Here is a 461,373-nt window from a genome sequence, read left to right as displayed (position 1 = left end):
GAAGCTTCAACATCAGCAGTTGTAACAACAGATTTATTGATGTACACTTTTCCATCTTTTACTTTTATCATTACATCTTTGCCACCAGCGGTTTTAGCTTTATCAAGCTTCACAACATCCTTGGAGGAAACATTTCCACTTACAACATGATATAGAAGAACATTTTTTAGTGCTTCTTTATCTTTTAACAATCCTTCAAGTGTTCCCTTTGGGAGTTTTGCGAATGCTTCATCTGTAGGGGCGAATACTGTAAATGGGCCTTTTCCTTTCAATGTTTCTACTAGACCTGCTTCAGTTATTGCAGTCGTTAAAGTCTTGAAACTTCCTGCTTCTACTGCAACGGTAACAATGTCCTTATTCTGAGCCGATACAGTTACAGCCAACAAGAACACAAACAACATTGAGGAGATCAATCTATTTTTCATTTTACTTCCTTTCTTTTATTGTGATTTGAAAAACGTAACAGGGCTCCACCTTTTAGAGTTCCCATTCAGCTTTTTATTGTCGAGAATAACACTTATTTATAATAGAACTTATTCATCAGGCTGTTGGTTTCTAAAATAGAACGGATAGTCGTATTCAGTTTAGTTAATTGATTCTGAGTAATTCGTGATGAGATAAACATAATTGTACTTTTTCATTTTATAGATTTTTTGAAGAATAAATGAACTATGTTTGAGGTGTTAGCGAAGTTATAGTTTTATCCATCAGATACTAATTAAATAGTGCAAATTTATATTTACAAAAACAGCAGTAATGTTATGAACAATTTAGATAAGATTATATGATTATGAATCCAAAAAGAATTTCAATTCTAGCTGATTATCCAATAAAATTAGGACCGGTAGTGTACTGGATGCAACGTGATCAGCGTGTAAATGATAATTGGGCATTGATTTATGCACAGCAACAAGCGTTAGAAAATAACTCACCACTTATTGTTGTTTTTAACTTAGTACCAGATTTTTTAGATGCGACAATCAGGCAATACGATTTTATGATTCGAGGATTAAAGGAAGTTGAAAAAACTTTATTAAAGTATAATATTCCCTTTATTTTACTTGCTGGAAAACCCACTGAAACAATTCCAAGATTTATTAATGAGAATAAAACAAGTTTATTGGTAACTGATTTTAATCCATTAAAAATAGTACGAGCTTGGAAAAAAGATATAGTTTCAAAAATCAACCTTCCTTTTCATGAAGTGGATGCTCACAATATTGTTCCCTTGCATCAAGTGTCGGATAAGCAGGAATTTGCGGCATATACTATCCGTCCCAAAATTCAAAAGCTTCTTCCCGATTATTTGGATGAGTTTCCTTCACTAATAAAGATGAAAAACAAAATTGACGCACCGACAACAGACTGGGACAGTCTGTATAAATCATTAAAAATAAATTTCGATGTTAAAACAATTGATTGGCTGAAACCAGGTGAAGAAGCCGCTAACAAATTATTGCATCATTTCATTAATAATAAGTTTATTAAATATGGTACTGATAGAAACTTCCCAACTGAGGACGCTCAATCAAATCTATCCCCCTATTTTCATTTTGGGCAGATTGCACCTCAAAGAGTTGCACTAACAATTCAGCCATTAACTGAATATGTAGAATCTCACGAATCATTTTTAGAAGAAATGATTATTAGAAGAGAATTAGCAGATAACTTTTGCTACTTTAATGATAATTATGATTCATTTGATGGATTTCATAAATGGGCGCAAGATTCACTAAATCTCCACCGAAAAGATAAACGAGATTACACATATACATTAGAACATTTTGAGAATGCAAAAACTCATGATGAACTCTGGAATGCCGCCCAATTAGAAATGGTTAATAAAGGGAAGATGCACGGTTACATGAGAATGTACTGGGCAAAAAAAATACTCGAGTGGACACGTACGCCTGAAGAAGCACTGCAGATTGCTATTTATTTAAATGATAAATATGAATTGGATGGAAGAGATCCAAATGGTTACACCGGGATCGCATGGTCAATTGGAGGAGTGCACGACCGCCCATGGTTTGAGCGCCCTGTTTATGGAAAAATACGATATATGAATTACAATGGTTGTGCAAAAAAATTTGATGTAAAAAAGTATATTGCGGTAAACATTATAATATAATTTGTTCAATAGATCATCCAATTATTATCTACCAAAGGATTATTATTTACTAAAATAATTAATTTGGGAAAGAATGATAAAAATTAAACCTCGAAATATTGATGAATTTATTTCAAATTATCCTCAAGATATTCAGCTGCTCTTGGAAAAAATGCGTTCAACAATTAAAGAAGCCGCGCCAGGTGTCCAGGAAAAAATTAGCTACGGCATCCCAACTTTTATACTGAATGGTAATTTAGTACACTTTGCCCCGTATAAAAATCATATTGGATTTTATCCTTCTCCATCAGGTATTCAGGCATTTCAAAAGGAACTTACTCGTTATAAGAGTTCAAAAGGGGCAATTCAGTTTCCAATTGATGAACCCCTTCCTCTCAAGTTGATAAGTAGGATCGTAAAATTTAGAGTCAAAGAAAATTTGGGGAAAACAAAAAGGAAAGGGAATTTATGAATATTCTTAAATCTATAAATATGTTGATTGTTGAGAGAAACTTAATTTTACAAGCCGTTGATAATCTAACCGATGAACAATTGTTTCAGATTCCGGAAAGCAGGAAGAACAATATTTTGTGGAATCTTGGGCATATAATTGCCACACAACAGGTTCTTCATTACACGCTTTCTCATCTAGAAATGAGAATACCGCGCGAATATTTTTCAATGTTTGCGACCGGTTCTTCCCCAATAAAATGGGATGAGGCACCGGACGTTCAAAAAATTAAATTGTATTTGACTGAACTGCCTTCTCAATTTATAACAGATTACACCAGTGGGCTTTTTAAAGATTTTCGAACATATAAAACCTCAACCGGAGTTGTACTTAATTGTCTCGAGGATGCAATAACCTTTAATCATTTTCATGAAGGAGTTCACACCGGAATAATTATGGAAATGATCAAGCAAATCAAAACCTAGTTTATTGGGCTGTTTATATTCTTATTGATTTGGATTTTTATGTGAGAATGCCTTAATTAGATTACTGATAATAAATCGTTCAAACTATGTCGAAAAGAATATTTTTTACTGTCGTTGTAATCTTAACTCTTTTTATATGCGGGTTTAACATCTTGCATAATGATAAAGCGGCTGAATACAATTTCAACAAGCCAAGTATAGCCCACACACTTCCGGCAATTTTGCATGAAGTCTCCGGAATCACTTATCTCAATTCGAATTCAATTGCTTGTGTACAGGATGAGAAAGGGATAGTTTTTATGTATGATTTTGTGCAAGGAAGAATTATAAGAGAATTTTCATTTGGTGAGGATGGGGATTATGAAGGGATTACAAAAGTCGGCAATAAACTTTATGTACTAAGAAGTGACGGTACCTTGTTTGAAATTTCAGAATATGAGTCTAGTAATTATAAAGTAAAGTCCTACACCACCGGCATTCCTGCTGAGGATAATGAAGGTTTATGTTACGATCAACTAAACAACCGACTTTTGATTGCCTGCAAAAGTAAAATAGGTAAGGGTTCCGAGTACAAAGATAAAAGAGCGATTTATAGCTTTGATTTGAAAACAAAGAAACTGAGTAAGTCCCCGGTTTTCAACTTTGATTTAAATATCATCTATAGATTTATGGAAGAGAATGCCATTACGGTTCCAACAAAATCAAAAAAGAAGAGTGGTAAAATAGAATCAAGTTTGAAATTTCGAACATCGGCAATTGCCATTCATCCAATTTCAAAAAAGTTATACTTGCTATCTGCTGCTGATTATTTACTTTTTATATTCAATATGAATGGAAGTGTAGAGCAAATCGAGAAGTTGAATCCGGTTAGATTTAATAAAGCCGAGGGAATTACATTTCTTGAGAATGGAGATATGCTGATATCTAATGAAGGTGAAAGTGCCGATCCGACATTATTACTATTTAATAATAAGAATAATAATTAATCGAATGAGCTGTTCAATTTAGAATCTCATTTAATCAGGTGACTTGATGATTCAAACTAAGTTCGCGGATAAAGTAAAGAGAATTTTGGAGAAAGATAATTCTGTAATTGGATTAGCTGCTGCCGGTTCTTGGATCACAAAAGAACTAGATGAATTTTCAGACCTTGACTTAATATTAGTTACAAAAGAAAAAATCTCTACCAATAAATCAAAAATGCTTGAGTATGCAAATAGGTTTGGTACGCTTCTTACCGGATTTACAGGTGAGCATGTGGGGGAACCTCGATTATTAATTTGCCTTTATGACGATCCTCTCCTTCATGTAGATATTAAGTTTTTAATAATTGAGGAATTTCACTCGCGTATTGAGACTCCCATAATTTTACTTGATAATGAATCTCAATTACTAAATGCAATTTCAAAATCTGAAGCAAAATTTCCATATCCAGATTACCAGTGGATTGAGGATCGATTTTGGATTTGGGTTCATTATGCATTATTAAAAATTGGACGCGGTGAATATTTCGAAGCTTTCGATTTTTTTAGCTTTTTGCGTATGACTGTCTTGGGTCCATTGCTTCACATAAATAATCAAAACCTGCCTCGAGGAGTAAGAAAAGTAGAAACACAACTCAAAGAGGAGGATTTTTCCGACTTAAAAATGACACTCCCCTCATATGAAAGGCAATCGCTTCTAAATTGTCTGCGCAGTTCAGTTACACTATACAGAAAGTTACGCTCCAAACTTTTTCCGGAGAATATTGTTTTTCAAAACCGAACCGAAGAAAAGGTAATGCACTATTTTGATGAAATTGAAAAGTTAGATTAACAAAGAAATAAAATGATTATTTTTTTCGTACCAGGCTAATTTGTTTTACAAATTCATCATAACTTTTTTTCCCTTCAAAGAAAGCTACTTTTTTTCCCTTTTCATCATAAATAACTGTTGCCGGTATTGCTCCAATCCAGCTTGTGTCAATCGCATTTATTAAATGCTCATCTTTTTCAAATCCATTTACATAGTTTTTAAAGCTTACGTTTTGCTTTTTCAAAAAGGGAATAATTTTGGAATTAATCTCTTCCGGATAATCCATACTAATTCCTACAACTTCAAGATTTTTGCTTTTAAAGTTATCAGATAGTTTAACCAAATCGGGGAATTCTTCTCTGCACGGAGCACACCAGGTAGCCCATAAATTTAAGAGCAGAAACTTTCCGTTCCGCTCTTTTATTAGTTTTTCAAGTTTGATCTTGTCAATTGTTTCTACTTTTAATTGGTTCTGTTGGGAGTAATTATTACTACTTGTGAAGAGAATTATAATTAAAAGTAATACAATGGAATAAGAAATGTTCTTCATTAATCTACCCTTTTAATTGTACAGCCGAATGCTTTTGTTTTCGTTGAAGCTACTGATTTACCATCAATAATTTCATTCAACGCAGTTTCTAAATCCTTTACCTCTACTTTATCTGCCTTTCTATTATCATCTATTCTTCCATGATAAAGAATTTCATATTTATTGTTGAGAACAAATATTTCAGGAGTTACTGAGGCTTTAAATTTATCAGCGATGATATTTTTGTGATCTTTCAAAACCGGAAAACCAAATTTATTTTCGGCTGAGTGTTTCGAGATTTCTTCAACATTCTCCTGTTTGTTAGAGTTAATCCCAACAAACGCTATTCCTTTTTCTTTATAATTATTATAGATTTTTGCCATTCTTTCATTATAATCATTAGAAACCGGGCACTGAGTTGATACGAACATTACAACAATCGCTTTTGAATCCGTAAAATCTTTTAAAGAATATTCTTTACCATCATAATTCTTAAGTGTAAAATTATCTATTTTCTGAGGAGAGTTTGCGTAGTTATATACAAACGAAGTAATCAAAATTGCAATTATTAAAAAATATTTATTTTTCATTTGCTGCCTTTCTTTTATTGTGAATTACATTTTGATGAACAAATCTTAATCGATATTTGTTTCATAAATAAAAGGATTTTAAATGAAGACAATCATAGCTCTTTTAGCAGGATTAGCTTTTTTTGGATGCGGCAAAATTAATTCGCAAGTAAAAACTCAGTTAGCATTCCCAAATTTATCATTTGAAAATCCTGTAGATATTCAAAATTCCGGTGATGGCTCAAACAGATTATTTGTCGTGTCACAGCCCGGCACCATTCATGTTTTTGAGAATTTCTCAAATGTTAGCCAGTCAAAAGTTTTTCTTGATATTCGAAGTAAAGTGCTATTTGGAGGCGAGCAGGGATTATTGGGACTAGCTTTTCATCCCAATTATAAACAGAATGGTTATTTCTACATTAACTATACTACCTCCAATCCGAGACGCACAGTTATTTCTAGATATAAAGTAAGCGCTGATAATCCTGATCTTGCAGATAAAAACAGCGAACTCATTCTCCTGGAAATTGATCAACCCTATTCCAATCATAATGGTGGACAAACTTCATTCGGTCCTGATGGATATCTTTATATTTCATTAGGAGATGGAGGTTCAGGAGGTGATCCACAAAATTATGCACAAAATCCAAATTCGCTTTTGGGAAAGATATTGAGAATTGATGTTGACAAAAATGAAGATGGAAAAAATTATTCAATTCCAGCCGATAATCCTTTTATAAATTCTCCAGGATTCCGAAAGGAAATTTATGCTTATGGCTTACGAAATGTTTGGAAGTTTAGTTTTGATTCTCAAACAAATAGATTGTGGGGAGCAGATGTTGGGCAGAATTTAATTGAGGAAATTAATCTGATTGAAAAGGGGGGTAATTATGGCTGGAGATGTTTTGAAGGTACAAGAAGTTATAATTTATCTAATTGCTCATCGGTTAATGATATTAAACCTATCCATGAGTACTTCCATAATTCCGATGGAGGCTACTCAATTACAGGCGGATATGTTTATAGAGGCAGCCAGGTTTCAGAATTAATTGGGAAATATATTTATGCTGATTTTGTTAGTTCGAACATTTGGGAACTACAATATGAAAATGGTAAGGTTACAAATAAATTGATCGCTAAAAGTGATTACGCCGTTTCAACATTTGGTGTTGATGAAAAGAATGAGCTCTATTTTGCCAATTACAATAATGGTAGAATTTATAAATTTGTCGGCACGCCCACATCAAAAGTCGGTTCAAATAATATCCCTACTGATTTTAAACTATATCAAAATTATCCGAATCCCTTTAATCCCAAAACGACAATTAGCTACCAGCTTTTAGAAACGAGTCATGTAAAACTAAAAGTGTTTGATACAATGGGTAAAGTGGTAGCTACACTTGTAAATGAGGTTCAGCATCCGGGGATATACAAGGTAAAATTTGCATCGCAAAATATTTCGGATTCTGATTTTCTTAAGAATCTAATATCGCAATCATCCGGAGTATATTTATATCGTTTGATGGCGGGAAATTTTACTGAAACTAAAAAGATGATTTTAATTAAATGAATCTTTAATGTGTTTAATTACCGATATTGCGTGAGATCTTGAATTTTCAATGAACCATTTCCCCGTTTCCATTCCTCCACAAACCACACCAGCTAAGTAAATTCCTTTAATATTTGTTTCATAAGTATGTTCATCGCAAAATGGAATTTTTGAACTGGAGGAAAGATCAATTCCAATTGATTGCAAAAAATCAAAATCGGGGTGATATCCGGTCAATGCAAGTACGAAATCGTTATCAATTTCCGATTCCCCCTTCTCAGTTTTAATTGTAATTGATCTCTGTTTTATTTCAATAATCTCGGAATTGAAATATGCTTTAATGCTTCCCTCTTTAATTCTGTTTTCGATGTCGGGGCGCACCCAATATTTTACACCATCATCAAGATCATTCTTTTTAATCACCATTGTAACATTCGCCCCCTTTCTATAAGTCTCCAACGCGGCATCAACGGCCGAGTTTCCCCCGCCGATAATTGCTACATCTTTAAAGGAATATTGGTGCGCGTCTTCAAAGTAATGATTAACCTTTTCTAAATTTTCACCGGGTATATTTAATAGATTTGGATAATCGTAAAATCCAATTGCCATAATAATTTTTTCAGCTTTATAAGTTGATTTACTAGTATGAACTACAAAATGATTGTTCTCCTTAGCTATCCCAGTTACCTTTTCATAAGTGTTTATTGAAAGATTCCATTCATGAGCGACTCTACGATAATATTCGAGTGCCTCGCTCCTTGTTGGTTTAACACCATGAGAGATGAAGGGAATCTCCCCGATTTCCAGCCGGTCAGAAGTTGAAAAGAACGTCATATTAACCGGATAATTATAAATTGAATTTACCAAACACCCCTTCTCAACAATCAAATAGGAGATGTTCGATTTGACCGCTTCAATTCCGCAAGCCAAGCCGATTGGTCCAGCACCTATAATTATTACATTATACATAAAATTCTTTAATAAAATTAATTGTAAATTTAGCGCCAAAAATAAACGAGATATTGATGGAAGTCTACAAATATTCTTTTTTTGCGAAAATTATTTACCGCTATGGCAACCTTATTGCAACCCCTATTTTAAGTATTCATTTTATTTCTTCTGTAATTGGGTTTTCGGAGCATTGGTATTATGCTTTATTTGCGGCAATAAATCTCGCTGTTATAATAGTTCTAAACAATTACTTTATTTCAACCTATAAAACCTTTCCATTTAAAATTACTGCTGATGATAAAAAGTTGGTATGTTCAAACTATTTTTTTTCAAAGAAGGAAATCACAATTTATTATGATAAAATCGATAAAATTGAAGGGGGATTTTTCAGCGGATCTCCAACAAAACCTATAAAAGTAGTCGATAGCCAATCGGGGCTGAGTTTCAACTTTTACTCACACGTTGGATCATTCAATAAGCTTCTAACAAAAATTCTTCAGCATGTACCCCAAGATGTATACAACCAGGTTTTAGCTAACATAAAAACCAGAGTGATATCGAATAAAACAAAAAAGCCCGTTAAATAACGGGCTTTTTCTTTATGGCAACAGAAATTATTTTTTGCCTAAGATTGCATCCTTAGCAGCTTTTGCAATTCTAAATTTCACTACTTTTTTAGCAGGAATTTTAATTGCTTCGCCAGTTGCGGGGTTTCTGCCTTTTCTAGCTTTTCTTTGAACTAATACAAGTTTGCCCAATCCAGGAATTACAAAAGATTTTTTAGCTTCTTTGTAAGATAACTGAATAAAATCATCAAGAAATTGAGCAGTGGCTTTTTTGGTTAAGCCCGATTTTTTTACCATGTAATTAAGGATTTCGCTTTTTGTCATTGCCATGACTAATGCCCCTTATATTTTAGTGATTGAATTTCAAGTCAAAAATAGCATTTTTTTATTGTAAAACAAATAGTTAGTGTCTTTTTTGTTTAACAATTGATTTAGATTACAGACCCCGTATCAGGCAATAGGTTAAGGAAAATATGGCTCCTTTAATGTTTTTGATGCCACTTTCTTTTCAATTATTTTAGTGATGACATTTAAATATAGAAGTAAATGAAATATTCATTCTTGAAATATGGACTTTTGATATTGCTACTTTTTACTCAACAGGCAAAAAGTTTTTCAATTATTAATTTGCCCGACACAACTGTTGTTGATACAAGTAAATTAGTTCTACAAGATTCATTGCATGTACAGCATGATTTTGTTGATATTATTTTATTAAAAGAGTCGCTCAATAAAACAGATTATAGAAATTTTTCAGATTATTTTTTGAATGCGCCATTTGGTTATGTTAAAGATTTTGGAATGCTCGGTCAACAAAACAATTTTTCTCTATTTGGAAGCGGCGTAAATAATGTGGGGGTATTAATAGATGGCATTTCATTTAACAGTCCAACTCAAAATAATTTTGATTCATTCCTTTTCTCAACCGAAAACTTTAATAGGTTAGAAGTTTACTCTCTCGCTAAAGGATTTGTCTTTAACTCCCACAATAATTCCGTATCTATAAATATTGTACCGGAACAAAGGGCTAATAATTTTGCTTATTCGAGATTGCGTTATTATCAAGCCCCGCTGGGTGAATCGAACATTAATGCTATTTTCTCAATCAATCCTTTTAAAAAATTAAATGTGGAATTTGAGATTTCAAATTTTAGCGCGGATTACAGATATAAGAGTAGTGAGTTTGGAAGCTGGGGCGTGAATGGAAAATTATCGTATGCCTTAAATGCAGCACATTCATTATCGGCATCAATAAGACATTTCAAATCAAAAACCCAGCTTAATGGTGGCGTTGATTATGATTCTATTTTAGTAAACTATGAATCTCAGTTCGCTGATGATATTCTCTACTCCCGCTTTCAAGCACCGGTTATGTTTGATAATCGCTACCAAAAATCAACCGATAATTATTATGATGTGAAATTAAATTCCAATTTCAGTAATAATTGGAATTCACAATTAACTTTTTATTACCGCAGTTCACTACTTGAATTCCGGCAGAATGAAAGAGCTGCATCTAATGAATTACTGTTCGATAATAGCGAAAAGGTTTTCGGAATTAATATTTTACAGAGGATAAATTCTGGGTTGATTTCAGCCCAATTAATTTCTTCTTTCGAATATGATGAGTACAATTTACAAGCCCATTCTTTAAAAAGTAATCAAACTCTATTTTCTTTAGGAGCTTTAGTTAGGTTTAATTTTATTGAAGACTACTTTACGCCGGAAATATCCGCAAAATATTTATCACTGAGAAATAAGTGGTTTAAAGCTTACGGAATTAGCAATGAAATAAAGCTTAATGCTAATGTTAAATTCTATGCCGGAGCGTCAATAATCGATAAGCCATTTTCTTTATTAGAGGAAGCTTTATCTATTTCATCAGTTGACGAGCTAAATCAAATCTCTAGCAACGTAGAAGGTTCCTTAAGATTTTCAAATGATATTTTTACAATTAACGGTGGTGTATTTTATCAATCATTTGAAAATTGGTTAATGCCATTTATTCGTGTAACTAACAAAAAGTACTATGCCGGTGGTTATGAAAATTATTCCGATATCACTCTTCAAGGGGCATCGCTAAAGTTTGAAGTTCATTATTGGAAATTTTTGTTCAGCTGCGGTACATCTTTTTACTCTAATAGTAGCGAATATTTTCAACTACCCCAATTTAATTCAAGTGGCGGTATTTACTATGTAGATACTCTATTCAACACAAATCTTAAACTAAAGGCTGGCATAAATTATAATTTATTTGGAGAAAGATCATTTTCATTGACCGATATTACCTCAGGTATTTCATCATCAAGAATTGTTAATGCAGAGGGTAATTTGGGTGCTATTAATTATTCAATGCTTCCAACTGATTATCAATTTGATTTGTTCATCGCTGCCAATATTCAAAATTCAGCAACTATATATATAACTTTCGAAAATCTACTCGACCGTAACTATTATATTGTTCCCTATTTTCCGAAACAGCCGCGTGGTCTTCGTATTGGAGTGGCTTGGGAATTCCTTGATTAACATACAATTACTTTCCTAACTTTCAAGTAATATTAAAACTTTAGAGGCATCATGAGGAATTTTCTTCTATTTATTTCATTATTCTGGTTCTCAGAACTATCCGCTCAAACAGTAATTACTACCACTCCAAAATTCCCGACACAAACAGATAAAATTACAATTACGTTTAATGTAAAAAACTCGACTCACCAAAATAAAATTGCCGGCTACACGGGGGATGTTTATGCGCATACCGGGGTTACAACCAAAATTGGATCGGGGTCACCCAACCGTTGGCAAAATGTAATTGGAAGCTGGGGCAATAATACAATTCAGCCAAAATTAACCCGGCTTGCTACTGATACTTATGAACTAGTTATTGATAACCCAAGAAACTTCTACAATGTTACAAACTCATTAGCTGATATTACGGAATTATGTATTGTTCTTAGAAGTGCGGATAATGGTTCTAAACAGACTGAGGATTTATTTATTCCATTATTTAAAGGGGGAATTAGCGTTGTAGTCAAATCTCCAACAGTTTCAACTAATTATGGTGACCCTCTCCGTTCTCCGGTTTTTGCTAAACCGAATGAAATAATTAATATTGAGGCAATTGCCGCTGAGGTTGAGACTACAACTTTATGGATGAAATTATTTGTAAATGGGATTGAGAAAGTTTCCGCAACTGCAAGTACAATTCAATATCAATTCAACAGTTTAGAATATTCTTCAGGTAAAAATGAAATTAAAATTGTTGCTCAAGATGTTCAGGGAAGAAAAGATTCTTCAACATTTATAGTATTTCAAAATCCACCGGTACAAAATATCGCTCCGCCACCGGGGACAGTTCAAGGGATTAATTATCCCAGAAGTTCAACACAAGCTGTTTTTGCACTCTTCGCCCCACACAAGGAGTTTGTTTATCTGCTCGGCGATTTTAACGATTGGAAAGTTGATGAAAATTATTTCATGAAAAGATATGAGTTCAAACCAGACAGCGTATTCTTCTGGATTGAAATGCCAATGCTGCTTGTTGATCCCGCCGATTATGGCTACCGTTATCAATTTTTAATTGATGGTGAGTTAAGAATAGCTGATCCATATTCAGAAATGATTCTTGATCCATGGAATGATGGTGAGATTAACAGCTCCAGATTTCCGGGACTCCCCTCTTATCCGGGCGGGAAAACATCAAATATCGTTTCATATATTTATCCAGAAAAAGCTCCTTATAATTGGAGAGTTACAGACTTTCAAAAACCGCCAAAGGAAAAATTAATTATTTACGAATTACTGGTTCGTGATTTTACCGCAGCAAGAACTTTCAAATCGATTAAAGATTCAATTGGATATTTAAAACGCCTAGGTGTAAACGCTGTTGAATTAATGCCTGTATCTGAGTTTGAAGGAAATAACAGTTGGGGATATAATTCATCATTTTATTTTGCAGTAGATAAATACTACGGTACACGCGAAGCACTGAAAGAGTTAATTGATGAACTGCACGCAAATGGAATTGCAGTAATACTCGATATGGTGCTTAATCATTCATATGGACTGAGCCCAATGGTGCAAATGTATTGGGATAATAACACGGGACGACCCGCGGCTAATAATCCTTGGTTGAATCAAGTTTCTCCTAATTCAGTTTTTTCTTGGGGGTACGATTTTAATCATGAAAGTAAAAACACCAAATATTTTGTTGATAGAGTTAATTCGTTTTGGTTAACCGAATTTAAGTTTGACGGATTCCGCTTCGATTTTACCAAAGGATTTACAAATAGAACCGGTGATGGAAGCAGTTACGACGCATCAAGAATTGCTATATTAAAAAGAATGGCTGATCATATTTGGAGTGTTGATCCAGAAGCTTACATAATATTAGAACATTTTGCCCCCGATACCGAGGAAAGAGAATTAACAAATCATGGAATGATGGTTTGGGGAAACTTAAATTATAATTACAATGAAGCAACGATGGGTTGGGTGAACACTTCAAACTTTGGCAGAATTTCATATAAATCACGCGGATTCACAAATCCCAATTTAGTTGGGTATATGGAGAGTCATGATGAAGAACGCTTGATGTATAAAAATTTGCAATTTGGTAATGCTTCCGGCAATTACAGCATAAAAAATTTAAATACTGCATTGGAGAGAATTGAGCAAGCTGCGGCATTTTTTATTACTGTTCCAGGCCCTAAAATGATTTGGCAGTTCGGTGAACTTGGCTACGATTATTCTATCAATTACCCTTCTAATATTAGCAATGACAGACTTACCCCGAAACCGCCAAGATGGGATTACTTAAATATTCCCGAAAGAAAAAAATTATTTAATGTGTATGCCGCGCTAACCCGGTTAAAAAAAGCATATCCCGTTTTCTCAACTTCTGATTTCAATTCCAGCTTTGATGGCGCACAAAAAAGACTTCGATTGAATCATCCCGGCAATAATGTTGCGCTTATCGGCAACTTTGGAGTTACGGCTAATTCAATTGCCCCAGGTTTTCAAAATACAGGAATGTGGTATGAGTTTTTCTCCGGTGATAGCATAAATGTTACAGATGCGGGAATGTTGATTTCTCTCCAACCCGGTGAATACCGTCTTTACTCAACACAAAAATTTGCCTCATTTAATACAATTACTGATGTGAGAGAAGAAAGAGAATTGCCGAATCAATTTACTCTTTATCAAAATTATCCTAATCCTTTTAATCCCGAGACAATTATTCGCTATCAGATACCTGATGCCACTAATGTGAGTTTAAAAGTTTATGATATTCTGGGACGTGAAGTTGCCATTTTAGTTAACGAGTTGCAGCAATCTGGAACATATGATGTAAAATTTTCGCTGAAGGATATTCAGCGAAACTCTTCACTCAATACTTCCACCGGTCTTTCGCGGGCAAGCTCTACACTTTCTTCCTCCGTTTATTTTTACCGGTTACAAGCAGGTAATTTTTCTGAAGTGAAAAAAATGATATTGATGAAGTAACTACTTCGTAAATTCTGAAAGCAGAACAGCCGAAGCGCTTGCTACATTCAGCGATTCGGCTTTTCCTTTTTTAGGGATTGTTATTTTACAGTTTGATAATTCTAATATTTTACTGCTGGGACCGTTGGCTTCATTTGCTAAAACTAAAACAATATTTTTTCTTTCTTCAAATTTATAAAGGTTATTACCTGTAAGGTCGGCACACAAAATTAAATACTCTTTACTTTTAAGAATTTCAATATTTTTATAAAAATTCTTCTGCACGAAGTTAATATGAAAAACCGACCCCGCCGAAGCCCTAATTGTTTTTGGATTATAAATATCAGCAGTGTCTTCACTTAAATAAATTGTATTGATCCCAAACCAATCGCAATTTCTGATTATTGTACCAAGATTGCCCGGATCATTAATATTTTCCAGCGCTACAATTATCTTATCGAAATAAACTGGCTTTTCATCTATTGGGAAATTAAATACTGCAATAATTCCTTGTGGTGTTTTAGTATCACTAATTTTTTCAATTTCTTTTTCTGAAATAATTTGATGAGGTAAGTTCCAGTTTTTTAGTTTAATGAGTAAATCAACATTTTTTTCGGCGAAATGATGGGATACAGCAACCAATTCACACACAAAGTTTGAAAGAACTGCCTCCTCAATAATTTTTATTCCCTCAACTATAAACTTCTTTTCAGAATTCCTAATTTTCTTTTCATTTAAAGAAGAGTAGTATTTCAGTTCATTTTTCGTCATTAATAAGAGTTATTAGTTTATGATAAAATAATAAAAAGATGTCTGTTTTGTTGCGTGGAAAAGTAAATTATATTAGATTTGTGCCTCGAAAATGCTGGCGTAGCTCAGCTGGTAGAGCAGCTGACTTGTAATCAGCAGGTCGCGGGTTCGAGTCCCATCGCCAGCTCAAAAACCCCGAATATCGCAAGAATTCGGGGTTTTGCTTTTTAAAGAATGTCTCCAAAAACCAAAATTAACCCAAATCAACCCCATTTTACCCCTAATAATCGCATTGACTACTACAAAACTACTACAAAACTATTACAAAAATGATGGCAGAAAACTCATAAAATTATCGAAGTAATTTGATTCATTTGGTTTTTGAAAAGCCAGACTTTGTAGTGAAGTCCCCCAAAATTAGACTTAGAGGATTGTTGAATCGAAGAAGTGGTTAGAAAATGACAGAGGAGATTTGAAAAGAGTTCAGTCAAGAATTGGTTCTTGACTGCCAAGCAAATAAATCAAATATTTGGATAGGATACTGAAATGAAGACATCACAAATGGAGGCAACCATTCTTCAAGATATTTTTCAAATATTTCAAGTTTAGCTTCTGTCCCTTCATCAAAAGGCTTATCAAAAATGTCGATTGACGGCATAATTATCCCCTATTTTTAGAATATCATGAGATCAAGTAATTTCTTTTTGTTCGAAACCTTTATGTTTTTATAAAAATCCATAAGGTAAACGGGTGCACAATAATTTCGTTCAACCCATATTTGATAAAATGCAGAATAAATTGAATCGAAATGTTGTTCAATACCATTCTCAATTATTGTACATGTAACATTTGAAAGACGTATTGGTTTAGTATCCTCTTGGATGATTTGTAAATTTTCTTTTAAAATTATTTGATAGATATGCATCCGCGATGTGACGTTATCTTTACAACCCATTTTTAGCAGTTTTACTGAACTGTCTTTTACAGAGACTATAACCTTTGTTTTAATTTTTATCAAATTCTCGACAAGCTTGATACCATCTTCAATTTCTTTTCTGTAGTGTGGAGTTTCTATGTCATCATGTGATAGTGGATTAAATACTATTTTTTTATATGTAATAAAATGAACAAATGAATTTGGATTAATATTATTCGATGACAAATAATTCTCGAAATTGCGAATCAGTTCATCCAACTTCTGGATTTTGCCTATTTCACCAGTTTGATAATTGGCTTTAAGCTTTTGGTTTTGAGGAAGAATTCTTCTTAATTCCCTTTCACAAGCTTTACGTAAGTAATTAGCCGCTGCCGGATAATCTTTCTTGTTGAAATACCCTTTTGCTCTTGGATAATAGTCTTCAGAAGGATCAATAAAAACTGGAGAATCCGGGATTAATGGATCTTCGTTCCCATCAATAAATATTTCCATACATTTTATTGGACACCTTTCGGTATTAAACCAAGTTCTTGCCAACTCAAACCATTGACGATCGTATGTTGATATGAATATTTGATAATGTTTTTCAATGAATTCTTTCTTTAGCAATTTTAATAATGGTATTCTGTTGTTGGTATCAAGTCCAATGAAAACATCATCTAAAAAAAGGGGTCTGATTTCGAACGATGGGTCAATCGGGAATTTGCTTATGGATGCTAAATAAAGACAAGAAGCTAATGCAGATAATCTTGCTTCGTTAAGGAAATGCTGATATGAAGATATTTCTTCACCAGCATATTTAATTTCTAAAAATACACCTCTGTTGATTTCCCAAGTTTTTTTATCGAAAGCGATATTAGAAACCTTTACCCCAATTTCGAGTTTCTTATCGAAATATTCTGCAATAAATCTCTTGAACTCAACAAACACATTCGTTAAAAGAGCATTTAATTCCACCTCAAATTCCGGAAGATAAGATTTTGCAGTTTTACAGATGGACTTCCTTCCATCATAATTCTTTTTCTGTAGTGGCGTTTTAATTAATTTCCACTGTCTTAAAAGCTCATCCTCCGTGGATCCAAAGTCAGAAATTCTTTTTATTTTATGGTCGGCAAGAAGATCTTCAACTAATAAATCGAATAGATTTGGATTTTGTCCGGCAGCAGATTCTATAAAATATGTTCTTAATAAACCTTTATAATCAAGAAATCCTTTTACTTTATTGGCCAATAATAGTTCTGGAATATTCCGATGAGTTGAATCAGTATCTGGTTCGGCATATTTATATCTGGTTATATTTGGCGGATTTGATGAATCAGTGATTTCAACTTCGATAGTTCCAGAGTTATTACCTCCTTGCTGCTCGAAGCGGTTAAGCGTTAATTTTTCTGCGGGTTTATCTGAGGATGTGAAAAAATCTTTAAGTGCATTATAAACAGAAGATTTACCACTGCCATTTTCTCCATAAATTAAAAGATGGTTTCCGAAAGGAATTTTTATTGTTTCTTTTTTGGTAAATGCCCGGTAGTTTTCAATAGAAAGTTTTGTAATCCACTTCATTGTTTACCTTCTATTATCCTCACTTCTTCAACCGTATCCATCTTGAACATAGCAATGCTTACCGGGTGGTTTGGATTGCTAAGGTCTTTATAAATTTTATCAATAGTCTTTAATTTCTTTTCATCCGACCATTCTCCCTCCTTCGCTGAAGCTCCGGCGGGCAAGTCTTTTAACTCCGGCAAATCTGTTAAGTGTTTTAATACTTCACAACCAGCGGCTTTTATTTCTTCTGGAAAATATAATTCGTATACGATAGCATCTAACAATCTTTCAAAGAATAAAGAATCGGAATTATTCCTTTTCTTACAGATAATACATTCAACGAGAAATAGAATTAACGATCTTACTTTTGTATTACGAGGCACTCTAAATTTCAACAAATGAATAATTTTTGTTTCTACAAAAGTTGAGCCTAATCTCGGAGCGGCAAATGTTCTGATGAAATATTGAGCAACTTTTGAGATGATGAAAGGAAGGATTAATTTCAATTCGGCTTCTTCATTCAGCTCATAGTCTTTAAATTGCATTGAAAAAAAATTATTTGAAGCATAGGTCGAATCATCATAAAATGCTTTGAATGGGTTACCCGTTCTTGTTAAATATATCTTCGGTAGCTTAAATATTCTTTCGTCTCTTAAAGAAGCGTAAAATCCTTTCTTTTTATCTATTAACTCTTCACGATAATCGACATACCAACCGGAAGTCGAACTATAATAATTTTCTATTATATCTCCCGCACTTCCACCATAATACAAAGGATGTGTATTCTTATTTTTTTTATTTCTAATGAATAATCGATCTCTACAATTACCAGAATGAATTCCTTCATGACATTGCATAAAATCAGAAACCAAATCTAGTTTTTTTATTGAAGTAAGTATTTTAAAATCATTTTTTTGGACTATTAAGTTATATGCAAAATTAAATTCTGGAAGAATAATTTTCTCTTTCTTGGATGTGAATCTAAATTCCTTGATGCTATTATCTTCTCTAATATACCTGGTAAGAGTATAATTAAGATCAGAAGTTTTATTAGTTAGTAAATTTACTACGCAAACATCATGATCCACATATACGAATGTTTTGTATTCATTTGGAACACCACTGTTTTCATACCATAAAATTTCTGAAACATGGTCTTTAATAAGTTTTCTGGTTTTCTCATAATCCTTGATAAGAATACTATCAGGTAAAACAAATGAAATGGCGCTTTTATAGTTTTTGAAGGCCCAACCTAAAAAATAAGCAAAAGAATTTGGGGTAGAAGAATCAATTTCCGGATAAGTTATTTTAAAAAGTTCTTTTTCTGATGGTTGAAGTTCAGCACCCCATGGTGGATTCCCAATCACTATATCGAATCCTTTTGTTAACCCAAACATCCACTCAGAATCGAAAAACTCTGCAAATGTATTGTGGTTATAAGGATCCCAATTTGCAATTTTATCGGCTGTTGCTTCAACTGCAGAATTATTATCTATCTGAGAAGTTAACTTCTCAATAAGTTTTTCCGATGATTTAATAATCTTGGAATATTTTTCCTTTTGTTCTTTTACATATCCTTCAGATTTCCCCGATTTTTCGAGTTCTTGAATACTCTTTTTGCCGGAGTTAATTTTGATTTGTTCACGTTTAATATCTTCAGTAACACCGGTACAGAAATGCTCATATTCTTTTTTAATTATTCCGCCAATCTGCTTTCTTAGCCGTTCATCTTCTTTTCTTAATTCAACTTTCTTTTTATAATTCCTCGCGTTAAAATGTTTGTGTCGGACAATAGATAATTCTTTCTCCTTCTCCTCAACTTGTTTATTACGGAAATTGAATCCTTCAGGTTTTTCAATACTAATCAAAGTATTAGCCGCAACAATTTTAGTTTCTAGGTTTGGCAAGGGTTTTATGTTATAATTTTTATCCGGCTTGGTCCAGTCAACTTTTTGTTCAATAAGCAAGGAGATAAAGAACCTAAGCTTTGCTATCTGTACAGCAATGGGCTGTATATCCACACCGAAAAGGCAGTTTTCAATCAGGTAAATTTTCCTTCCGTAATCCGGGTAGTTAATATTGGTATCAAAGGTTTCGTTAATTTCTTTAAGTAATTCTTCCCTTTCTGTGTTGGCATCAATATTAAATACTTCTTCTGTTTCGGCAACAGCTTTTTTACGTTGAAGTTCTTTCCATTTTACATTTTCGGGATCGAGTTTATGGAGGATATGAACCAGTTTGTGGAGAACTCCCATAGGAAAAGCCCCGGAACCGCAAGCGGGATCGAGGATTTTGCAGTTGTCAATTGCTTCTATTAACACATCAGATTCTTGCTGAGTGAAAACATGCTGATCTTCTGAATAAGAAATAAGCTTTCGTAATTCCGATTCAAGTTCATTCTCTTTGTCAGTCCAACGGTTTGTAGAAAGTTCCTCCTCAATTTTTAACTGACCGGTTCTGGATTTATTTCCAAATATATCAGTCTGATCTATACCGACTTGCAGAAAAGAGGTTTTGCTTTCCATCATTTTGGTTTTTAAGTACGCAATTATGCTTTCATCCACCATGTAGTTAACAATTTCGCGGGGAGTGTAGAAAGAACCGGTTTGTTTGCGGGCTGTGGTCTGGGTTTCGGGGTTATAACTTGCTAATAGATTTTCGAAAACCTTTCCGAGCAATTCGGGATCGAGAGCTACTTCCTCTTCTATCGGAGTATTTTCTGTAATAGTAAACTTATAGCTGTTTAGAATTTCCAGAAGTCCGCGAACTTTATAGCGTTTGTTTTTTGTGCCATAAATCTTATTTAGGTCAACTTCCTTTTCTTTTTCAAGGAAAAAAAGTTCATCCGGCACTTTAATAATATTATCAGGGCGGTCGCTAAAGCCGTCAATTCGAATTGTGCCATTAATATCGTCAAGGCACTCAAAAAGTCCTCCATTTAAGAAAGGAATAGGGTCGAAATATGTTTTGAGAGTATCATCCGGATTTATAAATTCTTTTTTGTATCTAAACACATTATGAACAAAGTAATGTGGATTTCTACTTGACTTGGTTTCGACCTTAAATTTTCTAGTACCCATTTCAGTATTTAGAGTTGCAAAGAAAAGATTTTGGAGAATGGCTTTGTAATAGGCACTCTTATTCGAATCAGAAAATTTCAGAAGTTTCTCAACTTCCTTTTTAACAAATAATTTATAAGGTACTAAGTTTTTTTCTTTTAAGAACCAGACGAATATCAAGCGGGTAATTAAACGAATAACATTGGTAGCATTGCGAACGTCTTTTTTCTTCTCAACATCATCCGGCCAGACTGTTTTATCGGCAGCCCAAAAATACCAGTTCGATAGTTCTTTGAAGAATTTTGAGTTCAGCTCTTTAATATCAAGAGTTTTTTGCCAGGCATTGTGAAGATCAACAAAATTTTTAAATTGGTATTGATCATAAAGTTTATCGAAAGAAAGATCGTAAAGGATTTCTATGTGGGCACGGTGAATAGTTTCGACCTCGCCCTTGTGCTCTTCAAACTTAGCTGAAGGGATTAATATATCTTTAATAAGAGTTACTTTTTCTAAAACATCTTTTGAAGTGTCCCTTTTGTGCAGGCGGCGGTTAATAATTGAAAGTGTTAAAAAGTTATTATACTTAAACAGAATCATTACCGGCATTGGAAAGAGTTTGTTTACTTCACGAGTAATATCTGCAAGTTTACCACGAGTATAAGAATCACCTTTCAGCTCGATAACAAAAAAGAGATATGTTTCAATTACGGCTTGGGTCTCACCTTTTGTAATTACTTGTTTGGTATCGAAAAGTGATGTTTGTTTTAGAACTTCATCTTTGGTTAACTGGAAAAGCAAATTGACGTTACTCCATTCGCTAACCAAAGCTTTGTCTTCGTTGAATTTAGAATCATCAAGAACAAAGTAATTTTTAAAAGATTGATATGATGGAATATCAAGAGGGCTTTGTCGCTCGGTATTATAGCCAAGAGTATTAAAAAAATTTAAGGCATTAAGTGTAATGTCATTCTTAGAAAAATTTTTAATTGATTCAGCAATTAAAAGTTTAGTGTCTTCGGGTTTCATTTATTCAGCTTTTTAATTTGTGCGCTATTGATTAAGGATTTCATCTGATTAATAGCTATTCCGTTCAACTGGATTAATCTTTCGCTTTGAGTAAGGCCATTATTAATTAAAACCGCGTTAATGCTTTCAAGATTAGAAAGCACAATAAGTTGTTCTAGAGTAGCGAAATCGCGGAGGTTGCCTTCTATGTTAGGGTTTTTATCACGCCAATCCTTAGAGGTAAGGCCAAAAAGAGCCATGTTAAGGATATCTGCTTCTGAAGCATAAATAAAGTTAATTTGATGTTTGGAAACCTTTGTTGGAATAAGATTTTCTTTGATAGCATCTGTGTGAATTTTATAATTTACTTTAGCAAGAGTACGTTGAAAATTCCAATCAAGAGATTTAGCGTCAGATTCTTCAGTTTTAAGACGTTGAAATTCTTTTAGGAGATAAATTTTAAATTCTGCGCTGATCCATGAAGCGAATTCGAATGCTATATCTTGATGAGCAAAGGTTCCTCCATATCTGCCTGATTTAGAAATAATTCCTATAGAATTAGTTCTTTCAATCCATTTTGAAGGAGTCAAAGAAAAGCTATTAAGACCGGCTTGATTTCTAAACCCATCGAATTCGATGGAATTAAAGTTTGGATTATGCAGGGTTTCCCAAAGTCCGATAAATTCGATGGTATTACGGTTTCGCAGCCAATTTTGAATGATATAATCAGTTCTTTCGGGATCCCTCGATTTTGCGATATCAGTTAAAGAAATAAATTCAGCACTACTACCAGCAAATAATTGAATTTCGAAGCCTTTAACTAATATTTTCTTAATAGCCATATGCATCTCCACTATTTAATTACCAGCCAAGTAACAAGCTCAAAATCGTTCATTTCGTTAATTTGTTTTTCTTTAGGAATAAGTAAAGCTCCGCGATCTGAAACAAGTTTTTGTGCTGCACGTTTCTTGAAAACATTACTAATTTCTTGGATAGCTTTTTGAAGCAAACTTGAATAGATAGACATATCTTCACCATGTTTAGTATCTTCGTTAAACAATTGGCAGAGAGCGTCGTAAGGTTCTTTTTTGTTCTGGCACATAAGCCTGTAGACTTCAAGAATTTGTTTTGCATTAGTGTAATTAAACCGAACGGTTCCATCATCACGAATGTAAACCAGGAAATAGGGTTGGAGAGGATTTACTTCTTCGTTGCCATCAGAATTCCCTTTTTGTTTAAGACAGAAAACAACACCGGGCTTAATAATTTCATTTTCAGAATTAGAGAACAAACTCAATTCTTTTTTTTCAGCATATCTACCGGAGGGAGAAGGAACTACAGCATAAAGACCAAGCGGGGCTTCTTTTAATCTTTCTTTGTTGTTCTCAATAAAATTCATTAACTCTATTCTGAAGTCGTCCAAGGTGAAATCTGTAAGTGAAATATTCTCATCGAGTTCTTCCAGATCCAACACTTCATTTTGAAGTTTTTTGAGCTGCTTGTTACGGTATTTCAAATCTTCTGTTATCAAATCTTCTATCTGTTCTGTATTAAGAATATTATCTTCTCCGGTAGCTGTAACATCTACAAGAGCCATCCGAGCTTCAACACGTTCTTTTAAGTAAATATATTTATCAAGGTCTTTAGTAGGCCAGAAATTGACCAACTGAATTTCCGAATTCTTGCTTCCAATACGATCAATACGACCAAAGCGCTGAATAATACGAACAGGATTCCAATGGATATCGTAGTTAATAAGGTAGTCACAATCTTGTAGGTTTTGCCCTTCGCTTATACAATCTGTGGCAATAAGAATATCTATCTCATCATCTTGCGGCAGTGATTTAATTGAAGAACGATTTTTAGAAACCGGCGAGAAATTTGTAAGGATATTAAGAAATTCATTTTTGCCAAAAGTTGTTTTTGAAAATGATCCGGCAACTAAAGCGATGTGCAGGTTAAGATTCTTCCTCACAAATTCATTTAAAGAATTGTAGAGGTATTCCGCAGTATCCGCAAAGGCAGTGAAAATTAATAACTTTTTGTTATTTCCGTTAAAAGGTTTCTGAATTTTCCTTTCAATCAAAGTTTTGAGTTCTTTCAATTTTGCATCACGATCTACAGTAACGGCTTTCGCATTGTTATATAAATCGATAAGGGCTGCTTTATCAACTGCTAAATCGTTTTTCCAATCATCAAGATTAAGATCGGCAAGATCAAATTTCAGTTTTTTGCCCACTTGCCATTGCTCAAGCTCATCGGAGTTTTCTTCTTGTTCATTTTCATCGGGTATAAATTGATCTAAAGATTCCTCATTAGAGGGGGATTTTGCTTTAAGAAATTCATTTATTCTATTCTCTAGAGATTCAATTTTAGTAATGGTGCGATCCATTGAGATTTCAAAGGATTCAATAGAGCTTTCGAGTCTCTTCAAGAAATTAATCTTCATCATACCAATTAGTAGTACTTCTCGTTTTGCTTGATTAAAACCTTGCAATTCAGTTTCAGTTTCTTTTTCATATTTTACTTTAAACTGTGGCTTGACATATTTGGAAGGATTAAAAATAGAAAGCTTGTATTCGAGAATTTTTTTGTTCAGTGCATCATAAGTAAAAAAACGATTATTAAGATCAATATTAGGATAAACGGAATGTGGCTTTAAGCGAATAGGAAATTGACCAACAGCATTAATGTTATAAAAATTCAGAATATGCTTTCTGCTGCGGGCAATAGTAAGTTCATCTAATAACTTGAAGAAAGAAGAATCTAATCTTTCGAGCAGTTGTTTAACAGTTTTTTGTTTGTTGGTTTTGTCTGCCCATCGAGTAAATTGATTTTGAGCAGTTTTAAGTGTCTGAGAAATATCCTTGATTTGTGAAGTTTCCAACAATGCATCACTTTTACCTTCAGTAATAAGATAAACTTGATTACGAAGATCGCGCAGATTGTTATTTACGGGAGTTGCTGATAAAAGAAGCACTTTAGTTTTGACTCCGGACTTGATGATTTTTTCCATCAACCATTTTGCACGGTTCATGCGAGTTGTGCCATCATCTAATGTTTTTTCGAGAGGATTTCCACGAAAGTTATGGCTTTCATCAATTACTATCAGATCAAAAGCACCCCAATTTATATTTTCTAAATCAATTCCGTTGGCATCTGATTTACCGGAAGTTCTTAAAAGATCGGTGTGATATAATACAGTATAATTGAATCTATCCTTTCTAAATGGATTAAGCTGATTACTTTGGCCAGCTTGGAAAACAGTCCAGTTTGATGAAAGCTTTTTTGGACAAAGAACAAGCACGCGATTATTAAGAAGTTCAAAATACTTTATTACAGCTAAAGCTTCGAATGTTTTACCAAGTCCAACACTATCGGCAATTATACATCCATTATGTTTTAGTATTTTATTGATTGCACCTTTTACACCATCCTTTTGAAAATCGTAAAGCATATTCCATACTTCACTTTCAAAAAAACCAGTTTGTTCGGTTAACAATCCGCCTTTCTGTTGTTCAGAAAGATAATTTTCAAAAATATGATAAAGTGTTTTGAAATAAATAAACTCTGGTTCGTTTTCAACATAAAGCTGTTCAAGATATTTAATAACTTGTTCTTTAACATCCTCTACTAAACCATCTTTATTTTCCCACAGCTCATTAAACCAATTGGAAAGGTCTTCAAGATCACGGCGATCTTGAATCACCATGTTGAGTTCAATATTTGGGCTTCCGCCTAAGCCTAAACCGCTTACGGTAAAGTTTGAGCTACCCATAACGGATTCTTTAACACCATTGCTATTCTCGATGAGATAGAGTTTGCCATGGAGAAAATTAGGTTTGACCATAGATTTGATTTCCACCTTACTATTAATCCAATCGCAGCATTCCCTTGCAATAGCCTTTTGAGAAAGCTTACTATTTATAGGGACAACTAAACTATCATCTTCAATTTTGAAATCTCGTTTGTTCAACTTGGCCGGGTCAATAGATTTAATAAAAGTTGGTTCACCAAAAAGGAAACGCAAATGGTCTATAGAGTCGAGCTGTTCTTTGAGTTTTTCATAAGCATAAATAGTGAAGTAAGCAGAGACAATCGATAAATTTGATTTATTACCAATATTGTTTTTAAGAAACTCAGCAACTGAGCCATGTTTATGGTTGTCTCTAATAGAAGAGAATTTTAATTCATCTGATATTAACATTTGCCTTTATATTTTGTCTATTATATTTGCTTTGAAATATCCCTTGTATCCATGCCATAATTATTTATTTTAGTTTAAATGAACTTAGAACAATACGCTTGAAGAATTTATTCCCGCGTTAAGCGTTGGATTTACCCCAGACAAAAGTAAAATATGTTACCATTATTATGATTTCATTTAAGTTTCAAATCGAATCAAACTGAATTTCCTCATATTTGTATTTAAACTGGGAGGCACCATAAATGTATTCAGAAGAACACATGAATATTAATAACTATTGCAAATTCGCTTTTATTGATAAAACAATCAAACAAGAAACCTCATCTTCACTTGATGATAAAAAAATTTAATTACCACCACATTTTTACAAGATCCGCTTTGGCGGGCTCATAGCAATTACGTTTACGAGTGGCATCTTCTCAAAATTCATGAAAAATAATTTATGTGGGATTTAGTCACACGGTCCAACGCCATCATTTGTTTTTACAAATTAAGTTTTAAGGATATGGAAGTCAAGGAAGAGTTGAAAAAGCAGTGGAGAACATTGGGTGATGAATATCGAGCTTGTCCTCTTAAAGCCTTTAAAGTGGCCATGTAAAGGGATGTGTAAAATTTATGAAAGATTTGGAGATAATTTTGTCAAGAGAAGGTTCTTTACTGTTAAGAGATGGTACATTTGGTGAATTGATAATATTATATTCTCATATTTTCATCTATCCAGATTTTTTATGAATTTGCCAATTGCCCCCCAAAAGCAATTGGCGGTTAATTATGGTTTTTGACCAGACACTTTATTGTAATAAGGAAGCAGTTTATGGTTTTGGTCCTTATAAATTTCAAGCCAATAATATTCCCAACTGAACTGCTCTTCTTCATCTTCTATTATTGAGTATTCTATTGTGTCAAATTCCCAGTCGGCTCTTTCACTATCGCAAGCTCTCTGTTTAATATTACCTTTTCCGATATAAACAATTTCTTCTCTAAGAAGGTAGCGATAGATACCTTTCACCTCACCGAGTTTATTTACTTCATCCCTTGGTATTCTAAATTCAAATGTCGGACAAAGTTGAATAACCCAGATGTTCTCTCGCTTCTTAGCGGAGAATTTGTTTACACTTCGATTTTTCAGAAGGGCTACTTTCTTTATCCAAGAATATTTGGAAATAATTTCATTGGCAGTGCTTCTCCACATTTTATTTCCACGATTTTCAAGCATGTAAGAAAAACCCTCTTTTTCAGTTTTTGAAAACTCAAAACCTATTTTTCTCTCCTCTTCGTCAATTAAATAATTAACGTAAGAGTAGTTTTTTAACTCTGCGAGTTTTACGAAATATGCAGAATAATGAAATCGGTTTCCGTAAATCGAAATAACTGGTTCATTTGCGGAGATATGTGTACGTCTGAATTTTGTAAAAGGCATGATCTGCCTCCTCATTTTTGTTAGCGATTGATTATTTATTTGAACTATTTACGCGCGCGCATGGCGCATTTTATTTCACAAAGCGCTTGAATCGGATACCACTCTGTGATTAAAACAAAAAAGCCCTACTCAATGAATAGGGCCTTTAAGGTTCTTTAGTAGAGCTATGTCATAGTTCCTCCTTATAATTTGGATTATTGTCATTCATCCATCGAACTAACGGTAGATCATATTTTAATAATTCATCTTTCATAACTTCGGGCGTAATTTCATTGTAGTGCCGGTCTGCCACAGTACCATGCTCATGACCAACAAGAGATTCAACTATAGAGGCATCCATCCTCAAAGTGTTTCGGCAATAGGTTATAAACGATTTCCGGAACGTCCTCGTTACATATGAGTTTCCATCAATTCCTATTTGCTTGAAATACTGAGTCACGGCCCGACCAAGATTTTCAACACTTTTATAACCAATAAGGGGTCCGCTTCCTACGATTTCCATTCTGCCTTTCAGAATAGGGACAAGATCCTTATGAAAACCGATTTCTCTGTGACGTTTACGCTTAGGTGAGAAAAATCGAATTACTCGATTCTCCAGATCAATGTTTTCACACCGAATAGAAAGAATATCACTTGATCTCAAACCGGTATAGGCGAGAACAAGAACTGCGGTGATGAAATTATTCGACTTCCGATACAGATTAAAAAAGATTCTTTGAAAGTGCTCTACCCTAAAGGTTATTTTTGGCACTAATTCTGGTTTAGTCCTAATACTCTTATTAATCTTGAAGTATAGGATGTATTCATACTCAAATAGGAAATTCAAATAATGACTAAACCTTTTACCGTACCCGTGAATGGTGTTCTGCTTCAGATTAAGCTTCTTAATTTCTATTAAGAACCTTTCTGCCGATTGTTTCTTGATTTTACTAACCGGGTCCTTTTCGGAGAAGAACTCTAAGAACTTCTTCTCGAACCGCCGTATATCAAGAATCGTTTTCTTATGAGCATCTATATTAACCTCATATAAATGCTTGAAAGATTCTCCAATGGTGAGGGCTCTAATCCTAAATCCTTTTCTTTCAGCGTTCTTCCTATCTAGTTCCTTCTGAAGTTTATCCGCAATAGCCTTAGCTTTAGCTTCATTCTCTGGAGTACAAAGCATCTTTAATGTTCTCCCCTGAGATTTCTTAAGTTCCCTATCGTACCATTGTATGTGCCAGAACTTACCTCTTACACGTACTCTTGCCATTTTCCCCTCCTTTTTTATTCTTTTTAGATATACAAGCCTTGCGGGGCACTTTTACTCTATACTTTGTCTTCTTTAAGAAGTAATTACGCCACCGGATCAACTCAACATTTCTATCAATCATGTCATTCTCCTTTTAATTCGTTTAGTAATTCAGTTAATATCATATCTCCACCTAAAGAACCGGTTTTATTTTCTCTTGTAATTAGAATGTCATTCGGGTTCGTTTCGGTATATAGGTGACTGTCTCGTTCTCTAATAGATCGAACCGTATTTTCATCTAAGAACCGATTCAGTTCCCGCAGCGGTATTTTATCACGTCTCCCCATTCTCACAGAACCAAGCTCACCATTATTAATTAGTTTAGTAAGCGTACAGGGGCTGATTTTCATCCTTTTGGCAGCTTCATGACGCGAAAGCAACTCTAAATCATTTCCTAGTATGTTCAACTTATACCTCGCTATTTTAGTCGTTTCACAATTCAAGCTCTGTTCGCAAGGTCAGCGGTTCTAAACCATTATATCTTCTTAATACACTACCCCAAAAACTCATCTCTATTTTCACGCAGTCTTTAATCACTTCATTCTGATAGGAGACAAAGTCTTTATAAGAACCTTCGCCATCCCAGTCCAGCTGAGATTCTAGAATCACATAATGTGAGTATATAGTAAGTTCATTAAGCAGAGCCGATAGAACCAGTTCTCTCTGATCTTCACTTAAAAGATCCAATACATCGAGTAGATCTAATACGATCATCGCTTCCTTGTTTTAATTAGTTATTTTTACCGAGCCGGCAAGAGTGTTGATTCTTGTCAGCTATGGTTTTAGGATTAATGCAGGGCAGTATTTAAGCATAGCATAAACACTACCGCATTAATAAAAAGAATTGCGCCTTCGATCTTACTTTATCATCGCTGCAAAAGGAGAGGGTACATCTATCCGTTAACTGGAATATCCAGTGGCACAACCAAAATTATTTCTTACTTATTCCTACATCTGCCACCTCCTTTTTTGTTTGAAATTATAAAGCCTACTTACAATTTGTATTGAAAAAATATTGTTAATTAATATCTTACAAATAGTGTGCTAGAAAAAGGAAAGACGAAATATTCAGCTCCCTCTTCCTAATTAGCGCGAACAATTATCCATCTGTTTTTAGCTTTAAACCTTCTACCTTATCTAAAGCTTCATCATGAGACATACGACCATATGATTGTATTGAAGTTTTCAAAAAATCATGTGAAAATAGTATTGAACATGCTATTAGCAATTCTATATCCTTTCCACAACTTTTTTGAATTATCTTCCAAAGTCCGTGTCGTAAGTCATTTGTTGAGTAATATTTTAGACCGGCTAATTGGCTCCATTTCTTCAGAGCTTCGGTAATCGGTGTATGGGATTTATAGAATGATTTTTCAAATTCTATGCTCTTACTAAATGCAAGATATTGGCCTCGATGTCTCTTCAGTTTAGGGAAAAGTGGGTCTTTATCCTCAAAGCCCATTCCTCTCAGAACCTCAACCCATACTTTAATGTTCTCGAAAAGTTCTTCATCGAGGTCATGCATTTTTAAGATTAATTGTTTGCTTAATTTAGTTTTGGCCCCTTTTGAAGGAAACTGTGTAACATACTTCTCATCGAAGTTTATGTCGCCAATTGTCGTTGTTAACATGGCCATTATTCTGGAGCCACAAAGGAATGTGAAGGAGATCAATGCTCTATCTCTGAGTCCAATATTAGTATTTGTTGGAATTGAATTAACGAGTGCTTTTACTTCCCTAAATGATGGGTATTGAAGTTTAGGCGGAGTTTTAATTTCCGCCAACACTTGTCCACTAAGGTCAAAATAAACTAAGTCAATGTGACTAAGTTTTCTTTTGAGACCTGGTTGTTTTTTCAACCATTCAAAGAATGCTTTAACATCTTTACAATTACTATGGATCACCGGTTTGGAAATACAAATTCCATCATTATTGTATTTCAGCATTGAATCAAGAAATTTTATAGCGTCAGAGTCCTTAAAATTCCTTAGGCTCTTAGTGAACTGTTTCAGAAAAATGTCAATGGAGCTGATTGCCGCAGCAACAGATGCCATTTTCAGTTTTTTGCCCTTGATTAGATACTCTTCGTATTTGTTTAGCCATAACGAGTTTTCATGTAAATATTTCATTTTTTCTCCAATAAAATTAAATTTTTAATTTGACCGATATAGTGGGTCTTCTTAAGATTTGTTATAATCTTTTCAGTATAACCACTCTCTCGGTATTGATTTATAAACTTCTCCACGTCTTTACAAGTAGAGAATCGTTGTACTTTGTGGCCACATTGACCTGTACCAATTATTATTCTTGACACATGCTCCTCAGAAAGATTCTTTTTGCCTTCTACGATTATAATCGATTCCAGATCTACCGATACTGGTTTCTGACAGGCAACACAAAATATTTCCCCGGGATTACAAACATGTTTACGTTTCAAAACACGTGTTTTAAGAAACTTAATTAGATCAGAACCGAGATATATGTGGGGTCGTGATTCTTGATCAATTGGACTCAGACCCTTTTTTCTCCAATTGTCAAAAGTTGTCGCGTCAATCCCAAGCTTCGAAATGACTTGATTGCGTTTGTACCGCGACGCTTTTCTTATTTTCCGTGCCATAACACCATAATTTCTTTTCATATGAATTCCTTTCTTTTTTATAATTAATAGTACCTCTACACAAAGAATCTGTATTTTTAATAAAACTTGGGGATCTGGTCTTATTTGGGGAAGAAAATGAGCAATCGTACAGCAGTTAACTTTCCAGTTGATATTAGTGTGAGAATTTTGGCTTTGCGCTAATCGACCAGGTATTTCAATGAAATGTTCAACCATTTCTTCGTATCCTTAATTAAATTCATAATGCTCATTTCACTAATCATAGTATCACTTACTTTATCATTCTAACTTACATGCGAAATATGATTCCCCTAATTCCCACTTTCAAGCCACTATGACGCTTCTGGCGCTTATTCGCTAGGAGAGTACTAAATCACTGAAATTCAAAAATGAGGATTCCATCAACCCTAAGAAATTATATTCAGTTAATTGATGTACTTCTGTATTGATTCCGAGTACCTTAATTATTTGTTAGTCAATTTTGTTTTTTGCATTTGCATATAAAACATTTTTTATTATTTTCGCGAGTGATATTAATGTTTGATACGTTTTCTTAGAATTTATTTGTAAACATGATTATGGTACGACACGATGACAATGCTTGGGCTATTTCAACTAAATTTATTTCACGGTCTCATTCCTAGAACTTCCCCCCTATTTGATTCTATAATGTTTATTTACCGCTTTAGTTTTCAGCTATTAGGGGTAAGTATTGTAGCTTTATCTAATCAAGCAATTCGCCTAATTTTCTCTTTGATACTCACATATTTCTTTCATTTGCATTGTCGACCACCGACCGGTTTCCAACTAAGAATAGAGGAAGGAGCTCGAATGTTGGCTTGAATGGATTAATTGTCGATTGATTAAGAAAAATTAAGAGGTTAGTATGAAAACAAATAGTGTAGTTAATGTGTTTGAGCTTCCGAAAAAACCAGTAGACTTATCTCAAGAGTTAAATCTTGAAGGTTCTTCGATTTGCTTTAGTGACGATAATGAAGAAAATACTTTGGTTTTTGATGCTTTACATTACTTAAAGGAAAAAACTCTTTCGATTTCCGATATTGAAAGAATTGGTTTAGCACTAATTAAGTATGATTCTATCGGGAAAGAAATTTTTTGTTTCGTTGCGAAAAATAGTTATCGCGAATTTCTAGATTCCTTAGAAGATTATTTCGGTGATTTAGCAAAGAACCCGAACCAAGGAGTCACGCATCTATCTATTTTGCAGATTGCAGCGAAGCACGGCTGGGTTCTGAAGAAAAAATCCAAGAAGATGTATTTACACTTCATGCGAGACTTTCTTGCCTACAAGTATGAATGGCGATACAATGCAGTTAAACAGAGAGTCGAGTATAGAAAAAAAGGTGGCTCTATTTATTATGAATTGGATGATCGTGTAATGAATTCTATATTTCTTGAAATAATTGAAGAAGGATCTATCCAGATTACAATTACGGAGTTAAATATACTCCTTTCCTCAAAGTTTAGTCAGGAGTTTGAACCGCTTCGCAATTACTTTGATAATTTACCAAAATGGGATGGCCGCGATTATATTTCTGAGTTAAATAATACTATAATGGTAGAACCTCAATTTGTCAAATTTTGGCCGCTCTATCTGCAAAAGTGGTTAATTGGTCTAGTTGCTGGTATTTATAGCGATAGAGATGTAAATCAGTCTGCGATTATAATTCATGGTGGTCAAGGTATTGGGAAATCAAGATGGATTAGAACCCTGGTTCCCGATGAACTGATTGATTACTACTATACCGGCAAAATCAGTTCAGACAACAAGGACTCTAAGTTAATTGCTTATACAAATTTTCTGATTAATCTTGATGAGCTTGACTTTCCGGAAAAGAAGGAAATTAACTCACTGAAATCCTTGATAACTCAAAAGGAAACAAAAGAGAGATTCCCATTTAACAGATTCTACAGTTCGATTAAAAAGAGATCCAGTTTTATCGGTTCTGTTAATAGGAAAGAATTTCTAAATGATCCAACTGGAAATAGAAGATTTCTTTGCGTAACGGCTACAGATATAAATGTCGATCACGGGATTGATATGCGTATGGTTTATTCGCAGGCTAAGCACTTATTTGAGTCTGGGGAAAAATTTTGGTTCACAACCGAAGAGTGTACTGAAATAACTAAAATGAACCTCGAATTCTCTTACTCTACCATGGAGGAAGAAAAGATTCTGGACAAATACATTCCTTGCGAGGCTAGCGATCCAGAAGTTCGCTTTCTTACAACTACGGAGATTAATGAAGAGATTCTTCCAGACCATGTAGACACGACAACAAGAAATAGATTAGGCCAAGCTTTATCGAAGCATGGTTTTATTCAGAGGAGTAAGTTCATAAACGGTGACTCAAAAAAGAGATGGTTTGTAAAGAATAAATCACATTATTCCATTAACCTTAAATCAATGGATGACTTACCGTTTTAGTCTCCAAGAAGAACTTAGTAGGCTGGAATCGGTTTTAATAATGCTAATAACTGATTACCAGCTTACCAGGTTACCAGGTTGATTCTTGTGAGATATTAGTTGTATAATCTGACATTTTGATTGTTCATTAAAGTATCCCTCTCCATGGTAAGTGTACAGCACTTTATTTATTCAAATTGACCTAACTTTTATCAGTTTCATTGCATTTGGAGAAAATCATGGTGTTAAATTTTGTTTTTGATTCTATTTATTGAATATCTCAATAAAATTATTCTCCATAAGTACAATATATTTTTCTTGTGTAGGGTTTGAAAGAAAGCTTCTCTTAACTATTTCCAGCCAATGCTCATAAATGGCTGTAAACTTTTTATATATACTTGCTTTAGTTTTCTCAGTTATATGGAAACTATTAGCAAGCGTATCAAAATCCTTTCTTTTAATTTTTGATTTCTTCCCATTAATTGGTATGGCGAATTCTTCTTTATCTTCTGGTAATAATAATTTTGTTGATAATAAATCATATGCAGGACTTAATTTAACAAAATCATGTTCGTCCCTAAGCAGAGAGTAATTTTTCAGATGCATATCGGAATTCCCTGTCAAGAACGAGAACAGAACTAATTCAAACAAATTAATAAGATCATTCCCTGGAAATGATGAAAATTTCTCAATGGCTTTTCCAATGCGTTCAACCGATCCCGAATATTTACGTTCAGTTGATACTTCTAATATTTGGGCAAAGTCTTCTAAAGGTAATTTCCCTTTGGGAGTTCTATCAAATCTTTTACTTATATATGCCCGTTCTCCAGATTTCATTTTAATCAAAGAATGCTCTGCTGTTTGTATTCCAACAAGTTGCGCCATATTCATTGTTAAATCTTCAATTTCCGGCATCTCCGGATAATCTTTGTGTGGGGGTTTTAATATATAATGTCCCCAAAGTCCCACAAGTGTTAACCGTGATGGAGCATTTTTACTTTTTTGGATATCGACTGATAATTTAGGCTGTACTCCTGTTACTGATACACTTCTTTTCAGTAGATCAACTGCGTAGTCTTCAATTTCTGGTAAGATTAAATCAAGAAGGGGTGCATTTTCAGTTCCAAATAATTTCCTACTACATTTTTTATGAAAATAGATTTCGGAATCTTCGAGCTTTTGATAGCAGGATAAACATTTATTCTCCGTCATGTTTTTCCTCAATTCTTTCGACTGATACTGCACCAATTGTTTCCTTACAAAATGTTAGCAATAATTCCATTCTATCCCGAGGATTTATTTTCCAATTTTTTACTGCAACACCAAGTATCCAACCTTCAGGAATTAATCCGTCAAAAAATGGGAATAGCACTTTGTCGGAATAACTTTCCTCTCTCAATGGTAACGTTAAGCTAATAGGCCTCGCTTCCGGATTTTCTAGATATTCTTTTTCGTATTTAAAATTGTATTCATTCTCATCTTCAGTAACAATTCCAGCAAATAGATCTTTATAATATATTTTCCCTTTTCTATTCATTTTCATCACCTGCATCTATTTTAACTGGTCCTAATCTATGTCCGAACAAGAATAAAACTTGATTCACCTTATCCAACTGAAGAGTCTGCTTACCTTGTTCCATTTCTCTGATAAACCGCAAACCAACTCCAGCGCGTTCTGATAGTTGCGTTTGAGTTAATCCAACTTTTTTACGCATAGTTTTAACAAAGGTAGAAATTTGATTAGATTTTTTCATTATTATACCTTTTAGGGTGTAGTTTCATATTATTAACCACTAAATTATAACCTTTCGGGTATATTTCCAAGTTATTTTTTATGGATAATCCCGTTTGGGTATAATCTTATTAAATTGCTAGATAATCGCCCCGTATGGGTATAATTTGTAATGAATAAAGAATTAAGAAATCGATGACGAATCAGTGATCAGTTCTTAAAAATTCGGGTAGAATTATATGAAGCGTAAGACCTAGTTATTCAGATTACTATTACAAAACTATGATAGTGATTTAATTCTAATTGATTTTATTGTTCAAGAATTCTCTACTTGATGAGGCGAAGGCAGTGTGTGTAAAGTATTACTAACAACAACTATACAAGTTAGTTTTATTTGCCAGAGCTTGATGATGATTAAATCAATTTTAACTAGGACTCTATTCTGGGGGATATCACACGTCGTATAATAAAATAATGTATTATTTTATTTGGTATTATTAGTGATGAAACCTAAAAAAAGATGATCTATGACTGACAAAAAAAGAAGAATGGCTTTAGAACTCTTGTCCAACTTGTCAAGGGTCCACGCAATGTTTGAAGATTTTCAAGCAAAACATTTAATTGGTGAATATTTGTCTATAACCAAGTTTGAATCCCTCAAAGCTCTTCTCAAAGCTGGGCCTATTCCTTTGAATGAGATTAGTAAAGTAACATTCGTCACAACAGCTAACATAACTTATGTAATTGATCAACTAGAAGAGACCGGGTACATTAAGAGGACTAATTCAACTAAAGATAGGCGCGTAATTCAAGCGGAGCTAACAGAAATCGGGAAAGACAAAATTGAATCTATTCTGCCAAAGTATTCTGAAAAACTTGCTAATATAACTTCTCGCTTGACTCCTACCGAACAAAAAGAGATGATCCGAATTTTGGATAAACTCAACTTGTAATTTTAATGGCAATGATTCACCAAGCAAAGCAATCTCAATTTCCTATAATTGCCTAACAAATAGATATTCAACAAATAATTTTACTATTACAAAACTATGGTTGAAAAAATACTGATAGAATATTTACATATTGTTTCTATTAGTATTTGCTGACGAGATGTCAACAGGTTTTGGGTTTATTGTGCCTATATCTCTTTTATAGTTTTCAGTTTAAAAGAATATAAGTGCTTAATAGCGGATCGGCTGCAATAGACTAGAGTACTTCCAGGTAATTGACAAACGAATTTTCATATTACTGAATTTTTGAATCACCGCCATTCTTGAGTTGATTTCTGCTACAAGTGCCCTTTTCCATATATTTTGTTTAGTATTCTCATTTAAGAAGTGATGATCTTCTGGCTACAGTAGAAACACTAGACTAAACCTAAAAAGCATTTTAATAATTTGCCAAAGCATTCATTTTTTAATTGTTAGCGCCTATTTTTCTTGAATAGAGATTAATAGCGCCTATTTTTCTTGTGTTGCGCCTGTTTTTATTTTATCTTGCACCTAAATTTCTCGGTGAGTTATGAATAGCGCCCATTTTTCACATAGTGCGCCTGTTTTTCATGGAATCCATTTACCAGAACAGGGTTTAATAGTCGGTTATGCTGCAATAATTAACGGCTTAAAATTGCATATCCCAATGCCTAAACAAATAGCTCTGATCTCTAATCAAAACAAGAAATATCAAACCGATGAATGGAATATTTTTCCCAAAATATATCTACCTCTTGATAATGCCAAATTAACAGAAATTGAAGCATTGTATAATCACTTGGTTTTTGCACTTAAATATGAAGGTGTTAATTTATTGGTGTTTAGCTTTTTAACTAAACATTACTCTACACAAGAATTAGTTCAATTAGTTAATATAGCACCAACAGGTCAGTACTCTCGAAAAATCTGGTTTATTGTTGAATGGATTACCGGACATCCACTAGAGCTAAAAAAAAGCCTATCAGTAACCAAGAAAAGTTACGTCCCTTTGCTGGATGATAAGCTGCAATATGCTGTTAAAGGAATCAAATCACCTCGCCATTTAATTATCAATAATTTGCCAGGTACACCAGATTTTTGTCCATTAATATTTAAAAACCAAAAATTGGAAGAATATATTTCATCAAATTTTGCTGAACAAAAAGATAAATATCTCAAAGATGTACATAAAGATATTCTTCAACGAGCTTCTGCATTTTTGCTTCTTAAAGATTCAAAAGCTTCGTTCACTATTGAAGGAGAGAGTCCTAAAAGTAAGCGCGCTGCTCGTTGGGGTCAAGCGATCGGTCAAGCCAGCTTAAACGATTTATCAAAAGAAGAACTTCTTCGACTTCAGCAAATTGTTATCGAGAATGATCGCTTCGTAAAAATGGGATTCCGTACTGAAGGCGGATTCGTCGGTGAACACGATCGCACTACTGGAGAACCACTGCCTAGTCATATATCCGCAAAATGGCAGGATTTGGATTTGTTAATAGAGGGCCTACTAAAAACTAATCAGATTCTTTTAAATAGCAGTTTGGATGCAGTTCTAGCTGCTTCAATCATTGCATTTGGTTTTGTATTTATCCACCCATTTGAAGATGGTAATGGACGTATCCACCGCTATTTGATACATCACATGCTTGCTAAAAAGAAATTTTCCCAGCAAGGTGTAATTTTTCCTATTTCTGCATCCATTCTTGATCATATAGATGATTATCGAAAAGTATTAGAGTCATATTCCCAACCCTTGTTGGATTTTATTCAATGGAAGGAGACGAAAGCTCATAATGTTGAAGTACTGAATGATACAATCGATTATTATAGATACTTCGATGCTACAAAGCAGGCCGAGTTTCTATACTTCTGCGTTAAAGATACAATAGAAAATATTATACCTAAAGAAGTTTCCTTTTTGTCAAAATATGATAGATTTAAAACACTCATGGAGGAAGAATTTGAAATGCCAGACAAAATGGTTGCTCTATTAGTTCGATTTCTTGAACAAAATAATGGATCCCTATCTAAAAGAGCCAAAGAAAAAGAATTTATAGATCTCACTGAGGATGAAATTAAAATAATAGAAGATAATTTTAATCTAATATTTCATTAATTAGCCAAATTGCACCTTACAGAAAAAGCCAGAGATAATTCCCGTTTTAATTTGCTAAGTTTTTAAAGTTAAACTATGATTGGGTCTCTGCCACTGTTATGTAAAAATCGAGTAAAAGTATTTTGATGATCAGAGCTGACATGCCCCAGATTAGTGTACCAGTCAATGGTGATTTACTCATCATCAATCCACTTGAATATGAATCCAAAAAATTATTTTTAGAATGAAAGGTCAAATATTTGATGATGATCAATTCGTTATGAACTTATAAACCAATCTGCGACATCTTAGTATTTATAATTACTATTTCAAATTTTTGAAAGAATTAATATCAGTATAGATTTTATTACTCCTACTTTGACTATATGCTGACCCGAAGTCAGCTTACCGCTATAAAAACCCATTATCAATTTCATTAAAATAATGCTGGTTATTGTTTACATATTTATGCAAAGTATAATTTACGTTGTTAATGAAAATATTTTCACAGGTTCCTTAATAGTTATTTCCACTTCACCAGCCTCTCTCAGATTTTACGTCAAATGCTGAATTCGAATCTCTGGATCATTATTCAGACATAAACCATCCTATCGCAAACATTAAGTCTAGTGTAGCCCCAATTGCGATGCCAGAAAATAGAGGATGAAATGATGATGCAGTAATGGTTTTTATATCTACAGAATCATAGATCTCTTGTTGATTGTTAAACTTTAGTACCAATCTGGATTTCAAAGGTAGCTGATGATTGTTGTATAAATCACGAATATGCGTGTTCGGATATTTTTTATTTGATCTATCTACTAAATAAATAATTTCATCAAAATCTAAAAATATTGTACGCTCAGTCCAAAGAGAATCAAAACGTAACCCACCATAGTCAAATCCAGCAAAAGAATAATAAGGCATTGCCCCATTTATTTTGTACTCTTTATTGATTTCCAGGGGTAAATTAGAATCTAGATTTTCATGCAGATAATTAAGATACAGTACCTCATAGTCCGAGGCCTCAATAAATATTACGGAGTCTAACTCACAAATGATACTTCTGTCGTCTGGAGTATTCACGGTGATTTGAGAGCCCTTTTTGTAATCACTTAAAATGAAATTGTCTTTTGTAAAAGTCTCTTGTTGAGGTAAAACTATCCCTATTACTCCACCAAGCAAAGTGCAACCAGTTAAACAGCTTCCAATTAAAATTCCTAATAATAGTACATTCCTCATTTTATCCTCCTCTTAAATTGAGGTGTATAATCATAATTATTTACATAATGATTATGATCAATTTAAATTTTACTAAATTGCTTATCCCTGAGATCAAACAACTTTATAGTCTAGGCATGTCGCCAAATTGGATAACTAATTCTCACCAACCTCAACACTTCTCCAAGTGTCTGACCATATTCTATAGAAGCAAATACATCACGAACGATTACTGATATTATTCCAGCCTGAAACCTTTTATTGTCCATTTTTACTTACCTCTAGTATCTCGATTCCCTTACTTCAAAATGTAACATCTTTCAGGAGTTCATCATTTCTTAAGAAAATGAATTCGTCATTTTCATCCGGGTATGGTTTCTAATTTTTGGAAACAGAATGTAGGAAAGTCCCAAATCTTTTTAACTCTTCGAGTCTACAAGACCAAACTATATCATCATTCCAAACGGTTATATCTGGACAACCATCACACATATTTTGATTTCCCGTCTCAGTAAAATCAACGGGTTGAATAAACAATATAGTTTGTAGATTTGATCTTTTGAACCACCCAAGCGGATCTTTCAACCAATTTCTTAATGCATTTCTAAGTCCCTTATCGAAGGGCCAAAGTAAAAGCATTGCTATTCTACCCATTCTCGCTTCTGCTGGAGAAATGTAAGACAAGTACTTACCCCTAACAAAGTGATGTGTCGCCATAACCAATTCCATAAATTTAGGTCCTAGGTAGCCATAAATTTTCTTTTTATTTCCAACTCTTTCCGTGAATAACCATTTGAATGTGTCAACTTTTTCAGTTCCATTTAAGTAAGCCAATGGTTTGAATTGTGGAAATTTCTGTTGAACCAAATTCAACATATCTGTTGAAAGAATATCGACTTTACGATCATGCTCAGAGTGGTATTTTATCTCTTGCCAGTTGACTTTGTTTGAGCCCGCAAACCAATCAAATTGGAGTTTTGGTACTTCCTGTCTGAAGGCGATAAAAACCATTGTATGAACAATATCTATATTTCTATGAGCCCATTCTATCATTTCTGGTATATATTGGAACGTATCTTCATAAACAGTAGAATTAAATGAGCACGAAAGACCACCAACTTCATTCAATAGATTTGCGTACTCAAAGCGTAATTCATTTAATTCAATTTCATTCTTAGCTTTCCACTTTCCTGTTCTCCCCTGCTTGCTATCCACATGAAAAGTAAACCCGAAGAGTCCTGCCTTTTTCAGCTCAATTAATAATTTCTTATCGAGTGCAACGCCGTTTGTGTTCATAATCGGCTTCAATCCTCTGGAATAAATTTCTTTCACTATATCTATAATTTCAGGATGAAGCAGAGGATCTCCTCCGGCGATTGAAATACAATCTGAATTTCTTTTGCTAATAAAAACATCTAACTCATGTTTCAACTCCTGGAGAGATTTATGAGAGTTTTTTTCATTTTCCCTATAGCATCCGTCGCAAGCTAAATTACAGACTGCGGTTGGTTCAAGCCATGAGATAGCATTATCAGCCAAATTCCATGGCATTCTATATAAGCTGCGATGGTCAAGAACAGTTGAACTCATTATATTACTCCTTTTTAATATTTCTCAAATTCATTTGGAATTTTTGTTGAAACAAAAAGACACATATTTATTCAGCACTGTATTCTGTTATTAATAGCGGAAGACTATCTCTGCTCTCACTGATTCTGCATTTTAATTCTTTTGCAATTGCAAGACCACCAAGAAATACGAATATGTAATAAAGTAAACATCGGTAGAAGTAAATAAAACTGAACAGAATCCCACCGCTAAGCATACCCCCCATTAATCCATTAATACTGATTTCAGTAAAACCACTTCCACCAGGCGTTGGCGCAAAATAAGGTAGAAATAAAATGAGTGATTGCGTCGCAACAATGTTCTTAAAGCTAATCACACCGCCTAAGGCATACACAAGACAATACGCCAATAAAAATCTATTGAAATAGTATAAAATGGTTACTATCAGAGTATTAAGAAGGGCTCTTGGGTGCCTGATTATTAACTGTCTACAAGCATAATTGTATTCCTTGATTATTATTAATAGTCTAATAATAGCATTAAGTAGTGAAGCCATAATTTTATTTGAATGATTAATGCTACCTTTACAATGATTTATAATTCTATCAAGAATATTTTGAGGAAGAAATAGGGACAGTATTATTAATGAGAGTATTACTGTAAATGCTGTCAAACTGTAAGTAAGAAGGTTATCTAAGAAAGCATTTGAGAAGTGGTATTGTAATAGAGATACACTAATCAAACTTGCACATAAAAGAAATGTTAGAGTCATAAAATACGTGGCAACAATAATGGATAGTCCGTTCGCAATATCAATTCCTCCTCTGTTCATTATAAACAACATTGCTGGACCGCCGCCAGCTTGAAATGGAGTTATTGCACCTCCGAAGCTATCTGCCATATTGGCTTCGAAGATTAATCTATACTTTACTAATGGATTAATCTTTTTGGCTAGAACAAAATATCGAGAAGTATCTAAATATGCATCAACTACGACCAGTACCAACAGTGCAATTAGGTACCTAAATCTTAGTTGTTCGATCACCTCAATTAGTTTAATGGAATCATTTATAAGAAAGAGAAAGATGAAGGTTGCCAAGGTTATTAGAACAAATAGTAGCGAACCCTTTACTAAGTATTTCTTATGAATGGTTGTATAGTTATTATTCTCAGTCGAGATACCATTATTTTCGCAGATGGATTCCATAGTTGAACGTTTCTACTTTTTTATTTTTTCTTATTATGATTTATCTAATCCGTTCCAAGCTTTATTATGCGAGTAATTTTCGATATCATACACAAAATCATCTATAATCGATTCATCCATAATATCTCCGTTAAACTCGATTGATTTTGCCAGAATATTATTCTTGCACAGAGCATTTTTAATGATTGAATCAGCGACTTTACATTGCAGGCATTCCGATGGACCAAGATTCATCAGCGCGTCAACTTTTCCCGCTTTGTGTTGAACGATTGATCCACCAACGGAGAGGATTGCTTCACCGATAGAATCAAACCCAATATATCTGGTTATTTCCTCTATCTCGTTTTTCAATTCCGGAAAATTCGGCATGCCCAATTCTTTGCTAAAAATCATATTAGGAATTTTTCTGATTCTATATTTTACATATTTATTTAGCATTTTTTTCGGAACCAGTTTACCTGCACCATCCTCGGAAGAAAGATTAAGGAAATCGAGCCACTCTGTAAATGGAACTTCCTTTATTCTTAATCCCCGCTCCTCTAACTTTTGAGCCATGTCTTGATTTGAAAAAGGATCCAGCCGCACATACAACGCTCCATCAAGTGAAACTGTTTTAACTTTTTTATCGGTTTTAAGCAAAGAAAATTCTGCCGCTGCTTTTTGAAATAGTTTTGCGAGTCCAAATAAATTTCCACTTATCACTTCACTTAGCAATCGGCCATTGCTAATCTGAAAACAATTAGTGTTCTCTAGAAACTCGACCAATAATGAGTAGTACCTTTGAAAAACTTTATCTGTTTCGCCTTTCCTACTTTCAATTTGACGGACGTAGTTGGCCGCAGCGACAAGATTATCAATACTTATTAATGACAGATAAACCATGGCAGTAAAACTTGCCGGCATCCCATCAAAAAGATCATCATCTGCGCTTGAAAGGATTAATACTCTATCTTCTAATCCAAAATCTTTTATTACAAGCCGATCAAGAATATTATAGTTGCCAAAACGGCATGGTCCTTCGCTACCGGGCATAAAATAGAATAACTTATTTTGCCCGTTTTTAGTGTCATTACTTTTTATATAATGCAACAGACTTCCAAGCGTTACAGACATTGGTAAGCATTCCTTTCCGCTTGTAAATCTTTTACCCAGGGCAAGAGATTGATTGTTCGGCTTCGGTAGCGCTTCGCAAGCAATTCCACTTCCACGCACAACTGCCGCAACAACATTTGATGAATACCCGATATATGGTAAAAGTATTTTATCATTCGTATTACGCAAGTGTAAGAGCTTTAAACGAGACCTTTTGAAAACATTTGCGATATCATTGTTTACTCGTTTGTTACTTTTAACCATGTATTCTTTTATGCAATGAAGAAGTATCTCCAACCGCATCTTTGTGCCGACGTTACCCGCGTCTCCATCATTTTCAATAACCAGAGAAGGTTTTCCTTTCATAATATAGTTGTAGTAACTCTCCACGAAACTATCCGGACCGCATGAATAATTTGTGCATAACACACTGAAAATTTGTTCGCTGCTACGTATTTGAAATGATGCCGCAAGTATATATTGGGCATATCCCCAGTAGACACTTGAAAAATCTGGAAGCTCTTTTGCTAAACTAAAACAATCCATCGGAATTGGAACTATACCAAGTGAACGCAGATAATTTGGAACGTTTGAGTTTAGATATTGATGATGAATCGAATAAAGTTTGCCGAGAACTACAATAGGAATTTTGTTATGCTCTTTGCAATAGTTAATTGCAGCATCCCCGATTTTTTTACATTCCCGACTAAATTTTTCTTGAGCTTTGACGGCGGTATTAAAAGCTCCTTCAATTTCCCTTCTATTTTTACCGAGTAATTTTCCAATTGATTTGCAGCTGTCATAAAATTCCGCCGAATTTATATCTCCCCTTCCAATTTTGATAACCGGGCTTATTAATGCCGGATAATGTACTTCCGACTTTGAATTTTTTATTAAATAGGCATTACCTTGAACTATAGGGCAGCTGCTTGTTGATCTGTCTTCATAATAGTTTAGCGAGTTGATAAATACAGGATTAAAAATATAATCCGGTTTCTTATCATTAAATAAATTTATGGCTCCAATACCCTGTAATGCAGGAGAGCACATTACGATATTAGCATCACGTTTGCCTTTAGTGATTGAAATATTTGACTGATCATTTTCCGTGATAACGTTTATGCCGAGATTAGAAAACAATGATGTGAAGAATGGAAATAATTCATGAAGAGAAAACTTATCCGTAATACCAATCGACTTCAAACGCTTATCATATTTCAATCCGTTTTTTATTGATTCAATCAATGAGGATCTTTCGGCAAAAGGATCAATGCTACCAGTTGAAATATCGGCTCCTCTATTTTTTTCCCACAAAGAGCAGCTTCCTCCCCAATAACATTCGTGGTGTTCATCATCATATTTGAAGCTTACTTTTTCAATTGAACATTTTAACCTGACAGGTGAACAACCTTTTATAGAATTACATATAAATTCTTCTTTGCGAATTTGATTTATATTAAAGATTAATCTAACATCAATATTATTACTGACAGAATCGGGTAACATCCTACCTGCAAGAAGAGCTGCCCCAAGAGCACCAACTGTCCCGGGATGCGCTGGTATTACAATCCTTCCTCCTGTATAACGTGCAACCGCACAGCCGAGAGATGCCATGCTAAATGGCATTCCCTGACAAAATATTTTAGAGCCTATTGAGCGGTTCTTTTTAACACGATTCATATAGTTGGCAATTATGGAGTCGAACAATCCAACTGCAATACTTTCTTTCGTGAAATTTGCAGCAACAGCCTTTTCAATTACATCCGAAATAAAAACTGAACAGTGCTGACCAAGTTCTATTCCATATTCGGCACTAAGAGCCAGTTCGTCAAGCTTTTTAAAATCAAAATAATCTGGAAACCGGCTGCACAATTCTTCAAGGAAAGATCCGGTTCCCGCACTGCAAGCTTCGTTAAGTGCGAAATCAATTATTGCTCCATTTGAAATTCTTATGTATTTGGAATCTTGCCCTCCAATTTCAAATATCGTATCAACTGTTTCATCATAATGTAACGCGCCGGCTGTATGGGCAATTATTTCGTTTACGATATATACATTATTCTCCCCGAAAATATTTTTCAGCATGGTTCCTATTAAAATTCTTCCGCTACCGGTTACAGCTAGCATGCTTAATTTATTAATTTCATTTGTAACTGAGATGGCTTTTGCAAGCAGTTCTTTTACAGCGGCTATCGGCTCTCCGCTGGTTTTTGTATAATCTTCATAAAGAATGTTTTTCGTTCCATAATCAAGGATAACTAATTTTGAACCGGTCGAACCGATATCCAAACCGGCAATTATCTTGGATACGGCATTTGAACGATTCTTTTCTTTTGATATTTCTTTTCTTTCGACATTCTGTAAAAATTGCTTGAGTGGTGCTGTTTTATTCCATCCATTTTTCCTAATGTTAGAGAAAATATTATCGGGAATTATTTGCGACATTCCTTTTTCTGCAGCGGTAACGGCACATCCGATTGCATCAATATAATAGTGATCCTCATTTTCTTCTAAAAGCATTATGCTGTGAGACAGGCAAAATGAATTGATGTTATTTCTTATTCTACGAATGTTTGAAACCCTGCCGGTAAGCATGAGAATATTAATTTTTGAATCTAGTTTTAATCCGGCTAATAAATTGTCGGTTATTACATCAAGAAGTCCGGCGATAATTCCCTCTTTCGATTCCCCAGTGTTGTGCTTATGCGTTATACTTGTTTTAATTAGAACCGGGCATCTGCCGGAGAGATTTGACGCTTTGTGAAATGTAACCAAGTCAGAATTCAGTTCTCTGGTTGGAGTCTTTAATCTTGATAAAATGTTCAGCAAGAAACTTCCGCTTCCCTGTGCGCATTTTGAATTTTCTGTGTAAGAATGAATTTTACCTTCTCTGACTTCAAGAATAGAATTTGTCTTATGACCTATTGAAATTACCGCGCCATTATTAATTATTGTTAAAATGTTCTACTGCAATCTTGCTAGTAATTTGGAACCGACCATTCAGAGATTGAAGAGTGATCATTTTTATTGTTGCCGCGCCAAGATCCAGACCAAGGTATGTATCGGTCATACTCTAAATACCTAAAATTTTAGAGAAACATTATCCAAGCAGTCTTTTAAATAGCTTATTGGTTTATCAACAAATAGATTAATCTCAACAATACAGTTGCGCGTGCATAATTTTGGATCTCGTGTACATTCCGGTAGTTTCTCCTTGCGGTAGGCTTCGATCATCATTTCATGAAGACTTTTGTATTCAAGCAGATTTCCGTAAATTTTGTTTCGTGTCATGCATGGATAAAATACCGAACCGTCAGGAAATACTCTTGGATTCATTGTGGGATAACAGTTGGGAACGGTCTTTTTGAGCATGCTATCTAGAAATAAATTTGTTACCACAAAATTTTTAGAACCGCTTTTCTTCATCAACTTGATATCGTTAACCAGTTTAATATAATCTTTATTTGCCGTAAGGTTTTCCGATTCTTCCATCCAGCTGTCTATTGGCTGCGGGGCTATGTAAATATCCTTCTCATTGCAAAAATCAATTACCTTGTAGGCGTCTTCTATTAACTCTTTATTAATTAGGTTGTTGGCTACCATAACAAAGTCATATTTTTCTTGAAGTGAAGCTGCATGTGTAATATTCTCAATGATCCTAGAAGATGCACCTTTAACTCCAAGTATATTGTCCCACTTTTCATTATTCACAGAATCAAGACTTACAATTAAGTAATCAAGATATTCAAGACAGTCTAAATTGTTATGAAGATTGTAAGCATTAGTTATTAACCATAATGGCTTGAATTTTAATTCCACCGCTTTTTGCAGAATAGCCTTGATATCTTTTCTTACGAATGGTTCGCCGCCTGTAATGTACAAACCAGGATTATTAGGGCGAATTTTTTCTAAAAGTCTGAAGATTTCAGCTGTGGTTAGTTCAGAATAACTGGGATCGCAGATGTTGCAGTATGAACACTTTAGATTGCAACGGAGCGTAATAAAAAAACTGACCGAGAGTGGATACATAAAGCGGTCTGTTGTCAAGTGACGTTTTAGAATATTCTTTACAACATTTTTGTGGAATTCCAACGAAACATTTTTTAAGCGGCTTTTCATAACCAGACTCCCGGTTAGCCTATGAATTAAATGTCATTAAACCCTTTTCTATAAGATTTCAATTTTAACTTAAATACAACCTACTAAAACAATTTTAATTTGTCACTAATAATTATTGTCTAGCTGTAATATTTTTTCTGGTCTTAATTGTTCTATCTATTCTCTTCATTTTCATCCTATTTTAGAAACGAATCAAGGAGAATTTGATTTGCAAAAATTAATTAGTCAAATACAATTTATTTGAATTAAACGTCTATAAATTCTTTTAATTATCTCTGTTAAATTTTGTGTGCATTGAAGAAGATAAAATTTGTCCATAGTGGGTTTATTAAGAAAACAGCTGTTGTTTATCGAAATACTGATCTTGGTATTTTAAAATCATTATTGTATGAAGGTGTGGCATGTTGCAGTTCATTCTGTGATTCACCTGTGGATACTCCTATTTCTCGAAACATGGTACGATACTTTCAATACTATGCTTTTTCCTTCCCATTTTGACTTCATGCTTTGATCCTTATTTACTAACCTTAAATGGATCTTCTATTGGGTGCTGGTCAATATCGCCACCTGATGAGGCAAAGTTAGTATACCACCATAAAAACCCATGAGTAATTTCATTAAAATAATGCTAACTATTGTTTACATTTTTGCTTATTATTGTAAAGTATAGTTTACGTTATAAAAGGAAGAACAAATGATATCACCTAAAATTAATCGAATGCTAGAAAATCTTGGCGAGAATATTAGACTTGCAAGACTTAGAAGAAGATTGAGCGCACAACAAATTTCTGAAAGAGCTAACATTAGCCGCCCTACTCTTTCTTCCATTGAAAAAGGTAGGCCGAATGTAAGCATAGGATTATACTTACAAGTTCTTTTTGTACTTGGTCTTGCTGAGGATATTTTAAAAGTAGGAAGAGACGATGAACTAGGGCGTAAGCTACAAGATGCGAAATTAACCGTTAAGAAAAGAGCCCCCAAAAGAAATAAAATTATGGAAAAGAATTGTGTTTAGTATATCTATTTCAAATACTGATGATCACTTACGAAATCATGGATTTATACTAACTGAAAAAGGTTGGCTGCTCTCACCCGCTTTCGATATAAATCCTAATGAATCGGGGACTGGTCTAAGTCTTAATATATCCGAAACAAGTAACGATTTAGACTTCGACCTTGCGTTAGAAGTAGCTGAATATTTCCGTTTAAATAAAACCAAGTCGCAGAAGATAATAAAGTTGACTAAGGAGAAAGTAGGTGCCTGGGAAAGCGTTGCAAAAAAGTACAACCTCTCTAAAGCTGAAATAATCTCAATGACAAAAGCATTTAATCGAAGTTAGTTTTCTCTCCGCTTCATATTTTGGGTGACCAGTCCCAATAGAAGATTCAATTTAAATACTTAAATTATTTTTATAGATTAATAAAAATAGCGGTAGTGAATCCACTACCGCTATTTGCCCTCTCATCATCCACAATACTATTTCACCAACAACATTTTCTTAGTATCACGGAATATTTTGCCCTCATTTGAGATTGCGGTAATTGAATAAATATAGACTCCGTTGCTTAGGTCAGCCGCATTAAAATGAAGTGTTTGAATTCCTGCAGAGTAAAATTGATCTGCTATAGTATGTACTCTTTCACCAAGAATATTATAAACGTTTATCTGAACTTTTGAATCGCTTGGCAAACCAAATTGAATTTGTGTAGATGGATTAAATGGATTAGGATAATTTTGAGAAAGATAATAATCAGTTGGGATTTCTATCTCATTCAATAATTCTCCCATTTCTTTAGCCAATCCCGCTCCCTGAATCTTTTTAAGATTTAGCCAAGCTTGTTTCAAAGTAATTATGGCTTTATCATAATTTTCTTTTGAATAATCGCTATAGACCTCAGCTATTAATTTTTGAGCATCATCCAAATCCCTTTTCCATTTAGTGCAATTACTATTTGTTGGAGTTGCGCCGCATCCTAATGCTTCATACTTGGTAATCAACTCCGAGTAGTACAATTCAACAACATACTTATCCGCATTAAAGATATGAATTATTAAAGGTAGAATTTTCGATGAGTAAATCGGTTCTTTGTCCAGCTTCATCAAGTCTTTAACAGCATTTTTACTTGCTTCAAACATCTGCTGTCCGTTAGCGGTAAGATGAGATTCATCTATCCATAGTTTTGGATCTAAGCTCTTAAGGAAGAAATCATAACTCTTTTGTATATCCTTCTGCAATTTTCCACTTGTATTATTTATTAATTCGACATAAGCCTTCTTAGCTAAATCTTGTTCAACTGTGTTAATATATTCTTTATCATAAAGGGGTGTAATTATCTCTCCGTAGTTAGACATGAATCCATATACATTTTTAATTTTTGCTTTAACAAGATCATGCTCAAGCATGAATATGTGATTGTCCCCTCCATTATTTTCATAGACAATATTTTGCGGTTGAGTCATATCATAATTAATCACATAAGCTAATTCCACTTGAAACTTCGTATAAATTGGGAAGGAGATTAAATTCGAATAGACCTTATCATTTGCGACTAGGTCGCCATGAGTCCCGTCATCATACATCGGTGTCATGAAGTCACTGCTTTGTATAAACCAACCTGCCCAGCTTAATGGGACTGAAGAACCGGTTAGATGAACGTTATTGATTTGCGACGGCAACGCATTACCGAAAACATCTTTTCCTCCATTCAGGTTCACCTGGATAAGAATTGATGTTACCCGGTTTGTGCTATTTTCTTTTCTAATGTCATCAAAAGTTCTATTAATACTTATAGAACGATTGTTGAATTCTTCTGGGGTTACATTATGTGTTCTATTATTTCCATTCTCCCAGAAATCGCCAAACTGAACAGATGTGTACCAGAATTTATAATCGGGCAAATTCTCACCGGAGGATTGAACATTCTGAATTGCTGTATGAGTAAATAGATTTGGTTGATTTGGATCTTGAGTCATTCTTATTCCAATTTCCCAACCAAATTCTGTTCCCCTCAATTCAACATAATCAGTCAGTGGATTAAATCTTCCTGATGCTATTTCATATTGCATATCACAACTATAGGTAACTTGTATAGGTGTTTGTTGTATTAAGTTTGCAACAATTGCCCTACTCTTATTGGCAGTAAATGTAAAAGTTTTATTTGTCGATACAATATTTCCATCCTCCATCCAATTTACGAAAGAGTAACCTGAATTTGGGATTACATTTATTGTAATTGTGTTACCAGAGTAATAAGCACCATCGCCAGTTGTTATTCCACCATTTGCAGGATTAGTAGCCAATTCGATGCTAAATGGTCCAACAATTCCTTTCACAAATCTTTGAACCATTGGAGCGCTACCAACTCCAAATTGTCCAGCATAAGCAATTTTTCCATCATTACTAAAAGCTAATGCGCGAGGTCTTTCATTTGGCAAAGTGGGATTTGAAAAATTCCACTTTAGACTATCCACAATCATTTTAGTAACCGTATCATATGCATACCATGTTCCAGGAGTATAGCCATTGGTCGGTTTATCGTTTTGTGATCCTGCAGAGATCCATAAGTGACCAGTAACTGGATGCCAAGTAAAAGATTCTGCATGGAACCCGGATAAAATTGAATCTACCAATGCAAAGTTCGATGATGCATCGTTTCTTTTGTAAATATGTACTTTACCATTAGTATATCCTGCCCAATAAATTGTATTCCCATCTTTCGAAACTTCGAAGCTTCTTGAGAAACCTTTTGTTCTATCAATGGCAGTTCCAATTAAATTAAGATTCTGATCATACATTGAAAGTGGAAAAGTTCCTTCAGTAACTGGCGCAATAAATATTGTTCCATCTGAAGAAACGCTGGCAGCCGTAGGAGTTCCCGGGAATGTAACTTTTTTCAATCCATAACCTGTCTTATAATCGATCATATATAAAGCAGCGGGATTACTGCCGGGACCAGTTGATAAAAGAATATTTCCGTCAATATTTGTTCTCATTCCACGCTGAGATATAGTGTACATTGTATCTCCCATCACCTGAAATAACGGGGAGAATGATGCTTGTGTACCGTCCGGATTAAAAACATAAGTAAGATATACGGGTGCTCGCAAAGCTTTTCCAGTAGCCGGATTTATAAAACCAGTTATGTTTTGCCATTTCCCTATCCAAATTTTACCATCAGGGTCAACAGCAATTGCATGATTTTGCGATTTCCAAGAAACATCTTCGCTAGGAAATGCACCTTGGTTTAACCATTGTTGAGTTACACCAATTTGAGTACATACTGTAAAGTTCCATATATCGCTCCACTCGCTCCACATATTATTAGTATAAGACTTAACTCGCCAAAAATATGTGCTTCCTTCATTTACAGGAACATCCCAGTAAGCAGCATTTGCATTTTCTTGAAATAAAATTACATTCGTAAAACTTGGATCTAACGCAACTTCAACTCTATATTTTGTTGCTCCATTTACACCGTACCATTTCAAATTTGCAGAATGACTTGGTACTTGTGCAAAACCATTTTCGGGTGAAAGTAATATTGGTTTGGAATTGCCAATTGTATTGAATTTCCAAATATCTGACCATTGACTGTTATTCGATTTTACTCGCCAATAGTGTACACTGTTGTTAGGTAAAGCCTTTGTATATGTTGGTGTATCGGTCGAATCCATGAACATCGGATTAAAAAAATCTGGGGTATTGCTTATTTGCACAAAATACCGAGTAGCATTACTTAATGGTTGCCAGGTAAAGGTTGCTAATTGGTTAACACCGGTTTGATTATTAGAGGGTGATACTAAAATAATTTTAGCCAATTCTGATTTTATACTAATTACAATATTTTGGTGGGGAGATAACATTTCTGCAACTCCATCATTATCAGTATCCATTACATGGCAGAAAACTCCAGAATTCGCAATGTTTCCCCATATGTACTGATTGTTTTCAAAATCCAGAACTGAAGTAGCACCATTTTTATTAAAAACAATCTCATTTTTAGAATCACCATCTACATCCCCAGAGTGGACACCGAAAATTCCAGCCCTAGCATTAAATAGATTGCTTATAATAAAATCATTCGTACTTTTTTCAATTTTATAAAAATAATAATCATAGGTAGCGACATTATAAACACCTGAATAAATTTCATTTAAACCATTTTCATCCAAATCAGCTACAGCACATCCATTTAAGGCATGTGAAAAGCCAGTAATATTGTTCTCAACTACATATTGAGTGCCATCATATCCAATGATCAAAATTCCATGATTAGATTGTGCCCATGGGGAGGATGGTGAAATAATCTCAAGAGAATAATCGTTATCTATATCACCTACAGCTATTTGAAGACCAGTCGATTGATTAATAGTTTGGAGAGTTACTAAAGAATTTAGCGTTGAAGAATAATTATAAATTGTGATTTGATTTCCTCCCACAACTAATTCGTTAATGCCATCTTTATTTATATCAACAAATGACATTGGCTTATAGTGGATAGAATTATTACTTTGTTCTAACCATCTTACGTGTTTTGACCCGTCCCACTTTAGTATTAGAAATTTATTTGTACGTTCAACATCAACTAACATTTCATTTTTCCCATCCTTATCGATATCTTCGATTAGTGTGATTATTAAATCTCCATAACCACCGTCTCCCAATTTATACTCGTTTTCTAATAGTATTTGTTGCGTTCTAATATTAACATATTGTCCGTTTTGATACTCGAATTCTACAATCTTGCCATCACTTGTCCCTATATATATTCTATTTTGTCCGTCACCTCTAAAATCGCCTGCCAATACTGATCTTGCCAACTGGATATTAGCGGAAGCATCCACATTGGAAATTTTATATACAGGCCTATTTTCTTGATGTACAGTAAAACTCCAAACCTCAGACCAATCACCCCACATATCTTGAATTTTTGCCCTGGTTCTCCAGTAGTAAGTTTTACCATCTTCGAAATTGAAATATTCGATATTTGAGATTGATTCTTTACTCAATGTAAGTGAGGGAGAAAAGTTTGGATCTTGAGAATATTCAAAGTAGTAAGTAGATGCTTGACTTACAATTGAACAGTAAAGAATACCCCATATTTGAACCTCAGCATATCCATTTCGGGGTTCAATTAATCTTGGAATTGGATTACTTGATGTATAAAAATTCCATACATCCGACCACTGGCTGTTATCTGCCTTGACCCGCCACCAGTATCCGCTGTTCTCATTTAGTGCTTGCGGCACGGTAAAAGTTGTACTATTTGTGAGATAACTATATAATGGATTCGTTAAATCTGGATTATTATTTATTTGTAAAGTATAGGACACAGCTCCTTCATACTGCTGCCAACTGAATTGCGCTGTTGGACTTATTTGATTCTGCCCTTGTGAAGGAGTTATTAAAACAACCTTTGGAGAGTGATCATAAATGCTTACAATATTGAATTGGCTAAATGCCGGGGCCAATATTTCAGCGGCAAGATCTGAATCTACATTTGCAACTTCTCCGTTTTCAGCATATCCGCTATGATCAATGTATCCCAAATTCAATTGACCATTTTCATAATCATAAATGTATGAACCATTTGCGGCTCTAAATAAAACAATTTCGTTTTTACCATCCCCATCAATATCGCCGGTCCTGCCCTTTAGCGTACCATATTGCACACGATCACTCCTGAGAATTGAATATGCGCCGTTATCAAAACCGATTACATAATTGTTGTAAGTATATACTTGATAAGAACCGGTACCAACAAATATCTCACCCTTTCCATCATTGTTGAAATCTTCAATGGTTATGCCACCAAGTGTTGGGACAAATCCACTAAGCATTCCTTCTTGCCGATATGTGCTTCCATCATACCCAAGAATGTAAACACTTTTTGACTCCCATTCAGGATAGCTCTGTTGTGTTGTAATAATTTCAAGGTATCCATCGCCATCAGTATCACCTAGCGCAAATTTAGAGTCGGTTGGCTGTGGAAATTCCCATATTTTATTAAGTGTATTTGATGAATACTGATACACACCAACTAATCCATTCACCACCATTATTAATTCTATATTTCCATCCTTATCTAAATCAGCGGTTTCAAATGAACTATTAGCATTTACATTAAATGTGTTATCCTGCCTTTCAAAAATTTGTGTATAACTCCCGCTTTCACTGCGGTAAATTTTAAATAAATTCGGTTGTGGCGATGAAAATCCTTCACCAATTACAATGATTTCATTTTTCCCATCTTTGTCGATATCTGCAATTGCCTTTGGAGATAAGTTTGACCAATCAACAGGATTTGTTATAACCGTAATTTCATCTTCGTTTATCAGATTGCCATTTTCATATCTACTTATTTCAAGTTTCCCAGCTCTACCATTACCAATAAGTATTCTGTTTATTCCATCATTCTTTACATTACCCGAAAGTACGCCACGGAATGATGAAGTTGCATCACCCTGTTTTGTGTAATCAACTGATGAAAACTTATAAGCTGGTGTATCTATATTTATTGTATGAACTGTAAAGCTCCATGTGGAGCTCCACTCTCCCCACACTCCATTTAATAATGCCTTCGCTCTCCAGTAGTATGTCTTTCCTTCTGTTAGGTTTAGATTCCAGAGCTGAGTATTATTATTTTCCTGGAATGTCACTAATGTTGAAAAATTTTGATCCTCAGATAATTCTACTCTGAAACTTGTCGCACCATTTACCCAGTTCCACCTTAAGAATGCATTCTGTGCAGGCACTTCAGCAAATCCATTCCTTGGCTCCAGCAATCTTGGTATTGGATTACTTCCAGTTCCAAAATTCCATACATCTGACCATTGGCTGTTGTCTGCCTTAACGCGCCAATTATATGTGCCAAAATTTTCTCTCAACGATTCAGTCATAGTATAACTTGTACCGGTGATATTTGTAAACCTAAAAGCTGGATTTACAAAATCACTCATAGTTGTTATTTCTAATGTATAGCTAAGTGCCCCAGAATACGCTTCCCAAGTAAATGTTGTCATTGGATTTACATTACCGATATGGTTACTCGGACTTAGAAGTGCTACTTTGGGTGATTGATTAAAGATGCTCACAACTTCAAATCGATTCTGTTCCGGGACTATGATTTCTGCTGCCACATCAGAATCTATATTGGCAACATCGCCATTCCATGAACTTGTATGCTCTACTAATCCACTCTTATACTGACCATTTAAATAATAATAGATATACGAACCATATGAGGTTCTCGCCATTACTACCTCATTATTTCCATCGCCATCTATATCTCCAACTTTACTTGTTGCAACTCCGAAGCCAACTCGATCAGTATTTGTAATTGAATATCCGCCAGATTGGTGCTCTATTTTATACAAATTATAAGTATAGCACTGCACACTTCCAGTACCGGCAATGATTTCTTTTTTTCCATCATTATTAAGATCAACAATAGATACCCCTCCCAAAGAATAAGTAAATCCTCCAACTTCAGATTCTAACTGATAACTACTTCCATTATATCCCAATACAATTAGTTTCTTTGATTCCCATTCCGGATATTGTCTTGATCCAAATACTATTTCATTATACCCATCTCCATCTACATCATCTACGGCAAAGTTGCCATTATCCGGTCCATCATTATATTGCCAGATATCTGTAAATATATTTGTTCCACTATCATATTTTATAATTCTGAGATTGCCGCCAGACATCAGTAACTCGTTCTTTCCATCCTTATCTACATCTGTCACCATAACGGCACTATGCTGATATATGAAATTAGTCTTCTCAAATATCTTCTGATAACTACTTCCATCCCATTTGTATATCTGCGTAACTGACGGATCCCACGTGCTTGAGCCTTCGCCAACAACTAATATTTCATTTTTCCCATCATTATCTATATCTGCAATGGCTTTGGGAACTATACTTGTCCAATCGGCAGTATTTGATATTATTGGTATTTCAATTTCCTTTACTAATTCACCATTCTCATACCTATGGATTTCAAGTTTTCCACCTTTTCCATTGCCTATTGCTATGCGCTTTAATCCGTCTCCTTTTACATCTCCTACTAATGCTCCTCTGAATGATGTTGTTGCATCTCCAAACTTAGTGTAATCTACTGAGGCATACTTATATGGCTGTGTAGCTATATTTATTGTATGAACTGTAAAGCTCCATGTGGAGCTCCACTCTCCCCACACTCCATTTAATAATGCCTTCGCTCTCCAGTAGTATGTCTTTCCTTCTGTTAGGTTTAGATTCCAGAGCTGAGTATTATTATTTTCCTGGAATGTTACTAGTGTTGAAAAATTTTGATCCTCAGATAATTCTACTCTGAAGCTTGTCGCACCATTTACCCAATTCCACCTTAAGAATGCATTCTGTGCAGGCACTTCAGCAAATCCATTCCTTGGCTCCAGCAATCTTGGTATTGGATTACTTCCAGTTCCAAAATTCCATACATCTGACCATTGGCTGTTGTCTGCCTTAACGCGCCAATTATATGTGCCAAAATTTTCTCTCAACGATTCAGTCATAGTATAACTTGTACCGGTGATATTTGTAAATCTGAATGCCGGATTTGTGAAATCACCCATCGTTGTTATTTCTAAAGTATAGCTAAGTGCCCCAGCAAATGCTTCCCAAGTAAATGTTGTCATTGGATTTACATTACCGATATGGTTACTCGGACTTAGAAGTGCTACTTTGGGTGATTGAGAAAAAACGCTAACAAAATCCAAAGCTGCATAGTTAGGCGCAATAATTTCTGCCGCACCATCATTATCCGTATCACTTAGCTCACCATAACGTACCGAACCGTGGTGGCGAACTCTTCCAATCAACAAGGAATTGTTTTCATAATCAAGAACTGTTAACCCGTCAACATTGCCAAAGAAACCAATTTCATTTTTACCGTCAGAATCCAGATCACCAACCTTCGCATTGAATAATCCCCATGGTGTTTCATAAGTCGACGTATTTTGGTAACTAGTTCCATTGAATTCAATTTTATGAATAAAGTATTGATAAGAAGCAGCCCTCTGAGTTATACCTGTATAAATTTCATTAGAACTATTTCCATCAAGGTCTTCAATGACAACCCCTCCGAGTGCATGATCAAATCCCGTCACAGATGAATGTTTAGTGTAGACACCCCCATTCACATCAACAATACTTAGGGATGGGCGCTCATCATCCATAACAGGATAGACAAGTTCAAACTTTCCATCATTATCAGCATCGCCAACAGCAATCTGTTGTACTGTCATCTCGTTACTATTCCAAATCTGTTGGAATAAGTTACCAGTGTACTTGTATACCCCGACAAAGGGCATCGCCATTACAACTTCATTCTGCCCATCGTTATCCAGATCTACAATGCTTCCAATCCTATTACTCATATGTCCGGTTTGTGCACCTTGGAAAATCCTTTCATATGTGTTTCCATTCCATCGATACATCTCGATTTTATCAATTCCTTCAAATCCCACAATTATTTCATTTCTGCCATCGTTGTCTACATCTCCAATCATGTTTGGAACAATAGATGCGTATGGAGTTTGCTGTAGCTCGGCTTCACTAATTAATTGTCTTTCCCATTCCTTGATGTAAGCTCCGTTCAAGTTCCGGTACACTTGAAGCATTCCTGTCTCTTGACTACCGACCAGCAACCGAGTTATCCCATCATTATTTATATTGCCAGCAAGCGCCGAGCTGAATGGTCCCCCCTGCTCACGGGGCAAACTAAAATCGACAGAGGAAAACTTATAATCGGGTAAAGTGAGATTTCTTGTATTCACGCTGAATCTCCAGCTCGCACTCCATTCGCTCCATGAATTGTTTACGTAAGATCGAACTCTCCAGTAGTAAGTATTTCCTTCTGAGAAACTTATATTCCATTTGGTATTCTGATTAGTTTCCTCATCAAGATAGATAGATAAAAAGTTCTCATCGTAACTTATTTGAAATTGGTATTTTGAAGCTCCGCTTACCCACTTCCATGATAGAAAGGCATTCATGGCTGGAACAAACGCATACCCGTCTTGAGGTTCCAACAATCTTGGTATTATATTACTCCCAGTTCCAAAATTCCATACATCCGACCATTGGCTTTTGTCTGCCTTAACGCGCCAATTATATGTGCCAAAATTTTCTCTCAACGATTCAGTCATAGTATAACTTGTACCGGTGATATTTGTAAACCTAAAAGCTGGATTTACAAAATCACTCATAGTTGTTATTTCTAATGTGTAGCTTGCAGCTCCAGCATATGCTTCCCATGTGAATGTAGGCATTGGGTTTACATTGCCAACATGATTGCTTGGATTTAGTAATACTACCTTTGGTGACTGAGAATAGATACTCAAAATCTGAAGTGCTCCATAGGATGCAGCTATCACTTCAGCTGAATTATCATTATCAAGATCGGCCACTTCTCCATTCTCAACGGCACCGGTATGATTTATAAATCCAAGTAGATAATTTCCATTTTCATAATCATAAACATAAGATCCATTGGCATTGTTAAACATAACCACTTCATTGTTTCCATCCCCATCCAAATCTCCAACTAAAAACTGGCCAACTCCAAATTGAGTTCTATCTGATTTGATAATTGAATAGCCATTCCCATCAAATCCAATAATATTCATATACAATTCATAGCTTCTTATCCAGCCGGTACCGGTTACAATTTCTCCTTTTCCATCATTATTAAGGTCTTCAACTAAAACGCCACCAAGTGGATTAATGAATCCATTGATATCTGCTTTTAAATTAAAATTACTCCCATCAAACCCTAAAATTCTTATAATGCTTCCATTTTGAGAATTAAAATGGGTGACAATTTCTTTTAATCCATCACCATCTGTATCACCGACAGAAATTCTTGCTTGAACAAATTGCGGGTACTCACTAATTTTATTCAATGTGTTATTTTGAAAATTGTATACTCCAATTAAATTATTTACAACCATTACTAATTCATTATTTCCATCATTATTCAAATCCGTAAAAATCACGGAGTTATTCTGATTTACCGCAAAATTTTGTTCTTGTTTTTCAAATACTTTTACATAATTCAATCCATTCCAACGGTATATTCCAAAAAATGTAGGAGTCGGAATTGTTGAGTAATTTTCAGCCGCCACTATAAATTCTATATTACCGTCGTTATCAATATCTCCAATTATTTTAGGCACAATGCTTGCATTTTCTGAAGGTGAATTCAAAATTGGGATTTCATGTTCCAAGACTAAAGTATTATTGATGTATTGATAAATCTCAAGCTTACCCGCTCTACCATTTCCAGATAGCAGTCTTTTAATACCATCCCCCTTTGTATCACCAACCAATTCTCCTCTAAAGGTTTTTGTTGGGATTGAATTTTCTTGATAGTCAATAACAGAGAATTTATAACTTGGAGTTACAATGTTGATTGTATGAACAGTAAAACTAAACGGAGAACTCCAACTCTCCCACACATCATTCACCTTTGTCTGAACTTTCCAGAAATAAGTATTTCCCTCCGTTAAAGAAATGTTACTGAAATCTGGCCATGTTTGTTCTTTCTGATAATCAATTGTATTAAAGTTTTGATCCGAAGAAATCCATAGGCGGTACATACTTGCATTATTAACCCAACTGCAATTGAAAAATGCGTTCTGTGCAGGAACTTCTGTAAATCCATTTGGGGGTTGTAACAAAGTTGGAATATTTTGACCAGATATATTTGTTACAAATAATAAAAAAGATAAAAAACAATACACGAGGAATTTCATACAACCTCCATGCAAATTAATTATACAACGTAAATTGAATTTAATTTTTGCCTCATTTAAGAAAGGACAGGAAAACTTAATAACTTTATATAGTTACAATTCTTATACTTTAGTAAATAACGACAAGCTGTCTTTTCGATTGCACATTATTCTAACAAAAAGGCAGGTGGATAATCTTCCTTTTTAAAGTGAAACAATAACGAGAAAAAACACGACATGAATGGTTTTAATCATTTTAATCCATGATATTAGTAACTAATCCTTTCAATCATGATTTGTTGCAGAATTTAATAGGAAGATTTTTTCTTTTAATTAGAGGAGCGAAAAGATTAAGCGAACTATGAGTTGGAAGATGATTGGGTAGCTACCTCAAAAAGACTGCCCATCAAGTTTTCCCCACTTTCTTTTAAAACCATCCGGCTGGAGAATATCAACTACTTCGAAATTTTTGTTAAGTGTTAAAATTAAGCTGGAATACAGATTAGTATAGGTAATTGAAGAAAATCCATATTGTACCTTAAACGTTGAATCGTTTGTAACTTCCAGTAAAGTATTAATTCTGGGTTTATGCTTAATTGAATCGGAAATCCAGGTTCGAGCAAATTTCTTGTAATGTGTTTCATTTAAAAGTGGAAGGTCCTTAAATACTGGCGTATTGGCTGACTGCAATTTCCCCATGATCTTATTAGGGTCTAAAAATACAGCAACCGGAAAAGCTTTATCATCATTAACATCATTTAATCCCAAAAGTACAATCCCCTCTTCGCTCCCCAGTTGTAAATAATTCATCCCCCATAAATGACCATGATGCCAGTATTCACCTATTTTATTGAGTTGATGATCAAACTTTGTTAATACGTAGGGGGAGTTATAACTGTGTCCCCCCACATAAATTTCTTTAAATCCATCCTTGTCAAAATCTGCTACAACAAGTGAAAATGCTACAAAGTAGGATCCCAATTTTCTTCCAAAATATTCTACCTCACCTCCAATTGTTGCGCTGTTAATTACCTCTCCCTTATTATTGTAGATTTTCACCTCATTATAATTCTTCGGCTCCTTCTTGCTTGTTTGTACAATTGAGATCAGTTCATTTATTTTGTCATTATCCAAATCCGAAAGTATATGGGTATTTATATTATAAAGTATTTCATTTTCACTAACAATAAAGGGTGAATAATAGGGAATTGAGTAAAGCTCATTTGATGAATTATTATAAACCCGTAATGTTTTTAAGCTATCGTTGAGAACCGAAACTGCCGGATTATTATTTTGAAAAATAGAGTTAAAATTTAGTCCCATTAAAAATATTGCAATAGCAGCGGCAAGAGAAACCGTGGCTTTTACCGGTTCTGTTCTAATAAAATAATAGGTTCTTGAGATTATTGTTTTGGGAATTGGGGATAGAATAGAATCTTTATTTACTGCAACCGGGTTAATTACAAGAGATTTTGACTCTATTAATTTCTGATCCCTATCATTTATGTTTTCCCCCTTTTCCACTGTAGCATAGAATTGAGTGATTTGATTGTATAACTCCCTGCAGCTAAAACATTCGGATATATGATTCTCAATTTCTTCCTTCCGCTTCAGAATTTTCTTATCCCCATGAATCAAGAGCTCAATAATATTTTCATCGAAGTGTTTCATTATACAAGGATTTCCTTTCACCTTTTAGCGAGTGCAGAATTGTTATTATTATTTGCACTAATCAAATTCATTTTTAAGATTATTAACTACTATTTTTTTTGATAGCTTTACCATATACTCAAACTTTATTCGGTGTTTATTTCTGTATTCTTCGTAAGAATAAGCGGGATTTAGTTTTTTGAGATAATCATAATGGGAAATTTCAATTCCATCATTGAGAATATATGTATCATTAAGCATTTCAATTATTGCTTCAATAAAACTATCAAACAATTCCTTTTCAATCTTATTTTTTGTGAAATACTTATACTCCAACTCATTTCTAATTTCGAGAATACTTCTTTCAACGATTGTTTTAATATCTGTATTCATTAAAGAATTATCATAATTATAGTAAGAAGTGACCGGCAGCTCAAGTTTTAAGAACAGGTCTTTAAGTAAAAGTGCAATATCTATTAACGAATAAAATTTACGGTATCTATCGGATTCAGCTAATATTTGCAATAACTCAATCAATAGTTTTTTTATATTTTCTTTTTTATGAACCCGGCTTATTAATATTGATTCAAGCTCCTCAGAGGGAAATTCGGGAAGATGTTCATCAAGCTCAATATTGCTCATACTTAAAAAAGTATCCCCAAATCTTTCAAGAAATATTATCTGTTCATTCGATTTAGCAATCAACTTAATATTTCGCAAAATTTTGCTTGTTACCGGATCATATTCTCTGTATATGCGGAAAATGCCATCTTTGAGTTTTGAGAATACTAACATTCTGAAATGAATCATTATTTGTTCATCGGAATTACCGTCAACAGATCTGTCCCCATCAAAATAGTTTATCAGTTCTATAAAATTATTATTCTCATCTCGCTCAAAAATTTCAGCGATGCAGTCGAGCGCAATTGAACTTATGGTATGGGGTTGAATAGCGAAAGAAATTTTCCGGGAGCTGATTAACTGGGATAATCTTGAGATAGCAAATTGATGGGCTATTTTTACTAAATGATTGATTTCGAATTTATTAATATTTCCGCTAAGCGCTGATCGAAGAAGCGGGACTAAATAATTCTCAACTCTTGAACTCAAAGGCTTATATTTTTTGAGTTGAAAATAAGGGAGAATTTGTTGATTCTCAATGCTAATTAAAGATAAACAGTTATTTTCGGTTTGATATGCTAAAGCTTAGGACATCTAACCGTAATTTCCTTTGATAATAACTTGCAAAATTGGTACCCCCTTATTGTTATCGAATCCGCAAACCTGATCGTGATAATTTATATGAGCAACAAAGCGAAATATTAACTGTTGATGAAAATAGACATCTAAAAGTTCTTCATATAGAATAATAGGTGCTAAAGTTCTCCCAGTAAAACGATTGCGGGGCAGGTGAACTTGTTTCATTCCAAAAATAAAGTATTCATTAAAAAGAAAATCCCGCTTTGCGCGGGATTCCCTTTTTTAAGTGCTCCCTGCGGGACTTAATTCGAACCAACTAATAGAAGATTATATGAAATTGGTGAGGCTTCAAGAATTGTTATTAATTTGAAGTGATTGGAAGTTCTTGATTGACCATTAATTGTCAGTGTTCATTGTATGAGACTCGAACTGATATCATAAAATGACATTTATTAACACCTAATGTCGAAACCTTAAATACGCTAAAAATATTGGCTCATGTCGAAATCAAAAAAATAATTATGAACCGCCCCAGAATATTTTCATTATAATTTTCTCTTTGTATTTTAGAGATAGAATTTGGGGTATTAATGCCGATTTCCAATTTTCAACATGTAGAAAAGCTAAAGAATGATCTCTTAAGAGAATTGCCTTATCTTTTCGGAAGAACAAAGCTATTCCGCATTATTGAATTCTATGATTCCGTTTTTTCAACTGAAGATCAGCAAGTAATTGAAGCTTACACATGCGATTTTATTGAGGAATACATCGCCGAAGTTTTCAATTATACCCCCTTCTATTCGGCTCCGGCATTCAGTCATAAATTACTAATTCAGCTAAATAATTTGATTAATGTTACGACTCTCGATTACTACATTGACATCATTGAAAAATTAATTCAGTCAACAAATTTAAAATTACAGAAGCTGGATTCTATTCTTGAGGGTAATGCCGCAATGAATAGTTCAACTGGTTTTATGTTCCCGCTGTTGGAAGCCCTTGGCGGTTCAAATGCATATTCCTCTTTTGGAACGATTGAATCGGTGAATATTAAAATTCACAAGACAAATAACCAAAATCGCTTCTTATTTGTACCCTCTGCAAAGATTATTGAAGAGAGATTATTTTCCCAAGCCAAGATCAGCTTTGAGTTTGCCTTAAATTATTTTTCAAAGCATAAAAAGACGTTTAATGGGTTCCATGAGGTACTAATTTATTTTGATAATCTTTCTGCTAATTATGAAGGAAACTCTTTAGGCGTCGCGCTTACAATTGGCATTATAAATCAATTATCTCAGAACTATAATCTACCCTATATAACAAATATAAAATGTAAAGTTGCGAGCACCGGCGGTGTTGATCAGAACGGTATTGTAAAATCTGTGGGGAAAGAGGCAATAGCGAAAAAAGTTGAAATTGTGTTCTATTCTGAATTTGATACACTAATTATACCCAAAGATGATGAACAATTTGCTAGAGATAAATTACGGGAGTTAAAACTACTGTATCCCCAAAGAAAACTTAAATTAGTCGCGGTAGCGGATATGGAAGAATTGCTAAACCGCAGAGATTTAGTGGAAATTAGAAAGCAAAATAAAATTGTCCGTACAGCAAAAAGAATTAGAAAAAATTGGATCTCTTCACTTTTAATTATACTCTTATTTGTAGGCTTCGCTTTTGTTTATGTAAGAGAATATGATGATAACCCCTACTTAGTAGAAATAGCAGGAGAGCATTATATTATTAAGAATAAAAAGGGCATGGTTCTCTGGAAGAAACCCTCGATGGCATTTAGCTCTCTAGTTACTTCTTCCACTAACCTTGAAATTTTGGCGAAGGTAACAGATATAAATGACGATGGGACTAATGAAGTGTTGATTACAGGAGAAAATTTTAAAGGTGAATTGGCTAGGGGAAATGACGGAATAAGCTGCTATAACAAAAAAGGTGATTTAATATGGAAATACATTTTCAATGATGATGTGTCATCGCAGAGAGATACACTAAACACGGATTATGGATATCCATTTATCATTGATATCGTGAAAAAAAACAATAGCAAAGTTCTTTATTTATCTGTGCGCCATGGACCAAGTTTTGCTTCTGCGATATTCACTTTGGATTTACTAACCGGTAAACGAGTAGGAAATACTTTATGGAATTCCGGGCATATCCATCTTGGTATTATTCGTGATATTGACAGCACTGGGAAGCAGGAACTTATTTACACTTTTAATAATAACGGGATGAAACGTTCTGGTATTGCCGTTATTGGAATTGATGACGCCAAAGGACAAGGACCAACTTCTAAAAATTACTCATTAACTGGTATCTCGATAGCAAAATTCAAAGCATATATACTTGTTCCTCAGACAGATTTTTCAATTTATTCAGGGAATAGAAGGGGATCAATTCTACCGCTTGAACTAGCTGTTAAGCAAAGTGATAAGAAGATTTACTTTAGTTCAGTTGAAGAAAAAAAATGGGATGGAAGAGGATTGAACTATACACTCAGTTTTAATCTGAAAGACATTAATGTCGTTCCTGATGACAATTTTGTTGTTATGAGGGATGAACTTGTAAGAAAGAAAATACTTAACCCACCATATACAGATACCAAAGAATACATGGATTTAATAAAATCACAAATTCTTTACTGGAATGGGAAAGAGTTTATCCCACGAAAGAAGTAAGGCATAAATTTTATGAGTGGAATGCTTTTTATTCATAATGTGTCCACAACCGTATTACCTTTACAGCATTTTGTTCTTTATAGACTTGATAAATTAAACGATGACGGATGTTTATTCTGCGAGAATATGCACCGGATAAGTCACCAACGAGTTTTTCGTATGGAGGCGGATTTTGAAAAGGATTTTTTTCTAAGATTGTAAATAACTTTTCGGTTTTAGGTCTTAAGCCTGCTGAATTTATTTTTTTTGCATCCAATAATGCTTGCTTAGTGAAAACAACTTTCCACTTTACCATACAATTTTATCGGAACATTTTTTTAACGGTTCTTTCATTCCATCAATTATTGATTCCCTCATATTGGGAATTGATAATAAATAGAGCGTTTCTTGTATAGCACGCCAGTCATCCTCAGCCACTAAAACCGCATTGCCCCTTTTTCCGGTTATAATTATAGGTTCACTGGTTTCGTTGGTTTTATCTATTAAACTATAAATATTGTTTCTTGCTGAAGTTGAATTAACTGTTCTCATAACAACCTATTTTGTTTGCTACAAACGTACGTTTTTATGTCCGCAATGTCAAATGGATTTCCGACTTAGCGTATATAACAAAGCCGCATTTCTGCGGCTCTGTGGAGTGATTGATAAAGTATCGCCCTCAATTACTTCATCAATATGAATTTCTTGGTGTTAGAAAAATTACCGCTACATAGTTTATAAAAATAAACGCCGCTGGAAAGTTGTGATCCATTAAATCTAATCTCATAATTTCCAGCATTTTTATATTCATTTACTAAATCCGAAACCTCGTTGCCTAATAAATCATATACCTTTAACGATACATTACCAGCAACCGGAATTGAATAGGAAATTAAAGTAGTTGGGTTGAAAGGATTGGGAAAGTTTTGATATAGGGTATATTCGACAGGGAGTGAATTCAGATTCGGAACATCTACAGTAATTTCTGTCTGCTGAACATCTAGTTGTATTGAGTTTCCATTTTGATCTATAGCGACAACATCTACTAATGAAAATGTTATTGCTTGATCCAAGTCAGAGTTAAATTGCGCACTGGCAATTATACCCGCACCATTAATACCTAAGCCAGAGGTTTTCGATAATCCAATATCAACTGTTTGATCATTTACTTTTTGAGAGAAAAATAGTATAGACGAACCGGTTCCGAGAAATCCTCCATTTAATGCACTTCCATCAACATAAGTACATGTAGATTTATTACTCTGTAGTTTTAGGGAAATTCCAAAAAGATTCTGAATCGGGGTTGGATCACCAATTTTTACTTCAACCTGAAACGGAGTATTTCTTTTTACACTGATAGGCACGATAGGTTTTACTGTTGCTCCAGCTGAGGTCTTTAAAAGTAAAGTTTCTTCCTCATAATTATTTTTGATTACACTACTATGTACTTTTGCATAATTTAATCCTACAGGTATAATATCGGCTGAATTGATTGCACCATCTCCATTTGCATCTGCATAAACTCTAGTTGGTGTAGTTCCATCTGTTGACCAAGGCTCGCGTGCATAAGCTTGCCATGCACTTCCTGCATTATTCGTTCCTGGTTTAGTTTGTCCATAATATAATCCAATCCGCATAATGTCACTTGAATTAACTGCTTTGTCATTATTGCAGTCTCCCGGCCATACATCAATTGTGCTACTCACAGTAATCGTTAAGCTAAAAGGAGAAAAGGTAATTGTCTGTCCTGTAGCATTTGTTGCAGAAATATCAGAAAGTGAAAAAGTAATTGTCTGTCCACTTGTAATATTAGATGATGTGTTAAACTTTGCTCTTGCAATTAGGCCGGAACCATTAACGCCAGAACCCGAAATTTTAGATAATCCAATATCAACCGTTTGATCATTTACTCTTTGCGGAAAAAATAATACAGAAGAGCCTGTACCAAGAAAACCTCCATTCTCGGCACTGCCATCTACATAAGTACAATTGGAATTGCTACTAGTCAATTTGAATGATACACCAAATAAATTTGTCACAGAATTAGGGTCCCCAGCTTTAACTTCAACCCAAAATTCAGATCCTTTTGCAACAGTAGTTGAAGATGCAATTGGCTTTAGACTTGGATTCGATGATGATTGCTGTTGAAAATTCGCAACCAAAGTTCTGTTCGAATTAATTGTAAATGAATAGCTTATGTTGCTTGAAACAGTTGTACCATTTTCAGTCCAGTTTGTAAATGTATACCCGCTGTTGGCTGTAGCAGTTACAGTTACTGTTGAACCAGAATTATAATTACCGTGCCCAGTTGTTATCCCGCCTGTACTCGGGTTAGAAGATGTAACAACAGTATATTGCGTTGTTGTTGGGGCGGTTAATGATAAGTTCACATAGTTATGATAAGCTTTACCTGCACTGCCAGATGATCTATCTCCTAACCATATCGACCTCGCTGAATTCAACACTGCCGCATAGATGGGTGTTGTGCCCTGAGCCACTAAATTATTATCAATGTAAAATGATGGTATTCTGTTCTGGTCAACAACTATCTTTAACACATGCCAGCCATTTGCATATTGATCCGCATAGATTGGGCTCGAATCTCCTCCAAAATTTGCCCAATCAGAATCGGTTGAACCCGTTTTATAATTAATATATATACGTGTTCTTGGTCTTGTTGATGGATCAGACCCCCAACATGCGTCTCCATTTGCAGTCAAAGAATAGTTAATCCAAGGATTATATCCGCCCCATGATTGATATGTTGGGTCAGAAATTCCGATTGCCGCTCCAGCCCAACACCCTGCTGTATTTGTAAAGTCCAGATACACTTCACTTTCAAGTGTAAATCCTTTACTCAAATCAAATGTTTGCTTTGATACTCCGCCGCTATTATTATTTGAGTCGCCGTTATTATCGAACACACCTGTTTTGCCTTTCATGCTAGAAAAATGTTGTGGTAATGGACTCCCATATAACGTCCAATTGTTTAATGAATTGAAATCTTCCGTATAGTTCAACTGTGCAATAACAGATATTCTCAGAAGAAGTGCACCGATCAATGTTAGTATTACTTTTTGTTTCATAGTAACCCCTTTCTTTTAGCTATGTATTTTAATCACTTCAAAATCCAAATGAAGATTATTCCCATTCTTTAGCTTTTCGTAAAAATTTTTCTAATTTTTTCTTATATTTTTAAAGTTCTATTTGAGGTTTCTATTAAAGTCAGTTTACTTTTAAAGACCATTAAAGACGACGATTTATCTTCTCCTCCTTTGAGAGAATTAGTAGTTTATTGCGTAAAAATTGCCTCAATTTGTTTACGCTCTCATCACCTTTCTGATTGCACCCGATTTTCTAACCAAGGATTAACTTTAGAGGATATTGCTTTTGATGCAGTTTCACCTCTATTCATAAAAAGAAACTGTGAATCAGAATTACCTTTAAAACGCGCTTTGTTAAACTGGGATAAACCAATAGATTCAGAACAAGAAGCATATTTTTTCCTTTCGCAGCTAATTGGCAGTAGAGTAGAGCAAGAAATATCAAAGAAGTTAAAAGAAGCAGATCCATTTTTTGGCAAGATTTTAAGAAGTATTAATTATACTATTGAAAAAAGAGGTTATTCAAAAACCCCCTACTTTGGAGTGATTCATGTTGTTGAAAACTCTTCTGTAATAGTCAATCAATTACCGCCGGAGCCTGAGTTTATTGAATCACTTCAAAACGAATTATTTCGGCTATCAAATGATCAAATCGTTTCATCCCTTTTTGAGTTTATCAAAAATGAAACTGATTATTTTCCCGCTATTCCCTTAAATGCCTTGGTGAAAAGAATTAAAGAATTTCATGCTCATTATTTTGATTCGCTCCATTCTTCTAACGAAATTAAAATAGACGAAAAGATGGATGTTGAACACATTACAAATACTAGTCTTGAGCAAACAATAACTCGTCTAAATGATTTTTATTTTTATAAAGGAAAGATTAACGCCGAAGAAGCAATAGTTTATGAGTCGGTTCTTAAAAACTATGCAGACGACCTTAAAGATGGTGGAGTAAGCCGCGGCTTGTACGAGTATTTTAACACTCATATGTCAGATCTTACTAGAGAAGATTTTTACAAAAAGTATTATCAGAATTTGGACTATTTAATAAGGTTGCTTAAAAAAGGAATATCTGAAAAGCTAGAAAACAGTAAGTAAAACAAATATTCCAAAACACTGTATTTTGGTGTTAATAAATACTAATAAATGATTACGCTTGAAAGGAAAACTTGAAAGAGCAGATAAACATAACTGAACGGGACATTTTTACATTTGTATTCAATCCCCAAAATTTGCCTATTAATAAGAAGGAATTTATTGAGTCGAATATTGATAAATATCAAAAACAAATTGATTATTGTTCACAATTAAAAAAGATTTCAGCTGGGCAGATTGAAGATATTAAAACTCAATCAATTTCAGAGAGGATACTAAACCCTAAATCAAAAGAATTTTTACCAGTTCAAGAGAATATTACAAATGGGGAAACAAACCTCCGGCTAGCCGCAGCCGGTATAGTGCTTGAGAAGAAAAGCTACTCAAAGAGTTTTAAAGATGATTCGAATGAAAGTATTATAAAGATTGTCTCAAATGGTAAGCAAACGCTTCTATATTATTTTTCTGAGAAACCACTTCCAAAAGCGAAGCTAACTCTTTTGCCCTCTGGCGCCACCTATACAATGATGGATACTTCACATCCTATCGAGATAATGGATGAGAGTGAGATTGAAAAAGTGGTTGTTGAGAAAACTTAGACGAAGAACAAAAATGTCGCTCTTAATAAGCACGGCAAACAAAAATCCTCATCCAAAGATGGCAACAAATATCTTAAACTTTTATTCTCCGATGCAGCAGTACATGCTCTTCAGTTTTATCCAATAATTAAAAATATCAAGAATCTAAACTCAGAAAGAAAAAGAAACAAGTGGCTCGTGCCGGCCTAACCAAAGAAATTGCGGGGATAGTTTATTATGCACTAAAATAAATCTGATTTTAATAATCACTTTAAGGGAATTGTTCTACAACATAAAAAATCTAACCAATGGCCACGCATTACAAGCCCCGATTATTGACTGGTAGCTTAATTGCATTCTTCCGGGCATGAATGGGAAGTTATGCGTTTGCCTAAAATATTTGGGATATTCCATGTTTATGGAAAACTCTTTTGTTTTGAAGTTAGCCCTTAAGTTGTCTGGTCGCTGCTCTTTAGAGATCATTGAGATATTGTAGGCATGTAGGTGTACATTTTATTAGTTCGGGATTTTTATATTAACGTCAATTGCGAACAACATCAGCTTGTTCCCGAAATTTAATTACCTATTGACGTATTCCTTTTTTAAGCGGTCAATATTCGTCATAACCTAAAAACTACTATGACAAAAACTATGACAGCTTTTATAACTTATTGTAATATAATGAGTTATAGAGCTGAATATCTGCCTTGTAATCAGCAGGTCGCGGGTTCGAGTCCCATCGCCAGCTCTTCAAAAGCCCTAAAATGATGAATTTTGGGGCTTTTTTGTTTTCTGACTAATAAAAAATCCCGCTGATTTCGTACTAAAAGTAGGTGCTGAATATGGACTTTTCCAGTAAGCTTCCTATTTCAATTTATTGTTTAAGCCCGATACTTAAAACTTTATAACTTTTAAAATTAGCCGAGCTACTTTGCTGCATAAAAATTACTTATCGGCTTTTAAAAACTTGTCAGCTAGCTTTATCTCACTTTATTCAAGGTAAAATCATCAAACCAAACTTTGCTGCCATTATTCCTTGCACTTGAGATCCCTGCTCTTATTAATATCTTAGAACTACCTTTTGGAACAGTAAACATTAATTTAACCAGCTGCCAGGTCTTTGTTCCTGTAATTGAATGGCTTCGCGCCGTCGTAACTGAACCAATCATTTTGTTCTTATTAAAACATTGCACTTCTATGAAGGGAGAATTCTTAACATCCTCTGTTTTGACCCAACCGTTCAACTCATATATTCCACTCTCGGCATCAACTGATCTGATCCAATTATAAATTTTATTTTCCTTTGATGCGTTTCCCGAAATAGAAATTTTGATTGATTTTTCTCCTGTGTGCGCAATTGAATTATCCACTTGAAATTCAGCATCCGTTTTCGTCGCAACCATATTGTTGGCATACCAACCTGCTGGGCTCCCATCTTCGTTACTTATCTCGAATCCCCCATTTATTATATCATGTAGTTTGATGCTACCGCAAGAGATTAACACTATCTGCAACAAAAATATAGCCCAAGTAATATTCCATTTTTTATTCATAATGAATTTTTAGAATTATTCATCGGTTTACTTCATGAATATGTTAGAAATAATATCTCGCACCAATACCGGCATCAATTCCGAAACTAGTTGAATTAATTAATAGTAGGGTAGGAACAACTTCAATAAAAATATCGAGAGGCGTGGAGCGAGGCATCCACGCAATTCCTAATACTCCACGAATTCCAAAATTTCCTCTATATTCTCTGCCGCGGTTTATTATCCCGCCAATTCCATAAAATAAGGGGAATTCTCTGTTTGATTTTATTGCATCAAAAGAGTGCCATAGATAATCTACATGAATATGCACTAATGTTGTTTTATTGTAATCATAACCACTTATGCGATAACCATCAACAGACCAGCCAACTCCAAACACAAGTGCATTATTATTGGATAACCACAATTTGGAACTCAATCCGGTTGGCTCACCAATAATTACTCCAAGACCAAATTTTTTACTTTGAGCCTGCGTAATTGGAAGAGCTAAGAGTAAAGAAATTATCAATACTGTATTAAAGAATGACTTCATTTTTACCTTCCATTATTAGATTTTTTAAAAAGAGGATAAGCCAAAACGGCTTACCCTCTTAAGGAGTATGCAAAGGATTATTTGAGTAAAATCATCTTTTTAATTGAGACAAACTTACCGGCTGTTAGTTTATATAAATAAACTCCAGACGCCATATTAAAAGCGTTAAATTTGACGCTGTGAGAACCGGCGTTCATAGTTTCGTTTATCAAGACCGCTACTTTCTGACCAATCATATTATAGACTTCTAAACTCACCTCTTCTGTGTTGGATATGGAAAATGAAATTTCTGTTGATGGGTTAAAAGGATTGGGGTAGTTCTGTTTCAGTTCATAAGTTGTCGGTAAAGATTCTTTGTTTTCATTTTGCACTGTGGTTAATTCAGCAGACACTTGTTGTACCTGAACTGCAGTCAATTCCCCAGTTTCATTCTGTTCTGCCCAAACAATCACACTTTGACCAGTTTGAATTGAAGCGGAATGAATAGGAACATATTCTGAACTTAGAAAGATAGTATTATTGGTAATTTTAAATGTAGGAACTGACAACTGAATGGTTGCACTGTTTGCTGCCGAAATAACACCGCTATATTGAACATGTTTTGGATCTTTTTCAATTTCAATTTTCACGGCAAGGTTTTCATCGGCTGTAGTCTTGATGTATTTCACCTCAACAAATTGATTAATTTTGAGACTATCAAAAACAATTATGTTATCAAATTCATCAAAAATAACTGTATTCGCGTCTACAGCAATTGTAATTCCGGTGACGATAAAACTTGTTCCGGTTATTGAATCAATCATGCCATACAGTTCAAATTGATCTGCCGGGTAAATTTTAATAAGTTTGGCTGTCAGGATTCCATCATTATTCATTGATCCTTTTACTTCGACATTCAATCCTAAGGTTAAACTAGCAAAGGTGATCACACCTGTGCCATGCCCTATAACGAGTGTCGAGGAATCAACTGCAAAATTCTTCCCCATAACTGTAAGAGAATTTATTGTTAGGCTTTCAATAGATCCTTCAGCTTTAACTATAGGTCGCCAAAATCTTTGTACAATAATCTTTAGCGCCAAATACTGGTCCCCACTTTGATGAACGGCTTTAATTTTTACAATTTGACCAATCTTTAAATCATTAATTGTAATTGAATTTCTGTTAGCATTGATAAACTCAGTGTTTTGATCAGTAGAAAAAACCAACCCGTTCACTGTAATTGAAGTTTCTGTAATAGTTTCAATTGCACCGGTATAATTTGCTTTTTTAGTATTCTCTCTTACTTTTATTTTAGATGCTAAAAAAGTTGTTCCTTGCAAGTATGCTTCAACCATAACAAACATTCCAACTTTTAAGTCCCCAAAAGAAAGTCTCTGCTTCATATTGTTGTATATCAAGGTCTGATCGTCAATATTAAACGTATATCCTCCAAGAGTAAAGTTGTCTGTGTTGATTTCTTCTATTAAGCCAGCTATTTCGATTCTCTTTTCAAACTCATATTGGTTTAAAATAATTTTAATGGCCTTATAGCTACTATCGCTTTGCAAAATAGCCTTTACTTTTACTTCCATTCCTACTTTTAAATCTGAAAAACTAAATAAAGAACCATAATGTCCAAAAATTACGGTTGCAGAATCCACAGTAAATGTTATAGCATTAACAATGAAACTGCTCGCCATTAAGGCGCTAATTGTACCTTCAATTTCCAGTTCGTTTGATTCATATTCTTCACTTTCTACTTTGATATACTTTGCCAGATAAGAAGAATCCTGTTGTAAATATCCTCGCACTTCGACTTTATCACCAACCTTCAGATCGCCAAGGTGAATAATTCCCCTCCTATGAGCAACTATAATGGTTGATGAGTCAACAAATAACTCAACATCAAGCACCATTATTGAATTACTGCTGACCAACTGAATTTTTCCTTCAAGTTCAATTTCTTGGCGATTGTTTTCCGGTTTAAGAATTATTATAACAGCGATTAACTGCCCTTCAGCAGATTGGGTTACTTTTACCACAATATCATCTCCAACTTTCATATCTGAAAAATTCAATTTCGTATTGAACTGAGTAATAAGAATTGTGCTAGTGTCAACAAATATTTGTAACCCATTTATTGTTAGTGAATTTGAAGTTAACGCAGTAATTTTTCCGCTTAATTCAATATTTATATTTTTTGTAATCAACTTAATCTCAGTTGCTTCAAGCCGACCTAATAATGTCGATTTAACTTTTATAATAACCAGACTACCAACTTTTACACTATCATAAGGAATGCTTGCGTTCGCGTTGTTGGATATTAGTGTTATCGAATTCACAAATATTTCTAGTGAATTAACCGTAAGACTGGAATCAGTTTTTGTTTGTACTACGCCGGTTACTTGAATCTCTCCATCCGCTTTTAATTGCAATGGGTTTAGAAGTATCAAAGAAGCGATTAAAAGAAATACTGAATTTCTAAGATTTCCCCTCATCGAGTAAAATAAGTTTACCATTATTTTATTCTCCTAAGCTGATAGTTGAAATTTTCCTTATTAAAGAATGGAACCGGGATATCCGGTTCCCAACAATTATTTAGTTCATGTTAGCTAAAATCATAATCTGAGAAGCAGCATTTATTTGAGTTGTTGTTGCGCCAACAAGTGCGAATTGAGTCGTCGTCCTTACAGAATTGAAGAAAGTAACATAAGCATTAATTAATATATCTAATGAAATCGATCCAACAATTGAGGCGCTTAATATTGCTTTAGCTGATGCGGTTCCATTTATACTTGTGTCAATTGCTTCGATTGATGTAGCATAAGCGGATAATACAAGTTTTAATTGTGATTTAATAGCTAATCGGTACTGAACAAACGCGCTTACCATTTGATCATAATTCGCTGAGGTCTTTATCGAGTTGTATAATGCAGCACCCGCTGAAACAACAGCATTTACTTGTGCATCTGATGCCCCGGCCGCTTGAAATTGCTGTTTCATTGCAACACTAAGAACAAAAGCATACCGCTTGTAATATGACTGCAACACTGCTAGCCGACCATTGGCATTCATATTAACAGATGCATTAATAAAAGTAGTAGCACCTATTCTTATTAGTTCAGCGTAAACAGTAGAATTTACTGTACTGTTTGCAAAGATGTAAGCCTCATAATCGTTTACAATATTTTCGTATTCTACTTCAGAATCGGAAGAATTATATAAAGCTGCATCTAATTTTGCTTTTGCTTCACCTCGTGCATGCATCATTGCTTGTATCTGACTGCTGGTTAATCCGAAATAGGAATTGCCCGCTGCTTTAACATAAGTCTGCGATTGCGCTTCCAGCGCTTTGATTAACTCTGCTTCAGCACTTGCGTTACCTTTGATATGTGCAGCCCCTTGTGCATTTATCAAGACTTTTAGATCTGCCGCATCGATAGAATTGGCTTTTCCCTGAGCGACTAATTTAATGTAGAGATTGCTCTCTGCAGTCGATTCAATTGTTAGCGGTGGAGAATAAACGGTACTACCTGTTTGAACTTTAGAAGAAACAATTGCTTTTAATTCAGCCTCTCCCTGGGTAGCAACAATAATAAGATTTTCAGCGCCACTAAGATTTGTTTCAAGAACAAATTTACCATTGGCATCTGTTTGCACTTGTTGTGTGGAAACAGTTTTTAGTGAACCATCCGCTTGTACTTGCGCAAGTATAACAGACGCACCCTGAATTGATGAGAAAGTAGTTTCAGCATTTCCCGATTTATTTAGAGCTGGTGTCATTCCACTGTTTGATGAAATGCGACCTGCCACTTTTGCGCTACTTCGCCCGGATTCGAGTGGATTATCATCATTGGAACATGCTGTGAATATTATTGCAGAAGTTAATATGCCCACAAAGAGCTGTTTAATCGAATATTTATTTATTGTTTGCATTTATTTGTCTTTCATTTTGTGAATGAATTATTTGGAATAAATTATTTCACCCTATAAGGTATTCCCCAGGTTTTTACTTCAACTGCAGTGTCAGTATCATACACTACATTTCTTGGGAAGGCATTTATCACAGCGTGCATTCTTGTCGCATGTGAGCTTGTACTCCATTTCCTCTCATACACTTTGCGGTAATAAGAACCCTCTTGCTGTGTTGAAACAAGATCGAATTTTTCTTTGTTCTTTTGATTGCCATTCATGCCTGCTCCGTAGGTAACAGTTAAAAAATCGGGCTCAGATGAATTACTTATAACTTCTACAGTAAGTTTTATGGCTTGATTCCTTTTATACCATGTTAAAAGATTTTTCCAATCACGCCCATGATTTCCAAATCCAATTTCAAAGTTATTATTGTCATCCTCATCATCATCCCCACCTTTTTCTTTACCTGCTTTGAAGAAGTAAGTGTTCGGATCATCAATATAATGTTCAGTTCCATTTTGAGATGTCAATTTGATTCCAGCTATTTGAATAGTATTACCTTCACTACCGCCATTAGGAAGTGATACAGCTTCAACTTTCCAATCCTTTTCATCATCTCCGGTATCATCTACTTTTTTAAACTTGATAATTCTTGTGATTACTGTTGAAAAGTCTTTTACAATTGTTGTATCAACTTTCTGCCGAATTCCTATAGTAGGCTGATTGAATGATCCTTGTATTATCAAACGGCCCTCATATTTTTGAGTTAATGTACCTATTGCAGTTGCACTATCTTTTTGAAGAGCTAAGTTTTTCTCAACAAGACTCATCTTCTGTCCAACTTTAATTGGATACATATCCTTCCCAAGCGATCCGGCTAGCGCCATTGCGTGTTCTTCATTATAGTTTGGGGTAAAAGAATTTACCGATGAACTGTTTTCTGCAACCTTCATAAATATTTGTGTATTACTGCTATTTGGTGATTGCGGCTCATTGCTTTCAAAAGGATTATCACACCCTGTAATAAGTACTACAACCATGAGAGATAGTGTGAATATTAATTTTGAAGCGATATATGGTTTCATAACGACCTCTTCTTTTAATGTTAATAAGTTGGTTGTTTTATTATTCACTGTTTCAAGATTTCTTTTAATATTCTTACTCCTTAGAAATTCTATGACCAAAATACTTTCTCAGACCAAGGATGTATGCAGTAGTAATCACATTTCATGTGTGGTTGATTTTACGACAGTTATTTTGTTCTATTTTTCCACCTTTTTATTCATGTTAACCGATTGCTTGTGATCTCTATCATTATTTTGTCACTGGTTGTTCCTGTTTTTTTTACGACTGGGTTTCTCCTCAGGCTATTTGATTTAATAACCTAGTTATGAATCTGAGTTTCATCTTGATATAAACAAACAATCCCGCATTAGCGGGATTGCTTATTTAACCTTTGGAGAAAATTAGTTTGATCTCAACTTTGATTTTATGTTATGCCAAATCAACATGAAAAAACCTACCATGATTAATAATGCAGTGATGATATATCCCCAATAGGTATCAGAAGGCGTAACTGCATTTTTCCATTCAGCAATTTTTGCATCAATAATCTCTTTTTCATTTTGAGATAGCATGCCATTATCCAGCAGAAGAGGAATCCACTCCTCCTCAACTGATGCATAATAAACATTATCTGTAAAAATTTTATAAGTCTCGAGCGATTCTTCAATGCTGGTGTCGTCGATGCTATTACTCCTCTCATCTATGTAATCACTAATATTCTTAACAAATTGATCAGCGTTTAAGAAAGGAGCTAATTCAATACCCTTGGCGTTAAACTGATCTAAAATATTTCTCCATATTTCATTAGAAATTTGATAATCCCACTGTGTGAATAGCGAATCTATTTGAGCAATTTCCACTTTTTGCTCTTTCTTGTTTAGATAAACATTAGATAGCATTGGTCCAATTTGTTTCCATACTTTTGATAAATCTTCGTGCTGGTGTTTCATTTGAGTGAAATCATCAGCTTTTATTTGTGTGATTTTTATAAAATGAATGTTGTCTTGAATAGTGCGCTTAATATTATTGAACATATTGGTTTTATTAACTTTGGTGATAATTGATTTTCTCTCCTTTTGCGAGTAGTCACCAGATGATTTGCCAAATTCCACAAGAAGGCTGTCAACCAGGTCATGCACAAGCAAGTCCCGTTCACTAATAGTTCTCTTCAACCTTACAACTAACTTTTTAAGATCAGCAATAGTCGCATCCCCCTTTTCAATTTGCATCTTTAATTGGTCGATCTGTTCAATGAGTCCGGCACTCAGATTGTTAAAATGCTCTAGCTGAGTTTCCAGTTCTACAAGGCGAGTTGTCAAAGCTGATATTTGCCCCAGATTGGCATTCTTATCCTCTAGTCTCTTTTCAAGTTTTTCAATTGTTGATTCATAATTTTCCGGATACAATGCATTGTCAAATATATTTTTATACTCGAGATAATCATTTCTGAAATAGCTAAGTCGCTTTTTGATGATCATAATTTCTTCTAAAGACGATGCACTTTTAATAGACTCTTCAATTTCTTTACACTGTGCTTTGAAGTTTTGGAGTGATTGATAATCGGATTGAGCTATGTTCAAAGAGTTAAAATATATCATAAGTGTTAAGATTAAACCGATGAGCGTTTTCATTTTACCCTCACAATTTCTGATCCGTAAATAAAATATTTTGTTGATCCGTCAATTAATTCAATCCCATTTAGCTTTTGGTTGAAATTTGGCTTTTTAAGCATAGTTGAGTCAGTCACTCTCAACTTATCTTTCAACTCCATGCCCCCTTCTACACAATGAAACATGTAAATATTTTTAAACCCTCCACTTGTAAAAAAATAATACCCATTTCTATCTCGTATAATTCTCATTTCTTTTCCGTGATAAGAGTTCGAATCGCTAAACTCTTCTTGAAAGATTGGCTTTATATTTATTTCAAGATTGTATCTCTCTTCCGAAATATTCCCGTTTAAATCTATATTTATTACAGATTCAACAGGCCATGAAAAATCAGCCGGCCGCAATACTAATGCTGAGCAGCCAGCTGCAATAAACAACATACTGCCAATAATTATTTTCTTCATAGTAAACCCCTTTATCTGAGTTCTCAATATTTTATAACTAAGCGTGTCTCTTTTGAAAGAAAATCGCCTGCCTTTTTCATTGTAAACTTATGATCGTATGAATTAGTTGTATGCAGTATATTTGTGGTAATGTGTGTGGTGGGTATTGTGGCAAGATTATCCCATTAATCGGCTAGTGTTCTACCCGAGCAGAATTTTTTCTTTATACTAACTTATTCTCAACAGCGTACTTAATTAAGGCCGCAGTCGAAGTGATATTTAATTTATCCTGTATTCTGGATTTGTATGAAGCGACAGTGTTTATACTCAAATTTAACTGCTCGGCAATAGCAGTTAATTTATTGCCCTGCCCCAATAATCTTAATACTTCGAACTCTCTATCAGATAGCTTTTCGTGAGGTAATTTATTTATTGAATTCATTCCGCTTAATAATAATTCCTCCATTACTTCCTGTTTCAAGTACTTCCCCCCTTTGATAATCTTTTTAATTGCCAGAACAATCTCACTTGGATCGGCATTTTTGCTTAGATAACCATCAGCCCCAATTGCAAGTGCACGATGACCAAAATTTTCATCGGGATACATACTAAATACAAGTATTTTTATTGATTGATTTTGCGTTTTTATATCCTTGATGAAATCTAATCCGCTTCTATCCGGGAATGAAACATCAAGCGTGATCAAGTCGGGAGTCTTATCTTCTAAAAGTTTCTGAAGTTCCGCAATACTTGCCGCTTCACCAATAACTTGAAAGTCCTCATTCATTGAAAATATTTTTTTCAGTCCTTCTCTAACAACTTTATGGTCATCGGCTATTATAATTTTCATTTTAATTACCTTTATTTGTTGTTTCAATTTCCGGTAACGAAATCTTTATTATGGTTCCCGAACCAGGTTTGCTGCTTATTGTCAATTGTCCGTTAAGGTATAATGCGCGTTCTTTCATTCCAAGTATTCCAAATGTTTTTCTCTTTCTTGGTTTATTTTCTTCAAACCCAACCCCATTGTCTTCAACTAATATTTCAATTGAGTTATTGTTTTTAAGGAACTCAATTTTAATTTCAGATGCTTTCGAGTGACGCATTGCATTAGTCAATGATTCCTGAATGATTCTATAAATGGCTATATTTTTTTCTTCACTTAGATTTATATCATCAGAATAACTTGTAATAGTACAATTAATGTTGCTCACCCTTTGGAATTCTTTACAATATTCTCTAATAGCATGAACCAGACCAAGATGCTCAAGAACGTAAGATCGAAGTCCTGCTGAAATATCTCTTACAGACTGAATACCTTTATCAACCATTTTTTTTACTTCGTTTAGTTCATCTATTATTTTATGAATGCCAAAGTTTTCATTCTTATTGTCTATAATATCCCGCAAGTAAAGGATATTTAGATTAATTCCCGTGAAAAGCTGTCCCAATTCATCATGTACTTCGCGCGCGAGATGATGTCTTTCGGTTTCTCTGACGTATTGCAGTTGTGCCGCTAGTTGACGCAATTCCGATTCTGAATTTCTCAATTGCAATTCGGTTTTTCTTAGTTGTTCTATGCTCAGAGATTTTGCAAGAGATATGGATGCATTACGCGCTAATGCTTTTACATGATTCAGATCATTAAGATTATAACCATTTCCATTTTTCTTATTATGTGTTTCAAAGAATCCTATTAGTTCACCATTTGCTCCATAAAGAGGTACAGAGATAGCTTGAGAAATTAAATATTTTTCTTTTAGCTCCGGATGAATTAAAGCGTCAATTTCAGCTTTGTTTACTATATAACCCTCTTTCCTATTTCTAAATTGATTACTTAGATTGCTTTCCAATTCCCAAGTTAATTTTAAGAATTCCCAATGGTCTTGATTGAAATACCGCTTTGCTATAAACCTCTCCCCATCAGTAATTGAAGCGAATCCACTTTCGGCATCAACAAGTTTAATTGATTCAACCACAAGTGAATCTAATATTTGGTCTATTTCCAATGATGAGTAAAGTTTTTCACTTATTCGAAGTAGAGAGTTTATTGTCTCTTCATATTTCTTTCTATCATCAATATCATAACAGGAACCAATATAACCGGTAAACTTGCCCTCGAGATTGTAGAATGGTATACCATAATCAATTGTCCACTTGTAATCACCTTTATAATTTTTTAATCGGTATTCAAATACAAAACTCTTTTCTTTCTTGAATGATGAATAATAATCGCTAACTACGCGAGATTGATCTTCGGGATGAATATTTTCAATCCATCCTTCTCCAATTTCTTGTTCCAACTTTTTACCGGTAAACTCCAGCCATGCTTTATTAAAGTAATCATACTTTCCATCGGGGCCCGAACGCCAAATAGGGTTTGGGAAATCTGTTATTAATTTCAATTGCAAGTCTCTAGCCTCAATCAGATTTCTTTCAAGATTTTTACTTTCGGTTAAATCACGGCACATTTTTAAATATCCATAAATGTTATCTTCATTATCCTTAAGTGCAGTAATTACTATGTATGCCCAAAATTTTGTTCCATCCTTTTTTAATCTCCAACCCTCTTCTTCATAACTCCCCTTCTCGGTAGCTAACTGCAAAGACTTTGCAGGTTTGTTTTGGTCTTTTTCTTCAGGTAAATAGAACATAGAAAAATGCTTTTCAATAACCTCGTTTTCTTTAAATCCCTGTATCAATTCAATTCCATAATTCCAGCTCATAATTATACCTTTTAGATCCAGAATATAAATGGCATAATCTTTTACTCCCCTAATCAAAGTATCAAATCTTTTTTCTGATTTGTTCCGCTCTAATTCAGCAAGGTATAGTTCCTTGTAACTTGCCACCACGTTTTTTCGCCATATAAAAATCAAAGCAACCGTAAACAAAAGACAAACAGAAATTAAGGTCATAATGATTAATTTAGCCAGATCATTAATTGAGGCGTAGAATTCCGACTTATCAATTTTTGTTATTAATGTCCAGGTAGTATTTGGAATTGTTTGGAGTACCGCTATTACATCGTCATTTTTGTAATCTACACCTTCAACAAAACCCATTCTTGCTTTGTTCATACTTGTGCTAATAAGAGCTTTTCTATTAGAGTCTTTAAGCATAGCTTGTTCTTTCGATGAGTGCTTAAAATCATTCAAATATATCACTTCATCTTTTCCTGACTTCAAAAGCAGTGATTCCATAGATGTTGTTCGATCAGCGTGCCGATTAAGCAGTGATGTGAAGCTGGGTTTTGGATTAACCTTAAGGATTAGCACGGATTTTATTCTATCTGACGATACTTGGTGTTTTCCTATCGGCATGTAAAAAGCTAGAAGATTTTTAACCCCATATTTTTTATCTGAATCAGAAAATAATATTGAATTTGTTGCTGCTGATTTACTACACAAGATTGAGTCAATCACACTTAATTTGATCACAGGTGAGGAGTCACTATAAATTATTTTCCCCGTTGTATCAGCGACTATAATATCTTCATAGAAATAATATGTTTTTAACGCGGTAAACCATTCTTTTAGTTCGAGCAAATTGTTTGGTAAGGAAGATGTTGATTCAAGTTTTTTTATTAATGGAGAATTTGAATTCAATACTTCAATATGGTTAAATCTTTCCTTGAGCCAATTACTTATTTGGAATCTATTAAAATCAGCATTGGATTTTAGGTTTGCGTAGGATTCAGATACCATTATTTCCTTCTGATTTGAATAATAATAGAATCCGAGAATTATCAAAGATAGGTTTACAAGAAAAAACAATACAGAGATGGTTACAAGATTTCTGTTGAGATAATTGCCGCGATAATTTTGGAATAAAGTTCGCATTGCATCTCTTTCATTTACTAGGTTAATAATTCAAAATAAGTATCACAATAAAAAGATCAAAATTAGTTATGTGACACAGATTACTAATTGAATGGCACTAATTTCTTTTGATACATTCACTTTTGGGATATACTCATCCTCGATTCCATTAGCATGAGGTAATTATATAACCATGCAAACACTGAAAGCGTTCATCACTTATAAATATTATGCTGTTAAAAGTGTTCTTCTTTCTTAATTCTGAATAATCCGTTATGCAACCAACTCTATCTGCGTACAAATAATTAATAAATACATGATTATAATTGCCGATTAACTTGGAGTATGATTAAAGTGATATCTATGTCGATTTCTTGCATAAATACCAGACTATATACAGATTCTCAATATTAGCTCAAATGCAATTCTATGATTATTTTGATCCGGATTATTAATATCGGCATGCTTAAAAACTTAACCCCAACATGATTATTCAACAAACTGGTTTTGGTATACTTGAATATTTGTAAACAAATCAGGGATCCCAAATTTTATTCGGGATCGCTTGAAAATTAATTATGGATGGAAGTTCTTATTTAATAAGTGTCTTCTTTTTTATCTCAAAAAGATTACCACTGCTGATTTTATAAAAATTACTCCGCTGGCATAAGTGCCTGCATCAAAATCAACATTATAGCATCCGGCTTGCTTTAATTCATAGACAAGTGTAGTTACTAATTGGCCTTTAACATTGTATATTTTTATTTCAACATTACTATCGTTAGGAATTGCATATTTTATTGTTGTTACAGGATTAAATGGATTAGGATAATTTTGATTCAAACTAAACTGAACGACGGCTTTATTATATAGCTCTACTGTCTCGCTGCACTTATACTTACCGTTAAAATCAATTTGATTAAGTCTGTAACAGATTTTCCCCGCTCCGGGTGAAGCATCAGTAAAAGAATATTCTTTCGGTGAGTTGCTGTTTCCATTCCCCTGAACAAAGCCTAGTCTCCACCATCTTTATGACGATGAATGACCTATTGACGATTCTTTAGAATCAAATGACTTTCTTTCTATCTCAAATCCATAATTATTCATTCTGTAACCGTCTGCCAGTTTAAAATTACCAACCATTTTCGATGGGATAATTAAACGGGATTAACTCTGCGAGAAGATGATCAGCTCATTTATAATTTTTATAATTGTTATTATAAAGTTTTTAATTAAAACTGCGATAATAAGTCATTCACTATGGAGAATCTGTCATGAAGTGGTTTAATAATCTTGGTTTAGGATTAAAACTTCGTCTAATAATTGTTTTATTCTCGTCGGGCCTAATTATCTTTGGTATACTTTCATATTCTACTATTGAAGATCTCCGCATAAATGGTGATATGTATAAACAGATTATTCAAGGTAAAGATTTAGTTGCCGATATTCTTCCTCCTCCCAATTATATAGTGGAATCAAATTTAATTTGTTACCAGATGATTGATGAATTAGACTCCTCAAAAATTGATGAACTTATTGAAAAATCGAAACAGCTTAGAGAAGAATATAATATCCGGCATGAAGTTTGGGTAAGAGATTTGGAACCAGGTCAAATGAAAGATTTTAAGGTAGACAGTTCTAATATTCCAGCAAGGAAATTTTTCGACATTAGAGATAGCAAGTTTATCCCTTTAATTAAATCTGACCAACGTAACGAGGCTAGAATACTTCTTTTAACCGAAATGAAAGATTTATATAATGAACATCGTATTTATGTTGATAAAGTGGTGATTATGGCAAACGATAATAATACAAAATTCGAGAATGAAGCAGCTTCTCTTATTCAATCACGCTATATAACCCTTGGTTCTTTAGGACTTATACTTTTATTAACAATATCCTTAATTGTAAATTATACCTTTAAAAATATTAGTAGGGCAATAAATAGAGTTCTAACAACAATAAAGGAACTATCAAAGGGGCATGTTAAGGTAAGAGCGGATATTAATTCAAAAGATGAGATCGGTACCATCGGTAAAATGTTAGATGAACTTGCAATTAATTTGGATGATTTTGCAAAACTAATGTACAATATAAGTGAGGGAGATTTCTCAAAAGAAAGTAAGTCTGCAGATCCTGAAGATGCTCTGGCACCTGCTTTAAATTCTATTAATAATTCATTGCAAAACTTGTTGAATGAAACAGATCGATTAACACAAGCGAGTGTAAGTGGTCAACTTTCTGCCAGAGGTGACATTACTAAATTCAAAGGAAGTTATAAAAAGATAATTTTGGGAATTAATTCAACGCTTGATTCTGTTGTTGCTCCAATAAAAGAAGCAAGTCAGGTATTGAATAAAATGAGCACAGGCGATTTAACTGTGCGTATGGCTGGAGAGTACTTTGGTGACTTCCAGATTATTAAACAAGATATAAATCAATTCACTGAAAAAATGAATGATGCGCTCTCTGATGTAGCAAATGCTGTTGATGCAACTGCCAGTGCCAGTAACCAGATCTCAAGCAGCAGTGAGGAAATGGCTGCTGGAGCACAAGAACAAAGTAGTCAAACAAGTGAAGTAGCGGGCGCAATTGAACAGATGACAAAAACAATTATTAGTACAACTAAAAGTGCCGCAAGTGTAGCAGAAGCTGCTAAAAATACTAGTAAAATTGCACAAGATGGAGGGAATATTGTTGCGGAAACAATTGAGGGAATGAATCAGATTGCAGAGGTCGTGAAAAAATCGGCAGAGACAGTTCAAACTCTCGGAAATAGCAGTCAACAGATCGGCGAAATAGTCCAGGTAATTAATGATATTGCAGATCAGACAAATCTTTTAGCATTAAACGCAGCAATTGAGGCAGCACGTGCCGGAGAGCAGGGTAGAGGTTTCGCCGTTGTTGCTGATGAAGTAAGAAAGCTTGCTGAACGCACAACCAAAGCAACAAAAGAAATTGGCAATATGATTAATACCATTCAAAAAGATACAGCCGAAGCTGTAGAATCGATGAATAGAGGAACAGCTGAAGTTGAAAAAGGAAAAGCAGCCGCTGGTAAAGCCGGTGAAGCATTAAAAACTATTATCTCTGGTACTGAGGGATTATTAAATATGGTTCAACATGTTGCCGTTTCAACAGAAGAACAATCGGGTTCCGCAGAACAAATAAGCAGAAACATAGAAGGCATTAATAACGTTACACATGAAACAGCTCAAGGAATACAACAGATAGCACATGCTTCAGAAGATCTAAGCAATCTTACGGTTAATTTGCAAGGATTAATTTCCCGCTTTAAAATTAGTGATAAGCGTTCTAGATCACTTGCTAAACTTTAAATACAATTTAGTTCATGATTTGTTTTTAACTATCATTGTACAAATAGCGATTAGGAGATTAATTCCACTATCTCCTTTTGCTGATAGTATTGCTTTATTTTTGTGGAGATGTTAGATAGTAACCTTCCTTTACTCCAAGTCTTTACTACAAAGAATGAGTTTAATTTTTCTTGGCGATTATACATTAAACTTTTTGCGCTTATCATTCCCACGAAATTATATTACCAGTGATACAAATATATAATGAGAATTATAGCCTTCATTGCTGGAATAAATCCCCGCATTTGAGATATGCCTAAAGAAATAGCTTAGCCAGGTTTTTACACCATGGAAATCAATAATACCAACGCCAATACCAATCATTTCACTGAAATTAAAATTTCCACCGAGATTTCTGCATCCTATATTTGAACTGCTTAAATAATTCAAGCCAACTCCGGTTTTTAAGAACAAATCTAGATTTAATATCTTAAAATCATACCTGAGCATTGAAGCTAAACCAATCAAGTAAATATTCTCTCCATGTTCAGTTAAATATTCCAGATTTATATCGTTCTCATAACTAAAAACGCTAATATCGCCACTCATTTCCTTGACCTTTAAAATTACTAATGACTGATCAGTTTTTATATTTCTATAAAGACTACTTCCTCTTCCGAAAGATATTTCAAATGGTGAGTTGTTCCGATAAGTTTGGGCGTTTGAGTAAATCACAGAAAGCGCAAAATTTAATGTGAGCGCAATAATTATAATTTTCATTATTTCGAATATTAGTGCTGCTATAAATAATTCATATCAATTTATAAAGCTAACACATGTGATCAGCAAAATAACTATTCGAACTGCCTTACATAACTTAATAATAATAATGAAAATTATTCAGAATATTTTCTATTTTTTTTTGAATGATTTATAGGAATTGAGAAAGAAACGCACGTACCTTCTCCAGGTTTGCTCTTAACCATTATTTGACCGCCATTGAGTTCAATAAATTCTTTGCATATACTCATACCCAATCCAGAACCTTTTTCGTGATTAGTACCTTCTCTGGATTTTCTACTCTCATAATTGAACAGATCATTAACCAATTCACTACTCATTCCTATACCGTTATCTTTTACAGATACAATTACACTATTTCCTTTAATGACAACACTTATTTTAATTTTACCATTATTATTTGTGAATTTAATTGCATTAATCAGCAAATTGCGAATAACTGTATCAATCATATTTACATCAGAGTAAATTTCAAGATTATTTGGGCAGCTACTCCTCAGTTTAATCCCTTTGTTTCTTGCATTTAACAGCTGTGTATTAATTACCGAGTTAATTAGATCGGATAATTTTATTTTTTGTTTATTAACCTTTATTCCCGAACTCTGGAGTCTTGCCCACGCCAGCATATTTTCGGTAAATAAAAAGAGATTCCTCATAGATGATTGGAGATTTTCAACAAAAAGCTTTTTTTCATAATCGCTTTGCGACTCAAAATCTTCTAACAGCAATTCCGAAAAGGTGAGTAATCCACTTATTGGAGCTCTAAGATCATGAGAGATTATTGAAAATAATTTATCTTTAGTATTATTGAGAGTTTTAAGTTCTTCGGTATATTTTTTTATTTCCTCACTTGTTATATGTCTCTGAATGGCTGACGCAACCTGAACAGCAACAAAGTTAAGTATTTGTAATTCTTCATCGCCAAAAGCGTGCGCATTATCATAATCTTGAATAACTATCGCGCCTATTGTTTTCTGATCTGCCTTTAGTGGTACACCTAGCCAAATAGCGGCTGCAAGTTCAATTGATTCAATTTTTTTCTTCTTTTTTAACTCTCTAATTCGTTTTGCATTAATTAATTCAGATTTTCCGGTTTTTAATACATACTCAATTAATCCGTTAGTAATCTCTCTCGAGGATTTATATGCGCCATGAACATCTTGATAATAGGGGAAGGTAAGTACTTTAGTTTTTTCATGATATAAGGAAATATAAAAGTTCTTCGCCGGCATGAGTTGACTAATGACGGAATGAATTTTTTCACATAGACTAGTAATATCTTTGCTACTGTAAACCGCTTCAGAAATATAATACAACGCTTCTCGTATACTCTCGGCTCTTTTTCTTCGTGTTACATCCCGGCTGATACCAAATGTACCAATTAATTTACCATCTGAATTGTACAATGGCATCTTTGATGTATTAACCCATGATATTTTACCATTCTGCAAATCCTCAAATTCCTCTTTACCAATGATTGGCTTTTCAGTTTTAATTATCTGCTGCTCATCTTCAAATGCTTGTTTTGCATGAATTGGACCGAACAAATCAAAATCTGTTTTTCCGATCATCCCCTTTTGGCTTCGCCCATGTCTTTTAGCTAACGCTTTGCTAACTCTAATAAATCTGCTCTCAAGATCTTTAAAATAAATACGATCGGTGCTTGAATTTAGCAAATTAAAAAGCAGAAACTGATCATTTACCATATCATCAGTTTTTAGACTCCTTTTCTTTTCATCCTTCAAAACAGTTTTTCGTGTTCTCATAAGAGTTTAATGAAATTTAATTACAATTTTAATTTGCTATATTAACTTCAAATCTTTCAACGCATTTTTAATTTTTAATTTCTCAATCGGCTTAATTAAGTAAGAGGTACAACCCCCTTTGTAATAAGCTTCCAGCACTTCTTTTGGGGTATCAAGTGCGGTGATCATTACAATTTTTGTCTCGTTGGAAGGGTGTATGTTGAATTCCTTTTCCTTCTCTCTAATAATTTTTAACGCCTCTTTTCCATCCATTTCAGGCATCATTATATCGAGACATATTAGGTCATACGGCTCCCCTTCTGTCATTGCAAGATTGAAGGCATTAACGGCCTCAACTCCATTTACTGCGGTATCGCATTGACCATAGGGGGCAAGCATTTTTTGTAATACCAGTCGGCTTACAAAATCATCTTCAACTACTAATGATTTCATATTAACTCCATTATAGTAATTTTATACTGCTGCAACATTTCTTGCATTTAGTACTTTTATTGTTTTTAATCCAAGGACAACATGAAACGTTGTTCCCTCGTTTACTCTACTTTTGAACCATATTTTTCCGTTTAAGATTTCAACAAGTCTTTTTACTATTGCTAATCCTAAACCAGAGCCCGAATATTTACGGGTGGCGGTACTGTCTACTTGCGTAAAACTATCAAATATTATTGGATGCTTTGCTTCTGGAATTCCAATTCCGGTATCGCTCACAACAAATTCTAGAATAATATTATTCGAATTATTTAGTTCTAAATCCCTCTCGTTTATTCTGTTTATTGAAAGTTTAATATCCCCTTTTTCGGTAAACTTAAACGCATTACTTATTAAGTTCGCTAGTATCTGTTGAATTTTCTGAGAATCGCCATAAAGCTCATTTGGAATATTTTCCTGAATCTCCGCTTTTATTTCAACCCCTCTTCTTTTGGATTCACTTTGATAAGGGCGAACTATCTCGTTAATAATCTGATTGAGGTAAAAAGTTTTTTCTTCAATCCTTTCTTTATTATCCTCAATTTTGGAATAATCTAAAAGATTGTTCAGAAGTCCTAGCAATGTGTGAGATGATTGCTTTACCATTTCAAGATAATCCAGTTGATCTTCATCTATTTTAGTATCAAGTAGCAGATCTGTTAACCCCATAATTCCATTAAGTGGGGTTCTTATTTCATGACTCATATTCGCTATAAAAGTACTTTTAGCACGATTTGCCGAATCCGATATAATTTTTGACTCTCGTAATTCATCTTCTAGAATTTTTCTATTCGTTATATCTAGACATATACCAATAAATCCGTCAAAGCTTTCTTTTAAGTCGGTTATCGGATGAATAAAACAGATGAGCCAGCAATATTCTTTATGTCTGTTTAAAACTCTTATTTCTATTTCTAATTTTTCACGTTTTTGAACCGCCTCTCGGAATTTATCAACAAAATAATTTCTATCATCAAAATGAATGTTCGATAACCACCCATCATAAATTTCGTCTTCAATACTTTTTCCTGAGAATTCCAGCCATGAAGTATTGAAATAATTGAATTGTCCATTTTTATTTGTACGCCATATAAATACTGGAAAATTTTCTAAAATATTTAGGTAAAAATCCTTTGCGGTCAGTGCAAATAATTGATTTTCACGCATGTTTGTTATATCACGGAATGAAACTACTTTGCCGAGTGTTTTATCAATACCTACATTTATTAAAGCGCTGTTTTCCTCAATTATAATTCTTTTTCCATTTTTTGAATGGAGGATTTTATTATTCATTAGTGACTTTTTATAATCATCTGTTTTTTCGGATAACAGATATACCATACCCTCTGTTGTAAAATCGGGGGCAGTAACATACACTGAATCAAGTTTCTTACCCCTACTCTCTTCTAAACTGTATCCTGTAAGTTTTACTGCAACTTTATTCATCAACTTAATAGTGTCATCAAGATCAGTGGCGATTACAGCATCACTTATACTTTCAAGGGTTGCTCTGAACCAGACTTCGCTTTCTTTTACTCTTTTATCAACTTCTATTTTTCTTATAGCAATTTCCAATGTACTATTCAAATCCGATTGCTCAAATGGTTTCACTAAAAATCCGTATGGTTCGGTTTCTTTAGCTCGTGCAATTGAATTATCATCAGAGTATGCGGTAAGAAAAATTACAGGCGCATCAAATTTTTTTTTAATTATAGCCGCGGCCTCAATTCCGTCCATTTCTCCTTCGAGCCCTATATCCATTAAAACAAGATCGGGATTTTTTTCTTCCACCATTTTAATCGCTTCTTCACCGCTGCTCACCATTCCAACTACAGAATAATTGAGACGGTTTAAAAAATGGGAGATAACAACAGCGGTTGTTCTCTCATCTTCAACTATTAATATTTTCGTATTATTCATGATTAATAAAATTATTTAGAATGAGTTAGTACATTTTGTGCGATCAAATCTAACGGTAAAATCTTTTCAACCGCATTAAGTTTAATTGCTTCAGATGGCATACCAAAAACCACACAAGATTCTTTGTCTTGCGCAATTGTATGGGCACCCGCTTCTTTTAATTCAAGCATACCCTTTGCGCCATCATCCCCCATACCTGTCATAATCACACCTACTGCATTCTTCCCGGCATACCTGGATGCTGACCGAAATAGTACATCAACAGAAGGACGATGCCGGCTAACGAGTGGTCCCTCTTTTATTTCAACATAATAACGGGCACCGCTTCTCTTTAATAGCATATGATAATTACCCGGAGCAATTAAGGCCCTTCCTCTAATAATTGAATCACCATTCTCGGCTTCTTTTACTGTTAGACGGCAAATACTATCGAGTCTTTTTGCAAACGCTTTAGTAAAATTTTCGGGCATGTGCTGAACAATTGCAATTCCAGGTGAATCTAGCGGAAAAGATTCCAAAAATATTCTTAGCGCTTCCGTTCCGCCGGTTGAAGCACCAACTACAACAACCTTTTCGGTGGTTTGAATCATAGCTTTACTTGTGTTCTTTGCGATTATTACGTCAGCGGAAAGTTTTGGTTCAACTTCATGTTTTCTAGCAAAGGTACGTTTAATATTAATCATTGATGCTGCTTTAACTACATCACAAATATAAATTGCCGATTCTTCGAAGTATTGCTTTGTTCCCATTTTAGGTTTGGTGATAATATCAACAGCACCTAATTCCAGAGCCCGTATTCCGGAAGCTGATCCCTTTTCCGAAAGACTTGAGCAAATTACAACCGGGATAGGATGTTGACTCATTATTTTTTGTAGAAATGTAAGCCCATCCATCCTAGGCATTTCAATGTCAAGAGTAATAACATCCGGTACTCGCTCTTTTATTCTTTCGGCGGCAACAAAAGGATCTGAGGCCGTTCCAATAACTTCGATGAGCGGATCGGATGAAAGTATTTCTGCAAGTGTTTGTCGAACCACTGCTGAATCGTCAACGATTAATACTTTAATTTTATCCATTATTATTTAACCTATTAAGGAATATTTCACCTGTAGCGGTAAGAAAAAATATTTTTCGTCCAAATCTTCCGCCAACATCGCTTGCTGTTACTTCCATGTTATAATTTGCGAGTGTCTCGAGTGCCATATCAATATTCTGTCTACCAACTGTACTGATTCTTTTTTCGGTCAGTGTTGTTTTCAGAACATCTGCCCCGCCAAACACTTTCACCTCAATATCTTTACGTTGTATTTGCATGGCTTCAAACTTCTTAATCATTTGAATAATAGTACATTTGACAAACTTATAAGGTTCTTTGCACTCATTACACTGCAAGCCGCATTGTTTATTGTATGGCAATTGGCAGTGAGACATACCGGCATACTTTACTTTTCTGCTAAACATTGTAATAGATAAACAAGAACCAAGTATTGTATTTACAACAATAGGATTGCTACTAAAACAAGCTTCTCCCGGTTGCAAATATATACTTGTTAAGTTGCTAAAATTAGGTTTCATCTTGTTTTCTTATACGTACTTGCGGCAACTTGAGCCAATGGTAAATTAGTATTAAAAATTGATTCCGAATGACCAAGGAAAAAGTAACCGCCCGGTTTTAAATGTCCTACCAATTTCTCAATTAATTTTTCTTGTGTTGGTTTATCAAAATATATTATAACGTTTCTGCAAAATATAAGATCGAATGTTTCTCTAATTCCAAAATCATCCTGCATAAAATTTAACCACTGAAATTTTACTGCGCTTCTGAGCTGAGGAACAACTCTTACCAGTTTTTTCTCTTTGTTTTTGCTTCTTAGAAAATATTTATGAACTAAGTTTTTTGAAATCGGTTCAATTTTGTCCTCCTCATAAATTCCGGTTGAAGCTTTTTCCAATACCCGAGTTGAAATATCCGTAGCAAGAATATTGAACGAATACTTTGTAAACTTTTGTCCAAATTCGCTTAGAACAATAGAGAGTGTATATGGTTCTTCGCCTGTTGAACATCCGGCACTCCATACTTTCAGCGGTCTTTGTATTCCAGTACCATCGACTCTAACAAACTCCGGTAATGCAATATCAGATAGAAATGAAAACTGCTTAGGCTCTCTGAAGAAATCTGTTTTGTTCGTTGTTATAACATCAACCATATGCGTTATTTCTTGTTCACTTCCCTTTTGTGAAAAGAGAAAGTTGCAATATTCCGCATAGGTCTGCATATTCAAATCGCGCAATCTTTTTCTTAGACGTGCTTCAACCATTATTTTTTTTGAATCGGGCATTTTAATGCCACATTGGTTATAGATAAATCCACTCAGTCTGGAAAAATCACTAACCGATAAAGCAGCTGGTCCATTTTCCTTATACATATCATTATTCCGCAATATTTTAATTTCAATAAAATTTATGAATGAATAGAATTTTTAATTTATTTTAAGAATTCAACCTTACCCGTTGAAACATCATATATCGCTCCTCCCAGTTTCAACTTATGCTCGTGTAAGAATTCTTCTACTACATGACTATGCTTTTTGGTGTTATTTATCTGAAGCTTTACATTTTCGCTTATTGCGCTTCGCATTTGTTCTTCTTTTGTTCCACCATTATTTTTTGCTTTATCAACTGCTGGAAGAATTAATTTCGCGAGCTCTTGGATCGAAGGAGTAAAATGCCCTCCTTCATAAGTTGCATTTACAGCTCCACAAGCCGTATGTCCAAGAACTAAAACATATTGAGTTCCCAAGTGTTCCACTGCATACTCTATACTGCCTAATGTTATTGGGTCTATTACATTACCCGCTACTCTAACAACAAATAATTTTCCAATTGACTCATCAAAAATAATTTCTGCAGGTAATCGTGAATCCGAGCAAGTTAAAACAACAGCATACGGATGCTGTCCTTTAGATGTTTTTTTCACTTCATCCATATAAGTCTTAGATGCCAGTTGGTTTTCCACAAATCTTTTATTTCCATCAATCAATCTTTGTAATGCTTCATCAGCATTAACACTAGCACTATTATGCTGACCATATAAAAGGATAACTGGAAATAGTAACATGAACCAGATTGTTTTTTTCATAAGATTAACTCCTTCACACTTTTATTGATATTAAGTTTCAGAAAATTTTTAATCATCTGTGCATCGCATAAGTTATGAGATGCACAGATTTATGCTAATTTTCATTAATATTTTTCGAATTCATAATCGAGCTTATCACTGCCGCTGCCTAATTCCAAAGCAACACCATTACTATTATTAGCCGTTTTATTCAACTTTGCTTTGGGCTGCGCTGTTGAAGCTGGGTTCAGCATTTTGTGATCAAGTGAACGAGGCTTTGGGGCATACGTAGCAGTTCTTTTTGTTGAATTTGTTCTTTTATCATCTATTTTGAAGAATGACACTGTATCAAGCAATTGTTCAGCTTGGCTTGAAAGTTCTTCGGCGGTAGAAGCCATTTCTTCTGAAGTAGAAGCATTTTGTTGAATCACCTGATTCAATTGTTGAATTGCGCTATTAATTTGTTCAGCACCGCTGTTTTGCTCATTGCTGGATGCTGTAATTTCTTGCACAAGTTCCGATGTTCTTTGAATATCCGGAACAATCTTCTTTAACATTTCACCTGCTCTTTCTGCGACTTTAATGCTGGAAGCTGATAACTGATTTATTTCTGCAGCTGCCGTCTGACTTCTTTCAGCAAGTTTTCTAACTTCACTTGCCACAACGGCAAATCCCTTACCATGTTCACCGGCGCGTGCCGCTTCAATAGCTGCATTTAATGCTAATAGATTTGTTTGTCTTGCAATCTCTTCGATTATTGAAATCTTACCTGCAATTTCTTTCATTGCGTCGGCTGTTTCAGAGACTGCTTTTCCACCTTCTTTTGCATCTTCAGATGATTTTAACGCAATCTTTTCGGTCTGCTGCGCATTATCCGCGTTTTGTTTAATATTTGAAGTCATTTGTTCCATGGATGAAGAAGCTTCTTCGGCGGCGGCGGCTTGTTCTGTAGCGCCTTGCGACATTTGCTCAGAGCTTGAACTTAGTTCTTGAGAACCGGAGGCTACATTATCTGATGCGGATTTTACATTTTCTACCACTTCTTTTAGCTTTTCCACCATCTTGTTTAGAGCTGCTGCCAATTGACCTATTTCATCTTTCTGATCGATATCAAGTCTCTCTGTTAAATCACCGGCGGCTACTAATTCTGCTAAACGAAGTCCTTTTTTAAGTGAATTAACAATTAATCTGGAAATGAAAATACCGAGACTAATGGCAATTAAAGCTCCAATAAAAATTATTATAATCATAGCTGTGGATGCTGAATTATACAACTCCGTATTTGCAAGTGCTTTTTCATGTGCATCATCTTCCTTAGCTTCTATAATTTCCATTATGACGTTCATCTCGGTTCTGGCTGTAGTTGCCATGCTGCCTTGTAATAAAGCATAGGCTTCATCGTTTTTATTTTCACTCACTAGTTTTTCAAAATGATCTAAGTCTTTGCCATAATCAACTCTGCTTTTTTTAAATTCATCAAACAAATCTTGCATTTCTTTCGAAAGAATTCTTGCTTCAAATCTAGTGCTTATGGCACTAATAGAATCCCGATATTCTGTTATACGTCCGAGAAAAGTCTTTCTCTCTTCATCAGTCCTGGCCAATATTATTTCTCTAGTATTTACACGAATTCTTTGAAAGTATGTAGAGATTTGGGACATTTGAGCAATTGGCACTGTCATGTTCTCATATAGTTCAGTATCGCTTTCATCAATGGCTTTCATATTAGAAATTCCCATATAGCCAACAAACACTGCAATAATTGTAACAAGAATAAAACCGCTTAACAACTTTGCGCTTATTTTTAAGTTATAATACCATTTCATTGTAGACTCCATTTTATTTTTTTAGAAATTTATTTCAACATTTTAGTTACTAAGATCAGGTTTGTAACCGCCTGTATCATGTACCATTTCCAGCTCTTCGCTTGTAAAGACCTTATCAATATTGAGAATTATGATAAACTTATCATCACGCTTACCCATTCCCTTAATAAATTCGGTTTTCAGCTTTGTACCAATTTTTGGTGCTGGTTCAATATTCTCCGGCTCAATCTCAAATACCTCTTGCACGGAATCTACAAGTGCGCCAAGTATAGTTTTTTCATCATTTAATAGAACTTCAACAACAACAATGCAAGTGTTTACAGTTCTTTCGGTTTTTACCATTCCGAATTTCATATTCATATCAACAACCGGAACAACGCTCCCCCTCAAATTAATTACACCGCACATAAAATCGGGAGTTTGAGGCACCTTGGTTATTTTAACATAATCAAGAATCTCCCTCACCTGTGCTACATCAACGCCAAACACTTCGTCGCTCAGTTTGAACGTGAGATACTGTCTGGCTTCGGTTAAAAACGAACTACTCATTTAGACCTCCGTTAATTAACAATCATTATTTATTCAATAATCAGATTAATATTTTATAAAATCTTTCAAGTTCAGTAATGAACCAGTCAAGAAACAATTAGAATTCCTTTTCAAGTAATTCTTCTCTTTCCGTAATTTTTCTGATATCAAGAATTAGCGCTACAGTTCCATCACCAAGAATAGTAGCACCGGATACTCCCTCAACATTTTTATAGAAATTACCGAGCGATTTAAGTACTGTTTGATGTTGTCCGAAAACTTCATCAACAACAAAACCTATACGGTGTTCATTTATTTTGGCAACAACTATCTGTTCAATATTGGGTCTTTGTGAAGTGATTCTAAATCTTTCACGGAGGCTTATATAGGGAACAATGCTCCCTCTTACATTAACTATTTGTCTTCCATGATTTTTATCAATGTCTTCTTGAGTCAGCTCTAAGCATTCTTCAACCGATGAAAGTGGAAGCACATAATGGTCCTCTTCAATTTTAACCAGCAGTCCATCAATAATTGCAAGGGTCAAAGGTAGTTTCAGTGTAATTGTTGTTCCTATGCCCAACTCGCTACTAACTTCCACGGTTCCACGCAGTACATCAATAGCTCGTTTTACAACATCCATCCCAACTCCTCGGCCCGACACATTTGTTACTTTTTTGGCCGTTGAAAATCCAGGCGCAAAAATGAGAGAATAGATTTCCGATTCGCTCAAATCCGCATTTTCATTTATAAGTCCATTCGCAATCGCTTTTGCTTTGAGAGCATCTTTATTTAATCCCGCGCCATCATCAGTAATCCTTATTAAAACGTTTCCTCCGGATTGCGAAGCAGAAAGATGTACAAAACCAGATGATGGTTTTCCGGCCGCAATTCTCTCTTCTGGCAATTCAACACCATGATCTATCGAGTTTCTTATAATATGAATAAGAGGATCGTTAAGTTTTTCTATAACAGTTTTATCTAGTTCGGTTTCGGCGCCTTCCGTGGTAAGTTCAACTTCTTTACCCAAATCTTTTGAAAGATCTCTAACAAGGCGTTTGAATTTGCTGAATGTAGTTCCTATTGGAAGCATGCGAATGTTGAGCGCGCTGTCGCGAAGAGACCAAGTTAATCTTTCAACTTCTTCAGAGATGAAAGCTATATTAACATCCTTACTGTTTTGCGCAATTTGACTTAAGCGTGCTTGTGTTGTAACCAATTCGCCCACAAGATTTACAAGTTCATCCAATTTTTCGGCGCTAACCCTAATACTCGAAGCGGCATCAGCTTCAAAATGGTGCTCTAAAATCTCACGACCTTGTTTTGCATTTGAAGCTCTATCAAAAACAGCGGGCATACTTGAAGTTTCGTACTCTGAAAGCAAACCGAGAATATCGGGATATTTTGTTTTCGCTATATCAAGAAGAAGCTTTTCGAAGTCGTAAAAATCCTCATCTCTCCTCAACTTTCCTTTTTCATCAATAATCGTAATGTTTATTTCTGAATCATCTTCAACAAAGATGAATACATCTTTAATCGAATCAATTTCCTTTTTTGTCCTAAGAATTATTTCCCATGAGAAATAGCATTTTTCTGAATTGAAGTTCTCGAGAAGAGGAATGGAATCGTATTTACCCAAAATTATGGCGCTGCCTAAATCCTTTATTTCATTTATTAATCTTAATGGATTTGATCCGCTCATAAATATTGCGGGATTAGGAGAAAATTTTAGGAAATATGTTTTTACTTCAGCATCAGATTTAATTTTTAGATCTGTTTCTTTTAACTTATTCGTTGTGCTTTCCTTTTGAGAATGTTCATTAACAATGCTTCTAAAAGAAGTAAGCAGAGATTTTGTAATCTCTTCATCAATTTTGTCTGAATCATTGGTTTTAGATAACATTTGCGAAATCTGATCTCTCGCTTGCAAAGTAAGGTCAATTATACTTTTTGTAATTGCAATGCTTCCATTTCTAATCTTGTCGTAAACATTCTCAATATCATGAGTAAACATTGAAATTTCATCGTAGCCGAACATTCCAGATGAGCCTTTGATAGTATGTAGTGCTCGGAATATTTTTGCGATTAAGTCATTATTATCCGGGCATTTTTCAACTTCAAGTAGAGATAATTCAAGTTCTGAAAGCAGTTCAGAAGCTTCTTCAATAAAAGCCTGTCGATGCGCGTCAATTATCATCCCATCACCTTTTTAATAACTGCAATTAATTGTTCTGGTTTGAATGGTTTAACTATCCAGCCAGTAGCTCCGGCATTTTTCCCTTCCAATTTTTTTTCTCCCTGCGATTCAGTAGTAAGCATAATAATGGGTGTAAACTTATGCGCAGGTGTTGCTCTTAATCTTCTTATTAATTCAATTCCATCCATATTCGGCATATTTAAGTCGGTAACAACCAATTTTAAATTTGGATTATCAATTTTTGCTAGTGCATCAAGTCCGTCGCATGCTTCAACAACATCATAACCTGCCTCACGAAGTGTGAATGAAACCATTTGTCTTACGCTTGCTGAGTCGTCCACAGTCATTACCACTTTACCCATCTATTTATCTCCCATTTTTATTCTGTCCTGGGTTACACTTAGCCATTCATTATCAGCGTAGCCGGCAAGACTAATCAGCTCACTCATAAATTCACTATTGTCGTAACTTACAGTAATCTTTTTCCCAAGTGTGTGTGCCGATTTTTTACACGCTATCAGTAATTGCAGATATGCCAGATCGGCGTTTTCAATATTTTCATGAACTAATTCGAGATCAGCAAATTTTTGTAGAAGAGTTATTACTTCGTTTTTTAACTCATCTGAAGTAGCAACTGTAACCGATCCTGATAGAACTAAAGTTGCCTTTGTTGAATCTTTTTCCGCAATAGTTTTAAACATTTTATTCACCTTAGAATAATTCTACATTATCTTCATAATGAGATTCCGCTTCATTTGCCGTTAAAATCTCACTTGGGTTATAGACGTTCAGCGTTCCTTTTGTATAGCGTTGATGAATCTTTCTCTCGCTGTGCATCGTATATTTATGCTCTAATCCATGAACCGATTTTTCTCTGCTCCCCGTTATTTCATATTTCTTTTCAAGAATCTTTATTGATTGCCGCAGTTCATTTATTATTGAATTAACTACCTGCTCGGCAGTTTCTGAAATCGAGAACCCATTTATAGTATCATCGGTTTCATCATTAAGATTATTAACTTTTTTGTTGATGGTTTTAATTTTGGTGTTTGCTTCATTCTCAGCATTCTTCATCATTTCCAGCATTAACTCAATTTTATTAATGCTCTGGTTAATTTCTTTAACTGCTGAATTATTTTTCTCTGTATCAAAATCTGTTTTTAGTCTATTTGTATTTAACTCAAGATTGCGAAGTATTTCTGTAGTATTTGATGAATGGGTTTTAGCTTCTAGTGATAGTCTTTGAATTGCTTCGGCAAGAACTCCAAGGGCTGAACCATCTTTCCCAAAATGAGCGGCTTTTACTCTTGCGTTAAGAGCTATTAACTCAATCTCGTCTCCAATCTCTTCAATTTCTAAAACATATTTTGATAGATCGGAGATTATTTCTACAATTGATTTTATTGATTCATTTACCTGGTTGCCAATTTCAATATTCTTTTTCAATCCCGACATCACAAACATGAGTTCTTTTTCAATTACTTCGATAGCCGAATATCCCTCTTCCTTTTTGCCGGTTAACGATTTTTCTGCCTGCGCGGCAATTTCTGTTATAATTGATTTGATATTTGTAAGATTAGAAACGATGTTGAAGACCGCGGTGGTAAATTCGTATAACGAATTATTGAGTTGGACAGTCTGGAGTTCAAAAACATTGTGAATTCTTTCAGCTGTTTCGGATTCATCCAAATTTTCGGGATTATCTATTCTATAAATTAATTCCTCAAACGCCTCATTAGTATGCTCCATTTGCTGGCGTGTAATATCATGAAATTGAATTGATGAGACAATTTTGCTAACGCTGGAAACGAGATTTGTTGAAAGTATATTGATATTGCTAATACCTGCAGAGGTTGCCTTTTGTTTATTCTGAAAATCCACAATGGACTTATTTATATTTTGAAGGATAAGATTGGACTGATCTTTTTGTTCCTTCTCTAATTTTTTTAATTCGGAAGTAGTGCTGTTTAGAACCTTTATCAGGAATTCTTTCTTTTTCCTGATATTTGAAATTTTGTCACTGATTATTAATGAGAGTCGGTCAACGTTTTCGGCCAATGCTAAAAAACCACCTTCATCCATACCAAGCCGGGCACTCTCAATTTTTGTTGAAATTCCGAGCATTCTCAATTGTTTTATTATTCTATCGAAGCCGCTAAACTCACCGCTGAATAAATCCATTTTTGATTGGATCTGGATTAGTTCTCTCTCATCTTCAACTATTTCACAAGTAACGCGGGTTAAAAATTGATCTATTTGATTTATCTCATTTTCTAATTCCTCTATACCTTTGCTTAAAACATTTTCATTTATTGATGTGGATACTTGGGCGGATAGAGAAGTTAAATTTGAGCAGTTTGAGTAAAGCTGTTCTAACTTATTGCCAATACTAAGAAATGAGCCTTCGGAATGTTTTGAGAAATTATTAATCTCGGCACTTATTGTGAGGAGTTGTTTCTTAAAGGATTCGAATTTTTCTTGAATTGCCGATTTTAGAACCACAATCTATTTCCTTATCAGTTATAAACAACGGGTTTAGGAGAAACCTCTACTTTCTTTTAATTAATTGAAAAAACGCATAATACTTTTCTCCGTGAGTTTATTATCGATTTAAATTGTCGATTTTTGATCTAAATGTTGCGAGAGGGCTATTTCTGTTGTAAGCGTTGTTTTTAGGAGTTTAACAATGGGCAAAAATGGAGCTCTCTTTTATTCTTTTGAATTACTATTAAAAAAGAGAGTGATAGTTACCTTACTTAGTGGCAAAAGACAAATTCAATCTGTTAAAATTTTTGGTTCATGATTAAAAATAAGGCATGGATTAAACTAAACGAAACTTTTGGCTCTTCGCTAAAAAGTAATTTTAAGAGTTCTCAATAAAGAAGATATCCCTATTTAATTGAGAGGACTTATTCAGCCAAGGGGAGGTTTATTTCAATTTTGGTGTAACTATCTTTTTTTGAATCAATTTTGATTTTCCCGCGTGATATTTCAACTATTCTTTTTGCAAGAGCTAAACCAATTCCCAAACCTTCTCTATTCATATAATCTTCATCAATCTTCTTGAATAAATCAACCTCTTCAATGCTATGTATATTGATTCCTTTACCCTTATCCTTAATAGTAATTTGATAATCTTTGGAATTCTTTTTGCCAACAACATGGACAATTGAACCGGGCTCTGAGAATTTAATAGCATTTTCAACCAATTCATTTAGTAGCAATTCAAAATTAACACTGTCTATTCTAACGTTACCATTTTCAAATAAGGATTTCACATCTTTATCCCTTCCATATTCTTTGGCAATTTTTTCAAGAAGAAGAGAGTTAAACTCGGTATCTATTTCGAATGAGGTTGAGTTATCTTTTATTTCCTCTTGTGAGAGTAAATATCCAAATTGAATCATTTTCTCAATACGTCTGTGGAGCCGTTTCCCCGATTTATTAATTCTAACAGCCATTTCTTTGAGCTGGGCTTCGGTAAGAGATTCAAAATCATTCTCTATTATTTCGGAAAATCCAATTATGCTGATTAATGGTGTACGCAATTCATGAGGTACATTTTTAATAAATGAATTTCTCAGTTTTTCGAGAAGATTATCATGATTTCTCTTTTTCCGTAATCTCACTTCAACAGCCTTCAGCACATCCTGAGCCTTAAATGGTTTAGTGATGTAATCATCGGCACCATATAGCATTCCCTCACGAATATCACTAAACTCAACTTTAGCGGATAAAAATAAAAGGGGAATATTCAAGGTTTCATTATCACTTTGAAGTTTTTGAAGCATCTCAAATCCATCCATATTTGGCATGCGGATATCACTAATAATTAAATCGGGCAATTTTTTCCGGGCTGTTTCAAATCCCTCCTGACCATCTTCCGCTTGAATAATATTAAACCCTTCCGATTCTAGCAGCTCGGCTAAATTTTCACGTATATTTAATTCATCTTCAACGATGAGAATTGTTTCCATCATAATTCCATTTTTTCCTACTCAAATTTTCGAAATATTTTTGAATTCGTTTAATTTTTAGTTGCAAACGGTCGAATATTGTTGCTAACGGACAAATATTTATGATAAAATATATCTTAACAAGACTACTATAAATACGAAAAAGGTTGTCATTTGTAATTCATGTAACGCAATACAACATTTTGGAAATTATTTCTATTATTCCTTATGGAATAATATATGCTATATCCCATTCATCCTTAATTTTGTTGAATTCCTTTTGCTTATTATAAATGGTTTATCGACTGATTGCAGATACACTAGCAACGAAGCATTATCCCATTTACCCATTTTTACGATGTATTCCATATTAATGATTGTGGACCGGTGAATTCTTAAAAATTCCTTCTCCGGCAAAATACTTTCCCATCCCGTAATTGATTTCCGAATAAGCAGAGATTTGCCTGTACATAAATTAATTGAACTATACTGGTTTTCCGCGCTTATATAAAGTATCTCATTTATTTTTAGAATATGGGGATGATCTCCAATTTTGATAAATATTTTCTCATCATATGAATATTTTTTAATTCTCTCCTTTTCTTTTTTCTCAAAACTCGCGCTTAGCATTTTAATTCTTTTAAACCGGGCTTCAATTGCGCTTATTAGCTCTGCCGATTTATAAGGTTTAAATAGATAATCATCGGCGCCATGCTGCATACCAAGACGTATATCTTCTCTTTCTACTTTTGCCGTTAAAAATATAAATGGAATTTGTTTGGTATTTTTATTTAAAGAGAGTGTTCGTAGTACCTCATAACCGTCAATACCGGGCATCATCACATCGCAGATAATCAAATCGGGTTTTTCCTCTTTTGCTATTGAGATTCCCCTCTTGCCATCTGAAGCAGTAAACACGGTATAATTTTCTTCCTCAAGTAGGGTTTTAATATCGTCGAGGAGATTTTTTTCATCTTCAATTACTAATATTTTTTTTTTCATATTCAATTAATTATTAGTTGGGATTATTACATTAAATTCAGTGCCTACAGAGGGTTCTGATTTTACTTCTATTTTACCATTGTGCAGTTCTACAGATCTTTTAACTATACTAAGTCCAAGTCCAGAACCCGATATATTTTTAGAATTCTTAGCTCTGAAAAAAGGTTCGAATATATGTTCAATTTCCTCCTTTGCAATTCCACTGCCATTATCTTTAACATTCAACAATAATTGATCATCGAGTTTATCAAATTTCACAGTAACGTTTATTTCGGAATTTGGATTGGAATATTTAATAGAATTAACTATCAAATTATTCAATATTTGAGTTATCAATTTGGGATCAACGTTTATAACATCATGATCTAAACTTGTAACCAGATTAATTTTTTGATCATTTTTGCAATAGGCTTTGCAATCTTCAACTAACTTTTCAATCAGGTTATTAATTTCAACATTAGTTTTTTCTAGTTTAATTTTACCCCGGTCACTTCTCGAAATTGAAAGCACGTCATCAGTTAGACCAGTCATATACTCAATCGAATCATGAATTTTCTTAATATGACGCGATATTTTTTCGTCGGCTAACGGTTCTGCGTATCTTTCTAAAAGTTCAACGCTTCCTAGAATTGTTGTTAAAGGGGTTCTAAACTCATGAGAAACAGTGGCTATAAAGTTTGTCTTCATTTCGTTAATATTTTTTTCCTTTTCATAAGCAGAACGTAGTTTTGTTTCCAGCTCTTTCTGCAATGAAATATCAATTATTAAACCGGTTATTCCTTCAACATTTACTTTTTCATCCCCAAACGAAACTATATTAATAAGCACCGGTGTATTTTTTTCTTCACCGATATATAAAGTTTCATAAGAGAAAAGAGCCGGATCTTTTAAAAGTCTTTCTTCATATTGTTTTGTTAAAATCGACAAATTTTTCACATACAGACTTTCGGCTCTTCTGCCAATAATTTCCTCGCGTTTAATATGGAAGAATTTTTCAAAGGCCTTATTTACATCTACATACTCAAATTTAGCATTTTTTAAAAATATAGGATTAGGTATCGTATCAATTAGATTTCTCAAGTAGTTGTATTGCCTCTTCAACTCATCCGTTCTTTTGATAACTTCCTCTTCAAGATGATCTTTATTTAACTGAAGATTCCTTTGATAATTTCTCTCCTCTGTCTGATCTCTAAAAACAAGCACAACCCCCGAAATATTACCATTCTCGTCTCTTATTGGTGCGCCGCTGTCGGCAATCGGAATTTCCTTTCCATCGAACGAAAGCAGTAAAGTGTGATTTGCCAAACCAACTACTACTCCTTCTTTTAATACTTTATGCACCGGACTTTCAACAGTTTCCCTTGTATATTCATTAATTATTCTAAAAACATCGGTTAGCGGCTTACCTTCAGCCTCTTTTTCTTTAATCCCAATTAAATCAGCGGCGGTATGATTCAACTGTCTTACATTACCGCTTTTATCTGTTGTAATCACTCCATCACCAATACTGTAAAGAATAGTTTTAAACTCCTCTTGATACTGCCTTAATGCTCGCTCTTGAGTAAACAGCTTTCTATAAATGTTACGTTGCCTAAAACTGTATATGAAGGCAAGTGCAGTAGTAAGCATAATTATTATCATAATAACATAAACAGAAATGTTCGCACCTTTTTTTATTAAAGAGTTATTCAAAACACTTTTGTCTATTCTTGAAATTAGAAACCAGTTTGAAGATGTTACCTTTTTGCTATAAGCTATTATTGGAATTCCCCTGTAATCTTCACCATCAATAAACCCCTCATAACCTAAAACTGTTTTAACTTGAGGCAAATGATTTTTTGTCAATGGAGTTTTGTGATCCAACTTAGAGTTAACCGAATCCGGCAATGGGTTGCATATCACAACATTTTTCTTATCTTTTTTAATTAGTAGAGTTTGATAATGCTTTTTATCAATCGGCCATGTTTCTATTGTCGGATATAGGTAATCATGTGGATTTAGATTGAATACGATTGCTCCAATTGAATTTTTATCTTTATTTAAAACTGGAGCAATGAAATCGATATGAATTATTTTGTGTGTATTACAATAATACAAATCTGTGCTAATTGTGTTTTTGCCTTGTATCGCTTTTACTACATGCTCCCGAAGATTATCATCGGCAAGTGAGATATTCTTATTGGTTGAAGCAAGTAATTCTATATTTTTTGAAAAAACCAAAATATGTCCATAGCCATGTTCTATTTCTAATGATTTGATAAATTTTTCGACGGATCGACGGGACTCAAATGATTTATCCGAAATATATTTTTCAATCAAACTGGTTATAAAAACATTTTGGGCAATAACCTCAGCATCGTGCATCTCATCCACAAACCAATCGGATACCTGTTTAGCTTTAAGATCGGTAACTGATTTAAGCTGTTTATTGATATTCTGCCGTAATGTTTTCTCTTCATCCAGATAAAAAAAGTAGCCCATTAGAATTATTAGAACACTAAAAATTACCACCAATAAAAGAGCGTTTGATTTTTTGGATAAGAATCCTTCAATTTTTTCATTCATAAAAAACCCAGTTAAGTTTACAAAATAAGAAGACAATATCTAATTCTAATTTAGATTTTCTTATATCACTTCACGCTACCCTTCTCGAGCGGCAGTTCCACAATAAAGTTTGTTCCCTTGCCTAATTCAGAATAAACCTTAATTTCACCGCCATGCAAATCGATTGCACGCTTAGCGATAGAAAGTCCAAGCCCTGTACCGGGTAAATCTGATGCGTTATTAGCTCTATGGAACGGCTGGAATAGATTACCGACTTCATCTGCCGGGATTCCAATTCCCTGATCCTCAATTGATAAAACTACTTTATTTCTTTTCACTGATATTTCAAATGTAACCGCTCCACCCACCGGTGAGTATTTATAAGCATTGCTAAGTAAGTTTACAATAATGAACCGTAGCAATTTTGCATCCAGTATAAAATCATTTTTTCGGGATCGAAACTTAAATATAAACCTGTGGTTTTTAGTTGCATGCGCGCTTGTTTCTTCTATAATTTCCTCGCATACTTTTCTAAGGTCTATTTTTTCCGGTTTAAAGTGAATTTTACCACTCTCTGATCTGCTGATCGTCAATATATCATCAAGCATTCTGGTAAGTGTATCAACCGATGAAATTATTTTATCCGTATGACGATTAAATTTTTCATCCGGCCACTTTCTTCCATAAATTTTTAGAAGTTCCGCGGATGATAGAACAGAAGTTAACGGTGTTCTAAACTCGTGCGAGGTAGTTGATATAAATTTAGTTTTGAGTTCATTTAATTCTTTTTCACGTTCGAGCGCCTGCTGGAGCACCATCTCAAATTCTTTTTCTTTGGCAATTTCGAGTTGTAGTTTTTTATTGGCTGAATCAAGCTCTTTTGTTCTTTGAGCAACCAGTAATTCTAGGTTTGTCCTATGATGTTCGAGCTCAGTTTCAATTTTAATTCTATCGGTAATATCCTCCTTAACTGCTATAAAATGTGTGGGCTTACCGGTAGCATCGAGAATAGGACTTATTTTAGCAGATTCGAAGAACAATTCACCATTTTTCTTTTTGTTGTGAAAGATTCCGCTCCAACTTTTTCCATTAGTAATTGTGTCCCACATCTTAGAATATTCCGAATTAGACATATTCCCCGATTTTAATATGTTTGGATTTTTTCCTATAGCTTCTTTAAAAGTGTATCCAGTTGTTTTGCTGAACATTTTATTAACATATACAATCTCTCCCTTCAAATCGGTGATAACCACTGAAACCGGACTTTGTTCAACGGCAACTGAGAGCTGCTTAATTTTTTCTTCTTTAATTCTTACATCCGTAACGTCTTCAACTATTACAGCGAACTTCATTTTTTCGGGAGAATAAGCAAGCACACGGTAATATTTATTTAATTCTTTGGAATAATTTTCGTACCGGAGTGGTTTGCCGGTTAATGCTACTTTACCATATCTCTCAATCCAGTAACTTTCTGTACCGGGCATAACAGTCATAACACTTTTACCAACAATTTCAGAAGAATTTAGCCCGGTCATCTTTTCAAATGCTTTATTTACGGCCAAAAATGTATAATCAATCGGCTTGCCATCATCAGAAAGAATCAGCTCATGTAGAGCAAATCCATCCTGCATACTGTCAAATAACTCTCGGTATTTCCTTTCACTATCCTTTAACGCTAGCTCAGCCAATTTTATTTTTGTTATATCAAATATATAACCACTTGTGCCTACAAGTTTTCCTTTTTCATTAAATTCACCAACCAAATTTTGAATGATATATATTTCTCGCCCTGTAATGGTTTTCATTTTTGCTTGTAAATTCTCAAGTTTTTTTGCTTTCTTCAATTTCAATAATTTGTCTTCGCGCTGCTTGATGTCGATATAAAGGTCTACCACTTTTGTACGCAGAGCATGTTCTTTGGAATCGAACTCAAACATTTTCACGTATGATTCATTGCATTCTAAAAGTTCTCCCTCTATAGTCGATTTGAAATCAGCTGTTAAATCGGCCTCAAAGAATGAACGATATTTTTCTTCACTTTTTTTAATTTCTTCTTCTATAAGGATTCTATTAAGATAACTGCCAATTTGGGAAGCGAATGCCTCAATTAAATGCTTTTGATTTTCGGAAAATTCATAAACCTTTTCTGATGCGAGATTTAATACACCGACAACCTTGTTATCCTTTCTTAATGGTATTGCGGCAATTCCAAGTATTGTTTTACCTTCAACACTTTTTTTAGGGGAATACTCATCTTTATTATAACTTATATAGATAGGGTCACCTTCGGCAACCATTTTTAGTTGAATAGAATCAGCGTCATATTTCTGAATCTCTTTAATAGTTTTTTTAGATAAATTGAAACTGTCAAATAAAGTTAATCCCCCCTTTTCATCTGTAAGATAAATCCCGCCCGCGGTTATGTTGTCTATTTTTTTAGCAAACCTAAAAATAATTTCTGTCGCGCTCTGAAGTGTATTCACATTAATGAGCTGATGATTAAGATCCCTCTGCATCAAAATTAAATTCTCAGCTCGTTTTTTATCGGTAATATCGCGAGCAATTAGTTGAAATGCCTTTTGCCCATTGAAAATGAACGGGGTACTTACAATTTCCACATCAATTTCGTGCCCATCTAAACGTAATAATTTTTCATGTTGGGGAGGGGCTATTGTATTATGCAAACTCATTTCCTGAATTCGCTCCATCACTATTGTTCTATAATCGGGGTGAACTATATCAAGAATTCCATATTTCGACAAATGCTCAAATGATTCCGCTCCTATTAATTTGAGAGCGCTTTCATTAGCGAAAACAAACTTACCATTTTGGTGAATTGCTATTCCATCCGGGGAGTTATCAACTACTTTGCGGTAACGATCCTCACTTTCGAGAAGTGCGTTAATGGCGTTTTCCCGGTCTGTAATATTTCTAATAAATACTAACAGGCTGTTCTGCTTCAATAAGAAATAAACACTAATCTCAACTAGCAAAATTGATCCATCGGCGCATATGTGTTTTGATTTAAATCGGTCAGATCCTCGTTCAATAACTTTTTTAGTATGATTTAGAACATCCTCACGGTCCTCCGTGGCATCAAAATTAGAAATGTGTTTATTTACAATTTGATCGGCTGAAAATCCGGTCATTGAGCAGTAGGCGGTGTTTACTTCTTTTATTATTCCATCTACGGTAGCAACCCAAAATCCATCAATTGAAGTATCTATTATTCCCCTGAATCTCTCCTCGTTCTCTTTTAATTTATTTTCGTACTCAATTCTCTCTGAAATATCTATCGCGTGCCCCATAAAACGATTGTCTGATATTTTTACTGCGGTAATAATTGCCCAGAATTCCCTGCCTGATTTATGAAGATGTAAAATCTCGCTACTAGCAAAACCTTTAGTTTGAACTTGTTTAAAGTGCTCAAATGCTGTAACTATACCATTTGGACTCACAATATCCTTTATAGAGAGATTAAGAAGCTCTTCTTCCGAATACCCCAAAAGGTTACAAGCGGCTTTATTTACTTCTATATACTTTCCTTGTGCGTTTACAATAAATATAGATACGGGTGAATGCTCGATATAGGATCGGAATTTTGCTTCACTTTCACGAAGTGCTTTTTCGGCTAATTTTCTATCAGTAATAATTTTTGAAATACCAAAAGTGCCTACAATTTTACCGCTATAATCTTTTAGCGGCATCTTTGTAGTGGAAACCCAACTTAAGCTTCCATCCGGCCATACCTCCTCTTCTTCAAGATCAATTAAAGGTTTTCCGGTACTAATTATTTTCTGTTCATCGTCAAATGCTTTTTGGGCATGCTCCACTGAAAAGAAATCAAAATCGGTCTTTCCAAGAGCTTCTGATATGTCGGTTAAACCAAATCGTTTAGCCTGTGATTTATTCATTCCAATAAATCTGCTTTGAATATCTTTAAAATAAATTGCCTCGGTTACACTATCCATTAACATGCTAATCCGGTACTGTTCTTCGAGCAGAGATTCCTCGGCGAGTTTTCTAAGTGTTATATCTTCAACTGTACCTTCATAATAGATTGGTTCATTGTTTTCATTATTAATTACTTTGGCGCTCTCACGCATATAGATTATTGAGCCATCTTTTTTAAACCATTTTGATTCATAACCTTCTATAAATCCATTTTGCTCAATTAGTTTTATAAACTCCTCTCGCTGGCCCGAAGAAGCATATCCCTCTTGATTAATATTTAGATTTGACAGCTCTTCAAAAGAATTGTAACCAAGCATTTTAAGGAGAGCGGGATTAGCCATAATTACTTTTCCCCCGGGGGTTGTGCGGTAAATACCCATTACAGCATTTTCAAAAAGTGAGCGGAATTTAGCTTCACTCTCCCGCATAGCATTCTCAATCTCAATTCTCTCTGATATGTCACGAGTAATACTTATTATATGCTTTTCACCATTTAATTCAATTAGGGAAGCGGACATTAATCCGGTAACAATATTTCCGTTCTTCATTCTAAATTGCGTTTCGAGATTATCAACTAATCCATCTTTTAATAATCCCTCAACCAATTTTTTTCTATCCGCCTCATTAACCCATATATCCAGCTCCAGCGAAGTTTTGCCAGCTACATCCTCTTCTGTATAACCGGTAACTTTTGTAAAGCCTTCGTTTATAGAAATATATTTGCCGTCGGACACTCGGTTAATGTTAATTGAATCGGGGCTGATGCGGAATGCTTTGCTAAATCTTTCTTCACTCTGCTTTAATTTATCTTCGGCAATTTTCTTTTCAGTAATATCGCGGGCTACACCAAACATTATATTTTCTTGCGGGTAGGGGAAGGAATTCCATGAAAGCCATTTAATTGAACCATCTTTGCAGACATATCTGTTTTCGAATTGATATATTTCCTGTCCATCAACTATAACAGATTTTACATTGTTTGTTGATTCAATATCATCTGGATATACAAAATCATTCCATGGTTTGGCTAGCAGTTCTTGTGTACTCCATCCCAATGTTTTTTCCCATGCAGGATTCAGTACTTTAAAATATCCATCAAATCCCGCTATACATAGCATATCAATTGAGTGATTAAATACTTTATCAACAGTTTTAAGTTTTTCTTCAACTATTTTTCGCTCGGTAATATCTCGCACAATATTAAAAAGTACAGGCTTACCCTCATAGTTTAAAATCTGAACAACAAATTCAGCATCAATTATTTTTTTATTTTTATGCAGAAGCTGTGTTTCAAAACTCACAATCCCTTTTTCTAAAAGCTCACTCTTCCGATGATTTATTTTTTCTTCATTAACATCTATTTCAATATCATGGGGAAGAATATTAAGCATCTCTTCTACTGTATAACCCAGCATTGAAGCGGCTGAATTATTTATTTCAAGAAATTTATCTGGAATTCCACTCTCGTTAATTCGAATTATGACTATACCATCATAATTTGATTCGAATAATTGTTTATACTTTAATTCACTTTTTTTAGATGACTCTTCAGCTTTTACTCTCTCGGTAATATCTATAATTACACCATCCAGATATAAGGGTTTCTGTTCATGGTTATAAATAGCTCTTCCTCGCTCGGATACATAACGAATCTCTCCCCGGCTGTCAATAATTCTATATTCAAGCTGGTAAGAAGTATGTGAGGTGATTCCCTCAGCAACAATTTTTTCTAATCCCGGCAAATCTTCGGGATGAACTATTTCAGCATATTTTAATCTGGCCGATTCAAAATCTTCTTTTTTATGCCCTGAAATTCTTTCAATCTCTTCACTAATAAAAAACATTTCCCATGGGGGGGTTAATTCACATCTATAAACAATACCCGGCATATTTGATACAAGAGTTCTGTATTTATATTCACTTTCATAAACTGCAAGTTCAGCCCTCTTTCTTTTATCAATATTTCTTGAAACACCATAAATCCCGACACACTTTCCATCGGTGTCATATATTCCACTTGTATTAATTTCGACCCAAATGTAGTTTCCGTTTTTGGTAGTTTGCTGTATTTCATGCGTTTTTGTTGGATATTTTCCATAATTATCAAAGTATTCAAAGGCGGCTTTATTTTCATTTCGAATATATTCATGAAAGTCGGGGGCAATGGAATCCCAGAGAGATTCATTCATCACTTCTTCTACAGTATATCCGCGTAATTTTTTTATGGAAGGACTTATGTAGGTAAATTTTCCTTCCAGATCCATAGTCCAAATAACATCTTCGGCGTTATCAGCGAGCATTTTATATTTCTTTTCGCTCTCAGCCAATTCTTTTTGTGCCGATTTAATTTCAGTTATATCTTCCAGTGTAGTATAGACTTGGTGTGGTTTTTCATCTCCATTTTTAAATAATGGAATTGCTGTAACAGAAACCCATGAATGTTTATTATTTTTTTGATTCATTATTCCAATGATAGAATTCTCTTTTTGACCTGATCGCAATGCCCGCATTGCTGGGTGAGATTCTCCAGGAAAATCGGATCCATCTTCATGAATAGTTTTCCAGCCAGGATCTAGAGATGTTTTTCCCATCATCTGATCGAGAGATAAACCAAGAATTCTTTCGGCCGCAGGATTAGCGGAAATTATATGCCCTTCAGAATCCTGATAAACTACTCCTTGGACCATCGTTTCAAATAGGCGGCGGTGTTTTTCTTCGCTTACGCTTAATATCTCTGCAGAACGCTTTTGCTCTGTTATATCTTGAGCAGTAAATGTAGCACCTTTCATTGCGTCATTTTTATCGATTAAAACTGAGCTTAAAATAATATCTACCACTTTCCCATCTTTTCTAACCCATTTAGTTTCTACAACCCCAATCCCTTTTTCAGCAATCATATTGTATTTCACTTCGCCGGAACGCTTAAATTCATCTTCAGTCTCATAAAGAACTCTGGAACTTTTTCCGATAACATCTTCTTTCGAGTATCCGGTGATAGTTGAAAAGGCATCATTTACTTGAAGAATAATCCGGTTTTTTACTAATCCAATACCTACAGGTGCGGCTTCAAGCAAACTATTAATTTTGTTTCTGCTCTCAAGCAGTTGTTCCTCAGCCAATTTTCTTTCGGTTATATCGCGTCCTACTCCAATAATTGTAACTACTTTTCCCTGCTCGTCAAGTTCTGCGGTGTCTTTCCAGCTGAACCATCGCCAGCCATTTATTGTCATTGCTCTTTGTTCCAACAGACAGACATAAGGAGGAGAATAAAGTTTCTCCATTTGAAGCTTTGTATCTTGAATATCATCAGGGTGCACTAATGGGAAAAAGGAACTCCCCAATAATTCATTTTCAGTTTTTCCAAAAGTTTTGCAATAACTTGGACTTACATAAAGAAATTGACCACCGGTATCAACTTTAACAACAAGATCTGCTTGGTTTTCAATAAGGAGCCGGTATTTTGCTTCATTTTCTCTTAACTTTTCTTCGGCTCTTTTTCTTTCGGTAATATCCCATGCAAGGTCTGCCAAAAGTGAAACAGTTTGAATATCATTTTCTGTATAATCTGTTTCTTTATTACCTATACCCAATATTGCTTTTACTTTTCCATCCCTAATTACTGGTAAACCAAGTTCCCTGGTTATATGAGCGTGTCCTTCGGGATATCCTTTTTTATGTTTAAGATTCTGATAATCATTGTGAATCACCGGCTTTCTTTCTTTAGCGCAATCTGTCCACACTCCCGCAAAATCAATATCATAGTGCCTCCCTTTTGCTTCAAGTGTGCACATTGAATTAATTGTATTTGTGGACCACATTTCAAGGCGAAGTGTTCTTTGATCCTCTTCGACGTAATGGAAAAAACCTATTTTACTTTCGGTGAGAATTTCAAGTTCATCTAAAACTTTTTGTATTAATTCATCAAGAGTATGATTGATTGAATACTCGTTCAGTCTAATTCTGGCATCCATCAATAGTTCAGTCATTTTTCTTTCATGAATATCGGTATGAGTACCAACCGCACGAAGAGGATTACCTTTTTCGTCCCTCTTTATTACTTTACCTCTATCTAAAATCCATTTGTATGAACCATCTTTGCATTTAAGTCTATGTTCTGATCGATATACCTCAAGCTTTCCTTCAATAAATTCTTTTGCTCGGGACATTGTTTCATTAAAGTCTTTTGGGTGAATTAAGTTTTTCCATGAATCAAGATTAGGATCAATATTCTCATCCTCATAACCGAGCATCTCTTTCCATTTTTTAGAATAATAAATCTCATTCGTTAAGATATTCCAATCCCACACCCCATCATTTGCGCCTTCGAGAGCAAACTGCCACCTATCTTCACTTTCTCTTAATTTTTCTTCGGATTTAATTCTTTCAGTAATGTCCTGGAAAGTCCCGAACATTTTATAATGCCCGGTTTCTTCGTCTTTAGTAAAATTCCAAACGCCATGTAATGTAACGGTTATTCCATTATTTTTTATAAATCTAAAGACTTTCTCAATATCGGTTTTATTTAGAATTGCGTTTTTAAATTCATTTTCGAAAAATGATCGATCATCAGGGTGTGCTAATTCAATAAGTTGAGGAATTGATTTGGTACCTTCCTCTTTAGTTATTCCTAAAATATAATAGATTTCATCAGACCATTTAACTTCATTGGTCTGCAAATTTCTCTCAAAATATCCAAGTCTTGCAATTTTTTCGGCGAGTTTTAATTTTTTTTCATTTTCTAAAAGTGCTCTTTCCTTCTCTTTAAGCTCAGTTAAATCAATGTCGAGGCAGAAGAGTTCTTTACCTTTTCCTGGAACATCAATAATTGTATGATTTGAAAAGAGAGGAATTAGAGAGCCATCTTTTTTCATTAGTTGCAGTTCTTCTGCCGGAATTGGTTCTCCGGTCTTAACCATATTGGCAACAGCTTCCTTTACCCCCTCTCTCATAAATGGAGGAATAATTAAATCAAGGAGAGATTTGCCAAGGGCTTCCTCTTCTGTGTAGCCATAAATTTTTTCACTGGCTTTATTCCAATAAAGTACCTTACCATCAGCATTATAACCCTGCACAGAAATATTTGCAACATTATTAAATAGAGATCGGAATCGTTTCTCATTTTGCATTAATGTTTCGGAAGCTAATTTCTTTTCGGTTATATCGGATGCAAGTCCCTCAATTATAACCTCATCCCCTTCCATTGATCTGCCTATAAACCGGTCATTCAGCCAAACAATATTTCCACTTGAGTTATATATTCTATACTCAACTTCGTAATATTCCCCGTTTACACCTTTTTGAATGGCTTCATCAACTTTAAGTTTATCCTCCGCAATTATGGAATTATACCATTTATGAGGATTTTCCAAATATTCATCAACTTTAAAACCCAAAACTTTTTCAACGCTTAATGACCAGAATATTGCCCCTCTTTTTGTGGAGAGCCTGTAGGCTATATCGGGGGAACCCTCTATTAATCGGCGGTACCGTTCTTCACTTTCTTTTAATTTTTTTTCGATATTATGTTTGTAGTAAGAAGTTTCAATTGCAGAATACAATTCATTATGGTTAAAAGGTTTTATTAAATATCCGGCGGGTCCAACCGATTTAACTCGTTCAATTGTTGATCTATCGGAGTATGCAGTAACAAAAATTATTGGCAAATCAGCAACAGTTTTAATTTTTAGTGCTGTTTCAATTCCATCATCTCCATCTTTTAACATTATATCCATCAAAATGATGTCGGGTGATTTTTCTTTTGTTAGTGAAATAGCTTTGGCCGAAGTATTGGCAATACCAACTACCTCATAATTAAAATTTTTAAGAGCGGCACTTAATTCAGCGGCAATAATCAACTGATCTTCCACAATTAAAATTTTGAGCGGGCTAAAAGCATTTTCCGAAAAAATCATTTTGCTTCTCCTCTAAAAGACGTTTCATTGGTATAGAATCGAACAATCTTAAGATTTTTTTAGAGCTATAATCGGCAAGATTAAGGATGCCGCCTCTTTTTTTGCTCCTTTCTAAATCAATTTCATTCCAAATCTTGATGCTACTGAATTCAAATTAGAGAATTTTAAAAATGAAGTAAAGTAAATAATGAGATAATGAGAGGTGATTTTACTTTTCAACGATTACCTTATTAGAATCATCTTTTTTGTTTGAGAATAATTGCCCGTTTGAAGTGTGTAAAAATAGACAGATGAAGACAGATGTGAGCTTGCCCGCCAGTGGCGGGTGAAAGTATTGGACCTGCCCGCCATAGGCGGGTGAGAGTGATGAGTTGAGCTTGATTCAAGATCATTCATCGAAAATTTTACGTTATATGTTCCAGGCTGCTGAACTTCGTTTACTAAAACCGCAACTTCTCTTCCTAGAATATCATAAACTCTTAAACTCACATTGCCAGCATCAGCAATCTGATAGCCAATAGTTGTCTCTGGATTAAACGGATTTGGATAGTTTTGAAACAACTCGAAATTTGCTGGAAGTTCATTCTCTAATTTAACACTTGTAACAACATCCAGTTTATATTCTGGGGAGATAGAAACATTCACACCATTAAGTTTTGCTACCCCTTTAAATACATGTATTCCAGAAGCATACATTATTATTTCAAGAGAATCGTTTGTTAATTTTACATTTAGAAGATTTGATTGAGTAACAAACTCTAATGATGAAATATTTTTAATATTTGCCGTAATTAAGGAGAGTGGAATTTTAACGGTTTTATTAATCTCAAACTTTATTTTTGAAAGATCCGGCTGCAGCCATTCGATATCAGAATAATTTTTAGGGAGTTTATTATCTATCCAATTATAGCGTTGTGTAATCCAGGTTTTGAGATATAGAATTTCATCGCTGTATGAATAAAATCGATTTTTGTTAGGCCAAATATAAGTTCCATTAAAAAGCTCAGGCCACTTCTGAAAATTCCTCAATTGTGCTTCTTGAATTAACGAGGTGTTTTGATCAATAAATTTTACAATTACCTCCGGCTTAAAAACTGTCTCCTTAATTGAGTGCCAGCGCTTCGCCAGTTTATGAAGAAACATTGGGTCATCAATTAATTTTGTTGTCCAGAATGGTGCAGACCATAATCCCTCATAATGATTAATGTAAGCCTGCCATCCGCTTGCAAGCCAGCTATCCGCATAATCAGCTAAACCAAACGAGAGGTCATAATCCCATATTGGTCCCAAAACCAACTTGCCCCCTTCACTGTCACGATCTTTATATAAATAGGTGCTCAGGCGGTAGGCATCTGTGGCTTTCGTAAATTCTGAAATCAGGAAATAATCAATCCAGGCATCTACATCAATATAATTTGTGTAACCGCTGAATGGTTCGTTAATTGCGGATTTTGTTAGAAGTGTTTCAAATAGATTAATAAAATTCTTAATATAATTTTGTTGAACGGGCAATATATTTACCGAAGTTGGATATACATGAACATAGCTAATTGGTGAAGGACGACTTGGAGTTCTCGGATAAACTCCAGAATAAAGAGAGTTAAAATATTTATCACCAGGATCAATTCTATCAATCTTTAATATATATCCTCCCGTAAGAGCGTCACCGCTTATATCGAGGGCTTCCAATTTTTTTATATCAACTCTGTTTTTATCCCGCTTTACTTTTTCCTGAAGTATGTATATTCCCAAATATTGATTATTGAGCACTACTTCACAAAATCTTGTGCGGGAAGCATACCGCCCTAAATTGTTGCCAAGATTATACGCAATAACATTTCGTAATAATGATTTATCGGTATAAGATGCGTTAAGCACCCAATCACTTTCTGCCGGCATCCCAAGTAATGGAGCATTAACATTATTGCCTAGCGCATCTCTTAGTTCAATTCCATATTGCTTTTTTGGAAATCCTTGTGAGCTGTGCCCTCTATACTCAATCCCTGCAATTCCATTGTAATGATTTAGCGAATCACTGAGGTAATTTCTTTTACCCTCTCCATTAAAAATTATTCCGAACTCAACATTAATTTTCGGTTCATCTTTAATGGTTTGTCCTTTAGTATTAATTATTACTATAGGAAGATTAGAGGAAGTAAAGTTTACCTGAGCAATTGATGTGCTTAAAAAGAAGCCCGTTAAAATTAGAACAGCAATTTTCATTTTTGTATTGAATATTATTTGTTAATAAGAGTAAAAGCTATAACGCAGAGAGTGCAATGTTTTTCGCAGCGGAGGCAGAGAAAAAAACTCTTTTGCACACTCCGCGGATACTCAGCGTCCTTTGCGGTTTAAAAAACATAGAATCTCATTCTACACTCCTAAAAATCAAAAGCTTTAACGCAGAGAGCGCAGAGTTGTTCGCGGTTAAACAAAACTAATTAACTTTTTTGTACACCCTTACATACTCAACTTCCATCTTTTGAGGAAAGACAGTTGGATCAATTCCTTGAGCACCGCCCCAAGTTCCTCCAACCGCAATATTAAGTATAAGATGAAAATCTTTATAGAATGGCCAATATTCCCAACCTCTGTTTTCATTAACAGAAGTAAAGTAATGTTTATCATCTACATAAGCCTTAATTTCAGATTCAGTCCACTCTATAACGTATGTATGAAATGCCGTCATTGCATCAAGTACTTGTGTGGTACCGGTCTTTTGAGTGTTTTTACTATGCACATATTTATTACAATGAGTAGATGCGTGAATCACTCCCGGATTATACCCGACATGTTCCATTATATCAATTTCTCCATTATCGGGCCAGCCCCCGTTTCCTAAATTCCAGACAGTCGGCAGCATCCAGATTGCCGGCCATGTTCCCTTACCATATGGAAGTTTAGCTCTAATTTCAAAACGACCATAAGTCCAATCGCCTCTATTTTTAGTAATTAATCTTGCAGATGTAAAACTGCTGCCCTGAAAATTTTCCATCTTCGCTTCAATAATCAGTTTTCCATTTTCAACTCTGGCATTCTCTTTTCTATTTTCAGTATAGTATTGAAGCTCTTGATTTCCCCATCCATGTCCTCCTACATCATAACCCCATTTTTTAGGGTCAGGTAACCCCGGGTTATCGAATTCATCGTTCCAAACCAATGTATATCCTGGCACTTCAGGAATATTAGTTTTCTTTTCCGGTTCGGTTGTTTGTGAAGAGCAATCGATAAATAATGTCATTATAATAGTGATTATTATCAGCGATAATTTTTTCATAATCATTTCCTGATATTTTTTGTTCATAATTTTGGTGAATAATTGATTTTTCATTTTACCTCAGGAACACCATTTTTTTAGTTTGAGAATAATTACCCGCTTGAAGCGTGTAAAGATAAATTCCGGTAGAGAGTGAAGAGTATTGAGCTTGTCCACCAGCGCGGATAAACCCGCCAGAGGCAGGTGAATGAGAAGAAATATCATTTTTAAATCTTACATTATAGATACCCGCATCTTGAAATTCATTGACTAAAGTGGAAATCTCTCTTCCGAGCAAATCATATATTTTTAAACTAACCGGAGATGATGCTGATAATTGATAGCTAATTATTGTATCGGGGTTAAACGGGTTTGGATAATTCTGATTCAACTTAAATTCATTTGGAATTTTCTCATCTTTAACATCTGTTGCATCCTGAAAGAATAAACCTTTTGGATTAGAATAATCAAGTATCGGCGCAATTTCGGGGGCAGTCATAAAATTATTCCATAATAATTGAGAGCGGTAATTCTCAATCATGCAGATAATTGGTCCTTGATCAATTGCGAGGTATCCATCGCTAAACCAATTTTTCGTAATATTAAATGCATCTTTAAAACCAAACACACCCCAAAGTTTATCTCCATAAGTTCTATAAAAATACTTTAACGCGGCTATTGATTCGGTTGGAGTATATGGCATTGCCGATAGCGCCGCCGTTGGTGAAATAGTGCCATTGTCATTATCTGGATCGTGAGCTGAATATCCCGCCTCCGGAATTGAGTAACTGGCAGTCAATCCCCAACAATTTTCATTATAGCCGGCAAATTTTTTAGGATTGGCAATTGAATACTCACGTTGGATTAGTGTTTGATTCCGATTCTGATTAAAATAGTTTGCATATAAATCTCTTTTGCCGCGAGGGTCAAATCCTAAATATGAATAATGAGTAAAGAATAATGGTCCACCATGATTTGTACCAAGATAAAGAGGATAACCATAATATGTTTTAGTGTTTCTTATTTTATCCCCATTCCCCCAGCCTGATTTATAAAATGTTTTCGGGTCAATTTTTACTGAATTTGTTGGGGATGCGATAGCTAAAATATAGGCGATCTGCGTTTCATTCCACCCATGAAAAATGAAAGAATTATTATTTGGAATATTGAATCCATAAGTTGGTGACCAATTCCAATACAACCCGGTTGATCCGTTACGGAAAAATTCCCAATCCATCCCGTGCCAAAGTTTATTAATGGCATCCCTGATCTGCGCCTCATCATCAGTTTGATTTGAAAAATACTGTCTAACAGCCAATAAGCCTTGAATCATAAAAGCCGATTCAACTATATCTCCACCATCCTGATATGGACCAAACTTCACTACTTTTCCCGTTGAGCCATTAATCCAATGAGGGAGAACACCATGAAATTTCTCCGCTTTATTATTTAGGAAATCTAGAATTTTTTTGATTCTATCAATTCCTTGTTGACGAGTAATGAAGCCTCTTTCAATTCCAACGGGAATAGCCATAACACCAAATCCAGCGCCGCCAATTGTATTAGTCACATCCGATTCATCGGGATGCCATCTTTCTCTTGCTAATCCCGAATTAGGATCACCCCAATCCCAGAAGTATCTGAACACCGCTCGCTGAGTCATATCTAGAAATTCATCATCGCTCATTTGATTTGTTCTTCCACTCACTTCACTACTCATTGCAGATTCATTGCCTGAATTATCGAAAGCAGTAACTTTATATTTATTCTGAATACTGGTCGAGCCTACCCAATCGACGTAAAATGATTTATTTTTTTTTATAGAACCCATGAGTTTATAAGTGGAATTCTCATTTTTATAAACTTTATAACCTGCCAAATCACTCTCGGTATTGTTATCCCAAACAACATCAAAATGTAGTTCATAAGAAATTACTTTTACATTTTTAGGTGTCTGGGGTGGTGTATTATCCTGGGCTATTAATATTCCGGCAACCAGCACGATTAACGTTGTTATTGTTTTCATATTTTACTTCCTCTAATCAAAAATCTACTATTTCCCCCTAATAATTCAAGGGTAATAATTTTCATAAACTTATTTTGTTATTCCCAACGCCAACAAATAACCTTCATTGATTCTACAGTTTTTGAATTTAATATTCTCTAATAAATCAGCCAATGCTTTATTCACAACTTCTTTAGCCGGTTTAAGTTTTCTCATTTCTTCAAAATTCTTTTTTGGAGATTCAGCATACTTAATTATCTCGTCCCATTCTTTTGTTTTGGCAAACTGAATCATTCCACGCGATGAATCCATTTTTTTATAGGGCCAGAAACTCCAACCAAAATTATTTTTTTCTAATAATATTCTAAAAGTGCTAATCCATTCATCCTCATTTTCTCCACTTTCACCCAGATACATTGGTACATTATATTTATTACTGAAATCGGCGTAATCTTGAATTTCCTTCTGCTCAACCGGCATCCAGTATTTATGAAATGTGTATGCCGAATTATTATCAAATGGTTTACCGAACATTGAGAAATTAGTATTCCATTGCGCTCCGCCAATAAATATTATATGGTTATTATCAACTTCTCGTATTGCTTTAGTAATTCTTTTATAGAGAGGCTCAAGTAATTGATTAAGCTCTTCTTTGTTTTCATAGAAATGCGGAATTGGTTCATTCAATAAATCGTAACCAACTATTATTTTTTCATTTTTATACCTTTCCGCAATTCTTTGCCACAACATAATTGTTGTTTGCTGTGCTTTCTTATCTTCAAACAAAAAAGGATAGCTCCAGCTGTCATCAATATTATCTCCTGTTTGTCCACCGGGCGCCGCGTGCAGATCAAGAATTACATAAAGATTTTCTTCCGTGCACCAATTTATCACATCATCCAAACGCTTAAATCCTTCCTCAATATAAATTTCAGGATAATCTTCAATCAAAAATAGTTTAAAATTGAATGGCACACGTACATGATTTAACCCTGTACTCTTTATGAATTTTATATCTTCGTGAGTTATATAATTATCACGAAATGTTTTCCAAAACAATCGGGCTTCATCGGCGCCAATTAATTCTTTTATTGTATTATCAATAAGTCTGAATGAATTCACATTACTAAACCGAAACATATAACCTTCGGGATTAAGCCAATTGCCTAAGTTTATTCCCCTCAGCAATAATTCATACCCATTTTCATCAATTAATTTTTTACCGCTGACTTTTACAAAACCTGTTGATTGCGAATAGTGATTGCTAAAGGTAAGAATTAGAATTAGGCAAAATATTTGACATGATTTCATTTTAATCTCAGAGCTGTTATAATATAATTAAAAAAGCGAAGTATGATAAACCACATAATTCATACTTCGCCTAATGCAAATTAAAATACTAATCAACTACCTTAAAAGAAGCTTCTTTCACATCTACAGAGTTTGTACCAACAAATACTTTAAAGTCACCCGGTTCAACAACATGATTCATATTAATGTCGTAAAATTTTAATTTTTCCGGAGTAAGTGTAAATTCAACAGTTTTTGTTTCACCCGGCTCAATCCACACTTTTGCAAAGTCTTTTAATTCTTTTACCGGACGAGTAACGCTACCCACTAAATCGCGAATATAAAGCTGAGCAACTTCAGCGCCCTTAATAGAACCGGTATTTTTAATTTGCACTGATATTTTTAATGACTCATCTTTTTTGATTTCAGTTTTACTTAATACCGGATCAGAATATTCAAAAGTTGTATAGCTTAAACCGTATCCGAATGGATAAAGAGGAGTAACCTCTAAATCTAAATAAGAAGATGTAAACTTATCTTTTGGGTTGTATGGTCTGCCGGTATTTTTATGATTATAATATATTGGAATTTGCCCAACGGAACGGGGGAATGATGTTACCAGTTTTCCATTAGGATTATAATCACCGAATAAAACATCGGCTATCGCATTACCGGTTTGTATTCCACCAAACCATGCTTCAAGTATTGCGGCTACATTATTATGAAGCCAAGGAATAGTTAAGGGTCTGCCATTCATTAAAACTACAACTACAGGTTTACCAATTTTATTAATTTCTTTAATCATATCTTCTTGTACGCCGGGTAAATTAATGTTTGAACGGTTATGTGCTTCGCCCGACATTGTTTTTGCTTCGCCAACAACAACTACAATTGCATCCGATTCCTGCGCAAATTTTATTGCTTCACTAAATTTACTCCTATCAGAATCATCAATTTTGCACCCTTCAGAATAGTTTATTTTTACCTTACTGCCTAATTTAGATTTAATACCTTCCAATACAGTAACAACATTTTTGGGATCGCCGAGAGCTTCCCAGCCGCCAAGAGGATCTACTTTTGAATCAGCTAGCGGACCAATAACCGCAATGCTTTTAATAGATTTTTTTAGAGGTAAAGTATTCTTTTCATTTTTTAGTAGGACAAATGTTTCGAGAGCAACTTCTTTTGTAGCGGCAACTATATCTTTGTTTAGTTGAGTTTTTGCCTCGAGTTCGGTATCACAATATTTATATGGATCATCAAATAATCCAAGTCTAAATTTACCTAGTAAAACACGGCGAACAGCGTCATCAACAAGTTTAATATCAACTTTGCCGGCATTAACCAAATTCTCGAGATGACGATAATATGCATTTGCTTCCATATCCATATCAACAGTCGCGTGAATTCCGAGTAGGGCGGCTTCTTCTAAATTTGCCGCAACACCATGTGGAATTAATTCACCAATAGAATTCCAATCGCTAACTACAAACGCATCACTTTTCCATTCATCACGCAGCACTTTTGTCATTAAAAATTTGCTGGCCGATGCTGGTACTCCGGCAATATCATTAAAAGAAGCCATTAGTGAACCAACTCCGGCTTCAACTGCTGCTTTAAAAGGAGGAAGATAATAGTCGCGTAAATTTCTTTCTGACAGGTCAACAGTATTGTAATCCCTTCCGCCTTCAGCAGCGCCATAAGCGGCGTAATGTTTTACACACGCAAGAAGAGTATTATTTGCAGATAAATCATTTCCTTGATATCCACGAACTCTTGCTGCTGCCATTAATGATCCGAGATATGGGTCTTCACCACTTCCCTCCATTATTCTGCCCCAGCGCGCGTCACGGGCGATATCAACCATCGGGTTAAATGTCCAATGGATACCAGCCGACGAAGCTTCGATTGCCTGCCAGCGAGTTGATTTTTCGATCAATGATGGATTCCAAGAACATGCTTCTGCGATTGGTACCGGGAATGTTGAACGAAAGCCGTGTATTACATCCAAACCAAAAATTAAGGGAATTTTTAATCGGGATTCTTCGATTGCAATTTTTTGAAACTTTCTTGTAGCTTCGGCACCAGTTACGTTTAGAAATGATCCTACTCTTCCTTTACGAATTAATTCATCGCTTCCTTCAGAGGGTCTTGCAGTTGCGGCTCCAGTAGCCCAACCTCCACTATATTGAACAAGCTGACCAACCTTTTCCGATAGATTCATTAAAGCCAATACTGAATCAACTCTTTGCTCCAGACTTTTTTTCTGAGCTGTTACTGTAATACTAAAGACCATTAAGAAAAAAATTAGTTTTTTCATTTTTCACCTTTATTTCGTTTTGAGTATTTCACTTTACTATATAATTATTTCAGTTTGATAAAACTGGTTTGTAACCTTTGAAGCCATAATAAGCTATATATAAATAACAAAGAACAGGAATAAAGAAAGCGTGCTGAATTCCAATATTATCAGCAAAAAATCCTTGTAGTACTGGTATAAGAGCACCACCAACTATTGCTGTACATAATATGCCCGATGCTTGACCCGTATGTTTTCCCAACTTATCAATTGCTAGAGTAAAAATTGTTGGGAACATAATTGAGTTAAATAATCCCACTGCTAATATGCTCCAGAGCGCTACTTGTCCTCCCGAAAGCATTGAAACTAAAACCAGCGCCGCGGCAAATAGAGCTAGTATTGTAAGGGTTCTATTTGGTTTTCTTTTACCAAGATTAAAAGCAATAAAATTAAGACCAACCAACAGTAAAAATGTTAATGTTTTTCCAAATCCACTTAATGAAAAAGTTGAAATGTTCTCATATTCTTTGGTAACATATAACGCGAGTACAAGTGCTAGAACAAACACTAATGATAAATAGAAATTTTTCTTTTTATTATTATCCATTTCGGATAGAGTTATGGAGCCGAAAAATCTACCCACCATTGCTCCGCCCCAGTACAGCATAATATATTTAGCGGCTTCCGCTTCCTCCATTTGCAAAATTTCATTAAAATAATTCACTAAAAATGAGCCGATTGAAACTTCTCCTCCTACATAAACAAATATTCCAATTGCTCCTAAAATCAAATGTTTATAACCCCACGCGCTTTTATGCATATCGTGAAAGTTTTGTCCGTCATCCGATTTTTCTGAGGACTCTTGTGCTTCAATTACAGGCAACTTAATAACAGCGAAGAGAGCCGCAATAACGAAAAGCACAGCAGCTAATCCTAAATATGGCGCTTGAACCGCGCTTGCCTCAGCAAGTTTATATGCCGATATATCAGCGGCACTCATGCTTTTCATTTCTTCAACAGTTTTAACTGCGAGTGATAAAATTAATAAAGACCCAAATAATGGTGCTATTGTTGTCCCTAATGAGTTAAACGCTTGAGTTAAATTTAATCTGCTTGATGCTGTTGTTGGTTTGCCAAGAATTGCAACATAAGGATTAGCCGCAACCTGTAATAATGTAATTCCGCTGGCAAGAATAAACAGAGCTACTAAAAACATTAAATATGATTGATTTCCCGCAGCCGGGTAAAACAATAAACAACCAACTCCGGCAGTAATCAATCCAATTACTATTCCATTTTTATAACCAATTTTTTCAACAAGCATACCTGAGGGAAGCGACACTACCGCATACGCAGTAAAAAAACTAAATTGAATGAGCATTACTTGAGTATAGTTTAGAGTAAAAACTGCTTTTAAATGTGGTATTAATATATCATTCAAGCAGGTTATGAATCCCCAAATAAAGAACAATGAGGTTAATACTGTAAGGGCAAATCCATAGGATTGTTCATCGTTCGATTTACTGGATAATGCTGATGTACCGGGGGATATTGAAGCCATTTAAGTCTCCGCTTTTTGTAATTATTATATTTTTCTAGAAATTAATCGCACCAATTTCATGCAATTACTATGCCTTTATTAACAAAAGACTACCGCGCAAATAAACTTATTTAACTTGCTAAACTTCTTTTTCAATCAACTCAGATTAGCAAAAAACTTTTCAATTATTAATTTCATAAGAACGGTTATTAAAATGATAATTACTTCATCAATACTAATTTTTTCACTTGAGCATTGCGTCCATATTGGAGTCTATAAAAATACACTCCACTCGAAAAATTGCTTCCGTCAAATTGAACTTCATAAACTCCTGGTGCTTTATTTTCATTTACGAGTATTGCAACTTCTCGACCGAGCACATCAAATATCTTTAATGAAACAACTCCCGGTTCATTCTTATTGCCTGATGGAATTGAGTATTTTATAATTGTTACCGGATTAAAGGGATTAGGATAGTTTTGCTCTAATTTATAATCTAATATTACCGACTGATCATCCTCTCGAATATCAGTAGTCAAATCATAAAAAACTTCGAACTCATAAATTGAGTAACCATACTCAGTTGCTCTCTTAGTTCCGGTTAATTTTATATATCTTCCTTCCCCGTTAACTTTCCACAATTCGATATTTCCAAATCCGTTTGATTGATTTACAATCTGCCTCCAATTAACTTCATCATCAGAGACTTCAATTATGTATTCTTTTCCGTATGCAGTTTCCCAGGTAATTCTTATTTGATTAAACTTTTGAATTGAGCCAAGATCGACTGTCAAATATTGGGGATCGGTAAATTTGGATGACCAGCGCGTATTGTATTCTCCATCAACGGCATTTTGTGCAATATAATCAAATGACTCTATTGAACTTGTTTTTACAGCTTTTTCGAACGCGAGATTTTGTGCTGGATTATTATATACTTGCAGTTGAACTGATTTTGAATTATTGTTTTCAATAGTCTCTTGTATTGCAGAAACTTCATCTACAATTGCTTCAATTGTATATGTGCCGGGAGATTCGGCAACCCAATAATTATTTGCATTATCAATTCCGCCAATATTTCCATTAAGTAAAACCATACCCGCTTTAGGAATTGAATCAGCACTTATAAAAGATCGGCTTACAGTTTTCCCATTTACTTTAAAACTAACTTCATGAAAAATTGCGTTTGGACTTGGACCTGTTCCATAATTTATAACAGTCGCTAGAAAAATTACTTTTTCACCCTCAAGTGGATAACGGGGAACTGTATAGATATTTGCAATTTGCAGATCGGGCAGAGGTGGATGAGGGCGTAAATCTAATTTTTTGCTATAAATTAAATTATCAGATGAATTCCCCACAAAAAAAGTGTACGTACCGGGATCCAACTCATGACTTTGCTTTTGTGAACTATAATAGTAAAGTTCATTTGGACCAATTTCAAAAGTAACTTTTTTAGTTTCACCCGGCTCAAGATAAACTTTTTTAAATCCTTTCAAGTCTTTTACGTTGCGGCTCACAAATCCTGTACTTGCACCAATATATAGCTGAACTACCTCTTCTCCGGCAACCGAACCGGTATTTGTTACATCCACACTTATTTTAACTATTTCTTCTGCAAAGAACCAATTTGAATGGGATGTTGAAAAGTTACTAAACTCAAATGATGTGTAGCTTAATCCATAACCAAATGCATATTGAGGAATATGATTATTCTTATCGAACCATCTATACCCCCCGCCAAATAATTCATCAAGGTTGTTAGAATTTCTATTCGGGAGTTGAGAATCATTTTTTGGCATAGTAACTGGAAGTTTTCCGCTTGGGTTATAATCACCGAATATCACCTGAGCTATTGCATTTCCTCCTTCCTGTCCAGGATAAAAACCATATATCAATCCTTTTATATCATTGATAAATGGAGTTGCAGTACAAATGCCGCCGCTGATTAACACAACAATTAAATTTTTATTAACTGCAGTAATTAGTTTAATTAAATCTCTCTGCTTGCCAGGAAGTTCTATGGAATTATTAGCTCTATCAAAACCTTCTCCCTCTTGCGAAGGATCCAGTCCACCAAAGAAAATTACAACATCGGCTTCACTTGCATACGCGATTGCTTGGTTTACATCTGACGAAAAAACAGTCCCGCTAATTTCACACCCCTTAGCATATAAAACATTTTTAGGATCAATATATTTTTCAATTCCCTCTTTGGGTGAAATTTTATAGAATGGATCAACCCAGCTGCTGCCTGAACCATCTGTTTGCATCACTGCCGCATTAGGACCAATGACCGCAATTTTTTTTATTAATGATTTATTGAGAGGAAGAATTTTACCATCATTTTTAAGAAGCACTAAACCTTTTTTACCCGCTTCCAAGGCAAGAGATTGATGAGCGAAACTGTTTACATCTAATGGATTTCCTTGAGGATAATGCCCGATCATGCCAGATAGAAATTTTGTTCTTAAAACCCTTCGCACCGCCTCATTAATTACGGTAGTATCAACAATCCCTTTATTAACTAGTGCCAATAACCCGCTGTTAGCATCCTGATATAAAATTGAGCCCATCTCAATTTCGCAGCCAGCTTTAATAGCCTTTTCTGCACTGTTAATTGACACCCAATCAGAAACAACATAAAATGGAAAGCCCCATTTTTTCCTTAAATCGGTTGTAAGTAAAGTTGAACTTTCGGCGGCTTTAAAATTATTAATCAAATTATATGAGTTCATTACACTAAATGCGCCGCCGATTTGAATTGCTTCTCTGAATTGAAGTCCATGATGTTCAAGTAAATTTCTCTGCGATAGAGTGTAGTTATTTGTAGTTCTCCCAACCTGACGATATTCTGTATAAAAATGTTTTATTGTAGCAAGTACAGGTGTTGATTGAATTCCCTGAACCATTGATGTATTAATTTTTCCATTTAAAAATGGATCTTCACTAGTTGTTTCGGGGGAGCGTCCATTTCTTGGATCAAGTGTTAAATCTAAACATGGACCTAATGCTTGGTGAATGCCTTTACCATGAAACTCTTTTCCTAAGGCAACTCCTACTCTATAAATTAATTCGCTGTCCCAAGTTGCGGCTATTCCCGAACCAACAGGGAATGAAGTTGCAAACCCATTTCGAACACCATGAGGTCCATCGGCCATTTTAAAGCCAGGAATTTTTAATCGTTTATTGTCGGCGGTATTAAATGAACCTTCTTGATGAAGTTGTTTTACTTTTTCTTCTAATGTCATTTTAGAAATAAGCTCATCAATCTTATCATCAAGTGTCTGCGAATAAACACTATTTGTATTTATGAATATCAGAACAATACTTATTGAACAATAAATCAACCAATTATGAAAAACTTTCATTAATATTTTCCATCTTAAGAATTCATGAATATTATTTTGCCAATACCATTTTTTTTGTCTGTGAAAAATTTCCGGCAGTAAGTTCGTAGAAATAAATGCCTGACGATAGTTGAGCACCTTTTGTATTAAAGGTAGAAAATTGGGAGTTATATAATCCGGGCTGTTTGAATTCATCAACTAAAACTTTTATTTCTTTTCCAAGTAGATCGTATATTTTTAATCGTATATGACTTGGCTCTGAAATTTTATAACTAATAACAGTATCGGGGTTAAAGGGATTCGGAAAATTCTGCATTAGTTCATATTGTTTAGGAATTGTTGAGTGATCTTCTACACCGGTAGTTATCTGTTCTATTATAATTCCATTTAATAGTGGACGCTGGACCCAAGCCGAGAAATGAATATCAAGCAAATGGTTTTCTACATTTACATTATCAATTGTTTTAATGATAGCCGATCTAATTCCGGTTTCTTTGGTAATATCAAATTTAGTTAACTCTTTTTTCCCTTGTACATAAACATCAAATATTCTTTGCCCGTTTTGTGTAAAATGATTTTCCGCAAAAAGAAGTTGAACACGATAAGTACCATTCGGTATCCGCACCACATATTTTGCCATTCCATTAATTTCACTTTGAAAAACCACATCATCATCAGTCTTAGCTATTGGCAAACTAAAGGGTCCTCCTTTCGATCCTTCCATATAACCATAATTAGAAGTGTCGGTTTTAAATTCTATATCTGGAATAAAATCATTAAACCTATTTCCACCAACATTAATCTTTAACGGAAATTTATATTGAGGAGTGGTAATTATTGATTTGGATAAATTTGACGCCATATTTGCAGGTACGAATCGATCTTTAATACCACTTAATACAATTAAAGCTGGTAGAGAATTTAAATTTAACTTCTCTACTTGCAATTCAACAGTTCTATTATCACTTAAAAGGGTTGCTTTTTTTATTGGGGGTGCTCCTCCCATTAAATATCTTGAAGCAGATTCAGCCGATGTTTTCTCAACTTCTTCAGAGAAAAAAACATGTAGTGTAAATTCATTAAGTGCGCGGACAGATATAATTGAAGGAGGGCGTTTATCGTAATAGCCAAGTTCATTAGGTGAAGTCAAACTAATTATCATTTTCCCATTTTCGAAAACAATATTTTCAGGCACAAAATCAACATTATTACCTTCAAAGGTATGAGTAGCTTTTGCCCACCTGTTCTCATCAAAAAAATCAAAATCATCTTTCCATTCAAAAGTAAAATTATTATCAGAACCGTAATTTCCTTTACCAGGGGTGTATTTGTAATATGCAGTCCAATCATAATAGGTAAATGCAGGTAACACCTGGTCATTCCAAACCCCTGCCCAGTTAGGGTAATTTGGTATCCACATGTTAAACATTAATTTTTGTGCTCTATTTACGGTTCTAACAAAATCTTCAGTTTGCCTATAAACTTCAACTCCATCAATAAAATAGGCTATGTAATCGGGAGTCCACTCAAATGCGTATGTGTGATAATCTAAAGCGGGATTAAAATCTACATACTGATGCCGAACATGATTTATTTGTCCGGGAGTGATTGTATTAAACTGCACATCATTATTATATCTCCCCATTATTTCAACATCAATCTCATTCCATTTACCTTGCGACCATGGATCTGAAGGAGAGCCGTCAAAGTAAGTAAACATAGTGCCAAGAGTTCCCTCTTTACCTGGAGCTTTAAAACTTGATTCAAATCGCCCATAAAGAAAAGCTTCTTTAGTTCTATATTCGCCACCTTTATAATTTTTGGCTAAAATAATTTGACTGGTTAATAGAAGGGTTAAGATTAGTCGAATCGAATTTTTGATCATCAAACAATTCCTTTACTTTTTTAAAGAAAGGGGTGAGCATTAACTCACCCCGCAAATCAGTAATTAAGAGGAGGCCTTTAATTACTGAAATATCAGAACTCTACACCTACAGTAAACTTCTGAACGTTTGTGAGTCTGCCAAAACTACCATACGAATAATCAATCCGAACGGCAACATTACCGAAGAATCTCTGTTTAATTCCGGCACCGGCAGTAAATGATTCTTCAGAATCCTTTAGAAATAATGATTTAAATCCCCCTCTTATAAAGAAGATGTCATTAAAACCATATTCAGTTCCAATGTTAATGCTTTCATAATCATCAGCAGGATGCAGTGCATCAACAGCGACCAATAGTTTGTGCATATCTGTTTTTATTGGTTCATAAGAAATACCAACTCTAAAATTTAATGGCAATTCCCACTCATCGGTTTGAAGTATTGCAGGTATCTGATTATTATTTCCCGTGCTGTTTGGATCGGGATCGTAGAGAACTAATGCAGTATTACCTGTCATTTTCATTTTAGTACCAAAGTTAGAAATTGACATTCCCAGCATTATTCCATCAAACGGAGTGCGGTATAAAACGCCCAAGTCTAATGCAAAAGCGGTGGCTGAAGTACGCCAAATTTTCTGCATTACAAATTTGGGATTAAAACCGATTGAAAAATTATCGGTTAAATTGATTGCATAAGAAACAGAAAACATAGCATCAGTAACTCCGAATGTTTCACCGGTTCCTTCTGGATTTTCAATAGTTCTGACTGTCATTTCATCTATAGCCGAGGTAAGAAAACTAACGCCGAGTGCGCCATAGTCTCCCAAATTATAATTAGCCGCCATAAAATTATAATTAATATCGGCAACCCATTTAGTATGATCAAATGAAGCCGCGCCCCCCTGAACTTTAGCTAATCCCGCGGGATTCCAAAATATTGCGCTGGGGTCATCGGCAACAGCAACAAAGGCGCTTCCCATAGAAGTAGCCCGTGCACCTTGTCCAATTGATAAAAATGGTGCGGCGGTAGTTGCCCTTTTAGAAACATTCGAAACAAAATCTTGAGCTTCAATAAATGAAGCGGTAAAGATTATAAGTAATATTATATTTAATTTTTTCATGATATCGCTCCGCCGCTATTTAATTATCGCAAATTTACCGATGTGTTCACCTACACCCGGGGCATCAACATGATAGACATAAAGTCCATAAGCTATATCCATTCCATCTTCAGATACTAGATTCCATGATACAGTACCATCACTTGTTCCGGTAGTTTTTTCGAGTGTTTTAATTAGTGCTCCAGTAATAGTGTATATTCTTATTGTACACATAGTAGGCAGATGAATAAAATCAATTCTTCTTTCGCCACGACCGGTCTGGTTAAGATTTCGTTTTTCCCATGCATTTGCGCTGATGTAGGGATTAGGAACAACAGCTATTTTCGACATTTCAGTTTTAGCTAGTTCTTGATCAACAAATGCACCTTTAGTACTAAATTCGAAAAAGTCACCTTCCTTAAATGGTTTCGAAGTTACAAACCTGAATACATCACCTGGGCGCGGAGTGGCAAATACTGGCGCGGCTGGAATGCGGTACTGAATTCGCCATGTTAATCTGAATTGTGTACCTACATATTCAATAATCACTAAATCATCACCTAAGGTTAATAATCCATCACCATTGTTATCAAACACTTCAAGATCGGCGGCAAGCCCGGTTGTAATATTTCGAGCTTTAACCGGAGATGCGAATCGTTGAAATGGTGTAGTATAGAATTCACCGGCCGGAAGCCATACTAATTCATAATCATTTGGCCATGTTACATTTCGCTGTGGAGAACTTTTATCCGGAGCTACTATCATATCAACGTTACTGTAACCAGTTACCCATCCCTTTTCTTTTATCGCTCCCGAAGTATCTGCATTTACAGATAAGACCAATCCATCAAATGGTGAACTAAATTGACCTTTGAGAAAAGCTGAAGTATCAACAATTCCAAAGATGGATTCAGTTTGCCCATTCATCGTTCTCGTTAAATTATATGAGGTGGTTTTGTAAGCAGGGAATGTACCCGAAGAATTAAACGTTACTTTATAAACAGCATTTTCTTTTACTTCTCTTGGATCAAGTACAACTAAATTCATTTTGCCAGATCCAATTCCCTCTTTTACTTTTGTAAGATTACCACTTATCTGCGGTGGTTTATAACCCGCAGATGGGGCATTTGGAACAATAACCGCACAATTTATATCTACGAAACGAATTGAACCGGAGTAGTCTTGAGTAATAATTTTAGTAGTTTCTGTTGGAATTAATCCTTTTGTACCATAGTTAGGATCACCCTGATCATAAGCAACTAAAGCATAGTAATAAGTAGAACCATTCGTAACTGATGAATCTACATATGAATGCTGTAATCCACTGTCGCTTCCTCTCCAAAAATGTGAACCATTGATTCCGATCGGATCCGGACCTTTAATCCCATTCTTTAAGTCAAATTGCGCAATCGGTTTCCAATATTTAGTTTCTCCTTTTGAGTCGGTAATTACTTTTATGTCATTAAATTCCGGTTCTTGACTTCTATATAATAGATAGCCCTCAAAATCAAATCTTCTCAAGAAATTATCATAACTTTTTTCTGCTAAATCATCCCAATAAAGAAATACTTTTTTATCTCCGGGAATTGCTGTTAATGTTGGTTTAAGAGGAGGTTTTGAAAAATTATAATTTGCATTATAGATAGCTTGCACTGTTTCTTTATTGAATACCATATCCTCATAATCACTTCCAAATACTAACGCAACAGAGAATCTTTCTCTTCTATATTTCTTAAGAGGAAAAGGACCGGAACCGAAAAGGATTTGAATATTCGATTTAGTTAATGAAGTATCAAAACTTCCATAACTCATTTTTCTCCAAATAACATCATCATTCTTAGGCCAGATTGCATTAGGTCCTTTATTCGATAATCTCTCAATTACCAAACTTGTTAAACCAATTTGATCCGATTCATCTTTATCAGTAGCGTCAAAATTTGGTTCACCAGGAGTTGGTTTTCCATCTCCCTCACCTTCATCGGGTCCCGCATACTGTATATCAAATGGTCCAACGCCATCTTTTCCCAAATCGTCATTTAAGGGTTCATTTTCAGCAGCGTCCCATTTACCATTTCCATTAACATCTAAATACCCAACCCAATCACCATCATTATCAATTCCATCATCACGCCTTTCATCTACCATTCCATCTTCGTCATCATCAAAATTGTTGAACCCATTGCCTGGAGACTCGAGAAATGCGTAGCCGACATAACCGGTCTTCCAGTTTCCGGGAGGTGCAATTCCGTCGGCATCAAATGCATATGCAAGATCGAGTTTTGTATCGTATGAAGCATTATCATCACCGTTATCATCAACACCACCAACACCGGTATCTGCATAAAAACCAAAGTAAGTAGTATCATAATTTGCATCAGCCAGGTTAACTATATCGTAGTGCCAAAAAATTATATCTTCTGCGAGAACATGCGACCATTGAAATCCTCGAACTTCTTCACGAATTCCTAAACCACCTCTTTCCGGATATGCCGCTATTGGCTGATATTGATAAGGAGGTCTAACAAATTCCATATCGCGTGAATCATCCATCACATAAAATGTTTCCACATCAGCATTTTGAACACCTCTTCCAAAATATCCAAACCAATATCCATCCCAGGTAGGATCAATGTTTGGTAGAGAGCGGGGCCAATTTAATGGCCATGTTTTAGGTTTAGTACTTATTGCAGGTTGCTCCGATTCAGGATGCGCATAACCGGGTACCGGTTCCATTACCCATAATTCATTTGTTGAGGGATTAAAATCAACCTCTTCACGATATGAGGTTTGAGCCGGATGAATTATTTGTTTATTCATTGGCGCAACCACCGAAGCGGTAATAATAGGAGTACATCCATCGAGATATTGATGACCGCTTCCTTTGGGCCATTCTCCCGATGGACGGTCGGGCCAGGCACCGATTTGTCCATCATTCGAAAATAGTGTTCTTACCAAATTACCATCAAGTACACCTTTTTTTCTGTAAGTTTTATCTCCAAGCGGTTCCTGCAAATATTTTTGAATTTGCTCGGCACTCTGTGCCATAACAATATTTGCCGCTACGAAGAAAATTAATATCATCAAAAAATTTTTATTCATTCCAAACTCCGAATTTCTGAATTCATTCCTCTTGTAAATTTAGAAGTTAACATTAAAACCGATGTTGATTCGCCGCGGAGCGGAGTAATCTGCCGGATTTTTAAGATATTCTTCAATTGTATTGTTTCCTACAACCGGGGCGGCAAATTGAGTGTTCAAATCAACGCCAGCTCTTCCGGTAGAAGCAGATACGCCATATTCATTTTTAATATCAAATAGATTATATACCAGCATGTAAACATTAAAATCTAATCCCAATAATTTGAATATCTTGTTTGCTTTTAGATCAACATTTACCGTACTTGGTTTTCTGCCAAGATTTTCGAAACGTAATCCTTTAGTATATCGAGGCTCTTCGGTATATGGAGCGCCACTGCCGTAACTCATTACTAAACCCGCAGTCCAATCGAACGGATCGCCGATTGTTAAGGAAAGATTTACTGTATGAGTTTGATCCCATGAAAGAGGAACAACTTTTTTATTTGCTTCAACCGGAGGATCAGCTTGATTATTATAATAGTTTTGCATTGGATCGGAAGCATTACCTGAAGCTACTTGATATGTGTAATCTACTTTAGCGGCAAAATAATCAGCGAATCTTCTGTCTAATGTTACTATAAGTCCTTTTACATTTCCATAATCTCTATTTATATAACGACCAAATAAAAAACCTTCGTAAGTTCTTAATATTTCCATGCCAAGCAAGTTTCGTATATCACTATAATAAACGGAGAGATCCACTGAAACATTGGGAAATATTACTTGCTGCAACCCAAGTTCATACTTAACCGTTTTTTGAGCTTTTAATTCCGGATTTCCTACCGTTGAGGAAAGTGCTGTAGTTTGATCGATTATATAGCTGTAATTACTATATAAATTTTCGAATGATGGAATTTGGAAAAAATGTCCATAGCTGAAATGTATAGCTCCTTTATCAGAAATTGGAAATGAAACTCCGAGTCGGGGGCTAATCTGGTATTCAGAAACCGCATCTCTTTTTTCATTAGGAGAAGGAAAGTTAGGATTATTAAGAGGATTTCTTAAATCAACGGGCAGATTCGTATTCGAATTAAAATAATCGAAACGTACACCGGCGTTTATAACCATGATATCATATTCCATCTTATCTTGAATGAAGGCCGATATTTCGTAAGGCTTACGGGTGTAGGCAATATTAAATTTTGTGTGAAGGTCTGAATATCCAAGTGTAAATATTGCATTGCCCGTAGAATCGAGCTGACCTTCGGTTAAATTTCTGATTGTCTTCCAGCTATTATAAAGTTCATGCAATCGTAATTCTGCTCCAAATTTAACCTTATGTTCTTTTGATACCTGTGATTCAATATTAAATTGGAAAATATTGCTTACAGTAAATCTATTATATCTATCAGTTTGATTTCCTCCATGCCTATAAGTATAACCTGTATAAGGAGAGCCCTGGTTAGGTTCAACATAACGTGAGTCATATTCATCTTCGTATAAATATCCCCAGTACTTATGAATATTAGATGAATACTTTAAGCTGGCAAAAGTACTTTGTGAAGGCGCATAAGTAATCTGAACATTATTAATTGTGTTAGTTCTATAATTATTATTTACTCCGTCGGGGGTCCATCTATAATCATGGCTGTATCCCTTGCTCCAGTTATCATCCCAAAAAATATTGTATGTAAACTTCCATCCAGGAAGCGTATAAGTTAATTTACCATTGATAGAGGTTTTTTCGTATGGATTCATTGGAACCCAGGCGCTGTCTCCGGTTGGATTATCAATCCAAATTTCTTGATTTCCCGGAATTGGAAAAACCGGTCTATCGTCGTTGGTATTATAAATTCTTCTACCATACATATAACCGTCGTCTTTATAATAACGGCCCGTAACAAAGAAGTTAAGATTGTTTAAAATTTTTGTTGGCCCGCTCAGTGTTAGCTGCACATCTCGCGGTCCCGATAAATTAACTTTATTTACATTTTGAAAAATATCGGTATGAGTAGTAAAATAATTTCCGAGGTAGGCTGATACTGAGCCCTCATAACGTGATGTTCCATCCCGCGTAACAATATTAACAATACCCGACATAGCTTGGCCATATTCGGCATTAAATGTTCCGCTTATTACTTCCATCTGTCTAATTGAACTGTTTTCAACTTCAACCGAGAGACCGCCGTTGAATACGTCTGTTACAGTTACGCCATCAACCAAATATGAAACTTCATTTCTTCTTCCACCTCTAAAGTGACCATTAACAACACCAGCCTGTAAATTAATTACTTGATGAAGGTTTTCTACCGGCATCAATTTAATTTCATCTGAAGTAACAATGGCAGATGATGAAGTAAGATCTTTCGTAATTAATGGCTGCTGTGCTTGAACAACAATTTCATTTAAGTTAACTGAGGTTGAAGTTAGTTCGGCATCTACTCTTGTGGTTAAATCGATCCTAACCATAATATTTTCGACGGTAACTTTATTATATCCTACCGAGCTAAATACTAAAGTGTACTTACCGGGCGCAAGATTGCTGATATAAAAATCTCCTTCGATATCGGTAGCGGCCCCATAATTAGTACCGGCAACAAGAACACTCACGCCAACTAAAGCCTCTCTGGTTTCAGCATCTATTACGCGACCGGCAATTTTACCTGTAGTTCCGGCGAAAATATTAGAAACACCAAACAGCAGAAAAAATAAAAATATTGCATATGGTCGTTTTGATCTCTCCATAGAAAATGATTTACACATAATCCGTTCCTTGAAAATTTTTATTGTAAATATAAAGGGCGCCCATTTAGAGCGCCCGTAAATGCATTATTTTACTAACATCATTTTCTTTACTTGTACAAAAGATCCGCTTTCAATTTTATAGAAGTAGATACCTGAAGTTAATTTTGATGCGTTAAAATTAACATTGTAGCTGCCTGCATCTTGATAACGGTTAATTAATTCTGCTACTTGACGACCCAGCACATCATAAACGCGTAATGTTACTAAACCGGCATTCGCAATTGAATAGTTGATTTGAGTAGCAGGATTGAATGGGTTTGGATAGTTTTGATCTAAGTTGTAAGCAAATGGTAATTGTTCATCAAGATCTGTTGTTACAACATCATCATCTCCCAACCAAGTGTACATCCAGTTTTGTGGATATTGCCAGCCGCCATCCTGATTGAATGGTCCCCAGCTAATCATACCTTGACGATTTTGCCAATCTTCTCCGCTGGTTCCACCATCATTATCATTAATAACTAGATCGAAAGGAATTTTGTAACCCTTCTTTAAATAAATTTGATCTTTTGCAGCAGCAGGATCAGTTCTTACATTTGCAAGATCATCCAAGCTTATTTTTGCTTCAACAACATAACCTGATGGGAATTTTTCTCCCCAATAATAATTTGGTCCAGGTAAGAGTAAAGAATCTTTAACGCTTGTCCAGTGATCGTTTCTTGCTCTTAATTTATTAAAACGAACATGGTAATCTGGAGCGGCTCCTCTCATATATCCTGTATGGATTTTATGTTCATTTCCATTGTAAAGCCCAATTTCTAAATCTGTAGCGTCAAGAGCCCATGAATTACCTCTTGTGTAATAACCTGGATCGTCATAAACCACATCATCTGTTACATCAAAAGCGATATAGATATAATTGTTATCTATAGCAACATACACTTTTGCTGAGCAGTCGTTATCATCTGTTACAACAAAATTATTAACGATGGTTGCTGTACCTTTAGATGGTGACATATCAAAAGGAGTAATACCTGTCCATTCATCTAATTTTCCGTCAGCTTTAAAGTTTACTGATTGCAGTGCAATAGTTGGAATTCCTTTTGCTTTGTTGACGAAAGCACCTGAAACTGCGGCGTCAGAAACGTTGCCTGCTTTATCTGCGCAAGTAATAGCGTAATAGTAAGTTTCATCTCTGTCAACTTTAGGTGATCTTAAAAGATGTTCAAACACTTGAACATTCTCACCAACATTTAATTTTAGAGTTGATACATCTGTTGAATTGATATCTGTAATTGGTTTTGTGCTGAAGTAGAGATTATATTTTTCTTCTGATTCACCAGCCACGTCAGTCCAGGTAACCAAATTAGAATAAGTACCTTTTACAACTGCAAGTGCTGGAGCAGTAGGAGCTTGTTTATCAGCAGACTGGAAACCAGATTGTTGAATAATATCGAATAGGATTGTACCAGTTAATTTTTCTCCTTTAACTCCGCCGCCGGTTGGACCTGTTAAACCCTCAGCTGATAATTCAATTTTGATACCTTTAATTGCTTCAGGGTTAAAAGTTTTGTCCCCTTTTTCATCCCACCAAGGTTGAGCAAATCCATCTGAAGGGAACATTTTTTCAGTTCCAACTTCAACTGCAGGACGTTGTCTCAATGGCATATAAACTCTAACCCAATCGGTTGCTTTGCTCCAATCTATCGGAACCATACAAACCCAGCCTTCATCAGCGGAGCCGGTATTATTTTCGATTACATTAAATCTCATACTTAGCCTGCCAGGATTAGCGGCTTTATGAGGAGTAACATTTTTAATCCAAACTACTAATGCTGTTCTTTCCTCAAATTTTTCAGGTTTAGCGATATTTTTTGAAAAATTAACATAGCCGCCCCAATCTTCAGAGGCATTAACAGTATAATCAAATTTCAATGCGCCGGCGCCTTCAATTTTATCATCTGTTACATCTGTTAATTTAACTTCTCCTTTACCTGCGCCTGCCCAGCCCATATCATCAAATGCATATGAAGCAGCGCTTGCGTCAAAATTATCGAGAGGTGGAGCATATTTATCACCAACCACAGCGAGACCATCAATAAGTATCTCTCCTGCAGCAGTAGGTGTATTAACTCCGCCACCGGTTGTGATATAAACAAGTGCAATTTCGAGAACATTAATTTTATGAAGTTGTAATTCTCCATCTCCATTTTGAGCTTGAGGAGCCCAAGATACTGTTGGATCAGATCCAATATTCATATCGACAGTAATTTGTTTCCACGTACCCGATGCATCAGCAAAATCTACTGGCATTTTTCGGAAAAATCGATCTTCCTCACCGCCGGTTTCATTTGCGTCTGTTAGTTTGAATTCAAATTCCATTGAACCACCCTGTGATGTAACAACAGGCTTAATTACCTTGTACCAAAAAGTTAATTGTTTTCCTACTGAAAGATCGTAGGTAACATTCAATGGTTTTGGAGTGGTACGAACAACATAACCTCCCCATCCATCACCAGCGCCTACTAAATAGTCAATTTTGAGCGATCCGGTCCCCTCTTTTTTATCGGCAGTATAATCCGATACATCTAGCTTAGCCGTTGCCGAGCCCTGGTTCTGATAAATTTGCGACATATCCCACCATCCATCTTTTACAGAATTATCGAATGATTGGAATGTGTAGGTTTGTGCGGAAACCGAAATAGCCGTAACCATTAGTACTATAGCTATTAGCAGTTTTTTCATGATGCCTCCTATTATTTTAGTTGGTTCTATTATTTAAGTGCCCTTTGTTTTAAGATTTCCCGAATAATCTTTAAACAAACATGTACCACAAACTCAAAGTCACTAAAAGAATAAAAAAAGAGAATAACGCTTGTTTAATACTCTTTTGTGTATTTATAAAATTTTTATTTATAGAAATAAAAAATCCGCTGTATTTAAATTTTAGTGTAGTAATTGAAAATTCCTTACCAACATGAAACACGTAATTTAAAATCATAATAAGTACTGAGGTAAAGAGAAATAAAAATATTGTGAAGTGGAGATAATTAATGCTTACAAATGAGTTGAAAATTGGATTCAAGGTGAAACCAGAGTTATAAAATAATTCAAGTAGAAATCGTGATAGACCAATTGCCTCACCAACTATCATACCTATTAATGCGCTCTTAGCACTTACTTTTGTATTAATGAAGCTGAAAAGAAATATAACGGCAATGGGAGCGCTAATAAATGCTTGTGTGCTTTGAAGAAACAGATAAATATGAGAATTCATCAATTTGATAAATGGCACCATCAACACAATAACAAAAACGACAGCTATGGTTGCCATTCTTCCAATAAAAACTAATTTAACTTCTGAAGCATCCGGATGTTTTGGCTGGTAAAAATCGATAGTATATAATGAAGCGATACTGTTAAATGAAGTTGAAAGTGATGACATAATAGCGGCTAAAAATCCCGCTATCACCAATCCTTTTACTCCGCTTGGAAGAATTTCGCTAGATACTAATAACGGATAAGCTTCATCCCCTTTAATTCCGGGGAAAAGTGCTACTGCAAACAAACCGGGAAGAACCAATATAAATAGTGGTAATATTTTTAAGAATGAAGTTATAATTGTTCCGGTACGTGCATCTTCAACCGATCTTGCAGATAGAATTCTCTGAAGCATATAATGATCAGCGCACCAATACCAGAAAGCAATAATTGGAGCTCCAAAAATAATCCCTGTCCAGGGGAAATCGGGATCGTCTGCAGATTTAAACATTTGAAATAATTCAGCGGGTATTTTTTCTCTTAATCCTTGAATACCTCCAACCTCAGCATATCCAAACGCAGTTAACAAAACGGCGCCAACTATTAAAAGTATTCCATGAAATACTTGGGTTCTTATTACAGAAGAAAAGCCGCCTATTAAAGTATAAATGCCGGTAATTAATATTATTAAAATTGATGAGGTAAAGATGCTCCATCCAAAAATGTGATTGAGCAAAATTCCACCGGCAAATAATGTTACCAATACCTTTGTTACTATATAGCTGAATATGGATAAACCGGAAAGAAATTTTCTGTTGGAAGCGTCGAATCTTTCACCAATAAACTGTGGAATTGTTGAGATACCCGACTGCCAATAAATAGGAACAATAATCCATCCTAATAAAACGAGAAAGAAGATTGCTATCAATTCAAATTGAGCAACTGCCAATCCGCGGGAGGCTCCACCACCGGCGAGACCAATAAAGTGCTCACTAGATATATTCGATGCAAAAAGAGAAATTCCAATTGCGAACCATCCTAATTTCCGACCGGCCAGAAAATAATCTTTGATATTTTTATCGCTACTTTTGACATACAGTCCGATTGCTAAAGTAGCAACCACAAAGAGAAACAAAACTATAGCATCTAAAAATGTGATGGAATTATTCATAGGGCGTTATTTCGTCAAAAATGATACCACTTTAAACATTCTCAAAATATTGCGATTTCTAATAAATGTAGGAGGGGTGTACCGGTCACTTATTAATTTGATAACTAATCACTTATAAATTTTATAACTCACTTCATCAAAATCATTTTTTTAACAGATGAAAAATTTCCGGCATCAAGTCGGTAAAAGTAAACGCCGGAAGATAGTGTAGAGCTTGTCCGCCCATTGCGGGTAAAAGTATAGTGTGAAGAGTTCTGTTCTACATTATTAATTTTGAATTTTACATTATAAACTCCCGGTTGTTTGAATTCATTTACTAAAACCATTACTTCTCTTCCTAATAAATCATATACTTTTAAACTAACATGACTTGCTTCCGAGAGCTGATAACTTATTGTTGTTTCCGGATTAAAGGGATTTGGATAATTCTGATCCAAACTAAATTGTGTGGGTAACTTTTGATCATCATTTTTAATATCAACCAACAATCCTTCCTTACTAAAATAGGGCAGATATGAACTTTTTAATGCTGTGGCAACCGGCTTAACGGTTTTTCGATCCATTGAAATTAAACCCATTGTTTGCCATCCATTAGTTTTATATTGATACCAATCGAATACACACCACCAGGTTATTCCAAATAAATTACCTAAAGATTGGGGTTGACCGGCATCGTTATAAGGCGCATGAAATTTAAATGCTCTGAATGTTTCATTAAATATGTAAGTCTGATCGCTTTCACTTGAATTATTTTCTGATGACCAATACCCAAATTCTGTAGCAATAATAGGTTTATTTGGGAAAGCGGTTTTAGCATTATTTAAAAATGAAAATGTTCCCCCAAATGCTTCGGTGAGTTTTGGCTGTATAGCATTATACTTATGAAATATTCCAAAATACATTGTCCATCCCGCGGCATCCAATGGATTTTGTGAATCATCCGATGGGCCGGGTCTATCGGCCGCCGCCGATTGTGTTAATATTCTTCCATCGAAATAATTGTTTTTAATATCATCACTCACCATTTGGTGAAATATTTTTCTGTTCGGAACTTCGAGGCATTCGTTTGAGGCACTCCACATAATAACAGAGGGGCGGTTAAAATCTTTAAATGCCATTTCTCTGAACATCTGCAAATGTATTTTGCGTTGTTCATTCTGTATTTTCCACGCGTCCGCCGTATCAAACCAATAAACCGGTATTTCTTCCATAACGGCTAAACCAAGCCGGTCAGATATAAGATAAGTATATGGATGATTTGGATAATGGGATGTTCTGAGATACAGAACATTTAGATCTTTGATTGTTTGAAGATCAGAAAAAATTATATGTTTGGGCACACTTCTTCCATAAGAAGGATGCTCCTCATGCCGTGCGGCTCCGGTTAAAAACCAAATTCTATTATTTAATAAAAATCTACCATCCTTTAATTCAACCTTTCTAACACCAAACTGAGTATAATACTCATCAATAATTTCATCTCCATTTTTCAATGTAACTTTTAATATATATAGATCGGGGGATTTCATTGACCAAAGTTTGGGATTTGGTATTTGAATATTTGTCTTCCAAACAGCACTGCTGTTTTTATCAATACTTATTTGAGACTGCGCAACGCCGGAAAAGAATACTTCACTACCCAAAATATCGTCAGCAAATTCCGATTGAATATTGTTGGCATTGATATCTGCTTCATATACATTAATAACTGCATTAACTTGAGAAGATCCCTCCCCGGAATTATATAAATAAATTGATGTCTCTACATTTCCATCTATGCTTTTTGTAACGGTATTTGCTCTGGTTACATTAACCGGATTTGATATTTCAAGATAGAGATCATGAATTACCCCGGCATAATTAAACCAATCGGGGATTGTATAAGGCACAATATCTTTACGAGAGTTCCACGCAATATTATCAACACGGATAGCAATAGTATTGGATGAACCATAATTTAGAAGAGATGAAATATTGAACGCGAAAGGAGTGTAGCCCCCTTCATGGTAACCAGCATACTTCCCATTTACCCAAACATCACAAACATAATTTACCGAGTAGAACATTAGTTTTACAAAACTGTCTTTATAGTCGGCACCTACCTCAATTTTTTTTCTATACCAAATTCCATCATTATAAAACTCGGGGGCTTTAGTAGCTTCATTTAATTTATTCTCAACACCTGGTAAAGTTTTAGTTTCCCATGACGAATCATCAAAATCTGGAAGATGTCTATTCGCTGCTTCATTTTCGAGATTTGTAATTCCTGTAAAATCTCTTTTTGCTAACGAATAATTGTCGTTTGCGGTGAATCTTAATTTTTTCCACTCGCCGGCAAGATCAATTGTAACCCGTTTTTTTTGTTTTTCGAATGTGGGAAGAGGAATATTGTTTTGGTAGGGAACTTGCGTTCCAGCTATTTCAATAAATTTAAGTGATGATTCTAATGTCGCTGTTTGTGCATTTACAATATTGAAACAATGAAAACAGACTAATGAAATGATTAAAATAAGTTTAGTATTAAAATTTTGATTCATGTAATGCCCATATATTTTGGATGGCTGATATGCGTTTCAAAAACGATACCAGTTTTAAAGAGTTTAAAATGATTGATTATTGAGAGTTTTAATAGATTGCAGTTGAGTGTAATTTAAAGGAGTTATAAGAATTATAACTCCTCGTTATTATTTTGATAAGTGTACTATCTTAATCCAAGTTCTTTGCACATTCTTGAATAATTCGGAGGAGCTAATCCAAGTTTTTTTGCCGCTTCTGCATCCGACTCCGAGCGTTGGCGAACAAATCTAAAATACTTTTCACGAAAACTTCTTTCCATGTTTTTTAATGATTGAATTCCATCTTGATTATTAAAACTAACGCCATCTGCAGTATTAATATTTGGATCATTAATCTTTCTACCAAGCGCGGTTTCAATAATTCTGAAATCGATTACTTTTTCATCGAAGAAGAGCAATCGCTGAACAAGATTTTTTAATTCACGAATATTTCCGGGCCATTCATAATTTGATAAATAACTAAGAGCTTCTTCAGTTATTACTGGCGGTTCTTTACCCATATCAATTGCATATTGATTCATAAAATGATCAATTAAATAAAATATATCTTCTTTTCTATTGCATAAAAGAGGTACATGTATCGGAACAACATTCAACCTATAATATAGATCTTCGCGAAATCGTTTTTCTTTTACCTCGGTTTCAAGACTTCTATTTGTAGCGGAAATTATGCGAACATTTACTTTTATTTTTTCGGTTCTGCCTAATTTTTCAACTTCACCTTCCTGAAGAACTCGGAGCAATTTAACTTGAGCTGTGATTGGCAATTCAGAAATTTCATCCAGAAATACGGTGCCATTATTAGCTTGTTCAAATAAACCGGGCTTACTTTTATCGGCTCCAGTAAACGCGCCTTTTTCATAACCGAATAATTCACTTTCTATTAATTGATCAGGAATACCGCCGCAGTTGATTGCTACAAAATTCTCATATTTTCTTTTGCCGGTGTAATGTAAATTATAAGCGATTAATTCCTTTCCCGTTCCGCTCGAGCCGGTAATTAATATAGGTGCTTGACTGTTCGCATACTTTTCTATTTGAGCCCGCAAACTTTTTACAGCTTCAGAATTTCCAATTATAGTTTTACTTGACAATATCTCTTCTATATTCCGGTCCAGTTTCTGATTTGATCTTTGCTTATCCTTCATCAATTTTTTCCGTTCATAGGCGTTAATTATCGACATGATAAAATCGGTCGGCTGATAAATATAATCTTCAATATCTCCAGGATATTTAGTACAGTACCAAAATGCCCCGGCTTCAATAAGATTCTGTGCAAATGCATAATCAGCGATGTTAACTGTCATTTTAGTTATTACAATTATCTGCAGTGTTTGATCAATATCCTTTATTTTTTTAATTAACTGTTCTCCCCTCAAACCGCCCGCTAATTGATAATCCATTATTATTACATGGTATGCGTTTTTATTTAATGTCAGCAGTTCAAGTGCAGATTTGCCGTCGGAAACTACATCTATAATTTTAATTCTATTGCTAAATGGTTTAATAGTATTTTCAACCCGGCGCATATCAAAATCTTCATCTTCTATCAGTAATATTTTAATTACTTCGCTCTGATTCATTCTTACTCCTGTTAATGAGGAATTGTAAAAGTAAAACTGCAACCCCCGCCCACTTTATTCTCGACATCAATTGACCAGCCGCATCTCTGTTTTGCTATTTCGTAAGCAATATAACAGCCATAGCCGCTTGAAGGCGTTCCCGGCTTTGTTGTTACATTTTCAAGAAACAATTTTTTAATACCATGCTCATCTTCCTGTAAGAGCTCATCACTGATCCCCACCCCATTATCTTCAATTATAAGTTTCGTGTTTTTTTCGGTTTCCGAGAAAAGTGTTGATATTATAATTTTGATATTCTTATCGCCGCCATGGTCAATACTGTTTTGAATTATTGGTTCAAGAATTTCCCAAATAACAAATTCATTAATTTTAAGTATAGGTACAGCCGGATCAAGCACCAGCTGAATATCGAACGAATCTGATTTGCGAGCAGTTCTATTAAAAATATTTTCAACTAAAAATCTAATTACCTCATTTAGATCAGTATTAAAGGCTTGATTCCTGACTGTCTGAATTGGTGGATCATACCATTTCATATCATAAATAACTCTGGAAATAAAATTAGAATAGCGGGTAACGCGATATTTAATTTCTTCCGTATTTTCCTTAGTTAGACTTCTTAAATCATCTTTAATAAATCCCATTACCTTTTCGGCTTTATGATTTGTATGATAAATTCTTTTGGTAAAAAGTGCTTCTTTGGCATGATCAATCTGTTCTTTAATATGAGTTTCATGTTCCTTTAAAAGAAGCTGCTGGGTTTCATCTCTTTCTTTAACTGTATATGTGGAAATATAGTACATCGATAACAAACCAAGGAGAAATAACGCGGAGTAGATTAATGAGGTTTCTTCATAATTGGTAATGATTTCTTTTTGGATAAAAGAAACATCCGCTGTATTCCTCATATAAAATGCGCCCATAAATTCGCCATGTGGAACAAACGGCACAAAAATATGATAGGTCTGCTTATCGCTAAGAATATTAATTATTTGTTCATTCTGCTCAAGTTCATTTTTTATTGAATTATAAAGTTTAAGCGCATTTTTATGCCTCGCCGAACCATTAGTTTGTTCAATTTTTTTTGAATAGATAAATGAATATAAAACTCTTCCGTCATCAATTGCGTAAGTATTATCCCCATCAGAAATTAATAAACATATTTCTTCAACATTTTGCTGCAAAATTTGCTGATTAAGAATTATATCAAAAAATTGTGTTATTCTGCGTTTATCGGTTTCACTATTGGTCATGCTTAATCTTTTTGTTTCGAGCATCAATTCTATTGTTGTTGTGCTAAGGTTAGCCAAACGTTCAGCTGAATTTTTTTGAAACCATTCTTGTGTGTTGTCGGCAAAGTGCCTCAGTGATGCTTTATGCACAAAGGAGAGTACAAGCTGCAGAATAATTAATCCTATAAAAAGTACAGTTAAATGCTTGAATTCAAAGTGATACTTTTTAAAATTTTCGAAAAATGAATTTTTGTTTTGCATAATTATTTAATAAAAAATTGGCCCGAATTTATAACTCTCTCGGCGGTTGCCAACGCTTCTTTAACAGTAATTTCCTTTTTTATTGCTTGATTGAGATAATGCGCGATAACGTCGGAGCATCTTGTATACTTTTCTGAGAATGGCCGGTTAACTCCCGTTTCAATTATTTTTTTATAATGGTTAATCTCGGGGTTTCTGCTGATGAATTTATCATTATCAAAAAGACTGTTTATTACGGGTAGATAGCCCCCCTTTTCAAACATTTCAATTTGTGATTCTTCACTTATCAAAAATTTAATAAACTCGGCAGCTTCATTTTTTTTGGTAGATTGTTTTGAAAGCATCAAATTCCAGCCACCAATTACACTTGCAGGTTTACTTCCTTTTAAGTGAGGCATTGGCGCAAAATTATATTCAGCACGAACATCCTCATCTTTGATATTGTTCTTATACCATACATGAAGCCCGGTCCAACCTCGCAAAAAATATCCACCATCATTTATAAATTGAAAATAACTTTCCGATTCACGATATGAAAGAACAGATGGTGGTGTAATTTTATACTTGTTTACCAAATCAACAAGAAGTTGAAGTGATTTTACAGCTTTTTCAGTTTGCAGATTAACTGAATCGGCATCAAAGAGATTTCCATTCTGGCTGTGAAGCAATTCAATAAAACTGCACATCAGTCCTTCATAATCGTCCGCGGGGAAAATATATACTGGCTTATTGGATTTCTTCATTTCTGTCGAAAGTTCTATAAACCGTTCCCAGGTAATAAAATTATTAATTTCTGACTTCAACGCGAGGGCATTTGGAAGTTTATTAATTTGTTCATTATTATAGTATAGAAGTGAAATATCAAAGTAGAGAGGAATGGCAACTAATTTATTCTGGAAATAACAGGTCTGTAAAACTCTCTCATTTAACTCATTTTTTTCCTTTGGAGTTAAGTATTTATCAAGGGGCTCAGTCCATTTCGCAAACCGGGGAACCCAAATATGATCAACGGAGAAAATATCAATTCTATCACTTTTACTTCTTAGATATCTAATTAATAATTCCTTTCGTTCATTTGTACTGAATTTTTCGAAAGGTAAATCAATTGGCACAACTTCAATTTTATCTTTATGCAATTGATTAAACTTATTGATGAGGTACCTATGGGTTGGTGAGATATTATCGGCAAAATAGATTTTTCGTACTGTGGGGGTATAATCAAATATTCCAAACCCATAAAAAAACATAATTAACAAAACACTAGCCACAAGTACAGTTGTTGCCGCTAATGAGAAATAGAAAGTTCTTGAACCGCCAAATATTTTTTTGATCATAAAATTATAATGTTAGTGATTTCAGCAGTTCCTTGTATTTAATAAACCATTCGGTAAAATCGGGAGTATAAGGTACTGCAATATTTTGACCTCCAAAACCAAAACGACGATAAACAATCATATTAATTTCACTTACTTTTAATTCATTCAAGGCTTTATCATTTATTTTAATATTCTCTTTAACCGCTAGTTCGGCTGTTTTATCAGCCAATATATTATACATTTTTTCGGTTCGAAGTATATTTTTAATTGCTTCTTTTGCCTCATCAAAGCTCTCAACAAATTCTTTTTTTCCCTCTTTCCGTTCCAGCAGTTTAATAATGGAAAACCCTTCTTTCAAATTTATTGGTCCGTAAACTTCCCCCTTTTTCAATTTCGATGCGGCTTTCCAAATCTCTCCATCCTTGTTTACACTAGTAAATTCGTATTCATTATCATTGTCTTTAATTTCATCTCTTAGCGAATATTGTTTTGCCAGTAACTTAAAATCTTCCCCTTTATCAAGTCTTTCAAATATTTCTTGAACTATCTCCAATTCATTAGTTAAAATTTCCGCAATTCTAATTTCATCGGGATAGTTTATGCTCTTGTTATTTTTTGAGAAAAATTCATAAGCCTCATCGTTGGTAACCTCTACATCCTTAAATATTTTTTTCATTGAAAGAGAACCGAGGAAATGGGATCTCCAGATTGAAAGCTCATTTTGAATTTCTGGCAATTTATCATATCCCCTTATTTCAGCTTCTCTGGCAAGCAACTCATTTTGAATGAAAGTAGAGATATAATTATTTAACCGAAACTTGATACTTTGCTGATCCACACGCCTAAAATCAAAACCATTAATTTTCATAAACTCAAGAAACTCATCTAAAGTTATAGGTTTCGATGTGAATTTTATAAAACTAGCAGAAAGATCTTTGGCAGCAATATTTTTTTTTATTACTTCTACATCAGGAGATAGCAGTGTGTATTTTTCATTTTTAAGTATAAAATATTTCTGGTTTTCAATAATATATTCAAATATTTTTTTTTGAAGGAGATCAAACAATCCGCGGTCTGTATTTACAACTATACCTTTAAAGAATTTTTTATAGAAATCCTCGTAAGCTTTATTTTCAAATCTTTCCTTTAAAACCCGTTCAACTTTTTCGAAATCGCCGCTTTCCAGTATTTTCTTTTGATCTAATGAATAAACTTTTAGGATATACCAGCCCTCTTCAAGTTTCACAGGTCTTGTAAATTGCCCCGGTTTCAATAAAAATAATGAGTCTTCAACATTTTCATTTAAAACTCCAAACGTAATCTCTGCGGGTTTTAGTTGTTCTTTGTTTTCGGACCGCATGGTTAATATTGAATCAAAGGAATTACCCAGAGTGAGCGAATTATGAATAGCTCTAATTTCCTTCTCATCTTCAGAAAATATAAACTTTGAATAAAAAGTCTTTCCAATCTTTCTTCTTCCTTTCGCATATTCAGCGTCGGGAATCTTTGTTTTTTCTTTAACCTCAATACTATATAGCGCATCCCGCAAAAACATTTTTTTCAAATAGTTATAGTTACTTATGAATTCTTCACTCTTATCATAACCCTCAGTTATTGCCACACCTTCTAATAGTTTTTCGGCTATAATTGTTTTAAGGAAGTCCTGTTTAATAGTATTTATAAATAAATCCTTATTTTGACGTGGATGCGGAGAGAATTCAAATCGCTTTTTAAACTCATCGGCAGTGATTCGAAAATTATCACCAGAAGCTAGAATATTACTTTTTTCCTGAGCGATTAGTGAAGTATTAAAAAATAAAAGGGAAAGAAATAAAGAATAAACAATTTTAGATACGTTTTGAATTGTATTAAATCGCACTGAACTCTCATAATAGTTATAATTTCAAAAATTCAGTGCAAGTATATCTAATACAATTCTAAAACGAAAGTGAGTAATCAATCGCAAAGTTGGATTAATTACAATACTCAAGCGTAATCTTGATTCTCAAGTAAACCTTTATTTGAGCAATACCATAATCTTCGTTTGCACTAATGATGTAAATTGAAGCTTATATAGATATACTCCACTAGTAAGATTGCTTGCGTTAAACTGAACCTCATAAACTCCGGGTGCTTTATATTCATTTACAAGTAGGGATATCTCCTGGCCTAATAAATCATATATTCTTAGAGATGTCATAACTTGTCCCGATTTATCGGGATATGACGTCTCTACTGTACCTGGAATAGAATATCTTATTGTTGTTACCGGATTAAAAGGATTGGGGTAGTTTTGATATAATTCAAATTGATTTGGCAACTGTTCTTTAGCAACATCTACCGTAATCGTATTCCCTTTAATTATTTTATCTCGAATCATCAAACCCGATTTAGTTAATGATGAGAGAGGCCAACCCCCTTTTCCGCTTGCACCCGGTTTTAATGAAGCAGAGGTTTCATTCTTATCTGTTATAGACCAATTGCACCAACTAATTTTATTATCTTCCAGAAATTTAAGCCACGTTTCTGTTTCAAGTGAATCTAAATAACCGGTTCCGGTAGCTTCGCTAGTTCCAAATTCAGTTACAAATAATGCGGCTCCTCTTGCCATTGCCGTTTTAGCTCGATCCCTCAGCCATTGTTTATGTGTTGAAGAATAAAAATGCAATGAATAAGCAATATTATTTTGTTTTATTGGATCGTTTGCGGCTAGATCTACATACTGAGACCAATTTGGTGTGCCTACTATTATAAGGTTGTCCGGATCAATTTCACGAATATATTTTACTACAGAATCGGCGTATGGTTTTACAACTGCCGGCCATGAAACTTGTTCGGGCTCATTGTAAATTTCATAAATTATATTTGGATAAGTTCCATACTCGCTCGCAATCTCCTGAAAAAATGTTATAGCCGGTAGCAAATGTTTGTGGGCGTTGTGGTCATGCCAGTCAACAATTACATAAATTCCAAGCGCGATACACGCGTCAATCACTTTTTTAATTTTTGCTTTTTCAGCCGCGGGATTCGTCAAATATCCACCGCTTTCAACAGCCATTGCCGCCCGAACTACTGTGCATTTCCAATCGTCACGTAGCCATTTAACGCAATCCTCATTGTAATATTGAGGCATCCATTGACTCCAGAAAAGGCTCATTCCTCTCAATACAACCGGTTTGCCTTTTTGATCTACAATTAAGTTCCCCGCTGTTTTGATCAATCCATGTTTTTCAACCACAGATTGCTCATTTTGAGCAGTTATGAATGTAGAGATTAGTAAAATTATTATTATACTTTTTATTGAAGTTTTAAATATCACTTATCCTATTCCTTATAAAGATTAATCTACTATTCAATTATATAATTACTTTCGCAAATATACTTCTTACTGCTTACGGTTATTATTTTTTACACCATGTATGTCGTTATTTAGTCTTGAAGATTTTTATATCAACATTAATTCTGCTTTAAATCAGAAAAAGAAATTTTGAATTCTGTACCGGTCTTACCCGATATTTTAACTTTACCATTTAATTGATCAACCATAGAGGCAACTATTTTCAAACCTAATGAATCAGTTTCTGCAATATCAATATCCTCCGAAATTCCAATTCCATCGTCTCTTACAATTAATAAATAGCTATCATCATCTTTTTTCTCCATTATAATTTCAATCAGATAGCCATTCTCACGTTTATTATTTTCAATCCAGTTTTCAGGGTAAGCATATTTATGAGTATTTGTCATTAGCTCATTCACAATTAAACCGCATGATATTGCAGTATCTAAGCTTAGAAAAATATTTTCGATTTTTATAGAAGTATTAATAAAAAGAGTTTTTTGGCTGAATGATCGGTTAAAATAATCAACTAAACTTTTTACATATTCCCCAAAATCTATATATGCGAAATTATCTGATTGATATAATTTTTCATGAATGAGAGCCATTGATTTAATTCTATTCTGACTGTCATTAAACAAATTAATCGTGTCTTCATCCTTAACTGTAATAGATTGTAGATATAACAAACTTGAAATTACTTGAAGATTGTTCTTAACTCTATGGTGAATCTCTTTTAAGAGTACTTCTTTTTCCTTTAATGATGCTTGTACTTTTTCTTCGGCTTTTTTTCTTTCAATTATTTCCTGGTTCAGTTCATGAATATTTTTATCCAAATCCTTTGTCCTCTCGGCAACACGGTTTTCAAGTATCCGATTTTGATTTGTTACTTGTCTGGTCCTCCATTTAATAAATAAAAAAACCGCGCCAGCTAAAGCCGAAAGTAAAAGAATTCTGAAAAACCATGTTTGATAAAAAGCGGGAATTATAATCAACCTTAAACTAGCTTCCTGAGAATTTTTAATACCGTCTGTATTCTGCGCACGCACATGAAAAACATATTCTCCAGGGGAGAGATTTGTAAAAGTAACATTATTTCTAGCTCCAATATTATTCCAGTCCTCATCAAAGCCGTCAAGTTTATACATATATTGATTTTTTTTAACATTAAAGAAATCCAACAATGCATATTCAATAGTAATTACATCATTCCCATAAGGAATCTTAATTTCGTTAGATTCAATAATTGATTGAGGCAGTAATGAATTGTGCGTGTCTGAAATTTCAACTGACTGATTATAAATTTTTAGATCAGTGAATACAACAGGAGCTGTCAGGTAACTGTCCTTTATACTATCCGGATGAAAATAGAGCAGACCATTCTTGCCGCCAAAATATAGATATCCATTTGAGGATTCAGCAGTTACATTTAAAGTAAATTCTAATTCTTCAAGTCCATTTCGTTTGGAATAGTTGGTAAATGTTTCGGTCTTCCTATTCAGTTTGGATAGTCCTTTATCTGTCGAAATCCAGATAAAGCCCTTTTTATCTTCCTTAATTCCATTAATTAAATTGCCTGAAAGACCATTCCCGGTATTATAGGTAAACATTTTACCTGTTTTTCTATCTAATCTATTCAATCCATCGCCTGTTCCAAACCACATCATTCCATCTTTCGATTCAAGCACGTTAAAAACTCTATTCTCACTCAGTGAACCTGCTTTTGAATTCTTTTTAACATAATTAGTAAATTTTTCAGTTTTAGGATTAAATTGACTTACTCCACCACCATCGGTGCCAAGCCATAGCATTCCGTCTGAATCTTCATATATGCACCAAATTATATCATGAAGTAAATCATAATCCGAATATTTATTTGAAAGATATCTTTTAAATTTTTCTGTTTTTTTATCAAACTTATTTAATCCCCACCAGGTACCAAACCAGAGTGTCCCGTTTCTATCTTCACAAATTGAAATTACTCCATCATTGCTCAATGAGAAATCGTCAGAAATATCATATTTGTAAAGTTTAAACTCACCGGTGCGAGGATCATATTTATTGAGACCACTATGATTTGTGCCAATCCAGATAAATCCCTCACTATCGCAAAACACACTTTTCGTGTTGTTATCACTAAGACTGTTTTTATTCCCGGGTATATTTTTAATATTACGAATTGTATGCGTGCGGGGATTTAATTGATCAACTCCCTCAAATGAACCAAGCCATATTAAGCCGGTATTGTCAATATACATTGAACTTAATCTGTTGCTGGAAATTCGGCGATTAATATCGATATGATTATCAGTATAATACTCAAATTGATTATTTGATTGATAATACTTACTAACTCCACCGGAAGAACCAATCCACAAAATTCCCGAGCGGTCCTCTTTTATACAAAATATTTCATTACTGATTAGACTTAGTGGTTTATCGGGATTATTTAAGAATTGCTCGAAAGAATTGTTCTTTTTGTTATATCTATTTAATCCATTGCGAGTACCAATCCATAAATCATTAAAGGAGTCTTCATATATTACTGTAATACTCGAATTTGAAATTCCGGTTTTACTTTTATACTCAACTGGATACTCTATAAATTTGTTGCTCTTATAGTCAAACTTTTTTAAGCCTTTCTTGTTTGTGCCTATCCACAAGTTGTTAGATTTATCGTGATATAACGAAGTAACTTTTCTATAATCAAAATTTTTTGAATCGTAAGGTTCATCAAAATATTGTTCAATAAATTCCCCTTTTTTGTTCATCTTTACCAAACCGTTCCAGGTACCAAGCCACAAGTTTCCAAAATGATCATCTTGTATACACATCACTGAGTTAAGTGAATCGGGATTGAGTTTTCGATTAACTCTTTTAATCACTGTGAAATTATCACTCACCGGATTATATTTATTCAAACCGTCAAGTGTCCCAATCCAGAGCGTTCCCTCTTTATCCTCAAATAGTGAAAGTATATTATCATGGCTAAGGCTTTTTCCATTTCTTTTATTGTGACGATAATGAGTAAAAGTCTCACTCTTTTTGTCATATTTATTTAGTCCATCAAGCGTTCCAATCCAAATATTCCCATTTTTATCTTCCAGCATCGAAACAATTGAATGATTAGAAATACTCTTAGGATTAGAATTTTCTGGCAGAAATACTTTAAATGAATACCCGTCAAATCGGTTTAACCCACTGAAAGTACCGAACCATAGAAACCCGCGGTTATCTTGAATGATTTGGGTAACCGAACTTAACGACAATCCATCATCTGAAGTTATGTGTGAAAAAGTAGCTTCTTTGGATTGTGCCTTTAGAGTAGTACCTATAAAATGAATAAGCACAAGAACTATTAATAACTGTGCCTTAATAGTTTTATGAAAAAGTGGTCTCTTATTTATTGTAGTCATCTCTAATTTTTATTGTTGTTTTATGTTAGATTAGCAATTGTTTATAAGAAATAAATTATCTTTTTTTTTTACAATTTACGCCAATAATAACTGTCAATCCAAAATAAGTCTAATTACTTTTTTATTTACAATTAAATAAAAATTATTCTGCAAATAATTGATTATTATCGACAATAATAGCAAATAATTTATCATGTTAATTATCTTTAAATGTAAAAAGTGAGAGAATTAGATGGTTGAAAAAAGTTGGGATATTTTAGGTATTGGAGTAGCCGCAGCCGATTTTCTATCTATTGTTGATACACTACCGCAGGAAGGAGAGGTTGTCAAATCAATTGCTTCTGCCATGGATTGTGGCGGGCCGGTTGCTACCGCTCTGGCTTGCGCTTCTAAACTTGGCGCAACAACCAGTTTTATTGATAATGTTGGAAATGATTGGACGGGAAACCTAATTTTAGAAAAATTGACTACTCGCGGAGTCGATTCATCACTTATAAATATATCCATTAGCTCCTCCTCCGCTAAATCTTCAATTTGGGTAAGTAAATCTAAAAAGGGTGAGCGTACCATAGTTTTTACTCCTGGATCGGCAACAGAATTAGATGATTACCCCGATATCAATAAAATTGTTGAGTGTTCAAAAATTGTTCACATAAATGGGCGACATCTAAATTTGTGTAAAAAAGTATGTGCACTTGCAAAAAATAAAAACACACTAATTTCTTTTGACGGCGGCTCTTTTCGCTACCGGGAAGAATTAGATGAAATTATTTCATTGGCAGATATAATTATTGTTACCAAAGATTTTGCACTTAAGTACTCAAAGGAATTGGATATAAATTTAGCCGCAAAAATTTTGTTGAATGACCAGGCTAAAGTTGTAGTAATTACCGATGGCACCAATGGTAGTTGGCTATTTACTAGCGAGATCAAAGGGTATCATCAACCCGCATTTATTTTGGAAGAAACAATTGATACTACCGGATGCGGCGATAGTTTTCATGGCGCTTTTTTATTCGGAATAAATATGGGTTATAAATTAGAGTACAATATGAAATTTGCTAGTGCCGTAGCGGCAATAAATTCTAAAACGCTCGGGGGACAAACTGGACTGCCAGACTTAAATAGTGTAATTACTTTTATTGAAGATAACGAGGGGCAGTCAAACAAATGACCGCCCTATTATAATTATATTGCGCTTTCACCTGATTCACCAGTTCTGATTCTGATTGCATCATTCATATCAAGAATAAATATTTTTCCATCCCCTACCTGGCCAGTTTGAGCAGTCTTGATTATAAGCTGCACTGCGCTCTCAGCTTTTTCGTCACTACAGATAAGCTCAATTTTTATTTTAGGTACAAAATTAATGTTGTATTCTGTACCCCTATAAATTTCTTTATGTCCTTTTTGTCTTCCATACCCTCTAACTTCCGAGACAGTTAAACCGGCAAATCCATTCTCTTGAAGGATGTTCTGAACCTCATCCAGCTTATGCGGTCTAATAATTGCTTCTATCTTTTTCATTAAAAATCCTTATTGTTTGTTAATAACTAAAATAACAAATAGACTGATTTATATTATACTTTTTCAAAATTTGGATAAGCTTCCATTCCATGCTCACCAATATCGAGGCCTTCAATTTCTTCAGCTTCGCTAACACGTAAGCCAATAGTTTTCTTTAGTATAAACCAAAGAAGAGTAGTAAAAATTGTTGTAAATACACCAACACTAATTACTCCAACAAACTGTATCCATAATTGTTTCAATCCAGCTAAATCTCCCCAAATTCCTACTGCCAATGTTCCAAAAATTCCACAAACCAGATGAACAGAAAGTGCGCCCACCGGATCATCCAGTTTTAATTTATCAAATAATGTTACCGAAAAAACAACAATTACTCCTGCTATTAACCCAACAAGAATTGAATCCATAGGACTCATTTTATCGGCACCGGCAGTAATACCTACAAGGCCTGCCAAAATACCATTTAGCAACATTGTGATATCTGGCTTTTTAAAGTAAAACCAGGAAGTTAGCATTGCCCCTACTGCTCCGGCAGATGCAGCTATACTTGTGGTAACTAATACAAGAGAAACAGAAGCAGGATCGGCGCTTAGCACAGACCCGCCATTGAATCCAAACCAACCGAGCCAGAGGAGGAATACACCAATAGTAGCTAACGGCATACTATGACCGGGAATCGGATTAATTTTTTTTCCGACATATTTTCCAATACGAGGTCCCAAGAATATAATTCCGGTTAAAGCTCCCCACCCTCCAACAGAATGCACTAATGTTGAGCCAGCAAAATCATAAAATCCCATTTCATTCAAAAAACCGCCGCCCCATTTCCACATCCCGGTTATAGGGTAGCTAATACTCACAAATAGAAGAGAAAATATTAAAAAACTTGATAGCTTTATTCTTTCGGCAACTGCACCCGAAACTATTGTAGCTGCAGTAGCGGCAAACATCCCTTGATATAGAAAATCTGTCCAATATGTGTAGCCTGGATTATAATCTTTTGTTAAACCGGCAGAGTCTGTCCCAATTCCAAAACCAGCAAATCCAAATAACTTCCCGGCATATTCGGCACCTGGATACATTAAATTAAATCCCACAAATGCGAATGTGAGTATCCCAATACCGGGTATAATTGAATTTTTAAAGAGAATGTTAACAGTATTTTTTGATTGGGTTAATCCGGTTTCGAGAGTAGCAAACCCTAGATGCATAATAAAAACCAACGAGGTCGCAATCATCATCCAAAGGTTATTGATCGTAAACAGATTATCCGCAACAGCATTTGTTAATTCTTGTTCCATAGTTCCTCTCTTTTAATTTATTTAGTGATATAATCTTATCAAATATTTACTTTACCTTAATATTGTAACCGTAATTGTAATATTTACTTAATTATTTAGGTTTCTGATCGCAAAGATAATAAATAATAAGCCCGTGTCAAGTTTTTGCCTTGTTATTTTTAATTTATTACAAAAAAAAGTGGTCCAATATTGAATTTCGGGGTGAAAATCAATTGCAAAGGGAAGTTGAAGCACATGTAAAAAATGTTGTTAAAAGAGAAATTGTTATGTCGTAAATTCTTAATTTCGTAACAAAAAAAAGAGAGAACTGATGGGACGTATATTTGAAACAAGAAAACATAAAATGTTTGCCCGTTTTGCACGGATGTCGAAAGCGTTTAATAGAGTTAGAAAAGATATAGAAATTGCTGTTAAAGCCGGGGGCCCCGATCCAAAATCAAATTCCAAACTTAGAATTGCGGTGCAAAATGCAAAATCGGTAAATATGCCCAAGGATCGAGTTGATGCCGCTATTAAAAGAGCTTCCTCTAAAGATACATCAGGATACCAAGAACTTGCATACGAAGGTTATGGACCTCATGGAGTTGCTGTTGTAGTTGAAACCGCTACAGATAATCCAACCAGAACAGTGGCAAATGTACGTCATCTATTTAGAAAATATAATGGTTCACTGGGCAATTCCGGTTCTATCTCGTTTATGTTTGAAAGAAAAGGATTATTTAAAATTGATAAAAGCAAAGTTGCCGATGTGGAGTCTTTCGAACTTGAGATGATTGATTTTGGGTTAGATGATCTTTCGTACGATGATGAATTTATCTATATATATACACCTTTCACCGATTTTGGATCGATGCAAAAAGCTCTTGAAGAAAGAGAGTTCGAAATTAATGCCGTTGAAATTCAGTATATCCCTACAAATTACAAAGAGCTTTCTGAAGAGGAACAAAAGGAAGTTAATGAATTGATAGAAGCACTCGAAGAAGATGATGACGTACAATCGGTTCATCATAATATGCAGTAAGTTTCGCTGATTTGAAAGCTGATGTTTCGTCGAACTTATTTAAACCGTAACAAATAATTCTTCAATATTTGCTTTTAGTGTTTTTAAATCAACAGGTTTGTTCAAAAATTTGGTTGCTCCACTTTCAAATGCGTTCCTGCGGTCGGCAGTTGTATTATGAGCGGTCATTACAATTATGGGGGTGTGTTTGTGCCTTTTATCGGCTCTAAGCTCCTTGGTCAAATCCAATCCTGTTTTTACATCCTTAAGAAACACATCCATCAATATGGCATCAAAAACATTTGCTTCGATGTTTTTATAGAATGAGACTACATTTTTGCTTACATGCACTTCGTAACTTTTTGAGAGGTAGTATCGAAGGAACTCCTGGGCAAGTTCATCGTCTTCCACAATAAGAATTTTCTTTTTCGTATCCATACTTTAAAGAATTTTTACAGCTGAGCAGACAAAATCAGAATCTGCAGAATTTACATTTAATTGAACTAGATGCTCCCCCAAAATATAATACTATTTAATCTCTTTCAAAATTTTATCAGCAACTTTTGAGAGAACTTCTGCAGATGAATAGAATTTGGAATCAATTCTATTTCTGATTTGCTCTAAGCGTTCGGGACTTATTTCAGTTGTTTTAGCCATGTTTCGTGCTTCTTCTGATATTTCTATTTTGTCTTTTGCAGCCTGAACTTCATTGCTCTCAACAGTGGTTTTAGATTTTGATTGAGGCCCATACAAATTCTGGTTTGAAATACCTTTAATTTCCAAGTTAGTACCTTAAATAATTTGTAATTTTTTGTTGATTGCCTACAACAGAAAGCTCCTTCTTGAGCTTTTTTGTTTCCAGCATATATATCTTAACAATATTATCGTACTTTTCCTCAATTAGTTTAGCGGTACTAAATAATTGTGGACTTATTTTTATTAAAAATTCAAGACCTAACTCATTTATTAATTCTTCTCTCAAAATCGCAGCTTCTTTCATATTTGTAAGTAAAACTGGAAATAATACATCGAAACTGTCAAAATTTAGAGTATCCATCTTTAAAGAAACACTTTCTAACAAATTACATGTCCGCTCAATCTTTGCAATGAGCTCCCTTTTTCTTGTATCATCTAACTTTTTAGTTGAATTATCCTTTTTAGATTCCTCACCAGAAAAGTCATCTTGCTGTTTATTCTTTATATCACTATGGCTCATTTTCATTATCATTAATTGATCGACTTCATGAAGAATATTTGCTGATTTGAAACGAGCGCATTCATTTGGGACATAGATTTCATATATCGAAGTCTTAAATTTGACGCGCTCAACTCCACTCTATCTTTTACTGCGGTAATCCTATCATCTAAATATTCCGATTCGATTCCAAAACTTGTTTTTCTTTTGTAAAGAAATCCCGACGAGTTTACATAAGGAAGGATTTTTTCATGTAGTTTAGTTGCGATTCCATTAGTTGAGTTAAAGAGCGCCTCCACTTGATCTGGCTTTTCTTTAATCAACTTTTCCAATTTACTTGCATCACCAACACTAAGACCTTCCGAAACATTAAAACTTAATCCGAGTTTTGAAAGAGAATTAACTTCATCAGCATTTATACCAGCAACTGAACTAGTTGCCATCGAAGAAAATAAGTATTTAAAATTTTCTGCTGTTGAATCTCCAATTAATAATCCTCTGCCTTCCTTAGTAGATCTAGTTTTTTCCTTTAAATAAACATAAATGTCGTTAAACTTTTTAATGAAGTCCTGAATTTTCTCTGTAACTTTAGCAGAATCGGCACTTATATCAAGATTTACAGTTGTATCGGTTGGCTGCATCAACGATTTTAAGTTTATAGTAGCGCCCGGTACCAAATCTGAAATCTGGTTTGAATTTCTTTCTACTTTTATTCCATTAAATTCTATCTTAGCATTAAGTTGATCTGTAGCATAAACAAATCCGGGAGTATCACTTCCACTCTCATTTTGTACAAAGGAGGTGCGGCTGCCTCCCAGATTTAATCCTACAGAATTCAATAAATCACCAACCGAATCACTCAATGATAGGAGCCTAAAACCATGCCCCGATTTCTTTGCGGCAATAGAAAGTTGCGATAATGTGGAGTCGGGAGCAAATTTGGCAGCATTCAGTAATCCTGACGAACCTATTAAATTATTAGCAGATACTCCAAGTTCTGCAAGCAATCCGCTTGTATCCCCATCTATAGTCAAATATTTTGAAGAATCTGTAACAGTAAATTTTATACTATAATTACCGCCGCCACCATCAACTTTTTCAGCTTGTATTCCATTTAATTTATTTACTTCAGTAACAATACTATCCATTACAGTTGAGTAATCACCTGCCGCGTAATTTATCGTGGTTACAGTTCCATTCAAGTTAAGATTAAATGAGCCGGTGCTAGCCGTGCTTCCTGAAACAGAATTAGAAGTAACTGTAGCTTTGCTGCTGTTTATCGCTGTCTGAATTTTATTAATGACTTTTTCATTTGATATTGTGCCGGCATCAAATTCCGATGCGTCAAAGGTAACAGATACTTTGCTGGTGAAAACGCCTCCTTTCCCATCCCCGGCGGTAAAAGTCATTTCATGAGTACCTGGGGCTGTAATAGTTGAGGATGCAGCGGAGGAGGTTAAATCTTGAGAAATTACTAAATCGCTTTTAGCTAATTGGTTTACTCTTACTGATTGAGAGCTAATTACCGCGGCACTTGTTGCGGTAATATCAACAAATTTAGAATCAGAAGTAGAAGCTTTTTTCACTAAAAACGCTGATGAAGTATCCTTCAACTGCATAGCATAGGAAATAGTTTTGAGGTCGTTTAATTTATTGGTTAATTCTGTGTAGGCGGCGTTTAAATCGTCAACTTTCGTCTTCTTCTTGGTGAGAGGATCGACCTTCTTTTTGGTTTCACTAGCTCTGTAATCATCTATAAAACTATTGATCCCTGCCGTTGTTAATAAATCATATGCCATGGTTTATTACCTCTTTGCAAGTGCTGCTTCCCAAGTTTCTTTTAATTCAGTTAAAGTTTTGTCAACAATATCAAAATTCTGTTTTCTCATCTGATCCTGGCAATAACGGTAAATTCTTAAAAACCCGATTGAGATTTCTTTAGCTTCAGGATGTTCAAAGTTTAGAGCGTTTATAAGTACTTGAAGGGCTTCATTTGTTTTTGCAATGTCATGTTTTTTACAGCTTAATATCGCGAAACTGAATATCTTCATAATCAATTGTTCTGGAGAGGCAGATAAAATCTCATTTGCTAAATATTGATTTGCTCTCTTGCTGGCCATAAATGTTGCTGTCTGCATTCTATTCACCTTAAAATTTTATATTGGAGAAAAAAAAATCTCTCCCGTTTCCGGGAGAGATTAATTTAATGCTCAATTAACGGAAGAGTTGTAATAATTGCTGAGGAGCGGCGTTCATTTGAGACATCATTGCTGTAGCAAGCTGAGAACCAACAGCGCCTTGAGAAGCTTTCATTTGATCAGAAAGAGTATCAGTATCAAATATTTGAGCAATGGCGGAATCATTATTAGCAATAGCTGTCGTTAAGAAGTCCTCTCTGGAATCGAGTAATTGAGTTTTGTTACCAATATAAGTAATGGCATCGCGTACGGCGATCTGCAGATCATTTGTGTCCGATGTTGCTGAAATATGCTCCGATGAAGTGCCAACAGCGGCTGTCATCTTAGCAAGTTTTGTAACTCCAGCACCTGTTGCGTCTGCGCCAAGTTTAACACCGATATTTACTTCAACTGCACTTCCACCGGCTCCGAAACTGTTAGCAGCACTACCTAAAAGAACATTTTCGCCGATTTTGGTATTCCGGAATATAGAATCAATTTCATCTGCAAGAGTTTTAATATCATTTTTTAGACTTGTAGCATCTTTTGTTGGGTCTAATCCGTCTTCTTGCTTTGCTTGAATTTGATTTAATTTGTCGTAAACTTGTTGAAGAGCTGCTTCAGCTGTGCTTAAGAAGTTTTTTGCTGAACCGATGTTTGCTAATTGAGATTTCATCTTCAAAGAAGCTGCTTCCAACTGTTTACCAATATTCCAGCCAGATGTGTTGTCTGAAGCTGAGTTTACTTTTTTGCCAGTTGCTAATTGTAACTGAGCTTTTTGAGTAGTAGATTGTGTTTTGGCTAGAGCATTATAAACTGCTGCTGCGCCTGCGTTTGAGTTAACTGAGAAAGCCATTTGATACCTCCATGTGTTTTGTTTTTGTTTACCGAGCATCCTTGCCCGGCTTTTGTTTTATTGAGATTATTTATCTCACACATATTATCGAAGCCCCCTTTTAAAAGTTTAGCGGTTTAGTCAAAAAAAAAATTAAAAAAATTTTAGGGACGTTTATGGTAGTTAATATGCAATTAGAATTGAAAAAAGATTGATGAGCTGAATTTTTAATTTTGGAACGAACTTTTGCAAATAAATTGCGGAGAAGTGTAAAACTAAATTATTGAGTTATTATTAAGTGAGATTAATTAGTGCTCTGTATCTCATAACTTCAAATTCTATATTGGTCTGCTATTATGAATAGCCAATTTTTCTTTTAATCTATTAACTCTATCCGCAATCTCCGGGATATTAGAATATTTTTTTTCTAGTCTCATAACGATCGAATTAATTTTATCTGCATTCCCCTTTTTCAAGTAGAAAGAAATAAGATAGAATAGAATTGCCGGATCTTCCCCTTCTCTCTCAACAATATTTTCTAGCAGTTGAATTGCCTCATCCAGTTTTCCCGATTCATCCAAAAGTCTTGATAGTATTTTTTTGATTTCAATTGAATCGGGAAATTTATTAAGCAGATTTTTAGTGATCTCAAGAACTTGATGCTTATTGGGATTTATTACAAGTAATGTTAATAATAAATTAAGCGTGTATCTGTTTGCCATTTCTATAATTATTTCTTCTTCAACTGAACTCAATATTCCACAGCCGAATAATTTCTGAACTACGGCTAGCTTTAAAGGTCCATTTTCATTTCCCTTTCTATTATAAAAGGCCGATAATTCCTTTTGATAAAATCCAATATTATTTGAATTCTGATTTTGCAGCGCAATTGTCAGTCCAAAATAAATTACTTCCTCCTGATCGAGTATCACAACTAAATTGGATTTCTCCTTTTCAGTAGAAATATTTTTATTGAGCTTATATGCAGTTAGGCATCTCTCTTCAGCCTTTATTTGATCTCCGCCGCGTAATGCTATTTTAGCGGCGAGCAGATGAGAAAAGGGCTGGCGGCTATCTAGTTTTATTGCCGATTGAATATGTTTTTCAGCATCAATTATTTTGTTGTCTGTGTGAGCAATTAAAGCTAGTGAGGCATAACTCTGTGCGCGCAATGATTTATCCAGCTCATTACTGTTGCCCGCTATTTCAAAATACTTTCTCGCATTCTCCTGATCATCAATAACATTGAATGACTGTGCCAATTGAAAAGCAATGTAGGCCGATTTATTAAACTCATATTCTTCCCTTAAAAGAGTAAGATTTCTTATTGCCTTATTCCTCTGCTCATCCTTTGAAATATCGTATCCTAGATGATGAATAAGTATATTTGAATTTAACAATTGATATTTGTTTCTTACGAGCGATGCACCGATCTGCTCATGTACTCTCCCCTCAAATTTTATTTCGGGAGAATTTAAAAACAACCTGGGATATCTCAATGAATTATCCCGGCTTTCACCTGAATCATAACTTAGCACTGTACAATAGCATCCCGCTAGTGTTTTATTTGATATTATCCTTTTCAATTCCGGGATTGAATTACTATCCAACCTTTCATCTGCGTCAATATATAAAATCCAATCACCGGTCGATTTTTGCAACGAATAATTTCTTGCCGCAGAAAAATCATTTATCCATACAAAGTCATACACCTTCGCACCAAACTCGGCCGCTATCTGCTTTGTTTTATCGGTTGAACCGGTATCAACTATTACAATTTCATCGGCAACACTTTTAATTGAAAGAATACAATCCCTTAAATATTTTTCCTCATTTTTAACAATCATCGCAACTGTTAAACTATTCATCTTTGCCTCATATAATTAAAGGGGAACTGTAGTAAATGTGAGAAGCTTTCTGCGAAGAGTTCTTACTCGTGACATTACATCTGGGAGATGCGAAAAATTCTTTTCTATTTTCTCAATAACAGGTTTTATTTTACTTTCCTGCCCTTGCTTCAAATAATATGAAATTAAGTAAAAGAAAATTGTTACATCACTTTGGTCAACTTCAATTATTCTCTCCATTACTCTAACGGCGTCATCTACTCTTCCATGTTCATCAAGTATCTTAGCGAGTAATTTTTGGGCTTCTAGACTGTTCGGAAATTGCGTGAGAATACTTTGAAGTATCATTATTAATTGTTTTTTATTAGGATAACCTCCAAGCATATAAATAAAAAAACTTAAACTGTTTTTATTTATCATTTTAATCAAAACTTGAACTTCATCATCATTGATCGGAATATTTAAAAATATTTTTTTGATTACATCGGATCTATTTTGATTATCTCTCTCATCTATACTTTTATAATGCATTATTAATTCTTTTTGATAGAACTGATAATTAGGGGTATTTCGGTTTTTTAGTGAAAGAGTTATTCCAAAGTAAAGTAGTTCTTCCTGGTAGACTGTAACAGCGAACTGAAATTCTTGACTTCGTGTCAAAAAATCTTGATTTAATATATAAGCCCTCTTGCACTTTTCTTCGGCTAAATTAAATTCATTTTTTCTTAATGATATCCTGGATGATAGAAGATGCCCAAAAGGTTGTCTCTCACACAGCTTTAATGAAAAATTTATGTTTTTTTCAGCTTCTTGTACAATTCTTTCCTGATGAGAATAGAAAGCAAGCGCAGTGTACGCATATCCCCGTAAAGTTCTATCCAGTTTGGTCGAATCGGCAACAATTTTAAAATAATGAGTAGCAAGCGTTTCATCTTTAATAGTTTCGCACGCAACAGCAATACTAAACGCAAGACTCGGAGATTTGTGCAGTTCATATTCCTCAAGCAGAATTGGGAAGTAACGATTGATTCGCTTTTTTATTTTCTCATCAGCAGCTTCATAACCAAAATGTTTAATCTGGATTCGCGATGGAATAATCGAATACCCATTCTCATGAAGTGATGTTTCAATTTGCTCATTCACCTTGCCAACAAATTTTATTGCCTCATTATTAGCCACTAATCGTGGCGTTCTCTTAATGAATTTTCTGCCTATCTTATAATCATTTTTGTAAACGTCGCAATAAAAAGCTGTTTTTTGCTTTATCTGAATATGAGAAGTAATTTCATTGCATGAGGCTGAAGTAACTTTTTCATCAGCATCAAGGAAGAGTATAAAATCACCAGAGCATTTTGAAATAGCAAAATTTCTTGCGGCAGAAAAATCATTGGTCCATTGAAATGGGTAAACGTGAGCACCATACATTTTTGCAATTCCAACTGAATTATCAGTGGAGCCGGTATCAACCACAATAATTTCTTCGCCGATTGTCTTAACCGACTCGAGACTTTCAGGAAGATACTTTTCCTCATCCTTAACTATCATGCAAACTGACAATTTTGTCATGCTGTCTCTTCTTCCAATGAATTGTGAATTGGTTCAAATCCCAGCTCTTTATTTGTTAATGCGAGTGAATCAATTGCCGTTTGATTATTGGGATCATTTTTAATTGCCCACTCGAACATGGTTTTAGCATTCTCAAATAAACCTTGTACTGCAAATACTTCTCCGAGTCCGGCACAGGCGGTTGATGAATTTGGTTGGATATTCAATTCCTCTTCAAAATATTTTTGAGCTAATTCAATATCACCATTTGCTAAAGCAAGGTTACCAGCTAGATCCAATAAATCATTCAACTCAATTTGGTTTTTTCTATTCTCCACCTCATTAAAGTTTTCCAAAGCTTTTTGTATCGATTCACATGCCAAATCTAATTCTTGATCTGCCAGTAATATTTTAGCACGTTCAAAATGCTCATCAAATTTATTTTTATTAATTGGATAATAATATTGATGAGGTTTAATCTCCTTTCGTTGAATCCACAATTCATCAGGAGTCACACCCCATTTCCCGATGAATTTTTGTTTGTTTATTTCAAGTTGGTCTGCATATTTTTTAATACCTTCTGCCTTAAAACTCTTTGAACCGTAATGATGAATAAAAACATCCTTTGCTATAACGGTCTTAAATCCGGCTAATTGAGCACGAAGACAAAAATCATCATCCTCATAATTACCTGGTGTAAAACGTTCATCGAGTCCGCCAATTTTTTCAATCACTTCTTTTTTAATCAGGGTGCATAAAAATGCTATGCGCGGGAAATTTAATATTTCCCCCTTATTCGTTTTTGTCACATTCGCCGCATACTTATGCATTTCTTCAATTGATTTGTACTTGGCATTCTCATCTTTTTGCAGCCCGCTTACTTCGTTGCTGATTGGACCGACCAATCCGATTTTCGGATCAGATTCGGCCACTTCTATCAAGCTCTCCAGCCATCTCTTAGTAACTACAATATCGTTATTCACAATGATGATATATTTTCCATTACATTCTAATAGTCCTTGGTTTATTGCCGCTGGAAAGCCGATGTTTTCTTTATTCAGAATTACTCTAATATTTTCATAATTCTTTTCAATAGATTTAAGATAGTTAACTGTTTCATCTGAACTATTATTATCGATTACTATCAACTCATAATCTAAGGTAGAGTGTTGTAGTAGCGAGGAGATAAACTCCTTGGTATATTCAAGTGCATTGTACGTAAGTGTTAGAATTGATACTTGAGTATGCTTTAGCTTACTATCATAAATATCATTAATTGAACTTAATGATCTCTCTTCTTTACTAGAGTTTAATATTTTAAATCGTTCTTCATAATCAAGAATCACCGGATCAGATGGAATAAATTTCTTTAATTCATTTAATAGGTCGTTTGCTTCATTATATCTTGAAGATTCGACTAAAAAATTAATAGTACGTTTATTAGTCTCAAATGTTTGTGCATAACTAAGAGGGTAATCATATTCAACGGAAACATCCTGTTGTTTCTTAAATTCTGTAAGTGATGTAATTTCTAGTTGCCATTTTTCATAAAATCTTTTAGCAGCATTAGTACTCAGTTTGTAACGCAACGCTTCATCAGGGGTAGATTTACCTTCAAAGTGAATAACGACTGAGTTGGGTTCGTAAAAGATTTTCTTTTCTGCTTTCATCGATTTAAAGCATAAGTCAAGATCCTCGAAATACATTGAGTAACCTTCATCAAATCCTTCTATTTCCTTGAATAATCTATTTGGTATAAACAAGCATGCACCAGTAACAGATTCAACAAATCCACCTTGATTAACAAGTGGATCATCCTCTTTCAACCCAAGAAAGCGGTGTACTGGCCAAATCGGATATTCATGATGAACATTCAACAAATACTCAACACCGCAATGTTGAATGGTTCTATCTGGGTAAAGTAATTTTGATCCAACAATTCCAACAGTATGATCTATCTTTAATCTATTAATTCCATATAAGAGCCAATTTTCTTCCGGGACAGTATCATTATTCAAAAAAACTAAAAATTCAGCTTCTGCATTAAGGGCACCAGTATTGCACGCACCGGCAAATCGTTTGTTAATCGAATTATTCACAACTTTTAGATCATGATATTCTGAACAGGCTAGTTCAAGAAACTTGGCTGTTTCATCACTCGACGCATTATTTACAACCAGCACTTCAAAATCATCAATTCCATTTTTAATTGAATAGATAGTTTCCAAACATTTTTGAGTATACTCAACTTTATTATAAACCGGAATTATTATTGAGGCTGTATAAGCAGCATGATTTTTATTTCTCGATTTTACAATAGAATAATCATTTGATTCATTTATTTTTATTTCTTTTTCTGCAGGCTTCCTGGCTATAAACCTAATTTCCTCTCCTTGTCCATTCATCTCAATTTTTTTGATTATTTCTGGAATCATTCCATGATGAGAGGGGCGGTAATGTGTCTTCAATACATTCGCAAGTTCAGCCCGATTGTAATCTCCCGAAGCAGTATATATTTTCTCAATCACAAATCCGGCATTTTCTAAATGCTTTCTGACTGTAGTTGGTGAATAATGGACATAATGATAGAATGGATCGAGCCATTCCCATGCATCACCCATAAAAAATGAACAAAGCGATTCAACATTGGGAACAATTCCACAAAACAGTCCGCCCGGAATCAACAAATCATAAATTTTCTCCATCGCCATTTTGGGTTCAGGCAAATGTTCCAAAACGTGATTCAGAGTTATTACTTTAAATGATTTTTTTTCGAGTGGAGTATCTAAAAATTGATCGCTTGTTGCATTAATGTTTAGTTTAGTTTTTGCAAAATCCGCGCCCTTCTTTGTTATTTCAATTCCACGAGGAGAGAACCCATAAGTTCGGGCGTTATCAAGGAATGCTCCCCAGCCACAACCAATATCCAGTATATTACCCTCTGCTTTAGTGTACTGAAGTATTTCTTTAATCCAGTAATCTCTCCTCAACATACTATTTTTAATTTCGTTTTGGTCTTTAGGTAGAAACATTTGTGGAGCGTCTGTATTGTAAGATTGATATAACAATTCCATGGCCTCTTGCTTCAGGCGTGTCCTTAAATATACAGTACCACAATTTGAGCACTTAACAATATCAGATGCTTTTCTATAAACATCAGCTCTAATACTTAAACAATATGGACAAGCAATTTTTTCGTAATTATTTTCTTGAGATACCACATCCGCATTTTTTACTTCAGCTGTTTTTGGAGCTTTACCTTTTTTCATACTGATATCCATTTTGATGTTTTATAAACAAGCATTGCACAAATATTTTTTATGATTAAACTTTTTTAGCGGAATAGTTTTTTTCCGACAAAACTATTTTTAGTTCCAGGGCTAATTGATTCTTAGGTTCAATTTCCAACACATGCCTAATAAGCTTTTCTGCTGAATTATAATCGCCTAATGTTACTTGAAGTTTAGCAACAGACATTAACAAATCGGTATTGTCTGGTTCGAATGTCAGTAACTGTCTGTATATATGAATTGCTTCCTTATAATTCCCCAACTCTGAGTGCAGATCAGCAAGAATTTTTATGAGCTGATTGTTAGTGGGCTCTAATGAGATAGCTTTTATCATTGTTTCTATAGCAGCATCGGATTCACCAAGTTGTTTTAATGCAATTGCATACCCAGCAAGTGAGGTTGTATGATTTGGCAATAGCTTCATTGCTTCAATAAAACATTTCTTTGCTTCTGCATAATTACTTTTATTCAAATTAATGTTTGCTTGATGAAAGAATGATACACCCTTGAAAACATTAATTGCACTATTAACCGAACTGCCGAAATGAGGCAAACCACCGAATTGCAGCAGCTTAAGTTCATGTTCAGAAAGATGGTCAATATCAGAGTCTTGTATACCTTTTTCTATAGCAGACTTTATGAATAGAATTGCATTTTTATTTCCGACTAAATCAAGCAGTCGTCCAAGTGTCATTAGTATTTTTGTATGATCTTCATGTAAAAACAGATTTTGATAAGTATTTGTCACATTATCGTTCAGATTAACTTCGTCACAAAGGTCTGCATAACAAACACTTGCTAGCACATTGCCTCTATTAAAGGCAATAGCTTGTTCATAATGAAAGAGTGCCCGGTTTTTTTCTTCTCTTACAGAATTTACGATTCCGAGTAGCAAATGTATCTCTGATAAATTCTTATCGAAGCAGAAGCGATTTTCTTTATGACCAGTTTGATTTGATACAGAATTTTCAATAAAGCTGTGATGACTTTTTGCCTCGATGGAAGAATATTTAAATAATGCCATATTGCAATAACTTTCGGCAGTTTCTAAATCGCCCTTTGAAATTGCTGTCTTAGCCAGGTTCGCTAGAGTATTGGTTACAGCCAAACTGGTAGCTTCTAAATAGCCATGCCCATGTTTCATATCAGGCTCAAGATGGTTTCCTTCAGCCCATTCATTCCACGCATTTATGAAAACAACTCGTTTATCACTATCTCTTTCAAGTACCCGGCTCATTTCATGCATTAACCACTTTTGATATTCTTGTGGTGTAGAGTTGTGAAGTATCCATGCACCAATTTTTGCTCTACGTGCAGTATTATCCCACGAAGGCACAACACATGCAAATCCGGGATCTTCTTTAGTAACTTCCGATGCCATAATTGGCCATGCTTTTTCATAATCGATTACAATTGCTTGAGTATTGGCAAATTCAACTCCACCCAAACTTTGAATTGACTGCCATTTATTAAATTTATTAATATCTCCCGTACCAGGTTGGAAAACCAGTTCGGCATCGAATCCTTGACTTAACCAATAATTGTTTGGATACTTTTCAAATCCAGTTCTCATAGCAACTAAATAAATAGCACCAACTCCAGAACGTTTTGCTAGTTCACGCCAGATTTCTATTACTTTATTTAAGTCAGGAATCGCTGAGGGCCTGTAAATCATGAATATCGGTTTGTTATCAATTCTTATATAGCGTTTATCAATAAATGCCGGATAAAGCCATTTGAAATGATTGATTGCATCTTCCTCACCTCCATAGACTTGCTCTTGCAGCATTTCAGCCTCTCTGCCATCCCATCGCTTTGTCCAATTCTCATTTGCCCAGGCCAAACAAAATGGTAAGTCCGGCTTTCCCGATTTCAATACTTCATTAAAAGGTCTTTCTAAAAGTCTTCTTCCATTGAACCAGTAATGGTAATAGCAAAATCCTTCAAGACCATATTGCTTTGCTAATTCAGCTTGTGCTATTCTAGATTCATCTAATCGTAAATCGTAAAAACCAAGATCAGATGGAAGATGTGGTTGATAATGCCCGGGGAAGAGTGGTTTAGCTTTACTTACATTTGTCCATTCGGTAAATCCTTTTCCCCACCAGCTATCATTTTCTGGGAATGGATGAAATTGTGGTAGATATAGGGATATCAATCGGAAAGGATTCTGTTTAAGAAAATCTTTCACCAAATCTTTATGTGTATTGCGCTCATATTGAGTCGTAAAAAATTCCGGTTCCTTTTTTTTCTCTTTTTGTAACGATACAATTTGTAGTGCTTTTTCAACGGCAAATAGAACTTTAATAACTGGAATTTCAGATGCCGGACCATGTACGGCATATACAAGTTCAGAATTTATTCCAACTCCATAATTACCACTATACGGCGTATATTTTTTGAAGGCCCGATATTCGCCTAATAAAATAATTCCATAAGTATTAACCGCATTAGCCGCGTGAGCAATCGCGCTATCAATACCGATAAACACTTTAGCTCGGTTGACTACTTCTGCAGTTTGAAGTATAGAAAGTCTTCCACAAAGATTAATTGTGTACAACGTCTTATCCTTTGATAAAACTGAACGATGACCTACTTCAACAATTTGCAAATTCCATTTATTCTTAATCTTATGAGCAAGCTCAATCCAATTTTCATCCTTCCAGTCGCGAGTATATTCATTTGATAGACAATGAAAAACGATAAACTCCTTTGGAAGCCCTATTAAGTCAACGCCCTTCCTTTCAAAATCTCTGATATAGACTTGGGGGGCATCAGTCAGTATCGGTAATCCGGCATTCTGGCAAAATGCAGAGAGTAGATTACCATGATTGTAATAGTTTTCAAGTGTGATATCTACTCTACCTTCCACTTTTTCTAAAGGTACATCACATGTTGGACATACTCTATTTTGAATATGAAGATCAATCACCTCTTGAAAGAGACCGCTATTCTTCAAGAAAATCCATTCCGTTAAACAACTGACAGTATAGGCTTCGTTTATGTGGGGATTAGATTCGATTAAATCTTTATAACTTGGCTTGGTAATCCAAACAATATAGGCATCAGGGAAAATGTTGCGAACATAACGTGAGACTGGCTCGCAAGCGATAATATCACCAATATGCTCAACAAGACCTATTGCAACAATATTGTTAGGCAATGGTTTTATTTGTTTAGAAAGAAAAACATTTTCTTTAACAACTTGTTTCTTCTTTTTTAACTGTTTAGGAGTGAACTTAGCTATACAGAATCCAAATTTTTCTTTCGATGAAACAATCAATTCGAATCTTGAATCTGATTGCATTGATAGAAAACTTTTGTGATGCTTAATATGATATACATCATCCAATGCAATGTAGCATTCACTTTCGATCTGATTAATTAAATATTGAAACTCGATGAAACCCATGTGCCCAGCGCTATCAAGTAGAACGAAGTCGGGTTTGTAATCAAATTCCTTTAAACACTTGCCCAACAAATCATCAGGAGTATCGTTAAAATCAGTTTCCTTGTAATAGAGGTCAGCTCGTTCTTGCTCATAGTGATCAATATAAATTCCTTGATATTCAATATTATCAATAGTTGAGTTCTTAATCTCTTCAAGAGTTGGAAGTATTGAGCGGGGAACAGACAAACCAGAATTTAGATATACTTGCTTAATCAAACCGCTATCTACAAAGTAATTGAAAGCATGAGAGCAGTAATCTGGGTTTACTTCTATAGTATGAATAATTGCGTCGGTTAAACCAAGCGCCTTTAAACTGTTAGCAATAATAGTAGTTGTTCCTGTTCCTAGATGAGTTCCAGTTTCAATAATTTTTTGGGGTCTTATTTTTTGAAACAGTTCATTTATTGCCTTTGCAAATTCCGACTCATTACCAATATCCATTAAAACCGATCCATCGCCATGTGCTTTAGTAATTTTCAACACCGGTTTTTCTTTCTTCATATTATTTCTCTCTTCTAGATTATTAATTACATCGATAACTCGACCGGTTGACTTACCATCTTTATATTTGCCGAATATCTCGTTTGAATAATGTATTTGATTTTTCAAGAATAACTTTTCATGGTCATCAAACAAAGAAATTAGTGACTCAACAAATTCATCTTCATTTGAAAACTCTTTACCAACATTTCTTAATTTGTTTCCCATTGCTTCCGGATCATAATTATCTATATCTGGCTTGGATGTACTTGTATACAGAAGAATAGGCCGACTAAGTGCCATAAACTCGAAAATTGCAGTTGAGGCATCGCTAATCATAACGTCAGTTTTATCAAATAAAGTGGGAAGAGCTATTTGGGGATCATCAATAAACTCTACATTACCATAAGCTATAGCTTGCTGCCAATCATTAATCCAGCTTTTATATAAATCGGCAAATTTCATAAGGTACTTGTGATTGTATGTTAATATGTTGGGATGAGGGCGAAGTACAATTTTGGATTCAGGAAATACTCTTCTAATTAATGGTATCAATTTTCCTTTAAAAAATTTTGCAGCACTTGTGTCGGGATTCCATGTTGGAGCAAACAAGAATGTGGGGGAATTAGTATTGGGCTTTCTATTTGGCACATTAAAAACTCCATCAACCCAAGCATTTCCTGTGAGTAAAAACTTTTTACGGGGTCTTATCCCGCCACGTTCAAAATCCTTTTGATCCCATTCACTTCCACAGATATAATCTGCTTGAGCATATTCTTGTGGAGGTTTAACATATTTAAATCCAGCTCCATGACGCAACGCTACTAAAGCGCATTTTGTTTCATCGCAGTAGGTTCTGAAAAGTGAAATTTCATGTTCGGCGGTAACGACAATTATATCCGGATTCCATACTTTAATTTCTTCGGCATCGAAACTAATAAGTTTAGCTTCAAATCCTTTTGCTATTGGCTCTAAGACTCTAAGCTGAAATGGAACTGTAGCATACAATGCAATTTTTAGATTATGATTTATGGGTTCACCCATTTTATTAGCCTCATTTGTAATAATTCTTTGTTTACTATATTCAATAACATCCTTCTACATTAATTAGAATAATAATCATGCTTATGATTTATTTTGCAGAAAGAAACGACTTTCCCGGTTTAATATTTTTCAAACTCAAACTTGGCCACCTATAAGGAGGCTTAAATCTCAGATAGCTTTTATCCTTATCAAAAAAGTTTTGTGCCGCAAATTGGTTCGACCTGATCGAGATTTCACTTAATAAAATTCTATATTGTTGCAACAGATGTTTCAGATATTTTACAATATCGATATTAAAATCCATCAATCGTATGCAAACCGCATCTACAGCAATAAAGTCTTCTCCCGAGACGATAACTTTCGGTTCAACTTTGTCTGGGAAATGTGGACCATCAGTGTCACCTCCTACTATTCCATCAACTACCGAGAATGTTCTTAATTGCCATCCTTTCTTTCCTCTGAATCCTGTGCAATCTTTAATAATTGCATTAAAAACATCAACAGTCATTCGCCATGTTGTATCATTACCTTCCCAAGCACCGCGCAGCATTTTTTCTTTTTGGTAATCGGTATCAATTATTCTATTGTAAACTTTTCCAATCCAATTATTATTAAAAAAGTTTCTGAGAAAGAAATAAACTCTGCTGGGAAGTAAATCAAGAAGTAAATGCTGCCAATATAACTTAAAATAGTCTCTAACTTTTTGCGGAGATGGATATTCGTCTCCACCAAGGAGCGGGTAACCAATGCACCAATGAACTAGAGCGTTTTTATCTGCGATCGTTCCAATCAATCCCTTTATATTTAATGTTGCACCGACTTTTGCGTGTGATTTTAGTTTCGGAATTGAGATGTAAACGTCGGTGCTTAAAATTGAATTGGAAACAACATAAGTGTGTTTATTGAATAAGTGTTGTTTTATTGTTTCAAGCCTGTCGGTGTAAGTCCCTCTAAATAGAATTGTTGATCGATTTGAGAGGAGAGATTCCCTCCCAACAATTAATTTACTAGCTTTGAGCGGATCACCAGGTAAACCAACGCGGCCTTCTTTAAAACCATAGTATTTTAAATTAGGAACATGCCAATATCTTAAGTCAACAATTTCACAGATCAATTTATTCTTACTATAAAGATTTGAAAGTTCATCTAAATGGCATATCTCTTTAATGATATTAAATTTGGCATCTGCATGGGGATTGTCTCCAATAAGAATTTTTCCTTTTCCTTCTAGTGCGATAAACACATAATCACACACTGCTCTTATGACAGAGGGATGAGTGATAACCGTCCATATTTCATCAGTAAAACGGTGTTTATGATCAACAAAGTTTGGCTTTACAAAAACTGTATCACCAGGTTTAATTAAATTTCCTAAAGGGTTCCATTTCGGTTTTCCAAAGTTTTCTTTATCATAACCAAGTAAATAAAAATTTTCCCTAACAGCAGCATAAACTTCATTAGGATTATTGGATATTTCCTCAAATCTATATTCCGGATACCTAGTGTCTGGGTTAAAAGGTTCTTCAACTGGGTATAATGATGTTGTTTTAGTGATGGCTACATTCATTTAGGGCTTTCAAATAGGTTCAAAAATCTTTCGAGACAGTAGATGATCCATTTTTGCTCACCAGTGTATTTGTTTATATCAAGGTTAGATATAAATTCTTTACGGCTTGGTCCCTTCCAATGTGACAACCATTGATCCATTGGTCTTGCGAATGGAATTTTTTCTGGAATGGAAAAAGCTGGAAACCTACTCTCAAAAACTTTTCGTAATATGTATTTAGATTCACCGCGCCTAATTCTATCAATGTCCAGAGATGCATTAAGGAATAAAGATTCATAGGGGGCCAAAACTTTACATCCAGCAGATTCAATTGCATTGTTAAATGTTTGGACAATTCCAATTCCATGAACTGTTTTTAAGAAAGCTGATACTTCTATACCGTCATCTTTTTTATATGGTCTATAAACTTCGTCCAAATCTTCAAAATTTTTCAATACTTCGGAAGGCTCTACAAAAGTATAACGTTTTTTAAATTCTTCATAAGTCCAATTTTGGGAGAGCAATTTGTCCATCCCCCCAAATGTACTATCTGCTCCATTTCCAACTATCAGCTGATCAATACCATCTTGTTTTGCAGCTAATGCGGCTTTATATAATGCCACTTCAATAGCGTGTAGAGGGGACATTTTCCATTTCATTAGATTATCAGAAAACTCTAAATAATCTTCCCAATAAACTTTAACGACTTTGTGGGATAAGTTCAATTTATCAGCAAAGACACGAGCTCCCTCAGTTTCATCAATTGATCCTTCAGCAATAAATCTAATAGTATAAGCTTTAGTACCAGCAGGCAAAAAAGAGGCGAGAATGGCGGAATCAATTCCCGCACTTAGTAATATCCCGGTATTTTTATTAATGCTTAATTGATTCTTAAAATGGTTCACTATTTCATCAGCAGAAGAAACGCCAGTCTGGTCTTTTTTGCCTAGTTTTGGCAAAACCGGAGAGACACCATCTTTCCAACTAATTCCATCTTTGACAACATAACGAAAAGCAAGAAAAGAGCTTAGACAAAATGTATTATACATTTGCCCTCTCCGGATAGATATGTTGTGATATTTCGATTCGGTCCCGTTCCTCTATCAAAATTTTATTTATGAGAGTAGAAGATGTGCCTTTTGTATATGGGAAGTAAATTATTCTAACACCAACCTCAGCAAACTGTTTTTCATATTCCGCCCATTTTTCGGTATGGAACCAATCATCTCCAACAAACATTACATCAAATTTCAGTTTTTGCCATACTTCAAATTTATTCATTGATTCTTGAGGTATTACCGCATCGACAAATTTTATATTTCTAACAATTTCAAATCTTTCACTAAAGGGAATTACTGTTTTCTTATTTTTGTATTTTAGCATCAATTCATCAGTTGTGACACCTACTATTAGTTTATCGAATATTGCTTTTGCATTCTTTAATAAGTTCAAATGCCCAATATGGAATAAATCAAAAACGCCTGTTGCGTATCCCAAAATCATAAATTTATCCTGTTCTGAAAATTTTTGAGTTATATACATACAATTTTATGCCACAAACAATTGATTCAATTCCTTCTTTTTTATTATTAAATAAGCTTTTTTTCCTATTAATACAATTTTCAAAAATTAACTTTGTTTAGTTGGCTAATAATAGCCATCTCAAATATTTTTGAGATAACTAGAGGAGGATTGTTAAAAGCGAAAAATCTATTAGAATTTTATACTCAGGTAATCTATTGTTGGGCAATCATTTTATTTGAATTTCTGGCTACTATTAGCCATTATCCTTGGTGAGGTTTGTTAATTCATCTATTATGGGTTTCATGGAGGCATCAGCTTCCTGAATCAGATTTTTTTCTATCTGACTTCTTTGATGTGTTAAATCGGCTACATTATGTTTATGAAGGGCTATACTATTATTAAAATTATCAGTCATAATTTTATCTTTATGAGCGCTAGCTTCTTTATGTTCCTTTAAAGCTCTTTCTCTCTCAAGCTTTATATAATTTATTCTTTTCAAAATTTTCTGTTTCTCATCGAACCGGTCAAGCACCACTATTCCCGAAATAATCATAGAGATAAATAACCCGATAATAAAACTGATGATTCCCCATTTTGAACCGGATAGTAGAACAAAAGTAAATATGGAATTAAATTCAGAAACCTCATGTACCATCTTATTTGAATATCCGGCAACCCCTCCAATAAAAAACACAATAAATGCGATTATGGTATTAACCATCATATTGCTCGACATACTCGCTCGTGGATTAAATCGATCGACATTAGGGAGATCCTCAATTCTATTTTCAAGCACTATAATCTCCTGATCATAATTCTCCTGAATTATTTTAAGAGATTCATTCAGTTGCTCTTTCGACCTTACTTTATAGTTTTCCAATTCTGTAATAAGTCTTTTTTCAGCATCCAAATTCTCAGCTATTCTTTTATCGTACCCCCTTAATTTGTCACTTACTTCAGAATAATAATTTTGCTTGATCACTGCAATCAAGTTTTCAATAATTAAATGCAGCTTAGCTTTGAATTCAATAAATATGGAAAAGAGCAGGGTGTTTTCAGCTCCAGAGTAAGTTTGAACTGTTTTTTCTAAAAAGGAAATTGATTTCTTAATCTCTTCGGTTTGAAAATCGGTAAATTTTTTGTGTTTTAATTTATCTATCGCTTCTTTGCAGTCTATGAGAGTCTTCGGATCATGTATTTTAAATTCTTCCAAAATCTGACTTATAATAGAATATGCCTTGTAGAATTCTCTTTCCATAAATACGTTATAGAATATTGCATTTCTATAAAAATAACTGAACATACCGGCATTATTAGTTTTTAATGCAAGATTTAAATGATTGAGATCCTGACTGAAAATCTCCCGTAATAAATAATAGGTCGATTCTTCATGTCCTAAATTGATCTCCGTTAACGCATGATAAAATTTTGCGGTGCTTCCGTGCGGCTTAATATCTAAAGCGTTTTTAAACGATTCGTTGGCTAATTCATAGTTTTGCTCTTTTAGGTAATTAAAACCAATGTACAATTGAATTATATATTTTATCTCGTTTTTGATAACTTCACTAATTCTTATTGTATCAACTATTTCAAGTGCTAAATTAAATTGCTCCTGCGCCTTTAATGGGCTGTAGAAAGTTGATTGATAAGTAAATATGATTCCCTTCAAAATTAGTTTAAAAAAGTTGTGCTTGTTAATATCCCTTTCAATAAAATTAATAGTGGTTGTAGCATAATAATCTTTTTCACTTTTGAGCTTTGTAGTAACCCAGCGCGAATAATTTTCCTTTACTGACCTGTGAATTTCATTGAATGAACCACGCACCATATTAAATTTTAGGAAATCTTCAATTTGAGTTAGAATCGTTGATTCATAAATCCAGAATATGGGGGCTTCCGCAAATGGAATAAATATTTCTTTAATATCCTGAGGTAGGTCTAATCCAAAAAACCGAATACTTTCTTTTATACTATTAATAGAATCATATTCACTTCTGACAGCAATGCCGAAATGCTCCTTGGCCAGTTTAAGCATATTACTCTGCATCATCTCGCTAGTAATAGCATTGGAATATTTTTCCATTACTTCATGCATTATTTAACTCCAGAATAACTAGTTAAATATGCATGTGGGAAAGATAATATAACCTTTGTTCCTAAATTCTTTTCACTAATTATATCGAAGTCCCCATTCATAAGTTTGGTAAGTCTGTAAGCTATAGTTAGTCCGAGTCCGGCTCCCTCATATGGTCTTGTATAGCCTTCAACTTCTTGTGAAAATGGCTTTAGCACTCTATCTATTTGAGATTGCTCAATACCAACTCCACTATCAGCAACTATAATTTCTATTTTGTCTTTTTGATTTTTTGTCCCAATATATATTGTCCCGGTAGGGGTATACTTTGTGGCATTGTCAATTAATGAGTTCAGCACCTTTTCTAATTTTATCCAGTCAATCTCAACAATGCATTCGCTTTCGTCAAGATCAAGTTTAAATTCAAGATTTTTTTTGATCACCTCTTCATAATTTTTATTGTAAACACTTCGAACCACCTGGTTGCAGTTGAGCTCAACATTTTCAAGTTCAACCTCGCCAGCTTCAATTTGTGATACTTCCACAATATTAGTAAACAGATTTAGTGCACGTCCCAATACCTCTTTCATCGAATCCATAATCTCTTTTACCATCTTTATATCATTTTCAGCTACACTTTCATCTATAATCTCGGAATATCCTATAATTGCGTTGAATGGAGTTCTAATTTCATGCGACATATTAGCAAGAAAATCTGACTTCATTTTATTAACCATCATCTCTTTTTGATATGCCTTTTTTAACTGTTCCTGGTAGTTAATTTCATCAGTTTTATCGGTCATTGTTATAATAAAAATCGTAGAAATTTTCTCGTTGATATGAGTAACCTTGCATGAGAAGTGTCGTTCATTCTCGTGTAAAAAAGTAAATGTGGCAGAGTTGCGGTTCTGATATGTGATTTGATTGATTGACTGAATTATTAAACTATCCAAATCTTCATTTATAACTTCACTTAGTTTTACCAAATGACTTAGATTTTTATCTATCCCAAAAAAGTTGCAAAAATTATCATTTGCGTTTTCGAATAATATTTTCTCATCGTGCTTTTCAATGATTAGCAATAAATCAGAGATATTGTTAATAATCTGTTTCTGTTTGCGTTCCGAGCGTTCAATAGTTTTTGTTTGATTAATGTGTTCAGTTAAATTACTTGCGGTTAAAATGAATCTTGGCTCTTTATCTTTTTGAAGTGAGACAGAACTCAGAGTAAACTCCCAAAAAGATAATTGCCTGCTTCCATTAATGGCAATTACTCTTTTCCAGCTTTCTGATTTTTGAAGCGCCTCACAAAACTTTATCAAATCTTCACTATCAAGTACTCCTTTTAATACTGAATCAATCGGCTGGTGGTATATTGTTTCAATTTCTTTTGATAACAAATATTCAAATGCAGTTGTAGCATATGATATTCGGAATTGATGATCGAGAATGATTATCGGGAGTTTGCCATGATCTAAAGCATTATGAAGAGCATTTACTCTATTCTCAAGTTTTTTTCGCTGCTCTAGCGATTCAATTATCAGCATAAAGTATTGATTACCCTTAACCAATACCCGCTCAAGAGTAATAGAATAACTTTTAATTGCTTCATCAACTTCAGATGAAAGATTTATATCAACAGTAATATTTTTATATTTGCTCGCACTCAGGCCTTGAATCAGATAAATTAGTTCCGGGTTGGATTTCATATCGTTTATAGAATCAGATATTCCAAGACCAAAATTTGTTTTGAATGAATCATTGCAATAGTCGATGCGCATATTGTAATCAACAATTACAAGAGGATTATTATTTGGCAGTTCGGTATAACTTGCGAAATCAATATCCAGATTCTCGGCAATATTTTTATTATCGTTTGAAAATGACATATCAGATATTCTTAATTACATAATTTTTTAGGACCAGGGTGTTGCCATGCACAGCAGTATTATTTGGAACAGTTATTTTTGTCGACATCAGCTTTTCAAAAAATATAATCAAGCAGTTATTTAGATATTCAAACTCCGGTTTAAGTCCATTTACTAAAGCGTAAAAAATGGTATTAACACTATAATCGGACTCATTCAATAAGTATTTATCTCCACTAATCATTAATGTTTCTTCAACAAAACTGTTTAGGATCGAAAGTTTATCCTTGATTTCAAACTCGTGAGAAATATTATCTACAGCAGATGAAACTGTTAAATTAAGCTCTCCTTTTGTCATCAATCCTTCGAGATTTTTTTTAATATGATAATTGAAGTGGGGACTCTGGATTAATTCGGAAGGTGATATTATAGTGTGAAATTCAAAATTGTCGAAATCGAATATTATTTCAACTTTATTAACATCTTTTTTTACTTGTTTAAGGCGCCAATGAATTTTGGCTATGAATGAGGATGCCGGCGAAATCGTCACCGAATCATTTGAATGGGTTTGATAATCAGTTAAATAACGCCCAGCAACAGAATATTTACTGGGTTTAGTAGAGTTTTTATAATCTGAACCCGCATTAATATTTACAATTTTTTCTAACATGCCTTATTCTCCGATTTATTATCGTAGAATTTGGCAATTACTTTACCTCAATCTGTTTTAATCATCCTTTTTTCTGAGGTATAATTTATTATTTGCGGATTTTCTAATGTAATTAGTTCATTTGCGAATTTTTTTATTCGATCTAACGATTCATTTACCGATTGGAGATCTTCCTTAAGTTTTGCTTTTTCAGGTTCACTCAACTCATTTTCAATATTTTTAACCGAAAGCATTAAACTGCTCAGCGGGTTATTAATCTTGTGCCCAATTGTGCAGGCCATCTCAACCACAGCTTTTGAATGTTCAATGCTCCTTAATTCATTTTGAAGATTAAAAATTCTCATTCCAGATCTAATTCTTGCCAGTAATTCCTGGTTTTCAACCGGTTTAACAAGAAAGTCATCGGCGCCTACATCAAGTCCCATTATTCTATCTTTTAAGGAAGAACGCGCAGTAAGAATAATAAAGTAAATAGATTTATATTTTTCATCGGCTTTTAAAATATTGCAGAGCGCTAGTCCATCCAACACAGGCATAGTCCAATCGGCAACAATAACTTTAGGTGAAAAAGTTTTTAATACCTGAATTGCCTCTTCACCATTTACAGCAGAAGCTACATCGTAATTATTTCGTGATAAAAGTTTTTCAAGAATAAATCTTGTATCCTTTTCATCTTCAACTATTAGTACCTTATCTTTCATTTTTCGAAATCACCAGTTTATTTATTTTATCAACTAATTTATTATAATCTACAATCGGTTTAACAAGATAGTCATCGGCCAAACTATCCTCAAGCAAGTTATCTCCGAAGCTGGAAATAGGGTAAGCGGTGATAAGAAGAATTGGTACCCTTATATGCCTGAATGTTTCTTTTATATATCTGGAAAATTTAATTCCATCAATTCTCTGATTATTCAGATAAGTATTTCTAAGGTTGATATCCATTATAACTAACTCAACACCACCTTTGCTTATTTCTGCAAGAATCAAATCGGCGTTTTCCTGAATTAATACTTCACCGCCTATTTTTTTGAAAAATACTTTGTAAAAATCTTGAAGAAAGGCATCATCTTCTACTATAATGATTTTTTTTAACATAATTACTATTGCTGAAATTTCACGGTAATAGAAATTCTTCTATTTACAAAACTAAAGGGATCATTGGTATCTCTTAACCTGGTATCGGCGTAACCATGTATTTCATTGATATGGGATTCGGGAAGTCCGCCGGTAACTAAAGATCTTTTAGCCGCAAGAGCTCTTTCTGAACTAAGCTCAAAATTAGTATATCCGGTTCCCTTATTATTAAATTGGCGCGAATCAGTGTGACCTTCAACTATAATTTTATTATCGAGTTTCGCAATTTCACCGCCAATTTTTTCGAGAAGTCTTTTCCCTTCAACTTTCAATTCTGATGTTCCGAGATCAAAGAACACATCACTAGCCGAATCAATTAACTCAATTTTTAATCCCTCTTTAACAATTTCAATTTTTACTTGATCAGATAACCCCAGCAGTTCTGTATCGGAGCCCAAATTTTCTTTTAAGTTATCTGCCATTCGTTCCAATTCTCTTCTCTCTGCTTCCTTCCTCATTTCATCTTGATTTAACTCAAGTTCAAGAGGTGAGTGGTTGGATTTACCATCAATTAAACTTTTACTCTTGTCTGAAAAACCAACCGGATCTTTGAAATAACCTGCCACGGCCTGTTTTACTTCTTCGCTCTGACCCAAAATCCAAAGTACAATAAATAGAGCCATCATTGCCGTAACAAAATCGGCATAAGCTACTTTCCAAGCGCCTCCATGATGCCCGCCATGTACTTTTTTAACCTTTTTTATAATTGGGGCAGATTCATTATCCATAATTATTTTTTACCTCTGAGCGATCCTTCCAATTCACTAAAAGTTGGTCTTCTATCACTAAAAATTGTACGGCGCGCAATTTCAGCGGCAACAAATGGAGGATTACCTTTTGCATAAGCCAGCACATACGATTTAATAATATGTAAGTCCTGTACATCTTCTTCAATACCGTGAGCGATATTTGCCGCTAAAGGATTAACAAATCCATACGCCAATAAAACACCAAGAAAGGTTCCAACAAGGGCAGCAGCTACGTGAGCTCCAACTGCTTCAGCTCCATCGCCTATCTTTGACATAGTTACGATAATTCCCAATACCGCAGCCACTATACCTAATCCTGGAAGTGAGTCGCCTACACGTGCTATACCTTCATAAATTGGTTTTCTCTCTTTTTCATAAGTTTCAATTTCCGCGTCCATCAATCCTTCCATTTCATGAGGGGGCACAGACCCGGCTAACATCACCTTCATTGTATCGCAGAAAAAATTTTTGCGGTAGGCGTTATTTATAAAATTTTTGCTTCTGTTCAGAATCTCACTTTTATCCGGAGCTTCAATATGTTTTTCTATTGCAAGTAATCCTTCTCTCTGGGCAATTAAAAATAGATCGCTAAAGGATTTGAGCATTGAGATGTAATCTTCTTTTGTTTGGGGTTTATGGCTGAATGAATGGGTAATTGAAGAAATCATTGATTTGATTAAGGATAAAGGGGATGCGATTAACAAACTCCCTATTGCCGCGGCACCAATTGTTATAAATTCAGACACCTGAATGAGCAGTATAAGATTTCCTCCAGCTACCAGATATCCAACAATAACACCGATAGTTACTACCGCAATTCCAATAATTACAAACATTTTTGTTCCCTCTATTTAGAATAACTTACTTCGATTTCAATTAAACTATTAAGCAGCTCATCACTTTTGCTAATAATACTTTCCCAGGTTGATTGAGGAACTGCAATTACAGATTCGAGATCACGGCACAAATCAGTTATTTGATTAAACCCTACAGTTCCGCTGGATCCTTTTAATTCATGAACAATCATCTTTAGAAGATCTTTATTTCTATTTTCAATGGATTGCCGTAGAGTTTCTTTTTTGTAAACCAGAGAATTTACATAATATCGCTTAAGCTCTTTATTCATTTGATCTTTTTCAGCAGGCGATAAATGAAGCAATCTTTTAGCATCCGATAAAAAGTTATGCCCCAATACTTCATTAATAGTTTTAATTAGGACTTCTTTGCTGAGGGGTTTAGAAATTATTTTTTCGGCTCCCGCTTCCATTGCGGCAATAACATTGGACTTATCGGTATGACCGCTTATAATAATTACCGGTATATGCTTTAATTGCTCCATTACTTTTAGTACTCTCAACAGTCGAATTCCATCCAAATTTGGCATCAGGAGGTCGAGCATTATAAGTTTTGGATTATGTTCAATTGCCTTTTGCAATCCTTCCAATCCATCGTTACATGTAATAACCTCAAGGTCATATTCAGACAAAAACTTTCTGAGAGTTGTACGAATAATGTCGGAGTCGTCAATTACTAATATTGACATGCTTTCGTTTCGGAAATCCATGTTAAGTTTTCACCTTCTGAATTTTAAATTTGCCAAGATCCGAATTTACTTCGGCAACAGATTTGGCTGCATCAATTATAGATTCTTTTACCTTTTCATAAACTTCACCACGGTAAAGTTGAACCTCTTTAGGTGCGTCAATTCCAATCTTAACCGAATTTTCGGTTATCGATAAAATCTTGATTGTAATATTGCCGCCAATTTTAATTTCTTCATTAAACCTTCTTGATAGTACTAGCATAACTTTACTCGGTAAATAAATTAAAGTTAACCGGATATGAATCCGAATCAATTATTTTTTGAAACCCGGTTTTTGAATCTTGATTGATAAAAACCGGTGCCTTGAGATTAATTGTAATCTTAAGAGGGTCTTGATTAAGATTAACTATCCCAAATGCTTCACAACTATCCTCTTGTGGAAACTTATCGTCTAGAACTCTTATTCCAAACATAGGAAAAGATATCCCAGGATCATCGATAGAAGTTAACCAATAGAAATAATTGTCTTCGGGATGAATGAAAAGAAAATTTTTCAAATCCTCAAATCCAAAAAGACCGTCAGAGAATTTAATTACTTTGTCTTCGGTGAATTCGATTTCACCGAATTTTAGTGTTTGTACTTTCATGGCTCTCACTTTAGAATTACTATGTCAACTCGTCTGTTTAATGCCCTCGTTTGGGCTTCTTTATTTGAGGCAATTGGTTTGTACTCAGAATAACCAACGACCGATACTCGATCAGGGTGAATATCCTGATCTTTAATAAAAAAATATGCTGTGCTTAAAGCACGATCAACAGATAAATGCCAGTTTGAAGGATATCTAAAAGTGCTAATAGGAGTATCGTCTGTGTGTCCTTCAATTCTTAAATCATTAGGAATTTTTTTTAACACGTTTGCAATTTTTGAAAGAATGTTTTTTGAATCAATGCCAATTTCGGCATTACCCGGCGCAAATAGAATATCGCCTAAAATATGAATTGTAATTCCCCTTTCGCTCTCTTCTAGTCTAACACTCGCATCATAATTATTATCGACTATTAATTTGCTAAGTTCATCGCTCAACGTATTAGCCGGTTTTTCAACGACTTGTTTATCTCCTACAATCTGAGAAATATTATTGGAATTTCCAAAAAAACTTCCCATCGCTGAAGCAACATTTTTATACTTAATTGAGTCAATATTTGAGATCGCGTACATAATTATAAACAAACCCAATAATAAAGTTATGAGATCCGCATAAGTAATTAGATATCTATCCTTTTCACCATCTTCGGCAAAAATATTTTCTTCAGGGTCTACGAACTTAGCTTGCTTATTTGTTCGCTTTGCGGGAGCATCCCTACCAATCTTGCCTTCATTATTGAAGGAATTTCGCCGCTCTGGAGCGTTAACACTCCCTCCAAAGATATCTCCATCATATGTTTTTCGTCTAAGTGACATCTTTTTAAACTGTCTCCAATTGGAAGCCAAATTATATTAGCACTAAAAACTCCCCAAAGGGTCGCAATAAATGCCGTTGCTATATTTTTAATTAAAACATTTGGGTCTGTTCCCGCATTCGCGAGAGTCATAATTAAACCCATTACCGTACCAATAATACCCATTGTTGGGGCGTATCCGCCCATTTTTGTAAAAAGGAACACATTACTAAAATGTCTTTCTTGCATTGCTCGCATTTCAAGTTGGGCTAATGATTCTAACCCATCGGCATCGGTACCATCAAGAGCAAATTTTACCATTTTTCTTGGAAACAGATCCTCAAATTTATTTATATCCTTTTCAATTGAGAGCAACCCTTCTCTTCTAGCCTTAATCGATAGTTCAATGAACGTATCAATAATTTTATCAATGTTATACTTGGGCGGAAAATATGCTATCTGCATCAGCTTCCAAATATTCTTCACTTTATCAAGACCGAAACCAATAATTGCGGTAGAAAGTGTGCCGCCAAAAACAATCATCATTGAGCTAATTAAAAATAGAGCTTTAAATGAGCCGCCTTCTAAAAAGAACGCTCCGAATATAGAAACTACTCCAATCAGTAAGCCAATTAAGGAACCTGCTTTTTTCATTATAAGTAATCGAACACTGTTGACGGATATGAACTAGCCAATATTTTATTAGAAAGCTGCAATAAATAATCCTGGTTTTGAAGCTCAATGATCAAAGCGGCGGGATCAATTGACTGTTTCTTTCCCAATAACTCGGTCAAATTATCTTGTTGACGGCTCAGCACTTCTGCTATATCATCCATTCTATTAATTTTTTCTCCCGCAATAGATTGTAAGTTGAGAACACTGCCGTAAGAAGTGTCGATCGCAAGTCTTTGCGCTTCCGAAGGAATTGTACCCCCTTCAAGTGCTGTTAAAACTTCATTTATTTTTTCAAAAATACCAGTGGCAAAAAGATCACTGCCAGGAATATTAATGGTTTCCTTAATTTCATTAGACAATTGGACTTCAACTGAACCTGAAAGATCGGCAGTTGATTTAACTGCATATCCATTTACATCCAGTGTAACCGGAGGCTGATTGTTATTAGTGCCGCCAAACAGATACATTCCATTCTGCTTCGCACTCACACTTTGAACAATACTTGCCAATGAGTTTTTTATTTGAGCTGCATATGTGGAAATATTTGCTCCATTAATTGGATTATTCACATCTTGCAGCGCAACAATAATTTTTTGCATTTCTGTGGTTACATTATCTAGTGAATCTTGTGAGGCTTGTAAATAATTTTTGGCGTTTTCTGAATTTTTTAAAAAAGTTTCATTCTTCTTCATCTGAGAATTTATTTTAATACTTTCGAGCGCATCGGGAAGATTATCACTTAACGTATCAAGTTTACTATTAGTTGCAAGCTGAGTTTGCAGTTTCAATTTCTTTTCGGCATTCTTGGCTTGATTAACCAAATATTTTTGCGTTATTAGTCCTTCTGTTACTCTCATAACCTACACCATATTTAATATTGTTTGTAGCATATCATCGGCAACTTTAACTAATCGGGCGGCCGCGTCATAACTTCTTTGATATTTTAATACATTAGTCATTTCTTCATCAAGTGAAACACCCGATACTGAGGCACGCTGGTTCTGCAACTGTTGAAGAATTAATTCATTCGAATCAACTCTATCATCGTTAGAAATCCGCTCAGTGCCGAGTGAATTTAAAATATTAGTATATTCATCAATAATAAGTGAACCATTAAATACCGATTCATCTTCCGCAATGCGATAAATCTGATTAGCAATTTTTGCATTGCCTGTGTTTCCTGTAACATCGGCGGCAGCTAATTTAACAGGATCTGTTACATTTAGCATTAATTTGCCATCAGATGACATTTCAAAAAACTTCGTACCCAATGAACCATCGAGCGCAAAACCCTGCTCATGATAATGATTCACGCGTTCGGTAAGTGTAGTAATTAGAGTATTAAATTTATTTTTGTATTCGCCAATATTTTTTGAATGTAATTCCAGCAATGCGCCAATTTCACCGCTGTTTACTACTGCTTTTGATCCTCTGTCATTTTCAATACTAATTTTAAGTTCGCCTTCAGTAACCTCAAGCACAAATTGATTATTATATACTTGATCCGCAGCTAAAAGGCCGCCAACATTTACTGTAACTGCTCCTTGCTCTGTTGGACTAACCGTAACATTAGCAAGCTTTGCTACTTTTTGTATTATTGCATCACGCTGATCTTTTAACTCGCCAGCGTTTACCCCTCTCGATTCTGTATCAAATATTTTTTGATTAAGTGATCTTAATTCAACCACATGCGTATTTAACTGCGATACTTTAATTCTCGCATCATTTATTATTTGTGATTGAACATCCTCAATACCCGATTTTATATCATTGTATCTTTCTGCCAGCCGTTTTGCCTTTTGGAGTACATTTGATCTCATTTGGATTGATGTGGGATTAACTGTTAATTCCTGCCACGAATTAAAAAACTGTGCTAGGTAATTTGACAATCCCATTTCGGATGGTTCGGATAAAATAGTTTCAATTCTTCCGAGCATTTCCGATTTTTTTTCGGAGCTCGATAATGCCGATTGATATTTCCTAATTTGAGCATCAACCATATCATCTCTAACTCTTTGTATGTCACTTATTTTTACGCCAATACCAATGCCATTCAAAGAAATATCCGATCCAATATTCACTTTTTGTCTGGAATATTCGGCATTACCTGCATTTGAAATATTGTTTGATGTTACTTCAATAGCTCGTTGATATGTCGATAATGTACGAGATGATATGTCGAATAATCTGCCGAGACTCATTTTAAACTCTCTTATTTACAAATGCTTGATTTCGCGGACCTACAACCAGCATTAAAGTATCTTTTATGATGTTTCTTGATAATTCTATTACAGCTTTTAATTGGGCATTTAGTTTTGAGATATCATGCAATTTAAGTTTGATTGACTCTCTAATTCTTTGAATAGTTTTATAATCTTCGCCTATAAACTCTTTACCTTTTAAAAGAAGTTCATCAAGAGAGCTGTTGTTCAAGTTCATCCCATTAGAGTTGGAAATTTCGGTAATCATTTTAATTCTACGAACTTCCTCTTCTTGAACAGTTTTGAGAATTTTTTGCTCGTTGGCAATTGCTTTTTCCAGATCATCATATTTTCCCTCAATAATTGCCCTTTTCTGAGTATCGAGAGCGTCAATTAAATTGGAAAGATTCTCATCCTGCACTAATAATGCGTTCACCAGTTCTTTATTTTTCATAAACTCTTCTCTCTAAAATGATCTAAATAACTAAGTACTTTATTTATATAATTCTTCGTCTCGTCAAAAGGAGGAACACCATTATATTTATCAACATTTCCGGGACCCGCGTTGTAAGCGGCCAACGCAAGTTTAATATCTCCACCATATTGTCGAAGCATTTGGGCAAAATATTTAGTGCCCCCATTAATATTTTCTTGAGGATTGAATGAATTTCTCACTCCCATATCACTTGCTGTTCCATCCATCAACTGCATTAAACCTTTAGCTTTTGCGCTAGAAACGGCCTTACTATTTGCCGCAGATTCAGTCATAATTATTGATTTAATGAGTGTAGAGTCAATTCCAAATTGTTTTGCCGCTTCCTGAATATGATCTTCATATTTATTTAATCTTTCGAGGGCACTGCTGCTTGGCTTAATATTATTAATAGTATCCGGTTTATCATTTTTTATTGGAAGAGGCGAAATTCTATCTGTCATTTTAAATCTCAATTCTGAAGGCATGGTTTCGCCGGTAATTTTCTTATAGAGCATCTCGGCAATTCCTAAACTTTTAGTATCGCTCATATATGTAGAAATTTTTTCTTCAAATATGGTATCAAACATATCGTTGCCGTATCCCTCTTCGCTGCTACCAAATAGTCCGCCAGATGCTTGATTCATGCTTTTAATCATCATCTGAGTAAGCATGCTTTCAAACTGTTTAGCGGCGTTGGCTACTTTTTCTTTTCTTTTGCTATCAAACCTTGAATCTGATTCAAGTGCTTTGGTTTGATGCTTTAGCTCGTTCGATATTTTAAGATTTAGCTCGTTCATTTTACATTATAATTAATTCTGCTATTAATGCTCCAGCTTCTTTCAGTGCTTGAAATATTGCAATTATATCTCTGGGAGCTACTTTTAGTGAATTAAGAGCCGAAGCTACTTCTTGAACATTACTTGCTCCCTGTATAGCTACGGTTTTTGATGAATCTTGTTCAATAGTTGGAACTTGATTATTGAATATTGCAGTCCTTCCTTGCGAAAATGAATTTGGCTGAGAAATAATCGGAAATGATCTAATTGATATATTTAATCCGCCATGAGTAATTGTTACTGGCTGTATTCGAACCGTACTTCCCGATACTACTGTTCCGGTTCTTTCATTCAACACAACTTTTGCAACTTCATCAACTACAACGGTTAAATTTTCAATCTCGGAAAAGAAACCGATAAGATTATTCTGTCTATCTTGTGGAATAGTAACTCTAACCTCTGCACCATCCATAGATTTTGCCACATCAGCGCCGAAAGTCTGATTAATTTGAGTAGAAATATTTTGAGCGGTAGTATAATCGGGTTCTTTTAAGAAGACAGAAAATTCATCAACAATATCAAGTCCCAAATTCAGCGATTCTTTTAATGTACCTCCCCTTGGAACTCTGCCGGCAAGAGTATGATTACGTGAAATTCTACTTCCTGATGAAGTGCTAATATCATATCCGCCAACCGAAATTGCGCCTTGTGCAAATCCATAAACTTTTCCCGTCATAGTAGAAAGTGGAGTCATCAATAGTGTTCCACCTTGAAGACTAGTAGCATCACCAAGAGATGAAACCGTTACATCAAACTCAGCACCTACTTTTAAACTTGAGTTCAATGATGTTGTAACTATAACAGCGGCAACGTTTTTAGTTTTAAGATCAAATTGAGGAATAGTAATACCAAATCGGTTCAACATGCTTGTTACAGATTGAACTGTAAACGAGGATCTATAGCTATCACCTGTACCTGCTAAACCAACAACCAATCCATAACCAATAACTTGTTCTGTATTTTTACCGCTTATATAGGCAACGTCTTTGATTCTCTGTCCGCTAATTATTGAGCTGATAAACAGCGCAATTATTACAAATGTATTTCTCATGTTTTTCATAATTATACCTAAAATAGCCAATGAAACAATTTTGTTAACCAGCCCGGTTTTTGTGCGTTATCAATTAATCCGCTTCCTTCAAATGAAATATCCGCATCAGTAATGCTGTGTGAATAAACTGTATTATCTGTTCTTATATCTGAAGTTCTAATTACCCCACTTATTTTCACTATCTGATCTTCCCCGTTAATTGTGATCTTTTTACTTCCTCTAATTCTCAAATTACCATTAGCTAAAACTGTATCAACAACTGCGCTAATTTTTGTGCGAATGCTTCCTGTTGTTTGTGTTGAACCTTTCCCCGAAAAGTCATTACCACTATTGATATCAAAATCTACATTTGGCAATGTTGTTTTATCGATTGCGCCCGACATTCCAAACCCAGCCTCACTTTTTCTTCCTGCAGAAGTTGCTGAGTTATTAGATGCGTGAGTAGATTCCAGTACAATTATTGTAACGGCATCCCCCGGCATGGCGGCTTTATTGTCAGAAAAAAGTGAAAACGCTGCGTTCTGTCTCATGGATTGAGCGTTTATTATAAATGGTAGAATTAATGCTATTATTAATATTCTTGTTTTCATTTTTTACTCAACTAAACTTAAATTGAATTGGTCAATTACTTTCGCTTTATACATTTTATTACCATTAACAACGGTTATTATTTCTCCTGTAACTCCATCTTTGCGAGTTATAACCTCAAGCGATACATTCACGCCATTTGAACCTGTATGAAGAATTGCTTTTTCCCCTTTTTGAATTATTGGGATCAGTTCTAGATGTTCTTCAAGTAGTACCACTCCTGCTTTAAGATTATGTTTTATTCTATACTCAGTGTAATCTTTATTTAAACTAATTGGCGTTCCATTTAAATTAGTTATTTCAGCTACTTCACTCGTGAGACTGCCTGAGTTAATTATATCGTTTCTTCTTATTGGATTTATAGTCTTAGCAATTTTCTTATAGAGCTTAACTTTAATTGTAACAATTGATTTTGAAGTATTATTATCTTCATGGGTTATTTTAACCGGAAGCAATAAAATTCCTTTGTTAATTTTGAATTGTTCTCCATCCTCAATTTCCAACTTTTTATAGGATCTTGGGGCATGAGCGATTTCAAATTCATATTTGCTATAACCGGATAATTTCTTATCCAGATAATTCTTAACATCTTTTTCAAATCCATTTCCGGAGGAGATAAGAAATAAACACAATATGTTAATTAGCAAAGTCATTCTATTATCGTTTTAGGTTATTTGCCATCGTCATCATTTCTTCAACAGTTTTAACTGTCTTAGAATTAATTTCATATGCTCGTTGAGCGCCAATCATCGCAACCATTTCCTCAACTATATCAACATTTGAAGCTTCAAGATAACCTTGATGAATTTCACCGAAGCCAAGAGATGAAGGTGCACCGAGTATTGGCTGACCTGAAGCGGCAGTTTCACCATATAAATTATCGCCAAGAGCCATCAATCCACCCGGATTTATAAATTTTGCCAGTTCTATATTTCCTAATGGAACACGATTGCCATTTAAATCAATTCCATCAATAGAACCATCTTTATTAACCGAAAGCGTAGTCATATCAGAATTAAGTGATATTCCCGGTTCAAGAATATACCCGCCAGTAGTTACTACTTTACCATCCGCGCTCAATTTAAACGCGCCATCGCGGGTGTAAACAAAAGTACCATCCGTTTTCCTCAACTGAAAAAAACCATCTCCTTGAATTGCAAAATCAAGCTGATTATTAGTAGCAGAAATATCCCCCTGTATAAATAATTTTGTTGATGCCGCCGGTTTAACACCATTTCCAATCTGAATTTTATGAGTTGTGGTGTCTTCCACTCCCGGTGTTGAAGCTGTCAATGGATTAACGTGTACTTCCTGGTACATTAAATCCTGAAACTCAGCTTTGTTCTTTTTAAATCCGGTTGTATTGATGTTTGCAATATTATTCGAGATTACTTCAATGTTTATTTGTTGAGCGTGCATTCCTGATGATGCTGTTCTAAGTGCTCTTGTTGACATAGCTACCTCTCTTAAATTTTACCGATGCTAATTGCATCTTCCAATGAACGATCGAGCGCGGCAATTATTTTCTGCGCCGATTCATAATTTTTACTTACTTGAATCATTTCTTCCATTTCGATTATCGGGTTTGTGTTTGCTTGCTCTAAAAATCCTTGCGAAACACCATACTCATTTTCCGGCACTTCAATAAAACCACTGCTGCCCGGTAAAAAATTTGCACCACCAGATCTTTCCATTGCACTTTCATCTTCAACTTTTACAATCAATAATTTATCGTATAATTTTTCATCAACCTTTAATTCGCCATTTTTATCAATTGTAATTGTGTTCATATTTTGCAGCATCGAATCTTGAAGAGAAATCTCTCCCCCTTTTCCCATTACAGATCTTCCATTCTTATCAACTAAGAAACCTTCGTCAGATATCTTAAATTTTCCATCACGGGTAAGTTCAAGTTCACCATTATCATTTTTAACGACAAAAAATCCTTTACCGGAAATTGCGAGATCCATAGGATTATTAGTATGAATTATTTCGCCTTGAACCATACTTGTAAGTTTTCTGATTTCAATTTCGCCATATTCATTTACCATTTCAGAAAAAGGAATTTCTCTCTTATATCCAACTGTACTAAGGTTAGCAAGATTATTAGAAACAACATCAATATTTTGAGTACGCTGATGTAAACTTCTTCCCGCTGTATAAATTCCTTTAATCATATCGTCCTCTTAAATTTTTCCAACTTCAAAAAACTTTAATCTGGCGGCAAGTTGTACTTCTCCCTTTGAGATGCTCAACTCTTTCGCAATTTTATTTATCGACTTAATAGAATTTTCTCTAATTCTTCCTTTAAGTTTTTTCCGGGTAGTTTGAAGTTTTGGATTTGCAACTGATACAACTTTTTCTTCGCGCAATGCGCTAATTTTCTTTTTAAGAGCTCTTTTGGTTCTTCTCTTAAATGAAAGCATTACCCTTCTGCCAATAACAAAAAAGATTATAAGGCTGCTAAATGATATAAATAGTATATATTGAATCGGGATATTAACCAGCAACTCAATTAGTTTATTTGATGGCTCCGCCTTTACAGTTACAATTTCAACTACCTCTTCTTCAACTTTAGGGGTTACCGATGCTGAATGACTGTTAAATTCACTTTTTAATCTTGCAATTTCAATTTGCTTATTAACCATATCACTTATGGAAATGGTATCCTGCTTAGCCGCAACTGTTGTATCAATCAGCATATCTTGTGCATAAATACTTTTGGCCAATAACAACACGATTACGATGCTTAAAATTTGTTTCATAAGTTTAATTTCCTTTTTAATGGAAATACTAAATGTATTATCGTTCCCTTAAGCGGAAGTGAATTAAACTCTGCCGAACCTTCATTCTTCTTCATTAATTCTTTTATAATTTTTACGGTAACATTCGATTCAAATTTCTTTGGATCATTCAATACCGGAATCTGTTCAGTTGTAAAGAAAGAGAGAACCACTTTTTCTTTTATATATTTTGTTTGAATTACAACAGCGCCGCCGCTTTTTGCGCCGCTCTTGATTATTGAAAATACACCGGCAAATAATTGTTTTATGTCATTAGGATCACTTAGTACCGGGGGAATATTCTCCTCAAGGTCAAGATCGCAGTCTATACCTAAATTCTGCATTGTGGAGTTAACAACCATGTTAAATTCTTTTACAATTTTATTGAGATCGCATGATTGATTCTGTTTATCAGATGGCTTATTTAAACTTATATACTTACCAAGACGATTAGTTAATTCACTAACTTTTTTAACCTGCTCTTTTATTTTAGAAGTAATTTCCTTCTCAACCGATTCTTCACTTTCCATTATGTCAACGTAGCTAAGTATTACCTGAAGAGGTTCAAGAATGTTTTCTAGAATACCTTCAGTCATTTCACCTAGTGCGTAAATATCTGAATCGTTATTAATCTTGGATTGATAAACCTGTACTTCTTGATAGAGCTTATTAATGGTTTTTTTGTTTTTAAGATTCATAATTACCGGGCTTGTTATTCCAAGTAATATTTGAATAGCCTGATATTCCAACGAGTTTTCAGAAATCTTGCTGATAGGAGTAGCAATTGAAAGCAATCCATAGTTTGCTTTCTGATCTAATAATGGAAATAATATTTGATTTAGTTTTGTGTTTGAATTTATTGGTGCGTTAAAATCGGTTAATATAGTTGCCTTCTTTGTTTCAAAAATCCAATCAAGAATTCCATTCTTAAAAGCTTTTACCACTGCTGAGTGGTGAACAGGATTAATTTGATTATTCAGAGGAACAATATTTTGACTTCCCTCTGTTAGGAAAAATATTTCAACTTCCTTTGCCATTATTATGTTTTTCAGGAAATCTTGAAAAACCAAATTAATTTCAACTAGGTTTGAGGCAGCTAATATTTTGCTTTGGTATGCTGCTAATTTTTGAGTGAAGAAGGAATAACGCTCAATCAAATTTGCATTGCCGCGGTGGCTTTCAAAATTTATTAGTTTAAGCTCACCTTTCGTTTCAGAACTTTTTGTAAAATACTGAAGCGATTTATGGAATGATTCATATTCCGCAGTATTGTTTTTTATTAGTCTCATACTAAATACTTTAATGATTCCATTTGTGCTTGAATTGGTTCTTTATAGCCTTCAATAAATTTGCTTAATTCGCTTAAGTCTTTGAAATGAAGTGTAGTAAAGATTTGTTCGTTCAGGTCAATTGTATTGTCGAAAGCAAGTTCTCCCATTTGGAGTTTCTGCGTCATATAGTCGGCCAAATGAACCACTGAAGTTAAAACCGGCGAGTTGGTTGATAATACCGGATTGTGATGATATCTAACAATACCGCAAATTAAATCTGGTATATTCCAGTTTTTGAGAAGCATCTCGCCAATAGCCTGATGATCCATTCCTAATATTTGTGTTTCGGCTTCAAGTAGATTGAGTCCATTCTTATTTAGTTCAGTAATACTTACAAAATCGGTATGCATAAAACGGTGGATGACTGAAATACCAAGATCGTGCAATAAACCGGCAATAAATGCTTCGCCGCTTTTTTCAAGACCAAGATCCATAGCAATTTTTTTCGAGATTGTAGCGGTTAAGTATGAATGCATCCAGAATTTTTTCTGATCGAGATATTGATCACTCTTGTTCTTCATCGATTCCATTAAAGATAACGCGGAAACAATATTTCTAATCTCATCAAAACCAAGTATCATTATCGCAAATTCTATTGAAGATACTCGTTTTGTTAAACCATAAAATGGGGAGTTTGCGATTGTTAAAAGTTTTAAAACAACGCTTTGATCTTTCGTAATGGCTTTTGCCAGCACATGTGGACTAGTATTGATATCGTTTAGTAACTGCAGCACTTCAGATAAGATTTTTGGAATAGGAGAAAGTGTATTAACCTTCTTTAAAATTAATTCTGTTCTTTCTCTTCTCTGCGATAAATCAATTGTTACTGTTTCCATTTTGTCCTACACATTTAATGATTCTAAATGACTTTTAAATAATTCCTCATACCCGTTAACAAACTTTTCAAAATACTCGGGGGATCCGAGTCCAAGAATTTGAATTACACTTTCATCCAATTCAAAATTGCTGTCCCATTCAAATGCGCCAATCTGAAATTTTTGAGTCATATAATCTGCCAGATGAATTATTGCCGCTAAAATTTTTCCTTTTTCAGCTAATGCAGGTTTATGATGATACAACACCGCTTCAATTATGTATGGAGGGAAATTCCATTTCTCTAACAAATATTCAGAAATATCCTGATGAGTAAATCCTAATGAATCAAATTCAGCTTGTAAATAGTTTTTATTTTCAACATCAACATTTTTCAAAATAGTATTAAAATCTTTGTTCATAAAACGTTGTAAAACAACAAGACCCAAATCATGAAGCAATCCGGCGGTAAAAACCTCACCCGATTTCGGATAACGCAAATCATCGGCTAATCTTTTTGCCGCTGTCGCCGTTAAAAGTGAGTGTGTCCAGTAAGACATATGATTCCAATTTGGAGAATTGCCACCTTTAAATGCTTCAACCAAGGAAAGAGCAACTAAAATATTTTTTATGTGCTCAAATCCGATTATCACTACCGCAAATTCAATTGTGGATACTCTTCTTGGCAGTCCGTACAAAGGTGAATTTGCAACAGATAAAATTTTTGTTACAATTCCCTGATCTTGAGATATTACCTTGCAAAGATCGTTTGCGCTGGTTTTTTCATTATCGAGCAATTGAGAAACTTCTGTGATAATATGAGGCACCGAAGGAAGATTACCAATAGTAGATAAATGATTTTTTATTTTTTCCTTTGATTCAGAAATTTTAGTATCAAGCATTGTAATCTGCTAACCTTAATTTTAATGAGTTTAGAGTTCTTGAATGTATTTGCGAAACACGTGATACAGTTATGTTTAACACCTGTGCAATTTCTTTATAGTTTAATTCTTCGTAGTAATACAAACTAAGTATTGTTCTTTCTCTTTCTGCCAACCCCTTAATTAAATCGAGAAGCTTATTCTTCATATCCTTCTTCTCCAAAACGGTATCAGGTTTGTCGTTTCCGCTTGGTATCATTTCATGAAGCTGCATTCCTTCATCTTCACTTACCGAATGATTTAGCGAAAGATTGGAGTATGTGTAGGTTGGAGAAGAATCGTTATCGGATGAAATTTCATATTTGGTATTGTATTTACGAAGTTCATCATAAATTTTACCGCGGATTCTTTGAATAGCATATGTTTCGAATTTTGTGCCATAATCGGGATCGAAACGATCTATTGCTTCGCTTAAGCCCTCAATTCCAAATTGAAAATAATCGCGGCGGTCTAAAACACCGGCTTGGTTCAAATTTGTTTTGTGAATCACATAATGAACCAGATTGACATATGTTAGAACTATCTGTTTTTTCAATTCTGGAGTTGGATTTTGTTTGTAGGTCGACCAAAGTATTGCGTTACTCATTGTCCTTGTTTCCTGCCAAGTTATTTGAATAATCGCTTAGTTTGTTGTACGAGTTCTTGTTTATAGCCTTTATTAATCCGATAACCAAAACACTAAGCATTGTTGTTAAAAGAACAAAAATGACAAATGAATTAAGAAGTACTTTTTCTACCGCCAAGCCGACCTGGGTAAAGTAGATGATCGAGAAGAAGAATGCTAGAAGTCCGGTTTGCAATACTATTTTGTTCATTTCCCTTTTTCGCTTTTATAGTAATAATTGCAAAGGTTATACCAATGGCATTTATAACCAAATTCTATCAAAATGCTAAAAAAATGTAGGTTTTTGAGGTTTTTACTTCGAGATTGAATTAGTTGAATGGTTATTATTAGCCATCTGGGCGAATTTAATTAATCGGTCAGCACATCCGGATATTTGGGCTATTTGAACTGAATTCTCATTTAATGAAGCGAGCAATTCCTGGTTTATTATTGATTGGTGTACTTCCCTTCCGAATGAGATATCACCTAAAAATTCAATCTCCTCATTGAGAAAATGTTTTGCGGCAACGGCAAGATTATGGAATGCGTCATTTGCGTCACTTTCGTTCATTGTCTTATTTACAACCGCAAGTTTATATCCTGAATATCCGTTTTCCTTAAGCAACTTAATTACAACATAAGCATCCATAACCGCCGTGGGTTCGGGAGAGAGCAGTACAATATTAATGTTTGAATTTAAGAGTTGTTTTACTGTAAAATCATTAGCTCCCGCAGAAGAATCAATAATAATAAAATCATATTTATTCGAAATTCTGTTGAGCATTGTGAAAAAATAATCGAGCAAATTTTCACTCATTTTTGGAATTTCATTACCGCCCGAAGCCCCAAAAATTAAATCGAGATTTTCATTGTAACTAACAATCAATTCTTCTAATGAATCTGTTTGGCTGAAAAAACAAGAAATATTCTTTTTAACCGTATGATTCAACAAAATATTGATATTTGAAAAATTCAGATCGAAATCAATCAATAATACTTTCTTACCTTTTTGAGAAAGCAGATAAGCCAAATTAGCCGCAAAGAATGATTTACCAGTACCCCCTTTTCCGGAACATACCGATACAATTTTGTTGCCGGAATCCTTAGACTGACTTTTGTCCAGTTTTAGCAATTCCACTAAACGTGCGGCTTGATTGTTCATTTGTAAAGTTTTCCGGTGAAAACCATATTAGCTAAAAATTGTGAGTTAACCGAAATTATATCATCTGGAATTACTTGTCCGTTAGTTAAAAACATTACCGGTTTATTATGAGTAACTGCAACATTCATAATGTTTCCATAGGCTACGGCTTCATCAATTTTCGAAAAGATTATCGAATTATAATTGAGAGATTTGAACTTTTCAGCAACATCATTCAATGTTCTTGTTGAACTTGTTGAGTTCATTACAAGAATTGTTTCATCAACCTGAGCGGCATCCAAATATTTTTTAATCTCGTCCAAATTGTCTTTTGCTTTTTGACTTCTGCCTATCGTATCAATGAAAATCAGATTCTTATTTTTGAATTTCTTGATGAGCTTGGGAATATCTGCTGGTTCGTATGCAACAGCCATTTCAATATCGCTTATTTCGGAGAAAATCCGGAGTTGATCAATTGCGCCAAGCCGGTATGTATCAATTGAAATTAATCCCACATTAAGTTTATGGATCAATTTTGAAATAATTGCGAGCTTTGCGATACATGTTGTTTTGCCAACACCGGTTGGTCCAACGAGCGCTATTTTATTTGTTTTTTGTTTCGTTACCTTAAAATTTGTAGTTGGTATCATAGAAGCCATTGAAGAAAGGAGGAAATTTTCGAGATTAATATCTTCAGTAAATTGTGAGGATTCAGTTAAGTGAGTCGTAATCTTATTAACTATATTTTTCTGAACTTCTCTCATTACTAATGTTTCGGAAATTTCAGCAATCTCTTTTTGGTATTTCGATTTTATTTCCTTTGAAGAGGAAGCTTTAGCACTATCTACTTCCGGTTTATCTTCCTTCGATTTTTTAGAGTAGATTTTATTTGCCAACGCTTCTATTTCGGTAGCAAAATCAAGATCAGCTTTCGATTCAGCTTTCTTGCTAACTTTCTTTTTTTCTGCACTCTCCTCCATTCCGGCGGTGATTTCATATACTTTTCGCATTCCAAATCTTTTATCACCTTCGAGAACTCTTGTACCAAGAATAATCGCTTCAATCCCGAGTTCATCTTTCATTTGTTGTGTGGCTTCTTTTAAAGTTGGGGCAATAAATTTTTTAATTTGCATATGAAACCTCTACCTTTCCAATAAATTCAAGTTCAATATTTGATGGTAATTCTGTGTATGATAAAACAGCCAATTCCGGGAAGCTGCTGTTAATCAATCTGTAAAAATATGGACGAATTGTTGCCGCGGTAATAATAATTGGCGGATATCCCATACTAATAAATTTTTGAATTGTTTCTTTAAGCTGATTGTTTAACTCACGCAAAACTGTCGGACTCAAACCTAATGTAACAACGCTATCTTTTTGAGCCTGCAGTGAGCGGGTTATGGCCGATTCTAGTTCTTCGCTTAATGCGGCAGCGTGTATTAGTCCATTACTATCTTTATATAGATTAGCTATTGTATCGCCAATTGTATGCCTAACATATTCTGTGAGAACGTCAATATTTTTTGTTGTTTTGGAATAATCGATAAGCGCTTCAAGAATTTGAACAAAATCTTTTATTGGAATACTCTCCTTAAGCAAATTTTGAAGTACTTTTTGAATAGTACCTAAATTTAGAGTTTCGGGATTCACCTCTTCAACAACGGCTGGATAGTCTTTTTTAATATTTTCTAACAACTGCTTTACTTCTTGTCTTGAAAGTATTTTATCAAAATTGCGTTTTAATACTTCTTGAAGATGAGTAGACATAACGGAGATACAATCCACAACCGTATATCCCAACAGTTCCGCTCTATCTTTTTCTTCAGCTTTAACCCAGTAACTTTGAAGTCCAAATGCGGGATCTGTTGTTACAGAACCATTGAGCTGTTCATCAATATGTCCTGGATTCATGGCTAAAAAATTATCGGGATAAATTTCGTAATTGGCTACAATATTACCTTTTATCTTAACAATATATTCATTTGGTGGTAGCTGCAGATTATCTCTAACTCTAACAGGAGGAATAAGAATACCAAATTCCAGCGCAATAAGTTTTCGTGTTGATGAAATTTTTTGAAACAAATTTCCACCCTGTCTTTCATCGACTAAACTAATCAACCCATACCCAATTTCAATTTCTATTGGGTCCACTTGTAAATATTGTTCAACTTTATCTTCTTTAACTTCGGGAAGTGTTGATTCATCAACAATTGTTTCTGCGGCTTTTAGTTTTTTCTTTTTTGACATCATATATGATGATGTTCCTAACGCAATACTTAGTATAACGAATGGAATTGTTGGCATACCTGGAATAAATCCAAAAAGAAGCGCGGAGCCGGAAACAGTACCTAATACTCTGGGATTTGAAAATAATTGTGTTTTCATCTGGAGATCAAGTGCAGATCCGGATGAACTTCTTGTTACTACTAGTCCCGCGGCAGTTGCAATAATTAAAGCCGGAATTTGAGAAACCAACCCATCACCGATAGTTAATATAGTATAAGATTGTATTGCATCTGTAAATGGCATTCCTCTTTGAGCCACACCAATAATAAAACCGCCAATAATATTAACGCCATTTATAATTAAACCAGCAATTGCATCTCCCTTAACAAACTTACTGGCACCGTCCATCGCCCCATAAAATTCTGCTTCGCGGGAAATATCATCTCTTCTTTTTCTTGCATCTGCTTCACTAATTAGACCTGTATTTAAATCTGCATCAATAGCCATTTGTTTTCCGGGCATTGCGTCAAGTGTAAATCTTGCCGCAACTTCGGAGATTCTACCAGAACCTTTGATAATTACTATAAATTGAATAACCACTAAGATGACGAATATAATTACACCAACAACATAATTTCCGCCAACAACAAATGAGCCGAACGACTCAATTACAGCTCCGGCATAACCATCAATTAAAATTAATCTAGTTGAACTAATATTTAAGCCAAGTCTAAATAAGGTTGTAACTAATAGTAACCCGGGAAAAACCGAAATGTCCAGTGGTGATTTTATGTATAGTGAAACGATAAGAACTAAAATTGAAAGTGTAATATTTATCGCAAGTAAAAAGTCGAGCATTGGTGCCGGGAGTGGAATGAGCAATAGCCCCAGCATTAAAATTAAGCCGAAAGCTAAAACTATATCTGAATTATTATTGAGACCCTTCACTTAAACAATACTCCTCTTCTTTTTGAGTCGTTTCATCTGGAATATATATGCTAATATTTTTGCGACAGCCTGGAACAATTTTGCAGGTATTTCATCTCCAACATCGCATGTTTTATACAAAGCTCTTGCCAGTTCCCTATCCTCAAACAATGGTACATTATGCTCAACACCAATTGCCTTAATTCTTTGTGCAAGTTCATCAACTCCTTTTGCAACAACTTTAGGCGCACGGTTTTTAGTTGTATCATACTTTAAAGCGATAGCAAAGTGAGTAGGGTTTGTAATTATAACATCGGCGGTAGGAATTTCCTTCATCATTCTCTGTTTTGAAGCTTTGAACATTACACTTCTCTGTCTTCCTTTAACCTGAGGATCCCCTTCCTGCTGTTTAGTTTCCTCTTTTACTTCCTGCTTGCTCATCATCATATCTTTATTAAACTTTTTTCTTTGAAAGATATAATCTACCGCAGCAATTACTGTAAAAAATAAAACTATTTTCCAGATTAGGGAGAATGCCGAATCCAACATGAAGGCTACTATTTCCTCTAAAGAAAGCTCAACAAGTTTTGTAGTATTATCAACAAGATCGCTAATAATGTAGTAGCTGAATGTTCCAACGAGAATAAGCTTAACTACCGATTTTGCTAATTCCACAACCGATTTTGAAGAAAAGAACATTCTCTTGAGAGATGAGACAACATTAAATTTATCCAATTTGGGCTTTAGCGCTTGCCCCGCAAACTTGAAAGAAAACTGAGATAGATTACTTACAAAGGCAAATACAACAACCGCCGCAATAACAGGTGATGTAACTAAAAAAAAGAAGATTGCCCATTTAATAAAATAACCCTGAAGCAGAGAGGCATTCATATGAAATGTATCTAATTTTCCAAATACTTCAACAGAAAATATTCTGAACTGCTCACCAATAAAACCGCGTGTTAAGTATATAAGTATTAATCCACTCCCAAAAGCGGCTAATGAGTTTATCTCTGTACTTTTAGAAACCTGTCCTTTATCCCTCGCATCCGAAAGCTTTTTCGAGGTCGGTTGTTCGGTTTTTTCCTGTCCTTCTTGTCCTGCCATCTCAAACACTCATAGCGTTAATAATTTCTGTTAATTTATCCTGATATCCTTGAAGAAGAATCTTTATCATATACATATAAATTGGTATCAACGAAACCATAAGAAGAAGACCAACACCAATTTTTAATGGTTGTGTAATAAAAAAGACTTGAATATTGGGGATTACTCTTGCGATAATACCCTCTGCAATATGAATTAAAAAAAATGAAACAAGAATTGGAGAAGCTATTTTTATCGCGATAGTAAATACAGAGAAGGAATATTTTATCAATAAATCTATTAAGGGTTGTGTTATTGCATACTTTCCTATCGGTACAACAGAAAAGGAAGCAACCACTCCTTGAATCAAATAATGATGACCATTAATTAAAATAAAAATCATTATTGCGCCATAATACACTACATCACCCATAATATTACCGGAGGTTTCTTCAAATGGATTTAATACTTCGGCAAACATCAATCCCATGTTAAAACCTATAAAGTGTCCCGCATAAGAGATTGCCATAAAAACAAAATTGAGCATAAAACCCATTATGTAGCCTGTAATAATTTCTTTAATTACATTAAATGCGATTGAGTAAAGATTTGCATCCAGCACCAAGTTTGTTTTGTTTATGGTTAAAAATGTAATGTATGCTATTACCATCGCTAAAAAGATTTTGCCGAGAGGGGGAATTGATGTGTTTGAAAATACTGGAGCGGCTACAAACATAGAGAGCACGCGGATAAACACATATAGAACAATTAAAAAATCGGCAATTACAATCTCTTCCATCAGGATATGTTTTGATACATTGTTAACATTTTAATGGTAAAGGATACAAGCTTATCTACAATCCAGGGCAGTAATAAAATGACAACCGCTGCAGTAGCTATCAGTTTCGGGACAAAAGTAAGAGTCATTTCCTGAATAGAAGTTGCTGCCTGAAATATTGAAATAAAGATTCCTATCACAAGCGCTACTCCTAATATTGGGAGTAATATTAAAAAGGTTGTGAAAAAGAATTCCTTTAAAACCTCAATAACTAATTCGGGGGTCATTGAAAACTCCTTACTAATGAGCCCACTATTAAATTCCATCCGTCAACAAGAATAAATAATAATATTTTAAATGGAAGCGAAATCATCATTGGGGGCATCATCATCATGCCCATCGACATGAGAATGCTTGATATAATTAAATCAACCATTATAAAGGGGATAAACATAAAAAAGCCCATTATAAATCCGGCTCTAAGTTCACTCAGCACAAATGCCGGGATCAAAACATAAGAAGGAACTTCATTTCTATTTGAGGGTTTTTCCAGTTTCGCCATTCCCAGAAACAATTCTAAATCTTCTTCTCTGGTATTTTTAAACATAAACTCACGTATTGGTTCAATTCCCTGATCATAAGCCTGTTGAACCGTAATTTTATTATCCATCAGTGGTTTAAGAGCATTTTCATTTACCTGATTCCAGGTGGGGGCCATTATAAAAAATGTAATGAAGAGCGCTACTCCAGCCAGGAGTTGCGAGGGCGGCACTTGTTGTGTACCCAGTGCGCTCTTCAAAAAATGAAATACAATAATAATTCTTAAGTAAGATGTTGTCATTATCACTATTGATGGGGCAAGTGAGAGTACAGTCATCAATAGTAAAATTTGCAAAGTTACCGAAACATCCTGCCCATTTTGTGCGGCTCCAATATTCAAATCAATTTTAGGAATCGGAATAGTCTGTGCGGATACTTGACTGTGAGAAGCGCCAATAATAAGGAGTAATGCTAAAATTGAAATGAAAAAAATTTTCCTATTCATCTCATTCCCATATTTTGCTTTAGAATATCGATGAATCCGGATTTTGCATCTTCAACTATAAAATCATCATCCAGTGAATCATAATCTATTTCTTTTAATAAAGTAATATTACTTTCACTTATTCCTAACACCAGTACTTTATCTTGCAGTTTAACAAACGAGATATATTTTTTGGGCATCAGTAAATGATTATAAATTACATCTACATTAAGCGCCTTCGACTTTTTGCTGTTCAGTTTATAGGAATATTTTTTCACAAAATATAATACTCCGCCTAACAGAACAATTATAACCACGAGGGGAAGTAATGATTGTATTATGTCGAAAATTGACATTAGAATAATTCCTTCATTCTATTTTGAGGATCGACCAAACTGGTAATTCTTATACCAAAATGTTTATCTATAACAACCACTTCACCTTCTGCAATTTTTTTATTATTTACGAATACATCAACAGGTTCGCTCGCCATTTTATCCAGTTCAATTACATATCCTCTTTCAAGCTCAAGAATATCTTTTATCTGCATCTGAGTTCTGCCTAATTCTATATAAATATTCATAGGCAAATCTTTTAAGAAATGCATTTTATCATCTGCGCCGCCGGTTCTTCTTCCGGAATCATCAAATTCCTCAAATTGAGCTAGAGAACTGCTTAATATGCTGCTTGTTTGTTCTCCGGTATCCTGTGTTAAATCGTTATCTGCCATGTTAATCCCTTGTTATACTTGCGTTTGACTTACAATTTTTTTTGTGACTTTAATTGCTTTATGATTATTTGAAACACCCAATCTCCCTGTAAATAATATTTTATTTCCGGTTCTAATCTTTTGATCATCACTAAGTTTTGTTTCAAGACGAATTATATCCCCCTCTTCCAATTCCATAATTTCTTTAACAGAAAGTTTTGTGGTTCCTAACTCAACATTAATTGGTAATAGTGTTTTCGTTAAATGATGTGTAATTACTTCTCGGGCGGATTGACCATAATATTTCATTGCCCGGATTGTAGATAGTTTTTGTGTTGATAGTTTAGCGAGGATATTATCAAACGCGAAAGTCGCAAAACAGATATTCATCAAAAACGATTGCTCGCCGATCAGTATTTCAAATGAAATTAATAGAACCGATTCACTTTGAGATGTTATCTGAGCAAAATCTATGTCCGGCTCAAATCTTTCAACTTCAAACTCAAAATTATCAACTGTCTGCCATGATTTTTTAAGATCAAGCATAATTCTTTCAACAACAACATGAAGAACCTTCTGTTCAATTGGCGTAATTACTTTAGTCTGCTTTGTACCAAGTCCGTTACCGCCCAAAAGTTTATCAACAAAGGAAAGAGCTAAATCATTGTTGAGCTCTAAAATTCCCTTTACATCGGTATTCTGAATTTCAAAAGTGAATAAACATGCCGGATTAGCTACCGAAAGAACATATTCGGAATAATAAATTTGATCAACAGAAGTAACACTGATGTTAACCACGGTTTGAAGTTTTGTAACTAAAAATGAGGAGAAGCTTTCAGCGAAGTTTTCGAAAATGCTTCTTAAAATTCTTAATTGATTTTTTGAAATTCTATTGGGAAGTCTAAAATCAAAAAGAATTGCTTCTTTATCATTTGAAATTTCTTGCTGCTGATCAACTCCACTCTTAATATTATTAAGTAGCTGATCAATCTCCTGTTGTGATAATATCTCTGGCATATTATTGTAAAATATATTTACTGAAATAAATAGTGTTTACTTTTACATCAGGCATAATTTTTTTCAACTTGTCTGTAATCTCAATTCTCAAAGTATCGCGGTAAGTGATATTCGATAGTTTTTGTATTTCTTTGCTTCCCATCACCGAAATGATAGCATCCTTCAATAATATTTCTTTTTCCTGAAGTTTTTTATGATCTGCATCTGAGGGAACATCAAATCCCAATGAGGAGAGAAGCAATCTTTTACCATCGGTATTAGCGGGATTAATTATAAGATCTTCAACTAAAAAAATAAATTTCCCAAATTCTGCTCTGTTTTCCTCATTTTTTACTGAATCTTCATTCATTGAACCAACTTCCGTAGAATCAATTCCACTTTTAGTTGTAACACCATGAAACCTACTCAACAAAATATTGGCTGTAATAAAGTAAACGGCAACAAGCTGAATTATAAATAGAGGAATTCCAATAATCAGCACTTTCATATTTAATCCCTTTTTAGCTCCACCGGATTCAAGGGGTTCTGGTATGTTTACGTTGTTTTCTTCCATTTTTTTACTCCTTCGTGGCTAATAAATGACAATTGCTGTGCCATGCGATATTAATAAAAAGAATGGATTATGAAGGTATTACTGGAGTTATTTTGGCTAATATTAATCAGTTGGGCAAAAAAAAAGCTGTGAGGAATAGATCCTCACAGCTATAATCAGGTTACTTAGGAGGTCACCTTTTATCTAATAAGATTTGTGATTTCTTGAAGTAAATTATCTGCTGTAGTAATCACACGAGCGTTTGCTTGAAAACCTCTTTGAGAAACTATCATTTTAGTGAATTCATCTGATAAATCAACATTTGATTGTTCGAGCGCACCCGATTGAATAGTTGTAACTGAGTTTTCACCGGGAGTGTCAACTCTTGGATCTCCGGAGTTTGCGGCAACAGTGTATAAGTTATCACCAACACTTACTAAACCATTTAAGTTTGCAAATGTAGACACCATTATCTGTGCTAATGTTCTTGATGTTCCATTAGAGAAAATGCCAGTTATCTTTCCATATTGATCAATGCTCAAGTTTGAAAGAGCTGCCGATGGAGAACCGTTTTGTGTTAGTGCGGCAATTTGAGCTGATAAATTGGTTTGTGTTACACCTGAAGTGTTCTGTCCAAAGTCGAGATCAATTACCTGCACTTCCGCGCCGCTTGCCGGTTCAAATGAAATCTTTGGTACAGGTGGAGTTGATGTCACTTGATTTCCATCCTGCCATACACTTTGAATTGTACCATCGGAGTTAAAATAAACCTCCCCTTTCGAATCTGCACCTAACTTACCGCTTGTAGTTGGAATTTCTGCTTCCCACGACCATCTGTTGCTGTCGACATGTTTATATCTCATTGTTAATGTATGGGGTCCGCCTAATGAATCGTAAATAGTTACAGAACCTAATACATCTTCAGCAACTTCACCTTTATCAATTTTGTTAACCACGTTTGAATCAGCATCCAGATTTGAAAGCCCACCATAGTTCAATACAAATTGAATCTTTTCTGTTGAATCTTTTATTGTTTCTTGCAACACAGTACTTTTTCCTGAGCTATCAAAAGCTAATGCTTTCGTACCGGTTAAAGGGGTTGCCAATGCTGTTCCATCTGCGTTGCGCACTTCATAATTAAGAGTCCATGCGCCGGTTGCTGGTGCAACTGCTGCGGCTCTTGTGTAATAAGTTCTTAATTGAAATTCAGTTCCATCTTTATCAAAGATTGTGCTAGAGCTATACGTGCTATCATCAGCGGCGTTATAGGCTGCGCCAGGATATGTTGATACAGTGACATCTTTTCGTAAGTTACCATTTAATTCAACTATGTCTGTTCTAATTGAAGTGGAACTGCTTTGTAAGTTACCGCCCCATGCTACTTTAGTTGTTTTTGTTGCTGGTAGTCTGAAATTTTTATCAACAACTATATCTTGCAAAGTTGTTCCGGCAGGAATATCACCCAAGCCGTTCGCAACTTTACCCTGAACAACCGCGCCATTTTGTGCATTTACAAGTTTGCCGCTCGCGTCAAAAATAAACGAGCCTGCTCTACTGTAAAATTGTTGTCCATTACTTTTTAATATGAACATACCTTGACCTTGCAAAGCCAAATCGGTTGTAATACCTGTTCTTTCGAAAGTACCCTGATTCCAATTACGATCGATAGAGTTAACTTTCATGCCAAGACCAACTTGAAACGAGTTTGTACCACCGGTGCTGTTAGTTGGGTTGGTACCGGATTTAACGAATTGATTAAAAGTATCACTAAAAGTAACACGTGAACCTTTAAAACCAATTGTGTTTACGTTTGCAATGTTGTTTCCAATAACGTCCATCATTGCTTGATGATTGCGTAAGCCAGATACGCCTGCGAAAAGAGATGTTAAAAGTGCCATTGTAACCTCCTAGGTTGTGATTCAGCTTCTGTCATTCGGCCGAATCTTAAGAGCGTCCTTGGTAGGTCCCGCTCTGTTTACTGATTATGTTATTTAATTAATATGCAAAAACTACACTGTCGATATTTGTAAAAACATTTTCGTTAGAATTTGCTACTTCAATTGCTGTTACTACTGTTCTATTCGGAATATTTACTATAAATGCTGTTTTGTCCATCATTACTAATGAGTCCTTTGCTCCTTTCGATTCGGCTTTTTCCACCGCGTTTTGAATCTTCTCAAGATCCAGCTCATTTAGTTGGATATTTCTTGATTCCAAACGTTTAACCGCATGATTCGAAAATTTTACTTTCTCCAGTTCTTCTTTGAAAATTGAATCAAAACTATTTCCGGTTTCCTTTCCAATTCTTTTAGCCGGAGCATCAATGCCTCCAACTATCGGAACAAAGGGAACTGATATGCCATTAATCTCTGCCATAATTATCCACCTCCTTTTGGATTAAGTATTTCAGATACATTGGAAACAGGTAATTCTTTACCGCCAACAAGCAATACGGTTCCGCTATCAGTGAAGCGTACTCCGTCTACTGTTCCGATGTTGAATAAATTTGTTTCCATTTTTTTCCCACTCATATCAATTGCTGTTACTTCAAACGTGTATTTACCATTCGGTAATTTCTCACCATTATTATCGGATAAATCCCATGAAAGTTTACTGTCTCCGAAATTTCCTGGTAAAGAATCTATATTTTTTACTACTCTTCCATTTTCATCCATAATTTTTATGGTAACACTTGAAGCAGGAGTTGCTAATTCATAACCTAGAGTTATCTTTTCTTGACCATTCACATTAATTTCAGCGCTCTCAATTTTTACTTCTTTACCAATAAGAGTAGCAACTAGCGTATTGTTTATTGATTGAGTTAACAAATAATTAGAATCGATACTTTGTTTTGTATAGGAATTAAGATTACTCAATTGCTCGAGCGAACTAAACTCTGCTAATTGTGCGGCAAATTCCGTACCCTCAAGTGGATTTAATGGATCCTGGTTTTTCAATTGGGCAATAAGCATCTTCAAAAAATCATCTTTGCCTAACGCGTTTTTTGTTCCAGCTGCTTGTGTGATGCTATTTGTATCATATGTATTTGTTATCGGATCCATAATTTATCCTATACTAAATATTCTAATGTGTTATAACCTAATATTCTTTTATCACTCTTCAGTAAATCTTCATCAGAATTCTCATTAATCATCCGGCCTGAATTCTTTTTCTTTGGTACAAATTGTTTGTTGTTCTTTTGATCATAATCGGCGAGACTAATACTAACATTGCTCAGATGAATTCCAGATGAGGATAATTGCTGTTTTAAGGTTTCAATATTCGATTGAATAAAATGTTTTACCTGATCATTTTCAACTTCGATACGTGTAACCAGTTGATTGTCGGTAAAATCAACCATCAATTTTATTTTACCAAGATTTTCTGGATTAAGCTGAAAGGTTAAACTTTGTTTTTCGGTACCGGTTATCATTTTACTAAATTCATTAAAAATTTCGGCTGGCTTTATTACTTTAAATGATTCATGCATATGCTTTAATTCGCTGAAGACTTTTAATCGTTCGCCTTCAAGATCATTAATGAAACTTGTTGCCGATAGTGCACTGTTTTTATTCAACTCATTAACAGTATGCTTTGCCATTTCTTTATCACCGCCAAACGATGAAGAACTTTCATGCCCGGAAGTATTTTCGGCTCCGGATAAATCCATCTTCGTATTTAACGATTCCTTTTCGGCGCCGGATAATTTTGCTGATTCACTATTTTCATCTTTCTTAACCATTTTCAAATCAACAGGAACATTGATGATTTCCTTCTTAGGGTTTATTTCTGCATTCCCTTTGAGGACTGATCCAACCAAATCTTTATTCGCCGTTGTATGATCTTTTTGATCTTTAGCACTGTAATTGTTTACTTCTTCGCCAGAGATTTTTTTGTTTGTCTGGACCGAGTTTTCATTAGCACCATTTTTTTCATCAAGAATTTTTGCATTCCCTTTTATTGATTCCGAATTTTCGAATTTTATATTTTCAGAAGTAATTTTAGATTTTGTTTTTACCACTAATTTCTCTACTTCTTCAAATATTTGAGAGTCATTCTGAATAACTGTCTTGGCTTTATTTTCGGTGCCGGTAATTGCTGTCTTGTTTACTACTATCTCATCATTCTTTTTAATATTTACTTTTAATGATTCATCAACACGAATTGTATCCGCTTTCAAATCATTTATTGCTTTAATTTCGCTGGCTGATTTTTGCTCTGCCGATTTCAAAATTTTATTATTCTCAAATGATATCTCAACTTTCTCCAAGTTTAATTCTCTGAAAACTTCCTTTGCGGTAATCTTAATATCCTTTGATGTTGAGTTTTGAGTTTCAACTTTTTTATTTATTGAATCTTCAAGATTTTGAAATTTATAATCAACCGGTTTTACAGAGTTTGTTGATGCTACTGTTTCTTTAAGATTGGTTAAAATTGTAGAGTTTGTAGCATTTACACTATTTTTATTACTGGATTGCGCGGTAATATTTCTTCCGCTCTCCCCCTCAATATTATTTTTGGGTAATTGTGCATTTAAAATATTCTTTGCACCATTATCAATACCGGCTGATTTATAATCAGGTAAGTTTTCTTCAACACTAAATGAGGTCACTTCCGCTATATTCAGGTTTGCATTTTTTGTATTCAGAACTGAACTTGTAAATAGCTTTTCTGCTTCGGACGACAGATTGAATTTACTAATCAGCTGAGCTTCTCTGCCGTGAATTTGAGAAATGGAAATTTTATTTTCTTTACTATTAGTATCTGTGATTTCAATAACTTCCGCTTTTATATCGCTGAGTTCTAAATTCTTTTGATTGTTCAACAAATTTTCGGCAATCGCTGTTGTTTTCGCAGAATTTTGACCAGAGGTTTCCAATAGTTCAAGTTTTGCAGTGCTTATATTAGGAGCTGTTGCCGCAAAATTTAGACTCACTTTATTAAGTTGATTCTTAAAAGTTAAATTTAATATGCTGTTCTTCTCTAAATAATTAACAAGAGTTGTTGTTAGTGATTCGGAATTGGTTGAGTTATAAGTATGTTCTAATTCGTCAGTAGATATTTTAAGCAACTCTTTGTCGGGCTCAAAAGCGTTTCCAGATGATAAATTCGACATCAGCCCATCCAATAATCTTTTGATTCCTTCTTCATTGCTGAATAAGTCTTTTTGCAAATTCGATTTTAGTGTGTTTAGCTCTTGGGCTGATAATTCTTCTATTTGTTTATTAGAAGAAAGAATATTACTCAGCAATCCATTGATAAAAGTTTCACATTCAGTTTTATTGAAATCGAGTATTTTTTTATTGACTTCAACCGATTGAAGATTGGAGGAGGATTCGGAAACCAATATTTGGGGATTTTTCTTTAGAAAGTTCGAGATATAATCTGAGAGGACATCCAGTTCGGCGGCAGAAGTGTAAATTACATTTTCTGAAGGTGAAAACAACTCTTTAACGTTGGATTGACCAAAATTCTCAATTGCGGCATCTATTTGCAGATTTTCATCGTCGCAAACATTTATGATATCCGAAAATAAATTTGAGCCTGTTTTCGATACCCTATTCTGTTGGTCAATTAAATGACCATCACTCAGCTTGTCAACAAAGAAATTATTTAGATTCATTGGTTTTGATTTATTATTCTAACAACATATTCCGGTTTAAATTCAGCTAATATTTCTGCTGCTTTTTTCTTTTTCATCTTCAATATCAAATCTCTGGCAATATTATCGGAGTAACCTTGAATTATTTTAGCAACTTTTTTTGTATCCATATTTTCATAAAGCTTTACAGTCTGCTTTAGCCAGTCCTGATAGATACTATCCTTCTTCGCCATTTCGCTTATTTTGGCAAGATTTTTATCGACGATTGTTGCCTTAACTTCTGTTTTCGCGGTTTTAGTCGAAACGGAATCTTTTCCTTTTTGATTACTAATCTCTGTTAATAAATTTTCAACTTTTGCAGTATCCGATAATGTAATTTGTGTTGTATCGCCTATTGCTTCCAGGTTTGGCTTAATGCTTTTTAGAGAATCCGCCGTAACTTTTGCCTTCTGCTGAGCTAATTTTCTTGCTTCAAGTTCTCTTTTTTGGATCTCCGCCATTGGAGTAAAATCAAAATAGAAGATATTGTTGTACTGAGTATTAATAAATATTAATCCCGCTGTAACCGCTCCAAAAGCAATTAAAAATATAATCGAATAAATTATGGTGTTTTTCATCTCTGCTCTCCGGCAAATCTTCTGATCGCAATTTCATTCATATTTTTCATTTCATCTTTTTTTTGTTCATCCAAATATTCCATTTGCGATTTTTCTTTTAGGATTTCAAATGTTCTAACTTCTTTTTTCCGCTCAATTAATTCCAAGTTTTTTGCGGCCTTCTTTTCTTCAAGCTTCTCTATTTTCCGTTGAATAGAATCGATAATATCCCCCAACTGTTTTTCATATAGTTTCGCATTTTGAAAATCAGACACTCTTGAACAATTGATCAGAATATTTCTTCTAACAATCTCTCGTTCATCCATTATAAAAATCAGTTGTTTCTTTGTGTTTTCAATTTCAATATCAATCAAAGATATTTCCTGTTGAATTTTTCTTTTCTGAATTTCTCTAACATTGAGCAACGATTCGAATCTGAACTTAAATTTGGCCATGGCATTCTCACTTTATCGAGGTTTCAATAATTGATTGAAGACGCTCGATGGTTTCACTATAAACTGCTTTTTCAAAAACATCCTGCTTTAAAAATTTTCTTAATGCGTTTATTTTTGCCAGTGCATGATCTATCTGAGGATTACTACCTTTAACGTATGCGCCAATATTTATCAAGTCTTCCGCCTCATTAAAAGTCGCTAATAATTCATTAAACCTAAGCGCTCTATAGTAGTGTTCTCTATCAACAATATCACTCATAACCCTGCTAACACTTTGGAGTGGATCAATTGCCGGGTACTGGCCAATGTTGGCTAGTTTACGCGATAATACTATATGCCCATCTAATATTGATCGAACTGCGTCGGCAATTGGTTCTGTCATATCATCACCGTCAACAAGCACTGTATACAAACCAGTGATCGAACCTTTTTCCGTATTCCCCGCTCTCTCTAATAATTTTGGAAGTAGAGCAAATACCGAAGGAGTATATCCTTTTGTGGTTGGCGGCTCACCGATAGTTAAACCAATTTCTCTTTGAGCCATGGCAAAACGAGTCACCGAGTCCATCATAAACATTACGTCCAATCCCAATTCACGAAAATATTCAGCTATTGTTGTTCCGATGTATGCGCCTTTCATCCTTATTAGCGGTGATTTATCACTAGTTGCAACAATAACAACTGATTTGGCAAGTCCTTCTTCTCCCAAATCGCGCTCAATAAACTCTCTAACTTCCCTTCCACGTTCACCAATTAAAGCAATAACATTAACATCGGCGCTAGTGTTTCGAGCAATCATACCTAGAGTAACACTTTTACCAACACCACTGCCGGCAAAAATTCCGGCACGCTGCCCTTTACCAATTGTGAGCAGTCCATCAATGGTTCTTATTCCCGTTTGGATAGGGGAAATAATTCTTTTTCTCTCAAGAGGATTTGGCGGTTCTCGGTGGGTCTCTCGAAATGATGAATAATTAATTTCTCCTTTACCATCAATAGGATTTCCCAGGCCATCAATTACTCGCCCTAACAATTCCTTACCAACCCCAATTCCAAATCCTTTACCCGATGCTTTTATTTCACAAGAAGGGGATATGTTGTGTACCTCGCCAATAGCAATTGATAGAACCTTACCACCTTTAAAACCAACAACCTCCGACTTGCAGACCTCATTTCCATTTTGATCAGATATAGTACATATTTCTCCCATTACCGCATTAGGACCAACCGAAACAATGACAAGTCCAACTACATCCACAACTTTGCCATTAACCCTTATTGGGTCTGCTTTTTCTAAAAGTTCAGCATATTTATTTTTGAGTCGTCCTGCTATTTCCATTTTCTACTTATCAATATTTCTGACCATTATTTTTTTTAGTTCATCAAGTTGTGTAGCAATTCTTGCGTCAACACTGCCAATTTCAGTTTCAATTAAACATCCCCCTTTTTCAATTCTATCGTCACTTTCAATTTTTATTCTATTAAATGAACTATTATTTATCAACTTGTTGCTCTTTTCATCCAGTTCATCAGCGTCATGGGAATTAAGTTTTAAGCGAACTTCGTTTGCGCCCATAATTTTATTAATAGCTCCTCTAACTGATTCATTAATTATAGATCGATCTTCAATCTCTTTCTGTATAATTTTTTCTGCTACTTGAAAAGCGGTTTCAATAACCAAACCTTCAAAAGCAGACTCATATTCAACAAATCGTTCATCGAAGTGCTGAAGTATGTTGTACGACTCCTCATACTTGCGCAATAATTTATTTGTGTAATCCTGTTCCAGCTCTCGTCTTGTTTTTTCTTGTCCATCTTTATAACCGGCAGAGTAATATTCATCGAGTTGTTTTTTTAGATAATCAGCATCATATTCTGTTTGAATTACTTCTCCAGCTCCAACTTTAGCGTGAACTCGAGCTTTAGATTTTACTTTAATTACATCAGACATAAACTTCTTCCGGACCGCCTCTGAGGTTGAGTGAAATTTCACCCTGTTCTTCTAAGGCTTTGATAATATCGATGATTCTTGCCTGAGCAGATTCTACTTCTTTTAATTTTATCGGACCCATATACTGTAATTCTTCTTTGAGCAAATCAGCGGCTCTTTCAGACATGTTCGCGAATATTTTATCTCTAAGTTTTTCTTCAGCGGTTTTGAGTGAAAGTGCGAGATCTTTTCTATCAACTTCACGTAGTATTTTCTGAATATCTTTATCATTAATGTTAATGATTTCGTCGAAGATGAACATCAATCGTTTAACTTCGTATGTAGTTTCCGAATCCATATTTTCAAGTTTTTCAAGAATATCTTTTGCCATTGTAACACTGGCTCTGTTTAATATTGAAGCCAAACATTTTGCGCCGCCAAGTTTTCCGACTGATTGGCTCATTGACGCACCGGCAATATCATCTACAACATGTTCTATCTGCTTCAATGTTTGAGGAGATATTTTTCCTAATGTCGCAATCCTGAACGCTATCTCAATTCTTAATTCCTCGGGCAATTCTTTTAATGCATTTGCTGTTTGATCAGGACTTAACTGTGAAAGTATAAGTGCCATTGTTTGAGGGTGCTCTTTATTTAAGAAATTAACTAATTGAGCAGGCTCTGCTTTTTTGAGAACATCAAAACCCTTTAATGTAGTCAGTCGCTTAATTTTATCAATTATTTCAACTGCTTTGGATGGACCAAAAGTTTTCTCCAATACTGCTTGGGCATAATCTAACCCTCCTTCAAGAACATATTCACGCGCAGTAACAAGTTTATAAAACTCCTCAATTACTCCATCGGCTACTTTTGAGGATATATTTTTTACTTTGGTTATTTCCGCTGAAATAATTTCCACATCAATTGGATCAAGTTGCTTAAGAATAGCGGAAGCTGCCTCCACATTAAGGGCTACCATTAACATTGCGGCTTTTTGAGCGCCGTTAATTTCCATTTCGCGAACATCTTTTAATGATCTGTCAGATTTCATCTTCGTGCATCCAGGCGTTTATTAATTTTGCTGCATCCATTGGGTTTTTAGTTACGTAATTAACGATTCTCTCCTGCTGATTCTTTTTTAGCATGGCTTCTTCGCTAATTTCATCTTCTATATCTCCCATAGGAAGCATTGGTTTTCTTTTTCTTGAAGGAATTTGAGGTGTCGATTTTTTTGATTCAGGAGCTGATAAGCTGAATTGCGGTTCAGCCGGCATTGAGTAAGATCCACCGCCAATAGTTCCAATTACAATTTTTTCACTTTTCAATCTTTTCATTAAACTTTTTAGAACGAACAATGAGCCTATTACGGCTACAACTATAAATATAAGATTTATCATTTCATTCGAATTCGGCATTCCCGAAATTGTTGTTTCTTCAGGCTGGTATTCAATTATCTTTGCTTCAAATGGAATATTTTGAATTGAGAACTGATCATTTCTTTGAATATCAATACCCACCGCATTTTTAATAATTTCTTCCAGCTTTTGTATTTGTTCCGGAGTTCTGGGAGTAAACACAATATCAACTTTCTCCCCATTTTTTACCTCTTTTGCAACGTCATTAATCACAGCGGCAACACTTAATCTTTTAACATTACCTGTTCCCGAAACCACCCTTTCTATTGTTTTGCTAATCTCATAATTGGTTAATGTATTTTCGTTCGATTGAGCAGTTGAATCTTTTTGAGTTACACCGGCATTGCTTGTTTTTACGGTGCTTTCACTTACCGCAACTTGAGATTCGGGATCGTAATTTTCCATAGTTTTTTCAACCTGATCAAAATTGAGATCGGCATTTACCTGAACCATCGAGTTTCCATATCCTAAAACATTATCCAATATAACCTGTGCTTTTTGAGCTAAGTAATTTTCTACCGATTTTTTAATTTCATATTGTTTTGAAGATGCAAATGCTAATGGACCCTCTTCAGAATCATTACTTAATATTCTGCCACGAGTATCAATAACAGATACTTTTGAAGCCATTAATCCTTCAACACTGCCGCACACTAGATTTACAATAGATTGAATTTTTTCCTTTGTAGGAGGAACATTGTTACGAAGTTTTAAAACTACAGATGCCGAAGGGAATTTTTCCTCTTCCTTAAAAATTGATTTTTGAGGAATAACTATGTGAACACGAACACCTTCAACGCCTTCCTGCTGTTTGATCGTTCTAGCGAGTTCCCCTTCGAGGGCACGCTTGTAATTGAGCTTTTGCATAAACTCACTCATGCCCATCGTAGATTGATCAAAAATTTCATAACCAATAACACCGGAGCTTGGAATTCCCTTTGCCGCTAAAGCCAAGCGAAGTTCATAAACTCTTTCTTTTGGTACTTTAATAGTTTGACCATTTTCTTCTAATTTATAGAGAGTTTTTTGACCACCCAAGTATTCAACTACTTTTGCGGCATCTTCTTGAGATAGCCCCGAATAAAGTGTTGAGTAGGTTGGTTCATTCAATAAAAATAATGATACCGCCAATAGAACCAGAGTAACAAGTACTCCGGCGCCAAGCATAAATTTTTGTTTTGGGTCAAGTTTATTTAGAATACCAAATAACGCTTGAAATGGATTATCGTTCATTATACTGGTGTCCTTGTTAATTCTTTAAACATATCAACAGCTTTATTTCTTACTTCCATCAACAATTCGAGCGAAGTTTTTGCTTTTGCGCCGGCAATCATTACCTCATGTAATTCAACGCCCTCTCCGCCAACAAAACCTTCTACTGCTTTTTGAGAATCAATTTGCGCAGTATTTACATCTTTAATTAAGTCGTTAAGTGTATTGCCGAAACTTAGTCCGCCTACAGGTTTTGAATTACCGGTTGGTTGAATACTCTGCGGCATTACTCCTTTAATTCCTTCAATATTCATATTATCCTCTCCTATCAAATAGTGAACCCAATTGTACACCGGGAATTTTACCTTTTGAATTATAGAACTGGTAATCCATTATTTCTGATTGTTTATCCGGGTACATATTGGCAAAAAACTTTTTTTCTTCAACCGATACTCTTTCAGCTTGTTTTTTTATTGAAGTATCAGTTCTTATCTGCTGTGTTTTATTAACAAAAGAAGGTCCATAATTTCCAATATTGTTTGTTGTAATATTCATTTACATCTCCAAAGTATCTTTTATCATTTGTTTAGATGAATTAAGTGCTTGCAGATTTGCCTCATAGCTTCTTGAAGCGGCAATCATATCAACCATTTCAGTAATTATATTTACGTTCGACATTTCCACATAACCATCTTTATCCGCATCGGGATGTTCGGGCATGTAAACTCTATCTCCTAAACTCTCATCAACTTTTTCTTCGATAGATAATTTATCGGGATGAGTTTCAATAGTCATTTGCTGAGGAAATGCTGATGTGTTTAAATGTCCGCTTTTTGTAGTATTCAGTTCAAAACTTTGTCCTTCAATCTGTAATTTTTTTGCAAATGCATTATCTACGTCGGAAACCTTGATCATTTTACGGCGGTATGGTTCACCATCTTGAGTTCTAACCGCATCGGCATTGGCGATGTTTTCCGAGATTATATCCATCTTCTTTCTTTGGATACTCATACCCTTAGTGCTAACATTGAGACCAAAGAGACTTCCTAAGATTTTCATGCTCTTCCGCTTCCTTTAATTACGTTTTGAATTTGCCTATAGTAATCACCAACTTTTTTTGAGGCAAATCTGAATCGAAGTGTATTCTCTGCTAATTCAGCCATCTCTCTTTCAATACTAACATTGTTTGCCCCGCTAATAGATTCTTCGCTGCTATCTTCAACAACTTTAAATTTCGAAGAACCATTTTCCTGGATATTCAAACTGGATAGATGTTTGCTGTTTGAGGTTTTTACGAGGGAATTTACATTGTCATTTAAAAGATCATTAAAAACGATATCTTCTCTATTGTACTTCTCAGTTCCAATATTGGCAATATTTTTTGAGATTACTTTGTTCTTCTCTGAGCAGTAATCGAGAAGATTATGAAGTAGTTTTACTGAGTTTGACATAATTGCCCTTTAACTTATTTCATAAATAACAGCCAAAAGAAGTGCCAGTTATTAAGGGCTAAAAATTGATATTTAGGGGGAGTTTATTAGTAGAATTTGGCTAAAATTAACCAATTGCGATTTATTACTCAGAATAATCGAGGATTATAGACTTGGTTTGACCGCATGAGCAAACAAATTTAATTTCTTTAATCGAATCGCTGGCATCTTTTTTCAGAAATATTTTAACGCCATCTAGCTCATCATCTTCACATACAATTTTTGTAGCACCTTTAATCTGGGCTTCACTTGCTTTTATTAGATTGCCTGATGAAGCGTTGTTTTTGCTGAATATTTCTTTAAATAATGCATCTTCGAAACTGTTTGTCATTCTTACACCGCTTTATTAATAATTTGTGGAATTCTTTCTGCCGATAAAATCATATCGGCAAAACCTGCATCTACAATAGCTTTTGGCATTCCATATACTACACAACTCTCTTCTTCCTGTGCTATTGTATAACCGCCAAGTGATTTCAACCTTTTTATTGCTTCAAAACCATCCTTGCCCATACCAGTCATTATAACCCCAAGTGTATATTTACCATAAGCATCTATAACCGAATTCATAGTGATATCAACAGCTGGACGGTGAAGTGTATCGCTTGGTTCTCTTGTAATATAAATATAATTATTTCCGGCAGTACCTTGTTTTATCTTCATGTGCATTCCTCCCGGAGCAATATAAACTTTACCGGCTTGAATTGTCTCCCCATCTTCAGCTTCTTTAACTTCGAGTTTGCACATTGAGTTTAATCTATCTGCCAACGACTTTGTAAATTTTGGGGGCATATGCTGAACAATAAAAATGGGAATTTTAATAGAGTCGGATAATTCAGGTAATACTTTTTGAAGAGTAAATGGACCGCCCGTAGAAATACCAAGGGATATTGCTCGGTACCCAATTTTAGGAAGCTCCATTCTTGTCAAATTGGTCGATGTCATTCTAGGTCGGTTTTCAACAGCTCTTAATCTTCTTAATCTATCTCTTACTGCTTTCTGTCTGCCAATAGCTTTTACTTTTTGAATTAAATCATCCTTTACCTGAGAGATATTCACACTAACGTATGACATTTCTTTAGGAATAAAATCAACAGCGCCCAATTCCATAGCTTTAATAGTAGATTGTGCCCCCTCTGTTGTTAAAGAACTTACCATTATAACAGAAGTAGGGCATTCTGCCATTATTTTTTTAAGGGCAGTCAATCCATCCATTACAGGCATTTCAATATCAAGTGTGGCAACATCCGGATTTGTTTTTTTTATGAGCTCAATTCCTTCGAGACCATTGCGAGCAGTACCAACAACCGAAATTTGCGGATCGCTGCTTAGCATTAATGATAATGATTTCCTCATGAATGCAGAGTCATCTATAACAACTACAGTAATTTTATCTGATAAACTCAAGACTGCATTTCCAGTTTGTGGAATAATTCATTAATATCGATAATTATCACAACAGTTCCATCTCCCATAATTGTTGAGCCGGCTAATCCATCTATTTTACCGAGATAAGCGCCCAATGATTTAATTACAACTTCCTGTTGACCTATTAATTCATCAACTTTAATTCCATATCTTTTTTCAGCTATTCCAACCTCTACCACATATTGAAGTTCAGGTTCTTCTTCATAGGTTCTTTGTTTAGTACTCTTCAATAAATTTTCCATACTCACAATTGGAAGTACAGAATTACGAACATTAATTACTTCTGTTCCTTTTATTGTATGAATCTGGTTTTTGTTAACCCGAATAACTTCTATTACCGAACCAAGAGGAATTACAAGAGCTTCACCCCGTACCTTAACAATCATGCCAGGAATAATAGCTAAAGTTAATGGAAGTTTAATAATTATTTTAGTTCCTTTCCCGGTTTCCGACTCAATATTGATGATACCGCGAAGTCGGGAAACATTAGTTTTTACCACATCCATTCCCACACCGCGCCCCGAGACATTTGATACTTTCTCGGCGGTGGAAAAACCGGGGAGAAAAATTAAATTCAGAATTTCTTGGCGTGAAAGGTCTTTTGCTCTTTCTTTTGAAATCAACCCTTTAGAAATCGCTTTCTCTTTAATAATATCAGGATTAATTCCTTTGCCATCATCTTCAATAGAAATTTGGATATTATTACCTAAATGCTCAGCCGAAAGAACCACAGTTCCCTTTCTAGGCTTGCCCGCTTTTTCTCTTATATCGGGCATTTCAACGCCATGATCAACTGAGTTGCGAATTAAGTGAACCAACGGATCATTAATTTCTTCAATTAAGTTTTTATCAACTTCTGTTTCCTCTCCCACAATCACCAAGTCAACTTCTTTACCGAGATCTTTACATAAATCGCGAACCAGTCGTGGGTATCGGTTAAATATTTTTCCAATCTTAATCATTCTTAGCTTCATAGCAACAAGCTGAAGTTCGGTGGTCATTAAGTCAATTTGTTTTGTTACTTCACCAAAGTCCTTTGAATATTTACTTCCTTCATTAGCGATGCCGAATTCCGAATTAACTTGTGCGAGGCGGTTTCTTCCCAAAACAATTTCTGAAACTATATCAAGCAAATTATCTAACCGCTCAACATCCACGCGAATTGTATTATCGGCAACGGTTTCGGTTGTTTTTTTCTTCTGTGCATCCGGTTTTGGTATATCAACTTTTTGAGGAATATTTTCTGCAATATTCGCAGGCAAATTGCTAATGTTTTCTACCGGTGCATTTGTTTCATTAGCTGTATCTTGATTGGTAACTAAAGCTGAGGATTCCACTTCCCTCATTGTATTTTTCTGAGAATCGATCATTTTCGCTAAATCATCATCATCAAATTTCTCTGTGATATCACCCGGCAAAAGCCTTTCAAGCGTTTTATTTACGTTACTCGTATCCACATCTTCATTTTTATCATTTTCTATTTTACTTACTAACTCTTTGATGGTATCAAAACCAAAAATAATTCCATCCATCAAGGGAGTGGATAATTGCATTTCCCCTTTGCGAAGTTTATTTAGAATATCCTCACATTTATGAGTTACTTCAGGTAGTTTTTCGAGTCCAAGAAATCCCGATGTACCTTTAATTGTGTGGAAAGATCTAAATATTTGATTTAACAATTCTGAATCTTCCGGTCGTTTTTCTAGTTCAAGAAGATCGAAGTCAAGTTTATCGAGAATCTCTTTTGTCTCAACTAAAAAGCTCTCAATAATTTCCCTCATGTCGGGATCGATTAAAGTTTCTAACTGTTTATTTTCGCTCATTTTTGTGCAAATAATTTGTCAATTTCAGCTTGAGAAGTTTGGTTAGTTATTTGATCCACCATTTTATTGGCTATGTCCTGTTTTGCATCACTTTTTTCATAACGAGCATTAGGATTAAAAGCGGCGTTTTTTGATATTTCCATATCATCTATTGTTGGTATTGTTTTAATTTCTTTAGTGTTCAAATCGACCAATAATGAAGCAAGCTTATCTTGAATAGAAGAAATTAAATGATTAACTGAAGATAATTGCTGTGCTGTAATATCTTGTACCTGTAACGATAAAGTTATATTGAGCATTCCCATTTCAATTTTATCAACCGTAGTAATTATTGCATCAACTTCCGGCTCAAGTGATTCCTTTGATTCTCCCAGTCTGCTGCGTAAATCACTAAGTTTCGATTTCATGTGAGTAACTTCCCCAATAAGCGTATCAACAGTATCCAGAATTTCTGTAGTTGCCAATTCCGTGGCATTTGTAACACTGCTAAGCTGTACCGCGGCTTTTGGAATTTTACTGGTGCTATCGTGAATAGATTGATTTACGTTTTCTAGGAGAGGAACTGTATCCTGCATAAAATCAATAATTTTCTGAAAAATTGGGACTAATCTTTGTCCATACACAAAAAAAGATTTCAAGTCGCCGAGTTTCTGAAATACTTGTTCAAAATTTTCTGATGCCATATTTGAATTCCTTATGCTGGTGTTGCTATTATTTGTTCAATTTTTTCTTTTAACACCTGAGGAGTAAAAGGTTTTACGACATAATTATTAACCTTTGCCTGAAGGGCTTCAAGAATATCTTCTTTTAAACCTCTTGTAGTAACCATTAATATTGGAATTGCTCCAAATTTATTATCGGAACGAATTGACTTAACCAACTCAAGTCCCGATACATCTGGCATATTCCAATCTGTAATAACAAAATTAATTGTATCATCGGCTTGAAGTTTAGTTAGTGCTTCTCTGCCGTCACCAGCTTCAACGAACTCGTTATGACCTATAGTTTTGAGAGAATTAACAACAATTCTTCTCATGGTTACTGAATCATCAACAACTAAGAATTTTAATGGCATAATTAACCTCTAGTTTAAATATTTAGAAACTTCATAAGCTACCCGTTTAGGATCGAAGGGCTTCACTAAATATGAATTTGCTCCACACTCTAATCCTCTTTGTATATCCTCTGTATTACCGAGAGATGAAAGAACAATAATTGGTAGATCTTTATACGACTCGTTACCGCGAATCGAGCTAATTAATTCAAATCCGTCAACATTTGGCATATTCAGATCAGTTATTACCAAATCAATTTTATGATTTGGTAAAATTTCAATAGCCTCCATACCGTCGCAGCACGCAATTATTTCGAAACCTTTAACCGATAAGGCAACCGAAACAAATTTTCTGATTGTCGGGGAATCATCGGCAACAAGAATTACTTTTTTCATAACACTCTACTCCTTTTTGTAACCAACAGTATTTGGAAAACTGACTAGTTTAAATGCCTTGGAAATACCATGCAGTGTTTCGGAATAACCAATAAACAGATATCCCCCTTTATTTAGTGAGTTATAAAGATGCGATACAACTTTTATTTTTGAAGCCGCATCAAAATAAATGAGTACATTCGCGCAAAAAATCACATCAAAATTAAACATGCCCCGCATAGCCGTATCATCATATAAATTCATCACCTTGAACGAGGCCATTTTTTTTACGTCGGGATGGACTTCAAAAGTGCCACCGGCCGTTTTAAAATATTTTTTTAGATAATATGGTGGGGTATTCCTAACAGAGTAATCGCGGTAAATTCCTCCATTAGCTGTTTCAACAACAGCACTATTAATATCTGTACCAACTATTTCCAAATCAAAATTTGAATAACGCGGTTTAATTAAATCTTGAAATACCATTCCAACCGAATACGCTTCTTCACCTGATGAGCTTGCGGCGCTCCAAATTTTAAGTTTATTTTTTCCGGTAAATAATTTGGTGTTAATTATTTCGGGTAGAATATGAGAAGCAAGCGCATCTAATTGCGGTTGATTTCTAAAGAAAAAAGTTTCATTAATAGTAACTGCTTCAAAAAAATATTTCTTCTCTGCGGCTGCTCCGGATGAATACCGAATCTGATCAAAATATTCTTCAAATGTTTTTAATCCCAAAAAATTCATTCTTCTTTGAAGTCTACTCTCAAGAAAATATTTTTTATTATCCTGGAAATAGATGCCTGTATTTTCATAAATGAATTTTCGAATTATTTCGAAAGTAGGCTGCGACATAAATGCCTGCTTTGGAGAAGCAACATTAATTGATGAGATTGGAGCACTAAAATTTGGTGATGGATTCATAATTTAATTCAATTAGATAGATGATTAATATTTCTTGAATTAACGATATACTCTGCACGCTCCCGAATCATTTCATCGGGATCCCCAGCAAGCTTTAGTATAGCCGAGTTTGAGTTTTCCCCCTCAATCAATTCCAAAATTTCCAGCAATCTCAATCGGTTCCACATGTTTTCATCATTCGCCATTGTATCAACAAAAAGCAGGGCACTCTCCGGGTCAAGATTAAATAATATTTCCATCGCCGATTTCCGAACTTCTTCATCATGATGTTCGAGAAGTCCACTCATTGTATGAACAATACCTCTCAATTCTAAAATTGAAATATCTATCTTGATTTGAAAATCCTTAACATAGCTAACTGTTGATGCAAATAAGTTTACAACATTCCTCAGGTTCTCGGAAGAAGGATTTATAATTTTTGAAACTTCACGGTAAATAAACGATGAGTTACTGTAAATTTTTGAACGGATCATCTCATCAAGTTCATAATCACGTCCTAATAAATTCAATCCTGCGGTTAAAATATCGCTGTCGTCAAAAGATTCAATCATAGAAAAAGCAATTCTCTGATGATCGGGACTCCCCTCGTTAAGTGTATATATCAATAAATTTTTCATTCGATTATCGAAAGGAATATCGAGCGAGAATTTATTTTTCAATTTTGCAATGGAAGTGATGAGGGGAAGAACCAGCGGACCGCTGACATCATTGATTCTTTCGAGAAGAAAGAAATAAGTGTCAATATCTCCCAATTCTCCAAGACTATCCAAAATTGAATATTTTGTTAGTTCATCTTCCTCTGCAAATTTTTCCATTAAAAAGTTTAACCCAACAGGTGAACCAATCTTACCAAGTGCTTCCACAGCAGTGGGTTTGTAGAGTTCATTTCTATCATATAATAAAATTATTATTTCAGCGGCACCATCATAGCTAATGTTTCCAAGGGCTTCGATGCACGCAAGAATTACATTATCATTTTCTGATGTGCTTAAAATGTCCATTATAAATTTTGAAGAGGAGGAATCCCGGATGAGTCCGAGCACATCCACAACAAATTTTATTGTGTCATTATCGTTCTTATGATCGTATTTAATAATTGGCTCAACCGATAAAGAACCCATTTTTATTAATATTTCCCCGGCAAGGTTTCTAACCGCTACATCCGATGAATCAACAAAATTTACCACTACATCCGAAAATGTTTTATGAGGATGACTCAGCATCAGAGTGGTTGCGGCATTTCTCACTCCTTTGTCATTATCGGATGCACAGTTGGCGATTGGAACCAGAAACTGTTCCGGAATTTCTTCGTACATCAAATTTTCGAGCACTTCAATTTTTTCTTCTGAAGTACCATTGGTAAGTTTTGGTAAAGCCTCGGTTATATTCATATTTTCCATATATATCAACTTTTTTTAATAATATGACAATTTGCGTGCCTTAGTTTTTGGGATTTATTCTGCTCTAAATATTGCCGGTTACTATGTGAAATGTACAATATTAGCCATGTGAAACTTTATCGCCAAAATATTGCAGAACTTAATTCCGAATTCATTATCGGTTATAATCTCTAATTTTTTAACTTTTTTTTTGAATTTCTTTCTCAGATTGGAAGTCCAACGGTAATTCTTGTATACCTTTGCGGTTCACTTTGCATATAAAAGGTGCCATCATACATAGCAATAATTTTTTTTATCGTAATTAATCCAAGTCCATTGCCCTCTATTTCGTTTCTATTCCTATCAAATTGAGTAAAGGCGCTAACTCTATTAATTTGGTCAGGTGTCATTCCAATTCCATTATCAGTAATCTGCATAATAAACATTCTACCCGATCGTTCTGTAAAAATCTTAACTTTACTTCCTAACTTTGAATACTTAAATGCATTTTGAATCAATTCTTCAACTATCAACTCAAAATAGCTTGGAATCATTTTTAGAGAAGCATCGTTAATTTCAAACTCAAGATCATTTTCCCTTTTATAGTTAACAGCAATTTTGTGCGATATTAAACGAATGCTCACCTCCGCAGAAACTATTAAATTATCTCTCAATTTTTTAATGGTGGTTTGATCAGCAGAAGCTGCTGTAATTTCTGCATATTTTATAAATTTATTCACCACTTCATTTAATCTAATACCCGAATCATAGATTGAGTTGATAATCCATTGAACAGTGGGTGATGTTGATACATCCTTTAATTCTTCTTTTAATAATTCGGTATATCCCAATATTGAAGCAAGCGGAGTTCTTAATTCATGAGGAATGTAAAGCGCAATACTATCCTTTAGTTGATTAAGTTTATAATCAAATTTTTTGAATTTATTAATATTTGCATTCACAGTTTGGAGGACAGTTTCTTCACAAACCGGTATTTGAATGCAATCATCAACCCCACGATTTAAAATTTCTCTGAGTTCATCAATTGTGCTGAATTCTGCTATACAAATAAATGGAACCGTTGAAGTTAGTCGCTCATTTCTAATTTTATTAAAAAGTGAATGCTCCTCATCCATACATCCGTTATGAGCAATTATTAAATCTGGTATTTCACGAGCAGCTGTTTCGAAAGCGGAGGTTTCGTCAATTGCTTCTAAAACATTGTAGTCACCTTTTTCAAGAAGATCACATAGATTTTTTCTCTCCTCATCGCTATTACAGTATATTAATACTTTTTCATTCATCCTGGAGCCATGTAAGTGGAATTAAATAAAAACTGATTTTTCACCAGTCGCTTTATTATTCAATTATATTATCGAAGGAAAATTGATTTGATTGAGATGAGGGAGCGGAATATTTCAATTCCGCCTAATACTATTCGATGTTTTTTGTTACCTCAATTCCGAGTTGCTCCATTCTATACCTTAGCTTCGAACGGGAAAGCCCTAATACTTTAGCGGCTTTAACCTGATTTCCATTGGTTATTTTGAGCGTTTTTAAGATTAGCGCTTTTAATACAAAATCTATCTTGATGCCTTTAGTAGGAATTTGAAGTACAAATTTATCATCCTCGGCTTCATGAACATTTTTTGCGTTCATCAAAAAAGAAAAATGTGTCTCATTTAATTCTTCTTCTTCAGCAAGAAGTATTACTCTTTCAATCACATTCCTCAGTTCCCGAATGTTGCCTTTCCATGAATATGACTTTAATACTTCAATCCCGGATTTATCAATCCCCTGAATATTTTTACCAAACTTTTGAGAAAATTCATTCAAGAAAGAATAGGCAATGTAAACAATGTCCTCTTTTCTCTCTCGTAATGCTGGAATTGTAATTTTCGCCACATTTAGTCGGTAATAAAGATCCTCTCTAAATGCGCCCCTTGCGGCTTCATCCTCCAAATTTCGATTGGTTGCGGCAAGTACACGCACATTTACTGAGATTTCCTTTTCTCCACCCAGACGGTAAAACTTTCTCTCTTGAAGAACGCGCAGAAGTTTAACCTGCATATCCAGCGACAGTTCTCCAATTTCATCTAATAGTATTGTACCGCCATCAGCAAGTTCAAACTTTCCTAATTTGGTTTTTGAAGAGGCACCTGTAAATGCTCCCTTTTCGTGTCCAAATAATTCACTTTCGGCCAACTCTTTTGGAATAGTGGCGCAATTGATAGTTATAAATGGAGCATTAGCCCTGGGACTTCTTTGATGAATAAATTTAGCAAATACCTCTTTACCAGTTCCCGATTCTCCTTCGAGCAGAATTGTTGTATCGGTACTTGAAGCTAATTTTTCAACGCTTGAAACTATCCTTTGAATTTTTGAGCTTTTGCCAAAAAATTCTTTGGTTAGATGGTTAACTTCTAATAATGATTGGAGTTTATTTACTTCCGATTTCAGTTTTAGATTTTCAACTGCTTTATCGAGCACAAACTTTAATTGTTCTAAATCTATTGGTTTTAGCAGGAAATCGAATGCGCCCGATTTAATAGCAGTAACCGCAATTTTTACATCGGCGTACCCGGTTATCATTATTACAGGAATGGATGGAAATTTTTTCTTTAGCAATTTTAATATATCAATTCCGTTATGAGTGGTTAAGTATATATCAAGTAGAATAATATCTGGCTGAAAAGATGCTACCAATTCTTCGGCTTCACCTGCTTTTAAACATGCTTCAACATTGAAATTAAGTCTTGTTAATACCTTTTTTAAGGATGCCGAAACGAGATCATCATCATCAATTATAAGAATTTTGGGGGTCATAGTATAAACTGAATTTATGAACGAATTTATTTATCAACAGTAAACTTAATAGAAAATGTAGTTCCTTTTCCATAAATAGAATCGAAAGATATTTCCGCGTTTAACTCTCTTATCAAGGAAAAGCAAACTCCCAAACCAATACCGTGTCCATCCTTTTTGGTAGTGTAAAATCCCTGCAATATACTATCTCTATCTTCTTCCTTAATTCCGCATCCAAAATCCTCAACTTCCCAAATTATTTCGGTTTTATTCTCAAGTTCCTTAGAAAAACCACGAATTATAATAAAACTTTTTTCGGGAGAGGCTTCAATAGCATTATTAATTAAATTCAAGAAAATTTGAACCAATTTATTTCTATTAGCATGAAAAATTGGTATTTCATGAGCAAAATCTTTTTGAATCGTCATTCCTTTTCTTCGGGCGCTAATTGTTATAATTTTTAAACACCGGTCCGTTACCGCTTCCAATGAAATTTGATGATTCTTTTCAGTGGGTTTACGGGTAAAATCAAGAACATCCTCAATTAAAAAATTAACCTGCTCAAATGCGTCAAGTGACTCCCCAATAATTTCGTTGATATCGGAAGGCAATTCTTCACTGGCCATTTTCATATAATCCAAATTCAGCTTAATAGCAGAAAGTGGATTTCTAATTTCATGAACCAGGCTTGCGGTGAGCTTTCCGAGTAATAAAAGTTTATTTGCCTGTATTTGATCTTCCATAGCCCTCTGTATAATAGAGTGATGAGTTGGAAGCAATCTAATAATTTAACACCCAATTGGCAATATTTATATTATAGATGAGGGGCACGAGTAATTGAGAAGTACAAAGGAGAATGAAATAAGGTTAGGCAATCACTAATTTTGGGTTAGCGATTGCCTATTAAAATTAAGAGAGCTTAAATTGAACGGCTAATGATAATTTTGATTTTGTAGGTTGACCATTATGAATACCGGGAGAAAATTTTGTCTTTTTGATTGCTTTTACTGCTTCCTCATCACATCCGGCGCCAATACCTTTTACAATTTTAGCATCGTCAACGTCCCCTTTTTCGTTAACTAAAACTAGAACATAAACTTTGCCCTCAACTTTTGAAGAGATTGCGATTTTTGGATATGTTATTTTTTGATATATGCCTTGAAGTCCATCTACAGGAGCTGCAGGTTTTTCCATTGCAAGAATATATTCATCTTCACCAGAAAATAGTGCCGAAGCGTTTATTTGGTTAAATGTAAATGTACAAATCATTAAAGCCAAGATTAGAAATTTTCTTTTCATGAAACCATCCTTTTTAGTTATTATTATCCGGAATAATTATCGGGATAATTTTAAAAAAGTTTAATCTCTGAATTAAAAAAAATGGAGATCGCAGCAAAAAATTTTTGCTAAAATCGCCATTAATTTCCCCCTGCTTAAATTTATGCTACGTAATTACACTATTTGACAGCTATCCATCAATTTTAAATTGAACGGCAATTGTTAATTTTGAAGGGACATTAACCCCACCATTCTCTGCCGGAGTAAATTTAGTTTTCTGAATTGCTTTTACCGCCTCTTCATCGCAGCCAGAACCAATTCCTTTCACCACTTTTACCTGATCAACGTCCCCCTTTTCATTAATCAAAATCAGCAGATATACTTTGCCCTGTGTTTTTGTTTCCATAGCAAACCGGGGATAAACAATTTTTTTATAAATTGAAGCAATTCCATCTACCGGAGCGGCTGGTTTATCAACAGCGATTAGGTAATCTTCTTCACCTGGAAAGAAAGACATTTGTTTCGCTTCAATAAAATTGAGTGCGAAAAGATATATTACAATTAGAAATATTTTCATGATACTCACCTCTGTAAATTAAAGGACTATGTCACAACTGCCCCATTATCGAAAGGATTAATCTTTTGTTTAACAGTTTTACAGATTGTTAACAATAAGTTAATATTGTCAGGCGAATACAATTAGTTTAAAAATTAAAATGCCGGACACTTAATAAGTTTACAATTTAAGTCCGGCAGAAAATAGGGTAATAGAATTATCATTCTTTATAATATTTTTTAGGAATTACGTCAACAAGGGGTGTTTTATTTTGTTACGAACTAATTGATTGAGGCAATCTTTGGTTGACGAGATAAAAGGGCGGAATAAATCCGCCCAAGTTTAAGAATATTAATGTCGACCATGGTGGAGCAGTTTTTCTCCATGTCTAGATTTACCAGCTGTGAGCGAGTGTCCATTAGATGAAACTTTGAATTTGAAAACCAGCTCTTGTAGATTTACAGTCAATCTACTAAGGTCCTCTGCTGCACGGGCAATCTGATTAATACCGGTACTTGTTTCTCTTGTAACGTTACTAATACCTTCAACATTTCGGCTGATTTGTTCGGAAGAATTAGATTGTTCCTCACTGGCGGCGGCTACTTGAACTGCAACATCTGTTACTTTTTGTGCGCCTTCAATAATTTCTTTAAGCACATCTCCGGCTTTATTTGCGAGAGCCGTTCCCTTTTCAACTTCTTCAGTACCTTGATTCATAGATTTTACAGCTTCGAGAGTTTCTTTTTGAATTGTCTTAATCATATTTGCGATTTCTTTTGTTGCTTTCGTTGTACGCTCGGCCAATTTTCTAACTTCATCAGCTACAACTGCAAATCCTCTTCCCTGTTCACCTGCACGCGCGGCTTCAATTGCGGCATTAAGAGCTAACAAATTTGTCTGATCAGCAATATCATCAATTACCTGAACTATCTCACCAATTTTATCGCTGCTTTTACCTAAAGCCGCAACTGTTTGAGCTGAGCTGGTAACCACATGCGAAATGCGCTTCATTCCATCAATAGTTTCATAAACTACATTTCCACCCTGACGTGCTTTATCTCCTGCGCCTTTAGCTGTCTCAGCGGCAAAGGAAGCGTTTTTAGTATTATCCATAATTGTTCTAGTCATCTCTTCTATAGCGGCAACAACTTCGGAAGTTTGAGCTGATTGTTCTTGTGCGCCGGCGGCCATTTCTTCAGAACTGGATGAAATCTGATTTGCGGCACTTGCTGTAGCTGAAACAGCTTCATTAACTTGTCCAAGAGCATCGCACAATGATTCACCAACTTGATTAATGCTATCAGTAATTAATTTCAGATCGCCATTATAAGCTCCTTTAACTCTAACAGTTAAATCACCATTTGCCATTGAGGCAAGAACTTCGGCGCCCTCCTGTAATGGGAATATGACACCGTCAAGAGTATTGTTTACACCTTGAATAATTTTCTTAAAGTCACCCTGATAGTTATCGGCATTTCCTCTTATTTTCAAATTACCTTGAGCCGCGGCATCGGTTAGCGTAGTTATTTCGCTAATCACTTCTTGAAATGTTTCTATTTCTCTATTAAAGTGGTGAGCCAATTCATCGTCTGCAGAGGCTGCATTAACCTTCTCAAAAATTCCGTTAGAAATATTCTCTGCTGCTTTTATTTTTTCTAATTGCGCATCTTTTAACTTGATCAGCATCTTCTGCATCTCACCAAATTCATCCTGGCTCTTAATGTTAAGTTCTACATTATAGTTTCCAAGGACATATGAATTAAGAACTTGCATAAAGGTTTTAAGAGGTTTAACAATTGTTGGAGCAACAATAAAAACACTTATTCCGAATGCGATAGCGCCGACAAGCATACCAATTACAATAAGAGTAATGGCTCTAGTTGTTCCATCAGTGATATTATTGCCAAGTGTTGTTCCTCTTTCATTTAGAGAGTTCTCAACATCGGCAAACTTACTCTCGATTTGTGTTGAAATTTCCTCCCCGGAAGTTGTAGTAATAACTGTTGCCATTTCCAGATCTTGCATTAAAGCGGCACTTAATATCGCATCAACAACCACATTTTTATAATTAACCCAAATTTTACCAACGTTTTCAATTTCTGTTTTTACTTGAGGATCAAATTCCTGCGATTGCAAATACTTAAAAATAGTATCTATTGCAGCTTTTTCTTTTGAAATGAATTTCATGTTCTCTTCTGTACTTGAGGTAAAGTCGGGTATAGAAAATTTGAGAAGAGTGAACTGAATTCCCTTGAACCGATTATAAAGTTCATTAATTTTTTTCTGTGGCGTCAGAAATTCATTAAATAATAATTCCTTATTTGTATCGGTATTCTTTAGCTCAACAAATGCCACAATAGCAATCATAGTCGAGACAGCCGCAATAAAAAACACACTAAGCTGAATTTTTCTAATAAGTTTCATTTTTTGAATAAACTGCATTTTAATCTCCACAATTATTTTAATTTGAACTGAATCGCGAGTGAAAGTTTTGATTTAACCGCAGCGCCATTATGCTCCGCTGGGCTAAATTTATGCCCCTTTATAACATCGGCGGCTTCCTCATCGCATCCTCCTCCAATTCCTTTTACTACCTTTGTATCATCCACTCCGCCACTTTCATTTATATAAATCAGGATATAGACTTTTCCTTCGATGCCGGCTTTTTGAGCCATTGGGGGGTATTTAATTTTTTTCATAATTGCTTCAACACCCCCAACCGGAGCGGGCATTTTTTCGGCGAATACAACATAATCTTCTTCACCAGGCAGCAAATTTTTTCCGGTCACAATGTTTTCTGCTGATATAATAAATGCACACAGCGAAAGTATTATCGTCCTATTTAATATTTTAGTTTTCATATAACAGTCCTTGTTATAATTATAATCCATTATCGAATTTTGTTTTAATTACTTTATATCAAAAAAAAAAGTTAGCGCCGGATAATTAGTGTACAGCACTTAGCTGAGCCGATTCTTCCAGTGTAATAATTTTATTGAGATCAATTAATATTAAAAGTCTATCCTCAAGTTTACCAACCGCTTTAATAAATTCTGAATCGATTCCCGAAACCAATTCTGGTGGAGCTTCGGTTATGTTTTTTGGAATTCTTAACACTTCTCGAACCGCATCAACAATAAATCCTATTGTTTTATTAGAGATTTCAACAACCACAATTCTGGTATCTTTATCATATTCTTTTTTCTCTAGGCGCAATCTTGTTCTCAGATCTATAATAGGTATTACTCTGCCTCTTAAATTAATTACCCCTTCAACAAAATCGGGTGCGTTAGGCACTTTTGTAATTTGGGTCATTTTATTGATTTCTTGAACATTCAGAATATCAACCGCAAATTCTTCGTTCGCAATTTTAAAGCTTACCAGTTGCAATAATTCTGTGGTTTCGGTCTTGTTTTCTTGAATGTTAGCCATTTGCACTCCTTTTGTGATTCTTATTTATGCATGTATGACAAAGCACATGCCACTTTATTAAAATTTATTTTTGGACTTATTATCGGGAGTAATTGCAAAAAAGTTAATAGGTAATTGTGAAATATTTTTTCCAAGATGAAAAACTATAACATCAATATTTGGCGGATTTTGGAAATCCCAAGTCGCTTAATTAATAACGCCCACCCATGCAGCAAATAAACGAAAATGGTGAAATTTCTATTAAAAACAGACTTTTCGTTTTTTAGTTTTTTAATGAGACAAACGCTTGTCAATCTGTGGCGTAAATCTATCTGGCAGCTCGGCCCTTCGGTATTTATAGTTACTAGTATCATATTTTTATAATCCATTATCGAATTAAACTGGACAAATTTGATACCACTTTAATAATTATTTTTTTTCTCGACCTCATTCTTTTATTATTTAATAACTGGTTAATATTAGCCAGCAGTCTATTATTATTCTCTTTTCCCCTATTTATAAAAAACGAACCGCGCCAAGTTTATTATTCTTATTAATTGTCTTTTTTTTTCAATTATTAAAGCTTTTTTTGGTTTATTTACTTACTCATAAATATTTATATTTTTCATTTTTGGCACTTTTATTGCCGTATTATCTCCTCATAATCCAGATTGCTAGATTTGGTTGAAATTAGATTTTGATTGTGCGAGGAATTTCTGAAGCTAAATAGAGAATAAATAAACAATAATAGGGTACATTAATCATGTTACCCGTAAGTATAACTATAAATCATGGTAGGAAAGTAAATGCTAAAATTTTTAGTGATTGATGATGACGAAAATGTTAGAATGGTATTGCGGACTTTATTAAAAAGAAGGTTTCCCTGTTCCATATTTGAAGCCTCGAATGGCGAATTGGGATTAAATGCTATTAATGAACATCATCCCGATTTAGTTTTTATGGATATTACAATGCCGGTAATGGATGGAATAACTACGCTCAGCCGGATAAGGACAAATCCAGTAACACAAAAACTACCTGTTATGATGATTACTGCTCTAAATGATAAAAATGTGATTGCCACTTTATTATCACTTGGAATTTCTGATTATATCCTAAAACCGATTGATGTTGAACAATCATTTCAGCGAATTCTAAACTATATCAATAAACTTAAAGATGAGAAAAAATTAACCTCTTTTGGAAAGAGAACTTTTATTACTAAAGTTAATTCAGAGCCTGAAATTTTACTGGTGGATAATAATTTACGGCAGCGATTAATGGTTTCCACATGGCTTAAAGAAAGATTAAAAGTAAATGAGTGTGCAACTGGAACCGAGGCTTTAAATTATTTTCTATCAAAAAAACCGCAAATAATAATCTTCAGTGATCATTTGAATTTGCTCGATAAAAAGATAATTACACAAAAAATTCCAGAATATGCAAAAGATGCTCCAGTTTCTATTTTTGTAATGATTAACGATTCTGATTCTGTTTCCAACAAATTATTTGTATATGATGGAATTCTTAAACTCACTAAAGACCAGGATTCTTTTTTGAGAGAGTTTGATAAAGTTGTACTCTCGATGGTCGATCCGCTTGATAAAGTAAACGAATTTTTTAATGAGCAAGATTCCAATATTCGAAAATCGATCACATTTGTTTTTAGCGACATGGCTAAAGAAGTGCCTAATTTTCTCGATGATACAAATCAAAATGAAGATGAAAACCGTTATTGTGCGAAAATGTCGTTAACAGTAAACGAGGAGGATCTGATTATTGATTTTACTCTTCTCGCGGCAGAAAACACAATTGTTAACTTTTCAAATATCGTGAGTAACCTTCAAAAAAGAGAAAGTGCCGTGGCTAATGAGATATTCCGTGAGACAGCCTCATCCCTTTTTGAAAAGATTAAACTCTTACTTGTTGAAAATAAATACAATATTTCGTGGGAGTCTAAATTATTGATCGATGATGCTAAGGGATATAATTCGCACTCTGAAAATAAACGATATGAATTTTCCGTAAAAGATAATTATCGTTTTGCTTTCGCTTTATCATACAAGAAAAAGTAATGAAAGATTAGTATTGATGAAAAAAATGAACCAACCACATATCGAGGAAAAGAATAAATCAGTTCTGGAGAAATTCAGTTGTGACGAACTAATTAACGCAACCACAACCTTTCTATGGATAACTACACCCAATAAGGGCGCTATTTTCTTTAATAATGCGTGGTTAAATTTTACTAATCGTTCCTTGGCGCAAGAATTAGGGAATGGATGGCAAGATGGACTAAATCCCGATGATGCTTCAGATGTTATAAAAAAAATTAAGCAGTTCGAAAAGAAAAAAAATAATTATTCAATTGAATTTAGGATTAGAAGTTCAAAGAATAACTATAGATGGATATTGTGTAATGCTTCTCCGAGGTTTGATTACGACTCCAAATTTGCCGGCTTTGTGGTAACCGCCTTTGATGTAACTGAAATAAAAAACACGGAGTTAACACTTAAAAGACTCGAGACAGCAGTTGACTTTTTGCACGAAAGCGTTGTGGTTGGTGATATAAATGGAATCATTTTTTATGCAAATGATGCATCAGTGAAAATGTTCGAAGAAGATATTGATAAAAAAGATTTGATCGGAATAACTTATTTCGATTTGTTCGAGTCGCACCACATGAGTAAAGCCGGGGAGGATTTTAAGGAATTATTGAAAAAGGAAATTATTATCAACAAGGGGTATACATTCCTCACTAAAAATAACAATAAGAAATATTTGGAAATGAGCGCTTCAATTGTAAAAGATGAAAAGGAAAACTCAATCGGTTTCATTTCCGTTATACGCGATATAACAGAAAAAAAGATTGCCGAACAAAGAATTAGCGAAAGCGAAAAACGTTATAGAAATCTTTACGAAAATGCGCCTATAGGTATTTTTAGAACCACTACTGATGGGCACATTTTAATTGCGAATCCACATCTAATAAGTATGCTGGGTTATAATTCACTTGAAGATCTGCAAACCCAGAACTTAAATAACATGATGGTTTCACAAGTACTCTCTCGGTCAGATTACCAAAAATTACTTGAAAACAGTGGTAGTGTTTCTTCTGTTGAAACTGCATTTTATAAAAAAGATGGCTCTATTATTTATACTCAAGAGAATGCAGTTGTAGTTAAAGATGATGCCGGCTACATTAAATACTACGAAGGAACAATTGAGGATATTACAAAACGAAAAATGGCGGAAGAAGCTTTGAAGACAGAACGGGAATTGTTTACAAATGGGCCTGTTATTGTTTTCAAGTGGCGTGCCGCAGAATACTGGCCGGTGGAATATGTTTCTTCTTCAATTCAATCGGCACTTGGATACACTCCCCAAGAATTAATTGAAGGTAAAGTTAATTTTCATGAATTAATACATCCTGATGATTTTTACAAGGTTGCTGATGAAATTCGGGACTATAGCTTGAGTAAGTTACCTACTTTTAGGCAGGAATATAGATTAAAACACAATTCAGGGGAGTATAGATGGTTCAGCGATTATACTCTTGTTATTAGAGATAAAGAAAATAATATCACACATTATCTTGGCTATTTGCTGGATATCACCGAAAGAAAATTGGACCGGGAAATACTCGCTAAATCGGAACAAGATCTGAAAAAATTAGTTGCGATGAAAGATAGGTTCTTTTCTATTATTGCCCATGATTTGAGAAGTCCGTTTCAAGGTTTGATTGGAATTACGAACATACTTTTGGAAGATGATGAATTAACACATGAAGAAAGAATCACTTTTACTAATAAACTTCTTGATGGATTACGCGCCGAACATCGATTGCTGGAAGATCTTTTAACATGGAGCAAGTTACAGCAGGGGGGAATTGATTTTGACCCGTTGGAAAATTCAATCAAAGATGATATTCTCGAGGCAATTAACTCTGTAACTCATTTGTTAGAGAAGAAAGGAATTAAAATTAATCTATTAGTTGAAAAGCCTCTCCGTTTAATTTATGATAGAAATATGATTGCAACTGTTCTAAGAAATTTAATTTCGAACAGTATTAAGTTTACACAAACCGGCGGCATTATTGAAGTTGGTTATGTCATCAAAGAGAATAGGTTGATAGTTTCGGTAAAAGATGATGGAATTGGTATTTCTGAGCAAAACATTGCCAAGCTTTTCAAGAATGAAACTCATTTTTCAACTCGTGGCACTAATTCTGAGTCGGGCTCTGGACTAGGTTTAATTCTTTGCAAAGATTTTATCGAAAAACATAGTGGATGCATTTGGGTAGAATCAATGCTGGGTAAAGGAAGTACATTTTATTTTTCGTTACCGTTATAAATTATACTTTTAACTGGTAAGTAGATTACATAGAAATAGTTATTAATAATGATACAAATAGAGGAATATTTTGAGTCGACATAGATCATCAAAAAACTCGAAAATGGTGGAGATTTTTTCCGAACTAATTTCTTACTATACTTTTTATTGTGTTAGTGATGCCAATAGCAATTATGAGTTAGAATGGATTGAAGGGAAATTTGAATCTATTACTGGATATGGTGATAATCAAATTAAAACCCTTTCTGATTTGACAGCACTTATTCCAGAAGATGATAGAATTAATTTTGAAGCCAGCATCAAAAATTTAGAAATTGACCATTCTCATAAAATTCAATTTAAACTGGTTAAAAGAGATGGCTCGGCAATTTGGCTAGAACAAACGGGTAAATCACTACTTATTGATGCCAAACTTAATATTAAATCTTACTACGGCGTTGTTCATGATATTACCGAATATATTAATTACAAAAGTGTTTCCTGCGAACATGAGGACCTTCTTCACACCACAATAACAAATTCGCCTGTAATACTTTTTGCTATAAATAGCGATGGCGTTTTTACAATGTCTGAAGGACAGGCTTTAGAATCATTAGGATTAAAACCGGGGCAAGTGGTAGGACTCTCAGCATATGATGTTTATAATGATAATCCTAAAATAAAACAGGGTGTAAGGGATGCTTTAAATGGTATGCTGGTTGAAACCACAGAAGTTGTGGGGGATAAGGTTTTTCTAACAAAATATAGTCCTGTAAAAAAAGAGGATGGCTCAATCTCTGGTTTGATTGGGATTGCCGTAGATATATCCGAGAAGCATCATGCCCAAAAATATTTGAGAGAATCGGAAGAAAAATTTTCTAAAGCTTTCAATGCAGCATTAAATTCTATAAGTATAACCAGACTTTCGGATGGAGTTTATGTTGATGTTAACGAAGCATACGAAAAATTAACCGGCTGGACTAAAGCCGAAGTAATTGGGAAAACTTCTAAGGAATTAAACATTTGGTTTGATTACAACGACCGTGTTCAACACATTAAAAAATTAGAAACCAGCGGCTTCATAACTGAGTTTGAAGCTCGCCATCGAAGAAAAGATGGAAGTTTCCGAATTATTTCAATGTCATCAACACTTATCGAGTTAAATAATGAAAAATATAAAATATCCTTTCATGATGATATTACTGAAAAGAAAGAGGATGCAAAAAAAATCAAGTTGCAAGCGGATCTACTTAATTCAGTAGTTGATTCGGTTTTTCTCTTAGATATGGCTGGCTCGATCAAATACGTAAATGACGCAGCTGCCAACTTACTTGGTTATACAAAAGAAGAATTAATGACGATGAATATTAGTGATATTGATGATGAGGAAACACAGGCTAATATTCCAGAGAACATGCAAAAACTGCATTCAACCGGTTTCCTTGATACAGAAATTGTTCATCGGAGAAAGGATGGTTCAAAGAAAAGTGTTGAATTATCTGCAAAAGTTGTTACGCTCGATAATCAGAAAATGGTTTTATCAATCACAAGAGATATAAGCGAGAAGAAAAAAGCCGCGGCACAGTTGTTTGAATCAAATAAATTTAGCCAGGAAATTATCTCTAATGCAAAATTCGGAATGGCTTACTTAAATACTAATTTCGAAATTCAAGTGTGGAATCCTTTCATGGAAGCCTTAACCGGTATTCCATTTAGTGAAGTTTTGGGAAAACCATTCCCCGAATATTTTGAAGCAATTACCGATAAATCTGTGATATTAAGAGCTTTAAATGAAGCGCTCAAGAACCATACCTCCACTTTACCCGATACTTTTTTTGATATAAAGGAAACAGCTAAACAATTTTGGTTATCTACAACATTTTCTCCCATTGCAAAATCAAGTGGAGAAATCACAGGAATCTTGATTACTTTTAATAATATCAGTGAACGAAAAGCAATGGAGAATTATCTTAAATATTCCGAAGAAAAATTCTCAAAAGCTTTTCATAACAGTTCGGATGGCATTATTATTAACCGATTAAACGATAATGTAATAATTGAAGTTAATAAAGGCTTTGAGCTTCTATCTGGCTATAGTACCGAAGAAGTTCTGGGAAGAGATCTACTTAGCTTTAATGTATGGAAGTATCTTGAGGATTGGGACCGTTTTATTGAGCAATTAAAAAATACTGGCGATTATCCAAATTGCGAAAGAGTATTGGTGAACAAAAATGGTGATATTATTTATTCGCTATTTGCCGCTAAGGTGTTTTCTATAAACAATGAGCAATATGTAATTACGACAATTAAGGATGTCACAGAAAAATTTTATGCCGAGCAGGAAATACATAAACATAAACAGTATCTGGAAACTATTTTCGATTCGGTAAATGAAGCCATTTTTATTCTTGATGCAACAAATGGAAAAATACTCGACTCCAATAATAAAGCAAGCGAAATAACCGGCTACACACACGATGAATTTTTAAAATTGTCGTTCGACAATATTAGTATTAATGAGTATCCATATGATAGAAAGAGTGCTCTTCGCAAGTTTTTTTCTGTTGTTAATGGTGGTAAAGATATGTTTGAGTGGCTGGCAAAAAGAAAGGATGGATCTGTTTTTTGGGTTGAGGTGAATATTAAGTCTGCAATTCTGGAAGATCAGAAGCGTCTAATTCTATCGGCACGCGACATCAGTGAACGAAAAGAAACAGAAAGCATAATCCAAAAAAGTGAAGAACAAAACAGAATACTCGCATCATCCTTGTTAAACTCTCCCCTTGCTATGATTTACTGGAACGTGCGTAACGAAAATATATCCATAATTAATATCAACCCAACTGCTGAAAAACTACTAGGTTATACTAAAGAAGATATCCTCGATTCAAATTTTATTGACATGTTTATCGATAAAAATACTGTTGATTTGAATTCGACAGTAATGGATCTGCTTAAAAACAATTTTATTCAAAAAAATATTACTAAAGAAGTAACTACCAAAGCCGGCAGTAAGAAGTTAGTTGTCTGGTTTAATACTTTAATTTATGATCAATTTACAGAAACGTACAGTGTTCTTTCATTGGGTGATGATATAACTCAAATTCAAGAGTCGGAAAAGATGATTCAAGAAAGCGAAGAGAGATATAAAAACCTTTTCGATTTTTCTCCTGAGCCTATCTTCGTATATAAAAACGATACAATAATTTTTGCAAATACAGCAACAGCTTTACTTTTAGGGCACAATTATCCCGATGAGTTAGTCGGCAGCTCCATTTACGATTATGTTCACCCTGATAGCATTGAAATTACTAAAATTAGGCAGAAGCAGATGGATATGGGAGAAGTTAAGCTTCCCACCATCGAGCAAAAATATGTACGCATCGACGGTAAAATTATTTTTGTTGAGGTCTCTTCAATTCCATTTGTATTCAAAGATATAAAAGCCGTTCAAGTTGTGCTAAGGGATGTTACAGATAGAAAAAATTCCGAGTCCGAGTTAAGAAAACTTTCAAGTGCAGTTCAGCAGAGTCCCGCCGCTATTGTAATAACCGATACAAAAGGAATAATAACATATACTAATCCAAAATTTTCTGAAATTACAGGTTATTCATTTGATGAAGCTATCGGCAAAAATGTTAATTTCTTAAATGCAGGTACGCAGAATGTCGAATATCATAATTTATGGGATAGAATTTCATCTGGAAAAGAGTGGCGTGGAGAATTTTTAAATAGAAAAAAATCGGGAGAAATTTATTGGGAGTTCGCCTCTATCTCGCCAATTAAAAATCAAAGGGGAGTAACTACCGGTTATCTGGCAATTAAAGAGGATATTACAGATAGAAAAAAAACTGAAGAAGCTCTAATTGAATCAAAGCTTGAAGCTGAGGAAGCTAATAAATTAAAATCGTCATTATTAGCAAACGTAAGCCATGAGTTTAGAACCCCTTTAAATGGAATTCTAGGATTTGCTCAACTGCTTGCCGAAGAAATCCCAGACCATGAGCTAGCCGAAATGGCTCAAAAAATTGCTCGTTCCGGAAAAAGATTAATGAACACGCTTAATTCTGTTCTAATGATTACTGAACTTGAAAATAATGAGTATCTAATATCAAAGAACGATACAGATCTTAATATTTTCTGTAAACAGCTTTCAACACAGTATCAAAGATTGGCTGCGGAAAAAAATCTGAATTTTATTGTTCAACTTCCTGACAAAACTGTAATTGCCGTCTTAGATGAATCATTACTATCTAAAGCAATTAATCACATCGTTGAAAACGCTTTTAAATACACCTTCCAAGGAGAGGTTAAAATAACTCTTGAATATAAACCGGCTTCAGAAGGAAGAACAAAGGCATTAATACATATTTGCGATACCGGTATTGGTATTAAAAAAGAGGATCAGCAAATAATTTTTAGGGAATTCAAACAGTTGAGCGAAGGGTTTAGAAGAGATTATGAAGGTCTGGGATTAGGCTTATCCCTTAGTAAAAGAATTGTGAATTTAATTGGTGGCAATCTTGACGTAGTTAGCGAGGTTGATAAAGGTTCTTGCTTCACTATTACGCTAAATAATGATATTTATACCATTAATTCTGAAGAAGATAACGAAATTAATACCCACCCAATTATGAATGACGACCAAGACGAAACGAGTAAAGCTTTAGCCAAAACACCATCAGTTCTCTTAATTGAAGACAATCAATTTAATATTGAGGTTGTTCAAAAGTTTTTGCATAAGTATGCAATTGTTGATTTTGCTCGAGACGGTTATACTGGAATTGAGATGGCCAAAGAGAACTTTTACGACATACTTCTAATTGATATTAATCTTGGAAAAGGTATTGACGGACTTCAGGTTTTGACTGAGATAAAAAAACTGGATAAATTTTCTAACACTCCAATGGTTGCAATTACCGGTTATGCGTCTAATGTAAACAGAAGAGAGTTTTTAGCACAAGGGTTTACACACTATCTCGCGAAGCCTTTTGAAAGACGCGATTTATTAAAACTTTTAAAAGAAATATTGGATAGACCGGAAAACTAATTGAGGTATTTTTATTAATATAGATTTTGATCTAGATAAAGAGTGTTGTGATTTTACTAATTAGATTAGTTATTCTTTGGCTCACCTCATTGTTTGTGTTTTTAAGAAATGCATGAATACTTATAAATATGAATAATTTTAAATATAAACCTTCAGCTAAATTTTATATGTTTTTATAAACCTCTTCCCTTTCAACTTTAAAGATCAAGTGCTATATTGGGCAAGAAATTAATGATTCCTGGATTTGTTCCTTTCTTTAAATCGATCTAATAAAATTATAATATAAAATTAATTGGAGTCTAAAGTGCCCGTATCACAGCGAGTTAATAAGATTGGTGTATCGCCAACTATGAAAGTTGCCGCCGAAGCAAAAGAAATGAGCGCGCGGGGAGAAAGCGTCATAGATTTTAGTGTCGGAGAGCCCGATTTTCCAACACCACAAAACGTAAAAGATGCCGCAATAAGAGCAATCGAAAATAATCAAACTCGCTACACGTTAAACCAGGGCACTGTTGATCTAAGAAAAGCAATTTCTAAAAAATTAAAGGATGATAACAATCTGGATTACTCCCCAAACGATGTGATAGTATCATCAGGTGCAAAACATAGTTTGTACAATGTTATACTCTCTATCTGCAACGAAGGAGATGAAATTATAATTCCAGCTCCCTACTGGGTTTCTTATCCCGAAATGGTTTCGGTTTCTGACGGGGTTTCTGTTTACATTGATACAAAGGAAGAAAATGGATTTAAGATGACCCCTGAACAGCTTAAAAAAGCAATTACTTCAAAAACGAAAGCTGTTATTTTGTGTAATCCTTCTAATCCAACCGGTTCTGCATATACTAAAAATGAACTAGAAGCAATAGCCGATGTTGTTGATCAAAACAATTTTTATGTTATTGCCGATGAAATCTATGAAAAACTTGTCTATGGTAGTTATAAATTTGTAAGCTTTCCTTCTTTGAGGGAAAGTTTAAAACAAAAGACTATTCTTGTTAATGGTTTATCTAAATCTCACGCAATGACCGGCTGGAGAATTGGTTATACCGTTGGCCCGGAAGATGTCATCAAATCCATAAATAAAATTCAGAGCCATAGTACTTCTAATGCCGCTTCTATTTCACAAGCTGCGGCGGTAGAAGCGTTAAATGGCCCGCAAGAATATGTTGAGATGATGCGGATTGAGTTTGAAAAACGCAGAGATTACTTATTTGATGAACTTTTATCAATTGAGGGAGTTTCTTGTTATAAGTCCGAAGGAGCATTTTATCTTTTCCCAAATGTATCGGCATACTTTAATAAATCTTTTTCTACTTACCACGTCAAAGATTCTTTTGATTTATCGATGTATTTGATTCGGGAAGCAAAAGTTGCCACAGTTCCCGGAAGTGCTTTTGGCGCCGAAGGTTTTATTAGAATTTCTTATGCAACATCCTTGGAGAATATCAAAGAGGGTGTAAAGCGAATTAAAGAAGCGTTGGCAAAACTTTCTTAAAAAAAAGTCATGCGGGTAATTAACCTGCATGACTCATTTTTCAGTTTTAAAATTTCAATTAAGTAACCAAATAATTTTCTAAAGTTTTAAATACTTTATCCACCGGCATTTTTTCACCAGTCCATAATTCATAAGATTTTGCTCCCTGCTCAACAAACATTTTTAATCCTGTAATAATTGTTGCGCCCTGTCCTTCAGCCAATTTAAGCAATTTTGTTTTAACCGGATTATAAACCACGTCAAAAACTATTTGCCCTTTCATGAATGATTCCCCGATAGTTGTAGCGGAATCATCTATCTCGGGAAACATTCCCATTGAGGTTGTATTTATAATCAACTTCGAATCTCTGAACACGGAGATTAAATCTGGTGGAACGAGTGGAAGCGATCTCAATTCAGTAAACAGCATTTTTGCAGAGAAATATTCTTTTAAAGATTCTCCAATCTGTTCTGTTCTATTAACTATTATAATTTCACCCGGTTTGAAGTTTCTTATCAATGAATAGATAACACTTCTCGCGGCACCTCCAGCGCCAATAACAACAACTTTTTGTCCGGCAATTTCATCTTTGTAATCATTTAACGATTCAATAATTCCGTAAACATCTGTGTTATAGCCTCTTAAAACACCATCGTCATTCACAATTGTGTTTACAGCACCAACAGTTCCAGCTTCCTCAGAAACGTCTTTTAAGAGTGGAACAATTTTTTCTTTAAGGGGAATTGTAACATTAAAACCTTTGATGCCAAGCGCGATCATTCCCCTAATTGCATCTTTCAATGAGTTTGAAGGAACATCGAAGGGCAGATAAATATAATTTAACTTTCCAATTTCAAAGGCAATGTTGTGCATTAGGGGAGAAAATGAATGCCTAATGGGGTGACCAATTACCCCGACAATTTTTGTGTTATGATTAAATTTATTCTGCAATTGCATTAATTATGATTATTAGTTCTCTTCTATCAGTTTATTAAACAGCTTTGATAATTTTACTTCAGGATAATCTTTAGAAAAACTATTTCTTATTGACGGGTCAATTTTAAACGCAAGTTTCAAAAAATCGATTGCTTCTTTTGTATGATTCAATAAAAAATAAATTTTTGATTTTTCGTAATAACTGTTAGCATCATTTGGATTAATTCTTATACATTCATCTAATGCTCTCAAAGCCTCGAGCCACATTCCAGTTTCACCATAAGTTTCTGCTAATTTATACCATCCTTCAAAACTATCGGGATTGAGCTCTAAAGTTTTCAAATAACTTTCAATTGAGAGCTGAATATTTCCTAATGAATATTCAAGATCCGCTTTGGCAAGCCATGCTTCTTCCGAACTTGATGTAATCGAAATCGCTTTGTTAAAATCCTTTAACGCTAAATGATACTTGCCCACAGAATCATAACAATATCCTCGTGATAAATAGGCCTCATAATATTCTTCATCCAGTTTAATTGCCTGTGTATAGCATTTTATAGCTAAAGAATATTCTGAAAGCTCTTCGTAGGTTTGACCGAGATTATATAAAATAGCATCATCATATGAATCAAGTTCGTAAGCCTTGTTATATGCGCTTAAAGCATCGGTAAATCTCTTCATTCTAAAATATCCAAATCCACAGTTAAACCAAGAACTTGAGAAATCATCCTTGAGCGCAATTGACAACTCAAAACAATTAATTGCTTTCGGATAATCTTCCATCCGTAAAAAAACAATTCCCTTATTATACCACGCGGTGTAACTGTTCGGGTCAATTTGCAGATATTTATCATATGCAGCTAGTGCGTTTTCGAGCTGATCGTTGTTTTCATATGAATAACCAAGTTCATACCAGGCTTCCATGTATTCTGGATCTATTTCTACAGCTCTTTTAAAATTTTGAATGGCCTCATTAAATCTTTCCTTTTTTTGATAAAGCATACCCAAATTAAAATAGGTCTCATCATCGGTTGGGGAAAGCTCCAAAGCTTTATGAAGCGAGCTTACCGCATCATCAAATAATCCCAGGTTATCTTCTGCGATTGATTTATTAATGTGGGTTTCTATATCGTTTGGATTAAGTGATAAGGATTTGATAAAACAATTGTAAGCTTCATCGAAACGAAAAGAATTATTGAGCAGAACGCCTTTGAATTGCCATGCCTCGGAATTATATGGTGCTATATCCAGAATTGATTCTACTAGATGAAGACCATCCTCAACAAAATCATACTCAATGCATAGTTGAACTGTATCTTCAATTAAATCTATATTAGTAAATGCTCTGCCTTCTTCAATAATTTCTTTGCACAAAACAACTTTCTCTTTGGCATCTTTTTCACTGATTTGCTCATCAAAACCGTCACCTAAAAAATTATCCGAAAAACTCATCAATATTCCTATATTATTCGTTGGAAAATGTATTGCGAACAAAACATAAAATCAAGTTGAATTTAATTTTAATTGTTCTTGCGCTTTATGCGGTTTCGCTAACTAGAACTTGCTTGTCTTTTGAATTGCAAAGAGGAAAGTTATGAAGCCTTAATGCCGTACCAAATTGTTTTTGAAATTCTGTTTTAATTTTTTCAGAAAAAAGCAGTTCCATGCTTCTATCGGCAATCACAAATGAACTGCGTATTGAAGTACAACTTATCATCTTTGCCCCCATTGTGTAGTTATCCCGCAATGCGTTTTCAACAATAAAATTACATTTGGGACACACTAATTCATAATCTTCATACAAATTTTTATGCGATTCAGAAATTAGTCGGCCGAATAGTGCTATATCTTTTTTCTTGATAGCTTTCAGCGCGAGTTCAACTCTTGTTCTCTCCTGTACATTGTAAAGTACTCGTGAAAATATTTTTTTGGGGAGCATGTGAACATGCCGTAATAAAAAATCTTTGTGAACATCCCGCAAATTTTTAATTCCCCACACATACAATCGTAAACCTCTTACGCCAACTTCACATTCCTCTATTCTCTCATTGCATATTTTTGTTGGATTTTTTATCTGCTCTTCTGTATCACATACCATTAGCGAATAGTTTTGAAACGGACTTGTAATGTTTTTGTACTCTTTCGATCTCAGATCTATAAAAAAGAATTTATTAGGTTTACCATAAAGTATCGCATAGTGATGAGCGATATTAGAAATTTTACCAATATGGGTAAGTTCGTTTGCCCTAACTAAATTCAGAATATATTCATCACTGAGATTCAAACGAAAAGTCTTATTTATCGCGGTCAAGAATCCAATCTGCTGAGATGAAGCAACTCCAAGTCCAATACACTGGGGAGCTTCATTATATAAAACACAATCAAATCCAGATTGAAGCAAATTATCTTTTTTAAGGTATTCGAGTATTCCGCAAAGCATCTGGTATTTTTTTTCTCTGTCATCGTCACACAAATTCATTTCATAAATTGAGAACGAATTATAATATGAAATATTGATTTGATTATCCGCTCTCTTTCTCATCGCAAATAACCATCGTTTATCAATTACATATGATATTAAAATACCATGATTATAGTGGGTGTGATCCCCGAGCAAAATTAAATTGACTTTCGCCGATTCCTGCACAATGGGTCTTGAATCGCCAAATATTTGTTTGAAATATTTAAGGATCTCTTTTTGCATTTTATATAGATTAAAGAATACTAATGTCTTTTTAAAGATAATAAATATTGTGTTTAATCGCTAAAATAGGGGACTTCTAAGATTTTTATTGACTTATTATAAGATTCGTTACTTTTAGTCATGAATGGATTCTACTTTGGGTGTTTATCCACTTATGATGTTTTTGTAGAATTAATTATTAGCGAATCCTTTGCTATCCAGATTGCTAATCATAATAGATTTAACTCTATTGAGTATTTTATTAATTCTCGAATTTGGGTATAATAATAAATCTTCTCTCGATAGATTTCTTGAAAGGGCTTTCAAAGTTTCCGAAATGATAGCAATAAGATTAGATTCACCGGTTAATAATTCAACCGGAAGCATAAAAATTGTATCAAATAGTGCAGTATCAATAAGTTCATTCAACTCAAAAGAAGTTAAATTTTCGAGTTTATATGACTTCGGCAGCAGATTATCCCTCTGCCTCATTGTTAGCTCCAGCTCTAATCTATTTAATATTAGGGCTAAGGCCGTATCTATTGATATTTTAATTTCTATCATAATTTTTAATTCAGCCGCTTTTTTATTAGCGGCTGATAATCAAACATAAGTATTTAATTTATAGTTTCAAGAGTCAAAACGGAGGTAACTTTCTGTGCGGCTTCATGAAGTGTGATGGCTACTTCAAAATTTAAACCAGATTGCTCTAATAATTCTCTTCCCAACTCAGCATTAGTTCCTTGAAGTCTAACAACGATAGGAACCTGAACATTAACCTCTTTAGCCGCATCAATAATTCCCTGCGCAACTCGGTCACATCTCACAATTCCACCAAAAATATTTACAAGAATTGCTTTAACATTAGGATCGGAGAGAATAATTTTAAAACCATTAGCAACCGTTTCTTTATTAGCGCCGCCGCCCACATCTAAAAAGTTAGCTGGTTCACCGCCTGCTAACTTAATTATATCCATTGTAGCCATCGCTAAACCGGCGCCATTTACCATACACCCAACATTTCCATCCAGCTTTATATAGTTAAGATTATACTTTGAAGCTTCTATCTCAAGTGGATCTTCTTCATCAAGATCACGGTAGTTTGCTATATCGGGTTGACGATAGAGTGCGTTATCGTCAAAATTCATTTTTGCATCGAGCGCAACAATCTGGTCATCATTGGTAATGATTAAAGGATTAATCTCAAGCATTGAAGAATCAGTTGCTTCGTAAGCTTTATAAAGTTTTAAAATAAAACTCACAAAATTCTTAAATGCAGGTCCCTCCAATCCAAGACCAAAAGCAAGTTTTCTAGCTTGAAATGATTGAATACCAACTGCTGGATCAATCCATTCTTTCAATATTTTCTCTGGAGTTTCTTCGGCAACTTTCTCAATTTCAACTCCTCCTTCAGTAGATGCCATAATCACATTTTGAGAAACATTACGATCAAGCAGAATTCCGAGGTACAATTCTTTTTTATAATCTAATCCTTCAGTAATAAAGAGTGTTTTTACAATTTTGCCTTCAGCTCCGGTTTGATGAGTCACAAGTAAATTACCGAGCATCTTGGAAGCATATTCCTTTGCCTTTTCAACAGAGGTTGTAAACTTTACTCCCCCTTCTTGAATTAATTCCTCTTTATTGGTTGGATTGTAGAGTTTACCTTTCCCTCTTCCACCGGCATGAATCTGTGATTTAACTACGTATTGATTTATTCCACGAGATTGAAGTTCCGCAATTGCCGAATCGAATTCGCCAATAGATTTTATGGCAATTCCATCTTGAACCGGGACGCCATATTTCTTCAGCAGCTCTTTTGCTTGATATTCATGAATTTTCATTTTTTACCTAAATTTTTATGAAATTGTAAAACACATCCAAAAATTAGCTGATTTCGGTTAGAGATTCAAAATAAAGGGGGATAATTCAAATAAAATTATCCGAAGAATATTTTAAATAGGATTACTTACTCTCTTCATCAAAAAAGCTGTCGGCAATTCCTTTGTTTATAATGTAGTTCCGGTAGGTCATAATTACAGAACCTTTAATTCTACTTGGGCGCTGAAATCTGTTTTCGTTGCCCGAATTTTGTTTCGTTTCATCCTTTGAGTTTTGCTGATCATTGGCGCCCCCCATATTAAATGAAAACTTTAGCGTACTGGGAAGTGGAAGAGTTTTTGCCTCATATGTGAATTTTACCTCTACAGTGCCGCTAGATTTTGTGGAAGTCTCAACTTTATCTATTACCATTTTTTTCGGTTCTATCCAAAGTGTTGATAAAATAATGGCAGTTGTATCGGTATTAGGAATCAGCTTTATCACATCATATTCCACATTATTAATTTTTTCCGCCCTAACATAAAGAGGTGTAAAATCCCCTTTTAATAATTGCATCGGAGAAAAATCCATGCTTTGTTTTGGTATCATCGCGAACCCTTCCGATTCTACCTTAAATTTATCGGGTTGTTTAAAAAATACTTTTGCCTTTGTTGGTGGGACCTTCACAAAATCCATATCCAGTTTCACTTCTACATCGGCTTGGTAATCTTTTATTTTATCGTACTTACTTTGTACCTGATCTATAATTTTTTGCGCGTCCTTTTTTTGTGGAAATACTACCGAGCCAAGAATAAATAAAACCAATAAAATCTTTTTCATCTTAGAATCCTTTTAACTGAGAATATCCTTTTTAATAAATAGATATGTTGTAAAAACATAGAGAACTATAATGTGTCCAACTAAAATCATAACAGAATTCATTATATCTTTATAATCTATGGGATCATCAAAAAAACCATTCCATTGACCCAGGTGGGAAGTAAAGAAGTAGGGGCGCATTTCTTGTAAAAACTCAATCGGAATTGCAGATAAAATTAAGAAGACAATTATTACCGCCATTGTAGAAACAATTGGTCCAATTGCATTGCTCACCATCGAAGAGAAAAATATAGATAATGCCATAACCGTCATCATGCTTAAAGCGGCATAGGAGTATGCTAAAAGCATTCGCCACAATATATCGTCTGCAGCATAAATAATAATTTTACTCTTGAGGACTATTAATTCCCCCGGCCCAAATATTAGTACACTTGCCCCTAAACTAATTATTATTAAAAATAGCATAAATAAAAACGTATATATAAAACCTGCTAAAAACTTGGAGGTAACTAATGAAAAGCGGGAAATTGGTCTTGTAAGAAGCATTCTATATGTACCGGCGGTTGCTTCACCCGCAAGTAAATCTCCACCAACGAGAACAATCAAAAAAGGAATATGAATAAACATTGCGTTTAGTATCAGGTACCCAATGACATAACCATTAAAAAAATTACCCTGCAGTACAAACTGATCGCTTAGTTGTCGGGTAGTTCCCTGAATAAAACTTTCTTGTGTAAAATAGAGAGCAATCTGAACGAGGAGTGTCATTCCAAACATTGCAATAAAGCCAATATAAGTTCTCCATTTCCTAAATATTTTTTCGAGTTCAACATAAATTAAAGTTGTCATTTTCCACTCCCCTCTGTAATCTTAAGAAAATAATCTTCGAGTGATCGTACGGGGATTACCGCGCTTACAATAAAATTATTTTGATTCAAATATTTATTCAATTCGCCAATTTCATTTTGCATCATTTCAAAGTGTAACTCATTTTTAACATGCGCTTTGTACTTATCAATCCAATTTGAATTTTGTATCAAATTAATGGCATCATCAATTCGATCAACTTCAATTGTAACGCTCATTTTATCGGCGTTAAGTAATTCTTGAACTGTACCTTCAACCTGGGTAGTTCCCTTATTAAGAATAATCATTCTTGAGGCAATAATTTCAACTTCACGAAGAATGTGGGAGGAAAGGAAAATAGTTTTACCTTTTTCCTTGCTAAGAAATAAAATTAAATCCCGGATCTCCTTCATTCCTTGCGGATCGAGACCTGTTGTTGGTTCGTCTAGAATAATTAATTCGGGATCATGCAATAATGCCTGCGCAATTCCCAAACGCTGTTTCATACCATGAGAAAATGTTTTTACTTTGCTTTTATATCTTTTATCTAGCCCAACAAGTTCAAGCATTTCCATTATTTTTTTATTTGATGCATCAATCCCTGAAAGTTTACCAAGTATTTCCAAATTTTTATATGCTGAGAGATACATGTAGAAATCGGGCTTTTCGACGATTGCCCCAATTTTTCTAAGTATAATTTCCCGTTTCTGATTGAGTGGCATTCCAAAAATATTTATTGACCCAGCATTAGGTTTTATCAACGAAAGCAGCATTCTGATGGTAGTACTTTTTCCTGCGCCGTTTGGTCCTAGAAATCCAAAGACATCACCGCGATAAACATTTAAATCAAGATTATTTACAGCAATTAAATTTTTATACTTTTTAGTGAGACCTTTTACTTCAATAATTTTTTCGGAATTCAAAATTTCTCCGTTTTTTGAATCATAAGACGAGAGTATGTAAGAATTTGTTACAAAACCGGAGATAGGAAAGATAATAATCTCCGGTAAAGATGATTAACTATTTACAAGATCAATTTTCTTTTTACCAAAATTTCCTTCGAGTGGAATACGTTTTACAAGCAAGAATGCCGGAATAGCTGATACTAATACCCAGATAAAAAATAAATTATATCCAATTGCTTCCTGGATAAAACCACTCAACATACCGGGCAACATCATACCAAGCGCCATAAAACCGGTAGCAATTGCGTAATGGGAAGTTTTATACTCACCCTGGCAAATGTAAATTATATACATTATAAATGCTGTAAACCCAAAGCCAAAGCCAAATTGTTCGATTATAACACTCGCGATTACAATCCACATATTTGTCAGTTGAAATATTGAAAGTAGCAAATAAACTATATTAGGAGCATTAACCGCTACTAACATAGGAATAAGCCAATGCTTTAATCCCTTCTTCGCGATAGCAAATCCGCCGATTATTGCGCCGACTATAAATGCGGTTATTCCAAAAGTTCCATGTATCAATCCAACCGATTGAGTGGATAACCCGAGTCCCCCTTTATCAATTGAATCAAGCATAAATGGAGATGCAATTTTTATTAATTGAGCCTCCCCAAAACTAAATAGAAGTATAAAACTGATTATCAGAATTATTTTTTTCTTCTCAAAAAATCTATAGAATGATCTAAAAAACTCCTGATGAACATGGGTCTGCCGTTGTGATCCAACTCTTTTATCAGCAACAGGTTCGGGTAAAACAACTTTGTGATATAAAAAGAAAAGTATAAAGAGAAAAGCTATTAATAAGAAAGTGAGAGTCCATGCGATAGGGACTTTTTCAATTTGAGCTATAAAAACTGAATTTTCATTTGAGTGCATGGTTGAGTCTAATTGCACAACAGCGAAAGCTGGTTTATCCCAATTCTTATCGGTAAACTTTAATTTATTTCCTTCAATAATTCTAATTCTATTATTCCCCTCAAGAAAATCAATTGTGACAGGATACTCTTCCCCCGGCTCAGGTTTTTTAGAGAGAAATAATCTGACAATTCCAATATTACCAACCGCTTCCTGGCTTGACGCCATTTCAGTTTCAACAGCCAATGGATCGGAATAACCATTCATGATATTAAAACTTCGCGCAAAATTTACATAGCCCTCAACATCTTCCAATGTGCGGGGTTGTGTACCAATTTCAATTTTGCTTGGTTCGGCAATAATTCTTAAACGTCCTTCAAGCTCGGCGGGCTTTTCCGAATTTAGCTTAATTGTTTCCTCAAAAAAATTTTTTGGAGATGACACAACATTAAACTCGGCAGGAGAAATTGAGAATGTACTTTCCAAAAATCCAGCAAGAACAATAATTAATCCTTGTCCTGCAATCATCGCTATTTTATAAGATGCCGTTTTTATTCCAACAAAGAACGCCTGCTTATTATCATCGAGAGCAAGCATATAAAAACCATCGGCGGAAATTTCATTTGTCGCAGAAAAAAACGCAATGAGCCAAAAAAAAGCTAACGTGAATTGAAGAAAGTCGGGCATTTGAATTGTAAATGCAATTCCCGCCATTCCAAACCCAATTAATAATTGAGTAATAATTATCCATGATCTTTTAGTACTTACAATATCAACTAAAGGGCTCCAGAATGGTTTGATAACCCATGGCAAATATAACAAGCTTGTGTAGAAAGCTATTTCGGCATTTGAAACACCTAACCGCTTGTACATAATTACAGAAAGAATGGTTACGACAAAAAAGGGAAGTCCTTCAGAAAAATATAAAGTAGGGACCCAGCTCCAAGGATTAGATTTTTTTTCCTTTAAATCGGTTTTGATCATGACACATCAAGATGTTGAATAGAATGATTAATTATTTTTATGAAAACAGCTTCCCCAAATTAGAGGATTTGAACTGAATTTATTCAAAAAATTACATTTTCATTAAATAAAAAAAGGCGAACTAAGTGTCCGCCTTTAAAAATATTATTTACGCTTGGGTCGATACATATCGGTAGCATGGCCATAAAATAATTCTGCGGCAAACATTACCGTTTCCGATAAAGTTGGGTGAGGATGAATTGTAAGTTCCAAATCCTTTACAACCGCGCCCATTTCAATTGCAAGAGTACCTTCCGCTATCATATCTCCCGCGCCAACCCCAACAATAGCGACTCCTAAAATTCTTTCTGTCTCCGGTTCAATTACAAGTTTAGTTAAACCATCATTTCTATCTAATGTAGTTGCTCGACCGCTCGCGCCCCAAGGAAATTTGGCTATTTCTACTTTAATGCTTCTTTCCTTAGCTTCTGTTTCGGTCAAACCGCTCCAGGCTATTTCGGGATCGGTGAAAACAACGGCAGGAATTGCGTTTGGCTCGAATGCAACTTTATGCCCGAGTATTGCTTCAACCGCAACTTTACCTTCTGCCGCCGCTTTGTGCGCGAGCATAGGGTTACCAACTATATCGCCAATTGCATAAATGTTCGGATCATCAGTTTTTAATTGTTTATCAACTACTACGAAACCTCGATCACTGACTTTCACTTTGGTTTTTTCCAATCCAAAGCCGGTTGTAACTGGTTTTCTACCAATTGAAATTAAAACCTTATCAAATAAATGCTCAGGCTCGGTAACATTTTTACCTTCAAGTTTAACCCGTATTCCCTCTTTAGTTTCTTTCAAATCAACTACTTTTGTTTCAGTATAAATATGAGCCATAGAATTTTTTAGTCGTCTTTCAAGTACAGCGACAAGATCTCGATCAGCGCCGGGTAATAATCCGGGCATCATTTCAACAACTGTAACCTCACTGCCGAGCGCGGCATAAACAGTACTCAATTCTAATCCGATATATCCGCCCCCAATTACTAATAATTTTTTGGGAACATCATTAATTTCAAGTGCTGATGTTGAATCCATTACTTTCGGTGAATCAATAGATAAACCCGGAACTTTAGCGGGAACAGAGCCGGTAGCTAAAATTGCTTTATCATAAATTAATTCTTCTGTTGAACCATCAGCTTTTGCAATTGAAAGAGTTGTAGAATTTAAAAATGTAGCTCTACCATTTATATAATTTACTTTGCGCTGTTTTGCTAATTGTCCTAATCCACCGGTTAATTTATTAACTACACCATTTTTGAAATCGCGAAGTTTATTGATATCGATTTTAGGTTCTCCAAATTCCACTCCCCACTTTTTTGCTTCTTCAGCTTCGTTAATAAGTTTTGCAACATGAAGCAATGCCTTTGATGGAATACAGCCCCGGTATAAACAAACTCCGCCCGGATTTTTTTCCATGTCAATTAAAGTTACCTGCATTCCCAAATCTGCCGCAAGAAATGCCGCAGCATATCCTCCGGGTCCGCCGCCAATTACAGCTAATTGTGTTTTTGTAGACATGATTACACCTATAAACTTAATAAAAATGGATTTTCGAGAGCGTTAATTACCCATCTTAAAAATCTAATTGCATCAGCGCCATCAATAATTCTATGATCATAAGAAAGTGAAAGAGGCATCATTAATCTCGGCTTAAACCCGCCACTCGGCAATGCAGGGTCGTCATCAAAATATACAGGTTCAATCGCGGATTTTGAAACACCCAGTATCGCGACTTCAGGAGTATTAACTATTGGAGTAAAATATGTTCCTCCAATACCGCCAAGATTTGAAATTGTAAAACATCCGCCCTGCATATCTTCTATTGATAGTTTTTTATCGCGCGCTTTTTTAGATACATCCGCAAGATCAACACTAATTTGTGTGATGTTTTTCTTATCAACATCTCGAATTACCGGTACTAATAAACCTTTTTCTGTATCTACAGCGATGCCGATATTAATATACTTTTTATAGATAATTTCATTCTTCTCCATATCAACACTACTACTGAATTGAGGAAACTCCTTCATCGCGGAAGCAATTACTTTTAATAAAATTGCGGTAATAGTAAGTTTTCCTCCAGCGGCTTCGACCTGTTTGCCGAATTGCTTTCTAAGTTTTTCAAGTTCAGTAATATCAGCTTTATCGAATTGAGTAACATGCGGAACAGTAGCCCATGCATATGATAAATGCTCGGCAGTTTTTCTTCTAATGTTGCTCATTGGCTGGCGATCAATATCACCCCACTTTGAAAAATCGGGTAAAGTTTCTTTTGCGATAGATACACCGCTTCCAACCATTCCCCCTTTTTGAATCTGCTGATTTAAATTTTTCGCAAATGACTTAACATCTTCAATTGAAATTCTATTTCCCTTTCCGGTTCCCCGCACTTGATTAATATCGATGCCAATTTCACGGGCAAATCTTCTCACAGAAGGCGCGGCAGGTACAACAACTTTTGAAATATCTTTTGGAATAATTACCGCTTGCGGCATATGCGTATGTTCAATCACCTTTGTGTATGTTGATTGTTCAGTTGATGCCGGCGCAGTTTCCTCTTTAGGCTGTGGAGTTTGAGTTGTTGGTTTTACCTCAAAAGAAGTTGAAGAAGTAGCTTCAATTATAAATGCTGTGGAACCAATTGCTACTTTTTCGCCATCCTTAACTTTTACTTCTTTAACAATTCCCGCTACTGCCGAGGGGATTTCAACAGTTGCTTTATCGGTTTCAATCTCAAGTAATATCTGATCTTTTATGATAGCCGATCCCGCGGAAACTAACACTTTAGTTATTTGGGCTGACGAAATATTTTCACCAAGTTCGGGGACTTTAAATTCATACATTGAAGTTGTTTGGGATGCATGTTGAATTTCCTTTGGCTTACTTTCTATTTTGGTTTCAGCTTTTATTTCTTTAATAGGTGTGGTCGGTTTTGTTTCAGCAACTTTAACCGTGGGATTTGCTGAAGCCTCAACTGTAAATACAGGCTCACCTACTTTAGCTTTGGTACCCTCTTTTACATAAAGTTTAGTTACAAGACCCGACACCTCTGAAGGAACTTCCACGGTTGCTTTATCGGTTTCAATCTCAATAACAATCTGATCGATTTCTACCTTCTCACCCTCTTTAACCATAACTTTTATCACATCTGCTGTTTGTATTCCATCGCCGAGATGCGGCAAAATAAAATCTACTGTCATTTTATTCCTCATTAAATTTTGAGTACATATTGTATTTGAAGAATTATAAAATCATGTTCTTAAATATCCAAGATCATCAATTATGCTTTAGCCGGATTAACTTTATCCGGATTTATGTTTAATTCCTTGGCGGCTTTTTTAACCGCATCAATTTTAATTTTTCCTTCTTTAAATAGGGAATAAAGAGTTGCATAAACAATATGCTTTGCGTCCACTTCGAAGAAATCGCGCAGTGATGTTCTTCCCTCACTCCTTCCAAAACCATAAGTCCCAAGTGAATGAAGTGGTCCTGGTAACCATTTAGCCATAGCATCGCTAGATAGCTGAACATAATCTGAAGCTGAAATGAAAATACCGTTTTCTTCTTTAGTAATTTGCTGAACATATGATAATTTTGGTTCATCAGCGGGATGCATCATATTCCATCTATCAGTCTCTTGCGCGTCGAGGTGAATATTCTTATAACTGGTTATGCTCCAAATATCGGATGATACGCTGTAATCTTTCTCAAGAATTTCAGCTGCTTTAATTACTTCATTTAATATTGTTCCGCTTCCCAGCAAATGTGCTTTAGCCTTTGCGTTTTTCTTTTCGCTGGTTTTGAATTTATACATTCCTTTCAGAATACCTTCTTTTACATTTTTAGGCATTTCTGGTTGAGCGTAATTCTCATTCATTATTGTGATATAATAAAAAACATTCTCCTGCTTTTCATACATTCTATAAATGCCGTCGCGAATTATTACCGCTAATTCATAAGCAAATGCTGGATCGTAAGCTACAAGATTTGGAACCGGATAAGCGAGTAAGTGAGAATTTCCATCTTGATGCTGTAATCCTTCTCCTGCAAGAGTAGTTCTTCCGGCAGTTGCACCAAGAATGAAACCTTTGCAACGAATATCTCCTGCCAACCAAACCAAATCGCCAACTCTTTGAAGTCCAAACATCGAATAGAGTGTGAAAAATGGTATTGTGTTAACGCTCTGAGTTGCATAAGATGTGCCAGCAGCAATAAATGATGACATTGAACCAGCTTCTGTAATTCCTTCTTCAAGTATTTGTCCATTTTTAGCTTCTTTATAGAATAACAAACTATCTTTATCTACCGGTTCGTATAGTTGTCCTTGATGCGCATAAATTCCAACTTGTCTAAATAATGATTCCATTCCAAAAGTTCTGGCTTCATCCGGAACAATCGGAACTACGAGATGACCAATTTCTTTATCTCTCAATAGTTTTGATAAAAGACGAACAAAGACCATTGTCGTAGATACTTCACGCCCTTCGGTACCGGTATAAAATTCTTCAAATAATTCCTCGGAAGGAGTTTTAAGAGGAGCTGTTTTTACAATTCGTTTTGGAACATATCCGCCAAGTTCTTTTCTTCTTTCTTTTAAGTACTTTATTTCGGGGCTATCTTCCGATGGCCTGTAGAATGGAGCTTTAATTACTTCTTCATCACTTATTGGTATAGAAAAGCGGGACCTAAAAACCTTTAATTCATCCTCATTTAATTTTTTCTGCGAGTGCGTTATATTTTTTCCTTCACCAGCTTCACCGAGTCCGTAACCCTTAACAGTCTTTGCAAGAATTACAGTTGGAGCTCCTTCATGTTCAATGGCCGCTTTAAATGCCGCGAAAACTTTTTCGGGATCGTGACCGCCCCGTTTCATTTTTGCGAGCTGTTCGTCGGAATATTTTTCTACCAGTTTTAATAATTCCGGATATTTCCCAAAAAATTTATCTCTAACATATTTTCCGCCATGTACAATAAAATTTTGTGATTCGCCATCAATAGCATCATTCATTCGTTTAATTAGCAAGCCGGATTTATCGGCATCTAGAAGTGGATCCCAATCGCTACCCCAAACAACTTTGATAACATTCCATCCGGCTCCACGAAATACCGATTCCAGTTCTTGAATTACATTTCCATTGCCTCTAACGGGTCCATCTAATCTTTGCAAATTACAGTTGATCACAAATATTAAATTGTCAAGTTTTTCTCTAGCTGCTAAAGATATTGCCCCAAGTGATTCCGGCTCATCGGTTTCACCATCGCCAAGAAAAGCCCAAACTTTCTGATCGCTCGGTTTTTTCAATCCTCTATCTTCGAGATATCGAGCAAATCTAGCCTGATATATTGCCTGAATTGGTCCCAGTCCCATTGATACCGTTGGGAATTCCCAGAAATCGGGCATTAACCATGGATGCGGATAAGAAGAAAGTCCGCCACCTGGTTTTAATTCTCTTCTAAAATTTTCTAATTGTTCTTTTGAAATTCTTCCTTCAAGAAAAGCGCGCGCATATATCCCGGGAGCGGCATGCCCTTGAAAATAAATTATATCTCCATCATGATTTCCATCTTTGCCCCTAAAGAAATGATTGAAACCAATTTCATATAATGTTGCCGCCGAAGCGTAAGTTGAAATATGACCGCCAATACCATTTTCCTCCTTATTAGCGCGCACAACCATTGCCATAGCATTCCAACGAATTAAACTTTTAATGCGGCGTTCAATTTCTCTGCCGCCGGGGAATGGGGGCTGCATATCTTTGGGTATTGTGTTTATATATGGTGTATTAGCTGTAAACGGAAGGTCGACACCGCTTTCGTGCGCATATACTCCCAAATTATGTAGAAGCTCTTTTACCTTATCGGGTCCACCGGTTTGAAGAACATATTCAAGAGATTCAAGCCATTCTCTCAATTCTGCTTCATCCAAAGTTGCAAATCCACTGTTAGTATTATCACTCATTTTGTATTCCTTGTTTTTCAATATTCACAATTTATTCTTGCCGCAATTTGAAAATATAAAACATAATTTAACCGTTAAACGGATGTGTAAATTTAACAATTATGCAACAAGATGTCTATTTAAGTTAGATAACGAGGTCTGTAATTGGATAGTTCATTTTATTGATAATGTATGTAGAATTATTTGTTGATAGCGGCCGCAATGCTTGCATGCCTAACAATATCGAAGGAAATTTCTGGTAAATTTATAATTTTCCATACTTCGTCTAGTCTGTTAATTTGATTCTTCATATACAACACTATTTGCGGATGATCTCTCAATAGTTGCATCTCTATTGATTTCAGAGGGTTTTAAGCCAAACAAAACTCTCATAAATTTTACTCTCCTAATTAGCAGTTCATAAATCAGAAAGCTAATTCCAAAAGTTCCAATTACCACCATTAGAAATTTGGGCAATATTCCCAGATCCAATTGCAGTATATAATAGCCAATTGTAAGCTGAACAGATTGATGCAAGATATATAGAGGATAAACAGATTCATTTAAGTACGACAAAACCTTGCTCGACTCATTAAGGAGAACATTACCATAACCGAATATTGCGTATAGTATAAAAGTAACAAGTGTTATTTTAAGTACACCGTAGAATATTCCGAATAATTCCGTCTCCTCATTCATTATATAGAACGTTGGGCCATATACAAAAAGGATTAGAAATAATGATGGGATTAACGCGACGATAAGTGATTTTTTCCTTTGCGCTATTATTACATTCCAGACTCCTTCGACAGTAGTGATCAAATAACCTGAAACAAAAAAGATTAGCGAGAATGTAAAATTATACCAATCATAAAACAAATTATGGGTTGTTGGAAAAATTGGAGCCAGAATAAAATATGCGGCTGCAAGTGGAAGCCATAAAAGATAAATCGTATTCGGATTCGCATCCACAAAAGTTGATAGTTTATTTCTAAGTGTTGCGGAGTAACTGCTTCTTAAAAAAAGAAAAAGTGGAAGTGTGATTATTGAATATACAAAGATGTAAACCACAAACCAGAGATGGTGCCAGCTTAAGTTTCCCTGAGGATAAGATTGAAAAGTAAATACTGTTTTCCAAAACTCGAAATAACTTGAGTATTCAACGCCCTGTGTTAGTCTTTCAAAATAAATCTGAGGAGGTACAATCACAAACATTCCGAATAAAACTGGGATCAATAGTCTGCGGCTTCTTTCGCCAAAAAAATTTAAAGCACTTCTTTTTCCAAGAGCGTAACTCACACCGATTCCCGAAATCATGAACAATAACGGTAGCCGCCATTGACTTAAAAACGCCATCCATGTTTCGAACCATTCAGAAGTTTGAGGGTTCTTGAGATGAAATTGCCATGGCACAAAAAACATTCCTGAATGGTAAAGAATTAGAATATAGAAGGCTATTACTCTTAACCAATCTATATCGTAACGCCTTGTCTGCAGTTTCACACTAAACTCCGACTTGTTTGCCAATTTTGACGGTTAACTTAGCTTGCAGTTTTATAACTTTTATTCAATTTGCAACGAATTGGATTCTTTAATACATAAGTGGGAAGGGATATTTAATTAATTAGTACCGTCACTTAAATACTTTTTATAAAGCTTCGCCCCCTTTATTCTTTCATCCCCGATTTGATTTACTATATAATGCTTTTCCGGTTTACCATTAATTTCCAAAATTTCATAACCAACAATTCCTTCCTGCAATAATTTTGCGAGCATTTTTAGAAATTCTTTTTTTTCTTCCTCGTTTAAATCGCTTGTATCTAGTCTATCTTTTTTACCCAGGTTAAGAAAATTATCGAGTTTTGCAAATGCTTTTGCTGTATTCGAAATTTCTATTTTATCTATTGGTTTTTCATTTTTTGAATCGCTGATAAATTTTACTGGCGGAGTTTCAGCAACTATGATTGGCATTTCTGTTTTGTGTGAGATGGCATCCATATTAATCTTTTTTCTGGATTATCGATTAATTCGAGAAAAAGTTAAGGGATCAGTTTAATGCGCGATAGCAAAAAGAATTGATTTTTACATAGAGTAATATTTCTCTATTCGGTACTCCTTAGAAACCTTGGTTCTTCTAAAGTTAGAATCAAAGAAATACGGTGAGTATCTGGTAATCTTTCTGTTTCAGATTGACTAAATCTAGCGAATGAATAATCAATTTGGAGTTTTGGCAGATTTACACCCGCGCCAACAGTGAACTGTTTAACATCATTATATCCGGCCCGAACAGCAAAAATATTTTTGTATCTATATTCTAATCCGGTGTGAGCATCAAAACTAATTGGGCCTACAGCAAATGTAGAGGCGGTTTTTCTATTTTCAAATCGAATATCAAAATCTATTGCAGGTAAAAATGTTCCTCCGAGAAATGATAATTCATATGCGGCTCCAATTTTCGCAGTTGGAGAAATTAATTCATTTCTGCCGGTACTCCACGCAACCAATGTTGTGGTGACATCTTGAATTGTTGCGCCAAGATGAAGTTTATCCAATGGTTTGTAATATGCGCCAATGTCAAAACCGATGCCGAAAGCTGAAAACTCCGCAATATCGCGGGAAATTAATTTTACATTCGCACCCCAATAAAAATCTTCCGTTTGTCTTTTCGCGAATGATAAATAGAATGCCCAGTCAGTATTATTAAACTCTGTAATTTTTGAATAATCCAACCGGTCAGTTCTTATATCTAGTATGCCGTCACCGTTAGCGTCATATAATGCATTACGTGTATCGGGGATTCCATCAATGCTCGAACGAATGATACTCAAACCAAAACTCATATCGGTACCATAAGGAATTGCAACCGCGCCATAATTATAATTCATAAGATTGCCGAAATGCTCTTCGTGCATCAATGAAATTTGGGGATAATTCATTTTTGCTAATCCTGCGGGGTTCCAATAACCGGAGGTAACATCATTAACAATTGCGGTTTGGGCACTGCCCATTCCTAAAGCCCTTCCCCCAACGCCAATGGCTAAAAACTCGCCGGCATATTTTCCAATTACTGTTTGAGATTTAATTTGGGTGAGTGAGAATAGAAGAATGAACATTCCAAAAAATAACTTTTTCATCTTTACTTCCTTCAATAAACTAAAATGTGGTAAAAATTATCTGTTCATTCTCCTTTTGGTGCACAATATAATTTTTTTTGATTGAGTATAGCAAGAGAAGAAAAAATGCATATTAAATGTAGGGGATTAATCACTTAATCCCCTATGATCAAATTATTTCTTTTCGGTTTGTTTTGCAACTGCGTTAATTGCCGCGTTTATTGCGTCTTGATCACCAAGATAATAATGTTTAATCGGTTTCAGATCAACATCTAATTCATAAACCAATGGAACACCTGTAGGAATATTTAATTCTACTATATCTTCTTCGGAGATATTATCAAGATATTTTACTAATGCTCTCAAGCTATTTCCATGCGCGGCAATAATTACTTTTTTACCACTTTTGATAGTTGGAGCTATCGTTTCGTGCCAATATGGTAAAAATCTATCAACAGTTAATTTTAAACTCTCAGTTAATGGTATATCTTTTTTATCCATATCGGCATAACGGGGATCTTTTCCCGGATATCTTTCATCAGTATCTTCGAGTGGTGGCGGTGGAACATCGTAGCTTCTTCTCCAAACTTTAACCTGATCATTACCATATTTTTCTGCAGTTTCAGCTTTGTTTAAGCCTTGAAGCGCTCCATAATGTCTTTCATTTAACCGCCAGGATTTAATAACCGGAATCCATAATAAATCCAGTCCTTCTAGTGCAAAATTTAATGTTCTTATCGCTCTCTTTAATACTGAGGTAAAAGCGATATCAAAAGTGTAGCCTTCATTTTTCATAACAATACCGGCTTGTTTTGCTTCTTCCAATCCTTTCTCTGAAAGATCAACATCGGTCCAGCCGGTAAACAGATTGAGTTTGTTCCACTCACTCTCCCCATGACGCAGCAATACTACTTTGTACATTTTTATATCCTTGATTTGTTATTTGAGCAGTGCAAATATAATAAAATCTTAATTCCAGAGAGTTTCATTTATAACTTTCAACCCTTATCTTTGCACAAAAAAAGCGCAGAAGATGGAGCCGATAATATATACTTACTTTAGTGATGATGACTTTCTCCGAATTTCTAAAAAAATTACAGAGAACGAGAAGTACACTTCGGGAGAAATTAGGATTGCGATTCGTGAAAAAAGAAAATTTTCCGAGAAGAAACAAGATATTCGAAAAATTGCCGAAACGGAATTTTTTCACCTAAAAATGAATGAAACCCGAGATAAAACCGGAATATTATTATTTATTTTACTTAGTGAAAAAACATTCTATATTCTTGCCGATGAGGGAATTAATTCGAAAGTTGAACAGAACACATGGGATATTATTCGAGACGAGATATTGGCAGAATTTAAATTGGGTAGATATTGCGATGGCGTATTGTTCGGAATTGAGAAAATCGGCAAAATTTTATCACAACATTTCCCAATTAAACAGGATGATAGCAACGAGCTTTCGAATAAGGTAGTAATCAATTAACCGCTGAAAGGAATTTTTTTCTCCTCAATCCTGTTTTATATTTTATGAAAAGAAGAAATTTTATAAAGAAAAGTTTTCTCACAGGAAGCGGATTATTACTTTCCCCCCTTTTTGTGAAATCGGATACAGAGGCGGCCCCTTCTGTTAAATTGAATTATTTCCCTCAGCCAAACGAATGGAGCAATCAAGATATAACTTTATCGTGGCTTGGTCATTCAACTGTACTAATAAATATGTTCGGTAAATGGATAATTACAGATCCGGTTCTTTTCGATCGTGTTGGAGTTTACTTTTTAGGATCGACCATAGGACCGACCAGAATTACCCCGCCTGCGTTGAGGGTTGATCAAATTCCAAAACCCGACTTAATTTTACTCTCTCACGCACATATGGATCATACAGATTATCCTACTCTTAAAGCCATTGCAAATAAATTTCCTAATCAAATTGATGTAGTTGTTGCATATTTAACCAAAGATGTAATTGATGATTTACCATGGAAATCAATAACGGTTTTGGATTGGGGAGAAGAATCGGTAATTCAAGATGTTCGAGTAAAAGCTTATGAAGTAAAACATTTCGGTTGGCGTTTCCCCTGGGAGCGTGACAGATCTCGAGGGTACTTTAAGGATGGAAGAAGTTATAATGCCTATGTTTTTGAATATAAGGAAAAGAAAATATTATTTGGCGGTGATACCGCAAATACCGATAAACTAAAAGCCGCCGCTCATGAAAATGTTGATATTGCGCTGATGCCGATTGGAGCCTATAATCCTTGGACAAGAGCGCACTGTAATCCAGAAGAAGCCGTTAAAATGGCAACTGAAATAAACGCCAAATATTTTATTCCCATGCATACTAAAACTTTTGCACAGGGTAGAGAACCGTTTAATGAACCAATTGATTGGATGATACGCGCGGCATCAAGTTATAACATAAAAATTGGCTTGGAGGAAATCGGTCAAACCTTCACCCTTTCCTAAATTTCAATTCGTCATATCTCTGAATTAATATTCCACCGATAATTAACAATAGTCCAATTGGCGCTGAAGCTGAAATATCCTCATTCAGAAATATGTAAATGAGTATCATCGAGATTACCGGAAACAGATAAATAAGGGTAGAGGTTTTTGCTTTGTCGTTGCTCAAGGAAAGCGCCTTCAGCCAAAAATAAAAAGTGATCCCCATTTCAAAAATTCCAACATATACTGCACCCATTAAATATTTAATTTCAAATCCGGTGAAGGAATCAAACAAAGCAAGATATATTCCCGTAAAAATGGTACCGTAAAAAAACGCTCCAAACAATTTTACCGATTCCTCGCGAGTATCTAATAAATTAAGAATCCAATAGGCTGCCCAAATAAAAGCGCTGGAAACCGCTAATAGCACACCAAATAAATTGTGGAAGTGAAACGCAAACAAATCACCCCTAGTTGCAATTATCACTATCCCTAAAAATGAAATTACCAGACCAATAATTGTTTTAACTGAAAATTTCTGTTTCAAAAAGATGACAGAAAAAATAGAGATTACAATAGGCCAAATTAAATTAAGTGGTTGGGCTTCGTGGGCGGGCAGCATGGAATATGCTTTAAATAGTATTAAATAGTAAATAAATGGATTTATGAATCCAAGTACTGCATTTTTCTGAATTACTTTCCATTTAAAGAAATTATTTAATTCCCTTCTCGAAAACCGAAGCATCAACAGAAATAAAATGATTAAACTTATAAATGAGGAATAGAACAATAATTGAGCATTATTCATCCCAATAAGTGTCAACTTAAAAACTGTTGCAACAGTTGACCAGAATAGAATCGCGAAACCAGCATATATATAAGATCTTTTAATATTACTTTCCATTTACCAGGCAATTTATTGTAACAATAATAATAACCATAATATTTCAATCTTTCGTTCCCTTTTAACCGGCTTTCTATTATTTTATTGCCAAACTAAAACAGAATTTGTTTGCAAACTCACGGTTATATTTTTGATATAAAAAAATTCTCTGTAAATGATGGTCCGGGAATAAGAACAACGGTTTTCTTTAAAGGGTGCCCTTTAACATGCTGGTGGTGCCACAATCCCGAAAGTCAAAGAGAACTTCCCGAAGAAATAGACGGATGTACCTTCCGGTGGAATTTTAGTAATTCAACATCTTCTAGTAAAACAATCGGTTCTAGAATCTCAGTTGACCACATAATGAATGAAATAAAAAAAGATATTCCATTTTATGAAGAGTCGAATGGAGGTGTAACCATTTCTGGCGGTGAACCAATGCTTCAAAAAGAATTTCTATATTCTCTACTCTATTCGTGCAAACAAAATGATATAAATACAGCAATCGATACGACCGGCTATGCCCCCTTTGTGGATTTCGAGAAAATCTATGAATTAATCGACCTATTTTTATACGATTTAAAGTTAATTGATGAGCAAGAACACATTAACTATTGCGGTATTCCAAACACTCTAATTCATGATAATTTAACACTGCTTACCGAAATAGGAAATAAAGTTGTTTTGCGTATTCCAATTATTCCTTCGATTACAGATACAGGAAAAAATATTTCTTCAATGATTGATTTAATTTCCCGATTAAAAAATATCCGTGAGATTGATCTTCTTCCCTACCATAATTCAGCGACTAAAAAATATGAGAGAATGAACAAGGAAAATAAAATCAATCAAATTAAAGCACCAACAAAAGAAGTTATGTTAGAATTAAAAAGTAGATTCGAACAACTAAACATTCCGGTTAAAATCGGAGGATAATAATGAACGAGAGAATTAAAAGATTAAGAGAGCAATCACTTAATGCTATTCCCACATTGTCTCACGAGCGGGCAAAATTACTTACCGAATTTTACAAAAGCGGCGAAGCACAAAAACATTCAATACCAGTTGCTCGTGCTTTGGCATTTAAATATATCCTTGAAAACAAAGAACTCTGCATAAATGATGGCGAATTGATCGTGGGAGAAAAAGGCAACTCCCCCAAAGCTACGCCTACATATCCCGAATTGTGCATTCACTCTAAAGATGATTTGGAAATTCTTAACAACAGAGAAAAAGTTTGGTTTAAATCATCACAAGAAACAAGAGATATAATTTTAAATGAAGTTGCTCCATTTTGGAATGGGAAAAGTATTAGGGAAAAAATTCTTACTGAAGTTGATGAGGAATGGCGGGCTTCATATAAAGCGGGAATTTTTACTGAGTTTATGGAACAGCGCGCGCCGGGGCATACAGTTGGCGATGATAAAATTTATAAAAAAGGAATGCTTGATTTCTTAAACGAAATTGAAGCGGCAATCAGCAAATTGGATTTTCATAATGATGTTGAAGCGCTTGACAAACGGGAACAACTTAAGGCAATGAAAATAGCCGCCGAATCGATAATTATTTACGCCAAGCGTTACAGTGAAAAGTTAAATGAGCTTGCTTCAGTTGAAAAGAATTCTCAAAGAAAAATTGAACTTGAAACTATGGCCGGGATTTGCAGCCGGGTTCCGGAGAACGCACCCCGAACAATGTGGGAGGCTCTTCAATACTACTGGTTTATTCACCTTGGAGTAACAACAGAATTAAACACATGGGATTCATTTAATCCGGGAAGATTAGATCAGCATCTTTATCCATTCTACAAACGTGATATTGAGAGCGGATTATTGACCGAAGTTCAAGTTAGAGAACTTCTTCAATCATTTTGGATAAAATTTAATAATCAGCCGGCTCCCCCAAAGGTTGGTGTAACCGCTCAAGAGAGCAATACTTATACCGATTTTTGTTTAATCAATGTTGGTGGTGTTACTCCGAAAGGGGAAGACGCAACTAATGAAATGACATATATCCTTCTCGATACAATTGAAGAAATGAGATTGCTTCAACCCAGCTCTATGGTTCAGGTGAGTAAGAAAAATCCAGATCGATTATTAAAGCGCGCGCTCAAAATTATTAAAACCGGATTTGGTCAGCCATCAATATTCAATACCGACGCGATTATTCAAGAATTAACGAGACAAGGGAAATCAATAATTGACGCTCGTTGCGGCGGGGCAAGCGGATGTGTTGAGGCTGGTGCGTTCGGAAAGGAAAGTTATATTCTCACCGGGTATTTCAACATACCCAAAATATTAGAGATAACTCTTCATAATGGATTTGATCCTCGCACTCAGAAGCAAATAGGTTTGAAAACAGGTGATCCTCAAACATTTAATTCGTTCGATGAATTTTATTCTGCATTCGAGAAACAGCTTAATCATTTTATTAACATAAAAATTAAGGGTAATCTTATTATTGAAAGAATTTATGCTAAATATATGCCCGCTCCATTTCTCTCACTTTTAATTGATGACTGCATTTCAAAGGGAAAAGACTATAATGCCGGTGGAGCCCGCTATAATTCATCATACATACAAGGGGTTGGGTTAGGGACAATTACCGATTCTCTTTCAGCGATCAAATATCATGTGTTCGAGAATAAATCTTGTTCGATGAATGAATTAATCGAATTACTAAACTCAAACTTCGAGAACAAAAAAGATTTCAGAGATAAACTATATTTTGAAACTCCACGATATGGTAACGATGATGACCGCGCTGACGATATCACCCAAAGAGTATTTGAAACCTACTTTAATGCTGTTGACGGAAAACCAAATACTAAAGGTGGACACTTCCGGATTGATCTACTTCCTACTACATGTCACGTATATTTTGGAAGCGTGCTTGGCGCTACTCCAGATGGAAGATTTGCTAAAGAGCCCGTGAGTGAAGGAATTTCTCCTGTTCAAGGAGTAGATGTTCATGGACCGACATCGGTAATAAAATCAGCATCAAAAATAGATCACCTTAGAACAGGTGGAACTTTATTAAATCAAAAGTTTACCCCTCAATTTCTTGAAACCGATGAGGGTATTGAAAAGATTGTTCATTTGATACGAACATATTTTAAGTTGGACGGTCATCATATTCAGTTTAATGTGGTGAATGCTGATATTCTACGGGAAGCAAAAAAACATCCAGAAAAATATCGCGACCTTATTGTGCGGGTTGCGGGCTATAGCGATTATTTTGTTGATCTCGGTGAAGATTTGCAAAATGAAATTATAAACAGAACCGAGCATATGAGTTTTTAATGTCAAGCTGACTTTAATGAACACAACTATTTTTAGGCGAACACGGATAGAAAGAGTTACAATACATTTATTTAAAATAAATCATAACTAGAATTCAAGATATAAGTAATAACTGAGAACAAAATAAAGGAAAACTAAAATGTTCAAATCAAGCACTTACGTTCAAAGAAGAAATGAGTTAAAGAAGAAAATTAAATCGGGAATAATTTTATTCCTCGGAAACAATGAAGCACCGATGAACTACGCCGCCAATACATACGCGTTCAGGCAAGATTCAACATTTCTTTATTACTTTGGGCTTGATCAATCAGACCTCGCCGCGGTTATTGATTTGGATGAGAATAAGGAAATTGTTTACGGCGATGATTTTACTATTGATGACATTGTTTGGATGGGTCCACAGCCAACATTAAAACAGCGGGCTTCAAAGTGCGGAATAAAATTAACTGGAACCAATGCCGATCTTGAGGCATTTTGCTCTAATGCGGTTAAGCAAGGGAGAAAAATTCATTTCATACCTCAATACCGTCACGATAATATATTAAAACTTCATCAACTTCTGGGCATTGCTCCGAAGCGGGTGAATGATTATGCATCAACAGGATTAATTAAAGTAATTGCCGAACAGCGATATGTAAAATCAAAAGAGGAAATCGCGGAAATAGAGAAAGCAATTGAGATTTCATTTGAAATGCAAACTGCTGCTATGCGATTCGCGAAACCGGGAATGTATGAGAGAGAAGTAATGGGATTTATAGCCGGATTGGCAATGTCGATGGGAAGCGGAATTTCATTCCCAATTATTTTTTCGCGTCACGGTGAAACTCTTCATAATCATTATCATGGAAATATTTTAAAACCCGGTGATTTGGTAGTTAATGATTCTGGCGCCGAAACAACTTTACATTACGCAAGTGATATAACGCGTACTTTTCCCGTGAGTGGAAAATTTACCGATATTCAAAAAGCAATTTATGAGATTGTACTAATAGCAAATTTAACCGGCATCACCGAAATGAAACCTGGTGTAACTTTCCGGTCGGTACATTTAAAATCTGCAGAAGTTATTGCTGATGGTTTAAAAGCTTTGGGTATAATGAAGGGAAATCCAAAAGAAGCGGTTAAAGCGGGCGCACACGCTTTATTTTTTCCACACGGATTGGGGCATTTGCTTGGTCTTGATGTTCACGATATGGAAAATTATGGAGAAAATAATTTTGGTTACGATGATAAATTAAAAAGAAGCACTCAATTTGGTCTAAAGTATTTACGCTACGCAAAGCCCTTGAAACCGGGAATAGTATTAACGGTTGAGCCGGGAATTTATTTTATTCCACAGCTAATTGATAAGTGGCAATCAGATAAGAAATTTTCTGAATTCATTAATTATAATGAAGTAAATAAATATCGGAACTTTGGCGGTATAAGAATTGAGGATGATGTTATTGTAACCGCGAATGGAAGTCGGGTACTCGGTAAACCAATTCCAAAAGCGGTTGAGGATGTTGAAGAAGTTGCATCCGATAAAGTATAAAATGAATTTACTCGAAAGGCATTTATGAGTGTTGCGAGAAAGACACTTTTATGGGCATCTGAAAATGCTTGGCTGAAAACAAATGTCCCCAAATGGATGTTTGTTCAAAAAGCGCTTAAAAAATTTATGCCGGGCGAATCCTCCGATGACGCGATCACAGAATCACTAAAATTTCTTGCTCATAATATTCCAACCGTTTTCACTAAACTTGGCGAAAACATTAATAGCATCGAGGAAAGTTATTTAGTTAGAGATCATTACCTTGAATTGATTGATCAAATTGCCGAACAAAAACTTGATACCGAAATTTCTCTTAAACTCACTCAAATTGGTTTTGATATTTCGGAGGAGGAGACATTAAAAAACTTTAGCGCAATCTCCGAGAAAGTTAAATCTCAACTCGGTAATACTCTTTTTATTGATATGGAGGGGAGCGCTTACACACAACGTACTATTGATTTTTATAAAAGAGTAATTAGTGTTTATCCCAATACCGGTATTTGTCTTCAGGCTTATCTTTACCGTACAGTTAACGACATTAATGAATTGATTAATCATTCTCCAAAAATTAGATTGGTGAAGGGTGCTTATAAAGAAGCCGCAGATATTGCCTTCCCCGATAAAAATGATGTTGATCAAAATTATTTTGCATTATCTAAACTCTTATTAAAATCAGTAAAGGAAAATAAAGTTCGGGCAATTTTCGCGACCCATGATTCCAAAATGATTGAAGCAATAATCTCGGAAGGATTGATGCTTGGTGTTTCAAAAGAGTTAATTGAATTTCAGATGTTGTATGGCATCAAAACAAATTACCAATACGATTTAGCAAAAAGAGGTTTCTCTTTTAGAGTTTTAATTGCGTATGGTAAATATTGGTATCCCTGGTATATGAGAAGATTGGCTGAGCGGCCGGCAAATGTTTTGTTTGTCATAAAAAATTTATACAAAAAGTAATATGGAATTATAAAAAAAGGTAAAGGATGAAAAAGTTAAAAGGCATTTTTCCCCCAATCACAACACCATTTATAAATGATGAGCTAGCAGTTGACAAACTAGCTTTTAATATACATATGTGGAATAAAACTGAATTGAGCGGTTATGTTGTAATGGGCTCCAATGGCGAATCAGTATTTTTAACTAAGGAAGAAAAACTTGAGCTGGTTGCAAAGACAAAAGAATATTCCAACAAAGATAAATTAATTATTGCCGGTACCGGAAGTGATTCAATTAAAGAAACTATAGATCTGACAAATAAGGCCGCCGGATTGGGTGCCGATTTTGCTCTAATTTTAACCCCCTCCTTTTATAAATCGGAAATGAAGCATTCGTCGTATGTACGCTATTTCACCAAGATCGCTGATTCTATAAAAATCCCATTAATTATTTACAATGTTCCCAAGTTCACGGGAGTTGATATTGAAGCGGAGACGGTGGCTGAGCTTTCTCAACACAAAAATATTGTCGGAATAAAAAACAGCTCTGAAAATTCAAGGCAGAATAGCGAGTTTGTATCAATGACTAATTCCGATTTTTCTGTATTAGTTGGAACAGCCTCAATGTTGTTTTCGGGAATTACTTCCGGAGCTGTGGGTGGTATTGCGGCGCTCGCTAATATTGCTCCAAATGAATGTGTGCAAATTCAAAAGTTAATTACTGACGGAAAACTCGAAGTTGCGTTAGCTCTTCAACAAAAAATGATTCCAATTAATAAAGCAGTTACGGCAAAATTTGGAGTCGCAGGTTTAAAAGCCGCGATGGATTTGCTGGGCTATTTTGGGGGCGAGCCGCGCGTACCGCTTTCATCATTAAATGAAAATGATAAACTCACTCTTCAACAAATTTTAAAAAATGCCGATTTGTTAAAATAAAAACTCTTTAATTTGGAGTATAAATGCATCAGTCATTCAAACCAATAAATAGAATATTAATGGGACCTGGTCCCTCGAATGTTCATCCTAAAGTTCTCGAAGCATTATCAAAGCCAACACTTGGTCATCTCGATCCTCAATTTATTGAGTTAATGGATGAAATAAAGTCTTTGCTGCGAAAAACATTTCTAACCGAAAATGAAAATACCTTTGTAATCTCTGGTCCGGGTTCCCTTGGAATGGAAGCATCTTTAGTAAATCTAATAGAACCCAATGATAAAGTGATTGTATGTGTTGGGGGATATTTTGCCAATCGAATTACCCAGATCGTAGAAAAAATAGGTGGAAATTTAGTTGTTGTAAAAGAAACATGGGGACGAGCCATTGATCCACAAAAACTCGATGATGAATTAAAACAGAATCTCGATACAAAGGTAGTTGCATTTGTTCACGCCGAAACATCTACCGGCGCGCTATCAAACATTAAGGAATTATCAGCTGTCGCCAAAAAGCATGGATGCTTAACTATTGCCGATACTGTTACATCTCTCGGTGCATGTGAAATTAAAATTGACGAATGGAATATTGACGTATCATATTCATGTTCACAAAAAGGATTGGCATGTGTTGCGGGTATGTCCCCTATAACATTTAGTGAACGCGCGGTTCAACAAATTAGAGAAAGAAAAAGCTATATAAAAAGTTGGTTTAATGATTTGAATCTGCTGTCATCATATTGGAATGGACCCGGAAAAAGGGCATATCACCACACCGCACCCGCTAATCAATTTTATGGATTGCACGAAGCGTTATTAATATTACATGAAGAGGGAATCGAAAATTCTTGGCGAAGACATAAAGAGAGCAGTATTAAGTTCATCCAGAAACTAAGAGAACTTGGGCTTGAACCATTAGTTCCGGAGGGAGAGAGAATTCCCAACTTAATAACTGTTATAATTCCGGAAGGAGTTGATGAAGCAAAAGTTAGAGCTGAACTGCTTGCAAAACATAATTTGGAAATAGGGGCGGGACTAGGAGAACTTGCCGGAAAAGTGTGGCGAATTGGATTAATGGGGTACAATTCAAATGATAAGATGATAGATTTTTGCATAGGGGCATTTAGGGATGTTTTGAAATAATTACTCCAATCCTTCAATACGTCAGTCGACGGACTCGGGATGACTGGTTGTGGTCATGTCGAGTTAAATTTCTATTACTCTTTGCTATCGAGACATGGCAAGCGTTCCATCCCTCGGTAAACTCGGGATGACTGGTTGTGATCATGTCAAGTTAATTAGCTACTACTCTTTGCAATTGTGACATGAAAGAAAAATTAAATCACCTTATAAAAAATAGAAATTTAATTAATGAAGACTTTTTGGGTATATATCCTAGAATGCTCTGATGGTAAATATTATACCGGCATTACCAATAACATTGAACGCAGAGTTTACGAGCATAATTCTGGAATATTAAAGGGTTACACATCTCTTCGATTACCAGTAAAATTGGTTTATTCTAGTTCTTTTAGTGATCCCCTCACTGCAATTGAACGTGAAAAGCAAATCAAAAAATGGTCTCACCAAAAAAAGAAAGCATTAATTGAAAATAATTTTGAAAAATTGGTAGAACTCTCCCGAAAAAAATGAATTTTCACATCCCTCGATAAACTCGGGATGACAGTTCGGGTCATGTCGAGTTATATTTCTATTACTCTTTGCTATCGAGACATGAAAAGCATTTCATCCCTCCGTAAACTCGGGATGACTGGTTGTGGTCATGTCGAGTAAAGTTGCTATTACTCTCCGCAATCGAGACATGAAAAGCCATTTTCCAGCAGACTCGGGATGACGAAATTTTACTCATTTCGATTATCAATTTGGAATTACACAAAATTTCATAATTTAGAATCACTAATTAAAATTTTACAAGGTGAATTATGGCAAACGCAATTTTCAGTATTAATCTTCCCCCGAATGATCCAAACAAAAGTTATGCTCCAGGAACTCCTGAACGCAAAGCATTAAAATCAAAGCTGGATGAGCTTGTTAATCAAACAATCGATATACCAATTATCATCGGTGGAAAAGAAATTAGAACCGGTGATACCGATAAATGTGTATGTCCCCATGATCATAAAACAGTATTGGCTAATTACCACAAGGTTAGTGAGAAAGAAGTAAAAATGGCAATCGATTCGGCGATGACGGCGCACAAGGATTGGTCGAGAATGGAGTGGAATGATAGAGCCGCAATTTTCTTGAAAGCTGCAGACCTGCTCACATTTACGGATTGGCGTTATATAATTAATGCGGCAACAATGTTGGGGCAAAGTAAAACAGCATTTCAGGCCGAGATTGATTCAGCCAGTGAAATAATAGATTTCTTCCGTTTTAACGCATATTTTGCTCAAGAGATTTACAAAATGCAACCTCCTCATTCACCTTTGGGAATGTGGAATAGATTGGAATACCGTCCACTTGAAGGTTTTGTTTTTGCGGTTGCTCCATTTAACTTTACCTCCATTGCGGCAAATCTACCAACAGCGCCTGCATTAATGGGTAATGTTGCTTTATTAAAGCCGGCATCTAGTTCAGTTTATTCTAATTACTGGATCATGAAATTATTGGAAGCCGCGGGATTACCCGCTGGTGTGATCAATTTTGTACCCGGCTCGGGAAGCAAAGTCGGTAATCCAGTTATGGATTCTGAATACTTTGGTGGAATTCATTTTACCGGCTCAACCCCAACTTTCCAATCGATGTGGAGAACCGCTGCCAACAATCTACCAAAATATAAATCGTACCCGCGCATAGTTGGAGAAACCGGGGGCAAAGATTTTATTTTTGCTCATTCATCGGCCGATTTAACCGCTCTTGGTGTTGCTTTAATTAGAGGCGCGTTCGAGTATCAAGGACAAAAATGTTCCGCCGCATCTCGCGCGTACATTCCAAAATCGATCTGGCCAAAATTAAAAGATTATGTTGTAAGTGAACTAAAAACTGTAAAGATGGGGGATGTTAGAGATTTTTCCAATTTCATGAATGCGGTAATTGATAAGGGTGCTTTCGATACAATTACCAGCTATATCGATTATGCTAAAAAATCTAATGAAGCCGAAATTATTTCCGGCGGTAATTATGATAGTTCCAAGGGATATTTTATTGAACCAACTATTATTGAAACTACCAATCCGAAATTCAAATCGATGGAAGAAGAAATCTTTGGGCCAGTATTAACTTTATATGTTTATGACGATAATAAGTATGAGGAAACACTTCAGATTTGTAACGATACTTCCCCATTCTCTTTAACGGGTGCTATCTTTGCTCAAGATAGATATGCGGTTGCGGTTGCCGATAAGGCATTAGCAAACGCTTCAGGCAATTTCTATATAAACGATAAACCTACTGGCGCTGTGGTTGGGCAACAACCATTTGGCGGCGCGCGTGCAAGCGGAACTAATGATAAAGCCGGTTCCTACTTAAATTTATTAAGGTGGGTTTCGGCAAGAACAATAAAGGAAAACTTCATTCCACCCACCAACTATCGTTATCCATTTTTGAGTGAAGAATAATTAAATTTTATTTACGGGGTTTGAGAAATCAGACCCCTCTTCAAAACCGCAAATAACTCCGGGGTTTATATGAATCGAAAAGTAATTTCATCTTTTATTTTATTCCTTTTTATAAGTTCCTTGTTTCATGCTCAACCTTCAACCGATCTACTTCTCAAACTAAAATCAATTAAAGAAGTAGCTGAAATAAAGCCGACTTCAATTGGCAGTTCCTTTACCGAGGGATATGAAATTTTTATTACACAGCCGCTCGATCATAAAAATCCGAATTCTCAAACTTTTACACAAAGAATTTTCCTCTCTCATATTGATTACAAAAAACCAGTAGTATTAATTACAGAGGGATACTCGGCAAATTATAATTACAGATCGGAGTTATCTAAAATTCTTGAAGCTAATCAAATAATTGTTGAGCACCGATATTTTGGTAAATCTGTTCCGGCTAAAATTGATTGGAAATATTTGGATATCGAGCAAGCCGCCGCAGACCATCATGCTATCGTTCAAATATTCAAAACTATCTACTCCGGTAAATGGATAAATACCGGCATAAGTAAAGGGGGACAGACAACCCTGTATCACCGCAAATTTTATCCAAACGATGTTGATGTTTCTGTTCCATACGTCGCTCCAATAAATGTATCTCAGGAAGATCCGCGCATTTATATGTTTCTCAATTCTGTTGGAACCGAAGAGTGCCGCAATAAGATCAAAGAATTTCAGAGATCATTCCTTTCAAGGAGAGATGAAATCATTCCCATGATGATGCTTGATGCGGAAAAAAATAATAAGCGATTCTTCTTTGATTTTGAGTCTCTTTTTGAATACTGGGTTCTGGAGTATTCATTTTCATTTTGGCAGTGGGGACAAAAATGTGAAGAGATTCCTCCTGTTACGGCAGAATCAAAGGAATTATTTGAGTATATGAAAAAAGCAAATTCATACGAATACTTTACAGAAGAATCAATGGAAGGATTTGCTCCATTTTTTGTTCAGGCATATAATGAAATTGGTTACTATGGTTACGATTTAACAGATTTTAGAGATCTGTTAAAAGAAGTAAAAGATGGTAGCAACATTGTGCTTGTTCCGGAAGACGCTAAAATAAATTATAACTGCAAACCAATTCAAGAAGTTAATACATGGCTTCAAAAAAAGGGAAATAATATAATTTATATTTATGGCGGTAATGATACTTGGACCGCAACTGCCGTTCAATTAACCGGCGAAACAAACGCCATTAAAATGGTTAAAAAGAATGGTTCACATACAACAAGAATAGCCAGCTTTGAAGGTGATGAAGAGGAATTGATTTATTCTACATTAGAAAAGTGGCTTAACTTAAAAATTGAAAGATGATTTTTTACTTGAATATCTCCTCGGCAAATCTTAACATTAATTAGGATAAGCAAACTTATTTAAAGGAGTAAATGTGAAATCAATAAAAGATATACTTGCTCAACGATCCGGCGTTTATACCGTTAAATCCGGAACCACAATTAAAGCTTCTGTAGATTATATGGCTTCACAAAATATTGGCATTGTTCCGGTTTTATCCGAGGATGGAAAACTTTTGGGTGTGTTTTCTGAAAGAGATTTGGTAAAACGGGTAATCGCGAAAAATCTATCTTTAGAATCTACTCTCGTTGAAGATGTAATGACCAAAGATCTAATCCTCGCTGATATTGGAGAATCAACACAAGAGTGTTTGGCGAAAATGAAAAACAGAAACACGCGACACATAATAGTTATTGAAGGTGAGAAGCTTGCTGGAATTTTATCGATGAGGGACTTACTTCAAATTGATTTACAAATACATGAAGAAACAATTGAAATTCTTCACAATTACATTTATGCGAAATAGGTATTAATAATGGATTCATTAATTTCAATTCCTCCCAATATAGTAAGCGTTATTCAATTAATGGTTGCGCCCGCAGTAATGATTAGCGCTTGCGGATTAATTTTACTTAGCATGAATAACCGCTACTCGTTAGTAGTTAACCGAATACGGCTTCTTAATGAAGAAAAGAGAAGAATACTTTTAAGGATTGGAGAAAAACCGGCTACAACAGATGACAACTTGCGACTTGAGAGTGCGGCAAAGCAAATTCAGTTTTTAACATTTCGGGTTAAACTCGTCCGAAACGCGGTATTATGTAATGTAACAGCAATAGGGTTATTCGTAGCGACTTCACTATTAATCGGCACTTCATCAATAACACAAATTTTTTTATTTAACTATTTTATTATTTCCGCCTTCTTATTGGGGATGGTTTTCGTATTTGGGTCTGTTGTTTATGCAGGATTCGAAACAATAAAGGGATATGAGATCATCCGCTTCGAAGTAAAAGTGCATGAATGATTTCGAAAAAAGTGAGAGGAAAAAATTATTAGAACCGGAGAAAATGCTCTTCTTGTATTCACGAGGAGCATTCCCGATGGCTAATGATTCAGGTGAAATAGAATGGTACATGCCCGATATTAGAACTATCATTCCTCTAAAAAACTTTAACTTCCCCCGTTCATTAAAAAAATTTATGAGCTATTCCAATTTCCAATTTAAGTATGATTATGATCCACTGACAATTATTAGAAATTGCGCATCACGAGAAGAGACTTGGATTTCGGAAGAATTAATTGAAGCATACAAAGGGTTAATAGAACGAGAAAACCTCCATTCGGTAGAAGTATATTGGCAAAATGAGCTGGTGGGTGGTCTTTATGGAATTTCGAACAAAGGGGCTTTTTTTGGTGAGTCGATGTTCTCGAAAGTTTCGCAAGCTTCAAAGTGCGCGCTTGTTAAGTTGATTGAACGATTGAATGAACGAGGATATGTTTTGCTCGATGTTCAGTTTCAAACCGAGCATTTAAAGATGTTCGGCTCAAAAGAAATTCCATTCGAGGAGTTTATTGATTTACTTCGAATTGCTGAAGAAGCAGATGTAACATTCACATAGAATTAGCACCGCTCTATCCTTTTTTGCCCTTAAAAATTATTATATTTGCACCGGTTAACTTATTTAATTAAAATCCGTCAAATCCATCAACAATAAACTTTATAATCGAGAGGATTTTATGAAAAAAACATTTTTAGTGATCTCAATAGTTTTATTATTCGCGCAAATTTCCATCGCACAAACTTTTGGCGGAAGTTTAATGCTCGGTTCACCTCAAGGTGATTTTAGAAAAAATGTAGATAGATTAGGTTATGGACTTCAAGTAGAAGGTACACTTTGGGCAACAAGTAAAGAAAGACCAGTATCATTTGGCCTCGATCTTGGGTATATGGTTTATGGCGAAATTAGTGAAAGAAGAGCATGGCCAGGATTTCCCGGAATTTATCTTAATCTTAACAGAACAAACAGTCTTGCCAATTTACATTTAATGCTCAAAATTTCTCCTTTTTCGGGGGCAGTTAAACCTTATGTAGAAGGGTTGGCTGGCGGTTCTTATTTATTCACTACCTCAAGCGTAAAAAGTGAAAATTCTTCAGAGGAAATTGCTTCATCTACTAATTTTGATGACTTCAATTTCAGCTATGGAGGTGGTGGTGGATTTTTATTTAAACTTTCCGAGAATTTGGGTGATGTTAAAACATTATATCTGGATTTAAAGGTCAGATATCTGATGGGCTCGGAAGCAGAATACTTAACAGAAGAGAGTGTGGTAATTAATAATTTGGGAGATGCAATCTTTAATCCCAAAAAATCAAAAACTGATATTATGACTTTTCACCTTGGAGTTATTGCGTACTTTTAAAGAGTAAATGAATTTTCAACAATAAATAGATAGGATAAATATGCTAAGCTACAAAGAACTTGGGTTAGTAAACTCAAAAGAACTTTTCGCAAAAGCTGTTAAAGGCGGATATGCCATTCCCGCGTTTAATTTTAACAATCTCGAACAATTGCAGGCAATAATTGGAGCTTGCGTTGAAACAAAATCTCCTGTTATTCTTCAAGTTTCGAGCGGTGCCCGTAAATACGCAAATCAAACATTGCTAAAGCATTTAGCAAAAGGCGCTGTAGATTATGCTGAAGAATTGGGATATAAAATTCCGATAGTTCTTCATCTTGATCATGGTGATACTTTTGATTTATGTAAGAACTGTATTGAATCCGGTTTCTCATCTGTAATGATTGATGGATCGCATCATCCATACGAAAAAAATGTTGAGTTAACAGCACAGGTTGTGGAATATGCTCACAAATATGATGTATCGGTGGAAGGCGAACTTGGTGTTTTAGCGGGTATCGAAGATGAAGTTTCGAGTGAAGTTACACATTATACTAAACCGGAAGAAGTTGAAGATTTTGTTAAAAAGACCGGCGTTGATTCACTGGCTATTTCAATTGGTACTTCTCATGGCGCAAATAAATTTACTCCGGATCAATGCACCAGAAACGCAGATGGAATTTTAGTTCCTCCTCCATTACGTTTTGATATACTTGAAGAAATCGAAAAAAGAATTCCCGGCTTCCCAATTGTTCTGCATGGCGCATCTTCAGTTCCGGCTGAATTAGTAAAAATTATTAATAGCAATGGTGGAAAATTAAAAGACGCCGTAGGTATTCCGGAAGATCAATTAAGAAGAGCCGCTGCTTCCGCGGTATGTAAAGTAAATATTGATTCTGACGGTCGTTTAGCAATGACAGCCGCTGTTAGAAAAGTATTTATGGACAAACCGGAAGAATTTGATCCACGCAAATTCTTGGGACCAGCAAGAGATTCATTAAAGGAATTATACAAACATAAAATTGTAAATGTACTCGGAAGTGTTAATAAAGCTTAATTAGAATTGCGATGGGGATGAGAATTTACTCATCCCCATTTTCAAAACATAGACTCATTTATTCAAACATCAGATTATATACTCTTCCAATCTCTCCGGCGAGCTCATCGAAATTTACAAATCTGGATTTTCGTAAAAACTCTTTTCCCTCAAAATAAAACAGTACAGTAGGAACAGTAAAAATATTTAACCCAGCACCCAGTTCTCTATTTTCTTCCAGATTGATATAATGCAATTTTATTTTTGGAAAAGTTTGCTCAACAAAGGAGAAAAGTTTTGGCTTTAATACTTTACATACATTACAATCGGGAGTGGAAAAATAAAACGCGCATGCATCATTTTGAGCAATAATTTCGCTATACTTTTCAAGTGATGGGTTAGATAGCATCTTTATAAAAATTCATTTCTGAAAAATCTAAAAAGGTCCCACTCAAAATCAAAACTTCTTCCCCCTTTAGAAAAATATTATTTCCTTCGATACTATCTCCAATAGCTATTGGATTGCTGGACTCGATCTTATTTATATATGCGGTTAAAAATCCATGGTTAATTTTGCTTGTATTCATTTTTTGAATATCATTTGATGTGCATTTTAGGATCGCGAATATTTTTTTACCACATTTATTGGCTACTTCAGTTTTGACGAGATAAGAACCTTTGAAATTGGATACTCCGAGAATCGTTGAGTCCATTACAACTATTTTCCCCAATATTAAATTTTGGTTGGAACAATCAACTTCGTTAAAATTAATTACCTGAGACAAGTTAGATCTCTTCTTTAATTCGTCGATATAATTAATGCCCGGATCAGACAATTGAATTAATGAAAAGTAAAAGTATCCCCCAACTAACAAGATAAAACTAAGCTTATAAAAAGTCTTCATTTTTATGATAAATAGGCTTTGCCTCTTTTATCAAACTCCTCTTTGCTAACTAATTTTTTTTCACAGACTTTATATTCATGCACATCAAAACATTTTTTTAAGCCATTTGCATATTTAGCAACGTCAGGGACCTTAATGTAACCCTCTTTAAACTCACCTGTTTTGCGATTCTTAAATTTGTAGTGGATATAGATTTCGTCTGTCATTAGCCCTTTCCTCAAAAAGTGAACACGCAAAAATAATAGCTTAAATTTGCATTTTCAAATTTGAGGATAGTGCTAAAACCAAGAATCACACTACCGAGGAAAAGAAAATTCAAAATCAACCTGCTGTAAAAGATGGAAATTTTTGTATGATACTTTCAGTTTAATATTTCTGTCATCTTTAATGAGGATAAATGTCTCCCCAACATAATCTACTGTACCTAAAAATTTGGCTTTGCTGGAATCTATTGGTTCTGGGAAAGTATAAATAATTCTTTGTCCTAATTTAATTTCCATGCGCTCACCTCTTTTTACCGAAAATTAGAGAGCTATTATTAACTGATTATTACCAGATAATTAACAATTTGTTAGTTTAACTTTTCCCGATTTTGAACCTCACGCGGAGAACGCCATTTTCATAGTTTGAAGAGACAAATTTAAATCCGCCAATTTCACCGGTAGAAGAAACATGAGGCCCGCTGCATAAACATTTATCATAATCGCCGATTGAAATGACGCGTAAACTATCCCCCGCCTCCTCCGGCAATCTTTCTAAACTAAAATATTTTGAAGCTTCTTCACGATTCATAAAACTTTCGGTAATCGGTAAATTTTCGGTGATAAGTTGATTAATCTTTTTCTCAATTATATCTTTTTCCTTTTCACTCAAATCACGATCAAACCTATAATCGCATTTGGATTTTTTCTTTTCTATATGCGCGCTGAACGCCCTTCCTTTATTGAACATCTTATCCATCGTACCATTTAACAGATGTTCTGCAGAGTGCATCGGTGCGTAATAATCCTTTGGGTTTTCATTATAATTCATATTATTCCTTTGAGATTAGGGAAGATAAAAAAGAGAAGAATAACTATGAGTTACTCTTCTCTTTGGTGAAATAAATTAATCAATCTTTCTCAACATCTAATTCTCTATTCAATAAATTCTTGAACCAAAACTGAGTTTTAAGTTTGCTGTAATGAGCGGCTAATGGAAATCCAATACCATGTCTTGAGTTAGGATAAAACATTACTTCAAAATCCTTATTCTGCTTTTGCAGTTCATATATTAATTGTATTGAATTTTGCATGTGAACATTATCATCCATTGTTCCATGAGTAATTAACATCTTACCTTTATACTTATTTGCGTAAGTTAGAACAGAACCCGACTTGTACCCTTCAGGGTTTTCTTTAGGAGTATCCATATATCTCTCGGTATAAACATTATCGTATAAATGCCAATCCATAACTCCGAACTCAGCGATTCCGTGAGTAAAGTAATCGGCTCCCTTTGTTAGCGCTAGCGCAGTAACATAGCCGCCATAACTTCCACCATTAATAGCAATTTTAGTTGTATCAACAAAGTTCTTCCCTTTTAACCAATTCACAGTCTCGATGTAATCATTAATCTCCCATTCGCCTAATTTTCGGTGCATTAACGCAACGCCCTTCTTTCCAAAATGCCCTGTGCCGCGGTGATCTACCGACATATAAATAATTCCATTTTGAGCTAAAAAATAACCTTCAAGCCAGAAGGGAAATGAGTTTCGTACCGATGGAGCATCGGGTCCACCATAAACCGAAATAATAACAGGATATTTTTTGGTGGGGTCAAAATCTGCCGGCAGATACCATGAGGCGGGTAAATTAAATCCATCTTTAGTTGGAATTGTGAACAGTTCTGCTTTGGCTAATGCATACTCATCAATTGCGGGATTCTTAGAATCATATAAATTTCTAATTAACTTACCTTCTGCATTATATAAATTAATTTTTGCGGGGGAATTAATACTGCTGAATCTATCAATAAAATATTTTCCGCCAGGAGAAACCGCAGATGCATGAGTACCCGGTTCTTTTGTTAGCTGTTTTAGGTTTTTGCCGCTGAAATCAACAACAAAAAGATGTCTTTCTGTACTATTTTCTTTCCACGCGTGAAAAAAGACTCTCTTATTTTTCTCATCAACTAAATGAATATCCTTAACTTCCCACTCGCCAGAGGTAATCCTATTTTTTAGCTTGCCGTTTATATCATATAAATATAAATGCGCAAATCCATCAATCGTACTTCTGATAATAAAATTATTTTCATTCTGTAGAAAAGTTAAATCCTCAAACCATTCAACCCATTCGTTTTGTTTTTCATTATAGATTTCCTTTTTACTGCCAGTCGTTTCATCAATAGAATAAATTATAATATTATTTTGCGAGCGGTTCATCCACTGCACTGTTAACTTGTTTTCGGGAGTCCAAAATGGCCAGGCAATATATTGATCTGCTTTTTCCTCAAAATCGGCCCAAATTACTTTTTCACTTTTTAAATCAGCGATGCCAAGTTTTACATAAGGATTGGGATCCCCGGCTTTTGGATATCTCTGTTTTTCAAGAACTCCATGCTGACCATCAGCTTTTGTAAGAAAGAATTCCGGAACCGGAGAGTCATCAAATCGGAGAAATGCTATTTTATCGCTATTAGGTGACCACCAAAATGCGGCATAATTTGTAGCTCTTCCTAAAATTTCTTCCATATAAACCCAGGAAGCCCAGCCATTATAAATTAACTCTGATCCATCAAATGTTAATCTTGTTTCTTTCTCTGTTTCAAAATCTGCAAAATAGAGATCATGATTTTTTGTGTATGCTACCTTCTTGCCGTCGGGGGAGAATTTAGGATTTTTCTTTTCTATTCCATCAAACGTTATACGTTTGAATTCATTGAGTGATCTTATAAACAAATAAAAATCATTTTTTTGAGTGAACAGGAAGGACTCATAATCTTTAGTAAATAATGTGGGTCTATCGAGCGCAAAACCTTCAGGTAATTCTACCTGCGAATAATCAATTATGACTTCATCACTACCTGTCACCGCATTAATTTTTACCAATTTTGCTCGTGAATTTGGCTTGGCAGGATCAGTCTTTGTTTCAAGATAACTTGTTTCATCAAACCAATTAATTGATCGTGGAATCGACTTTGTTAATCTCGGTTCCGAAAATTGATATGTTTGTTTATATGTGAGTTTTTTTGTCTGAGCAACGTTATTAACAAATAAAAAGCTAAATGTTACAAACAGAAAATATCTGACAACCATTTTCATTTTTTCTCCAAATCGTTTTAAAAGATTGAATTTTGAATTAGCAATTTAATTTCGATCTACCAAGCGTATGCTTCCGGTGCTTGGTTACCGGGACCGGGCCAAATTTTATCCAATTTTGATAGTGTGTCTTTATCAAGTCTTAAATTCAGAGTCGCTATGTTTTCGTCCATTTGTTGAAGTGTGCGAGGACCAATTATTGGAGAAGTAACTAACGGATTATTTAATAACCAGGCAAGAGCAACATCTGCCGGCTTTTGATTTATTTCTTTGCACAACTTTTCATAAGCTTCAATTTGTGGACGCAATTTTTCAACCGATTTTTGTAGCGGCTCACGGTTTCTTCTGCTTCCGGTTTCATTTTTATCGAGAACCCCGCAAAGTATTCCGCCACCCAATGGTGACCAAGGAATTAAACCCAATCCGAAATGTTCGCACGCCGGAATTACTTCTAATTCTATATGTCTATTTCTCAAACTATAAATGCTTTGTTCTGAAACTAAACCTAAAAAATTTCTCTCTTTAGCAATCATTTGGGCTTCTGCAATATTCCATGCGGCAAAGTTGGAACTGCCTACATATAAAATTTTTCCTTCCCTAACTAATTGTTCCATTGCCTGATATATTTCTTCCCATGGAGTATCCCGGTCAACATGATGCATCTGATACAAATCAATATGATCGGTTCTCATTCTCTTTAAGCTATCTTCACAAGCTTTCCTAATATGATAAGCGGATAGTTTTGATTCATTGGGCAGACTACCCATATTTCCATAAACTTTTGTAGCAAGTACAATTTTGTCTCTGCTACCTTTATTTTCCGCGAGCCAATTACCAATTATTATTTCTGTAGTTCCAACTTTACTTCTATCCTCTATTCCACCGTAAACATTTGCTGTATCAAAAAAATTAATCCCCATTTCGAGAGCGCGGTTCATCATAATAAAGCTATCCGCTTCATTTGTGTAAACTCCAAAATTCATTGTGCCCAGGCATAGCCGACTGACTTTTAATCCCGTTCTACCTAATCTTGTATATTCCATTATTTCTCCAATAGTTTATTTAGTTTCTCAATAAAAACACCCAGAATTTACTCTAATTTTTGTAAGAAAAATAATCAATTTTAGCTACTCAGATTGTTCCAATGATTGATATGTAGTCAATAAAAAATTAACTTCTACTCCAAAATTTAACTTATTCACGTAAATTATTCGGGAGATAAAATGCAGTGGTACGAAGAATTATTTAAAAACTATGCTAACAAATATGAAAGTGAAGACTTTACAACCGGAACAATTGGTGAGGTTGATTTTATTGAGGAAGAGATTCAATTCAACAAATCATTAAAAATACTAGACATAGGATGCGGCACAGGCAGGCATTCTATTGAATTGGCAAAAAGAGGTTATGATTTAACCGGAATAGATCTCTCTGAACAAATGCTTGCAAAGGCTAGATTAAACGCGGCGGCTCAAAATGTTGAGATAAAATTTATGCAGGCCGATGCTAGAAATCTTCCTTTTGAAAATAATTTTGATTTAGCAATAATGATTTGCGAGGGAGGATTCCCCTTAATGGAAACTGACGAATTGAATTTCATGATTTTGCAGTCCGCAAGAAAAGTACTCAAAGAGGGAGGGAAATTAATCTTTACTACTTTAAATGGGTTATTTCCACTTTTTAATTCCATTCAGGAATTTATTAATAAAAATAGTACCGGTGGAATAAACAGAGCCAACTCATTTGATTTAATGACTTTTCGTGATTATAATGAATATGAAATTGTAAATGACTCTGGGGAAACTCAACTTTTAAAATGTAATGAAAGGTACTACGTCCCCTCTGAAATTACCTGGTTATTGAAGTCGGTTGGATTTAAGAATATCGAAATTCTGGGTTGTGATATAGGAAAATGGCTTCCCAAAAGAGAGCTTACAACTTCCGATTATGAAATGCTGGTTATTTCTTCACTATGATTTTTTCATTAAATATAGATTGAGATGAAGATAACTGTATTAAACGCTAATTACACTATTCACAAACTCGACCCGGCTGATAAAGTTCCGCCGGAATTATTTAAAAGTGAATTTTACTGGATTGGAAAATCAGACGATGAACTTTCGATTGTGTGCGCTTCAGAAATTGAAATTAGTACAAAGGATTCAAATAAAGATTGGGTTTGTTTAAAAGCAGATGATGTGTTGGATCTTTCTGTTGTTGGTGTACTCGCGAGATTAACTAAAATTCTTGCCGAAGCATTTATCAGCATTTTTGCCGTTTCTACTTATAATACCGATTATATTTTTGTTAAAAAAAATAAACTGCAAACTGCTATTACAGCTTTGCAAAAAGCCGGATTTATTGTAACAAATAATTATAAGATCGAGTAGAGATTAAGATAATGAGTTCTTTCTCGTGTCCTCATCTTGATTTAGAGTTTAATAAGTGTAACAGGCTTCAAAGAGATTGTATTCCGGGCAGAACCGGCTGTGTATTAAGTGGCAAAGTGGAATTCTCAAAAAAGGAATTAATTCAAGAACAGAAAAGCAGTCGTGATTTCTTAATTGCCAAGTTTGGCGGAAGAAAAAAAAGAAAATAATTGATTGAGAAGGCATTATGGAAAACTTTGATGAGTATGGGATTAATTCATCCCCCGAACAAAATTACCGTCCAACGTCAAATTTTGGTTTCATTTTTGAAAAGCTTACAAAGGATATGCATTTTGTCGGCTTATTTACAATTATCTACGGAGTATTAAGCTGCTTAACAATTATTGGAGCTGTGTTCGGAATTCCAATAATTATTGCGGGTTTAAGAATTCGGGAAGCGGCAGATCAATTTTCCATATATAGAATGTCGAATAACAATCAAGCATTAAAAGCTGGGTTTGAACTACAAAACAAATACTTCAAAATATTTAAGATATTGATCATTGTTGGAATAGTTTTAACGGTGTTTTATATTCTACTTATTATTTTATTCTTTTTTTATGGTTTTAGTTCATTGATGAATTTTAATTCATTTCCTCAATCATAATTGACGAAGACAATTATAAAATTATTGAATCAATAACCTGAAATGCTTCTCGAATAATTTTCAATCTTCTCAAAGAATTTCTGCGGAAAATCTATTTTTAGCCCCAATTACAAACCAGCATTTATCGGTTGCTCTAAATTTAGAATTCAAATAAAAAGAACCAATGAGAATATGGATTTTTGCATTAGAATTGGTTGCTAAATCCAACTTGTTTTAATTTATTTGTAATGTTCATTAACATAAAAGAATACAAAATGATAAAAACCGTTAAAGTAGCGCTTTTAATAATTTTTCTGGCAGGATGTTCTGCAAGTTCTGAATTCAAACTCGTAAACTTAAGCGAAACTAAATCACTTGTTCAAAACTATTATGAATCGGGTAACTTTGAGAAAGAAACCGAAGAAATATTTGCCTCCGCCTTAAAAGATATTGAAAGGCTTAGTCCAGTTGTAAATCCTGCGGTTGTTTTTGACATTGATGAAACCGCTCTTTCAAATTACGAACACACCAAGGAAATTGGTTTTGGTTATGTACCCAGCTTGTGGCATGAATGGATAACCCAGGGAGATGCCAAGGCAATTCCTCAATCACTGAAGTTTTATAATTATTTAATAAGTAAAAATGTTGCAATTATTTTTATAACAGGCAGATATGAGGAGGCAAGAGAGGCGACTTATAATAATTTAATTAATGAAGGATATACAGTTTTTGATACGTTAATTGTTCGGCACAAAAGTGAGATGAAAATTCCTGCAGCTGAATTCAAGGCTTTAAAGAGAAAAGAATTAACTGAAAAGGGTTATAATATTATTGCCTGCGTCGGAGATCAGTGGAGCGATATGGTAGGAGGTTATGCGGGCATAAAGATTAAACTTCCAAACTATTTATATACCATTGACTAATGAAAACAGCTATTGTTATTGGTTCAACGGGACTTGTGGGCAAAGAATTGGTAAAACTTCTTCTCGAAGATAAAGAGTACTCAAAAGTAAAAACTTTTTCCCGTCGGTCACTAAATATAAAAGTTGATAAATTAGAAGAATTTCTAATTTCATTTGATGAGTTAGAAAAATATAATGAGTTAATTACCGGGGATGAGCTTTTTAGCTGTTTGGGTACGACAATAAAAAAGGCGGGCACAAAAAAGGAGCAGTACAAAATTGATTTTGAGTATCAGTTAAACTTTGCAAAGATTGCCTCTGAAAACTCAGTTAAAAATTATTTTCTTGTTTCATCAACAGGAGCAAATCCAAAGTCAAAAAATTTTTATCTTAGAATAAAAGGGGAGCTGGAGGATTCTGTGAAACTGCTTCCATTTGAAAAAACTGTAATTTTTCAGCCGTCTATATTGGTGGGGAAAAGAGATGAGAGTAGAATTTTAGAAAAAGTTGGAATTTTTATAATGAATTTCCTCACTTTAATGATTCCAGCTATTAAAAAGTATAAGCCGATCCCAGCGAGAACAGTCGCTATTGGAATGTTAAATTCCGCTAAAGATATAAAATTGGGAAAACATACTACCTATTCATTAGATCAGATTTTTAGCAGAGCTTAGAAAATTGCAATTTTTGTTGAGATTTTTCATATTTAAATAAGACTTTAGAATCTATTAATACTAATTAAAAATATAAGGAGAAAAAATGGCGTCAACTCATGATAATCTGAAAGAAGCCTTTGCGGGAGAGAGTCAGGCTAATCAAAAATATAAAGCCTTTGCAAAAAAGGCTGAAAAAGATGGATTTCCGAATATTGCTAAACTATTTGCAACAGCAGCAGAGGCGGAAAGAATTCATGCAGAGGGACATCTAGCTGCACTCGAGGCTGTGGGATCAACTATCGATAACCTCCGCTCGGCGATAGCTGGAGAGACTTATGAATTTTCTGAAATGTACCCGCCAATGCATGAATTAGCAGTCAATGAAAATCATAAAGCCAAAAGAATGTTTAATTACGCGCTTGATGCAGAAAAAGTACATGCTGAATTATATAATTTAGCTCTCCAGGCTGCACTTGAAGGAAAAGATCTCGATACAAGTGAAATATATTTATGTCCAATTTGTGGTCATATCGAAATTGGCAAACCCGAAAATAATTGCCCAATTTGCGGTACTCTAGCTTCAAAATATGTTCAAGTTTAATCTTTAGTTTACCTCCGGAATCACCAAATTCCGGAGGATTTAAATTTCGTTGACTTTTCTTCATTCTAACCTTTAAAAAACCCTAAAAACCTTCGATAATTTATAAGGTGAAATATCCCTTAGTCGCCCATATTCTAAAACTAAATTTGAAAAAACATGGAACTGCAAAAAAACATTAAAATTCTTCTTGTTGAAGATGCCGGTGTAATGCGTCAAATGGAATTAAAAACACTAAACTCACTCGGTTTTACAAATGTAATTCAAGCTGAAAATGGAAAAAGAGCGGTTGAGTATTTAGAAAACGATTCGAAAGTTGAACTGATTATTAGTGATTGGAATATGCCGGAGATGGATGGTTTTGAATTACTGAAATGGGTACGCTCCAACGATTCGACGAAAGATATTCCCTTTTTAATGGCAACCGGAAGAGGTGAAAAAAAGGAGATTGAAAGCGCGGCATCCGCCGGGGTTAGCAGTTTTATATCAAAACCTTTCAATAATACCGAGCTGCTCGAAAAAATGAATGAGGCTTTCGGGATTAAAAATGAAAGTGATGAAATTAAAGAGGTTAATTATGAATCCAAAGTTACCTCTTCAGGTAAAGTAAAAATGAAGGCAATTCATATTCAAATAACCGATCACTTAACCCTTGGCGTTTTAAAACATTTAATTAAGAAAAAGGAAATTGAGCCAAAACATTTTGAACTAGAAACTGAATGCATGTCGAGCTGGAATACTGTTGCTAAATCATTAGAAAATGGCACTGCAGATGTGGCATTTATTCTGGCTCCGCTGGCTATGGATTTATATAATTATGGTGTGCCTCTTCGCTTAATATTATTTGCACATAAAAACGGAAGCTGCTGCGTTAGAAACAAAACAGGCAATCATGTTACCGGAAAAGATTTTTTTAGAGGAAAATCATTTTATATTCCTCACAAAATGTCAATCCATAATATGCTTTCTCATATTTTCTTCAAGAATATTGGATTGAATCCGGGAGTTACAGGTGAACCAAATGTGGATGTGGAATTTGAAGTTGTTGCTCCAATTAAGATGCCCGAGTTTTTAAATGAGAACGAAAAAGCCAGTGGGTATATGGTTGCTGAACCTATTGGCACGAAAGCAATTGCCGGTGGAATTGCTGATCTTCAGTATCTTTCTAGTGAATTGTGGGAAAATCATCCCTGCTGTGTATTGGCGGTTCAATCTGATTTCATAAAAAACTTTCCGGAGGCTGTTCAGGAATTTGTTTCATATATTGTTCAAGCCGGTAGATATATAGAAGAAAAACCGGCACTTGCCGCAGAGATCGCAGTTGAATTTCTTGACCCGAAAAAGGAACTTGGCTTAAAGGTACCTGTTCTTAAAAATGTTTTAACAGAACCGAAGGGAATTAAAACAAGCAACCTTTACCCTGTAAAAGCCGATTTAGATTTCATTCAGAATTATATGAACAAAGAAATGGGTATTGGAAATATTATTGATTTGAATCAATTCTTTGATATGAGATTTGCAGATTTAGTATGTTCCGATAAAGATAAAAGCGATGCGGTTAGCAAAGCCTCAAAAATTGATTTTGTTGAAAAAGCAAGACAATTGCTCGAACGTACCGAAAAGGGAGACATTGATGCTCATACAAAGGCCGCGCTCAGTCTTGAAGGAAAATATTTACGCTTCTTCCTTGAAAAAGAAACTTTCGCCATTGATATTTTAAGAATTACTTCTATTATCAGATTAACAAACATTACACGTGTTCCAAATGCACATCACTATATAAAGGGTGTAATTAATTTAAGAGGCAATATTGTGCCTGTTATAGATTTGCGCTTAAAAATTGGTTTGGAAGAAACCGCATATAACGATAAAACAAGAATTATTATTGTTGAAGATGAGATCAATAAAGTAATTATTCGATTGGGGTTAATTGTTGATAGTGTTGATGGTGTTTATGATGTGAAAGCAGAACAAATTGAAAGTCCACCCGACTTTAAAAAGAAAACAGAAAATGATTTCGTTCAGGCAGTTGTCCGCGATAATGAATCAGTCTTTATTATTCTTAATTTATTAAATGTGATGAGACCGCCTCACAATAATTAATTACTCAATTAATTTTGTGCCGGACTTGCCCATCTCCAATAACTACAAATTTCTTAGTTGTTAGGGATTCAAGTCCCATCGGTCCATATGCATGAAGCTTTGTTGTAGAAATTCCTATTTCTGCGCCAAGTCCTAATTCTCCCCCATCTGCAAACCGGGAAGAAGCATTTACCATTACCGACGATGAATTTATTTCTTTGATAAATTTTTCAGCACTTTCATTATTCTTTGTAACAATAACTTCCGTATGATTTGATCCATACTTTTCAATATGAGCCACCGCCTCATCAATATTGTCGACCACTTTGATTGAAATAATTAGAGATAAATATTCAGCATAAAAATCATTATCATCAGCAAGTTTAATATTTGGCAATATTTTGATTGTTTCAGAGCATCCTCTTATTTCAACATTTTTAGAAATTAGAAATGCTTCTGCTTTTGGTAAAAATTCATTGGCTATATTTTTATGAACAAGCATTGTTTCGAGCGCGTTACAAACGCCTGGACGAGAGGTTTTTCCATCAATTAAGATATTTATTGCGGTATCCTGATCTGCTGCTTCATCTATATATAAATGACACACTCCTTTATAATGTTTTATAACTGGAATGCGGCTATTCTCTGCAACAAAACGAATTAATCCTTCCCCGCCTCGTGGAATTACCAAATCAATATACTCATCAAGCTTTAACAATTCCAGCATTGCATCTCGATCTGTAGTTGGAATAAAAGAAAGTATAGATGGATCAACATTTGTTGATTCAATGCCGGAGCGTAAAGCTTTTACTATTTCAATATTAGAATTAAATGCTTCGGAGCCTCCTCTAAGAATTACAGCGTTTCCACTTTTAATACAAAGTGCGGCCGCATCCGATGTAACATTAGGTCGGGCTTCATAAATGATTGCAATGACCCCAAGAGGAATACTCATCATATTTATATTCAATCCATTCGGTCTAATTCTCTGACCACTAAATTTTCCAACAGGATCAGACAGTTCAATTACTTCGCGAATTGCGTTCGCCATAGAATGAAGTCTTTCGGAAGTTAATAATAATCTATCTATCATCGAATCGGATAACTGCTTCTTTCTCGCATATTCAATATCAGTTTTGTTGGCGTTCAGTATTAACTCCTCACTATGTACAAGTTGATCCGCCATCGCAGAAAGAATTTCATCCTTTTTTGCGCTATTCAACTTTGCCAATTTTTTTGAAGCCGAAAAACTATTTTTTACAATTTCTAATAATTGTTTATCCAATCAGGCACCTATAATTCTTGAATTAAAACAAGTTCATCTCTATTTATTATTTCGTCGGAAATATTATACCCCAGAAGTGTGATTATCTCCCTGCTTTTTTTACCAGCAATTATTTTGATTTCATCTGAATTATACTTAACAATTCCTTTTGCTACTGTGTTTTGTGTGTTATCTGAAAGCACAATTATCTCAACCGCGTCCCCTTTCTTGAAATTCCCCTCTGATCTATTTATTCCGGATGGAAGAAGTGAAGCCCCCTTTTGTATTATTGCTTTAGAAGCGCCGGCATCAATAAATATTTTTCCTTTTGGCTTATGTGCGTGAAAAATCCAATGTTTTTTTGCGGTCATTGGATTATTTGATTTCAAGAATATTGTGCCAGAAACTTTATCTTTTAATAGGTCATCAAGAACTTCGCTTTTAGTACTATTGATGATAATTGTATTGATTCCCCGAACTGCTGCTTTATGGGCTGCTTCTATTTTTGTTTTCATTCCACCAGTTGCCACTGGATTATTAGAGCCAAGCGCAAAGTCGAATATACTTTGATCAATTTTTTTAACGACAGGAATTAATTTTGCGTTTCCATTTTTATTCGGGTCTGTCTCATACAATCCATCAACATCGGAACAAATTATTAACAAATCAGCTTCGGCTAACATTGCCACATAAGCGGCAAGATTATCATTATCTCCAACTTTTAATTCTTCCACCGCAACAGTATCGTTTTCGTTAAATATTGGAAGCGTTCCTAATTCCAATAGAATATGAAGTGTATTTTTTGCATTTACAAATCGTTTCCTGTCATTAATATCTTCATGTGTCAATAATAATTGAGAACAGGGAAAATCAAAAAAACGACTCCAACTTTGCATTAATAATGGCTGTCCAATTGCCGCGAGAGCTTGTTTTTCGGGGATTGTTCTTGAAGTTCTTCTCTGCATTTGTGGCTGGGTCGATAATCCTGCCGCGACAGCGCCCGATGAAACCAGTATGATTTCCTTTCCCTTGGCTCTGCATTCAGTAATAAATTTTGCAATAGGCAATGTATGTTTTGCGCTTATACTTTTTCCGCCAGGTGCAATCAAGGAACTGCCAATTTTAATAACCGCGCGCTTCCAGTTTTTTAAAATTTTTTCATCCAATTGTCGTTTGCCATATTTAATTAATTAAAAACTATTATAAATTAGTGTTGCAATTATATTATTAATGGAGTTGAAGTGAAAACAAAATATTTTATTATAATAGTATTACTAGTGCAAATATCTATCGCCAACGCGCAATCGCCAATCCCCCAAAATGCAAAACTTGAAAAAATTGCTACTGGATTTGTATTTGTTGAGGGACCTGTGTGGAAAGATGGATTTGGTTTACTATTTAGCGATATGCAACCTGCAAATACAATGTACAGATGGACTGAAGATTCCGGTACGAGTGTTTACTTAAAGCCTTCGGGTATTTCAAACGGTTTAACTTATGATAATAATGGTAATTTAATAATGGCGCAAACACAATTAAGAAGAGTGGCCAGACTCGAAAGTGATGGCTCTCAAACCGTCCTCGCCTCACACTATAAAGGGAAAAAATTTAATAGTCCTAACGATTTAGTTGTGAAGTCGGATGGTTCCATATTTTTCACCGATCCCGATTTTAACGTTCCCGAAGGGGAATCAACTGAATTATCTCACAAAGGAATTTACAGAATTAGTACAACTGGTAAAGTCACTTTAATTGATGACACGTTTGATAAACCAAACGGAATATGTTTCTCCCCAGATGAAAAAAAACTTTATGTGTGCGAATCCCCCAAATGCATAATTTATGTTTGGGATGTTATTAATGATTCAACGATTTCTAACAAAAGAGAATTTTACAGAATCCCTCAAAAAGGATACGCCGATGGAATGAAGACTGATCCGGCGGGAAATTTATATTGTACGGGTCCAGGCGGTGTTTGGATAATTTCGCCACAGGGAAAATATCTTGATAAAATCGAAACCCCCGAAACTCCAACAAATTGCAACTGGGGAGATTCGGATAGAAAAACTCTCTATATTACAGCTAATACATCAGTATATAGGATTCGACTAAATTAACTCAACTAACAAGAATCTCCGCAGATAAAAATCCGAGCTGATAGAAAGTTTTATAGGAGAAAAGATAATTCATTAATAATGTTGATATTTTAAATCAGTTTTTTTAAGTTTAATCGAAATTCATCCTCAATAAGATTTAATGCGGGGGGATGCCAATTATAACCACTTAGTTTTATGGGGTGTGGCAGATGGCAGATATTTGGTTGTTACTGATAGCATTCAACATATTAATTAATATTATTCCTGTTTTTATATTCAGACACACAAAATTCCTCTACTATTTTGTGTGTCTGGCACTTCTTGATCCAGCATTCATTATCCTTTACTATTTGTTTAAAATTCCAACTTACTATTTCATGCCGATGTCGATTTCTCTATTACTTTTAGTTTTACCTTATAAAGACAGAAAAAATATTTATTGGGGAATGCTCTCCTCTATTTTACTATTACCATATTTCTATTTCCCCAAATTATTACCTTCTGTAATAACTCTCATGGCATCTTTTTACATAATTTATTTTTTTGTTGAAGAAATTAAAGAAGAATTACAAACCGCTTCCTCATTAAGCTTTTTTCTTCTAATTCTAATTTTGATTACTATTAAAGATAATGCGAAGGTAATGCTTTACTATATTCAAGCTGATTTTCTGAGAGATCAATTTACTCTCTTTTTATTTTCCTCATCAATCCTATCATTGCTATTAATAATCCTTGGACCGAATACAAAATTAAGAACTAGTTGGCTGCTGAATATCGGATTGTTCGACATCCCCCAAACAAATGCCACAACAATAAATCATAAAATTAATGAAGACACATTTAGTAATTTGACTCCAATGGAAAAAAAAGTATTATATCTATTTGGTGAGGGACTACGAAGCAAGCAAATCGCCGAAAAATTATTTGTTTCTCCTAGAACTATATATTTTCACTCCAATAACTTAAGGTCAAAATTAGGGTTTTCAACCACTCAACAATTGATAAAATACTCATCAGAAAACAGTGCTGCATTAAAAGAGATAGAAAAACCGGTCAATTCCACTCAAATATTTCCTCTCAAAACAAAATATTTCTATAAAAACTAGTATAAGTACTGATTCAAAAAACAATTTTATATACAATATTTGTTCAAAAAAAGTGGAGCTATGGATAATTACCATTTTTTTGAATACCGAGATTTCTATTTCTTGCTGCAAACCGAAACTTTGAATCTTTATAAAATAGACAAAGAACTCTACAAAGACATTCATGAATGGAGAAAAAACGAAACCATCCCCAATCAGAATTTACTGCTGATTTTAAAAGAAATGGGAATTTCATCAGAATCCTCTGGTCATGTTTCATCAAATAATACCCCCTACTCAAAAAGCACTGTAAATCAAATCTGTTTAAATGTTTCGCAGATCTGCAACCTGAACTGTGTCTACTGCTATGGTGATGAGGGTGAGTATGGCAGTCGCGGATTGATGAAAGCAGATACCGCTTACAAAGCTGTTGATTGGCTGATTAAATCTTCGGGGGACAAAAAAACTGTAATTATAACCTTCTTTGGTGGTGAACCGCTATTAAATTTCAATCTAATTCAAAAAGTTGTTACCTATGCAAAAGAACAAGCCCCGCTATTTAATAAAAGAGCATTATTCACTATTACAACAAATGGATGTTTTTTAGATAAACGAGTCATTGATTATTTAAATCAAGAAAATTTTTCGATTGTAGTTAGTTGCGACGGCGATTTGAAATCCCAGCAAATAAATCGACCTTTTAAATCCTCGGTTGGATCACATAAGTTAATTGAAAATAACATTACCAATTTAATTACCAGTAGAAAATTAAAATCCAATACTTCCGCAAGAATTACGGTTACCAAACAGAATGCTGATTTGCAAACCCATGTTGCTTACCTCAGTAAATTGGGATTTAAAAAAGTAAATTGGGCAGAAGCCATCTTCTCCTCTGAATCCCCTAAGCAAGAGCAATTTAAACTTTCTAATGACGATTACAATAAGTTATCAGCTTACTTCGATTTCCTGGTTGATATTACAATCTTAGCTATAAAAAATAGAGAGTTTCCGGCAGATACACGATTAATACCTCACATAACTAGATTGTACAATAAATCAAAACGATACTTCTTTTGTGGAGTTGGAAGAGGGATAGTTGGTATTTCTATAGATGGTGATATTTACCCATGTCACAGATTCGTTGGTGATGATAATTATAAAATTGGAAATGTTAGGAAAGGTACAGCTCTTGAGTATAAATCCATTTTAAACATGGGAGTAGATAACAATATTTGCCGTGCCTGCTGGGCAAAATATTTTTGCGGAGGGGGTTGTGTGCATGAATATAATTGTTCAACTGATGCAGAAAAGAATACCCCATCAGAAGAGGGATGCCGTTTAATAAAAAAATCTATTGAAAGCGCAATTTATGTTTATAACTGTTTAACGAGTGAGGATAAGGAGTTTTTATTTAAACGTAATAAGCGGAATAAGGAAATCTATCAACCATAACTTAAGAGCCCCATGCAACACAAATATATATTTACAATGTATTTTATTTTAGGGAGGGAAAAATGGATACAAAAAAATATCAATTCGAACTGTTGAATAATGATTTACCAAATATGTGTTCCGCAACCGAGGAGGAACCGGGATGTAGTAAACTTGATAAATGTGATTATGTTGATTTTTGTACTAGCTGTGCAACAGAAGACCTTTGTGGACTGGACTATACCGGTTAATATTCAAAAAAGAGATAAAGACAAAATCGCATGGGGCTTAAAACAGGAGGAATCCAATGAAGAAGTCAGTTTTCTATCTATTATTTCTATGTGTAACTACTTTTTTTCAAGCTCAGTGGAAAGAAGTTGAATCAATTGAATCGGATAATTTTATCTATCCGAATAATATAATCTTACAGAAGGATGGAACTAAGTATCTTGCTCTATTTACATACATAAAACCTAAAATTACTCTTTTAATATATGATAAGAATAAAAAAATAATATTTTCGGAAAAAGAGATTGATTATACTTACGATGACTTACAAGATACGCTCAATAACATCTACTTTCTAAAAAAAAATAGATTGTATGAGTTTTCCGCACCAAATATTTTGCGGCAAATAGGGAATTTTCATATTGATTACGAAAATCTCGATAGGCCATGGATAGACAAAACTGATGAACAATTCACATTAACATTGAATTACAGAGATCGGATAGAAATTATTGATCTCAAATCTCAGAAAAATATTTTGAATTATAAGAGAAAGGTGAGCATTAAATATCCTACACATAGAATAGTTGATGACAAAGTATTTATTCAAAGTGATGAAAATCTATTAGTGTGCTATTCCTTAAAACTTAATAAAGTAATATGGGAAATGGATTTTGGAATTACTAGCTATTACTATTTAGGAATTAAACTGGGAGAAGGGAAAGATGATTTATCCAAAATTTATGGAACGAAAAAAAGTAATGAAATTATAGTGATCACTCGGGGAGGTAATTTATATAAAATTGATTCTAATACTGGGACTATCTTAATGCAAAAGAAGAAAATTGGGGGTAACGACAATAATGCCGGAATGATAGGTTATTTGAGGTTCTACGACTTTAATAATGATGGGGTTGATGATATAATTGGGGGCTCGGTTGATTTTAATATCTATGGTATAGATGGGAAAACCTTTAATATTCTATGGAAAACCAACACAGGGAATGAAATCCAACTTCCTCTCACTCTTCATAATATTAACAAAGATAACACGCCTGAGGTAATTACAATTACCGACTATGATGCTAATGTTATTATTCTAGATATCAAATCTGGTGAAATTAAATTTAATAACACGGTTAAACAGCAAAAAAAGAATTGTCAATCAGTTGTAACATTCACCGACTTTTTTAATAAGGGAACCGAACAATTGATCGTTCGGACAAAGAATACCAAAATTTCTTTTTATGAGTTTAAATAGAAAAGTTGCGTTTTTAGACGATGTGGAGTGCCTCCAGATTAATTTACATGAAGAACTTCAGCTCCTTAGAGTTGCTTTTTATGAAAAAATAAATAAATATGAAATAGCACTAGACCAGAATAAAGACTCAACATTCAATCTGAATAACTGGCTTCTTACTTTTCCCTATAACTACTGTTATATCTCCCCCTCCGAAATTAATAGAATAAGAAAATTGGCTTTGATTAATGTTATGTATCTTTATTTTATTATGGCAGAAGATAACATTGTGGATGAGTACCATTTACCACAAAATTGCTATAGGGAAATGATATTCAAATTTATAGATACTCATTTTCTAAAAAACGAAGCAATTACTCAACTAGTTGAGTTTACAGGTCCGCAAATCTTAAACTATATTAATCATTATGAAGGTGAGTATTATAAATCATTAAAGTGGGAGAAAAAAGAAAAAGAAATAGGAATTGAATCTATATTTGAAAATGATAATCTCCATTATCTCGGCATCAAACTTCTGCCATTAAACATTACATTTGTTTGCTTCTGCTATCTTACAAACAAACAACCATTAATTCATAAATCGGAAATAATGTTGACGAAATATCACATTGCCAAACAACTGTGTGATGATTTAATTGATATAAAAAAGGACTTTGTAAAACCTGATAAATCATATCTTTTGTGTGCATGTCTGAATGCCATCAACACAAAAAATGCGGCAATTGAGGATGTTTACGCTCTTATCAGTCAAGATAATTTCAAGAATAATTTATACTCAACAATAGAATCACATTTAAACAAGAGCATTAATATTTCAGAGGAACTGAACTTTGAAATATTTACTTCTCATATTAAAGGTATGTTAGCAAAAATCAAGGAATCAAACTTTTTTAACTAATTATGATTCTCCTATGAATGTAGAATTACTAAATGTTTCGAAAAGTTACGGAAGCAATCAAGTATTAGGTAATTTAAATATCTCTATTGAGCCTGGGATTACGGCAATTATAGGATTAAACGGATCGGGGAAATCAACGTTACTAAAGGTTTTGTCCGGACTGGTAGCACCAGATAGCGGTGAAGTTTTATTAAATCGTGAAAAAGTTGATTTACTTTCAATTTCGTGGAAAAAAGTCATTGGCTATCTTCCTCAAGACCCTCCTTTTTATGAACGAATGACACTTGTTGAATTCTTGGACTATATATTATTGCTTTCTAAATGGAAGCAGAAATCTGAACGGAGCCTAAGAATAAACGAGGTTATCGAAGTATTTGGACTTGAAGGTTATGCAGCTAAACCTATTGGCCATTTATCGGGCGGCATTAGACAACGAATAGCAATTTCACAGGCAATCATTCACAATCCTTCTATTTTATTACTCGACGAACCGACAAACAACTTAGATATTGAAGGACGCATGAAATTATCCAGATATCTTCTAATGAATAGTGCTGAGAATATTGTTCTTTATGTGGGGCATGTATTTGAGGAATTACGCGATCTTTGTTCAAAAATAATTGTAATGGACAACTCTAAAATTGTTTTTTACGACGCAACTGAAAATTTAATAAGTAACTATCTGGGTATCATCAAAGAAGTTCATATTGACTCAAAAAGGTTTTCTGAAATAAAGAATCATAATGTGTCCGTAGTAAATGTCATTAACAATAACTCATCTATAATCCTAAGATATGATTCAAGTCGAAGTGACTCTCTTGGAGGGACAATTGTAAGGCCAACTTTGCGTGAAGCTTTTCAATGTTTGATAAATTATTATATCTCACTCTGATATATGCTTTCTTTAATTAAAAATACAGTTAAGGAGTTTTATTCAACGAGTCATATTATAGGAATTTCCTTCTTATTTAGTTTTGCATGGATCTTCTCAATGCCCCCTTTTGATTACTATGCTTTATACAGTTCATTAAAACTATTAAGTAATTATAATGCTTTTTTGTACTCGATTGGATTCTGCATATTTGTTTTGTCAATTTTAAGTCACTTATATGTTTATTTGATTAATCGCAAAATACTTATAATCGCTGTTCATTTAACCGAACATCAAATTATCATTTCATTATTGATATCATATTTTCTTGTGTTTAATTTATTTTATGTTTTACCCGCATATTTAATTAGTTTAATCCAACAGCTGTTTTACTCTCCCCACACAATTAATTTCGAAGCTTATATCTTGGAATATGCAAACAGTCTGCTAAATTACATTCTCCTTTGGATAACACTTTCGATTATCTTTTTTTTGAAATTGCGAAACGTGTTTAGTTCCTTTATTACAATTCTAATTTTGTATGCTTCTTCGTTTCTTATGAGCAGTAAATCGGGAGGAGCTGTATTCGATATTTCCATGATTACTAATCTGTGGTTGAACGCTCCCCAGTTTATCGAAATAATAGGCTTCGTTGCAATATTAATATTATTATTGGTTTTAGCCCTTATCTATTTATTTAAGCTCTCCAACAACTTGTTCGAAAGATACTCGTTCGAAACATACTCAAGAGGAATTCTTCAAATATTCTATTCAAAACTAAAATTTCAGCTTTCTGCATATCATTCAATAATGATGGGTTATCAAGATCAAAAGATTATTATGGCTTTTTCTGTAATGGGATTTGGTTTACTGGCGCCTCTTCTATTTAATTCTAGTATAAACGTGATTCCGATGTTCAAGATTTTTATGGGTTTTTTTGTTCCATTTTTGTTCGGGATATACCAAAGTAACATTCTTCAGTTGGATATAAATCCTAAAATGGTTTTTCTGTTATCATGCAAGCATACACCCTATGCACACATAATTTTTAATAGGTTATTTCTACTATTATTGCCTCAGCTTATCTTGATTCTTTTAGTTACTTTTTCTTTGAACCTGATAACACCAATAATAACCAATGAGTTATTATTGTATTTATTATTCTTAAATGTCTTTCATAGCATGGTCAAGTTGTTATTTATAACAACACCTCTATTAACCCACTATTCGAATTTTATAATTATCGCAGCTTACTATCTTTTTCTACGTGAAGATGTACAAATTTTTATGAACTCTAATTTTATTCTTCGTTCTATTAATCTTGCTTCTCCAATTGTAGCTAGCAATAACAATATTGACTTAATATTATGGATTACACTTTTATTCTTTATCACAACACTATTTATAATTAATTACCGTCAGCTGAACGTGAGTAAGGTTGAAAGCCTTCTTCACATATGATTTAGAAAATCTAACATTTTTGCGGATGGGGAGTGATGGTTGTCGCCGATAATTTATCGAAGGAGTTTAATAAAAGAAAAGAACAGTTTTGTGCTGTTAAAAACTTATCATTTAAAGTTGATCGTGGGACAATATTTTGCTTGTTGGGAGAAAATGGAGCCGGAAAAACAACAACATTAAAAATGTTATCTACTCTTCTAAAGCCTTCCAAAGGTGATGCTTTTATCAATGGTTTCTCTATCACCTCACAGGCCAAACAAGTAAAATCAAACATTGGGTTATCTTTATGCGACGAGCGTTCTTTCTATTATCGATTGACTGGCTTTCAAAATTTAGAATTTTATGGAAAGTTATTCGGTTTGGATAAAGGCATTATCAGTTCACGAGTAATTAATTTATTGGAAAAATTCAATTTGACTGAGGACAAAGATAAAATGTTCATGAACTATTCAACCGGAATGAAAAGAAGACTTAGTCTTTGTCGAGCTTTTTTGCCAGATCCCAAGGTGGTTTTCCTTGACGAACCCTCAACCGGCTTAGATCCCCTTTCGGCAATTTTAGTTAGGGATATAATTAAACAGATGAAAAATGAAGGAAAGACTATACTTCTATCAACCCAAAATCTAAATGAAGCAGAATTTTTGAGTGATCATATAGGAATAATAAAGAATGGAGAAATGCTTTTATGCTCAAGCATCAGTGACTTGATGCTCAAACATAGATTTTCAAAAGTAACCATTGAATTTTCTGAAATACCCAATCAAAATATATTATCTCAATTCAACAGTAAGGTTGATCATACTACAATTAATAATAGGATTACTTATAGAGTGCCCTCTTCCGAAAAACCCGAATTGATTAGAACATTATTTTCCGGAGAATCCAAGCTGTCATACAAAATAGCTGGTGTTGATATTAGAGATGAATGCTTGGAAGATATTTATTTATCATTATACCGAAAAGTATCATGAACACTATTTTAGTTTTTATTAAAAGAGATTGGTTAATTTATAAAAGTTATAAACTACAGATTGTTCTGCAATACTTGAGCTTATTCTCCTTTTTAGTGCTCGTCTATTTTTTATCTAAACTAATGGTATCTGGCTCCAACTCCTTTTTAAGCAAGTATAATGGCGATTACTCCTCATTTCTAATTGTGGGAATTTTATTTCAGTGGTTTTCATCAACTTCACTTAATTCGTTTTCAAAATCGATACGGGAAGAACAGACATTGGGGACCTTGGAATTTTTACTTTTTTGTCCGAAAAGTTTGATATTGCTTCTTGTTGGGGCCTCCGCTTATAACTATATAAAATTATTCGCTCAGTCGGCATTTATGTTGCTTTCGATGAGATTCCTTTTGGGTATAGAGATTTCTCCAAATATACTTCCAGCAATATTTGTTATCATATTGCTAATTTTATCTTTATCCGGTATTGGATTTATCTCAGCTGGCATTACATTGGCTTTTAAAAAAGGTAACCCAATTGGTTGGATCTTCTCTACTTTATCAACTTTTTTAAGCGGAGTATTTTTTCCTGTCGAGATGCTTCCTCCGGGTTTGTTAGAATTTTCTTCTTTTTTACCAACCACTCATGCATTAAATGCACTAAGGGAATTGCTAATTCTGAATTCAAATCTTTATTCCCTCACACCGGAGATTTTTTCTCTCACCTGTTTTTCAGTTGTTTCACTTTCGGTAGGTATATATAGTTTTAATGTTGGGTTTGAATATGCAAGAATTAAAGGAACTCTTTCCAGTTACTGAACTTTTTTCATAAATAAAAAAGCCGCTTCAAATTAATTAAGCGGCTTTTCTTAATAAAAATAGCTTTAGATATTATCTAAGTACTTTTACTTCTGATGCTTGAAGACCTTTTGGCCCTTGAGAAACAGAATATTCAACTTTATCATTTTCGTTTAAGCTTTTGTAACCTTCACTCACGATAGATTGGAAATGTACGAATACATCATCCCCGTTAGCTTGTGAAATAAAACCAAAACCTTTAGTGTTGTTGAACCATTTTACGGTTCCTTGTTTGCGCTCTGCCATGACAGATGCTCCTTATAAATATTAAAAAATGAATTTGAAACTTTGACAGGGCTCTAAAATCTGGTGAGTGTTCGAATTGCTTCTACGTCTGCATCTACTTCTAAAGTTACTGCCTTTGTTGGTACAAACATACGAATACTTATCTAACAAACCAAATATTTTTTGACAAAAAGTCTTTTTTGCCTTACCTGTAGAGAGAAAGCCGTCCAAAATTCAAAAGACGGCTCTCAAAAATCGGTTTCGTTTCTTATTTAAGAATCTTTACTTCTGATGCCTGTAGCCCTTTTGGACCTTGAGCAACTGAATATTCAACTTTATCGTTTTCAGCTAAGGATTTGTATCCATCTCCAATAATAGATTTGAAATGAACAAAAACGTCATCTCCACTTTCTTGTTTAATGAAACCAAAACCTTTAGTGTTGTTGAACCATTTTACGGTTCCTTGTTTGCGCTCTGCCATGACAGATGCTCCTTTGATAATTTTAAAAATAAATTGTTGTTGCGGGACAGAGCTCTAAAAAGGGTGTTAGATCGAATTGCTTTACGTCTACATCTACTTCTAAAGTACTGCCACTACACCTCAAAAATAATGCTTGTAATGAAATAAACAAATAAAAATCTTTAAAAAATCCTTTTTTTATATCTGAATAAATTTGCAGAAAATTGCAATTCCGAATGCTCCGAGATAAAATTTTTACGTTTTAGACATTCTTATAATTTATTGTTTACAACAATTTTCATTGATTTCTTCGAATAACGAACGATTAAAAATAAAGCCAAGTTACATCTACAGTAGGAAGAGTTATTGCATTAATTAGTTTTAGATACTGAACCAGTTCAGCACGACAATTAACCAATTTTCTCCCAAGCTACTTAAGGCATAGATATTATTTCTTTTGGTAATAAACCTTTCTACTCCTTAATATTTTTACTTTTGTTTCGTTTATAAATTTTATCGGATCCCTTTACCTTTGGCGCTTGTTTGGGTAAAGGAATACGGATTTTTTTCTTCTTAGTAGCCTTTTTCTTTTTCATTTATTTGGTAATAATTGCAGCCCATCCGCCGCCGGGTGCAAGTTTAATTTCATGTTTACTTTTATTTGATACTTCGATTGTTATTTTTTTGTAATCATTCCCGTTTCGATCGGCATTTATCCCATCTTGCCAGATGTGTGCTTTGTACTTACCTTCATCTAGAAATGAAAAATCAACTGTTAATTTTCTTTGTGTATTATCGGTCATTGCCCCAATATACCATTCTTCCCCATTCTTTCGAGCAACTAAAATATAATCTGCAATTTTTGCATCAAGAATTTTTGTTTCATCCCACACAGCAGGAACTTTAGAAAGAAATTCCATGCATTCAGATTCTTTATAGTAGTTAGTTGGAAGATCGCATAACATTTGAAGCGGGCTCTCATAAATCACATACATTGCCAGTTGCTGTGCCCTCGTTCCCATGCTTACCGGCTGAGAAAACATATCTTTGAAAGAACTTACTTGTACATTATTCATTGCGCCTGGTGTAAAATCAATTGGACCGGCAAACATTCGAGTGAAAGGTATTGTAACACAATGTTCCGGAGTTACATCACTCGACCACTTATTGTTTTCTAACCCTTTAACTCCTTCATTAGTAATTACATTTGGGTATGCGCGGAATAATCCCGCAGGTTTATGCGCACCATGATAATCAACCAAGAGTTTTCTTTTGGCGGCTTCTTCGGCAACCTTCCAATAATAATTAACCACAGTCTGATCATCTCTCTGCATGAAATCAACTTTAATTCCCGCAGCACCCCATTTTTCAAATTGATCTAGCGCAGGGATAAGCTGATTCTCAAGCGTTTTCCAAATTACCCATAAAATTATTCCTACATTTTTTTCTTTTGCATATTTCATCAACTCGGGTATATCCATTTCTGGAGAAGTAGATAATATATCACCGAGTTTGTACCAGCCTTCATCAAGTATTATGTATTCAATTCCATATTTTGATGCAAAGTCAATATAATATTTATATGTCTCCGTGTTTATTCCTGCCCGAAAATCAACTCCATAAATATTATTTGCATTCCACCAGTCCCAAGCTACTTTGCCCGGTTTAATCCAGGAAACATCATTCAATTTATTTTCTTGGGATAAAAGAAAAACCAATTCATTAGTAATTAAATCACCATCGTTATTTGTAATCCCAAAAATCCGCCAAGGAAAGGTTCTTGTTCCTTTTGTAATCGCTAAATAATCCGCCCGTTTTATCGGTTCAACATCTCGATCATTTTTTGCTTTTTCCTCCAATACAAATTGAGGAAACAATCCTTTTAAACTATTAGCCGATGTACCTTTGAGCCACAACCCCGGATAATCAAATAGATCAGATTCAGTTATTCCAATCAACGTGCCCTCTTTCGTGTCCACAACTGCGGGAGTACTGCAAAAACGGGTATCTTTAATTTCCTTTAATGATAGATAAGGGTACAATCTTTCGTTATGTGACATAAATGATTCTTCTTCGGGAAAGTAAATTGAATAATCATCAGCAAAATTAAACGTGCATTCTTCATGGTTAATTTTTATCTCCCCGGGAAACTCTGTTTCGAATCGGTAAGCCACTCCCTCGTTAAAAACTCTAAAATTTAGAGCGAATTTTTCTTTGAACAAAATTCTAAGTTCATTATAATTTTCCACTACTTCTCTACTTTTTTGCTTTACAACTCTCGGGATAACTCGTTTAACCGAATTATTTTTTGAGTCGATGACCGTTGAATTTTTTCCAATCACATTATTTTCATTTATTGTCATTGATATGGAAGAGGGGGCAATAATCTCAACTCCTTTTTTGATAATCGAAAATGTGAGAATGTCAGAGACGGATATTTTTACTTCCAGTTTTTTGTCGGGAGATAACAAGGAAAATACTTTCGGAACTGCCCCCGATACACTACTCAGCATTAGAACCATAACAAAGACTATTGCTTTTTTCATTACAACCTCTAGACTATTTTATTAAAATATTATATCGCTGAATTAATAAAGAACATCCTTCGTGTGTTATCATTAATATAAAAATAGTTGTTTACAATTAAAAAAGATTTAGCAATATTAAAATTGTTCCTAATCATTTTGGTATAAATATGAATATTATTGAATGGACTTACGAACTCAGGTTTGTTGTTGCAATTGCTCTTGGCTTTTTAGTGGGGCTAGAAAGGGAAAGCAGTAAAGGATCGGGAAAAGGAAAGCTTATTCTTGGAGGAGTAAGAACATATCCAATTATTAGTATGTTTGGATTTGGATGTGCTTGGCTTCACCAAAATGGAGTTATGGCAATTTTACCTGTCGGGCTAATAGCATTAGCCGGTTTGACCGCTATTTCTTTTTTCACAAAAGCACAGTCGGAGCGATTTGGTATTACAAGCGAAATAAGTGCTTTACTTACTTTTATCGTTGGCGCCCTTTCTTTGTTAGTTGATATATGGGTTGCTATGTCTCTTGGAATTATAAACACGTTACTACTTTCTGAAAAATCAAAGATGGAAGAGTTTGTTGAAAGTCTTGATCGAGTAGAATTTTTAGCAGTCTTAAAATTTTTACTTGTTACATTAATCATTCTACCCGTTCTGCCCAATAGAGATTTTACCCCCTTCAAATTAAATCCAACAACTATATGGGGAATGGTTATTGCTGTTTCAACAATTGGTTTTGTTGGGTATTATTTATCGAAAAAATTTGGAGACCGATTAGGATTTTGGTTATCTGGATTAGCGGGCGGTATAGTTTCGAGTACTGCTGTTACTATAGCTTACGGAAGAATTGCGAATAAAAATTCAAATCTAGCTTATCCCGCATTGCAAGGATCAATTATTGCTTCGAGTATGATGCATATCAGATTATTAGTTTTAATTATTATTATTAGTCCGGCATTAGCTCAAACTATTTGGTGGAAGATAATTGTTCTAAATTTATTTGGTGTGGCGCTTTCACTCATAAAATTCAATAATTCTCCCACAAAATTGAAAAAAGAAAAAGGAATTGAGCAGCTTCAAAATCCATTTGAAATAAGGCCCTCTTTAATTTTTGCGTTGCTATTTGTTTTGTTAACTATAATAACAACATTAGCAAAACAACATTTCGGTCAATCGGGAATATTTTTCTTATCGGCAGTAATAGGTGTTACAGATATCACCCCATTTGTATTATCTATTATTAATGATACCGTAAAGAGCTCTGCGGTTGTTGGAACCGCCGTTATTATTTCAATGATGAGCAATACAATAATGAAGGGGTTATACTTTACTTACTTGGCGGAATCAGTTAGAAAAGAAACTTTGCTAAGGTTTGGAATTTTAGCACTAGCACATTTGCCGTTTATTTTATTCAATTAGTCCATTTGTACTAAAGCAGAGTTTTTTAGAATCAACTATGGGATTATACCTAATAATTTAATTGCTATAATAAACATGGCAATTATTAAAAAAATCTTTATGTACTTATCCCCTTTTTTAATAGATGTTTTTGTTGCCCACCATGCGCCGGCGGCATTACCCAAACCTAAAACAATTCCCAAATACCAATTTATATTGCCTGCAATTATAAATACAAGTAGAGCCGGAATTGTATAAAGCATTACAATTACTGCTTTGTGCATATTTACATACACAAGACTAAATTTCATTAGCTTATTGAGAATAGCCATTAATATAAACCCAATTCCAACTTGTATAAATCCGCCATAGAAACCGGTGAGTACAAAGGAAACAAAAACTGGTAGAGTTATTTTTTTATCACTTGAATCATCATAAATTTTTGAAGCAGTTTCAGGAATAAGCATTGTTAATATGATTCCGAGCATTACAATTCCGAGAATAATCTGAAAAGTATTGTCATCAATCTTTACGGCGGCAATTGCACCAATTAATACACCAGGTAATGTAATTATTGCAAGTTTTAGTGATAACCTGAATTGACTATATTTTGAATGACTGTATGCCGCTGACGATGATATTGTTTGCAAAATAATTGCCAATCGGTTCGTTCCGTTTGCAGTAGCTGAATCAAGTCCTAAAAAAATTAATGCCGGCAGTGTTAAAGTTGAACCACCGCCAGCATTTACATTAATTATTCCCGCTATAACTCCTACTAAAAAAAGGACTATGGCAGTAATTGTTTCGTTCAAAAGTAACCCGCATTAAATTTTGTAACCGTAAATTTAACAAACTAATTTATCTTGCGGCGGTCCATCTTTCACTCGCTAACAAAACCGGTTTTAATGTCATCAAATAATCATACATAGCCCCTAAATCTTCGTTAGTCATTCCAGCATACATTGTCCATGGCATTGCTGTATTAAAGTCTTTTATTCCTACTGTAATAGCCTCGTTACTATCGGGATCAAAAGCTTTAAATCTTGCGATAAACTGTTCCTTAGTCCACGAACCAATTCCGGTTGCTTTATCGGGAGTAATATTTGCAGAGCGCACAACACCGCCTGGAAACTTAAATTCCATTCCCCCCGCGTAAGCCTTCTCCATAATATATTCTCCTTTTATCGATTGGGTATGGCAATCAAAACATCCTCCAATTTTAACAAGATATTCTCCATATTCTTTTGGGTTATTTTTATTTGGTTCTGGAGATGGATTAAATTTTTGAAGAGGCATTGTCTTTACAATAAAATTAAGAGGAAAATTTAATGAACCCTCGGGCACCTTATTTTCAATCGGTTGAAGAGAACGGATGTATGCTACAATTGAATAGGCATCTTCTTTTGTAAATTGATTGTAGGATAAATAGGGCATCAATGGAAAAAATGCCTTGTCCTCATTATTTACCCCGCAAGTAATCGCGCGCAATAACTCTCCATCACTCCAACTTTTAAGTGAAGCCGGGGTTATATTTTTAGCGTATAGTGTGCCTGGAAATCCAATTTCCTCTCCAAATTTATCGCCCCCTTTACCAATCGTACCGGCCATCGGAGGTCCTGAAAAGCGGGACCAATCTCTAGTTGAATGGCAATCCATACAAACACTAACGTGATTTGCCAAATATTCACCCCGTTCTAACCTCGCGGGTGTTATCTCGACATTTATTTGAGGTGCCGGATCAACTTTAGGAAATGATGAATTGAAATAGATGAGAAAAGCGATAATTAAAAATGCTACTCCCCCAAAAATATATGTAAGTACTTTAAAGAACTTCTTCATTTATAAGCTTCCTTTCTACTTGATAAATAAAACAGTTTGTATAAAGACATTACGTCTTAAATATGATAAACATTCGACGTTATTTCAATAGAAATGTTTCTTAAGAAAGAAAATTAAGGGAGTATATATTTAAGACTTCCAAATTGAAATTAGAACTTACATTTCGTCTTGGTGGAATTTGCATTATTGTATACTAAAATTAAATGTCAAGAATTACAATTATTCCAATGAATTTTCGGGAGTTGTAAGATTAATGATAATCCAATTACAGAACTAAAAATTATTTTCTTGAGAGCCGGTATAACTCCCATGAAATGTAAATGTTTTGAAAAAGCACATAAAATACTGGACCCAATGCCGCTAATGGACTTATGAACGTTAATGCTATCCATAAGGTAAAGGCGTTATTCTTTTGTCCCAACGCCTGACTTGCCTCGGCAGAATGATGTTTGCCCCCGAGAAAATATCCGAACGAAAATAAAAACATGCAAAGTCCTGCCGATATTACCGCGATTATCAACACAACAGATAAATCGGTAGTCATTTCTGAACCGATATAAGTCGCGGCATCAGATGTCGCTATGTAAATGTTTGCTATCAATATATAAAAGACAGAATCCTTCCAATCAACTAAAAACTTCCAGACTTTAGGGAATATAATTTTTATTATTTGTCCGGCAACCAATGGAATTGATAATGTAATTAATATCGGCCATAATATTTTGCCAAGTGAAATGTTGGCCGAACTTTGAATTAACCAGGTTAGCAAGAATGGAATTATAAGTGCTATTACAATATTATTAAGCACAAGGGAAAATGCTACAAACTCAACTTTTCTTTTCCGCAGACTTATAATTACCGGAGCGGCAATAGCAGTAGGAGATATTGCGGTTATAAATGCAGTTTGTGCTATTTCAATACTGAAGGGTTTTATCAAAAAATATATCAACAGCGCAATACCAATAGTTGATGCTAAAATAATAAAATGGGTTTTCTGAATAACCCCTTTATCAAGTTTAATATCAAGAAAGGCAAAAAATAAAAGGATCATTAAAAAGTAACGGATGAGGAATGTGTATTTCTCCCCATAAGGGAATAATATCCCCCCGGCAATTGCGAGCAGTAATAAAATTGTTTTCATAGTTTGAAGAATTATTTAGTTCAAAGATAGCAAATCGCTGCTTTTTTATATTCAGAAGAATTACGATTTTACTTTAGCCTTCTTTCATTAATAAACTTGCTGATGTAACTTTGCAATAAAACAAAAAGAGATGGAATAAGAATGATGATTCAAATATTAAATTCGAAGATTGAGCGGGCGGTAACTACAAAAGTTAACTTTAATCAGGATGAAGGCTTTTTAATTGATAAAAAATTAATTGATGCGGCAAAATTAAGGCAGTTCCAAAAAGTTGAAATCTATAATTTAAATAATGGAAATCGCTTTTCGACTTTTGTAATTGAGGGAACAGATGGAGAGATAAGTGTTAATGGCGCGGCTGCCCGACTTGTTCAAAAAGGTGATTTACTAATTATTGCCAGTTATGTTCATCTCGATGAAAAAGATGCGGAGAGTCATCAACCTAAAATAGTTTTTGTTGATGAAAACAATAAAATTGTTATAAAAGAAGAAAACGACTGGAATTAGTTTATTTAGAACTCGGTGTTTATGTATTAAATAATAGCATAAACACCTATTTCTAACTCTTACTTAATTAAGACTTCATTAGAAAATTATCTACTGCAGAAGCAACTCTTCTTCCTGCATTAAAAGCACGTACAACCAGTGATGCGCCGAGCACAGAATCACCCGCGGCAAAAAAACCCTCCTCAGTCGTCATAAAGTTTTTATCAACTATAATATTTCCCCGGTTATCGGTATTTATTTTCAACTCCTTGATAATACTTCCATGTTCAACATGAACAAATCCCATTGCAAGTAAAACCAGATCAGCTTTAATAATTTTATTTGAATTAATCACTTCCTCAAATTTTCTCATGCCGGTTTTATCTGGCTCGCTCCAGTTTAATTCTATAAAATTAACTCCAGTTACATTTCCATTTTTTCCTTCAAATGATTTTGCAGATAGAGACCATAATCTTTCGCAGCCTTCTTCATGAGAAGTGGAAGTAAAAAGTATTTGAGGCCAAGCCGGCCACGAATTACTTTCGGTTCGATTAACCGGCGGTTTTGGCAAAATTTCAACTTGAGTTACTTTTGCCGCACCCTGCCTAATCGAAGTACCCACACAATCTGATCCGGTATCTCCTCCTCCAATAACTACAACATGTTTACCTTTTGCGTTTAATATTTTTTCTTCTGGAATAGTATCTCCCGCATTAATTCTATTCTGCTGTGTTAAAAATTCCATTGCAAAATGAACGCCATTTAACTCTCGCCCCGGAATTTGTAAATCGCGAGGAACGGTTGAGCCTGCGGCAATAATAACTGAATCGAAAGTTCTTTTAAGATAGTGCGCTGAAATATCAACTCCAACATTAACAGAAGGTTCAAATACTACTCCTTCTGCTTCCATTTGTGCAATTCGTCTATCGATAGTACTCTTATCCAATTTAAAATCGGGAATACCATATCTTAATAATCCTCCAATTCTATCACTCTTTTCGAACACAACAACATCGTGTCCCTTTCTAGCTAGTTGCTGCGCTGCGCTCAAGCCTGCGGGACCGCTTCCAATAATCGCAACTTTTTTTCCTGTTTTAAATGGTGCCGGTTCCGGAACTATCCACCCTTCCTTCCATCCTCTTTCAACTATCTGAAGTTCAATATGTTTTATTGAAACCGGTGAAGTATTTATAGCAAGCGTACACGAATGCTCACATGGTGCAGGACAAACACGCCCTGTGAATTCGGGAAAATTGATTGTTGAGTGAAGAAGATCTAGAGCAGACTTCCATTGATTTCTATAAACCATATCATTCCAGTCGGGTATTCTGTTACCGACAGGACACCCATATGAATGGCAGTAAGGAATTCCACAATCCATACAACGAGCTGCTTGATTTATTAATTTATCCTCCGGTAGGAAAATTTCAAACTCATTGAAATTTTTTACTCTAGATTCAATTGGAAGTTTGGAAGGATTCTCCCTCTGAAATTCTAAAAATCCTGTTGGTTTAGCCATTGAATACCTCCTCGGTTACTGCAACTGTATCAATATCCGGATATTCGCTCATTTTCATTCTTTCTAATGATTTTCTATAATCTATCGGCATAACCTTTACGAACATCGGTAATTGCGAATCCCATTTTTGTAGAATAGTTTTAGCAAGTGGACTATTAGTAAAATATAAATGTCTTTCAAGCATTGTTTTCAAGAACAGTTTATCGTTTTGATGCCATACTGTTTCCAGATCCACCATATCAAGATTACATTTTGTATCGAATAATTGTGACTGATCATAAATATATGCAATACCTCCACTCATACCCGCGGCAAAGTTTTTTCCAGTTGATCCAAGACTAACAACAATTCCGCCAGTCATATATTCACAGCCATGATCGCCAATTCCTTCAACAACAATTTTAGCCCCGCTATTTCTAATCGCAAATCGCTCACCAGCTTTTCCATTAACGTATATCTCACCGCCGGTTGCTCCATAGAGAACGACATTACCGCAAATAACATTTTCTTCAGGGGTAAAATTAGATTTAGCCGGTGGAACAACAATAATTCTCCCACCCGACATTCCCTTTCCTAGATAATCATTTACGTCCCCCTCAATCTTCAATGTTATGCCGGGAGCTAAGAAAGCGCCAAAGCTTTGACCTCCGGAACCTGTAAAATTAATTTTAATTGTGTCTTCTGGTAATCCTTCAGCTCCATACCTTTTTACAATTTCACCGCTCAAACGGGCACCAACCGTTCTATAAATATTTTTTAGAGGAAGATTCAATTCAATTGGTTTCTTCTCATTAAGCGCGGGCTTTACCATTTCCATCAGCTCATTATCATATGTATCAATAGGTGTAGGGCCAACCGAACAACAAGATTTTCCGGCGGTATCAACCATTGAATTAAATAAAGGATCGAGATCAAACTTAGAACCTTTCCATAATTCTTTTGGAGGATTATAACCAAGTACTTCTGTATGACCAATCATTTCCTCAATTGTTCGGAAACCTAGTTTCGCCATTACTTCTCTTAAATCTTGAGCCAAAAATTTGAAATATCTTTCAACATACTCGGGCTTTCCTCCAAACTTTTTTCTCAATTCCGGATCTTGAGTAGCAACACCAACAGAGCAGGTATTTTGATGACATTTTCTGAGCATAATACAACCAAGAGTAATTAGAACTGAAGTAGCGAATCCAAATTCCTCGGCACCAAGCAATATCGCAATCGCAATATCTCTTCCGGTTTTTAATTGACCATCAACTTGCACACGAATCTTATCTCTTAATTTATTATGAATAAGAGTTTGATGAGTTTCGGCGAGTCCAATTTCCCACGGAACGCCAGTATGTTTAATTGATGTGAGAGGTGAGGCACCGGTTCCCCCTTCATATCCTGAAATTAAAACGAGATCGGCTTTAGCTTTTGCAACACCGGCCGCAATAGTTCCTACTCCCGATTCTGAAACAAGTTTAACAGATACTTTCGCTCTTGGGTTAACACATTTCAAATCATAAATAAGCTGAGCTAAATCTTCAATAGAATAAATATCATGATGCGGAGGAGGTGAAATTAATGTTACGCCGGGAGTTGTATGACGAACCCTGGCAATTTCATCCGAAACCTTATGTCCTGGAAGTTGTCCCCCTTCTCCCGGTTTTGCACCTTGAGCAACTTTTATCTGCAGTTCTTCGGCGTTAATTAAATATTCGGGTGTAACGCCAAATCTTCCCGAAGCAATCTGTTTTACTTTTGATGCCGCAATATCTCCATCGGCGTTTGGTTTTAATCTTGCGATATCTTCTCCCCCTTCTCCGCTATTGCTCTTCGATCCAATTCTATTTACCGCAATTGCAATTGACTCATGAGCTTCGCGCGAGATTGAACCGAACGACATCGCCGACACAACAAATCTTTTGATTATGCTTTCTACCGATTCAACTTCATCAATTGATATTGATTTTCGTTCTTTAAATTCAAGCAGACTTCTAATAGTACGTGGAGCCGATTCATCATCGTTGACTAATTTTATATAACTTTTGAATACATCATAATCATTAGTTTTAGTTGCAAGCTGAAGCTGTGAAATTGTGTTTTGATTCCAGAAATGTTTTTCACCATTATTTCTGATAGTATATTCACCCCCGGCATCGAGTAGATTTTTCATTCTACCATGAGAAGGAAATCCTGAGTTATGCCTCATTATTGCTTCTCTTTGAATTTCTGGGAGATCAATTCCGCTAAGCCGAGTTATTGTTCCGCAGAAATACTTATCAATTACATTTTGTGAAATTCCAACCGCTTCAAAGGTTTGAGCGGCAAAATAACTGTGAAGTGTTGATATACCGAGACGACTCATTGTTTTGAGCAATCCCTTTTTAACCGCAACAATATATGCGTCAATTGCCTCTTCAGGTTTTAGTTTTGTCTCGAGCATTCCCTTTTCAGCCATTCCCTTAACAGTACTCAAAACTAAATATGGGCAAATTGCATCGGCGCCATAACTAATTAGCATGGCATAATTCATTACTTCTCTAACTTCACCGGTATCTATTACAATACTTGTTTGCGTGCGCATACCTTTTTTAATGAGATGATGATGAAGTCCCGATACAGCAAGTAATGAAGGGATTGGCACTTTTTCGTGAGAGATATTTCTATCTGTTAAAACTATAATTGAGATACCATCTGTAATTGAATTATCAGCTTGTTCAAATACAGAATTAAGTGCATTCTCGAGTGCGTTTTCGTCTTTGTTTCTATCAAATAGAATATCTATATATTCTACATTTACACTTGGATGGTTGGCCTGTTCAATTCTCAATAAATCATCTCTTGTTAAAATAGGATGCGAGAATTTAAATCCTCTAAAATTTGAGGGCGCTTCTTCAAGTAAACTTCCTTCACCGCCAACAAAACTTTCGAGCGACATTACCAGCTCTTCCCGTAATGGATCGATTGCGGGATTTGTAACCTGCGCAAATCTCTGTTTAAAATAATAGAAAAGGAGATGAGGAATTTCCGAAAGAATTGCCAATGGGGTATCATTACCCATTGAACCAACAGCTTCTTGCCCGCGTGAAGCCATAGGATTAATTACTAATTTTAATTCCTCATCAGTATATCCAAAAGCATGTTGGAGTTGAAGAAGACTTTCTTCATTTTCTTTTGGAGCATTTGCTGGATTAAATAATCCGCGCATAATAATTATATTTTCTCTAATCCATCTTCTATAAGGTTTTTGTCTTGAAATTTTAGATTTTATTTCTTTATCCGGTACAACACGGTGTTGTTGAAAATCTGCTAAAAGCATTTTGCCCGGAGAAAGTCTACTGCGTTTTATAATTTTTTCCGGGTCGATATCGAGCACTCCGGTTTCGGACGCCAGAACAACATATCCATCACTAGTTATTGTATATCTTGCCGGTCTCAGACCATTTCGATCAAGAATTCCACCGAGATAACGATTATCTGCAAATACAATTGCTGCTGGTCCATCCCATGGTTCCATAATCGCCGAGTGGAAATCGTAGAATGCCCTTTTATCTTCACTCATTTGAATTTTAGGACCGTATGCTTCAGGCACCATCATCATCATTGCGTGAGGAAGTGATCTTCCTCCAAGGGCTAATAATTCTAGAACATTATCAAATATTGCCGAGTCGCTTCCATCTTCAACTATAATTGGTTTAATTTTTTCAATGTCGTCGCCAAAGAGTTCTGAAGTTAATCTATACTCACGAGCTTTCATTCTATTAATGTTTCCGCTCAATGTATTTATTTCACCATTATGAGCAATATATCTGAACGGCTGAGCAAGATTCCATGTTGGTAATGTATTAGTGCTGTATCTTTGGTGAGCAACTCCAAAATTTGATTTAAATCTTGGATCTGAAAGATCAGGATAATATACGGGAAGCTGACTTGCGGTTAATAATCCCTTGTAAACAATTCGGTAGCTCGATAAAGTACACACATAAAACTGGGATGAATCTTCAGGTAAATTTGCAATTTCTTTTTCGGCTAATCTTCTAATTACATAAAGTTTTCTTTCAAAAGAATCTTGTTCTATTTTATCACGGTCAATAAATAATTGAAGAATTAATGGTTCATTATTCTTTGCTAATTCTCCAATAATTGATGAGTCAACCGGAACATCACGCCATCCCAGAACTATGCCCCCTTCTTCTTTTACAATTCTTTCAATAATTTTTTTGTATTTATTAATCAGTCTTTTTTGATTAGGCATAAAAATCATTCCAACCCCATAATCTCCAATTGAGGGAAGAGTAATTCCTAAATCTTGAAGAACCGGGCGAAAGAAGTCATCGGGAATTTGGCTCATAATACCAGCGCCATCACCAGTTGCTTTATCGCCACCAAGCGCACCGCGATGTTCCAAATTAACAAGTACCGTTATTGAATTTTCAATTACAGTATGAGTTGGAATTCCATCTAACTTTGCAATAAATCCAACACCGCAGTTATCATGCTCAAATTTAGGATCATACATTCCGACCCTATTTAATTTGCCATCGGCTCTTCTAAAGTTATAGTTACTGCTCTCCATTCAATTCTCCTCTGAGACAATCGGTTATTGATTATTCGGCAATCAAAACTTCTTAAATGATTATTTACTGAAAGGATACAAAAACTTTAAGGCGTTGTTTGATTTCCTATGTAGGGTTATCGAGACGTTCGCATTAAAATCATCTTTGAGGAATTTATGCGAACTAATAAACTTAGCAATCCATTCCCAACCTGATTGATATAATGGCTCATAATTAACCCAAACTTCATTATAAGAGAATTTATTATGTTCATTATATTCCTGATCAAATTCTTATAAACCCAAGTGTAATTACTTATTTATCTGCCTTGTGGGCTTATCTTAAACTAAACAGTGTTTTGACTGTTTACGAGATGATTTTATGCTTTTTGTGAAAGCGGTTTTATTTTTTGTGCAAAAGTAATTATATAAGATGGCAATTTCAACGAATACTCTAAAAAAATTATTTAAATAATGGGTTTTGCTTTCAATTTTGAAAGTGGGAATCTCTTATTATCGGAGATTTATAAATAAAACAGTCCCGGCTTTCTGAATTATTTAGTTTGAGTTTTTAACCATGTATTCGTGTTCTTTGATTGGGTGAATTGCGGCATTCATCGGAACAGCAGTATTTATTTATCTCCTTACAAGTATCGCAAGTTACAATAATTATATCGCAGCTTTGATTGTGGCAGTTAATATAGTAAGATGCCGGTGTTCCGCAGTAAAAACATTTTCCGGTATGTTTTAAATCATCTTTATTATTAGGAGAAACAATTCTTCTCTCATCAAATACAAACATGCTTCCTTCCCAATATGTATCAGGATGTTGATTAATGAAATTCCATATTCCGCCATTAAGTTGGTACACATCTGTAAAGCCATTTTCTACTAAATAAGCGGATGCTTTTTCACATCTTATCCCGCCGGTGCAGTAAGTTATAACAGTTTTATTTTTATACTCCTTTAACTCTTCCGCTATCCGCGGCCAGTCTCTAAATGTGTTCATTTGCGGAGTTACGGCATTTTTAAACTTGCCAATTTTACTCTCATAATCATTTCTTGCATCAACAATTAAAAAGTCGGTGTTGCTTTTATATAATTCTAAAAGCTGATTCGGTTCTAATCTTTTCCCCGTTTTTGAAAGATCAACCTTTCCAAAACTTGCGTTAACAATTTCCTTTTTTACTCTAACATGTATTTTGTTGAATGCGTGCTGCTCATATTGATCCTCCTTGAACCAGAGATCGGCGAATTCGGGGTACTTTTTTACTTCTTGTTTGTAGCGGGAAATGTTTTCTAATAATCCCGATACCGTGCCATTGATCCCCTCATCAGAAATCCATACCCGTCCAAGAATATCATTTTCAGTGCAAAATTTTAGGTGATCGTTACGAAATTGTTCGGGGTTGCTGAATTTTACGTATTTATAAAATAAAAGTATCCGGTAGCTCATTTTTTGTAATTTTTTAATTAAAGATAATAAATCTGATTTTATTAATAAATCCATTTTTTGCTCAATTTTGATTAGAACACCCAATAATTAGCTTCTACTTTATTAAAGATTAGGTTAGTATATTTAGAACAAATTTTAGAACAATAGTGAAATATGAAAGAACCCAAAATTAGTGTTGGTATAATTGAGGCGCCCTCAATTCGGTTTGATTTGTATGGAGAATATTTGCTAAAAGGTATTCCCCAGCCATTAAATGGAGAATTTGAGGCAAAAATTAATTCAGGCAAAATATTAATTTTTCAGAATGGGGCGCAGATTGCGGAAGAAAAAGAAATCCTATTTAAACCATCCGATGTTGAATCCGATTCCTTTTTACTCTATGATGTAATTATTGGTAAAGATTTTCATTGGATGAAAAAGGAGAAGCAGCGTTTTCGTGGCAGTATTAAGTTAGTGCTTAATAATAGTCTTATTCATGCCATCAATTTTATTTCTCTCGAAGATTATTTAACTAGCGTGATCTCCTCAGAAATGAGCCCAAATTGTTCTATCGAATCTCTCAAAGCGCATTCAATTATTTCGCGCAGCTGGCTATTGGCACAGCTTGATAAGAAAAAAAACAAAGAAGAATCAATTACAACAAGCCACATCACAGAAAATGAAATAATTAAATGGTACGACCGCCAGGATCATCAATTATTTGATTTTTGCGCGGATGATCATTGCCAGCGTTATCAAGGAATTTCGAAGGTGTTTAATGATAACGCTAATGCCGCAGTTATGGCAACACGCGGTTATGTGCTAATGCACAATAATAATATATGTGATACAAGGTTTTCAAAATGCTGTGGTGGTATAACCGAAGCGTTTCATAATGTGTGGGAAAATGAAAAACATGAATATTTAGATTGTAATTTTGATTATAAATTTGAGCTGGATGGCGTTTCATTTGACTTAACGAGTGAGGAGGATTTTACAAGATGGGTAAGATGTTCTCCAAATGCATACTGCAATACTTCCGATCCAAAAATTCTTTCGCAGGTACTTGTTGATTTTGATAGATCTACAACCGATTTCTTCCGATGGAAAATTGAATACTCGCAAGAAGAGTTAAAATCTATAATTAAAGAAAAAAGTGGAATTGATTTTGGTGATTTAATTGAGTTTGAACCTGTTGAAAGAGGCGGCTCTGGTAGATTAATCAAATTAAAAATTGTTGGAAGTAGAAAAACAATTACAATTGGTAAGGAATTAGAGATTAGGAGAATTCTTTCAAAGACACACCTTTATAGTTCCGCATTCATAATAACGGCTTTAAATTTTGTTAATGGATTTCCTCAAAAATTTTTGATAGAAGGCGCAGGCTGGGGGCATGGTGTAGGTTTATGCCAAATTGGAGCCGCTGTTATGAGTGAATTAGGGCATAACTTCGATGAAATACTTCTTCACTATTTTAGATCCGCGAAAATTCAAAAGATTTATTAATGAAAGTATTAATTACTTGCTTTTCAAAGAGCTGGGGCGGTCTCGAAATGTATATGCTCGAAATTGCGGGTAGGTTACTAAACAACAAAATAACCGTAGAGTTTTGTTGCTTGTCAAATTCAAGACTCTATGACGAAGCGGTTAAACACAATTTTAAAGTAAAACAAATTAATGCCAGAGGTTATTTTCATCCATTAGAAATATTAAAAACGGCAAATTATTTTAAACAAAATCACTTTGATATTATTCACTCGGGACACTCAAAGGATTTGTGGCTATTGGTACCTTCACTCATACTTAGTAATAAAAACATTCCCCTTGTACTTTCTAAACAAATGGGCTCCTACATTATAAAAAAGGATTTTTTACACAAATTAATTTACAACCGCTTAAATTATGCCTTCGCTATTAGTAATGTCATCGCTCAAAATTTATCGGATACAACACCTCTTCCTAAAAATAAAATTCTGTTGCTTCATAATGCAATTGATACAAATAAATTCGACCCCGCAAAGGTTGATAGAAATAAAGTAAGAGCTGAATTCAGTATTAATCCAAATTCAATATTAATAGGAATGATCGCCCGGTTCAGTAAAGGGAAAGGGCATGAAGAATTTTTGCGCGCCGCATCATTACTCTCAAAAAAACATAATAATTTAGTTTTTATGATCGTTGGCGAACCGAGCAAGGGGGAAGATCAATATGCCGAAGAAATAAAAACATTAGCAAATAATTTGGGACTGGTAAATAATTTAATTTTTACAGGATTTCGAACAGATACCCCCGAAGTTTTAGCCGCATTTGATATATTTATTTTCCCTTCGCATGCCGAGGCATTTGGACTTTCGTTAGCGGAAGCATTAAGTATGGGGAAGCCTTCTGTTTGCTCTAATTCTGACGGAGTTCTCGATATTGCAGTTGATGAAGTAACAAGCTACCTTTTCGAAAAAATGAATTGGGAAGATCTTTCTCAAAAAATAGATCGACTCATAAATGATGAGGATAAGAGAATTGAATTTGGATTGGCGGCAAGAAAGCGTGCTGTAGAATTATTTGACATGTCTGTCTTCACAAATAAACTGTTGTATTACTATGAAAAAGCAATTAAAGAAAGTAAGGTTTTATAAATGACGTTTTTGAATCCGGCGATACTATTTGGATTAATCGCTCTATCAATTCCTATTCTTCTGCACTTTTTAAATTTACGAAAGTTAAAGAGAGTTGAGTTCAGCACTCTTGCCTTTTTAAAAGAATTGCAGAAATCGAAAATCCGCCGAATTAAAATAAAACAATGGCTGTTATTAATTATACGAAGCTTGATTATTCTGTTTTTAGTATTGGCTTTCGCCCGCCCTACAATTAGCACAAATTATTTTGGGAGTTCTTCTGCGGCAAAAACATCTGCTGTATTTATAATTGACAATACATTCAGTATGTCCGCAATCGATGAAAATGGATCTTATTTAAATCAGGCAAAAAAAAGAGCCGCGGAATTGTTAAATGTTTTTCAGAATGGAGACGAAGTATCAATTATCACAGTGGACCAACCCGAGAAAAAAGTATCCCCAATTGCCGGTAAGGAATCTTTGAAAAAACTGATCGACGAAATTGAGATTTCTAACGTTCGAAGAAGCATAAATGAGTCAATTATAAGCGCCTCCCAAATTCTATACGAATCAAGTAATTATAATAAAGAAATATTCGTGTTCACCGATTTTCAATCTAATAGCTTATACGATAATGATAAAGAACTATCATCGTTAAAAAATGTTTTAGAACCTTATGCGCGGATTCATTTCATTGATTTTTCGGGAGATCCCGTTAATAATTTAAGCGTAAGTAGGTTTGAATGCTTAAATCAAATATTTGAACAGGGGAAATCGATAGAATTTAGTGTCGAGGTAAAAAATAATTCTCAAAACAGTCAAAGCACCTTGACCTCATTATTTTTAAATGGGCAGAGAAAATCTCAGCAATCAATTAGTTTGAGTGGGGGAGAATCAAAATCATTGTATTTTGAAACCACCCTTTCAGATACCGGCTTTGTTGAAGCTTTTGTGGAGATTGAGGATGATGCCATAATTAATGATAACCGTAGGTTTGTATCTTTTCTCTCACCCGCAACAATGAAAATATTGCTTGTTTACGATAATCAATCCGATGCACATTTCGTAGAGTTAGCTCTGAGAAGTGGAAGTAAAGGTTTAGTATCATTAACCAGTATCTCACACCAGCAAATTGTTTCTACCAATCCTACAAATTTTGATGCGATTTTTTTAGTTGGAACAAAAAACTTCAATCCGTCAAACCGAATAAATCAATATCTTGAAAGGGGCGGAACATTAATTGTATTTCCCGGAACTTCAGAGGAGAACAATCTTTATCCTAACATTCCGCAGTTAAAACCCTTTGTTAAGAATGCTGTTTTGATAGATAAAAGTAATAACAAAATGGAGCAATTACAGTTTGGCAAAACAAATATTGATCATCCTTTATTCAACGATTTATTTGAGAGCAAAGAATCACGTGAATTTGAAACCCCCTCTTTCATTCGTTACTTTAATTATTCTCTAGTTTCAGATGTAGATAAAATAATCAGTTTGAGTGACGGAGCTCCTTTCCTTTCCTTTCTTCCGCTGAATAAAGGAAGAGTATTTGTTTTTAACACAGCACCGGTTCTTGGTTGGAGTGACTTTCCTTTAAAGGGAGTATTTGCGCCTTTGATGAATAGATTAATCTTTTACTCTGCCTCAAAAAATAGCAAGCATACAGATCTGTTCTGTGGAAATTCTGTGGTTCTGGATATTTCCCAAAAACTTACTTCACAAGTAAAAGTGGATGCTCCACAGAATAATTACTTTATCATTAATACAGATTCTCTTGCTAATCAAAATTATTTATTGTTCGATAAAACTTTTTTACCAGGCTCTTATAAATTATTAAGTTATAATAAACTGTTAGATTTTTCAGTCGTTAATCCCCACCCCCTTGAAAGTGAAGCTGATAAATATGGGACCGATAAAATAATTGAGTACTTTGAAATAATATCATTTGACGGATCAGTATTTATCCACTCAGCGGAAGATAATTTAAACACTGAAGTGTATGACTCGCGTTTTGGAACTGAACTCTGGAAATACTTTGTGATATTTGCGTTAATTTTAGCATTACTAGAAATGTATCTTTCAAAAAGTTCAAAAAACGATTTAAGTAATTTGGAAAAATGAAACCGACCTACACAAAAATAAAAAACACGCCAAAGGAAAGAGCCATCTTGGTTTCTCTTCTAACTGATCAATTTACCAAGGAACAGGCAGAAGAACACCTTGAAGAACTTGAGATGTTAACAGATACAGCCGGGGCTAATACAATTTTTAAAATTATGCAGGAAAAAAGTCATGCCGACCCCGCCTTCTATATTGGTAAGGGTAAAGCCTCTGAAATTGCCGAATTGGTTGATTTGAATGATATCGACTTAATAATATTCGACGATGATTTAAATCCAACTCAAGTTAGAAATCTTGAAAAACTTTTTGAAAAAAAAGTATTAGATAGAAGCGGATTGATTCTGGATATATTCGCTTCACACGCTAAAACAAGAGAAGCAAAAACCCAGGTTGAATTAGCTCAACTTCAATATATGCTGCCAAGATTAACTAGGGCGTGGACTCACCTTTCAAAACAATATGGCGGAATCGGAACTAAGGGTCCCGGCGAAACCCAGATTGAAACTGACCGAAGAATTATACGAACTCGCATAACTAAACTTAAAGAGACGTTAAAAAAAATTGAATCTCAGCATACAACAAAAAGCGCGGGAAGAAGAGAATTTATAACCGCTTCTCTCGTTGGATACACGAATGCCGGTAAATCAACTTTACTTAACAGACTCACAAATGCAGGTGTTCTTGCAGAGGACAAATTATTTGCGACCTTGGATTCGACAACAAGGGCATATGAACCAGAGAAAAACAAAAAAATACTCTTAAGTGATACCGTTGGATTTATTCGCAAGCTTCCACATATGCTGGTTGCCTCATTTAAAAGCACACTAAACGTTGTTCATGAAGCTGATATAATTCTTCATGTTATAGATATTTCACATGACTATTTTGAAGATCATATTAAAGTTGTTGATGAAACACTCGAAGAACTAAATTGCCATAATAAAATTCAGCTCAAGATTTTTAACAAAGTTGATATCCTAAAGGATAGAGAACGAATTCAATACGTTATGAATAAATATGAGAACGCTTTAATTATTTCCGCGGAACGGGGTGTGAATATTAGCAAACTTAATGAGAAACTGCTGCATCTTTATGAAAAAAATTTTTCGCTTCATAAGTTGAAGCTTAATCATTCCGACTCAAAAACGATTTCTAAGATGTATGAGCTTGCTGATGTAGTTAATATTGACTACCAAGATAATTTTGTAATTATCAAATACCGCGCGAGTGAATCAAACAATAAAATAATTAAAAAATTGATAAATACGTAATTACGGAGAATAGAATGAAATTGATAATTGATGGCAAATCATTATCGCTGAAAAAGATTGAGATGTTTATCGAACAAAGTGTTCAGGTGGAGTTTTCTTCCGAAGCCAAAAGAAGAATTAAAAAATCACGCAACCTTATTGAAAAATGGATTAAAGATGATAAAGTTATTTATGGGGTTACAACAGGCTTTGGCGAATTTGCCAATGTTAAAATTTCAAAAAGCGATATTCAAGAACTTCAGAGAAATTTAATAATTAGTCATTCGGCCGGGGTCGGAGAAAATCTTCCTCCACATATAGTTAAAATTATGATGCTTCTTCGGGCAAATGCTCTTGCTAGGGGACATTCGGGGATACGCTTGGAAACTGTCCAACTGCTGCTCGATATGCTTAACAATAATATTATTCCGGTAATTCCCTCTCAAGGTTCAGTTGGTTCAAGCGGGGATCTCGCTCCATTATCGCATCTTGTTCTTGCAATGATTGGGGAAGGTGAGGTTCAGATTATAAAAAATGTATTAGATGAAAAGGCAATTCTTTCAAAGATTCTTGATTCAAAGCGTGCATTAAATAAATTTGGATTATCTCCTGTTGTACTACAAGCCAAAGAAGGGTTAGCGTTAATTAACGGCACCCAGATGATGACCGCTTACGCCTCATGGATTTGTATTAAAGCAATGCAATTAATCTCAACATCCGATATTTCTGCCGCTCTTTCACACGAGGCACTGCGAGGGACAGACAAAGCTTATGATTTACGATTACATAAATTACGACCATTCCCCGGACAAATTGCAACTGCTCAGAATATGTTATCATTATTAAAAAATAGTGAAATACGAATTTCTCATATCACCGGAGATTCGCGTGTTCAAGATTCTTATTCACTTCGCTGCATACCACAAATTCATGGTGCCTCACGTGATACTATAAATTATGTCTGCTCAAAAGTTGAAGTGGAGTTAAATTCTGTTAACGACAATCCATTGATATTTCCGGACGAGCAGGATTTTCTTGAAGGGGGAAATTTCCACGGGCAGCCAATGGCATTGGTAATGGATTTTATGTCTATTGCTTTATCTGAATTGGCAAACGTTTCTGAACGCAGAATTGAGAGATTGGTTAATGGGTCATTAAGTCAATTGCCTAGATTCCTAACCACAAAAGGCGGGTTAAATTCGGGATTGATGATAGCTCAATATACCGCGGCGGCACTAGTCTCCGAAAACAAAACACTTGCTCATCCCGCTAGTGTAGATTCTATACCGACTTCTGCTAATCAAGAAGATCATAATTCAATGGGTTCAATTGCAGCGCGCAAATGTTATCAGATTCTAAAAAATGTTCAAACAGTTATTGCGATTGAGCTGCTCACCGCCGCACAAGGAGTAGAATTTCTAAAACCGCTTAAATGTGGCATCGGCACAAATGCTGCATATCAAGTGATTAGAAAAAGTATTCCTCCTTTAAAAAAGGATCGGATACTTTATAAGGATATTCAAAAAGCCATTAACCTGGTAGAAAAGAATATGATACTAATTTCGGTGAGTAAAAAAGTTAAAGTTATTTAGTCCGGCAGTTTTTGCAAAGAGAAAATTTTTTGGAGATTAGTGGCGGGATCAATAAAAAATCATTGTGGTGAAAAAAGATGGTGTGGTGCGCAAATAAAAGTTAATTAATGTTGTCCGACTTTTCTTTTTTTATACTCTCTTTGCCTAGCCTCTCTCGTTTATCAATCCATCTGTCAATTTTTGAGATTAGCAATCCAAATAATCCTAGTCCGGCAATTACAAGAATTGTAACTAGAATAAAAACTAAAGTGTAAATACTCATATTATTCGCTTTCTAATTCAAACTCTCTTTGAATAGAGGAGTTTTGATTTCCAAAATCATCTCTAACATAAATTATAATTTGGTAAAGTCCGGGGGAATAAGAGGAGTCAATTTGAATTTGCACATTAATCGGCAAATCAGAAATTTCTTCGTCCGCCTTCTCATCAACCAAACCCTCATCAACATTTTTAATAACCTTACCATCAGTATCAACTATATCAACAGAGTAGGAGAGTTTTGCTGAATACTTGCCACCAATTTCCTTTTGAACAAATCCCTTAACTCTACAGCTAGCGTTTAATTCCCAACCTTCATCCACATAAAACGCGAAAGCTTCCGACGAATAGAGTTCAAAAATTTCTTTTTTTTCTGAACATCCAATCGTTAAAATTAATAGAACTAATGGCAAGATAATTTTTTTCATAATTAATAATATTAATATGCCGGGAGCTACCCGGCATGTTTAGAAAATGTTTATTTCATTTTTTAATTATTCTTTTTGAACTCTTCCATAAATGCGACTAAATCTTCAACCCCCTTTTTAGGGAACGCGTTATAAATTGAGGCTCTAATTCCCCCAACAATTCTATGACCTTTCAAACCTTCGAAACCCTTCTTCTTTGCTTCATCGATAAATTTCTTTTCCAGTTCCTCATTTGGCAAACGATAAGTAACATTCATTAATGAACGATCATCAACTGCTGTTGTACCTTTGTAATAACCATTGCTTGAGTCAATTGCGTTATAAAGGATTCCTGCTTTCTCAAGATTAAGTTTGTACATTGCTTCCAATCCACCCATATTCAGCAACCACTTAAATACTAATCCCGCTATGTAAATTCCAAATGTAGTAGGTGTATTATACATTGAATCATTTTCAACATGAATTTTGTAATTCATATATGTATGAAGAGAATCTGATGATCTTTCCAGCAAATCTTTTTTGATTATGACAACCACAACACCCGATGGACCAATATTCTTTTGCGCACCGGCATAAATGAGTGAATATTTATTAATGTCTATTTTTTTATGAAGAAAATCTGATGAAGCATCACAAACTAGGGGTACATTTCCCACTTCTGGTTCAGTTTTATATTGTGTGCCATAAATAGTATTGTTCGAAGTAAAGTGAACATATGAGGCATCAGCATCAAGTTTTAAGTCAGATTGTTTTGGAAGATGAGAAAAATTATCTGCTTCAGATGAACCCGCAACATTAACGGTACCAACTCTCTTTGCTTCTTTAGCCGCTTTTTTAGCCCATGAACCGGTAATAATATAGTCAGCTTTATTTTTCGGCGGCATTAAATTAAGCGGTACCATCGAAAATTGAAGTGTTGCTCCTCCCTGCAAAAACAATACTGCGTAATCATCACCGATGCTTAATAGTTTTCTTAAATCAGCTTCGGCTTCTTTAATAACTCCATCGAATATTTTTCCACGGTGGCTCATCTCCATAATGCTCATACCGCTTCCTTTGTAAGAGAATAAATCTTTCTGTGCTTCCAACAAAACTTCTTCGGGAAGTATAGCGGGACCCGCGCTGAGATTATAAATTCTTTTTTCCATCTTTTGCTCCATTTTGTTTTCTATAAAAATTTTTACCGATTAAATTCCATGAACAAGAAGTCCGTCTCTCAATTTTGGTTCAAACCAGGTTGATTTTGGGGGCATTATTTCTCCCGCGTCCGATATATTAATTAAATCATCTAATGTAACCGGATACAAAGAAAAAGCAACGGCGGCTTTCCCATTATTTACCAACATCTCTAATTCTTCCGTACCCCTAATTCCCCCAATAAAATCGACATTAGTATCAGTGCGGGGATCTTCAATACCAAGTACAGGATGTAGCAAATAATTTTGGAGAATACTCACATCTAAGTTATCACCGATTGTATCAGCCACCTTTATATTGCTGTTTGGTTTTAGCGAATACCATTTGTTATCAATATACATTGAAAAAGTTTTCTTTTCCGATGGAGTAGGTGTACCCTCTTCAATTTGAAAATTTACTTTTACTTTATTAATAAAATCTTCTTTGCTCATTTTCAATTCATGAACAATTCTATTATAGGGAAGAATCTTTAATTGATCAGCTGGAAAAAGTACCGCAAGAAAATAATTATATTCTTCGCTCCCGTTATGATTAGGGTTTTGTTCTTTTTTAACTTTTTGTGCACGGCTTGCGCTTGCCGCGCGATGATGACCATCAGCAATATATAGACTTGGAACCGACTTAAATTCATTAGCAATTATATCGTTTTGCTCTTGAGGAACAATCCAAACAACATGCTTAATTCCATCGGGTGATGAAAAGTTATTGATGGGTTCATTTTTCTTCATCACATCATTTACAATTTTATCAATGGAGGAAACCGCCTTATAAGTTAAAAATACCGCTCCGGTCTGTACTTCTGTTGTTACTATATGGTTTGTGCGGTCATCTTCTTTTACTTTTCTAGTTTTTTCATGTTTTTTGATTACATCATTATCATAGTCTTCAACTGAAAAAGTTGCCGCAATTCCTACTTGCGAATGATTTCCCATTGTTAATTTGTAAATATAAAAATGAGGTTCAGTTTCTTGAATTAACGGTGCATCAACTTTTAAACGTTCCCAATTTGATTTTGCTTTCTCATATACTTGCGGAGAATACACATCAATATTTTCATCCATCTCGATTTCAGATCGAGTTACACGCAATAAACTTATTGGATTGCCTTTTGCCAGATTTGCGGCTTCTTCTCTGTTAACTACATCATACGGTACACTTGCAACAAGATGAGCAACCAACGGATTTGCTCTATATGCATTAAAAGGTCTAATTACAGCCATAAACTTCTCCATTTCAATAAATTTGGTGTGAGTAAAATTAGCACTTATGGGTATGATTTGAAAGTAGGTTTTTCGTTAATCCGGCTTATATAATTCCATTCGCTGATTAATTTTTCAATTCGGTTAACTCTATCGTATCGTTGTCCCCAACTTCCTTAATAAAATTCCCAATTCTTTTTGTTCGTTTGCTGTTAGTACCGACATAGTTTCGCTAATAAATTCTGCGTGTGGAGCAAATATTTTATCAAAAAGTTCTGCTCCTTTTGCCGTTAATTGAACTTGAATAGCTCTTCTATCATTTAAATCATGAACTCTTTCTATATATCCCAATTTCGCGATGTTGTCAAGAACAAGCGTCATATTGCCCCCGCTCACGAGCATTTTCTCACAAATCTCCCCAACTTTTAATGGACCAAGATGCCCCAACACTTCAATTACAGAAAATTGAGGTTGTGTTAATCCAAACCTTTTGATGCTCTCTGTAGATTTTTTATTTATTGTTGAAAACGCCCGCGCCAATTTAATCCATGTATTTAGGGCAAGGTCAACTTTTTTACCATACTTTTTATTCGTTTTCATACTTCAATGCCTTTCTTCTAATTTCAGATTCGTCATTTTTATTAAATAAAGACAAATCAATTATTGGTACTTGTAACAAGAAGAAATTTTTACTCTTCCAGTTTTAACTTCCGAAATGGTCGAGTAACAATCTTACAAATGAAATAAAAATTATTTTCGTTAGCTATATTGCGAACTGAAGATAAGCAGAGATTGTTATACTATCAATTACAAATTAATCGCACACAATGAGATCATAATGGAAAATACAGAAACTAAATATTTTACACGTGCGGAGGCTCAAAAAACTTTACCGCTCGTTAAACAAATTGTTAGAGATATACTAAATAACGCGTTTCAGGTTAGAACTATAGCCGAATCGTTAGGTGGTAAAATTGAGGGAAATGAAGAAGTTGCCAAATTAGCCGATGAGATCGACGTTTATATAAATGAGCTGCGTGATATTGGGTGTTACTATAAAGATTGGAGTTTTGATGTTGGATTGGTTGATTTTCCAGCAATATTAAATGGGGAAAAAGTTGAATTGTGTTGGCGAAGCGATGAAGATCAAATTTTGTACTATCATAAAGCTAACGAAGGTTTCGCGGGAAGAAAATTGATTCCCGATGAAAATCTATAACTTCAATAAGTTGAACAATAGATTTCGGTATTGCCACAATTGCTGCAATACCTGTTTTGAATTAGATAAATAGAATTAAAATCTTACAGTTAAGGCTCTATAATTTTATAAGAGTGTGTTATTTCCACAGATTTATTCAACATTGCCGTAACACTGCAATAAGTTTTTTGCGATAATTCAATTGCTCTTTCAACTGCTTCGGCCGGAATATTTTTACCATACACAACAAATTCGAGATGTATTTTCGTATATATCTGGGGATGAGTTTCCTGCATTTCAGCTGAGATGTTCATTTCAAAGGAATCAAACTTAATCTTCTTCTTATTAAGAATAACAGCAATATCGCTTCCCGAACATCCGGCTAACGCAATTAAAATAAGTTCTTTAGGGCGAGTTCCGGCATTGCTTCCCCCAAATTCTTCCGGACCATCCATTGTAATCCAATGGTTTGAATCTGCTTTTCCCATAAAGGTAACACCTTTAATATGCTTTACAACCGCGCTCTTTGTAGCCATATTTCCTCAATTTTAATTAGTTAGATGAAATTGTATATCAAAAGATTCAAGTGATTAATTGTTATTATTTCTATTCTATATTTAATAAAAAAATTAATATAAATTCTTCGCATATTAGTATAAAGGAAAAAGGTAATTAATTATGGAAATAAAAAGATTTCACCCATGGCACACTGTAAGCTATGGAAAAGAAGTTCCAAGTTTTGTAAATGCAGTTATAGAGATTCCAAAAGGTTCTCAGGCAAAATATGAGTTGGATAAAGAAAGCGGCCTATTAAAACTAGATCGGGTTCTATTTTCGGCAGTTTACTATCCTGCAAATTACGGGTTTATACCTCAAACATTGAGCGATGACGATGACCCGCTAGATATTTTAGTAATCTGTTCAGTGGATGTTGATCCTTTCTGTCTTATTGAGGCAAAAGTTATTGGCGTTATGGAAATGATTGATAATGAAGAAAGAGACGAAAAGATTATATCAGTAGCAAAAAATGACCTTTCGGTTAATTATATAGAAGATGTAAAAGATCTTCCCCCTCATACAATGATTCAGCTTCAACGATTTTTTGAGGATTATAAAAAACTTGAACATAAGAATGTTATTGTAGAAAAAATTGCGGGGAAAGAGGAAGCATACAAAGTAATCGACGAATCTATTATTAGATACCAAGAAAAATTTTTAAAATAATTTTTGATTCTTTGTACGATATTTCCAGAAAAAATAAAATGGAAGACCGCTTATAATTAGCACCAATCCCATCATTGCGTTTGAAGTATCTGATATAATTGTATTAATCAGAAAGAAAAACGAAAAGATCACAAAAATTGCCGGAGTATATGGATAGCCCCAAACTTTAATGGGTCTATGAACATCCGGCATCTTTTTTCTTAAAATAAATACACCGAACGCCCCCATCATATAAAACAACCAGGAAGCAAAAATTACATAATCAGTAATTGTATCAAATGAACCTGACATAACAAGAACACATGACCAAACCCCCTGCACAACCAAACTAATATGTGGAGTTCCATATTTTTGGTGCACTTTTCCCATACCGCTGAAAAATAAATTTGCTCTTGCCATTGCAAATGGAACGCGCGCAGTAGCTAGTATACTTCCATTTAAAGCGCCAAAAGTTGAAATTATTACCGCAATAGAAATAATAGAAGCTCCGCTGCTACCAAATATTTTTTCTGCGGCACTAGCGGCCACCAGAGGAGATTTTGCCATTTCATCAATTGGCATTACATACAGATATGCAACATTTATCAAAACATAAACAGCAATAACTATAATAGTACCATATATCAACCCCAGCGGCACATTTTTAACCGCGTTCTTCACCTCACCCGAAACAAAAGTTAAATTATTCCAGGCATCATACGCCCAAAAAGCTCCCGCAAACGATAAACCAATCATTACAATCATATTTGCCGAATTACCGGAGGTTGTACTAAAGCCGGTGTAAACATTTGAGAAACTGCCATCACCCCAGATTAGAATAAGAAAAGATATCATAAGTATAGAGACAATTTTAACATACGTTACTATTGTTTGAACAAGTCCGCCAAAAACAACTCCTAAATAATTCACTCCGGTTAAAAACATAATACATGCAATCGCGATAAACTTTGTACCAAAGTCGATGAATGGATATATCTTACCCACAAGGGGCATATAAAATGAAAAAGATTGCCATTGTTCTGATAGCTGAGGATATTTAAAAAAGTAACCCAAATATTCTGCGAAAGCGTAAGCAATAGCTGCCTGGCTTCCGGTTTGTATTACCGATAAAATTGACCAGCCATAAAGATATGCTGTAAAGTCGCCATACATCTTTCTAAAATAAATATATTGTCCTCCGGTCGAATCAATCATTCCGGCAATTTCAGCGTTAATTAAAGCTCCAATTAAAGTTATTAATCCGGCGGCTACCCATACAAATATCATTAATTCGGGGGATCCAAGCTGTTCGGCCATTGAGGAGGGTTTTCGAAATATACCTGAACCAATCATACTGCCAGCGACAATCATCACAGCGGCTGTAAGACTTAATCCTCTAACAAGATCTTTTGGGGGACGAGAAGACATTAGGTTCCTTTTAATTGAGGTAAAACTAAGAAATGAGCCGATTTTCTCAAAAGAATAATTACAATAATTTAAATATTTCTTAGAGTTAACATTTTCTTAACATTGTCTTAACAATAAATATCAATAAATTTAAGGACATCATTATACTTGTTTTGCAGTCCTACATAAATTGACAATAAGAAATATTGAGGTCTAATTGGAAACGTATCTTTTTTTGGTGATCATCTTATTCATTTTAGCAACATCCGACTTAGTAGTGGGGGTTGCAAACGATGCAGTTAATTTTTTAAATTCTTCTCTTGGTTCCAAAGTTGCTCCAAGGCATATTATTTTAATAGTAGCAAGTGCAGGAGTGCTTGCCGGAACATTTTTTTCAAGCGGAATGATGGAGGTTGCACGTTCGGGATTTTTTAATCCGGAAATGTTCAAGCTTAATGAGGTAATGGTAATTTTTCTTGCGGTAATGTTCACCGACGTATTGCTTCTTGATCTATTTAATACATTTGGTTTACCAACTTCAACCACCGTTTCTTTAATTTCTTCTCTTTTTGCCGGCAGTATTGCAGTAGCATTATTAAAGCTTGACGCTGAAGGAAAAAGTTTTAGCGAACTTGGTAATTATATTAATTCCGCAAGGGCACTTGGTATTTTTACAGCAATAATTCTTTCAGTATTTATATCGTTTTTTGTGGGATCTATAGTTCAATATATTTCCCGGTTAATATTTACATTTGATTTTGAATCAAGATTGAAGCGTTACGGCGCAATTTGGGCATCGGTTGCTCTAACTTCAATTACCTACTTTATTTTTGTTAAAGGAGCTAAGGGTGCTTCATTTATTCCCACCGATGTTGTTAAGTTTGTTACAGAAAACACAGGTTTGTTTATTGGAGTAAATATTGTTTTCTGGACAGTTGTTCTGCAATTATTGCTTTGGTTTACAAACATCAACATATTAAAACCGATTGTATTAGCAGGTACATTTTCCCTTGCCCTTGCTTTCGCGGCAAATGACCTAGTAAATTTCATCGGAGTTCCACTTGCGGGATTAAGCGCTTTTCAAACAGCTTCTATAAGTTCAGATCCCGGAAATATGACAATGGAAGCATTGCGTGATCCGGTTCAAACCGACACTCTTATACTTACAATTTCCGGCTTTATAATGATTGGGACTCTATGGTTTAATAAAAAGGCAAGATCTGTTACTAAAACCGAAATTAATTTAGGAAGACAGTTTGAGGGTTATGAGAAGTTTGAATCCTCAGCATTTGCTCGATCAATTGTTAGAGCTTCAGTTAATTTGGGGCATTCTATCAAAGGAATTATTCCCCCGACAATTTATAATAGAATTCAAACCCGGTTTGATTTAACAAAAATTGATTACTCAAAATTTGATAAAAAAGATCGTCCCGCATTCGATTACATTCGCGCGATAGTAAATTTAATGGTAGCCAGTAGCTTAATTTCACTTGGGACCGCATATAAATTACCTCTTTCAACTACATATGTTACATTCATGGTAGCTATGGCAACTTCTTTTGCTGATAAATCATGGGGAAGAGAAAGCGCTGTTTTCCGCGTAAATGGTGTTTTGACGGTAATTGCAGGTTGGTTCTTAACAGCCCTTTTGGCATTTATAAGTACAAGTATTCTTTGTACAATTATGTATTTTGGCGGTCTTCCGGCTACACTTGTAATTGTTGGTTTAGCAGTGTTTTTAATTATCCGCTCAAATATGAAACATCGCTCATTAGAAAAAGTCTCCGAGAAAAAAGATGCGACCTCGGTTGTGTTTGAAGAAAAACATGCTTTATTCGAATCCATTGCCGAGGATATTAAAGGTTATTTAGATATTATTAAAAAAGTTTATGATGATATTTATCAATCAGTAATTAATGAAAATAGAAAGAAAGCGAAAAAAGCTATTAAACAGACTGAAGAATTGGAAAATCATGGCGATCTAATAATATCCAAAATGCTTCAGGGAACATATTTTATTGAGGAGCATAGTGCTTCAGAAGAACTAAATTTTGGCAAGGCAATCATTTCAATTAAAGAGATTTATACCTCAATGCAGAATATTGCGCAAAACGCATTTATTCATTTAGATAATAATCATTCGGGATTAGTTAAAGACCAAAAAGATGACTTTAAAGAATTAAAAAACCTTTTATCAGCACAGCTTGAAATAGCTGATACTAAACTAAAGAAAAAGGATTTATCTAAACTTGAAGACTTAAACGAAAAGATTGACGACATAAAAAAATCGATAAAGAAATTTAATAAGAAGCAGGATGGTCAATTTAAGAAAAGTAATTCAAAAGTTAGAGCCGACTTACTCTTTCTGAATCTTTTATTCAAGACCGATAACATTTCGGATAATGTTGCTGAAATTATTAACTTTAATAAGGAGATTTTAAAACACAAAAAATAATTTCATTGAAAGGGTTAAATGGATTTAATCACCTTCCTAATTTTAGGAGCAGGATTAGCATTATTAATATTCGGCGCCGATCTACTTGTTAAAGGTGCATCGCGCATTGCTTCTTCACTTGGAATTTCACCTCTTGTTGTTGGCTTAACGGTTGTTTCATTTGGAACCAGCTCCCCCGAGCTTGCTGTGAGTTTACAATCAACATTTAATGGACAACCGGATATTGCCGTCGGCAACGTTGTTGGAAGCAATATTTTTAATGTTCTTTTTATTTTAGGTTTAAGCGCTATAATTGCCCCTCTAATCGTTAATCAACAGCTTATTAAAATTGATGTACCCATTATGATTGGTATTTCCGTTCTTGTATATATTTTCGGATTGAACGGATTAATAGGAAGATTTGAAGGCTTTATCCTCTTTGGCTCACTGATCTCCTACATAGTATTTTTGATAATCCAAAGCCGTAAAGAATCTAAAGCTATAGAAGAGGAATACTCTAAAGAGTATTCGGTTAAAGATAAATCAGCTAAACAAATAATATTAAATATACTGTTCGTAATAGTTGGACTTGCGTTATTAATATATGGATCCGATTTATTGGTTGAATCCGCGGTAAAAATCGCTCAAAGTTTTGGCGTAAGTGAGTTAATTATCGGTTTAACCATTATTGCCGCCGGAACCTCAATGCCCGAAGTTGCCGCATCGGTCGTTGCTGCATTTAAAGGGGAAAAAGATATTGCTGTTGGTAATGTTGTAGGAAGCAATATTTTCAATCTTTTATGTATTCTTGGTTTGACAAGTATAATATCGCCATCCGGTGTTAATGTTGCACCATCAGCAATAAGTTTTGATATTCCTGTAATGACCGCTATTGCAATAGCATGTCTCCCAATATTTTTCACAGGTAATTCAATTAGCCGTTGGGAAGGATTTGTTTTTCTGTTCTATTATGTGGCATACACTTCTTATTTGATAATGGATTCAACCAATCACGATATGCTACCATTATTCAATAATGTAATGATGATTTTTGTAATTCCAATAACTATTCTTACAATGGCAGTAATACTATACAGGACATTAAAAAAGAAAAACATGGCTGGCTAGTGAAAAAAATAAAAATGCCAAAGCTCCACAATCAAATTTTAATTGCATTAATTCTTGGTTCTATTTTTGGTTCACTCTTTAATGTAGATTCTCACCTGCTCGAAATTAAAACTAGAGTTGACAAAAAAATTCAAACCGGGACAGTAAAGGATTGGGAAACTGCCAGAATAATTACTCTTACCGACACTTTAGTTTACTCAAAAATATCTCAACTCGAAATAATAAATACTTCAAAAAAATTAATTTCCGCGAATGAAAAATTCAGCATAGTTTTTTATGATTGTAATTTTGATGGGGCCGAATCTAAATCAGCAAAAAAAGTTTTTTCGGGAAATATTATTTCGGTGGCCAAGCAAGGTACCGCGGCTACATCAATTAAATGGATCGGCGATATTTTTATTAGGCTTTTAAACATGATAGCCGTTCCATTAGTACTCGCTTCTCTAATTGTAGGCGCGGCAAGTTTGGGAGATATTAAGAGATTCGCGAGGATTGGAACAAAAACACTTGTCTTCTACATTACAACTACAACAATTGCAATTACAATCGGTTTAACACTTGCTAATTTGGTACAACCCGGTTTGATGATGAACAGCGCCACCAAAGAAAGACTTCTTTCTGTCTACAGCGGTGATATTGTTAATACAATTGATAAAGATCTTGGTTTTAACTTTTCTGAATTTATTGTTGGAATAGTTCCCAGAAATCCCTTTGGAGCAATTGCCGGTTCCGATATGCTTCAGATTGTATTCTTTGCTGTTATGTTCGGAATGGTTTTAACAATGATACAAAAAGAGAAAGCTGAGCCGGTAATAAATTTCTTCGATGGAATTAGCGAAGTTATGATTCGTGCCGTTGATGTTGTAATGATTATTGCTCCACTTGGTGTATTTGCGTTAATTAGTTCGGTAATTGCTCAATTTGGATTTGATATACTGCAAACATTGATTGGTTATTCAATTACTGTCCTCGTGGGATTATTACTTCAAGGCACAATTGTATATGGTGGTATAGTTAAATTTTTTACTAAAATAAAATTAATAGATTTCTTTAAAGCTTTAAGACGTACACAGGCAATTGGTTTCACTACCAGTTCCAGTGCGGCAACTTTACCTGTAAACATGGAAGTTTGTCAAGATTCACTGGGGGTTTCTAAGCGTATTACTAGCTTTGTACTTCCTTTAGGGGCAACTATTAATATGGATGGAACGGCGCTTTATCAGGGTGTTGCTTCTGTATTTATTGCACAAGTTTTCGGAATGGAATTAAATTTAGGTCAACAGCTAACAATAGTATTTACCGCAGTTCTCGCATCAATTGGTACAGCTCCCGTTCCCGGTGTTGGAATAATTATGCTTGTGATAATTTTAAAATCTGTGGGCATACCAGAAGAAGGAATAGCTTTAATTATTGGTGTTGATAGAATCCTTGATATGTGCCGTACAGTTATTAATGTTACCGGTGATGCCGCTGTGGCAGTAGCGGTAGCTACTTCAGAAAATGAAATATCTCCTATAACGATTTAAGTTGAACATTGTGCTCATTCAGTAATATATTTACACCCGTTAATATTGAATTAAGGAATTATTAAATGAATGAAGAGAAAAAGAAAAATTTAGATTCAATTGGTTTTTATTTATTAATGTCGCTCATAGGACTTACTGTACTAACTGTTGTTGGGTATTTATTCTACACACTTTTTTTCGGTTAAGTGTTCTGGAATGATTTTCTTTACAATATGATCCTTTTTCCCAATAACAACTAAATTAAAATGCCTTCAAATAGCTCTCAAAAAAAATCTATTCTTGACGTAATTAAAGCTATGGGACTTGTCTTTGGTGATATCGGCACAAGTCCAATTTATACACTCACTGTAATATTTCTTATTACTCCACCTACCATCGAAAATATTTTAGGAATATTATCTCTTGTGTTCTGGACGCTGATAATTCTTGTTACAATTCAATATGTGTTTTTAGCTATGAGCTTAAGCTCAAAGGGAGAGGGGGGAACAATTGTATTAAAGGAAATTTTAATTAGTACATTAAAAAAAGGGAGACCGGTAACATTTATTACTTTTCTCGGTTATGTAGGTGTTTCCTTATTAATGGGTGATGGTGTAATTACCCCCGCAATTAGTATTCTTTCGGCTGTTGAAGGATTAACATTAATCCCAGGTATTGGAGATATTTCTCAGAATACAATATTACTAGTAACTATTGCTATAACAATCGGCTTGTTCTCAATTCAATCGAAAGGAACTGATAAAGTAGCATCTTCATTTGGCCCAATAATGTTAGTATGGTTTTCATCTCTCTTTATTACCGGATTAATTTCAATTTCTCAGAGTTTAAATGTATTTGCTGCTCTAAGTCCCCACTACGGTATTCACTTCCTTTTGGAAAATGGATTTCTGGGAATATTTATTCTTTCAGAAGTTTTATTATGTGCAACTGGCGGAGAGGCAATTTATGCCGATATGGGGCATCTTGGTAGAGAGCCGATTAGAAAGGCATGGTTTATTGTATTTCTTCCATTGCTATTTAACTATTATGGGCAGGGAGCTTTTATTTTAAGAAATGGATTTCATACTAACGCATTATTTGAAATGGTGCGCTCTCAATCAGAAATAATGTATGTCCCATTTCTAATACTTACAGTTATGGCAACAATAATAGCATCACAAGCTATGATATCTGCTATATTTTCTCTTATATATCAGGGAATCAGAACACACGTTTTTCCACTTATGAAAGTAAAGTTTACTTCAACGCATCTTAAATCTCAGATTTATGTAGGAGTAGTTAATTGGATGCTTTTAGTTGCGGTAATTTTTATGATTATTTTATTTAAGAAGTCTGCAAATCTTGCCGCGGCGTATGGACTTGCTGTGATGCTAACAATGACTATAAACTCTTTATTTATGATTTTCATATTCAATATCAAAAAAGTGAAGATTAAGAGATATGTAATAATTTTTGTTTTCTGTATAAATTTATTATTCCTCGCCGGGGTGTTTAGTAAAATTCCACATGGAGGTTTTTGGTCACTAGTAATTGCGGCAATACCTTTTGTTATAATTTTAATATGGGCACTTGGCAACAAGGCTGTATTCAGATCGTTTCGCTCTCTTCCAATAGATACATATCTTGAAAGCTTTAACCAGCTTTATTCAAAAGGCAACCTAATACCGGGAACCGCCGCCTACTTTGCAAAAAATTTAGATATGATTCCTCCTTACATGGTTCATAGTACAATCAGAGGCAATATTATATATGAAAACAATGTGCTGATCTCGGTAATAACAATGGATAAACCTTTTGGTGTTCAGAAATTATACGTACCTGATATTTCAGAAGGGTTATCCGGAGTGGAGATACAAGTAGGGTATCTCGAGAAATTAAATATCCCCCAAGTATTGAAAGAAATGAATATTGAATCCAAAGTTATGTTTTATGGAGTTGATGATATTCAAACCGGAAAGTTGTGGTTAAAAGTATTTGCCTTTATTAAAAAAATCTCATCCAACTTTGTACAATTTTTGGATTTGCCCTATCAAAAACTTCATGGCGTTGTAACCCGAATCGATATTTAAATCTGTTGAAGAATTAGTTTAATTGTATTAAAATAGGTGTGTCCTTTTGCCGGTCAATTCTTAAGTAAGGGGAAAAATATGACACGGCCTTACCACTCTAATAATTATTCGATTTATTTCCTCCAGCGCAAATTATTTATCGAAAATAAATATTTGAACCAACTTAATTGCGGAGGATTCTATGCAAACTCAAAAATTAATATTGACTGTAATTATTCTTTTACTTGCGTCGAGTATGCTTTTTGCTCAAGAGATGAAATATTGTGAAATGATTGGTAAAGATGTAAAAGAAGTATTAAGGGTATATGGGAAACCAGTACATCAAGATCTTTCTAATCCATCAATGAAATGCGTTTTCTATCAATCAAAATCATCACGAGCGGCGTTTATTTCTGATCAAGACGGGGTTTATCAAATTCAAGTTGATTTAACATACGATTCGGAGAAAGAGGCGCAAAAGTCAATCTCAAAATTCTTACTTAACTGCGTTCAGAACGATTACAAAGTTGATACTCTTGATATAACAAATTTTGCCGTAAAAGCACCCGGCATCAAAATGAATCTTAACTTATTTAGAAATGATTATTTAAATAAGTATGAGATAAAATTTAAAGCTGATCGAAGCGAGATTAAATAAATTTCGGCCGTGGAGTATTTTGTAAGGTGTCCAAACTTAATCAAAGCTTAACAGCAATTAAATCGATTTAATCTAAACAAATACTGAATATACTCTATTCACGGGGCGCCCTGTAATTAATTCCTTTAGCAGAAAGTAATTTATAGTGATGTTTCATTCTCTCGTTAAATTTTTGAAAATCCTTCTGTTCTTTAGCTGACCAAACAACTTCGCTTAAAGCGCATAACCGTGGTAGAAGCATGTATTCAACCTGCTCTGTTGTGAGCATATATTCAGTCCATAAATTTGCTTGTGCTCCAAGAATAAATTTTGCCTCCTCTTCAGTTAGCTCTTTGGGCACCGGTTCGTAGGAATAAACTTTTTCGAGACTGATATACCCGCCAATTGCTTTTGGCTCTCCACTTTTTGCCTGGTAATAATCAAAATAGCAGTGTGAAACCGGACTCATTACCGCAAAGTGTTTCGACTTTGCTGCTGCAATTCCCCCTTCAATACCTCGCCAACTCATTACGGCGGCATTCGGGGCTAATCCCCCTTCTAATATTTCATCCCAGCCAATAATTATTCTTCCCTTCGAATTTACAAACTCCTCTATTCTGTGAATAAAATAACTCTGCAATTCATGTTCATCTTTAAGATTTTCCTTTTTAATTCTTGCCTGACATTTTTCACATTCTTTCCATCTTTTCTTTGGCGCTTCATCGCCGCCAATATGAATATACCTGCTAGGAAATATTTCCATAACTTCTGTCAAAACATCCTGAAGAAATTCAAATACTTGATCGTTACCAGCACAATAAATATCATCAAATACTCCCCATGTATTTATCACCTCAAATGGTCCACCGGTGCATGAAAATTCAGGATGCGCAGATAGGGCGGCAACAGAATGTCCAGGCATTTCAATTTCTGGCACTACTGTAATGTATTTTGTTTTGGCATATTCAACAATCTCTCTTAATTCGTCTTGAGTGTAAAACCCTCCATATGTTGATCCATCAGCTTCTCTTCTCCATGCACCAATTTGAGTTAGTTTAGGATATTTTTTTAATTCAATTCGCCAGCCTTGATCCTCGGTCAAATGAAAATGAAAAGTATTCAATTTATACATAGCCAGAATATCGATATATTTCTTTATAAAACTTACCGGGAAGAAATGGCGGCAAACGTCTAGATGTGCTCCCCGCCAGGTAAATCGTGGAGAGTCTGCAATTATTCCAATAGGAATAACTGTATCGTTACTGGTCTCAGATACAGTTAATAATTGAAGTAATGATTGAATTCCATAAAATATTCCAGCCCCCGTTTTCCCCAAAATTGTAATTTCATCCCTCTCTATATTTAATTTATATGATTCCGGATTGGGCAGATATTCATCAATAATTAATTTTATGAAGGGTTTTTTCTTCACAGTTTTCGAACTGATTGGCTCTATTTTTACATTATTAGTTTCCTTTAAACTATTTGAAAGATATTCTGCCAATAATTTTATTTCTTGATTATTACTATCATAATCAATTGACGAATATGTTTTTAGAGAAGTGACTTCCCCATTCATTTCAATTTTGTTTGGTTGCGGTATAATTGAAACATTCTGAGCTGATAAATTAACCATGAGCAGAACCGTGATGGTGATAAAAAATGAAATTATCTTTTTCATTATTAAATCCGATTGATTTTAAATAATATTAAACGCTATCAATAAGAAACCTGAGCCATTAAAAATCCCATGAATAAAAATTCCCACCAATGTGTTTTTGGTTTTATAAACAGAATATGGAAGGATAATTAAAATGGGGATTAAAGTTATTAATAATTCCAATCCGAAAGCTAAATGAAACACACCCCATAAAAAGGAATGCAATACTAAACTTTTATAACTATTTTTTTGTCGGGGTAAAATATACCCACGCCACATCAATTCTTCACCAACAATATTAAAAAAGAAAAATGGAAGCCATAACAAAATCATCCAATACTGATCGGGTGTAAATCCATCAAACTTCATAAACCCGGGTGAGGGATCAAAATTTTGTATATTATTTTTGATAAATAACATTATGATTGCCGAGAAGATAAAAGTTGCCAGTAATCCCACAAGCGCGAATTTCCAGTCACGTTTATTCATACTACTCAAATTTAGGGCATGAGCTATAGTTTTAAAGTCAGCTGAGCTTGTTTCTTTTTTTGCGAGAAGAATGGCAATTACAAAAAGAGGTAAAAATACAAGAATTCCCCCAGTCAAAAACCAACTGAGAATTGGTATCAATCCATAATCCTCATTCAAGATCGGAATAAACAAATGTGTACCTAAATAAAGTGAAATCGTAGCCACAAGGAATATTGATACAGTTGATAAAAGGGGGATTGTTTTCATTTTAAATAATTACTCAATAATCGTTGAATAAAAAATAAATATTTTTTACAGATTTGTTACTTTTTAAATTTGGAGCAGGATAAATCAAAGCTTAATTTTACTTGAAGAAGAGAACTTTTATTTTTATCATCAACTAGTGTATACTGGCAATTCATCATCTTTAATTATTGAGTTTATATAAAGGATAATTATGGGTTCACAACAATTATTACTCATTGTGGTTGGATTGATTGTGGTGGGATTATCAATCTATGCCGGCATGAATATGATAAAGAATTATTACGAGGAGAGTAATCGGGATAATATTGTTAGTCATATTTATAATTTAGGAATAGACGCCCAGCAATATTATAAAAAGATGAATGTACAGGGAGGAGGAGGGGGTTCTTATTTAGGATACTCTATTCCTGATAGGTTAAAAAGCATACCTTCAGGATCATTTGAATCAATTGCGCGTGTTGATAGAGTAGATTTTAGTGGAACCGGTTCTGAAATAGGACGAAACGGTTTTAGTGAAATTCGTGTGACTGCCCGGGTTGATAAAAATGGCATTAAAATTACAATTGTAAATTAATACGGTATCCAGTTGAAAGACGAAAACACCAATTATGTTAATTATCTAATTCAGCTTTCACAGCAGGGAAGGAAAGGCGCGTATATTGACCTCTGGGAAATTTTTATTAATTCCATCTATACTACCATAAAACGTTTAGTAGGCGATGAGGAATTGATAAAAGATGTTTTACTTCGATCTTTTCTTGAAGGTTGGAATAGAGTTAGAGATTATGATGTGCGAGTATCTTTTGGGACATGGTTGAAAAACATCAGCATTTATATGGCTATCTTTGAACTGAAAACTAGATATACCTCTGAAGAGATAAAAAAACCATCGGTCATTGTTGCTATTGATGATATACAACAACTTGAAGCTTTTATACAAACACTTCAACCTTCCGAAAGAATTGCTTTTGTTCTTCACGACATTGAAGGGTATTCATACGACAATATGAAAAAATATTTTAGTGATTTAATTATTGATGAAATAAAAACAATTGTAGTTAATACGCGACATCAAATTATGAGCAAAATTGGAATATGAATTGCGAAGAAGTAAAAGTACTGATTCATGATTATGTAGATGAGATTTTGGATGATTACACCAAATCCGAAATTGAAAATCATCTACGTGTCTGTGACAACTGCTTTACCGATTATAAAAGGTTAACCATCTATTTTGAAAAGCTTCGCAATTTTCCAATGTGGTTTGAGGCACCCCCCACTATTTTACTAGCATTCAAAGATGAATTACTAAGACAATCGGATAAGAGTGCTTTGCAAAAGGAACCGCCCAGACCGATCCCTCAAAAACAGATAAAGCAGGTAGAAAAAGAAAATAAAAAAAGAGTTACAACAATTCTTAAGAAAAAAAGTAAGACTTCTCCTGCAATTGCAGTGTCACGATTAATTAAACCTAGGTTTAATAAAAAAAGCTTGGATCCAAAATCTTTTGTCTTAACAATACTTCCTCTTCTAGCAATATTATTAGGATATTTTATTTACGACTACAGCAAGTATAACTCCCCCTGGTCATTAAAAAACTTGAGTGGGAGAATTTACATTAATGGAGAACAAAACCTTAGCGGTACAGTATCGCAAGGAGAGAGCCTCCAAACCGATACTCAGTCTTCGGTAGTTGTTCTCGTTCCTAAAGTTGGCCTTCTTGAAATTTTTGATGTATCATATCTTTTTATCGACAAAGCAAAGGATGATGATAATCGTGTTGTGCTAAGAAATGGTAAAATCCGGGTTATAAATTCAGAAACGATGCCCGACTTACGTATTCAGGTTGGTGACGTTTTTTTATATGACAGAAGTGGCATTTTTCGGGTAGATATAGGGGATCTAAATCAAGCCAGAGTATCGGTGGAATATGGTTTCCTTGAAATGAAATATTTAGATAAAAGTTATTTTATCGATGAAAATTATATTTCGGAAATTAGACCGGGATTCCGCCCGGGAACTCCGTATCGATATGATGCTTCAAATAATCTGATTGACGCTGTTAGAAAATTTGATTTCGAAGATGGAAGCGATGAATCAATAAAAGAAATAATTGCATATTCTAGGGAACAGGATATCTTAACTTTACTCGCCCTTATCCCTCAAACGACAATGGTTCCAAGGCAACAACTTTATCAAGCAATAACCAGCTATTTCCCACTGCCCAAAAACGTTACTATATCGGGAATACTTGACGCTGAAGAAGAGATGGTGTACCGCTGGTGGCAGCACATCGAATGGCAGCTATAGTTAATTATCCATATCATATGTGAATGAATTAACGGCAATGTAGCGGAATATTTTCCAGCTATCATCTTTTTGTTTTTTTAATATTCTAAAACTCTTTTCAGTATAAACCGGATTATCTTTTTTTTCAATGGGGTCAAACTTCAAAAACGAACTCGTTGTTCTAACATAAGCAATACTACCGGACACAATTATTTCTTCAATTTCATTACTCCACTTTCCACCTTCAAATAAATTTTTGTTTTTTGATAATTCAGCAAATAGAGCATCTGCGCCAATTATATCTGATGAATCATAAACAACTCCCTGATATTCAGTATCAATAAAGAATAGCGCACTTTCTATATCTTGATTATCAAAGGCTAAGAAATAATTTTCAACCACTTCCCTTACACTATTCTCTTGAGTAGATTTTGATATTTTTCGGCTTGATTCGGGAATTTCTTTTGTACAGCTAAAAATTAATATTAATAAAAAAAGCGGGGCAAATTTCATGATCTAATTCCAATTATTTACAGTACAATAATAAGAATAGAATGTTCATGGATAAAGATATGTTTTAAATATTTTTATGCGGCGGATAAAATCGTTCTGCTCTCCTCCCCTTTTTTCTCAAGCTCATCTTCGGCTCTGAGCGAGGGCAAAAAGTATAATACTAAGGGCGCAAGAAAAGAAAAAACAAACCCAATCAAAAACCAATTTTTGCGATTTCTATTTTTTGTTGACGCTAGTAAAGAACAAAAAGAACCTATAATTAATCCTGTTACTGCAAATATCATCTCGTACATAGACTCTCCAAATATCTACATGAAATTTGCGCAATTAAATTTTTCCAGTTATTAAGCGGCTATTAATAAATTATGAAGAAATTGTTAAGAGTTTTTGAAGTGATTATACACAAAACCCCGCTAAGCGGGGTTTTGAATTTGATATTTATTATCGGTTATCGACCTACTTTATCGAGATGTTCTTTTCTAGCTTCGAGCTGTTCTTTAGTTTCAACTCTATCTGGATCTGGAATAATCGCTTCTGTAGGACAAGCAGGAATACATTGAGGTTCATCATAAAATCCAACACATTCTGTACACTTATCTGGTACTATGTATGTATGATCTTCTGATAACGCCGGAAATTCTTCGCCGCCTAATAAATATGGTGCGCCAGGTGAATAGATTGCTGTATTTGGACATTCTGCTTCGCAAGCATTGCATGAGATGCATTCATCCGTAATCATGATTGCCATGTTTTTCCTCCAAAGAAATGGGTTATTATTGTCTTCTTAAAAATAAGGAATTATCTCGACTTACAAATGGCTTCCATATTAATTTTTTGAGTGATGTGAGGAAAAACTGTTTTGAATTTTCTTACTGAGAGATATTCCATTTCTGGTAGAGGAAAATCTTGATTTTCTTTAAATACTTAGATTAAAATTGAGTAGGCGTTAGAGTAGGGGATAAAACAGTTTGGTAATCAAAAGATCTTTATTTCAACCATTTAATTTCGGTTTTTCCGTCAACGAATTGCAGAAAAAAAACATTACTGCCGGAAGAGGCAATAGATACATTAGATAACTCTCATAATCAAAACCTCCAATGGAAAAATAGAACATAATTACTGCGACAGTACTGATAAAACCACCCACAATCTCAAACTTAAAACCAACGAGATAACCTATCACCAAACCACCAATTGATACAAAATTTAAATAATTTATTATGGTAAGGTTGTCCTGAAGGTGTAGAGCCGCAAAATGAAGAAGCAGTCCAGCCAAAAAGAGACTTAAGAGTTTTGTATTCAATCTAACTATTTTAATTAATTCTGAAATGGAATTGTCCATTTTACCCTCAGAGTAGAAAACTTTAATAATTACAATTTTAAACTCGGGATTAACTTCCAAAAAGTCAAGCGTTAAGATACTATAAACTAATAAGTAACGGGATTTAACTAGAATTTTTATGAAGAAACCTGGCGGAAGTTGTTATAGTGCAACAGAAATAAAAAGAGGCTGACTCAGAGATTTGCGAATTTCCAATTCAGCCTCACTCAAAACTTAGATCATTTAGATTCTCTGACTTGATCTAATAATTCATCAACTGCCTTTTTCAATTGCTCATCAACTCCCTTTGAAATCCAATCAACGCTATTTTCAACAATTATATTTGGGACTGCCGGACCCAATTCTTGGTTTTTATCAGTTACTTTTGTAAACCAAGCTCTTGATGGAACTCGAACAAAGGATCCATCTATTAATCCTTTTCCTCCTGTTGAAATCACAGAACCATTAGTAGCAATACCAACAAGTTTACCAATTCCTAACGTTTTATATGCATGTGAAAAAATCTCTGCATTTGAATAACTACCTTCATTGCAGAGTGCAATTGATGGTTTTGTCCATGCAGAGAAAACTAATCTTTCCCCCAATGGATAATATTCTTTGAATTTTAATTTATCTTTTTCAAGATCCTTTGAAGCACCGCGAGGAATTGTATATGCATGTTGTTTGTAGTTTAGTATTGTCATTAAATAATCTGTTGTAGAACCTCCACCGTTGTAACGGACATCGATTACCAAACCATCTTTACCATAACCCGCAGCAGTTAAATCCCTTTCAAATACTTCAAAACTTGGCATATTCATTCCCTGAATATGTATATATCCCAGTTTTCCATTTGAATATTTGTCAACCATTTTTCTTCTCTGCTCAACCCATTCTTCATACATTAATTGACGAATATTTGCTGTTGGTCGAATTGCAACTTCCTTTTCTTTTCCAGCCGAATCTTTAACAATAAGCAATACTTTTTCATCAACCCTTGTGTTTAGCAAATCATAGAAATTGGCTTCCTCGTCAATCATTTTTCCATCTACAGAGGTAATTATTTCCCCTTCCATAAGCTTATTTAAAGATTTATCTGCAGGAGTATTTGAAATAACTTTCTTTATTAACATTCCATCTTTAACTGGAACCAGCTCGGCACCCAACAGACCAGTATTGATTTTCTGAGTTTCTTCCCTTTCTTGAGTCATAATACCCATGTGGCTCGCATTTAATTCACCAAGCATATTATTAAACATATCTCTGAAATCGTTATTCGTTGATGCAGCCATGCATAATGGTTTATATTTATTTCGAAGCTTTTTCCAATCGTTTCCATGAAATTGAGGATCATAAAATGAATCTCGAATTGTTCGCCAGGCTTCTTCAAACATTTGGTCACGTTCTTCAGCATAATTAATTTTTACTTTCGCACTATAAGGTAGTGATTCTGATTTATCTGACTTCAAATCATGACGATTAATTGAACCGCCCGTTTTTGTGTAGTATAAATACTTATTTTCTTTATCAATTGAGAGATTGCCCGGATTAGCACCTCCTTTAGACAATTCTTTCAAATCCTTTCCATTCCATTTAATACTATATAAATCCCTTCCCTTTGCATTACTACTGTTGGCTGTATAATAAAAAGTTTCACCATCTTTGGAAATCAACACATCGGCCTCGTCGCCGGCAAAATTGGTAACTTGAATAACTCTCTCATAAATTTTATCAAAATCAATTTGAACAGGCTTTATTTTAGGTTCTGATTTTTTCGAATCCTTATCATCCTTTTTTTCGGCAGGGGCTTCCTTAATCGGTTCTTTTTCATCCCAATCATGAGTCGTTCTTTCCCAATCCTCTTTTTTTAGCCAGACAAACCAAACGTCATTATTTCTATTATTTCTTGCGGAAATAAAACCCAGTTTTGAACCATCGGGACTCCAAAAAGGATTGTTATCATTTCGTGGATGCATACTAATATTTACTGGTGCCTTTGATCCATCGGAAGCATGAATAAATACTTCCTCGTTGAAATATAAATCGAGCATTGAGTAGGCTAGCCATTTATCGTCTGGGCTCCACTTTACATCTGATGGTACGGTCCACCCCTTGTGTAAAACTTTTTCATTTGTCAATTTACCTTCTGCCAAAATATCCGCTACAATAAATTCCTTTACATCTGTTCCTCTTATATATGCTATTTGTTTGCCATTGTTAGAAACAACAGGGGCCAATTCATCTTCATCAGTATTGGTTAATTTTACAATTTTATGCTTTAGTGATTTGAATAATCCCGGTTCTTTCCTATCATCAGATTGAACCATATATAAGTCGTAATTATTATTCTCGCGATCAGAAGCAAATATTAAAGTAGTATCATTAAGCCACACAGGATCATTTTCACGGTATGAGTGGTTTGATAAATTTGCGGTTCTATTTTTCTCCTTATCTGCCTCTTTTACAAATAATTCTCCCCTAACAATTAATGCGATTAATTTTCCATTAGGAGATACATTATAGTTTGATACACTATTAGTAAATGTTTTAACCTCGAAAGCATCAAGTTTTTGATCAGTATCAATTTTAATATTCAGCTTAGAAATTTTATTATCGGTGGTTTTTAGTAGGTAGAGATTAGAATCCTTTTCGAACACAATTGTTGAGCCATCTGTGGAAATGTCAAAATGACGTATTGAATTTTCTTTTTCGAAAGTTAGTTGTTCGGGCGTTCCGGCCTTACCATTGTTATCAATAGTAATCTTATAAATATTATACCTGCCGCTGTTTGAGCTTATAAAATAAAGCAGATTATTTCCGCTCCACTTAGGAAGAATATCATTTGTTTCAAATCCAACAATTTTAGAATATTTATCGGTCTTCGAATCGTACAGCCATATTTCTCTGTTTGATGGACCTCGGTAACCTTCGCGGAATAGTGGATTTATATCACCTCGAACAAATGCTGTAAATCTGCCATTTGGCGAAACAGATGGATCAAATCCAACTGCATTTAAAACTCTTTTTTCTGTACCACCACTTGAAGAAATTTCATAAACTTCAAATGGTCTTTCAATCTGGTTGAATTCTCTATTTGTAGAAAAAATAATTTTGTCGTCGGTTGTCCAACTCGAAACATAATCTTGTGCGGAGTGATATGTAATTCTCTTTGCAGTGCCACCCGAAGCGGGAATAACGAAAACATCACTATTGCCAAATCGATTTCCCGAGAATGCTAATAATTTTCCATCATTACTAAATCTGGGAAACGACTCATATGCTTCATGCACAGTTAAACGAGATGTGGATCCATCCGCTACTTTTGATGTCCAAATATCTCCTTGATAAGAAAATGCCACAACCGAGCCATCTGAGTTTATTGCAGGGTGTCGTAATAAGAAATTCTCTTGCGAAATGATTTGTGAGCTTATAAATAAAAAAATAAGAAGCGTTGATAATTTTTTCATTGGTACCTCAAATTAAGTTGATTTAATATATAGATATGAGTCTTCATCTTCAAAATAAATGATTAATTTTAGAATGCCAATTCAGGAAATAGTTTCTATATATTTTAAATATTAAATCCGCTCAAATAAAAATTGGGAATTGTATGAAAAGTAGAAGAGATTTGGCTTTTGCATCACTCTTTTTAATGTTGATATTTCAGTATTGCAATATAAAGGAACCAACCTCACCTTCGTGGGATGTATCTTTTAGCCTTCCTCTTGCTAAGAAAAATTACACGCTAATGGAACTGGTAGAAAAGAATCAAGATCTCCTTAAGCATTATCCGGATGGTGTTAATAAAAATCTGATTTATTACTCGGATAGAAAAAATATTGATGAAATAAATATCGATGATAATCTTGAACTAAGTGGAATATCCGATCAAGCCCAACAATCAATTGGAACAATAAAAATAGGTTCCGATTCGATAAAATCAGATATTGGATTTGACTGGATTGATCAAAATGTACAGCCCGGAACTCAAGTACAAATTCCACCAATTAACAATTCTTCAGCAGCGGGCGATTTTTCAATCGCCGATCAATTTTCGAATATAAAAATTGAGTCTGGTCAATTAGATGTTACATTTCTTAATCACTTTCCGAACCCCGTCTCTATCTCTCTGAATCAATTCACTCTTAAAAATTCTGGTAGTGGTGAAATTATAGTCCGGTACAACCAAACAATTACAATTCCACCAAAACAAACTGTTAAAATTTCGAATCTCGAGATAACAAGAGGGATAACAGTTAAAAACATAATCTCTCTTGATTGTTTTATTTCAACTACTGGAAGCAATGGGCAGAGTATTATCTTACCCCCACAATCGTTGACGATAGTAACCAAGCTAAAAAATTTAGTTGTAACTGAGGCATCTGCAAAAATTCCGGTTCAAGATCCGGTTGTTATTTCCGGAAGTTTGGTAATTGATGAATTTGAATCCAGCCCAACAAAATATCAACAAGTAAAGCTTGAAAGCGGGCTATTAAGTATAGTTGTTAATAATACAATCGATATTGATGGAACGGCAACAATTACATTTCCAGAAGTTCGAACAGCGGGTGGAAATATATTTTCAACTACAAAATCAATTAATAGAAATCAATCTGTTAGCTTTTTTAACAATTTTTCACTGAAAGATTATTCAATCCTCAGTTCTGGAGCAGCTACAAATAAGATATCCTATGAGGTAATTTTTAAAGCGACTCCAACAAATGACTATCGAATAATTAAGAGCAGTGATGGAATAATTGGCTCACTTACTCTTTCTACTTTGAAAATAAAAGAGTTTACCGGACAATTAAAGCCGACCATAATTTCCGAAGAGCGCACAGCTGTTTCTCTTGATGTGAAGGATATTCAAAAGAAATTTAAGTATGGTCAGCTAAATATCAGAAATCCAATACTTGAGCTACGATTAAAGCCTTCATCAAATATTGAATTTTCAATAAATGGAAGAATTGAAGCTAGAAATTCGATTGGTCAAAAGAGCGCTATGAATCTCAATTCCAGAACAATGAATAAATCAATAATTAGCAGATCAGATTCGATCATTATTCTTAATGCCGATAGTGTGAGTAGTTTCTTCAGAAAATTTACACAATTCCCCGATTCAATAATTGTGTATGCCGGAGGCATAGTAAATCCTAATTATAAAAATATATCTGTTAAAATGGGAGACATTGTTTCAGGAAGCGCTCAGTTCGAGTTTCCACTTGATTTAGGTTTACAAGCCGGTGAGTATTCCGACTCACTTGAAATTGACTTAACTAATGATGATAGAGATAAAATTAATAATGTAAATACTTTGATTGGTTCATTAAAATTATCGAGTGGAATTCCAGCTCAAATAATTTTTAGTGGAAGATTGTATGATCATTCAAACAAATATATAATGAACTTCCCTCCCAAATATTCTGATCAGGACTCAACAATTATTATCAATGGAGCATCTACTGATTTACAGGGCAATGTAATTACTAATAATGTGCAGACAATCTCTGTTAGAACAGCAAAGGGAGACGCACAAAAGATTGCTTCCGCGAAATTTTTAAGAATTAAGCTAAGAATTAATACAACAATGCTTAATAATAGTCCCGTAAAATTTAAGACTAGTGATGAGATAAAGATATCGGTTTACGGATCAACGAATTATCACGTTAATCCGGATGGAGGCAGTAAATGAGAAACAAATTTTTGTTATTAATCTTAATTATATCTTCAATACTATATGGGCAATCCGGGGGTTCGGTTGGAAGTAATGACGCGAAATCTTTAAGCATGGCTCGCAGCGGAGTTACAATCACAAATGGTTTGTTTTCAATTGGCGGTAATCCCGCTAATATTCACCACCTAACTACTTCAAAAAAAGTTGAGTTAATAATTCCATTTCCTTTGCCGGCTATATCGATTTCAGCCGGAACTAATTTTCTCACAATTGATGAATACAATTACTTCTTTGGTACTTCAACAATAAACTCGAAAGGAGAAAAGGAGGGGCGCTATCTAACCACCGAAGACAAATTACGATTAAAAAATCTATTCAATGGTGGGGGAAATATTTCTGCTGATATTAACTTAACTTTATTCGGTATCGCCATTCGTCCAAACGATAATTTCGGGACAATGGCATTTTCGATTAATGATGTAATTTCTTCGAATACTGCAATACCAAAAGGTATTATTGATCTCACACTTGATGGCAACAAAGAAAATTCTGTTTATAATTTTAATGACACAAAACATAAAGCATGGTGGTTAAGAAAATACTCACTTTCCTATTCGAGAAACCTAAACTTTTTTAAGTTTCTCGAAAATTTAAGCGTTGGAGTTTCATTTAATATTGTTCACGGATATTTTTATACTGCAATAGATGAAGTAAAAACAGAATTAAAAACTGGCGTGGAAAACATAATTACTGGCTCGGGACAGTTTACCGGGTATTCGACTTTCTCTCCCGATTTTGGAGTTAAGTACGATTTTGATAATACTTCAAAGCAAAAAGAAAACCTTTCTCCATTTCCATCACCTGCCGGAAACGGCTTTGGTTTTGATTTTGGGTTGAATGCAAAAATCAGCCGCGCAGTATCATTCGCAATTGCACTTAGCGACATAGGAAATGTTAAATGGACAAAAAATGTCGCGATGTTTCAATCAATAAAAGCAATTTATTTAGATGATATAACAGATAAAAATCAAATTGATTCGTTGACAGATGCATTAACAGGTAAAGAAAGTGGAAAATACATTTCTAATTTATCAACTCCGTTAGCAACATCAATTCAATTTGGAACGGCTCTTCAAATTCATGAAATTTTTAATGGAAATTTTCCGGGAAGAATGCTTCTAGCTTTTGAATTCCATCAAGGATTAAATGAACAACCTCGGAATAGCAAAAATCCCCGCTATTCAATGGGAATTGATTGGAGTTTATCAAAGGTGTTTTCAATAAGAAGCGGACTTTCTTTTGGTGGAACTGATAAATTTAATTGGGGTGCCGGGCTCGGGTTTGATTTTGGACTACTGGAATTAAATTTGGGTACTTCCGATTTTCAATATGTCCTTGCGCCCAATGGCGCAAAAAGAATTGTTGTGGGATTTGATTCGAGATGGAAATTTTAATTTGTAAATAAATAGCTCGTCATCTTTTTAATGAATAGATGACGAGCTTAAAAACACATTCGAAAAAATTAAAGTATCTATAATAAATTACTTGCTAATTCGGCGAGTTCAGATCGCTCCCCTTTTTCAAGGTTAACATGAGCATATAATTTTTGTCCCATAAAATGATCAATCAAATATGATAATCCATTAGATTGAGAATCGAGGTAGGGATGATCAATTTGATAAATATCTCCCGTCAACACTATTTTTGCTCCCTCACCGGCTCTTGTAATAATAGTTTTAATTTCATGGGGAGTCAGGTTTTGAGCTTCATCAACAATAAAGTAAATACGCTGTAAGCTTCTCCCTCTAATATAACTTAAGGGTTCAATCACAAGCTTCTGATCCTTTGTCATATTATTTATCGTTTGATAGTTCTTGTCTGTTTCGGGATACTGATCTTGAATTACTTTCAAATTATCCCATAGTGGCTGCATATAAGGTGCGAGTTTACTATCTACATCGCCGGGTAAATATCCGATATCTTTATTGCTAAGAGGTACCACTGGGCGCGCGATATAAATTTGACGATAATTTTTTCTTATCTGAAGCGCTGAAGCAAGCGCCAACAATGTCTTTCCTGTTCCCGCTTTGCCGGTAAGGGTTACTAATGGTATATCCATATTAGTTAAAGCATTTACCGCAAAAGCTTGCTCGGCATTTCTTGGTTTTATTCCATAAACAATTTCTTTGTCAATTTTCTTAAATAAATTCATTTCTGAATCTAGTACCGATAAAACCGATCGGCTGGAGTTCCTCATAATAAAATACTTATTGGGTACCGCTTCTGTTTTAATCTTTTTTATTGTTGCCTTTGCTGGAACTTCAAATGGAGCTTGATAAAACTTTTGAAGAAGGTCATCATCAAAATCTTCTAAAATTGCTTTTCCGCTGTAAAGCTCCTCAACGTTTGTAACTCGATCGGTAGTATAATCCTCCGCCATAATTCCAAGCGCTTTTGCTTTCATTCTTAAGTTTACATCTTTTGTAACAAGAACAACTTTCGATTTTTCCTTAATTTTTTTGATGGCTTCAAATGCCGCGCTTAATACTCTATGGTCAACAGTGTCTTCTCGAAAAACATCATGTATCTCCGGAGAAAGGCCTTTTGTAATTACAATTCTAACTTTTCCTCTGTTTTTCCCAAGCGAAACTCCCCCGTTAAAAATTTCATTACCGGTAATTGAATCGAGTGTTCGGGCAAAATCCCTCGCATTTAAATTAATTACCTGATTCCCTCTTTTGAAGTAATCTAATTCTTCAATTACTGCCAGTGGTATTATAATATTATGTTCTTGAAAATGATTGATGCATGTTGGGTCATGCAGAATTACATTTGTATCTAAAACAAACGTTTTGGGTTGGCTTTTTTTCATAAAGAACAATCGGTTTTGTGAATAATTTTATGGGAACTTACAAAAAATTATTTACTAATGCGATTCAATTTCAGATTTAACAAAAATTTCATAGTGCTATAAAATGAACCTTTATTTTGCTCTGTTTGTTATCTTGACATAAGCATCTCATTCGATTACATTTGCGAACAAGTTTATGAAAAAAGTCATTATAAATATTACCACCGTTTGCGGCAACGCTTTTTGTTGTTGCTGTACAAATTTTATTATTCCTAAGAAGGACTTTAAATAATATATTAATTAAAATAAAAATTTTGCAGAGCCCTTCTTTAATTGAAGGGCTTTTTAGTTTTAAATAAAGTATAACAATCGAAAGGAAATGAAAATGAGATACAATAACATTCTAGAATCAATAGGGAATACCCCACATATACGAATAAATAGCTTATTTGGGTCTAATCAAGAAATATGGCTTAAGCTGGAGAGAGCAAATCCCGGGGGAAGTATTAAAGATAGAATAGCTTTAGCAATGATTGAAGATGCCGAGCGAAAGGGTATTCTAAAAAAGGATAGTGTGATTATTGAACCCACTTCTGGTAATACGGGTATTGGACTTGCAATGGTAGCCGCGGTAAAAGGTTATGAAATCATTCTTGTGATGCCGGAATCTATGTCTGTTGAAAGAAGAAAACTGATGGCGGTCTACGGTGCAAAATTTGAATTAACTCCCCGTGAGCTTGGAATGAAGGGTGCAATTGCTAAAGCGTCTGAATTAGCGGCGGCAAATCCGAAAGCGTGGATACCTCAACAATTCGAAAATGAAGCAAACGTACAAATACATTTAAATACTACCGCTCAAGAAATTCTTAGTGATTTTCCAGAAGGATTTGATTATTTAATTACAGGCGTTGGAACCGGGGGTCATATTACAGGGGTTGCAAAAGTATTGAAACAAAAATTTCCAAAATTAAAAGTCTTTGCAGTTGAGCCAGAACTATCTCCGGTTATTTCCGGTGGACAGCCTGGTCCGCATCCAATACAGGGAATTGGTGCCGGTTTTATTCCTAAAAATTTGCACACAGATTTACTTGATGGAGTAATTCAAGTTAGTAAAGATGAGGCATTTGTTTTTGCACAACGTGCGGCAAAAGAGGAGGGAATATTTGGCGGCATTTCATCGGGCGCTACTTTAGCTGCTATCAATAAAAAATTACCCGAAATTCCGGTGAAATCTAAAATACTGGCTTTTAATTATGATACCGGCGAAAGATATTTATCGATTGAAGGATTATTTTAATCATGTTGTATTGAAGTAGGGATTCCCTCTATTTCAATAACAATTACGGAATTATGAGGATTCGGTGGACTTGAAGAAATTTTGATAATAATTCCATTATCATCTCTTGAATAATTCAATTTGTTGGATGGACTTTCCATTAGATAAATATTATTGATAGTATTAGAAAGCGGGGGGATTTTTATTTCTTTTTCTGAAGGCCAATTAAATACGTGAACAAAAAGTTTATTTAATTTTTTGGTGTAATATCCCCAGCTCGGTTCTAATTTAAATGGGCTTCTTGTAGTAGAATAAATACTTTCACTATATATATTCATCCAATTGCCAATATCATTCAAAATATTAAGTGATTGTATTGGAATTGTACCATCTCCCTTCGGCCCTATATTCAACAAATAATTTCCATCTCTCGAAACCACTCTGACTAATTCTTGAATTATCTCACTGGACGATTTATAATTTTCATCTTGTTTATTATACCCCCATGATCTATTCATTGTTTGGCAAGTTTCCCACTCTCTTTCCCTTGGTGAGTTTGGGACTTCTTGTTCGGGGCATTCATAATCACCGATTCCAAATCCTCTTGCCACTCTTTCATTAATGAGAATGTTGGGATCAAGACTTATTACATAATTATATAGATCAACGCCATCTCCCTTCGTCCACCATTTATTTGATGTTGGTGGCCCTGGGTTATTTGTCCAGTCTCCATCAAACCATAATATTGCGGGATTATATCTTTCGATAAGCTCTTTTAGTTGAGCTTTCATATCCGCGATATAACTCAGTCTTGCACTATCAGACTGCATTGTTGAATAATATTCAGATCTATTTATTTCTTGTGAAGAATGACACCAATCCAATATAGAATAATAGAGACAAAACTTAATTCCCTGAGCGTCGCATGAGTCCTTTAATTCTTTTAATATATCTCTTGAACCAAATTTAGTATATCTGGGCAGATCATACATTTTTTTACCCGAAACATCTTTGAAGCTTTGCACATTAGTTTTCCACATCGAAAATCCCTCATGATGCTTAGCAGTAATAACGAGATACTTCATTCCCGCTTGCTTCGCTATCCGGGCAATAACACCGGCATCAAAGTTTGTAGGATTAAATTTCGCAGAGACATTATTTTGATATTTTTCTTTTGTCCACCCTTCAGTACTGAATGCCCACTCACCATGCCCAAGCTGTGAATATGAACCAAAATGAATAAACATTCCAAATCTCCCTTCGTACCACCACTTCATTTTATCCGTAATATTGTATTGAGCAGAAAACTCCACAATCGCGATCAAACTAATAGCGAGAATCAATTTATTCAGACTAAATATTTTCAATGTCATTTATATCCCAATTATGAATTGAGCATCAGAAGTTAAATTCAAATTATCTTTTATGTGATAAGAAGTCAAGAAAGTCTACCTTAATACTCTTTTAATTACAAACTCTTGTTCTCTTAACCTTTGACTTATATTTAATAAACGTCATATTTGTAGTGTGTTTTTATCATGATGGGGATTTATTATGCGCAAATATTTATTAGCTGAATCAACCTGGAAGGAAATTAAAGACTTAACCATCGATCTTGCAATACTACCATGGGGCGCTACCGAAGCTCATAATTATCACCTTCCCTATTCAGCTGATGTAATTGAGTCTGATCATCTTGCCGAGGCGGCGGCTGAAAGAGCATATAAAAATGGAGCAAAGATAATTGTTTTGCCAACTATACCTTATGGTGTGAATACCGGGCAAGCAGACATAAAGCTGGATATTAACTTAAATCCAAGCACTCAGTTTGCAATTCTGCACGACATAATACAATCACTGCATAATCATCAAATTTATAAATTACTTATACTCAACAGTCACGGCGGAAATGATTTTAAACAAATGCTTCGTGAACTTGGATTAAAATTTCCGAAAATGTTTTTGTGTAGTTGTAACTGGTTTAATGCTATTCCAAAAGAAAATTATTTTGATGAACCTGGCGACCATGCTGATGAGATGGAGACAAGTTTACTTCTCTATCTTACTCCAAACCTCGTATTGCCTTTAGAACATTCCGGATTTGGAAAAGAAAGGAAAATAAAAATAAAAGGGATTCAGGAAGGGTGGGCGTGGACTGAACGCAAGTGGTCTTCTGTTACTTCCGACACCGGCATTGGTAATCCTAAAAAAGCAACAAAGGAAAAGGGGGAAAAGTATTTTAACACGGTTGTGCAAAAATTATCACTTCTCTTTACCGAAATTGCAAATGCTGATCGTGATGATTTATACGAGTAACAACGCGAAAGATAAACTGTTGATTTAAAATAGATATCTAAAAGTTCATCATAATTGAATAATAGGCGCTAAAGTTCTCCCCGTAAAAAGATTACTGGGCAGCCGAACTTGTTTCATTCCCGAACTAAAGTATCCAATAAAAAGAAAATCCCGCTCACGCGGGATTCTCTTTTCATTGTGCTCCCTGCGGGACTCGAACCCGCGACCTGATGATTAAGAGTCATATGCTCTACCAACTGAGCTAAGGAAGCGGGGTAAAAATAAAGATTTTCGTCTGTTTATCAAAAAGCTATTTGTGTTATTCTCTGGATGGTGGAAAAAAGTTTTTGGATATGATTTATAATTGTGTTTTTCTGCTACTTTAATGAAGTGTGTTCGCTAGTTTTATAAAAATAACTGATTGTAGAATCAAGAATATCGCCCATTTTTCGATTTGGTTTCAGTATGATTAAGTTATCAATTTTTAATCGGTTTCATTTCTTAGAAGTGTAAAAAAAACTCTTTAAAGTTTTCTCACTTCCTTTAGTTCAAAATTTAGTATCCCGTAGCCCAATAAATCTCTAGCCCACCCCATTACACCGCCCCCGGCAATTTCAATTCGCGCTTTTACCAATCCCGAATTCTCTGCAATCCATTCGGTTATAATATTTTTTGAACCATTAGCCGATTCAACAATCGTCTCAATTTTAAGAGCGTTAAACTTACCGGCTTTTGTTTTTACCTCTTCGAAGGCTGTAACTTTTGCCGTTAAAACTACTTTGCCCGAATCTCCATCAATATACTCGATAGTTTCATCGGTCCATTGTTTACCTACATACATCGGAAACGAATACCTTAAAAGAGGGCGCTGATATGTAATAGTATTTTCTTTTTTGAAAATTAAAAGCAATTTAATTCGTTGATAGGTTTGATTGACAAACATTCCCTCGCTGGATATCGATAATTTTTGGTAGTACTTAAAATTATCCGCTTCATTTCTTGTTTCTATTTTTCCGTTTTTAGAAAATGCCATCACTGTTGTTTCACCAAAGCTAGTTTCATAAATATATTTTGTAGTTTCACTCAGCGGGAATAATTCTTTACCAAAATTTCTTTTTTCCGGATTATTGAACGCATTTATGTTTATGGCGCCGAGAAGAAACAGAATTGATAAAATTTTTGTGGTCATAGTCATTCTTTATTTTTCTTAAAATATAGTTCATTTGTTGATGTGCTTCAAAAACAAAACCTTATTTTTACTTTAACAAATTGTTAAATATATATTCAACATTTCACACATATGATGAAACTATTCTCTATAACTCTAATTTTTCTGATTTTGTTCATTTCGTGCGAACAAACTAATAAAAAAAATACAATTGAAAATGTACTAACCGATGACATTGGCAATTCATTCAAATTTGATAAAGTACCTAAACGAGTAATTTCACTGGCTCCAAACATAACCGAGATGATTTTTGATTTGTGCCTCGATGATAAATTGGTTGGTAATACTCTTTATTGTTATTATCCCCAAGAAGCTCAAAAGATTGAAAAGGTTGGAGACATGATTACCTTTAATTTTGAGAAGATTGTCTCTCTCAAACCCGATTTAATTTTTATTACTGTTGAGGGAAACACTAAAGACACATATGATAAATTTAGAGAGTTAGGTCTAACGATTTTTGTTTCAAATCCCCGCAATTATGAGGGGATCAAAAAGACTTATCTTGACCTGGCAACTATATTCCAAATCAAGCAAACAGCCTCTGAAAAAGTAACCGACTGGGATTCGTTAGTAGCAAAATCAAGGAGGCTTAAGTTCGATATTGAAAAAACAGCTATGCTGTTAATTGAGACCAAACCCATAATGCTTGTTGGAAAAAATACTTTTCTAAATGAATATCTGCTTTTTAATAATTTAAAAAATATTGCCGATGATTCTCCTTTAAATTACCCAATGTTCAGCCGCGAAGAAGTATTAAAACGTAATCCCGACTATATTATTTATACCAGCGGAGGCGGCGAAACTATTAATGATTTGATTTCAATATATCCGGAGTGGAAAAAGTTAAATGCTGTAAAAAACAACAATATTATTTTTATAGATAGGGATTTGTATTCTCGGCCCGGTCCCCGCTTTGCCGAAGCGGTATATGATTTATCTACTCGTCTTCATCGGTCGGATTAATTTCAATATCCTCTTGAGCGATAAAAATCATTGCGCATTTATCCCCTTTAAATTTTCCCGATTCTTTGCATTTTTTATGTCTAGCTTCCAGCGCTTTAATATCAACCAATTCAATACCAGCATTAGTTAAATCTTCTCCACACTCGGTACAGAATTGAAGATTATTCTTTAATGATGATTCAGTTATATTTCTTTTAATCTTCGATTTCATTTTTTCCTTTTGGCTCCCAATTTAATCCTTCACAAGGAATTTTATCTTCCGTTGGGTGCTCATCAAATTTAAGACACAATACTGCTGATTTATCAAAATGTCTGCATGAAGAACATAGCGTGTTTTCCATTACTACATTGTTCTTTTCTAAAAACAATCGGTATTGAACTGATGCCGGATAAATTATCACAACCGCGACAGATAAAATTCCAAGCCACCACCAGTGTTGATATTCCATATATCCTAATAACAGCCATAATACGGGTATCAAAATTGCCGTTCGAATAATTGCCCAAAATATAATTCCACCCATATTTGTATTCTTTTTATTCTAATCTATTAATTGGCAATTGCACAATCAAATTTACTTTAATTCTTGGAAACAAATTTTTTCGATTCACTTTTAGCGGTTTGCTATTTCAAGGTCAAATTGCTTTTAGATTGTGCAAAACCTAATTTTAGCGGGAATATTAAAAAGGATTACGAGAAAAGTTTATATGGATGAAAATTCAAGCAATCAACCAAGGCCGGAACAGCAAAATTCAAATCCAAATCAGCAGAATCAACCGGGCAAAAAACCTTACCGTAGATTTTACTATAGAAATAAAAAGAAGCAGAGCGATGGCACAAACCAGTCTAGAGAAGTTCTAAAAGTTGGTTTCACAAAAGTATCTGTAATTGTTCCCCTTTATAATGAAGAAGAATCACTCCGTCCTTTATATAATGAAATTAGAAAATTTGTTAAACCTCTCTCATGCGATCATGAGATTATTTTTGTTGATGATGGGAGTACCGATAAATCATTAACTATAATTAAGGAACTTTCTAGGACTGATAATAAGGTAAAATATTTAAGCTTTAGAACTAACTATGGCAAGTCGGCGGCTCTTCAAGTTGGTTTTAAAAATGCAACCGGCGATGTAGTGGTGACTATGGATGCCGATCTACAGGACGATCCCGCCGAAATTCCAAATCTCTTAAAAAAACTTGAAGAGGGTTTTGATCTAGTCTCGGGCTGGAAGAAAAAAAGATTTGATCCAATAATTAAAAAATTTTCATCCCGGTTTTTCAACTACATTACCCGATTGTTGTCGGGAATAAAAATTCATGATTTTAACTGCGGTTTAAAAGCTTACCGTAAAGAAGTAGTTGAGAGCATCAATGTCTATGGTGAATTGCATCGATATATTCCGGTATTGGCGAAATGGAAGGGGTTCAAAATTTCTGAAATTGTTGTTAAGCATCATGCCCGCCGTTATGGAAAGACGAAGTTCGGAATCTCCCGTTTCTTTAAAGGATTCATTGATTTAATTACAGTTACATTTACTACACGTTTTGCTAAACGCCCAATGCACTTATTCGGAATGGTGGGTGTAATTACAACTTTTATCGGAATTGCTATTAATGCATATTTGGCTTTTGAAAAACTATTCATGGGTACTTCTTTAAGTAATCGTCCTCTTTTGTTTTTGGGAATTCTATTGATAATTGTAGGGGTGCAGTTTTTTGCTATTGGACTTATTGGTGAGTTGATTGTGCATACCACGCAAAGCGATAAAGAGTATATTATTAAGGAAAAGAAATAAAAATTCTTAATGGGGGTGTTAAAGTCTACATATTATTAAAGAATAGTTTTACTAGATTAAGGAATATTAAGTTTTCGAAAACTTTTCGCTAACAATACCCAGCTTTTTAATTTTACTTTGAAGAGTTGTTGGTTTCATTCCCAGTAAAAATGCCGCTCCATCATTTCCATAAATTTTTCACGATCTTTTTCGAAGCGCATTTTAAATTAAAATTCTGCTTTAAATCATATTACGTATATCATCCTAAGAAAGTGTTTGACATTATTTAGGCCACATCTTATGTTTATAATAATTCATATCAAAACAGAAAGGATTTAGGTTATAAATCAAAGTTATCGCATAATATGAGTTGAAGAATCTTACAATTAAAATATAGTTCAGTTTATATTTTCCATCGAATAGAGATCATCTAAAAATTAACTATTCGGAGTAATTATGAATTCTCTCCTTTTAACTTCCAAAACGTTGACCATCTTATTTTTACTCTGCTCATCATTGGCGGCCCAATCAATTGAGAATTACCTAAAATTGTGGGATGCGGATCATGGATGGCATGTGTTCGATGTCTGTTTTAGTCCCGATGGTAAAAAAGTGTTGGCGATTGAGGGTACTACTTCTGAAAATTCTGTAAAACTTTTTAATGCTGAAACAGGGCACTTAATATGGTCAAAATCAGCGTCGGCAGGTTTTGGCCGGTTTAGCCCAGATATGAGTAAAATTTACATTTCTGGAGCTAGTACTCTTGCGTTAAATGCTTCAGATGGCAATCAGATCTGGATTAATAATAATATTGCCGAGTGTTTTGATTTAAGTTCGAACGGCGATAGAATTGTTATTGGGCGCGAACTAGATCGTTCGAACGGAAAAGTGGTAATGATTAACACCGCGGATGGCACTACTATTTGGGAAGGAACAACTAAAGGTCCTGTAAACAGTATTCAATTCAGCAAAGATGGCGGCAAAGTAATTTCCGGAGGGGGAGATTTATCTGACAGAGAGGCAATTTTATGGAACAGTTTAAATGGTTCTAAATTTTGGACCTATAAAAGTGGACCTATTATTTATACAGTTTCTTATTCTCCCGATGGAAACAGCATAATAATTGGAACTGACTGGCAGGTAGTAACAATGTTAAATGCCTCATCCGGTGATGTTCTATGGACAAAGACATTAACCGAAAGGTTTTTGGATTCCGGGTTTACTCCCGATAGCAAGAAAGTATTCTTAAGTTCAAACAATGGTTATGTTCGTCTTTTTGATGCCGCTAATGGTGTACTGCTGTGGGATAAACAGATCTCGGGATCAGGTTGGCATAAAGCGATTAGATGTTCACCCGACGGCACTCGACTGGCAACTGGCTCGGAGGATAAGCATTTAAATATATTTGATGTTTCGGGCGGGACTGTCATGTTTAGAGGAGCCCACACAAATTCAGTTGTCCCGGTAAACTTTAGTTATGACGGAACTAGAGTTGTAACAGGCACACAATTTGGCGGTAAAGTTAGCGTTTGGCAAAAAGGTGGAGCTGTAAATGTTGAAGAAAATGATCTTTCTATAATTAACGATTATCAACTATATCAGAATTATCCCAATCCATTTAATCCAATTACAGTAATAAAATATACGATACCAGAGAGCCTCGACGGCGAAACTAAAAATGTGGTTCTTGCTATTTATAATTTATTAGGTCAAAAAATTGCCCCCCTTGTCAATAGCCGGCAATCGGGCGGCAACTATGAAATTGTATTTGATGGATCAAAGCTGGAAAGCGGGGTTTACTTTTACCGCCTTGATGTAGATTCATACAGTCAGACAAAGAAATTAATTTTAATTAAATAGGAAATAACGCACTAGCTCCAAAATAGAATAGTAATTGTATTCACTATAAAATATCTGATTGCCACTGAAGAAACACCACGGAAATGTACTCGGCAATAGAATAAAACCTCTTCTAAAGGTCTGCCACTTATTCCCTTAATTTTCTTTATTTTTCGACACTAACTGCGTAACCTTTTTGGAGATTATGAGAAAGATTGTAGTATTCGGTCCCGGTCCAATTTTCAAGGGTGGAATTGCTTTATTTACCGCTTCTCTTGCCAGGACAATATCCAACTTTGATGATGTAGAAATTCATTTAGTATCGTGGAAGAATCAATATCCGGCAATTATTCCGCGCGACTTTATTGACCGAAGCAGTCAATCTGATATTCTTGAAAACAGTAAAGTAAAAATAAGATATGTTACTAACTACAATAACCCCTTTAGTTGGCACTCAACTGTAAATTTAATTGAAGAAATCTCTCCCGAAATTATTATTATACAATGGGCTGTGGCTGTGCAGGGATTGCCTCTTGGTTTTATTTCTTCTAAAATTAAAAAGAAAATAAATTGTGAAATTATATTCGATCTACATGTTGTTGAACAGAAAGAACAAACCAGTATTGATAAATACTTTCTTAAATATGCTTTATCCAACGGTGATACATTTATCGTTCACTCTCCCCGGACAATTGATGAGTTAAAAAGAGTTTTCCCCGAATGGGATTTTGTCATTTCTAAAAACGGGGAAAGAGTTTCAGACAAAAAGAATATTTTGAATCTTTACCACCCCATTTATGACATATATAAATCTAATATTGATTTTAATGCCGATGGATTTAAGCGGGAGCTGGGTTTAAAAAAACATGTGTTTCTTTTTTTTGGCTTCATCAGAAAATATAAAGGACTACATCATATAATTCCCGCATTTGCAAAACTATGTAAAGAAAGAAAAGATGTTTCTCTTTTAATTGTCGGGGAATCATTTTGGAGCACATTAAATAAGAGAAAACTCTCAACCAAAGTTAAACATCTTCTCTTTTCATCAGTTAAAAAAATATTTGCGAAAAATCAGAATACTGAGAGCGATTACAGTCCACTCCAATTAATCGAAGAATATAACATTAACGATAATTGCGTGGTTATTAATAAATATATCCCCAACGAAGAGGTTTATAAATACTATCAATCTGCCGATTATAATTTTTTATACTATACAATTGCAACCCCATCGGGAGTTGAATCAATAGCATATAACTTCGGAGTTCCCTCTATTGCCGTGAAAGCCGGGCATTTTTTGGATACCATTCAAGATGGAATTAATGGTTATTTTGCCGAGCCGGAAAATGAAGATTCCCTTTATAATACTATGTTACATGCTCTCAACAATCCTATTGACAATAAAAGTGTGTTGGAAAGTTCAAGAAAATACAGTTGGAATAATTACGTTCAAGTAATATTAAATAAATAAGATTTTTTGGAGATAAAATGGCAAAGCAGTCAAAAAGTGAATCCACTCAAAAACCATCGGGCTTTGATCTTGATAAATTGATCCCGCAAAAATTTCATAATCTTGCCGCAATAGGATTAATTGTTCTTGTCTTTATAATTTTTTTCAATCCTATGTATTTCGGTGGCAAGAGTTTTCAGTCGGGCGATATTATTACAATTAAAAGTATGACTAGTTATGTCGAAAAAGATCGTGAGGGATTTTCATTGTGGAATCCATACATTTTTTGTGGAATACCGGCATATGCAACCGGCACTGAATTGCGCTGGTGGGATTTGATTGGCAATATATATTCTTATGGAAAATATTTGTTGGGACAAGTTTTTTCTGTTGAATATGCAATGCACACCATAAACTTATTTTTGATTGCTCTTACAAGTTTCTTTTTTATGAGATCCAGAAAAGCTGATGCGCTGATAAGTCTTGCTGTGGCTCTTGCGGCAACATTTAGTACGGGAATTGTGTTTTTTGTTTTTGTGGGGCATATTACAAAAATGATTAGTCTTGCAGCTTTCCCATTGATATTGATGATGCTGTTGAGGTTCAATGAAAGGATAAAGCTATTAGATGTTTTAATAATGATAGCGTTTATGCATTTTGTTGTTCTTGGCGCTCACGTTCAAATAATATTTTACATTTTCTTGACCGTAGCTATTTATTATATCTTTTATTTTATAAAATCATTATTGGGGAAAGATAAGTCCCTCACAAAGCAATTATTTAAATCGATCGGAGTGGTGGTAGTTTCAATAATTGTTGCGATGTTAATGTCGCTGGATACTTATGCTTCATTGTGGGAATATAATCAAACCTCAACACGCGGAACAAAAAGTATTATTGCTCAAGCCGACGAACAAAAAAGTGAACAGGAGTTTTATGATTACGCAACCAACTGGTCATTTTCTCCCGGCGAAATAATGACTTTTATTGTTCCTTCCTATTATGGTTTCGGAAACACCACTTATCAAGGTCCATTAACAAACAATGAGCCTGTTCAAGTTAATACTTACTTTGGGCCCATGCCTTTTGTTGATGTTGCAATGTATATGGGGTCAATAGTTTTCTTCTTGGGTCTATTTGGTTTCTATATAAAAAGAAAAGATCCCTTCGTGCAGTTTTTAGGCGTTGTAGTAATACTTTTCCTATTGATGTCGTTCGGGAAAAACTTTCCTCTTATCTATGATCTGTTTTATCACTATATGCCTTTCTTCAATAAATTCCGTGTTCCATCTATGATTCTTACAATAATTCAAATTTCGTTTCCGATAGTTGCGGGACTCGGGATTATGCAATTAATTGATTTGAAGAACCAGAATGACTTAAAGATAGAAAAGCCAATCCGTATCCTTACAATTGTTTTCGGATCTGCATTTTTGTTATCAATTGTTCTCGGTTCAGTAATTGGCGATTGGTTTATTTCCCACATTCAAAGTGCCGGTGAAAAAGGAATGCGTTTCCAACAAATTCACACTTGGATGGCAGATACATTCAGAACCGACTTAATTCTAAGTATGTTCTTTACATTTGCGGCTTTCGGCGCACTATATCTTTATATAAAGAATAAATTAAATATTAGTATTGCTGTAATAATTGTTGCGTTATTTATTCTAATAGATCTTTTTAGAATCGGCTCACGAGGTGCTCATTATTCAGATGATACTGATTTTAAAAATATATTTGCCCAACCCGATTATCTTACGGCAATTAAAAATCAAAAAGACTCTGAACCATATAGAATCTTGAACCTAAAAGAGCAGGGATTGGGGTCTCTTTCTCAAAATTCCAATTTCAACGTTTATTTTTTAGAGCAGGATTTTCACGGATACTCCTCTGTAAAACCAAGAACTTACCAGGATCTGATGGATGTTGCCGGACCTACAAATCCAACCCTTTGGCGTATGCTTAACGTAAAATATATTGCTGTTGATAAACCAGTTCAAATTCCGGGATTTACAGAAATTGCAAGTAACCCAAATACCGTCGTCTATAAAAATGAGAACGCTCTACCACGAGTATATTTAGTAGATTCAGTTGCGACTCTCCCCTCATTAGAAGTAATAAATTTAATTAAGGACAATTCTTTCGATCCTAAAAAGTTAGCGTTTCTAGAAGCTGAAAATATAAAAACAGAAAAGCCTGATAGTAGTGCTTCTTCAAAAATTATTAAATATGATGAAACATTGATACAAGTTGAGGTTAACGCGAGTGGAAACAACTTTTTATTCCTAGGAGATACTTACTATCCGAACGGCTGGAAAGCATTTATTAACGGAAGCGAGACTCCGATATACAGAGCAAATCATGGTTTTAGGGGAGTATTAGTTCCTAAAGGAAAGCATTTAGTTGAGTTTAAATATGAGCCCAAAAGTTTTGTGCTCGGTAAATATATTTCACTTGCTCTTAATTTAGCTTTAATTGGTTTATTTATCGCGAGCATTCTTTTTTCTAAAAAACATAAAGCAAAACAATAAATGTTCGGTAAGATTAAAAATTTCTTAAAAGATTCTGCAATCTATAGTGTAAGTAATGCGGCATATAAAGGTATGGGAGTAATTACACTCCCCATTTATTCCAAGTATCTTACTTTATCACAGTTTGGAATTTTTGTAATACTTGATCCCATAATTACAATTTTGGCGGAACTTCTTTCTGCGGGTCAAACTAATTCTATTCTTTATTTCGCAAAAGCAACTGAAGAGGTATCAAAAAGGAAAAAAGTATTTTTTACGATTACCATTTTAGTTGTTTCTATTAATTTACTATTTATTGTACTTGCGCACATTTGGGGCAATGGTATACTTTTAGCAATTGATCAATCGGGAGATATAACCGGATATCTTTTGTTTATAATTTATATAAGTGTATTTCGCTCTGTAAACAATTTGTTTTTAAATAAACTTCGCGCCGATGAAAACTCGATTGCATTTACAATAATTACTTTAATTAAAATAGCTTCCTTTGTACTGGCAATAATTGTCTTGGTAGCATTTTATTCATTTGGTATTTCGGGAATATTGTACGCTTATCTGTTTAGTGAGTTATTGATTTTTATTATTCTAGCATTCAAAATGTTTTCCCATTTTCAATTTGAGTTTCATTCAGGCATTGCTACGGAATCATTAAAGTTTGGATTTCCATTAATCTTTAGTGCTATTGGAATAATGTTATTGAACCTTAGCGATAGGTTCCTTCTGAATCATTTTATCGATAAATCATCAGTAGGTTTATACGATTTTGGTTATAGAATTGCCGGAATATTAAACATGTTTCTGATAATGCCATTCAACTTAACATTAATGCCTTCGGTTTATAATGTGTACAATACTCCCGGTTATGAAAGATATTATTCAAAGCTAATGACTTATTTATGTTTTATAACTGTTTGGGCCGGCCTTGCCATTTCTTTAATGAGCGAAGAGCTTGTTCGTCTATTCGCTTTAAACTCAGATTACAATAATGCTTATACGGTTGTGCCAATTATAATACTGGCCTATATTTTCAGTGCTGCACGAAATGTTGCTTCGATCGGCCTGCTGGTTAAGAAGAAAACTACATATATCGCACTATTAACACTTTCAATGGCTATTCTCAACATTGTGCTAAACATTTATTTAATTCCGAGGTATGGCTTTATTACTGCCGCCTACACAACTTTGTTTTCCTATTTTGTATTTCATATAGTAACAGAGTTAATTTCTAGAAAATACTTAGATATTAAATATGAAACGGGTAAATTGTTGATGCTGTTTGCCCTTGCAATCATTGTGTATTTATTTGCAGTTAATATTTTGAATGGCGTCTCCATATTTTCTTTTATTGTGAAACTTATTCTAATCGGAGTTTTTCCACTTTTACTTCTACCCGTTAAATTTTATGAAGAAATTGAAATCGCGACACTCAAAAAGATTTTTAATAACATCTCTAATTTTTCGGAAATAAAACGAATGATTAGTGATTTACTTTCCCAGAGACAAAATGGCGAAAAATAAACTTGAAATCTCCGCAGTTATCTGTAGTTATAATCGCGACAAATTTATTTTAGGGGCGCTGAATTCTCTTGCAGATCAATCTTTGCCCAAAGATGAATACGAAATCGTGATAATTAACAATAATTCTACCGATTCAACTGAAGTTCTTTCACTCGAGTTTATGAAGGACCACCCCGAATTTAACATCAAATATTTCGTTGAGAAGAACCAAGGTTTATCTTTTGCTAGAAACAGAGGTATTAAAGAGGCTTCTTCGGAGATTGTCTTTTTTATTGACGATGATGGTGTTGCTTCGAAAAATTACTTGGCTGAAGCGGTTAATTTTTTTAAGAATAATTCAAACATTTCCGCAGCAGGGGGCAAAGTAATTCCTATTTATGAAACCGGAAAAGAACCGGAATGGCTTTCAAAATATTTGTGGGGACTTGTCACAAAAGTCGATTATGGTGATGTACCAAGATTTTTCCCGGGGAATAAATATCCCGCGGGATGCAACATGGTTTTTCGCAAAAACGATTTGATTGAAGTTGGACTTTTTAACACCGACTTAAAATTAAGAAGCGACGACAAGTATATATTTGGAAAATTTAGAGAACACAATAAAAAGTTTCTTTATGTCCCAGAACTCATTGTACACCACCACATTGACAATTCCAGGGTTCAGCCGGCTTCAGTAAAAAGAATATCCACTATAGTGGGAGCTAGTGAAAGAGCAAGACTAAAAAACCATGGGGCGCTTTCTAACTTGATAAAAATCTGTGAATATAAGTTTAAATTTGTGGCGGCATTAATTTTAGCTGTTAGATTTTTATTCATGGGTGAATCATCAAAAGCAGAATATATAATTAAAAATCGCTGGTGGACTTTATTGGGATATTTTAAAAAGAGTTATTGATTATGAAATTATTAGAAATAACATATAAATATTTGATTGAGTTTACCCAATCTATCTTGTCTCTATTAAAAATATTGATTCTCTCAAAGTTTAATATTCAGCTCCCTCTAATCAATTCAAATGACGATTGTGTTATTCTGGCAAATGGTCCCTCTTTAAATGAGAGTCTGAAAAATGAGCTATCTATTATTTTAAATAGAAAAAAGTTTTGTGTAAATCATTTTGTCTTTTCTGATCGATATGCTGAGATCAAACCAGACTACTATGTACTTGCGGCCCCAGAGTTTTGGATTGAAAAACCAACCGAGTGGCATATTCAAATGAGAAATAAAGTGCATGCTGACCTAATTCGAAAAACTGATTGGAATATGATTTTATTTCTTCCACATAATGCTAAACGAAATAAGCTTTGGAACAAGCTGGAGTTAAAAAACAGCAACATTCGTACAGTGTATTTTAATAACACACCTGTTGAGGGACTACAAAGTATCAATCACCTACTTTTCAATCATAATTTGGGAATGCCTCGACCGCATAACGTATTAGTACCTACATTATTTCTTGCATTAAAGATGGGTTTTAAAAATGTACTTTTATTTGGCGCTGATCACTCGTGGCATGAGGAAATTAGAATTGATGAGGCAAATCAATTAACTGTAAACCATGAACACTTTTATGATAAATCAAAACAAATAATGCCTATGTATAAACTTGACGGAAAAGAATACTTTCTTCATGATGTCTTTAGAAAATTGCATTTGGCATTTAAAGGATATTTCATTTTAAAAGAATATGCTGATTATCTCGGATCAAAGATTCTAAACGCAAGTAAAAAAAGTTATATTGATGCGTTCGAAAAAATAAAATTATCTCCAGAGGAATAGATGCTCGAAAATAAAACAATATTAATTACTGGTGGAACCGGCTCATTTGGTAAAAAGTTTATACAAACTGTCCTTAAAAAATATTCACCAAAAAAAATTATTATTTATAGTCGCGATGAATTAAAACAATATGAAATGCAAAATGAGGCAAGGTTTCGCAAAGATGGTGTTTTAATGCGTTACTTTATTGGAGATGTTCGAGATCTCGAAAGACTGAAAATGGCAATGACCGGTGTTGATATCGTGATTCACGCGGCAGCGTTAAAACAAGTCCCGGCCGCAGAATATAATCCTTTTGAAGCTGTAAAGACAAACATAATTGGCGGACAAAATGTAATTGATGCCTCCTTTGCGGCAAATGTAAAACAAGTCATTGCTTTAAGTACAGATAAAGCCGCGGCTCCGATTAATCTTTATGGTGCAACAAAACTAGCATCAGATAAATTATTTATTGCGGCAAATAACTATAGAGGAATAAAAGATATAAAATTTTCAGTTGTTCGATATGGAAATGTAATGGGTAGCCGCGGCTCAGTAATTCCATATTTTCTTGCAAAAAAAAGTACCGGCACACTCCCAATTACAGATGAGCGAATGACCCGTTTTAATATTACTTTACAGGAAGGGGTTGATTTTGTTTTAGCGGCACTATCAAAAATGTGGGGCGGTGAATTATTTGTTCCTAAAATACCTTCATATAACATAAAGGATTTAGCTGAAGCAATTGCTCCAGAATGTAAAATTGAAATTGTCGGCATTCGTCCGGGTGAAAAACTCCATGAAGAAATGATTACGTCAACAGATGCAATTAATACAATTGAATTTGATTTTTATTATGTGATCCTTCCGGCTACAGAAATTTGGAATATCGAAAAATTCCGTAAAGAGAGTTCTACCTTTCCCGGAAAACTTTGTGAATATGGTTTTAGTTATAACAGTGGCTCAAATCCAAAATTTCTTACAGTACCCGAAATAAAAAAATTAATTGAACAAAATGTGATTGGAGAGTAATCTCAATTAAAAGTATAAATAGTACTAATTGCGACAATTCAACTACAGTAAATAGAGATTAAGTGAAATGAAACATGATAAGTCAAAGGTAAAATCGAATTCTTCACAAATATATTATTACGGCAAACAATCAATTAGCTCTTCAGATGTTGATGCGGTTGCTAAAACACTTGTTTCTAATCTTATAACACAGGGCCCTGTCTCTCAACAATTTGAAAATGAATTAAGTAAGTATTTTGGTTCAAAACATGCCTCGGTTATAGCTAATGGCACAGCAGGATTGCATTTGATAGCGCTTGCTTTAGGATGGAAGCCAAATGATTTAGTAATTACAACTCCAATTACATTTTTAGCTAGTGCTAATTGTGCTATTTATGCCGGCGCTGATGTTGATTTTGTTGATATTGATCCGACTTCATACACTATTGACCCCAACAAACTTGAAGATAAAATTATAAAACTGAAAAAATCTAAAAAAAACATTAAAGCTGTTGTTGCGGTTGATTATGCGGGGCATCCTTGTGATTGGAAAAGTTTGCTATTCCTTAAAGAAAAATATGGATTCCAATTAGTTAATGATTTTTGCCATGCTCTTGGCGCGGAATACAATAACAGTAAGCACTATGCCGTAAAATATGCTGATGCGGTAAACTTAAGTTTTCATCCGGTTAAACATATAACAACCGGTGAAGGAGGGGCGATTTTAACAAATAACAATGAGCTCGACAGGAAAATTAAAACTTTACGTACTCATGGAATGATAAAGGATTCTAACGTTTTAACCCAGAATGATGGTCCTTGGTATTATGAAATGCATGAGGTTGGTTTTAACTATAGAATTACAGATTTTCAATGCGCTCTGGGAATTAATCAACTTAAAAAATTAGATCAATTTTTACTGGAGAGAAGAGGAATTGCTCAATATTATAACGAAGCGTTTAAAAATATTGACGCGATCCAAATACCCAAGATTGCAAAAGGGGTTAAGCACGCATATCATCTTTATCCCCTATTGATTAACTTCAAAAAGTTAACGATTGATAAACTTACTCTTTACAATAATTTAAAAAATGACCGTGTAGTATTTCAGGTACATTATATTCCCGTTCATCTGCAGCCCTATTATAAAAACCGATATGGCTTTAAAATGGGAGATTTTCCAATAGCTGAAAATTTTTACGATTCTGAAATTTCAATTCCAATTTTTCCAGGATTGAAAAAAACAGACCTCAATTATATTTCAAAAACTATAATTAAGAATTTGGTTTGAGATGAAAGTTTCCATTGTAACTGAAGGATTTCAAAATACAGGGTATGGTCACATAACCAGGTGTCTCTCATTATACCAGGCTTTTAATTCAAGAGACATCTCCACGACTCTGTATGTAAATGGTGATATAAATTCAGCTCAGATATTAAGAAACACATATCATGAAATAATTGACTGGATGAATGAGCGCGAGTTGCTCTTTTCCAAATTACGAACAAGTAATATCATTATAGTCGATTCCTATTTGGCCGACAAAGATTTTTATGAGAGTATTTTTCCATTAACACAATACCCGGTTTTTATTGACGATAACCGCCGACTCGAGTATCCTCCAGGAATAATATTAAATGGTTCTATTTATGGAGAAAGTATGAATTATCCCTCTCCAAAAGAGGGCGCCAATTTGCTCGGAGCTAAATATATTCCAGTTCGTAATGAATTTTGGGATGTACCGGATAAACCGGTGCGTGTTGATATAAATTCCGTTTTAATCACATTTGGCGGACAAGATATAAGAAATCTTACTCCAAGAATACTCCGCTCTCTTTCAAGAAATTATCCTTCACTAAAAAAGAATGTTGTTATCGGGAGCGGGTTTGCAAATATAGATCAGATCAACGAAGCCAAAGACAAGAATACTATATTGCACTATGCCCCCGATGCTTCGATGATGCTGCAGTTAATGCTTGAAGCGGATGCGGCAATAACCGCCGCTGGTCAAACAATTTATGAATTAGCGCGGGTTGGCGTTCCTACGATTGCTATTGCTGTTGTAGATAATCAACTTAACAGTTTAGCGGGGTGGTTCAAAGAAGGATTTTTGCTTGACAATATTAATTACTTAAATCCAAATCTCGAGCATAAAATTCTACTCTCATTTTCGAACTTGAAAAAACGTCCCGTGAGGGAGAAACTTTCAAAATTAGGAAAACAAAAAGTTGATGGCGGCGGGGCAAAACGGGTCGTGCAATCATTAGTTGACCAGATTGCGGCGCCATTCGGTTTTTATTTAAGACGCGCAAATGAAAAAGACGCAAGTGTAATTTTGAATTTATCAAATGATAGAATAGTTCGAATGAATTCAATTAATCAAAATCCAATTGCGTGGAATGAACATGTTGTTTGGTACAATGATAAAATAAGAGATATTAATACGTTGTTCCTTTTAGCCTTTAATAAAAATGATGCTTTTATTGGACAAGTCCGTTTCGACATTAACGAAGCTATTGCCTCTATAAACATAAGCATTGATAAAGAGTTTAGGGGAAAGGGATTTTCAAAAAGTTTAATATTTACAGCTAGTTTTAAATTACTCAAGGAATATCCGGAAGTGAGTGCAATTAAAGCATATATACGGCCACAAAACACTCCTTCGATAAAGGCTTTTTCGAAAGCAGGTTATACTCTTGCTCCAGATGAATTAATTAACAATGAAAAATTTCTGGTTTATATAATGGCGCGCCAATGAAAAGTTTTACAATCAAAAACTTTGAAATCGGCAAGACTAAAAAAGTTTTTATTATTGCCGAACTCTCTGCAAATCATAATCAAAATTTTGATGTTGCCATTAATTCGCTAAGGGCCATAAAGGATTGCGGCGCAGATGCAGTAAAAATTCAAACATACACTCCCGATACTATTACATTAAAAAGTGATAAAGAATTTTTTAAGATTGAGCAGGGCACGATTTGGGACGGAAAAACTCTATATGATCTTTACAAAGAAGCATATACTCCCTGGGAGTGGCATCCTAAATTAAAAAAAGTAGCTGATGATCTAGGGCTAATATTTTTTTCCTCTCCATTCGATTACAGTGCAGTTGATTTTCTCGAGAAATTAGATGTACCAGCATACAAAATAGCTTCCTTTGAAATTGTTGATATACCATTAATTGAATATGCCGCATCAAAAGGAAAGCCGATAATTATTTCTACTGGCATTGCAACCTATGAAGAAATAGACAATGCTCTGCTTGCTTGTAAAAAAATGAGCAATCAACAAATTGCTCTATTGAAGTGTACTTCCTCCTATCCCGCTCCAATTGATGAAGCAAATCTTAAAGCAATATCTTTTTTAGAAAGAAAGTTTAAAGTGCCGGTGGGGTTGTCTGATCATACTCTTGGCATCACTGTTCCAATAGCGGCAACAGCGCTTGGAGCAAAAATTATTGAAAAACATTTTATAATCGACCGTTCAATCGGTGGTCCCGATTCTTCGTTTTCTTTAGAACCCTCACAATTTAAACAAATGGTGGATTCTGTAAGAGAAGCTGAAAACGCAATAGGTAAAGCATCATTGAAACTCTCCGAAAAAGTAGTTGCTTCAAGAAAATTTGCACGCTCGCTGTTTGTGGTATCTGATATAAAAGCCGGTGAATTATTTACTATAAAAAATATCAGATCAATTCGTCCTGCCGATGGCATTTCTCCCAAATATTTAAATGAAATACTTGGCAAAAAAGCTGCCTCCGATATAGAAAAAGGAACTCCTCTTAATTGGGATTTAATTAATTGATACTAGATATAATGTAAAGAAACTATGCACAACTATTCAGTAATTATTCAAGCTAGAATGGGATCTACTAGATTACCGGGAAAAATATTAAAGCCACTCTCCGGTAAACCGATGTTACTACACGTTTATGAGCGATTGCAAAAATCAGCATATATTAATCAAACTATAATTGCCACAACCGATTTATCAGAAGACGATACTGTTGAGAACTTTTGTGCATTAAATAACATTAAATGCTTTCGCGGAAGTTCGGATGACGTACTCTCCCGTTATTATCATACTGCTCACAAATATAATTGTGAAGTTATAATTAGAATTACAGCAGACTGCCCCTTGATCGATCCTTTTATTATAGATAAAATGATTTTAGAATTCGAAAACAATATTGATAAAGTTGATTACCTCAGCAATACATTAATCCGCTCTTTCCCGCGCGGATTGGACACAGAGATATTTAAGTTAAATGCCCTTGCAAGAGCATTTAACAATGCAACATCAACCTTCGACCGTGAGCATGTAACTCCATATATTTATAATAATCATGAAATATTTAGATTAATAAACTTCGCAAATGAAATTGATTTATCAGCTCATCGTTGGACTGTAGATACGATAGAAGATTTCAATCTAGTAGAGATTATCTACAATAAATTGTTTGAGACTACATCAATATTTTTATTAGATGATATTCTCGAACTGTTTAGACAAGACCCCTCATTATTTGATATCAATAAAAGTGTGATGCAAAAGAATAATTAACTATTCCGGAATTTATATGCGGCTCACCAGACGTAATTTTATAAAATCGGGCTCTATTGCCGGCGGCGGGTTATTACTAAATAGTTTTCCGACGACTAATTCTTTGGGAAGGCATATCAATTTGTCTGAGTCGCCAATCACAGTTTTAACTACATGGGATTTTGGAATACACTCTAACGCAGTTACTTATAAAATGATGCTGGAGGGAAATACTTCAATCGATTCAATTGAAAAGGGTATTCATGTTGCTGAAAGTGATCCCAACAATCATTCGGTAGGATATGGCGGTTATCCCGACGAGAAAGGATTTGTAACATTGGATGCATCAATTATGGATTGGAGAGGAAATGCCGGTTCTGTTGCTGCTCTTGAGAATATCAAACATCCAATTTCGGTTGCAAGATTAATTATGGAAAAAACAGAACATGTAATGCTTGCCGGAGAGGGGGCAAAGGATTTTGCCATAGAAAATAATTTTATTGAAGAAAATTTATTGACTGACGATTCAAAGAAATGGTGGCTTCAGAAATTGAAAGAATTCCCTCATGGTGAATTTCGTAATCACATCTACAATCACGATACTATAGGAATGCTGGCAATTGATAAATTTAACAACATGAGTGGTGGTGTCTCGTCAAGCGGTATGGGATTTAAGGTTCGGGGTCGAGTAGGTGATTCTCCAATTATTGGAGCGGCTTTATTTGTAGATAATCAGATAGGCGGTGCTGTTGCAACAGGAAATGGCGAATTTGTTATGAAGACTCTTGGTAGTTTTCTTATTGTTGAAAAAATGCGTGAAGGTTTATCTCCTCAAAAAGCATGTAAACTTGCGGTAGAAAGAGTGTTTAAGTTTACGAAGAAACAAAAAAATATTCAGGTTGGGTTTTTGGCGTTAAACAAATTTGGAGAATATGGTGCTTATTCTCTAAATGAGGACTTTTCTTACAGTATAACCAATAAAAATAAAAACGAAGTTGTACAAAGCGATTATCTGATAAAGTAGAGAACAAATATGTTGATTTTCAATTCGATGGTTTGATGTTATAAAGCCGCTTGTAATTTTTCTGTCCTATCCGCAATCTTCAATTTTTCAATCAGTAGATTTAAATCCCCCTCAATTATATCCGATAGATTATAAAGCGTTAATCCTATTCTGTGATCAGTAACTCTATTCTGTGGGAAGTTATAGGTTCTAATTTTATCGCTTCTATCGCCACTTTTAACCATTGATTTCCGCTGGGCGGCAATTTCATTATTCTGTTGGCTCGATTTCAAATCATAAAGACGGGCTTTTAAAACTTTCATGGCTTTCAGTCGGTTTTTAAGTTGGCTCCTCTCATCCTGGCATTGTACTACGAGTCCGGTCGGGATGTGTGTAATTCTAATAGCTGTTTCAACTTTATTTACGTTTTGACCTCCGGCTCCTCCGCTTCTATAAACATCAATTCTTAACTCAGATGGATCAATATTAATTTCAACATCCTCAACTTCGGGAAGTATAACTACCGAAGCTGCAGACGTATGAACTCTACCGCTTGCTTCTGTTGCTGGAACTCTCTGAACTCGATGCACCCCGCTCTCAAATTTCAAATCTCCAAAAACACTTGTACCGCTTAAACTAAAAACAACTTCTTTTAATCCGCCCAGACCGGTATCATTATAATCAATCACTTCCTTTTTCCAATTTCTGATTTCAGCATAGCGGGAATACATCCTGTAGAGATCAGCTGCGAATAATCCGGCTTCTTCACCCCCTGTTCCGGCGCGAATTTCAAGGATAACGTTTTTGTCATCATCGGGATCTTTTGGTATTAGAAGAAACTTAATTTCCTCTTCCATTCTTACTACTTGTTCTTTTAATTCCTTTAATTCCGATTCGGCGATCTCGGTCAGTTCGGTATCTTCGCCATTGTCAATAATTTCCTGATTACCTCTAATATTTTTTAGTAACTGTTCATATTTAACAAATGCTTCGGCGATATCAGAAAGCTGATTTCTTTCTCTATTTAAGGAGACATATTTCTGTTGATCAGAAACAATATCTGGATTCGACAACTGCTCAGTTATCCTATCGTATTTGTCTTTAATCCCTTTTAATCTTTCAATAAGATCCATAGTGCCTCTAAAATTGGGGGAGAAATATAGAAAAGTTTGATGTTATAATCTCATATACATATCAAGCGATTTTCCTAAGGATTGAGAGATATTCAAGCTGTATTTCCAACTTTGGTATACTTTGATTTCCGCGGTTTGGGTGATTAACTCTTAATTCTTCAAACATCATGTCAAGAGCATCAAACATATTCATTGAGGGATATCCATTATCTCTCAAGTAGTGGATAAGTTTCATAGTTTTAAAACTATCGAACCAATTCTTTTTTTGAATAAATAGTTGCCTTGGACTTTTTGAGTTTGTTAGAATTTTTTTCCAGTTTTCTAAAAAATTTTGTTCCGTTAAAAAATTAACCAGCGCGTTATCGATATTGCCGGCTTTTTCTATAAGCACTTCGGGATTAGAGGATTCCTCAGAGTTAAAAAGTTCAAGCCACCGTTTTAGAATAATGAATGAGGCGGGATTATAGAGAAGATATTCATCTTGCTTCTCTTCGATAAAGCGGTTTACTCTTTGTCCCGTTCCAAATGGAACACGCCACGACTGCCGAGAAGATGGATAAACAGTAGTATTCCCAATTTTACCCACAGTAGAAATTTTTGATAATTTTTCCAGAAAATAAAAATCTTCCCCCGCCCTCTTTTTATTCATTCCGCCAACTTTTACATATACATCGGTTGTACAAATAATGGTTGAGCCAATGGAGTGAAAAGCATAAGTGGATCCGGCATAAATTAATCCCATCACATAATAACGGAGAAATATCTCATAACATACAATTGCACTTTTTTCTATTTCGGTCGCATCAAATTGGTGCTCAAAATTCACATAAGCGGCCTCCAAATTTGTATTGTTAAATTCTGAAACTATTTCTGATAAATAATTTTCGGCTACTGTGCAGTCAGCATCAAGCCAGATTAACAATTTTTTATTCGCCGACTCGTAATTGAATAATCGCAGAGCTTTATCACATCCCAACTTTCGCGCTAAGCCAACACCAACATCTTTCCCTTTTAATTCATTCCCGGCGGTTGATGCATCAATTAGCGCAAGATTAAGATTACATTTTTCATCTAATGCATAACTAATAATTAAATCAATTGTTTTTCTGTTATCATCAAGTACTTCGTTTGAAGCATTCTCTCCATTATTTACTACAACCAGAATAAGTGTTTTCGACAATATCTCACTTCTATTCTTCCTTAATGAATCTATTAATTTTGGAATGTTCTGAAATTCAGCCAAAGCGGGCATTACAACAATGTAGTCATAAAATTTGTTTGTAAAAGTTTTTACTTCCCGATTAATCGTCCCAAATTTATTTAGATAACTTTCCACATATAAAGGCAACGCTTTTTTCATATAGAAAAATGATTTTCTTCTAGAATTTTTTCGGCTGAGTTATAATCTTCATATTGAATCCAATGAATTTTAACCCCCTCTTTCTCCATTTTTCTAAACCAGGTCATCTGTCTTTTTGCAAACGCATGTATCGAGCTATTAAGTTTTTGAAACATATCATTATAATTTAATTCCCCCAACAGATATTTCGAAACATATCGGTATTCCAATCCAAAAAAATCTAACTTTTCTTTGCTGATACTGCTTTTCATAAGTAAATCAACCTCTTCAATCATTCCTTCTTTTAATCTTTTTTTCAATCGTTCCGTAATTCTTTTTTTTATCATTTCTCTATCCGCAGCAACTCCAATATTCAATGAGTTAATAACAATTTTGTTATTCTTTATTTCATGGTTTGATTCAGCCACAAGAATTGCTTGTATAGTTCTTTCTTTGTCAAGTATATCGGTAGAGTTATGAAGATTAGTAGTAAGTCCTATTAAAATATCTATTAGTTCATTGAGCTTTAGTTTTGAAAGTTCGTCACGCCTGTTTTGGTTAACACTCACCTCATTAAGCTTGTAATTTTGTAGAATTGAACTTAGGTATAGCCCCGTGCCGCCTGCAAGAAATGGAATTTTTCCTTTACCAATTATATTGGAATAGCTTATAAAAAAACGCTTTGTGAATTCATATAAATTAAATTCTTCATTAGGGGTAATAATATCAATTAAATGATATTCAACAACTTTATCATCGACAGCATAATCAACTAAATCTTTTCCGGTCCCAATATTCATTCCAACATAAACTTGTCGTGAATCTGCCGAAATTATTTCTCCATCAAATTTTGCCGCAAGTTTTGCTGCTAAGCGTGTTTTTCCAACTGCGGTTGGTCCCAGTATTGTGATTAGATTATATTGCATTGAAATGAAAAGGCCATCCCATCCTCTCTGTACAAAAGGATCTATGATTTATTTTGAACTGATTATGAAGAGCAAATTCTAATCCGAGATTATTAGTAAGAAGTAGCAACCGGTAATGTTATAATAAAAGTTGCACCCTGACCCACAGTACTCTCGACTTCAATTTTGCCGCTGTGTGCTTCAACCAACTTTCTCGTGATCGATAAGCCAAGTCCGGTACCCTCTTTTTTTCCGTAAGACATGAATGGCTCAAAAATTTTATCCTTTAAAGCTTCCGAAATTCCAAGTCCGTTATCTTTAATTAATATCTTAACGTTTTTATCTGTCCGTTTGGTTGAAACAACTATTTGTCCCCCATCAGGCATCGCATCACATGCATTTTTTATTATATGCATGTATGTTTGGAAAAACTCTTTCACATCTAATTTAACTGTTACATCTTTATCAAGTTCATTTTTAATTTGGCTTTTCCTGTTCTCAACGTAAGCATCCACTCGCGATTTATAATCGGCAAGTGTATTATTTAAGCTCACCGATAAAGTTCTTAAAATTGTTTTACCTTCAGAATAGCTAGAAGTGGTTTGAACAATATCGGCAACTTGTGTAAGTTGTTCGAGAAGCATTTCAATTACCTGAGCAACATCTGCAGTTAATTGTTTTGTGAGAAGATGCTCGGCATATCTTTTGCTTACCAGCACCGGTTTCTTTATATCTTGAATTAAAAAATTCGCCATTTTACCTAGTGAATGAACCCGTTCTGTTTGCAGGAGTTTCTCGACTAGTTCAGCATTTTGTATGGCGATTGCGGAATGGACAGACAATGCATTTAAAAATTCTTCATCCCTTTTGGTAAATTCTCCATGAGCGCAATTTAACAGTTGTAGTACACCAATAATTTCTCCCTGCTTATTCTTAATTGGAAAGCAGATCATGTTTTTTGTAACATAGCCAGAAGATTTATCATAATCAGATTTAAATCGTGGGTCCTTTTGCACATTAGGAATATTTATTGTCTCTCCGGTTTTCGCTACATATCCAGCTAAACCTTCTCCAATTTTGAGCCTTATTTCTTTCATCTCTTCCCCTAATGCAACGAGAGACCAGATTTCCCCCTTCTCTTTTTCGACGAGATATAAGCTGCCTCTATCGGCGTTAGTAAGTTCCGCGGCTACATCAACAATTGCTTTTAATGCTTCATCTACCCTGACTGTTGAATTAACAATTTGTGCCGCTTGAATAATCATCTCTAATTCATCGCGACTCATAAGCTCTTTCCCCTGATCTTTTTTATCAAATTCATTTGAAAATTTTGCGCTATGAGCTTTTGCATTTTCAAGCTCCTTCAATTTTTGATCAGCTTCATCAAAAATTTCTTCTGCTCCATATTCTTTAGTTGTACGGGGATATGGTGATATTGTTATTTCTCTTTTGGGAATATCATGCTGTTCTTCGTTTGGCAACTTATCATCATTTAACTCGGATTCCTCTTTTGTTGAAAAAGTGCCTTCAGCCTTAATCTCTTTTATTTCGGGTGCACTGGTATACTCTTTTGTTAAAGTAGAAAAGAATGAATCATCTTCTTTATTAAAGTTTTCGTCTAGTGGAGGTTTTTTCTCAAAATCAAAAGAATCGCTGCCGCTTAAAATATTAAACAAAGCGTCGTCCAATTCAGTTGAGCCCACAAAAGTTTGATCAGGCATTTTTGCAGGTTTATCTTCTAGATCGGGTAACTCAAATTCTGATTTTGGAATTCCATCTTCATTAAAAAAGGAAGAGTCGTTAAATGGGAAATTCGAATCTTTATTTTCTTCCCCCTTTGTTTCTTCCGGTTTGTTTTCGGGAACACCGGTAAATGAAATTTTTTCTAAAGGTTGAATTAAATTATCATAACCTGACTTAGAAACATCTGAAATAGAATTAAAATAGCTGGGTGGTTCCTCTGTATCTGGTTGTGATTTTAAATAGTCGGGTTCCTCTTCGGGTTCAATTTCGCTGGTGAATTGTGGAGCAACCTCATTACTTGTAAATTCTTCTTTGAGAGGAGTAAACGCGTTTGTTTTCAAGGCTTCATCATCAAGCTGAGATACCGGTTCGCGCAGATTAACAATTATCTCATCATTTTGTTTTATCAGCAGATCAATTTCATTTCTTGATAATGTTATTAGATACGAATCTCGTAAAGCCACCGCCGTAGATGTTCTTGAAGTTTCTTCAAAATATTCATCATGCCCTAAAAAATCATTTTCAGTAAAAATGTAAGACTTTGTTTTTCCTAACAGTCTCTTTTTTAAAACATTTATTTCGCCGCTAATTACTAAATAGATTTCTTCAGCGGGATCTCCCTCTCTGTATAATATTTCTCCTTCCCCAATTGTAACTAACCGGCCAATTATGCCTCGCAAGTTGATACTGGAAATATCTACATTTTTGAGTAACTTATTACGGCTTAACGTAATTAATAATTGATTTTCCATTTCAGAATCTTTTAATAAATAATTAAATATGAAAATGAACAAAAACTTGATTGCGGCTAAACATCTTTCAAAAAATGATAAACTTTTATCAACAATAATAAAAAGTAATGGCATTCGCAATTTAACATCAAATAATAAGTACTTCAATTCTTTATTGGATGCCATTATCGGGCAGCAATTGTCGATTGCCGCCGCCGCGACCATCAGAAAACGGTTCTACGCTTTCTTCAGCAATAAGCCAATCCCAGAACTAATCCTTGAAAGCGATGATTCGAACCTCAGAGCTTGCGGCCTTTCGAATGCAAAAGTTAAGTATGTAAAAGATTTATCGCTAAAAGTCGTTTCGAAAGAAATTTCACTCCGGAATTTCTCGAAAAAAACAGACGAAGAGGTTATTGAACTTCTCACGAAAGTAAAAGGTGTTGGTATTTGGACAGCACATATGTTTTTAATATTTACTCTTGGGAGGGAAAATGTTTTGCCGGTTGGGGATCTAGGAATTAGAAAAGCTATAATGCAGATTTATAAACTTCCTGAAATGCCCGACGAATTAACGGTTCAAAAAATTGCCTCTAAAAATAAATGGCACCCATTCTGTTCCCATGCTTCGTTATATTTGTGGTCGTATTTAGATAATTCTCCAAAATTGTAGAATCTTTATTAGAGGGAAGTCATCCAATATATGTCCGAACAAGAACTTATTGAGCAAGCTAAAGAAGGTAATCGCGCCGCGATGTCTGCATTGGTTAAAAATTATGAACAAACGGTTTATAATTTTTCTTTTAAGATTTGCCGGAACAAAGATAAAGCAGAACACACAATGCAGGAAACCTTCTTAAGCATGATAAAACATCTTGATCAATTTTCCGGCAATTCTAAATTGTCAACTTGGCTCTACAGAGTGGTTTCTAATCATTGCTTAATGCTTGCCCGTTCGCAGAATAAGTATGAGTACGCCTCATTTGAAAATGAAGATTCTGATATTGACGAAAAGAGTATTGCGGATTGGAATATTTCTCCAGATAATATTCTAGAAAATGAAGAATTAAAAAAACAGCTTGATAATGCAATTCAGCAGCTACCTGCCGAATACCGAGTTGTTTTTTTATTAAGGGATGTTGAAGAATTTTCTACTGAAGAAACAGCAAATATGTTGGAGCTGAGCGTACCGGCGGTTAAATCGAGGCTTCATAGAGCGAGAGCATTTTTAAGAAATGAATTAAATAAGATGATGAACAATGGAAGATAAAAAGCCAACATGTAAAGATGTGATGTATCACATCTGCGATAATTTGGGTGAGGAGTTAAATTCCCCCACATGTATAGAGATAAAGAGTCATCTCCAAAAATGTGATAACTGTAAAAATTACTTTCACTCAGTTGAAACAACAATAGAGTTTTACAAAAAATATAATGCTCAAATTACCAAAGAGACCCACATTCGATTATTTGAATTTCTTGGATTAAAAGAATAGCTGAATATCTCCTCTAATCATAATCCTGATCTCTTGAAACTACTAAGTGCATAATTTATTTTTGATTTATTGTTACGCAGATTTTCCAATAATTATTTTATGATATGAAGAGCAAATCGTTTAGAAATTTATTACTTCTTCTAGCAATTTTAATATTATTTCCAATTTTATCTTTTGGGCAAAATTCCTTTAATAAAATAGATGTTTCCGGTTTTGATAATAGCGCCCGGCATTGGTATAATATAAATTCTGATGATAATATCATTGAGCCGCTCCCAGGAAAACCTAGATACTCCCCTAATCAAATATTGGAGATTGCCGATAACATTCTTTTATTTCAAAAGAAAAATGGGGGCTGGGCAAAAAACTATGATATGCTCGCAATTTTAAGTGAAGAGCAAAAATCTAAAGTAACCGAAGCAAAAAGTGAACAGAATACAACCTACGATAATTGGACCACTCACACTCATATTCATTATCTTGCTCAAGTTTACGCCGTAACTAGGAATGATAAATATAAAGAAGCTTGCATAAACGGAATCAATTTTGTGATTAATTCCCAATATAAAAATGGAGGTTGGCCCCAATATTATCCTCCTTCAAAAGGTTATGATAAACACATCACATTTAATGATGGCGTTATGTCAGGCATACTTACACTTTTAAATAATATAGTTCAAAAATTACCAATATATAGTTTTGTTGATTCTACTCTTTACAATAAAGTACGAGATTCATACCTATTGGGGCTTGATTGTGTTTTAAAATGCCAGATAAGGCAAAATGGGCAATTGACTGTGTGGGGTCAGCAGCATGATTTCGAAACTCTTGAACCAACCTGGGCCCGGGCATTTGAACCTCCAAGTATCTGCAACGGAGAAAGCAGCGATTTGGTGCTTTTCCTTATGAATCTAGAAAACCCAAACCAAAGAATAATTGATGCCATTAATGGAGCGGTACAATGGTTCGAAAAATCAAAAATATATAATTTGAAGTTGAAGACCATAAGAACCGAACCAGTAAAATATCAAAACAGTACTGTTACGAGGGATGTAATTGCGGTTGAAGATTTTGACGCGCCTCCTATTTGGGCTCGATATTATGAATTAGAAACTCACCGCCCATTATTCTGTAATCGTGATAAAATTGTTGTTTATTCTTTGGCCGAAGTTCACCCCGAAAGAAGAGCCGGCTACGCCTGGTATACTAATGAACCAAAAGAAGTCTTGAAGAAATATCCCGAGTGGCAAGAACGTTGGTCCCCAAATTTTAACGCCCTTAAATAGTATTTAAGCCTTATACCCGTATATTTTTTACTCACTCACCCCCAACGCAAGAACCAAATTTTTCCCTTTTATCTACGAAGTCTTTCGTATAATTTAATTACGAAACTTTTCGTAATTGATTTCGTCACAATAACTGAACAGAAAAAGGAACTATGATGAGCAAAAAAAATCTTCCAAAACCAACCGAATCCGAATTGGAGATATTACAAATTTTATGGAGTGAGGGAGGTTCAACTGTTAAAGCGGTGAATGAAATATTAAATCTTAAACGGGATACCGGCTATACAACCACACTAAAAATTTTGCAAATTATGAATGAAAAGGGACTTGTATTTAGAAACGAAGATGAGAGAAGTCATGTTTATTCAGCCGCGATTTATGAAAATGATGTTCAAAAAGTATTAGTTGATAAATTATTGGATTCGGCATTCAGCGGGTCGGCCGCAAAATTGGTCATGCAGGCACTTGGAAATTCCAAACCATCGAAAGAAGAATTAAAGAAGATTCGTGAATTATTAAATGAAATGGAAAAGGATTAAAAATGAATTACTTTAATCAATTTTTACCAAATGAATTAATTTACTCTTTTGGGTGGACAATATTTCATTCCTTTTGGCAGGGAGCGCTTTCAGCAATCATCATACTTGTTGGTTATCTTTTTACAGAAAAAAATAATTCCAAGATAAGATATAGTATTGCAACAGCATCGCTTTTCTTTTTCCTTTTCTGCGCGCTGATAACTTTCATCTATCATTATGAAAAAGTCTCACAGGTAACAATGGCCTCAATTTCTACCGAGAATTCTACACCGGTGGAAATTAATGGAAACTCATTTTTAGTGATGGGCAGTGAAAAATCTATACTTGAAAATATTCAAAATACATTCGGGAACAATTTACCATTGATTGTAATGGTTTGGTTTATTGGTATGTTTTTATTCACTCTCAAAATCAGCGGCGGAATTTATTTTTTGCACAAAATGAGAAAAAGTGGATTAGTTGATTTAAATGATCATTGGGAGAAGACAATAGCAGGACTTCAAGCAAAACTTGATTTTCCAAGAAAAGTACAAGTTTTTGAGTCGTGCAAAACTGTAGTTCCTTTAGCATTCGGGATTATTAAACCAATTATTTTATTACCGCTTGGTATAATGAATGGAATGTCACAAACACAAATTGAAGCTATAATTATTCATGAGCTTGCTCACCTAAGAAGAAATGATTATTTGGTAAATCTGATACAATGTTTCGCCGAATCAATATTTTTCTATCATCCCGCCATTTGGTGGATCTCTTCAATAATAAGAGATGAAAGAGAAAATTGCTGCGATGATATGACAGTTCAAATCACAGGCAATACAGTAGAATATTCAAAAGCTTTGTATAACCTTCAGCTTATAACAAACCTTTCAAATAAACCTGCTCTTGCATTAACAGGAGAAAATTCATTATTGAGGAGAATAAAAAGAATGAACGAGAAAAATAATTTACTCGCAAATTACGGGGTGAGACTTACCGCGTTTGTAATAATGCTCCTGCTTATTGGCATTGCTACATTGGTAACATCATCTCCATCATCCGGAAACAGTGTTTCCGAGATAAGAACAAACAACGCATCTATTGTATCATTCCAGAAACAAATGCAACTGAAATCTTCTGATAATTTGATTGGTATCCCCGATTCCTCGAAGTCAAAAAAGAAATCCATAACCTTTACAGAGAAAGAGGGGGAAGAAAAAGTTAAATACAAAGCAAAACTAAATAACGGAAAACTGGAACAACTCTCTATTAATGGGAACAAGGTTGATGACAAAGAACTGCCTCAATATCAGGAGAAAATTGATCAACAATTAAAGGAATTTGAGATAGCTGAAAAAGAATACAAAGAGAGTCTTAAAAAGTATCGGGAGAGCTCTGAAAAATATCATGCCGCAAGAAAAAAAATACGAGTAACCGATTCTACGAGATTTAATTTCAATTTCGACGGGTTCCCTTTTGCCAATCACTTTAGAATGAACATTGACACCAACGGATTGCATAAAGAATTACGCGCGCTTAAGAAACATTGGAATAAAGATCTTGCAGGAAAATCCTTTACTATTCCACAAATAGTTATTCCGCCAATTCCGCCGCTTCCCGATAATTTGTTTGATGGACTTAACAACAATCTCAATAAGTTAGAGTTTGATAGTCAGGAGTTCGAAGAGTCAATGAAAGAATGGAAAGTGGATTTAGAAAAAGAAATGAAAAAACTCAAAGAAGAGTTATCGAAACAAAAGTGGAATAATGAAAACTTCAAGATGGATATGAAAGAGTTTGGTTTGAATATGAAAAAATTTGGTGCCGAGATGAACAAGTTTGGAAAAGAAATGAAGAAGTTTGGAAAATTTATGCATGATGTGAAGGAAGAATTAATCGCCGATGGTTTTATAACTTCGGAAGATGACATTGAAGATTTTGAGCTATCAAAAGATCAAATGGTTGTTAACGGCCAGAAAGTTGACGACAATCTTCACAAAAAATATTTAGCGGTTTATAAAAAACATTTTGGAAAAGATTTGTCCGGGGATAACGCAATTAAATTCAAAGATTGATTTTGTTCAACGCCTCCAGGCCAAGCGGGTTTGGAGGCATTTATTTATTCAAGTTTAGAAGCGCTTCTCTTATTAATTCTTCGATGGAAATATTTGGGATTTTATCGGTAATTGCTCTAACAATTCTTTCTGCTGTTTTCTGATTATATCCCAAATTAACTAAAGCTGTAATTGCGTCTCCCCTAACATTAGAAAACTGTGTATTTCCTATTTCACCGTCACCACCAATAGAATCAACTTTATCGCGTAGTTCTATTATTAACCGCTCGGCTGTTTTTCTTCCGATCCCCGGAATTAATACTATTCTATCGATATTGCCATTAAAGATTGCGGATTTCAAATCATCAATTTGAATACCCGATAATATACTTTGAGCCGATTTAGGTCCGATTCCATTGACCGATATCAGCAGTTCAAACATTTCTTTTTCGGCAAGACTGTAAAATCCGAATAGATCGAGAGCGTCTTCCTTTACACTTAAATATGTATAGAGAGATACAGTATCGTTGTCGCCAATTTTTTCAAACGTACTGATTGATATATTAATTAAATAACCAACACCATTAACATCCACAAGAATTTTTGTTGGTTTTTTGTTGATTACTTTTCCGCTGATGTATCCAATCATGTTAGAATAATTATTGTTAGAAATGCAGCCGTAAACTAAAATATGCGGCCGCTAAAGGCAAATATTAGAATCGGACCGCAATACCAAGTTGAAAACCATTCAAATTCATGCACAATGCTTTTTTTATTACCCCATAACTCTATCTGGATTAGCCGCAATAAAATCTTTCCAGCTTTTCCCCTTTTTCACAGCGGTTGTCGATTTGAAAGCGTGACAAATAGCTACGGCAAGAGCGTCCGTCTCATCAAATTTCATTTTAGGTTTTCTGAGATCGAGAAGTTTTTTAATCATGAATTGTACTTGCTCTTTTGAAGCGGCGCCATTTCCTACAATTGATTTTTTAATTTCCCGAGGAGAGTATTCTCTAATCTCTAATTTCATGTTAACGGCGGTGAGCATAGAAATTCCCCTCACATATCCAATCTTTAAAGTAGATTGAATATTCTTATCATAAAATGCAGTCTCGAGGGAGAATTCATCAGGTTTGTATTTATTGATTAATAAAATAAGTTCATCGCTTATCTGTTTTAATCTGAATGGCATTTCTTTTTTTGAGGAGATATTGATTGTACCGGAAGAAATATATTCTAATTCCCCCCTAGAAAAATCCACAATTCCATAACCCGTAGTAAGTGTTCCCGGGTCCACTCCTATTATTCGCATTTTATCAACTATAAATTACCGTTTGATTTCTCTTTAATTCGCATGTCTTTAATTCTAATTTGAGGATAAGTCTTACCCTCCTTTTGAATTGATTCGATAGTATATACAATATCGGCAACATGTTTTTCGCGTGCAATTAATGGAACAAATTGACCAAGATTAAAACCGATGGCATCAAAAACTTTATCATGACCATTTTGTTTAAAGCTGGTAATAATGTGGTTTGTACCAACAATTCTAGGCGGATGAACAAAAGAAACATTTTCGCTGAGAAATACAGGACGCATGTTGCCTGGACCATATGGCGCAAACTGATCAAGTATTCTTAAAAATTTTGGTGTTATCTCTGAAAATGATAACTTAGCGTCAATCATGATTTCCGGAATAATATCTTCTGAGTTAATTGTTTTTTTCAGAATAGTATTAAACCTAAGTTTAAACTCGTCCAGATTACTAATTTCTATGGCTAGTCCTGCCGCAGCAGCATGGCCGCCAAATTGGAGAAGTATATCGTCGCAGCTTAGGAGCGCATCATAAATATTAAAACCGGGAATGCTTCTTGCTGAACCCTTTGCTACTCCATCTATAGTGGTTAGCATTACCGCGGGACGGTTAAATTTTTCGACCAAGCGAGATGCAACTATACCAATAACTCCGGGGTGCCAATTATCATCATGTAAAACAATTGCCAAATCGTCATCAAAATTAAAACAGGTTTCCACCAAATTCATTGCATGAGAAAAAGTAACTTCATCAATTTTTCTTCGTTCGGTATTTTCATCTTCAAGAACTTGAGCAAGTTCGAATGCTTTATCAAAATCATTTGTAGTAAATAATTCAACCGCACGGTTCGCGTCGCCAAGTCTCCCAACAGCATTAATCCTTGGAGCAATTGTAAATACAACTTGTCCGGCAGACAAGTTACCCGGTTCAAGTTTTGCCGATTTGATAAGCGCCGCAATTCCTGGACGTGGATTTGTGTTAATAATATCGAGCCCTTCTTTTACTAGAACTCTATTTTCATCAATTAAAGGAACAATATCGGCGGCTCCGGCAAGCGCAACGAGATCAAGATATTTAAGAGGTAATTCTTTTTTGCCAATTTTATAAGCTACCGCCCGAGCTAATTTAAAGGCAACTCCCGCGCCCGATAAATGCTTGAAGGGATAATTACAGCCCGGTTTAATTGGATCAAGGATTGCTAAAGCTTCGGGTAAAATTTCTTTAGGCTGATGGTGGTCGCACACAATAGTATCAATGCCCAATCTATTTGCATGTGCAATTTCATCAACTGCGGTAATTCCGCAATCCACTGTAATTATTAAATTTATTCCCCGATTGTGTAAATAATCAATACTTTGAATTGAAACTCCGTATCCTTCAGTTAATCGGTTTGGAATATATGTTTCAACATTTGCCCCCATTTCCTTAAGGAATAGATACATTACTGCCGCGGAACAAGTGCCGTCAACATCATAATCTCCATAGACGCAGATTTTTTCACGGCTGGTTAACGCATTCATCACTCTCTGAGAGGCTTCATGCATTCCATTCATAAGATAAGGATCGTGAAGTATATCTAGTGAAGGGCGAAAGAAAGCTTTGGCTTCGAAAAAATTAGAAATGCCCCTATTTATTAATAGACTGGAAAGAATGTTTGAAATATTCAAACTATCAGACAGCGCGAGGATTTTGCTTTCATCCGGTGCTTCTCTGAGATTCCATCGTTTTGATACCATGGTATTCTCCGGAGAAGAGAAAGTATGATTTGTGCTATAAGCCGAATTCTGTATTCCCGAATTTAATCGGGAAGGCAGTTATTTGTCTCGTTCCGAAATTACTTTCGGAATCTAGCGATCTACCCGAAGGAGTTAGAGCGAACAACTCTATCTGAGGCAAAACCTCAGAAACCTTCTGCTTGACCTTGCACCAAGTGGGGTTTGCCCTGATTCCGAAATAATTCGGAACTCTCCCATTGGAGACCTCTAAAATTACTTTTAGAGCGGTAGGCTCTTACCCTGCCTTTTCACCCTTATCCCGCTAAATCGGGACGGTATCTTTTCTGTGGCACTTTCCGTGTTCAATAAATGAACCCCGGGAGTTACCCGGCACTTTGTTCTGTGGAGTTCGGACTTTCCTCTATTCAAGGAGATCCTCCCTAAATAGCAACTGCCAAGCACAAATCATGTACTGTTCTTCTTCTTCTTTTTATTTTAACATATTTATTTCAATTGAGACAAATATAATAAAAAGATAATGTGTTACATAGGGAATTTGTTGCAACGCAAGAATGGGGTTAGGTAATTAATTATTCATTAGATTTGTAAAAAATTGCATGTTTTTTGAGTGAGAGTTAGAAATTACAATCTTAATAATTGCCGTTAAGGGTACCGAGAGAAACATACCTATTATCCCCCATAAATATCCCCAAACTAATAAAGAAATAAGTATTACCAGGGGATTTAATCCCAGTCTATCGCCAAATATTTTTGGTTCAATTATATTACCAATAACGTTTTGAAAGAAAATTATTATCGCAACAATTAAGAAAGCATACCCAAAAGACTCATATTGTACTAGCGCTGTTACACCGGGCAGAATTGTAGAAATAACAGACCCGATATTGGGAATAAAATTTAGCAATGCCGATAATATTCCCCAGATTATATAGAATTCAACCTTGAACAACCATAGAATAATACCCACCACCAGTCCAACACTTAAGCTTATTAAAAATTTTGTTACCACATATTTTTGAACCTGCTGGGTTATATCTTTGAATGTTTTTCTTAATCTTTCTTCTCTCTGAATAGTTACGTTGGCGAGATATTCCTCTGTTTCCGATTCATTATGTACTTCATGAGTTTCCTCATACTCTTTTTTGATTCTTTTAAGGGCTGATGTTATTTCCTTTTCAACAAAACGTAATCTTATTGCTTCAATTATTTTACTATGACCGCTGGAAATAAAAATGAAAAAGAAGAGAGATAAAAATATACTTGAAAACATTGATATTGTTGAGTTAAACACTCCCGAGGCAACAGTTGTGTAATCGGTTAATTGCAACATTTTAGAAATGTTAAAACTTGTGAAAGCGCGGTTTTTAATTCCCAGCGATACTGCCGCCTCACTAACTAAAGCGTTTAATTTTCTCTCATAGAGGGGAAGTTTGGCCGCCAGGGATGTTGATGAATCGATTACTATAATTGAAACTCCATAAATAATTGATATTACAATAAGGAGGTTTACAACTATAATTAGTGATAAGGGTATACGTTTCGAACTTAAAAAATCATTTAAAGGCTCAAAAAAGAAAAACAAGAAATATGAAATAACAAATGGAATAAAAATGTGTTTTAATTCCATAAGGACAAAAGCAATTACGAATATCCCCACAACGCTCGCAAAAAACTTAACAACCGGATCGGATACAATCTTATTTGCTTTCTTTTGACTCATAAATAATTAATTAAAATTAAAAAAGAAATTTAGTTACAGAAATAAATTAACTAATTTTAATCAAGGAATACAATATTGGTAGGAAAATCATATGAAAAAAAACTTTTTTATAAAACTTATATCTTTGTTTATTACAATAATATTACTGCCCGCTTGTCTTTCAACAGACATTTTAAAAAGTGAAACAAATAGTTTGGTTACTCACCCCGATTGGGCTAAAAATGCAACAATCTATGAGGTAAATGTAAGGCAGTTCAGCAAAGAAGGGAGTTTTGATAAAGTTACCGAACAAATACCCCGATTAAAGGAAATGGGAATTGATATTTTATGGTTGATGCCAATTCATCCGATAGGAGAATTAAATAGAAAGGGCTCGCTGGGTAGTTATTATGCGGTTAAGGATTTCACAGCGGTAAATCCTGAATTTGGTACAATAGATGACTTTAAGGAACTTGTGAATACGGCTCATAAATATGAAATGCGCGTAATTATTGATTGGGTTGCAAACCATACTTCGTGGGATAATGTTTGGACCAAAACAAATCCTGAGTTTTTTACATTAACCAATGAAGGAAAATTTACGCCGCCCGTCGAAGATTGGTCCGATGTTATTGATCTAAATTATGACAACAGGGAATTATGGGTAACCATGGTTGACGCTATGAAATACTGGGTAAAAAATCATGATATTGATGGATTTAGGTGTGATGTTGCCGCGATGGTTCCTCTTGAATTTTGGAAATGGGCTCGTCCGCAGCTGGATGAAATAAAACCGGTTTTTATGTTGGCTGAAGCCCATGAACCGGAATTACATCAAGCTTTTAATATGACTTACAATTGGCAATTAAAAGATTTATTTGTGGGATTTGCAAAAGGAGAAAAAAGCACCAAAGATTTTTATTCCTTTTTTGAAAATGAAAAGAAGATTTATTCAGATGATGATTATAGAATGGTATTCACAACAAATCATGATGAAAACACATGGAATGGAACCGATAAAGAGAGATATGGTGAGGCCGCTGAACTATTTTCGGCGATGATTGGAGTGGTTCCGGGAATGCCTCTAGTTTATAGTGGCCAAGAAGCGGGTTTAGATAAACGACTAAATTTTTTCGAGAAAGATCCTATTGAGTGGAAAAAAAGTAAATTCGAAACTATTTTCAAAGAACTTTTTAATCTGAAAAAAACTAATTCGGCTTTGTGGAACGGAAAAGCTGGCGGTCAGCTAATTAAACTTCAAACAGATAACAGTGCCGTTTTTTCATTCACTCGAAAAAAAGAAGCTGATCAGATAATTGCACTTTTTAATTTATCGGCAGATGAACAGACGGTCAAACTAAAAGATGAAAATTTAAGTGGTACTTATAATGACTTATTTGGCAAAAAAAACGTTAGTTTGCATAATGAATTAATCATTAAAATGAAGCCCTGGGAGTATATTATTTACCACAACTAATTTTTACTAATTCTTGCATGGTTTCTAAATAGAAGGTTAATTTTCGCAAATGTTGATCTATACTTAATAGGGGAATTGTTGTCGCACAAAAGGAAAATATCATCCAGCAGAGATCTATTCTCAATCTTTATGCTTGTAGTACTTTTCTTAGCCGTAATGGTGTTTGGTTACGTTTTATTTTCGGGCATTAGAATTAATTTTATTTATTCCGATTTGATAGACTCAGCCGTTCGGATGAAAGTTGATGTCGCAAAATCCAGGATAAGTTTTCTCGAATATTCTTCAACCAAAGACACAACCTCCCTTAAAAAAATGTGGGAATATTTTGATATCATCGAATTTAATTCTAAATATATTTTAGAGAAAAAAGATCACCTCAATATTTTTCCAATTACAGAACCTTCAACTTACTTAAATGAACAGATACAAAAACTTCAGATAGATTTATTTGCCTTTCGTGGTTTGTCCAGCGATATGATTGCACTAGATTCGTTATCCAGCCCAACTTTAAACACCCAATGGAAAGCTTTGTATAACCAAGTTGAGCAAAGCACTCAACTTCTTGAATCATATTTAACTAACTCAATTAAATCGCAATTGGGTATTTTTAAACTTACTCAGTACGCATTAATCGTATCAATATTAATTCTTAGTTTTTTTGCGTTTTATTTTTACTATCGATCAAAACGCATTCAAACAGAATTTGATCAAAAAGTTAAAAACATAAAGATGACCGCAGAAAAGGGAATGCGTAAAGCTACGATAGCCGAAGAAGAATTGATTGAGAGTCAACGAAAGTTGGATACTCTAATTCAAAACTTGCCGGGAATGGTTTATCGAAGCAGGGGATCCGACATTTGGTCATTCGATTTTGTGAGTGATAAATGCGTTCAAATAACCGGTTATAAATCTTCGGATATAGTTAATAATAGAAACATCTCTTACTATAAGCTTATTAACTCTGAGGATTTCAAAAAAATTTTTCCACAAGTTCAAAAAGCAGTTGAAGAGAAAAAACCTTTTCAATTAATTTATAGAATTAAAACAGCCGCCGGTTACGATAAATGGGTGTGGGAGCAGGGTTCAGCTATTTTTTCTGACCAGGATGAGTTGATTGGATTAGAAGGATTTATTACCGATATCACCGAACAAAAAGCCGTAGAAGATCAATCTCTTTTACAAAGCAACGCGTTAGATGCCGCAGCTAATGCTATTTTGATTACCGACAGCGAGGGGAGAATTGAGTGGGTTAATAAAGCCTTTTCTAAATTAACAGGTTACGCACCAAATGAAGTTCTGGGCAAAAATCCAAAAATTCTAAAATCGGGCCAGCATTCCTCCGAGTTTTATGATTTGCTTTGGAAAACAATTAAAGCCGGCGAGACTTGGCGATCCGAATTGATCAATAAGCGTAAAGATGGATCTCTTTACTACGAAGAAATGATTGTAACTCCAGTTAAAAATGCTTCCGGTGTGATTGAAAATTTTGTAGCAATTAAACAAGACATCACAGAACGAAAACAGAATGAGGCCGATTTAAGGGCTAGCGAATTACGTTTTAGAGGATTATTCGAAAATGCATCAGTTGGAATTTATAGAAGCTCTCCTAATGGGAAAATTATACTTGCCAATCCGGCATTATTAAAAATCACAGGTTACGATTCATTTGAAGAACTTAGATCACTTGACGCACGCGAATTATATGCCAATCCTGAAACTCGCAAAACATTCATTAATGAAATAGAAAAAAGGGAAATCATACTTGGGTTCGAATCTGCCTTTAGAAAAAAAGATGGATCAATTGTAGATATTAGAGAAAGTTCACGAATTTATAAAGATGAACAGGGTCGGGTTCAATATTATGAGGGAACCATTGAGGATATTAGCGATAGAAAACTCGCCGAAAAAATATTGATTGAAGCTAAAGAGAAAGCGGAAAAATCGGATAAACTTAAATCAGAATTTTTAGCACAAATGTCACATGAAATTAGAACGCCTCTCAATGTAATTTTAAATTTTTCTAGTATGATCAAAGAAGAATTGGAAGATAAAGTTGATGATGAACTTCGGAACAGTTTTAATATCATTTCCGATGAGGGTAAGAGAATAATGAGGACTGTTGAGTTAATTTTGAATATGAGTGAACTTCAAACCGGAAATTATAATTATCGATCTAAAACTGTCGATCTTTTTGATATTTTATCAAAACTTTATACCGATTATCTCCCTATTGCAGAGACAAAGAATATACTTTTGGGAATTATGAATGACGATAACATTAGAGAAGTTGAGGGGGATGAATATTCAATAAGGCAAATATTTTTGCATTTAATAGACAATGCGGTAAAATATACTAGTTCGGGAAAAGTTCAGATAATTCTTAAAAGAAATAAAAACAACAATGTGCAAGTTGAAATATTTGATACTGGAATTGGTATTGGTGAGGAGTATTTAGCGAATATGTTTCAACCTTTTACCAAAGAAGAATTTGGATATACAAGAAACTATGAAGGTAACGGATTAGGTTTAGCGCTTGTAAAAAAATATTGTGAACTTAATAATGCTGAAGTTTCGGTTTCAAGCAAGAAAGGATCGGGATCAGTATTTAAAGTAGTTTTTAATTAAGTAGTCTTAGCGGCAACACTAAATATTGCCGCCAAGAAATATTAGATATTTGGTTATTACTTATTCTTTTTTAGTAAACATCTTTAATACAGTATAACCCATTACTCCGCAAATTAAGGATACAACAATAATTCCAATCTTTGCGTTTTCTAAATTTGCTGAATTTGGAAAAGCCAAGCTCGCGATGAATAGTGACATTGTAAAGCCAATTCCGCCAAGTATTGCCAATCCATAAAAAGTTAAAATATTGTTCTTTGTAGGCTTAATACTGGTTTCGGTGTATTTTATTAAAAGTAGTGCAGGCAAAAATATTCCTATCTGCTTACCAAAAAATAAGCCTAAAATTATTCCCCATGTACCGGTAGATGAGAATGCGCTGCCTATTACATCGGCATTCAGCGCCAGCCCTGAATTTGCGAATGCAAAAATAGGCATAATAGCAAATGCCACCCAACCATGAAGTTTATGCTCTAGTCTGTGCAACGGGGACTCAAAATTTTTAATCACCTCCTCCAAATAATTTAAGGCGCTTGCTTTATCATCATGATGATCATTGTTTCCCTTTGTAGATTTCTTTAAAAGGCTCACCCCTTTTTCAGCGTCATTTATTAAATCCGATTCCTTTATTTTTCTGCTGACTGGAATTAAAAATCCAAGTAACACTCCCGCAACTGTCGCGTGAACTCCCGATTTCAAAACAGCCGTCCACAATACTAATCCCACCAACAAATAGGGTACAAGCGAGTTTATGTTTTTCCAATTTAAGAATGCCAAAACTCCAAGAGATATTGCAGCAATTAACAATGCGGATGTACTAATATCTGCAGTATAAAAAACAGCAATTACTAATACCGCGAGCAGATCGTCCACAACTGCAAGCGCCGTCAAAAATACTTTTGCCCAAAGCGGTATTCTGCTGCCAAGAAGAGTTAATACACCAACCGCAAAAGCGATATCTGTCGCCATTGGAATACCCCATCCGGGTTCATATTCAGTATTGGCATTCATCGATAAATAAATTACTGCCGGAGCAACGGCCCCTCCAACAGCCGCAACGATGGGAAGCATCGCAGACTTAAAATTTGACAATTCCCCTTTTACTAACTCACGCTTTATTTCCATTCCAACCAGCAAAAAGAAGATAGCCATCAGCCCATCATTGATCCATAGAATCATCGGCTTATTTATCTCAACGAAGGGCAACCCAACTGTTATATAAGAGTTTAGTACATTAAAATAATAACTCGATAATGGTGAGTTTGCAATTATTAGTGCTAGAACCGCGGCAGCCATTAATAAAATTCCCGATGCTGATTCGGAATCTAAAAATTCCTGTATAACCGATTTAGGTTCTTTTGTCATTAGATCTCCTATTTATTAAATTGTAAATATTTCACACAGACTAATCTGTTTCTGCACAAAAATTTTTTTGATTTTTTTGTCTATTCGTCTTTAAGTCGTTGCTTAAACTCTTCAATTCTAGCTTTTTGTTCTGAACTCATTTCGGGATAGTGCAGTTGCATTCCTTTTAATGTATCAATAATAATTTCTGAAACAACAAGTCGGGCGTACCATTTCTTATCTGCCGGAACAACAAACCATGGAGCATATTTTGTACTAGTTTCTGATATTGCTTCCTGGTAACAGCTCATATAACGATCCCATAATTTTCTTTCTTCAAGATCGGCCGAAGAAAACTTCCAGTTTTTTGATGGATTTTCCAGTCGTTTAATGAATCTCTTAGCCTGTTCTTCTTTCGATATATTTAAAAATATCTTGATGATCCGAGTTCCATTTTGATAAATATGTTTTTCGAAATTTCTGATTTGCTCAAATCTATCTTTCCATATATTTGAATTAATAAACTCATTTGGGATTTTTTGCCTTTTTACATAATCGTGAACACGCACTATCAAAACCTCTTCATAATGTGACCGATTAAAAATTCCAATTCTGCCCCGCTCCGGCAACGCTTTATTAATCCTCCACAAATAATCGTGGTCCAATTCCTCTGATGAAGGTTGTTTAAAGGAAAACACCTGGGTACCTTGCGGATCAAGTCCACTCATAACATTTTTAATCGTGCTATCTTTTCCGGCGGCATCCATCGCCTGAAAAATTATAAGCAGGGAATACTTGTCTTGAGCATAAAGCATCTCCTGATATTCTGCTATTTTTTTAATATTATTTTTAAGAAGTTTTTCGGCAGATTCTTTTGACACTGATTCATCATTATAATCGGTAGAGAGACTATTGAGTTCAAATTTTTTACTCGATGTTGCTTGGAATTCTTGAATATTCACCAAATCTCCGAATTTTTAAGTTTTATGATAATTTATAATGCGGGAATTGTCAATAAAAACCGTATTGAACGGATACAGCTACTTTTACATTAAATGGACTACATTTTTTATGAATGACAAATTTGTTCTTGGACAATTAAAATCAAGATCTTTATTGAATTGTTGGAGGCGCTTATTTACTCACTCCCTAATTCTGGTAATGAAATGAAATACTTTCGGTACCGGTAATATACTTTTTTTGAAAAAGGGAATTAATAGAAGATGTAGCTAATAACTGATAAATCCACATACTAAATTCCCGAAAGGATGTTTCTTCTTTGTAGTTTGAATTTAAGTAAAGCTTAACCATTAAGGGTTTAATTCGTTCAAGATAATTTGAGATATCTTCAAATATTAAATCGGCTAATGAATTAAAAATCTCTTGATCTTTTTTGGAGATTAAAAGCGGCTCAATTTTAAGATTGGAATCATTCACTTTCTTTTTCCATGGATCATTCCCAAAAGTATAAACTACTTTTAAGTCAATGAAATTTTCTTTTTGGGTGTATAAATTAAATAGAAAATTTTCATCAAGATTATTTTTTTGAATAATTGAGACATAGCTTTTTTCACTTCCCCGTTTTGGAGCTTCCGCTTTTAAAAATTGCTCTTCCACATTTTTTAACTGAAAATTACCATGCACAACATTCCCCAGTACAAAAAGAGAAGCATTTTCAAAAGAATGATTTCTTGCCAAATCAGTATTAGTGTATTCCTTTTTGATAATCTCAAGTCTGTCAATAGCAATGCCGCTCATTTCCTCGCCGGTTTTCTGTACAAAACTTTGAAGATGCGTTATATCCGATTCAGTAATCACAAAACAAGTTGGAATATATTCCTTATTTTCATTTAGTTTAATTAATCCGTTTGAATAAAGATCATTTATTAGTAGATCCATTCTATCATCTTTTATTTTCAGCTTTTCTTTAATTTCATTGATCTTAAATTTTTCATGAAGCAATACAAGTATAGATTGATAATCCTTTTCACGTATATCAATATTTAAATTTTGGATTTGAGGTAAAACATGAACAGAGTATTCATTGCTTAAGAATTGATCAGCATCTTTTTTTTGCGAGCACGAAACAAAAAGGATAATTATAAAGACCAACAAAACAACTTTTTTCATATTCTTCTTCGAAATCCTTCCCCTAAAACTTCATGAACGTTATTAATGATTACGAAAGCAGTTGGATCAATTTCCTTTATCATTTCGGTAAGTTTAGTTAATTCCCTGAAGGGAACCACACACATTAGCATTTCTCTTTCAATATTACGATAAACGCCCCTTGTTTTAACTGCAGTAACTCCACGTCCGAGGTCATTCATTATTAGTTCAGCAACCTCATTATATTTATCAGTAACAATATATACAGCGCGGGCATAATCAAATCCATCAATAATTACATCAATAAGTCGGGACGAGACAAACAACAAAAATAGAGCATAGAACGTTAATGTTAATGCCGGGCGATCGGGGGAAAGGTCCTTTGCGTCAATTATAAAACCAGCAAGTGCAATAACTAAAAAATCTATCATCATGATACTTTGACCCGGCTTAAATCCGAATCTTTTTTGCATAATTGCGGCAACAATATCACTACCTGCGGTAGTGCCCTTAAATTTAAAAATTAGTCCAAGACCAATACCTAATAAAACCGCGCCAATCAAAATTAGAAAAAGAAAATCGTGCTTATATAAATCTTGAACCGTTGCCGAATCCTGAAGTCTGATAAATCCCAGACCGGGAAAATCTCCCCTAAAAAGATCAATAAAAAGAGAACTTAATGTAAACCCGACAAAAGTTCTGAGACCAAATTCTTTTCCAAGTTCTTTTAAACCCCAAATAAAAAGAGGGATATTAAAAACCCAAACCAAAATTCCCACTGGAATTTTATTTCCGGACAAATAATGAATTGCCATTGCTAATCCGCTAACGCCACCGGGTACAACTTTGGCATCAACCATAAAAACTCCTATTCCAATTCCCATAAGTGCGGCGCCAATTAGAATTGCGAGGTAGTCGAATATCGGGTACTTCTTTAAAAATGTTTTTGTCATAATGATTAGTTTCTTTAAAAAGTTAGGCAAAAATAGGAAGAAAAGTGGGGTAGATAAAATTAAATTATAGATTTCCCGATTTATATAGTAGCTGGGTTTTTATTCTTTGAAGTTGTCGCTCGATGATTAGATCGGCTAGTTTGTCGGGGATTTCAATTTTGTTTTTTGCGGACATTATTTCGGAGACTTTATTTTCGTTAACATCGAGCATATAAAGACTGTTCACAAATTTTTGATAATCGCCGGCAAGTAGTTGAAGAATTCTTTTTTTTAAATGTTCGCGTATTGCCGATAAATCATTTACCGCCGGGAGAGTATTTCTTTCAAGTGAATAATCCTTCTCCAGTTTATCAATTAATTTTGGCAGAATTTCTGAATCGTTCAATTAAGCATCCTCAATGTTCATTTAAAAATAAAAAATCTCTTAACCGTTTAAAGTTAAGAGATTTTCTAAATAAAGAATAGAATTAATATTTATACTTTAGCCATTTAATTACCTCAGACCACTTTGGTTTTTTGCCTGTCCAGAGAATTCCAACTCTATAAATTTTACCTGCTAATGGGAAAATTGCGAATAGTGCGGCTATATTAAAAACAATCGCTCCAATCTGTTGCCATAGGGGAACGTCTATCAATGCCATTCTTGCCGGCATAACTATTACTGATGAAAATGGTATCATAGAGGCAATTTCCGCATAAGGTTTATTAGGATTTTCCATCATAGAGATAGCGATAAAAAATGGGATGATGATAAGCATCATTATCGGCATAGTTCCACCGGAAGCATCCTGTGGATTATCAAATATAGATCCAACTGTGGCAAATAGCGCGGTAAACATTACCAATCCAATAAAAAAATTAATGAGAACGTAAATCACCAATTCGGGTTGAATACTAAGTGTTATCTCTTTTGGTAACGCAATTAACGCCGATGAAGAAACGCCCAATATAGTAATTAGCCAAACCGCCATTTGCGCTCCACCTGTAATTGAAGCGCCTAAAATTTTACCGCTCATTAATTCTTTTGGACTAAGAGATGATAGAAGAACCTCAACAATTTTACTGCTTTTTTCTTCTATCACCGATTGCATAGTCATCTGCCCCATAATCAACAAACTCATATACAAAAGAAAAGTAAAGGCATAAGAAATTATTAGATTGCCATAACCAGCTTCAGCAATTGCTTCCTCTTTAGAAATTTTAAAGCCTGCGAAATCAACACCCTTACGGGCAAATATCAGTTCATCATTAGTTAGTGATTTGTTCGAGAAATAACTATCCAATAGAACCTTATTAATTGGTCCGTCTAGCTCTCTGTTAAGTGAAATATTCTGAGGAGATTTTGAATAGTACTCAACTTTCTTATCCTTGAGCGCGGTTAATGGGACAAAAAATATTCCCGTCAATTTTTCTTCGAGAACCTTTGGTTTCATTTCTTCGAGATATTGATTTAACTCATCACGATTCAATGATAGATAATTGAATTCATAACCCTGGCTTTTAACAAAATTAGTATTAGCAAATTCAGTTTTGAATTGTGGTATTAATTCCGCTTCTTCAACCACAAAATCAAATTTCAAATTCTTGCTATCGGTGGAGTAGAGTAATGCCTGCACACCACCAAAAACTAATATCAGTCCGGGGATTAAAAGTGTCATAATAATAAAAGCTTTCGAGAACAATTTTTCTTTAAGTTCTCTTTTAATAACGGCTATTACTCTATTATTAAACATTACCCACCTCCTTAACATTGACACTATTTTCATTACCGGCTAATTCTAAAAATATTTCATGAAGTGAGATATCGTTAGCGTCAAACTTTTTTACATTTACATTTCTTTCAACAAGAAGTTTTAGCAACTGTTGAGTATTGGCCGCATCCTTTAAGCGTATTCCGGTAGTATTTCCAAAGTCTTCAATCTTCTCCACTACTGGATGTCCGTTCAAGAATGAAATATCGCCATCGTAACTCAAGCTTACATTCCTTTGCGAGTATTTTGACTTAACTTCCTTTATAGAACCTTCAAGAATAACTTTACCTTTATCAATCATGGCGATATGATCGCACATCTTCTCGGCAAACTCCATTAGGTGGGTTGAGAATAAAATTACTTTTCCTCTCTGCTTCATCTCAAGAATAATATCTTTTAATAAATTTGTATTTACCGGATCTAAACCGCTGAATGGCTCATCAAGAATAATAAAATCGGGATCGTGAAGTATAGTGGCAATAAATTGAATTTTTTGTTGATTACCTTTTGATAAATCTTCAATTTTCGAAAGTCTGCGATCGAACAACTCAAATTTCTTAAGATACTCATCAGCCTTTCTTTGAACTTCCTTTCCTTCTTTTCCTTTTAAGCTTGCAAAGTACATTAATGTATCAATCACTTTCATTTTTTTATAGAGCCCTCTTTCTTCTGGCAGATACCCGACTCTATTTTTAAACTCTTGTCCTACTTTTACACCTTTAAGCAGTACTTCACCCTGATCTGGCAAATAGATTCCCATCATCATTCTTATCGTGGTTGTTTTTCCGGCGCCATTTCTCCCAATAAGACCAAATATAGATCCTTCGGGCACCTGAAAAGAAGCATTATCAACCGCCAGAATTTTGTCAAATCTTTTGGTGAGATTTTTCACTTCTAATGAATGCATTTATTTCCCTTTATAATTAATGTTTAATTTCGTCTCTTATAACAAAGAAGCTAAGTAGCTCTCAACTCCATTCAGAATTGAATTACCATATTTTAACAATTTTATCTTCGGGATTTCTCATTTTATCCCCGGGTTGTACATTAAAGGCATTAAAAAATTCGGGCATATTTAAAAGTGGGCCATTCACTCTTTGAACCGATGGTGAATGAACATCCGTTTTAATTTGGTTCTTTAAAAATTCTGTGCGCGCATTAGTTGCCCATACTTGTGCCCAACCCAGGAAAAATCGTTGAGAAGGAGTGAAGCCATCAATAATTTCTCCCTTTTTATATTGGTCGGTAGTTTTAAATGCGTTATAAGAAACAGTCAAACCTCCTAAATCACCAATATTTTCGCCAAGAGTTAAAGCGCCATTTACTTTGAAAGTATCTACAACAACCATGTTGTTGTATTGATTAACTAATTTTTCTGCCCGCACTTTAAATTTGTCATTGTCCTCTTGAGTCCACCAATCTCTAATATTTCCATTCTCATCATATTTTCTACCTTGATCATCGAAACCATGCGAAATTTCGTGACCTATTACAGCTCCCATCGCGCCATAATTAATCGCATCGTCAGCATTTTGATTGAAAAATGGGGGTTGTAAAATTCCAGCCGGAAATACAATTTCATTTCTAGTCGGTGAATAATATGCATTTACTGTTTGTGGACTCATTCCCCATTCTGTGCGGTCGACTTGTGTACCAAGTTTATTAAGGTTTTGTTTTCGGGCCCAAACACTTCCTCTCTTCAAGTTTTTGAAATAGGAATCTCTTGCAATTTCAAGCTCGGAATAATCTTTCCATTTATCAGGATAACCAATTTTTACTTGAAAAGTGCTAAGTTTTTTTAAAGCCTGTTGTTTAGTTGCCTCTCCCATCCATTCCAAACCTTTTATTCGATCTCCCATTGAAATCAAGAGATTATCAACTACTTTTTTTGCTCTAGCTTTTGCTTCCGGAGGAAAATTTTGTTCAACATAAATTTCGCCGAGCAACTCTCCCATAAAACCATTTAATGTTGCAAGAACTCTTTTCCATCGTGGTTGAATTACTTTTGCACCATTAAGATACTTTTGGGTAAAATCAAAACGTTCATTAACAAATGGAGAACTTAAAGAATTAGCGGCGTCACGAATTAAGCACCACTTTAAATATATTTTCCAATCATTAAGTGATATTTCATTTAAGAGTTTTGTCATACCGCTGATATATTTAGGCTGGCTTACAACAATCAGATCAATTTTATCTATTCCTAATGAGTTAAAATATAAATCCCAGTCGAAGTCATTTGAAATATTTCTCAAATTGCCAATTGTCATTTTGTTGTAAGTCTTTTGAGGATCTCTATTTTCGAGTCGTGTATTTGATACTTTAGCGAGTTCTGTTTCCAATTTCAAAATTGAATTTGAAAATAATTCAGCCTGATCATCTTTTAAATCAATTAACTCAAACATATTCTGCACATGCTTAGCATATTTTTCCCTAATCTCTTTTGATCTGGAATCATCTTTGGTGTAGTATTCAACATCAGGAAGTCCCAAACCGCCTTGTGAAAGATAAGGAGCGTTTAACATACTCTTTTTAGCGTCATCACGAATAAAAAACCCAAACAAATTTCCTATGCCGTTTAAGTGAAATTCAGCCACAAGCTTAATAAGTTCCTTTTTATTTTTTACAGCATCAATTTTATTAAGCTCGGGAATAATTGGTTTGTATCCGTCTCTTTCAATTCTTACCGAATCCATTCCCATAGCAAAAAAATCACCTATCTTTTGTTTTGCGGATCCACGTTCCCAATTCTTATTTGCAGCGGCTTCCTCAACAATTTGCTTCAATACTTTATTGTTCTCTTCTTGAAGCATGGTAAATGTTCCCCATCTAACCTGATCGTCGGGAATAGGGTTGTTCTTTGACCAATTTCCTACAGCAAACTGATAAAAATCCTCAGTAGGTTTTACTGATTTGTCAATGCTATTTAAGTCAAAACCCCTTTTTTTAATTTCATCACTTCCGTTGCCGGCAAAAAGTACTGTAGAAACTGCAATAGTAAAGAAAATTGTGATACGACTAAAAAACCTGTTCTTCATATACTCCTCTGTTTTATATAAAAATTTGCTCATTTTAGACGGACTTAGCCAAATATAGTTTATATGTTTTTTGAGGTTTTTATAATTTAAAACAACGCTAATATTAAAAAATATACCAACGTCAAACTCATTGTTTAACTTAATTTTTTATTCCACATTTTAATTTGAGCGCTAATCTCTTTTGGCGATGTACTTCCAAGTGATTTTTTATTACTGATACTTGCCCGGGCTGTTAATAATTCAAAAATATCTTTTTCAAACTTTTTAGAAATCTCCCGATACTCGGCGAGTGGAAGTTCATTTAGTTTTAATTTCCTTTCAACGCAAACCGATACGATTTCTCCAACAATATGATGCGCTTCTCGAAATGGCACCTTTTTACCAACAAGATAATCTACTAAATCGGTAGATAGTAGTAAGTCGCCATTTAATATTTCTTCGTACTTTAATTTATTAAAAGTTGTATTCTTCAATAATTCTGTTGATAATTGAATACATTCGCCGGTAGTTTCAATTGCGGCAAAAAGATGATATTTATCTTCCTGCATATCTCTATTGTAAGCTAGTGGAAGTGCTTTCATTATTGTTAAGATTCCTAATAATGACCCAAACACCCTGCCTGTTTTTCCACGAACTAATTCTGGTATATCGGGATTTTTTTTCTGCGGCATCAAACTGCTACCGGTGGCGTAAGCATCATCAAATAAAGCGAAACCAAATTCTTGAGAACTCCACATCACAAGTTCTTCACTCAATCGGCTTAAGTGCATCATAATAATTGAGCACGAAGAAATAAATTCTATAACTACATCGCGATCACTTACGGCATCAAGAGAGTTAATTATTACTGTATCCATATTGAGAAGTTTTGCGGTATAATCTCTATCAATTTTGAGTGTGGAGCCGGCGAGCGCGGCGGCGCCTAATGGCGACCGGTTTGCGCGTTTTCTGCAATCAATTAGTCGCTCAACATCCCGCTCAATCATTGATACATACGCCAAAACATGATGCGCAAACAAAAGCGGCTGCGCGCGTTGAAGATGCGTGAACCCCGGAATTATTGTTTGTTTATGCTCATCCGCAATCTTCAGCATTACTTTTTGGAAAGTTCTAAGTTGCTTAACAAGCTTATCAATTTCTTTACGCATAAATAGTCGTTCATCGAGCGCAACCTGATCGTTGCGGCTTCGTGCAGTGTGCAGCCGCTTTCCGCGCTCGCCTATCTTTTCAGTTAGTCTATCCTCAATCAGCGTGTGAATATCTTCCTTTTTCCAATCAAGTTTTAATTTGCCCGATTTAATTTCATCACGGATTTCTTCGAGCGCTTTTAGTATTGCGCGGCCATCACCGTTACTTACTATTTTTTGCTTCATAAGCATTTTAACATGCGCTTTGCTTCCATCAATATCTTCATTATACATTTTACCATCAATATCAATTGAAGCGGAAAATTTTAATACGGATTCAGCGAGCGGCTTTTTAAATCTACTATTCCAAAGCGCCATTTTTGTTCCTAAAGTTTTTCTTAATAAAATTATAATATGCGGGCAAAGTTAATTTCTCTTTACCCAAAAGTAAACAAACAGCAATTTATTTGTTGTATCTCTTTTTGTTATGATTTTGTTTTATGAATGAGGAGACTGTTTAAAATAAAAAACCCCGGCTTGTGACCGGGGTTTGTCTGAATGCTGAGTGCTGATAGCTTTCAGCTATAAATTATTTCATTAATAACATTTTCTTAGTGATGTTAACATTGTTGCCCGTTAATCGATAGATATACATTCCGCTCGCTAATTGCTTGGCGTTGAATGTAATTTTGTGCATTCCACCATTCAATTCACCATTGATTAGGGAAGCAACTTCCTGTCCCAATACATCAAATATCTTCAAGCTGTATTTGCCACTTACTGGAAGAGCAAACTCAATTGTTGTTGAAGGATTAAAAGGATTAGGATAGTTTTGACTTAAGCTGAACTCTGTTGGTAATTCGGTTTCTCCTTCAACTCCAACAACGCTGGTGTTCATCTTAAATACCTTGCCTTCTTTAGTACCAAGATATATATCTTGTGAATTTGGGCTAACCATAACTGTACTAACTCCAAAACCGCTCATTCCTAAAGATGACCAAGTTGTTCCATCATTTGATGAGGTGTATACTCCGCCAGTCCATGATGATACATAGTATGTACCACTTAGGTCAACAACTGATGAATAAACAAACGCTAAGTTAAGCTCTGAAATTTTAGTCCAAGTTGCACCATTATCAAACGAATGATATAAACCATCACCATATGCCGATGCAATTATAGAATTATTATTAGCGGCTAATGACCAGATAATATTGTTGCCAACTGTAACTTGCATCCAGTTTGCGCCACCATCAATAGATTTGAACACTCCGCCACCAACTGTTCCGGCAAATATCATTGTGCCTTTTGAAGTTAATGCTTGGATTGTTGTGAAATGATCTAATCCATTATTTACTTCTGTCCATGTTAAGCCTTCGTTTTCAGATTTGAATATTCCGAAGCCCCATGTTCCAGCATAGATTGAGTTTCCGCTAACTGTAAGAGCGTGAACATCCATAGTACCAAGAGAAGTTAAAGTCCATGTTGAACCATTGTAAACAAACACGCCCATATCTGTTGCGGCAAATATCTTTCCATTAAAGGATGTAAGTGACCAGATGAAGTTTACATTCATACCGGTATTTATTTTAATCCAAGAGGTGCCATTGTTTGTTGAGCTATAGATATTTCCGCCCCATGTACCTGCGTAAATTGTGCTTCCACTGTAATGCATTGAATAAACAATTTCACCTGCACCAAAGCTATTTACCGGTTCCCAGTTTCCGTTTCCATTGTTTCCGCCATTATTACCAGAGGACACATTCGATGCTATAATTTTAACACTTGCAGTATTGTTGTTCGAGATTGGATCTGCTGTAATTGTTTCAAATACTGAAGCAACATTTGTTATTTCTTTTTCAAATGGAATATTGCCTAAAAATTGATCAAGATTGAATTGTCCGGCACCTTCCATGGATTTGCAAATTACCTGACCATTAACAACTCCGGCCGCAAAGTTTAAGTGAGCGAAAGGAGCTAATATTGTTCCGGTAACATCAATTCCCTGAATAGTTAAAGTTGTTGCTTGATAGAAGTTATAAAGCACATTTGTGATTGCTGTACCGTTAACCTGTAATCCACCAGTCCACGATATCGATGTTCCATCAATATTAACTAATACTACTGCTCCATTAGGAACATTTATAGTAACTGTATGGGCTACCGAAAGATCAGCGCCATTAACATTAAATACATTCAAGAAAGCGTCATAACCATCTAAAGTTAATCCGCCCCATTGGAATGTTGTATTCCCATTGGCGTTATATGTACTTAAAGTTGTTGATAATGTTTGTAAGTATAATTTAGCTGCAGTGAAATCAATTGGATTGCCGGTTTCAATTGTACCATCAATTGTTACTGCTGTAATTGGAAGATTTGTTGTTTGACCATAAACCACGTTTCCATTATAAATTCTTCCGCTTGTAAATTCTAAATGTTTACCAACTATTAGAACATCTCCTGCGTTCGGATTCAACTTATCACCAATACTATAGTTTGCAAATGACGCATTACCGCCAACGGCAACTTTTCCTTCTGTATCAGAGGATGGTTGTGTAATATCTTCTAAAACAAATAAGTTATAATCTTTTGCCGGACCTAAATCGAACGATCCATTATTTATTTGACCACAATCTATTGTTACATTTATTGTTAATGTAGCACTTGCTCCATTAATAAGATCACCGACAGTCCACACGCCGGTAGTGTTATTATATGCACCTTGCGAAGCATTGTATGATACATATTCTGCGCCGGATGGTAAAATATCGCTTACTTTAATTCCTTCAGATTTATCCGGACCATTATTTTTAACTGTGATTGTATAGAATAAAGCATCACCACATTCTGGATTTGATTTACTGGCTGTTTTGTTGATTTCAAGATCAGCTTTCTTTTCTTCACAGTTTACAATTACGGAATGATCATCGTCAAATCTTACAGTTGCATTATTAAAATTATAACCGTTTAGAGCCGGATGTCCTATTACCCAAGCTTCATTTTTTAAAGTACCACAATCACCGTCTTTTGTAGTATATTCTACTTCAACCGACTCTTCAACACCGGGATACAATTGGAAGTATTTTACTTTATGATCGCCAGCAGGAACCAACATAGGATCGTAAACTGTAGCTCCGCCTGCTAATAGAACATCACCGCAATTGCTTACAGTAAATTTATATTTAATTTTTTCTCCGATATTAACTGTAGCTGGACCGGTTTTTTCCAAGGAGACACAAACCTTAAAGAAGCCAAAATCAATTGTATTGTTATCGTTACAATTAACAGTAACAGAGGCAGTTTTGGTTGTAAGATCACCATCACTGTCTTTTGTATCATTTGAATTTGAGCCTTTATCTTTAAAAGTTAAGTACCATTTTTCACTAGCTGAACCGGCAAGCACACCTGTTCCGGTAAAGTTTGCAGACGCTATTCTTACTTTGTATGTGCCATTTAATACATTATTAAATTCATATTTTCCATTGGTGTCTGATGTAGTTGTTGCAACTACAACATTCGAAGAGTTTAGTAATTCAACAACTACTCCTGCAATGCCTGGTTCATTGCTGTCTTGAATGCCGTCTGTATCTTTATCGTGCCATATATAATCACCAATTGTATTTTGGCATGGAATTGCTACTAGTCCAGCATCCCATGATAAATCATTTTCACCGCCAGATAATGTGGTGCAAATTGTTTTTCCGGTTGATGGGTCAGCATCAGAATCTTTTGCGTCATTACTACCGCTATCTTTAGTTGTAAAAGTGTATCCCGCCGGTAAAGTAAATTCAACATAATAATCTGCTGGAACTAAATTTTCAAATAAGTAATTACCATTTGCATCTGTAGTCTTTATAGAAATTAGATTACCTGTACAATCAAATAATTTTACTGTAACACCGGCAACACCTGGCTCGCCATCATCCTGTATTCCATTTGCATTTGTATCCACCCAAACTTTATCACCAAGACTTGCTTTTACATTATCATTACAATCTAAAAAGCCTTTATCAACTGTACCATCAACAAAATTTTCATTAATTGCTGTAGCGGCATCATTTATTTGAGAGAGAGTAAATCCATTTAAGTTTCCACCGCCAATTGCTTGCTCAGCAAATGCTAAAAATTGGGAAACAGTATAACCAACAAATGGACCGCTCTTTATAACAAGATTACCAATTGGAGTTGTATTTGATCCCAAGACACCAGCCGCGCTGTAACTTACACTCATCTTTAGAGCAACTAATTGTCCAGCTAAAACGCCAGCGCTTGTTGTGGTTGGATTTGTATAGTTCTGAGTAAATACTCCTGCTGTAGCTCCTTGAGGTAAAAAGTTTTTAACTGCTGCTGCAGAACTCAAAGTTAACTTAAATGTTCCACCCAACACCAATCCGCTCGGAAAAACAGTAGTAAAATTGTTATCTCTAATTTTTCCTGGACCGCTGTTCGAAGGACTTCCCCAACCACCCTGTGTAAATGTAGTATAACCTTTCAAATCACACTGTTGTTCAGAGTACCATTCGAATAAGGCGGTGACTTCTTTTTTATCTGTAGAAGGTGTAGCTAAAACTAATTTTTGTTTTGTGTTTGGTGAAGCTTTGTGAACATATCTTGTTCCGTGTGGGATAACAACATTGGCTTGAGCTTTTACTGTTGCAATACCAATATTATTATGTGATAAAACTACAGGGCCTATCGCTCCATTCGAATTTGTCGCGGCAGAAGAAATACTTAATGAACCTAATGTAGTTGTTAAATCAATTACTATATTCTGAACAGGATTACCATTAATATCTAATGCATATACAAAAAAGCTAATATTTGAGCCTTGAACATACGCACCAGATGAAGGTACAATTAAAAGGGTAGCCGCTGTTTGTACATTTGCATGATTTGCTTGAGCATCTGCAATTATTTGTGTAGCTCTATTTTTTACATCAGAATCATTTGTTATCGTATTCGCGTTTGCGCCATCGCTAAAATGCCAAATAGCAAATTGAACCGAAGCAGCTTCTTTTGTCAAATCGGCTAATTTGTTAGGATTGTTTGTGTTATAAGGAAAATAATTGTTCAAGATATAAGTTATCTGAGAAGATGTTGTTCCTTCGTCCCAATAATCCTGATTAGTGGCGAGAGAGTTACCGAAATCAATACAATAAAACCTAGTATCATTTGAGTTCAGTGTACCTTTGAAAGTCCCGCTAAAAACACTGATGCTTGTATTAGTAATTGGATTTGTAAATGATAAAGTTTTACCATCTCCATTTCCAGTTACTTTAGCAATACTTGTATAATCTGCAACTGACTTTCCACCGACAAATTTCTGGGCATTTACCGGGAAAGATAAGATTGTAGTAAGAAGTGCTAGGAGTACTACTCGGCTGATTGTTGTATAACGTGTTCTCACGTTTTCTCCTTTTGTGTTAAAAATTTACTGCATGCAATAAGGCAATCCGAATGCCAAAAAAAAGTTGATTTTTAATTCATTATCGCACTTTTTTTTAGAAACTTAAATGAAACCTGTTTCATTTTGAAACTATTCGAATAAAATGATGCACTTTTTTTTGACCGTTAAATTTGAGCCGAATCACTTTGTCTCGCTAATTACATAAAATAATGCATTTTGTCCTTTAATAATACAGCAATTGGTTGATTTAACCAATAAGTGATTAAGAGATGAGTATAAAATCCTGCTCGTTTCTCATAATGATACTTCTTTTTTGATCAAAAGGGCAACATTTTCAATATGATACGTGTGGGGAAACATATCAACAGGACAAGTTTTGACCAATTCATACTGATTATCGCAGAGTAATTTTATATCTCTGGCTTGGGTTGTAGGATTGCAACTTATATAAACAATTTTTTGGGGGCTGAGTAGAAGGATATCTTTAATTGTTTGCGGGTGCATTCCACCTCTTGGTGGATCTGCAATTATTAAATCTGGTAGTGGAATTTTTTTCTCGTCAATGAGTGGTAGAAAAGATTTATTTAAATCTACCAACATTGGTTCAAAGTTTTTTATTTCATTTAAATCGATATTTACTTTTGCGTCTTCAATCGCAGGCGCAACACTTTCAAAACCGAAAATTTGTTTTACTTTCCTGTGAATAAATATTGGAATTGTTCCAGCACCCGAATAGAGATCATAAACTACTTCATCGCCACTTAAATTAGCAAAATCGGCTGCAGTTTTGTAAAGTTTTTCGGCTTGCCGGGTATGGGTTTGAAAAAACGAATTGGCGCTAATTCTAAATTTATAATCTCCGATTGTATCATAAATAAAACCATCGCCATGAATTACTATTTCATAATCTCCTGTAGCAACTTGCGCTTTTTTTCTATTAATGTTAATAACTATAGTAGTTATTTGAGGGATCTCACTCAGCAACACTTCTTTGTATTGATTGAGTAGTTCTTCATTCTCGTTTGATACAACAAGATTGACCATCAGTCCCAGCTTTGAATGAGATTGTTTAATTACTAGATTTCTTAAAAAACCTTCATGAGTTTTAGTCGAAAAAATTGTTGTGTTTCTATCTTTGAAGAAAGCTCTGGTGAGATTTAATATTTTATTAGACAACTCCGACTGAAGCCAGCATTCATTTATATCCAAAACTTTATCATATAATCCGGGGATATGCAGACCAAGCGCAAAATTTTGATCGGTGATTTCTTGCATTGAGTCTATTTCAGTTTCATTCAACCATCTTTTAACTGCGAATGAGTATTCCATTTTATTGCGGTAATAAAAAATTTCTTCGGAAGGAACAATACTCATTTTTTCGTGATTTTCCATTCCTCCAATTCTTTCAAAAATATCATTAACCTGCTCTTCTTTAAAATTGAGCTGGTGTTCGTATAATAAATTTTGCTGTTTACAACCCCCGCATATTCCGAAATATCTGCATCTCGCATCTGTTCTAAGTGGAGATTTTATAATCAATTCTTTGGTTTTTGCTTCTGCGTAGGATTTTCTGACACGAATAATTTGTGCGGTAACTTTATCGCCCGGATACGAGCCCTCAACAAAAATCACAAATTTTTTTATTTCCTCTTCATTATAAGAATTTGCCTCTTTAATGATTTTGGCTATTCCCTTACCCTCATAAGCGTAGCCTGTAATATTGAGCTCAAGTAAATCTCCCTTTTTCAATTAACCATTTTCCTTAATAATAATGTGGAGAACCCTATGTATTGATCGCCCCCGAGCTTTAGGTAAACATTCGATTCATGGCTTATTTTGTTAAGTAGTTTTTTATAATAACTTTTCTCATTCGATGATAAATTATCCTTTTCCTGGCTCAGCCGGGTGGCGTTTTCGGCGTAATAATCTTTTAATGTGTATGATATATCTACATTGTAAATTATTTCGAAATTTCTTTCTTCATAATATTTCTCAATTTCATCCGAATAAATTGGGAGCAAAGACGAGTTATCGAAAATATCTTTTATAAAAGCAGGGTACACTTTTTCAAGCACGGTTATCTCACCAACACATAAATAACCGTTTGGTTTTAAAATCCTTTTAAACTCCTTTATAATCTTATTTCTATTTGTAAAAGAAACAGAACCTTGCGCATAAATTAAATCAAATTGTTCTTTCTGGAAATCGGTCGCGTCAAAATCCATTATCCGAATGTTGACAGTCTCGTCTCCTTCGAGAATAATTTTTGAGTTCATCAATGAATCATAGTCGGAGACTATTAAATCAACATTGCACTTGTATTTTTTAGCGAGTTGCTGCGCAATCCATTCACTTGAGGAACCTGCTACTAATATTTTTTGAGTTGGCTCTTTGTAGTTTGGAAACAGCAAATCTATTTGCTTCTTTAAGCCGGGTAAAAAAACTTTCATTATTATTTCACCGCCTCTATTTTATATTGCAAATGTACCAACTTTTTATCAAAGGAATCGGAATTTGATATTTTTCAATAAACTATTCTTTAATTTTGCAACAGTGGTTTTATTTAAGGAATTGATATGAAAAAGTATTTGTTATTAATTCTATGCGTGTTTATTATAAGCTGTTCTTCCGAGTTTGAAGAACTTAACGATTTTAGTGAAACACGCTTTGAATTAGTCGACCAAAATAATAGTCGTGTAATTTTCCCGAATGACTTTAAGAATAAAACTGTTGTAATGAATTTTATTTTTACCAACTGCCCCGATATTTGTCCCCTCAGCACAAATAATCTGCGATTAGTACAAGAGTCCCTAAAAAAGGAAAAAATTAATGATGTACACTTTTTGTCTATTAGTTTCGACCCCGATTTTGATAAACCGGAGATTCTTAAAAAGTTTGCAGAAATAAGAAAACTGGATTTAAGCAATTGGGATTTTTTAACCGGAGAGAAATCCTTAGTTGATTCCCTTATGAGGAAAGCGGAAATTGTTGCCATTCCATCAGACTCCACAATTTTTGATGACGGCAGAAAAATATACTATTATGTACATACTGATCGAATTGTAATTATGGACCGCGATGGCAAAATTCGAAAACAATATCCGGGAAGTTCTGTCGATCCCGAGCTTGTTGCAAAAGATGTTATTTCTATTAATTAATAAAATTTTGGAGTAGCCGTGAGAAAATCTTTAATCATTTTTCTATTTGTTTCTACTATAGTTTTAGCACAAAAAGTTAATATCTCCGATGCGTGGATCCGTCCTGCTGGAGCAGAGACAAACACAGGTGTTTTTTTTATTGTAACAAATGATTCAGATAAACCCGACACCCTATTTAACGCAAAATCAAATTTGGCTGAAGTGGTTGAAGTTCACGAAACATTTAAAAGAGAAAACGATATGATGGGAATGAGAAAGGTTCCGTTTGTAGTTATTCCCCCGAACTCTACTGTACGATTTAAACCACGCGATTTACACGTAATGCTTATAAAACTTAAAAAAGATGTAGCTCTTGGCACACATGGAAAATTAACTCTGCAGTTTAGAAACTCTGGCGATATTCAGATAAACGCGATCGTACGAGATATGCCTAAGATGAAGTGAGTTATTAATCTTCGCGTTCTCCGCGAAAACCTTTGCGGACTCTGCGTTTAGCTTTTTATTATAAACTGCGCAACGAGTTTAATTATTAAACAGCAATTTATAATCTCTCTCCTTTGCTCTTTCCCAGATTGCTTGCGGTACAACTTTCCAGTTTGAATATTTTTGGGGAGTAATTGTTTTATTCTTCTCTATCCACTTCATAATGTAGTAACGAAGATCTTTATCGGTTGAATTGATAATTCTGCCGCTCAACTCTTCCTTTGGAATTTTAGCTCCGATAAGTAGATGTCCCCCGCCGCCATTCCCACGATAAGAATTAATAGCAGTTTTATAAATCTTATTCTCGTCAAACTTAGAACCATTGCTCATTGAGATTATTTTAATTTTATCACCATCCGGCTTAGTAACATCAACCTCATAATCTATTCCCAGAGCAGAATCAAAATTATAAAATGGGAATTTTAATTGCGGGGCATTGTTTCTTTTATCAAATATGGTATTGCCATTATCATCTTTGACGAAGTTGAGTAAGTTGTCATTTTCATTTTTAATTTGATTAAACCATAAAGAATATGAATGCTCCAAATAATTTTTTATCTCCTTGCCGCTAAGGTTCATTGTGTATAATAAATTTTCATAACGGTAAAGTTTGAATAGTTGACCAACGGTAATTTCACCTTTATTAATTTTTGCATTTAGAGATAATGGCGCGGTAAAAGATATTTCTGCTCCGGTTATTTCCATCTGAATTTGGTTTATTAAATCTGAAAACGAAGAACTGCCGAATAGTGCCTCCCGGGAATCTAACTCATCTTCGAACCACCCGATTGTACGTGTAACATATTTATTAATGTCAGTGAAATGTTTTTCAAATTTTTGTAAAAAAAGTGAATCGGGGGTAACATTTTTTGATTCAAATGTAGATCCGCTAATTTCTTTTTCCCATAATTGCAACTGTTTATTAAAGTTAAATTTGAAATCTGCAATAGCAACTTCACGGCCGTAACTTGTTCCACCAAGAATTAATACTTCATTTCCGGCATTATTTTTTATTTTAAAATTCCAACCCTTATGGTCGTGTCCTACAAATACTATATCAAACCCATCTACTTTTTGAGCCACAAGTTGAGACGCGTTTTCGTTTTTATAAAAATTTGCGTCTTGATTATTGTAGGTGTAGTCAACCCCGGCATGAAATAATCCTATTAATAAATCAGGTTTTTCGTTTTCTTTAATTATCTTTACCCATTTTTCAGCGCTTTCAATCATATCTTCCCATTCAATTCCTTCCCAGATTTTTTCGGGAAGCCAATTTGGAATGTGGGGAGTTATTAAGCCAAGTACGGCTATTTTAAGTCCCTTCCGTTCTATGATTGTGTATGGTTTAAAGTAGGGAGCGTTATTAGTTTTGTTTACTGCGTTAGCCGCGAGCCACGGAAAGTTTATTTCAGTCACAAATTTATCATATATCGGATGCCCCGTTTCAATGTCGTGATTTCCAACCACTCCGGCATCGTATTTCATATAATTCATCACTTCGGCGAGCAGATGAGTTTGTTCCGGTTTCTCAAAATTGTAGTAATATACTGCTGGTGTTCCCTGAAGTATATCCCCTCCATTTAATAAGACTATTTCTTGATCTTTATTTTCTCTTTCTTTTTTTAAGAAAGTAGAAATATGCGCTAAAGAATTGTTAGTTGTGCGTTGATCGGTAAAATCATAAGGAAATATTGCCCCGTGATCATCGGTTGTTTGTATTATTTTCAGATTTATTGTTTGTGCGGAGAGAAGTGTAAAAATAAAGAAAAATACAAAACTTGCTTTGGCAATTATATTTATTGAATTTTTAGAGCGTAGCATTATTTATCTCAACATATTTTGTGAAAATATTAGTTTGAAAAAAGCAGTTCAATATATTCTGCGGCAACTACTCTATATGCTGGGAAGTAACTTTCCGCATAAATTTTTGAATGATGCATAGCTGGATATTTTTTTTCTTTCATTTGATTAAAAAATGAAAGCATCTCCGTATAATCATATGGAATCATTTTTAATTTACTTAACTCAAGAGCAATTTCTAAATATTCCTCTAATTCATTACTAGATCCTTCAAAATTATTAGCCGTTTTTATAAAGAGCTCTACCAATTTAGTTGGATTATAGCCTGCGTTTATATAGGGTCGTAAGTTAATTCTAACAATTTTTGCCTCTGCTGAAATTGTGTCAATTAAATTATCGGTTTGGCTCCACTTTAAACCAGAAATTTCTAGTTTCATCCAATTCTTTACCGATTCCTCATTCTTAACGGCATGTTCACTACCCATTGCCGCCTGGTGAAGCAACTTATAAATATCCTGGATTTGCATCTTTGGATATTTGTCTAGTTCTCCAAGCAAAATTTTCTTTAAAGTGTTCTCTTTTTCTGAATTTGAGTTAGCGTAAATAGTTATTAATCCACCTAATATCAGCATGATTAGAATAATTAATAACCGCAAGTCTCTTTTTCCTCCAATATTATAATGATTCTTTATCATCATTCTCCCCAAATTCTTTTTCTGGTGAAATTTTTGGACTTATACGATTGGATTTTTTCAGCTGATCTGTTAATAAAAACTCGATCTGAGAATTTATACTACGCAGATCATCCGCAGCCCATTTTTCGAGTGCCGAATATATTTTATCATCAATTCTCAATAAAAATTTCTTTTTCTCAGCCATAATTTATGCCGCCGCTACAGCCGCGTGATTTCTTCGTAGTTTTAAAAATTCGGCTAAAAATATTAACCATGGATTTTTATCAACCTGCTCCGTTGATTTTACAACAACATTCGTTTGATGTTTAAAACTAACCCTACTTTTAAAACTCACCAGTAAGTCATCTTTCTCAGAAATAATTTCATACTTTGATTTGAATGGGTAAAACTTAATTCTGACCGAATGCCCCCCATCTAAATTAACTATTCCGATTTGTGAAAAGAGTTTATCAACATATCGAGCTGTTGGGATTTCGAATCCTTTTTTTCGTATAAGAATTTCTTTTTTCCAAAATTTTTCTTTATAAAATTCGTATGATTCATTATCGAACTTTATTATTGCCTTGTGATCAAAGAACCCCACGAGTTGCATTGTACCAATTATTTCATCTTTATATTTTAATTCATAAAAGCTCTTCCAAATACTAGGTTGGATTATAAATAATTCATCCTTCAAATATTCACTTAACTGTTTCATACTTTTCTCTATTTATTAATAAAGACTTCCCGCATTTATTACTGGTTGTGCCTGGGTTTCTGAAACAAGCGCTACCATTAGATTATTAACCATTGTAGCTTTCTTTTCATTATCGAGATCAACAATGTGTTGCTCGCTAAGTGCTTTTAAAGCCATTTCAACCATACCCACAGCTCCTTCAACTATTGTTTGTCTTGCCGCAACAACAGCCTGAGCCTGTTGGCGTCTTAACATTGCCTGAGCAATTTCGGGTGCGTATGCTAAGTGACTTATTCTTGATTCCATAATTTCTAATCCGGCAATATTTAATCTTGTTTGAACTTGTTTTTTTAATTCTTCGGATATCTCTTGTTGATTTCCGCGAAGGGAGAATTTGCCATCCTCATTAGAATCATAGGCATAATCGGTAGCTAGTGCGCGAATTGCCGTTTCACTTTGTATTGCAACAAATTGTTCATAGTTCTGAACATCAAAAATTGCCCTTGCGCTATCAACTACTCTCCAAACAATTACAGCGGCAATCTCTATTGGATTTCCATGAAGATCATTTACTTTGATTTTTTCACTATTAAAGTTGTGAATACGCAGAGATACTTTTACTTTTGAGGCGAAAGGATTTACAAACCAGAAACCACTGTCCCGAACGGTTCCAATATACTTTCCAAATAAGATTACTACCCTCGATTCGTTCGGTTGAATTATGATTAGTCCACCAAAAAAGATAAGAGTTAAAATCACTGCGGGGATTAATAGAATAAGCCAGATTGGCGCATCAATAGTTGCAATTTGAACAAAAGCCCACGATTCCAACACCAATAGAATAGATAACCCAAATAGAAACACAAATCCATTACTTTTTTTTGCTAATTTTTCAACAACCGCTTCCATTTTACTACTCCTTTAGTTATGCTATCGCAATGATATCATATTGCTATTATATTGTCAAGATTATTTTAGTGCATTTTTTTGGTACTCACCTTTTGCCTATTTTTGAATCAATTTTAAGGAATTCCAATGAATGAGGTAAATTATTTAGAAATATTCGGGTATTTAGCATCAGTTTTAGTAGCAATTTCCCTGATGATGAGCGCCATAATTAAGCTTCGTATAATAAACTTGATCGGGTCAACCTGCTTTGCAGTTTATGGATTTTTAATTGGTGCTTTGCCGGTTGGTCTTTTAAATGGGTTTATAGCACTAATTAACATCTATTATTTAATTCAAATTTATTCGGCAAAAGAATATTTCAAAACACTAAAACTTTCATCCGGTTCTGAATACGTTAACTACTTTTTAAATTACTACAAGAATGACATTCGAAAATTTATTCCTTCATTTAATTTCGAAAAGATTGTGGACTTAAATGTTCTCGTCATATTACGAAACACCAATCCAGCCGGAATAATACTTTACAACAATATTGAACCGCATACAATTTTAATTGAATTAGATTATGTTATACCCGGCTACCGAGATTTTAAGATAGGAGAATTCGCATTTAATGAATTTAAGAAAGATGGAATTACGAAAATTTATAGTGAGCCGGGGAACTCCATTCACAAAAAATATTTGAATAAAATGGGTTTTGCAGAAACCTCTCTGAATGAGAGAACCTTGTTCAGCAAAACTTATACTAACAAGTAATTTTTGTGGTAAAGAAAAATTTTGGGGAATTCGTAAATTCTATATGCTTTATTAAACTAAAAAAGGTTCGACATCTCCGCCTAATCAAAATTAAAGAACAATTTTCGCTATTCCTCTAAATTATATTACTTATTTCCAGACACCCAGAACTCCTCCCATAATTGTATATATCACCGTTTGATATCCGGCATCAATCAAAAATAGTTTTAGCGACTTTTGACTAAAAAGATAAATTATACCAAGTGATGCTGAAACCCAACCAACGCCAGCCAGCGCTCCGGCCATTAATCCCCAAGCTAAATCGGGTTTGGGACCAAGAAACATTGAGAGATTAATCGCGATTATAAAATTTAGAATTATCGAAGTGCCAAAAATTTTAACCATATTCGATTTTTTTGCATCCTCTTCCGTTATTTTGGTTTCTTTCATCCAGGGCTTCCCAAATATGGGGCCATACCATAATCCACCAATTACAAAAGCGAGAATAGTAACGGCAATAACCGCAAAATAATTTATATGAATCTGCGCACCTTCCATTTTAGCTCCTCTATTTAATTATAAAACAAAATGGGATGATTGGTGTTATTATAAGCTTATGGCTCTAAAACCGCAATAAAAATTATTCAATAATAGAGAAAATATTTTCCAGTGGACTTTTTGCTCTCGGTTTGGGTTCTTTATCGGGTTTACCAACTGCAACAAAAGCCATTAAAGAATATGGTGATTCCAATTTTAGAATTTTAGATAACTCCTCTTTAGCTACCATTGGGCCGGTTAACCAGCATGCTCCATATCCAAGATCTACAGCTGAAAGCAGTAAATTTTGAATAGCCGCACCTGCTGTTTGAATATCGGGATGGTTTCGAAGTTCATTTAATTCCTCATGAGAATAACTAGTTTGACTCAGAATTTTATCGATTATGGCTTCATAAGGACGCATCGTAACAGCTATTACTGCAGGCGCATTCAAGAAAATAGAAGAAAATTTTTCAACTGCAATTTTTACATTTTCAGTTACCTGATCATCATTAGCGGGAATTATTTCAAAATATTTCTGTTTTACAACTTGCGCCATTTGTTTCATTAGTTCTTTATTTGTTACGGCAATAAATCTCCATGTTTCTTGTCCACTAATACATGGTGCCGTACCGGCTAAACGTATCATGTCTTTTAAGTCATCAATATTAACTTTCTCATCTGTAAAATTTCTGACGGAGGTTCTCTTTTGAGCAACATCTTTAAATTCCATAACTACTCCATTTTATTAATCAAATTTTTAAGAGAAAAAAAAAGGGGTTTTCTTTTTAAATATTTTTACTCAATTTCTCCGCACAAAATAAGGGATTCCTATGAATAAAATGATTTTACTTATTGGGTTAATTTCATTTTTTGTAATTTCTTGCGTGAATGATATAGAGCAGTACCCCCCAAATTCTTTTAATAAAAACAATCCTAGCGATTCTCTTTTAATAAATTTAGAATATGGAAAAGGGATAATTGTAAATAATTCAATAACTATTGAATTTATTGATGTTACTGCCGATTCCCGTTGTCCGATGGACGCGATGTGCATTTGGCCCGGGGATGGAGAAGTAGTCATTAAATTAACCGACGGATTCAAGAATGAAGAAATTAAGTTACATACTTTTCTTCAGCCCTCTTTTCATAGATTCGGCGATTATTTAATACAACTCAAAAGTTTATCTCCCTATCCAATCTCCACTCATAAAATTGAGAAGAAAGAGTACAAAGTCGAGATTGTAATAAAATCCGCTTCAGCTAAAACCCCCCTTCGTGATGTAAGGGTTATATCATCAGAAAATCATTCTCTTATTAAGAAAGACATGTTGAATATTAATTCGGTTAAGATTGTGAATGATAATTTATTATTCGATGTTTCATATTCGGGGGGCTGCGCAAAACATATTATTGAATTATTTGCTTTCGATTTTATAAACAAATCAAACCCGCCGGGAGTAGTACTTCAGCTATCACATAATGCTCAAAATGATATGTGTGAGGCGTATCTTTCTGAAAAGATTAGTTTTAGTCTGGATAATTTAAAAACACATTTGATAAATAATTTTAATATAACAGGTAAAGTTTGGGTTACTATTTTAGATCCATTGGGCAAACCAATACAAAGTGGCAATATTGAATACGTTTTAAAAATATGATTCATCTACTCTATTTATTTATTTTTTGTACTGCATCAGTCAACGTAGCCACATGTAAATTTCGCTTTCTAATCACCTCTAATAACTGTTGAAATGTTGATAATTGCATTTCAGTGCTATATTTTGGATCATCATAGCAAAAACGATGAAATCCAAAAATTATTAAACACTCGCCCTCTAAAATTCCATGATCAATTCTCATAAGCAGCGAATTTATATCATCTGTTTTATGAACTTCGTAATATCCTAGTCGGTCGAGATTTAATGGGGGTCTATATCGCTCATTTTGACTTGTTCTAATTATTTTAAAATACTCTTTAATAATTTTATCCGTCTGACTGTTTGAGTGCCCCGCGGGCAGAGCAAAGCAATTGTGTTTTAAGCCCCAAGCTTTGAGTTGTTCAAAATTATTTTTAATCTCATAACGCGCGCTGTCGATCGAAATTGTTGTAAGATTAGCATGATTTACTGTGTGTCCGCCAGTTTCCCATCCATGGTTTTCTAATTCAATAACTTCCTCAAGATTCATTATTTCAGGTTGACCAATTATTCCCGTTGGAATAAAGTTAACCCCCACGAATTGTTTTTTTTTCATTAATGGAAAAGCTAATTCATAGATACTTTTATGCCCATCATCAAAGGTCATCACAATTATTGGCGGAATAATGTGCTCACTATTCTCAACTGAGTTGCATCCTATTATAAAAATCAGAAGAAATAAATATTTTCTCATGTCAATCCTTTAAATTACAATCCTACACTCAATCCCCAAATAGCCAATGTTGGGACCAATTTTAGTGAATATATATCTAACTCTAGGAACCACTAATATTTTTTCATCAAATCTCAAATATGAAGAAAGACCAACTTGTACTTCATTATAATTATTTAATTGAAAGTATTCTGCACTTAAAGAGGGAGAGAAAGTATCTGTAATTTTACAGTATAAGCTCGTGCTCGTTTGTAATTCTTTTATGTCACTGAATTGATCAATCGTTTTTTTATTAAAGTGTGCCCCCGCAATAGTCCAATTTTCGTTTAATCTATATTTTCCTTCTATAAAATAAGCTACTTCTTTTATGGGGGACGGCTCTTGATCTAATTCTTTATAAGTGAAGATTTGGTATCCAAAAAAATTATTAAATGATTCTTTAAGTTCGAATCCGGTATGATATCCATATCCCGAAAACTTTTCATCTCGGGCAACATATGCCCCGAGTAATCTACCTATAATTTCTTTGATTATTTCTATTTTGTAACTGGCTATTCCAACTATATATGAATATTGATCTGCACCAACAATAAATTCGAAATCATTTTTACCATGATTTATTTTAACACCAGCACCTCGTAATAAAAAATCAGCGATCAATCCTCTATCCCAAAATGGGCGGTCAAATGCTTCGTTTAAATAATGACTTTCATTTCCAAAATGAATTCTGGATTGTCCAAACCATAAACCACCCCAATTCTTCTTTATTCTAACATGTGCTTCATATAAATTAATACTGTTAGTATTGGGAGAATCGTTGTCCCTAACAGAAATATGTGCAGAAATAGAATTTGAATAATTATACTTAAGCCCGAAACGCAGATCCGTTTTCCACAATCTTGTAGCTGTTATAATTTTATCTTTTGGCTTTAAGGGATCTAATATTTCAATGCCCCATAGAAGATGAGAATTAACAAAAAAAGTAAGTGAGTCTTTAGAGAAGGTTCCTGGATTATTCTCTCTATTGATTCGGAAAATTTGGTGTTGTAAATCTTGGTTGTCAAACTTTGTTTTTAATAATTTTTGTGCAAAGATATTTGAAATTATTAGAGTGTAAAAAATTAGTAGTATTACTCTCTGCATTTTTCCCCCGAATAATGTTTACCCCTAAACTATAGGTTTCGATTACAATAACTTATATTAAAATATCAAACAAATCATTTATAAACAAAATCTAACCAGCTTAATTTTTTTACCTTCAGCTAAATGCTGGCTTTCATATTTTGTGGTAACTTTTTCTTCATCCGTTAAATGTGGGTTAGAATAAAGATCGGCAGTGGCTTTTATAAGTTTTAATTTGTTTTCATTTATAACGCTAATTGTAAAATCATATAATGTCTCATCATCAGTTTTTAAGTTTACAATACCTTCCTTAATTAATAACTTTTTATAGATTTCTAAAAACCTTGGATGAGTTAACCTTCTTTTCATACTACATCGGCGGGGATAGGGATCCGGGAATGTTATCCAAATTTCACTTATTGAATTTTCGGGAATTGCTTGTTCGAGAGATTCAGCATGACCAATCATTAGTGCGGCATTCGGTAAATTTTCTTTACTCAGAAGTTTTGAAGCGCTCCAAATCCGGTTCCCTTTTCTATCAACGCCAACATAATTATTCTCCGGGTGAAGCTTTGCGAGATTGATTGTATAGTCGGCTTGTCCGCAACCTAATTCTATTATTATTGGATTATGATTATTTAAGTAATTTGTTATCTCGGTCCAAACATTTTCGGTTTTATAATTAAACACATTTGGAAATGAATTTACCTCGGTAATCTTTTTGAGTTTTTTTCTGGGCATACTTAACTGAGTTTGGTTTTTGCGAAATCTGAAATTTTTTCTTTTGTCGGAAAAAGAAAGATTGAGTTATAAAAGAAAAATAGAGCCGGTATTAATGACAACCTATATTCTTCCTCAAAATAAATTAAATTGTTTAAGATTGTCAGCATAAAGAGAATTAACCCGGCCAATGCCGAACTTTCCAGTAAAGCTAATTTTACAATTAAATAATTTTTATAGATTATCATGAACTCTGATGTATCAATTTCTTGAGCTTCTTTGCCACCAAAACTATTAACCTTCTTCTTAATTATAATTTCCGGGATGTATATTGCCGATAAATATCCCGCAAAACTAAACAGGGCAAGAATAAAAGTAATATTTAAAAAGTTATGAGGATTTACCACAGGTGTTTGAACATTTGATTGATTGATGAAATAAAATATCAAACACACAACAAGAAATGATATTACCCCCATAATTAGAACTAATACAATAATTTGGATTGGTTTCAGTTCTCTTTCAGATATTTCATTAAAAAGCTCTTTATGCATCTCTTTTCCTCGTCAAAAATTTGGTCTGGAAGACGAGTGCAAATTTATAAAATTTCTAGTTTATTGCTGAACTACTGATTGCAGTAACAAAATCCTAAGATTTATATTAATGCAAAAACATGTATTGGTTTAGGGAAAGGGCTACCGATATACCTATAAAGAAAATCTCTGTTCATTTGTAACCCTCGGCGCTCAAAATTACCTTAATTTGAACGCCGAAAAGTTTTATAGTAATGCCGAGCTAATTAGTTGGTCAATTCATTCTCTAAAAACATTTCATATGAACCAAGATCTAAAAATCCATGCCCCGATAAATTAAACAGAATAGTTTTTGCTTCCCCGCTTTCTTTGCATTTCAGAGCTTGAACTATTGCCTCTTTAACCGCGTGTGAACTTTCTGGTGCGGGTACAATTCCTTCAGCTTGCGCGAACATTTGCGCGGCACCAAAAACTTCGAGCTGATCATATGATTTAGCTGTTATTGCACCAATATTATACATTAATGATATTATTGGCGCCATTCCATGATAACGCAATCCTCCCGCATGAATTTTGGGAGGAATAAATTTATGTCCGAGGGTGTACATTTTTAAGAGAGGAGTCATTCCGGCTTCATCGCCAAAATCATATTCATATTTTCCGGTAGTTAGTGTTGGACAGGAAGATGGTTCTACGGCAATTACTTCCATTTCCTTCTTGTCCCCTGTTAATTTGTGCCTTAAAAATGGGAAAGATAACCCGGCAAAATTGCTTCCGCCGCCTGCGCATCCTATAACGATATCAGGAAAATCACCAGCCATTTCCATTTGCAGTAGTGCTTCCTCTCCAATAATAGTTTGATGAAGCATAACATGATTTAATACACTTCCCAAACTATAATTTGTATCATCCCTTTGCACCGCTACTTCAATAGCTTCACTTATTGCAATACCAAGAGAACCGGGAGAATCGGGATCTTGAGCTAAAACATTTCGTCCGGCTTGAGTTAAATCGGTTGGACTCGCATGAACAGTAGCGCCGAACAATTTCATAAAAGTTTTTCTATACGGTTTTTGATTGTAACTTACCTTTACCATAAAAACTTCACACTCCATTCCGAAGTGTTTGCACGCCATAGATAGGGCGCTTCCCCATTGTCCCGCTCCCGTTTCGGTAACTAATTTTTTTATACCGGCTTTTTTATTGTAATACGCTTGGGCATAAGAAGTATTGGTTTTGTGACTTCCGGTAGGATTAGCTCCCTCATACTTAAAATATATTTTGGCGGGTGTATCCAAAATATTTTCAAGATTAGCCGCGCGGATAAGTGGTGTTGGCCTACTTAATCTGTACAAATCATAAACCTCATCCGGAATTTCAATAAATCGTTCTTGCGACATTTCCTGCATTATAAGATCCATCGGAAAAATTGCCGCTAAATCTTGCGGACCCGCCGGTTGTTTTGTGCCGGGGTGAAGCGGAGGGTCCATTGGAGTTGGTGAATCAGCCATTATATTATAATAATACCTTGGCATTTGTGTTTGTTCGAGAAAAATAATTTTGTTTTTAGACATGTGAACCTCTATTATATAATGTTGTTGAGTTCAGATGCGGTTCACGGAAGGGTATTAAAAAACCGTGAACAGCTTTGCCATCCACGGTTTAAATTTTGGTACTACCTTAGGATGGCATTTAAATATGCCACCACCAATTCAATGTTACTATGTTTAGTTTTGTTTTCATTCTTATGCAAAGCTAATTATCAATATTTTTAATGTCAAATAAATATTCATGTTAGTGAATAATTATTTTGCAGCACTATTTTAGAAGTATCATCTTTTTACTGTTTGAATAATTACCCGCTGATACACGATAATAATAAACACCGCTGGCTAAACCTTGAGCGTTAAACTGAACAGAATAATTTCCAGCGTTTTGTTTTCCATTTACCAATAGAGAGACTTCTCTTCCCGCAGCATCATATACCACAAGCTTAACGTTAGATTCTTTTGGAATGCTATATCTTATTGATGTAGATGGATTAAACGGATTGGGATAATTTTGACTCAATGAATAGCTTGCAGGAATATTAGCATTATCATTTACTGAAACCGCACCGGTTATTTTTCCCATGAAAGCTCCCCTTCCATGTGTAGCAACTACTACAACTCCATCGCTGCTCCTGCCGGCTATTGTTTCAACAACTACATTTCCTATCAATGAAGGAGCCTCTAATGACCAAACCGTGTTCATGCCATCAAGGATTTCTGTTGAATACACGCCGGTACTTGTCGCAACTAAATATAACTTCGAATTATTATAAGGTAGTATTGTCGCTGAGCGTATCGAGGGTCCTTGATTGTTAACACCCCCCTGCAAATTTCCTTCAATCGCACTCCAACTTGCGCCACCATTATTAGAATAAAACAAACCAATAATTCCATAATTAGATAAACAAATAATAATTTCATCTGCGTTATCGGGATTAACAGCAATCGCGCTAACATAAGAACCTGATGTTACTTCTGGCAGGTTAGGGGAAATATCTGTAGCGCTTGAACTGGTTTTTGAGTTTTCTAATTTAAGCACAATGGGATTTCCGGCATCAGAGTATGCGCCTAAATATAAAATATGCGCCGATTTTTTTGATATGCTTAATGTAGAGTAAACATAATTTTGTGGTAAGCTTAAATCTACAGAAGCCCACCCTTGAGTTAACTTATCTTGATTGAATTCGGGTAGATTGCTCAACTCGCTGTTTCTCCAAAGCATATTACCGCCAAGATAATACATGTAGTCTTCATCATTTGGATCAACAACAAAAGGATTTATAAAAAGTTGATTTGCAGCATCGGCTGGAGTTATACTGGTCCATTTGGTTGGATCGGGATTTCCATTTTCGTCATATCCCAATCTAGTAACAGAACCGTTTTGTGTTGACGCATAAGCATATTTAACACCCAGGTATGAATATGAACCGTCACCAGTACTTACATCTTGATGTGGAGAAGCATTTGAACCATCAAATCTGAAATAGGGTGTTCCATTGTCCTGTGTTCCGCCAAGCAGTCTGCTATCATTTGGCGCATCAAAAATTGACATAGTATAATATTGTGTTACATTATATGTTCTATCCCTATTCTCCCAAGGAAATAAGTCTTGATAGTTAGCAGTAGATGCTTGTGAAGTAAAACTCAACCCGCCATCGTGTGCGACCCATAAATCATCTGGATTTTTAGGATCAAACACAAATGCGTGAATGTCTGGATGCAGAGCCGGATGAGAACTGTTATCATTTTGAACAGTGTATCCACCAATCCAATTGACTTTTTTATCTTCAATCTTTGTGGCAAAACCATCTAAAGTTCTATAGACATTTGTCAAACCAAAAAAGACAATATTTTCGTTCGCCGGGTGAACGCCTAATGCCATATTATAATTTCCTTGACTGTTCAGTATTCCATTTTCTTCGGTACTGTACACTTGTATATTATCACTCAAATCTTCTATCTGTTCAGTATTAAGATCAACTCTTAACATGCGCAAATCATCAGCTTTTGTATCCTGAAATTTATTACCTGTATTCATTAACGCATAAGCTATATTTGGCTTTGATGCCGAGAATGCGAGAACCGTTCTATCATGTTCCGGAGGATAATTTGTGCTTGTAATAAATTTCCATGTAGCACCATCATCTGTTGAATAATAAAAACCGGGATTGTTGGTTTGAGATTGCGATCCTGTTTTTTGAGAAAGAGACGCGAGCAACACTCCATCTTTATTCACTTTTATATCGGTTCGCAAGTGCTCATTTAATGTTCCGAGAGACGGTGAAAAAGTATTTCCTTGATCGGCTGATTTTACAATAATTCCTCCATTAGTTGCAATAAAAACAGATCCGGTTTTAGGGTTCACTATAATTTCGCTAGTAAAGGAATACACATCGCTCCACTCAACACTACTCTGCACTTTTGTGCTCAAAAGTATTTGCCAGGTTTCACCATTGTCTGTTGATTTATAAACTCCGCCTCCAAAAAATCTTGCACCACCACTTCTATCACCAGCAGAACCATCCATTTCCCCCGCCGAATAATACCATGTATTTGAAAAGCCCTCTCTTGTATCTTGTGCAATAGCTACAACACTTTGCACTTCATTTGGGGATGTTTTTAAATTCCAGGTAATTCCCTTATCGGTAGATTTCCAAATACCGCCACTAACTCCTCCCGCCAATATAGTGTTAGAGTTTTTTACGTCAATTGCCAGCGCTCTAGTTCTTCCACCTAAATCAACCGGTCCTGCTTCCTTCCAGTCAAATTTAAGTGTGTTGTTTCCCTTAAATAATTTGTTAGATGTGGGTAATGTTTTAGAATAAGCAATTTCAATTTCTCTAATATTTGCAGGAATCGCGTTAAGTTTGGGGTCACGAAGCTTATTAAAGAAGTAGTCACTTCTCATTTTTTTGCTTTCAATTTTTGCTTTGGGACTGCCTGATGATCTAACCTTATTAGGTAAAGAATTAGAGTTGCTGCCAAAATCGGCGAATACAAATATTGCCGCAATTAATAAAATAACTGCGCCGGTAAGTAGCGTTTTAATATTCATATATCCTTTCGTTAATTGTTTTTAGATATGGAAATAATTTCCCATTTGAGCGAAGCGGTTGTATTAACTCCCCCCTGTAATAGTTTTAATTCTACACTATATAATTCTCCTTTATTTGTTTTGGAGAGGAATGTTTTCACCCCATCAATTTTAGCGAGTGCGGTTAATTTTGTATTATCGGGAATTGGAGAAGATCCTGCACCATAACCAAGAATTTTGGTTACGGTCATGTTCACTAAAACATTTGAACCGGAATTTTCTGTTAAATCAATTAGAGCAAAAACATTTGCTGTTCCGGGTGAATAATTCTCTTTAATTAAGCTTTGAGATTTATCAGATGTACAACTTTGAATCTGGACTATAAGAAATATGGAGAAAACAATTAGGAGCAAGTAATTGTATTTCATGAGATTCTTTCACATTTGTGAATAAAATAAAGATCGCAAGATGTGGGACGTTGTGTCCCAATATAAGCATCTTCAAGATTTATTGGCAAAAAAAGAATGTTAATTCGATAAAATTTATTTCACCTCTATAATCTGCAAAATAATTTACGCTGTGGGGCATGTATCTAAAAGGGATTAAGTTTTTTTTCGTCAATAATTAAAAAACCCGGCATAACCGGGCTTCTCAATATTAATAACATTATTTGGTGCTCTTATTTTAGAAATAGCATCTTTTGGGTTTGAATAAAGTTTCCAGCTTGCAGCCGGTAAAAATATATTCCGGTTGAAAGTGATGAGTTATTCGTGAATTTTACATTATACACTCCCGGTTGTTGTACTTCATTTACAAGTGTGGATACTTCTTTTCCTAGCACATCATAAATTTTTAAATCTACATCGCTGACTGCTGATAGCTTATAACTTATTGTTGTTTCCGGATTAAATGGGTTTGGGTAATTTTGAAATAATTCAAAATGGTTTGGTAGAAATTCATTATTCGTCACCGAGGTTATCGCTATAGACGTTTTATAAACTCCTGTTATTTCATTGTCACTGCTTCCCCCGGTAAAAGCATAATTAAATAAATATAGATTACTATTATTTGCCGCCATAAAACCAAAAACGGAACCGGCATTTATATTCGGCAATCCCTCTTGAGAAATTGGGGTCCAAGTTTGTCCCTCATCGGTTGAGGATAAAAGAGTTGTTTTAGTGCTTATCAATCCCCTTGATGCGGCAAACAAAGTATTGCCAACTCCAATCATACTCATTGGTATTTGAAAAGAACCGTTATCGGGAACTCCATTATTTATTGCATCCCAATCTTTATTGTTTTTATTCCACTTAAATAAACCGGCACCGAAGGATAATCCATAAATAGCGCCTTTGTATTGATAAACAGCGGAGACCGCAATTCCGCCTGGATTCTTAACGCTCCAAGTTTGACCATTATCAGTTGATACTACTGCTCCTGTTCCAAGAAATACACTTATTAAGTGATCTCCCGATGCGGCTAATTGAACCAGGTTTCCACCCACGGTTGTGTTGATTATGGTTTCCTGCCATGTCATTCCATTATCATTCGATTTATAATATGATTTGCGATTTGAAGATGCGTATAGTGTAGGTCCGTCAGAACTTAATTGAAGAATGGCGCCATTACCAGTAACCGATGGAATATTTGATTTTTCACTCCAGCTAGCTCCATCATCTGTTGATGTATAAAACCGATATGTCCCCGCTCCTAATGTTGTAGTGATCGCGAATATTTCATTTTGATGAACGTACATATAGTAAACATCATAAGGAAATTTATCGGCGATATTAGTCCATGTTGCGCCGCCATCGATTGTGCGGTAGAGTTTAAATCCGGAATGACTGCCATATAAAAAGAGAGCAGTATTATGAGCAAGCATTTTACCTGATACCCCCACATTATTTTGACTTACTCGAGCCCATTGAGCGTTAATTGAATACGATATGATAAAATAAATTATTAAATACTTTAGAACGATCTTCATTTTTAATCCTATTTGATTAACATCATTTTTTTAGTTTGTGCAAAGTTGTCAGCTTGTAGTTTGTAGAAATAAATTCCGGCGGAGAGTGTTGGATTGATAGAAAATTTCACATTATAACTTCCCGGTTGCTGTACTTCATTTACGAGTGTTGCTATTTCTTTTCCAAGAAGATCATAAACTTTCAAACTAACATTGCTCACTACGGATACTTTATAACTAATTGTTGTTTCTGGATTAAATGGATTTGGATAATTCTGACTTAATTCAAACTCAGCCGGAATTTCATCACTAACTTGTTTAACAGAAGTGATTCCTAAATCGGAGAGAGATAGTTTCCATACTACTCCAGCTTCTGTTCCTAAATAGAGAATACCATTATTTAGTACCAAAGTTCTCGCATTTGTATTTGCCGGGAGCCCCGAATTAATTTCATTCCAGGACGCGCCGTTGTTTGAAGATCTAAATACTCCTCCCCCTTCAGTAGCGGCAAAAAGATTTTCTCCGGTAGCTACCAATGAATTTATATTGGTATAAAGTAACCCGCTGTTAGTTTTTTTCCATGATTTGCCATCATCAACAGATACATAAACACCATCGAGAGTCGCAACAAAAATATTTGTTCCGCCGCCGGCTTTTGGTGTTTCGGCAAACCCTTTTATAGTAGTATTCGATTGACCAATCAAGGTACTCCATGTATCTCCATTGTCCGTCGATTTATAAGCGTATGGTCCTTGCCCAAGAAAAGAATAGTTTTGAGCAACATAAATAGAATTTACTATATGGGTTGTACCGCCATTACTACTCCAGCTTGATCCATTATTTACAGATTTAAATATTCCGCCGCCGCCGGTTCCGGAGATAATATTGTTACCTAAAAATGCTAACGCGTAAATGAAAGGCACTGTTATTCCACTGCCGGTGGATGTCCAGCTATCACCATTATTATTCGAGAGAAAAACTCCACCGCCATAGGTCCCCGCTCCAATTAACGTCCCGTTACCTGCAAGTGAATATACTTTTAGGTTTGATAATCCTGAATTTTTTTGAATCCAATTTTGATCCGAGTTAGGTGAATAATAAATACCGTTGCCATTTGTACCTACCACTAGTGCGCTCCCGGCCTTAATCATACATCTTATATCAACTCCAAATGAATTATTGAGTGAAGTCCACTGCCCCATGCTTGTAGATATTGCGCTTAACAGAAAGAATAACATTATTATATATTTTCTCATACAACTTTCTCCCTTTATTATTATAAACCTAAACTGGGACTGTTTTCGCCCTCTGAAAACAGTCCAGTTAGACCAACTGCTTTAGCAATTGAAGATCATTAATTAATTTTTATTACAACGTTTTTCACAATTTCAGAAATCAAGTAATATTTTTTTCCGCCGCCAGTAACAACATTGTAATTATACTTAACCACGTATACCATACAATCTCCGCTGAATGAAGCCAAGTCGGCCGCCGGAACTGAGTAACTTCCGCTATCATTCAACTCTTGATAACTTTTCACTTTTGAATCTGATGTATTAATAACCTGCACAAGTACTTTACTTGAAGATCCCCCTCCCCAGGTAACTTGTAAATTAGAAGATTTATTAACGGTTGCATTTGAAACCGGGGCGGTAACGTTAAAAGATGCCGGACTATTAACTGTCCCACTAAATGAGGGAATTGCTCCGGCACCAGATACAGCAAAATTGTGAGACGAACCATTGAAGTTTATCCCGCTCACAGTTTGTGTTGGATTTGATGGATTGGGTGCGATATAAAATGTTGACCCGCCTTGAGTAAGCTTGCCAATAGCATTATTGTTTACAGTTAGTGCTCCTCCGTCAATCCCTTTTCCCAAAATTCCAAAAACTAAAGTCGTTTGAATGGCAGGAAATCCCGCAACAGGTGAGTTCATAGAGTATTGTATTGTTGCTAATGTTCCACCATAGTCGGCGGAATTTTCAAATGTGGGCATTGGTTGGCCCGCAGAGGGACCGCTACTATTTTCCGGTTCTGTGGGATTATCACTTTTATTACAGCCAACTATTGAAAGAGCAATAACTAGGGGTAAGACTAATAAAAAATATTTCTTCATCTTTTCTCCTTTAGCTATTTGAATTTTCTTCCAGAAGACCTAAGTCGTTTGGTCTTCCTATTACATATTCAATTTTAATTTTATCACAAATACTCAAAGCTGATTCCCGGTCAATAACAGTAATAATGTTGAATCCTTCTCTTGATAAAAGCTCTCTCATCTTTCGAAGTTTTATTGTATCCGAATCAATTACTAATATTTGCTCATTCATATTTTTCATCTTCCTATGAAGAACAACATCAAACGACATGCCGTCTCATTAATTGGGAAATAGGTATAATATTTTAGACTTTATTAAGGATTGGGATTATTGTGTTGCAATAAAGCAACAATGCTCATAGTGGGTGTGGTTTTGAGGCAACTTATTCGGTGATATTTAAACTAGAGAGAAGCTTGTGGAGGTGGCTCCTGTTAATATTTAAAATTTTAGCCGCTTCCGATTTTGACTTAAATTTTCTCAGAACTTTAGTTATATAAAGTTTTCTAAATTCATTTTCCGCCTCTGCCAATGATTTATCATTGCCAAATATGTACTCTGATTCGGCATCATTTAGTAATTCGGGGGGCAGATCATCTTTTGTAATAATTTCTGATTTTGATAAAATGATTGCTCGCTGAATTATATTTTCAAGTTCACGGATATTGCCCGGCCAATTATACTGTTCAAGAATTTCCAGCGCTTCATCAGAAATGGAAAACTTGTTGATATCACCCGAATATTTTTTTATGAAGTGATTGGCCAACTCTTGAATGTCTTCCCTTCTTTCTCGTAAAGGTGGTAGAACAATTTCGATAACCTTTAATCTATAATAAAGATCTTCTCTAAATAATTTCTCGGTAATCATCTGAGAGAGATCCCGGTTAGTTGCGGCAATAAATCGTACATCAATTTTTTTGATTTGCACAGAGCCGAGCCGCTCAATCTCTTTTGTTTGTATAACACGGAGAAGTTTAGCCTGAAGATTAATTCCCATCTCACCAATTTCATCTAGAAAAATCGTTCCGCCATCTGCAATTTCCATTCTTCCCGGTTTACTTTTTACCGCGCCGGTGAACGCGCCGCTTTCATATCCAAACAATTCGGATTCAAGCAGTTCAGATGGTATTGCGCCGCAATTAACTGCTATAAAGGGTTTATCTTTTCTAGAGCTGTTTGCGTGTATTGCCCTCGCAAGTAATTCTTTTCCTGTACCGTTTTCTCCGAGTACTAAAATGGACGCATCAGTAGCCGAGACTTTAGAGGCAAGCTTTAGCACGGCAAATAATTTATTCCCGGTACCAACTAAATCATCACTTTTAAATAATTGCCTTAGTTCATTAAACTCAATTTTAGGACGCTCTTCAAGCCGTTCTTCAAGATCTTCAATCTCCAGCGATACTTCTAATCCCTTAACTATCTGTTTCGCGAACGCAATTAGGAAAATTAAATCGCTATCCATAAAGGGATTGTTTTTATTTCTTCGGTCGAGATAAACGGCGCCTAAAACTTTATCTCCTGAAATTAATGGTACGCTAATCGCTGAAGATAATCCCAGAGAAATTATACTATGTTTTTGAGCAAATTCGGCTTCAGCTTTTATATCATCTAATTGAAGCGGTTTTAATTCATTAACTGTGTTTTTTATTATTGATGTAGAAATTTCTTTTACAGCATCTTCCTTTTCGGGGGGCATGTTTTTAGATACAACCGTCTCAATTTCAAGATTATCATTAACTAGAACAATGAATCCTTCATCTGCGGCAAGCTCTCGGACTGTTGTATCAATTGCTATTTCCATCAAGCTTTTCATTTCTGTTTCTGATTGAAACAATATTCCAGATGAGTATAATTTTTCAAATCGATTTTTATCTTCAATTAATTTTTGAATTTTTTCGGCAGTGTGTTCCTGTTCATCCAGCAACAGCTGGATTTCTCTACTAATTTCCTTATTGAACTCCATAATTTTTCTGAACATTTTATCGACATGTTTGGAGGTGTCAGCTTCAGACTCTGGATTCTTTAAAAGTGATGAAAGCCGCATAAAATCTTCGGAAGATTTGGCTACAAACTCACCCAAAATTTTATTTATAATCTGTCTTTTTTTACCTATTTCCATGCTCACCGAAAGTTGTTAATTACATATTGCCCATGTTTTTACTTCTTAATATTAATATAGGGCACGAATTTACATTATTCAACACGCCGATTAACAGTAATAAAATAATATGTAAAAATTAGTAACCGCTTGCCGACAAAAGAAAATTAGTAAGTTTTATCCTAATTTTAACACAACAAACTTTAAAGTTGACTATGGACTCGTTGAAAAACTTTTTTTATCCCAAATCTATCTGCGTGGCGGGCGCTTCATCAAAAGAAAAAAGTATCGGCTACGAAATACTGAAGACGATAAATTCCTACGGCTATACCGGAAAAGTATTTCCGGTCAACCCTAAATCAGAAGAGATATTGGGATTGAAATGTTTTTCTTCTATTGAGGAGATAATCGAACCGATTGATTTAGCAATTGTTGTTGTTCCAAAACAATTTGCCGAGGCAACAATTAATTCATTACTGGATAGGAAATGTAAATCAATCATATTAATTACAGCGGGATTTCGGGAAATTGGTATTGAGGGGGCTGTTGTTGAAAAGCGAATTATTGAAAAAGTAAAAAATGCCGGCGCACGATTGGTTGGGCCCAACTGCATGGGAATTATAAACACACTCGACGAAATTAAATTAAACGCGACTTTTGTTGCCGAGAAACCGGAAACAGGCAGTACGGGATTTTTATCTCAGAGCGGAGCTTTGGGCGCCGCAGTATTAAATTCACTGCGCGAGACTGATATTAAATTTGCGCATTTTCTTAGCGTAGGTAATAAAGCCGAGATAAATGAGAACGATATATTAAATTATTGGGAGAGTGATGATAACATCAGCATTCTTACTTTTTATCTTGAGAGTTTTGTTGATGGAAAAGAATTTATTCTTCCTTTTGCTCAGGGAAATATTTCCAAACCGGTAATAGTATTAAAAGCAGGTAAAACTTCCGGGGGAATGAAGGCCGCGTCATCTCACACTGGTGCTTTAAGCAGTTCCGACAAAATTGTGGATGCTCTACTAAACCAATTTGGAGTTATCCGGGTTAATGATTTGAATGAACTTTTTAATACCGCTAAAGGATTTGAATTTTTCCCGATTCCAAAAGGAAAAAAGGTTGCGGTAGTTACTAATGCTGGAGGACCGGCGATATTATGTGTTGATAAGTTAGAACAAAAAAAATTAGTCCTCGCCGAGTTATCCATTGAAACAAAAAATAAGATTCGAGAAATCATACATCCCGAAGGTAGCGTTGAAAATCCGATTGATCTTCTTCCCGGAGGAAATGCCGATACATACAAACAAGTAATTGAATTACTTATCGCTGATAATGGCGTAGATTCAGTCATCTCAATATTTGTTGAGCCAGTAATGGTTTCGCCATTCATTGTGGTTGAAACAATCAACTCAATAAATTCCGAAAAGCCAATAATGCAATCCGTAATGCCTATGCCTGAGTTTTGGCAAAAATATAGAGATAACTCAATTAGCAAAAAACCAATATTCAGAAATCCCGAGGATCCCGCGGTTGTGCTTGGAAACATGCTGTTCCATATCACCACTAAAGCAAAACTAAGTTTAGAAAAAACCAACTACGCTAAATTATTCAATCATTCAATTAAAAAAGTTGATGCCAAAAAAGGATTTTTAAATCAAACCAAAACATTAGAAATGTGCGCCCACTACAAAATCCCGACAGTTAAAAGTTTTATAATAAAACCGGCTGAAATTGAATCTTGTGAAATTGATTTTTATCCCATTGTTGTAAAGGGAATAAACGAGGAGGTTGTTCACAAGTCGGAATTAAATGCTGTTAAATTAAATATTAGTAACATAGAAGAATTAGTTATTGCTTCAAAAGAAATTTCGGAAAGTTTTAATAAAGCCGGATTTGAAGTTCAATCATTTTTAATTCAGCAGTATTTAGCTGGCGAGCATGAAATATTAATTGGCGGATTTCGAGATCCTTCGTTCGGCCCAATAATAATGTTTGGAACCGGCGGCAAATATGTTGAAGTTTTTGACGATACTTCAATGAAGTCATGTTACCTTTCCGATATAGATGTTGATGAATTAATTCTCTCCACAAAAATTGGAAAAATTTTAAATGGTGTACGCGGTGATATGCCCAGCGATCTAGAGAAATTGAAAAGTATAATTCGCTCATGCGCTGCAATGATGCTCGAAAATGAAAACATTGTTGAGTTCGACCTTAATCCAATTATATATAATAGAAAGTGTGGCTATGTTTCGGTTGACGCGCGCATCAAAATAATGTAAGAATTTGTGTTTATGATTTTAGGATTGTTGTTTTTGACAATGCATAAAAACACTACAATAAATTGTTCAGACCATCCGAGGAAAAATGAAAACTAGATACTTCACTTTAACGCTAATTTTACTGTTTGCTTGTACTCAATTAATTGCCCAGCATAATTCTCTTTATATACCCCCAAATATTAAAAAGGCTTATGAAAAAGGTACACGCTCATTCGATGGCAGGCCAGGTAAAAATTATTGGGTTAATAAAACTGATTATATAATTAAGGCCGAAGTCTTTCCAAAAGAGAGATTAATTAAGGGCACAACAAATATGAAGTTTTACAATAACAGTCCCGATTCACTTAGCTCTCTTGTTATCAGGTTGTATCAAGACATTATGAAAAAGGGAATGAGTCGAGATTATGCTGTTAATCCTGAAGATATTAATGAGGGAGTAATCCTCGATACTGTAATAATTAATGGTGCAGGAATAGCCCTTCATTCAAGAGCCAAGTCAACAAGAAATGGAACAAATTTACTATTAAGAGATTTATCACCCAAAGTATATTCCAATACTTCTGTCGATGTAGAAATTAGATGGTCTGTTACAATTCCAAAGGAATCAAGAATAAGGATGGGCGCTTACAACGATTCAACTTTATACGTAGCCTATTGGTATCCTCAAATTGCTGTGTATGACGATATTGATGGTTGGGACAGACAAGATTACGCCGGTGCGGTTGAGTTTTATAACGATATCAATAATTATGAAGTTGAAATTACCGCTCCAAAAAATTTTGTTGTATGGGGTACCGGTTTATATAAAAATTTAGAGGAAGTATTAAAACCACATATAATTGAAAGATATAATGAAGCGTTAGATAGCGATGGACTCGTTAGAATTATTAATGAAGAAGATTTGAAAACAGGCCCAACTCTTGATAAAGCAAAATTAATTTGGAAATTCAAAGCTGAAAATGTTCCCGATTTTACATTTGCTTTGAGCAGTGGATATATATGGGATGGAATTAGTGCCGAGATTGATGATAAAGGTACGCGCGTTTTAACCGATGCAGTTTATCCTCCTTCGTCAACAGGATTTGCAAATACCGCAATTCACGCAAAAGCATCGGTTGAATATCTTTCGAAGGAGATGCCCGCGGTTCCATTTCCATATCCTAAAATCACAACCTTTAATGGAGAACAGGCGTTCGGCGGTGGAATGGAATCACCAATGATGGTTAATAATGGAGTTTATCCAACTGAATCAGGACAACTGGGCGTTACACTTCATGAAATTGCTCATTCTTATTTCCCCTTTTATATGGGAACGAATGAAAGAAAATATGCGTGGATGGATGAAGGATGGGCAACTTATTTTACGTATGATTTAGTTACACAGACATATCCAGAAGATGATGAGCTTGCCGCAAATATTACAAATATGGGGAGAGAGATGGGATCGGAGAGAGACTTACCCATTTATTCTTTATCATACGCAACGAGAGGAGCTAACTTAACATTCTCATCATATATTAAAAGTTCGGTCGCGTATCATTTTTTGAGAGAAGCACTGGGACACGATTTATTTTTAAAGGCTCTTCATGAATATATAAATAGATGGAAAGGTAAACATCCAATTCCCTACGATTTCTTTTTCACATTTAATGATGTTGCAAAAGAAGATTTGAGCTGGTTCTGGAATCCTTGGTTTATGAATAAACACTTCCCTGACCTTGCAATTAAAAGCGTCCGCCCAAAAGGAAATAAAACCGAAATAACAGTTGAAAATATGGGGGGTGTTCCTGTTCCCGTAAATTTGAATGTTACATATGACGATAAATCAACCGAAGCAATTAAACATAATATTTCTGTTTGGAAAAAGGGTAACCGGGAGTTTAAACTTGAATTCTCTTCGAATAAAAAGATTACTAAAGTTGAAGTTGATACTAGAGCGGTTCCCGATGCCGATAAATCTAATAATTATATAGAAACAAAATAGCCGTTTATATTTTGCTATAAATTTTACAAAGGATTGTATGAAGAAACTTTTGATTATACTGGCAATTACTTCCCTTCTTTCAGCTCAGGAAATAATACGGGATGGAAATTCATTTTATTTATCTAATACATTAATCGTGAAGTTCAAAGAAAATCCTTCGCCAAATTTTAATATTCAAGAACTTTTTTCTTCCCGAAAAAACAATACAATTAATTCGACAGTTATTTCATTTAAAAAGTTATACGAGGATAACCCAAACATTTTATTTAAAGGAAGTAATTCACTGGCAAATATTTATTCTATAGAAATAATTACAAGCGAGGACATTCGTTCTGTAGCACAGAAAATTTCTTCATTTAAAAATGTTGAGTACGCAGAACCAAGATATATTCACAAACTAGCTTATGTCCCCTCCGATTCTTTATACAAAAACGGTTCACAAGATCATCTCAACCGCATATTTGCTGAAGATGCTTGGAATATAACGAAGGGAGATTCTTCTGTATTAATTGCAATAATTGATACTGGGGTTGATTGGGGACATCCCGATTTGGCGGCAAATATTTTAAAAGATATTAATGGTAAAGTGATAGGTAAAGATTTTGGTGGAACAAACGGTATCGCTGATGATGATCCCATTGAAGATATTGATTTAAACAATCCTCTCGCGTTTCACGGTACTCATGTGGCGGGAATTGCTTCTGCTGTAACTGATAATAAAATTGGTGTTGCCTCAATTGGATATAACTGTACAATTCTTCCGGTAAAAGTATCAAGAAGTGACAGAAGAGATGATCGAGGTTATCCTTATGTTTATTATGGCTACGAAGGCATTAAATATGCGGCGGATAACGGAGCTAGAATTATTAACTGCAGCTGGGGTGGTTATAGTTATTCCCGTTATGAGCAGGATATTATAAATTACGCCGCGTCGTTGGGAGCGGTTGTTGTAGCGGCTTCTGGAAACGACAACTTGCCCGATACTTTTTATCCCGCAGGTTATGAAAATGTTTTATCAGTCGGCTGGCTGAATTATTTTTCTGATCAAAAATTTCCAAATGGAAATTATGGAAAAGATGTTGACGTTATGGCTCCGGGCACATTTATACTTTCAACTTGGCAGAGAATTCCAGATAATGAAACAATGTACAGATCAATTAGTGGTTCATCTATGGCTTCTCCGCTGGTTGCGGGATTAGCTGGATTGGTGGCAGCACAATTCCCAAATTATTCCCCCGAACAGATTATTCAAAGAATTCGAGCCACTGCCGATGATATCTACAGCGCAAATGAAGCAAATCTAAAATACCTTTTGGGAAAAGGGAGAGTGAATGCTTTTAAAGCTGTCGCGCAAACAAATGTCGTTGCCGTGAAAGGAAGTGATATTAAATTTATTGAACGAGGTAATAATAATGGGATTTTTGAAACAAACGAGAGCGTGGAAGTTGCGGTTTCAATCAAAAATTATTTCGAGCAAATCAATAATCTTAGTATTACAGTTGAGACTGATGACCCATACATTAACTTAAGCTTGCTAACAAACAGTAATTTTTCCCTAGATGCATCAAGAGAATACCCCAATTTATACACGTTCAAGTTTGATATACTGCCGACCGCGCCAACTAATCATACAATCAATTTCTTGATTCACTATAAATCAATTGGATATGAAGATTATCAATGGATAACGGCAAGAATTAATCCAACCTATGACAATCATAACAATAATAAAATTACTATGACTGTTACGAGTAAAGGAACGTTAGCTTATAATGATTTTCCCAATAATCTTGAGGGAGAGGGATTTAAGTACAACAATAACGACAACGTAATGTTTGAAGGCGCATTCATGTATGGAACCGGAAAGAATAACTTAATGGACGCGGCACGAAGCGGACAATCGCAAAGTTTCGATTTCCTTTCTCTTCAACAATACAAAGTAGTTACTCCGGGTAAAATAGCCGATCAAGAGGGATTTACTATGTTTAATGATTCCGAAGCAAAAACCGCTTCACTAGGAATTACGACCGAAATGACTACATATTCATTTCAAAACCCGCCGGATGATAATTATGTAATAATTAAAACAAGACTTAAAAATGAGACCGATCAAGTAATCAATAATATTTATGCTGGTTATTTTGTTGATTGGGATATTCCCTTTAGTAATTCGAATGATGACACTACAGGCTACGATAGAACAAATAATTTTGCGTTTGCATTCGATAAAGGTTTGGTTGATGATCCAAATTATTACGGTTCTGCATTGTTGTCCGATTTGAATTATTCATATTACCCATTGTTAACGGATGGTTCAGCCGGAGAAATAATTATGATTAATGGTTTTGAGGACCTTGAAAAATTTACTGCTCTTTCGAGCGGAATAAAATTTAGTGGTGGTGTCGGAGGAGATGTTTCTTATGTTATGGGAGGAGGACCTTTTTCTATTTCACCTAAATCTTATAAAGATGTGGCATTTGTATTTGCCGGCGCTGAATCAATGGATAATTTGAGAAACACCATAATACAGAGCAGAAAAAAGTATATTGAGGTTATTACCGGTGTTATTGAGGATGTTGAACTCCCAACTGAGTTTACTCTTTTTCAAAACTATCCCAATCCTTTTAATCCACAGACGACAATCAGCTATGTCATTCCGAACGGCATGCCTGCTAGCAATGTTCACGTTACATTAAAAGTGTACGACATATTGGGTAGAGAAGTGGCAACGCTTGTGAACGAAATACAGCAAGCAGGAATTCATAATTATAAATTCTCAATTATCAATTCACAATTATCTTCCGCTGTTTATTTCTACCGTCTGCACGCGGGTGATTTTGTTTCTGTAAAAAAGATGATTTTGATGAAATAACATTATAATTTCTCATACAAAACCGGAGCTTGTATGGGAAATCCTAAATTTGGGGTATTATGTTTTTCGAGTGATGTTGGAAGACTATCTATTGATCAAGTAGGTGGAGACATTAAATCATCTATCACAGAATTAGGCGCCGATTGGTTAGATGATAAAAATATTTCATTTGAAAGGCCCCTCTTCTTTTTTATACTTACCGGCGGTACCGAAAATAAATTTTTGAACTTTTGGCAGAACAGCAAAACCCTTCTGTACAAACTTCCTATTATTTTGATTGCACATTCATCACACAACTCACTTCCCGCGGCACTTGAAATTCTCGCACGGCTAAATCAGGAAAACGTAAAAGGTAAAATAATTTTTATTGATACCGAGAACAGCAAAAAGTGGGTTGATGATCTGCGGAAAATAATAAAGCAATATGATATTTATTTCCAACTCACAAATACCCAAATAGGGTTAATAGGAGCTCCTTCCGATTGGCTTATAGCGAGCATGCCCGATCCCGAGATTGTAAAAAAAGTATGGGGCTGTGAAATAAAGAATATAGATTTGAATGAACTTAAAAATTTAATTGATAATATTACTGATGAGGAAATTGAAGACCCGCTCTATTCTCTTACTAAAAAAGCCAAGTCAATTAAAGAACCATCAAAAAAAGAAATTAAAGAAGTTGTAAAAGTTTATTCGGCGTTAAAAAAAATAATAGATAAATATAAATCAAATGCTCTCTCTGTTCGTTGTTTCGATTTAGTAATCGACCTAAAAACAACCGGCTGTTTTGCTCTTTCAAAGTTAAATGATGATGGTATTACTGCCGGATGCGAAGGAGATATTGTTTCCACTATAGGTATGATATGGGCTAATTTATTTACCGAAGAGGTGGTTTGGATGGCAAATCCCTCTTCATTAGATGAGCAAAACAATTCTTTGTGGCTCGCTCATTGCACCGTTCCCATAAGCTTAGTTGATAATTACCAACTGCGCTCTCATTTTGAATCGGGACTTGGTGTTGGCATTGGGGGTGAAATATCTAATGGAAAAGTTACTCTTCTTCGTATTGGTGGAAAAAATTTAGAGCAGATCTGGATTTCAAACGGAGAGATAGTTGAGTCAGGAAATTCCGAAGTATTATGCCGCACCCAAGTAAAGGTAAAACTTCATGGTTCAGCAAAAGTAAGTGATTTATTAAGAAATCCACTTGGCAACCATATATTAATGGTTCGAGGCAGCTACGCAAAAGAATTACTAGAATGGTGGGAGATATTTATCAATAATTCCTAAAACTCATTCAGTTTAACCCATATTTGCGATTTTGCATTGCACCCGGTTTTATTAACACTTGTAACCTGCCCGGTATTAAAATTGGTTTCGGTGTATGATAATTCTTTAATATAATTACAGACCCCCTCTCCAAGTTGTATAAAACTGTAATATGAGTAGTTTGGACCGGCTTGAGTATTATATTCGCTTAAAGGTAGGTTTTGTAACACAATTTTATTCTTCACGCTACGAGAACCGTCTGCAATATAAGAGACATCATAAATAATTTCTATCATTTCTTTTTTTACAAAATCATATGTTAGTGTAAACGTTCCCGAAACATTCGTGTACATATCGGCAAATTTTGTCAGAGTAAAATCACCTATAAATTTATTTCCAACCCAATAACCCCTCCAATTATCCGAAGGATTAAATTTTGGAAGCGCATATGCTTCCCAATTTATATTATTACCGCCGGTTTCATTTGCGGCAAATCTAACACTTATAGATGCAGATTGAATTTTTGAAAGGTCCACGGCTTCTTCAAATTTGTATTTGAAAGTTACGTCTTTAGTGCCATCTGAAGGGATAACGCTTCCATTCGATACTGCAATAACTATTCTATCATCTTTCTCAATAACATCCTTTAAGTTAGTCAACGTGTATTCTGATACGGTTGTAGTTAATCTTTTTAATTCACCAATTTTTGCGTTACTCCTAAATATACAAATCTCTCCGGCTGATGTTGAGAATGTTATTTGTGCGTTTTTTGTAGCTTCAATTTGAGTAGGAAATTCAAATCTATAAAGCTGAGACGATAGCGCTCCCATTTTTAATGTAATCGTTTCTTCAACTGTCTTTAGTTCTTTAATTTGCTTTCTGGTTGCACTTCCAACTATAAAATCTTTTCCCGAAAACTCGGCAGGATCAACCTGGTCTAATAATAATTTTTCAATATAGTCATACCAATCAAGATCTATTGTAACAGCACAAATAGAGCTTATAGAAAAATAGGAGCCCAATTTTTTCAATATTCCTTCATAAATTTTTACTAATGATTTTTCTCCATACTTATTAACTAAATATTTAATAAAAATTGACATCCCATAACCATAACCTGCGGGATCACTTTTAATTGTTGAAATTCCCGACAAGATTAGGTATCTATAAGCCTTAACATTCATATCGGTGAAATTTGGATCTTTTAATAATGCATATGAGCTCCATGTTGAAACCGCTTCATCAACCCAAAGATGCTCATACCCCCCCTTCCATACGCCAAGAATATTTGAAGTAAAATTCCAATGTGGATTATACATTGTTTGTGCCGCGTGAAACAATTCATGTATTAGTGTGGCTTTTAGTTGCTGTTCATCATTTAACGAATTTCTATCTATTTCCATGATATCATAATTCATACTTCTTTTTGATGAAATATATTCGCCATACACTCCCGGGCGGTTAACAATATTTATATCCATTGGCCAATTGGTACGTTTAGTCAACTTAAATCCAAGCTCATCAATATATTTGTAGCTATCTTCTAATATTTGCCCAACATCAATTATTGTATTTTTATCTATGCCGAGCGGATAATTCACTCTGAAATGATTTTTTGGGGTGATATAAGAGACTTGATTTATTTTTGACCAGAAGTAAATAACAAACCGCCCTTCATCTTTTATGCCGCTGAATTTCGCAAAGCTAGCTTCCGTGAGATTATCTATCTTTGCTGTTACAATACCATCAACAAGTTTGCCTCTCAAATAAATTACTTTGTCTTCAAGTTTATCGCCACTTACTATATATGATGGGACTTTAACCGCTAAAATTGTATCGCCTGTAATTTGTCCCGATATCTTTACTCCTATTTCAATAGGTTTGGAAAAATTAATTGGAATATTATCTAACTTATAAGCAGTACTGTTCGCATCCGATTCGTGACCAGGTGGAATGGCTGCTTTTTCCAAAATTAATTTTTGATCACTTGAGAATGTGCCGCTCGAAATATTTACTTGTGCATCCTCAAGCTTGATTGTTCCCCCCTGAACGCCTATAGCCGTTCCTTTAAGTTCGGGTACTTCCGGTTCTGTTGAGTTTTCTTTTTTGCATGAATTGATTAGGATAAAGAGAGTGACGGCTATGAGCCAAGCGTGCTTGTTCATTTAACGCTCCTTTTGGTGGGAACTATAAATGTAAAATAAGATTTGAATGACTTCTTTACAAGAAAATACTTATGATTAAATGAAACGTGGAGTGTATTAATTGCTCAACAAATACTCGAAAGTATTGTTGATTAGTTTTTTAAAGTTACCATTACTGAAAGCAATTTTATCGTGTCCAAGCATTATAAAAACTACCTTTGAGTTTTTATAGGTGTGCGTCCATCCTAATATTTCTCCGCTTTCTCTATAATCTGTGGTGAGTAGTACTTTTACATTTTTCTGAACTCGATAGTTGAGATATGTTTCGTCGTGGATTTCAAAATCATTTAATCCCTTTGTTACCGGATGTGATTTATCAACTATTTTTACAACAAAATCTTGATCGTGTTTATAAGTTGATGGGCCATATATTTTTCCATCATCACTATACTTTTGATGAAAATATTTTCCACCGACAATTTTCTCATACTCATCCCATTCTTGGTGAGAGACTATGGAATGGTGCAGAAAGAACACGTCTATTCCATATTCAAATATTTTCAGAAAATTATTTTTCTCCTCTTCACTAATTGACTGATATGTATCATAAAACAAAATTGCTTTGTAATCCTTCAATTTGTCGGAACCGAATAAAGTAAAAGCGGCGGGTTTTGAAATTGTATCGTACTCGAACTTTTCAAATAGGCTATAAAAATTTTCTTTATCCGGTGTCTTTCCGCCGGTTACAATTAATACTTTTTGAGATTGGGCAGATAGGTGATCTATTAAAGCAAAAGAAATTATAATTATTAATATTATTTTCTTTATCATAAACTACTCTTTGAAGTGAAGATTAATTTTAATTATTTCCGGTCTGCTGCCGGTTCTAACCGGAGGACCCCAACCACCAGCTCCGCTCGAAACATAATAGTGGGTATTTGTTTTTCTTTTGTATCCCCACGCCAATTCATAAACTTTATTAACTATATGATTTAAGGGCCAAAGCTGTCCATTGTGTGTGTGCCCGCTTAATTGCAGATCAACTCCATTCTGTTCTGCCTGTTCTAAATTAAATGGTTGATGATCCATCATTATTACCGGGAATGACTTATCTGTTTCGGATAATATCTCATCAAGTGGTTTTCTTTTCTTTGATGTAAAGCGATTAATATCTCTATCCTCGCGCCCAACTAGATAAAAAGAATTATCTACAAGAATTGAAGTGTCACGCAAAAACTTAATTCCCTGTTTTGTAAGATATTCAACTGCCGGCTCAACACCCCCAATAAATTCATGATTGCCGGTAACAGCATAAATTCCATATTTTGATTTTATTGAATCAAATTTTTCTCCCAAATTTTCTCTTATTAATGGAGCAATGTCTTCATCAACAATATCGCCGGCTAAAAGAACCACATCTGGTTTCAAAGAATTAATTGTTTTAACAAAATCATACATAAAATAATGGCCATAAATATGACCAAGATGAAGATCTGATGCCATTACAATTCTTAGTTTGCTACGATCTCCACCCGATTTGTCGAGATGAATATTATATTTTTTTACAACAAATATCCTGCTGTTGATAATTCCGCCGACCACTGAAGTTGTAACAAGTACAAGTATAATTAAGGCAATTATTTTTTTGGTTTTAACCGGATGTTCAAAAAAGACTTTTGGCACGAAGGGAATGAAATGATTAATTAATCGGAGCAAATCCAGGATTACCAAACAAAGAAATGTATAGAACATTATTGCCAGCCAAATTGATCCAACCCAAATTAGAAAATCAATAAGGTATGTGTACCAATAATTTTCGAGTATTCTGCCCACAAAAAAAGAGGATGCAGTTGCCGCCAAAATAATTATTGCTAATGTTTTATATGAGTCTGGAATAACGGAGACTATTCTTCTTATTACATAATAATTAATTGAGCCGTATACTAAAAAAACAGTGCCAAAAAAAATTATAGCTTGACTTATTTTCATTTTTCCTTTTAAGTGTAGAACGTTAATTACTTAACTCTTAGTTCCCCATTTGTTTAATTCTGTTTTTACGTGCATGATCATAAAGTTCAACATATTTAAGCGCTGAATTTTCCCATGAATAATTCTGCTTCATTCCATTGAGTTGAATTTTTCTCCAAACATCCTTTAATTGAAAATCATTAACTGCACGCTGAACCGAATGTACCAATGCTGTTGTGTTATAATCCCAGAATGAATATCCGGTGCCAATTTCGAGCCCTTGTGTTAAATATTCATTCCAATCAAGGATAGTATCTGCGAGTCCCCCGGTTTTTCTAACAACCGGCACGGTACCATACTTCAATGAATAAATCTGATTCAACCCGCACGGTTCAAATTTTGAGGGCATTAAAAATATATCCGCTCCGGCTTCAATTAAATGGGCCAGATCATTATTATAACCGATATATGAAACAAATTTATTTGGTAATGATTTACTTAGGTATGTGAACATCTCCTGGTATTTCTGTTCACCGCTACCAAGCACAACCCATTGCGCGTTTAACTTAACTAGTTCTTCAATTCCGTCGGCAACAATATCAAAACCTTTTTGGGATACCATTCTCGATACGATACCGATCATCGGAATTTTTTCATCATAGGGGAGATTAAATTTGTCGAGCAGATATTTTTTATTTTCTTCTTTACCCGAAAGATCATCTGCATTATAGTGAAATGGAATATGCTTATCGGTTTCCGGATTCCAAATAGAATAGTCTACTCCATTTAATATTCCGTAAAAGTCATTTTTGCGTAAAATTAAAAAGGGATGCATCCCCTCTCCATATTCGGGAGTCAATAATTCGCGGGCATAATTCTCACTAACCGTATTAATAGCATCGGCAGAATAAATTGCCGTTTTCATAAAATTTACTCC

The 461,373-nt window shown here is 34.7% G+C and carries 368 protein-coding genes, 2 tRNA genes, 1 other RNA gene and 2 pseudogenes (2 of these 373 running past the window's edge); 110 read left to right on the top strand and 263 right to left on the bottom strand.

Going from position 1 to position 461,373, the window contains the following annotated elements; translation table 11 throughout:
* On the bottom strand, positions 1-425 hold the 5' portion of the coding sequence (locus KF816_02355; GenBank protein ID MBX3006847.1) for a fasciclin domain-containing protein. It extends 67 nt beyond the left edge of the window; the window shows 425 of its 492 coding nt (coding positions 1-425); its start codon is at positions 423-425; its stop codon lies off the left edge, out of view.
* A 359-nt stretch (positions 426-784) separates the two neighbouring features.
* On the opposite strand from KF816_02355, the gene KF816_02350 reads away from it, so the two are divergent.
* From KF816_02350 to KF816_02330, 5 genes are all read left to right on the top strand, one after another.
* The gene (locus KF816_02350; protein ID MBX3006846.1) at positions 785-2,131 is read left to right on the top strand and encodes a deoxyribodipyrimidine photo-lyase; all 1,347 of its coding nucleotides are present in this window, start codon (positions 785-787) and stop codon (positions 2,129-2,131) included.
* Between the two features lie 73 nt (positions 2,132-2,204).
* Positions 2,205-2,582, top strand: coding sequence for a DUF1801 domain-containing protein (locus KF816_02345; protein MBX3006845.1), 378 nt, complete (start codon positions 2,205-2,207; stop codon positions 2,580-2,582).
* The gene (locus KF816_02340) at positions 2,579-3,046 is read left to right on the top strand and encodes a DinB family protein (protein ID MBX3006844.1); all 468 of its coding nucleotides are present in this window, start codon (positions 2,579-2,581) and stop codon (positions 3,044-3,046) included. Before KF816_02345 ends, KF816_02340 begins: the two co-directional genes overlap by 4 nt.
* 86 nt (positions 3,047-3,132) lie before the next feature.
* Positions 3,133-4,032, top strand: coding sequence for an SdiA-regulated domain-containing protein (locus KF816_02335; GenBank protein MBX3006843.1), 900 nt, complete (start codon positions 3,133-3,135; stop codon positions 4,030-4,032).
* Positions 4,033-4,078: 46 nt separating this feature from the next.
* On the top strand, positions 4,079-4,861 hold the full coding sequence (locus KF816_02330; GenBank protein ID MBX3006842.1) for an aminoglycoside 6-adenylyltransferase: 783 nt from the start codon (positions 4,079-4,081) through the stop codon (positions 4,859-4,861).
* Positions 4,862-4,877: 16 nt separating this feature from the next.
* On the opposite strand, the gene KF816_02325 is transcribed toward KF816_02330, so the two are convergent.
* Both KF816_02325 and KF816_02320 read right to left on the bottom strand, forming a co-directional pair.
* On the bottom strand, positions 4,878-5,390 hold the full coding sequence (locus KF816_02325; GenBank protein MBX3006841.1) for a TlpA family protein disulfide reductase: 513 nt from the start codon (positions 5,388-5,390) through the stop codon (positions 4,878-4,880).
* A complete protein-coding gene (locus KF816_02320) occupies positions 5,390-5,959 on the bottom strand; it encodes a thioredoxin family protein (GenBank protein ID MBX3006840.1) in 570 nt (189 codons plus the stop codon). The genes KF816_02325 and KF816_02320 overlap by 1 nt, the downstream gene beginning before the upstream one ends.
* 82 nt (positions 5,960-6,041) lie before the next feature.
* Here KF816_02320 and KF816_02315 point away from each other — a divergent pair, with 82 nt between their 5' ends.
* Entirely contained in the window at positions 6,042-7,508 is a 1,467-nt protein-coding gene (locus KF816_02315) for a PQQ-dependent sugar dehydrogenase (protein ID MBX3006839.1), read from the top strand.
* Here KF816_02315 and KF816_02310 read toward each other — a convergent pair.
* Positions 7,497-8,456 carry a YpdA family putative bacillithiol disulfide reductase gene (locus KF816_02310; GenBank protein ID MBX3006838.1) on the bottom strand — a complete coding sequence of 320 codons (960 nt, stop codon included), beginning with the start codon at positions 8,454-8,456 and terminating at the stop codon, positions 7,497-7,499. The genes KF816_02315 and KF816_02310 overlap by 12 nt on opposite strands.
* A 56-nt stretch (positions 8,457-8,512) precedes the next feature.
* On the opposite strand from KF816_02310, the gene KF816_02305 reads away from it, so the two are divergent.
* The gene (locus KF816_02305) at positions 8,513-9,025 is read left to right on the top strand and encodes a hypothetical protein (GenBank protein MBX3006837.1); all 513 of its coding nucleotides are present in this window, start codon (positions 8,513-8,515) and stop codon (positions 9,023-9,025) included.
* Positions 9,026-9,052: 27 nt separating this feature from the next.
* Here the strand turns inward: KF816_02305 and KF816_02300 are convergent, their stop codons facing one another.
* Positions 9,053-9,334 carry an HU family DNA-binding protein gene (locus KF816_02300; protein MBX3006836.1) on the bottom strand — a complete coding sequence of 94 codons (282 nt, stop codon included), beginning with the start codon at positions 9,332-9,334 and terminating at the stop codon, positions 9,053-9,055.
* A 216-nt stretch (positions 9,335-9,550) separates the two neighbouring features.
* Here KF816_02300 and KF816_02295 point away from each other — a divergent pair, with 216 nt between their 5' ends.
* Both KF816_02295 and KF816_02290 read left to right on the top strand, forming a co-directional pair.
* On the top strand, positions 9,551-11,530 hold the full coding sequence (locus KF816_02295; protein ID MBX3006835.1) for a TonB-dependent receptor plug domain-containing protein: 1,980 nt from the start codon (positions 9,551-9,553) through the stop codon (positions 11,528-11,530).
* Between the two features lie 51 nt (positions 11,531-11,581).
* Positions 11,582-14,509 carry a T9SS type A sorting domain-containing protein gene (locus KF816_02290; protein MBX3006834.1) on the top strand — a complete coding sequence of 976 codons (2,928 nt, stop codon included), beginning with the start codon at positions 11,582-11,584 and terminating at the stop codon, positions 14,507-14,509.
* Here KF816_02290 and KF816_02285 read toward each other — a convergent pair whose 3' ends face one another.
* Positions 14,510-15,259, bottom strand: coding sequence for an RNA methyltransferase (locus KF816_02285; protein ID MBX3006833.1), 750 nt, complete (start codon positions 15,257-15,259; stop codon positions 14,510-14,512).
* Between the two features lie 93 nt (positions 15,260-15,352).
* Between KF816_02285 and KF816_02280 the strand changes: the two genes are divergently transcribed.
* Positions 15,353-15,425 (top strand) — tRNA-Thr (locus KF816_02280).
* 300 nt (positions 15,426-15,725) lie between these two features.
* Here KF816_02280 and KF816_02275 read toward each other — a convergent pair.
* From KF816_02275 to KF816_02225, 11 genes are all read right to left on the bottom strand, one after another.
* Positions 15,726-15,896, bottom strand: coding sequence for a hypothetical protein (locus KF816_02275; GenBank protein MBX3006832.1), 171 nt, complete (start codon positions 15,894-15,896; stop codon positions 15,726-15,728).
* A 15-nt stretch (positions 15,897-15,911) separates the two neighbouring features.
* On the bottom strand, positions 15,912-17,735 hold the full coding sequence (locus KF816_02270; protein ID MBX3006831.1) for an AAA family ATPase: 1,824 nt from the start codon (positions 17,733-17,735) through the stop codon (positions 15,912-15,914).
* On the bottom strand, positions 17,732-21,802 hold the full coding sequence (locus KF816_02265; GenBank protein MBX3006830.1) for a hypothetical protein: 4,071 nt from the start codon (positions 21,800-21,802) through the stop codon (positions 17,732-17,734). Before KF816_02265 ends, KF816_02270 begins: the two co-directional genes overlap by 4 nt.
* Positions 21,799-22,617: a KilA-N domain-containing protein gene (locus tag KF816_02260; GenBank protein ID MBX3006829.1), complete on the bottom strand. Its 819-nt coding sequence runs from the start codon at positions 22,615-22,617 to the stop codon at positions 21,799-21,801. The genes KF816_02265 and KF816_02260 overlap by 4 nt, the downstream gene beginning before the upstream one ends.
* Before the next feature lie 17 nt (positions 22,618-22,634).
* On the bottom strand, positions 22,635-25,988 hold the full coding sequence (locus KF816_02255) for a DEAD/DEAH box helicase family protein (protein MBX3006828.1): 3,354 nt from the start codon (positions 25,986-25,988) through the stop codon (positions 22,635-22,637).
* Positions 25,989-26,757: 769 nt separating this feature from the next.
* Positions 26,758-27,408: a hypothetical protein gene (locus tag KF816_02250; protein MBX3006827.1), complete on the bottom strand. Its 651-nt coding sequence runs from the start codon at positions 27,406-27,408 to the stop codon at positions 26,758-26,760.
* A gap of 169 nt (positions 27,409-27,577) precedes the next feature.
* A complete protein-coding gene (locus KF816_02245; GenBank protein ID MBX3006826.1) occupies positions 27,578-28,660 on the bottom strand; it encodes a tyrosine-type recombinase/integrase in 1,083 nt (360 codons plus the stop codon).
* A gap of 122 nt (positions 28,661-28,782) precedes the next feature.
* Positions 28,783-29,106, bottom strand: coding sequence for a helix-turn-helix domain-containing protein (locus KF816_02240; protein ID MBX3006825.1), 324 nt, complete (start codon positions 29,104-29,106; stop codon positions 28,783-28,785).
* Between the two features lie 25 nt (positions 29,107-29,131).
* The gene (locus KF816_02235; protein ID MBX3006824.1) at positions 29,132-29,413 is read right to left on the bottom strand and encodes a hypothetical protein; all 282 of its coding nucleotides are present in this window, start codon (positions 29,411-29,413) and stop codon (positions 29,132-29,134) included.
* Between the two features lie 385 nt (positions 29,414-29,798).
* The gene (locus KF816_02230; protein ID MBX3006823.1) at positions 29,799-30,827 is read right to left on the bottom strand and encodes a tyrosine-type recombinase/integrase; all 1,029 of its coding nucleotides are present in this window, start codon (positions 30,825-30,827) and stop codon (positions 29,799-29,801) included.
* Positions 30,824-31,531, bottom strand: coding sequence for a hypothetical protein (locus KF816_02225; protein ID MBX3006822.1), 708 nt, complete (start codon positions 31,529-31,531; stop codon positions 30,824-30,826). The genes KF816_02230 and KF816_02225 overlap by 4 nt, the downstream gene beginning before the upstream one ends.
* Before the next feature lie 670 nt (positions 31,532-32,201).
* Here KF816_02225 and KF816_02220 point away from each other — a divergent pair.
* Entirely contained in the window at positions 32,202-33,764 is a 1,563-nt protein-coding gene (locus KF816_02220; GenBank protein MBX3006821.1) for a hypothetical protein, read from the top strand.
* 243 nt (positions 33,765-34,007) lie between these two features.
* Here KF816_02220 and KF816_02215 read toward each other — a convergent pair whose 3' ends face one another.
* The 3 genes from KF816_02215 to KF816_02205 are packed head-to-tail and all read right to left on the bottom strand — an operon-like array spanning position 34,008 to position 35,497.
* Positions 34,008-34,955, bottom strand: coding sequence for a HipA domain-containing protein (locus KF816_02215; GenBank protein ID MBX3006820.1), 948 nt, complete (start codon positions 34,953-34,955; stop codon positions 34,008-34,010).
* The gene (locus tag KF816_02210) at positions 34,942-35,280 is read right to left on the bottom strand and encodes a HipA N-terminal domain-containing protein (GenBank protein MBX3006819.1); all 339 of its coding nucleotides are present in this window, start codon (positions 35,278-35,280) and stop codon (positions 34,942-34,944) included. The genes KF816_02215 and KF816_02210 overlap by 14 nt, the downstream gene beginning before the upstream one ends.
* A complete protein-coding gene (locus KF816_02205; protein MBX3006818.1) occupies positions 35,273-35,497 on the bottom strand; it encodes a helix-turn-helix transcriptional regulator in 225 nt (74 codons plus the stop codon). The genes KF816_02210 and KF816_02205 overlap by 8 nt, the downstream gene beginning before the upstream one ends.
* Before the next feature lie 505 nt (positions 35,498-36,002).
* On the opposite strand from KF816_02205, the gene KF816_02200 reads away from it, so the two are divergent.
* Complete coding sequence (locus tag KF816_02200; protein MBX3006817.1) at positions 36,003-36,428, top strand: MarR family transcriptional regulator; 426 nt, start codon at positions 36,003-36,005, stop codon at positions 36,426-36,428.
* Between the two features lie 568 nt (positions 36,429-36,996).
* Entirely contained in the window at positions 36,997-38,562 is a 1,566-nt protein-coding gene (locus KF816_02195) for a Fic family protein (protein MBX3006816.1), read from the top strand.
* A 567-nt stretch (positions 38,563-39,129) separates the two neighbouring features.
* Here the strand turns inward: KF816_02195 and KF816_02190 are convergent.
* The 6 genes from KF816_02190 to KF816_02165 form a co-directional block, all read right to left on the bottom strand.
* The gene (locus KF816_02190) at positions 39,130-39,783 is read right to left on the bottom strand and encodes a hypothetical protein (GenBank protein ID MBX3006815.1); all 654 of its coding nucleotides are present in this window, start codon (positions 39,781-39,783) and stop codon (positions 39,130-39,132) included.
* A 110-nt stretch (positions 39,784-39,893) separates the two neighbouring features.
* Positions 39,894-40,031 (bottom strand): hypothetical protein, encoded by a 138-nt coding sequence (locus KF816_02185; GenBank protein ID MBX3006814.1) that lies wholly within the window; start codon positions 40,029-40,031, stop codon positions 39,894-39,896.
* Positions 40,032-40,140: 109 nt separating this feature from the next.
* The gene (locus tag KF816_02180; GenBank protein ID MBX3006813.1) at positions 40,141-41,352 is read right to left on the bottom strand and encodes a radical SAM protein; all 1,212 of its coding nucleotides are present in this window, start codon (positions 41,350-41,352) and stop codon (positions 40,141-40,143) included.
* Between the two features lie 67 nt (positions 41,353-41,419).
* Positions 41,420-42,538: a flippase-like domain-containing protein gene (locus KF816_02175; GenBank protein MBX3006812.1), complete on the bottom strand. Its 1,119-nt coding sequence runs from the start codon at positions 42,536-42,538 to the stop codon at positions 41,420-41,422.
* 33 nt (positions 42,539-42,571) lie between these two features.
* Entirely contained in the window at positions 42,572-46,459 is a 3,888-nt protein-coding gene (locus tag KF816_02170) for a hypothetical protein (GenBank protein ID MBX3006811.1), read from the bottom strand.
* 252 nt (positions 46,460-46,711) lie between these two features.
* Positions 46,712-47,749, bottom strand: coding sequence for a radical SAM protein (locus tag KF816_02165; protein MBX3006810.1), 1,038 nt, complete (start codon positions 47,747-47,749; stop codon positions 46,712-46,714).
* Positions 47,750-48,443: 694 nt separating this feature from the next.
* Between KF816_02165 and KF816_02160 the strand changes: the two genes are divergently transcribed.
* Both KF816_02160 and KF816_02155 read left to right on the top strand, forming a co-directional pair.
* Positions 48,444-48,764 carry a helix-turn-helix transcriptional regulator gene (locus KF816_02160; GenBank protein ID MBX3006809.1) on the top strand — a complete coding sequence of 107 codons (321 nt, stop codon included), beginning with the start codon at positions 48,444-48,446 and terminating at the stop codon, positions 48,762-48,764.
* Positions 48,757-49,089: a HipA domain-containing protein gene (locus tag KF816_02155; GenBank protein ID MBX3006808.1), complete on the top strand. Its 333-nt coding sequence runs from the start codon at positions 48,757-48,759 to the stop codon at positions 49,087-49,089. The genes KF816_02160 and KF816_02155 overlap by 8 nt, the downstream gene beginning before the upstream one ends.
* A 137-nt stretch (positions 49,090-49,226) precedes the next feature.
* Here the strand turns inward: KF816_02155 and KF816_02150 are convergent, their stop codons facing one another.
* The 3 genes from KF816_02150 to KF816_02140 all read right to left on the bottom strand — a co-directional run bounded on the left by KF816_02150 (position 49,227) and on the right by KF816_02140 (position 63,278).
* Complete coding sequence (locus KF816_02150) at positions 49,227-60,539, bottom strand: T9SS type A sorting domain-containing protein (GenBank protein MBX3006807.1); 11,313 nt, start codon at positions 60,537-60,539, stop codon at positions 49,227-49,229.
* A gap of 369 nt (positions 60,540-60,908) precedes the next feature.
* Complete coding sequence (locus KF816_02145) at positions 60,909-62,189, bottom strand: VCBS repeat-containing protein (GenBank protein ID MBX3006806.1); 1,281 nt, start codon at positions 62,187-62,189, stop codon at positions 60,909-60,911.
* A gap of 57 nt (positions 62,190-62,246) precedes the next feature.
* Complete coding sequence (locus KF816_02140; GenBank protein ID MBX3006805.1) at positions 62,247-63,278, bottom strand: hypothetical protein; 1,032 nt, start codon at positions 63,276-63,278, stop codon at positions 62,247-62,249.
* Positions 63,279-63,958: 680 nt separating this feature from the next.
* Here KF816_02140 and KF816_02135 point away from each other — a divergent pair.
* Positions 63,959-66,061, top strand: a complete 2,103-nt coding sequence (locus tag KF816_02135; protein ID MBX3006804.1) for a hypothetical protein — start codon at positions 63,959-63,961, stop codon at positions 66,059-66,061.
* A gap of 28 nt (positions 66,062-66,089) precedes the next feature.
* On the opposite strand, the gene KF816_02130 is transcribed toward KF816_02135, so the two are convergent.
* The 3 genes from KF816_02130 to KF816_02120 all read right to left on the bottom strand — a co-directional run bounded on the left by KF816_02130 (position 66,090) and on the right by KF816_02120 (position 69,126).
* Complete coding sequence (locus KF816_02130; GenBank protein ID MBX3006803.1) at positions 66,090-66,356, bottom strand: Txe/YoeB family addiction module toxin; 267 nt, start codon at positions 66,354-66,356, stop codon at positions 66,090-66,092.
* Complete coding sequence (locus KF816_02125; protein MBX3006802.1) at positions 66,350-66,592, bottom strand: type II toxin-antitoxin system Phd/YefM family antitoxin; 243 nt, start codon at positions 66,590-66,592, stop codon at positions 66,350-66,352. Before KF816_02125 ends, KF816_02130 begins: the two co-directional genes overlap by 7 nt.
* A gap of 131 nt (positions 66,593-66,723) precedes the next feature.
* Complete coding sequence (locus KF816_02120; protein ID MBX3006801.1) at positions 66,724-69,126, bottom strand: T9SS type A sorting domain-containing protein; 2,403 nt, start codon at positions 69,124-69,126, stop codon at positions 66,724-66,726.
* A 189-nt stretch (positions 69,127-69,315) separates the two neighbouring features.
* On the opposite strand from KF816_02120, the gene KF816_02115 reads away from it, so the two are divergent.
* Both KF816_02115 and KF816_02110 read left to right on the top strand, forming a co-directional pair.
* On the top strand, positions 69,316-70,245 hold the full coding sequence (locus KF816_02115; GenBank protein MBX3006800.1) for a hypothetical protein: 930 nt from the start codon (positions 69,316-69,318) through the stop codon (positions 70,243-70,245).
* Positions 70,246-70,316: 71 nt separating this feature from the next.
* The gene (locus KF816_02110; protein ID MBX3006799.1) at positions 70,317-70,841 is read left to right on the top strand and encodes a hypothetical protein; all 525 of its coding nucleotides are present in this window, start codon (positions 70,317-70,319) and stop codon (positions 70,839-70,841) included.
* Between the two features lie 959 nt (positions 70,842-71,800).
* On the opposite strand, the gene KF816_02105 is transcribed toward KF816_02110, so the two are convergent.
* From KF816_02105 to KF816_02060, 10 genes are all read right to left on the bottom strand, one after another.
* Positions 71,801-72,373 carry a hypothetical protein gene (locus tag KF816_02105; protein ID MBX3006798.1) on the bottom strand — a complete coding sequence of 191 codons (573 nt, stop codon included), beginning with the start codon at positions 72,371-72,373 and terminating at the stop codon, positions 71,801-71,803.
* A gap of 43 nt (positions 72,374-72,416) precedes the next feature.
* Entirely contained in the window at positions 72,417-72,905 is a 489-nt protein-coding gene (locus KF816_02100) for a hypothetical protein (GenBank protein ID MBX3006797.1), read from the bottom strand.
* Positions 72,906-72,982: 77 nt separating this feature from the next.
* The gene (locus KF816_02095; protein MBX3006796.1) at positions 72,983-75,403 is read right to left on the bottom strand and encodes a T9SS type A sorting domain-containing protein; all 2,421 of its coding nucleotides are present in this window, start codon (positions 75,401-75,403) and stop codon (positions 72,983-72,985) included.
* 79 nt (positions 75,404-75,482) lie between these two features.
* The gene (locus tag KF816_02090) at positions 75,483-76,820 is read right to left on the bottom strand and encodes a hypothetical protein (protein MBX3006795.1); all 1,338 of its coding nucleotides are present in this window, start codon (positions 76,818-76,820) and stop codon (positions 75,483-75,485) included.
* 41 nt (positions 76,821-76,861) lie between these two features.
* The gene (locus KF816_02085; GenBank protein ID MBX3006794.1) at positions 76,862-77,884 is read right to left on the bottom strand and encodes a hypothetical protein; all 1,023 of its coding nucleotides are present in this window, start codon (positions 77,882-77,884) and stop codon (positions 76,862-76,864) included.
* Positions 77,885-78,265: 381 nt separating this feature from the next.
* On the bottom strand, positions 78,266-79,495 hold the full coding sequence (locus tag KF816_02080; protein MBX3006793.1) for a hypothetical protein: 1,230 nt from the start codon (positions 79,493-79,495) through the stop codon (positions 78,266-78,268).
* Positions 79,492-79,938: a hypothetical protein gene (locus KF816_02075; GenBank protein ID MBX3006792.1), complete on the bottom strand. Its 447-nt coding sequence runs from the start codon at positions 79,936-79,938 to the stop codon at positions 79,492-79,494. Before KF816_02075 ends, KF816_02080 begins: the two co-directional genes overlap by 4 nt.
* 202 nt (positions 79,939-80,140) lie before the next feature.
* On the bottom strand, positions 80,141-80,767 hold the full coding sequence (locus KF816_02070) for a response regulator transcription factor (GenBank protein MBX3006791.1): 627 nt from the start codon (positions 80,765-80,767) through the stop codon (positions 80,141-80,143).
* Between the two features lies 1 nt (position 80,768).
* Positions 80,769-83,759: a PAS domain S-box protein gene (locus KF816_02065; GenBank protein ID MBX3006790.1), complete on the bottom strand. Its 2,991-nt coding sequence runs from the start codon at positions 83,757-83,759 to the stop codon at positions 80,769-80,771.
* Positions 83,760-84,353: 594 nt separating this feature from the next.
* Positions 84,354-84,581 carry a T9SS type A sorting domain-containing protein gene (locus KF816_02060; protein ID MBX3006789.1) on the bottom strand — a complete coding sequence of 76 codons (228 nt, stop codon included), beginning with the start codon at positions 84,579-84,581 and terminating at the stop codon, positions 84,354-84,356.
* Positions 84,582-85,012: 431 nt separating this feature from the next.
* On the opposite strand from KF816_02060, the gene KF816_02055 reads away from it, so the two are divergent.
* Positions 85,013-87,076 (top strand): methyl-accepting chemotaxis protein, encoded by a 2,064-nt coding sequence (locus KF816_02055; GenBank protein ID MBX3006788.1) that lies wholly within the window; start codon positions 85,013-85,015, stop codon positions 87,074-87,076.
* A gap of 216 nt (positions 87,077-87,292) precedes the next feature.
* On the opposite strand, the gene KF816_02050 is transcribed toward KF816_02055, so the two are convergent.
* From KF816_02050 to KF816_01860, 39 genes and pseudogenes are all read right to left on the bottom strand, one after another.
* Entirely contained in the window at positions 87,293-87,835 is a 543-nt protein-coding gene (locus tag KF816_02050; GenBank protein ID MBX3006787.1) for an acyloxyacyl hydrolase, read from the bottom strand.
* A gap of 116 nt (positions 87,836-87,951) precedes the next feature.
* Positions 87,952-89,622: a PAS domain-containing sensor histidine kinase gene (locus KF816_02045; GenBank protein MBX3006786.1), complete on the bottom strand. Its 1,671-nt coding sequence runs from the start codon at positions 89,620-89,622 to the stop codon at positions 87,952-87,954.
* Positions 89,623-89,658: 36 nt separating this feature from the next.
* Complete coding sequence (locus KF816_02040) at positions 89,659-90,054, bottom strand: response regulator (protein MBX3006785.1); 396 nt, start codon at positions 90,052-90,054, stop codon at positions 89,659-89,661.
* A 21-nt stretch (positions 90,055-90,075) separates the two neighbouring features.
* The gene (locus KF816_02035; GenBank protein ID MBX3006784.1) at positions 90,076-92,010 is read right to left on the bottom strand and encodes a PAS domain S-box protein; all 1,935 of its coding nucleotides are present in this window, start codon (positions 92,008-92,010) and stop codon (positions 90,076-90,078) included.
* Positions 92,011-92,021: 11 nt separating this feature from the next.
* Positions 92,022-93,086: a chemotaxis response regulator protein-glutamate methylesterase gene (locus KF816_02030; GenBank protein MBX3006783.1), complete on the bottom strand. Its 1,065-nt coding sequence runs from the start codon at positions 93,084-93,086 to the stop codon at positions 92,022-92,024.
* Positions 93,079-93,585 (bottom strand): chemotaxis protein CheD, encoded by a 507-nt coding sequence (locus KF816_02025; protein MBX3006782.1) that lies wholly within the window; start codon positions 93,583-93,585, stop codon positions 93,079-93,081. Before KF816_02025 ends, KF816_02030 begins: the two co-directional genes overlap by 8 nt.
* A complete protein-coding gene (locus tag KF816_02020) occupies positions 93,582-94,436 on the bottom strand; it encodes a protein-glutamate O-methyltransferase (GenBank protein MBX3006781.1) in 855 nt (284 codons plus the stop codon). The genes KF816_02025 and KF816_02020 overlap by 4 nt, the downstream gene beginning before the upstream one ends.
* 59 nt (positions 94,437-94,495) lie before the next feature.
* The gene (locus tag KF816_02015; GenBank protein MBX3006780.1) at positions 94,496-95,149 is read right to left on the bottom strand and encodes a carbonic anhydrase; all 654 of its coding nucleotides are present in this window, start codon (positions 95,147-95,149) and stop codon (positions 94,496-94,498) included.
* 104 nt (positions 95,150-95,253) lie between these two features.
* Positions 95,254-96,954: an MCP four helix bundle domain-containing protein gene (locus tag KF816_02010; protein ID MBX3006779.1), complete on the bottom strand. Its 1,701-nt coding sequence runs from the start codon at positions 96,952-96,954 to the stop codon at positions 95,254-95,256.
* Between the two features lie 42 nt (positions 96,955-96,996).
* Complete coding sequence (locus KF816_02005) at positions 96,997-97,503, bottom strand: purine-binding chemotaxis protein CheW (protein MBX3006778.1); 507 nt, start codon at positions 97,501-97,503, stop codon at positions 96,997-96,999.
* A gap of 97 nt (positions 97,504-97,600) precedes the next feature.
* Positions 97,601-99,679 (bottom strand): chemotaxis protein CheA, encoded by a 2,079-nt coding sequence (locus KF816_02000; protein ID MBX3006777.1) that lies wholly within the window; start codon positions 99,677-99,679, stop codon positions 97,601-97,603.
* Entirely contained in the window at positions 99,676-100,032 is a 357-nt protein-coding gene (locus tag KF816_01995; GenBank protein MBX3006776.1) for a response regulator, read from the bottom strand. The genes KF816_02000 and KF816_01995 overlap by 4 nt, the downstream gene beginning before the upstream one ends.
* Before the next feature lie 9 nt (positions 100,033-100,041).
* A complete protein-coding gene (locus KF816_01990; GenBank protein MBX3006775.1) occupies positions 100,042-100,380 on the bottom strand; it encodes an STAS domain-containing protein in 339 nt (112 codons plus the stop codon).
* 10 nt (positions 100,381-100,390) lie between these two features.
* Entirely contained in the window at positions 100,391-102,181 is a 1,791-nt protein-coding gene (locus KF816_01985) for a hypothetical protein (GenBank protein ID MBX3006774.1), read from the bottom strand.
* Positions 102,182-102,588: 407 nt separating this feature from the next.
* Entirely contained in the window at positions 102,589-103,659 is a 1,071-nt protein-coding gene (locus tag KF816_01980) for a response regulator (protein MBX3006773.1), read from the bottom strand.
* A 219-nt stretch (positions 103,660-103,878) separates the two neighbouring features.
* Positions 103,879-104,637, bottom strand: coding sequence for a response regulator (locus KF816_01975; protein ID MBX3006772.1), 759 nt, complete (start codon positions 104,635-104,637; stop codon positions 103,879-103,881).
* A 6-nt stretch (positions 104,638-104,643) separates the two neighbouring features.
* Positions 104,644-107,202 (bottom strand): PAS domain S-box protein, encoded by a 2,559-nt coding sequence (locus KF816_01970; protein MBX3006771.1) that lies wholly within the window; start codon positions 107,200-107,202, stop codon positions 104,644-104,646.
* Between the two features lie 65 nt (positions 107,203-107,267).
* Positions 107,268-117,047, bottom strand: coding sequence for a PAS domain S-box protein (locus tag KF816_01965; GenBank protein ID MBX3006770.1), 9,780 nt, complete (start codon positions 117,045-117,047; stop codon positions 107,268-107,270).
* 222 nt (positions 117,048-117,269) lie between these two features.
* Positions 117,270-119,270, bottom strand: coding sequence for a CotH kinase family protein (locus KF816_01960; GenBank protein MBX3006769.1), 2,001 nt, complete (start codon positions 119,268-119,270; stop codon positions 117,270-117,272).
* Positions 119,271-119,484: 214 nt separating this feature from the next.
* Entirely contained in the window at positions 119,485-120,378 is an 894-nt protein-coding gene (locus KF816_01955) for a glycoside hydrolase family 16 protein (protein ID MBX3006768.1), read from the bottom strand.
* Position 120,379: 1 nt separating this feature from the next.
* Positions 120,380-120,844 (bottom strand): T9SS type A sorting domain-containing protein, encoded by a 465-nt coding sequence (locus KF816_01950; GenBank protein MBX3006767.1) that lies wholly within the window; start codon positions 120,842-120,844, stop codon positions 120,380-120,382.
* Between the two features lie 1,554 nt (positions 120,845-122,398).
* The gene (locus KF816_01945) at positions 122,399-123,625 is read right to left on the bottom strand and encodes a cellulase family glycosylhydrolase (GenBank protein ID MBX3006766.1); all 1,227 of its coding nucleotides are present in this window, start codon (positions 123,623-123,625) and stop codon (positions 122,399-122,401) included.
* 82 nt (positions 123,626-123,707) lie between these two features.
* Entirely contained in the window at positions 123,708-125,918 is a 2,211-nt protein-coding gene (gene bglX, locus KF816_01940) for a beta-glucosidase BglX (GenBank protein MBX3006765.1), read from the bottom strand.
* Between the two features lie 601 nt (positions 125,919-126,519).
* A pseudogene (locus tag KF816_01935) lies at positions 126,520-127,458 on the bottom strand (sugar MFS transporter).
* 200 nt (positions 127,459-127,658) lie between these two features.
* Positions 127,659-130,808, bottom strand: coding sequence for a glycoside hydrolase family 3 C-terminal domain-containing protein (locus tag KF816_01930; protein ID MBX3006764.1), 3,150 nt, complete (start codon positions 130,806-130,808; stop codon positions 127,659-127,661).
* A 31-nt stretch (positions 130,809-130,839) separates the two neighbouring features.
* Positions 130,840-132,672 (bottom strand): family 16 glycosylhydrolase, encoded by a 1,833-nt coding sequence (locus tag KF816_01925; protein ID MBX3006763.1) that lies wholly within the window; start codon positions 132,670-132,672, stop codon positions 130,840-130,842.
* Positions 132,673-132,764: 92 nt separating this feature from the next.
* Complete coding sequence (locus KF816_01920; GenBank protein MBX3006762.1) at positions 132,765-133,790, bottom strand: PorV/PorQ family protein; 1,026 nt, start codon at positions 133,788-133,790, stop codon at positions 132,765-132,767.
* Between the two features lie 15 nt (positions 133,791-133,805).
* Positions 133,806-136,868 carry a hypothetical protein gene (locus tag KF816_01915; GenBank protein MBX3006761.1) on the bottom strand — a complete coding sequence of 1,021 codons (3,063 nt, stop codon included), beginning with the start codon at positions 136,866-136,868 and terminating at the stop codon, positions 133,806-133,808.
* A gap of 39 nt (positions 136,869-136,907) precedes the next feature.
* Entirely contained in the window at positions 136,908-139,610 is a 2,703-nt protein-coding gene (locus KF816_01910) for a TonB-dependent receptor (GenBank protein MBX3006760.1), read from the bottom strand.
* 66 nt (positions 139,611-139,676) lie between these two features.
* The gene (locus KF816_01905) at positions 139,677-142,337 is read right to left on the bottom strand and encodes a T9SS type A sorting domain-containing protein (GenBank protein MBX3006759.1); all 2,661 of its coding nucleotides are present in this window, start codon (positions 142,335-142,337) and stop codon (positions 139,677-139,679) included.
* Between the two features lie 70 nt (positions 142,338-142,407).
* Positions 142,408-144,024, bottom strand: a complete 1,617-nt coding sequence (locus KF816_01900) for a sodium/solute symporter (GenBank protein MBX3006758.1) — start codon at positions 144,022-144,024, stop codon at positions 142,408-142,410.
* Between the two features lie 128 nt (positions 144,025-144,152).
* A complete protein-coding gene (locus tag KF816_01895) occupies positions 144,153-146,561 on the bottom strand; it encodes a beta galactosidase jelly roll domain-containing protein (protein ID MBX3006757.1) in 2,409 nt (802 codons plus the stop codon).
* A 164-nt stretch (positions 146,562-146,725) separates the two neighbouring features.
* Entirely contained in the window at positions 146,726-148,183 is a 1,458-nt protein-coding gene (locus tag KF816_01890) for a sigma-54-dependent Fis family transcriptional regulator (GenBank protein ID MBX3006756.1), read from the bottom strand.
* 11 nt (positions 148,184-148,194) lie between these two features.
* Positions 148,195-149,676 carry an ATP-binding protein gene (locus tag KF816_01885; protein MBX3006755.1) on the bottom strand — a complete coding sequence of 494 codons (1,482 nt, stop codon included), beginning with the start codon at positions 149,674-149,676 and terminating at the stop codon, positions 148,195-148,197.
* Positions 149,677-149,678: 2 nt separating this feature from the next.
* The gene (locus KF816_01880; GenBank protein MBX3006754.1) at positions 149,679-151,010 is read right to left on the bottom strand and encodes an extracellular solute-binding protein; all 1,332 of its coding nucleotides are present in this window, start codon (positions 151,008-151,010) and stop codon (positions 149,679-149,681) included.
* A gap of 4 nt (positions 151,011-151,014) precedes the next feature.
* Positions 151,015-152,871: a peptidyl-prolyl cis-trans isomerase gene (locus tag KF816_01875; GenBank protein MBX3006753.1), complete on the bottom strand. Its 1,857-nt coding sequence runs from the start codon at positions 152,869-152,871 to the stop codon at positions 151,015-151,017.
* A gap of 138 nt (positions 152,872-153,009) precedes the next feature.
* Entirely contained in the window at positions 153,010-153,372 is a 363-nt protein-coding gene (locus tag KF816_01870; GenBank protein ID MBX3006752.1) for a T9SS type A sorting domain-containing protein, read from the bottom strand.
* Positions 153,355-154,308, bottom strand: a pseudogene (locus KF816_01865) (glycoside hydrolase family 5 protein). The gene KF816_01870 and the pseudogene KF816_01865 overlap by 18 nt, the downstream one beginning before the upstream one ends.
* Before the next feature lie 140 nt (positions 154,309-154,448).
* Positions 154,449-157,748 carry a hypothetical protein gene (locus KF816_01860; GenBank protein MBX3006751.1) on the bottom strand — a complete coding sequence of 1,100 codons (3,300 nt, stop codon included), beginning with the start codon at positions 157,746-157,748 and terminating at the stop codon, positions 154,449-154,451.
* Positions 157,749-157,980: 232 nt separating this feature from the next.
* Here KF816_01860 and KF816_01855 point away from each other — a divergent pair, with 232 nt between their 5' ends.
* Positions 157,981-158,922: a carbohydrate kinase family protein gene (locus KF816_01855; protein ID MBX3006750.1), complete on the top strand. Its 942-nt coding sequence runs from the start codon at positions 157,981-157,983 to the stop codon at positions 158,920-158,922.
* Between the two features lie 14 nt (positions 158,923-158,936).
* Here KF816_01855 and KF816_01850 read toward each other — a convergent pair whose 3' ends face one another.
* Both KF816_01850 and amt read right to left on the bottom strand, forming a co-directional pair.
* Positions 158,937-159,275, bottom strand: coding sequence for a P-II family nitrogen regulator (locus KF816_01850; GenBank protein ID MBX3006749.1), 339 nt, complete (start codon positions 159,273-159,275; stop codon positions 158,937-158,939).
* A gap of 53 nt (positions 159,276-159,328) precedes the next feature.
* Positions 159,329-160,576 carry an ammonium transporter gene (gene amt, locus KF816_01845; protein MBX3006748.1) on the bottom strand — a complete coding sequence of 416 codons (1,248 nt, stop codon included), beginning with the start codon at positions 160,574-160,576 and terminating at the stop codon, positions 159,329-159,331.
* 310 nt (positions 160,577-160,886) lie between these two features.
* Between amt and KF816_01840 the strand changes: the two genes are divergently transcribed.
* A complete protein-coding gene (locus tag KF816_01840) occupies positions 160,887-161,597 on the top strand; it encodes a YebC/PmpR family DNA-binding transcriptional regulator (protein MBX3006747.1) in 711 nt (236 codons plus the stop codon).
* 39 nt (positions 161,598-161,636) lie between these two features.
* Here KF816_01840 and KF816_01835 read toward each other — a convergent pair whose 3' ends face one another.
* From KF816_01835 to KF816_01435, 81 genes are all read right to left on the bottom strand, one after another.
* On the bottom strand, positions 161,637-162,014 hold the full coding sequence (locus KF816_01835) for a response regulator (protein ID MBX3006746.1): 378 nt from the start codon (positions 162,012-162,014) through the stop codon (positions 161,637-161,639).
* Between the two features lie 90 nt (positions 162,015-162,104).
* Positions 162,105-162,359 (bottom strand): flagellar biosynthesis anti-sigma factor FlgM, encoded by a 255-nt coding sequence (locus tag KF816_01830; GenBank protein ID MBX3006745.1) that lies wholly within the window; start codon positions 162,357-162,359, stop codon positions 162,105-162,107.
* A 1-nt stretch (position 162,360) separates the two neighbouring features.
* Positions 162,361-162,804, bottom strand: coding sequence for a hypothetical protein (locus KF816_01825; protein MBX3006744.1), 444 nt, complete (start codon positions 162,802-162,804; stop codon positions 162,361-162,363).
* Positions 162,804-164,570: a flagellar filament capping protein FliD gene (fliD, locus tag KF816_01820; protein MBX3006743.1), complete on the bottom strand. Its 1,767-nt coding sequence runs from the start codon at positions 164,568-164,570 to the stop codon at positions 162,804-162,806. The genes KF816_01825 and fliD overlap by 1 nt, the downstream gene beginning before the upstream one ends.
* Before the next feature lie 6 nt (positions 164,571-164,576).
* Complete coding sequence (locus KF816_01815; protein ID MBX3006742.1) at positions 164,577-164,909, bottom strand: flagellar protein FliS; 333 nt, start codon at positions 164,907-164,909, stop codon at positions 164,577-164,579.
* Positions 164,910-164,985: 76 nt separating this feature from the next.
* Positions 164,986-165,804, bottom strand: a complete 819-nt coding sequence (locus KF816_01810; protein MBX3006741.1) for a flagellin — start codon at positions 165,802-165,804, stop codon at positions 164,986-164,988.
* Positions 165,805-166,121: 317 nt separating this feature from the next.
* Positions 166,122-167,651 (bottom strand): glycosyltransferase, encoded by a 1,530-nt coding sequence (locus KF816_01805; protein MBX3006740.1) that lies wholly within the window; start codon positions 167,649-167,651, stop codon positions 166,122-166,124.
* Positions 167,652-167,666: 15 nt separating this feature from the next.
* The gene (locus tag KF816_01800) at positions 167,667-169,196 is read right to left on the bottom strand and encodes a glycosyltransferase (protein ID MBX3006739.1); all 1,530 of its coding nucleotides are present in this window, start codon (positions 169,194-169,196) and stop codon (positions 167,667-167,669) included.
* Complete coding sequence (locus KF816_01795; GenBank protein MBX3006738.1) at positions 169,193-172,444, bottom strand: glycosyltransferase; 3,252 nt, start codon at positions 172,442-172,444, stop codon at positions 169,193-169,195. The genes KF816_01800 and KF816_01795 overlap by 4 nt, the downstream gene beginning before the upstream one ends.
* Before the next feature lie 55 nt (positions 172,445-172,499).
* Complete coding sequence (locus tag KF816_01790) at positions 172,500-177,440, bottom strand: glycoside hydrolase family 99-like domain-containing protein (GenBank protein MBX3006737.1); 4,941 nt, start codon at positions 177,438-177,440, stop codon at positions 172,500-172,502.
* Positions 177,441-177,528: 88 nt separating this feature from the next.
* A complete protein-coding gene (locus tag KF816_01785) occupies positions 177,529-179,007 on the bottom strand; it encodes a DUF362 domain-containing protein (GenBank protein ID MBX3006736.1) in 1,479 nt (492 codons plus the stop codon).
* Positions 179,004-180,035 (bottom strand): asparagine synthase, encoded by a 1,032-nt coding sequence (locus KF816_01780; protein ID MBX3006735.1) that lies wholly within the window; start codon positions 180,033-180,035, stop codon positions 179,004-179,006. Before KF816_01780 ends, KF816_01785 begins: the two co-directional genes overlap by 4 nt.
* Positions 180,028-180,489: an adenylyltransferase/cytidyltransferase family protein gene (locus KF816_01775; protein MBX3006734.1), complete on the bottom strand. Its 462-nt coding sequence runs from the start codon at positions 180,487-180,489 to the stop codon at positions 180,028-180,030. Before KF816_01775 ends, KF816_01780 begins: the two co-directional genes overlap by 8 nt.
* Before the next feature lie 274 nt (positions 180,490-180,763).
* Positions 180,764-182,605 carry a hypothetical protein gene (locus tag KF816_01770; protein ID MBX3006733.1) on the bottom strand — a complete coding sequence of 614 codons (1,842 nt, stop codon included), beginning with the start codon at positions 182,603-182,605 and terminating at the stop codon, positions 180,764-180,766.
* Entirely contained in the window at positions 182,605-184,473 is a 1,869-nt protein-coding gene (locus tag KF816_01765) for a PAS domain-containing protein (protein MBX3006732.1), read from the bottom strand. Before KF816_01765 ends, KF816_01770 begins: the two co-directional genes overlap by 1 nt.
* Before the next feature lies 1 nt (position 184,474).
* Positions 184,475-185,122, bottom strand: a complete 648-nt coding sequence (locus KF816_01760) for a hypothetical protein (GenBank protein ID MBX3006731.1) — start codon at positions 185,120-185,122, stop codon at positions 184,475-184,477.
* 47 nt (positions 185,123-185,169) lie between these two features.
* The gene (locus KF816_01755; GenBank protein MBX3006730.1) at positions 185,170-185,823 is read right to left on the bottom strand and encodes a response regulator; all 654 of its coding nucleotides are present in this window, start codon (positions 185,821-185,823) and stop codon (positions 185,170-185,172) included.
* Positions 185,813-186,220: a response regulator gene (locus KF816_01750; protein MBX3006729.1), complete on the bottom strand. Its 408-nt coding sequence runs from the start codon at positions 186,218-186,220 to the stop codon at positions 185,813-185,815. Before KF816_01750 ends, KF816_01755 begins: the two co-directional genes overlap by 11 nt.
* Positions 186,221-186,225: 5 nt before the next feature.
* A complete protein-coding gene (locus KF816_01745; GenBank protein ID MBX3006728.1) occupies positions 186,226-186,993 on the bottom strand; it encodes an OmpA family protein in 768 nt (255 codons plus the stop codon).
* Positions 186,990-187,844 carry a flagellar motor stator protein MotA gene (gene motA / locus KF816_01740; protein MBX3006727.1) on the bottom strand — a complete coding sequence of 285 codons (855 nt, stop codon included), beginning with the start codon at positions 187,842-187,844 and terminating at the stop codon, positions 186,990-186,992. Before motA ends, KF816_01745 begins: the two co-directional genes overlap by 4 nt.
* 11 nt (positions 187,845-187,855) lie before the next feature.
* On the bottom strand, positions 187,856-188,572 hold the full coding sequence (locus KF816_01735) for a response regulator (protein ID MBX3006726.1): 717 nt from the start codon (positions 188,570-188,572) through the stop codon (positions 187,856-187,858).
* Position 188,573: 1 nt separating this feature from the next.
* Positions 188,574-188,813 carry a carbon storage regulator CsrA gene (gene csrA / locus KF816_01730; GenBank protein ID MBX3006725.1) on the bottom strand — a complete coding sequence of 80 codons (240 nt, stop codon included), beginning with the start codon at positions 188,811-188,813 and terminating at the stop codon, positions 188,574-188,576.
* Between the two features lie 4 nt (positions 188,814-188,817).
* Complete coding sequence (gene fliW, locus KF816_01725; protein MBX3006724.1) at positions 188,818-189,198, bottom strand: flagellar assembly protein FliW; 381 nt, start codon at positions 189,196-189,198, stop codon at positions 188,818-188,820.
* Between the two features lie 5 nt (positions 189,199-189,203).
* Positions 189,204-189,788 carry an OmpA family protein gene (locus KF816_01720; protein MBX3006723.1) on the bottom strand — a complete coding sequence of 195 codons (585 nt, stop codon included), beginning with the start codon at positions 189,786-189,788 and terminating at the stop codon, positions 189,204-189,206.
* 80 nt (positions 189,789-189,868) lie between these two features.
* Positions 189,869-190,645 carry a MotA/TolQ/ExbB proton channel family protein gene (locus KF816_01715; GenBank protein MBX3006722.1) on the bottom strand — a complete coding sequence of 259 codons (777 nt, stop codon included), beginning with the start codon at positions 190,643-190,645 and terminating at the stop codon, positions 189,869-189,871.
* Positions 190,645-191,523: a hypothetical protein gene (locus tag KF816_01710; protein ID MBX3006721.1), complete on the bottom strand. Its 879-nt coding sequence runs from the start codon at positions 191,521-191,523 to the stop codon at positions 190,645-190,647. The genes KF816_01715 and KF816_01710 overlap by 1 nt, the downstream gene beginning before the upstream one ends.
* A gap of 3 nt (positions 191,524-191,526) precedes the next feature.
* A complete protein-coding gene (gene flgK / locus KF816_01705; GenBank protein ID MBX3006720.1) occupies positions 191,527-192,867 on the bottom strand; it encodes a flagellar hook-associated protein FlgK in 1,341 nt (446 codons plus the stop codon).
* A 1-nt stretch (position 192,868) separates the two neighbouring features.
* A complete protein-coding gene (gene flgN, locus KF816_01700) occupies positions 192,869-193,321 on the bottom strand; it encodes a flagellar export chaperone FlgN (GenBank protein MBX3006719.1) in 453 nt (150 codons plus the stop codon).
* Positions 193,318-194,139 carry a transglycosylase SLT domain-containing protein gene (locus KF816_01695; GenBank protein MBX3006718.1) on the bottom strand — a complete coding sequence of 274 codons (822 nt, stop codon included), beginning with the start codon at positions 194,137-194,139 and terminating at the stop codon, positions 193,318-193,320. The genes flgN and KF816_01695 overlap by 4 nt, the downstream gene beginning before the upstream one ends.
* A gap of 1 nt (position 194,140) precedes the next feature.
* Complete coding sequence (locus tag KF816_01690; GenBank protein ID MBX3006717.1) at positions 194,141-195,238, bottom strand: flagellar basal body P-ring protein FlgI; 1,098 nt, start codon at positions 195,236-195,238, stop codon at positions 194,141-194,143.
* Positions 195,239-195,246: 8 nt separating this feature from the next.
* Positions 195,247-195,819 (bottom strand): flagellar basal body L-ring protein FlgH, encoded by a 573-nt coding sequence (locus KF816_01685; GenBank protein ID MBX3006716.1) that lies wholly within the window; start codon positions 195,817-195,819, stop codon positions 195,247-195,249.
* A 3-nt stretch (positions 195,820-195,822) separates the two neighbouring features.
* On the bottom strand, positions 195,823-196,470 hold the full coding sequence (locus KF816_01680) for a flagella basal body P-ring formation protein FlgA (protein MBX3006715.1): 648 nt from the start codon (positions 196,468-196,470) through the stop codon (positions 195,823-195,825).
* 4 nt (positions 196,471-196,474) lie between these two features.
* Positions 196,475-197,272 (bottom strand): flagellar basal-body rod protein FlgG, encoded by a 798-nt coding sequence (gene flgG / locus KF816_01675; GenBank protein ID MBX3006714.1) that lies wholly within the window; start codon positions 197,270-197,272, stop codon positions 196,475-196,477.
* 11 nt (positions 197,273-197,283) lie between these two features.
* Positions 197,284-197,994, bottom strand: a complete 711-nt coding sequence (locus KF816_01670) for a flagellar hook basal-body protein (GenBank protein MBX3006713.1) — start codon at positions 197,992-197,994, stop codon at positions 197,284-197,286.
* A gap of 9 nt (positions 197,995-198,003) precedes the next feature.
* A complete protein-coding gene (locus tag KF816_01665; protein MBX3006712.1) occupies positions 198,004-198,582 on the bottom strand; it encodes a hypothetical protein in 579 nt (192 codons plus the stop codon).
* A complete protein-coding gene (locus KF816_01660; protein ID MBX3006711.1) occupies positions 198,579-199,889 on the bottom strand; it encodes a hypothetical protein in 1,311 nt (436 codons plus the stop codon). The genes KF816_01665 and KF816_01660 overlap by 4 nt, the downstream gene beginning before the upstream one ends.
* Positions 199,886-200,767: an HDOD domain-containing protein gene (locus tag KF816_01655; protein MBX3006710.1), complete on the bottom strand. Its 882-nt coding sequence runs from the start codon at positions 200,765-200,767 to the stop codon at positions 199,886-199,888. Before KF816_01655 ends, KF816_01660 begins: the two co-directional genes overlap by 4 nt.
* Positions 200,768-200,773: 6 nt before the next feature.
* A complete protein-coding gene (locus KF816_01650; protein ID MBX3006709.1) occupies positions 200,774-201,646 on the bottom strand; it encodes an HDOD domain-containing protein in 873 nt (290 codons plus the stop codon).
* The gene (locus tag KF816_01645) at positions 201,639-202,271 is read right to left on the bottom strand and encodes a sigma-70 family RNA polymerase sigma factor (protein ID MBX3006708.1); all 633 of its coding nucleotides are present in this window, start codon (positions 202,269-202,271) and stop codon (positions 201,639-201,641) included. The genes KF816_01650 and KF816_01645 overlap by 8 nt, the downstream gene beginning before the upstream one ends.
* 131 nt (positions 202,272-202,402) lie before the next feature.
* Positions 202,403-202,561 carry a hypothetical protein gene (locus tag KF816_01640; protein MBX3006707.1) on the bottom strand — a complete coding sequence of 53 codons (159 nt, stop codon included), beginning with the start codon at positions 202,559-202,561 and terminating at the stop codon, positions 202,403-202,405.
* A 41-nt stretch (positions 202,562-202,602) separates the two neighbouring features.
* Complete coding sequence (locus tag KF816_01635) at positions 202,603-203,451, bottom strand: AAA family ATPase (GenBank protein MBX3006706.1); 849 nt, start codon at positions 203,449-203,451, stop codon at positions 202,603-202,605.
* Complete coding sequence (flhF, locus tag KF816_01630; GenBank protein ID MBX3006705.1) at positions 203,448-204,563, bottom strand: flagellar biosynthesis protein FlhF; 1,116 nt, start codon at positions 204,561-204,563, stop codon at positions 203,448-203,450. Before flhF ends, KF816_01635 begins: the two co-directional genes overlap by 4 nt.
* Positions 204,553-206,550, bottom strand: a complete 1,998-nt coding sequence (gene flhA / locus KF816_01625; GenBank protein MBX3006704.1) for a flagellar biosynthesis protein FlhA — start codon at positions 206,548-206,550, stop codon at positions 204,553-204,555. Before flhA ends, flhF begins: the two co-directional genes overlap by 11 nt.
* Before the next feature lie 54 nt (positions 206,551-206,604).
* The gene (flhB, locus tag KF816_01620; GenBank protein MBX3006703.1) at positions 206,605-207,690 is read right to left on the bottom strand and encodes a flagellar biosynthesis protein FlhB; all 1,086 of its coding nucleotides are present in this window, start codon (positions 207,688-207,690) and stop codon (positions 206,605-206,607) included.
* Between the two features lies 1 nt (position 207,691).
* Positions 207,692-208,471, bottom strand: coding sequence for a flagellar biosynthetic protein FliR (fliR, locus tag KF816_01615; protein MBX3006702.1), 780 nt, complete (start codon positions 208,469-208,471; stop codon positions 207,692-207,694).
* The gene (fliQ, locus tag KF816_01610; protein MBX3006701.1) at positions 208,468-208,734 is read right to left on the bottom strand and encodes a flagellar biosynthesis protein FliQ; all 267 of its coding nucleotides are present in this window, start codon (positions 208,732-208,734) and stop codon (positions 208,468-208,470) included. The genes fliR and fliQ overlap by 4 nt, the downstream gene beginning before the upstream one ends.
* Positions 208,731-209,492 carry a flagellar type III secretion system pore protein FliP gene (gene fliP / locus KF816_01605; protein MBX3006700.1) on the bottom strand — a complete coding sequence of 254 codons (762 nt, stop codon included), beginning with the start codon at positions 209,490-209,492 and terminating at the stop codon, positions 208,731-208,733. Before fliP ends, fliQ begins: the two co-directional genes overlap by 4 nt.
* Positions 209,489-209,827: a flagellar biosynthetic protein FliO gene (locus KF816_01600; protein ID MBX3006699.1), complete on the bottom strand. Its 339-nt coding sequence runs from the start codon at positions 209,825-209,827 to the stop codon at positions 209,489-209,491. Before KF816_01600 ends, fliP begins: the two co-directional genes overlap by 4 nt.
* Positions 209,827-210,201 carry a flagellar motor switch protein FliN gene (gene fliN, locus KF816_01595; protein MBX3006698.1) on the bottom strand — a complete coding sequence of 125 codons (375 nt, stop codon included), beginning with the start codon at positions 210,199-210,201 and terminating at the stop codon, positions 209,827-209,829. Before fliN ends, KF816_01600 begins: the two co-directional genes overlap by 1 nt.
* Positions 210,202-210,213: 12 nt before the next feature.
* The gene (gene fliM / locus KF816_01590; GenBank protein ID MBX3006697.1) at positions 210,214-211,197 is read right to left on the bottom strand and encodes a flagellar motor switch protein FliM; all 984 of its coding nucleotides are present in this window, start codon (positions 211,195-211,197) and stop codon (positions 210,214-210,216) included.
* 1 nt (position 211,198) lies between these two features.
* Complete coding sequence (locus tag KF816_01585) at positions 211,199-211,750, bottom strand: flagellar basal body-associated FliL family protein (GenBank protein ID MBX3006696.1); 552 nt, start codon at positions 211,748-211,750, stop codon at positions 211,199-211,201.
* Between the two features lie 179 nt (positions 211,751-211,929).
* Positions 211,930-213,627, bottom strand: coding sequence for a flagellar hook-basal body complex protein (locus tag KF816_01580; protein MBX3006695.1), 1,698 nt, complete (start codon positions 213,625-213,627; stop codon positions 211,930-211,932).
* A gap of 97 nt (positions 213,628-213,724) precedes the next feature.
* The gene (locus tag KF816_01575) at positions 213,725-214,105 is read right to left on the bottom strand and encodes a flagellar protein (GenBank protein MBX3006694.1); all 381 of its coding nucleotides are present in this window, start codon (positions 214,103-214,105) and stop codon (positions 213,725-213,727) included.
* Between the two features lie 2 nt (positions 214,106-214,107).
* Entirely contained in the window at positions 214,108-214,791 is a 684-nt protein-coding gene (locus KF816_01570) for a flagellar hook capping protein (protein ID MBX3006693.1), read from the bottom strand.
* Between the two features lie 8 nt (positions 214,792-214,799).
* Entirely contained in the window at positions 214,800-217,352 is a 2,553-nt protein-coding gene (locus KF816_01565; protein MBX3006692.1) for a flagellar hook-length control protein FliK, read from the bottom strand.
* Positions 217,349-217,948 carry a hypothetical protein gene (locus KF816_01560; GenBank protein ID MBX3006691.1) on the bottom strand — a complete coding sequence of 200 codons (600 nt, stop codon included), beginning with the start codon at positions 217,946-217,948 and terminating at the stop codon, positions 217,349-217,351. Before KF816_01560 ends, KF816_01565 begins: the two co-directional genes overlap by 4 nt.
* Positions 217,945-218,382: a flagellar export protein FliJ gene (gene fliJ, locus KF816_01555; GenBank protein ID MBX3006690.1), complete on the bottom strand. Its 438-nt coding sequence runs from the start codon at positions 218,380-218,382 to the stop codon at positions 217,945-217,947. The genes KF816_01560 and fliJ overlap by 4 nt, the downstream gene beginning before the upstream one ends.
* A 7-nt stretch (positions 218,383-218,389) precedes the next feature.
* Positions 218,390-219,721 (bottom strand): FliI/YscN family ATPase, encoded by a 1,332-nt coding sequence (locus tag KF816_01550; protein ID MBX3006689.1) that lies wholly within the window; start codon positions 219,719-219,721, stop codon positions 218,390-218,392.
* 3 nt (positions 219,722-219,724) lie between these two features.
* Positions 219,725-220,333, bottom strand: a complete 609-nt coding sequence (locus KF816_01545; protein ID MBX3006688.1) for a hypothetical protein — start codon at positions 220,331-220,333, stop codon at positions 219,725-219,727.
* On the bottom strand, positions 220,326-221,363 hold the full coding sequence (gene fliG, locus KF816_01540) for a flagellar motor switch protein FliG (GenBank protein ID MBX3006687.1): 1,038 nt from the start codon (positions 221,361-221,363) through the stop codon (positions 220,326-220,328). The genes KF816_01545 and fliG overlap by 8 nt, the downstream gene beginning before the upstream one ends.
* Positions 221,353-222,960, bottom strand: coding sequence for a flagellar M-ring protein FliF (gene fliF / locus KF816_01535; GenBank protein ID MBX3006686.1), 1,608 nt, complete (start codon positions 222,958-222,960; stop codon positions 221,353-221,355). The genes fliG and fliF overlap by 11 nt, the downstream gene beginning before the upstream one ends.
* Positions 222,960-223,253 carry a flagellar hook-basal body complex protein FliE gene (gene fliE, locus KF816_01530; GenBank protein MBX3006685.1) on the bottom strand — a complete coding sequence of 98 codons (294 nt, stop codon included), beginning with the start codon at positions 223,251-223,253 and terminating at the stop codon, positions 222,960-222,962. Before fliE ends, fliF begins: the two co-directional genes overlap by 1 nt.
* 1 nt (position 223,254) lies before the next feature.
* On the bottom strand, positions 223,255-223,494 hold the full coding sequence (locus tag KF816_01525) for a hypothetical protein (GenBank protein ID MBX3006684.1): 240 nt from the start codon (positions 223,492-223,494) through the stop codon (positions 223,255-223,257).
* Complete coding sequence (gene flgC / locus KF816_01520; protein MBX3006683.1) at positions 223,495-223,998, bottom strand: flagellar basal body rod protein FlgC; 504 nt, start codon at positions 223,996-223,998, stop codon at positions 223,495-223,497.
* Positions 223,995-224,390: a flagellar basal body rod protein FlgB gene (gene flgB / locus KF816_01515; protein MBX3006682.1), complete on the bottom strand. Its 396-nt coding sequence runs from the start codon at positions 224,388-224,390 to the stop codon at positions 223,995-223,997. Before flgB ends, flgC begins: the two co-directional genes overlap by 4 nt.
* Positions 224,391-224,514: 124 nt before the next feature.
* Positions 224,515-224,760 (bottom strand): hypothetical protein, encoded by a 246-nt coding sequence (locus KF816_01510; protein ID MBX3006681.1) that lies wholly within the window; start codon positions 224,758-224,760, stop codon positions 224,515-224,517.
* A 2-nt stretch (positions 224,761-224,762) separates the two neighbouring features.
* A complete protein-coding gene (locus KF816_01505; protein MBX3006680.1) occupies positions 224,763-225,836 on the bottom strand; it encodes a chemotaxis response regulator protein-glutamate methylesterase in 1,074 nt (357 codons plus the stop codon).
* A complete protein-coding gene (locus tag KF816_01500) occupies positions 225,833-227,680 on the bottom strand; it encodes a chemotaxis protein CheA (protein ID MBX3006679.1) in 1,848 nt (615 codons plus the stop codon). The genes KF816_01505 and KF816_01500 overlap by 4 nt, the downstream gene beginning before the upstream one ends.
* Positions 227,677-228,363: a hypothetical protein gene (locus tag KF816_01495; GenBank protein MBX3006678.1), complete on the bottom strand. Its 687-nt coding sequence runs from the start codon at positions 228,361-228,363 to the stop codon at positions 227,677-227,679. Before KF816_01495 ends, KF816_01500 begins: the two co-directional genes overlap by 4 nt.
* An 11-nt stretch (positions 228,364-228,374) precedes the next feature.
* A complete protein-coding gene (locus KF816_01490) occupies positions 228,375-228,755 on the bottom strand; it encodes a response regulator (GenBank protein MBX3006677.1) in 381 nt (126 codons plus the stop codon).
* A 9-nt stretch (positions 228,756-228,764) separates the two neighbouring features.
* Positions 228,765-229,130, bottom strand: a complete 366-nt coding sequence (locus tag KF816_01485; GenBank protein ID MBX3006676.1) for a response regulator — start codon at positions 229,128-229,130, stop codon at positions 228,765-228,767.
* 6 nt (positions 229,131-229,136) lie between these two features.
* Positions 229,137-229,964, bottom strand: a complete 828-nt coding sequence (locus KF816_01480) for a protein-glutamate O-methyltransferase CheR (GenBank protein ID MBX3006675.1) — start codon at positions 229,962-229,964, stop codon at positions 229,137-229,139.
* A gap of 77 nt (positions 229,965-230,041) precedes the next feature.
* Positions 230,042-231,433, bottom strand: a complete 1,392-nt coding sequence (locus tag KF816_01475; GenBank protein ID MBX3006674.1) for a HEAT repeat domain-containing protein — start codon at positions 231,431-231,433, stop codon at positions 230,042-230,044.
* 203 nt (positions 231,434-231,636) lie between these two features.
* Positions 231,637-232,716, bottom strand: coding sequence for a hypothetical protein (locus tag KF816_01470; GenBank protein ID MBX3006673.1), 1,080 nt, complete (start codon positions 232,714-232,716; stop codon positions 231,637-231,639).
* Positions 232,717-232,846: 130 nt separating this feature from the next.
* Positions 232,847-234,238, bottom strand: a complete 1,392-nt coding sequence (locus KF816_01465; GenBank protein MBX3006672.1) for a sigma-54-dependent Fis family transcriptional regulator — start codon at positions 234,236-234,238, stop codon at positions 232,847-232,849.
* Between the two features lie 26 nt (positions 234,239-234,264).
* Positions 234,265-234,960 carry a HAMP domain-containing histidine kinase gene (locus KF816_01460; protein ID MBX3006671.1) on the bottom strand — a complete coding sequence of 232 codons (696 nt, stop codon included), beginning with the start codon at positions 234,958-234,960 and terminating at the stop codon, positions 234,265-234,267.
* 166 nt (positions 234,961-235,126) lie between these two features.
* On the bottom strand, positions 235,127-235,516 hold the full coding sequence (locus KF816_01455; protein MBX3006670.1) for an energy transducer TonB: 390 nt from the start codon (positions 235,514-235,516) through the stop codon (positions 235,127-235,129).
* Between the two features lie 169 nt (positions 235,517-235,685).
* On the bottom strand, positions 235,686-236,072 hold the full coding sequence (locus tag KF816_01450) for an energy transducer TonB (protein MBX3006669.1): 387 nt from the start codon (positions 236,070-236,072) through the stop codon (positions 235,686-235,688).
* Between the two features lie 330 nt (positions 236,073-236,402).
* Positions 236,403-238,493: a methyl-accepting chemotaxis protein gene (locus KF816_01445; GenBank protein MBX3006668.1), complete on the bottom strand. Its 2,091-nt coding sequence runs from the start codon at positions 238,491-238,493 to the stop codon at positions 236,403-236,405.
* Positions 238,494-238,507: 14 nt separating this feature from the next.
* Positions 238,508-238,912, bottom strand: a complete 405-nt coding sequence (locus KF816_01440) for an energy transducer TonB (GenBank protein MBX3006667.1) — start codon at positions 238,910-238,912, stop codon at positions 238,508-238,510.
* Between the two features lie 85 nt (positions 238,913-238,997).
* Positions 238,998-239,483 (bottom strand): chemotaxis protein CheW, encoded by a 486-nt coding sequence (locus KF816_01435; GenBank protein ID MBX3006666.1) that lies wholly within the window; start codon positions 239,481-239,483, stop codon positions 238,998-239,000.
* Between the two features lie 785 nt (positions 239,484-240,268).
* On the opposite strand from KF816_01435, the gene KF816_01430 reads away from it, so the two are divergent.
* From KF816_01430 to KF816_01415, 4 genes are all read left to right on the top strand, one after another.
* Positions 240,269-241,537 carry a response regulator gene (locus KF816_01430; GenBank protein MBX3006665.1) on the top strand — a complete coding sequence of 423 codons (1,269 nt, stop codon included), beginning with the start codon at positions 240,269-240,271 and terminating at the stop codon, positions 241,535-241,537.
* A gap of 16 nt (positions 241,538-241,553) precedes the next feature.
* Positions 241,554-243,815, top strand: a complete 2,262-nt coding sequence (locus KF816_01425) for a PAS domain S-box protein (protein MBX3006664.1) — start codon at positions 241,554-241,556, stop codon at positions 243,813-243,815.
* A 70-nt stretch (positions 243,816-243,885) separates the two neighbouring features.
* A complete protein-coding gene (locus KF816_01420; protein ID MBX3006663.1) occupies positions 243,886-248,844 on the top strand; it encodes a PAS domain S-box protein in 4,959 nt (1,652 codons plus the stop codon).
* Positions 248,845-249,193: 349 nt separating this feature from the next.
* Entirely contained in the window at positions 249,194-250,342 is a 1,149-nt protein-coding gene (locus KF816_01415; protein MBX3006662.1) for a pyridoxal phosphate-dependent aminotransferase, read from the top strand.
* A gap of 58 nt (positions 250,343-250,400) precedes the next feature.
* Here the strand turns inward: KF816_01415 and aroE are convergent, their stop codons facing one another.
* The 16 genes from aroE to gpmA all read right to left on the bottom strand — a co-directional run bounded on the left by aroE (position 250,401) and on the right by gpmA (position 270,275).
* Positions 250,401-251,279: a shikimate dehydrogenase gene (aroE, locus tag KF816_01410; GenBank protein ID MBX3006661.1), complete on the bottom strand. Its 879-nt coding sequence runs from the start codon at positions 251,277-251,279 to the stop codon at positions 250,401-250,403.
* Between the two features lie 12 nt (positions 251,280-251,291).
* On the bottom strand, positions 251,292-252,710 hold the full coding sequence (locus tag KF816_01405; protein MBX3006660.1) for a tetratricopeptide repeat protein: 1,419 nt from the start codon (positions 252,708-252,710) through the stop codon (positions 251,292-251,294).
* An 85-nt stretch (positions 252,711-252,795) separates the two neighbouring features.
* Positions 252,796-253,962 carry a hypothetical protein gene (locus KF816_01400; GenBank protein MBX3006659.1) on the bottom strand — a complete coding sequence of 389 codons (1,167 nt, stop codon included), beginning with the start codon at positions 253,960-253,962 and terminating at the stop codon, positions 252,796-252,798.
* A gap of 171 nt (positions 253,963-254,133) precedes the next feature.
* Positions 254,134-254,505 (bottom strand): hypothetical protein, encoded by a 372-nt coding sequence (locus KF816_01395; GenBank protein ID MBX3006658.1) that lies wholly within the window; start codon positions 254,503-254,505, stop codon positions 254,134-254,136.
* Between the two features lie 53 nt (positions 254,506-254,558).
* A complete protein-coding gene (gene sucC, locus KF816_01390) occupies positions 254,559-255,785 on the bottom strand; it encodes an ADP-forming succinate--CoA ligase subunit beta (GenBank protein MBX3006657.1) in 1,227 nt (408 codons plus the stop codon).
* A 121-nt stretch (positions 255,786-255,906) separates the two neighbouring features.
* Positions 255,907-256,602, bottom strand: coding sequence for a hypothetical protein (locus KF816_01385; protein ID MBX3006656.1), 696 nt, complete (start codon positions 256,600-256,602; stop codon positions 255,907-255,909).
* 12 nt (positions 256,603-256,614) lie between these two features.
* Positions 256,615-257,451: an ABC transporter permease subunit gene (locus KF816_01380; protein ID MBX3006655.1), complete on the bottom strand. Its 837-nt coding sequence runs from the start codon at positions 257,449-257,451 to the stop codon at positions 256,615-256,617.
* Positions 257,448-258,374, bottom strand: coding sequence for an ABC transporter ATP-binding protein (locus tag KF816_01375; GenBank protein ID MBX3006654.1), 927 nt, complete (start codon positions 258,372-258,374; stop codon positions 257,448-257,450). The genes KF816_01380 and KF816_01375 overlap by 4 nt, the downstream gene beginning before the upstream one ends.
* A gap of 90 nt (positions 258,375-258,464) precedes the next feature.
* A complete protein-coding gene (locus KF816_01370) occupies positions 258,465-260,258 on the bottom strand; it encodes an MFS transporter (GenBank protein ID MBX3006653.1) in 1,794 nt (597 codons plus the stop codon).
* Positions 260,259-260,402: 144 nt separating this feature from the next.
* On the bottom strand, positions 260,403-261,821 hold the full coding sequence (gene lpdA, locus KF816_01365; GenBank protein MBX3006652.1) for a dihydrolipoyl dehydrogenase: 1,419 nt from the start codon (positions 261,819-261,821) through the stop codon (positions 260,403-260,405).
* 8 nt (positions 261,822-261,829) lie between these two features.
* Positions 261,830-263,503, bottom strand: coding sequence for a dihydrolipoyllysine-residue acetyltransferase (locus KF816_01360; protein MBX3006651.1), 1,674 nt, complete (start codon positions 263,501-263,503; stop codon positions 261,830-261,832).
* A gap of 80 nt (positions 263,504-263,583) precedes the next feature.
* A complete protein-coding gene (gene aceE, locus KF816_01355; GenBank protein MBX3006650.1) occupies positions 263,584-266,262 on the bottom strand; it encodes a pyruvate dehydrogenase (acetyl-transferring), homodimeric type in 2,679 nt (892 codons plus the stop codon).
* A gap of 273 nt (positions 266,263-266,535) precedes the next feature.
* Positions 266,536-267,744, bottom strand: a complete 1,209-nt coding sequence (locus tag KF816_01350; protein MBX3006649.1) for an acyltransferase family protein — start codon at positions 267,742-267,744, stop codon at positions 266,536-266,538.
* A 117-nt stretch (positions 267,745-267,861) separates the two neighbouring features.
* The gene (locus KF816_01345; GenBank protein ID MBX3006648.1) at positions 267,862-268,212 is read right to left on the bottom strand and encodes a hypothetical protein; all 351 of its coding nucleotides are present in this window, start codon (positions 268,210-268,212) and stop codon (positions 267,862-267,864) included.
* A gap of 131 nt (positions 268,213-268,343) precedes the next feature.
* Positions 268,344-269,375, bottom strand: a complete 1,032-nt coding sequence (locus tag KF816_01340; GenBank protein MBX3006647.1) for a PorV/PorQ family protein — start codon at positions 269,373-269,375, stop codon at positions 268,344-268,346.
* A gap of 153 nt (positions 269,376-269,528) precedes the next feature.
* A complete protein-coding gene (gpmA, locus tag KF816_01335; protein MBX3006646.1) occupies positions 269,529-270,275 on the bottom strand; it encodes a 2,3-diphosphoglycerate-dependent phosphoglycerate mutase in 747 nt (248 codons plus the stop codon).
* 112 nt (positions 270,276-270,387) lie between these two features.
* Here gpmA and KF816_01330 point away from each other — a divergent pair, with 112 nt between their 5' ends.
* Positions 270,388-270,843, top strand: coding sequence for a TPM domain-containing protein (locus KF816_01330; GenBank protein MBX3006645.1), 456 nt, complete (start codon positions 270,388-270,390; stop codon positions 270,841-270,843).
* A gap of 44 nt (positions 270,844-270,887) precedes the next feature.
* On the top strand, positions 270,888-271,826 hold the full coding sequence (locus KF816_01325; GenBank protein ID MBX3006644.1) for an MBL fold metallo-hydrolase: 939 nt from the start codon (positions 270,888-270,890) through the stop codon (positions 271,824-271,826).
* Here the strand turns inward: KF816_01325 and KF816_01320 are convergent.
* The gene (locus KF816_01320) at positions 271,813-272,697 is read right to left on the bottom strand and encodes an EamA family transporter (GenBank protein MBX3006643.1); all 885 of its coding nucleotides are present in this window, start codon (positions 272,695-272,697) and stop codon (positions 271,813-271,815) included. The two genes, KF816_01325 and KF816_01320, sit on opposite strands and share 14 nt — an antisense overlap.
* Before the next feature lie 120 nt (positions 272,698-272,817).
* Between KF816_01320 and KF816_01315 the strand changes: the two genes are divergently transcribed.
* From KF816_01315 to KF816_01250, 14 genes are all read left to right on the top strand, one after another.
* Positions 272,818-273,624: a glycyl-radical enzyme activating protein gene (locus KF816_01315; protein MBX3006642.1), complete on the top strand. Its 807-nt coding sequence runs from the start codon at positions 272,818-272,820 to the stop codon at positions 273,622-273,624.
* 2 nt (positions 273,625-273,626) lie between these two features.
* Complete coding sequence (locus KF816_01310) at positions 273,627-275,990, top strand: glycyl radical protein (protein MBX3006641.1); 2,364 nt, start codon at positions 273,627-273,629, stop codon at positions 275,988-275,990.
* A 139-nt stretch (positions 275,991-276,129) separates the two neighbouring features.
* The gene (locus KF816_01305; GenBank protein MBX3006640.1) at positions 276,130-277,524 is read left to right on the top strand and encodes an aminopeptidase P family protein; all 1,395 of its coding nucleotides are present in this window, start codon (positions 276,130-276,132) and stop codon (positions 277,522-277,524) included.
* 24 nt (positions 277,525-277,548) lie between these two features.
* Positions 277,549-278,481, top strand: coding sequence for a proline dehydrogenase family protein (locus tag KF816_01300; GenBank protein MBX3006639.1), 933 nt, complete (start codon positions 277,549-277,551; stop codon positions 278,479-278,481).
* Positions 278,482-278,507: 26 nt separating this feature from the next.
* Positions 278,508-279,395, top strand: coding sequence for a dihydrodipicolinate synthase family protein (locus tag KF816_01295; GenBank protein ID MBX3006638.1), 888 nt, complete (start codon positions 278,508-278,510; stop codon positions 279,393-279,395).
* A 23-nt stretch (positions 279,396-279,418) separates the two neighbouring features.
* Complete coding sequence (locus tag KF816_01290) at positions 279,419-280,534, top strand: alanine--glyoxylate aminotransferase family protein (GenBank protein ID MBX3006637.1); 1,116 nt, start codon at positions 279,419-279,421, stop codon at positions 280,532-280,534.
* 228 nt (positions 280,535-280,762) lie between these two features.
* Positions 280,763-281,044 (top strand): GIY-YIG nuclease family protein, encoded by a 282-nt coding sequence (locus tag KF816_01285; GenBank protein MBX3006636.1) that lies wholly within the window; start codon positions 280,763-280,765, stop codon positions 281,042-281,044.
* Between the two features lie 290 nt (positions 281,045-281,334).
* Complete coding sequence (pruA, locus tag KF816_01280; GenBank protein MBX3006635.1) at positions 281,335-282,972, top strand: L-glutamate gamma-semialdehyde dehydrogenase; 1,638 nt, start codon at positions 281,335-281,337, stop codon at positions 282,970-282,972.
* A gap of 69 nt (positions 282,973-283,041) precedes the next feature.
* The gene (locus KF816_01275) at positions 283,042-284,331 is read left to right on the top strand and encodes a hypothetical protein (protein MBX3006634.1); all 1,290 of its coding nucleotides are present in this window, start codon (positions 283,042-283,044) and stop codon (positions 284,329-284,331) included.
* Positions 284,332-284,404: 73 nt separating this feature from the next.
* Positions 284,405-284,836 (top strand): CBS domain-containing protein, encoded by a 432-nt coding sequence (locus KF816_01270; GenBank protein MBX3006633.1) that lies wholly within the window; start codon positions 284,405-284,407, stop codon positions 284,834-284,836.
* Positions 284,837-284,896: 60 nt separating this feature from the next.
* Positions 284,897-285,337 carry a DUF2721 domain-containing protein gene (locus tag KF816_01265; protein ID MBX3006632.1) on the top strand — a complete coding sequence of 147 codons (441 nt, stop codon included), beginning with the start codon at positions 284,897-284,899 and terminating at the stop codon, positions 285,335-285,337.
* The gene (gene aat / locus KF816_01260) at positions 285,330-285,932 is read left to right on the top strand and encodes a leucyl/phenylalanyl-tRNA--protein transferase (protein MBX3006631.1); all 603 of its coding nucleotides are present in this window, start codon (positions 285,330-285,332) and stop codon (positions 285,930-285,932) included. The genes KF816_01265 and aat overlap by 8 nt, the downstream gene beginning before the upstream one ends.
* A gap of 118 nt (positions 285,933-286,050) precedes the next feature.
* Positions 286,051-286,734 (top strand): hypothetical protein, encoded by a 684-nt coding sequence (locus tag KF816_01255; protein ID MBX3006630.1) that lies wholly within the window; start codon positions 286,051-286,053, stop codon positions 286,732-286,734.
* 40 nt (positions 286,735-286,774) lie between these two features.
* Positions 286,775-287,767 carry a class II fructose-1,6-bisphosphate aldolase gene (locus KF816_01250; GenBank protein ID MBX3006629.1) on the top strand — a complete coding sequence of 331 codons (993 nt, stop codon included), beginning with the start codon at positions 286,775-286,777 and terminating at the stop codon, positions 287,765-287,767.
* Positions 287,768-287,825: 58 nt separating this feature from the next.
* Here the strand turns inward: KF816_01250 and KF816_01245 are convergent, their stop codons facing one another.
* The 7 genes from KF816_01245 to KF816_01215 form a co-directional block, all read right to left on the bottom strand.
* Positions 287,826-288,155, bottom strand: a complete 330-nt coding sequence (locus KF816_01245; GenBank protein ID MBX3006628.1) for a thioredoxin family protein — start codon at positions 288,153-288,155, stop codon at positions 287,826-287,828.
* Positions 288,145-288,459, bottom strand: a complete 315-nt coding sequence (locus KF816_01240) for a hypothetical protein (GenBank protein ID MBX3006627.1) — start codon at positions 288,457-288,459, stop codon at positions 288,145-288,147. The genes KF816_01245 and KF816_01240 overlap by 11 nt, the downstream gene beginning before the upstream one ends.
* 194 nt (positions 288,460-288,653) lie before the next feature.
* A complete protein-coding gene (locus tag KF816_01235) occupies positions 288,654-288,857 on the bottom strand; it encodes a hypothetical protein (GenBank protein ID MBX3006626.1) in 204 nt (67 codons plus the stop codon).
* Between the two features lie 90 nt (positions 288,858-288,947).
* Positions 288,948-289,151: a hypothetical protein gene (locus tag KF816_01230; GenBank protein ID MBX3006625.1), complete on the bottom strand. Its 204-nt coding sequence runs from the start codon at positions 289,149-289,151 to the stop codon at positions 288,948-288,950.
* A 76-nt stretch (positions 289,152-289,227) separates the two neighbouring features.
* The gene (locus KF816_01225) at positions 289,228-289,683 is read right to left on the bottom strand and encodes a hypothetical protein (GenBank protein MBX3006624.1); all 456 of its coding nucleotides are present in this window, start codon (positions 289,681-289,683) and stop codon (positions 289,228-289,230) included.
* A gap of 79 nt (positions 289,684-289,762) precedes the next feature.
* Positions 289,763-291,955 carry a S9 family peptidase gene (locus tag KF816_01220; GenBank protein ID MBX3006623.1) on the bottom strand — a complete coding sequence of 731 codons (2,193 nt, stop codon included), beginning with the start codon at positions 291,953-291,955 and terminating at the stop codon, positions 289,763-289,765.
* A gap of 56 nt (positions 291,956-292,011) precedes the next feature.
* Positions 292,012-292,995 (bottom strand): aldo/keto reductase, encoded by a 984-nt coding sequence (locus KF816_01215; GenBank protein ID MBX3006622.1) that lies wholly within the window; start codon positions 292,993-292,995, stop codon positions 292,012-292,014.
* 180 nt (positions 292,996-293,175) lie between these two features.
* Here KF816_01215 and KF816_01210 point away from each other — a divergent pair, with 180 nt between their 5' ends.
* From KF816_01210 to KF816_01175, 8 genes are all read left to right on the top strand, one after another.
* Positions 293,176-293,928: a class I SAM-dependent methyltransferase gene (locus tag KF816_01210; GenBank protein ID MBX3006621.1), complete on the top strand. Its 753-nt coding sequence runs from the start codon at positions 293,176-293,178 to the stop codon at positions 293,926-293,928.
* Between the two features lie 24 nt (positions 293,929-293,952).
* On the top strand, positions 293,953-294,342 hold the full coding sequence (locus KF816_01205) for an ACT domain-containing protein (GenBank protein MBX3006620.1): 390 nt from the start codon (positions 293,953-293,955) through the stop codon (positions 294,340-294,342).
* A gap of 11 nt (positions 294,343-294,353) precedes the next feature.
* A complete protein-coding gene (locus KF816_01200) occupies positions 294,354-294,551 on the top strand; it encodes a hypothetical protein (protein MBX3006619.1) in 198 nt (65 codons plus the stop codon).
* Between the two features lie 17 nt (positions 294,552-294,568).
* Positions 294,569-294,988, top strand: a complete 420-nt coding sequence (locus KF816_01195; GenBank protein MBX3006618.1) for a DUF5362 domain-containing protein — start codon at positions 294,569-294,571, stop codon at positions 294,986-294,988.
* A gap of 254 nt (positions 294,989-295,242) precedes the next feature.
* Positions 295,243-295,890: an HAD family acid phosphatase gene (locus KF816_01190; GenBank protein MBX3006617.1), complete on the top strand. Its 648-nt coding sequence runs from the start codon at positions 295,243-295,245 to the stop codon at positions 295,888-295,890.
* Positions 295,890-296,543: an NAD-dependent epimerase/dehydratase family protein gene (locus tag KF816_01185; GenBank protein MBX3006616.1), complete on the top strand. Its 654-nt coding sequence runs from the start codon at positions 295,890-295,892 to the stop codon at positions 296,541-296,543. The genes KF816_01190 and KF816_01185 overlap by 1 nt, the downstream gene beginning before the upstream one ends.
* Positions 296,544-296,628: 85 nt before the next feature.
* Positions 296,629-297,126, top strand: a complete 498-nt coding sequence (locus tag KF816_01180; protein ID MBX3006615.1) for a rubrerythrin family protein — start codon at positions 296,629-296,631, stop codon at positions 297,124-297,126.
* 156 nt (positions 297,127-297,282) lie between these two features.
* Positions 297,283-299,226, top strand: a complete 1,944-nt coding sequence (locus KF816_01175; GenBank protein ID MBX3006614.1) for a chemotaxis protein CheW — start codon at positions 297,283-297,285, stop codon at positions 299,224-299,226.
* Positions 299,227-299,230: 4 nt separating this feature from the next.
* Here the strand turns inward: KF816_01175 and KF816_01170 are convergent, their stop codons facing one another.
* Together KF816_01170 and proB are read right to left on the bottom strand one after the other, a co-directional pair.
* Positions 299,231-300,490, bottom strand: a complete 1,260-nt coding sequence (locus tag KF816_01170) for a glutamate-5-semialdehyde dehydrogenase (protein ID MBX3006613.1) — start codon at positions 300,488-300,490, stop codon at positions 299,231-299,233.
* Between the two features lie 8 nt (positions 300,491-300,498).
* Positions 300,499-301,635, bottom strand: coding sequence for a glutamate 5-kinase (gene proB / locus KF816_01165; GenBank protein ID MBX3006612.1), 1,137 nt, complete (start codon positions 301,633-301,635; stop codon positions 300,499-300,501).
* A 75-nt stretch (positions 301,636-301,710) separates the two neighbouring features.
* Here proB and KF816_01160 point away from each other — a divergent pair, with 75 nt between their 5' ends.
* The 10 genes from KF816_01160 (at position 301,711) to KF816_01115 (ending at position 311,568) form a co-directional block, all read left to right on the top strand.
* Complete coding sequence (locus tag KF816_01160; protein MBX3006611.1) at positions 301,711-302,586, top strand: SMP-30/gluconolactonase/LRE family protein; 876 nt, start codon at positions 301,711-301,713, stop codon at positions 302,584-302,586.
* 188 nt (positions 302,587-302,774) lie between these two features.
* Positions 302,775-303,671, top strand: a complete 897-nt coding sequence (locus KF816_01155; GenBank protein MBX3006610.1) for a helix-turn-helix transcriptional regulator — start codon at positions 302,775-302,777, stop codon at positions 303,669-303,671.
* A gap of 60 nt (positions 303,672-303,731) precedes the next feature.
* Entirely contained in the window at positions 303,732-305,102 is a 1,371-nt protein-coding gene (locus KF816_01150; GenBank protein MBX3006609.1) for an SPASM domain-containing protein, read from the top strand.
* A gap of 62 nt (positions 305,103-305,164) precedes the next feature.
* The gene (locus KF816_01145; GenBank protein ID MBX3006608.1) at positions 305,165-305,332 is read left to right on the top strand and encodes a hypothetical protein; all 168 of its coding nucleotides are present in this window, start codon (positions 305,165-305,167) and stop codon (positions 305,330-305,332) included.
* Positions 305,333-305,388: 56 nt separating this feature from the next.
* The gene (locus tag KF816_01140; GenBank protein MBX3006607.1) at positions 305,389-306,570 is read left to right on the top strand and encodes a PQQ-like beta-propeller repeat protein; all 1,182 of its coding nucleotides are present in this window, start codon (positions 305,389-305,391) and stop codon (positions 306,568-306,570) included.
* Positions 306,557-307,468, top strand: coding sequence for a hypothetical protein (locus KF816_01135; GenBank protein ID MBX3006606.1), 912 nt, complete (start codon positions 306,557-306,559; stop codon positions 307,466-307,468). Before KF816_01140 ends, KF816_01135 begins: the two co-directional genes overlap by 14 nt.
* 13 nt (positions 307,469-307,481) lie before the next feature.
* On the top strand, positions 307,482-308,360 hold the full coding sequence (locus KF816_01130) for an ABC transporter ATP-binding protein (GenBank protein ID MBX3006605.1): 879 nt from the start codon (positions 307,482-307,484) through the stop codon (positions 308,358-308,360).
* Between the two features lie 537 nt (positions 308,361-308,897).
* Positions 308,898-309,800 (top strand): hypothetical protein, encoded by a 903-nt coding sequence (locus KF816_01125; protein ID MBX3006604.1) that lies wholly within the window; start codon positions 308,898-308,900, stop codon positions 309,798-309,800.
* Between the two features lie 35 nt (positions 309,801-309,835).
* Positions 309,836-310,771 carry an ABC transporter ATP-binding protein gene (locus KF816_01120; protein ID MBX3006603.1) on the top strand — a complete coding sequence of 312 codons (936 nt, stop codon included), beginning with the start codon at positions 309,836-309,838 and terminating at the stop codon, positions 310,769-310,771.
* A complete protein-coding gene (locus KF816_01115; protein MBX3006602.1) occupies positions 310,768-311,568 on the top strand; it encodes an ABC transporter permease in 801 nt (266 codons plus the stop codon). The genes KF816_01120 and KF816_01115 overlap by 4 nt, the downstream gene beginning before the upstream one ends.
* 72 nt (positions 311,569-311,640) lie before the next feature.
* On the opposite strand, the gene KF816_01110 is transcribed toward KF816_01115, so the two are convergent.
* The 3 genes from KF816_01110 to KF816_01100 all read right to left on the bottom strand — a co-directional run bounded on the left by KF816_01110 (position 311,641) and on the right by KF816_01100 (position 314,838).
* Entirely contained in the window at positions 311,641-311,853 is a 213-nt protein-coding gene (locus KF816_01110; protein MBX3006601.1) for a cold-shock protein, read from the bottom strand.
* Between the two features lie 247 nt (positions 311,854-312,100).
* Positions 312,101-312,313: a cold-shock protein gene (locus tag KF816_01105; GenBank protein MBX3006600.1), complete on the bottom strand. Its 213-nt coding sequence runs from the start codon at positions 312,311-312,313 to the stop codon at positions 312,101-312,103.
* A 575-nt stretch (positions 312,314-312,888) separates the two neighbouring features.
* A complete protein-coding gene (locus tag KF816_01100) occupies positions 312,889-314,838 on the bottom strand; it encodes a glycoside hydrolase family 97 protein (protein MBX3006599.1) in 1,950 nt (649 codons plus the stop codon).
* A gap of 149 nt (positions 314,839-314,987) precedes the next feature.
* Here KF816_01100 and KF816_01095 point away from each other — a divergent pair, with 149 nt between their 5' ends.
* Positions 314,988-316,238 carry an MgtC/SapB family protein gene (locus KF816_01095; protein ID MBX3006598.1) on the top strand — a complete coding sequence of 417 codons (1,251 nt, stop codon included), beginning with the start codon at positions 314,988-314,990 and terminating at the stop codon, positions 316,236-316,238.
* 35 nt (positions 316,239-316,273) lie between these two features.
* Here the strand turns inward: KF816_01095 and KF816_01090 are convergent, their stop codons facing one another.
* From KF816_01090 to KF816_01080, 3 genes are all read right to left on the bottom strand, one after another.
* Positions 316,274-317,029, bottom strand: coding sequence for a sulfite exporter TauE/SafE family protein (locus tag KF816_01090; protein ID MBX3006597.1), 756 nt, complete (start codon positions 317,027-317,029; stop codon positions 316,274-316,276).
* A 46-nt stretch (positions 317,030-317,075) separates the two neighbouring features.
* The gene (locus KF816_01085) at positions 317,076-318,056 is read right to left on the bottom strand and encodes a hypothetical protein (protein ID MBX3006596.1); all 981 of its coding nucleotides are present in this window, start codon (positions 318,054-318,056) and stop codon (positions 317,076-317,078) included.
* 280 nt (positions 318,057-318,336) lie between these two features.
* Entirely contained in the window at positions 318,337-319,197 is an 861-nt protein-coding gene (locus tag KF816_01080; GenBank protein MBX3006595.1) for a hypothetical protein, read from the bottom strand.
* A gap of 141 nt (positions 319,198-319,338) precedes the next feature.
* Here KF816_01080 and KF816_01075 point away from each other — a divergent pair, with 141 nt between their 5' ends.
* Complete coding sequence (locus tag KF816_01075; protein MBX3006594.1) at positions 319,339-319,704, top strand: aspartate 1-decarboxylase; 366 nt, start codon at positions 319,339-319,341, stop codon at positions 319,702-319,704.
* Positions 319,705-319,771: 67 nt separating this feature from the next.
* Here the strand turns inward: KF816_01075 and KF816_01070 are convergent, their stop codons facing one another.
* The 3 genes from KF816_01070 to KF816_01060 form a co-directional block, all read right to left on the bottom strand.
* Positions 319,772-321,202, bottom strand: a complete 1,431-nt coding sequence (locus tag KF816_01070) for a glutamate synthase subunit beta (GenBank protein MBX3006593.1) — start codon at positions 321,200-321,202, stop codon at positions 319,772-319,774.
* On the bottom strand, positions 321,195-325,763 hold the full coding sequence (gene gltB, locus KF816_01065) for a glutamate synthase large subunit (GenBank protein MBX3006592.1): 4,569 nt from the start codon (positions 325,761-325,763) through the stop codon (positions 321,195-321,197). The genes KF816_01070 and gltB overlap by 8 nt, the downstream gene beginning before the upstream one ends.
* A gap of 550 nt (positions 325,764-326,313) precedes the next feature.
* Positions 326,314-327,252 carry a rhodanese-related sulfurtransferase gene (locus KF816_01060; GenBank protein MBX3006591.1) on the bottom strand — a complete coding sequence of 313 codons (939 nt, stop codon included), beginning with the start codon at positions 327,250-327,252 and terminating at the stop codon, positions 326,314-326,316.
* A 99-nt stretch (positions 327,253-327,351) separates the two neighbouring features.
* Between KF816_01060 and KF816_01055 the strand changes: the two genes are divergently transcribed.
* The 5 genes from KF816_01055 to hutH are packed head-to-tail and all read left to right on the top strand — an operon-like array spanning position 327,352 to position 334,752.
* On the top strand, positions 327,352-328,683 hold the full coding sequence (locus tag KF816_01055; protein MBX3006590.1) for a SpoIID/LytB domain-containing protein: 1,332 nt from the start codon (positions 327,352-327,354) through the stop codon (positions 328,681-328,683).
* Entirely contained in the window at positions 328,683-329,810 is a 1,128-nt protein-coding gene (locus tag KF816_01050) for a glycosyltransferase family 4 protein (GenBank protein ID MBX3006589.1), read from the top strand. Before KF816_01055 ends, KF816_01050 begins: the two co-directional genes overlap by 1 nt.
* Complete coding sequence (locus KF816_01045; protein ID MBX3006588.1) at positions 329,811-331,910, top strand: BatA and WFA domain-containing protein; 2,100 nt, start codon at positions 329,811-329,813, stop codon at positions 331,908-331,910.
* Positions 331,907-333,181: a GTPase HflX gene (hflX, locus tag KF816_01040; GenBank protein ID MBX3006587.1), complete on the top strand. Its 1,275-nt coding sequence runs from the start codon at positions 331,907-331,909 to the stop codon at positions 333,179-333,181. Before KF816_01045 ends, hflX begins: the two co-directional genes overlap by 4 nt.
* A gap of 14 nt (positions 333,182-333,195) precedes the next feature.
* Positions 333,196-334,752 carry a histidine ammonia-lyase gene (hutH, locus tag KF816_01035; protein MBX3006586.1) on the top strand — a complete coding sequence of 519 codons (1,557 nt, stop codon included), beginning with the start codon at positions 333,196-333,198 and terminating at the stop codon, positions 334,750-334,752.
* A 100-nt stretch (positions 334,753-334,852) separates the two neighbouring features.
* On the opposite strand, the gene KF816_01030 is transcribed toward hutH, so the two are convergent.
* The 5 genes from KF816_01030 to KF816_01010 all read right to left on the bottom strand — a co-directional run bounded on the left by KF816_01030 (position 334,853) and on the right by KF816_01010 (position 338,434).
* Positions 334,853-335,014: a hypothetical protein gene (locus tag KF816_01030; protein MBX3006585.1), complete on the bottom strand. Its 162-nt coding sequence runs from the start codon at positions 335,012-335,014 to the stop codon at positions 334,853-334,855.
* A 1-nt stretch (position 335,015) separates the two neighbouring features.
* On the bottom strand, positions 335,016-335,438 hold the full coding sequence (locus KF816_01025; protein MBX3006584.1) for a hypothetical protein: 423 nt from the start codon (positions 335,436-335,438) through the stop codon (positions 335,016-335,018).
* 62 nt (positions 335,439-335,500) lie between these two features.
* Entirely contained in the window at positions 335,501-336,586 is a 1,086-nt protein-coding gene (gene serC, locus KF816_01020) for a 3-phosphoserine/phosphohydroxythreonine transaminase (protein MBX3006583.1), read from the bottom strand.
* A gap of 39 nt (positions 336,587-336,625) precedes the next feature.
* Complete coding sequence (locus KF816_01015; protein ID MBX3006582.1) at positions 336,626-337,855, bottom strand: DUF1015 domain-containing protein; 1,230 nt, start codon at positions 337,853-337,855, stop codon at positions 336,626-336,628.
* Positions 337,856-337,984: 129 nt separating this feature from the next.
* Complete coding sequence (locus tag KF816_01010; protein MBX3006581.1) at positions 337,985-338,434, bottom strand: MarR family transcriptional regulator; 450 nt, start codon at positions 338,432-338,434, stop codon at positions 337,985-337,987.
* 238 nt (positions 338,435-338,672) lie between these two features.
* Here KF816_01010 and KF816_01005 point away from each other — a divergent pair, with 238 nt between their 5' ends.
* Positions 338,673-339,053: a DUF2203 domain-containing protein gene (locus KF816_01005; GenBank protein MBX3006580.1), complete on the top strand. Its 381-nt coding sequence runs from the start codon at positions 338,673-338,675 to the stop codon at positions 339,051-339,053.
* Between the two features lie 89 nt (positions 339,054-339,142).
* Here the strand turns inward: KF816_01005 and KF816_01000 are convergent, their stop codons facing one another.
* On the bottom strand, positions 339,143-339,568 hold the full coding sequence (locus KF816_01000; protein MBX3006579.1) for an OsmC family protein: 426 nt from the start codon (positions 339,566-339,568) through the stop codon (positions 339,143-339,145).
* 142 nt (positions 339,569-339,710) lie between these two features.
* Between KF816_01000 and KF816_00995 the strand changes: the two genes are divergently transcribed.
* Positions 339,711-340,256: an inorganic diphosphatase gene (locus KF816_00995; GenBank protein MBX3006578.1), complete on the top strand. Its 546-nt coding sequence runs from the start codon at positions 339,711-339,713 to the stop codon at positions 340,254-340,256.
* On the opposite strand, the gene KF816_00990 is transcribed toward KF816_00995, so the two are convergent.
* A complete protein-coding gene (locus KF816_00990; protein ID MBX3006577.1) occupies positions 340,248-341,663 on the bottom strand; it encodes an amino acid permease in 1,416 nt (471 codons plus the stop codon). The genes KF816_00995 and KF816_00990 overlap by 9 nt on opposite strands.
* A 196-nt stretch (positions 341,664-341,859) precedes the next feature.
* Here KF816_00990 and KF816_00985 point away from each other — a divergent pair, with 196 nt between their 5' ends.
* The 5 genes from KF816_00985 (at position 341,860) to KF816_00965 (ending at position 349,436) form a co-directional block, all read left to right on the top strand.
* On the top strand, positions 341,860-344,097 hold the full coding sequence (locus tag KF816_00985) for an inorganic phosphate transporter (GenBank protein ID MBX3006576.1): 2,238 nt from the start codon (positions 341,860-341,862) through the stop codon (positions 344,095-344,097).
* 18 nt (positions 344,098-344,115) lie between these two features.
* The gene (locus KF816_00980; GenBank protein MBX3006575.1) at positions 344,116-345,204 is read left to right on the top strand and encodes a calcium/sodium antiporter; all 1,089 of its coding nucleotides are present in this window, start codon (positions 344,116-344,118) and stop codon (positions 345,202-345,204) included.
* Positions 345,204-346,730, top strand: coding sequence for a dicarboxylate/amino acid:cation symporter (locus tag KF816_00975; GenBank protein MBX3006574.1), 1,527 nt, complete (start codon positions 345,204-345,206; stop codon positions 346,728-346,730). Before KF816_00980 ends, KF816_00975 begins: the two co-directional genes overlap by 1 nt.
* A 245-nt stretch (positions 346,731-346,975) precedes the next feature.
* Positions 346,976-348,799, top strand: coding sequence for a KUP/HAK/KT family potassium transporter (locus KF816_00970; GenBank protein ID MBX3006573.1), 1,824 nt, complete (start codon positions 346,976-346,978; stop codon positions 348,797-348,799).
* 181 nt (positions 348,800-348,980) lie between these two features.
* Positions 348,981-349,436, top strand: coding sequence for a hypothetical protein (locus KF816_00965; protein ID MBX3006572.1), 456 nt, complete (start codon positions 348,981-348,983; stop codon positions 349,434-349,436).
* A 94-nt stretch (positions 349,437-349,530) separates the two neighbouring features.
* On the opposite strand, the gene KF816_00960 is transcribed toward KF816_00965, so the two are convergent.
* The gene (locus tag KF816_00960; protein ID MBX3006571.1) at positions 349,531-351,096 is read right to left on the bottom strand and encodes a beta-N-acetylhexosaminidase; all 1,566 of its coding nucleotides are present in this window, start codon (positions 351,094-351,096) and stop codon (positions 349,531-349,533) included.
* A gap of 18 nt (positions 351,097-351,114) precedes the next feature.
* A complete protein-coding gene (locus tag KF816_00955; protein MBX3006570.1) occupies positions 351,115-351,813 on the bottom strand; it encodes a CPBP family intramembrane metalloprotease in 699 nt (232 codons plus the stop codon).
* Positions 351,814-352,003: 190 nt separating this feature from the next.
* On the opposite strand from KF816_00955, the gene KF816_00950 reads away from it, so the two are divergent.
* Genes KF816_00950 through KF816_00940 form a run of 3 tightly spaced genes read left to right on the top strand, consistent with a single transcriptional unit; the run spans position 352,004 to position 354,123 of the window.
* The gene (locus KF816_00950; protein MBX3006569.1) at positions 352,004-352,387 is read left to right on the top strand and encodes a hypothetical protein; all 384 of its coding nucleotides are present in this window, start codon (positions 352,004-352,006) and stop codon (positions 352,385-352,387) included.
* Between the two features lie 12 nt (positions 352,388-352,399).
* The gene (locus KF816_00945) at positions 352,400-352,912 is read left to right on the top strand and encodes a hypothetical protein (GenBank protein MBX3006568.1); all 513 of its coding nucleotides are present in this window, start codon (positions 352,400-352,402) and stop codon (positions 352,910-352,912) included.
* The gene (locus KF816_00940; GenBank protein ID MBX3006567.1) at positions 352,909-354,123 is read left to right on the top strand and encodes a zf-HC2 domain-containing protein; all 1,215 of its coding nucleotides are present in this window, start codon (positions 352,909-352,911) and stop codon (positions 354,121-354,123) included. Before KF816_00945 ends, KF816_00940 begins: the two co-directional genes overlap by 4 nt.
* Here the strand turns inward: KF816_00940 and KF816_00935 are convergent, their stop codons facing one another.
* From KF816_00935 to KF816_00915, 5 genes are all read right to left on the bottom strand, one after another.
* The gene (locus KF816_00935) at positions 354,124-354,615 is read right to left on the bottom strand and encodes a nuclear transport factor 2 family protein (protein ID MBX3006566.1); all 492 of its coding nucleotides are present in this window, start codon (positions 354,613-354,615) and stop codon (positions 354,124-354,126) included.
* A 74-nt stretch (positions 354,616-354,689) separates the two neighbouring features.
* Positions 354,690-354,908 (bottom strand): hypothetical protein, encoded by a 219-nt coding sequence (locus KF816_00930; protein MBX3006565.1) that lies wholly within the window; start codon positions 354,906-354,908, stop codon positions 354,690-354,692.
* A 155-nt stretch (positions 354,909-355,063) separates the two neighbouring features.
* Positions 355,064-355,363: a 4Fe-4S dicluster domain-containing protein gene (locus KF816_00925; protein MBX3006564.1), complete on the bottom strand. Its 300-nt coding sequence runs from the start codon at positions 355,361-355,363 to the stop codon at positions 355,064-355,066.
* A 243-nt stretch (positions 355,364-355,606) separates the two neighbouring features.
* Complete coding sequence (locus KF816_00920; protein MBX3006563.1) at positions 355,607-355,957, bottom strand: hypothetical protein; 351 nt, start codon at positions 355,955-355,957, stop codon at positions 355,607-355,609.
* A gap of 218 nt (positions 355,958-356,175) precedes the next feature.
* Complete coding sequence (locus KF816_00915) at positions 356,176-359,403, bottom strand: PD40 domain-containing protein (GenBank protein ID MBX3006562.1); 3,228 nt, start codon at positions 359,401-359,403, stop codon at positions 356,176-356,178.
* 143 nt (positions 359,404-359,546) lie between these two features.
* Here KF816_00915 and KF816_00910 point away from each other — a divergent pair, with 143 nt between their 5' ends.
* Together KF816_00910 and KF816_00905 are read left to right on the top strand one after the other, a co-directional pair.
* Positions 359,547-361,628, top strand: coding sequence for a hypothetical protein (locus KF816_00910; protein ID MBX3006561.1), 2,082 nt, complete (start codon positions 359,547-359,549; stop codon positions 361,626-361,628).
* Entirely contained in the window at positions 361,625-363,064 is a 1,440-nt protein-coding gene (locus KF816_00905; GenBank protein ID MBX3006560.1) for a hypothetical protein, read from the top strand. The genes KF816_00910 and KF816_00905 overlap by 4 nt, the downstream gene beginning before the upstream one ends.
* A 77-nt stretch (positions 363,065-363,141) precedes the next feature.
* Here the strand turns inward: KF816_00905 and KF816_00900 are convergent, their stop codons facing one another.
* On the bottom strand, positions 363,142-364,482 hold the full coding sequence (locus tag KF816_00900; protein MBX3006559.1) for a PhoH family protein: 1,341 nt from the start codon (positions 364,480-364,482) through the stop codon (positions 363,142-363,144).
* A gap of 358 nt (positions 364,483-364,840) precedes the next feature.
* Between KF816_00900 and cysK the strand changes: the two genes are divergently transcribed.
* On the top strand, positions 364,841-365,758 hold the full coding sequence (gene cysK / locus KF816_00895) for a cysteine synthase A (protein ID MBX3006558.1): 918 nt from the start codon (positions 364,841-364,843) through the stop codon (positions 365,756-365,758).
* Here cysK and KF816_00890 read toward each other — a convergent pair.
* Positions 365,755-367,110 carry an alpha-L-fucosidase gene (locus KF816_00890; GenBank protein ID MBX3006557.1) on the bottom strand — a complete coding sequence of 452 codons (1,356 nt, stop codon included), beginning with the start codon at positions 367,108-367,110 and terminating at the stop codon, positions 365,755-365,757. The genes cysK and KF816_00890 overlap by 4 nt on opposite strands.
* A 181-nt stretch (positions 367,111-367,291) precedes the next feature.
* Here KF816_00890 and KF816_00885 point away from each other — a divergent pair, with 181 nt between their 5' ends.
* Positions 367,292-368,053: a creatininase family protein gene (locus tag KF816_00885; protein ID MBX3006556.1), complete on the top strand. Its 762-nt coding sequence runs from the start codon at positions 367,292-367,294 to the stop codon at positions 368,051-368,053.
* 178 nt (positions 368,054-368,231) lie between these two features.
* Here KF816_00885 and KF816_00880 read toward each other — a convergent pair.
* Positions 368,232-368,304 (bottom strand) — tRNA-Lys (locus tag KF816_00880).
* Between the two features lie 251 nt (positions 368,305-368,555).
* On the bottom strand, positions 368,556-369,221 hold the full coding sequence (locus KF816_00875) for a hypothetical protein (GenBank protein MBX3006555.1): 666 nt from the start codon (positions 369,219-369,221) through the stop codon (positions 368,556-368,558).
* A 111-nt stretch (positions 369,222-369,332) separates the two neighbouring features.
* Between KF816_00875 and KF816_00870 the strand changes: the two genes are divergently transcribed.
* Complete coding sequence (locus KF816_00870) at positions 369,333-370,223, top strand: ABC transporter substrate-binding protein (protein ID MBX3006554.1); 891 nt, start codon at positions 369,333-369,335, stop codon at positions 370,221-370,223.
* Here the strand turns inward: KF816_00870 and KF816_00865 are convergent.
* The gene (locus KF816_00865) at positions 370,198-370,434 is read right to left on the bottom strand and encodes a hypothetical protein (GenBank protein MBX3006553.1); all 237 of its coding nucleotides are present in this window, start codon (positions 370,432-370,434) and stop codon (positions 370,198-370,200) included. The two genes, KF816_00870 and KF816_00865, sit on opposite strands and share 26 nt — an antisense overlap.
* Complete coding sequence (locus KF816_00860) at positions 370,418-370,747, bottom strand: hypothetical protein (GenBank protein ID MBX3006552.1); 330 nt, start codon at positions 370,745-370,747, stop codon at positions 370,418-370,420. The genes KF816_00865 and KF816_00860 overlap by 17 nt, the downstream gene beginning before the upstream one ends.
* Positions 370,748-370,931: 184 nt before the next feature.
* Between KF816_00860 and KF816_00855 the strand changes: the two genes are divergently transcribed.
* The 13 genes from KF816_00855 (at position 370,932) to KF816_00795 (ending at position 387,673) form a co-directional block, all read left to right on the top strand.
* Positions 370,932-372,020 carry a glycosyltransferase family 2 protein gene (locus tag KF816_00855; GenBank protein MBX3006551.1) on the top strand — a complete coding sequence of 363 codons (1,089 nt, stop codon included), beginning with the start codon at positions 370,932-370,934 and terminating at the stop codon, positions 372,018-372,020.
* 435 nt (positions 372,021-372,455) lie between these two features.
* On the top strand, positions 372,456-373,859 hold the full coding sequence (locus KF816_00850) for a PQQ-binding-like beta-propeller repeat protein (protein ID MBX3006550.1): 1,404 nt from the start codon (positions 372,456-372,458) through the stop codon (positions 373,857-373,859).
* Between the two features lie 184 nt (positions 373,860-374,043).
* On the top strand, positions 374,044-375,309 hold the full coding sequence (locus KF816_00845; GenBank protein ID MBX3006549.1) for a glycosyltransferase: 1,266 nt from the start codon (positions 374,044-374,046) through the stop codon (positions 375,307-375,309).
* Positions 375,310-375,326: 17 nt separating this feature from the next.
* Complete coding sequence (locus KF816_00840; GenBank protein MBX3006548.1) at positions 375,327-377,819, top strand: YfhO family protein; 2,493 nt, start codon at positions 375,327-375,329, stop codon at positions 377,817-377,819.
* Positions 377,820-379,337, top strand: coding sequence for an oligosaccharide flippase family protein (locus KF816_00835; GenBank protein ID MBX3006547.1), 1,518 nt, complete (start codon positions 377,820-377,822; stop codon positions 379,335-379,337).
* Positions 379,324-380,232, top strand: coding sequence for a glycosyltransferase family 2 protein (locus KF816_00830; GenBank protein ID MBX3006546.1), 909 nt, complete (start codon positions 379,324-379,326; stop codon positions 380,230-380,232). Before KF816_00835 ends, KF816_00830 begins: the two co-directional genes overlap by 14 nt.
* A gap of 2 nt (positions 380,233-380,234) precedes the next feature.
* Positions 380,235-381,116, top strand: coding sequence for a hypothetical protein (locus KF816_00825; protein ID MBX3006545.1), 882 nt, complete (start codon positions 380,235-380,237; stop codon positions 381,114-381,116).
* Entirely contained in the window at positions 381,117-382,127 is a 1,011-nt protein-coding gene (gene pseB, locus KF816_00820; GenBank protein ID MBX3006544.1) for a UDP-N-acetylglucosamine 4,6-dehydratase (inverting), read from the top strand.
* A gap of 67 nt (positions 382,128-382,194) precedes the next feature.
* Positions 382,195-383,397: a UDP-4-amino-4,6-dideoxy-N-acetyl-beta-L-altrosamine transaminase gene (pseC, locus tag KF816_00815; GenBank protein ID MBX3006543.1), complete on the top strand. Its 1,203-nt coding sequence runs from the start codon at positions 382,195-382,197 to the stop codon at positions 383,395-383,397.
* 1 nt (position 383,398) lies between these two features.
* Complete coding sequence (locus KF816_00810; protein ID MBX3006542.1) at positions 383,399-384,865, top strand: UDP-2,4-diacetamido-2,4,6-trideoxy-beta-L-altropyranose hydrolase; 1,467 nt, start codon at positions 383,399-383,401, stop codon at positions 384,863-384,865.
* Entirely contained in the window at positions 384,862-385,911 is a 1,050-nt protein-coding gene (gene pseI, locus KF816_00805; GenBank protein MBX3006541.1) for a pseudaminic acid synthase, read from the top strand. Before KF816_00810 ends, pseI begins: the two co-directional genes overlap by 4 nt.
* A gap of 24 nt (positions 385,912-385,935) precedes the next feature.
* Positions 385,936-386,670, top strand: coding sequence for a glycosyltransferase family protein (locus KF816_00800; GenBank protein MBX3006540.1), 735 nt, complete (start codon positions 385,936-385,938; stop codon positions 386,668-386,670).
* 16 nt (positions 386,671-386,686) lie between these two features.
* Entirely contained in the window at positions 386,687-387,673 is a 987-nt protein-coding gene (locus KF816_00795) for a N(4)-(beta-N-acetylglucosaminyl)-L-asparaginase (protein MBX3006539.1), read from the top strand.
* Between the two features lie 38 nt (positions 387,674-387,711).
* Here KF816_00795 and prfA read toward each other — a convergent pair whose 3' ends face one another.
* The 4 genes from prfA to KF816_00775 form a co-directional block, all read right to left on the bottom strand.
* Positions 387,712-388,785 carry a peptide chain release factor 1 gene (prfA, locus tag KF816_00790; protein ID MBX3006538.1) on the bottom strand — a complete coding sequence of 358 codons (1,074 nt, stop codon included), beginning with the start codon at positions 388,783-388,785 and terminating at the stop codon, positions 387,712-387,714.
* Between the two features lie 61 nt (positions 388,786-388,846).
* Positions 388,847-390,145 (bottom strand): glycosyltransferase family 2 protein, encoded by a 1,299-nt coding sequence (locus KF816_00785; protein ID MBX3006537.1) that lies wholly within the window; start codon positions 390,143-390,145, stop codon positions 388,847-388,849.
* The gene (miaA, locus tag KF816_00780; GenBank protein ID MBX3006536.1) at positions 390,142-391,050 is read right to left on the bottom strand and encodes a tRNA (adenosine(37)-N6)-dimethylallyltransferase MiaA; all 909 of its coding nucleotides are present in this window, start codon (positions 391,048-391,050) and stop codon (positions 390,142-390,144) included. Before miaA ends, KF816_00785 begins: the two co-directional genes overlap by 4 nt.
* 92 nt (positions 391,051-391,142) lie before the next feature.
* Positions 391,143-393,524 (bottom strand): GAF domain-containing protein, encoded by a 2,382-nt coding sequence (locus KF816_00775; protein MBX3006535.1) that lies wholly within the window; start codon positions 393,522-393,524, stop codon positions 391,143-391,145.
* Positions 393,525-393,552: 28 nt separating this feature from the next.
* Between KF816_00775 and KF816_00770 the strand changes: the two genes are divergently transcribed.
* The 6 genes from KF816_00770 to KF816_00745 all read left to right on the top strand — a co-directional run bounded on the left by KF816_00770 (position 393,553) and on the right by KF816_00745 (position 398,878).
* Positions 393,553-394,176, top strand: coding sequence for a DNA-3-methyladenine glycosylase 2 family protein (locus tag KF816_00770; protein ID MBX3006534.1), 624 nt, complete (start codon positions 393,553-393,555; stop codon positions 394,174-394,176).
* A gap of 30 nt (positions 394,177-394,206) precedes the next feature.
* Positions 394,207-394,773, top strand: a complete 567-nt coding sequence (locus KF816_00765; protein MBX3006533.1) for a sigma-70 family RNA polymerase sigma factor — start codon at positions 394,207-394,209, stop codon at positions 394,771-394,773.
* Positions 394,763-394,999 (top strand): hypothetical protein, encoded by a 237-nt coding sequence (locus KF816_00760; protein ID MBX3006532.1) that lies wholly within the window; start codon positions 394,763-394,765, stop codon positions 394,997-394,999. The genes KF816_00765 and KF816_00760 overlap by 11 nt, the downstream gene beginning before the upstream one ends.
* A 104-nt stretch (positions 395,000-395,103) precedes the next feature.
* On the top strand, positions 395,104-396,285 hold the full coding sequence (gene pelA / locus KF816_00755; GenBank protein MBX3006531.1) for a pectate lyase: 1,182 nt from the start codon (positions 395,104-395,106) through the stop codon (positions 396,283-396,285).
* A 152-nt stretch (positions 396,286-396,437) separates the two neighbouring features.
* Complete coding sequence (locus KF816_00750; GenBank protein MBX3006530.1) at positions 396,438-396,824, top strand: BlaI/MecI/CopY family transcriptional regulator; 387 nt, start codon at positions 396,438-396,440, stop codon at positions 396,822-396,824.
* Positions 396,825-396,826: 2 nt separating this feature from the next.
* Positions 396,827-398,878, top strand: coding sequence for a M56 family metallopeptidase (locus KF816_00745; GenBank protein MBX3006529.1), 2,052 nt, complete (start codon positions 396,827-396,829; stop codon positions 398,876-398,878).
* 40 nt (positions 398,879-398,918) lie between these two features.
* Here KF816_00745 and ruvA read toward each other — a convergent pair whose 3' ends face one another.
* The 5 genes from ruvA to KF816_00720 all read right to left on the bottom strand — a co-directional run bounded on the left by ruvA (position 398,919) and on the right by KF816_00720 (position 403,628).
* The gene (gene ruvA, locus KF816_00740; protein ID MBX3006528.1) at positions 398,919-399,506 is read right to left on the bottom strand and encodes a Holliday junction branch migration protein RuvA; all 588 of its coding nucleotides are present in this window, start codon (positions 399,504-399,506) and stop codon (positions 398,919-398,921) included.
* 126 nt (positions 399,507-399,632) lie between these two features.
* Positions 399,633-400,169 (bottom strand): crossover junction endodeoxyribonuclease RuvC, encoded by a 537-nt coding sequence (gene ruvC / locus KF816_00735; protein ID MBX3006527.1) that lies wholly within the window; start codon positions 400,167-400,169, stop codon positions 399,633-399,635.
* Between the two features lie 8 nt (positions 400,170-400,177).
* Positions 400,178-401,908: a single-stranded-DNA-specific exonuclease RecJ gene (recJ, locus tag KF816_00730; GenBank protein ID MBX3006526.1), complete on the bottom strand. Its 1,731-nt coding sequence runs from the start codon at positions 401,906-401,908 to the stop codon at positions 400,178-400,180.
* A gap of 21 nt (positions 401,909-401,929) precedes the next feature.
* An RNA gene (gene rnpB / locus KF816_00725) (RNase P RNA component class A) lies at positions 401,930-402,355 on the bottom strand.
* A 118-nt stretch (positions 402,356-402,473) separates the two neighbouring features.
* The gene (locus KF816_00720; protein ID MBX3006525.1) at positions 402,474-403,628 is read right to left on the bottom strand and encodes an AI-2E family transporter; all 1,155 of its coding nucleotides are present in this window, start codon (positions 403,626-403,628) and stop codon (positions 402,474-402,476) included.
* Positions 403,629-403,719: 91 nt separating this feature from the next.
* Here KF816_00720 and KF816_00715 point away from each other — a divergent pair, with 91 nt between their 5' ends.
* Positions 403,720-405,084, top strand: a complete 1,365-nt coding sequence (locus KF816_00715; GenBank protein ID MBX3006524.1) for an alpha-glucosidase C-terminal domain-containing protein — start codon at positions 403,720-403,722, stop codon at positions 405,082-405,084.
* A 78-nt stretch (positions 405,085-405,162) separates the two neighbouring features.
* Positions 405,163-407,709, top strand: a complete 2,547-nt coding sequence (locus KF816_00710) for a PAS domain S-box protein (GenBank protein MBX3006523.1) — start codon at positions 405,163-405,165, stop codon at positions 407,707-407,709.
* Positions 407,710-407,769: 60 nt separating this feature from the next.
* Here the strand turns inward: KF816_00710 and nhaA are convergent, their stop codons facing one another.
* The 12 genes from nhaA to KF816_00650 all read right to left on the bottom strand — a co-directional run bounded on the left by nhaA (position 407,770) and on the right by KF816_00650 (position 425,885).
* Complete coding sequence (gene nhaA, locus KF816_00705) at positions 407,770-409,071, bottom strand: Na+/H+ antiporter NhaA (GenBank protein MBX3006522.1); 1,302 nt, start codon at positions 409,069-409,071, stop codon at positions 407,770-407,772.
* 80 nt (positions 409,072-409,151) lie between these two features.
* A complete protein-coding gene (locus KF816_00700; GenBank protein ID MBX3006521.1) occupies positions 409,152-410,012 on the bottom strand; it encodes a polyphosphate kinase 2 family protein in 861 nt (286 codons plus the stop codon).
* A 187-nt stretch (positions 410,013-410,199) separates the two neighbouring features.
* Complete coding sequence (locus tag KF816_00695) at positions 410,200-411,180, bottom strand: hypothetical protein (protein MBX3006520.1); 981 nt, start codon at positions 411,178-411,180, stop codon at positions 410,200-410,202.
* On the bottom strand, positions 411,177-412,112 hold the full coding sequence (locus KF816_00690; GenBank protein MBX3006519.1) for a YitT family protein: 936 nt from the start codon (positions 412,110-412,112) through the stop codon (positions 411,177-411,179). Before KF816_00690 ends, KF816_00695 begins: the two co-directional genes overlap by 4 nt.
* A 64-nt stretch (positions 412,113-412,176) precedes the next feature.
* Positions 412,177-412,497 carry a hypothetical protein gene (locus KF816_00685; GenBank protein ID MBX3006518.1) on the bottom strand — a complete coding sequence of 107 codons (321 nt, stop codon included), beginning with the start codon at positions 412,495-412,497 and terminating at the stop codon, positions 412,177-412,179.
* A gap of 82 nt (positions 412,498-412,579) precedes the next feature.
* On the bottom strand, positions 412,580-413,845 hold the full coding sequence (locus KF816_00680) for an ABC transporter permease (protein ID MBX3006517.1): 1,266 nt from the start codon (positions 413,843-413,845) through the stop codon (positions 412,580-412,582).
* Complete coding sequence (locus tag KF816_00675) at positions 413,838-414,770, bottom strand: ATP-binding cassette domain-containing protein (GenBank protein ID MBX3006516.1); 933 nt, start codon at positions 414,768-414,770, stop codon at positions 413,838-413,840. The genes KF816_00680 and KF816_00675 overlap by 8 nt, the downstream gene beginning before the upstream one ends.
* Before the next feature lie 82 nt (positions 414,771-414,852).
* Complete coding sequence (locus KF816_00670) at positions 414,853-416,901, bottom strand: M13 family metallopeptidase (protein ID MBX3006515.1); 2,049 nt, start codon at positions 416,899-416,901, stop codon at positions 414,853-414,855.
* A 134-nt stretch (positions 416,902-417,035) separates the two neighbouring features.
* Entirely contained in the window at positions 417,036-418,406 is a 1,371-nt protein-coding gene (gene argH / locus KF816_00665; protein MBX3006514.1) for an argininosuccinate lyase, read from the bottom strand.
* Between the two features lie 211 nt (positions 418,407-418,617).
* A complete protein-coding gene (locus KF816_00660; GenBank protein MBX3006513.1) occupies positions 418,618-423,435 on the bottom strand; it encodes a choice-of-anchor A family protein in 4,818 nt (1,605 codons plus the stop codon).
* A 294-nt stretch (positions 423,436-423,729) separates the two neighbouring features.
* Positions 423,730-425,184, bottom strand: a complete 1,455-nt coding sequence (gene rlmD / locus KF816_00655; GenBank protein MBX3006512.1) for a 23S rRNA (uracil(1939)-C(5))-methyltransferase RlmD — start codon at positions 425,182-425,184, stop codon at positions 423,730-423,732.
* Positions 425,181-425,885, bottom strand: a complete 705-nt coding sequence (locus KF816_00650; protein ID MBX3006511.1) for a methyltransferase domain-containing protein — start codon at positions 425,883-425,885, stop codon at positions 425,181-425,183. Before KF816_00650 ends, rlmD begins: the two co-directional genes overlap by 4 nt.
* Before the next feature lie 126 nt (positions 425,886-426,011).
* On the opposite strand from KF816_00650, the gene KF816_00645 reads away from it, so the two are divergent.
* Both KF816_00645 and KF816_00640 read left to right on the top strand, forming a co-directional pair.
* Positions 426,012-426,593, top strand: a complete 582-nt coding sequence (locus KF816_00645) for an SCO family protein (protein ID MBX3006510.1) — start codon at positions 426,012-426,014, stop codon at positions 426,591-426,593.
* An 18-nt stretch (positions 426,594-426,611) separates the two neighbouring features.
* Entirely contained in the window at positions 426,612-427,037 is a 426-nt protein-coding gene (locus KF816_00640) for a copper chaperone PCu(A)C (GenBank protein MBX3006509.1), read from the top strand.
* Positions 427,038-427,115: 78 nt separating this feature from the next.
* On the opposite strand, the gene KF816_00635 is transcribed toward KF816_00640, so the two are convergent.
* Genes KF816_00635 through KF816_00615 form a run of 5 tightly spaced genes read right to left on the bottom strand, consistent with a single transcriptional unit; the run spans position 427,116 to position 431,156 of the window.
* Entirely contained in the window at positions 427,116-428,867 is a 1,752-nt protein-coding gene (locus KF816_00635) for a bifunctional metallophosphatase/5'-nucleotidase (GenBank protein ID MBX3006508.1), read from the bottom strand.
* Between the two features lie 59 nt (positions 428,868-428,926).
* Positions 428,927-429,571: a hypothetical protein gene (locus KF816_00630; protein MBX3006507.1), complete on the bottom strand. Its 645-nt coding sequence runs from the start codon at positions 429,569-429,571 to the stop codon at positions 428,927-428,929.
* Complete coding sequence (locus tag KF816_00625; GenBank protein MBX3006506.1) at positions 429,552-429,755, bottom strand: hypothetical protein; 204 nt, start codon at positions 429,753-429,755, stop codon at positions 429,552-429,554. The genes KF816_00630 and KF816_00625 overlap by 20 nt, the downstream gene beginning before the upstream one ends.
* A 3-nt stretch (positions 429,756-429,758) precedes the next feature.
* On the bottom strand, positions 429,759-430,268 hold the full coding sequence (locus KF816_00620) for a hypothetical protein (GenBank protein MBX3006505.1): 510 nt from the start codon (positions 430,266-430,268) through the stop codon (positions 429,759-429,761).
* Between the two features lie 15 nt (positions 430,269-430,283).
* Entirely contained in the window at positions 430,284-431,156 is an 873-nt protein-coding gene (locus KF816_00615; protein MBX3006504.1) for an SPFH domain-containing protein, read from the bottom strand.
* A gap of 126 nt (positions 431,157-431,282) precedes the next feature.
* Here KF816_00615 and KF816_00610 point away from each other — a divergent pair, with 126 nt between their 5' ends.
* Positions 431,283-431,912 (top strand): YgjV family protein, encoded by a 630-nt coding sequence (locus KF816_00610; GenBank protein MBX3006503.1) that lies wholly within the window; start codon positions 431,283-431,285, stop codon positions 431,910-431,912.
* A 129-nt stretch (positions 431,913-432,041) separates the two neighbouring features.
* On the opposite strand, the gene KF816_00605 is transcribed toward KF816_00610, so the two are convergent.
* Both KF816_00605 and KF816_00600 read right to left on the bottom strand, forming a co-directional pair.
* Positions 432,042-432,449, bottom strand: a complete 408-nt coding sequence (locus tag KF816_00605) for a DUF1761 domain-containing protein (GenBank protein MBX3006502.1) — start codon at positions 432,447-432,449, stop codon at positions 432,042-432,044.
* An 82-nt stretch (positions 432,450-432,531) separates the two neighbouring features.
* Entirely contained in the window at positions 432,532-433,161 is a 630-nt protein-coding gene (locus KF816_00600) for a nitroreductase family protein (GenBank protein MBX3006501.1), read from the bottom strand.
* 100 nt (positions 433,162-433,261) lie between these two features.
* Here KF816_00600 and KF816_00595 point away from each other — a divergent pair, with 100 nt between their 5' ends.
* Complete coding sequence (locus KF816_00595) at positions 433,262-434,089, top strand: hypothetical protein (protein MBX3006500.1); 828 nt, start codon at positions 433,262-433,264, stop codon at positions 434,087-434,089.
* Between the two features lie 10 nt (positions 434,090-434,099).
* Here KF816_00595 and KF816_00590 read toward each other — a convergent pair whose 3' ends face one another.
* The 12 genes from KF816_00590 to KF816_00535 all read right to left on the bottom strand — a co-directional run bounded on the left by KF816_00590 (position 434,100) and on the right by KF816_00535 (position 447,938).
* Positions 434,100-434,822 carry a polysaccharide deacetylase family protein gene (locus KF816_00590; protein MBX3006499.1) on the bottom strand — a complete coding sequence of 241 codons (723 nt, stop codon included), beginning with the start codon at positions 434,820-434,822 and terminating at the stop codon, positions 434,100-434,102.
* 9 nt (positions 434,823-434,831) lie between these two features.
* On the bottom strand, positions 434,832-435,944 hold the full coding sequence (locus KF816_00585; GenBank protein MBX3006498.1) for a hypothetical protein: 1,113 nt from the start codon (positions 435,942-435,944) through the stop codon (positions 434,832-434,834).
* A gap of 78 nt (positions 435,945-436,022) precedes the next feature.
* Complete coding sequence (gene trmB / locus KF816_00580; protein ID MBX3006497.1) at positions 436,023-436,664, bottom strand: tRNA (guanosine(46)-N7)-methyltransferase TrmB; 642 nt, start codon at positions 436,662-436,664, stop codon at positions 436,023-436,025.
* 2 nt (positions 436,665-436,666) lie between these two features.
* Positions 436,667-437,197, bottom strand: a complete 531-nt coding sequence (locus KF816_00575; GenBank protein MBX3006496.1) for a hypothetical protein — start codon at positions 437,195-437,197, stop codon at positions 436,667-436,669.
* 245 nt (positions 437,198-437,442) lie between these two features.
* Positions 437,443-438,750 carry a TrpB-like pyridoxal phosphate-dependent enzyme gene (locus tag KF816_00570; GenBank protein MBX3006495.1) on the bottom strand — a complete coding sequence of 436 codons (1,308 nt, stop codon included), beginning with the start codon at positions 438,748-438,750 and terminating at the stop codon, positions 437,443-437,445.
* Positions 438,751-438,994: 244 nt separating this feature from the next.
* Entirely contained in the window at positions 438,995-441,781 is a 2,787-nt protein-coding gene (locus tag KF816_00565; protein MBX3006494.1) for a T9SS type A sorting domain-containing protein, read from the bottom strand.
* An 11-nt stretch (positions 441,782-441,792) separates the two neighbouring features.
* A complete protein-coding gene (locus KF816_00560; protein MBX3006493.1) occupies positions 441,793-442,188 on the bottom strand; it encodes a hypothetical protein in 396 nt (131 codons plus the stop codon).
* Between the two features lie 251 nt (positions 442,189-442,439).
* Complete coding sequence (locus KF816_00555; protein MBX3006492.1) at positions 442,440-443,747, bottom strand: T9SS type A sorting domain-containing protein; 1,308 nt, start codon at positions 443,745-443,747, stop codon at positions 442,440-442,442.
* Positions 443,748-443,755: 8 nt separating this feature from the next.
* Positions 443,756-444,982, bottom strand: coding sequence for a T9SS type A sorting domain-containing protein (locus KF816_00550; protein ID MBX3006491.1), 1,227 nt, complete (start codon positions 444,980-444,982; stop codon positions 443,756-443,758).
* A gap of 98 nt (positions 444,983-445,080) precedes the next feature.
* Complete coding sequence (locus tag KF816_00545) at positions 445,081-445,842, bottom strand: hypothetical protein (protein MBX3006490.1); 762 nt, start codon at positions 445,840-445,842, stop codon at positions 445,081-445,083.
* A gap of 10 nt (positions 445,843-445,852) precedes the next feature.
* Complete coding sequence (locus KF816_00540) at positions 445,853-446,092, bottom strand: hypothetical protein (protein ID MBX3006489.1); 240 nt, start codon at positions 446,090-446,092, stop codon at positions 445,853-445,855.
* Between the two features lie 112 nt (positions 446,093-446,204).
* On the bottom strand, positions 446,205-447,938 hold the full coding sequence (locus tag KF816_00535; GenBank protein MBX3006488.1) for a sigma 54-interacting transcriptional regulator: 1,734 nt from the start codon (positions 447,936-447,938) through the stop codon (positions 446,205-446,207).
* A gap of 194 nt (positions 447,939-448,132) precedes the next feature.
* On the opposite strand from KF816_00535, the gene KF816_00530 reads away from it, so the two are divergent.
* The 4 genes from KF816_00530 to KF816_00515 all read left to right on the top strand — a co-directional run bounded on the left by KF816_00530 (position 448,133) and on the right by KF816_00515 (position 456,345).
* Positions 448,133-450,202, top strand: a complete 2,070-nt coding sequence (locus KF816_00530; GenBank protein ID MBX3006487.1) for an acetate--CoA ligase family protein — start codon at positions 448,133-448,135, stop codon at positions 450,200-450,202.
* 85 nt (positions 450,203-450,287) lie between these two features.
* Complete coding sequence (locus KF816_00525; protein MBX3006486.1) at positions 450,288-452,186, top strand: M1 family metallopeptidase; 1,899 nt, start codon at positions 450,288-450,290, stop codon at positions 452,184-452,186.
* 37 nt (positions 452,187-452,223) lie between these two features.
* Complete coding sequence (locus KF816_00520; GenBank protein MBX3006485.1) at positions 452,224-455,058, top strand: S8 family peptidase; 2,835 nt, start codon at positions 452,224-452,226, stop codon at positions 455,056-455,058.
* A gap of 33 nt (positions 455,059-455,091) precedes the next feature.
* On the top strand, positions 455,092-456,345 hold the full coding sequence (locus KF816_00515) for a hypothetical protein (GenBank protein MBX3006484.1): 1,254 nt from the start codon (positions 455,092-455,094) through the stop codon (positions 456,343-456,345).
* Here the strand turns inward: KF816_00515 and KF816_00510 are convergent.
* The 4 genes from KF816_00510 to glgA all read right to left on the bottom strand — a co-directional run.
* A complete protein-coding gene (locus KF816_00510; protein ID MBX3006483.1) occupies positions 456,342-458,489 on the bottom strand; it encodes a hypothetical protein in 2,148 nt (715 codons plus the stop codon). The genes KF816_00515 and KF816_00510 overlap by 4 nt on opposite strands.
* A gap of 96 nt (positions 458,490-458,585) precedes the next feature.
* A complete protein-coding gene (locus tag KF816_00505) occupies positions 458,586-459,299 on the bottom strand; it encodes a ThuA domain-containing protein (GenBank protein MBX3006482.1) in 714 nt (237 codons plus the stop codon).
* 3 nt (positions 459,300-459,302) lie between these two features.
* On the bottom strand, positions 459,303-460,457 hold the full coding sequence (locus tag KF816_00500) for a metallophosphoesterase (GenBank protein ID MBX3006481.1): 1,155 nt from the start codon (positions 460,455-460,457) through the stop codon (positions 459,303-459,305).
* A 37-nt stretch (positions 460,458-460,494) separates the two neighbouring features.
* Positions 460,495-461,373, bottom strand: partial view of a glycogen synthase GlgA gene (gene glgA, locus KF816_00495; GenBank protein ID MBX3006480.1) — the 3' portion only. It continues 603 nt past the right edge of the window; 879 of the gene's 1,482 nt are visible here — the last part of the coding sequence; its start codon lies off the right edge, out of view; its stop codon occupies positions 460,495-460,497.

Source organism: Melioribacteraceae bacterium, assembly GCA_019638015.1.
Lineage (GTDB): Bacteria > Bacteroidota > Ignavibacteria > Ignavibacteriales > Melioribacteraceae > JAHBUP01.
Note: the sequence above shows the minus strand (reverse complement) of the source record. Positions and strands in the feature narration are given on the sequence as shown.

Bases quoted from the DNA above. Each gene is read 5' to 3' on its own strand.
- KF816_02350 (MBX3006846.1), top strand. From the start codon at position 785: ATGATTATGAATCCAAAAAGAATTTCAATTCTAGCTGATTATCCAATA.
- KF816_02345 (MBX3006845.1), top strand. From the start codon at position 2,205: ATGATAAAAATTAAACCTCGAAATATTGATGAATTTATTTCAAATTAT.
- KF816_02340 (MBX3006844.1), top strand. From the start codon at position 2,579: ATGAATATTCTTAAATCTATAAATATGTTGATTGTTGAGAGAAACTTA.
- KF816_02335 (MBX3006843.1), top strand. From the start codon at position 3,133: ATGTCGAAAAGAATATTTTTTACTGTCGTTGTAATCTTAACTCTTTTT.
- KF816_02330 (MBX3006842.1), top strand. From the start codon at position 4,079: ATGATTCAAACTAAGTTCGCGGATAAAGTAAAGAGAATTTTGGAGAAA.
- KF816_02325 (MBX3006841.1), bottom strand. From the start codon at position 5,390: ATGAAGAACATTTCTTATTCCATTGTATTACTTTTAATTATAATTCTC.
- KF816_02320 (MBX3006840.1), bottom strand. From the start codon at position 5,959: ATGAAAAATAAATATTTTTTAATAATTGCAATTTTGATTACTTCGTTT.
- KF816_02315 (MBX3006839.1), top strand. From the start codon at position 6,042: ATGAAGACAATCATAGCTCTTTTAGCAGGATTAGCTTTTTTTGGATGC.
- KF816_02310 (MBX3006838.1), bottom strand. From the start codon at position 8,456: ATGTATAATGTAATAATTATAGGTGCTGGACCAATCGGCTTGGCTTGC.
- KF816_02305 (MBX3006837.1), top strand. From the start codon at position 8,513: ATGGAAGTCTACAAATATTCTTTTTTTGCGAAAATTATTTACCGCTAT.
- KF816_02300 (MBX3006836.1), bottom strand. From the start codon at position 9,334: ATGGCAATGACAAAAAGCGAAATCCTTAATTACATGGTAAAAAAATCG.
- KF816_02295 (MBX3006835.1), top strand. From the start codon at position 9,551: ATGAAATATTCATTCTTGAAATATGGACTTTTGATATTGCTACTTTTT.
- KF816_02290 (MBX3006834.1), top strand. From the start codon at position 11,582: ATGAGGAATTTTCTTCTATTTATTTCATTATTCTGGTTCTCAGAACTA.
- KF816_02285 (MBX3006833.1), bottom strand. From the start codon at position 15,259: ATGACGAAAAATGAACTGAAATACTACTCTTCTTTAAATGAAAAGAAA.
- KF816_02275 (MBX3006832.1), bottom strand. From the start codon at position 15,896: ATGCCGTCAATCGACATTTTTGATAAGCCTTTTGATGAAGGGACAGAA.
- KF816_02270 (MBX3006831.1), bottom strand. From the start codon at position 17,735: ATGAAGTGGATTACAAAACTTTCTATTGAAAACTACCGGGCATTTACC.
- KF816_02265 (MBX3006830.1), bottom strand. From the start codon at position 21,802: ATGAAACCCGAAGACACTAAACTTTTAATTGCTGAATCAATTAAAAAT.
- KF816_02255 (MBX3006828.1), bottom strand. From the start codon at position 25,988: ATGTTAATATCAGATGAATTAAAATTCTCTTCTATTAGAGACAACCAT.
- KF816_02250 (MBX3006827.1), bottom strand. From the start codon at position 27,408: ATGCCTTTTACAAAATTCAGACGTACACATATCTCCGCAAATGAACCA.
- KF816_02245 (MBX3006826.1), bottom strand. From the start codon at position 28,660: ATGGCAAGAGTACGTGTAAGAGGTAAGTTCTGGCACATACAATGGTAC.
- KF816_02235 (MBX3006824.1), bottom strand. From the start codon at position 29,413: ATGATCGTATTAGATCTACTCGATGTATTGGATCTTTTAAGTGAAGAT.
- KF816_02230 (MBX3006823.1), bottom strand. From the start codon at position 30,827: ATGAAATATTTACATGAAAACTCGTTATGGCTAAACAAATACGAAGAG.
- KF816_02225 (MBX3006822.1), bottom strand. From the start codon at position 31,531: ATGGTTGAACATTTCATTGAAATACCTGGTCGATTAGCGCAAAGCCAA.
- KF816_02220 (MBX3006821.1), top strand. From the start codon at position 32,202: ATGAAAACAAATAGTGTAGTTAATGTGTTTGAGCTTCCGAAAAAACCA.
- KF816_02215 (MBX3006820.1), bottom strand. From the start codon at position 34,955: ATGACGGAGAATAAATGTTTATCCTGCTATCAAAAGCTCGAAGATTCC.
- KF816_02210 (MBX3006819.1), bottom strand. From the start codon at position 35,280: ATGAATAGAAAAGGGAAAATATATTATAAAGATCTATTTGCTGGAATT.
- KF816_02205 (MBX3006818.1), bottom strand. From the start codon at position 35,497: ATGAAAAAATCTAATCAAATTTCTACCTTTGTTAAAACTATGCGTAAA.
- KF816_02200 (MBX3006817.1), top strand. From the start codon at position 36,003: ATGACTGACAAAAAAAGAAGAATGGCTTTAGAACTCTTGTCCAACTTG.
- KF816_02195 (MBX3006816.1), top strand. From the start codon at position 36,997: ATGAATAGCGCCCATTTTTCACATAGTGCGCCTGTTTTTCATGGAATC.
- KF816_02190 (MBX3006815.1), bottom strand. From the start codon at position 39,783: ATGAGGAATGTACTATTATTAGGAATTTTAATTGGAAGCTGTTTAACT.
- KF816_02185 (MBX3006814.1), bottom strand. From the start codon at position 40,031: ATGGACAATAAAAGGTTTCAGGCTGGAATAATATCAGTAATCGTTCGT.
- KF816_02180 (MBX3006813.1), bottom strand. From the start codon at position 41,352: ATGAGTTCAACTGTTCTTGACCATCGCAGCTTATATAGAATGCCATGG.
- KF816_02175 (MBX3006812.1), bottom strand. From the start codon at position 42,538: ATGGAATCCATCTGCGAAAATAATGGTATCTCGACTGAGAATAATAAC.
- KF816_02165 (MBX3006810.1), bottom strand. From the start codon at position 47,749: ATGAAAAGCCGCTTAAAAAATGTTTCGTTGGAATTCCACAAAAATGTT.
- KF816_02160 (MBX3006809.1), top strand. From the start codon at position 48,444: ATGATATCACCTAAAATTAATCGAATGCTAGAAAATCTTGGCGAGAAT.
- KF816_02150 (MBX3006807.1), bottom strand. From the start codon at position 60,539: ATGAAATTCCTCGTGTATTGTTTTTTATCTTTTTTATTATTTGTAACA.
- KF816_02145 (MBX3006806.1), bottom strand. From the start codon at position 62,189: ATGAAACACTTCGATGAAAATATTATTGAGCTCTTGATTCATGGGGAT.
- KF816_02135 (MBX3006804.1), top strand. From the start codon at position 63,959: ATGCCGATTTCCAATTTTCAACATGTAGAAAAGCTAAAGAATGATCTC.
- KF816_02130 (MBX3006803.1), bottom strand. From the start codon at position 66,356: ATGGTAAAGTGGAAAGTTGTTTTCACTAAGCAAGCATTATTGGATGCA.
- KF816_02125 (MBX3006802.1), bottom strand. From the start codon at position 66,592: ATGAGAACAGTTAATTCAACTTCAGCAAGAAACAATATTTATAGTTTA.
- KF816_02120 (MBX3006801.1), bottom strand. From the start codon at position 69,126: ATGAAACAAAAAGTAATACTAACATTGATCGGTGCACTTCTTCTGAGA.
- KF816_02105 (MBX3006798.1), bottom strand. From the start codon at position 72,373: ATGAATAAAAAATGGAATATTACTTGGGCTATATTTTTGTTGCAGATA.
- KF816_02100 (MBX3006797.1), bottom strand. From the start codon at position 72,905: ATGAAGTCATTCTTTAATACAGTATTGATAATTTCTTTACTCTTAGCT.
- KF816_02095 (MBX3006796.1), bottom strand. From the start codon at position 75,403: ATGGTAAACTTATTTTACTCGATGAGGGGAAATCTTAGAAATTCAGTA.
- KF816_02090 (MBX3006795.1), bottom strand. From the start codon at position 76,820: ATGCAAACAATAAATAAATATTCGATTAAACAGCTCTTTGTGGGCATA.
- KF816_02085 (MBX3006794.1), bottom strand. From the start codon at position 77,884: ATGAAACCATATATCGCTTCAAAATTAATATTCACACTATCTCTCATG.
- KF816_02080 (MBX3006793.1), bottom strand. From the start codon at position 79,495: ATGAAAACGCTCATCGGTTTAATCTTAACACTTATGATATATTTTAAC.
- KF816_02075 (MBX3006792.1), bottom strand. From the start codon at position 79,938: ATGAAGAAAATAATTATTGGCAGTATGTTGTTTATTGCAGCTGGCTGC.
- KF816_02070 (MBX3006791.1), bottom strand. From the start codon at position 80,767: ATGAAAATTATAATAGCCGATGACCATAAAGTTGTTAGAGAAGGACTG.
- KF816_02065 (MBX3006790.1), bottom strand. From the start codon at position 83,759: ATGCGAACTTTATTCCAAAATTATCGCGGCAATTATCTCAACAGAAAT.
- KF816_02055 (MBX3006788.1), top strand. From the start codon at position 85,013: ATGAAGTGGTTTAATAATCTTGGTTTAGGATTAAAACTTCGTCTAATA.
- KF816_02050 (MBX3006787.1), bottom strand. From the start codon at position 87,835: ATGAAAATTATAATTATTGCGCTCACATTAAATTTTGCGCTTTCTGTG.
- KF816_02045 (MBX3006786.1), bottom strand. From the start codon at position 89,622: ATGAGAACACGAAAAACTGTTTTGAAGGATGAAAAGAAAAGGAGTCTA.
- KF816_02040 (MBX3006785.1), bottom strand. From the start codon at position 90,054: ATGAAATCATTAGTAGTTGAAGATGATTTTGTAAGCCGACTGGTATTA.
- KF816_02035 (MBX3006784.1), bottom strand. From the start codon at position 92,010: ATGAATAATACGAAAATATTAATAGTTGAAGATGAGAGAACAACCGCT.
- KF816_02030 (MBX3006783.1), bottom strand. From the start codon at position 93,086: ATGGATAAAATTAAAGTATTAATCGTTGACGATTCAGCAGTGGTTCGA.
- KF816_02025 (MBX3006782.1), bottom strand. From the start codon at position 93,585: ATGAAACCTAATTTTAGCAACTTAACAAGTATATATTTGCAACCGGGA.
- KF816_02020 (MBX3006781.1), bottom strand. From the start codon at position 94,436: ATGTATAAGGAAAATGGACCAGCTGCTTTATCGGTTAGTGATTTTTCC.
- KF816_02015 (MBX3006780.1), bottom strand. From the start codon at position 95,149: ATGAAAAAAACAATCTGGTTCATGTTACTATTTCCAGTTATCCTTTTA.
- KF816_02010 (MBX3006779.1), bottom strand. From the start codon at position 96,954: ATGAAATGGTATTATAACTTAAAAATAAGCGCAAAGTTGTTAAGCGGT.
- KF816_02005 (MBX3006778.1), bottom strand. From the start codon at position 97,503: ATGAGTAGTTCGTTTTTAACCGAAGCCAGACAGTATCTCACGTTCAAA.
- KF816_02000 (MBX3006777.1), bottom strand. From the start codon at position 99,679: ATGATAATTGACGCGCATCGACAGGCTTTTATTGAAGAAGCTTCTGAA.
- KF816_01990 (MBX3006775.1), bottom strand. From the start codon at position 100,380: ATGTTTAAAACTATTGCGGAAAAAGATTCAACAAAGGCAACTTTAGTT.
- KF816_01980 (MBX3006773.1), bottom strand. From the start codon at position 103,659: ATGATGGAAACAATTCTCATCGTTGAAGATGAATTAAATATACGTGAA.
- KF816_01975 (MBX3006772.1), bottom strand. From the start codon at position 104,637: ATGAAAAAAAAAATATTAGTAATTGAAGATGAAAAAAATCTCCTCGAC.
- KF816_01970 (MBX3006771.1), bottom strand. From the start codon at position 107,202: ATGAATGAAAAAATTGAAGGATTCTTATCCAAAAAATCAAACGCTCTT.
- KF816_01965 (MBX3006770.1), bottom strand. From the start codon at position 117,047: ATGATTTTTTCGGAAAATGCTTTTAGCCCGCTCAAAATTTTAATTGTG.
- KF816_01960 (MBX3006769.1), bottom strand. From the start codon at position 119,270: ATGAAAATTGCTGTTCTAATTTTAACGGGCTTCTTTTTAAGCACATCA.
- KF816_01955 (MBX3006768.1), bottom strand. From the start codon at position 120,378: ATGAAAAATCAATTATTCACCAAAATTATGAACAAAAAATATCAGGAA.
- KF816_01950 (MBX3006767.1), bottom strand. From the start codon at position 120,844: ATGATTGAGAATTACCGCTCTCAATTATTATGGAATAATTTTATGACT.
- bglX (MBX3006765.1), bottom strand. From the start codon at position 125,918: ATGAAAAAACTAATTTTTTTCTTAATGGTCTTTAGTATTACAGTAACA.
- KF816_01930 (MBX3006764.1), bottom strand. From the start codon at position 130,808: ATGAAAGTTTTTCATAATTGGTTGATTTATTGTTCAATAAGTATTGTT.
- KF816_01925 (MBX3006763.1), bottom strand. From the start codon at position 132,672: ATGATCAAAAATTCGATTCGACTAATCTTAACCCTTCTATTAACCAGT.
- KF816_01920 (MBX3006762.1), bottom strand. From the start codon at position 133,790: ATGAAAAAATTAAATATAATATTACTTATAATCTTTACCGCTTCATTT.
- KF816_01915 (MBX3006761.1), bottom strand. From the start codon at position 136,868: ATGAATAAAAATTTTTTGATGATATTAATTTTCTTCGTAGCGGCAAAT.
- KF816_01910 (MBX3006760.1), bottom strand. From the start codon at position 139,610: ATGTGTAAATCATTTTCTATGGAGAGATCAAAACGACCATATGCAATA.
- KF816_01905 (MBX3006759.1), bottom strand. From the start codon at position 142,337: ATGAAAAAACTGCTAATAGCTATAGTACTAATGGTTACGGCTATTTCG.
- KF816_01900 (MBX3006758.1), bottom strand. From the start codon at position 144,024: ATGAATAATTCCATCACATTTTTAGATGCTATAGTTTTGTTTCTCTTT.
- KF816_01895 (MBX3006757.1), bottom strand. From the start codon at position 146,561: ATGAATCAAAATTTTAATACTAAACTTATTTTAATCATTTCATTAGTC.
- KF816_01890 (MBX3006756.1), bottom strand. From the start codon at position 148,183: ATGAATCAGAGCGAAGTAATTAAAATATTACTGATAGAAGATGAAGAT.
- KF816_01885 (MBX3006755.1), bottom strand. From the start codon at position 149,676: ATGCAAAACAAAAATTCATTTTTCGAAAATTTTAAAAAGTATCACTTT.
- KF816_01880 (MBX3006754.1), bottom strand. From the start codon at position 151,010: ATGATCAAAAAAATATTTGGCGGTTCAAGAACTTTCTATTTCTCATTA.
- KF816_01870 (MBX3006752.1), bottom strand. From the start codon at position 153,372: ATGATTCGAGATAAAATAATTAAAGGGAATACGATTACGGTAGATGTT.
- KF816_01860 (MBX3006751.1), bottom strand. From the start codon at position 157,748: ATGACTACAATAAATAAGAGACCACTTTTTCATAAAACTATTAAGGCA.
- KF816_01855 (MBX3006750.1), top strand. From the start codon at position 157,981: ATGGTTGAAAAAAGTTGGGATATTTTAGGTATTGGAGTAGCCGCAGCC.
- KF816_01850 (MBX3006749.1), bottom strand. From the start codon at position 159,275: ATGAAAAAGATAGAAGCAATTATTAGACCGCATAAGCTGGATGAGGTT.
- amt (MBX3006748.1), bottom strand. From the start codon at position 160,576: ATGGAACAAGAATTAACAAATGCTGTTGCGGATAATCTGTTTACGATC.
- KF816_01840 (MBX3006747.1), top strand. From the start codon at position 160,887: ATGGGACGTATATTTGAAACAAGAAAACATAAAATGTTTGCCCGTTTT.
- KF816_01835 (MBX3006746.1), bottom strand. From the start codon at position 162,014: ATGGATACGAAAAAGAAAATTCTTATTGTGGAAGACGATGAACTTGCC.
- KF816_01825 (MBX3006744.1), bottom strand. From the start codon at position 162,804: ATGATAATGAAAATGAGCCATAGTGATATAAAGAATAAACAGCAAGAT.
- fliD (MBX3006743.1), bottom strand. From the start codon at position 164,570: ATGGCATATGATTTATTAACAACGGCAGGGATCAATAGTTTTATAGAT.
- KF816_01815 (MBX3006742.1), bottom strand. From the start codon at position 164,909: ATGCAGACAGCAACATTTATGGCCAGCAAGAGAGCAAATCAATATTTA.
- KF816_01810 (MBX3006741.1), bottom strand. From the start codon at position 165,804: ATGGCTTTCTCAGTTAACTCAAACGCAGGCGCAGCAGCAGTTTATAAT.
- KF816_01805 (MBX3006740.1), bottom strand. From the start codon at position 167,651: ATGAATAGTTTAACAGTTGCGATGATTGTTAAAAATGAGGAAAAATAT.
- KF816_01800 (MBX3006739.1), bottom strand. From the start codon at position 169,196: ATGACAAAATTGTCAGTTTGCATGATAGTTAAGGATGAGGAAAAGTAT.
- KF816_01795 (MBX3006738.1), bottom strand. From the start codon at position 172,444: ATGAAAAAAGGTAAAGCTCCAAAAACAGCTGAAGTAAAAAATGCGGAT.
- KF816_01790 (MBX3006737.1), bottom strand. From the start codon at position 177,440: ATGGGTGAACCCATAAATCATAATCTAAAAATTGCATTGTATGCTACA.
- KF816_01785 (MBX3006736.1), bottom strand. From the start codon at position 179,007: ATGAATGTAGCCATCACTAAAACAACATCATTATACCCAGTTGAAGAA.
- KF816_01780 (MBX3006735.1), bottom strand. From the start codon at position 180,035: ATGTATAATACATTTTGTCTAAGCTCTTTTCTTGCTTTTCGTTATGTT.
- KF816_01775 (MBX3006734.1), bottom strand. From the start codon at position 180,489: ATGATTTTGGGATACGCAACAGGCGTTTTTGATTTATTCCATATTGGG.
- KF816_01770 (MBX3006733.1), bottom strand. From the start codon at position 182,605: ATGCATGAAGTAATGGAAAAATATTCCAATGCTATTACTAGCGAGATG.
- KF816_01765 (MBX3006732.1), bottom strand. From the start codon at position 184,473: ATGTCATTTTCAAACGATAATAAAAATATTGCCGAGAATCTGGATATT.
- KF816_01760 (MBX3006731.1), bottom strand. From the start codon at position 185,122: ATGTTAGAAAAAATTGTAAATATTAATGCGGGTTCAGATTATAAAAAC.
- KF816_01755 (MBX3006730.1), bottom strand. From the start codon at position 185,823: ATGAAAGATAAGGTACTAATAGTTGAAGATGAAAAGGATACAAGATTT.
- KF816_01750 (MBX3006729.1), bottom strand. From the start codon at position 186,220: ATGTTAAAAAAAATCATTATAGTAGAAGATGATGCCTTTCTTCAAGAT.
- motA (MBX3006727.1), bottom strand. From the start codon at position 187,844: ATGTTTGTAATTATTGGAATTGCGGTAGTAACTATCGGTGTTATTGTT.
- KF816_01735 (MBX3006726.1), bottom strand. From the start codon at position 188,572: ATGGATTTCCGAAACGAAAGCATGTCAATATTAGTAATTGACGACTCC.
- csrA (MBX3006725.1), bottom strand. From the start codon at position 188,813: ATGCTAGTACTATCAAGAAGGTTTAATGAAGAAATTAAAATTGGCGGC.
- fliW (MBX3006724.1), bottom strand. From the start codon at position 189,198: ATGAAAGTACAAACACTAAAATTCGGTGAAATCGAATTCACCGAAGAC.
- KF816_01715 (MBX3006722.1), bottom strand. From the start codon at position 190,645: ATGAAAAAAGCAGGTTCCTTAATTGGCTTACTGATTGGAGTAGTTTCT.
- KF816_01710 (MBX3006721.1), bottom strand. From the start codon at position 191,523: ATGAGAGTAACAGAAGGACTAATAACGCAAAAATATTTGGTTAATCAA.
- flgK (MBX3006720.1), bottom strand. From the start codon at position 192,867: ATGAGTCTCGGCAGATTATTCGACATATCATCTCGTACATTATCGACA.
- flgN (MBX3006719.1), bottom strand. From the start codon at position 193,321: ATGAAAAATAAAGAACTGGTGAACGCATTATTAGTGCAGGATGAGAAT.
- KF816_01695 (MBX3006718.1), bottom strand. From the start codon at position 194,139: ATGAACGAGCTAAATCTTAAAATATCGAACGAGCTAAAGCATCAAACC.
- KF816_01690 (MBX3006717.1), bottom strand. From the start codon at position 195,238: ATGAAAAACATGAGAAATACATTTGTAATAATTGCGCTGTTTATCAGC.
- KF816_01685 (MBX3006716.1), bottom strand. From the start codon at position 195,819: ATGAAAACAAGAATATTAATAATAGCATTAATTCTACCATTTATAATA.
- KF816_01680 (MBX3006715.1), bottom strand. From the start codon at position 196,470: ATGACTTTGCTAATTAACATATTGTGTTTATTTCTTATCTCCTCCGGA.
- flgG (MBX3006714.1), bottom strand. From the start codon at position 197,272: ATGTCAACAAGAGCACTTAGAACAGCATCATCAGGAATGCACGCTCAA.
- KF816_01670 (MBX3006713.1), bottom strand. From the start codon at position 197,994: ATGATTAAAGGAATTTATACAGCGGGAAGAAGTTTACATCAGCGTACT.
- KF816_01665 (MBX3006712.1), bottom strand. From the start codon at position 198,582: ATGAAACAAATTTTAAGCATCGTAATCGTGTTGTTATTGGCCAAAAGT.
- KF816_01660 (MBX3006711.1), bottom strand. From the start codon at position 199,889: ATGAGACTAATAAAAAACAATACTGCGGAATATGAATCATTCCATAAA.
- KF816_01655 (MBX3006710.1), bottom strand. From the start codon at position 200,767: ATGGAAACAGTAACAATTGATTTATCGCAGAGAAGAGAAAGAACAGAA.
- KF816_01650 (MBX3006709.1), bottom strand. From the start codon at position 201,646: ATGCTTGATACTAAAATTTCTGAATCAAAGGAAAAAATAAAAAATCAT.
- KF816_01645 (MBX3006708.1), bottom strand. From the start codon at position 202,271: ATGAGTAACGCAATACTTTGGTCGACCTACAAACAAAATCCAACTCCA.
- KF816_01635 (MBX3006706.1), bottom strand. From the start codon at position 203,451: ATGAACAATCAAGCCGCACGTTTAGTGGAATTGCTAAAACTGGACAAA.
- flhF (MBX3006705.1), bottom strand. From the start codon at position 204,563: ATGCAAATTAAAAAATTTATTGCCCCAACTTTAAAAGAAGCCACACAA.
- flhA (MBX3006704.1), bottom strand. From the start codon at position 206,550: ATGCTGGGGCTATTGCTCATTCCACTCCCGGCACCAATGCTCGACTTT.
- flhB (MBX3006703.1), bottom strand. From the start codon at position 207,690: ATGGCAGGACAAGAAGGACAGGAAAAAACCGAACAACCGACCTCGAAA.
- fliQ (MBX3006701.1), bottom strand. From the start codon at position 208,734: ATGACCCCCGAATTAGTTATTGAGGTTTTAAAGGAATTCTTTTTCACA.
- fliP (MBX3006700.1), bottom strand. From the start codon at position 209,492: ATGAATAGGAAAATTTTTTTCATTTCAATTTTAGCATTACTCCTTATT.
- KF816_01600 (MBX3006699.1), bottom strand. From the start codon at position 209,827: ATGTCAATTTTCGACATAATACAATCATTACTTCCCCTCGTGGTTATA.
- fliN (MBX3006698.1), bottom strand. From the start codon at position 210,201: ATGGCAGATAACGATTTAACACAGGATACCGGAGAACAAACAAGCAGC.
- fliM (MBX3006697.1), bottom strand. From the start codon at position 211,197: ATGCCAGAGATATTATCACAACAGGAGATTGATCAGCTACTTAATAAT.
- KF816_01585 (MBX3006696.1), bottom strand. From the start codon at position 211,750: ATGGAAGAAAACAACGTAAACATACCAGAACCCCTTGAATCCGGTGGA.
- KF816_01580 (MBX3006695.1), bottom strand. From the start codon at position 213,627: ATGGCACTTTTAACATCTCTTTTCGCAGGCGTATCTGGCTTACGCAAT.
- KF816_01575 (MBX3006694.1), bottom strand. From the start codon at position 214,105: ATGGCAGAGATTAATGGCATATCAGTTCCCTTTGTTCCGATAGTTGGA.
- KF816_01570 (MBX3006693.1), bottom strand. From the start codon at position 214,791: ATGGATCCGATAACAAATACATATGATACAAATAGCATCACACAAGCA.
- KF816_01565 (MBX3006692.1), bottom strand. From the start codon at position 217,352: ATGAATCTAAATAATTTCTTTGTTGACAAGCTGAGTGATGGTCATTTA.
- KF816_01560 (MBX3006691.1), bottom strand. From the start codon at position 217,948: ATGAAAAACACCATAATTTATTCGATTATATTTTTAATTGCTTTTGGA.
- fliJ (MBX3006690.1), bottom strand. From the start codon at position 218,382: ATGGCCAAATTTAAGTTCAGATTCGAATCGTTGCTCAATGTTAGAGAA.
- KF816_01550 (MBX3006689.1), bottom strand. From the start codon at position 219,721: ATGGAAATAGCAGGACGACTCAAAAATAAATATGCTGAACTTTTAGAA.
- KF816_01545 (MBX3006688.1), bottom strand. From the start codon at position 220,333: ATGTCTGATGTAATTAAAGTAAAATCTAAAGCTCGAGTTCACGCTAAA.
- fliG (MBX3006687.1), bottom strand. From the start codon at position 221,363: ATGAAATCTGACAGATCATTAAAAGATGTTCGCGAAATGGAAATTAAC.
- fliF (MBX3006686.1), bottom strand. From the start codon at position 222,960: ATGAACGATAATCCATTTCAAGCGTTATTTGGTATTCTAAATAAACTT.
- fliE (MBX3006685.1), bottom strand. From the start codon at position 223,253: ATGAATATTGAAGGAATTAAAGGAGTAATGCCGCAGAGTATTCAACCA.
- KF816_01525 (MBX3006684.1), bottom strand. From the start codon at position 223,494: ATGAATATTACAACAAACAATATTGGAAATTATGGACCTTCTTTTGTT.
- flgC (MBX3006683.1), bottom strand. From the start codon at position 223,998: ATGAAAATCTTAGGAAGTCTCTTTGGTCTCAATGTTAGCACTAAGGGT.
- flgB (MBX3006682.1), bottom strand. From the start codon at position 224,390: ATGTCAAACTCAGTAAAACTACTTCATAATCTTCTCGATTACTGCTCA.
- KF816_01510 (MBX3006681.1), bottom strand. From the start codon at position 224,760: ATGACAAACAGTTTCGAAGATGCATTATTTAAAGAAATATTCAGCAAA.
- KF816_01500 (MBX3006679.1), bottom strand. From the start codon at position 227,680: ATGAGCGAAAATAAACAGTTAGAAACTTTAATCGATCCCGACATGAGG.
- KF816_01495 (MBX3006678.1), bottom strand. From the start codon at position 228,363: ATGGCATCAGAAAATTTTGAACAAGTATTTCAGAAACTCGGCGACTTG.
- KF816_01490 (MBX3006677.1), bottom strand. From the start codon at position 228,755: ATGCCATTAAAATTCTTAGTTGTTGATGATTCAGTAACCATGAGAAGA.
- KF816_01485 (MBX3006676.1), bottom strand. From the start codon at position 229,130: ATGAAAAAAGTAATTCTTGTTGCCGATGATTCCCCGACAATCAGAAAA.
- KF816_01480 (MBX3006675.1), bottom strand. From the start codon at position 229,964: ATGTCGCAGCCTACTTTCGAAATAATTCGAAAATTCATTTATGAAAAT.
- KF816_01475 (MBX3006674.1), bottom strand. From the start codon at position 231,433: ATGGAAAATATGAATATAACCGAGGCTTTACCAAAACTTACCAATGGT.
- KF816_01470 (MBX3006673.1), bottom strand. From the start codon at position 232,716: ATGAATGAAAAAGTATTAATATACTGTAATAGCGATGAGGAGAGAAAA.
- KF816_01465 (MBX3006672.1), bottom strand. From the start codon at position 234,238: ATGACCCCCAAAATTCTTATAATTGATGATGATGATCTCGTTTCGGCA.
- KF816_01460 (MBX3006671.1), bottom strand. From the start codon at position 234,960: ATGGAAGATCAAATACAGGCAAATAAACTTTTATTACTCGGAAAGCTC.
- KF816_01455 (MBX3006670.1), bottom strand. From the start codon at position 235,516: ATGAAAAGAAAATTTCTAATCTTGGCTTTAATGATTTGTACATTTACA.
- KF816_01450 (MBX3006669.1), bottom strand. From the start codon at position 236,072: ATGAAAATATTTCTAATTGTAATATATCTTTTCGCACTCAATTTTATT.
- KF816_01445 (MBX3006668.1), bottom strand. From the start codon at position 238,493: ATGCAGTTTATTCAAAAAATGAAACTTATTAGAAAAATTCAGCTTAGT.
- KF816_01440 (MBX3006667.1), bottom strand. From the start codon at position 238,912: ATGAAAACTAAAATATTAAATAGGACGATAATACTTTCGCTGTGTGCA.
- KF816_01435 (MBX3006666.1), bottom strand. From the start codon at position 239,483: ATGGCTAACATTCAAGAAAACAAGACCGAAACCACAGAATTATTGCAA.
- KF816_01430 (MBX3006665.1), top strand. From the start codon at position 240,269: ATGCTAAAATTTTTAGTGATTGATGATGACGAAAATGTTAGAATGGTA.
- KF816_01425 (MBX3006664.1), top strand. From the start codon at position 241,554: ATGAAAAAAATGAACCAACCACATATCGAGGAAAAGAATAAATCAGTT.
- KF816_01415 (MBX3006662.1), top strand. From the start codon at position 249,194: ATGAAAGTTGCCGCCGAAGCAAAAGAAATGAGCGCGCGGGGAGAAAGC.
- aroE (MBX3006661.1), bottom strand. From the start codon at position 251,279: ATGCAATTGCAGAATAAATTTAATCATAACACAAAAATTGTCGGGGTA.
- KF816_01405 (MBX3006660.1), bottom strand. From the start codon at position 252,710: ATGAGTTTTTCGGATAATTTTTTAGGTGACGGTTTTGATGAGCAAATC.
- KF816_01400 (MBX3006659.1), bottom strand. From the start codon at position 253,962: ATGCAAAAAGAGATCCTTAAATATTTCAAACAAATATTTGGCGATTCA.
- KF816_01395 (MBX3006658.1), bottom strand. From the start codon at position 254,505: ATGATAGAAATTAAAATATCAATAGATACGGCCTTAGCCCTAATATTA.
- sucC (MBX3006657.1), bottom strand. From the start codon at position 255,785: ATGAAAATTCATGAATATCAAGCAAAAGAGCTGCTGAAGAAATATGGC.
- KF816_01385 (MBX3006656.1), bottom strand. From the start codon at position 256,602: ATGAAAAAGATTTTATTGGTTTTATTTATTCTTGGCTCGGTAGTATTT.
- KF816_01380 (MBX3006655.1), bottom strand. From the start codon at position 257,451: ATGACAACTTTAATTTATGTTGAACTCGAAAAAATATTTAGGAAATGG.
- KF816_01370 (MBX3006653.1), bottom strand. From the start codon at position 260,258: ATGATCAAAACCGATTTAAAGGAAAAAAAATCTAATCCTTGGAGCTGG.
- lpdA (MBX3006652.1), bottom strand. From the start codon at position 261,821: ATGTCTACAAAAACACAATTAGCTGTAATTGGCGGCGGACCCGGAGGA.
- KF816_01360 (MBX3006651.1), bottom strand. From the start codon at position 263,503: ATGACAGTAGATTTTATTTTGCCGCATCTCGGCGATGGAATACAAACA.
- aceE (MBX3006650.1), bottom strand. From the start codon at position 266,262: ATGAGTGATAATACTAACAGTGGATTTGCAACTTTGGATGAAGCAGAA.
- KF816_01345 (MBX3006648.1), bottom strand. From the start codon at position 268,212: ATGCCAATCATAGTTGCTGAAACTCCGCCAGTAAAATTTATCAGCGAT.
- KF816_01340 (MBX3006647.1), bottom strand. From the start codon at position 269,375: ATGAAAAAGTTATTTTTTGGAATGTTCATTCTTCTATTCTCACTCACC.
- gpmA (MBX3006646.1), bottom strand. From the start codon at position 270,275: ATGTACAAAGTAGTATTGCTGCGTCATGGGGAGAGTGAGTGGAACAAA.
- KF816_01330 (MBX3006645.1), top strand. From the start codon at position 270,388: ATGGAGCCGATAATATATACTTACTTTAGTGATGATGACTTTCTCCGA.
- KF816_01325 (MBX3006644.1), top strand. From the start codon at position 270,888: ATGAAAAGAAGAAATTTTATAAAGAAAAGTTTTCTCACAGGAAGCGGA.
- KF816_01310 (MBX3006641.1), top strand. From the start codon at position 273,627: ATGAACGAGAGAATTAAAAGATTAAGAGAGCAATCACTTAATGCTATT.
- KF816_01305 (MBX3006640.1), top strand. From the start codon at position 276,130: ATGTTCAAATCAAGCACTTACGTTCAAAGAAGAAATGAGTTAAAGAAG.
- KF816_01300 (MBX3006639.1), top strand. From the start codon at position 277,549: ATGAGTGTTGCGAGAAAGACACTTTTATGGGCATCTGAAAATGCTTGG.
- KF816_01295 (MBX3006638.1), top strand. From the start codon at position 278,508: ATGAAAAAGTTAAAAGGCATTTTTCCCCCAATCACAACACCATTTATA.
- KF816_01290 (MBX3006637.1), top strand. From the start codon at position 279,419: ATGCATCAGTCATTCAAACCAATAAATAGAATATTAATGGGACCTGGT.
- KF816_01285 (MBX3006636.1), top strand. From the start codon at position 280,763: ATGAAGACTTTTTGGGTATATATCCTAGAATGCTCTGATGGTAAATAT.
- pruA (MBX3006635.1), top strand. From the start codon at position 281,335: ATGGCAAACGCAATTTTCAGTATTAATCTTCCCCCGAATGATCCAAAC.
- KF816_01275 (MBX3006634.1), top strand. From the start codon at position 283,042: ATGAATCGAAAAGTAATTTCATCTTTTATTTTATTCCTTTTTATAAGT.
- KF816_01265 (MBX3006632.1), top strand. From the start codon at position 284,897: ATGGTTGCGCCCGCAGTAATGATTAGCGCTTGCGGATTAATTTTACTT.
- aat (MBX3006631.1), top strand. From the start codon at position 285,330: ATGAATGATTTCGAAAAAAGTGAGAGGAAAAAATTATTAGAACCGGAG.
- KF816_01255 (MBX3006630.1), top strand. From the start codon at position 286,051: ATGAAAAAAACATTTTTAGTGATCTCAATAGTTTTATTATTCGCGCAA.
- KF816_01250 (MBX3006629.1), top strand. From the start codon at position 286,775: ATGCTAAGCTACAAAGAACTTGGGTTAGTAAACTCAAAAGAACTTTTC.
- KF816_01245 (MBX3006628.1), bottom strand. From the start codon at position 288,155: ATGCTATCTAACCCATCACTTGAAAAGTATAGCGAAATTATTGCTCAA.
- KF816_01240 (MBX3006627.1), bottom strand. From the start codon at position 288,459: ATGGACTCAACGATTCTCGGAGTATCCAATTTCAAAGGTTCTTATCTC.
- KF816_01235 (MBX3006626.1), bottom strand. From the start codon at position 288,857: ATGACAGACGAAATCTATATCCACTACAAATTTAAGAATCGCAAAACA.
- KF816_01230 (MBX3006625.1), bottom strand. From the start codon at position 289,151: ATGGAAATTAAATTAGGACAAAGAATTATTTATACTTTCCCAGAACCA.
- KF816_01225 (MBX3006624.1), bottom strand. From the start codon at position 289,683: ATGAATTATAATGAAAACCCAAAGGATTATTACGCACCGATGCACTCT.
- KF816_01220 (MBX3006623.1), bottom strand. From the start codon at position 291,955: ATGAAAATGGTTGTCAGATATTTTCTGTTTGTAACATTTAGCTTTTTA.
- KF816_01215 (MBX3006622.1), bottom strand. From the start codon at position 292,995: ATGGAATATACAAGATTAGGTAGAACGGGATTAAAAGTCAGTCGGCTA.
- KF816_01210 (MBX3006621.1), top strand. From the start codon at position 293,176: ATGCAGTGGTACGAAGAATTATTTAAAAACTATGCTAACAAATATGAA.
- KF816_01205 (MBX3006620.1), top strand. From the start codon at position 293,953: ATGAAGATAACTGTATTAAACGCTAATTACACTATTCACAAACTCGAC.
- KF816_01200 (MBX3006619.1), top strand. From the start codon at position 294,354: ATGAGTTCTTTCTCGTGTCCTCATCTTGATTTAGAGTTTAATAAGTGT.
- KF816_01195 (MBX3006618.1), top strand. From the start codon at position 294,569: ATGGAAAACTTTGATGAGTATGGGATTAATTCATCCCCCGAACAAAAT.
- KF816_01190 (MBX3006617.1), top strand. From the start codon at position 295,243: ATGATAAAAACCGTTAAAGTAGCGCTTTTAATAATTTTTCTGGCAGGA.
- KF816_01185 (MBX3006616.1), top strand. From the start codon at position 295,890: ATGAAAACAGCTATTGTTATTGGTTCAACGGGACTTGTGGGCAAAGAA.
- KF816_01180 (MBX3006615.1), top strand. From the start codon at position 296,629: ATGGCGTCAACTCATGATAATCTGAAAGAAGCCTTTGCGGGAGAGAGT.
- KF816_01175 (MBX3006614.1), top strand. From the start codon at position 297,283: ATGGAACTGCAAAAAAACATTAAAATTCTTCTTGTTGAAGATGCCGGT.
- KF816_01155 (MBX3006610.1), top strand. From the start codon at position 302,775: ATGGCAGATATTTGGTTGTTACTGATAGCATTCAACATATTAATTAAT.
- KF816_01150 (MBX3006609.1), top strand. From the start codon at position 303,732: ATGGATAATTACCATTTTTTTGAATACCGAGATTTCTATTTCTTGCTG.
- KF816_01145 (MBX3006608.1), top strand. From the start codon at position 305,165: ATGGATACAAAAAAATATCAATTCGAACTGTTGAATAATGATTTACCA.
- KF816_01140 (MBX3006607.1), top strand. From the start codon at position 305,389: ATGAAGAAGTCAGTTTTCTATCTATTATTTCTATGTGTAACTACTTTT.
- KF816_01135 (MBX3006606.1), top strand. From the start codon at position 306,557: ATGAGTTTAAATAGAAAAGTTGCGTTTTTAGACGATGTGGAGTGCCTC.
- KF816_01130 (MBX3006605.1), top strand. From the start codon at position 307,482: ATGAATGTAGAATTACTAAATGTTTCGAAAAGTTACGGAAGCAATCAA.
- KF816_01125 (MBX3006604.1), top strand. From the start codon at position 308,898: ATGAGCAGTAAATCGGGAGGAGCTGTATTCGATATTTCCATGATTACT.
- KF816_01120 (MBX3006603.1), top strand. From the start codon at position 309,836: ATGGTTGTCGCCGATAATTTATCGAAGGAGTTTAATAAAAGAAAAGAA.
- KF816_01115 (MBX3006602.1), top strand. From the start codon at position 310,768: ATGAACACTATTTTAGTTTTTATTAAAAGAGATTGGTTAATTTATAAA.
- KF816_01110 (MBX3006601.1), bottom strand. From the start codon at position 311,853: ATGGCAGAGCGCAAACAAGGAACCGTAAAATGGTTCAACAACACTAAA.
- KF816_01105 (MBX3006600.1), bottom strand. From the start codon at position 312,313: ATGGCAGAGCGCAAACAAGGAACCGTAAAATGGTTCAACAACACTAAA.
- KF816_01100 (MBX3006599.1), bottom strand. From the start codon at position 314,838: ATGAAAAAAGCAATAGTCTTTGTTATGGTTCTAATGCTGAGTAGTGTA.
- KF816_01095 (MBX3006598.1), top strand. From the start codon at position 314,988: ATGAATATTATTGAATGGACTTACGAACTCAGGTTTGTTGTTGCAATT.
- KF816_01085 (MBX3006596.1), bottom strand. From the start codon at position 318,056: ATGAAGAAGTTCTTTAAAGTACTTACATATATTTTTGGGGGAGTAGCA.
- KF816_01080 (MBX3006595.1), bottom strand. From the start codon at position 319,197: ATGAAAACAATTTTATTACTGCTCGCAATTGCCGGGGGGATATTATTC.
- KF816_01075 (MBX3006594.1), top strand. From the start codon at position 319,339: ATGATGATTCAAATATTAAATTCGAAGATTGAGCGGGCGGTAACTACA.
- KF816_01070 (MBX3006593.1), bottom strand. From the start codon at position 321,202: ATGGCTAAACCAACAGGATTTTTAGAATTTCAGAGGGAGAATCCTTCC.
- gltB (MBX3006592.1), bottom strand. From the start codon at position 325,763: ATGGAGAGCAGTAACTATAACTTTAGAAGAGCCGATGGCAAATTAAAT.
- KF816_01060 (MBX3006591.1), bottom strand. From the start codon at position 327,252: ATGGATTTATTAATAAAATCAGATTTATTATCTTTAATTAAAAAATTA.
- KF816_01055 (MBX3006590.1), top strand. From the start codon at position 327,352: ATGAAAGAACCCAAAATTAGTGTTGGTATAATTGAGGCGCCCTCAATT.
- KF816_01050 (MBX3006589.1), top strand. From the start codon at position 328,683: ATGAAAGTATTAATTACTTGCTTTTCAAAGAGCTGGGGCGGTCTCGAA.
- KF816_01045 (MBX3006588.1), top strand. From the start codon at position 329,811: ATGACGTTTTTGAATCCGGCGATACTATTTGGATTAATCGCTCTATCA.
- hflX (MBX3006587.1), top strand. From the start codon at position 331,907: ATGAAACCGACCTACACAAAAATAAAAAACACGCCAAAGGAAAGAGCC.
- hutH (MBX3006586.1), top strand. From the start codon at position 333,196: ATGAAATTGATAATTGATGGCAAATCATTATCGCTGAAAAAGATTGAG.
- KF816_01030 (MBX3006585.1), bottom strand. From the start codon at position 335,014: ATGAGTATTTACACTTTAGTTTTTATTCTAGTTACAATTCTTGTAATT.
- KF816_01025 (MBX3006584.1), bottom strand. From the start codon at position 335,438: ATGAAAAAAATTATCTTGCCATTAGTTCTATTAATTTTAACGATTGGA.
- serC (MBX3006583.1), bottom strand. From the start codon at position 336,586: ATGGAAAAAAGAATTTATAATCTCAGCGCGGGTCCCGCTATACTTCCC.
- KF816_01015 (MBX3006582.1), bottom strand. From the start codon at position 337,855: ATGGCTGTAATTAGACCTTTTAATGCATATAGAGCAAATCCGTTGGTT.
- KF816_01010 (MBX3006581.1), bottom strand. From the start codon at position 338,434: ATGAAAACGAATAAAAAGTATGGTAAAAAAGTTGACCTTGCCCTAAAT.
- KF816_01005 (MBX3006580.1), top strand. From the start codon at position 338,673: ATGGAAAATACAGAAACTAAATATTTTACACGTGCGGAGGCTCAAAAA.
- KF816_01000 (MBX3006579.1), bottom strand. From the start codon at position 339,568: ATGGCTACAAAGAGCGCGGTTGTAAAGCATATTAAAGGTGTTACCTTT.
- KF816_00995 (MBX3006578.1), top strand. From the start codon at position 339,711: ATGGAAATAAAAAGATTTCACCCATGGCACACTGTAAGCTATGGAAAA.
- KF816_00990 (MBX3006577.1), bottom strand. From the start codon at position 341,663: ATGTCTTCTCGTCCCCCAAAAGATCTTGTTAGAGGATTAAGTCTTACA.
- KF816_00980 (MBX3006575.1), top strand. From the start codon at position 344,116: ATGGATTTAATCACCTTCCTAATTTTAGGAGCAGGATTAGCATTATTA.
- KF816_00970 (MBX3006573.1), top strand. From the start codon at position 346,976: ATGCCTTCAAATAGCTCTCAAAAAAAATCTATTCTTGACGTAATTAAA.
- KF816_00965 (MBX3006572.1), top strand. From the start codon at position 348,981: ATGCAAACTCAAAAATTAATATTGACTGTAATTATTCTTTTACTTGCG.
- KF816_00960 (MBX3006571.1), bottom strand. From the start codon at position 351,096: ATGAAAAAGATAATTTCATTTTTTATCACCATCACGGTTCTGCTCATG.
- KF816_00955 (MBX3006570.1), bottom strand. From the start codon at position 351,813: ATGAAAACAATCCCCCTTTTATCAACTGTATCAATATTCCTTGTGGCT.
- KF816_00950 (MBX3006569.1), top strand. From the start codon at position 352,004: ATGGGTTCACAACAATTATTACTCATTGTGGTTGGATTGATTGTGGTG.
- KF816_00940 (MBX3006567.1), top strand. From the start codon at position 352,909: ATGAATTGCGAAGAAGTAAAAGTACTGATTCATGATTATGTAGATGAG.
- KF816_00935 (MBX3006566.1), bottom strand. From the start codon at position 354,615: ATGAAATTTGCCCCGCTTTTTTTATTAATATTAATTTTTAGCTGTACA.
- KF816_00930 (MBX3006565.1), bottom strand. From the start codon at position 354,908: ATGTACGAGATGATATTTGCAGTAACAGGATTAATTATAGGTTCTTTT.
- KF816_00925 (MBX3006564.1), bottom strand. From the start codon at position 355,363: ATGGCAATCATGATTACGGATGAATGCATCTCATGCAATGCTTGCGAA.
- KF816_00920 (MBX3006563.1), bottom strand. From the start codon at position 355,957: ATGGACAATTCCATTTCAGAATTAATTAAAATAGTTAGATTGAATACA.
- KF816_00915 (MBX3006562.1), bottom strand. From the start codon at position 359,403: ATGAAAAAATTATCAACGCTTCTTATTTTTTTATTTATAAGCTCACAA.
- KF816_00910 (MBX3006561.1), top strand. From the start codon at position 359,547: ATGAAAAGTAGAAGAGATTTGGCTTTTGCATCACTCTTTTTAATGTTG.
- KF816_00905 (MBX3006560.1), top strand. From the start codon at position 361,625: ATGAGAAACAAATTTTTGTTATTAATCTTAATTATATCTTCAATACTA.
- KF816_00900 (MBX3006559.1), bottom strand. From the start codon at position 364,482: ATGAAAAAAAGCCAACCCAAAACGTTTGTTTTAGATACAAATGTAATT.
- cysK (MBX3006558.1), top strand. From the start codon at position 364,841: ATGAAAATGAGATACAATAACATTCTAGAATCAATAGGGAATACCCCA.
- KF816_00890 (MBX3006557.1), bottom strand. From the start codon at position 367,110: ATGACATTGAAAATATTTAGTCTGAATAAATTGATTCTCGCTATTAGT.
- KF816_00885 (MBX3006556.1), top strand. From the start codon at position 367,292: ATGCGCAAATATTTATTAGCTGAATCAACCTGGAAGGAAATTAAAGAC.
- KF816_00875 (MBX3006555.1), bottom strand. From the start codon at position 369,221: ATGACCACAAAAATTTTATCAATTCTGTTTCTTCTCGGCGCCATAAAC.
- KF816_00870 (MBX3006554.1), top strand. From the start codon at position 369,333: ATGATGAAACTATTCTCTATAACTCTAATTTTTCTGATTTTGTTCATT.
- KF816_00865 (MBX3006553.1), bottom strand. From the start codon at position 370,434: ATGAAATCGAAGATTAAAAGAAATATAACTGAATCATCATTAAAGAAT.
- KF816_00860 (MBX3006552.1), bottom strand. From the start codon at position 370,747: ATGGGTGGAATTATATTTTGGGCAATTATTCGAACGGCAATTTTGATA.
- KF816_00855 (MBX3006551.1), top strand. From the start codon at position 370,932: ATGGATGAAAATTCAAGCAATCAACCAAGGCCGGAACAGCAAAATTCA.
- KF816_00850 (MBX3006550.1), top strand. From the start codon at position 372,456: ATGAATTCTCTCCTTTTAACTTCCAAAACGTTGACCATCTTATTTTTA.
- KF816_00845 (MBX3006549.1), top strand. From the start codon at position 374,044: ATGAGAAAGATTGTAGTATTCGGTCCCGGTCCAATTTTCAAGGGTGGA.
- KF816_00840 (MBX3006548.1), top strand. From the start codon at position 375,327: ATGGCAAAGCAGTCAAAAAGTGAATCCACTCAAAAACCATCGGGCTTT.
- KF816_00835 (MBX3006547.1), top strand. From the start codon at position 377,820: ATGTTCGGTAAGATTAAAAATTTCTTAAAAGATTCTGCAATCTATAGT.
- KF816_00830 (MBX3006546.1), top strand. From the start codon at position 379,324: ATGGCGAAAAATAAACTTGAAATCTCCGCAGTTATCTGTAGTTATAAT.
- KF816_00825 (MBX3006545.1), top strand. From the start codon at position 380,235: ATGAAATTATTAGAAATAACATATAAATATTTGATTGAGTTTACCCAA.
- pseB (MBX3006544.1), top strand. From the start codon at position 381,117: ATGCTCGAAAATAAAACAATATTAATTACTGGTGGAACCGGCTCATTT.
- pseC (MBX3006543.1), top strand. From the start codon at position 382,195: ATGAAACATGATAAGTCAAAGGTAAAATCGAATTCTTCACAAATATAT.
- KF816_00810 (MBX3006542.1), top strand. From the start codon at position 383,399: ATGAAAGTTTCCATTGTAACTGAAGGATTTCAAAATACAGGGTATGGT.
- pseI (MBX3006541.1), top strand. From the start codon at position 384,862: ATGAAAAGTTTTACAATCAAAAACTTTGAAATCGGCAAGACTAAAAAA.
- KF816_00800 (MBX3006540.1), top strand. From the start codon at position 385,936: ATGCACAACTATTCAGTAATTATTCAAGCTAGAATGGGATCTACTAGA.
- KF816_00795 (MBX3006539.1), top strand. From the start codon at position 386,687: ATGCGGCTCACCAGACGTAATTTTATAAAATCGGGCTCTATTGCCGGC.
- prfA (MBX3006538.1), bottom strand. From the start codon at position 388,785: ATGGATCTTATTGAAAGATTAAAAGGGATTAAAGACAAATACGATAGG.
- KF816_00785 (MBX3006537.1), bottom strand. From the start codon at position 390,145: ATGAAAAAAGCGTTGCCTTTATATGTGGAAAGTTATCTAAATAAATTT.
- miaA (MBX3006536.1), bottom strand. From the start codon at position 391,050: ATGCAATATAATCTAATCACAATACTGGGACCAACCGCAGTTGGAAAA.
- KF816_00775 (MBX3006535.1), bottom strand. From the start codon at position 393,524: ATGGAAAATCAATTATTAATTACGTTAAGCCGTAATAAGTTACTCAAA.
- KF816_00770 (MBX3006534.1), top strand. From the start codon at position 393,553: ATGAAAATGAACAAAAACTTGATTGCGGCTAAACATCTTTCAAAAAAT.
- KF816_00765 (MBX3006533.1), top strand. From the start codon at position 394,207: ATGTCCGAACAAGAACTTATTGAGCAAGCTAAAGAAGGTAATCGCGCC.
- KF816_00760 (MBX3006532.1), top strand. From the start codon at position 394,763: ATGGAAGATAAAAAGCCAACATGTAAAGATGTGATGTATCACATCTGC.
- pelA (MBX3006531.1), top strand. From the start codon at position 395,104: ATGAAGAGCAAATCGTTTAGAAATTTATTACTTCTTCTAGCAATTTTA.
- KF816_00750 (MBX3006530.1), top strand. From the start codon at position 396,438: ATGATGAGCAAAAAAAATCTTCCAAAACCAACCGAATCCGAATTGGAG.
- KF816_00745 (MBX3006529.1), top strand. From the start codon at position 396,827: ATGAATTACTTTAATCAATTTTTACCAAATGAATTAATTTACTCTTTT.
- ruvA (MBX3006528.1), bottom strand. From the start codon at position 399,506: ATGATTGGATACATCAGCGGAAAAGTAATCAACAAAAAACCAACAAAA.
- ruvC (MBX3006527.1), bottom strand. From the start codon at position 400,169: ATGCGAATAATAGGAGTGGACCCGGGAACACTTACTACGGGTTATGGA.
- recJ (MBX3006526.1), bottom strand. From the start codon at position 401,908: ATGGTATCAAAACGATGGAATCTCAGAGAAGCACCGGATGAAAGCAAA.
- KF816_00720 (MBX3006525.1), bottom strand. From the start codon at position 403,628: ATGAGTCAAAAGAAAGCAAATAAGATTGTATCCGATCCGGTTGTTAAG.
- KF816_00715 (MBX3006524.1), top strand. From the start codon at position 403,720: ATGAAAAAAAACTTTTTTATAAAACTTATATCTTTGTTTATTACAATA.
- nhaA (MBX3006522.1), bottom strand. From the start codon at position 409,071: ATGACAAAAGAACCTAAATCGGTTATACAGGAATTTTTAGATTCCGAA.
- KF816_00695 (MBX3006520.1), bottom strand. From the start codon at position 411,180: ATGAAAAAAGTTGTTTTGTTGGTCTTTATAATTATCCTTTTTGTTTCG.
- KF816_00690 (MBX3006519.1), bottom strand. From the start codon at position 412,112: ATGACAAAAACATTTTTAAAGAAGTACCCGATATTCGACTACCTCGCA.
- KF816_00680 (MBX3006517.1), bottom strand. From the start codon at position 413,845: ATGTTTAATAATAGAGTAATAGCCGTTATTAAAAGAGAACTTAAAGAA.
- KF816_00675 (MBX3006516.1), bottom strand. From the start codon at position 414,770: ATGCATTCATTAGAAGTGAAAAATCTCACCAAAAGATTTGACAAAATT.
- KF816_00670 (MBX3006515.1), bottom strand. From the start codon at position 416,901: ATGAAGAACAGGTTTTTTAGTCGTATCACAATTTTCTTTACTATTGCA.
- argH (MBX3006514.1), bottom strand. From the start codon at position 418,406: ATGGCGCTTTGGAATAGTAGATTTAAAAAGCCGCTCGCTGAATCCGTA.
- KF816_00650 (MBX3006511.1), bottom strand. From the start codon at position 425,885: ATGAAAGTTTTTTTACCCGGCTTAAAGAAGCAAATAGATTTGCTGTTT.
- KF816_00645 (MBX3006510.1), top strand. From the start codon at position 426,012: ATGAAAAAGTATTTGTTATTAATTCTATGCGTGTTTATTATAAGCTGT.
- KF816_00630 (MBX3006507.1), bottom strand. From the start codon at position 429,571: ATGATAAAGAATCATTATAATATTGGAGGAAAAAGAGACTTGCGGTTA.
- KF816_00625 (MBX3006506.1), bottom strand. From the start codon at position 429,755: ATGGCTGAGAAAAAGAAATTTTTATTGAGAATTGATGATAAAATATAT.
- KF816_00620 (MBX3006505.1), bottom strand. From the start codon at position 430,268: ATGAAACAGTTAAGTGAATATTTGAAGGATGAATTATTTATAATCCAA.
- KF816_00615 (MBX3006504.1), bottom strand. From the start codon at position 431,156: ATGGAAGCGGTTGTTGAAAAATTAGCAAAAAAAAGTAATGGATTTGTG.
- KF816_00610 (MBX3006503.1), top strand. From the start codon at position 431,283: ATGAATGAGGTAAATTATTTAGAAATATTCGGGTATTTAGCATCAGTT.
- KF816_00605 (MBX3006502.1), bottom strand. From the start codon at position 432,449: ATGGAAGGTGCGCAGATTCATATAAATTATTTTGCGGTTATTGCCGTT.
- KF816_00600 (MBX3006501.1), bottom strand. From the start codon at position 433,161: ATGGAATTTAAAGATGTTGCTCAAAAGAGAACCTCCGTCAGAAATTTT.
- KF816_00595 (MBX3006500.1), top strand. From the start codon at position 433,262: ATGAATAAAATGATTTTACTTATTGGGTTAATTTCATTTTTTGTAATT.
- KF816_00590 (MBX3006499.1), bottom strand. From the start codon at position 434,822: ATGAGAAAATATTTATTTCTTCTGATTTTTATAATAGGATGCAACTCA.
- KF816_00585 (MBX3006498.1), bottom strand. From the start codon at position 435,944: ATGCAGAGAGTAATACTACTAATTTTTTACACTCTAATAATTTCAAAT.
- trmB (MBX3006497.1), bottom strand. From the start codon at position 436,664: ATGCCCAGAAAAAAACTCAAAAAGATTACCGAGGTAAATTCATTTCCA.
- KF816_00575 (MBX3006496.1), bottom strand. From the start codon at position 437,197: ATGCATAAAGAGCTTTTTAATGAAATATCTGAAAGAGAACTGAAACCA.
- KF816_00570 (MBX3006495.1), bottom strand. From the start codon at position 438,750: ATGTCTAAAAACAAAATTATTTTTCTCGAACAAACACAAATGCCAAGG.
- KF816_00565 (MBX3006494.1), bottom strand. From the start codon at position 441,781: ATGAATATTAAAACGCTACTTACCGGCGCAGTTATTTTATTAATTGCG.
- KF816_00560 (MBX3006493.1), bottom strand. From the start codon at position 442,188: ATGAAATACAATTACTTGCTCCTAATTGTTTTCTCCATATTTCTTATA.
- KF816_00555 (MBX3006492.1), bottom strand. From the start codon at position 443,747: ATGAAGATCGTTCTAAAGTATTTAATAATTTATTTTATCATATCGTAT.
- KF816_00550 (MBX3006491.1), bottom strand. From the start codon at position 444,982: ATGAGAAAATATATAATAATGTTATTCTTTCTGTTAAGCGCAATATCT.
- KF816_00545 (MBX3006490.1), bottom strand. From the start codon at position 445,842: ATGAAGAAATATTTTTTATTAGTCTTACCCCTAGTTATTGCTCTTTCA.
- KF816_00540 (MBX3006489.1), bottom strand. From the start codon at position 446,092: ATGTCGTTTGATGTTGTTCTTCATAGGAAGATGAAAAATATGAATGAG.
- KF816_00535 (MBX3006488.1), bottom strand. From the start codon at position 447,938: ATGGAAATAGGTAAAAAAAGACAGATTATAAATAAAATTTTGGGTGAG.
- KF816_00530 (MBX3006487.1), top strand. From the start codon at position 448,133: ATGGACTCGTTGAAAAACTTTTTTTATCCCAAATCTATCTGCGTGGCG.
- KF816_00525 (MBX3006486.1), top strand. From the start codon at position 450,288: ATGAAAACTAGATACTTCACTTTAACGCTAATTTTACTGTTTGCTTGT.
- KF816_00520 (MBX3006485.1), top strand. From the start codon at position 452,224: ATGAAGAAACTTTTGATTATACTGGCAATTACTTCCCTTCTTTCAGCT.
- KF816_00515 (MBX3006484.1), top strand. From the start codon at position 455,092: ATGGGAAATCCTAAATTTGGGGTATTATGTTTTTCGAGTGATGTTGGA.
- KF816_00510 (MBX3006483.1), bottom strand. From the start codon at position 458,489: ATGAACAAGCACGCTTGGCTCATAGCCGTCACTCTCTTTATCCTAATC.
- KF816_00505 (MBX3006482.1), bottom strand. From the start codon at position 459,299: ATGATAAAGAAAATAATATTAATAATTATAATTTCTTTTGCTTTAATA.
- KF816_00500 (MBX3006481.1), bottom strand. From the start codon at position 460,457: ATGAAAATAAGTCAAGCTATAATTTTTTTTGGCACTGTTTTTTTAGTA.